Annotated in this window: 262 protein-coding genes (1 of these 262 cut by a window edge); 108 read left to right on the forward strand and 154 right to left on the reverse strand. The window is 44.8% G+C overall.

The genetic code is table 11. The annotated features are described in order from the left end of the window. The 13 genes from gnd to F0364_RS09735 form a co-directional block, all read right to left on the reverse strand. Positions 1-215: the 5' portion of an NADP-dependent phosphogluconate dehydrogenase gene (gnd, locus tag F0364_RS09680; RefSeq protein ID WP_153797575.1), read on the reverse strand. The gene continues 1,204 nt to the left of window position 1, outside the view; 215 of the gene's 1,419 nt are visible here — the first part of the coding sequence; the start codon lies at positions 213-215; its stop codon lies beyond the left edge, outside the window. A 314-nt stretch (positions 216-529) separates the two neighbouring features. After that, positions 530-1,627 carry a cell division protein ZipA C-terminal FtsZ-binding domain-containing protein gene (locus F0364_RS09685; RefSeq protein ID WP_153797576.1) on the reverse strand — a complete coding sequence of 366 codons (1,098 nt, stop codon included), beginning with the start codon at positions 1,625-1,627 and terminating at the stop codon, positions 530-532. Positions 1,628-1,732: 105 nt separating this feature from the next. Beyond that, positions 1,733-2,527, reverse strand: coding sequence for a C1 family peptidase (locus F0364_RS09690; protein WP_153797577.1), 795 nt, complete (start codon positions 2,525-2,527; stop codon positions 1,733-1,735). A 437-nt stretch (positions 2,528-2,964) separates the two neighbouring features. After that, positions 2,965-3,903: an NAD-dependent epimerase/dehydratase family protein gene (locus tag F0364_RS09695; protein ID WP_153797578.1), complete on the reverse strand. Its 939-nt coding sequence runs from the start codon at positions 3,901-3,903 to the stop codon at positions 2,965-2,967. Between the two features lie 62 nt (positions 3,904-3,965). Continuing rightward, positions 3,966-4,556 carry a Crp/Fnr family transcriptional regulator gene (locus F0364_RS09700; RefSeq protein ID WP_153797579.1) on the reverse strand — a complete coding sequence of 197 codons (591 nt, stop codon included), beginning with the start codon at positions 4,554-4,556 and terminating at the stop codon, positions 3,966-3,968. Between the two features lie 38 nt (positions 4,557-4,594). Continuing rightward, positions 4,595-4,771, reverse strand: a complete 177-nt coding sequence (locus F0364_RS28900; RefSeq protein ID WP_207632596.1) for a hypothetical protein — start codon at positions 4,769-4,771, stop codon at positions 4,595-4,597. Between the two features lie 6 nt (positions 4,772-4,777). Then, on the reverse strand, positions 4,778-5,299 hold the full coding sequence (locus tag F0364_RS09705) for a hypothetical protein (protein WP_153797580.1): 522 nt from the start codon (positions 5,297-5,299) through the stop codon (positions 4,778-4,780). A 48-nt stretch (positions 5,300-5,347) separates the two neighbouring features. Further along, the gene (locus tag F0364_RS09710; protein WP_153797581.1) at positions 5,348-6,436 is read right to left on the reverse strand and encodes a DUF2891 domain-containing protein; all 1,089 of its coding nucleotides are present in this window, start codon (positions 6,434-6,436) and stop codon (positions 5,348-5,350) included. A gap of 396 nt (positions 6,437-6,832) precedes the next feature. Further along, entirely contained in the window at positions 6,833-7,948 is a 1,116-nt protein-coding gene (locus F0364_RS09715) for an endonuclease/exonuclease/phosphatase family protein (RefSeq protein WP_153797582.1), read from the reverse strand. Positions 7,949-8,170: 222 nt separating this feature from the next. Beyond that, complete coding sequence (locus F0364_RS09720) at positions 8,171-9,466, reverse strand: polysaccharide deacetylase family protein (protein WP_153797583.1); 1,296 nt, start codon at positions 9,464-9,466, stop codon at positions 8,171-8,173. 252 nt (positions 9,467-9,718) lie between these two features. Continuing rightward, a complete protein-coding gene (locus F0364_RS09725) occupies positions 9,719-11,089 on the reverse strand; it encodes a LutB/LldF family L-lactate oxidation iron-sulfur protein (protein ID WP_153797584.1) in 1,371 nt (456 codons plus the stop codon). Between the two features lie 47 nt (positions 11,090-11,136). After that, positions 11,137-11,736: a DUF3109 family protein gene (locus F0364_RS09730; protein ID WP_153797585.1), complete on the reverse strand. Its 600-nt coding sequence runs from the start codon at positions 11,734-11,736 to the stop codon at positions 11,137-11,139. A 214-nt stretch (positions 11,737-11,950) separates the two neighbouring features. Beyond that, positions 11,951-14,386: an ATP-dependent helicase gene (locus F0364_RS09735; protein WP_235921044.1), complete on the reverse strand. Its 2,436-nt coding sequence runs from the start codon at positions 14,384-14,386 to the stop codon at positions 11,951-11,953. 263 nt (positions 14,387-14,649) lie between these two features. On the opposite strand from F0364_RS09735, the gene F0364_RS09740 reads away from it, so the two are divergent. Genes F0364_RS09740 through F0364_RS29430 form a run of 4 tightly spaced genes read left to right on the forward strand, consistent with a single transcriptional unit; the run spans position 14,650 to position 16,297 of the window. Further along, positions 14,650-15,003 (forward strand): YciI family protein, encoded by a 354-nt coding sequence (locus F0364_RS09740; RefSeq protein ID WP_153797586.1) that lies wholly within the window; start codon positions 14,650-14,652, stop codon positions 15,001-15,003. Between the two features lie 25 nt (positions 15,004-15,028). Further along, entirely contained in the window at positions 15,029-15,637 is a 609-nt protein-coding gene (locus F0364_RS09745; RefSeq protein ID WP_153797587.1) for a hypothetical protein, read from the forward strand. Between the two features lie 56 nt (positions 15,638-15,693). Next, a complete protein-coding gene (locus F0364_RS09750) occupies positions 15,694-15,918 on the forward strand; it encodes a hypothetical protein (protein WP_153797588.1) in 225 nt (74 codons plus the stop codon). 52 nt (positions 15,919-15,970) lie between these two features. Then, positions 15,971-16,297, forward strand: a complete 327-nt coding sequence (locus F0364_RS29430; RefSeq protein ID WP_207632612.1) for a type II toxin-antitoxin system VapC family toxin — start codon at positions 15,971-15,973, stop codon at positions 16,295-16,297. A gap of 130 nt (positions 16,298-16,427) precedes the next feature. Here the strand turns inward: F0364_RS29430 and F0364_RS09760 are convergent, their stop codons facing one another. Further along, positions 16,428-17,057 (reverse strand): hypothetical protein, encoded by a 630-nt coding sequence (locus tag F0364_RS09760; protein WP_153797589.1) that lies wholly within the window; start codon positions 17,055-17,057, stop codon positions 16,428-16,430. Positions 17,058-17,479: 422 nt separating this feature from the next. On the opposite strand from F0364_RS09760, the gene F0364_RS09765 reads away from it, so the two are divergent. Further along, the gene (locus F0364_RS09765) at positions 17,480-20,146 is read left to right on the forward strand and encodes an MGH1-like glycoside hydrolase domain-containing protein (protein WP_306452326.1); all 2,667 of its coding nucleotides are present in this window, start codon (positions 17,480-17,482) and stop codon (positions 20,144-20,146) included. An 8-nt stretch (positions 20,147-20,154) separates the two neighbouring features. On the opposite strand, the gene F0364_RS09770 is transcribed toward F0364_RS09765, so the two are convergent. The 4 genes from F0364_RS09770 to F0364_RS09785 form a co-directional block, all read right to left on the reverse strand. After that, positions 20,155-21,345: a transporter gene (locus F0364_RS09770; RefSeq protein ID WP_153797590.1), complete on the reverse strand. Its 1,191-nt coding sequence runs from the start codon at positions 21,343-21,345 to the stop codon at positions 20,155-20,157. Between the two features lie 55 nt (positions 21,346-21,400). Further along, complete coding sequence (locus F0364_RS09775; RefSeq protein WP_153797591.1) at positions 21,401-22,048, reverse strand: ATP-binding cassette domain-containing protein; 648 nt, start codon at positions 22,046-22,048, stop codon at positions 21,401-21,403. 376 nt (positions 22,049-22,424) lie between these two features. Beyond that, on the reverse strand, positions 22,425-24,116 hold the full coding sequence (locus tag F0364_RS09780; protein WP_153797592.1) for a DUF4836 family protein: 1,692 nt from the start codon (positions 24,114-24,116) through the stop codon (positions 22,425-22,427). Between the two features lie 436 nt (positions 24,117-24,552). After that, the gene (locus F0364_RS09785) at positions 24,553-27,492 is read right to left on the reverse strand and encodes a serine hydrolase domain-containing protein (RefSeq protein WP_153797593.1); all 2,940 of its coding nucleotides are present in this window, start codon (positions 27,490-27,492) and stop codon (positions 24,553-24,555) included. Positions 27,493-27,655: 163 nt separating this feature from the next. Between F0364_RS09785 and F0364_RS09790 the strand changes: the two genes are divergently transcribed. The 11 genes from F0364_RS09790 (at position 27,656) to metH (ending at position 38,368) form a co-directional block, all read left to right on the forward strand. Further along, positions 27,656-28,312 carry a LysE family translocator gene (locus F0364_RS09790; protein WP_153797594.1) on the forward strand — a complete coding sequence of 219 codons (657 nt, stop codon included), beginning with the start codon at positions 27,656-27,658 and terminating at the stop codon, positions 28,310-28,312. A 261-nt stretch (positions 28,313-28,573) separates the two neighbouring features. Beyond that, positions 28,574-29,140, forward strand: coding sequence for a hypothetical protein (locus F0364_RS09795; protein WP_153797595.1), 567 nt, complete (start codon positions 28,574-28,576; stop codon positions 29,138-29,140). 259 nt (positions 29,141-29,399) lie between these two features. After that, positions 29,400-30,137 (forward strand): monofunctional biosynthetic peptidoglycan transglycosylase, encoded by a 738-nt coding sequence (gene mtgA, locus F0364_RS09800; protein ID WP_153797596.1) that lies wholly within the window; start codon positions 29,400-29,402, stop codon positions 30,135-30,137. Positions 30,138-30,203: 66 nt separating this feature from the next. Next, positions 30,204-30,821 (forward strand): recombination mediator RecR, encoded by a 618-nt coding sequence (gene recR / locus F0364_RS09805; RefSeq protein ID WP_153797597.1) that lies wholly within the window; start codon positions 30,204-30,206, stop codon positions 30,819-30,821. Between the two features lie 398 nt (positions 30,822-31,219). Beyond that, the gene (locus tag F0364_RS09810; protein WP_207632597.1) at positions 31,220-31,624 is read left to right on the forward strand and encodes an OB-fold protein; all 405 of its coding nucleotides are present in this window, start codon (positions 31,220-31,222) and stop codon (positions 31,622-31,624) included. A gap of 13 nt (positions 31,625-31,637) precedes the next feature. Continuing rightward, the gene (locus F0364_RS09815) at positions 31,638-32,012 is read left to right on the forward strand and encodes a c-type cytochrome (protein WP_153797599.1); all 375 of its coding nucleotides are present in this window, start codon (positions 31,638-31,640) and stop codon (positions 32,010-32,012) included. Positions 32,013-32,028: 16 nt separating this feature from the next. After that, on the forward strand, positions 32,029-32,577 hold the full coding sequence (locus tag F0364_RS09820) for a YceI family protein (RefSeq protein WP_153797600.1): 549 nt from the start codon (positions 32,029-32,031) through the stop codon (positions 32,575-32,577). 44 nt (positions 32,578-32,621) lie between these two features. Continuing rightward, entirely contained in the window at positions 32,622-33,527 is a 906-nt protein-coding gene (locus F0364_RS09825; protein WP_153797601.1) for a DUF5777 family beta-barrel protein, read from the forward strand. 533 nt (positions 33,528-34,060) lie between these two features. Continuing rightward, the gene (locus F0364_RS09830) at positions 34,061-35,074 is read left to right on the forward strand and encodes a homocysteine S-methyltransferase family protein (RefSeq protein WP_153797602.1); all 1,014 of its coding nucleotides are present in this window, start codon (positions 34,061-34,063) and stop codon (positions 35,072-35,074) included. Positions 35,075-35,198: 124 nt separating this feature from the next. Then, positions 35,199-35,663 (forward strand): ORF6N domain-containing protein, encoded by a 465-nt coding sequence (locus F0364_RS09835; protein WP_153797603.1) that lies wholly within the window; start codon positions 35,199-35,201, stop codon positions 35,661-35,663. Positions 35,664-35,686: 23 nt separating this feature from the next. Further along, positions 35,687-38,368 carry a methionine synthase gene (metH, locus tag F0364_RS09840; protein ID WP_153797604.1) on the forward strand — a complete coding sequence of 894 codons (2,682 nt, stop codon included), beginning with the start codon at positions 35,687-35,689 and terminating at the stop codon, positions 38,366-38,368. 24 nt (positions 38,369-38,392) lie between these two features. Here the strand turns inward: metH and F0364_RS09845 are convergent, their stop codons facing one another. The 15 genes from F0364_RS09845 to F0364_RS09915 all read right to left on the reverse strand — a co-directional run bounded on the left by F0364_RS09845 (position 38,393) and on the right by F0364_RS09915 (position 57,980). After that, positions 38,393-40,183, reverse strand: coding sequence for a BatD family protein (locus tag F0364_RS09845; RefSeq protein WP_153797605.1), 1,791 nt, complete (start codon positions 40,181-40,183; stop codon positions 38,393-38,395). Positions 40,184-40,694: 511 nt separating this feature from the next. Beyond that, positions 40,695-41,279, reverse strand: coding sequence for a DUF420 domain-containing protein (locus F0364_RS09850; RefSeq protein ID WP_153797606.1), 585 nt, complete (start codon positions 41,277-41,279; stop codon positions 40,695-40,697). A gap of 287 nt (positions 41,280-41,566) precedes the next feature. After that, on the reverse strand, positions 41,567-42,379 hold the full coding sequence (locus F0364_RS09855; RefSeq protein WP_153797607.1) for an SCO family protein: 813 nt from the start codon (positions 42,377-42,379) through the stop codon (positions 41,567-41,569). 81 nt (positions 42,380-42,460) lie between these two features. Further along, positions 42,461-42,925 carry a cytochrome C oxidase subunit IV family protein gene (locus tag F0364_RS09860; RefSeq protein ID WP_153797608.1) on the reverse strand — a complete coding sequence of 155 codons (465 nt, stop codon included), beginning with the start codon at positions 42,923-42,925 and terminating at the stop codon, positions 42,461-42,463. A gap of 22 nt (positions 42,926-42,947) precedes the next feature. Beyond that, positions 42,948-43,628: a cytochrome c oxidase subunit 3 gene (locus F0364_RS09865; protein WP_153797609.1), complete on the reverse strand. Its 681-nt coding sequence runs from the start codon at positions 43,626-43,628 to the stop codon at positions 42,948-42,950. 384 nt (positions 43,629-44,012) lie between these two features. Continuing rightward, positions 44,013-44,588, reverse strand: a complete 576-nt coding sequence (locus F0364_RS09870) for a cytochrome c oxidase subunit 3 (RefSeq protein WP_153797610.1) — start codon at positions 44,586-44,588, stop codon at positions 44,013-44,015. Between the two features lie 28 nt (positions 44,589-44,616). Continuing rightward, positions 44,617-45,567: a heme o synthase gene (gene cyoE, locus F0364_RS09875; protein ID WP_153797611.1), complete on the reverse strand. Its 951-nt coding sequence runs from the start codon at positions 45,565-45,567 to the stop codon at positions 44,617-44,619. Positions 45,568-45,869: 302 nt separating this feature from the next. Beyond that, positions 45,870-47,711: a cytochrome c oxidase subunit I gene (locus F0364_RS09880; RefSeq protein ID WP_153797612.1), complete on the reverse strand. Its 1,842-nt coding sequence runs from the start codon at positions 47,709-47,711 to the stop codon at positions 45,870-45,872. A gap of 79 nt (positions 47,712-47,790) precedes the next feature. Continuing rightward, positions 47,791-48,861, reverse strand: a complete 1,071-nt coding sequence (locus F0364_RS09885) for a cytochrome c oxidase subunit II (RefSeq protein WP_153797613.1) — start codon at positions 48,859-48,861, stop codon at positions 47,791-47,793. Positions 48,862-48,940: 79 nt separating this feature from the next. Further along, on the reverse strand, positions 48,941-50,176 hold the full coding sequence (locus F0364_RS09890) for a quinol:cytochrome C oxidoreductase (RefSeq protein ID WP_153797614.1): 1,236 nt from the start codon (positions 50,174-50,176) through the stop codon (positions 48,941-48,943). Between the two features lie 37 nt (positions 50,177-50,213). Further along, positions 50,214-50,879, reverse strand: a complete 666-nt coding sequence (locus F0364_RS09895) for a c-type cytochrome (protein ID WP_153797615.1) — start codon at positions 50,877-50,879, stop codon at positions 50,214-50,216. Between the two features lie 44 nt (positions 50,880-50,923). Then, positions 50,924-51,508: a DUF3341 domain-containing protein gene (locus F0364_RS09900; protein WP_153797616.1), complete on the reverse strand. Its 585-nt coding sequence runs from the start codon at positions 51,506-51,508 to the stop codon at positions 50,924-50,926. Positions 51,509-51,620: 112 nt separating this feature from the next. Continuing rightward, positions 51,621-53,060, reverse strand: a complete 1,440-nt coding sequence (gene nrfD, locus F0364_RS09905) for an NrfD/PsrC family molybdoenzyme membrane anchor subunit (protein ID WP_153797617.1) — start codon at positions 53,058-53,060, stop codon at positions 51,621-51,623. A gap of 442 nt (positions 53,061-53,502) precedes the next feature. Beyond that, entirely contained in the window at positions 53,503-56,625 is a 3,123-nt protein-coding gene (locus F0364_RS09910) for a TAT-variant-translocated molybdopterin oxidoreductase (protein WP_235921045.1), read from the reverse strand. 95 nt (positions 56,626-56,720) lie between these two features. Then, on the reverse strand, positions 56,721-57,980 hold the full coding sequence (locus tag F0364_RS09915) for a c-type cytochrome (RefSeq protein ID WP_153797619.1): 1,260 nt from the start codon (positions 57,978-57,980) through the stop codon (positions 56,721-56,723). 238 nt (positions 57,981-58,218) lie between these two features. Here F0364_RS09915 and F0364_RS09920 point away from each other — a divergent pair, with 238 nt between their 5' ends. Next, the gene (locus tag F0364_RS09920) at positions 58,219-58,503 is read left to right on the forward strand and encodes a DUF6787 family protein (RefSeq protein ID WP_153797620.1); all 285 of its coding nucleotides are present in this window, start codon (positions 58,219-58,221) and stop codon (positions 58,501-58,503) included. 67 nt (positions 58,504-58,570) lie between these two features. Here the strand turns inward: F0364_RS09920 and F0364_RS09925 are convergent, their stop codons facing one another. Together F0364_RS09925 and F0364_RS09930 are read right to left on the reverse strand one after the other, a co-directional pair. Then, positions 58,571-60,085 (reverse strand): SusD/RagB family nutrient-binding outer membrane lipoprotein, encoded by a 1,515-nt coding sequence (locus F0364_RS09925; protein ID WP_153797621.1) that lies wholly within the window; start codon positions 60,083-60,085, stop codon positions 58,571-58,573. A gap of 18 nt (positions 60,086-60,103) precedes the next feature. Then, positions 60,104-63,277 carry a SusC/RagA family TonB-linked outer membrane protein gene (locus tag F0364_RS09930; protein ID WP_153797622.1) on the reverse strand — a complete coding sequence of 1,058 codons (3,174 nt, stop codon included), beginning with the start codon at positions 63,275-63,277 and terminating at the stop codon, positions 60,104-60,106. 255 nt (positions 63,278-63,532) lie between these two features. Here F0364_RS09930 and purN point away from each other — a divergent pair, with 255 nt between their 5' ends. Both purN and F0364_RS09940 read left to right on the forward strand, forming a co-directional pair. After that, a complete protein-coding gene (gene purN / locus F0364_RS09935) occupies positions 63,533-64,102 on the forward strand; it encodes a phosphoribosylglycinamide formyltransferase (protein ID WP_153797623.1) in 570 nt (189 codons plus the stop codon). A 597-nt stretch (positions 64,103-64,699) separates the two neighbouring features. After that, positions 64,700-64,933, forward strand: coding sequence for a hypothetical protein (locus F0364_RS09940; RefSeq protein WP_153797624.1), 234 nt, complete (start codon positions 64,700-64,702; stop codon positions 64,931-64,933). A gap of 13 nt (positions 64,934-64,946) precedes the next feature. Here the strand turns inward: F0364_RS09940 and F0364_RS09945 are convergent, their stop codons facing one another. After that, positions 64,947-65,588, reverse strand: a complete 642-nt coding sequence (locus tag F0364_RS09945) for a response regulator transcription factor (protein ID WP_153797625.1) — start codon at positions 65,586-65,588, stop codon at positions 64,947-64,949. Positions 65,589-66,437: 849 nt separating this feature from the next. Between F0364_RS09945 and F0364_RS09950 the strand changes: the two genes are divergently transcribed. Continuing rightward, the gene (locus F0364_RS09950; protein ID WP_153797626.1) at positions 66,438-66,632 is read left to right on the forward strand and encodes a hypothetical protein; all 195 of its coding nucleotides are present in this window, start codon (positions 66,438-66,440) and stop codon (positions 66,630-66,632) included. Positions 66,633-66,651: 19 nt separating this feature from the next. On the opposite strand, the gene F0364_RS09955 is transcribed toward F0364_RS09950, so the two are convergent. Beyond that, positions 66,652-68,055 (reverse strand): glycoside hydrolase family 140 protein, encoded by a 1,404-nt coding sequence (locus tag F0364_RS09955; protein ID WP_153797627.1) that lies wholly within the window; start codon positions 68,053-68,055, stop codon positions 66,652-66,654. A gap of 668 nt (positions 68,056-68,723) precedes the next feature. Between F0364_RS09955 and F0364_RS09960 the strand changes: the two genes are divergently transcribed. Beyond that, positions 68,724-69,887 (forward strand): MFS transporter, encoded by a 1,164-nt coding sequence (locus F0364_RS09960; RefSeq protein WP_153797628.1) that lies wholly within the window; start codon positions 68,724-68,726, stop codon positions 69,885-69,887. Positions 69,888-69,916: 29 nt separating this feature from the next. On the opposite strand, the gene F0364_RS09965 is transcribed toward F0364_RS09960, so the two are convergent. After that, positions 69,917-70,432 (reverse strand): O-acetyl-ADP-ribose deacetylase, encoded by a 516-nt coding sequence (locus tag F0364_RS09965; RefSeq protein WP_153797629.1) that lies wholly within the window; start codon positions 70,430-70,432, stop codon positions 69,917-69,919. Positions 70,433-70,580: 148 nt separating this feature from the next. Between F0364_RS09965 and F0364_RS09970 the strand changes: the two genes are divergently transcribed. Further along, positions 70,581-71,042, forward strand: a complete 462-nt coding sequence (locus F0364_RS09970) for a hypothetical protein (protein ID WP_153797630.1) — start codon at positions 70,581-70,583, stop codon at positions 71,040-71,042. A gap of 266 nt (positions 71,043-71,308) precedes the next feature. On the opposite strand, the gene F0364_RS09975 is transcribed toward F0364_RS09970, so the two are convergent. Then, the gene (locus tag F0364_RS09975) at positions 71,309-71,689 is read right to left on the reverse strand and encodes a DUF4783 domain-containing protein (protein WP_153797631.1); all 381 of its coding nucleotides are present in this window, start codon (positions 71,687-71,689) and stop codon (positions 71,309-71,311) included. Between the two features lie 112 nt (positions 71,690-71,801). On the opposite strand from F0364_RS09975, the gene gpmI reads away from it, so the two are divergent. The 3 genes from gpmI (at position 71,802) to F0364_RS09990 (ending at position 75,916) form a co-directional block, all read left to right on the forward strand. Then, the gene (gene gpmI, locus F0364_RS09980; protein WP_153797632.1) at positions 71,802-73,325 is read left to right on the forward strand and encodes a 2,3-bisphosphoglycerate-independent phosphoglycerate mutase; all 1,524 of its coding nucleotides are present in this window, start codon (positions 71,802-71,804) and stop codon (positions 73,323-73,325) included. A gap of 255 nt (positions 73,326-73,580) precedes the next feature. After that, positions 73,581-74,240 carry a ribosome biogenesis GTP-binding protein YihA/YsxC gene (gene yihA / locus F0364_RS09985; protein ID WP_153797633.1) on the forward strand — a complete coding sequence of 220 codons (660 nt, stop codon included), beginning with the start codon at positions 73,581-73,583 and terminating at the stop codon, positions 74,238-74,240. Continuing rightward, positions 74,237-75,916: an RNA-binding domain-containing protein gene (locus F0364_RS09990; RefSeq protein WP_153797634.1), complete on the forward strand. Its 1,680-nt coding sequence runs from the start codon at positions 74,237-74,239 to the stop codon at positions 75,914-75,916. Before yihA ends, F0364_RS09990 begins: the two co-directional genes overlap by 4 nt. Positions 75,917-75,988: 72 nt before the next feature. Here the strand turns inward: F0364_RS09990 and F0364_RS09995 are convergent, their stop codons facing one another. Next, positions 75,989-76,462, reverse strand: coding sequence for a lipocalin-like domain-containing protein (locus F0364_RS09995; RefSeq protein WP_153797635.1), 474 nt, complete (start codon positions 76,460-76,462; stop codon positions 75,989-75,991). Positions 76,463-76,717: 255 nt separating this feature from the next. On the opposite strand from F0364_RS09995, the gene F0364_RS10000 reads away from it, so the two are divergent. Next, entirely contained in the window at positions 76,718-77,143 is a 426-nt protein-coding gene (locus F0364_RS10000; RefSeq protein WP_153797636.1) for an SRPBCC family protein, read from the forward strand. Between the two features lie 125 nt (positions 77,144-77,268). Here the strand turns inward: F0364_RS10000 and F0364_RS10005 are convergent, their stop codons facing one another. The 8 genes from F0364_RS10005 to F0364_RS10040 all read right to left on the reverse strand — a co-directional run bounded on the left by F0364_RS10005 (position 77,269) and on the right by F0364_RS10040 (position 86,795). Further along, positions 77,269-77,424 carry a hypothetical protein gene (locus tag F0364_RS10005; RefSeq protein ID WP_153797637.1) on the reverse strand — a complete coding sequence of 52 codons (156 nt, stop codon included), beginning with the start codon at positions 77,422-77,424 and terminating at the stop codon, positions 77,269-77,271. Positions 77,425-77,503: 79 nt separating this feature from the next. Continuing rightward, entirely contained in the window at positions 77,504-77,956 is a 453-nt protein-coding gene (locus tag F0364_RS10010) for a DUF6934 family protein (protein WP_153797638.1), read from the reverse strand. 59 nt (positions 77,957-78,015) lie between these two features. Then, complete coding sequence (locus tag F0364_RS10015) at positions 78,016-79,851, reverse strand: AAA domain-containing protein (RefSeq protein WP_153797639.1); 1,836 nt, start codon at positions 79,849-79,851, stop codon at positions 78,016-78,018. Between the two features lie 41 nt (positions 79,852-79,892). Then, positions 79,893-80,603 carry a DUF92 domain-containing protein gene (locus F0364_RS10020; RefSeq protein ID WP_153797640.1) on the reverse strand — a complete coding sequence of 237 codons (711 nt, stop codon included), beginning with the start codon at positions 80,601-80,603 and terminating at the stop codon, positions 79,893-79,895. 915 nt (positions 80,604-81,518) lie between these two features. Beyond that, the gene (locus F0364_RS10025; protein ID WP_153797641.1) at positions 81,519-83,003 is read right to left on the reverse strand and encodes a S8 family serine peptidase; all 1,485 of its coding nucleotides are present in this window, start codon (positions 83,001-83,003) and stop codon (positions 81,519-81,521) included. A gap of 304 nt (positions 83,004-83,307) precedes the next feature. Then, entirely contained in the window at positions 83,308-85,233 is a 1,926-nt protein-coding gene (gene acs / locus F0364_RS10030) for an acetate--CoA ligase (RefSeq protein ID WP_153797642.1), read from the reverse strand. 233 nt (positions 85,234-85,466) lie between these two features. Further along, positions 85,467-86,318: a hypothetical protein gene (locus tag F0364_RS10035; RefSeq protein ID WP_153797643.1), complete on the reverse strand. Its 852-nt coding sequence runs from the start codon at positions 86,316-86,318 to the stop codon at positions 85,467-85,469. Between the two features lie 81 nt (positions 86,319-86,399). Beyond that, positions 86,400-86,795 (reverse strand): hypothetical protein, encoded by a 396-nt coding sequence (locus F0364_RS10040; protein ID WP_153797644.1) that lies wholly within the window; start codon positions 86,793-86,795, stop codon positions 86,400-86,402. Positions 86,796-87,044: 249 nt separating this feature from the next. Between F0364_RS10040 and F0364_RS10045 the strand changes: the two genes are divergently transcribed. From F0364_RS10045 to F0364_RS10065, 5 genes are all read left to right on the forward strand, one after another. Then, positions 87,045-87,245: a hypothetical protein gene (locus tag F0364_RS10045; RefSeq protein ID WP_153797645.1), complete on the forward strand. Its 201-nt coding sequence runs from the start codon at positions 87,045-87,047 to the stop codon at positions 87,243-87,245. 128 nt (positions 87,246-87,373) lie between these two features. Next, on the forward strand, positions 87,374-88,243 hold the full coding sequence (locus tag F0364_RS10050; RefSeq protein WP_153797646.1) for a hypothetical protein: 870 nt from the start codon (positions 87,374-87,376) through the stop codon (positions 88,241-88,243). 386 nt (positions 88,244-88,629) lie between these two features. Next, the gene (locus tag F0364_RS10055; protein WP_153797647.1) at positions 88,630-90,981 is read left to right on the forward strand and encodes a S9 family peptidase; all 2,352 of its coding nucleotides are present in this window, start codon (positions 88,630-88,632) and stop codon (positions 90,979-90,981) included. Between the two features lie 917 nt (positions 90,982-91,898). Further along, entirely contained in the window at positions 91,899-92,729 is an 831-nt protein-coding gene (kduI, locus tag F0364_RS10060; RefSeq protein WP_153797648.1) for a 5-dehydro-4-deoxy-D-glucuronate isomerase, read from the forward strand. 31 nt (positions 92,730-92,760) lie between these two features. Next, positions 92,761-94,026, forward strand: coding sequence for a DUF4861 family protein (locus F0364_RS10065; RefSeq protein ID WP_153797649.1), 1,266 nt, complete (start codon positions 92,761-92,763; stop codon positions 94,024-94,026). Between the two features lie 627 nt (positions 94,027-94,653). Here F0364_RS10065 and F0364_RS10070 read toward each other — a convergent pair. Beyond that, positions 94,654-94,908: a hypothetical protein gene (locus tag F0364_RS10070; protein WP_153797650.1), complete on the reverse strand. Its 255-nt coding sequence runs from the start codon at positions 94,906-94,908 to the stop codon at positions 94,654-94,656. Between the two features lie 727 nt (positions 94,909-95,635). Between F0364_RS10070 and rplM the strand changes: the two genes are divergently transcribed. The 4 genes from rplM (at position 95,636) to tsf (ending at position 98,567) form a co-directional block, all read left to right on the forward strand. Further along, positions 95,636-96,079, forward strand: coding sequence for a 50S ribosomal protein L13 (gene rplM, locus F0364_RS10075; RefSeq protein ID WP_153797651.1), 444 nt, complete (start codon positions 95,636-95,638; stop codon positions 96,077-96,079). A gap of 29 nt (positions 96,080-96,108) precedes the next feature. Beyond that, the gene (gene rpsI, locus F0364_RS10080; protein ID WP_153797652.1) at positions 96,109-96,498 is read left to right on the forward strand and encodes a 30S ribosomal protein S9; all 390 of its coding nucleotides are present in this window, start codon (positions 96,109-96,111) and stop codon (positions 96,496-96,498) included. Between the two features lie 114 nt (positions 96,499-96,612). Next, positions 96,613-97,545 carry a 30S ribosomal protein S2 gene (rpsB, locus tag F0364_RS10085; RefSeq protein WP_153797653.1) on the forward strand — a complete coding sequence of 311 codons (933 nt, stop codon included), beginning with the start codon at positions 96,613-96,615 and terminating at the stop codon, positions 97,543-97,545. 182 nt (positions 97,546-97,727) lie between these two features. Next, the gene (gene tsf / locus F0364_RS10090; RefSeq protein WP_153797654.1) at positions 97,728-98,567 is read left to right on the forward strand and encodes a translation elongation factor Ts; all 840 of its coding nucleotides are present in this window, start codon (positions 97,728-97,730) and stop codon (positions 98,565-98,567) included. A 117-nt stretch (positions 98,568-98,684) separates the two neighbouring features. On the opposite strand, the gene asnB is transcribed toward tsf, so the two are convergent. Continuing rightward, positions 98,685-100,550, reverse strand: a complete 1,866-nt coding sequence (gene asnB, locus F0364_RS10095; RefSeq protein WP_153797655.1) for an asparagine synthase (glutamine-hydrolyzing) — start codon at positions 100,548-100,550, stop codon at positions 98,685-98,687. Positions 100,551-100,694: 144 nt separating this feature from the next. Here asnB and F0364_RS10100 point away from each other — a divergent pair, with 144 nt between their 5' ends. Then, on the forward strand, positions 100,695-100,925 hold the full coding sequence (locus F0364_RS10100) for a DUF3820 family protein (RefSeq protein WP_153797656.1): 231 nt from the start codon (positions 100,695-100,697) through the stop codon (positions 100,923-100,925). 718 nt (positions 100,926-101,643) lie between these two features. On the opposite strand, the gene F0364_RS10105 is transcribed toward F0364_RS10100, so the two are convergent. After that, positions 101,644-101,859, reverse strand: coding sequence for a CAMCR motif-containing small membrane protein (locus F0364_RS10105; RefSeq protein WP_153797657.1), 216 nt, complete (start codon positions 101,857-101,859; stop codon positions 101,644-101,646). A 72-nt stretch (positions 101,860-101,931) separates the two neighbouring features. Further along, the gene (locus F0364_RS10110; RefSeq protein ID WP_153797658.1) at positions 101,932-103,875 is read right to left on the reverse strand and encodes an ATP-binding protein; all 1,944 of its coding nucleotides are present in this window, start codon (positions 103,873-103,875) and stop codon (positions 101,932-101,934) included. Positions 103,876-104,225: 350 nt separating this feature from the next. Here F0364_RS10110 and F0364_RS10115 point away from each other — a divergent pair, with 350 nt between their 5' ends. After that, positions 104,226-109,289, forward strand: coding sequence for a S8 family serine peptidase (locus tag F0364_RS10115; protein WP_207632598.1), 5,064 nt, complete (start codon positions 104,226-104,228; stop codon positions 109,287-109,289). Positions 109,290-109,913: 624 nt separating this feature from the next. Next, the gene (locus F0364_RS10120) at positions 109,914-115,010 is read left to right on the forward strand and encodes a S8 family serine peptidase (protein WP_153797660.1); all 5,097 of its coding nucleotides are present in this window, start codon (positions 109,914-109,916) and stop codon (positions 115,008-115,010) included. Between the two features lie 410 nt (positions 115,011-115,420). On the opposite strand, the gene F0364_RS10125 is transcribed toward F0364_RS10120, so the two are convergent. After that, on the reverse strand, positions 115,421-115,855 hold the full coding sequence (locus F0364_RS10125; protein ID WP_153797661.1) for an acyl-CoA thioesterase: 435 nt from the start codon (positions 115,853-115,855) through the stop codon (positions 115,421-115,423). Between the two features lie 62 nt (positions 115,856-115,917). On the opposite strand from F0364_RS10125, the gene F0364_RS10130 reads away from it, so the two are divergent. Then, complete coding sequence (locus F0364_RS10130) at positions 115,918-116,373, forward strand: TspO/MBR family protein (protein ID WP_153797662.1); 456 nt, start codon at positions 115,918-115,920, stop codon at positions 116,371-116,373. Here the strand turns inward: F0364_RS10130 and F0364_RS10135 are convergent. Further along, positions 116,366-117,106, reverse strand: a complete 741-nt coding sequence (locus tag F0364_RS10135; protein ID WP_153797663.1) for a class I SAM-dependent methyltransferase — start codon at positions 117,104-117,106, stop codon at positions 116,366-116,368. The two genes, F0364_RS10130 and F0364_RS10135, sit on opposite strands and share 8 nt — an antisense overlap. A gap of 70 nt (positions 117,107-117,176) precedes the next feature. Between F0364_RS10135 and F0364_RS10140 the strand changes: the two genes are divergently transcribed. Further along, the gene (locus F0364_RS10140; RefSeq protein WP_153797664.1) at positions 117,177-117,992 is read left to right on the forward strand and encodes a glycoside hydrolase family 16 protein; all 816 of its coding nucleotides are present in this window, start codon (positions 117,177-117,179) and stop codon (positions 117,990-117,992) included. A 1-nt stretch (position 117,993) separates the two neighbouring features. Here F0364_RS10140 and F0364_RS10145 read toward each other — a convergent pair whose 3' ends face one another. The 3 genes from F0364_RS10145 to F0364_RS10155 form a co-directional block, all read right to left on the reverse strand. After that, positions 117,994-118,731 carry a ComEA family DNA-binding protein gene (locus F0364_RS10145; protein WP_153797665.1) on the reverse strand — a complete coding sequence of 246 codons (738 nt, stop codon included), beginning with the start codon at positions 118,729-118,731 and terminating at the stop codon, positions 117,994-117,996. A gap of 24 nt (positions 118,732-118,755) precedes the next feature. After that, positions 118,756-119,532 carry an MBL fold metallo-hydrolase gene (locus F0364_RS10150; protein WP_235921046.1) on the reverse strand — a complete coding sequence of 259 codons (777 nt, stop codon included), beginning with the start codon at positions 119,530-119,532 and terminating at the stop codon, positions 118,756-118,758. 71 nt (positions 119,533-119,603) lie between these two features. Next, positions 119,604-119,888 (reverse strand): hypothetical protein, encoded by a 285-nt coding sequence (locus F0364_RS10155; protein WP_153797666.1) that lies wholly within the window; start codon positions 119,886-119,888, stop codon positions 119,604-119,606. Between the two features lie 615 nt (positions 119,889-120,503). Here F0364_RS10155 and F0364_RS10160 point away from each other — a divergent pair. Together F0364_RS10160 and F0364_RS10165 are read left to right on the forward strand one after the other, a co-directional pair. Beyond that, complete coding sequence (locus F0364_RS10160; protein WP_153797667.1) at positions 120,504-121,451, forward strand: aldose 1-epimerase; 948 nt, start codon at positions 120,504-120,506, stop codon at positions 121,449-121,451. Positions 121,452-121,833: 382 nt separating this feature from the next. Beyond that, positions 121,834-123,210, forward strand: a complete 1,377-nt coding sequence (locus F0364_RS10165) for a Gfo/Idh/MocA family protein (RefSeq protein WP_207632599.1) — start codon at positions 121,834-121,836, stop codon at positions 123,208-123,210. 97 nt (positions 123,211-123,307) lie between these two features. On the opposite strand, the gene F0364_RS10170 is transcribed toward F0364_RS10165, so the two are convergent. The 11 genes from F0364_RS10170 to F0364_RS10220 form a co-directional block, all read right to left on the reverse strand. Further along, positions 123,308-124,741, reverse strand: a complete 1,434-nt coding sequence (locus F0364_RS10170) for a TolC family protein (RefSeq protein WP_207632600.1) — start codon at positions 124,739-124,741, stop codon at positions 123,308-123,310. Positions 124,742-124,784: 43 nt separating this feature from the next. Beyond that, positions 124,785-125,447, reverse strand: a complete 663-nt coding sequence (locus F0364_RS10175; protein ID WP_153797669.1) for an ABC transporter ATP-binding protein — start codon at positions 125,445-125,447, stop codon at positions 124,785-124,787. A gap of 337 nt (positions 125,448-125,784) precedes the next feature. Next, positions 125,785-126,108 carry a DUF5615 family PIN-like protein gene (locus F0364_RS10180; RefSeq protein WP_153797670.1) on the reverse strand — a complete coding sequence of 108 codons (324 nt, stop codon included), beginning with the start codon at positions 126,106-126,108 and terminating at the stop codon, positions 125,785-125,787. Beyond that, on the reverse strand, positions 126,092-126,334 hold the full coding sequence (locus tag F0364_RS10185; protein ID WP_207632601.1) for a DUF433 domain-containing protein: 243 nt from the start codon (positions 126,332-126,334) through the stop codon (positions 126,092-126,094). The genes F0364_RS10180 and F0364_RS10185 overlap by 17 nt, the downstream gene beginning before the upstream one ends. Before the next feature lie 363 nt (positions 126,335-126,697). Further along, entirely contained in the window at positions 126,698-127,114 is a 417-nt protein-coding gene (locus F0364_RS10190) for a putative quinol monooxygenase (protein ID WP_153797671.1), read from the reverse strand. A 93-nt stretch (positions 127,115-127,207) separates the two neighbouring features. Beyond that, positions 127,208-127,708 carry a DUF2004 domain-containing protein gene (locus F0364_RS10195; RefSeq protein ID WP_153797672.1) on the reverse strand — a complete coding sequence of 167 codons (501 nt, stop codon included), beginning with the start codon at positions 127,706-127,708 and terminating at the stop codon, positions 127,208-127,210. A gap of 29 nt (positions 127,709-127,737) precedes the next feature. Continuing rightward, on the reverse strand, positions 127,738-128,268 hold the full coding sequence (locus tag F0364_RS10200) for a hypothetical protein (RefSeq protein WP_153797673.1): 531 nt from the start codon (positions 128,266-128,268) through the stop codon (positions 127,738-127,740). 453 nt (positions 128,269-128,721) lie between these two features. Beyond that, positions 128,722-129,630 carry a DMT family transporter gene (locus F0364_RS10205; RefSeq protein WP_153797674.1) on the reverse strand — a complete coding sequence of 303 codons (909 nt, stop codon included), beginning with the start codon at positions 129,628-129,630 and terminating at the stop codon, positions 128,722-128,724. After that, positions 129,617-130,294, reverse strand: coding sequence for a hypothetical protein (locus F0364_RS10210; protein ID WP_153797675.1), 678 nt, complete (start codon positions 130,292-130,294; stop codon positions 129,617-129,619). The genes F0364_RS10205 and F0364_RS10210 overlap by 14 nt, the downstream gene beginning before the upstream one ends. A 47-nt stretch (positions 130,295-130,341) precedes the next feature. After that, positions 130,342-131,874, reverse strand: a complete 1,533-nt coding sequence (gene purH / locus F0364_RS10215) for a bifunctional phosphoribosylaminoimidazolecarboxamide formyltransferase/IMP cyclohydrolase (RefSeq protein WP_153797676.1) — start codon at positions 131,872-131,874, stop codon at positions 130,342-130,344. 70 nt (positions 131,875-131,944) lie between these two features. Next, positions 131,945-134,026 carry a ComEC/Rec2 family competence protein gene (locus F0364_RS10220; RefSeq protein WP_153797677.1) on the reverse strand — a complete coding sequence of 694 codons (2,082 nt, stop codon included), beginning with the start codon at positions 134,024-134,026 and terminating at the stop codon, positions 131,945-131,947. A gap of 806 nt (positions 134,027-134,832) precedes the next feature. Here F0364_RS10220 and F0364_RS10225 point away from each other — a divergent pair. Beyond that, a complete protein-coding gene (locus F0364_RS10225; protein WP_153797678.1) occupies positions 134,833-137,457 on the forward strand; it encodes a T9SS type B sorting domain-containing protein in 2,625 nt (874 codons plus the stop codon). 104 nt (positions 137,458-137,561) lie between these two features. Here F0364_RS10225 and F0364_RS10230 read toward each other — a convergent pair whose 3' ends face one another. From F0364_RS10230 to F0364_RS10250, 5 genes are all read right to left on the reverse strand, one after another. Further along, the gene (locus tag F0364_RS10230) at positions 137,562-138,005 is read right to left on the reverse strand and encodes a (4Fe-4S)-binding protein (RefSeq protein WP_153797679.1); all 444 of its coding nucleotides are present in this window, start codon (positions 138,003-138,005) and stop codon (positions 137,562-137,564) included. Between the two features lie 51 nt (positions 138,006-138,056). Further along, positions 138,057-138,680 carry a hypothetical protein gene (locus tag F0364_RS10235; RefSeq protein ID WP_153797680.1) on the reverse strand — a complete coding sequence of 208 codons (624 nt, stop codon included), beginning with the start codon at positions 138,678-138,680 and terminating at the stop codon, positions 138,057-138,059. An 11-nt stretch (positions 138,681-138,691) separates the two neighbouring features. Beyond that, positions 138,692-139,279: a hypothetical protein gene (locus F0364_RS10240; RefSeq protein ID WP_153797681.1), complete on the reverse strand. Its 588-nt coding sequence runs from the start codon at positions 139,277-139,279 to the stop codon at positions 138,692-138,694. A gap of 71 nt (positions 139,280-139,350) precedes the next feature. Beyond that, complete coding sequence (locus F0364_RS10245) at positions 139,351-139,812, reverse strand: hypothetical protein (RefSeq protein WP_153797682.1); 462 nt, start codon at positions 139,810-139,812, stop codon at positions 139,351-139,353. Positions 139,813-140,149: 337 nt separating this feature from the next. Then, positions 140,150-141,604 carry an isocitrate/isopropylmalate family dehydrogenase gene (locus F0364_RS10250; RefSeq protein WP_153797683.1) on the reverse strand — a complete coding sequence of 485 codons (1,455 nt, stop codon included), beginning with the start codon at positions 141,602-141,604 and terminating at the stop codon, positions 140,150-140,152. Positions 141,605-141,808: 204 nt separating this feature from the next. Between F0364_RS10250 and apaG the strand changes: the two genes are divergently transcribed. Both apaG and F0364_RS10260 read left to right on the forward strand, forming a co-directional pair. Continuing rightward, positions 141,809-142,288 (forward strand): Co2+/Mg2+ efflux facilitator ApaG/CorD, encoded by a 480-nt coding sequence (gene apaG, locus F0364_RS10255; protein ID WP_262885374.1) that lies wholly within the window; start codon positions 141,809-141,811, stop codon positions 142,286-142,288. Between the two features lie 325 nt (positions 142,289-142,613). Beyond that, complete coding sequence (locus F0364_RS10260; protein ID WP_153797684.1) at positions 142,614-143,699, forward strand: glycoside hydrolase family 76 protein; 1,086 nt, start codon at positions 142,614-142,616, stop codon at positions 143,697-143,699. A 16-nt stretch (positions 143,700-143,715) separates the two neighbouring features. On the opposite strand, the gene gldB is transcribed toward F0364_RS10260, so the two are convergent. Further along, on the reverse strand, positions 143,716-144,723 hold the full coding sequence (gene gldB / locus F0364_RS10265; protein ID WP_235921047.1) for a gliding motility lipoprotein GldB: 1,008 nt from the start codon (positions 144,721-144,723) through the stop codon (positions 143,716-143,718). 374 nt (positions 144,724-145,097) lie between these two features. Between gldB and F0364_RS10270 the strand changes: the two genes are divergently transcribed. Continuing rightward, positions 145,098-146,780: an NAD+ synthase gene (locus tag F0364_RS10270; protein WP_153797685.1), complete on the forward strand. Its 1,683-nt coding sequence runs from the start codon at positions 145,098-145,100 to the stop codon at positions 146,778-146,780. 266 nt (positions 146,781-147,046) lie between these two features. Here F0364_RS10270 and lon read toward each other — a convergent pair whose 3' ends face one another. The 3 genes from lon to rpsT form a co-directional block, all read right to left on the reverse strand. Next, positions 147,047-149,455: an endopeptidase La gene (lon, locus tag F0364_RS10275; protein WP_153797686.1), complete on the reverse strand. Its 2,409-nt coding sequence runs from the start codon at positions 149,453-149,455 to the stop codon at positions 147,047-147,049. A 160-nt stretch (positions 149,456-149,615) separates the two neighbouring features. Further along, positions 149,616-150,200, reverse strand: coding sequence for a porin family protein (locus tag F0364_RS10280; protein ID WP_153797687.1), 585 nt, complete (start codon positions 150,198-150,200; stop codon positions 149,616-149,618). Positions 150,201-150,643: 443 nt separating this feature from the next. Further along, positions 150,644-150,901, reverse strand: coding sequence for a 30S ribosomal protein S20 (rpsT, locus tag F0364_RS10285; RefSeq protein ID WP_153797688.1), 258 nt, complete (start codon positions 150,899-150,901; stop codon positions 150,644-150,646). Positions 150,902-151,183: 282 nt separating this feature from the next. Here rpsT and F0364_RS10290 point away from each other — a divergent pair, with 282 nt between their 5' ends. Further along, positions 151,184-153,949 carry a 2-oxoglutarate dehydrogenase E1 component gene (locus F0364_RS10290; RefSeq protein WP_153797689.1) on the forward strand — a complete coding sequence of 922 codons (2,766 nt, stop codon included), beginning with the start codon at positions 151,184-151,186 and terminating at the stop codon, positions 153,947-153,949. A 533-nt stretch (positions 153,950-154,482) separates the two neighbouring features. Here F0364_RS10290 and F0364_RS10295 read toward each other — a convergent pair. Then, positions 154,483-154,656: a hypothetical protein gene (locus F0364_RS10295; RefSeq protein ID WP_153797690.1), complete on the reverse strand. Its 174-nt coding sequence runs from the start codon at positions 154,654-154,656 to the stop codon at positions 154,483-154,485. Between the two features lie 159 nt (positions 154,657-154,815). On the opposite strand from F0364_RS10295, the gene F0364_RS10300 reads away from it, so the two are divergent. Further along, the gene (locus F0364_RS10300; RefSeq protein ID WP_153797691.1) at positions 154,816-155,085 is read left to right on the forward strand and encodes an acylphosphatase; all 270 of its coding nucleotides are present in this window, start codon (positions 154,816-154,818) and stop codon (positions 155,083-155,085) included. Between the two features lie 9 nt (positions 155,086-155,094). On the opposite strand, the gene F0364_RS10305 is transcribed toward F0364_RS10300, so the two are convergent. Next, on the reverse strand, positions 155,095-156,360 hold the full coding sequence (locus F0364_RS10305; RefSeq protein WP_207632602.1) for a replication-associated recombination protein A: 1,266 nt from the start codon (positions 156,358-156,360) through the stop codon (positions 155,095-155,097). A 138-nt stretch (positions 156,361-156,498) separates the two neighbouring features. Between F0364_RS10305 and F0364_RS10310 the strand changes: the two genes are divergently transcribed. Then, positions 156,499-157,122: a murein L,D-transpeptidase catalytic domain-containing protein gene (locus F0364_RS10310; RefSeq protein WP_153797693.1), complete on the forward strand. Its 624-nt coding sequence runs from the start codon at positions 156,499-156,501 to the stop codon at positions 157,120-157,122. 250 nt (positions 157,123-157,372) lie between these two features. On the opposite strand, the gene F0364_RS10315 is transcribed toward F0364_RS10310, so the two are convergent. Together F0364_RS10315 and F0364_RS10320 are read right to left on the reverse strand one after the other, a co-directional pair. Then, positions 157,373-158,521, reverse strand: coding sequence for a methionine aminotransferase (locus tag F0364_RS10315; protein WP_153797694.1), 1,149 nt, complete (start codon positions 158,519-158,521; stop codon positions 157,373-157,375). Positions 158,522-158,658: 137 nt separating this feature from the next. Further along, the gene (locus F0364_RS10320) at positions 158,659-160,368 is read right to left on the reverse strand and encodes an ATP-binding response regulator (RefSeq protein WP_153797695.1); all 1,710 of its coding nucleotides are present in this window, start codon (positions 160,366-160,368) and stop codon (positions 158,659-158,661) included. An 840-nt stretch (positions 160,369-161,208) separates the two neighbouring features. On the opposite strand from F0364_RS10320, the gene F0364_RS10325 reads away from it, so the two are divergent. From F0364_RS10325 to F0364_RS10335, 3 genes are all read left to right on the forward strand, one after another. Then, on the forward strand, positions 161,209-164,976 hold the full coding sequence (locus F0364_RS10325) for a DEAD/DEAH box helicase (protein ID WP_153797696.1): 3,768 nt from the start codon (positions 161,209-161,211) through the stop codon (positions 164,974-164,976). 17 nt (positions 164,977-164,993) lie between these two features. Then, positions 164,994-165,545 carry a Uma2 family endonuclease gene (locus F0364_RS10330; protein WP_153797697.1) on the forward strand — a complete coding sequence of 184 codons (552 nt, stop codon included), beginning with the start codon at positions 164,994-164,996 and terminating at the stop codon, positions 165,543-165,545. A 428-nt stretch (positions 165,546-165,973) separates the two neighbouring features. Next, entirely contained in the window at positions 165,974-166,369 is a 396-nt protein-coding gene (locus tag F0364_RS10335) for a transmembrane 220 family protein (protein ID WP_153797698.1), read from the forward strand. Between the two features lie 188 nt (positions 166,370-166,557). Here the strand turns inward: F0364_RS10335 and F0364_RS10340 are convergent, their stop codons facing one another. The 4 genes from F0364_RS10340 to F0364_RS10355 all read right to left on the reverse strand — a co-directional run bounded on the left by F0364_RS10340 (position 166,558) and on the right by F0364_RS10355 (position 169,274). After that, complete coding sequence (locus tag F0364_RS10340; RefSeq protein ID WP_153797699.1) at positions 166,558-167,646, reverse strand: acyltransferase family protein; 1,089 nt, start codon at positions 167,644-167,646, stop codon at positions 166,558-166,560. Positions 167,647-167,736: 90 nt separating this feature from the next. Continuing rightward, positions 167,737-168,234: a DinB family protein gene (locus F0364_RS10345; RefSeq protein ID WP_153797700.1), complete on the reverse strand. Its 498-nt coding sequence runs from the start codon at positions 168,232-168,234 to the stop codon at positions 167,737-167,739. A 70-nt stretch (positions 168,235-168,304) separates the two neighbouring features. Further along, positions 168,305-168,859: a YdeI/OmpD-associated family protein gene (locus F0364_RS10350; protein WP_153797701.1), complete on the reverse strand. Its 555-nt coding sequence runs from the start codon at positions 168,857-168,859 to the stop codon at positions 168,305-168,307. Between the two features lie 106 nt (positions 168,860-168,965). Then, positions 168,966-169,274: a GNAT family N-acetyltransferase gene (locus F0364_RS10355; protein ID WP_153797702.1), complete on the reverse strand. Its 309-nt coding sequence runs from the start codon at positions 169,272-169,274 to the stop codon at positions 168,966-168,968. Positions 169,275-169,434: 160 nt separating this feature from the next. Between F0364_RS10355 and F0364_RS10360 the strand changes: the two genes are divergently transcribed. Then, positions 169,435-169,995, forward strand: a complete 561-nt coding sequence (locus F0364_RS10360) for an ester cyclase (RefSeq protein WP_153797703.1) — start codon at positions 169,435-169,437, stop codon at positions 169,993-169,995. Between the two features lie 712 nt (positions 169,996-170,707). Here the strand turns inward: F0364_RS10360 and F0364_RS10365 are convergent. The 6 genes from F0364_RS10365 to F0364_RS10390 form a co-directional block, all read right to left on the reverse strand. Then, a complete protein-coding gene (locus tag F0364_RS10365; protein WP_153797704.1) occupies positions 170,708-171,535 on the reverse strand; it encodes a hypothetical protein in 828 nt (275 codons plus the stop codon). A gap of 35 nt (positions 171,536-171,570) precedes the next feature. Next, on the reverse strand, positions 171,571-175,221 hold the full coding sequence (locus tag F0364_RS10370) for an ATP-binding protein (protein WP_153797705.1): 3,651 nt from the start codon (positions 175,219-175,221) through the stop codon (positions 171,571-171,573). Next, the gene (locus F0364_RS10375; protein WP_153797706.1) at positions 175,205-175,777 is read right to left on the reverse strand and encodes a condensin complex protein MksE; all 573 of its coding nucleotides are present in this window, start codon (positions 175,775-175,777) and stop codon (positions 175,205-175,207) included. The genes F0364_RS10370 and F0364_RS10375 overlap by 17 nt, the downstream gene beginning before the upstream one ends. Positions 175,778-176,220: 443 nt before the next feature. Then, positions 176,221-177,408 carry a hypothetical protein gene (locus tag F0364_RS10380; protein WP_153797707.1) on the reverse strand — a complete coding sequence of 396 codons (1,188 nt, stop codon included), beginning with the start codon at positions 177,406-177,408 and terminating at the stop codon, positions 176,221-176,223. A 123-nt stretch (positions 177,409-177,531) separates the two neighbouring features. Next, positions 177,532-178,284 carry a LytR/AlgR family response regulator transcription factor gene (locus F0364_RS10385; RefSeq protein ID WP_153797708.1) on the reverse strand — a complete coding sequence of 251 codons (753 nt, stop codon included), beginning with the start codon at positions 178,282-178,284 and terminating at the stop codon, positions 177,532-177,534. Between the two features lie 36 nt (positions 178,285-178,320). Beyond that, positions 178,321-179,376, reverse strand: a complete 1,056-nt coding sequence (locus F0364_RS10390) for a sensor histidine kinase (protein ID WP_235921048.1) — start codon at positions 179,374-179,376, stop codon at positions 178,321-178,323. Positions 179,377-179,481: 105 nt separating this feature from the next. Between F0364_RS10390 and F0364_RS10395 the strand changes: the two genes are divergently transcribed. From F0364_RS10395 to F0364_RS10420, 6 genes are all read left to right on the forward strand, one after another. Then, positions 179,482-179,916, forward strand: a complete 435-nt coding sequence (locus F0364_RS10395) for a DUF1761 domain-containing protein (RefSeq protein WP_153797710.1) — start codon at positions 179,482-179,484, stop codon at positions 179,914-179,916. 220 nt (positions 179,917-180,136) lie between these two features. After that, a complete protein-coding gene (locus tag F0364_RS10400; RefSeq protein ID WP_153797711.1) occupies positions 180,137-180,529 on the forward strand; it encodes a VOC family protein in 393 nt (130 codons plus the stop codon). A gap of 381 nt (positions 180,530-180,910) precedes the next feature. Continuing rightward, positions 180,911-181,408: an SRPBCC family protein gene (locus tag F0364_RS10405; RefSeq protein ID WP_153797712.1), complete on the forward strand. Its 498-nt coding sequence runs from the start codon at positions 180,911-180,913 to the stop codon at positions 181,406-181,408. Between the two features lie 77 nt (positions 181,409-181,485). After that, positions 181,486-182,034, forward strand: coding sequence for a DinB family protein (locus tag F0364_RS10410; protein WP_153797713.1), 549 nt, complete (start codon positions 181,486-181,488; stop codon positions 182,032-182,034). A 51-nt stretch (positions 182,035-182,085) separates the two neighbouring features. Then, positions 182,086-183,021, forward strand: a complete 936-nt coding sequence (locus F0364_RS10415; protein WP_153797714.1) for a TolB family protein — start codon at positions 182,086-182,088, stop codon at positions 183,019-183,021. Next, positions 183,018-183,488: a DUF6265 family protein gene (locus F0364_RS10420; protein ID WP_153797715.1), complete on the forward strand. Its 471-nt coding sequence runs from the start codon at positions 183,018-183,020 to the stop codon at positions 183,486-183,488. The genes F0364_RS10415 and F0364_RS10420 overlap by 4 nt, the downstream gene beginning before the upstream one ends. Here the strand turns inward: F0364_RS10420 and F0364_RS10425 are convergent, their stop codons facing one another. Next, a complete protein-coding gene (locus F0364_RS10425) occupies positions 183,489-184,586 on the reverse strand; it encodes an amidohydrolase family protein (protein ID WP_153797716.1) in 1,098 nt (365 codons plus the stop codon). It lies immediately after the preceding gene. A gap of 302 nt (positions 184,587-184,888) precedes the next feature. Next, complete coding sequence (locus tag F0364_RS10430; RefSeq protein WP_153797717.1) at positions 184,889-186,031, reverse strand: PepSY-associated TM helix domain-containing protein; 1,143 nt, start codon at positions 186,029-186,031, stop codon at positions 184,889-184,891. Positions 186,032-186,451: 420 nt separating this feature from the next. Here F0364_RS10430 and F0364_RS10435 point away from each other — a divergent pair, with 420 nt between their 5' ends. The 5 genes from F0364_RS10435 to F0364_RS10455 all read left to right on the forward strand — a co-directional run bounded on the left by F0364_RS10435 (position 186,452) and on the right by F0364_RS10455 (position 191,310). Continuing rightward, on the forward strand, positions 186,452-188,632 hold the full coding sequence (locus F0364_RS10435; RefSeq protein ID WP_207632603.1) for a TonB-dependent receptor plug domain-containing protein: 2,181 nt from the start codon (positions 186,452-186,454) through the stop codon (positions 188,630-188,632). Positions 188,633-188,841: 209 nt separating this feature from the next. Continuing rightward, on the forward strand, positions 188,842-189,672 hold the full coding sequence (locus F0364_RS10440) for a helix-turn-helix domain-containing protein (RefSeq protein ID WP_153797719.1): 831 nt from the start codon (positions 188,842-188,844) through the stop codon (positions 189,670-189,672). Between the two features lie 276 nt (positions 189,673-189,948). After that, a complete protein-coding gene (locus F0364_RS10445) occupies positions 189,949-190,389 on the forward strand; it encodes a nuclear transport factor 2 family protein (RefSeq protein WP_153797720.1) in 441 nt (146 codons plus the stop codon). Between the two features lie 45 nt (positions 190,390-190,434). Next, positions 190,435-190,839, forward strand: coding sequence for a nuclear transport factor 2-like protein (locus tag F0364_RS10450; protein ID WP_153797721.1), 405 nt, complete (start codon positions 190,435-190,437; stop codon positions 190,837-190,839). Between the two features lie 27 nt (positions 190,840-190,866). After that, complete coding sequence (locus F0364_RS10455) at positions 190,867-191,310, forward strand: ester cyclase (RefSeq protein WP_153797722.1); 444 nt, start codon at positions 190,867-190,869, stop codon at positions 191,308-191,310. A 128-nt stretch (positions 191,311-191,438) separates the two neighbouring features. On the opposite strand, the gene F0364_RS10460 is transcribed toward F0364_RS10455, so the two are convergent. Next, positions 191,439-192,137, reverse strand: a complete 699-nt coding sequence (locus tag F0364_RS10460) for a response regulator transcription factor (protein WP_153797723.1) — start codon at positions 192,135-192,137, stop codon at positions 191,439-191,441. 164 nt (positions 192,138-192,301) lie between these two features. Between F0364_RS10460 and F0364_RS10465 the strand changes: the two genes are divergently transcribed. Continuing rightward, positions 192,302-192,673, forward strand: a complete 372-nt coding sequence (locus F0364_RS10465) for a co-chaperone GroES (RefSeq protein WP_153797724.1) — start codon at positions 192,302-192,304, stop codon at positions 192,671-192,673. A 152-nt stretch (positions 192,674-192,825) separates the two neighbouring features. On the opposite strand, the gene F0364_RS10470 is transcribed toward F0364_RS10465, so the two are convergent. From F0364_RS10470 to F0364_RS10500, 7 genes are all read right to left on the reverse strand, one after another. Further along, the gene (locus F0364_RS10470; protein ID WP_207632604.1) at positions 192,826-193,761 is read right to left on the reverse strand and encodes a glycoside hydrolase family 17 protein; all 936 of its coding nucleotides are present in this window, start codon (positions 193,759-193,761) and stop codon (positions 192,826-192,828) included. A 1-nt stretch (position 193,762) separates the two neighbouring features. Further along, the gene (locus tag F0364_RS10475; protein ID WP_153797725.1) at positions 193,763-194,659 is read right to left on the reverse strand and encodes a glycoside hydrolase family 17 protein; all 897 of its coding nucleotides are present in this window, start codon (positions 194,657-194,659) and stop codon (positions 193,763-193,765) included. 392 nt (positions 194,660-195,051) lie between these two features. Then, a complete protein-coding gene (locus F0364_RS10480) occupies positions 195,052-196,494 on the reverse strand; it encodes an MFS transporter (protein ID WP_153797726.1) in 1,443 nt (480 codons plus the stop codon). A gap of 118 nt (positions 196,495-196,612) precedes the next feature. Next, a complete protein-coding gene (locus F0364_RS10485; protein WP_153797727.1) occupies positions 196,613-200,062 on the reverse strand; it encodes a 1,3-beta-D-glucan phosphorylase, GH149 family in 3,450 nt (1,149 codons plus the stop codon). A 610-nt stretch (positions 200,063-200,672) separates the two neighbouring features. Continuing rightward, entirely contained in the window at positions 200,673-201,515 is an 843-nt protein-coding gene (locus tag F0364_RS10490) for a glycoside hydrolase family 16 protein (protein ID WP_153797728.1), read from the reverse strand. Between the two features lie 48 nt (positions 201,516-201,563). Further along, entirely contained in the window at positions 201,564-203,900 is a 2,337-nt protein-coding gene (locus F0364_RS10495; protein WP_153797729.1) for a CIA30 family protein, read from the reverse strand. A gap of 230 nt (positions 203,901-204,130) precedes the next feature. Further along, the gene (locus tag F0364_RS10500; protein WP_153797730.1) at positions 204,131-207,262 is read right to left on the reverse strand and encodes a glycoside hydrolase family 2 TIM barrel-domain containing protein; all 3,132 of its coding nucleotides are present in this window, start codon (positions 207,260-207,262) and stop codon (positions 204,131-204,133) included. Positions 207,263-207,511: 249 nt separating this feature from the next. Here F0364_RS10500 and F0364_RS10505 point away from each other — a divergent pair, with 249 nt between their 5' ends. Both F0364_RS10505 and F0364_RS10510 read left to right on the forward strand, forming a co-directional pair. Beyond that, the gene (locus tag F0364_RS10505) at positions 207,512-208,714 is read left to right on the forward strand and encodes a ligand-binding sensor domain-containing protein (RefSeq protein WP_153797731.1); all 1,203 of its coding nucleotides are present in this window, start codon (positions 207,512-207,514) and stop codon (positions 208,712-208,714) included. A gap of 120 nt (positions 208,715-208,834) precedes the next feature. Then, on the forward strand, positions 208,835-210,454 hold the full coding sequence (locus F0364_RS10510) for a helix-turn-helix and ligand-binding sensor domain-containing protein (protein WP_153797732.1): 1,620 nt from the start codon (positions 208,835-208,837) through the stop codon (positions 210,452-210,454). Positions 210,455-211,050: 596 nt separating this feature from the next. On the opposite strand, the gene F0364_RS10515 is transcribed toward F0364_RS10510, so the two are convergent. The 5 genes from F0364_RS10515 to F0364_RS10535 all read right to left on the reverse strand — a co-directional run bounded on the left by F0364_RS10515 (position 211,051) and on the right by F0364_RS10535 (position 217,404). Continuing rightward, complete coding sequence (locus tag F0364_RS10515) at positions 211,051-212,463, reverse strand: B12-binding domain-containing radical SAM protein (protein WP_153797733.1); 1,413 nt, start codon at positions 212,461-212,463, stop codon at positions 211,051-211,053. Next, positions 212,460-213,269 (reverse strand): class I SAM-dependent DNA methyltransferase, encoded by an 810-nt coding sequence (locus F0364_RS10520; RefSeq protein WP_153797734.1) that lies wholly within the window; start codon positions 213,267-213,269, stop codon positions 212,460-212,462. Before F0364_RS10520 ends, F0364_RS10515 begins: the two co-directional genes overlap by 4 nt. A 173-nt stretch (positions 213,270-213,442) precedes the next feature. Beyond that, the gene (locus tag F0364_RS10525; RefSeq protein ID WP_153797735.1) at positions 213,443-214,900 is read right to left on the reverse strand and encodes a B12-binding domain-containing radical SAM protein; all 1,458 of its coding nucleotides are present in this window, start codon (positions 214,898-214,900) and stop codon (positions 213,443-213,445) included. Positions 214,901-215,007: 107 nt separating this feature from the next. Continuing rightward, positions 215,008-216,138 carry an NAD-dependent epimerase/dehydratase family protein gene (locus F0364_RS10530; protein ID WP_235921049.1) on the reverse strand — a complete coding sequence of 377 codons (1,131 nt, stop codon included), beginning with the start codon at positions 216,136-216,138 and terminating at the stop codon, positions 215,008-215,010. 417 nt (positions 216,139-216,555) lie between these two features. Further along, positions 216,556-217,404 carry a 3-hydroxyacyl-CoA dehydrogenase family protein gene (locus tag F0364_RS10535; protein WP_153797736.1) on the reverse strand — a complete coding sequence of 283 codons (849 nt, stop codon included), beginning with the start codon at positions 217,402-217,404 and terminating at the stop codon, positions 216,556-216,558. Between the two features lie 105 nt (positions 217,405-217,509). Here F0364_RS10535 and F0364_RS10540 point away from each other — a divergent pair, with 105 nt between their 5' ends. The 4 genes from F0364_RS10540 to F0364_RS10555 all read left to right on the forward strand — a co-directional run bounded on the left by F0364_RS10540 (position 217,510) and on the right by F0364_RS10555 (position 221,727). Continuing rightward, entirely contained in the window at positions 217,510-218,370 is an 861-nt protein-coding gene (locus tag F0364_RS10540) for a MerR family transcriptional regulator (protein WP_235921050.1), read from the forward strand. After that, positions 218,367-218,894, forward strand: a complete 528-nt coding sequence (locus F0364_RS10545) for a thioredoxin family protein (RefSeq protein ID WP_153797737.1) — start codon at positions 218,367-218,369, stop codon at positions 218,892-218,894. The genes F0364_RS10540 and F0364_RS10545 overlap by 4 nt, the downstream gene beginning before the upstream one ends. 65 nt (positions 218,895-218,959) lie before the next feature. Continuing rightward, positions 218,960-220,450: a sulfatase family protein gene (locus tag F0364_RS10550; protein ID WP_153797738.1), complete on the forward strand. Its 1,491-nt coding sequence runs from the start codon at positions 218,960-218,962 to the stop codon at positions 220,448-220,450. 35 nt (positions 220,451-220,485) lie between these two features. Continuing rightward, positions 220,486-221,727 (forward strand): hypothetical protein, encoded by a 1,242-nt coding sequence (locus tag F0364_RS10555; protein ID WP_153797739.1) that lies wholly within the window; start codon positions 220,486-220,488, stop codon positions 221,725-221,727. Between the two features lie 232 nt (positions 221,728-221,959). Here F0364_RS10555 and F0364_RS29365 read toward each other — a convergent pair whose 3' ends face one another. From F0364_RS29365 to F0364_RS10595, 8 genes are all read right to left on the reverse strand, one after another. Continuing rightward, positions 221,960-222,850 (reverse strand): TraR/DksA family transcriptional regulator, encoded by an 891-nt coding sequence (locus F0364_RS29365; protein ID WP_153797740.1) that lies wholly within the window; start codon positions 222,848-222,850, stop codon positions 221,960-221,962. A 6-nt stretch (positions 222,851-222,856) separates the two neighbouring features. After that, the gene (ileS, locus tag F0364_RS10565) at positions 222,857-226,438 is read right to left on the reverse strand and encodes an isoleucine--tRNA ligase (protein ID WP_153797741.1); all 3,582 of its coding nucleotides are present in this window, start codon (positions 226,436-226,438) and stop codon (positions 222,857-222,859) included. Between the two features lie 836 nt (positions 226,439-227,274). Further along, positions 227,275-228,072 carry a TerC family protein gene (locus F0364_RS10570; RefSeq protein WP_153797742.1) on the reverse strand — a complete coding sequence of 266 codons (798 nt, stop codon included), beginning with the start codon at positions 228,070-228,072 and terminating at the stop codon, positions 227,275-227,277. Between the two features lie 80 nt (positions 228,073-228,152). Next, positions 228,153-229,571: a c-type cytochrome domain-containing protein gene (locus F0364_RS10575; protein ID WP_153797743.1), complete on the reverse strand. Its 1,419-nt coding sequence runs from the start codon at positions 229,569-229,571 to the stop codon at positions 228,153-228,155. Between the two features lie 166 nt (positions 229,572-229,737). Continuing rightward, on the reverse strand, positions 229,738-230,568 hold the full coding sequence (locus F0364_RS10580) for a sugar phosphate isomerase/epimerase family protein (protein WP_235921051.1): 831 nt from the start codon (positions 230,566-230,568) through the stop codon (positions 229,738-229,740). Between the two features lie 131 nt (positions 230,569-230,699). After that, a complete protein-coding gene (locus F0364_RS10585) occupies positions 230,700-232,205 on the reverse strand; it encodes a DUF1501 domain-containing protein (RefSeq protein ID WP_153797745.1) in 1,506 nt (501 codons plus the stop codon). Positions 232,206-232,536: 331 nt separating this feature from the next. Beyond that, positions 232,537-235,266, reverse strand: coding sequence for a DUF1553 domain-containing protein (locus tag F0364_RS10590; protein ID WP_153797746.1), 2,730 nt, complete (start codon positions 235,264-235,266; stop codon positions 232,537-232,539). Between the two features lie 330 nt (positions 235,267-235,596). Then, the gene (locus F0364_RS10595) at positions 235,597-238,332 is read right to left on the reverse strand and encodes a DUF1553 domain-containing protein (protein ID WP_235921052.1); all 2,736 of its coding nucleotides are present in this window, start codon (positions 238,330-238,332) and stop codon (positions 235,597-235,599) included. A gap of 128 nt (positions 238,333-238,460) precedes the next feature. On the opposite strand from F0364_RS10595, the gene F0364_RS10600 reads away from it, so the two are divergent. Beyond that, entirely contained in the window at positions 238,461-238,676 is a 216-nt protein-coding gene (locus tag F0364_RS10600; RefSeq protein ID WP_153797747.1) for a hypothetical protein, read from the forward strand. Beyond that, entirely contained in the window at positions 238,670-238,960 is a 291-nt protein-coding gene (locus tag F0364_RS10605) for a type II toxin-antitoxin system RelE/ParE family toxin (protein ID WP_153797748.1), read from the forward strand. Before F0364_RS10600 ends, F0364_RS10605 begins: the two co-directional genes overlap by 7 nt. Positions 238,961-238,996: 36 nt before the next feature. Here F0364_RS10605 and F0364_RS10610 read toward each other — a convergent pair whose 3' ends face one another. The 3 genes from F0364_RS10610 to F0364_RS10620 form a co-directional block, all read right to left on the reverse strand. Further along, positions 238,997-241,186 carry an alpha-galactosidase gene (locus F0364_RS10610; RefSeq protein WP_153797749.1) on the reverse strand — a complete coding sequence of 730 codons (2,190 nt, stop codon included), beginning with the start codon at positions 241,184-241,186 and terminating at the stop codon, positions 238,997-238,999. A 588-nt stretch (positions 241,187-241,774) separates the two neighbouring features. Next, positions 241,775-244,054: a glycoside hydrolase family 20 protein gene (locus F0364_RS10615; protein WP_207632605.1), complete on the reverse strand. Its 2,280-nt coding sequence runs from the start codon at positions 244,052-244,054 to the stop codon at positions 241,775-241,777. Positions 244,055-244,322: 268 nt separating this feature from the next. Beyond that, positions 244,323-245,789 carry an alpha-L-fucosidase gene (locus F0364_RS10620; RefSeq protein WP_153797751.1) on the reverse strand — a complete coding sequence of 489 codons (1,467 nt, stop codon included), beginning with the start codon at positions 245,787-245,789 and terminating at the stop codon, positions 244,323-244,325. A gap of 400 nt (positions 245,790-246,189) precedes the next feature. Between F0364_RS10620 and F0364_RS10625 the strand changes: the two genes are divergently transcribed. Continuing rightward, the gene (locus F0364_RS10625) at positions 246,190-247,164 is read left to right on the forward strand and encodes a deoxyhypusine synthase family protein (RefSeq protein WP_153797752.1); all 975 of its coding nucleotides are present in this window, start codon (positions 246,190-246,192) and stop codon (positions 247,162-247,164) included. Positions 247,165-247,380: 216 nt separating this feature from the next. On the opposite strand, the gene F0364_RS10630 is transcribed toward F0364_RS10625, so the two are convergent. Then, positions 247,381-247,920 carry a Uma2 family endonuclease gene (locus tag F0364_RS10630; RefSeq protein ID WP_153797753.1) on the reverse strand — a complete coding sequence of 180 codons (540 nt, stop codon included), beginning with the start codon at positions 247,918-247,920 and terminating at the stop codon, positions 247,381-247,383. Between the two features lie 134 nt (positions 247,921-248,054). Here F0364_RS10630 and F0364_RS10635 point away from each other — a divergent pair, with 134 nt between their 5' ends. Continuing rightward, entirely contained in the window at positions 248,055-248,714 is a 660-nt protein-coding gene (locus F0364_RS10635) for an ABC transporter ATP-binding protein (RefSeq protein ID WP_153797754.1), read from the forward strand. A gap of 123 nt (positions 248,715-248,837) precedes the next feature. On the opposite strand, the gene F0364_RS10640 is transcribed toward F0364_RS10635, so the two are convergent. Continuing rightward, a complete protein-coding gene (locus F0364_RS10640; protein ID WP_153797755.1) occupies positions 248,838-249,452 on the reverse strand; it encodes a hypothetical protein in 615 nt (204 codons plus the stop codon). Between the two features lie 380 nt (positions 249,453-249,832). Between F0364_RS10640 and F0364_RS10645 the strand changes: the two genes are divergently transcribed. Next, a complete protein-coding gene (locus tag F0364_RS10645; RefSeq protein WP_153797756.1) occupies positions 249,833-251,881 on the forward strand; it encodes an OPT family oligopeptide transporter in 2,049 nt (682 codons plus the stop codon). Positions 251,882-252,097: 216 nt separating this feature from the next. Here F0364_RS10645 and F0364_RS10650 read toward each other — a convergent pair whose 3' ends face one another. Then, entirely contained in the window at positions 252,098-253,213 is a 1,116-nt protein-coding gene (locus tag F0364_RS10650) for a glycosyltransferase family 4 protein (RefSeq protein WP_153797757.1), read from the reverse strand. 133 nt (positions 253,214-253,346) lie between these two features. Next, a complete protein-coding gene (gene typA, locus F0364_RS10655; protein WP_153797758.1) occupies positions 253,347-255,158 on the reverse strand; it encodes a translational GTPase TypA in 1,812 nt (603 codons plus the stop codon). Positions 255,159-255,623: 465 nt separating this feature from the next. Between typA and F0364_RS10660 the strand changes: the two genes are divergently transcribed. Beyond that, the gene (locus F0364_RS10660; protein ID WP_153797759.1) at positions 255,624-255,929 is read left to right on the forward strand and encodes an antibiotic biosynthesis monooxygenase family protein; all 306 of its coding nucleotides are present in this window, start codon (positions 255,624-255,626) and stop codon (positions 255,927-255,929) included. 127 nt (positions 255,930-256,056) lie between these two features. Here the strand turns inward: F0364_RS10660 and F0364_RS10665 are convergent, their stop codons facing one another. Then, the gene (locus tag F0364_RS10665) at positions 256,057-256,944 is read right to left on the reverse strand and encodes a DMT family transporter (protein ID WP_153797760.1); all 888 of its coding nucleotides are present in this window, start codon (positions 256,942-256,944) and stop codon (positions 256,057-256,059) included. Between the two features lie 59 nt (positions 256,945-257,003). On the opposite strand from F0364_RS10665, the gene F0364_RS10670 reads away from it, so the two are divergent. Together F0364_RS10670 and F0364_RS10675 are read left to right on the forward strand one after the other, a co-directional pair. Then, a complete protein-coding gene (locus F0364_RS10670; protein WP_153797761.1) occupies positions 257,004-257,738 on the forward strand; it encodes an EcsC family protein in 735 nt (244 codons plus the stop codon). A gap of 926 nt (positions 257,739-258,664) precedes the next feature. After that, entirely contained in the window at positions 258,665-263,782 is a 5,118-nt protein-coding gene (locus tag F0364_RS10675; protein ID WP_153797762.1) for a T9SS type A sorting domain-containing protein, read from the forward strand. A 153-nt stretch (positions 263,783-263,935) separates the two neighbouring features. On the opposite strand, the gene F0364_RS10680 is transcribed toward F0364_RS10675, so the two are convergent. Next, positions 263,936-264,538: a DUF4142 domain-containing protein gene (locus tag F0364_RS10680; protein ID WP_153797763.1), complete on the reverse strand. Its 603-nt coding sequence runs from the start codon at positions 264,536-264,538 to the stop codon at positions 263,936-263,938. A gap of 229 nt (positions 264,539-264,767) precedes the next feature. Here F0364_RS10680 and F0364_RS10685 point away from each other — a divergent pair, with 229 nt between their 5' ends. Beyond that, positions 264,768-265,241 carry a hypothetical protein gene (locus F0364_RS10685; RefSeq protein ID WP_153797764.1) on the forward strand — a complete coding sequence of 158 codons (474 nt, stop codon included), beginning with the start codon at positions 264,768-264,770 and terminating at the stop codon, positions 265,239-265,241. A gap of 239 nt (positions 265,242-265,480) precedes the next feature. On the opposite strand, the gene F0364_RS10690 is transcribed toward F0364_RS10685, so the two are convergent. The 6 genes from F0364_RS10690 to F0364_RS10715 all read right to left on the reverse strand — a co-directional run bounded on the left by F0364_RS10690 (position 265,481) and on the right by F0364_RS10715 (position 278,242). Then, a complete protein-coding gene (locus tag F0364_RS10690) occupies positions 265,481-268,618 on the reverse strand; it encodes an alpha-amylase family glycosyl hydrolase (RefSeq protein WP_153797765.1) in 3,138 nt (1,045 codons plus the stop codon). 1,665 nt (positions 268,619-270,283) lie between these two features. Then, positions 270,284-272,572 (reverse strand): DUF3858 domain-containing protein, encoded by a 2,289-nt coding sequence (locus tag F0364_RS10695; protein ID WP_153797766.1) that lies wholly within the window; start codon positions 272,570-272,572, stop codon positions 270,284-270,286. A 19-nt stretch (positions 272,573-272,591) separates the two neighbouring features. Next, positions 272,592-274,523, reverse strand: coding sequence for a transglutaminase domain-containing protein (locus F0364_RS10700; RefSeq protein WP_153797767.1), 1,932 nt, complete (start codon positions 274,521-274,523; stop codon positions 272,592-272,594). A gap of 254 nt (positions 274,524-274,777) precedes the next feature. Further along, entirely contained in the window at positions 274,778-275,368 is a 591-nt protein-coding gene (locus F0364_RS10705) for a methyltransferase family protein (RefSeq protein WP_153797768.1), read from the reverse strand. Positions 275,369-275,394: 26 nt separating this feature from the next. Further along, positions 275,395-276,375, reverse strand: a complete 981-nt coding sequence (locus tag F0364_RS10710) for a serine hydrolase (protein ID WP_235921053.1) — start codon at positions 276,373-276,375, stop codon at positions 275,395-275,397. Positions 276,376-276,730: 355 nt separating this feature from the next. Further along, the gene (locus tag F0364_RS10715; RefSeq protein ID WP_153797769.1) at positions 276,731-278,242 is read right to left on the reverse strand and encodes an OmpA family protein; all 1,512 of its coding nucleotides are present in this window, start codon (positions 278,240-278,242) and stop codon (positions 276,731-276,733) included. Positions 278,243-278,961: 719 nt separating this feature from the next. Between F0364_RS10715 and F0364_RS10720 the strand changes: the two genes are divergently transcribed. From F0364_RS10720 to F0364_RS10745, 6 genes are all read left to right on the forward strand, one after another. Next, complete coding sequence (locus tag F0364_RS10720; RefSeq protein ID WP_153797770.1) at positions 278,962-279,924, forward strand: polyprenyl synthetase family protein; 963 nt, start codon at positions 278,962-278,964, stop codon at positions 279,922-279,924. Next, entirely contained in the window at positions 279,925-281,628 is a 1,704-nt protein-coding gene (gene recJ / locus F0364_RS10725) for a single-stranded-DNA-specific exonuclease RecJ (protein WP_153797771.1), read from the forward strand. It abuts the gene before it with no gap. 254 nt (positions 281,629-281,882) lie between these two features. Continuing rightward, on the forward strand, positions 281,883-282,635 hold the full coding sequence (fabG, locus tag F0364_RS10730; protein ID WP_153797772.1) for a 3-oxoacyl-[acyl-carrier-protein] reductase: 753 nt from the start codon (positions 281,883-281,885) through the stop codon (positions 282,633-282,635). Between the two features lie 164 nt (positions 282,636-282,799). Beyond that, entirely contained in the window at positions 282,800-283,084 is a 285-nt protein-coding gene (locus tag F0364_RS10735) for a hypothetical protein (protein ID WP_153797773.1), read from the forward strand. A gap of 82 nt (positions 283,085-283,166) precedes the next feature. Beyond that, the gene (locus F0364_RS10740) at positions 283,167-284,738 is read left to right on the forward strand and encodes a SulP family inorganic anion transporter (RefSeq protein ID WP_153797774.1); all 1,572 of its coding nucleotides are present in this window, start codon (positions 283,167-283,169) and stop codon (positions 284,736-284,738) included. 13 nt (positions 284,739-284,751) lie between these two features. After that, positions 284,752-285,399: a carbonic anhydrase gene (locus F0364_RS10745; protein WP_153797775.1), complete on the forward strand. Its 648-nt coding sequence runs from the start codon at positions 284,752-284,754 to the stop codon at positions 285,397-285,399. Between the two features lie 111 nt (positions 285,400-285,510). Here the strand turns inward: F0364_RS10745 and F0364_RS10750 are convergent, their stop codons facing one another. The 8 genes from F0364_RS10750 to rlmD all read right to left on the reverse strand — a co-directional run bounded on the left by F0364_RS10750 (position 285,511) and on the right by rlmD (position 292,923). Then, entirely contained in the window at positions 285,511-285,726 is a 216-nt protein-coding gene (locus tag F0364_RS10750; RefSeq protein ID WP_153797776.1) for a hypothetical protein, read from the reverse strand. A gap of 14 nt (positions 285,727-285,740) precedes the next feature. After that, positions 285,741-286,142: a hypothetical protein gene (locus F0364_RS10755; RefSeq protein ID WP_207632606.1), complete on the reverse strand. Its 402-nt coding sequence runs from the start codon at positions 286,140-286,142 to the stop codon at positions 285,741-285,743. Between the two features lie 10 nt (positions 286,143-286,152). Further along, positions 286,153-286,698 (reverse strand): RNA polymerase sigma factor, encoded by a 546-nt coding sequence (locus F0364_RS10760; protein WP_235921054.1) that lies wholly within the window; start codon positions 286,696-286,698, stop codon positions 286,153-286,155. A gap of 342 nt (positions 286,699-287,040) precedes the next feature. Next, positions 287,041-288,165 carry an endonuclease/exonuclease/phosphatase family protein gene (locus F0364_RS10765; protein WP_153797778.1) on the reverse strand — a complete coding sequence of 375 codons (1,125 nt, stop codon included), beginning with the start codon at positions 288,163-288,165 and terminating at the stop codon, positions 287,041-287,043. Between the two features lie 24 nt (positions 288,166-288,189). Continuing rightward, entirely contained in the window at positions 288,190-289,305 is a 1,116-nt protein-coding gene (locus F0364_RS10770; RefSeq protein ID WP_153797779.1) for an endonuclease/exonuclease/phosphatase family protein, read from the reverse strand. A gap of 334 nt (positions 289,306-289,639) precedes the next feature. Beyond that, positions 289,640-290,560, reverse strand: coding sequence for a rhomboid family intramembrane serine protease (locus F0364_RS10775; RefSeq protein ID WP_207632607.1), 921 nt, complete (start codon positions 290,558-290,560; stop codon positions 289,640-289,642). A gap of 64 nt (positions 290,561-290,624) precedes the next feature. Beyond that, positions 290,625-291,389, reverse strand: coding sequence for a rhomboid family intramembrane serine protease (locus F0364_RS10780; RefSeq protein ID WP_153797781.1), 765 nt, complete (start codon positions 291,387-291,389; stop codon positions 290,625-290,627). A gap of 97 nt (positions 291,390-291,486) precedes the next feature. After that, complete coding sequence (gene rlmD / locus F0364_RS10785; RefSeq protein ID WP_235921055.1) at positions 291,487-292,923, reverse strand: 23S rRNA (uracil(1939)-C(5))-methyltransferase RlmD; 1,437 nt, start codon at positions 292,921-292,923, stop codon at positions 291,487-291,489. A 469-nt stretch (positions 292,924-293,392) separates the two neighbouring features. Here rlmD and F0364_RS10790 point away from each other — a divergent pair, with 469 nt between their 5' ends. The 4 genes from F0364_RS10790 (at position 293,393) to F0364_RS10805 (ending at position 297,729) form a co-directional block, all read left to right on the forward strand. Continuing rightward, positions 293,393-294,394, forward strand: coding sequence for an SPFH domain-containing protein (locus F0364_RS10790; RefSeq protein WP_153797783.1), 1,002 nt, complete (start codon positions 293,393-293,395; stop codon positions 294,392-294,394). Positions 294,395-294,547: 153 nt separating this feature from the next. Next, the gene (locus F0364_RS10795; RefSeq protein WP_153797784.1) at positions 294,548-295,627 is read left to right on the forward strand and encodes a TFIIB-type zinc ribbon-containing protein; all 1,080 of its coding nucleotides are present in this window, start codon (positions 294,548-294,550) and stop codon (positions 295,625-295,627) included. 307 nt (positions 295,628-295,934) lie between these two features. After that, positions 295,935-297,152 (forward strand): MFS transporter, encoded by a 1,218-nt coding sequence (locus F0364_RS10800; RefSeq protein WP_153797785.1) that lies wholly within the window; start codon positions 295,935-295,937, stop codon positions 297,150-297,152. Between the two features lie 181 nt (positions 297,153-297,333). After that, on the forward strand, positions 297,334-297,729 hold the full coding sequence (locus tag F0364_RS10805; protein ID WP_153797786.1) for a hypothetical protein: 396 nt from the start codon (positions 297,334-297,336) through the stop codon (positions 297,727-297,729). Here F0364_RS10805 and F0364_RS10810 read toward each other — a convergent pair whose 3' ends face one another. After that, entirely contained in the window at positions 297,730-298,821 is a 1,092-nt protein-coding gene (locus F0364_RS10810; protein ID WP_207632608.1) for an MraY family glycosyltransferase, read from the reverse strand. A 431-nt stretch (positions 298,822-299,252) separates the two neighbouring features. Between F0364_RS10810 and F0364_RS10815 the strand changes: the two genes are divergently transcribed. Beyond that, entirely contained in the window at positions 299,253-300,095 is an 843-nt protein-coding gene (locus F0364_RS10815) for a transketolase (RefSeq protein WP_153797788.1), read from the forward strand. Positions 300,096-300,238: 143 nt separating this feature from the next. Beyond that, entirely contained in the window at positions 300,239-301,543 is a 1,305-nt protein-coding gene (gene murA / locus F0364_RS10820; RefSeq protein ID WP_153797789.1) for a UDP-N-acetylglucosamine 1-carboxyvinyltransferase, read from the forward strand. Positions 301,544-301,661: 118 nt separating this feature from the next. On the opposite strand, the gene F0364_RS10825 is transcribed toward murA, so the two are convergent. Together F0364_RS10825 and F0364_RS10830 are read right to left on the reverse strand one after the other, a co-directional pair. Continuing rightward, positions 301,662-302,483: a M74 family metallopeptidase gene (locus tag F0364_RS10825; RefSeq protein WP_153797790.1), complete on the reverse strand. Its 822-nt coding sequence runs from the start codon at positions 302,481-302,483 to the stop codon at positions 301,662-301,664. Positions 302,484-302,504: 21 nt separating this feature from the next. Next, entirely contained in the window at positions 302,505-302,897 is a 393-nt protein-coding gene (locus F0364_RS10830; protein WP_153797791.1) for a response regulator, read from the reverse strand. A gap of 344 nt (positions 302,898-303,241) precedes the next feature. Between F0364_RS10830 and F0364_RS10835 the strand changes: the two genes are divergently transcribed. Further along, complete coding sequence (locus F0364_RS10835) at positions 303,242-304,951, forward strand: pyruvate dehydrogenase complex dihydrolipoamide acetyltransferase (RefSeq protein ID WP_153797792.1); 1,710 nt, start codon at positions 303,242-303,244, stop codon at positions 304,949-304,951. 283 nt (positions 304,952-305,234) lie between these two features. On the opposite strand, the gene dusB is transcribed toward F0364_RS10835, so the two are convergent. Further along, positions 305,235-306,275, reverse strand: coding sequence for a tRNA dihydrouridine synthase DusB (dusB, locus tag F0364_RS10840; protein WP_153797793.1), 1,041 nt, complete (start codon positions 306,273-306,275; stop codon positions 305,235-305,237). Positions 306,276-306,359: 84 nt separating this feature from the next. Between dusB and F0364_RS10845 the strand changes: the two genes are divergently transcribed. Continuing rightward, entirely contained in the window at positions 306,360-307,307 is a 948-nt protein-coding gene (locus tag F0364_RS10845) for a CPBP family intramembrane glutamic endopeptidase (RefSeq protein WP_153797794.1), read from the forward strand. A gap of 17 nt (positions 307,308-307,324) precedes the next feature. On the opposite strand, the gene F0364_RS10850 is transcribed toward F0364_RS10845, so the two are convergent. After that, positions 307,325-307,594: a hypothetical protein gene (locus F0364_RS10850; protein ID WP_153797795.1), complete on the reverse strand. Its 270-nt coding sequence runs from the start codon at positions 307,592-307,594 to the stop codon at positions 307,325-307,327. A 365-nt stretch (positions 307,595-307,959) separates the two neighbouring features. Here F0364_RS10850 and F0364_RS10855 point away from each other — a divergent pair, with 365 nt between their 5' ends. After that, complete coding sequence (locus tag F0364_RS10855; protein WP_153797796.1) at positions 307,960-309,030, forward strand: ABC transporter permease; 1,071 nt, start codon at positions 307,960-307,962, stop codon at positions 309,028-309,030. Between the two features lie 9 nt (positions 309,031-309,039). Here the strand turns inward: F0364_RS10855 and F0364_RS10860 are convergent, their stop codons facing one another. From F0364_RS10860 to rbfA, 4 genes are all read right to left on the reverse strand, one after another. Beyond that, complete coding sequence (locus F0364_RS10860) at positions 309,040-309,510, reverse strand: Lrp/AsnC ligand binding domain-containing protein (protein ID WP_235921056.1); 471 nt, start codon at positions 309,508-309,510, stop codon at positions 309,040-309,042. Between the two features lie 653 nt (positions 309,511-310,163). Then, positions 310,164-310,427, reverse strand: a complete 264-nt coding sequence (locus F0364_RS10865) for a hypothetical protein (protein WP_153797798.1) — start codon at positions 310,425-310,427, stop codon at positions 310,164-310,166. Between the two features lie 98 nt (positions 310,428-310,525). Further along, positions 310,526-311,746 carry an FtsX-like permease family protein gene (locus tag F0364_RS10870; protein WP_153797799.1) on the reverse strand — a complete coding sequence of 407 codons (1,221 nt, stop codon included), beginning with the start codon at positions 311,744-311,746 and terminating at the stop codon, positions 310,526-310,528. Between the two features lie 18 nt (positions 311,747-311,764). Then, positions 311,765-312,148 (reverse strand): 30S ribosome-binding factor RbfA, encoded by a 384-nt coding sequence (gene rbfA, locus F0364_RS10875; protein ID WP_153797800.1) that lies wholly within the window; start codon positions 312,146-312,148, stop codon positions 311,765-311,767. Positions 312,149-312,231: 83 nt separating this feature from the next. Here rbfA and F0364_RS10880 point away from each other — a divergent pair, with 83 nt between their 5' ends. After that, complete coding sequence (locus F0364_RS10880; protein WP_153797801.1) at positions 312,232-314,055, forward strand: ABC transporter ATP-binding protein; 1,824 nt, start codon at positions 312,232-312,234, stop codon at positions 314,053-314,055. A gap of 82 nt (positions 314,056-314,137) precedes the next feature. Here F0364_RS10880 and F0364_RS10885 read toward each other — a convergent pair whose 3' ends face one another. From F0364_RS10885 to F0364_RS10895, 3 genes are all read right to left on the reverse strand, one after another. Continuing rightward, positions 314,138-314,560 carry a c-type cytochrome gene (locus tag F0364_RS10885; RefSeq protein WP_153797802.1) on the reverse strand — a complete coding sequence of 141 codons (423 nt, stop codon included), beginning with the start codon at positions 314,558-314,560 and terminating at the stop codon, positions 314,138-314,140. Between the two features lie 600 nt (positions 314,561-315,160). Then, positions 315,161-317,329, reverse strand: coding sequence for a xanthine dehydrogenase family protein molybdopterin-binding subunit (locus F0364_RS10890; protein ID WP_153797803.1), 2,169 nt, complete (start codon positions 317,327-317,329; stop codon positions 315,161-315,163). Positions 317,330-317,348: 19 nt separating this feature from the next. Then, a complete protein-coding gene (locus tag F0364_RS10895; protein WP_153797804.1) occupies positions 317,349-317,816 on the reverse strand; it encodes a (2Fe-2S)-binding protein in 468 nt (155 codons plus the stop codon). Between the two features lie 158 nt (positions 317,817-317,974). On the opposite strand from F0364_RS10895, the gene F0364_RS10900 reads away from it, so the two are divergent. From F0364_RS10900 to F0364_RS10920, 5 genes are all read left to right on the forward strand, one after another. Further along, complete coding sequence (locus tag F0364_RS10900; protein ID WP_235921057.1) at positions 317,975-318,805, forward strand: prolipoprotein diacylglyceryl transferase family protein; 831 nt, start codon at positions 317,975-317,977, stop codon at positions 318,803-318,805. 249 nt (positions 318,806-319,054) lie between these two features. Next, a complete protein-coding gene (locus tag F0364_RS10905; RefSeq protein ID WP_153797806.1) occupies positions 319,055-320,461 on the forward strand; it encodes a radical SAM protein in 1,407 nt (468 codons plus the stop codon). A gap of 14 nt (positions 320,462-320,475) precedes the next feature. Then, positions 320,476-320,718, forward strand: a complete 243-nt coding sequence (locus F0364_RS10910; RefSeq protein ID WP_153797807.1) for a hypothetical protein — start codon at positions 320,476-320,478, stop codon at positions 320,716-320,718. Positions 320,719-320,720: 2 nt separating this feature from the next. Further along, positions 320,721-320,969 (forward strand): hypothetical protein, encoded by a 249-nt coding sequence (locus tag F0364_RS10915; protein WP_153797808.1) that lies wholly within the window; start codon positions 320,721-320,723, stop codon positions 320,967-320,969. Between the two features lie 7 nt (positions 320,970-320,976). Further along, positions 320,977-321,255, forward strand: coding sequence for a hypothetical protein (locus F0364_RS10920; protein WP_153797809.1), 279 nt, complete (start codon positions 320,977-320,979; stop codon positions 321,253-321,255). 181 nt (positions 321,256-321,436) lie between these two features. Here the strand turns inward: F0364_RS10920 and F0364_RS10925 are convergent, their stop codons facing one another. Then, positions 321,437-322,810, reverse strand: a complete 1,374-nt coding sequence (locus F0364_RS10925) for a HAMP domain-containing sensor histidine kinase (protein WP_153797810.1) — start codon at positions 322,808-322,810, stop codon at positions 321,437-321,439. Positions 322,811-322,813: 3 nt separating this feature from the next. After that, entirely contained in the window at positions 322,814-323,491 is a 678-nt protein-coding gene (locus tag F0364_RS10930; protein ID WP_153797811.1) for a response regulator transcription factor, read from the reverse strand. A gap of 271 nt (positions 323,492-323,762) precedes the next feature. Here F0364_RS10930 and F0364_RS10935 point away from each other — a divergent pair, with 271 nt between their 5' ends. The 3 genes from F0364_RS10935 to F0364_RS10945 all read left to right on the forward strand — a co-directional run bounded on the left by F0364_RS10935 (position 323,763) and on the right by F0364_RS10945 (position 327,669). Continuing rightward, positions 323,763-324,941, forward strand: a complete 1,179-nt coding sequence (locus F0364_RS10935; RefSeq protein WP_153797812.1) for a thiolase family protein — start codon at positions 323,763-323,765, stop codon at positions 324,939-324,941. A gap of 599 nt (positions 324,942-325,540) precedes the next feature. Further along, positions 325,541-326,380, forward strand: coding sequence for a universal stress protein (locus F0364_RS10940; RefSeq protein ID WP_153797813.1), 840 nt, complete (start codon positions 325,541-325,543; stop codon positions 326,378-326,380). 389 nt (positions 326,381-326,769) lie between these two features. After that, positions 326,770-327,669: a serine hydrolase gene (locus tag F0364_RS10945; RefSeq protein ID WP_153797814.1), complete on the forward strand. Its 900-nt coding sequence runs from the start codon at positions 326,770-326,772 to the stop codon at positions 327,667-327,669. A 297-nt stretch (positions 327,670-327,966) separates the two neighbouring features. Here the strand turns inward: F0364_RS10945 and F0364_RS10950 are convergent, their stop codons facing one another. Continuing rightward, positions 327,967-329,379, reverse strand: coding sequence for a Gfo/Idh/MocA family protein (locus F0364_RS10950; RefSeq protein WP_235921058.1), 1,413 nt, complete (start codon positions 329,377-329,379; stop codon positions 327,967-327,969). A 70-nt stretch (positions 329,380-329,449) separates the two neighbouring features. Between F0364_RS10950 and trmB the strand changes: the two genes are divergently transcribed. Both trmB and F0364_RS10960 read left to right on the forward strand, forming a co-directional pair. Beyond that, a complete protein-coding gene (gene trmB, locus F0364_RS10955) occupies positions 329,450-330,154 on the forward strand; it encodes a tRNA (guanosine(46)-N7)-methyltransferase TrmB (protein WP_153797837.1) in 705 nt (234 codons plus the stop codon). Then, a complete protein-coding gene (locus F0364_RS10960) occupies positions 330,135-330,332 on the forward strand; it encodes a C1orf53 family protein (RefSeq protein WP_235921059.1) in 198 nt (65 codons plus the stop codon). The genes trmB and F0364_RS10960 overlap by 20 nt, the downstream gene beginning before the upstream one ends. Before the next feature lie 230 nt (positions 330,333-330,562). On the opposite strand, the gene F0364_RS10965 is transcribed toward F0364_RS10960, so the two are convergent. Both F0364_RS10965 and F0364_RS10970 read right to left on the reverse strand, forming a co-directional pair. After that, positions 330,563-331,705 (reverse strand): glycosyltransferase, encoded by a 1,143-nt coding sequence (locus F0364_RS10965; protein ID WP_207632609.1) that lies wholly within the window; start codon positions 331,703-331,705, stop codon positions 330,563-330,565. 31 nt (positions 331,706-331,736) lie between these two features. Beyond that, positions 331,737-332,552 (reverse strand): alpha/beta hydrolase, encoded by an 816-nt coding sequence (locus tag F0364_RS10970; protein ID WP_207632610.1) that lies wholly within the window; start codon positions 332,550-332,552, stop codon positions 331,737-331,739. A 281-nt stretch (positions 332,553-332,833) separates the two neighbouring features. Between F0364_RS10970 and F0364_RS10975 the strand changes: the two genes are divergently transcribed. Continuing rightward, complete coding sequence (locus tag F0364_RS10975) at positions 332,834-333,274, forward strand: MarR family winged helix-turn-helix transcriptional regulator (RefSeq protein ID WP_153797817.1); 441 nt, start codon at positions 332,834-332,836, stop codon at positions 333,272-333,274. 47 nt (positions 333,275-333,321) lie between these two features. After that, positions 333,322-335,112: an acyl-CoA dehydrogenase FadE gene (locus tag F0364_RS10980; RefSeq protein ID WP_153797818.1), complete on the forward strand. Its 1,791-nt coding sequence runs from the start codon at positions 333,322-333,324 to the stop codon at positions 335,110-335,112. The last annotated feature ends 333 nt before the right edge of the window (positions 335,113-335,445 follow it).

Genomic DNA, 335,445 nt, shown 5'->3' on the forward strand with positions numbered 1-335,445 from the left:
TTCCTGGGAGATGACAACTGCTGAACCATTTCATCCAGTGTGGTTACCCCTTTAACGGTGGTGCCGGCCGTGGCGGCCGATTCAAGGGAAGCGCCTTTTGCTGCATCCTTATCAAAACCTATTACGCTAAAGCCATGGTCTGCCATGTTAAGTAACAGGTTGCGGCCCATTACGCCAAGGCCTATCATTCCGAAATCGAACGTGGAATTGCTCATAAAAGGATATTCTAATTATTAAAAGGAGCCGCAATTTAGGTATTATGGGGCAAAGCTTGTTGCCGAACCTTATTTTAAGGTTTTCGGAATACGGAAGGTTTGAAATGGCAATTGTGCTTGCCGGCAGACTTTATAAAGCCGACACTTGGAATACACGCACCAGCAGCAAACATTATTTTAGATACCAGCGATTGTACTTCGTGGGGGCTTCGTTGCGTCGCAATCCTTTCATCGTTTAGTTCTTTGGGCGGCTTTTCAGCCCGGGTAGCACTGGTGCGTGAAGACACGCACCAGGGGGAACATACGATTTGTCCCTAATCAAACATCCTTAAACATTTTTCAGAACCAGGCATCAAACTGTTTTGTTTCATTTTGCCAACAAGAAGTTTCATATCCTCCCGCTCTTTAACCTCATTAAATGGTTTTCCATACTTGTCAAATAGTTGTCCGCCCAATCTTTTCTGGCAATATTTTACAGCGTTTATCATGGCATCAAATATATGTTCCGGGTCTGCACTGCGCGGCACGCTAAATGCAAAAACAAGATCGCCGGGATTCATCTCTCCCGAACCTATAGCTTCAGGCAGAAAATATCCGGGCTTAGTTGTTGTATAAACAGAAAAGAAAGCCTGGTCGCCGTAATCTTCAGGATTTTGCCAATGAAATATGTCGCCATCCCCCCATTCAAGGCCGAGACATTCCATCGCATCCCAGGCAGCCATGCCAGGAAAAGGATTTTCCGATTTTAACTGAATAACGGCGTCAAAAGAAAATTCATGGTTGAGCTTAACAAGTTCTTTAGCCCTTTCTATCGCTTTTTCAATCGGCTCTCCTTTACCAATTGCTAAAGCAAAAGAACTTTTTTTTATTTTTCTGTTTAGCTCATTAAGATACCGCTCCAACAGCAATGGGTCATATCCTTTTGCTGAATCAGTAAAGGTTTCTATTAAATCCACAGCAACCTGTAATTGAGTATAAGCTTCTGGCGAGTCACCCGCATCCGCAAATGTCCAATGTTCTTCCTGTATAGAATAGCCATATATCGTAGATCGGAAATTTTTCCTCCATTCAAGATCAAATAATGCTGACAATTGTTTTTTGGATACCGCATTATCCTTAACATTTACAGGAATAACCCAATCCTGGCTGGGATCCGGTTTATACTCATCTTTACTGTCTGAAGCATCATGAACAGGCTTAGGAAACGACAATAAGGAACTATCAAGTATATAAGAAGCATCTTCTGATGCATTGCGAATCCCCAGTTTATTTAATCTTTCGTTGTTTTGAACTTGTGTAGATACAAAAAAATCGTTCTGCTCATTCTTTCCAAATTTGTTTAGCCAATAAAGAAATAGTTTGCAAATCAAAAGAGCTGCAATAATGATAGTAACATATGTACCTGATTTCATGTACGAATTGTTAAGTTGAAATTATGCTGACAAAGTAGAAATAATTTTTTACACGAGACACACGTTTACAACTTCACAACCACAAAACAATAGGGCGCCAATTTGCTACACCGCTATTCCATAAGCTTCCTGCACAGCCTGCAGCATATAGTCATCACTTAGCCATGCAAAGCCTTTTTTGCCCCAGCGGCTGCCCCAACTGTTGCGTATGATGAAGTAGCCGGGCTCGTAACCTACCATTACAGCTGCATGGCCGCCGGTATCGCCAAAGCCTTCATAAGTATCAAGCCTGCAATTGGCCGGGGTTGCTTTTAAAAAAGCTTTATCCGGAAACAGGCTAAAAGCGATGGGGCCACCGCCAAAGGCCAGCCACTTTTTCCAGTTGAGCAGCTTGTTACTGTTGCTGCGGGCAAGGTTATAATAACTGAGTATTTTATAGCGGGATGCTTTGGCATACAAATCCTGCTCGGTGCCGCGGTAAAATTTGGTGGTTTCAAAAGGCAGGTCGGTGGCTTTAATGCAGCCGAATTTGCGGGCCACATCCAAAGCGGCTTTAAGGCTGGTGCCCGCCTTATCAATAAAAGAGGTGGGGCGTTCATCATATTCATCAACTTCTTTGGAGGCCATCCATATAAACCTTACCGACAGCATTTCGCCGCTCCGTATTTTTTTGTTCTTAACAAAATGCCATTTCAGCAAGCCGTCGGCTGTTACCCAGCCCACACAGGAACCGCTCTCTCCCTGGTTGTTTATTTTCCACCAGGTTTCCCTAAGGTCAATGCCTTGTGGCAGTATTTTTTTTGCAGCTACGTACCCGGCTTTAACGGCCTGCAATATATCCCAATCCTGTTCCTTGCCGGAAGAAGGGACAATATTTAATACCCTGTGCTGTTTTTTCATAAACGCCCTGCTAAGTGTATTTAAAAATAAGCAGGTTTGCTAAACAAGCGTGTTGCAATAAGGGTAAAGTTTGCTGTTTTGATGCAGCTTTTTCATGATGTTTACAGGCGGGTTGCCGGTGTACATTATCAAGGTAATAAACCAATGTAAGGTTGAGCCCCGCAATAAGCGGGGTAAACTCTGTCGAAACCGGGTTATAAGTCACTTTTTAAGGAATACGCCTTCAACAGGCTCAGGCTGACAGCCATAACCTAATGACATCTGGTTGCCGGTGAAAATAACTGCAGCCTGCACCATCGGGTGAGGGATTGCAGCGGTTACCCCGGTGAGGCCATCGCAGCAGGGCTTTTGTGCCGGAGTATGAGCGGAAAGCCCGACCCCTTGCGATAGCTTGGGGGCACCCCCTGTAAATTTCAATCTGTGTACGCGTGTGTTTATTAGCTATTGCCTTGCTTAAACCATTCGGCAGTCGCTTTTATACCTTCTTCATAAGATGTGGGTTTATAATTGAAGGCTTTTTCAAATTTAGAAGAATCGAACTCGTAGGCATAATCGCTTTGATACAGCATTTCGCCTAATTCACGCATCATTACATTGAAGAACCCCAACCCTTTAATAAGCCAGGAGGGTATTACTTTAACCTTGTTTTCCACCTGCATGTATTGGGCGGCCAGCGCCACCAGTTGCCTGCCCGTAAGCGCAGGCGATGCCGTTGGCAAATGCCATGTTTGGTTAAAAGCACTTTCTGTTTTGGCCAGCAGGTACATGGCTTTTGCAGCGTCGGGCGTGTAGGTGTAGCTATGCGGTAAATCGGCCTTACCCATATATTGGGCCGTTTGCTTTTTTTGCATTTTGTCAAACACCAAAAGACTCAGGGCACTTTTATCGTAACAACGCGGACCGTAAAAATCGGCTGCACGGGCAATGATGCCTGTAAGCCTGCCTGCTTTAATTTCATTGAGTACCATCTTGTCTATGGCGGCACGTATTTTACCTTTTTTACTACAGGGGTTAATGGGTGTTTGTTCGGTCATTTTTCCCTTTACCAGGCCGTAAGGATAAACGCTGTCGAAAAATAAAAACCTGGCATTTGCTGCTTTACAGGCCTCCAATACATTGCACATAATAACAGGCCAATCCCTCTGCCATATCTTGCTGTTGTATTGAATACCTACCAGCATGTATACAATGGATGAGCCTTTTACAGCATCCATTACCTGCTGCGCATTAAGCATATCCGCCGCTATGGTTTCGGCGCCTGCAACAGGTTTAGGGTTTCTTGATACAAGACGTACTTTTTCTTTATTATCCAGTAATATGGGCGCCAGTTCTGTAGCGATTGTTCCATTGGCGCCAAGAATAGTATGTAACTGCATAGTTGTATTGTTTTTGCAACACAAAACTATTAAGGCCGTTTTACCTAATACGTTGACGTTGGTTAAGAAATGGCCCTTTGCATTACCCTTTTGCGTATGCGGCTAAGCGACTCTGGCGCTACACCAAGATAAGAGGCAATGTAGTGTTGGGGTACACGCTCAAAATAAATGCTGTGGTCTGTAAGTGTTTTGAGGTAGCGTTCTTCAGGGGTTTTGAGCAGCAGGCTATGCATCCTGTCTTCCAGGCAGCTGACGAGGTATTCGGCCATCAGGCGGCCGAACCTTTCCGCGGAGCGGTGCTTTTGGTAAAGCTGCTGCAAATCATCATAATGCAAGGCCAGCACTTCGGCATCTTCCATCGCTTCAATAGTTATGCCGGCTGGTGTACGGTTGGTGTAGCTGGTGTAGGCGCCCGTCCACTGGTTTTCAAAACTAAAGAAAGTGGTTACTTCTATACCATCTATTATTTTATAAAACCTGAAGCTGCCTTTTGTTATAAAGTAAATTTCGCCGGCGGGTTTTCCTTCTGTAACAAGCTGTTGTTTTTTAAGGCAGATTTTAACAGTAAGCCGCTGCCGCATATCCTGCCATGCTTCTTCGCCCATCTGCATTTGCAGCATGAATATTTGTAAAGCGCTGTATTTGTTGTCCATCAGGTAAAAAGCTTTTCTTAAAAGCTACCGCAGCATGCTTATGAAAGAATTTTTTTCCTGGTTACGATTTTCTTTCGTGGGCTTGCAGGATATTTTTGGAGGTGCTTTAGTTTATACTCCCTGATGAACTCACTAATTGCGTTTCGTTCTTTATCATTCAAGGGTTTACTTTTTATTATAAAGTCAACGCCTTCTGGTTCTTTTATGTATCCCATTTTAGCCTAATTTTTAAAATACCTGTTAACTAAGATTTGAGAAGCTTCTGTTGTTATTATCATTCTCTGCCCTCCAAAATGATATGCTCTCAAACTTTTAACATAGTGATTAATCAATTTTGTTTTTGCATCAAACGCAACAAAACCATCAAAGCCTTTTTGAAACGAAAGCCTGCATGCATACGCTACCAAATTTCCTGCCACCCCTTCATATAACTTTGTTTTTCCTACATTGAAAGGAGCACTTTCAACCAAGTTCATGAAAATATGGTCAGCTTCAATACTTATGCTTAGCAAACCTTGAATAATGTCCGGATTATTTACAATGGTAAGCTTGTAAACCTCCCTGGAATAGTCTGATAACTCAGTTTTCCAGTTGAATAGCCATCTATTCTTCTTTGTAATAGTCTTCAAATCCTTCAGCACCAATAAACTCACTTCAGTTTGAAAACTATCCCCTGAAATAGTATTTTGAATGGAATTCGTCAGCCTGTCAATTCTAAAACTTTGTAACGCCCCTCTTTTCATAATCATTGCTAATTTACAAACGTTTTAGAACATTTACTTTTCCCCATATCATCTATCCCCGCTTGTTAACGCATATACGGCAAACGATGCCAGCCAATGCTCGCCCATATAATCGCCGCTGGCCACATGCGGCAAGGCAGATTCTATATGTTTATTGGCAAGTTGTAATAAGGCTGTTTTACCGGCCCCGGCATGCTCCGCTATACCATACAGGCACCAGGCCCGGCTTAGGTTAAGGCCATCCAGGTGCACCAGTTTGCCATCGCTGCGGTCAATCACCTGGCCCGGCTGCAGGTTAACGGCGGTATTAAACAGTTGTGGTAAAAAAGCTTTTATCCATTTTTGATAGGCAGCGGCAGGCAACACACGCCACATTAAATCGGCTTCTTCCAGGCAGGGACTTAAAAAATCATTACCGCCCGGCTCCCAACTTAGCGGGCAGGCCTTATCACGGTAATAAAAACGCATAGCAGCAGTTTTAATGGCCAATTGCAGAGAATCATCTTTTACCTGGGCGGCATAATCCCATGCCAGGCGCAAACCAAAGGCCAGGTTAGAGTGTTCGCCAACGCGTATAGGATAAACAAGTTTTTTAAGATAGGCTATATAAGCCCCCGAAAAGTATTGCGCCAATGGCTGCAGGTTAGCTGATAGCTGTTTGCCCAGGCTGTCATTCCAGGTAAGTAATTCAGCCTGCAATTGCAACAGCCAGCCCCAGCCATAGGTGCGTTCCAGGCCGCGGTTATCTTTTTGCTGAAAAATTTTCAACTCGGTTTGAATATTGGCCGCTGATAAATTTTCAGAAAGTTTTTGCTTTATGATAGCTGCTTCCGGCAGAGAAGGAAAAAGCTTTAGCAAGCGCACCAGCATCCAATGGCCATGTACGCTGGAATGCCAGTCGAAACACCCGTAAAAAGCCGGATGATAAGCTTTGGGTTTTGCAATTAAAGAAGTGTCTGTATATGTAATTCCTGTTTTGTACGGAAACTCCTGCTGCATGCAGCGCAGCGGCAGTTGGGCAAAATGCGAAGCGCCGGTTTGAGTTAATGTAAACCTGAGGTTTTGAATACTGTAATGTTGCTGTGCTTTTAATAATAGCGAAAGGAAAAAACAAAGAACCGTAAGAACGATGCGCATGCTTTTTATTTATAAAGATAACCCTGTATTGATGTGCCACCCACAAAAGATTTTGCCGCAAGGCAATGCTTTGAGTCACCTGTATGCAAGTGCATTACCAACATGACTACGGATTAAAGCTGAAGAGAAATCCTTCCGCTGAAGGGCAGCCGGACAATTTCATTGAGTTAAGGAAACGAATGTCAGGTTGAGCTTGTGGAAACCGGGTTATGCAACTTGCTTTTTCACGAATCCGCCTTCGACAAGCTCAGGCTGACAGCTTAACTTAATGACATTGGGCAGCCGGATAGGAGTGGAAACCCCGCTGAAGGCACTGTGCAATTGCCCTGTGGCGGAGTTGCAACGGATAGCCGGAACTAATGCTGCGCAGCGTTATAAAGCACCCGGCCCCAAATACTAAACATTCAATATCGCATTCATTTTTGTTTCAAGGTACACCTGCGAAAAATCCGTTTCAAACTCTACCCACATGGGCAGGTGGTCGCTCATCTGATAGGTACGCCAGCGGCCGTAGTACGTACTGTCAGGCGCTTTGGCGCCTTCTTTTTTAGCCTCTTTCATGCTTTGCAGGTAATGGTCAAAATCTTCTTTTTTAAATACATGCTCAAAAAAATCAAAGATGCCGGCCTTGCCATGCTTTACATTACTGATGTTTTTATTGGCATTGTATACAATCTGGTCGTAAAATTTATCCCTCTTAACGTTGGAGCCCAGGTTTATCTTCAGCAGCGCATCGGGGATTTTAAAATCCGTTTTATCTGTAAGGGCTTTAAAGGTATCGTTGGTACGGTCTATAATGTTGAAATCGCCCAGCAAAATAAAATTCTGCCTGTCCCAAAAATCATCGTCGCCGCTGTATTTGTTTTCATCAACCGCACGTTTTTTAAAGAACATGGCTACATCTTTTATTTCACGCACCCGTTCTGAAAGGTCTTTGTCATCGCCATATAAAATGTGAACAGTGCACAGGTAAAATTTAAACCAGCCAGATTGAAAAGATACCAGGTAGGGCGTTCTGTAAAACTGCGCTACCGGTTCTGTTTTTGTGGTGGTTTTATCGCTCCCCTCAATTTTCTCTTTTGTTGTTTTGGGTGGCAACACAATTTCGCCGGCTATGTTGCAAAAACGCACTTTACGGCTGTCGTATAAAAAAGCCATACGCTCACCATTGCCGGCACGGCCAGCGGTAACATCAGACACAAGATAATTCCAGTGCCAGCCCAATATGTTCTTCAGGCGGCGCAGGGCTTGCAGGTCTTCACGAACTTCCTGTATGGCCACAAGGTCAAAGTGCGAAACAATTTCCGCCATGTAGTAATACACTTCCGGCAGGCGCGGCCCGTAAGTGGCACGTTCAAACTCCCTGATATTCCAGGTAGCGAGGATAAAATTTTTATCAGTCGTTTTCTGCGGTATTGTATTGCCTAAAACAGTTTTAAGCGTAAGCAACCTTTCAATAACATAAGCCTTATCAATACCTGGCTCTTTTTCGAGTTTACTGTAGTCTGGCATGAGATGGAGTTTAAAGGATACAGCAGTAAAATACAAATCTTTTGGCCGTAGTGCAAAGCAGAAAAATTTAATTTTTACGGGCCCGGCGGAAGGAATACCCCCATCCCCTAAAGGGGGGTTATTATGGGCCCGGCAGGAGGAACAATAATTAAGCGTTCCTTGCGTCGCACTCTTGTACTGCATAACTATATGCAGCAAGGCATCCGTTGCTACCCTTAACAATTAGGTACGAATAAAAAAATGCCGCTTCATAAAACCTTCATACATCTGCCGCCAGGGCAGCCACTGCTTTTGCAACGTAAGAAAATGATTGTGAAAAATGGTAACCAGGTGGCCCTGTACCTGCCGGGTTATAAGGTAGTAGTGCTCTAATTCTTCCGCTGCTTCAGGTGCAGACAAGTGTTGCTCAAAAAAAGCATTGGCATCCATAAAGCAAAAAGGATGTACCAGCAATTGAGTTTGTTTTTCCGCGGCAAGGTTGTACCAAAAAAAAGGCCTTGCCACAGAAGCCCTGAAGCCATTGACGGCGCCATAACCCATAGAGTAATCTTCAGTTATGCCGTGCTGCAATAATGTTTGGTATGTGCCGGGTAAGTTCATCCTGATGTAATGCTGACGGCTTTTGGTAATACCACATCCGGCATAACCGCTTAACAGGTTTATTTCCTGTTGCAGCAGGGTACTATCATCACCGCTTTGCCAGGATGGATGAATGCCGGTAACATTGTGTTTGACGGTTGCCTTAATCAACAATTGCATGGCCGTTGATTGCGGGCTGATGTTCTTATCATAACCCTTTCTTTTAGCGGCCACAAGGAAGAAATACAAAGGCTTCAGGTTATACTCCGCATGTAATGCATCCAGCCAGGCAAAAGTGTCAAAAGGGTCATCATTTTTTACAAGCGTATTTAACCAGCGCTGCACAGCATTTGCATTACCGGAAACAACATCCTTAGCCACTCCGGCTAACTGCTGCAAAATGTTTTTGCCTTTGTATTTGTAAGCTATGTCAACATCGTAGGAAGGTGTAAAATTGAAATCTCTTTCCACCGGCTGATAGAAAGGAAACTGCTGTTGTAATAAATTGTTTAGATGCTGCAGCCATAAATCAACCAGTGGCAAATGCAAAAAGCCTTCTTTAAAAGCAAGGCTTTGCGTATGCGCAAAACGGCCATATTCATCTTTAACATGTGGCAGGTATTCTTCATAACGCGTAACCAGGTAAAAAGCGGCAGCTAAAATATCAAAAGGCACGTCACCTTCTGTTGCAAAAAAAGAGGTAAGGCCCTGCCATTGAAAACATGTTATTTGCTGCGGTTGAAGCCCTTGCTGCTGCAACAGGCCATGTGGTTTTACCCACAGGCTGCCGGCAATGCTACCGGTGGAGTAATTAATTTTTGCTTTACCGCTGCTGGTACAATGTTCTTTACTGCTAGTTAGCTCAATGTTATCACCGAACAGGAAAGCGGACACGTATTGCAACCTTGTAGTAATATGTGGGGAATATATAAGCAGCACTTTGGAAAATTGCAGCAGGAAGTTACTTCCTCTTTCAATTGTTTAGTGAAAACCCTGGAAATGATGTTGAAAAAACAAGAAAAATTCGACATCAATCAATTTTCATGTCGAGTGATTCGACATAAAACGAAATTCGTGTCGAAAAAAGGATGAAAATTCGACATCAACCAATTCTCATGTCGAGTGATTCGACATTAAATGAGATTCATGTCGAAAAAAGGTAAAATTTCGACATCAGCTTTTAAAAATTGCTCAACCTTGCCTTTCTTTCCAAAGCTGGTTAAATGTTTTCTGACTGAAATTGAGTTTATCACGATGTTGCGCCCAGCCCTTAAAAACCAGGTTGACAACTTTACTTTTGATGTTGCCATTAGCTGCGTTCATAAGCCCCCTGTTAAGGCTGGCCTGCTTCCAGGCTTTCCAGGCAAGGCGTTCTGCCAGGCTGCTGTTGCCCTTTACAACAGCTTCATGGCGGTTTTCCAGCAACAGTTCGTGCAGGTTAATTTTTACGGCGCATACTTCCGTACAGTTACCGCACAACGATGATGCATAGCTTAAATGTTTGTATTCCCCCACCCCCTTTAAATGGGGCGTTATTACACTGCCAATGGGCCCGCTGTAGGTAGTTTCGTAACTATGCCCTCCTATGTTTTTATATACAGGGCAGGCATTAAGGCAGGCGCCACAGCGTATGCAATACAAAGCCTGGCGGGCAGCGGTATTAGCCAGCAGGTTGGTACGGCCGTTATCGAGCAGTATTACATACATTTCCTGCGGCCCGTCTGTTTCGTGGCTTTGCCTTGGCCCCGAAACAATCGTATTGTACACGGTAACTCTTTGCCCGGTACCATAAGTAGAGAGCAGGGGCCAGAAAAGGGCCAGATCCTGCATAGTTGGAATCACTTTTTCTATACCCACCACCACAATATGTGTTTTGGGCATAGAGCAGCTTAACCGGGCATTGCCTTCATTCTCAGTAACTGCAACCGCGCCTACATCGGCAATAATAAAATTGGCGCCTGTAACACCTACTTCAGCATGCCTGTATTTTTCCCGGAGTTTTTCACGGGCAACAAGGGTTAGCTCTTCCGGCGATAAGCCACCGGGCACACCCAGCTTATCCGCAAACAGCCTTGCCACATCTTCTTTACTTTTGTGCATGGCCGGCGTTACAATATGGTAAGGTGGTTCATTATCCAGTTGCTGTATATACTCTCCCAAATCCGTTTCCACACTCTCAATGCCATTTTGCTCCAGGTATTTGTTCAGGTGTATTTCCTCCGTAACCATGCTTTTGCTCTTCACCAGGGTCTTGCAGTTCTTCTCCCTGCAAATACGGCCGATTTCCTCCAGGGCGTCCTCCGCCGTTTCGGCCCACAGCACTGCAGCGCCACGTTCTGTAATCTTTTTTTCAAACTCTTCCAGGTAGCTATCCAGGTTTTCTATTGCCCGCCATTTGGCATTTTTGGCCCTTTCACGTGCCATTGCCAGGTTTGCAAACTGCTGTTTGCCCTGCGGCACTGCAGCATTGTAACGGCCAATATTGAAATTGATTTTTTTCCGGTGGTCAAGGTCGGCAGCACGGATGGTGCTTTTGGCCATAAAAGAAGAAACGTTGCTCATGAGGTGAGTAGTCAGTAGTAAGTAATGAGTGAGGCCCGGGAGAGCTTTTAACTTTCAGCCTCCGCGGTTTCTTTCATGTGGCGGGCTGTGGCATCCAATGCGGCATAAAAATCTTCGCCATATTTACGGGTAATGGCTTCCTTTAAAAAAATATATACCGGTACTTTTAGCTTTTTGCCCAGCTTGCAGGCAGCGCTGCACAAATCTTCCCGCGGCTCATAATTTACATATTCCATACCGGGGTCTTGTTTACTGTAACTTATCCTTATTGGGAACAGGTGGCAACTAACGGGCTTTTTCCAATCGATTTTACCATCGTAATAGGCCTGCTCTATACCACACTTGATAATCCCGTTTTCATCTCTTTTTCCATAAGCGCAAATGCCGCCATTGATGGTAGGTGTAACCCACCCGAAAGATGTGTCGTATAAATATTTACCCTGCCGTTTTATGGCCGTTATGCCCTCCGGCGTCATGTATTCTTTAATAATGTCGTAATACTCAATCAGCTTATCCAGCTCTTCTTTTTCAAGCGGGGCGCCGGCGTCGCCATCCTCGCAGCAGCCGCCTTTGCACCTGTTGAGGTCGCAGACAAACTGCTCTTCCACCACTTCGTCGCTAATAAGTTTGTTATCGATCGCTATCATACTTAACCCCGGTTGTTTGTGTGCGAAGATAACATAATCTGCCGAAGGCTTCAGGCTGACGGGCTACAACCCGATAGTAAAAACGCAGGCTGGCCGCATTTGCGTGAGGGATTGCAGCGGATACCCCGGTGAGGCCATCGCAGCAGGGCTTTGTGCCGGAGTATGAGCGGAAAGCCCGACCCCTTGCGATAGCTTGGGGGCACGCCGTTACAACCTATTCTATAATCCTTAGCTTGGCGTAATTAAGCATAATCTTCTTTTCGCCGTTTATTTCAAACTTAACGGTGGCTATCGGATTATGGGCGCTGCCTTCCAGCTTAACCACATTACCAAAGCCAAATTTCTGGTGCTCTACTTTCTGGCCCACCTGCAGGTTGCTGGTATCACTGGGCGCAAAATCGGCGGAAGTTTTGTGCTCTACCACTTTAGGCGGCGGGTTAACGGGCATATAGGCAGGCTTTTGCGGCTCTGCCTTTTTAGCCGGTGGCGCACCATATCTTTTTTCCACTTCACGTATATCGTTGTAATCGCTGCCACCGCCAAAGCCACGCTGCATGCGTTGAAAAGCGGAACCCATGTTATCAAAACTTCCTTTATTATGCAGGCCACCGCCGGCAAATGTGCGGTCAATATACTGTTCAGGCAGTTCTTCCAAAAAACGGCTGGGCTCATTTTGAACCGGGTTGCCAAAACGGTAGCGGGAATTGGCATAGGTAAGCCATAACCTTGCTTTGGCACGGGTTACCGCCACATAAAACAGGCGGCGCTCTTCTTCCAGTTCTTCACGGGTGTTAATGCTAAGCCCGCTGGGGAAAATGGTTTCTTCAACACCACCTACAAACACCACAGGAAACTCCAGCCCTTTGGCGGCATGTATGGTCATCAGTTTTACCACATCGGCGTTTTCCTTATCGTCGTCGGCATCTGTCAGCAAAGTAATTTGCTGCAGGTAAGCGCCCAGGCTCTTGCTGCCCACTTCGCCATCCTCGTTATCCGGACTTTCTACCCACTCTTTAACGGAGTTAAGCAGCTCCTGTATGTTCTCGTACCGGGCAAGGCCCTCGGTGGTTTTATCGTTGAATAATTCTTTTACCAGGTTGGTATGCTTGCCTACCTGTACGGCAACATCATACGCATTTTTATCGGTCATCAGGCTCTGGAAATACTTCATCATGGTCACAAAGTTCTGGATGGATTCCAGCGTACTTCCTTTAAACCCTAATTCGCCTGCATGTTCCAGTACCTCCCAAAGCGTAACACGCTGTTCATTGGCGAATATTACAGCCTTTTCAATAGTGGTTTTGCCAATACCGCGTACAGGATAGTTGATGATACGTTTCAGCGCCTCTTCATCCCTGGTGTTTACAATGGCACGCAGGTAAGCAATCATGTCTTTTATTTCTTTACGCTGGTAAAAGCTAACGCCCCCATAAATGCGGTAGGCAATACCCATGCGGCGCAGGCTTTCTTCAAAAGAGCGGCTTTGCGCATTGGTACGGTAAAGAATAGCAAAATCTCGGTTGAAATAATGATTGCGCAGTTTTTGCTCCTGTATGGTATCGGCAACATAACGGCCTTCGTCGTTGTCCGTCATGGTGCGTACCAGTTTTATTTTTTCGCCGCCTTCATTCTCTGTCCATAAAGCCTTGGGTATTTGCCCTTTATTGTTTTTTATTACCTCATTGGCAACGTTTAGAATGCTTTGTGTACTGCGGTAATTTTGTTCCAGCTTCACCACTTTCACATCGTCGTAATCTTTTTGAAACTGCAATATGTTTTCGATGGTAGCGCCGCGAAAACTGTAAATGCTCTGCGCATCATCGCCCACCACACAAATGTTTTCGTGTACGGCGGCCAGCAGTTTGGTTATCTGGTACTGAACTGTATTGGTATCCTGGTACTCATCAATCATCACGTATTTAAACTTGTGCTGGTATTTGTGCAGCACTTCCGGAAAATCCTTCAGCAACACGTACATTTTCAGCAGCAGGTCATCAAAGTCCATGGCGCCGTTCTTAAAACAACGTGCGGCATAGGCCTGGTATATCTGCGCAATGGCAGGGCGGTTGGCCCGCATATCTTCCTGCTGAATATAATAATCCTGTGCATATTCGCCCGGGCCTACCAGTGCATTTTTAGCCTGCGAAATACGGTTATGCACCACGCTGGGCTTGTAATGCTTGTCATCCAGGTTAAGCTCGTTGATTACGGTTTTTAAAACACTGCGGCTGTCGTCTGTATCGTAAATGGTAAAGCTGTTGGGGTAGCCAATGCGGTGCGCTTCAGCCCTTAAAATACGGGCAAATACGCTGTGAAAAGTCCCGATATAAAGGTTGCGGGCATCGCTGTTGCCCAGTATTTTTTCAATACGTTCCTTCATTTCGGCGGCCGCCTTATTGGTAAAGGTTAATGCCAGTATGTTAAAGCTGTCCACGCCATTAGCCATCAGGTGGGCTATACGGGTGGTAAGCACTTTTGTTTTGCCGCTGCCGGCGCCTGCGATAATCATCAGCGGTCCGTTAATATGTGTAACGGCCTCCCGCTGGGGTTCGTTCAACCCGCTCAAATAATCCTGCATGCGGCGAAGGTAAGCATATAGCCTTGCCGGAAAAATGGGTGTGGAGAATTTAAGTATTATGGTTTTTTGCAACGTACATCAACATCAGGTATAATACAAGTACTTCGTACTTCAAACTTCGTACTTGTTTACACATTATGGCGCCTGCTAAAGCACCGGGCTTTCCGCTATTACTCCGGCACAAAGCCCGGCTGCCCAGGCCTCACCGGGGTAACCGCTGCAATCCCTGGCGCGGTGGTGACACAACGCAATTTTTCTCTCAATACCGCCAGCAATAACTGAAACGCATTTCGTTATTTATTTACGCTTTTCTTTGCAGCATAAATCTCTTATGTATGACCGTAATTACCGATGAATTCATGCAGCAGCAACTTGCGCTTTCCAAAGAATATACCATGGTGCTGTTAAAGCCAGGCCCGGAGCAGCAGTTGCCCAATGCACGTGATATAATTTGGGAACATGCCCGTAAAAATTTTCAGCTACGTGCCGATGGTAAAGTAGCGGTTGTGGCCCCGGTAACCACCGAAGCCGATGTAAATGGGCTGTATGTTTTTAATATAACACCGGCTGAAGTAAAAACCATAATGGACGAAGACCCTGCTATAAAAGCCGGCATATTCACTTACGAAATATACCCGCTGCGCAGCTTCCCCGGAGATAAGCTGGGCGAAGGATTTGCTTCCGCATAGGAGTAAACGGTAAAAGAATTTAATCATGCGTGTAAAGCTATTTCTGTTCGTGCTGTTCAGTTGCATGTGGCAGAGTTCATTTTGTCAAACCGAAGAGCCGGTAAAACGTACTGCCTTCCTGGAAGTATTACATAACCTGCCCCCAGCAATAGGCATGCACATACCAGCGGGTTACCTGGCACTTGATACTACTTATGGCAACCTGAATATGGACAGCATTCCTGATTTGATATTGGTGGTAAAATCTCCCGCCGAAGATACTGCTGGTTTTAACCGGGAAGAGAACAGGCCATTGCTCATACTGCTTGGAAATGCAGACAAGTCGTATAAGCTGGCTTATCGCAATGACAAGGTTGTTTTTTGTATTACCTGCGGCGGTTTAATGGGCGACCCGTTTGAGGGTGTAAGCATTAAAAACGGTTATTTCACAGTAGAGCATTATGGAGGCAGTGCCTGGCGCTGGACTGACTACATTACATTTAAATTCAACAGGGAAGATAAACGCTTTTACCTGCACCGGAGAGACGTATTGAGCTACCATACCAGCAATCCCGAAAAGATTGAAAAGACTGTAACAACAAAGAAAGATTTTGGTGTGGTGGATTTTGAGAAGTATGAACCGGCAGAAAGGTAATGGGGATTATTGAGGCGCCAAGAAAATAACTGTAAATTTGTTTAAACGCAAAGATTATGTACGGCGAGGCGAAAAAACTTTATCTTATTGAAGCTATTCTTAAAGTGGAGGATGAGCGGATACTCAACGAGCTTGAATGGATAATAAAAAAGGATCAATTACCCGCTAAGAAACTTTCAGCTATGCAATTTGTTGGTAGTATAAGCGGGGAGGATGTGAACCTTATTGAAAAGGCTATAGAAGAAGGATGTGAACAAATTGACAGTGATGGATGGAAATAAATTCTTACTTGATACGAATATAGTATCTGCATGGCTGGGCGGTAGCTAAGAAATTGCCGGAGAGGTAGATAAAGCCGAAACCATCTATATACCTTCAATTGTTGTTGGTGAGTTGTATTATGGTGCCGAGTATTCAACAAGGGTAGAGCAAAACCGGTCAAATATTTCTAAATTAGTTTTATCGTATCCAGTATTACTTGTAGATGAGAATACAGGAAAATACTACGGCTCTGTAAAGGCTTCATTAAGGCGTAAAGGACAACCTATTCCGGAAAATGATATCTGGATAGCAGCAATAGCACTTCAATACAATCTGACACTCGTTACAAGAGATGCGCATTTCAACGCGATAAATGAACTGGCTGCGATAGCCTGGTAAGAACTAAAGGCGGCTTGTAATGAAGCATTTCAGGAGTAAGAAGAAGCGTATAAATAATACTTTCAGATAGTTTTTAACATCTGCTCCCCCACACCTATAAACAGGTTAAGCGGCAGAGCAAAGGGGGGGTCTATTTTCTATTGATCATTTTAACCATATTAATTATTTCATAGAAATCATCCTGCTGTTTGTAACTGTTTATTTTTTCAACAATCTCAGGGTAATCCTTGAAGAGTTCTTGCATGCCTACTTTTGCTTTGTCATACTTTTTGTCTCTCATCCTGATGGCAAATGGATACGCTACAGGGTTTGAATTACTGTCTTGCGTATTTTGAAACAGGAAGTTTGGATAGATTTGTATGGCGCCTCCAATAGCATCATAACCTGTAATGACTACAAGATAGATGTTGAATTTTCCTCTGTCTATTAATTCTCCAAATGTATGCTTGATGTGTGTGGTTTTGCCCAAAAGTGGATAGTTGCCTGAAAAGGCTTCAAAATTATATAGAGAAACAAACAGGAGCGTATCTGCTGAGAATCCTGCAATTTCCTCTGGCGAATACTTAATAGTCTCTGCATTTTCATGTTCCCTGAACTTGAGTTTCTCGTTTTGGTGAGGGAACCATTTAATTTGCCCGGCTTTTGTAGAAGAGTCTTTGAAAATTATTGTGCCACTTACAAAATCTTTTACGAAGGGATAGCTCTGGCTATACGCATAACCAGTTAGAAATGTAAGTGCAGTTAGAATAAGTAGCTTCATGGTAACGTGACTTAATATCGTTTTCTTAATGGCATAGTGGTTAGAAATATCAAACGCAATCAAATATAATGAAATTCGCTACCCCCTGTTGCGTGTCATCACGCACCACATTCTACCCGGGTCTGAAAAGCCGCCAAATGAACCGGACGATGAACGGATTGCGACGCAACGATGCTGCCATAAACTACTATCGCTGGTACCCAAAAAAGTCTTATGTTAAAAGGTATGCAAATACCTTTCCACGGCTCTTTTTAAATTAATTGTACTTTTATTCATCTTCGCCTGCCATAAACATTACGTTACTAACCATGATGTAATGCCGGAATTATTAATACTGCATGGATAGCTGTTGCATTAAACTGGGCTCTTTGTAATTGGGCAATAGACAGGCAGCCGTTATCCGGCATAAAAAATTTACACGAATGATGACAGCAGAGCAGCAGCGTTTAAAAGTTAATGCATCTAAAAAGATACCTTTAGAACAGTGGGGCCCTTATTTGTCTGAAAGGCAGTGGGGCACCGTGAGAGAAGACTACAGCAGCAATAGCGACGCCTGGAATTATTTTCCTTTCAGCCACTCCCACGCAAGGGCTTACCGCTGGGGCGAGGATGGCCTTGGCGGCATCTCTGATTTTTTTCAAAATCTTTGTTTTTCGGTTTCGCTTTGGAATGGTAAGGATAAAATTTTGAAAGAGCGGTTATACGGTCTTGGTAATTATGAAGGCAACCATGGAGAGGATGTAAAAGAACTGTATTACTATCTTGACAATATACCATCGCACTACTACATGCAGTTTCTGTATAAATACCCGCAGGCTGCTTTTCCTTACGAGGAACTGGTAGAAAAAAACCGCCACCGCAGTAAGCTGGAGCCTGAGTTTGAAATACTGGACACCGGTGTATTTAACGAGGGCAAATATTTTGATGTTACCATTACCTATGCCAAGTACAGCAAGCGTGATATTGCCATAAAAATTGATATTACCAACCGTGGCAAGAATGCAGCCCCTATAACGGTATTGCCTACACTTTGGTTTTACAACCGCTGGGCTTATGGTGGCCTGGATAAAAAACCGGTACTTAAAAAGATAAAGGATGGCACGGTAAAAGCTATTCATGAAAGGCTGGGCACGTACTATTTTTATTACCAAAAACCTTCGGAGGCATTCTTTACCGAGAATGAAACCAATTTTGAAAAGCTGTTTAACAAGCCTAATGAAACGCCTTTTGTTAAAGATGCTTTTAACGACGCGGTAATACACAACAAGCGGGTGGATGAACTGCGGGAGAAAACCGAAGGCACCAAGTTTGCCCCGGTGTATAAATATAAAATTGCCGGCGGGGCTACCAAAACTATTTATGTGCGCCTGAGCGATGTATTGCTGGATGCACCTTTTGCCAAAGGCTTTGACCAGGTTTTTGCTACACGCAAGCAGGAAGCGGATGCTTTTTATGATGAAGTGCTGCCGCAGAACGTATCGGAAGACTGGAAGCGCATACAGCGACAGGCGCTCGCCGGTTTGCTGTGGAGCAAACAGTATTACCATTTTGATATTGAACGGTGGATTTCTACTTCTGATGGTATTTCGCCTGTTACCGAGGAACGCCGCCGGGGCCGTAACCACGATTGGCAGCACCTGAAAAACCAGGACATTATACTGATGCCCGATAAATGGGAATACCCCTGGTACGCTGCCTGGGACCTCGGCTTTCACTGCATATCTATGGCGCTGGTTGACCCTGTGTTCGCCAAGAACCAACTTATACTGATTATGCGGGAATGGTACATGAAACCGGATGGGCAGATACCTGCTTACGAATGGAACTTTGGCGATGTGAACCCTCCCGTACATGCATGGGCTGCGCTGCAGGTGTACAATATTGAAAAGGAAAAAACAGGAAAGGGAGACATTGTTTTTCTGAAACGTATTTTCCAGAAACTCATTATCAATTTTACCTGGTGGATACACCGTAAAGACTCCAACGGAAACAACATTTTTGAAGGCGGCTTTCTTGGCCTTGATAACATTGGTGTATTTAACCGCAGCATGCCTTTGCATGGCCAGATGGAGCTGGAGCAGGCCGATGGTACAAGCTGGATGGGTATGTATGCGCTTAACCTGATGGATATGGCCATAGAAATTGCATTGCAGGACCCATCGTTTGAAGATGCCGCCACCAAATTTTTTGAGCATTTTGTACTGATAGCCGAAGGCTTGAATGAGTTGGGCATGTGGAATGATGAGGACAAGTTTTACTACGATACACTTGCCATAGCAGGCCATGAACCTATACAGCTAAGGATACATTCTATTGTGGGGTTAACATCTTTGTTTGCCGTTTCCGTAATAGACAAGAAAGTGTTTCAGAAGCTGGAAGATTTTCAGAAACGCTTTAGCTGGTTTGAAAACTACCGCATCAGCAATAACAGGTTTTGGCCTAATGAAGAAAAGGCGGAGGAAGAAAAACTGCTGCTGTCGCTGATACCCAAGGAAAGGCTGATTGCTTTGCTGCAGCGCATACTTAGTGAGAGTGAATTTTTATCTGAAGGAGGAATAAGGGCGTTATCCAAGTACCACGAAAAAAATCCTTATACCGTTAAGATAGATGGTACGGATTATACCATTCAATACGACCCGGGGGATTCTACTTCCAACTTCTTTGGCGGCAACAGTAACTGGCGTGGCCCTGTATGGATACCCATTAACTTCCTGATTATACAGTCCATTAAAAAGTATGGCGAGTTTTATGACGATAACCTGAGCGTTGAATACCCCACCGGCTCCGGTCAGTACATGAACCTGAAAGAAGTGGCGCTGGAACTGGCCAAACGGGTGGTAAGCCTTTTTGAGCAGGATAGGGATGGCAACCGCAAAAGCAATGGTGTTTACAACTGGTTTTATAAAGAGCCGGGTAATGAGCACCTGGTACTGTTTTACGAATACTTTCACGGTGACAGCGGTACCGGGCTTGGCGCCGCACACCAAACCGGCTGGACAGCCCTTGCCGCGGAACTGATTAACGAATTGGCAGGCACCATGCCCCCTGTAGAAAAAGAAGAATTTATGGTGCAGGACGAAGAAGAGTAATTTTAAACTTACTTATCCTGGTAAATGTATTTTTTAATGCTAAACCTGTTAACCAGGTAGAGCACTGTAAGTATTACAACGCCTGCCGCAATGGTGTACGGAGAAATTAAGCCGTTTACATAAATATTCTGTTTATCCAGTAACTGCTTTAATACAAACTGCAGCATGCTTATTACCAGCAGTACAACCACTACAATTACAATGTTGGGTGGAAAGAATTGCTTCATTAAAAACCGTTGCAGTTGTTTAGGTGCAGCGCCAAGTGTTACCAGCAACACAATTTCTTCTTTGCAGGATGCGATGGTGAGCTGAATAAACAAAGTGAATATCAGCAGGGCAAACAGCAGCATTACCGCGCCGGTTACCCAGGATACATTTACCACACCCGTAACTATTTGCCGGTATTTGCTAAAGCGGGTTTTATCCGCATCGGTAGTAAGGTTGTGTTGTGTAAGATAACTAACCAGTTGTGGGTTGCCGGCATCCCTTGTGCGTATTACCACACGGGATGGCTGCTTTTTACCTTGCTCACCGTATTTTTCGTTGGCCCAGTCCATAAAATTCTGGGGCACCAGTACAGACGAAATCCTGTCGCTAAAGCCTACCACTTTGCCGTAATAGTTTACTGTGCCAAGCGTGGTTCTAATGTTAATCTGAACAGGCAGGTTCATTACCAGTTCCTGCGATAACTGCGGCAGGTTTTGAGATGTGGCAAACCCAAAATTGTACATGTCTAAAAACATGTTGGGTATAATCATGGGTATAAACTTGCTGTCCTGGTTCCACTGCCAGTCCTTATTGGTTACGTCTAAAAAAGCATCGGGCACGCTTTCAAAAAACAGTTCGGTATAAAAAGGTATCTGGTCGCTTACGCCCTGGGCGCTCAGCTTATACCTGCTGGCTGTAAGTATGCCCACATCATCTACAAACGGTTGCTTTTTCAGGTCATCAATTTCCGCGGGTGTTAAAGCTGTTTCGCCAACATTGCTGGATGTGACTGTTTTATTAATCACTAAAAAGTTGGCAATGCTGTCCTGGTTGGTTTTACTGTTCAGCAGGTCATTGTAATTCATCTGTATCTGTACAGCGCTTAATATCAGCAACAGGGCAACAGATAAGCCAACCACGGCCATTATAAAACGGCTGCGCCCGGCGCTGGCTTTAATCAGTTTTTTTAGTAAGCTGTTTAATGTGGTCATAAAGTCAATGAGTCAAAAGGTCAATAAGTCAATGGGCTAATGCATTTGCCCCTTGCTACAGGTTCATATATCTGCTATAGGTAAAATGTTCATCTTCATCCAGGTCTGTTAGTATAAAACCGGCGTTTCTCGCCTTGCATTCCCTGGCAATAAGGGCGGCAGCTTTGGCAGTATTATTTTTATCCAGGTGGCTAAACGGTTCATCCATCAGCAGCCAGTCAAACGGCTGCATCAGAGAGCGTATAATGGCAATACGTTGCTGCTCACCATAGCTGCACAGGCCGGCACGTTGGTTTAAAATGTGCGTCACCTGCAATTCTTCAGCCATTTCCGCAATTTTACCTGCTTCGTAGTAAGGTTGTTGCAACAGCCGGTTAAGCTCAATGTTTTCCCTTGCGGTAAGCTGTTGAAACAACCGCAGGTCCTGGAAAATAATGCTGATGTTTTGCTGCCGCATTAAAGCCAGGTTATCATCAGAAATACCCCGCAGCTCTTTGCCATTCCACACTACTGTTCCCTGGTAATCATCCCGCAATTTATACAGGGTATGTACCAGCGTTGTTTTGCCTGTACCGCTGGGCGCTTTTATCTTAATCCATTCCCCTTTTTCAAGGGTTACATTCCTGTTCCATACATCAGAGCCGCGTTGAGAAAACTTTTCTTTCAACGGTATGGGCACAATGTTGTTTAAATTAATCGTCATGTTATGTACTCAGTTAGATGTACGAAGTGCAATTGCCCTGCGATTCTTTTAGATACCAGCGATAGTTTTATTTCGGTTATTTGTTATTTTATTATGGCCTCAATGAATGCCGCAATTTTTACGATACTGGCTGCGGCATTTCATGGCATCGTTCCTTGCGTCGCAAACCGACGAAGGAGGTTCGCCAGCGCCAAAATAAAATAACAAAGCTGGCTGGCAATCCGTTCATCTGTATATCAATGGGCGTCGTCCCGTTTCCGGCAATGTCAGCAAAGCAATTGGCAAATAACCGTATTTACTGCCGGCAAAGAATGAAAATAGGTATAAGCTCAGGAAAAAGAAAAAGTCCCGCTGGCGGGACTTTGTTAAATTTTTATTACTCAGCCGCCGGAGGGGGTGGCGGAACAAGAGACGAATCAGGCACAATAACCGGGGGTTCTATGCCATCCGTCTTCATGTGCTTTTTGGCAACTTTCGCCACTTCAGTAAAGAATTCGGCCAGCGCAGCCAGGCTGTTCTTTTTTTCGTCCACCATTCTTATTTCAACAAGGCTGGCAGAAACTTTGTCGCTAACATGCTCCGATGTTGCTTTAACATCTTTAAAAGTAGCTTTTGCCTTATCCAGTACTGCTTTACCATCTTCGCCCATTGCAGAATCAACAGGAACACCTTGCAGAATGCGGGCTATATCAAAATACATGTTCATGTATTTGCCACTGCCAGATTTAACATCATCCGGTAAAGTAGCTTTGCCGCTTCCCGCTTTGTATTGTTGCAGCAGGGTGCTGTCTGTTGAATAAATAATGTTTTTGTCATCAATAGACAGTGCTACGCCGGGAGGCACACCTTTTAACGCGTAACCGTTGCCTGTTTTTTCTACCATGCCTTTTCCGGCAAAAGCATTCATCACTTTTTCAAAAGAAGCTTTATCGCCCACTTTGGTGTTGAAAATTACTTTTACTTCCGGCTCTTTAGATTTAGCTGCCGGGTAGTAAGGGTTTTCTTTCTCAACAACGGAAAAGTCTGAAACAATCACCGCAAAATCGCCTTTGATGGCTTTTGTAATATCCTCGGCGGTAATACCTAACTGGCCGAGAAACTGGTTAGCCTGGCCTTCAAAACCGGAAAACTTGAGTATGTCTGCCAGTATGCCCATGTCGAAAGAGAAAGCCATAAAACCGTCAATGGCGTTGGATGGGTACTTTGTTACCATATCCATGTCCACGGTTTTGTTTTCGTGTTTCTTTAAAATTTCTTCCAGCGCTTTGCTGTTGTAAGCTTTGCCCGCGCCGACTATTTTACCATCTTCAAAATTAAAAGTGCTTGCCTGGTAATATTCTTTCAATAAATCGGCGGCTTTGGTCATGCCAATCATCGGCACTGTTTCAATAACAGATGAGTAATTAGACCACATGGTTGCATCCGCTTTTTCTTTTGCCAGCTCCCTGTACTCCGCAATAGCGGCTACGGATTCTGCTTCCTTCAGTTCGTACAGTTTTGTTAGCTGCAACTGGGATAGTGTGCCTTCACCTGTAGAATAAGTGCCCGGGGAATCTTTGCCGCCAGTTACCGCTGAAATGATGATTACATCACTGTTCCAGCCGGCAACAAAATCATCACCCAGGGCTGCATAAGAATATTTAGCGTCTTTTTTTATGGTAGCCTGTGGTGCATGCTTTTTTACGAAAGCTTCAAATTTTGATGCATCGGCAGTTATACCTATCAATGCGAAAGAAACGGTTTGGCCGCCCATCATAGAGCCGCCGGTTTTAACAAAGGCATACAGATCTTCCTTAAAGTCAATACCTGCATCTTTTATATCTGTAGCCATGTTTTTAAACTTAGACAGGCTGGAATCGTTCAGCCCTTCTGTAGGGAAGGCGAGTACAGAATCAAGTTTAAAGTTGCTTTTAGCCAGCTTTTCCGCAAGGTTGCGTGGGCTTAACGAAATAACGTAAGTGGCATCTTTTGGTATGAATTTGGCCTGTTTGGGCACTGATTTTTTACAGGATGCGAATACTGCCGCCACTATAACCAGCAGGAGCAGTGTTTTTAAGGATAACTTCATAAATGTTGATTGTAGTTCTTTGAATGAAAGGCGAAAGTAATTTTTTAGTTTAAAAGCTGCGTCATTTATCTATAAAAGGCAAATTTCGGTTAGGATTAGGCGGGTTTTTCATGTGGTGAAGTGTTGGTGCGTACCATACGTTGTTTAAGCGGCTGCCGCCAAACTGTTTCGACGGAACACAAACTCCACCAAATTCAATAACAGACCAGTAACCTGCAACTTGTAACCAGTAACCGTTTACACTTCAACAGACCGGTAACCTGCAACCGGTAACCGGTAACTGTCTTTCGGGTGAGGGATTGAAGCGGATACCCCGGTGAGGCCATTGCAGCAGGGCTTCTGTGCCGGAGTATGAGCGGAAAGCCCGACCCCTTGCGATAGCTTGGGGGCACCCCCAAAAAACCTAACAGCGCATGCTGTAGCTGTGTTTAAAAATCTAATTTAAAGTTTGCGTTATCAACTGATCGGTTGTAAGAAAAGACCGGTAAATGGCATCCTGTATATTGGAGCGTACGTTTAAACGGCCAAGGCGCAGGTTATCGCCGCCGGTTGGGTAAACGCGGTTGGAAAGAAATATGTACAACAGGTTGTAACGGGGGTCTGCCCAAACGCAGGTGCCTGTGAACCCTGTATGGCCAAAAGTTTGCGGGGATACAAAGCTGGCGGGATAATGGTCTTTGCGGGTGGCGTTGTCTTTTTCCGGCTTATCGAAGCCCAGGCCGCGGCGGCTGATGTTGCTGTGGTAACCGGTAAAGAAATCAATGGTTTCTTTTTTCAGCAGCCTTATGCCGTTAAGCGCTCCGCCATTTAGCAGTAACTGGTAAAGCTGGGCAAGGTCGTAAGCATTGCTGAAAAGGCCGGCATGACCGGCAATGCCCCCGAACATGGCCGCCCCGGGGTCGTGTACATAACCCTGTATCTGCTGCAGCCTGAAGTATTTTTCCCTTTCTGTTGGGGCTATGTTGCTGGCTGGTATATGCTGCAAAGGGTTAAAAGTGGTGCTGGCCATGCGCAGTGGCTGGTAGAAGGTTTCCCTGGTGTAAGCGGCAAGGCTTTTGCCGGTTACCTGTTCAACAATTTTACCCAGGAAGATGAAGTCGTTATCGCTGTAAATATATTTTTCTTCGGCAAGCACAGGGCTTTGAAGTATGCGCTGGTAAATAGTATCCTGCCAGGCATTGCGCATATACATTTGTTGCGCAACGGGAATTGAAAAACTGTCGGTTGCGGTAGAATCGTAGAAGCCGGGCTTAGGTATGCCGCTTACTTCAATGGTTTCTTTATAAAAGGGTATGAAAGCAACCAGGCCCGCCTGGTGCAACAGTATGTTTTTTAACAGCAGGTTTTGTTTATTGGTGCCGCGTACCCACGGCAGGTAATCGCCAAGTGTTTTGTTGATGTCTAATTTACCTTCCTCATACAGCTTCATTACACTAACCGTGGTTGCGCTTATTTTGGTAACACTGGCAAGATCGTACAGGGTAGAGAGAGAAATTGGCTGCAGGCTGTCGTAAGTCATGTAGCCGTAAGCTTTTTCAAAAACAACCTTACCATCTTTAGCTACCAGCACCACGCAGCCCGGGGTAGCCCTTTCAAAAATGGCATTGTTGGCAATTGAATCTATAACGGCAAGTTTAGCCGCATCCATACCAACGTTTGCCGGTTGTGTATAAGGAAAGTAATAGTTGTACGCAATGCCGGCGCCAAACTTAAGATTACCGCAAACTGTAACCGGTAATTTGCCTAAAGCACTCAGCTTGCCGGTTAGTACATCAAAAGCCGCCTGGTGAACAATGGCGTCATCTTCGTAACAGGCAAACAAATTAGGCGCTTCACAAAAATTACTGATGGCGTAAGGGTTACCAAAGGCAAGCACTACGCTGCCCTTTTGCTGCTGCAGCCCGTTTATCAATTGCTTTGCCGCAGCACTAATGCCGTAGTTATTGGCAGGCCGCCTGCTGTAGGCGTGAACTCCTGTAACAATAACATCGTATTTGCCTGTAACGGCGCTTAAAATTTGTTGTGCCCTGTCGCTGCCATCTTTGTAGTCGCACAGGTATATATCTGCATTGAAAGTATTTTTTATCAGGCTGGCAAAACTGTTGGCCAGGCTTAGCCCAACACCAACAAAGGCAACCTTTTTAGTTTTGGTTAAAGGAACAATGGTTTTGTCTGCATTGCTTAACAGCGTAATGGCATTATTGGCCAGTTGGGTTTTTATGTTAATGGTTTGGCTGTTCAGTTCTTCTGTAAGCCCCTTTGTTTCCACGTATTGTTTGTTATGTAAGCCAAGGCTATACTTGTAAAGCAATACCTTTTTTACCCTTGCATCAATATCATCCCATTGCAGCCTGCCTGCTTTTATGGCCTGCTTTACCAGTTTTAGGCTGCCTTCAATATCATCGGGCAGGCACAGCATATCGTTACCGGCAATTAAAGACTGCAGCGAAATTTGCCCGCCGGGGTAAAATTTGGTAACGCCCTTCATCTCCAGCGCATCGGTAAAAGTAAGGCCCTTAAAACCCAGCTCATCCTTTAGTAAGCCTGTTACATTTTTCTGCGAAATAGAGGTTGCCAGGTTTTGCGTAGTATCAATAACCGTAACATACAGGTGCGCATTCATAACGCTGCCCACGCCGGCTTTAATTAGCTCAACAAACGGGTATAATTCCAGCGAATCCAGTTGGGCCCTTGATTTATTGATCACCGGCAAATCAAAATGAGAATCCACGGCTACATCGCCATGGCCGGGAAAATGTTTGGCACAGGCCAGCACGCCCTGCTCCTGTAAGCCCTTCATATACTCAACGCCGAATAATGCTACTTTGTATTTGTCTTCACCAAAACTCCTGTCGTTGATTACAGGGTTGGCAGGATTGTTATTTACATCTACATCCGGCGCAAAATTTACATGAATGCCCAATCTTTTGCACTGGGCGCCTACAGCTTTGCCAAACTCATATACCAATTGCGCATCCTGTACGGCGCCCATCATCAATTGGCGCGGAAAGCTTATTACACTATCCAGCCGCATGCCCAGGCCCCACTCCCCATCAATGGTAATCATTAGCGGAACCTTAGAAATGCCCTGGTAAAAATTGGTAAGGTTGGCCTGCCGTACCGGCCCGCCCTGGAAGAAACACAAACCGCCAACATGGTATTTTTTGATAAGCCGCGTAACTTTTTTAACATGGTCATCGCCCAGGTTGCTATGGGCACGGATAATCATTAACTGGGCAATTTTTTGGTTTTTATTCAGCGTATTAAATACACTGTCAACCCAGGCAACCGCTTCAGGTGTTTGTTTTACAAAAGGCTGAGAAAACAGCAAAGCGCTTAATCCGCAACAAATAAGAAGGCCAAACAATTTTTTCATCAGGTTCTGTTTAATCAAAACACAAGTTATGGATTAATGGAATTGAGAATGCAGTATTAGCTATGGAACCGCTGTAGATGCAGGGTGTTTTAACATGTTGGCCATGCGGTCAAACAATATATTTTCGTTTATCTTGCAAAACATTCACCATTAAAAGCAAAGAATGGTTGCTGCAATTATAAAAGGGCTTACACTGGGTATATTGCTGGGCATTTCTGTTGGGCCTGTTATATTTTCCATTATCAAACAAAGCATTAATAATGGGCATAAGGGTGGCTACATTTTTATAAGCGGGGTTGCCGCCAGCGATATTGCGGTAATACTTATTGCCAACCTGTTTACATCGCTTTTTCAATCCATTATGGATCATGAAAAAGTGATTGGTATATCGGGCAGCATTTTTCTGGTAGCGCTTGGCGTGTACTATTTTTTCTTTAAAAAGGCTGAGGTGAGCGATGAAGGCAGGAGTTTGGTAAAAACCTTTCGCAAGAGAGACATGGCCGGCATATTTGCATCCGGCTTTTTAATGAATGCCCTTAACCCCGGCGCCCTGGTTTTTTGGCTGGCAGCCTCTGCCACCATTATGGCCGACTCAAAAACGGAACAGTTCCCCAACCGTTACAGGTTTATCGTGTTTGCCACCTGCATACTGTTTAACATTGGCGCAGACATATTAAAGGTTTTGCTGGCCAACAAAATAAGGCCCAAATTAACTGTTCACAATATCCATATCATCAACAGAATTTCCGGGTTAATCTTCATTGGTTTTGGTATCGCCCTGGCCTGGGGCATTATTAATTATGTTGATAAAATGCATTGATACCTGCATCGCATGTATTTTTTATGGTACCGGCGATAGTATTTTATGGGAGCATCGTTGCGTCGCAATCCTTTCATCGTTCTGTTCTCTGGGCGGTATTTAAGCGGGTATTAATTTAAACCGCCTCCGGCGGTTAATGCTGCATAATCACTCTGGCCAACCTGCCCCTGCAAATTATAGCACCGGGTCACTTCTTCAATTGCAGCTTTTTAACTTGTCCTTTAAACAATCCCGCTTAGTTTTAGCACAACAAAACATCTGATGCAAAAACCGCTGCTGCTCTCATTCTTCATTCTTTTGTTTTCAACCGTATATGCGCAGGAAGATTTTGTGATCCTGAAAAAAAAGAACAAGACGATTAAAAACTATATGTCTGGCTCTTACATAGAGTTCCAGCTAAATAACTATCAGTGGATGGGTGGCTATATTAAGGCCATCAGGAATGATTCTTTGCTTATACAGATGATGGCGGTAAGAAAGCTGGGCACCATTTGGGGTAACTATGTGGAAGATACCAGTTGGATGAACGTTTTTCCTGTGCATATTAACGAGATTATCGCCGTGCCCAAACAGTCGCAATCAGCGGAAATATTTACCAATGGTACGCTGCTGCAGGTGGGCAGCGCCGGTTATATGGCGTTAAATATTATCAACGGGCTTTCTAAAAATGAAGAAGTGTTCAGCGGTAACAACCTGCGTAACCTGGGTATAGCCGCCGGCGTTTTTGGGATAGGCACGTTGCTGCACCTTACGCATCCCTCCGTATGGAAGCTGGGAAAAAAATACCGGCTGCAGTACATTAAGCTTAACGAAGCCCCTAAATCGTAAGGCAGTAGCAGAAGCTGCCGTTATGTTGATGGGCGCAAAAAGTCAAACCCTATACTGCGGGCAAGCTGCCACAAAGAACCGGAAGATGAAAGTAGTGCGACGCAATCCCGAAGTTTCGGGACGACGCAATCCCGAAGTTTCGGGACTATGCAAAACCAAAGCTGGTCACCAAAAAATTCCCGATGTTTTCCGTCTTCTTTGACTTTGTAATTTCCCTGTCTTTCCGGACTTAACCGACTTTCTTTATCTTGCCGGCCAGATGGCAAAGAAGCAATCAAAATCTTTATTCAGGCGTGTTTTTCGTAAATGTGTTCGTGTATTTATCATATTGTTTATTTTATCTAATGTGTATTTAATCATGTGCAAGTGGGTAATGCCGCCCATAACACTAACACAGTTTTTTAACCTGTTTGGCTATGGCCTTAAAAGGGATTATGTAAGCTGGGACGAACTATCGCCCAATATAAAACTGGCAGCCATGGCGGGTGAAGACCAGTTGTTTCCCGACCATGACGGGTTTGACTGGAAAGCTTTGGAGAAAAGCCTGGCAGATAACCCCAAAAAGAAAAACAAGAAGCGTGGCGCCGGCGCCAGTACTATTAGCCAGCAAACTGCCAAGAATGTTTTTTTGTGGCAGGGCAACGGAATTCTACGGTACATTAGAAAAGTGCCGGAATTCTACTACACTAAGATGATTGAATGGATATGGGGTAAGCAACGCATACTGGAAGTGTACTTAAATACTATTGAAATGGGCCCGGGAATATTTGGCGCCGAAGCCGCTGCGCAAACCTATTTTGGCAAACCTGCAACCCAATTAAGCAGGGCTGAAGCAGCCATGATTATAGCTTGCCTGCCCAACCCCAAAGTGTATACTGTTAAGCCTGTAAGCAGGTTTGTGCGCTGGAAGCACCAATGGATATTGAGGCAGATGAATAACCTTGCGGATGATCCCGATATACTTGCCTTAACCCGGCAAACAACAGAAACCCGCTAACCCCGTAACCATTGCCAGCTTGTTGGCCTTACCTTTGTTCAATTCATAAATAATATAAAGCAACGGATGCAGTTACCTTCTAACTTACTTGAAAACGCGGTTAACGAGTTTGCGAAACTGCCGGGCATAGGAAAAAAAACTGCCTTGCGTATGGTGCTGCATTTGCTGAAGCAGGATGTAAATGATGTTACCCACTTTAGTGAAACCATTGCTAAAATGCGCAGCGAAATAAAATTCTGCCAGCGTTGCTTTAATGTCAGCGATGGCGATATATGTTCTATTTGCGCCAATGCATTCCGGCATCAGCGGCTGATATGTGTTGTGGAAAACATACGTGATGTAATAGCGGTGGAAAGCACACAGCAATTTAACGGAACTTATCATGTGCTGGGCGGGATAATTTCCCCACTGGATGGCATCGGGCCCGGCCAGCTTTCTATTGAGCCACTTGTAAGCCGTGTTGAAAAAGAACAGACAGAAGAGATTATTTTTGCCTTAAGCCCAAATATACAGGGCGATACAACCATCTATTATATCCAGAAGAAAATACAACATCTGCCCTGCAAAATAACCACCATTGCAAGGGGTATAGCATTTGGCGGCGAGCTTGAGTATGCCGATGAAATGACACTTGCCAGAAGCCTTGCCAACCGCTTGCCTGTACAACAATATGTAAAGGCGTAACCATCATCGTACACAAGCCCTGCACTTTATTTTTTCATTTCTAAAGCAACCCCGTTTTATTGTTTGCCGTATCCTATAGCTGAAACAGTTAACTGCGGCAACAGTTGCATGCAATACATGTGGCAGCAGGTTAAATGGTTGTAAGTGTACTATCACCGGTATTGGTGATATGAACTTTAATGGATGATGTATAATCTTACATGCCGTTAATGTTTTTGCAACCGCTTAATGCCCGCTGTGCCGGTTTGATAAAGACTAATTTATTTAAGCCGGTAAAATCAACTATCGCTTAGAGAAGCGTTTAACCAAACACGTATCCTCCAAAAAAATGTAATGCCTATGCCTTATGGCATGCCGTTATGCATGCCCAAGGCGAAGCTTTGCATAAAACAATAACAATGAAGAAACGTAAAATTTTAACGGCACTGGGGGTTGTAATAATTGCGGGTGCGGCCTACGCCTTTTACATGTGGAATAAACCAAGACGTGATGTGCGTGATGAAGAAGGCATAAAAATTACAGCTACGGCCATTTATGAGGCTTTTAGTACGGATGAAGCAAAGGCCAATACGCTATACCTCAACAAAGCCATACAGGTAACCGGCGAAGTGCAGGAAGTTAAAAAAAACGATGCGGGCCAAACAGTAGTTTACTTAAAAACCAATGACCCTTTATACGGTGTTAACTGCACATTTAAAGAAAACCCAGGCACACTGGCAAACGGCAGCACTATCACATTCAAGGGTATTTGTACGGGATTTTTAAGTGATGTTATCATTAACGAAGGTGTAATTGTTCAATAAAGCATAAAGAAACATGAAAAAAAGAATCGTATTTCTCATTCTTCCACTGGGCTTATTAATCACTTTGCTAAACAGTAGCTGTACTAATAGTAAACCGGAAGTAGTGCCGCCATCATGCGATACTGCTACTGTAAGGCTAAGTGTTGAAATAGATGCCATCTTATCATCTAACTGCCTGGGTTGCCATGGGGGTACCGCATCGGGTGGGGCAGGCATACAGCTTGAAAACTATACCACCATAAGAACCCTGGCATTAAATGGCACTTTGCTTTCGGCCATTACGCATACCGGCAGCGCAACGCCTATGCCATTTGGCGGTGGCAAACTTTCAGATTGCGACATCAACAAATTCAGGGCATGGATTAACAGGGGCGCTCAAAACAACTAATTAAAAATTCCTGCACATGAAAAAAATACAATTGCTATTTATACTGCTGCTGTCATTACAAACCGCGTTTTCCCAACTTTATATTACCCGTAATGGCCTTATCAGCTTTTATTCTCATACAGCACTGGAAGATATTAACGCCAGCAACAACGAAGTTGCCAGTGTGTTAAACAGTGCCACCGGAGACTTTGAGTTTAAAGTGGCCATCAAGAGTTTCCACTTTAAAAAAACAGCTATGGAAGAGCATTTCAATAACGCCTCTTACATGGATTCAGAGAAATACCCTAGAGCAGGTTTTAAAGGTAAGGTTACCAATATTTCAACTGTGGATTTTTCGAAAGATGGCGTGTACAAAGTTACCGTAGAGGGCAACCTTACCATTAAGGATGTAACAAAGCCTGTTACTGTAAATGGCAGTATAACTGTTAAGTCCGGAGCTGTTTCCGCCGATGCGGTGTTTAACGTGTTACGTAAAGACTACAATATATTGGGCGAATCTTTTGTACAGAAAAAAATTGCAGAGCAAATACAGGTAACCATTAAATGCAGCTACGATAAGCGGTAGCATTTATTGGCCGGCACACTAATATACTATCAAATTTTACCAATATGAAGCTGTTTATAAGCACACTTGTTTTTTCTTTTCTTATTTTTTCCCAGGCGTTGGCACAGGATGTAGACCTGGATAAAATGCTGGACGAAACCACGCAGAAAAAAGACACTTCTGTAAAGCTTACCGATGATACTTTTCTATCCACCAGGTTGATTGATGGGCATACCGTAGAAACCACACAGGCCGGTGTTTTAGACTTCAGGATATCTCATCGTTTTGGCACATTAAACCAGGGCATTTACGACTTGTTCGGTTTAGACAATGCCTCCATGCGCATGAGTTTTGATTATGGATTTACTGACAGGTTTACCGCCGGCCTGGGCCGCAGCACTTTTGAAAAGCAATACGATGGGTTTGTAAAGTATCGTTTACTGCACCAGTCAGAGGGCAAAAAAAGCATGCCTCTTTCTGTTACGCTGGTAGCGTCAATGATCATCAAAACACTCAAAGACCAGGAAGGTGTAAAGTCTAAAAATACTGACCGCTACTACTATGCCTACCAGGTGTTGCTTGCCAGGAAGTTCAGCGAAGCTTTTTCGTTGCAATTGATGCCAACCATGATTCATTACAACATGGTACCCGCGGCTAACCTTAACAACAATTTCTTTTCTGTTGGCGCCGGTACACGCATTAAACTAAGCAAACGTTTCAGTCTTAATGCGGAGTATTATTACCAGTTACCCGGCAATAAGATTGAAGGCGCCTACAATGCGCTGTCCATAGGGTTTGACATTGTTACCGCAGGCCACGTTTTCCAGTTGCATTTTACCAACTCCACGGGTATGACGGAACGTACTGTTATTACCGAAACCACCGGCCGCTGGGGCAAAGGCGATATCCACTTTGGGTTTAACGTATCAAGGGTGTTTACCATTAAAAAGCCAAAGCCTGCGGCTTTGTAAAAAGCAAAGACAATTATGATCCCGGCAGCATTGCTGCTATGAGGCTTTGGTTGTGTCACTCACTTGTACGCCTTGTACGCTACTCAGCATTGTGCGGCAGGTTGTAACAGGTCAATGTTCCTGGCTCAAAGTCTAATGAGTTCGGATTGTGAGGAATGCCCCATTGGCACGCTGCCGGCCAGTCAAAACGCGATGCCCACTGCCGCATAGAGAACAGAACGTACAAGAGTGCGACGCAACGATGCCTCATACATGTTCCTTCTGCCCGGCCCATACCTATTCTTTTTCTTATAAACCGTGCCACGGCACGGTTTATTGTAGTTTCAATCAATTCCACTACTTTTGCAGCCACAGGCGGATTTGTTTATTGTTCAGCCTGTTAAAAATCTGAACTAATAAACGTTAAAGAAACCACCCACCCGTTTCTCCTCACGTTGTATTAATTCAGAATATTTATGAAGCCCGCCTTAAGCAGTAACGGCCGTTATGCAATTAGGTCATGCGGGTTAATGTTAACGCATAAAGTTTTTGGCATGAAAACCATACAGCAATGTTTACAGGAACGTATACTTATTATTGATGGCGCTATGGGCACCATGATACAGCGGCATAAACTTACAGAAGCAGATTACCGCGGCGAAAGGTTTAAAGACTGGCACTCTGATGTAAAAGGAAATAACGACCTGCTTTGCATTACCCAGCCGCATATTATTACGGGCATACATAAAGAATACCTGGAAGCCGGCGCCGATATTATTGAAACAAATACTTTCAGCAGCACCACTATTGCAATGGCGGATTATGATATGCAAAGCCTGGCTTTCGAATTGAATGTGGCCGCTGCCAAATGTGCAAGGGCCGCGGCAGATGAATACACCGCTAAAAACCCGGATAAGCCAAGGTTTGTTGCCGGTGCTATAGGCCCGCTGAATAAAACACTCAGTTTATCTCCTGATGTAAATAACCCTGGCTTTCGTTCTGTAACTTTTGATGAAGTTGTTGACGCCTATTATGAACAGGTAAAAGGCCTGCACGAAGGCGGGGTGGATATACTGCTGGTAGAAACTATTTTTGATACGCTGAATGCCAAAGGCGCTATTTATGCCGTTAAAAAGTATTTCCGGGATATTAAGCAAAAGGAGTTGCCTGTTATGATTAGCGGCACCATTACAGATGCCAGTGGCAGAACGCTTAGCGGACAAACGCTGGAGGCCTTTTATATTTCTGTTAAGCATGCACGGCCATTAAGCATTGGCCTTAACTGTGCCCTTGGCGCCCAGGAAATGAGGGGCCACATTGAAGAATTGTCGCAGATAGCGCAGTGCTATACGTCGGCATATCCTAATGCCGGCTTGCCCAACGCAATGGGTGAGTATGATGAACAGCCTGAACAAACAGCGCATTTTATAGAGGAATGGGCAGAACAAGGTTTTGTAAACATTGTCGGCGGCTGCTGCGGCACCACGCCAGACCATATTAAACACATAGCAGAGCATGTACAGAATTGCAAGCCCAGAGTGTTGCCTGTGCTGGAGGAGGTGCTGTAGGGTGCAGTTACTGTTATTTAGGGTTATTTTTATTATATAAATCCATTCTTATGAAAGCAAAACTTGCTACAGCAAATGATGCGGCTATCGTTGATAAAATTTATATGCTCCGCCCCAAAAAATTATGTTGGATAGAGATTTGGCTGAAATGTACGGTGTAGAGGTTAGGGCACTGAATCAGTCTGTGAAAAGAAATCTTGAACGTTTTCCGGAAGATTTTATGTTCCAGCTTACTGATAAGGAATTTCAGTTTTTGATATCACAATCTGTGATATCAAAAAAACAAGGTAGAGGCGGTATTAGAAAGTTGCCGTATGCATTTACGGAGCAAGGTGTTGCAATGTTATCATCCGTGCTTCGTTCTGATACGGCAATCCAGGTAAACATTCAAATTATAAGAGTGTTCACCAAAATGAAGCAATTAATACTGGAAAACAAAGAGATACTTCTTCAGATTGAAAAAATAGAAAAGAAACTGACAGACCATGACGAAGATTTAAAAGCTATCTTTTCTATCCTGAAAAAGCTGATCAACAAACCTGAAAGAAAGCGTAATCCGATAGGGTTTCCATATTCTGGAAAAAAATAGAATGAGATTTTAGAAAATATACAATGAACTCAACAACAATTAAACCTTACCTGCGCTTAAGCGGCCTTGAGCCGCTTATTGTTAGGCCGGAAACCAATTTTGTAAACATTGGTGAACGTACCAATGTAACCGGTTCAAAAAAGTTTGCACGCCTGGTTAAGGAAAACAAATACGAGGAGGCCCTGAGTGTTGCCCGGCAACAGGTGGAAAACGGCGCCCAGGTGCTGGACGTAAACATGGATGATGCCCTGCTGGATGGCGTTAAAGCCATGACCACCTTTTTAAACCTGCTGCAAAGCGAGCCGGATATTGCGAAGATTCCTATCATGATAGACTCTTCCAAGTTTGAAATAATTGAGGCGGGTTTAAAATGCGTACAGGGTAAATGCATAGTAAATTCCATTTCACTTAAGGAAGGAGAAGAGAAATTTATTCAGCAGGCACTCATTTGCCAAAGCTTTGGCGCCGCGGTAATTGTTATGGCTTTTGATGAAAACGGCCAGGCAGATACGCTGCAAAAGCGTGTTGACATCAGCCAACGTGCTTTGCGAATATTAACTGATGTAGTTGGCTATGACGAGGAAGACATCATTTTTGACCTGAACATTTTTGCTGTAGCCACCGGCCTGGAAGAGCATAATAACTACGGCGTGGATTTTATAGAGGCTACCCGTATCATAAAACAAAAACACCCGCTGGTAAAAATAAGCGGGGGTGTAAGTAACCTCTCTTTTTCTTTCAGGGGCAATGAGCATGTAAGAGAAGCAATGCACTCTGTATTCCTGTACCATGCTATTAAAGCAGGAATGGATATGGGTATAGTAAATGCAGGACAGTTAGTGGTGTATGATGAAATAGAACCGGCATTAAGGAACCTTTGTGAAGATGTAATACTTAACCGGAATAATGATAATAATGAGGCTACCGATAAGCTGATAACTTTTGCTGAAACAGTTAAAAGCAAAGGAAAAGAGGAAAAGAAAGATGATGCGTGGAGAAACACAACGGTGGAAGAAAGGTTGAAGCATGCTTTGGTGAATGGTATTACAGACTTTATTGATACCGATACCGAAGAAGCAAGGCAAAAATACCCCAGGCCCCTTGATGTAATTGAAGGGCCTTTAATGGCGGGCATGAACGTGGTGGGCGATTTGTTCGGGGCCGGTAAAATGTTTTTACCCCAGGTGGTTAAGAGTGCAAGGGTAATGAAAAAAAGTGTGGCATGGTTAACCCCGTTTATTGAAGCTGAAAAAGAAAACAACACATCCAACGCTCCCAAAATATTGCTGGCTACTGTTAAAGGCGATGTACACGATATAGGCAAAAACATAGTAGGGGTGGTATTGGGCTGTAACGGCTACGATATTGTTGATCTGGGTGTAATGGTACCTGCCGATAAAATTCTGGATACTGCCCAAAAGGTAAATGCGGACATTATTGGCCTTAGCGGCCTTATTACACCTTCTCTTGACGAAATGGTGCACGTGGCCCGGGAAATGAAGCGCCGGGGCATGGATAAACCTTTATTGATTGGCGGAGCTACCACTTCCCGTATGCATACGGCGGTGAAAATAGCCCCTGAATACGATAATGGCGTGGTGCACGTGCTGGATGCCAGCCGCAGTGTTACCGTAGCCGGTTCGTTACTCGCCAGCGAACAAAAGAAAGGGTTTCTTAACGGCGTTACTTCCGAATACAATAAGCTTAGGGATGACTTTGGAAAAAAGCAATCCGCTAAACAGTATATAAGCTTTAAAGAAGCACAGGAAAAAGCGGCCATTCCAAACTGGACTGGTTACCAACCGGCAGCGCCTTCTTTTACAGGGGTTAAAGTATTTGATAACCTTGATTTAAGCGAACTAAGGAACTACATAGACTGGGGCCCGTTCTTTATAGCATGGGAACTGGGTGGCCGTTTCCCTCAGTTGCTCGATGATGAAGTGATTGGCAAAGAAGCCCGCAAGTTATATAATGACGCCAATGCCCTGCTGGATACAATTATTTCAGAAAAATGGCTTACCGCTTCTGGTGTTATTGGGTTCTGGCCTGCCGTTAAAACAGGTCCGGATACCATCACAGTAACTTCAGACGATGCTACAACCGTTCAACTGGAGCATTTAAGGCAGCAGGTTAAAAAAGCCGCAAACCAACCCAATTTTTCACTGGCAGACTTTATTGCACCTGTTTCTGCCAACGTGCAGGATTATATCGGCGCTTTTGCAGTTACCATAAAAGGCATTGAACCACACATAAAACGCCTGGAAGCGCAGTTTGACGATTATAACAAAATCATGCTGCAAGCCCTGGCCGACAGGCTGGCCGAGGCTTTTGCTGAACTATTGCATGAGCGTGTACGCAAAATTTATTGGGGATATGCCGGTAACGAGCATCTTAGCAATGAAGAACTAATTAAAGAACAATACCAGGGTATTAGGCCTGCGCCGGGTTATCCCGCCTGCCCGGATCATACCGAAAAGTATAAGCTCTTCAACTTGCTTAATGTTACACAGAATACTGGTATAGAACTTACAGAGTCGCTGGCCATGTACCCTGCCGCTTCTGTTTGCGGCTGGTATTTCAGCCACCCGCAAAGCCAGTATTTCGGCGTAGGTAAAATATCCAAAGACCAGGTGCAGGATTATGCACAACGTAAAGGCTGGACGATGGAGGAAGCAGAAAAATGGCTGAGGCCAAACATGGAGTAACCCGGTTCTTGTACTATGGGGGCTTTATAATCCCAGCCGGTCTATTACGTCCCGTAATTTCTGCATTGTTGTGGCTTTGTTGCTTTCATTTATCATACCCGAGTAAAGGGCAAATTCCGCATTGCGGATAATTTCAATGCAAGCTGCGGCAGAAGCATCATCTTTCCGCTCAGTCTTCAGCTTAAACAACAGGTCTTGTAAAGAGCCGTCTGTATTAAATGTTTCTTTTAATGCCTGGTGTAGTAACTGTTTTGCAAGGCTGTAAAAAATTTCCGCATCCTGTGTTTCCCCCAGGTTTGCCAGGGCCTCGGCAAAATTAGTTTTAACAGGTTCTGCTACAGGTATGGGGGCCGTTTCCGGCAAAGGCAAAGAAACATCTCCTGTATCAGTCATGGTGGCGCCGGCAGCATTCTTTGTTTCTTTTTTTCTCAACGTAAAAAATAGCAGGATAGATGCTGCCACAGCAATGCCCGCTACAATCCACAAGTATTTGGTATTAGAAAAATCCTGCGTTTGCTGTTGGCTGCGTGCTGCGGAAACCGTAGGCGCCGCCTTCATAATAGTAAGATGCAGGCTATCTGTGCGCAAGGTTTTGTAAGTTTTTTCAGCAGGGTCAAAATAGCTCCAGGTAAAGGGCTCAAAAATTTGCCGGCCTTCTTTTAATGCAATAAATGGTATTTCAAAAATAACACTACCCCTTACAGGATAACTGCTATTGTCAACTGCTTCTTTCTTGGCAGCTTCAAAATGTTCGGTATTGGCAGGCCATTGGCTGCCCGGTTCTTCAACGCTTTGAAAGTTGCCATTACCAGAAACTGTAATAAGCAACCCATTGCTTTCACCAACGGCAGTTGTGGCATTTTTCAGTTGGGTTTTAATAGAAAAGTTCCCTACTGCACCTGTAAACCCGGCCGGCTTGCCATTTTGGGGCAGGGGCATTACTGTAAGTGCCACGGGCGGGTTACTTATTTCTGCAGAATAAGCCTTAGGCTTGTACGGGTTACCGTTTTCCAAAAAGTTTACTGTATTTTCAATCTTTAAGGCATCCAACGTTAGCTGCCCTTCCTGTAAAGGGATAACCGCTACTTTTCTTACCAGGTAAACCCTGTAATTTTTGCCGTTTATTTTTTCAACAAGCGGTTGCTGGTCTCCGGTAAGTTCTATAACGCTGCAGCCGGAAAAGGCAGGCTGTTTGGTTATCCGCGCTTCAGTATGTACAGCGGTGTACATTTTATAGGTAACTAAAACCGGTTCGCCGGTATAGCAGTTGGTCTTATTTGCGGTTACCCTTACAAAAATATTTTCCCGCATAATGGCAGCAGGGTCATCACCGGGTTTCAGGGCAGGATCTTTGGGAAATAAATCCTGCAATGCAGGTTCATTAAACAAGGGCTGTAATCCTCCGCCTGAAGGTGGTGTGGCTGGCGATACAGAGGTTTTATTGGTAACGGTAATGGTAATACTTTTACAGGTTAGTTTTTTGCCATCGGCAACTATTTGCGTGCCGGGTAAAACCAATTTGCCGGTTCTTTTGGGAGAAAGGGTAAACAGGTAACTGAAAGATTTGCTTACCTGCCCATTAATACTAACCATGCGCTGGCTGGTATAAGGTCCGGACAAAACATTCCAGTCATCAAAATCGGGCTGTAAAAAACCTGAAATGTCTGAGCCGTCCTTTATTTCATACGCAACATCCAGAACATCATTCCTGCCAATGGAAGAAACCCCGGTGCTAATGGTAAAACGCTGGGCCCCGGCTTGTGTAAATGATACCGCTAAACAGTAAAAAAGTAAAAGAAATTTTAAAGCCCGCATACTTACAAATATAGCAGCCTGTGTGCTAATGCGTAAATACCGGGCAGGTTAATGTGCGGTTAAAGCAATTATGTGCTTTGCCGGTAGCACATTTCAAATTAAACCATCTTACATATAAAGTACTTCGTACTTGCCTTTGGGCATACCAAGCTATCGCAAAGGGCCGGGCAGAACTGCATCCTCAAGCATTCTCAAAGCAACATTTAGTTGCTTTTTCCAGTTGTGCTGCAATCCCTCCCGCAGAGGTGCAGCTTGCTTTTATTTTAGAAAGCTGGCTGTAAAACCATTTACCAGCGTCAAATACCTGCTATTGTCTTTATAAACTCAGTTCTATGCCCATTCCAGTAGCATTTGCAACATCTGGCAGTTTTAAATTCGTGCTGGCAGTTTTTATACCCGTATAAAAAATGGGCACATTCGGGGCAAAGACTGCCCATTTGCGAAGTATCTGCATAGTATTCGCTTTCACATTCATCACAGCTTTTTACAACACGGTTATTGTCCACTTGCTTTATAAATAATAGGGCTTAATCATAAAATACACAATGGGCCCTGTTATGGCTACATAAAACCACAGGGGCCATGTGTACCTTGCAATCTTTTTATGTGCAGGCCATTCGGCAATCATGGCACGGTAAGCAGTAAACAAAATGAAGGGTAAAATAACGGCAGCCAGCACCACATGCGTGCCCAGGATAAAGTAGTAAATACCCCTTATACTGCCCACGGCGGCTTTTTCATCATCGCTTAGCAGGCCATCATGGTTAACATCTCCAAAGCGGGCTTCGCCACTAAGCAGTTTGTGAATAATATAAGACACCAAAAAAGCAATTGACAGTACCAGGGCGGTAAGCATAACTTTTTTGTGCAGTTCATATTTTTTATTCTTAACCGCCACCAATGCAACCATCAGCAAAACCGCCACCGTGGCGTTTACAACGGCGTTAAACAGGGCAAACACATGAACATCGAAGCCCAGGCTTACATCCAGCTTTACACGGCCCAACGCTACTACCACCGCAAATACCACAAAAGAAAAAATACCAATAAGCCATCCGGCCTGTTTATCATTTTTACGCAAAGAAGCAGATAACATATATATACATTGTTTTTAACGCTGTTACTAAGTTTAATACAATCTTCCAGGCAAGCACAAAGCAGGCATTCAGGCAATCATCATTTCCCTGCCTTATACAACCAGTCTGCAAAAGCAGCGACGTATTACACTTTCGGGTGAGGGATTGAAGCGGTTACCCCGGTGAGGCCATCGCAGCAAGGCCTTGTGCCGGAGTAATAGCGGAAAGCCCGGCACGAGGCACGAGGGACACCCTCTGAAAAATCTTATCACCACAGGATGCAACAGCCCTTATCCCGATGAGGATTCTATGCTGTTCCTGGTTTTTTCCTGAATATCAACCTTACCCCTACCACCACAATGACACCTGCCAGTACAAAAAAGAAACCCATTAGCGCAGGGTCAAACGGCAGTTTGGCTTTTACGCCTTTTTGTTTTTCCAGCATTAACACACCAATATCCCTTGCCAGTTTGGTTAGCGATGCAGAATCCAGCCCATTGTAATAGCCCCGCACGTTATAATCCCGGTCAATTAATACAAAACGGCTGGTATGCACAAAATTGGGGTCAACAGGTTCATCACTAAATTTATCTACCCGCAGTTGCTCAAAAGCAAAATTATAAATGGAATCTTTAGCCCCGGTTAAAAACCACCAGTTATCGTGGTTTACCCCAAAGCGGTCAGCATAATTTTTCAGCCGGGGTACAGAATCTCTTTCCGGATCAACGGTAAACGAAATAAACTGCACGATGGATGTATCAATCTTTTTACGGGTATCGCCACCCCTTAAAAAAGATTGCTGCATTTTGGCCATGTTGCGGGTTAGCGTAGGGCAAATAGAACCGCAACTGGTAAAAAAGAAATCTGCAACAATGGCTTTTCCCTGTATATCGTACAGGTTTACCGTATCGCCCAATTGGTTAAGCAGCCTTATGTCCGCCACTTTATGCCATACGGTATCCGTTACCATTTTGCCATCCCTAACGGTGGTAATGGTAGTATCAGGCAGGTAACGCCGCGGTATGTCAACAGCGCCGTCGCTAATTGACCGTATATACAGGTAACTGGCAAGTGGTATAAGAATAGCAATACTTAATGCCAGTGCAGCCTTTTTATTCATAATAACGGTATAAAAAAACCATCGCAGCAGCGATGGTTTAAAGTATGTTGTAAAAGTAAAATCAAATTTTTGCCAACCTCACTACTCCACCGGCTTCTTTTCTTCTTTGCCATGCTCTTCAGCTTCGTGGCTGTTGTGGTGTTCAGCGGGTTTTGCCTTTTCTTTGCTGGCCTCCAGGTGATGGCGGTCGTAAGTGTTGCGCAGGTTTTTGTAAGAGTTGCCATCTGCCAAAAAAGCGATGATGAACCATACAAAAAGCAGCAAAGGGACCGTGATAGTCATAATAAGATTTTTTATTTCATGCTTAAGGTGCATAAAATAACCCACTATGTAAAACGCCTTTGCCATCATCAGCACGATGATAGTTGCTTTTATCATGTGCCTTTTCATGTTTTCCGGCATACCAATCATCCAAAAACCCAATATCAACTCTACAATGGTAAGTACGGTTAGTATGACTGTTACTTTTATAATTTCTTTTGTTCCGCCCCCGGCATGGGTATCATGTCCGTGGTGCGCTTCGCTATGGTGTGTTGTATGCTCCATTCAATAAGGTTTATCTGCTTGATTAAATAAGGTAAAAACAGGTGAACACAAATACCCAAACCAGGTCCACAAAGTGCCAGTATAAACCAGCTTTTTCAATCATCAGGTAGTGGCCGCGTTTTTCAAACACATTGCAAAGTGTCATTATCAACATCACTATATTGATAATTACACCCGAAAAAACGTGAAATCCATGAAAGCCTGTTATTGTAAAAAAGAAGTTGGTAAAATTGGTAGTGGCGTTGGTTCCGTCTGCATTAGGAAAAGGGTTGCTGCCCCACCAGGCGCCTTCATGATGCAGGTGCGTCCATTCCCATGCCTGGCAACCCAAAAAGGCAAGGCCGCCGATAATAGTAAGAATAAGATTGATTACCACACTCCTCTTCTTCATTGCATGGCCGGCCTGTACTGCCAACACCATTGTAACAGAGCTGATAATCAAAATAAACGTCATGATACTTACAAACACCAGCGGGGCATTGGCTGTTTCCGCTGCCAGAGGGTAAGATTTAAATACCTGGTTGGGGTCAGGCCAGCCATTGGTGGCAAACCTGGTAGTTCCATAAGCAATCAGGAAAGCGCCGAAAGTAAAGGCGTCGCTCATTAAAAAATACCACATCATCAATTTTCCATACTCTACGTCAAAGGGGCTTTTACCACCTCCCCACCATCTTGGGCTTGCCGTTGCAGTTGTTGTTGCCATGTTTGTAAGAAAATTTCGTTCGCAAATTTATTGGCTCGTGTTCAAAAAAGCTGCATTAATCACAACTTTTATTATTTATCAGTTACCTGTAACCTGTTGGTTTATGCGCCCTTCAGGCGGCATTTTTGTTTTTTGGCACCGGGCAGACGGAACCGCTATTTAACTTCCGTTGCAACGATAGTTTGTTCATTTTCACTCTTTCAGTGAAAGAATGAAAATGAATAACTCTTGTACTGTAACAATTCTATTCATCAATTGCACAGTAGCCTGCCCTGAGCAAAGCGAAGGGTCCTTTACGCTATTCACCAGCCCTAAACACATCCCTTCTTCTTACTTTCCAAATCTCCATCCTGCCCTTTTTGGCTTCGCACTTTTTCGTACTCTTTAAACCACACTCAGAAAAATAAAAAGGTAAATCCATAGTATGTCAACAAAATGCCAGTAGGTACTCACAATTTCTATAGATACCGGGCTATACGTTTTCCGGGAGCTGCTAAATGCCCGAAAAAATATTACCAGTAAAGCAATTACACCGCCCAATACATGCAGCACATGCAAGCCTGTTATAATGCCTAAAAAAGAGGCGGCAGGGTTGCTGCCAACGCCAAACAACTGTACGCCGCTCTGCTGCAGGTGCCCAAAACCCATCCACTGTAACACCGAGAACAACAGGCCAAGCACCACTGTAACCGTAAGCAGGTTTTTGTACCTGCCCATTTGCCGGGCCTTAAAAGCCTTAAGCGCCAGGTGTATGGTTAAGCTGCTTACCAAAATAGCAGCCGTTGAATACCAGAAAACTTTGGGCAGTGGAAACTCCAGCCAGTTGCTCTGGCTTTTCTTTACCACGTAAGCACTGGTAAGCCCCGCAAACATCATCACAATACTGCCCATCGCCACCCACAAGGTAAACTTGTGCGGGTGTATTTTTTTTCTTTCAGGGCTTGTAACACTACTGCTCATATACATACAAATTCCACGTTTTCTAACATTACTGTATACTAACCTTATCAGCCAGCAAACTTAACAGCACTACCGGCAGATATATATAACTGCTGAACATTACCCTGCGGGCAGACGGCACATCCATTTTTATATACAACCTTATGCATTGTACTACCATAAACAGGTTGGCCGCTAATACAATCCACAAGCTAATACGCCCTGTAAGCCCCATGTAATAGGGCAACATACCCACCGGAACCATCAGCACCGCGTACATAACAGCCTGCAACGCGGTAAATTTTGTGGGCCCTTTATCCGCTGGCAGCAACTTAAACCCGGCCTTGCTGTAATCGTTATGCGCTACCCAGGCAATAGCCCAAAAATGCGGGAATTGCCACAAAAACTGTATGCCAAACAAAGCCCAGCCATTCATATTGGAAATGCTTGTATTGGCTACTACTATCTTTTCAAAAGGGTTAATCATATCTGTAGCGGCAACCCAGCCTATCAAACAGGGCAAAGCACCTGGCAATGCACCTACCAATACCGCTATAGAACTAACCTTTTTAAGCGGCGTATATACCCATGCGTACAGGAACAAACTAAAAGCCGAGAGCAATGCGGATGAAGGGTTAAAGAAATACCACATCATACCCACGCCCAGCATACCGGCAACAGCGGCAAAAGTAAGTGCTTCGCTTACACTCATCCTGCCATCGGCCACGGGGCGTTTGGCAGTTCTTTTCATCATGGCGTCAGTATCCTTTTCCACCGCCTGGTTAATGGCATTGGCACTGCCTGTAACCAGCATACCCGCTGTAAAAAGCAGTATAATATTAAGCCATGAAAAAGCTACAATATTGGGCGCCAGTAAATAACAGATAACACAGGAAAATACCACTGTGAAACTCAAGGTAAATTTTACCAGTTGGGTATAATCCTTCACCCTGGAAGCCAGTTGAAAGGATGCGGATGATGTGTTGATATGCTCTGCCATATTCTGCACGGTAATCTTTTTAATTCCGGCTTTACCGGCCGGATTAATTCACACAAAATGCTCAGGCTGCACACGTCTGCCCCCGCGTGAGGGATAGAAGCGGATACCCCGCTGAAGCCTTTGTGTGGGGGCTTTGTGGCGGAGTAGCAGCGGATAGCCCGACCCCTTGCGATAGCTTGGGGGCACGCCCTGAAAATTTAAAAGAACAATATTGGTTTTTTTGAACCTATTAAAAGCAATGCCCCTTATACCGGGGCATTGCTTGATATGTTGTACTTGCGTTTTTCAATTTCATAGCCCGTTTAGTGGTGGCTTTCATTTTCGCCAACAGGCTGGGTTTGCGGAATAAACTCGTGACCGTCTTTTCCGTAATCGTATGCCCAGCGGTAAACTTCGGGTATTTCACCGGGCCAGTTACCGTGGCCTGGATTGATGGGCGTAGTCCACTCAAGCGTAGTAGAACCCCATGGATTTTGAGAGGTTACCTTCCTACCCTTCCAGATAGAATAGAAAAAGTTAATCAGGAACAAAATCTGCACCGCAAAAACAATCATGGCTACAGTTGAAATGAACCTGTTAAGCTCTGCAAACTGTTTAAAGCTTTCCCAGATGCTGTAATCGTAATAACGACGCGGCATACCAGCTAAACCTTCGTAGTGCATGGGCCAGAAAATAAGGTAAGCGCCAATCATAGTTAACCAGAAGTGTATGTAAGACAGCGTGTTATTAAGGTAGCGGCCATACATTTTGGGGTACCAGTGGTAGATACCGGCAAACATGCCGAACATACTGGCCACACCCATTACTATGTGGAAGTGGGCGATAACAAAGTAAGTATCATGCAGGTGGATATCAAGTGCGGAGTTACCCAGCCAGATACCAGTTAAACCACCTGAAATAAACAAGCTTACAAACCCAATGGCGAACAGCATGGCCGGTGTAAACCTGATATTGCCCCGCCATAACGTAGTAAGCCAGTTGAACACTTTAATGGCCGAAGGAACGGCGATTAACAGCGTTAACAATACGAATATGGAACCGAGGAATGGATTTAAACCGGTAACGAACATGTGGTGCGCCCATACCAGGAACGCCAGTATTACAATGGCGAACAGCGAACCTATCATGGCCATATAACCAAAGATGGGTTTGCGGGCATTGGTTGACAAAATTTCGCTAACCATACCCATGGCCGGTAACAGGATGATGTATACCTCCGGATGGCCCAGGAACCAGAACAGGTGCTGGTACAATATGGCGCTGCCACCTTCGTTGGGGAGGGCCGTATTGGTTGAGCTGAGGAATATATCTGAGAGGTAGAAGCTGGTACCAAAGTTTCTGTCGAATATCAGCAGTATGAAACCTGAGAACAAAACCGGGAAAGACAATACACCCAATACCGCTGTAAAGAACAATGCCCAGATGGTAAGCGGCAGCCTGGTCATGCTCATGCCTTTGGTACGCATGTTAAGCACGGTGGCAATGTAGTTAAGGCCGCCCAGCAGTGAGGATACCACGAACAATGCCATGGCTATCAACCACATATCCATACCTGTTTTAGAACCGGGAGAGGCATCGCCAAGGGCGCTTAGGGGAGGGTAAGCCGTCCAGCCACCACTGAAAGGGCCACTTTCAACAAAGATGGAAGACATCATTACCACGCTGGCTGCGAAGAAAAACCAGTAGCTAAGCATGTTCATGAACGGCGAAGCCATATCACGGGCGCCAATTTGCAGTGGAATAAGAAAGTTGGCAAAAGTGCCGCTGAGGCCGGCTGTTAATACAAAGAACACCAGTACCGTACCGTGTGTGGTAACCATGGCGTAATAAGCGTCTGCTGTAATACGGCCTTCCTTGGTAACCCAGTTTTTATTGATGTCGCCCAGAATATCTGTCAGCCAGTGATAGGAAGCCTCAGGATAGCCTAATTGTATCCTGAAGATCACGGACATCAAACCGCCCACAACAGCCCATACCATACCGGTAATAAGAAACTGCTTGGCAATCATCTTATGATCCTGGCTGAAAACGTATTTTGAAATAAACGACTGGTGATGGTGATGATCGTGGTGGTCTCCATGATGAGCATCCGCATGGTGCGAAGTATCAACATGGCTTCCGTGCAAAACAGCTTCGTTACTCATATCAAATTATTTATTGTACCAACTATTTTATGTTCCGTCTCCCGGATATTCTATTAAATTTCAACCAGCTCTACGCTCTTTAGTGCGCAGCAGCAGCTACTGCCTTTGCGGCAGTGGTATCAGCACCGGCTGCCGGGGCCGCAGGTTGTGCATTGGCCGGGTCTTTATCAGGAAAAGCCGCAAAATAGTTGGGCTTTTGCTTGGCAAACCAGGCATCATACTCCAGTTGGGTAACCACTTCAATTACGCCTTTCATGGAATAGTGGCCATTACCGCACATCTGGTCGCAACTGATTTCGTATTGAAAATTGGGGTTCCCGGTTTTTTCCTTCATTTCCTTCGTGGTGAATTTAGGCGTAAACCACAAAGTAGTTGGCGTACCCGGCACCGCATCCATTTTTAAACGGAAATGTGACAATCCCACATCATGTATAACATCCCTCGAATTAATGATAAGTTCTACCGGTTTGTTTTTAACGATGTACATGGTTTGCGTTACTACCACGTCGTCAAAATTCTTTGGGTCATCCCAAATTTGCCCTAACGAGTTGCTGGCAGCCTCGTCAATATTCCTGAAATATTTTTTTCCAAATTCTTTGTCTTTACCGGCATAGCGGAAAATCCAGCCGAATTGTTTACCGGTAACTTCCACTTTCATCGCTTCTTTTGGCGCCTCGCTGGTAAAAGTAAACCAGTTACGAAGCCCGATAACCACGAGCACTGTCAAAGCTATGGCCGGTACAACCGTCCAAACCAACTCCATAGTGTTATTGTGCGGAAAATAAAAAGCTTTTCTGTTATCGCTTTCCTGGTATCTGTAGCTGAACCAGAAGAGAATAATCTGTGTAATAATAAATACCACACCTGTTACAATCAGGGTTACCCACAACATGCTGTCAACCTTTTCTCCCTGAACACTGGCAGATTCATGGGCCAACAATGTTTTATGGTAAAACATTTCGTTGCACACGTATACACCTACAAGACCCAGTACAAGGAAGCCAATCATTAAAAACCCATTCACCTTGTTTTGCTGCCGGCGGCCTCTTTCTTCCCCTTTCAATACTGCTACATATTCGCTGGCCTTCGCAATCTGGAAGATGATGAGAAAGACCAGCACAATAACAGCTATGGTAAAAAACATTGACATGATGCTATATGAATTATCTTATAAAAATTATGTTTCCCTGTTTTTCAATGTTGTATTCCGTATATACCATCCTGAATTATCAGGTATGGTGTATAATACTTTCTTTCATAAAAGGGTGGTACTTTGGTGTTAAAGGCTTTGAAGCCAATGCCTTTCCAACAAAGAAAATGATCATTCCCACAAAGAAGGCCGCTATACCAAAGTCCAGCCAGCTTATACCCGCATCCTCTTTTCTAATGCTGCCCATTACCATTTGGTAAAAATCTATCCAGTGGCCAAAGATGATCAACACAGCCATAAAGGTCATAAGTGTATAATTCCTCTTGGCGGCCCTCTTCATCAGTATTAACAACGGGCACACGAAATTGATGATAAGGTTAAGGAAAAATATTCCTTTATACGGCCCGTCAACACGATGCTTGAAGTAAACTGTTTCTTCAGGAATGTTAGCGTACCATATCAACATGAATTGCGAAAACCAAAGGTATGTCCAGAAAATGGAGAATGCGAACATGAATTTACCAACGTCATGCAGGTGCTCTTCGTTGGCGTACTGAAGATAGCCTTTGTTCTTAAGATAGATAACCCAAAGAGCTATAAGGCTCATACCGCTTACAAAAGAACTGGCAAAAGTGTACCAGCTATACATAGTGCTGTACCAGTGTGCATCAATACTCATCATCCACAACCAGGGAACAGTAGAACCTACTGTTAATGCAAACCAAACGATAAACAACGAAGCTGAAACAGTGTTTCTCCAGATAAAACTTTTTCCCGGCTCTTCACCCCTTAAAGCTGCATCATCCGCCTCTTCGCTCAATTTGCGCATCCTTGCACCCAGCAGCATCCACAATCCAATAGCCAGTGTAGTCCAGATAAGATAGAATGTTGGATTTAAAAAACCAAGTTTTCCTTTCAGCACAGGGTCTTCTTTGGCTTCATCGCTTATCCAGTGGTAAATATGGTGGTTATGATCAACAATTACTACATAAACAAGTATCACAAATGCTATAGGACCAAATATTTTTACCAGCGTAGATATGGCTTCAGGTATACGGCGGATAGCTACCTGCCAGGCGCCCATGGCCAGTGTGGTGATACAAATAAAGAACATGCTGGCATTACAAACAAGCAACCAGAATATGCTGTTGTACATTAAAGTGCCTATAAATTCGGCTTTCTTATGTTCGTCCCCGCTCAGGCCTTTGGTAACAAGCCCTAAGATAAAAGCCAGCACACCTGCGGCAATGAGCCCAAGTGACCATGCCCTCATTTTCGCAGGAATCTCAAATTGTTCTTTTGTTAATGCAGCCATTGTAAATCTCTTTTATAGATACTTGGTATTCAGTTATTTATTTCTTTGCTGTTGATGCGCTGTCTGCAGCAGGGGCAGCAGCGGGTGCTGAACCTGTTTTACCTTGCTTGGTTTTTATGTAATGAATTATCTGCCAGCGTTGCTTGCGGGTTAACTGGGATGCATAGCTGCCCATCAGGTTTTTGCCATAAGCAATGGAGTAAAACATTTGTCCGTCGGGCATGTTTTCGTACAATGCATTACCCACCAACTGAGCGGGTTTTGCAGGATAAGGCCCATTGCCATCTTTATATAAAGGCCCATTTCCATCCAGCTTGGCGCCGTGGCATACACCACAATTAATCAGGTATAAGCGTTCTGCTTCTACCAGTTCTGCCGCATTTAAAGCCGGTAACGGGTTTGGCACCTGCTTAGATGCGATGTAATTGGTTGTATCGCCCTGCTTGTCCTTCGCTATCGGAAAAGGCATCTCTTCGCCACGGGCTATCGTACCAGCCACCGGAAGGTTATTGTAAAATATCCTGTCTTCAGCATCATTCGCATCGGTGGTAAACTTCATCGAATCACGCTCTGAGTAGGTTTCATAAGCACGGCTGTACGCCATATCCGGCATATAGACAGTGCCCGGCTTGCGTTTAACATCGCTGCAGCTTACCAACACTATTCCTGCTGTAATAAAACTTATGATTGCTGATTTTTTCATTTTTATTTATGCTTTATCGGCAAATTTTAAATCCTTTTACCCTGCTATGCTACCTCCACATCTCTTATCAGTTGCTGTTCCTTATCGTAACGGCCCAGCCACCAGCCAGGTTCTGCAACCTGTACATCCACTTCTACCGCACCATTGGCTTTTAAAAACCCTTTCAGGTCTTCTACATTGGTTTTAGCGGTGGTTTCTATTACCATAACAAACAGATCATCGGTAGCGCGGGGATGAAAATGGTGTTTTTTAACAAACGGGGCCAACTGGCACAGGTAGCAAAAAGTTAACACCATGCCTACAGCGGAAAACAACACCGTTAGCTCGAACATGATGGGTATCCATGCCGGCAGCGCAAAGTGCGGCTTACCTCCAAAATTGATAGGCCAGTCTTTGGTCAATATCCAGCCAATACCTGAAAGAGCGGTGGTTGTACCGGTAATACCATAGATAAAACCTGCAGTATGCAAACTGGTTTCCCTTAAACCCATTGCATGGTCAAGGCCGTGCACAGCAAACGGGGTATAGATATCGTGTATCTTATAACCTGCCAGCCGGGTTTTCTTTACAGCGGGAAACAGTACCGCTTCGTCATCAAAACAACCTACAACAAATGTTTTTTTAGCCATACCCCTATCCCCTTAAGGGGGAAATTTAAAGGTTAAAAATTATAGAGCTTATCTATTCTCAAATCCGTACCCATAAGCCGCATGCTCCCGCCCCCTTCAGGGGGTTGGGGGGTTAATGCGCATGTGCATGAGCAAACTCGTCCGGCTCCTGTTCTTCAATTGCCGCCATCTTATCCTTGTAGCTTTCGCCGGATGTCTTCAGCACATATTTGATTTCCGCAATGGCGATAACCGGGAAGTATTTGGCAAACAGGAAGAAACAGGTAAAGAACAAACCGAATGTACCCAGGTAAAAACCCATTTCCCAAATGGTGGGGCTGTAATATACAGACCATGAGGAAGGTAGGTAATCCCTGTACAAAGAGGTAACGATAATTACAAAACGCTCAAACCACATACCTATGTTTACAATTACGCTCATGAAGAAGGTAACGAACAGGTTCCTTCTCATTTTGCGGAACCAGAATATCTGCGGGCTTATCACGTTACAAGCCATCATGCCCCAGTAGCTCCAGCCATAAGGACTGAACAGATTGGCTCGGCTGTACCAGAAAGTGTAGCCCTCATATTTGTTCTGGCTATACCAGCCCATGAATAATTCCGTTAAATACGCCACACCCACTATGGAGCCGGTAGTAACAATTACTTTGTTCATCGCTTCAATATGGCCCATGGTAATGTAATCTTCCATGCCAAATACTTTGCGCACAATAATCATTAGCGATTGCACCATTGCAAAACCGGAGAATACCGCACCGGCAACGAAGTAAGGAGGGAATATGGTAGTATGCCAGCCGGGGATAACCGAAGTGGCAAAGTCGAAAGATACGATGGTGTGCACTGACAATACCAGCGGTGTACTTAAACCTGCCAATACCAGCGACAGCGATTCATGCCTTTGCCAGTGTTTGGTGCTCCCTATCCAGCCAAACGAGGCAACACCATATAAGTGCTTGCGCAGTTTTGTTTTAGCCCTGTCGCGTACGGTGGCAAAATCCGGAATAAGGCCAGAGTACCAAAACAGCAGCGACACGGTGAAGTAGGTTGAGATAGCGAATACGTCCCACAACAGCGGAGAGTTAAAATTGGGCCATAAAGGGCCGCGGGTGTTAGGATAAGGCAGTGTAAAGAAGGCCATCCAAACACGGCCCATGTGGAAGATGGGGAACTGGCCGGCGCACATTACCGCAAAAATCGTCATCGCTTCTGCGGCGCGGTTTACACCTGTTCTCCAACCCTGGCGGAACAACAAAAGAATAGCAGATATAAGCGTACCGGCGTGGCCGATACCAACCCACCACACAAAGTTGGTGATATCCCAACCCCAGCCAACGGTTTTGTTAAGGTTCCACTGGCCAATACCGTAAGTAACCTCGCGGTAAACGCTGTACACGCCAAACAGCAGTAAAGCCACTGCAATGAAAAAGCCTATATACCACAATTTGGAAGGTTTTGCCTCAATAGGGCGGCAGATATCTTCCGTAACCTGGTGATACGTTTTTTCACCATAAACCAGCGGTTCTCTTAGTTGTGATTCGTACTTTAAATGCATCTCTTATTATTTAGACCAGGATATCGCCCTGATTTATCTGAATCTTCTGATGATATTTTTTATTGTCCCGGCGTTTAATACTATGGTCATCGCCTGTTGTGTCACTCACTTGTACTGCAACAATTCTATTCAGCAATTGCCATAGTAGCCTGCCCTGAGCAAAGCGAAGGGTTCGGTTCTTTATGAAGCAAACCCTCCTTCGGGAGAAAGCCTGCAACCATCCCTGAACCTGCCGCACATTGCCGCGCAGCGAACAAGGCGTACAAGAGTGCGACGCAACGAAGCCTCATAGTAGTTCGCCCTGCCGGGCCCAAAATTGTATTTCTACAATTTGTATTTAAAAGAACATTTATTGTAAAAAGCCAGTTTCAACAATGCTTCAACAAATTCACCAAGGCATTGCTGCCACTTGCCTTTTCCCTCTCCCCCACTTGCCCTGTTTTTAAGCATGCTCTGCTTCTTTTTTCTCGGCACCGGCTGCATGGTGTTCTTCTACTGTATTACGCACTTTAGCCAGGTAATTTACGTTGGGCAATACGTGCAACTGCTCCAGCGAAATGAACAACCTGTTAGGGTTTTCTTTCCGGGCTTTGCTCACATTACTTTCCGGATCGTTGGCATTGCCGAAGGTAATACAATCGCTGGGGCAGCTTTGGGCGCAAGCCACAGTAACATCGCTGTTTTGCAGCGGGCGGCTTTCTTTTTTAGCTTTCAGCTTGCCTTCCTGCAAACGTTGTACACAGAAAGAACATTTTTCAATAACACCACGGCTACGTACGGTAACATCCGGGTTAAGCACCATCCTGGTAAGGTCGTCATTCATCAGCATGGTAGCTTCGCTCATGTGGCCCTGGTTATCAGGGAAGCTGTCGGCCCCTGTATAATCGGCCCAGTTAAAGCGGCGTACTTTAAACGGACAGTTATTGGCACAGTACCTTGTACCGATACAACGGTTGTAAGCCATTTGGTTAAGGCCTTCGCTGCTGTGGTTGGTGGCAGATACCGGGCAAACGTTTTCGCAAGGCGCATTATCGCAATGCTGGCACATCAGCGGCTGAAACACCACTTTAGGATTGTCCATATCCTCGCCACTGTAATAGCGGTCAATGCGAATCCAGTGCATATCGTGGTAACGCTTGGCTTCTTCTTTGCCAACTACCGGTATGTTATTTTCGGCATTACATGCAACTACGCAGGCGCCGCAACCGGTACAGGAGTTAAGGTCAACACTCATGCCCCATTTAATGCCCGGTTTGTCGTAAACAGGGTAAATGGTACCGTCGCTTTCAAACTTCTCCAAACCGCCCCAGGGTTCTAATTCCTTGGCACGTTCGTCACGAATTTCGGTTGGTTTATGTTTGAACTCGGCCAGTGTAAGCTCCTTCATCACTTCGGTACGCTTGCCCTGGCTTGTATCGTAAATATTGTGTAATTGTGTAAGCGCCACATCGTATTTGGCACCGGTGGTCTCAATTTTTACATCGGCAACGCTAAAGTCAACAAAATTGCCGTTAGCTAAAGAAGCCAGGTGAAATACATTCTTTCCTACGCCGTTGGAAGCCTTGCCCACCTTTTCCGTACGGCCGTAACCCAGCGCAATGCCGATGGTATTGGCCTGTGTACCCGGAATAATCAGTGCGGGAAGCTCTACAGCTTCTTTACCATTCACGGTAACCTTTACTACTTTTTTAGCGGGCTGTACTTCATAATCATCTGCCTGGCCGCTATTGGTTAAATCAATACCCAGCAAGGTTTTTGCCATTGCGGGAGATACAATAACGTAGTTATCCCAAACGGCACGGGTAATGGGATCGGGCATTTCCTGCAACCAAGGGTTGCTGGCGCCTTGGCCGGCACCGATAGCAGTTTTTTGGTAAAGCACCAGCTCTGTTGCCCCGCCTTTTTTAGCGGAAGAAACAGCGCCGATAGCCCCAGCTACAGCAGTGGGTGAAAAAGCACTGCCTGCAGCAGCAGGTTCAGCCGCCGGGTTAATAACGCCATCCTGCAGGGCTTTGTCCCAGGCATACTCGCTGCCCAGTTTGTTAACCCAATATGTTTTAACAAAAGAAAGATAATCAGAAGTTGCGCCGCTCCACTTCAGCAGGCTATCCTGCCACTGGCGTGTTTTGAACAGGGGGTGAATAGTGGGCTGTATCAAAGAAAAATAGCCTGTTTTGGCTTCCGCATCGCCCCAGCTTTCCAGGAAGTGGCTATCGGGAATGCTGTATTTGCAAAGCTGCGAAGTTTCATCCGCCTTGGGATTGAAAGACACAGTAACTTTTACTTTTTTAAGTGCGTCAGCGAACTTTTTACCATCAACCCAGCTATAGGCCGGGTTAGCGCCATATACCAGCAACGCACCTACGGAACCGGCATTCATTTCGTCAACAAGTTTGGCAAAGTCTCCATCTACGCCCTGGCGAAAGTTATAGGTTGAACTCCAGTCAATGGTATTGCCCCCACTTTGCAAAGCTTCGTTGATAGCGTTAACTACAATCTGTACATTGGGATCGTTGCTGCCGCAAACTACCAGTGCAGCGCCTTTGCTGGCGCTTAACTGTTTGGCAGCCGCTTCTATACCGGCTTTAAGTTTTGCATCGGCAATGCTGCCGGCGCCAGAGCCGCTGATGGCATTGTAAAGTGCTACCACCACAGCGCCGGTTTCAGACGGGCGGTGCAGGAAGCGGTCATCAGCATTAGAACCTGTAAGGCTGGCCACAGTCTCAAAAGCAATGTGGCGGCTCATTTCAGGGTTTTTCTCGTTTATTTTTTTGCCAACAGCGTACTGTTTGGAAAATTCTGTAGGGCTAAGCCAGGTGCCCAGGAAATCCGCACCTATGCTTACAATTACTTTGGCTTTATCAAAGCGGTAAGAGGGTATTGCCCTTTTACCGTAAGTAGTTTCATTTGCCAGCAACATGCCTGTGTATGATACTGCATCGTATTGTACATGGCGGCTGCCGGGATATTTTGCCAGGAACTGGCTGATAACGTCTTTAGTGGAAGGAGAAGTGATGGTGCTGGTAAGGATAACAACCGGAGATGTGCCGATACCGGAAAGGGCCTGGGTTACTGATTTATCCACCGCTTCAAGCGTAACTTCCTTACCATCAATGGATGGGAAACGTAGCCTTGCGGTATCATATAAATCCAGAACAGAAGCCTGCACCCTTGCAGAAGTACCACCTTTTGTAATGGGTGAAAGTTCGTTGCCTTCAATTTTTATTGGCCGGCCATCGCGAACCTTGGCAAGTATGCTTACCACATCTCCATCCTGTACATAAGTGGTGGCGTAAAAACTAGCTGTACCGGGAATGATATCCTCGGGCCTGTTGGCAAATGGAATGGCCTTTTTTACCGGAATTTCGCAACTGGCGGCCATTGCAGCGGCAGCCGTACTAAAACCTAAGTATTTAAGGAAATCCCTTCTGGGGGTGGCAGTCTCCAAAAAGCCTTTGCTATCGCTTTCGAAAGGAAGTTCTTCTTTGAACTCATCTTTCCCGGCCTGCTGAAATGCCTCAGAGTTGTTCAGTTCCCCAAAACTTTGCCAGTATTTTTTTTCCATAATGTGATGATTCGATAATGTGCTGATGTGCTAATGATGCAGAACACTCTTCGTAAACAATTAGCACGTTAGCTTTATAATTTGCTAATAGCTAATTAATAGTGACATTTCTGGCACTCTGTACCGCCTATTTGTTCTACAGTAATACCCTTAGTGCTGTCGAATGTACCATTCTTCAGGTTTTCATGATATTTTTCGTATATGCTGTAGAAACCGTTGTCTTTAAACTTAACGTTGGTAGTACGGTGGCAGTTGATACACCAGCCCATGCTGAGGTCTGAAAACTGGTATACCTCGTCCATCTTGTTGATTTCTCCGTGACATGTCTGGCATTGTACCTGGCCAGCCTTAACGTGTTGGGAGTGATTGAAATACACATGATCCGGCAGGTTGTGGAGGCGCACCCATTCTATGGGTTTTGCTTTGGAAGGATCCCATGGTTTGCCAAACTCGAAACCAGCGTATTTGTAGAGTTTTTGTATTTCCGCAGTACCGTTTACTTCATTTCCTTCGGCATCATAAATTTTAGCAGTACCTGTATATTCATTGATAGCCAGGTGACAGTTCATACAAACATTTACAGAAGGTATGGTAGCCTGTTTGCCATCCTGTGCAGCACCGTGGCAGTATAAACAGTTAACCTGGTTAATACCAGCGTGCACTTTGTGGGAATAAACGATAGGTTGTGTGGGCTGGTATTTTTGGCTGCGGCCCAGGCCTATAGCGCCTTTGGTAGTAAGATAACCACCCACCAAAAAGAGTATTACGGTAAGAAAAGCAATATAAGTTTTGTTTCTCCAGAAAGGAATAGGTTCTTTAGAGCCTACACCCTCTTTGTCATCAGCCATTTTGCGCAGGTTAGCATTAACCTGCAATAATGTAAATGCAACAATAGCAAGGATTAATGTAAGAATACCGAAGAGAAGAGAGCTATCGCCTTCGGAAGCGTTTTTTTCAGTAGGTTCCTTTTCAGTTTTCCCTTCGCCTGGTGGAGGTGCCGTTTTTATATAGTCTAAAATGGCGTCAATTTCCTTCTCACTTAGCTGAGGGAACGGCGTCATTACGTTGTTATTGAATTTTTTCTTAAGATCCGCTGTATAAGCATCTGTAGCCATGAAGCCAGTTGGATTATGTATCCACGCATACAACTTTTTCCTATCACCCCATGGCCCCCTGTCTTCCACACCAGCTAAGGCAGGTCCAGTCAAATCTCGGTTTAACGCGTGGCACGAGGCGCAATTAGCTGAAAAAATAGCCTTTCCATCCTGCGCAACCGCATTACCAGTAAACAAGAAAAGAAACGATAAAATAAATCCTGCAGTAGTGGCTTTGATAATTTTTCTATAGTGGGTCATATTCACAATTCGATTGTTGGAATGTGGAAAAATATCCCTGGACGGCTGCAAAAATATGACACGATGTTGACAAAACACCATCGCATAAAAAATTTTTTTACCCTTGCCCACCTTGAGTTTCAGAGGATTGATTGTTTTGTCATGACAAATATGTCATGAAATTGTAAGCTGGTTTTGTTGTTGGGTTGGCCATTAAGAAACAATACCTGCACCTTTATTTTTTTACCATATTTACGGCATGTTTCAAAAGCTTAAACAAAAATGGAATGTTGGCTGGTTACAGTTTACGCTCATCTTTATCACATTCGCGTTAGGCGGCAGCCTCTGTGGCTACCTTGGGCGCAAAATCCTGGGGCTATTTGAAATTGAACCTGCCGGTGTACGTATCCCACTATATATTATTATCGTTACACTGTTATGGCCTTTCTGTGTTTTACTTATCAGCTTGCCGCTGGGGCAGTTTGGCTTTTTCAGGAAGTATATTGGAAAAATGTGGAGAAGGGTGATGGGGAGAAGGGATTAAAGAAGCCCTGTAAACTTTTGATAGATTTACAGGGCTGTGAAAGTGTAGAAAACTCTTTACTATTCACCTACTCAATAATCCACATTACATCATTACGGGTATCAGAACCTCCAAATTGACTTTGAACAGCAGATTTCACATTTGCTGCATTTGTTGTGTATTCATCTGTTGGATAACGAAACCGTTTTGGAATTGCTTTGTTTTCGTTTGCGATGCCAACTTCCCAGGCAGGAATTCCGGTTCTTCTGTAATTATAATATGCTTCCCATCCAGAGTTCTCAAAAAAGGCTACATACTTTTGCGTTAGTATTTGTTGCAATCCTTCTGAACCATTTCCCTTATATGCAATAGATGGTTGATTTAGAAATACATTAACATCAGTTTCAGAAACTCCGAAGAACTCCATTGAACGCCTGATACCGTTTTTATAATTAGCAGCGGCATCTCCTGAAATCCAACCTCTGTTAATAGCTTCGGCTATATTAAAATAAGTTTCTGATGCTCCAACTTGAATACAGGGATGTCCGGTTTTTGATATCCAATAGCTTCTTTTTAAGGTGCTGTATTGCCCCGCAACTGTTTGAGTTTGTATGTAGCTCTGTAAATCGCCAGTTTTTGCCCCCTTGTAATTTGCGAATGGGTTGTTAGGATCTGCGGCGATTGAGGGTGCAGGAGAAGCAATAATGAAGGTACGTGGATCTTTGTTGGAAGTTAACAAATCAAGCCAGGTAGCACCAATTAATACTCTCGCTGTGTATCTGCTACCATCAAGATCTAAATAGAGAGGATAATAATTGCTAACGAGGCTTTCATTATAAACAATCTGGAGATTTTGATCATTTTCAGTGACTATTGGATACTTGGCAGGGTTACTGATAATTGATTGAAATCTTTCTTTTATTTTCAAGTCACCGTCTGATTCTTTTTTGCTCAAATTTATCAACAATCTCAGTTGGAGTGAGTTAACAATACGCTGCCAGCTTGCTATAGAACCGCCAAAAAAATAATCCCCTTCTATTGAGGCGCCCCCATTCTGGCTGAGAATGGCACCCATTTCGCTGTTGGCTTCTTCCAACCAATTCAGACATTGCAAAAAAACTGATTTTTGATTATCATACTTAGGATAAAATGTGCCTTCCGAAGCTTTCATGGTTTCACTTAAAGGAATATCGCCGGCTTGTAATGATATTTTGCTAAACAAATACGCTTTTAAAAATTTAGCAATGGCCAAATATGATGGTGTTAACTCATCGGACTTTTTGTTCGTTTCTATCTCCAGCCGGTTAACATTTCTTAATGTATTGTAATATCCCCAATTACCAGATCCCCACAAATATGTTTGATCCATATAATACACCTCATTACAAACCATGAATTGTTGCTGAGTTCCAGGAAAATCATCAAATCCCTCAAATGCATCTTCATGTGTATTCTGCAGTATGTTTGTCAGCAATAAAGCCGGGGTAGCCTGGTCTGATTGATTTGGATTTTTTTGCAATTCATCTATTTTTTTGCAACCGGCCAAGATAACGCCAGCGATAGAGAAAAGAAAAATGGCTCTTATAAAAAAGATAGTTTTCATTTGTTTACGTTTTAATTGCTAAAAGCTTAAATTAAGGTTTACACCAACACTTCTAACTGACGGAGACTGCAGGTCTGAAGAAGTGTTGTCTTCACTAAACTGGTCAAGATCCATGTTTTTAGCTGCTTTATCTTTTGTCCAATACCATAAGTTTCTACCTACGACAGATATTGAAGCCGCACTAAAAATCTTCTGTTTGGCAATTAATTTTGATGGAATAGAATATGAGAATATTATTTCTCTAATTTTCACAAAAGACCTATCCACCACATTTGCTGCCGGTCGACCAAGAAACCTCTGTCCATACGTTTCCCATAAAATGGGTGTAGTATTTGGCTGAAATTTCCTTGTATCTGAAACTACGTTACCATCAGCATCATAAGTTACTTGTCCGGATCCTTCAATCACATTTACACCAGAAGCAACAAAGCTTCCCTTATAACCCGGTGTGTTTCTGTTTTGCCAGTCTTTATACCGCCATTCTGTTGCAGAAAGTGGATGCGCACCACCTTCGTATTGTTTTTGGCTAAGATAATTTATCAACTTACCGCCCCAACGGGCATCAACTAAAAAGCTTAGGGAAAATTCCTTATAACGGAAACTATTCTGAATACTTCCAGACCAATTATTATTTCGGTATCCATTATTAGAAGACCTGGGTTTTATCAAAGGACGCCCGTTCGAGGCATTAAATACAATTTGACCATCAGGCGCTCTGTCAAAATCCGTGTACTCCAAGATGTCAGTCCTGTCACCAACATGTACTAGCGTTTGAGGCTGCTGAGTAAGGGTATCATAAACTTTTTGTAGTCTCCTTCTGTACGTTGACCAGTTAACAACAACATCCCACGTAAAGTTTCTTCCCTTGATCGGGGAAGCATTCACACTTACCTCTACACCTTTTCTTGTATATGTTAATCCGTTGCGTTGGGTGCTAGTACCACCAGTACTTGGCGAGAGCGCTAAATCAAAAATCCTTGGCCCATCCTTGTAGTTAAACCATGCCACATCGAAGCCGACTCTACTTTTAAGCAATCTCACTTCGGCCCCAAATTCTATTGCACTTGTTCTATCCGGCTTTAAGTCCTGATTATACAATTTCCCATCATAGTATAAAGATTGTTTCCCATCCCACATACCACCACTATAATATGGCGTAAACAATTGGTAGATGCTAGCCAGGTTATCTTTATTAAATGCGTCACGTGCTACGCTAGCATAAGAACCCCTTAGCTTGAAAAATGAAAATGCAGAAGGCAATTTTATCATATCTGACACCACAGCACTGAGGGAGACAGATGGATAATGATAAGTGTTATTCTTTTTAGGCAAATTTGAACTTTGATCCATCCTATCAGTAATATTCAGGAAAATCATCTTCTTATAATCCAGATCAGCATAAGCATATGCACTTAATATTTGTCTTTGATACTTTCTGCTCTCTGTAGAAGCAGGGTCAACACTATTATCAACCGTGTACAGTTGAGGTATAAGAATGCCATTATTAGTATGACTATACAGATATTTATTATTGAAATAATACAAATTGCCTCCAAGGGATGTTTTAAGCGAGATATCTGACGTGAGCTTTTTGGTATAAGTTGCCAAAAAATCAGTGTTACTGGTAAATTGATTTTCATATCTTTCCCTGTAACCTCCACGCAAAGCGTAGTTACCATCACCATTGTAAATCGTAATTGATTTTGGATATTTCCAATCCCTGTTTAAAAAATAGCCACTTATATAAGTACGCACATAAATATCTAAATCTGGCGTAATATTATACTTAAGTTTAGCATATCCGTATATATCATCCTTATAGTATCCCTGAAGATTCTCATAACTTACAAAATATGGATTTGAATACTGGTAATACTCTACGTGCTTTTGCTGGATGCCTTCCAGGCCGGGCAACCAATAATCTCTTAAATCCCTCACATCATAATTTGCGGCCCCCCAAACCATCATAGAATAAATAGGGCTTGCCGGTTGATATTCGACCCTCGGAAAGTTGGGCGTATATTGACGATTGTAATTGATATTTGATTCAAAGCGGAGCTTTTTAGAGAGGTTTAGGCCGCTGGAAAAATTAATGTTTGTTGCATTTAGTTTAGTATTCGGTATCATTCCTTTTTGATAGGTTTGAGATACCGAAAATCTAAGATCAGCCCTTTCTGTGCTGGAGGAAACAGCTATATTATTAACTGTAAGAATGCCAGTTTGCATAAAATTCTTCAGGTTATCTTTTCCACGTGCCAACCAAGGCAAAGGAATTAGCTGACCGGTAGCAGGGTCTCTCTCGCTATTCCACTGCTTAAGTAACTGCCCCTCAAACCTTGGACCCCATATATAATAATCATAGTCGTTAATGCCACCTCCCCTGCCATCTTCAAACTCATACTCAAACGTTGAACCGGGGCCATATTCGGTTTGAAAGCCAGGTATAGAGACAAATCCTAAATCAAATTGATTGCTTGAATTGAAATCAACGCTGTAGCCACGTTTTTTGTTCTTCGTTCCTCTTTTTGTAGTTATCTGAACGGCGCCATTGGTAGCCAAAGCACCATACAATGCCGAAGCAGCAGGGCCTTTTAATACTGAAAAGCTTTCGATATCATCGGCACTCAAATTCCAGGAATCAGAATTCACCACTACACCATCAATTACGATTGCGGTGCCGCCTCCCCTTAATCTTATCTGCGGGTCTGCAAATAAATTTGTGGAAGTATTAATACTCAAACCAGCTACCCTACCGGCCAGCGCATTAATAACGTTCGGTTCCCTTGCCTTTACCATATCCGAACCCTTTACTTCCTGTACAGCATACCCAAGTGCTTTTTTCTCTTTTTTAATACCGAGTGCCGTTACTACCACTTCTGTGGTTTTGTCATAGGAAATGGCCATCTGAACTTTCAGGCCGGCAGGGTCATCGGCCCTTACTTCTTTGGTGGTGTACCCAATAAAGCTAAACACCAACGTAGCACCCGCATCGGCGCTGATGGAAAAGTTACCTAACTGGTCCGTATTGGTCCCTCTTTTTGTACCTTTTACCACCACGGATACCCCTGACATTGGCTGGCCTGTAGAATCGGAAACGTTGCCTGTTACGGTTTTCTGCGCAAGGGCCAGGGTTGCACAAAAAAATAAAGCAATCAACATCATGATTGCTTTTGGCGGATTAAGAATTTTCATTTGCAGTAATTTTGGTGCAGATTAAAATTTAACATTTCAAAATTAGATTTATGCCCTTGAATAAAGTTCACCTTACATGCAATTAACGCATACGTTTGCGGCTTAGCAAGCATACGTTTGCATTACAATAAATTGTTATGCGAATGTTTTTTTGTCCTTCCGCCCATAGAGAAACAAGCCATCCTTTTGTTGAAATACTGAGGTTGGTGTAATAGATTATGACTTCATTTTTTACGAACAGGCAATTAACAACTAATGAACATTGCAATTTTTGCGTCAGGAGCAGGCAGTAATGCTAATAAAATTATTGAGCACTTCAGCAATCACCAACTGGTACACGTAAAACTGGTGGCCTGTAACAAACCTGGCGCCGGTGTTATTGATATTGCAGCATCTTATGGCATACCCGTACTGATGATTGAGAAGGAAAAGTTTTTCAGGGGAAATGCTTACGTTGAAGAATTGAAAGAGGCGGGCATTGATTTTGTTGTTCTTGCAGGTTTTTTATGGAAAGTGCCCTCTGCCTTAATTAATGCTTATGCCAACAAGATTGTAAATATCCATCCTGCCCTGCTGCCTAAATATGGCGGCAAAGGCATGTACGGCAACTTTGTGCATGCCGCGGTTATTGCGGCAAAAGAGAAGGAAAGCGGGATAACCATTCATGTTGTGGATGAGCTGTATGATCATGGCTCTGTGATATTCCAGGCTACCTGCCCGGTTTTGCCGCAAGATACCCCGGAAACGCTGGCACAGCGCATTCATGCCCTTGAGCACCAACATTACCCTGCTGTAATTGAACAATTTTTACTACAGCAATTATAAGCCAATACCGGTTGGCTGAGCGGGCTAACACGGAGACGGATTTTATCACTACCCTACACCAAAACCGTACGCGATGCTGCGTGAGGGATTGAAGCGGATACCCCGCTGAGGGCTTTGCGGCTGGGCTTGTGGCGGAGTATGAGCGGAAAGCCCGGCCCAAGGTACGAGGGACACGCCCCAAACATTTTTTTATGCCCGGTACAGCAGTGGGCTATTTGCCCCGGTAACAGAAAAATTGCACCGGCGGGTTTGCAAAATGCAGTTTTTCACTTATCTTAGTTTTACTTCCCTATAAAACTTTCCGGTTATATTTTCAAGGCTGTAAGCATCGCAACCATGCTGCGGTTAATAATAACCACTGATCTTCAATATTTTAAGAAAAACCCCGCAAGTTCCGGTACCATATTGATGGCGTAATCTTTAACCATAAAAAACATTGCTGTGCTAAAAAGCCGTTTTCACCGGATTAATACAATTAGATTAAAAAAGCTGATTTATTTTAGCTTCTTTTCTTTCCTGGTTGTGCTTGCGGTATTTATTATCTGGCACTACTTTGCGTAAAACAGGGAGGAAGGAAGCAACTTTAAAACAATAACTATGACTATTGAGGTTGGAGACAAAGTTCTTCCTTCAAAAAAACCTGACCTGCTTATGGGTGCATTGCTTGTACTTAAAATTGAAGGCGGCAATGCTACCTGCCTGTATTACGTTTCAGAAAAAGAATCTACTGACCGGCGGCGCCCCTCGCTGCTGGTGCGTATGGAGACTGTATTTCCTCTTAAAGAATTAACCGTGGTTGAAAAAGCTATGCCGCCGGTACCTGTGCATTAGCCGTATTAAAAGGCTATGGTTTTGTTAGCCGGGGGTTATACAAACCGTGTTTTATAGCCAGCACCACCATTTCTGTGGTACGGTTTACCTTGAATTTGCGCATGATGTTTTTAATATACTGCTGAATGGTGTAAATGCTGAGGCCCATATCCCCCGCTATTTCTTTAGGCGTTTGCCCGGCACATATTAATTGCAGTATCTGGTTTTCCCGGGGGCTAAGGTTAAAATTAGCAGTCTCGGCTGTAAAAATCTGCTCTACAATCCTGTCTTTTAACGACCTGTTGATGTATTGTACCCCCCGCAAAGCCTGTTGTATTGCTTCAGCTAGTTCTTCTTCAGGAATGTCTTTGGTAAGATAGCCGCTTACCCCTTTTGCAAGGGCTTCTTTAATAAGGTTTAAATCGGTAACGGAAGTCAGCAGAATAAACTTTGCTCCTGTATGCTTGGACTTATCAATAAGCTCCATACCTGTTATGCCCGGCAATAAAATGTCTGAAAGTATCACATCCGGTTTCCAGTTTGTGTAATCGCCTGCAAGAAATTCTTCGGCACTCTGGTATAATTTAATACTGCATGCTATATCAAGGCTTGCAAGCAATCTCTTTAAAGACTGCGCCATCAATAAATGATCATCTACAATACAAATGTTTATCATGTATAAAATTTGCTTAGGAAAATGCTCTTGGTGCTGAAATGATGGTGTGTGTATGCTTCCCGGGTAGCGGCCAGATTTTTTGCAGGCACGCAAGCTAACTAAATTTTGTATACCAATATTTGTTTTTGGCAAAATACTTACCTCTACATAACACAAAAAATTTTATCAGAATAGGACATACCAAAAATTAGGGATACAAATTTTCATTTAAAAACACCCTAAGTTTTAGGATAGGTATGTTTTTCTTTATTTATCATTTTTACACGCTGAAATGACTATCCGTTCTTTGAGTTTATCTGCCTTGCAAGCCAATACCATACATTGTTGTATGGCGACTGGTTTATTGCCTATTGCTTTTCTTCTGTAGCGGGGAAGAAGGGAGTTCACATTGATTGTGTACGTGGGCCAATGGTTTTCAAGGGCAGCAGAATCTGTATACCTAAAACTAAATTACGGATGGTCTTTCAACCCTAATAAGCACATAATTTGTTATATCCATTACAGTACCCAATGACAACGAGCTTTCCAATAAAACATTTTGGTTATTACAGCCGCGTCTTAAGCAGCTTTCTCATGTTCAACATTGTGGTATTTGCCAGCGCCTGCAACCACATTTTTCTGGGCAGCATACATCAGTATTTTTTACAGCGAAACAACTACCCACAATATATAAAACTGCCAGGGAGGCTATGGAATGTGCGGTACTTAAAACTTAATCATACATACTAATGCAATAACTCAACCTGTACATTGGATAGAGCCCTTTTAAACGGTTACACGTTTAGGGTCGGTAGAATTACAACAGCGAGGGGTATTTCTATACCCCTTAATTTTTTACAAAAAGTACTTATGAAAACAGAAGAATTGTTAACAGCCAAGTATAAAAAACTTCTCCCGTTTTTAGATAAAAAACAAAAGCAGCTTATACTGGCTGTTGACGCAAAAAGGCTGGGCCGCGGGGGGATAAGCAAGGTTTCATTAATTACAGGTGTATCCAGGCTTTTTATCAGCACCGGCCTGCGTACCATAAGAAACAGCGGTTAGCTGCAGCCGCCGGGATGGTTCATTTTTGAAAAGGTTGGTAATTTCTGCCGGCATCTTCTACAACCAGCACCCAATCATTCTCAGGGCCGGATGAAGGTGGCGTAAGCTGTATTTTTCCTTCATTCTTTTTAATACCAGCTTCTGTTACCGATGCATCCCTTGGGTTAAACCACCACAGCTTTATTTCACTGGCTTTTATGATTGCCGTATTGGCAATAATGGGTTTGCCCACAGGCAGGTAAATCATGGCATAACCATCGCCATCTGCCCTGAATGCTTCTGCATGCTCCCCTTTTACACCCTGGCCCTGTAATAGCATAGCCGTATCTGGCACCCTGCTGTTAAAAGGCCTGCTTTCTATCAACTTGCGCAGGTAGCCCGCCTGCCAGGCGCCGGGCCTGTCCAGCGCATTTATCCAGCCGCGGTCAGGATAGTTTATCGCCGCTTCTTTTGCATTCATAAACTGCCAGATAGAATGATGGCCGTAGGTAACGCCGCATGCACCGGCAAATACTGAACGGTACAGTTGTTTGCGCACATCATAATCCCTGAAGTAGCCATTGTCAACATTCCATTTGGGCCAGGGGCTAACCGGGTGGTCTTCATAGTTCGGTTCTGCATCAAGCGTAGGTTTTACAGGGCTGTAAGAAAGGTCTCTCCTAACCAGGTTCCAGCAATCTACATCATGCCCGCCACCGTGGCCAGACTGGAACATGTTTACATCCAGCCAGGGCTCATTATGTATCCATTGAGATGTTGAGTTATTACCGCCAGAAGGATGGTAGGTGATAATACATTGGCGATTTGTTGCCTCAATAATTCCCTTTGCCATGGCCCGCCATACAGGCCGCCAGTCGTTGCTGTCCTGCATAGCTGGCCGGTCGCCGCCAAGTATCCAGATAATGTTTGGATAAGCCTTGTAACGGTTACCTATCCAGCGGCCATACGTGTAAGCATTTACACTGTCAAAAACCACAGGGCCTTCACCCCATAAGCGGGTTACCTTATCGCCCCAGGTAGGCAGCAGGCCCACAAAAAGTTTACGCTGCAAAGCCATGGCAATGGCACTGTCAACAATTTTAAAATAAGCTTCATTTGGCTTTGCCGGGTCATTGTTATAAAACGGCACCTGGCCATACTGGTTAGGTTTACGCAGCCCATCCATTTCAGCCAACACTACTGCCTGTATTACATTCATACCTTTGGCCGCACGGTTATCCAGGTACATTTTTATTTCGTCCAGTGTAAGGCGGTGAAACAGTTCCCAACCCGTATCGCCCAGCCAGAAAAAAGGGGTACCATTTTCATATTGCAGGTAATGGCCGCCCGGCGCAACTTTCAATCGCCCATGCTGCCAGTTGTTTTGTGCATGTAACAGGCTGCAGGCAAGTAAAAAAATAAATGGCAGTAGTAATCGTTGCATAGGTGTTTTTGGGTTAAGGTAAGCAATAATCGCTTTTGCCGATGGTATTTGAAAATAGTATTCAAAACGGTGAACGGTGAATGGTAAGTGGTGAGTGGGGTGTTGCATTATACGTCTAACATTTTACATTAAAAAAGTACTTCATCGTACATCCCACTTATAACATCGTACGTATTCAAGTACTTCGTACTTCTCTCTTCGTACTTGTTTAAATCGTACATCCCACATCAAACATCTAACATAAAAAAGTACTTCTTAAATCGTACTTGCTTTGACAGCCACATCGTACACCCCACATCTAACATCTTACATAGAAAAGGTACTTCGTACTTCAAACTTCGTACTTGCTTTTGGGGGTGCCCCCAAGCTATCGCAAGGGGTCGGGCTTTCCGCTCATACTCCGGCACAAGGCCCTGCTGCGATGGCCTCACCGGGGTAACCGCTTCAATCCCTCACCCGAAGGTGTAACAGGTTGTTTATTTAGTAGTCAGTCACTTTTCTAAATACAGGTTAAGAAAAATTTGTGCTAAAAATCTTGGTTCGCAAAATTGCTTAATGTGATAATTAAATATTTAAAAGGTCCGGATAACTGGCAGCATGTGGCGCCAAAGTACTTCGTACTTCGTAAATCGTACTTATACTGTGCCTGTACATCGCGATATTCGCGTATGTTTTTATCAAAACAAGCCCACACAAGCAGGCTGCAACACAGGATAGCTGTTAGTGTATTCTTCTTTATATCGGGCTTTACTTTTTCAAGCTGGGCATCCCGCATACCATCCATGCAACAACAGTATCATTTAAACGATGCCCGGTTAGGTACGGTTCTGTTTATTATGCCGCTTGGGTTAATTGTTACCTTACCTTTTACCGGTGTACTCATTAACAAAGTAAGCAGCCGGGTGCTAATGCTGTGGGGCGCTTTGCTGTATGTGCTGTTATTACCATTAATACCGGCAGCAGGCAAAGTGTGGCAGCTAAGCTTTGTGCTGTTTATTTTCGGCGCCTCCCGAAACTTTCTTAACGTATCCGCCAACGCACAATCTGTTAGTGTGCAGGCCATGTACGATAAATACATTTTCGCTTCTTTTCATGGTTTGTGGAGCCTGGCAGGTTTTGCCGGCGCAACACTTGGTTCGTTCATGATTACACACAACATTTCAACTGCCACCCATTTCTACATAGTAAGTGCGACAACACTTATTCTAATTCTTTTCAGCTTTAGCCATACGGTAAAAGAAACAACAAAACAGCAGGAAAAAAAGCCGCTTATTGTATTACCGGATAAGCGGTTGGTTAAACTTGGCGTTATTGCTTTTTGCAGCATGTGCTGCGAAGGCACTATGTACGATTGGAGCGGGGTTTACTTTCAAAAAGCGGTGCATGCACAGGCATCGCAGGTAGGCTGGGGATTTGTTGCTTATATGGGCACCATGACAACCGCAAGGTTTACCTGTGGCCGCCTGGTTGACCGTTATGGCGTTAAACCGGTGCTGCAGGTAAGCGGCTGCTTAATTACAGCAGGCTTATTAACCGCTGTCACACTGCCCACTATGGCAAGCGCACTTACCGGCTTTGCATTAACCGGGCTGGGCGTTTCTTTCGTGGTACCGCTTATACTCAGCATAAGTGGTAGAAACAGCAACATGCCTGTTGGCTCTGCGCTGGCGGCTGTTTCCATTATCAGCTATCTTGGCTTCCTATTGGCCCCGCCGGTAATTGGTTATATAGCCGAATTGTTTAGCCTGCGCATTTCTTTTTTGCTTATGGCTGCGTTTGGAATAATGATAGCATTGCTTGCTTCAAAAATTAAGAAAGCACATGCGCTGTAGATAATGCGTAAAGCTTCAGGCTAATAGTTTCAAGCTGTAAGCAAGGCTTTATACAGTTGATAATTCTCCTCATCAAAGCAAACAAAATGCACTTGCTGAATACTGGTGGGTACTGCCAGAAAATTTCTTACGGTATCAACGGCGATTGTTGCGGCCTTGCTTTTGGGGAAATGATATATACCTGTACTGATATTAGGAAACGCTATGCTTTTTATACCATACTCCACAGCCAGTAAAAGGCTGTTGTTGTAAGCGTTAACAAGCAGCCCTTCCTCATTACTGTTGCCACCGTTCCATACCGGGCCAACAGTATGTATTACAAATTTGGCAGGCAGGTTGCCGGCGCCCGTTATAACAGCTTCGCCGGTTTTACAGCCCCCTTGTTTATTACGGATAGCTATGCATTGCTCCAGTATGGCAGGGCCGCCGGCACGGTGTATGGCGCCATCAACACCTCCCCCACCTAACAAAGATGAGTTGGCCGCGTTAACAATAGCATCAACTGCATGTTTGGTTATATCTCCACGAATAACAAGAATACTCATACAGCAATTTTACTGCAAAGTAAACCCGTTTTGCGGATGATGACAGTTTGTTAAATTCCTTGTAAAGCAAACATGCGTTAGTTACTTTTTTATGCGCAAAAAGTCATACCAGCAGTTCTGATTTTTTAAACTTAAAACCTGGATGGCTATGAAATCACTTGTACGTTTATCACTGATTATTATTGCAGCGGTATCCCTCTCGGGATGTTATAAAAGAAGAGACGAAGTCATTATCCCCCAGCATCCACTTGTTGGCTCATGGGTGTTAACTGATGCTGCTGAAGGCAACTCTTATGGCTGGCAATCTATTTATACCGGCCTGGAAACCGGCGTGTTTGATTTTTACGGCAACGGTGCTGCACGTTATACCGATGAGCATGTTACTTTGCAGGGCACATGGTCAACCACAACTGTAACCGGTGGTTATTATGATGAATACGGAAACTATTACAATGATGTTCACGAAGCCATGCAGGTTAACCTGTACGACAATTATACACACAGCTCTATTGATCTTTACTTTGATGATGTGAGCTTCAGGAACAGCCGCTTTGTAGCTACTTATTACAATAACAATTACATAGAAAGGTATTGGTTCAGCAGGTATTAAAGAAGGTGGTTATAGCGATAACAGGCCGTTGGTAAAAAGTACAATGAAGATGATTGTGCGGCTTACCACGGCCCTTTTGTTTTCAGTAATAGTTTGGTGTTAAGTACAATGCAGATGAACAAGTTTAAACTCATCTATCCGGGCTGAAAAGCCGCCCAAAGAACCGAACGATGAAAGGATTGCGACGCAAGGGAAGATGCCACAAAGTACCTCTGCCCGTACCATAATATTCAAAAAAAAATCCCGCCGGCGGCGGGATTTTTAATTTAGTTTACTCGTACCGTTATGATGGATAACTTATCGGCCTTGTTCTTCATTAACAGGGTAATGTTGTAATTTTTACCATCCCCCTTCAGCTTACCGGTTATGTACATAATACCACTCATTTCGCGTTGAGATGTTATATCGAAACCAGATACCTTACTCTCGTCAAAAAAGTTTTTGATGGTAAGTGTCGCCTGGTTTTTGCCAACGCTTTTAATTTCTTCCTTACCGGGAAGTTTAATGTCTATCACATTGTCAAAATAGCTGCTTAACTGGTCGGCGCTGGCTTTTTTCAAAGCACTTACAATACCGTCAGTATCAGCCTTTGCGTTAAAAGAACACAACACAACAGCCAATCCCATCACATACAAAAGGTTTTTCATTTACCAGATTTATTTTGCCCTTAAGGCACTAAAAATATGCCAAATTGATGATTTATATGTATATGTGTGCTTATATGGCGCTTAAAATTGCATTTTGACGTAGTTTTAGCGCATGGAAAACAAAGCAATACTGATCATAATGGATGGATGGGGGCTTGGCAAAGTAAAAAATGCCGATGCCATCCAAAACGCTAACGTTCCCTTTGTTAGCAGCCTCTACTCAACATATCCAAATACAACACTGGTAACCTGTGGCGAGGCGGTTGGCCTGCCCGATGGTCAAATGGGCAACAGCGAAGTTGGCCACTTAAACCTGGGCGCCGGCCGTATTGTATACCAGGAGCTACAACGCATTAATGTTGCCATAAGAGATGGCGAATTTGCCAAGAACCCGGTGCTCCTCAATTCCATTCAGCATGCAAAAGCCAACGGCAAAGCGCTGCACCTGCTGGGCCTGGTAAGCGATGGCGGCGTACACTCTCATATCAACCATCTTAAAGCCATTATATCACTCTGCAAAGCAGAGGGGCTTGAGCAGGTGTTTATACACGCCTTTACCGATGGCCGCGATACAGACCCCAAAAGCGGGCTGGGCTTTATTACAGAACTGCAGCAACACCTTAACAATACAACTGGTAAAATAGCTACTGTCAGCGGCCGTTATTATGCCATGGACCGCGATAAACGCTGGGAGCGTGTTAAGCTGGCCTACGATGCCATGGTTAAAGGCGCAGGCAATAAAGCAACCGATGCCATTGCCGCGGTAGAAGCATCTTATGCAGCCAGCGTTACTGATGAGTTTATTCTGCCAACAGTAATTGTTGCTGAAGACCAATTGCCCCTGGCCACTATTAAAGAGGGTGACATAGCCATCTGCTTCAATTTTAGAACAGACCGCTGCCGGGAAATTACAGAAGTGCTTACCCAGCAAAACTTTCCTGAACTGGATATGTATGCCTTGCCGCTGGATTATACCACGTTAACCGAATACGACAAAACATTTAAAGATGTACATGTGGTATTTGATAACGATAACCTGAACAACACGCTAGGCGAAATTTTGGCCGCCAATGGTAAAAAGCAAATACGCATAGCTGAAACAGAAAAGTACCCGCATGTTACTTTCTTTTTCAGCGGGGGCAGAGAAACGCCTTTTGAAGGAGAAAGCCGCATATTGGCCGCATCTCCCAAAGTGGCCACTTACGATCTTAAGCCGGAAATGAGCGCCTTTGAACTTACAGATAAACTGGTGCCGGAAATTGAAAATGAAACCGCTGATTTTATTTGCCTTAACTATGCCAATGCGGACATGGTGGGCCATACCGGTGTTTTTTCCGCCGTTATAAAAGCTGTTGAAACTGTTGATACCTGCGTACAGCGTGTAGTAACTGCTGCTTTGCACCATGGCTACACCGTGTTTCTTACGGCCGACCATGGCAATGCGGATTACATGGTAAACGAAGACGGCTCTCCCAATACGCAGCACTCGCTTAACCTGGTGCCGTTATTTGTTATCAGCAATAATTACAAAGGGCCTGTAAGGCCTGGTAAGCTGGGCGATATTGCCCCTACCATTTTGCACAGGATGGGTTTACCCATACCGCCGGAAATGAAGGGTAATGTGTTGATTGATTAGAAGAATTTTTATGGGCCCGGCTGAACGAACTACTATGAGGCTTCCGTTGTGTCACTCACTTGTACGCCTTGTACGCTACGCGGCTTTTCCCGCAGGATAGTTTTGTTTCTGCCGCCTTTGGCGCCAGAAACTTTGCAGCAGCATCCACCACACTGCCCGGTGCTTTTTGCAAGCTATGTAGCAGTGTTCAGCCGGGCTTTATTTTGGCAGCAGTTCCGGCTGCTGTTTTCTCATAACCATTATTGCCTGCACGCCATGCAAATAAAAAAAGCCACCTATCTTATTTCCAGTCCTTCGGTTGATAAATGCCCGAAGTCAGACAGGCCTGAGTATGCTTTTATCGGCCGCAGCAACGTAGGCAAGTCTTCGCTCATCAACATGCTGGTAAACCAAAAAGGGCTTGCCAAAACATCTGCCAATCCCGGCAAAACGCAGTTGATAAACCATTACGATATCCTCTCAGCCACAGCAGTACCGGGCAAAAAAGAATCACTTTCACAATGGTATCTTGTTGACTTGCCGGGCTATGGCTATGCCAAAATTTCTCAATCGCAAAGAAAACAGTGGGAAAAGATGATTGAAGATTACCTGCGCAAAAGAACCAGCCTACTAAATGTATTTGTATTGATTGACAGCCGCCATGCCCCGCAAAAAATTGATATTGAATTTGTAAACAGCATGGGGCAATGGCAAATTCCCTTTACGCTTGTATTTACCAAGGCAGATAAAGAAAAACCCGGCGTAGTGCAACGCAATGTAAAAGCTTTTATTGATGCCCTTAGGGAAACATGGCAGTTTTTACCTCAGCAGTTTATTACCAGTGCAGAGAAAAAAACCGGTAAAGAGGAAATACTGGGTTTTATAGAAAAATGCAATGGCGATGCGTATGAAAATATCGAACTAAAAAAATCATGACCCAGCATCAGCTTGTCCAAAAATTAAAAATGCTCCGTTCGCTACCCGCAGAAACGGAAACTGTTGAATTTAAAGAAGCTAAAAATGACTTTCATTTTGATAAACTTGGCAAATACTTTTCTGCGCTAAGCAATGAAGCAAACTTGAAATCAACAACAGAAGCATGGTTAGTTTTTGGTATTGAAAACTTACATAAAAGCATAGTCGGTACAAACTATCGCAACCAAAACAGGGCTTCATTAGACCGCTTAAAAGGCGAGATAGCCAGCAAGACTTCAAACCGCATTACGTTTTTGGAAATATATGAGTTGAATCTGCCGGAAGGTAGGGTTTTGCTGTTTCAAATACCTCCCGCACCCAAGGGAATCCCTATTGCCTGGGATGGGCATTATTATGGCCGCGACGGAGAAGAGCTTTCTCCCTTAAACCTTGAGGAAATAGAAAGAATAAGAAAACAAGCATCAAGAGTGGACTGGAGTGCAGAGATTTGCAGGGAAGCAACAATTAGTGATCTTGACGAAAAAGCTATTTTATTAGCAAAAGAAAACTACAAAGTAAAAAATCCACGCCTTGCAACAGAAATTGACAGTTGGGATACTTCAACCTTTCTAAACAAGGCAAAAATTACAATAGGAAATCGAATTACCAACTCTGCTATTATCTTATTAGGCAAGCCTGAAGCAGAGCATTTTTTATCTCCCGCACATGCGCGGATTACATGGATTTTAAAAGACAAGGACAATTTTGAAAAGGATTACCAGCACTTTAGCTGTCCTTTCATACTCGCAATTGACCAGGTATACTTAAAGATACGCAATCTTAAATATAGATATATTAAGGATGAGACTTTGTTTCCGGAAGAAGTAGACCAGTATGACCCATTTACCATCAGGGAAGCATTAAGTAATTGTATTGCGCACCAGGACTATTCGTTAGGCGGCAGAATTAATGTTGTGGAACAGGAAGACGGCTATTTGACATTTTCGAACTTGGGCGCATTTTTGCCTGGCTCAATTGAAACTGTAATAGAAAGTAATGAACCGCCGGAGTATTACCGCAACGGATTTTTGGTTAATTCCATGGTAAGCTTAAACATGATTGATACAGTTGGAAGTGGCATAAAAAGAATGTTCAAGCTTCAAAGCAAAAAATTCTTTCCGATGCCAGATTATGATATTGGCGAAGCCAAAGTAAAAGCAACCCTTACAGGTAAAATCCTTGATACAGATTTTGCCAAGGTTTTAGCTACAAACCCAGGCCTTAAACTTTCAGAAATCCTGATGCTCGATAAAGTACAAAAGAAAAAAGAGTTATCAGATTTTGAAATTGCCCATCTGAGGGAAAGAGGCTTCATTGAAGGTAGAAAACCAAACTTTCATATCTCTTTTTCGATAGCCCAGGGAGCAGGGCAAAAAGCTGATTATATAAAAAACCGTGGGCTAAAGGATCAACACTATAAAGATCTCATACTTGAATTTATTGACAAATATGGCGCTGCTACGAAAAGTGATATTGATGAGTTAATAATTGATATTCTTCCGAACGTATTAAGCCTTCCCCAAAAACAAAACAAGGTTAGAAACCTGGTGTATTCTATGTCAAAAAGGGATAGAACAATCAATAATCAGGGTACTCAAAGAAAACCAATTTGGAAAAGGATAAAAAGTCATAGTTAACCATATTTTAGACAGACTTTAGTTAATTGTTAGACAGACTTTAGTTGATTTTTAGATAGACTTTTACCTAAATTATTCATTTTCAACGGCTTTCAACCTTACATACTTCTCAATATTTATCCTGTCCACACCGGCGCTTTCAATCTTCTCTACGCCGCTTTGCACAAGGGTGTCGCCTTTTATGGAAATGGTAAAATGAAAATCATTCCCCTCCCACTGCCTGTCGCTGCAATATTCCAAATGCTCGGTATAAGTACTGTCCTTTAACTCATATTTACCGCCCCCTGCAGAAAAAGTGGCACCGGAATCTTTACCCTTAGCCAGGTCGTGCAGCATGAATGCGAAGTGCGTATCATTGATAATCTTGATAAACGACAGCTTTTGAGTGTAATCAGTAACGGTGGTGTCGCCTTTTTCAATCAGTGTTCCAGACAGCAGCTTCCAAGTTCCTTCCAAGGGTGCTCTTTCGGGCATTGCATGTTCAGTGGTATGTTGGCCGCAGGACGCAAAAAACATCAAGGCCAGAAGAAAAGTGGCTAATTTCATATAGCAGGTTTTAATGCATGCAAACATCCTGTAAAATTTGGTTGCCTGTTATTTTATTTTCACCTTTCTTATTGTTTCGCCTGTTTATTTAAATGCCGGCCAACATACATATCGCAAAACACGTATTCCAAAAGTGCATACCTGCAAACGGTAAATGACGCAAAAGGTTGCATGCTTGTCGCATTCACACAGCATTTTACCCGGCTTTACAATGGAAGTTTGTACTACAAACAAGAAAATTTAAACTTAATCAAAATGGAAACACAGCAAACAACAGTTATTACGGTAGAAAATACAGTTAATGCCCCGGTAGAGAAAGTTTGGGAGTTCTGGACAAAACCGGAACACATTACTAAGTGGAACAACGCCTCGGATGACTGGCATACCCCACGGGCTGAAAATGATCTGCGTGCCGGTGGTTCTTTCAGCGCAAGGATGGAAGCAAAGGATGGCAGCTTTGGTTTTGATTTTGGTGGCGTTTACGATGAAGTAAGAACAAATGAATATATCGAATACACCCTGGGCGACGGCCGCAAAGTGCAGATAACATTTACAGACCTGGGCGGCAGTACAAAAGTTACCGAGAGCTTCGATGCAGAAGGCACCCATTCCGTAGAAATGCAGCGTGGCGGCTGGCAGGCCATACTGGATAATTTTAAGAAGTACACAGAGGCGAACTAATCTGGTTATAAAAAAAGAGGCTGTCCCATGTCTTGGGACAGCCTCTTTTTATTTCTGATAATGTATGCCTAATTAAGCAAAGCAACCCTTTAATTCATTCTCTACCTTGTCAATATTCGAACCAGCTATTTAGGCACTCCTACTCTGGCTATCAAAGCTTTTGCAGATTTTGCCTTCTTTACAAAGAAGGGATGCTGTTCATAGTTTGGAACATTCTCATCAATTACAGCATCTGTTTTCTTCAAGGCTTTGGCCTTAATTTTATTCTTGATTACGTTCATAAAGTGAAATTAAAAAATTCTATTCGAATCGAATGAAAATTTGCAAACTGCTGACAAACGGGAATTCTTTTTCAACTTTCTATTTCATATCCAGCTTTCGCCTGGCGAGAAACGCCTCATAATTTGTATTCTTCTTAAAACTTTCCCAACAATCATTCTTTAACCCAAAGACTTGAATAACACGGGAAATTTCCTGAAAATATTTGCTTATTCCAATTTGGTAACGCCTTACTCTTGCGGGTGTAGAACCCTCAACAACAACTATCGCATTAGGATAAACCTTTAAAAAATCATGAATAATGCTGGCGACAGTAGCCAGTACTTTTTCAGTATCGTCGTTATTGGTCACTATGGTGTCATTAATGCAATTATGTTCTCCATCAAAATCACCAAATCCAAAATTGTAAATATTTTTACTCAATTCAGAAAAACGTGCGATTTTTTTCACAATCCCCTTTGGGCCAATACTGTCAAATTCAAAGTCTAAAAACGATTGATTAGTAATGTATGGGTACTTATTAAGGTTTAACATGGATTTTGTAAATCTATGAACTATACAGAATTTCCTTTCATTTTTATATTCAGCCAGCCTTACATCTCAAATTCCCATACCGTCCTGTAGTTACCGTGCTGCTCTACATATGTAAGAAATGAGTGGTAGAAACTGTCAGCGCCAACGGTTGCGCTGTCACCAATTACAATCAATTGCTCTTTAGCCCTGGTGATAGCAACATTCATACGGCGGTAATCTTTCAGAAAACCTATATCACCATCCTCATTGCTGCGCACCAGGGATACGATAATGTTTTCTTTTTCCTGCCCCTGGAAACTGTCAATGGTACTGATACGTATTTCGGCCGGCAGCAATTCTTTTGCCGCTGCCGCCTGCCCTGCATACGGCGAGATAAAAGCTGTTTCCAATAAATTAAAAGGCTCTGTTTGCAGCAGCAACTGCACAATGCGTAGCTCACCTTCATTTTGCAGGCTCGTGCCATCACTGCCATGTGCTTCATTATATCCGGACCCTGCCGTATCCACAAACGTAATATGCGTTCCCTTATTTACCAGGCTGGCTGCGGTTTGCAAAAGGCCGTTGTAAAAGTAATTGCTGCTAAAACCAGCAATGGCCGGCTTCATACGGTATTGCGTATTCAACAAATGCACGTTGGCGCAATGTGCTATTGCCACTTCTAAAACAGAGCGGTTAAAGCCAAGCCGTGCCGCTTCAAAACTTAATACGGTAGGTGGCAGTTGCCAATGGTCGCCGGCAAGCACAATCTTTTGCGCCAGTGGAAAAATACACCAGGCCAAAGGCTCTATACATTGCCCGGCTTCATCCATCACCAGGGTTTTAAAATTCATTTTCCCAATACCGGCATCGTACAGGCCAATGGGGGTTCCCGCAATTACTTCCGCTTCGGCAAAAAGTTTCTCTTCGTGGTAAGCCTGCAATTGTTTTATCTCGTTACGAATACTTTTTACTTCTTTCAGCAGCAGGTTGCGCTGCTCACGCTCGTCTTTGCCAAAATTGCGCTTGTATTTCAACGCCATACGGCGGAATTCCTCAGCTCTTATTTTTAGCTGCTTTATCTCTTTCTGTGCTTTGCTGTTGTTCAGCCTGCCTTCCGGTGTGTGGGCAAAAATGGTTTCATCCACCTTACTGCTGTTGCCCACACGCAGCAACTTAATACCCTGCTTAATTAATCCCCTTGCAATGTTATCAACGGCCGTATTGCTGGGGGCAGCTATAAGCAACTTCTCCCCGGCATTAACCAGTAGTACAACCGCCTCAACAAGAGTGGTTGTTTTACCCGTACCCGGCGGACCATGTACAATGGTTAACTGCTCGTTTGCCATTATAGCCAGTACTGCCTTTTGCTGGCTTTCATTTAAATTCCTGTTGCTGAAAGTAATGGAACCCTGCGTTTGCAAATGAGCCTTGTTACCATGCAAATTATCACCCTCATTATGCAGGCTTTCAAAAAGTTGAAAAAGCGGCTTGTTTTTCTCCAGCTCATTCAACGCTTTTTTCATAATGCCGGTAGTGCGTGTATCCGGGGAAAGTTTAATGCCAACGCCATTTTCCTCTATCCAGTCAGGAAAATCAGGAGCGAATAACCTGAATTCACCGGCCCGGCCATCCATGCTCATCAATACGCCCTTTACGGGTTCTTCGCCCTGCATAAAACACTCAATGGCGGAGCCATCTTTAAACAGGCTTGCTTCCGGCGGAAAACCCAGTTTAAAGCTTATTTCAGGATAATCCGCATAGCCAAAACCCTTACGGGTTACTATAATGGGGTGCAAGGCCAGCCCCTCTGCTTTAAGTTGTTTAAGGGTATGCTGCTGGTCTAAGCTGTAACGCTGTACCTGCTCTTTTTCTTCAAGGTTAATGCATTGCAAAAGTGTTTGAATATGTGGATGCATGGTGGTAAGATAGTTATTAGTAACAAACACGCAAGGCCAGGTTAAAGGTTATCCAGCGCCCATGCCAGCAAACCCGCAACGGCGGTATTTAAAAAGTTAACGGCATCATTGCCCAGGCAGCGCCTGCGCTCCAATGTTGCGCCCAATAAAGAATCAAAGAGGTTGCCAACGGTACCTGCAAATACAATAATGAATAGTTTTCCACTAATGCCATAACCGGCCGCGTACACCAATGCTATAATTATGCTGCCCGCTATACCCAGCAGGGTACCCTCTGCGCTGATAACGCCATCCAGCCCGCGGTTATCTTTTTGCCAGGTAATTATGTTGTAAAACTTTTTGCCATACACATTGCCCAGTTCAGATGATAAGGTATCGGCCGTGGCAGATGCAAACGCCGCGGCTATAACCAGTGCAGCAGTGGCGCTGTATTGTGGTTGCAACCATGCCACAGCCCCGGCAAGGGCTGCAAAACCGGCATTGGCCATAACCTGCGATGCTTTTCTTTTTCCTTTGTTGTTTTCTGCCAATCCGAGCGCCTGCTTCCGCTTTAGCTTCCACGACGTGGCAAGCGTACCCAGCAGGAAAAATGTTGTCATTACCGCAAAACCGGTAGCCCCGGCGCCTTTAAAAATAACCCAGCCCAGTAAGGCGCCGGTTAACCCGGCAGGTAATGTTAGCCTGCCCGTAAGCACACTAAACAATAAGCCCGCAATGATGATGAATAAGATAACCCACCCGGTTAAAGTCATGCAGCAAAAGTAACCCTAAGCACCTGAATTCGTTAATGCAGTAAAAGTTGAAGAAAGTAGCCCAGGAGTAAGCAGTAAAGAACATAATGGCATTATCATACCCGCATCCCACATAAAAAGTACTTCGTTATTTACATCGTACATCCCATATTAAACATCTAACATAAGCAGGCACTTCGTACTTCAAGCTTCGTACTTGCTTTTTGCGGGTGTCCCTCGTACCTCGGGCCGGGCAGAACTACGTTCGCAAACTTCGTCAAAGCAACATTTAGTTGCTTTTCCTCGGTTGTGCTATTACTCCGGCACAGAGCCCACGCTGCGATGGCCTCACCGGGGTAACCGCTTCAATCCCTCACCCGAAAGCCGGTTACCGGTTACCAGTTGCAGGTTACCAGTCTGTTGATGGGTAAATGGCAGATGAAATTTTGGGTTGATGAAATGCAGGAGGATATACAATGTAGGATTAGGGCAAAGTTTTCTATGTTCCGGAGGAAAATTTTGTGCCCATCTCCGCAGAAAAGCACAAAACGTTCCCCTGAACCGCAGGAGGAATATCCTGCAATGTTCTAACCATAAAGTGTTCCGCAGGAACATAGGTTGTTCAAAGCATTTATTCCAGCTAATTCTATATTCAATAATATTGTTGAAAGGCACATTGAAGTTGCGAATATGTGAGACTGCGGGCCCGCAAGCCAACACAGCCGCTAACATTGAACGTTGAACAAAAGAACATTGAACAACCAAACCTACCCTGCGGGAAAAGCTGCGTAGCGAATCCAACCGTACAAGTGAGTGACACAACGAAGCCTCATAGCAGCACCACTGTTTGTACCATAAAAATGCGCAGCATTTTTGCAAAGCAAAAACGCCCTGCTGCCAAGAGGCGCAGGGCGTTTTTACAATGATAAACCAGGCTTAATAGGTAACTGCCTTGCCGGCATTAACCTGTCCGTAGCCAAAGAATGGGTCTTTGCCGCGGGCCCCAAGGTCTTTGGCAGATAAACCCAATATTAAATCTACAACCACGGGCGAAACCCGGCCTCCGTATTTTCCACTTATTAAGGCTGCAACGGCACTTGCATGGGGCGCCGCCATACTGGTACCGGAAGACCATGTGTAATAATAGAATCCGCCTTCGTAATAACCTGTACTTAAAATATAACCGAAGTACTCGGCAAAGCCAAGGTAACCGTATACATCTACTATGGTAGCGTCGAATGGTTCGTTGGGGTTGTAGTTACCGCCGGGGGCGCCAAAGGCCACCACTGTTTTACCATAGTTGGTAAATGCAGACGGGCGGAACAATGTAGTATCCTGGTTATAAGCCCAGCCCCATGGCCCGTTGGATGCGATGGCCAGTACGCCAACCGCTTGTGCAGGATAGTAGTTAAACTCTTTTAGTTTATCAAGGTCAACACCATCGTTACCTGCCGCGGCAATTAATACAGAGCCACGCAGTTTAGCATAAAGTGTTGCCCTGTTAATGGCTTTAATAAGGTCTTTAATGTCTTTGGTAAACTCTATCACATAGTCGTCAGACGGATCGTTGGGCGTACCATTGTCATCAATAAATGTTTTCACGGGCAGGTAACCGCCAAGGCTCATATTAATTACGTTGGCGCCGCGGTTAGCCCCATACAAAATACCATTGATGATGGACGCGTAAGAACCAAAACCATTATCGCCCAATACTTTTACCAGCAGCAGTTTTGCCTCGGGGGCCACGCCTACTACACCAAAGCCATCCGCCGCCGCGGCAATGGTGCCGGCTACATGGGTACCGTGGCTAAAGCCTTCTCCCGCAAACTGGGCAGCCTCGCCATCAACAAAGCTTTTAGCGCCAATTACAGCGGGCGCAATTTCGGGGTCGTTTAAAAAGAAACCGCCATCCAATACAGCCACAAGCGCTTTTTTACCCTTGTATCCCTTGTTCCATGCGGGTTGTACATTGACTGACTTTAAACCCCACTGCAGCACACTTAATGGATCTGTAATAGCCTTGGCATTAGGCTGTGCGCTGCTGCGCTCTACCTTGTATTTAGATACCTGCACTTTTTCAGGCAGGCGCATATTGAGGGTTACATTTACCACAACGGATTCAACGCCTTCAATCTTCCTGGCTTTCTCGGGAAAAGAAGGGTCTGGCGTAACTACATTGATTAGGCTAAGCTCTTCCAGCGATTCTTTTATCTTAAACTTTTTAGCGCCTATAGCCGCAAGCCTACTGCCTATGGCTTTTAAATCGCTGCCTTCTTTGGCAATTACGATAAAACTGCGGTCTTCTTTTTTAACCAGCACACCGGGTGGCGGTGCATCAAAATTGCTGATGTCTTTTTTACAGGAATAAATAAAAGCGGCACAGCAAAAGCCAGCAACTGCGTAGAGTAATCTTTTGGTCATGATTCCAAGATTTAGTGTTTACAACGTTAATAAATGCGTAAAGGGAAATATATTATTGGGGTTACTGCGGACACCACACTCCTGCACGAGTGAAGTTGTATTATTTAGTTATATGCTAAAACAGCCAGCAATCAAGGGCATTGGATAATGTTCTATAAAGATTACAAAAGGAATTGAAAATGTCAAGCATTTGTTAAAGAAATATTTTATTCATTTTACTGTTTGCACACACAACAGCCTTAAAACACGAAGCCCATAACAACATGTTTGCTATGGGCTTTGCGATAAATAAAAATTGAAAATACTATACTTTTCCGCTTTTAATGTCATCCACTACACCGGGGTCCAGTAAAGTGGAAGTATCCCCTAAATTTTCTGTTTCCCCCTCTGCTATTTTGCGCAGTATACGGCGCATTATTTTACCACTTCTTGTTTTTGGAAGCCCCTTTACAAACTGTATTTTATCCGGTTTGGCTATGGGGCCAATAATGCGGGTTACTGTTTGCAGAATGTCTTTTCTTATCAGGCTTTCATCGCCATGCGTGGTTTGGCTGATTACATAAGCGTAAATGCCCTGTCCTTTAATTTCATGCGGGTAGCCTACCACAGCGCTTTCTACAACGCCTGCATGCATGTTAATGGCATTCTCTACTTCGGCGGTTCCGATGCGGTGGCCGCTAACATTCAGTACATCATCCACACGGCCGGTAATGCGGTAGTTGCCATCTTTATCTTTAAGGGCGCCATCACCGGTAAAATAAAGGTTAGGATAAGTGCTGAAGTAGTTTTTGCGGCAACGCTCATGATCGCCGTAAGTGGTGCGTATGGTAGCCGGCCACGGGGCCTGTATGCAAAGATTGCCTTTAAATACACCGTCTTCATCTGCTTCTGTAATCTCTTTGCCATTTTCATCTACCAGCAGCGGCTGTACACCCGGCAATGGCAAGGTAGCCCAGCCCGGCCTGGAAGGTGTAATACCGGCCATATTAGAGATAAGCATACCTCCTGTTTCTGTTTGCCACCAGGTATCAACAATAGGGCACTTCTTTTTACCCACATGTTCATCATACCAATGCCAGGCTTCTTCGTTAATGGGCTCGCCAACAGTGCCCAGTACTTTTAACGAGCTCAACTTTTTGCCCTGCAACGGCCCCAGGCCAAAACCCATCAGGCTGCGTATGGCAGTGGGGGCTGTATAAAGAATGTTCACTTTGTATTTGTCTACAATTTCCCAAAAGCGGCCGGCATCGGGCCAGGTGGGCACCCCTTCAAACATAAGTGTGGTAGCGCCGGCGCTTAAAGGGCCATAAACAATGTAGCTGTGGCCGGTAATCCAGCCAATATCAGCCGTACAAAAATGTATATCGCCGGGCTTGTATTGAAATACGTTTACAAAAGTGTAGTTGGTATAAATCATATAACCGGCACAGGCATGCACCACACCCTTGGGTTTACCGGTTGAGCCCGATGTATATAGTATAAACAGCGGGTCTTCTGCATCCATCTCTTCGGCGGGGCAGGTAGTCATGCCCAGTGTTTCTATTTTTTTAATCTCATCTTCCCACCACACATCGCGGCCTTTTATCATGCTTACCGGTGTGCGGGTGCGGGTGCACACTATTACACGTTTTACAAAGCGGCAACCTATTAAAGCATCGTCAATAACAGACTTCAGGGGAATATCTTTCTGACCGCGAAAAGCGCCATCGCAGGTAACAATGTATTCGGCATTAGCGTCAATCAAACGGTCTGCAATGCTTTGTGCGGAGAAACCGCCGAATATCACTGAGTGTATAGCCCCAATTCTTGCACAGGCTAATACGGCAATAGCCAGTTCAGGTATCATTCCCATGTAAATACAAACACGGTCGCCTTTTTTAACACCGTTATTCTTCAGCACATTGGCAAACTGGCAAACCTTGTAGTGTAAATCCTTGTACGTTAATACACGGTGGTGTTCGGCCGGGTCGTTAGGCTCCCAGATAATGGCCGGCCTGTTGGCCAGTGTATCCAGGTGCCTGTCCAGGCAGTTTTCCGTTATGTTCAGCCTTGCTCCTTTAAACCATTCAACTTTGGGCTCGGTAAAATTCCATTCCAGCACGCTGTCCCATTTGCGCCGCCAGAAAAAATGGCTGGCAATATCGCCCCAGAAATTATCGGGCGTTTCCACACTTTGTTTGTAAGCTTCATGGTACGCTTCCAACGATTTGATTTGGTAAGGATAAGACATAGCAACGTTTTAAATTTAAGAGGGGCTAATGTACGATGTGGCAGGTTAAACGTCAAAAAAAGGATTGCATGCCACGTGTTGCCTGGGCAGTTGCCCGGCCCTATTCAGGAGAATTTTTATGTGCCCGGCTGCAGGAACTGCTATGAGGCTTTGCTTGCGTCGCACTCTTGTACGGTTGGATTCGCTGCGCGGCTTTTTCCACAGGGTAGTGAATCACATTCTGCAAATTGTATCTATCTGTACGTATACTCGAACTTCCAATTCCAGCTATATGATTTGCCGCTACAATCAATACCAGTAGTTTCAATTTCCGATACCAGGCCGTTACTTAGGTACTTGAACTTTTGCGAAGGGCCATAGGTGCGAACGGTTTTAGCTAACCTTCCTGAATCATTGTAGTAGTAACATACCGATCCGCCGTTTGGACACAATAGATTGACAGTATTGTTTTGATTTCTTGGAATACTCTCCTCTTCTTTAACAAGATACCCCTGCTCACTATAAATAAAAATCCTATGGGATATGGTTTCACCTATGGAATCCTGTGCACCCTGATACAGCTTTTCAATCACTTTATACAATTTTCCAGTTATGTCGTAATTAATATGAATTTCCAATGCCTTAAAATGATTAGTACCGTAAAAAGTCCGTGCAAGCAATTTTCCTTCTTTGGAATAATCCCAATGCTGGCACCAGCCACCTGAACTTATCGAATCCCTGATACGACGGCCATTTTCATAGAATATATAAGACACACTTGGCGAGAATTTTCCCGATTTCTGAATTTCCGTTACCGATACCAGGCTACTTTTAGTCAAGCCATAATTAAATGTCATTGTTTGAAGAGATGAATCATTAAGACTTAGCACACTTTTCTCCACTCGTCCGCATGTATCGAAATAGGTAATTGTGTTGCCCTTCCTGCATGCGGCAACTCTATTATTTTTGATAAGATCTATATCATAATTGACGCTAAAAAAAGATGTATAGTTATCTATAAGAGGGTCTTGTAAATCTGGGAGATACTGGCAAAATATATTGTTTATACTGGTTAATAAGCAAATAATTAGTACGGATAATTTCATGCAAATAATTAAAAATTAATGGAATTTAATCCATAGAATTGAAAAGACAAGAACTTTATTACAAGGCTGAAGCATTTCTCCTCAATTCTTCAACCGGTTGTATTTTGACTTCCCATCTTCAGATTCAATAATCAATGCATCATTTTCAAAATACACTTTACCCGTATAAATAAAACCTGGGTAGTCTATAACTATAGAATCGCCCTTTAAACTATATCTATGTGATTCAAAGTGCTCAACATAATAAATTGAGTCTGCATTAATTTCTATGGTAAGGGGCTCTTTATTCCTGCTTTCCCAAAATCCATACAATTCTTTATAGTCAGTTAAAGGTTTATGGATAATTTTCTCTCTATGCTGCAATGTATCCAGAAGCGGATGCTTCAATGTGTCTTTCAACATGGAATAGCTATTATCCGGCTCACCAGTATTACAGCTTATTGCTACAATGAGTGTTAATGATAAAAAAAGTCTCATCACCGCAATTTAGAGAGATATCTGTTTATCTCCACCGTTCATCCTTATAGCTCAGGAGAACATACAGTTATAGTTTCTGCTTTTTGCATAGACATTCCAGGCTTAATCTGTTCGCTTTGCGGCAAGGTGCAACAGGTTACAACAGTTCCATGTTCTTTTGTTCAAAGTTTAATGTTAGCGGCCGCGTCTTCAAAATTTCTTTCTTAAAAATCCGCTTGGCAAGAAACGTGAGTAACGTGTACCGCAAGTATGCCCTCCTTAATTCTTCATTCCTTGTTTCTTGTTCAATATTCTCCGTTACCCTGGTGCGTGTCTTCACCCACCAGTTTTCCCGGGGCTGAAAACCCGCCCAAACAACCAGCCGATGAACGGATTGCCAGCCATAGTGGTTATTTCATTTTTGGCGCCGGCGGCGGTAATGCGTTACAAACCCCGCCTATTATGAAATAAAACCGCTTAAATGGATATCAGATATAACCAAAACCTGCTGTTTGCCGACTTACTATGTTGTTTATAGAGTTGTGCTTATCAGCGCAAACCTTGTTTTTTAGTTTTGATAACGAATAAAATTCAAGGGTATGAAACTGATAAAAACAATCTCAGCAATGGCTATATGCCTGCTTTGTTTTGCAGCTTGCAAAAAAGAAGGCACCGCCACAAAGCCTGGCACACCCAAGCATGCCAATACGCCAACTTGTGCTTATTCAGGCAAAGCAAAATATACAGGTGTTGATTTAGGCCAATACATCACATTTATGGATTTGAGCAGCAGTACAACTGCCGGAAAAAAATACTTCACCATCAAATTAAAATATGTTGGGGTAAAAGATTCGTTTGAAGTAGTAACCCCTCCGCAAAGCATTGACAGCCTTGCTGCAGGATTTCCTGCTGAAATAACGGAGTACCCCGGGTTTGGTTCAGTAAATCAATGGACAAACCCACAATACAGGCTAATTACAAATGGTGGCAACAGCTACTATCAAGATACCATTGTAAGAAACCCACAGAGCAATTATTATTTTCTATATCAAAACTATTTATCCGGGGGGCTGAAAGGTGAGTGGCCCCAAAGCAATTTTGACAACTACAGGGAGCCCTTGGGTATAAATGGGCAGGTAAGAATGCATTTCAGGACCATATTTTACTTTAACAAGGGCATTTGTTTTGACGCAAATAATACTGAAAATGGCATTAATACAAAAAATATCAGCAATTACTTTATTGGCGCACCCAATATATATGAATGGGAAAACGTGGATGCCGCCATACAAATACTTAGTTCTGGTATCCAGAATAATTTTTACTTCTTCGATTTTAAAAACTGGCGGTATTTTAAATGGGAGCAATTTAATAGCCCCATATTAAATAATTCATTGGGAACTTCTTTTAGCGGTTACGAAAGTTTAGATACATTCTGTAAATGGCCCGATGGCTGGGGCAAAAAATAAGCAAATGATGTTACAAGCTGCGCAGCAGGGTGTAACAGGAGCAAATTGTTCATTGTTCTTTTGCTCAAGGTTCAATGTTGGTGGCTGCGCCTTCAAAATTCCTTTCTTAAAATCCGCTTGGCATTTACACTGGGTAATGTGTAACAAGTAAGACACATCATTCCATCTTCTTTGTTCCTTGTTCGATGTTCCCTACCCGGGTCTGAAAAGCCGCCCAATGAACAGAACGATAAAAGGATTGCGACGCAACGATGATGCCATGAAAATCTGTCGCTGGTACCATAAATATCCATGATGTGAGAGATTATATTTCACTCCAAAAAAATTCCGCGCTGTGTATAATTTAAGTACTTCATACTTAGTTTTATGGCTTAATTAAATTTTTGATGAAATACCTGCTGGCTTTACTGTTGCTCTGGCAATTTGCAAATGCGCAAACGCTTACTGTTGACAATATCATGCGTGACCCTAAATGGATAGGAAGCTCACCTTCTAATGTTTACTGGTCGGCCGACAGCAAAACCATTTTCTTTCAGTGGAACCCGTTGCAGAAAACAGCCGACTCCACTTATGGCTTTACCCTCAACAGCAAAGAGCCGGTAGCTATTACTTACAACAATGCGCTGCTGGCAAACGCCATTAACAACGGGGTGTACAACAAAAAGTTTTCGCAACTGGCATACATTTATAAAGGCGATGTTTACCTGCTGGATATTAAGCTAAACCATACCACACGTATTACACAAACAGCGGCAGCGGAAAGCAGCCCGGCATTTGTAATAAACGACGAATGGGTGGCTTATGAAGTAGACGATGACTTTTATGCATGGAACATAGCCACTGGCATTACACGCCAGCTAACCGCCTTTACCAAAGGCAGCGCCAAAACAAAAAAAGACAGCCTGGAAGCCCAGCAACAGGAACTAAAAACAGAACAGCTTAGCCTGTTTGATGTGCTGAAAGAGCGCAGGAAAAAACGTGAAGAGCGTGACAGTATTTTAAAACGCAGTAAGGATGCCGATACATTACACCTGCTGTACACCGGTGATAAAACATTACAGAACACGGCAATTAGCCCCGACGCCCGTTTTGTAACCTACCGGTTATTTAAAGCCGCTGACGATGTAAAACATACCGCTGTGCCTGACTATGTAACAGAAACCGGCTTTACTACAGATATACCTGGCCGCACCAAGGTGGGCGCCCAGCAAGGCAAGTACGAATTCTACCTGTTTGACAGGCTGAAGGATACCGTAATACAGGTTGCGCTTGACTCGCTGCCCGGCATAACAGACCAGCCGGATTATGTTAAAGATTATCCTGCCAAATATAAAGATGCTAAACCAAAAGCACGGCCCGTTATTGTAAGCGGCCCCTATTGGAACGAGGATGGCACTGCGGCCATTATAGACATACGCTCCCTGGACAACAAAGACCGCTGGCTGATGCAATTGCTGCCAACCGGCAAACTAAAGCTGGTTGACCGCCAGCGTGACGAAGCCTGGATTGCCGGGCCTGGCATTGGCTGGGGCTTTGGCGGGGGCGCCAACGGATGGATAGATGCCAACCGTTTTTATTTTCAAAGCGAAGCTACCGGCTATTCTCACTTATATGTGTACAACATTGCAACCGGTAATAAACAACAGTTAACCTATGGCAATTATGAAGTGCAACAGGTACGGTTAAGCCGCGACAAAAAAATGTTTTACCTGCTTACAAATGAAACACATCCGGGCAAACAGCACTATTATCGTATAAGAACAGATGGCACAGGCAAAGAGCAGTTAACTTCTTTGGAAGGCGGTTATGAGGTAAGCCTGTCGCCGGATGAAAAATATATAGCTTACCGCTATTCATATATCAACAAACCATGGGAGCTGTATGTGCAGGAAAATGCACCGCAAAAAAAACCGCAGCAGGTTACTGCCAAAGGCATGAGCGACGAGTTTAAGGCATACCCCTGGCGGCAAACAAAAATATTCACTATAGCAGCCAGGGATGGCAAGTCTATATATGCACGTTTGTATGAGCCCGCCGAAGGCAAAAAGAACGGCGCCGCTGTAATTTTTGTACATGGTGCCGGTTACCTGCAAAATGTGCATTACTGGTTTAGCAGTTATTTTAGGGAGTATATGTTTAACAACCTGCTGGCTGATAAGGGTTACACTGTGCTGGACATAGATTACCGGGCCAGCAGCGGCTATGGCCGCGACTGGCGTACAGGTATTTACCGTTACATGGGCGGTAAAGACCTGGACGATGAAGTAGATGCCGCCCGCTACCTGGTAAAAGACATGGGCATTGATGCCGGCCGCATTGGCATATACGGAGGTAGTTATGGTGGGTTTATGACATTGATGGGCTTGTTTACACAGCCCACTGTGTTTAAAGCCGGTGCTGCTTTGCGGCCTGTTACAGACTGGGCGCATTACAACCACGGCTATACTTCCAACATTTTAAATGAACCGTTTAAAGATAGCATTGCTTACCACAGGTCATCCCCTATCAATTTTGCGGCGGGGCTTCAGAACCATTTGCTCATTTGCCATGGTATGGTTGATGTAAATGTGCATTTCCAGGATGTGGTAAGGCTTAGCCAGCGGTTAATTGAGCTGAAAAAAAGCAATTGGGAACTGGCCGTTTATCCCGTGGAAGACCATGGATTTGTAGAGCCCAGTAGCTGGGCAGACGAATATAAACGCATCCTGAAATTATTTGATACCCAGTTGTTGAAGTAGCCGGTGTGCCTCCTGTGCAGGCCTGCATGCTATAACTTACATTTTCTCACATGGCTTACCTGGCTATAAACACCCCCATAGCAACCACGCATATCCATATAAACCGCCCCTGGAGCAGGCCTGCGTGCTGTAACTTACATTTTCTCACATGGCTTACCTGGTTATAAACACCCCCATAGCAAACAGGCATAGCCATAAACTGTGTCTTGAGCAAGCTTGCATACTATAGCTTACATTTTCTCACATGGCTTACATGATTATAAACAACCCCCATAGCAACCAGGCATAGCCATAAACTGTGTCTTGAGCAAGCCTGCATACTATAGCTTACATTTTCTCACATGGCTTACATGGTTATAAACACCCCCCATAGCAACCAGGCATAACCATATAGACTGCCCCTAAGTAGGCCTGCATGCTGTAACTTACATTTTCTCACATGGCTTACATGGTTATAAACACCCCCCATAGCAACCAGGCATAGCCATATAAACTGCCCCTGAGCAAGCCTGCATACTATAGCTTACATTTTCTCGCATGACTTACATGGTTATAAACACCCCCAAAGCAACCAGGCATAACCATATAAGCTGCCCCTGAGCAGGCCTGCGTGCTGTAACTTACATTTTCTCACATGGCTTACATGGTTAAACAAAATAAGCCTTAACACCAGCAAAGCACTACAACGTTTTCGTAAAAATATGGCGATGCGTTTTTCAATTTTCCCCCGCAAACAATGTACTCTTGCCCAGGTAAAGCGGTTACAATAACAATACAGTACATGGTCGTTACATGAAACTTTTCGGTTGTATAGGATTACAGGGCGCCTTTGTTCGTCAAAGGTTTACGTCACAAATACAGCGGTGTAGCCATGTATAAATGGTAAAATGGCCCAGGGCCGGTAAAAATAAAAAAACATGGAAATAAGATTTGAGCATAGCCCCAAAGAAGTAAGCCGGATGGATACCGAAGAACTTCGCTCTTCCTTTCTTACCGGCAACCTGATGAATGATGATGCGGTAACACTTGTGTATACCCATTACGACAGGGTTATTATGGGCGGGGCAAAACCAGTTAGTAAAACCCTTTCATTGGAGGCACACCCTGAATTGAAAGCAGGCTATTTCCTTGAACGGCGGGAACTGGGTGTCATTAACGTTGGCGGTAAAGGCAGTATTACTGTGGATGGGCAAACCTATACCTTAAACAAGCTTGACTGCATATATGTGGGCAAGGGCTGCCGGGAAGTAACTTTCCGCAGTGAAAACCCCGCTGACCCTGCATTGTTCTATTTGCTGTCGGCGCCTGCTCACCAGGTTTATCCCGTACAGTTTTTAGCAGGCCACCAGGCCAATCCTACGCAAATGGGCAGCCGTCAAACAGCCAACGAGAGAACTATTTACAAATATATTTATGCGGATGGCTTACAAAGTTGCCAGTTGGTAATGGGCCTTACCATTTTAAAGGAAGGCAGTGTATGGAATACTATGCCCGCCCACACACATACACGCCGCATGGAAGCCTATTTTTATTTTGATGTACCAGCCGGACAACGGGTAGTGCATTTTATGGGCAAGCCAGATGAAACAAGGCACCTGGTGGTAGCGGGTAACCAGGGTATCATTTCTCCGCCATGGTCTATACATTCCGGTTGCGGCACCAGCAATTATTCTTTTATATGGGGCATGGCCGGTGAAAACTATACTTATACGGATATGGATGCCGTAGCCATAGAAGACCTGCGTTAACACGCATTTGTCAACACAAAACTTTAACGCCATGTGTCCGTTGTCTAAGTTATTCTCCAGCACGATAGCTGTCTTACTGCTTATTACCTGCCAGGCGCAGCAAGTGGCTTTAATCATCAGCAACCCTGCGGATACTGAAAGAACAGACGAATTAATTATCCTGAAAAGGGCCGAGGTTGAAGCACGGCTGGGCAAGATTGCGGAAGGCCGGTTTCTTACCGTAAAAGACAGAAATGGCAAAAATTACACGCTTCAACTGGATGATCTTGATGGCGACGGCCATTGGGACGAAGCTGTTTTTCTTTTAAACATTAAAGCTTTAGAAACCCTTAACCTACAGCTTGAAGTAAACAGCAAAGCCGAAACCCAGGTACAACGGGCCCATGTACGCCTGAAAAAGAAAAATGCGGACGACAGTTTTGGCCCGGACATTTTAAAGGAAACAATGCCTCCGCAAAACCCGCCTACTGATTTTTCCAAAACAGCCTTACCCATGTATTTAACTGAAGGCCCCGGCTGGGAAAACGACAAGATTGCCTTTCGCCAATACTTCGATACCCGCAATACAAAAGATATTTATGGTAAGCTGCAGCCGGGTATGGTAATGGATAAAGTAGGTACCAAAAATTTCGGTAATTATCACCAGCTTGCAGCCTGGGGCATGGATTTGCTGAAGGTGGGTAAATCTCTTGGGGCAGGCTCCGTGGCAATAGCCACGAAAAATGCTGATGGTAACGATACGTTAATCCGCCTGGGTGGTAACAACATTCAAAAACAGGAGTATGAACGGGTGGCGGATGGGCCTGTAAGGGCGATATTCAGGATACATTACCAATGGCAGGTTAATGATAACCCTGTTGAAATAATCGAGGAAAACAGTATCTGTGGTGGCCAGTATTTTTATCAGTCAACATATACCATTAAAGGCATCGCCGCAGGCAGCAGCCTTGTTGCAGGTATTGCCAACTTTTACAATAACACGCCGGGCAATTTTTATAAAGATGGTGCCGCGGTTTTGTATTCTTATGGGCTTCAGTCAGAAAACAAAGATAGCATGGGGCTTGCGCTGATAACCAGCCGCAATGCAACAACCGGGTTTGGAAAAGCTCCCGATGCCGCCAGCGATATACTTAACAGCTACCTGCTATACATGCCAATAACGCAGCAACCGTTAACCTTCAGGTTTTATGCTTGCTGGCAAAAAGCAGGTGCCCGCTTTTCATCCATGCAATTTTTTACACAATACCTGCAAAGCGAAGTTGCCGGGCTAAATACACCGTTGCGGCTAAACTGGTAACCGCTATTCTCAACAAATGAAAATATTTAAACGGAGAGGCCTATAAGCTTATTTGCATGCCGGTAAAAACAGGCATGCAAAAGCCCTGTTGTTTTTAAGCCTCAGGTTTAGCGCAACGCCATGTAATGTTGAAAATTCAGGATCACCTAATTGTTAAAAACCCGGGGTTGGCGGTTGGTAAACTCTTTTGCAAAATAGCCTGAAAACAGAAACGTGCCCCACAATGACATAATACCAAGGATGATGATAGTGTTTTGCATAAACTAAATTGAATTATTAATGTTAAGGCAGCAAAAATTACAAACTCCAATGGTAGCTAATCGTGACTGGAACCGGTCAGGGAATTCATGTAAGAGTGCGGAAACGACTGTAATGTACATCATAATTATTAAATAAAAAAGGGATTGCATAAAAATGCTTTCCCCGTTTTTAATCCAGTATGTAATTAATTGAACAAACTTTCCAGGTTTGCTCAAACAATAAGGTTAGGTAAAAACCTCTCCTGTGAAATTTTAATAAGTGAATTTACCTTCACAGGCAGCAGGTTAAATAATACATTGATTATCTGGAAGCTTTTGCCTATTTTCCGGCGCAACGCCCGCTGTAAACGCGGATTAACATAGAAAACTATTCCGCAACCTGCGGTAGTTTTTTCCACTCCCTGCGTAAATATTCGCCAATACATTGCACCAGTTCAGGAACATCAATGTTAGAGCAAACCCATAAGCCCTGTACATACTCTATTTCACTGTCAAAAAAACCTTCTACTGTAACAGCAAATTTAGATGGCGGCTCATTGCTGGTATGATCATTTCTTGCGTAGGCGGTTCCATGTATCAGCAAATCATGAAACTGTAGCAAAATGGGTATTTCTCTTTTCACATATTAAAGGGTGACATAAAGCATACCATCTTTATTGCATCAACATCATCTAACACAAACGGTATTAAAGCCGCAATATTTTCAAGGTCAAAATTTAGGACGGCATTTATCAAAATGGCTAAACAAATTTTTTGGGAAAATACAGGGGCTTAAGCAGTGGCTGTCTCGTGATTGTGTTCTTTTGTATCCGGTATTGCAGATTTTTTAGGGGGTGTCCCTCGTACCTCGGGCCGGGCTTTCCGCTATTACTCCGCCACAAAGCTGGCGCACAAAGCCTTCAGCGGGGTAACCGCTTCAATCCCTCACCCGGCATCACCCACATCAATTGTCAGTATAATCATTAAGATCAAAATGACATACATTAAAAAACCGGCAATACGTCTATTGCCGGTCCGTTGTGGTTCTCCACAGGACTTCGTCCAAAACACTTTCAACAACAAAATCATGCCCAAAAATCTCTTTTCGGGAAAATTTTAAGGATTTTCATTCCTTGAGAATGATGTTGTTATAACCATATAGTTGTTTCTTGCGATTATTTACCCTTCAAAAACTATTTTTCTTTGCAGGCGATTTAAAAAATAGTCAAAATTTTTATTGATTATCAATATCTTATAAAAGTTCAATAAAAATTTCCTCATCCAATCATTGGTTATTCCGTTTAATAACTGCAATTTTGCGCTCCATTTTAGCGGCGGGATAGCGCCGTATCATTAAATTAAATTTTACAATGAGCAAACTTCATTTCACAACCAAACATGCGAACGAGGCTACCGTACAACGCAATTGGTACGTTGTGGACGGTACTAATCAAACCGTTGGTCGCATTGGTTCTAAAATCGCTGCGGTACTTCGCGGCAAAAACAAAGCTTATTACACGCCCCACGTAGATTGTGGCGACTATGTTATCATCATCAATGCTGATAAGGTAGTGTTTACAGGTAATAAGTTCGAAGACAAGCAATACATTAATTTTTCCGGCTACCCCGGTGGTAAAAAAGAAGAAACGGCAAAAGACTTAATCAAGCGCAGGCCGGAAGTTATTATGGAAAGGGCCGTAAAAGGCATGCTTCCTAAAAACCGCCTTGGCCGTAAAATGATTAAGAAATTATTCGTGTATGCTGGTACCCAGCACCCGCACACTGCACAGCAACCAAAAGAGCTGAAATTCTAATTACCATCACAAATTCCAAACAATTATAAATGGAAAAGCAAAAAAACGCAGTTGGCCGTCGTAAAGAAGCTGTAACCCGTGTGTTTATCAGCAAAGGCGAAGGCAAAATTGTTGTAAACGATAAAAACTACAAGGAATATTTTCCCCTTGTTTACCTGCAAAACCAGGTAGAAGCGCCTTTAAAAACCATTGAATCGCTGGATAAGTTCGATGTTAAAATCAATGCTGGCGGTGGTGGTTTAAAAGGCCAGGCAGAAGCTGCAAAACTCGGCATCGCCCGTGCGTTGCTGGAGATTAATGCAGAATACCGCCCGGCGCTTAAAGCCGCTGGTCATCTCACACGTGACCCACGTGGTGTTGAACGTAAGAAATTCGGTCATAAAAAAGCACGTAGAAGCTACCAGTTCAGCAAACGTTAATGTTATACGCTGCGAGATTATAGCTGCGAGCTGCCGGTTACATGGTTTTCACTCGAAGCTCATAGCTCAAGGCTCTCAGCTACAATCATTCAAAACATTTAATTATCATACTACATGGAAAATAACACTTCATTACAACAACAATTGCTCGATGCGGGTGTACACTTTGGCCACCTGCGTAAGAAGTGGAATCCAAAGATGTTGCCTTACATCTTTGCAGAAAAGAAAGGCATACACATTATTGACCTTAATAAAACCGTTGACGGCCTGCAGGAAGCTGCTGCTGCCCTTAAGCAGATTGCCAAAAGCGGTAAAAAAATAATGTTCGTAGCCACTAAAAAACAGGCTAAGGAAATTGTTAGCGAATGCGCCAGAAAAGTAAACATGCCTTTTGCCACAGAACGTTGGCTGGGTGGTATGCTTACCAACTTTAACACTGTACGCAAGAGCGTTAAGAAAATGCAGAGCATTGAAAAAATGCTGGGCGATGGTGTAGCAGAGAACATTACCAAAAAAGAACGTCTAATGCTTAGCCGCGATAAAGACAAGATGGAAAAAGTATTGGGCGGTATCGCTCAACTGGGCCGTTTACCGGCTGCTTTGTTCCTGGTAGATATAGGCCATGAGCACATTGCCCTGGCTGAAGCCAAACGCCTTGGCATTACCACGTTCGGCATGGTAGATACCAACTGCGATCCTAACAAAGTTGATTTTGCTATCCCTGCCAACGATGATGCAACCAAATCAATCGCTATCATTACCAACTATATCACTGCCGCTATTGCCGAAGGTTTGGAAGAACGTTTGGCTGCTAAAGAAGAAGATGTAGAAGAAGTGGATAATGAAGCTGAAAAGAAAGCTGCACGCCTGCAGGCTGAAGCAGAAGCTGAAGCCGGCCGTGGTGGCCGCGGTGGCCGTGGCGGTTCTTCCGGCCGTGGACCAGGTACTGGTGGCGGTGCCGGTGGCCCGCAAAAACGCCGTGTTCCGGGTGGCGCCAGCCGTGGAAGAAGCGGTGGCCCGCAGGGTGGCGGTGGTGGAAGAAGATAATCACCTCACTGTTAAATGATAATGGGCCATTAATCATTACCAAGTGATTACTGGCCCATGTTTTTATAACCTTTTCCGTGGCTATTGCTGTTTACGATAACTTAATAATGTGCTTAGGTTGTCGGGAATAATTTAGCAGCGTTTTACACTAAGACAATTAAAATACATAAACTGAACAAGATATGAGTACTGTAACTATTTCAGCAGCAGATATTAACAAGCTTCGCCAGGCTACCGGCGCCGGCATGATGGATTGCCGTAAAGCTTTAACTGAAACCAACGGCGATTTTGAAGCTGCCATTGACTGGTTACGCAAACAGGGCCAGAAAGTTGCCGCCAAACGCAGCGACCGTGAAGCTAAAGAAGGTGTTGTAATTGCTAAAACCAGCTCTGATAATAAAACCGGCTTTATTGTTTTGATAAGCAGCGAAACAGATTTTGTAAGCAAGAATGCTGACTTTATAGCATTTGCACAATCCATTGCCGATGCTGCGGTAGAAAACGATGTAAAGACTGCTGAAGAACTGAACGAAGTAACTGTTAACGGCGCTAAAGTGGCTGACCTGATTAATGATAAGTTGGCCGCTATTGGCGAAAAAATAGGTATTGCTAAATTTGAAAGGCTGGAAGCCCCTTACGTTGCTTCTTATATTCATGGTGCTAACAGGATGGGCGTATTGGTTGGCCTTAGCAAAGAATCTGCCGATGCCGGTAAAGATGTGGCCATGCAGATTGCTGCTATGAACCCCGTAGCAATTGATGCCAACAGCATACCTGTAGAAACAGTTGACCGTGAAAGGGGTATTGTGGTAGAGCAGATTAAGCAAGACCCGAAAATGGCCGGCAAACCGGATGAAATGATTGCCAAAATTGCCGAAGGTAAACTGAACGCTTTCTTTAAAGAGCAAACATTACTGGCGCAGCCTTTTGTAAAAGATGGCGGCGTAAATGTGGAAGCTTACCTGAAAGGCATAGATAAAGATCTTAAAGTAACCGCCTTTAAACGCGTTGCTTTAGGTTAACCAAGCATACTATTGCTTAGCATAAAAAGAAATCCCTGCGTGGTATAACCATTGCAGGGATTTCTTTTTTAGGTATCATCCTCTTTGCACAGGTTGGCATGTATCACCAAAATATCCTTACAATATTGCTGCGGCGCTCAAACACCGCCAGTCAAAATTGCCGCGACTGTGGGCAGCAGCAGGAATAATTGGGTGCTGCATAACAGCGCCTTCCAGTACGCCTGCGCTAACCAGTTTTTTACGGGCCTCATTAATCATACTCTGCAAAACAGGGCTTTTCATCCATTGTTGCTGGGGCGGTTCATACCCGGTTTTCCCTTTGCGCCATGCAATGGTGGCTGGCAGGCTGGGCTCTACAGATTTTCTTAATATCCATTTGGTAAAACCGTCTCTTATTTTATAACCGGCCGGCAGCGCAAAAACAAATTCTACCAGTTCGTGGTAAAGAAAGGGCAACCTCACTTCCCGGGAATGTACCATGCTGTTCCTGTCTGCGTACCGCAACAGTTCCTCTAACCCAACATGAAAAGTGTTGTAATACAGCATGTCTTCCAGGTGTTTTATTACCGGCTTTTGCAGCGTGCCGGTATTCTGGTATCTGCCAATAAAATCCTTACTTATAAACCTATGCCTGGTTTGCTGCTGCATTGCACGGGACTGCAGCAGGCTGGCAGTTTTTTCAGGAAAAATAGCTGCGGCATAGTTGCGCCAGCCCCAGTTATCCAGGAAACCGTTTTGCTGCAACAAACTCCGCTCCTTTGCTAATTGTTGCCTGCTGGTACGGCTAAGTTGCTGCAGGTACCATTGTGTATATTTGGTATAGCCACCCAGCACTTCATCGGCGCCTTGCCCGTCCAACAGAACGGTAACTTTGTTTTGGGCAGCCAGCTTGTAAACCATATACTGGGTAAAGGCGCTGCTGCTCTGCAAAGGCTCTTCCTGCTGGCTGCTAAACCGGTGCCAGTATTGCTCAAAGTCTTCAACGCCCGGTGTAACCGCATGGCTTACTACAGGAAAAGCTGCCGCTATTTGATCTACATAAATAGATTCATCTTTTTCAAATCCCGGAAAGACAGCGGAAAAAGTGTGCAGCGGCTTACCATTAATGGTTTGGCAAATAGAAGCCACGATGGCGGAACTGTCCAGCCCACCGCTAAGGCTGCTGCCTACCGGCACATCGCTGCGCAGCCTGCGTATAACAGATGTTTGCAGCAAGTGGCAGAACTGCTCAATAATATCTGCTTCTTTATCTTTTACCTGGACTTGTAATATAGCTTTTTGCGGATGATACCATCGCTTCATTTGAACCCTGGCTTCGCGGGGTTGAACAGTTAAGTAATACCCCGGCGGCAACGAGAGGATGTTACTGAAAAAGGTTTCAGTTTTCTTAAGCGGGTTCTGCAAATAGCCCAGTGTCAGGTAGTTCAGCATCATGGTGCCATTTAACTCTTTCTTTATACCTGCGGCCCATAGTGCTTTTATTTCGCTGGCAAAAACAAACTGTTCAAATTTTCCCCTAAAGAGATAATCGGCATGATAATACAAAGGTTTTTCGCCAAAACGGTCGCGGGCTATCAAAAGCTGTTGGTCTTTATTGTTCCATAAGGCAAAGGCAAACATTCCGTCAAACTGTTGCAAACATGCAGGGCCCCAGCAATCAAACGCGGCCATAATAACTTCGGTATCGCTCTGTGTGTTAAAATAATAGCCTTTTTGAACAAGTACTTCCTTCAGCTCCCGGTAATTGTAAATTTCTCCGTTAAATACAACACTGTAATGCAGGTAATGCATAGGCTGGGCAGCAGCGGCGCTAAGATCAATAATACTCAGCCGCCGGTGGCCAAGGCCAATACCGGTTTCCTGGTTTATCCAGAAACCTTCTCCATCAGGCCCGCGGTGGGCTATGGCGTCTGTCATACGCATTAACCTATCCGCATTAACCAATGCTGCATGGGGCGATATAATTCCGGCGATACCACACATAAAAGCTTTGCAAAATTTGGCTGGCTGCTGGCCAGGCTATTTATCTTCGCAAGGCAATATAATGTTTTCATACGGGCAGGCCACAAACCAATAAAGCGTTCGCCTGCCGCCATTATCCAACTTTAAAAAAAGCTACTCACAATAATGCCAGAAGAAATACCCCAGCCTGACGGAGATATGCTGATACAGCTTGTAAAAATGAAAATGCCTTTTGGCAAGTATAAAGACAGCCTGCTGTGCGACCTGCCCATATCGTACCTTGAATGGTTTCAACGCAAGGGTTTTCCCAAAGGCAAACTGGGCATGTTATTGCAAACTATTTACGAGATAAAATTAAACGGGCTTGAATACCTGCTTAAGCCGTTAAAGAAATAAATGAGGGGGTGCCCCCAAGCTATCGCAAGGGGTCGGGCAGAACTGCGTTCGCAACCTTCGTCAAAGCAACATTTAGTTGCTTTTCCTCGCTTGTGCTATACTCCGGCACAAAAGCCCTGCTGCCATGGCCTCACCGGGGTATCCGCTTCAATCCCTCACCCGAAGACCAGTTGCCAGTTACCAGTTGCAGGTTACCGGTCTGTTGAAATGTAAAAGGCTGATAATTTGTTTAGCTTCAGAAGGGGCAGAAGCACTATCCGCTGCTGACATTAAACTTTAAACAAACGAACATTGAACAGTGGCCGGTTACAGGTAGCTGGTTACTGGTCTGTTGAAATGTAAAAGGCTGATAATTTGTTTAGCTGTGAAGCGCAAAAATACTCCCTGCTTCTAACATTAAACTTTAAACAAACGAACATTGAACAGTTGGCGTTAACGATAGCCCGACGGGCTGAATGTGAATAGCCCCGGATCAAATCCGGGGTTGGCATTTGCGATGAAGTTCCCAACCCCGAAGGGGTTGAACAATACTATTAAAGATTTTTTTATCTAATTGAACTTTGAACAAAAGAACATTGAACTATCCAAGCCTGCTGCACGTTGCAGCGTAGCGAACAGAAAGTACAAGAGTGCGACGCAACGAAAGCCTCATGTCTGTGCTATAGCCGGGCCCATAAAAAAATTTGACGCGAAGTGGAAAAAGTGGCTGCTTTTGCAGCTACCGGTTGGTACGCCACCAGCGGTAACCAATAAAACCGGCAATGGCCAGCGGGGTAAACATTAGGTATAATATGCCGGCATTAAGCCCTTTAGCGGGCTTTTCGCCTAACTGAGAAGCTGTTTTTGTACAAATGGAGCATTGCGCTTTTATGCCTGAAGAAATACAACACGCAACGAGAAAACTGAATAAAATTATCACCAGCCGCTTTTTCATAGTCGCTAATTTCAGCGCAAAGATAGTGACCGCATTTTTAAATGGCGGGCTAATATGCAGCAGCACATTTTTTTATGCTGCCTGCTCTGTAATTTTTTTGTGCCGGGGCGTTAAAGGCAACGCGAAACAAAAGACAGATCCGTTACCCTGCTCACTTTCTGCCCATAACCGGCCGTTCATTTTATCAATAAAGTCTTTACATATAACCAGCGCAACACCGGCGCCTTTTTCCGCATTATTGCCAAAAGACTTTACTGTAAAAAAGTTAAAGAGGTTGTTCAGTTTTTCTTTGCTCATGCCTTTGCCAAAATCTTTTACGGCAATAATGGTTTCTTTTTCGGTGCTGATGCAGGTAATATGAATTTCGCCGCCATGCGGCGAAAATTTGATGGCATTGTGTATCAGGTTGCGGTTAACAAACTGGATCATTTCCCTGTCAGCATAAATGCAGGCATCATCATCAATTTTATTAATAAGGGTCAACGCCTTTTCTTTTAATGCTATTTCAAATACTTCCGCAGCTTCATTTACAAGGGTATGCATATAAAGTTCCTCAGGCTTATACACAAATCCTGAAAGTTGTTTTTTAATCCATTGCAGTATGTTTTCAAATATATCCACGGATGATTGCGATGAGTGCTCAATGGATTCCAGCACTTTATCCATCTCTTCCTGCGTAAGCGTTTCATGTTGCTTTAATAACGATACAAGGCTTGAGAGCGATATGAGAGGTTGCCTGAAATCGTGTGCAAGCAACGAAATAAGTTTATCCTTGAATTCGCTGTTCTGCTCAAGCTGTTTATTCTTTTTGTAAATCATGTTATTCAACTCTTTTAAAGAAGCTGAATATTTTTTGCTGGATTGGTACGCCCTGTATATAATGAAAAGCAAAATAAAAATAACCCCCACAAAAACAGACATGAGTATGTTGTAAAACTGCCTGTCTTTGTTCTTTTCTTTTTCCAGGATCAACTGCTTGCCGGTAAGAATATAATTAAGGTAATCAACACCACTCTCCTGCACAAAACGCTGGTATTCGCTCGCCGCATTCACCAGTATTTCGGCATAGATACCAGCATTTTGCGGGTCTTTTTTTGCTTTGTACAGTTGGTACAATCTTTCTGCACTTACAACATACACATCGGAGTACCGCTCTTTTTCTGCGGTTTGTAAAGCAAGCTGGTAATAATAAATAGCCTGTGCGGAATCTTTATTAATCCATACGCTTCCCAGCTTGTTGTAAAAAATAATCAGCTCGTATTCAAGCCCCAGCCTTAAAGCTTCCGGGGCTGCCTTTTCAAGCACTTTAATAGCTTCCTCATACTTGCCCATGCGCATTAATACCGATGCATAGTTTTCTTCAAAGCCAACCAGCATCCTTATATCGTTGTATTTAGCTGCCACTGCCCTTCCTTCGGCAAGCAAGGCTTTTACTGAGTCGTAAGACAGGCTGGAATCAAAACTGATCATATTGGATATAACCAGCGAACGGATGGAATCGTAGGATGTTTTTGTACTTAGATTATAAGCCTCCCTAAAGTATTTCAGCCCTTCATCAACCTTATTGTTAAAGCAAAGCTCAAGACCAATGTTCATTACCAGTTGCGCCTGGTTGGCTGTATCCTGCAGGCGCTTGTACAACTCCAGGGATTCGTTGTAATATCTCGTAGCGAGATAGGTATTTGTTTTTATTGAATAGAATATACCAATATTATTGAGCGCATCGGCAAGGCCCCGGCGGAGATTGTATTTTTCCGCCAGCAGGTATGCCTTGTGTGCATAATAATAACAACTGTCTGCGTTTTTCAGGTAATATAAAGTGCTTATCCTGTTAAGCAGGTTGGTATAAATAATGCTGTCTGTAACAAGGGGAAGGCTCTTCTGCAGTTTTTCAATTTCAGCCTGTTGGGCAGATAACCGCACACATAAGAACAATGCAATAACAGCGCAAATACTTTTTCGTATAACGCTGCCGGCTTCGGTATTGGGCCATATTACAGTGGTTGGTGTGCGCAAGGGCAAATGGGTAATTAAAGCGAGAAAGAAACACTCTTTTTCACAGATTTTGATTCAATATTAAACGGAATGATTGCTTGTTTTTATAAGAACGGATAGGTTATATTATATGCCTTTAACAAAGATAGCTGTTGCAGGTTAAAACCAAAGGGGTGCATAATTTAATATTATCAGGGGTACTGCTTCTCTTTTACATCCTCATTGCCATCTTACAGTACTGTTATAACAGTATAGCCATGGTCAAGAAAAGCACATAGGTAATACAACATTAATTTGTTGTAGTAAACTTAATAATTATATTTAAAGGGTTGTTGCCATATTTAATTATGCCCCAAACCAATTCTTGCTGCATGAAAAAACCTTTACTCTTCTTTCTTACTGCAATTGTAAGCTGCAGTATTGCTGCCCAGGATGCGCCTGTTCACTACTATTACAAAGGTCAGAAGCAATACGTTCCTGTAACGTTTGAAAGGATACTTGTTGGTGTTGAACAAAGGGATGCTAAAAACAAGCTAAGCCTTGCCAGGGAGATGGGAGTTAATGCAGATTCTGTAATACCTGCCGCACGCCCGGGCCAATATATCATACGTACCGGTAATGCCGGCAGCAAAGTTGCAATTACCTCTAAAGTGGAAAAAATGAGGCGTGATAAAACCATCAGTTTTATGCACCCGTTTCTTCGTAGCCCATCAGGGAAACTTGTAAGCTACGAAGATGAATTTATTGTGCAACTAAAACGCGGTAAATCGGCATCAGCATTAAACAACCTGCTTGCAAAATATGGCTGTACGCTGCTGAGAAAATATCGTTTTGCCGACGGCATCTATATACTTTCAGCGGGAAAGGCTAATGATTACGATGCACTAAAAATGGCCAACCTGTTTTTTGAGTCCGGCCTTTTTGATTATGCCGAGCCCAATTTTACCGTACACGATGCACAAGCTGATGCACCCAACGACCCACTGTATAACCTGCAGTGGCCACACAAAAATACCGGGGCCCCGGAACAATACAACGGCACACCCGGCGCCGATATGCAGATAGACAGCGCCTGGCTAACTACCATGGGGGATGCTGACATTAAAGTCGCGGTAATAGATACCGGTGTAGATACCGGCCATGCCGATTTAAAACCCAACCTGCTGCAAGGGTACGATTGCCATACAGGCACCGCTAACCCTGGCGATGGCGCCCCAAAAAACCTGGGCAATGCCCACGGCACCGCCTGTGCAGGCATCGTTGCAGCCGTGGCCAACAACAGCATTGGCGTTGCGGGCATAGCGCCCAATTGTAAAATAATACCTATTAACCTTTCTAACGAAAATAACATTTTTGCCAGCGATGAGGGCAAGGCCGGTGGCTTTGATTATGCCTGGCAAAACGGCGCCGATGTTATCACCAACTCCTGGTATGGCGGCCTGCCTACCGGTATTATAGACGGAGCTATACACAGGGCTGTTACCGAGGGGCGCAATGGAAAAGGTTGCGTGGTGCTGTTTGCTTCCGGAAATGATAATGGAGGCATTTCTTACCCAAGCTCCAATCCTGAAGTGATATCCGTAGGCGCCTCAAGTATGTGCCACCAGCGCAAGTCTCCGTCCAGTTGCGATGGGGAATGGCTCTGGGGCTCTAATTATGGGTTCGGCCTTGATGTAACGGCCCCGGGTGTAAAAATTGCCACCACAGATATCAGCGGTGCTAATGGCTATAACCAACTGCCCGGCAGCAACGGAGATTACCACCCTACTTTCAACGGTACTTCTTCCGCCTGCCCTAACGCCGCCGGTGTGGCAGCACTTATACTTTCAGCAAATAAAAACCTTACCGCCGCAGAAGCAACACTTGTACTGGAAAACTCCTGTATAAAGCCAGCCGCTTATGATTTTGCGATGAAACAGGGTTATCCCAATGGCACATGGAACAACGAGCTGGGTTATGGAGTTGTTAATGCCTATAGGGCTGTGCAGGCTGCACAAAACGGAAACTTCTGCAATGTGATTGCAAAGGCACAGGGTAAGCCTGTTATTTGCAAGGGTACCGGCGTAACACTGGCTGTTGAAAACCCTGTTTCCACAGCCAGTTACCAGTGGCGCTATAATGGCGGCGGCGCAGGTACAATTGCATCAACTTATCTTGCCTCCGCAGCGGGCACGTATGATGTTGTTGCTACGTATGCCAACGGTTGTATAGCTTATTCAGAACCGGTTACCATTACTGCCGCTACATCCCCTTTACAGGCCGATGCAGGTAAAGAAGTTACCTTTTGCCCGGGAGGGCCAGGTGTTAGAATTGGCGGCAGTCCTGCTGCTGCCGGTGGCTCTGCCTTTCCGCTGGGCCTACGGGGGTATGGACTTGAAACTTTTTTCAACGGCGGTTTAATGCGCTTTAATATTGATAACCCCGCAGAATATTTTTTTACCGACCTGCCGGACAACCCTGGCAATAACGACAAAAGTTTCTTTGCCGGCGATTTTACTCCACTGGGTTATTACCTGCTTACTGCCAATGGTAACCTCTTCCGCATGGATACAGCCACCGGCCAGCGCAGTTTTATAGCTTACCTGCAGCCGGAACAGGCGCCAAATTACGGCCAGTCATGGGCAGGGCTGGCCTGGGATGCAGCTAATAAAAAACTATATGCCGTAACGAATGGAGGTTACTATAACAAACTTTATACAATAGACATCATTTCCGGTGCGGCTTACGGTGGCCCGTTGGTGCCGTATAACAATATTGGCTGGCTGGCTTGCAATAAACAGGGCACTTTGTTTGCCTACCTTTCTGACAGCAGGCGCATAAGAAGGGTAAATACAACCACTGGCGAACTCTACGGCGCTTATTCTGATGATGTGGGTGTAAACAACCTTGGCCGGCTTGACGGAGCCGTGGACCCTTTAACGGGTAAATTGTATCTAAGCACTTTTTACGTACTGCAAAAAATTACCAACGACTTGCGGGAGGTAGATACTGCCACTGGTAAGATTACAGTTACCGGTACGTTAGGCGATATTTCGCAGGTTTCGTCGCTGGCTATTGCCGATGGCGCTTACCAATACACCTGGTCGCCAAAAGCAGGTTTATCTAATCCTAACGATGCCAACCCAATCGCCAAACCATCGGCCACAACTGTTTACAAACTAACCGTTACAGATTTTTGTGGAGATACGCTTATACGCACCGTAAAAGTTAATGTAAGCAATACCCCACCAGTTGCGCAGATCAGTGCGCCGGTTGATTCCATTTGCATTAATGAAACCACCAGGCTTTCTGCAGCCACCGGCAATAGCTACCATTACCAGTGGCTAAACCGTGGGAAAGAGATACAGGGCGCTACCGACAGTTTTTATGTGGCGCAAAGAACTGGTGTATATGCCGTACGGGTAAGTGCCGGGCTGGGCGGCTGCCAAAATACTTCTGCCGGTTTTACAGTAAAAGATTGTTCCATACTGTTAAACAACAATAACAGCGATACTGTTTGTACCAGTTATTTCTATCCAAGCCAGGGCTTTGTTCCAGATGGCTTTTTGCCTGGCGAATCTTATGTAAAGACCATTTACCCTGCTGCGCCAGGCAACGTATTAAAGCTTCACTTTAACAGCTTTAATATATCAAGTTCGCATTCCATACTGTCTGTGTACGATGGGGAAAATACCGATGCGCCGGTTATCAGGCATTTTTCCATTGGCAGCCTTCCGCAAATGCCGTTCGATTACTTTTCCTCTACCGGCCCGCTTACGTTTAAGTTTACTTCGGGCGCCCAGGTAAGCGGTTTTGGCGGCAACTGGGATGCCACTATCACCTGCTACCCCAGGCGTGTTTTCCGCAGCAAGCAAAACGGCAACTTTGGCGATGCCTCCACCTGGCAGGTTAAAACCGGTGAGGATACTTACCAGGATGCCGAAACCTTTCCTACATATATTGATGATACCATCATCATCCAAAGCGGCCATACGGTTACTTTAAAAACCTTTGCCCAGGTTGATCAGCTCTGGATTCAAAAAAACGCAACCCTGGTTGCCGAGGGCTACATGTACCTGCACAATGGCGAAGGGCATGAGCTTACTATAGACGGCACGCTGCAATTAATGTCAACAAGTTTGGGCGGAGAATACACAACGGTTGTTGTAAACGGTAATATTATTTCCCAGGGCGGCAGCTTAACTTCAGCGTTGTTGATAACGGGTACCCAACCGCAAAGCCTTGTATTGCCCAATACCAATGTGAAGTCAATGAATATCATGAACAACACCAGCGTAACCATCAGTGGTATGGCCAATATTGACTCGCTTTTCTTAAACACCAATGGCCGGCTTTACCTGGATACCACCTGCACCGTAAACCTGGAAATGCAACTTAACAGGGGCATCATAGAAATTAAGAACAACAACGCCCTTAAAATGAAGTACTATAGAAAACTCGTTGGCGGCGGCCCGGAAAGTTATGTTATCGGTACGCTTGCTCTAACTACAGATTTACCAGGCCTGCTTAATATTAATTTCCCCATAGGCACAGCACAAAAATATACGCCGGTAACACTTACTGTAAGCAATATGCAGTTGCGTTATGGAGACCAGTATTCCGCACGGGTATTTACTACAGATCCACCGGTAAGAACCCTGCCTGCCGGTATAGAAAAACTGGTTAATACGCGTTATTACAGGTTTGAGGCATTAAACAAGTTCCCTGTACATTATTACGCAGTAAAGCTGCCTTATTTTGAGGAAGATGAAGTTACGGATACCGCTTCCCTGCGTATGCTGAAAGATAATACGGGCACACTCTGGCTAAATATAGGCGGCGCCGGTTCTCACGTAGATACGGGTACCATTACCTCCGTAGAAAAATTCAATTATCTCGGTGATTTCGTACTGGCAAAAACAGCCGGCACATTGCCTGTCAACTGGGTTTCATTTACAGCAGCACTGCAAGGCAAGCAGGTGCAGTTAAAATGGCAGGTAGCCAGCGAGGTTAACTGCGATTATTACGAAGTGCAGCACAGCAGCGATGGCACTCACTTTACAACATTGGCACGTGTAGATGCCCAAACAGTTATTATGCCCAACAAAATTTACAACTGGCAGCACGTTAACCCTGCTCATGGCAATAATTTTTACCGCATTAAACAGGTGGATAAAGACGGCCGGTTTTCTTACAGTACAACGCAACTGGTGCATAGCCTGCCTGTTGCACAATTGCAGGTAAGCCCCAACCCCTCAGGTGGACAAACCTGGGTTACAGCCCACGAGTTAATAAAGGAAATAAACTGCTACGATATGCAGGGCCGTTTATTAAGCCGCACAAAGCCGCTGGCCATGCAGTGCCAGTTGCTGCTGCAGCATTTACCGGCCGGCGTATATAACCTTCGTATTGAAACGGCATCGGGCATTCATCATATAAAACTGGTAAAAAAGTAATGCTGCGTAGTAGGCAAAGCTGTTGTATTGCCGGGTAGAAGGAATTTTTTTTGGGGGTGCCCCCAAGCTGCGCAAGGGGTCGGGCTTTTCGCTCATACTCCGGCACAAGGCTATGCTGCGATGGCCTCACCGGGGTATCCGCTTCAATCCCTCACCCGAAAGCCGGTTGCCGGTTACAAGTTGCAGGTTACCGGTCTGTTGATTATGTAAGTGGTTGAGTTTTTTTAAGGGTTGATGATGTGCAAGTACCGTACAGCGGCAGAGCTGGCAGACACTAAATCCTGCGATGTGTCTTGGCAGCAGGGCTGGCGGGTGCTGCACTACAACCTGTTACACCCGCTTCTGCCACCGTAAGGTGCCAGAAGCATAAACAAGCCGTTGATTTGTATTTGCAAGCCTCCTGGTTGGCTACGTGTCTGGCAGCAAAGCTGGCAGACACTAAACCCGGGCTGAAAAGCCGCCCAAAGAACAGAACGATGAACGGATTGCGACGCAACGAAGAAGCCATGAAATACCACTGTTGGTATCATTATTCAGAATGGTTTCAACACAAGTAAATGTTTACAGGGCGTACAAATAATTTTTATCATTGCTAACCGGCCAATAGCCAAAACAAATGCCAGTATGAAGAAACAATGGACCCTCCTTTTGCTTGCCAGTCTGTGTATAATGCAGGCTACCGCGCAAACAGATACCCTTTTTTATTACTACCAGGGTAAAAAAATGCCTTTGCAGCAAACTTACAGCCTTATAGTTGTAGGCCTGAAAAACCAGGGCCAGCCCAAGGCAACCACAGCAAGGGCATTTGGTGTAACGGCAGACTCAGTTCAACTACTGGCCGGTGGCAAAGAGGCCTTTGTACATACAGGTGGCCGTGTTTCTAAAACATCTGTGGAAAAAACCATAGCTGGCCTGGATAAAAAAGTGGTGGCTTATGCCAGGCCTGCACTGGCCGGTCTTTCCGGTAAAAAAGTTACTTACGGAGAAGATTTTATTGTAGCCCTTAAACCCGGCGCCACCATAATGCAATTGCAGGGTTTGCTGGCCAGGTACAACTGCCTGCTTAAAAGCAAGTATCCTTTCGCCCCGGGCATTTACCTGCTGGCAGCGGGAGAAGCCAATGGGTACGATGCCCTTAAAATGGCTAACCTGTTTTATGAATCAGGATTGTTTGAATATGCCGAACCCGATTTCAGGACACACAAACCTTTTTCCGAAGCGCCAAACGATCCCCTTTACCGGTTTCAGTGGCCGCACAAAAACAATTGTATTGAGCAATGGGAATGTGTAAAGGATGCAGACATGAACATTGACAGTGCCTGGCTGGTTACTACCGGCAGCAGCGATATTAAGGTTGCCGTTTTGGATACCGGTGTAGATACCGGCCATGCGGATTTAAAGCCCAACCTGCTGCAGGGTTTTGACTGCACCACACTTACATCCAACCCCGGCGATGGGCGGCCAAGGGATATAGTGGGGGCCCATGGTACTGCCTGTGCGGGTATTATTGGGGCTATTGCCAATAATGGTATCGGTGTAGCAGGCATTGCCCCCAATTGTAAGATAATCCCCATTAACATGACGGACGAGAACGCAAACTTTGCCAGCGATTTTTCTATTGCGGCAGGCCTGGATTATGCCTGGCAAAATGATGCGGCAGTAATCAGCAATTCATGGACGCTGGGTATGCTCTCCGGCGCCGTAAATGGTGCGATAGACCGTGCGGCAAAGCAGGGCCGTGGCGGCAAAGGAACGGTATTGCTGTTTGCTACCGGCAATAATAACAGCGGCATTGATTACCCCTCCAGCAACCCGCAGGTAATAGCGGTTGGCGGTGTTAATATGTGCGAGCAGCGTAAATCTTTTTACAGTTGCGACGGACAATATAACTGGGGCGCCAACTACGGCGCCGGGCTGGATGTGGTTGCCCCCTGCGTATTAATACCCACTACGGATATTTCCGGCGAAGGGGGGTACAATAAATCCTCCGGCACAGATGGCGACTATTATGAAGTATTTGGCGGTACCTCTTCCGCCTGTCCCAACGCGGCCGGGGTTATGGCGCTCATTTTATCAGCCAACCCCGCCCTTACCATGGCGCAGGCCAGGGTTGTAATGGAAACAAGTTGCGATAAAATACCCAATTATCCATTCGCCATGACGCCCGGTTATTCCGCAGGCCCCTGGAACGAAGAACTGGGCTATGGCCGGATAAATGCTTACAAAGCGGTGCAGGCAGCACAAAGCGGGCTTTACTGCACTGTAGAGGCAGAAGCGGCAGGCAGCACCATACTTTGCAAAAACGGCACTGTGGAGTTAAGGGTACTTAACCCCTCAGCAGCTACCTACCAATGGCGTTTTAACGGCACCCCGAACGACAGCGGCCGCAACAGGCTGGTAGCCAGCAATGCCGGCATATACGATGTTTTGGCAACTTATGCCAACGGCTGCACGGCCACATCAATACCTTTTACCGTAAGCATACCGCAAGCTGACAGCCTGGTAGCAGATGCCGGCAAGCCGGTAACCATTTGCACAGGCGGCGAACCGGTACGTTTGGGTGGCATGCCATCTGCCCGTGGCGGCGTAAAGCTGGCAGGCAACAGGCGTGGCTATGGAGTGGATTTACTGAGAAGCGGCGGCATCCTGAAATTTGATATCGAAAACCCGAGAAGCTATAGCCTGGGCGATGTTACGCCCCCCTCTATTTCAGACCGGGCTTTTTATACCGGCGATTTTACGCCGCTGGGCTATTACCTGCTATCCCGTACAGGTAACCTGGTACGCATGGATACCGTTACCGGCCAGCAAACTTTTATAGGCAAGCTTACGCCCAGGCCGGGCATACCGGCCAACAGCATTTCGTGGACGGGGCTCGCCTGGAATGAGACTGAGCAACAATTGTACGCGGTAACCAGTGGCGGCCCTGCCAACCATTTGTACAAGGTAGACCTGTTAACGGGCCTTACAACCACCGGCACGGTAGTTAGGGATAATGCTATATCGTGGATAGCGTTTAACAGCAATGGAACACTCTTTGGATTTTCTGCCAGCAGTACTAAAATTACCAGGCTTGATAAGAACACCGGTTATTTTTACGGCATTTCTTCCGAAGCTGTTTATGGCACGCCTGTTTACTGGCTGGATGGCGGTTTTGACCCGTTAACTGGCAAACTATACTTAACTACCTATTATTTTTCCAATCAAACGCTGGGAGAAGACCTGCGGGTTATGGACACTTTAACGGGTAAAATAACGGTTAAAGGAGTGGTCGGTTACCTGTCTCAGGTAGGCGGCACTGCTATAAGTGGCGGCAATTACGATTATACCTGGTCGCCGGCATCTTTTTTATCCAGCAGTAAAGATGCCAACCCCCTGGCCAAACCCCTGCAGCCAACTACTTATACCCTTACTGTAAAAGACCATTGCGGCAATGTGGCGGTAAGCAGCGTAACCGTTACACCCAATGCCGGCAAACCTGCCATTAAAATAAGCGGGCCGAAAGACTCTATTTGCGTGGGCGAAACTGTAAGGTTATCCGCAACGCAAAACGATAATTACTATTACCAGTGGATGGTGAATGGCAAAATAATACCCGGCGCCAAAGACAGTTTTTATGTTGCTGCAAGAATGGGCAGGTACCAGGTAAAAGTTACGGCAGGCAGAGGTGGGTGCGAAAATACTTCCACTGTGTTTAACGTGCGTGACTGTTCCATAAGGCTTAACAACAATAACAACGATACCACCTGCTACAGCTATTTTTATGCTTCAGGTGGTTATGCGGATACGTCCTTCAGGCAAAATGAGCGCTGGGTAAAAACCATTTATCCCGCAGAACCAGGCAACAAGCTTAAGATTAACTTCAGCGATTTCCAGATAAGGGCTTACTATGGCTCTGGGTTTGACACAAATGACACACTATTTGTTTATGGCGGGGCAGGCATCAACGCCGTGCCAATAGGGGTATTTTCCGCAGCCTATGGCCCTATCCTGAATTATGATTATTACTCCGTTGACGGCCCGCTTACCTTTAAATTCCGTTCCGGGCCGCACCCGGATAATGTGGGCTCCTGGGATGCTTTTATAAGCTGCTTTAAACCACGGGTTTTCCGCTCAAGGATTACCGGGAAATTTAACCGGCCTAACACCTGGGAGGTAAAAGGCGATGACGGCAGGTTTACCAGGGCGCAAACCATACCGCAATATTTTGAAGACAGCATTATTATACAAACCGGGCATACCGTTACCCTTGACACCCCGGCGCTAAAGCTTGACCAGCTATGGGTGCAAAGCGGCGCCAAACTGGTAGTTACCACTTACTTTACCTTAATTAACGGTGCAGGATATGACCTTGTAGCCGATGGTGATATAGAAATGACTTCTTACGGCAGTATAACCGGGGCAGGAACCCTGCTATTGCGTGGCGGGCTTACATGCGGCTATAATACTATACAAACGCCCCTTTATGTAAACGGTACAGTGCCGCAAACCATAAACTGCCAGGGAAAGTGCATGTTTGATTCGGTGTATTTTCAAAACGGTAACGGGGTAACTGTAAATGGCTCTGCCGTCACAAATTTCCTGGTTATGGATGCACCGGGCACAGTACAAGTTGACTCCGCATTTTTTGTAAACTGGTACCTGTATTTAAAGAATGGTATTATACAGGTTAAAGGCAACCACGAAATAAGGTGCTGGAGAGATATTACGTTAGAGGGTGGTAATAACAAAAGCTTTATTGATGGTTACCTGCAATACGAATTGAGGGAAACGCCAGGAACGTATAATCCACGGTTCCCTTCAGGATATGGTACCAGCACTTTTAAACCCGTAACCCTGCATATACAGCGCCGCCGTTATGTGTACGACCAGCTTTTTAAAGCCCGTTATATCGGGCAGGCGCCGCCACCGTATAATTTGCCCGCCGGCATAAGTAAAATTATCAATACCGGTTACTGGCATATTCAACCTTCAAAAACAGATACCGTATCAACAGCCGCTATTACATTGGCTTATACCGCAGAAGATGAAGTAATGCATGACACGACAAACCTGCGCATTGTTAAGCATGATGGCAATGGCAACTGGGTGGATATTGGAGGGCTGCCCTCCAATGTAGATACGGGCACTATTACTTCCACCATCGCATTCTCTACATGGGGAGAGTTTGCGCTGGCCTGGGCCAGTGGTACCCTGCCTGTAAAGTGGCTTTCATTTACAGCCTCGCTGAAAGGTAAGGAAGTTGAACTGGTATGGATTGTTGCCAACGAAGTAAACTGCGACTACTACGGGATTGAGCATAGCACAGATGGCATTACGTTTAGTGAGTTGGCAACACTACCTGCGCAAAGCGGTTTGGCATTAAACAAAACTTACCGCTGGCCGCATGTTAACCCCGCAAACGGTAACCACTACTACCGCATAAAACAGGTGGATAAAGATGGCCGTTTCTCCCACAGCAAAACAGAGCAGGTGGGCATAAGCAACGGTGCATGGTACAGTGTTACCCCTAATCCTGCCGGCAACCATGTATTGATAACCGCCGGTGAACTCATCAGGGAAATATATTGTTACGACCTGCAGGGCAGGCTGGTAAAAACAGCAAGGCCCAAAGCATTGCAGCACCGCCTTGCTTTAAGCGGGTTACCGGCTGCTGTTTATAACCTGAAGATTGTAACAGAGGGGGGCGTTTATCACAAAAAACTGGTGAAGGCGTTGTAACGCCTAAGCTGCAAACTATAAGATTTTATGATACCGGCGACATAGCCTTGTAGCATCATCGTTGCGTCGCAATCCTTTCATCGTTCTGTTCATTGGGCGGCTTTTCAGACCCGGGTAGGGAATTTTGAACAAGGAACAAGGAATAATGAACGAAGAAAAAGGGGGAATGAAAGCAGGGCTTACCTGCGGTACACGTTACTAACGCTTACTTGCGAAGCAGGCAAAAGCCGCCAACATTAAACCTTGAACAAAGGAACATTGAACAGTTGCCGCCTGTTGCACCTTGCCGCGCAGCGAACAGAAAGTACAAGAGTGCGACGCAAGTAAAGCCTCATAGTAGTTCCTGTAGCCGGGCCCATAAAAAATGCCTGCAAAACAACGTGTAACATAACAGGCATTGTTGCTGTTGGTTAGGCCCATTGAAAATCCGGGGCTTTGGGTATAGCTTCGAAACCCTGCATTACCAGTGCCGGCGGTGTGGCTAACTTGCGGGCTGTTGTGTGTATCCATGCGCCGTCAATTGTAATGATGGCGCTTAAAGTATCACCGTTTTTCCATACCTCATGCTGCATGGTCCAGCGGCTCATGTCCGGCCGGCTTTTCAGCAGTTGCAGGTTAACATCAATACGGTCGGTAAACTGTATCTCCCTTTTAAAAATGCATTCTTCCCTAAAAAGTATAGGCCCGATAGAATGCTGCAACAAAACATGCGGCGTAAGGCCGTGCTCGTTTAAAAAAGAGATACGCACAAAAGCGCCCCAATCGTAATAAACCGAATGGCGTAAATGAAAATTGGGGTCCAGGTCGCTCCATCTTATATCAACTTGTTTGCTGTAGGTTTCCATGCCATGAAATTACAAAATGGTATTTGGCGTACAACTTGCTTATTATTGGCAAATATGTTTACATGAAGCTTGTACTTTCTCTGTTGATTACACTGTCTGTAGGTTTTGTGGCAGGTATCGCTACGGCCGCCAATGTGGATGAATGGTATGCAGGCTTAAACAAACCTGCATTTAACCCGCCCAATTCATTATTCATGCCCGTGTGGACGGTGCTTTACGTACTGATGGGTATATCGCTTTACCTGGTATGGAAAAAACCACCCACACCCGCCAGGAACAACGCGTTAATTATTTTCTTTGTGCAACTGGCGCTTAATTTTTCTTGGAGTTTTATTTTCTTTTCGCTGCACCAGCCGGGCTGGGCACTGGTGGATATTGTTGCTTTACTGCTTGGCATTGCCGTTACTATAAATGTTTTCAGGCACCTGTCTAAAACGGCCGCATGGTTACTGGTTCCTTATTTTTTATGGGTAGCTTTTGCTACTGTACTTAACACGGCCATTTACCAGCTTAACTAAGTTTACCAATTCGCAGGAATAACGGAAACTCAACCGGCAGCACGGCATTGTGCGGCCAGGCACGGTGAATGGCTATCATGAAATCTTTATCAAGCGGCGACTGATTATTAGCCTTACTGTAATGCTGCACAGAAGACCATGTATTAATGTATCCCAGCAGGTGCTCCAGGTTCCAGTTGTATTGAATGGACAACTTAGGGCAAGGCAATTGTGTAAAAGGGAAAGGGATGGTTTTGTACTCTTCATCAACATACTTTCTCTCCTTATCCCAATAAGGGCCTACCTTGTTTTTATAGAAATCGTCTATCATTGCGTTTACTGCTTCATTAACCCTTATAAGCCCGTAGCCGATTACAGCTATGATGCCATCGGGCTTTAATACACGTTTAGCTTCGTTATAAAAATCATTGAACCGGAACCAGTGAATGCCCTGGGCCACGGTAACCAGGTCGAAAAAGTTATCGGGGAAAAGATGATCTTCTGCAGCGGCTTTCTGGTATACGATGTTTTCTTTTTGCATGGCCTGCGTTAGCTGCTTATCGCTGATATCTGTAGCCTGCACTTCCTTAAACTTTTGTGCCAGCACCGCGGCTACCTGCCCGTTGCCTGTAGCACAGTCCCAGGCCCGGTCAAAATTCTTTAAATGCTGGTATAATTGCTGGTACATCATAGCCGGGTATTGCGGCCGGAAGATGGCGTATTGTTCCGCCTGCGCAGAGAACAGATCTTTCATGGTAAGCATTTTGAGCTTAGCAAGTTAGTTTTATTTACTGTAAGTTGGCCGGTTAGTTTAATTTCAGCCGATGAAAAACACTTTTGCCATAGTGGCGCTTTTACTGCTTGCAACGGCCGCAACAGCGCAGAAGAAAAAACTGGTATGGAGCGAGGAGTTTAACTACACGGGATTGCCGGACAGCAACAAATGGGGATATGAGCATGGCTTTATACGCAATAAGGAAAAACAATATTATACCATTGCCAGAAAAGAAAATGCGTTTGTGCATGACGGGGTGCTGGAGATAAAGGCAATAAAAGAAGCTTATGCCAACGCGTTTTACCAGCCTGGCTCCGGCGATTGGAAAACGGCAGATTCAACAGCGCAGTACACATCCGCATGTATTGTATCGGAGGGTAAGGCCTGGTGGAAATATGGAAGGATTGAGGTAAGGGCAAAACTGCCAAGGGGTTTAGGCGTATGGCCGGCCATCTGGATGATGGGCATTAACCGGCCGCAGTACGGTTGGCCAATATGCGGCGAAATTGATATTATGGAGTTTGTAGGCAATGATTCATCCCATGTGTATGGCACCATCCACTATGCCAAAGAGGATGGTATTAACCATTCTTCCAGCGGTGGAAAAATACAAGTAAAAAAGCCTTACGACGATTTTCATACCTATGCGCTTGAATGGAACAGAAATGACATAAGGATATTCTTTGACGATATCCTGTATCACACTTTTAAAACAGGCAATGCAGGCGTTAAAAGCGGCAACCCTTTTAAAAGGCCATTTTACCTGATGTTAAACCTTGCCCTGGGTGGCACATGGGCAGGCACGATTGATGACAGCAATTTGCCACAAAGTTTTTTGGTGGATTATGTACGGGTTTATAAATAGGTTATTCCAGCACGAGGTAAGGTTTTATTTTCTGGAAAACAGAATCTGCCAGGCCATAGGTTTTGCCAACCTGGTCAACACTGGTAAAGCCCCCTATTTTAGTCCTGAATTTTACAATGCGGTTACCCAGCACATCGCCAATACCCGGCAGTTCCTTCCACTCTTCTGCAGTTGCTGAGTTAATGCGGACAGGCTTAATGACAATAGTGGAAGCCTTACTAACTTTTTGTACGGTATCCGCTTTCGCAGTAGCGGCAACTGGTAGCTCTTCTGCTTTTTTTGATGGGGTCTCCTCCAATCTTACGTAAGGAACCAGCTTATCCGCCAGATCTGCCGGCAAGCCATAAATTTTACGCAGGTCTTCCGGTTTGCGGAAGCGGCCTCCTTTAGAGCGGTAATTGAGAATTGTCCGTATGTTTTTTTCCTTCAGGCCTAATTTTTTCCAGCCTGCTTCATCCAATGTATTGGGATTAAAATAAAACAGTTCTGTGGGTGGTTTTTCCGTTTGTTCCGGCTGAAAAGCAACGGCAGTAACATGCTCTTCAGCTAAAGTGTCGGCAGCGGCTGTTGTAATATTCGGCAGCTTGCTTTCTGTAAGCGCTTCAACGGTAATTTCCGGGGTTTTGGCGGGAAATAAAAAGGGCAGCACTATAAACAAACCTACTGCCAGCAATAAAACAATAACGGCGATTTTTTCTTTTTTGCTAAAAGCAAAATAATCTTTCCAGCTATCTTTCATGGTACGGATTTTATCAAACAAACTTTAAACAGTTAACTGCAAACCATCATGCGCCAGCCGTATATAAGGCGGTAATTCCTGGTTCACGTTATCGTGCCTGCCCAACTGGTGGCTTATATGCGTAAAATAAGCTTCGGGAATTTCTAACTCTTCCACCAGCGCCACCGCTTCGCTTAAAGTAAAATGAGAAATATGCGGCGCCCTGCGCAAGGCATTCAGCACAATTATTTTAGAATCTTTTATTTTTTCCTTATCCGCCGGGTCAATCCTGTTGGCATCTGTAATGTAGGTAAAATCTTTTATCCTGAAACCGTACACCGGCATTTTATGGTGCCATACCCTTATCGGGATTACAGTAATATCCCCAATATCAAATGGCGATTCGTCTATGGTAACCAGGTTCAATTCAGGAACGCCGGGATAACGTTTATCCGCAAATGCGTAAGCAAATTCTCTTTTTAAAGCTTCTTCTGTTAAAGAGTTCGCATACACATCCATTGCCCGTTGCTGGAAAAAGTTATAGGCCCTAACATCGTCAAGACCAGCGATATGGTCTTTATGCGGGTGGGTAAACAGCACCGCATCCAGCCGGGTATTGTTAATGCGCAACATTTGCTGGCGAAAATCCGGCGTGGTATCAATAACAAAACTGGTAGCCGCAGATTCCACCAAAATGCTGGAGCGTAACCTTTTATCTTTAGGGTTTACCGATGTGCATACCTCGCAGCTACATGCAATCATGGGTACGCCGCTGCTGGTGCCCGTGCCAAGAAAAGTTATGGATAAAGAAGATGCTTGCACTTTTCAAAAATAAAGCCTGCCATGCAAAAGAAAAAACGCCGCCTGCGGCAGCGCTCAAAAGAAGTAACCGGCTACGGGTTATCGGCTTGTGCCGTAAGAGCCCTTTTCATTACATCTTCATATAGTTTTTGAGAGCTATGGGTAAGTTTGTCAAATTCAATGTTTAATTGAGGGATTAGTTCAAGCAGGGTATTTACCCGCCCCTCGGTGTCCAGGAATTTGTTAAGCACCACAATCTTTTTGGCCTCCAGCAGGCACCACCCGCTCTGGAAAGTACCCCGCTCGTAGCGCACCACGTAAGATGATTCTCCAAGGATGTCTTCTAATTTGTCTAATGTTGCCTGTGTTGGTTTCATATCCTTCTTCACGTTTGTTTGCGCGGTAAAAATAACAAGCTTACTGCTTGGGACGGCAGGGTTTTATCCACAAGGTGCGTAATTCAAAGTATGGGCTACAAAGTACCAGGTACTTTTTCTCAAGTAAAGTTTATTTCGTACATCCCACATTAAACATAGTAGATAAGTAGGTACTTCGTACATCACCGTTCGTACTTGCTTTTGGGGGTGGTGCCCCCAAGCTGCGCAAGGGGCCGGGCAGAACTACGTTCGCAACCTTTGCCAAAAGCAACATTTAGTTGCTTTTAACTCGGTTGTGCTATTACTCCGCCACAAAGGCTATGCTGCGATGGCTTCAGCGGGGTAACCGCTGCAATCCCTCACCCGATAGTGCAAGCCTGCTGTATCTTGCCTGCAGGTTTTATTTTGGCGTTGCTGCAGAAGGCCAATGCAGGACATACATTTACAGACGTCATTACTTCACAGCTTTTATATCTCTTTGGCCTTATAACTTTCTGTCTTCATCACTTTTCTTTTATGATATTTGCCATTTGACGGGATAGAGCATTTTTGGCAAACGTTTGATAAACTAAACAACCCGATAATTTATTTACTTTATCAGTTAAAGAAAAACACATGGCATTTAAAGTAAGCATAGAGGAAACAGATAGCAGCAAAGTAATAACCCTGGCCAGTAAGGATGGTTTGTGTACAGCCGAAATCTATTCCTTCGGCGCCTTGCTTAACGCGTTTACCATTACAAACGGAAATAGTACAACCAATGTTATTGATGGGTTTGCCTCCCCGGCAGATGCCAAAGCCAATATTACCCATGGTTTTAAAAGCGCCAAACTAAGCCCCTTTGTTTGCAGGCTGGAAAAAGCGCAATACCAGTTTGAAGGGGAAGAATACAGCGTAAAAAAATTCAACCTGGGCAGCGAGGCCATACACGGGCTGCTGTTTGATGCTGAATACGCTGTAAAAGAGCAGGGTGCGGACAAGGATAAAGCCTTTGTTGTGCTAACCAGCAGCTACAGCAACAAAGAGCAGGGCTTCCCCTTCAGCTATACCGCCGAAGTAATGTTTACACTTGAAACCGGCAACCGCCTTACACTAACTACCCGTGTTATCAACGAGAGCGATAGTAACATGCCTTTGTCAGATGGGTGGCACCCCTATTTTAAGTTGGGTAAAAGCGTTAACGATTTGCAGGTACAGTTTAATACCAATACCATGGTAGAGTTTGATGAGCGGCTGCTGCCATCCGGCAATACGTTGCCAGACAACCGGTTTGAAAACATGGTGGACTTTAAAGATACTTTTCTCGACAACTGTTTTGTATTGAAAGATCACAGCGCTGCATCCTGCATATTGCAAGATGTGCAGCAAGGCTTGCGCTTAAGCATATACGCCTCCTCTTCTTACCCCTACCTGCAGGTGTACACACCACCGGAAAGAACCAGCATTGCTGTTGAAAACCTCAGCAGTGTGCCGGATGCCTTTAACAACGGCATTGGGTTGATTGTTTCCCAACCCGGCGATGTGCATGAGTTTACCACTACTTACCAGTTGGAGTTGATTTAGGTTTATTCGGGGCAACCGGCAGCACCTTAACGGCTGTATGTTTATTACGCTGCGTCACCACTGCGCCAGGGATTGCAGCGGATACCCCGGTGAAGCCATCGCAGCAGGGCCTTGTGCCGGAGTAGCAGCGGAAAGCCCGGCCCGCCCTGTATTTTGGCGGGGGCGCCCTGAAATCATTACATACGCCACCGTAATGGTAGTTGCCGTCCTATCGTGAAAAGTTTAACAGTTTTTGTAAACAAGCCTTTTCATTGCCTGCATTATGTTATAACTTAGTTGTAAAGAAAAAATCCTGCGGGATGCCTTCTTTGGCAAAGTCATTGCTTAAAGTGCTTGTAATCCTTTCTGCACCGCCCCTTTTTTGTTAACGAAACCAATTGATATGTCGTTACGTTACCTGATCTCCCGCAGGAATGCGCTGCGTTTTTTGAGCTTAGCAACCGGGTCTTTTTTGTTTGACTGGAAGGAGGTGGCCGCCATGTTTGGTATTAAACATGATGTGTATTACAACCCTCTGCACAAGCCGCTGGATAAGCCCGTAACAGCTATTGTACTGGGCGCCGGCAACCGGGGTAATGTTTATGGCGGCTACTCTGTACTGCACCCGGATGAGCTGGATATTATTGGCGTGGCGGAACCTAACGATACACGTAACGAACGGTTTTCTACGATACACAATATTGAAACGGCCAACCGCTTTAAAAGCTGGGAAGATGTTTTTAAAGTAAAAAAGTTTGCCGACGCCGTAATTATATCCACACCAGACGATTTGCATACAGAACCCTGCCTGCAGGCGCTGGATATGGGGTACGATATATTGCTGGAAAAACCTATTGCCCCTACTGAGGAGGAATGCAGGGCTATACTTACAAAGGCAAAGGAAAAGGGTAATATTATTGGCGTGTGCCATGTGTTGCGCTATGCACCTTACTTTAGGCAGCTAAAGGAGTTGATGCAGGCGAAGGCTGTGGGAGAAGTGGTGAGCGTACAGCACCTGGAACCGATTGAGCATGTGCATATGAGCCACTCTTATGTGCGTGGCAACTGGCACAACAGCAAACAAACAGCGCCTATTATACTGGCAAAATCCTGCCATGATACGGATATACTGCGCTGGCTGATTAACCAGCCTACCCAACACATACAATGTTTTGGCAGTTTAAAATGGTTTAACCCCGCCAACGCACCGGAAGGCAGCACAGAACGCTGTACAGGCGGTTGCGCGGTGGAGAAAGAATGCCCGTACTCCGCACTGCAGATTTATCACCGGGATAAGAAGAGGCTGTATGTGTTTGACCTGCCGGAAGATAAAGATGAATGGGATGATGCCATTATACATTCCCTGGAAACAACCAATTATGGCCGCTGTGTGTACAGGATGGGTAACGATCAACCAGACCATCTTACCGTAAATATTCAGTTTGCCAATGATATAACCGCGGCTTTTTCTATGGAAGCATTTACCTCTTACGAAGGCCGCAGGACGAGGATAATGGGCTCTATGGGAGACATTAGCGGCGACATGGAAACCTTTACCCATACCGATTTTAAGACGGGCAAAAAAACCATGTGGAGCATGAAAACCGATGCGCATGGCGGCGGCGACCACCGTTTAATGAAAGATTGGGTGCAGGCGGTGGGCCATAAGCAGCCGGATTCACTGTCATCCAGCATTGATGTATCTGTAGAAAGCCACCTGATGGCTTTTGCCGCCGAACGCAGCAGGCTGCATAAAACTATAGAAGATGTAAAGATTTAAAGGGCCAGAACCTGGCCAGGAATAAATAAGAGAGGTGATACCGGAAGCATTAACCGCGTATCACCTCTCTTACTTTATAGGATGGTATAAATTTATATTACCATAAAGGCCTGCCCTGGTAAAAATCCAGCACTTTGGTGCGCAGCACATAATCGTAACGGGCAACAATAAGGTTAACATTGGCCTGATCCATACGGTTTTTGGCCACCAGGTAATCTACGGAGTTGATAGCGCCGGCATTAAACCTTACCTCGGCAATACGGAAAGATTCTTTATAAGCTTCTACCTGTTCAGATAATGCCTGGTAGCGTTTGGTGGCGGCAGAAAGGTTTACATAAGCCTGCTCTACACTGCGCTGCAACTGGGTGCGGGTGGCAGTAGCATTAACGGTTGCCAGTTTTTCCTGGATTTTGGCAGTAGCTATTTGCGAACGTACCCTGAAGGCGTTAAGCAGTGGTATGCTTAGGCCCAAACCGAAAGAGGTGCTTTTGTTGTTCTTAAACTGGCTGCCGTAAGCTATTTGATGGCTTTGGTACTGCGCTTCGGGGTTAAACACAAATAGCTTGGTACCATTGTCGTTTACATAAGAATCGCTTTGCCTGTCTGTAACGCTTACCAGCTCCTGTGTAGTAGCCGCGCTGGAGTAATTGGTGAACAGGCCTCCACTTAGTACCAGCGATGGGTACTGCAGGCCTTTATTGGCTTTTACATTGTACTTAGCGCTTAGAGACCGCAGGTCAACAGCCTTGATAAGGGCAAGGTTCTTCTCGGCCGTTTGATAAATGGTAGTGGTATTGCTGTCGTAATCAAAGCTTATCTGGTCAAGTGTAAGGCGTTCTACATCAAGTTCTTTGGAATAGTTGATGTTAAGCAACTGGGCCAGGGTAAGCCTGGCGGTTTCCAGGGAGTTGTTGTTGTTTACCACACTAAGGCGGTCGTTGGCTAACTGTCCACGTAAGTCATAAAGGTCGCTTAAAGGGCTAACGGCACCTTCTTTGTTCAAAATTTCCAGCCTGTCAACCTGCTGGCCCGAAACCACCGCCTGCCTTTGCGAAAGGTCAACCAGGTCTTCATTGGTTAGTACCTGCAGGTAAGCCAGTATTACATTAAGGGTAACATTGTCTTTTTGCTGCTGCTCTTCCATGCCGGCGGCTTCATAAGCAAATTTGTTGGCTTTTATATTGTTCTGTATAGAAAAGCCGTTGAACAAGGTAACGTTACTGGTTAAGCTGTAGTTGGCATAATTAAGGTTGGCATCGCTGTAGGTGTTGGTATAAGGGTTAATGCTGCGGCCCTGTTGGGCGCCGTGGTTAACGCCTGCATTTAAATCAGGCAGCATATTACCCCTGGCCTGCAACAGGTTGGCCTTGGCGGTTTGCGCCTGCAGGCCGCGGGTTTGCACATCCAGGTTGTTTTTAATAGCCAGCTCAATGCATTCTTTCAGCGTCATTTTTTTAGGCTGGGCAAAAGCGCTGCCTATTGCCAGTACGCACAACGTAATTAATCCTGTTTTTCTAACTGCATTCATCATAGTAATTTTTAATAAACAGCACAGTTCTACGGCTGCCAGCCGGCTACGCAATCCTTCCATCCAGAAGGTTAATAACCCGCTTGCCGTATTCCGCATTTTTTTCTGAGTGCGTAACCTGTATTATGGTAACATTGTCTTCTTCGTTCAGCTTTTTAAAAAGCTCCATTATTTCTTCGCCCTGTTTAGAGTTAAGGTTGCCGGTAGGCTCATCTGCCAGCAGTAAACGGGGCTTGGCCACCAATGCACGGGCAATGCCTACCAATTGTTGCTGCCCGCCGGAAAGCTGTGTGGGAAAAAGGTCTTTCTTGCCCACTATGTTAAACCTGTCCAGCGTATCGGCCACAATGGCTTTACGTTCAGATGATTTGATGTTTTTATAGATTAAAGGCGTTTCAATGTTTTCATAAACGGTCAGTTCATCTATCAGGTGGTAGGCCTGAAAAACAAAACCGATGTATTGTTTATACAGTTGCGAACGCTGTTTTTCTTTAAGGTTATGCACCGCCTCACCCATAAAATAGTGGTAGCCTTCAGAAGGATCGTCCAGCATGCCGATGATGTTCAACAGTGTTGACTTGCCAGAGCCGGACGGCCCCATGATGGAAATGAATTCGCCTTCATCAACAGAAAGGTTTACGCTGTTGAGGATAAAAGTCTTTACACCGCCAATGTTCACCGTTTTGGAAATATTCCGTAGTTCAATCATACTGTACATAATTGTAGCATTTTGTTTGATAAATACATGCCAAGATATTTAATTACTGAAAAACAACGAGTTGTGTTTTATATGCCCGCAAAGCTGTACGCTTTTAATACAGTTTTTGTACAGTTTTGATACAATGATTTTTTGGTGGCAGGGGTCCGGTCCTTTGTGGGAGGCATCGTTGCGTCGCACTACGTTCATCGTCTGTATCATTGGGCGGCTTTTCAGCCCGGGTAGAACAGGAGGAAGGGGCGGCAGGTACCGGGGATATGAAGGATTTTTTAATACAGGTAGCCTTTGGGTAACCGTGAACAGAATAGACCAGTAATGAGGTTGACAGTTACGAAATCTCCACTACATTTTGAAGATTGCCTTGCGTAAGTTTTTCAAATAATTTAGGAACAAGTGCACTTAAAGTTTCACGACGGTTATCCGCTGCTATAAACACTACAATTGTAAGAGGCAATTTTTCCATGTTTTGCTGATAAGGCAAGTTACGGTCAACAGTTACAAAAAGGTCGAAACCATCTCTAATCATTAGCTTCAGCAAGGCCCCGTTCTTTTGCCCCAGCCATCCTTTATCACGCACAGACCAAACTTCATGCAGGGTACCAAAATCATCTTTTAGTTTTCTTGGCAGGCTTTCGTCAAGCAAAATTTTCATGCAGCACTTTTTCAGTCGTAAGGGTATGTTTAGCCATTTCTAAAACAGCCACAGCCGCTTGTTTTGATACAGAAGGAAAATCATCTAAAAATTCATTCAAGTCATCGCCACCTTCTATATAATCAAAAAGCGTTTGAACAGGTACCCTTGTTCCGGCAAAAACAGGAGTTCCACTCATCACTTCGGCGTCAATGCTTACTTGTTGATACAACATACTTACTGGCATTTGTACCCTAAGTTAGTAAATCTCAATTTAACGTGTGACTATCTGCTTTCCTTTTCCTGCTAACCTATCGCCCCAGATGGGGCTTTGTAGTATAAAACGGAAGAATTGGTAAACATTGTTCAATGCTGTACCCGTTGGCTGACCGCACAGGTTGGGGAATGCCGCTGATAGTTAACAGATCTCTTGCCGGGTAACGTGTCTGGCACCTATCGGTGGCAGACACTGCAGCGCTGCTCTGCAAAGTCTCCGGACTTTGAGGTTGTATGCATCAGGTCTCTAACTTGAGCATGAGGACTCATGCCCCGCAAAATATCTTAGCTGGTTTTTGTAAATCTAAAGTGCGGCGTAAAGGGCAGGGCTTAATTACATGCCGGGCTTTTTAGCTGAACCAACCAGGTTAACATCAATAAGCTCAAGGGATTTAACCATATCCTTTACCGCGTCTTTGTATTTCTTAAAATGCGGCGTGGTAATGTGAAGGTTATATGCGGCTGTATCAGCATATATTTCAAGGATAGTGATGCTGGAAGCATCGCTTTTGTTTGCAACGGCATAATAAGTCAGCACACCCGGTTCAACACGTACAGCAGTTGCCATTTGCTCCTTTAAAGCAGCGTTATATTTTTCCAGTTGTAAGGGGTCAATTTTAATCTTTGCCAATCTAACCATTTGGCTCTTTTCCTGTGCTATAGCTTCTTGGCCCGCAAAAAGTGTTAGAATGAAGAGAATGGTCAATGCAATGAAAGATTTATACACGTTTGTAAAGGATTTTTTCTGCATTTTCATATAAAGTTTACTTCTTTGTTTGCGGGGCATTCTGCCAGTACCGTCTATCTTCTATTGCGAACGCTTTTGGGTTAGGTTTTCGGGGGTTCAGCTCTCCATAGTCATGTAATCTAATTTTCCTTTTTCATCTGTAAAAAGTACAACCAGGTAGTTCGTCAAATCTCTGCCGATTGAATAATCAAAAATTGCAAACTGGTCTTCACTGTCAGGGTACAGACCAATCCTGACGAGCCGCAATGCTTTCATTAATTGTTCTTCCAAACTAATGGCTTTGTTATCAAAGTCTATAAGATCAGTCAATTCAGCTTTGTCGATTTCTTCTAAATGATGTTGCACATATAATTTAACTGTGTCGCAATCATCGTCTCCATAATCCTCTTCAATGTATTTTTTATTATTTCTGTCAAACCCGGGGATTTTTTCTAAGAAGGTTCTCACAGTATCCAACCGTTTTACCTCAATAGTCTTGTTTTCAAAGTTCAGGTCAAGTTCAATTTCCTGTCCATTAAAATCAATAGTGATATCGTAATATTCTTCAAGATTTGTAAAATCAACTGGTCCGAAATGAGGTAATGAGTAGGTTGCCATTTTCTATTTTGATTAAATGTTTAGTAACATCATGCTGGTTGTATTCTTGCTTTCAGCTTTAGCCAGAAAAGCTTCAGCCTGTTGTGTCCTTCGTAATGTTCCCAATTTATGTCAAATTTCTTTTTTCCAGGCAAACCGGAAGGCATGGCAACTTTGCAATGGAGCATTGGCGGGTTGTTTAAAACTTTTTCCCTGTAAGCTTTGTCAAGCGATGACTTTGGATAGTAGCGAAAATCAACTATAGTCATTCCTTTTGTCGCTTTGTAAATATGCAGGTTGATGTCGTAAAAATCAGGATAAAGCTTAAGTAGCGTTGGCATAAGCTCTTTAAGAGACATAGGGATTTTTTTATCGTTTTCTATCTTGCTCCTCTTTCGTTGTTCATGAAAATTTTCACTGCTGTCTTTAATCTCTGTCAAAATGAATTTATGGTTTTCTGAGATATTGTTCCATGTCAGATTTTTTGCTATCTCAAACAGCACTGGTATTGCTTTATTAATATCATCCTGTAAAGTAGCTAATGAAAGATGGCTTTGTGTACGGTTATGATTGTTTGACAATGTAATGGGTTCAAAATTTTTTAATAATAGTGGCTATAAAACTCCTTTACTGTTAAAGTATATGTTTACGTCTTTTTTCATCAAGTTAATGAATCTCTGCATAATTTAATCTTATGCGTATCTCCTTGCCACACATATATACAGCAAATAGGAGAAAAATGTGCGATTGCTTTGTTCAACCCTGATTGGGTTGGAGCTCTATCCTACAATGCTAACCCCGGATTTCATCCAGTGCTATTCACATTTAGCCCTTTGGTCATAAGATAATTTTATAATGCACATTCTAAAAATAAAAAAAATCTCTTGCTGAGGTAAAAGCCTTGCGGAGGAATTACGTTGTTACACTTTGCGCCAGGGATTGAAGCGGTTACCCCGGTGAAGCCAACGCAGCGGGGCTTTTGTGCCGGAGTAATAGCGAAAAGCCCGGTGCCTTCGGCAGGCGCCCCAATATTTTTATGCGGCTTTCTTTTTTAAACTGTAGTTTACCAGGTACACACCGGTAAGGGTAATAAAAGCGCCAATAACCAGGTTAAAGGTTAGCGGCTCGCTTAACAACCATGCGCCGGCCAGCATGGCTACCAATGGGTTAATGTAAGCATAGATGGACGCCAGGGCCGGCGGCAGGTTGCGTACCGTATAAACAAAGGCGACAAATGCCACCAGCGAGCCCATACAGATAAGGTATAGTAATGCCAGCCAGGTTTCTTTGGGAACCAAATGAAACGGCACAGGCTCGATGCCTATAACGCGGCTGAAACCATAAGTAAAAAAAGAGCCGAAAAACATTTGCCAGCCAAGCGCATAGTAAGGGTCCACATCGTACTTATTGCGGGCTACGAATATGGTGCCGATGCTCCATGAAAGCATGGCGATTAGTCCGATGGCTATGCCAAAACCATAACCCGGCGGCTGCTGGTGAAAGGCATTTTCATAAAACACAAACAATACCCCGGCAATACCTATAATTAAACCAATAAAGGTTAACGGTGTGTTGCTGTTTTTTTTGAGGAAGAGCATCTCTATAATTACCACGCATAGGGGGTATAATGCGCCGATAAGGGCACCCAGGCCGCTGGAAACAAACTTTACGCTCCAGGTGCTTAAGCCGTTGGCAAACACAAACATGAACAGGGATAACATAACAAGCCACCTGAACTGTGGAAGCGTAGGCAGCTTTTGTTTACGCAGCAAAAAATACAGCAGGAACAATGTACCTGCGATAAATTGACGCATAAAAGATAACTGAAGCCCGGGTACCTGCTGCACGGCAAACTTATTGGCCACCCAGGTAGTGCCCCATATAACGCTGGTAGCTGTTAAGGCAAGATAACCTTTTGCAATATTTTTATCAGAAGGAAGCAATTAGCGTTTTGTTCTTTGGCACTTGAAAATATGTATCATCCATTGGTGTAGGGATTATTTTGGTGGCAGTCATTGAAAGCCTGTACTTACCGCCAAAAAATGTTGTAATGTATCCCAGGGTCAGGTAAGGGTATCTGCTAAATAATTCTTCAACAGAACCATATTTTACACCTTCATAAATGCCTGGCGATAATTTTTGAGTGCTGTCAAAATAATAAACTGCTGTATTGTATTCCGGTTCGCTGTCATAAGAAGCATAATATTCCGAATACATTTCAACTCCCTTGCATGTTTTACCGAGTATAACTTTCCCGGCAGTATTCTTTATGCTTACGGCTTTAAAGGATACTGATTTGGATAAATCATTTACATAAACAGTATCAGAATCAGCCCGCCACATATACCTCTTAAGTGAATCGGTTTTTTGTAGCTCCCGGCTAACAATAATTCCCTTATCATTATAATAAATCCTGCATACATCCTTGCCTTTGATAAAGGCTTTGGCCGCAGTGCCAAAAATTTCTTTTAGCATTGCAGTATCTCCATTCTCTCCGGCAACTTCCATTTTAAACTCAACCACCCCCTCAAAGTAAGGATGGGCTTTTTTTTCTGTTTTTTGATTGCAGGATAACAGCAGCAATACAAGTGCCACGTACGATTTCATAAAGGGTCGATGGTTTAATATCATGCTATTTGTTCCAGGCTTACTATTTAATGCCTGAAATGCCTTTGACCGGTAATTACCATGGCCAAATTATTTTCAACACAATAAGCAATGCTGTCTTTATCGCGTATGGAGCCGCCGGGCTGTATAAATGCTTCTATACCTTCCGCATGCGCCATTTTTACGCAGTCATCAAACGGAAAAAACGCATCGCTGGCCAGCACGGCGCCATGCAGGTCAACATTAAATTGTTTGGCTTTTTCAATGGATTGGCGCAGGGAGTCAATGCGGCTGGTTTGTCCGCAGCCTTTGCCCACCAACTGTAAATCTTTAACCAATGCAATGGCATTGCTTTTTAAATGCTTGCAAACAATATTGGCGAATGCCAGGTTTTCTTTTTCTGAAGCAGATGTTTCCCTGCCGCCGGTTTCTTTCCATTCAGTATAATTGCCTTTATCGTTTTCCTGTACCAGTACACCGTTTAACAGGGATTTGTATTGTTCTGCCGGCGCCGGCGATTGCTTCAACTGCAGCAGTATCCTGTTCTTTTTCGACTTTAATACAGCCAACGCATCTTCATCAAATGAGGGGGCTATCAGCACTTCAAAGAAAATTTCGTTAATGGCTTCAGCGGTTGCTTTGTCAATAGCGCCATTGCTGATGAGTACACCGCCAAAAGCGCTTTCAGGGTCGCCGGCAAGGCCTGCATCCCAGCACTCCTTAACCGTAGGTCTTGCAGCTATGCCGCAAACGTTGGTGTGTTTTATCACCGCGAAAGTGTAGTTACCTCCGGCAGCGGCAGGCGCTTCAAAATCATTGATAAGTTGCACAGCCGCATCTACATCCACCAGGTTATTATAAGAAAGTTCTTTGCCATTTAGCTGCGTAAAAAGTTTATCAAGGTCGCCATAGAATACGCCTGACTGGTGGGGGTTTTCGCCATAACGCAGCGCTTTGGGGTTGGTAACCGACTCAAGAAAATACAGCGCATTGGCCGGGTTAAAGTATTGTGCAATTACTACATCGTAATGCGCTACGGTTTCAAAAGCCTTTGCCGCATAAGCTTTGCGCTGTTCAATGGTGGTTTCGCCGTTTTGGGCTTTCAGCAGCTCTGTCAGCGAAGCATATTCGCTTTTGGCGGCTATAACAACAAGGTCTTTAAAATTTTTGGCAGCAGCCCTTATCATGGAGGGGCCGCCTATATCTATTTTTTCAATGATGGCTTTTTCTTCGCTGGTGGTAGCCAGGGTTTCTTCAAAAGGGTACAGGTCAACAATCACCAGGTCAATTTCCGGTATGTTGTACTGTTTCATTTCCTGTACATCCTGCTCCACATCCCGCCTGCCCAGTATGCCTCCGAAAACAGAGGGGTGCAGTGTTTTTACACGGCCTCCTAATATAGAAGGGTAGCTGGTAAGGCTTTCCACCGCCACGCAGGGTATGCCCAGGTCTTCTATAAACTTTTGGGTGCCGCCGGTGGTATAAATGGTAATATCCAGGCGTTGTAGTTCCCGTACTATTGGTTCAAGGCCGTCTTTGTAAAAAACTGAAATAAGAGCGCTTTGTATCTTTTTTTGCATGATGGAGGATTTGAAATTACGGCGCCGAAACCGGTTGATTAACCCCTGGAAACGCGGCGTGGCAAGTGTTTTACCGAAGGTTCATAACAAAAGCCCCCTGCTGCGGCACCGAATGGAAGCGCAAATGTAGGTTCTGGCAATCTTTTTTCCATTTTTCTATTTTCCACAGCGGGTTGCTGCTGTCAAAAACCAGTTGCTCAAATTCTACTGCCGCTGCCAGGTGGCTGATGTACAACCTGGGGTTGCCAGCCAGCACTACCACATCCACTTTTATCTTGTCGCCGGCGCTATCAGCGGCCAAAGGGGCGTTAATAAGCAAAACAGACTTACTGCCTGCTTTAATAATAGCCGGTTGCGGTGGCCAGGTTTTTTCAACTGTTATCCTGTGTAAAATCCTGGAAGGTTTTAAATGAAAGTTTTGCAGAAAACCATCTTTTAACAGCACGCTGTCTCCCAAAAAACTGCCGTTCCGGCCCTGGATAATATCAACGGCCGTATAGCGCGGCACATTGTATACTACCAGTTTTTCCTGCCGCTGTTTCATAAAAAAATCGTAAGCCCGCAAGCCCAAAAAAGCAGCAAGCAGCAACAGGGCCAGCGATAAAGCCTTTTTTGCTTTCAGCATCAGCCATACCGCAAAGGCCGCAATAACGGTAAACAGTAACAACACCTGCACCATTGAAACCTGCAGCTTGTCCCAAACGGCGAAGGGCAGCCTGTCGGTATGCTTTACAATGGTATTCATCAGCCATACACCGGCGCCGGTAACCATGCCGGTAAACTTAGCCGCCACCGGCAGTATCGCCGCCAGCAACAAAACAAGCTCGGCGTAGAGTACCAGGCCCGATAAAGGCACCATCAACAGGTTGGTAATAAAAAACAGTAGCGGAAACTGGTGAAAATGGTATAACACCACCGGCAGTGTTAGTATCTGTGCCCCGAACGTCATGGCGTTAAGCTGCCATAGCTTATCCAAAGCTTTATTTTTTACATACAGCAAATTGTACAGCGGCCGGCTGAACAGTACAATACTCAGCACGGCTGTATACGAAAGTTGAAAACCAACATCCCACAGCATAAAGGGGTTGAGTACCAGCAGGCAAAAAGCCGATGCCGCCAGCGTGTTGTACATATTGGTATGCCTGCCCAGGTTCCTGGCAAGTACAATAAAACTGAACATGACCGCAGAACGCAGTATAGATGGTGCGGCGCCTGCCAGCAACGTAAACATCCACAACACCAGCAAAATAATAATCGGCCGCAACAGCCGCTGCCAGCGCTTCCTGCTAAAACGGGCCAGCAGCATTTTAAGCAGGCCGTATATCATGCCCAGGTGCAGGCCGCTGATGGCGATGATATGCACAACGCCGGTATTGCTGTAAGCCTGTACCAGTTCCCGGTCAAGGTCATCACGATAGCCAATCAGCAACGCTTCAGCTACCGCTTGTTCCTTTTTGCCCGGAATGTATTGCCGTAATATGCCAATAACATTAGACCTTAGCGTAAACAAAAACCGCTTAAACCAATTGCCATAATAACCCTTAACCGGCAGGTAATCCTTACCGGTAAGGTATGCCTGGTAACCAATACCCTGGAATAAGCAATACCGTGCATAGTCAAAGCCGCCGGGGTTGCCGGAATTGGTTACCGGCTGCAATGGTTTTTGAATAATAAAAGCAGAACCATAACCCAGCGCCGCGGCATTGCTGTCTTTCTTAAAGTAGAGCAGCACACTGCCGGTTACGGGTAGCCAGTGATTGTTCTTCCAAACTGCGTTTACCCTTGCAACCGCTTTGTATGAATTTGGTTTTGTTACCAATGGCTCCTGTATCGTTACCAGCAGTGGTTGGCCGGTGGTATAATGTTTGCCAAGCCAATCGCTCTTGTTGCGTGCATTGGCAAAATAAGCAAGGCTGGCGCCCGTTGCTGTTATCACCAGCAGTATGCACACACCGTGCAGCCAGCGGAGGCTGTAGCTGCCGCGGTTGAGAATGGCATTCAACAGCGCCGGCACAATACTGCACACGAGAAATATAAGGCAGGTAGCCAACTGCAGGCTGGCGTACCATTGCAGCAAAATGCCTGCGGAAAGCGCAACGGTAAGCCTTACAAAGGGCATGGATTTTAATGCGGGTAACAGGGAGCGGATCATGAAAGGAAATTAGTATAAATCTGCGCTCTGCGGCAATTCTTGCCGGGTATTTTTTATGGGCCCGGCAGAAGGAACAAGCATGAGGCTGCCGTTGCGTCGCACTCTTGTACTGTTGGATTCGCTATGCGGCTTTTCCCGCAGGATAGAGTTGCCGGTTCAATGTTCTTTTGTTCAAGGTTCAATGTTAGCGGCTGTAGTGGCTTGCGGAACCTGCCTTTCCACATCCTCAAAATTTCAAGACAGCTTGCAGCAATTTAATTGAGTATAAGATTGGGTAAGATAATCTTATTGAACAATAAGCGTTCCGCAGAACACTTTGTGTGTAGAACATTGCAGGATACCCCCATGCCTTCCAGGGGAACGCTTTGTGCTTTTCTGCGGGTGATGGGCACAAAATGTTCCCCTGGAACATAACAGCACGGAGATGGCTATTCTACCCACAACATGTTCCTCCGGAACATAGTAAAATTTTGCGCTAATCCTACATTATATATCCCCTCTGCATTTCATCAGCACAAAATTTCATTTGCCATTTACCCGTCAACAGACTGGTAACCTGCAACCAGCAACCAGCAACCGGCAACCGTCTCCCGGGGGCGCCCCAAAAAAACACCTTAAGTTAAGCCCTGTTGAACTTTTCAAAAATCCCTGCCGGGTTATATTAAACTTTCAACAATACAATTGAAACAACCGCCGATTTTAAGCAACCAGGGGCTGCAAAAAAGCGTATATTCAAACTGTCACAGCTTATGGAGAAAAATGCCTTGAGCTAATTGCTGCCGCTCACTCCTTTACGTTGCGCCTGCATGAAGAAACTGTTTGTTTTGATGTGTATGATAACCAGCACCATCGCTGCCAGGGCGGACCATATTTCCGGCGGGGAAATCTATTATATCTGCACCGGTAAGCTGGGCAATAATTACCAGTATGAAGTTTACCTTAGGCTATTTATGCTCTGTACCTCGCCGCGACAGTTTGATAACCCTGCTACGCTGTCTGTGTTTAATAAGGCAACTTATGCCAGGGTGATAGATGTTTCAGCGAATCTTAACCGTACAGAAACCATTAGCCTTACCAATACCGATTTGTGCATAAGCAACCCGCCCCGTATTTGCTATAAAGTGGGGTATTACCAGTTTAATCTTTCTTTGCCCGTATCTGCGGATGGGTACATACTTTCTTACCAGGTTAACTTCCGGGTGGATGGCATGAACAACCTGGCGCCGGGGTACAACAGGATAGGCGCTACATTTACCGCTGAAATACCGGGCATCGGCAGGCTGGCATCCGCCGCGCAAAACAACAGTGCCAAGTTTGGCGATAACGACCTGGCCATTGTTTGCGCCAACAACTCTTTTACCTACAGCTTTGCGGCCAAAGACCCTGATGGTGATGAACTGCATTATGCCCTTTGCGATGCCTATGCCAGCTCTATTGATGGCGGTTTTGGGGGTTTTGGCGATAACAATGAACCGCCAGGCCCGCCACCTTACCGGCCTTTGCCCTACGGCGGTGGTTACAGTGGCGGCTCCCCCCTTGGCAATAAAGTAAAGATTGACCCTAAAACCGGCATGATAACCGGTGTGGCGCCGGGGGCGGGGGTGTATGTAATTGATGTATGTGTCAGTGAATACCGCAACGGTATTTTTATTGCCATGCAGCGCCGCGACCTGCAGATTACCATTGCGCCGTGTACCATTGCCGCAGCCGAACTGCCGGATGCCTTTATGTTATGTAAAGAGAGCAAAACGGTGGCGCTTGCCAACAGTTCCATCAGCCCGCTGGTAAACTCCTACACCTGGCAAATTACCAACAGCAACGGCGCTTCGCTGTTTAACTCAACAGACCCTTTGCCTACTTATACTTTTGCTGATACGGGTACTTATAAAGTAACGCTTATTATTAACAGTGACGAAGAATGTGTGGACACTGCCAGCTCTTTAATAAAGGTTTATCCGGGCTTTAAACCTGCTTTTGATTATACCGGTATTTGTTTTACCAAACCTACGCAGTTTAAAGATGCCACCACTACCGTGTATGGACAGGTTAACGGCTGGCAATGGAACCTTAATAATAGCCCGGTAAGCAGCTTTATAGCAGAGCAAAACCCGGTAATTACCTACAGCAGTATGGGGGCAAAACAGGTTTGGCTGATAGCATCCAACACGGTGGGCTGCATAGATACCGTTATACAAACAGTGGATATAGTTGACAAGCCGCCCCTGAACCTGGCATTTACAGATACGCTGATATGCCTGAACGATACACTGCAGCTAAAAGCAGGCGGCAACGGCATGTATGTTTGGTCGCCGGTGGTAAACATGCTTAATGCCAATACAGCAACGCCAACAGTGCAGCCCACGCAAACCACTACATACTATGTTGACCTTGATGATAACGGCTGCCTTAACCGCGATTCCGTTAAAGTAAATGTGGTTGACCATGTAACGCTGCAACTTATGAACGATACGGTTATTTGCGCCAACGACCCCATTGTGCTGCGCACCATTTCTGATGGGTTGTTGTATAACTGGGCACCCACGGTGCAGCTAAACAATGCAGCACTGCAAAGCCCTGTAGCCACAACGCCAGACACCACCCGGTACCATGTAACGGCCATTATTGGCAGTTGTTCCGACAGTGCTGATGTAACAGTGTACACTGTTCCTTACCCGGTTGCTTACGCCGGCGCCGATACCTTGATTTGTTACGGCACCCCGGCACAACTGCATGGCAGTACCGATGGCAGCAGCGTTACGTGGACACCATCCAACACGCTGGAAAACCCTGCCACTTTAAACCCGCTGGCACACCCCACAAAAACAGGCGACAACACTTACCTGCTTGCGGCATATGATACAAAAGGTTGCCCCAAACCGGGCACCGATGAGGTAGTGGTTACCATGCTGCCGGATATTAATGCCTTCGCGGGCCGGGACACAACAATAATACTGGGCCAGCCATTGCAACTGGAAGCAACCGGCGGCACGGGTTATCAATGGTCGCCGGCGATGGGGCTTTCATCAACCAGCATATCCAATCCTGTCGCCACCCACTACGAAAGCATTGATTTTATACGCTACAAGGTTATCGTTAACAACCAGGCCGGCTGTTTGGATTCTGCGTTTATCGGTGTAAGAATTTTTAAAACGCGGCCCTCTGTTTTTGTACCCACCGGTTTTACGCCCAATGGCGATGGCCGTAATGATGTACTAAGGCCCATTGCGGCAGGCATGCAGCGTATGGAGCAGTTCGCGGTATTTAACCGCTGGGGGCAAATGGTATTTACCACCAGCATTAACGGGCTTGGCTGGGATGGTACGGTTAACGGAAAATCTCAACCGCCCGGCGTATTTGTGTGGATGGTAAAAGCAACAGATTATACCGGCCGGCCCTACCTGGCAAGGGGTACGGTTACTTTAATAAGGTAGGCAAAATATTTTTGGCACTTAGCTGCATTGCTACTATGAGGCATCGTTGTGTCACTCACTTGTACGTTCTGTAATTCTATTCGCCAATGCGCCGGCATGCTATACTAACCCATAAACCCAATCCTGTTATGAGAGCCGTCGCAAAAAGGCTTGCGGGAAGAAGCGCCGCAGCGGCACAAAGCGGTGATGCCCTGTTTCTGCTCAACCGTTCCGTCATTATACTGAATGGCGCAGGCGCCTTTCACCAGCAGGGGGCCGTTTTTGGCAAGTTCAATTTGCAGTACAATATCCGTTCCTGCGTCAACATCCTTAACAGGACTGGCTGCTTCTTCGTTGTTCATTACAAAACTCAGCGCACCGCTGGGGCATTTTTTTACCTGCTCAATTATTGTTGACGTACCTGCCCCAGCCATGTTAATCCACGGCTTTTTACCTGGGTCAAATACTTCTCCCAGCCCCTTCCAGCACTTGGTGGAGTGTATGCAAACATTGGGTTTCCATATCACCGTTACTTCTTCGTTGTTGTATTTGAATGTTTCCCGCGGCATAGATAATTTCTTTCTTGAAATTTACAACAAATGTGAATGGGCAGCGCATCATTATTTGTGCGTATCTGCCGGTTTGCTTTTGTACAACCGCAAGCTGATAACGCAAAACCATAGCAGGAACAACAGGAAAGTTATCTTTTGTACCACCGGTAAAGCTTTGATATATGCTTCGTGGTAATAGAGGTAATTATTAAGGCCAACAAGCAACAGGTTAACAATGCCCCACCAGAACAGGTTAACCCAACGCAATTTGTAGAGTGTAATTAGGGTACCAGTAAGCGCTACCACACCCAGCCCTCCGGCAATATTGGTAACCGTGTTATGCCAGGAGGTTGACAAGAACAACGTGCTGGCAATGGAAAGCGTACCCGTTGTTGAAATAACCCAGGTGATGGCCCTGCCGGCTTTCGCCTTAACCGGGAATAGTATCCAGAAAGAGGAAAGTGTTATAGCCAACACTGCCATGCCGGCCATTGCTACCGGCCTGGCCGGGTTTACCCGGCCGTTGATAGCAACTTCGTTAAGCAGGTTACACCAGTAATTGTGTGCCCAGCTAAAACCTTCAGCATACCTGTACGCCTGCGAGCCGCCGGGGTATAGCCATGCGGCAACGATGTAGAGTAACAGGAAGAAAGCTGTTCCTATAACCGGTAAAAGCAGCCACTTGTTTTTCAAATTATACCGGTTTATGGCTTGTAAACTTGTTTGACATATAAAATTTCTTCAAAAACAGTTTTGATAGTTTTCTTATCATGATTAGCCAGGAACATCATTAGTATAATGAGTGCTATGCTGGTTAATAGTAAGGCCACATTGTTGATGCCGGGGTTATGATAAGTTATAAATGCAAAATAAGCCAATGCTACACATGCCAGGCAAAAACACGTTAAGTAAAAAGATTTGGCCCGCACCGCTATGCTGATGATGGTTTGTCCTGTGGCTCCGTCAATGGTAATTTTTCCTTTTAGACAGGTTGAGTAATAAATAATATCCCCTGAGCGTGCAGCATCTCTGAAAATTTCCATGTAAAAAGAATCATCATCCACCATCTCCCCCCTGGTATCACTAAAACCCAGTTTGCCCGGCCTTTTAGAGAATTCCCTTTCCAGCCTATTGACGATGGCAGTTTTAGAAGACCTTAGCGTGTATTCATGAAACTCGTATCCGAAAGTTTTTTTAAGTAAGGGGTACATCCATAAGGTTTTGAATATGCGAATGTAGTTAAACGGATAAGAAACAATGTAAACCGTAGAACAGGGAATTGGGAGTACCATGATTGAGAGAGATTTTCTAAGTAAGTTAGTCCCTGTATGCTCCAATTTTGGTATTCACACCCGACGAAGTATTATTCCAGTTTTAGTGATTTGTTAAGCGGAGCTGAAAAACTGCCATTTGCGTTTTTATAAATACAGTTGTCGAAAGTAATTATTGTTCCAAGCCGGCTCATCTTATAATATTTATGCAGTATCGTAGTGTCCGATGCCTTAGTTGACAGAGGATTTGTAAATCCAAAGCCAGTAAAAAATATTGTTCCTGATACAAAATTTAAGCCTATTAATTTTTCCAGTTCCTGGACCGCCTGACTTTTGAATTGAACTTCAACCTTTTGTTTAACATTCGGGAGACCATTTTTAGAGAAAGACACTTGAGCATCATAAGATCCTGATGTTTTAGTTGTATCAACTTGCTTTTCAGAAGTGTGTTTGATGATCCTTTTCTTCTTTTTTGTTTGCGAAAATGTGGATCCGGACATAAGCAAAGAGAAAATTATCAAAGCTATTAATGGTAATTTTTTAAAAGAGGCCATTCAAAAATGTTTAATCAAATTTAATTGTAAATGACTGAAAGTTTAAGGATGGCACAGAACAATTGTATCTATTCAAAGCCAGTATGCATCCTTCTGGAAATATTGCCAGGCGCTCAGCGGTAACAGTTCCCTGTGCTTCCGTAGCAAACTGAAATTTCAGCCGCCGGAGGCGGCTGAAAAATGCTACAAGGTGGGAAAAGCTGCGTAGCGTATCCAACAGTACAAGAGTGCGACGCAACGATGCCTCATAGTAGTACTTCCTGCCGGGCCCATAAAGATAATGTCAACAAAAAAGCCCTTTTCAAGGGCTTTTTAAAAGTTTGTTGCTATGTTAAGGTTATTGACCTTGGGCAAGGCTGTAAGCCCTTTTGTCTCCCCACATTTGCAGCAGTTCTGAAGAACATATTTTAAAGTTGCCGCTAAGGCTTATGTACAGGCCCAGCACATCCTGCTGTGTTAAGGGAAAATCGTCTATGCTTTCAAAACGCACATTGTACTGGTTTACCAGGTTGGTATAAACAGAGCCTGTGGGCCATACCTGCGTGCCGCGGTTGCTTATGTTTACCAGCTTGAATTTTACACCGGCATGGCGCAGGCATTTGTTGGCAATGGTAATGGGCTGCTCATTGCTTTCGATAAAGAAGTCTACACCGATGATTTTTTCGTTGGATTCTTCCTTGGATTCCAGCATGGGGTTTTTGTCAAGCTTGAAATGCGTTTGAGTAGAAGGCATATCGGGCAGTAATGGTTTGGCGCCCTGCTCCGGCTTTTTTCCAAAGTTGGCTATAATGGCTTCAGCGAATTGTGTAGTATTTAGGGAAGGCCTTGATTTGTCGCCAAAGTCGCCGGTATGCTGGCCGTTTTCAAGGGTATACAGCAATGCGTTTTCTATAATGGCAGCGCTTTGCATAAGGCCCAGGTGGCGCAGCATGCCCAGACCGCTTAACAGCAACGCGGTTGGGTTGGCTATGTTTTTGCCGGCAATATCCGGCGCTGTTCCATGCACTGCTTCAAAAATGCAGATATGGTCGCCAATGTTGGCGCTGGGCGCAAAGCCTAAACCGCCAACAAGCCCGGCGCAAAGGTCGCTCACAATATCGCCCTGCAGGTTGGTAAGCACCACTACATCAAAAGTATCCGGGCGGGTAACCAGTTTCATGCACAGGTCGTCCACAATAACATCATCGGCCTTTAACTCAGGATATTCTTTGGCCACTTCATAAAACACTTCCAGGAAAAGGCCATCGGTAATTTTCATAATGTTGGCCTTGTGCCCGCAGGTAATGCGGCGGGCGCCTTTTTTCTTGGCCATTTCAAAAGCGTACTTAATTACCTGCAGGCTGCCCGGGCGGGTAATAAAACGGCGGCTAAGGGCAACATCATGCGTAATCATATGCTCAATACCGCCATAGGTATCTTCAATATTTTCTCTTACAACAGTAATATCTACCGGAATGCCGGCTTTGCTAAAAACCGTATCTACACCGTGCAGTGTTTGAAACACACGCTTATTGGCATAGGTATTCCATGTTTTGCGGGCAGTTACATTAACGCTTTTTACGCCTTTGCCTTTGGGTGTTTCCATGGGGCCTTTAAACAATATGCCCAAGGTTTCAATAGCCTGTTGTGCATCGGGCGTCATACCGTTGCTGTAACCTTTGTCGAAAACCCATTTGCCCATGTCTACAAACTCGTATTGCAGCGGAACCTCAGCCGCGTTGAAAACCTTTAGTACAGCATCCATAATTTCCGGCCCGATACCATCGCCTTTAGCTACAGCAACTTTTGTCATAACAGAATATTTTAATTTGAGGAATGAACATTGAAGAGCAGCAAAGTTAGGGGGTAAAACTTAGCCGTTGGCAGTTTTGGTGGCAGTGATTTTTACGGCTTACATAGAATATGAATGACGCTTATACCTCTTATGTTTATGTTGGAATGTTGGGGGGGTGTGCCCAAGCTTCAATCCCTCACCCGAAAGTGCAACACTCGGCTTATGCACAAACTGTTTTATGTGCAGTGTTTAAAGCGCAGCAGGTACTACCATCCTCACAAACTTTTCCCTAACTTTACCATGCAAGCGATGAATATGATTTCCAAAATATCAGAAGGCGTACAAATAAGCGTGGAAACATTTTACCAACAGGAATACAGCAACCCGCTGAATTATGAGTTTATGTTTGCCTACCGCATTACCATTGAAAATCACAATAATTTTACCATTAAACTGCTTAGCCGCCAGTGGTATATTTTTGACAGCAATGGCCAGCAGCGGGAAGTGGAGGGCGAAGGCGTTGTGGGGCTTCAGCCAGTTATTGAACCCGCCCGGCAGTTTCAATATGTAAGTGGCTGTAACCTGCGTACAGAAATGGGCCGCATGTACGGCTACTACATTATGGAAAACCAAAATACCAAAACCACTTTCAAAGTAAAAATTCCGCCATTTGAAATGCTGGCGCCGTTTAAGAATAATTAGGCTTTCGCAACCTTCAAAAAAATTCTACCCGCATGAAACCCGGAGGCTTTTGGTCTAAACTTAACTGGAGGCATATTCTCATTAATTACGTTGCCTCATGGTGTATTATCCATTCCTTTGAGGTACTTTCTTTCCTGTATGATTTAAAGCTGTTTAACTCATACCTTATGCCGGGATACTTTTGCTAACAGGCTTATTGTTGTTTTTTTCCAGGCAGTCTGGCAGGTTTATTAGTGGTTACTATAAGCCCGTACCCGCTGTTTAGTACCTGTGGTTTGTTCTGACCGTCTTTCTCATGGCTAACTATTCAACTTAACAGCAACTAATGAGAAACAGCCTTGTAGTATTTACGCTTTTGATATTCACTTTGCCGGCCAGTAGTTTTTCGCAGGGAATATCTTCCCGCTACCAGCAATCGTTCCTACAATTATACCAGGCCGTACAGCAACGTTTTTACGATTCCGCGACAAACTTTTACAAGGATATTGAAGAGCCGGAAGAAAAGCGCAAATATTCTTTTCTCTGGCCGCTTTGCGGGCTGGTACAGGTGAACAACGAAAGTGAAAAGCTGGGCATTGCCAACTTTACGGTTGATGGCGCTATGGGCGTTATTCAAAAGTATTACAGCAGCAGGCCACCTGCGCCAGGCTACGATTCTTATGTGGTTGCATTAGGCGGCGGCACCCGTTTTTACGACGACAACCAGTGGATTGGGCTGGCATTAATGGACGCCTGGTTTCGTAACCGGCGGCGGGATTACCTGGAAAAAAGCAAGGAAATCTACCGCTTTATGATGACCGGCTACGATACTGCCGCCGGTGGCGGACTGTACTGGGAAGAAGGTAACATGAAAACAAAGAACACCTGCTCCAACGGGCCGGGTATTATACTGGCGCTGCAATTATACAAGGCCACAAAAGAAAAGACTTACCTTGATACAGCCCTGTTATTATACCATTGGGTAAATAAATATCTACAGGATACCGATAACCTATATTTCGATAACATCAGCATACCCGGGGGTAAGATTGAAAAAACAAAGTTTTCATACAACACCGGCACCATGCTGCAAGCCAATGTGTACCTGTACGAACTTACCAATGAGAAAATATATCTTGATAAAGCTGTAGCCATTGCAGGCAGCTCTCTGCCTTACTTCTATGGCAAAGGAAAATTCAGGGATGGCTATTGGTTTAATGCGGTATTATTAAGGGCCTATCAACACCTGCGCAAACATGTGGCAGATGACAAATACCTGGATGCCTTTAAGCAATGCACCAACGAGGCGCTGGCAAACAACATTAACAATGCCGGGTTGATGGGTAAGGAAAAGATGCTAACCCTGGTAAACCAGGCTGGCATGTTGGAAATACTGGCGAGCCTGGCGTATGATAGCCAGCGCAGCAAATAATAGACAAATTGTTAACCTATTTAGGCTTGTATTTAGCCTCATTGAATATTTGCCGGGCGGGGGTTTGCATTAATTCCGGCAGTGTTTTTTTATCGTTCTTTTCCATCCATTTTTTTACAACCTGCCAGCCCACAAACTGGCCGATATTGCCAGGGGCGCCTTCACCTAATTCAGTTGTTTTAGGGCCATCATTAATATAATCACGGATAAGAAAGGGGTCGCTTTCATACAGCAGGTTATTCTTAAGGAAAAAGTTCCATATAGCGGCCTCGTGTGCATAGCAGCCGTCCAGTTGTTGCTGGGTGTAACCGGTTTTTACGCTATCTGCGCTTTCGGGCAGCAACTGGTCAAGCAGATACAAACGTTTGCCTGATTCTATCATCTGCTCCACCAGTGGTTTGCCTGCAGGGTTATAGGCAAACATGTCGTCTATAATATTACGCATACAATTTGCCGCAATGTATTGGGGCTCAAACCTTCGGCTGCGGTAAGCGGGGTAAACATTACTGATGAAATCCGTTTGGTACACCGGAAAATCCTTACCCATGTACAATTGCAGGCCAACCGCCAGGCCATCCGCGGTTAGTACATTGCCATACCCTTCCAGCGGCCCAATGAAGGTGATAATTTTGGCAGGTACTTTATAACTTGGAAAATAATGTTTCACAAACTGAAGGCCGCGTTTTACTTCCCCGGCCTCATTAAAATCAGGAAACTTTTGCTGAACGGCTTTGTAAAGGCTGCCATAATCCCGGGTAAACAATTTTACTTTTTGAATAACACTGTCCGGAAATGGGGGCGCCATCAAAATATTGTACAGGTAGTCGTTGAGAAAAGAGGGGTACTGCTCCTGCAGTTTATTTAATGAAGCCTCTACATTGGCAGTATCAATGGCAAACAAGGCTTTATCAAAACGCTGAACTTCCACATCTACCTTAATGCCCGATACATCAGGTATTTTTTTGCCCGGCTTACAGGAAAACAGCAACAAGCCGAGGGATACAGCCACCATGAATTTTTTCATACAGCGAAATAACGTTAAAGTACCCAAATGATTGTGCCGAACAAAAAAGCATGCAACAACCTGCCGGATTTTATTCAACAGCTTACCCCTTGCTGCATAGAGAACAAAGCCCTTCGTTTTACTCAGGGCAGGCTACTATGCAATTGGTGAATAGAATTGTTGCAGTACAAGTGTTCCAATCTTGCTGCTTCGTCACGCAAGATTGCTCAACCAAAGCCTCATAGTAGTAATGCTGCCCGGACAAAAAAAATGACCAACGGCCAGTACTCCATTGCCAAATAGATACCTGATCACAATAATCGCTCAATCAGTGGCAATAAATATCGAAATTTGCTTTTTGCTGGGGCCGCCACACAAAGACAAAATGAATAAAGATGAAAATAGTTTTAGCACAACAGAATTATCATATCGGCAATTTTGAAAGCAACACACAAAAAATAATCAACGGCATAGCAGAGGCCAAGGCACAGGGGGCAGACCTGGTGGTGTTTAGTGAAATGAGCGTTTGCGGCTACCCCGCACGGGACTTTGTAGAGTTCAACGATTTCATCAACAAATGCTACCTGTCTATTGATATCATTAAGCAGCATGCGGATACCATTGGCGTGCTGGTAGGCTCGCCGGCACGCAACCCGGTAAGGGATGGCAAAGACCTGTTTAACGCCGCCTTTTTCTTGTACGAAAAAGAAGTAAAGGCCGAAATACACAAAACCCTGCTGCCTACTTATGATGTGTTTGATGAATACCGCTATTTTGAGCCGGCCTACGAATGGAAAGTAATTGAGTTTAAAGGCAAGCGCCTGGCTGTAACCATTTGCGAAGACATCTGGAACCTGGGCGATAACCCGCTCTACCGTATTTGCCCCATGGATGCACTGATACAGCAACGGCCGGATGTAATGATTAACCTTAGTGCTTCGCCATTTGATTACATTCATGAAGAAGGCCGCAAGGCCATTGTTAAAGCCAATGTGCTTAAGTATAAGCTGCCCATGTTTTACTGCAACGCGGTGGGTAGCCAAACGGAAATTGTTTTTGACGGGGCATCGCTGATTTTTGACAAAGATGGCAACATCAGCAAAGCGCTTCCCATGTTTAAGGAGGCCATTGATGGAGCGGTTTTAAACGATGACGGAACCATTGATGCTGGCATTGCACAACCTGCCGGTAACATACCGGATATAGATGTAACACCACCCACATTAAAAGAAGACCTTAACATTAACCAGGTGTATGATGCGCTGGTAATGGGCATTAGGGATTATTTCAGTAAAATGGGTTTCAGTAAGGCTATACTGGGCTCTTCGGGCGGTATTGACAGCGCTGTAACATTGGCTATTGCCTGCGAAGCGCTGGGTGCTGAAAATGTAAGGGCGGTGCTGATGCCTTCGCCGTATTCAACTGAGCATAGTGTTAACGACGCGGTGGCACTGAGCAAGAACCTTAACAACCCATACGATATCATCCGCATCAACACTATCTACGAGTCTTTTTTAACTACGCTCAAGCCTGTTTTTGGTGACCTGCCTTTTTCGCTGGCTGAAGAAAATACCCAAAGCCGTACCAGGGGCAATTTGCTGATGGCCATTTCTAACAAGTTTGGCTATATACTGCTCAACACCTCCAACAAAAGCGAGCTGGCCACCGGTTACGGCACCTTGTATGGCGATATGGCTGGCGGCCTTGGCGTGTTGGGCGATTGCTATAAGCTGCAGGTGTACGCGTTGGCCAGGTATATTAACCGCAACAAAGAAATTATACCGGTAAATATTATTGATAAAGCGCCAAGCGCAGAGCTAAGGCCCAACCAAAAAGACAGCGACAGCCTGCCCGATTACAACGTACTGGATAAGATTTTATACCAGTACATCGAAAGGCGCCTGGGCCCTGCTGAAATAAAGGCGCAAGGGTTTGATGCCGCCGTTGTTGACAGAACGCTTAAATTGGTAAACACCAACGAATACAAACGCAACCAGTTTTGCCCAATCATCCGCGTATCGCCCAAAGCATTTGGCGTAGGAAGAAGGGTGCCCATTGTGGGCAAATACCTTAGTTAAACTGCCAACCCCAGCATTAGATTTTGACCACTTGAACATCAACATTTTTGGTGGCAGACGTCCGGTTTTTCAATGAAGCATCGTTGCGTCGCACTACGTTCATCGTTCTGTACTCTGGGCGGCTTTTCAGCCCGGGTTAAAATAGGTTTGGCGCCCAAAGGCGCCAAATCAACTTTTTAGTATAGTCAGAAAAAACATTAAACGTTGAACAACCGACATAAAACCATTGAAGCTTCTTGCGGTTCACCACTCACGATTCACGAATGCTACACCAGCGCCTGGTCAAGTACCTGCTGCATGTTCTTCACATAATGAAATTGCAGGCCTTTTATAAAATTGCCGTCAATCTCTCTTACATCTTTTTCGTTTTGCCAGCACATAATAATTTCCTTCAGGCCGGCACGTTTGGCTGCCAGCACTTTTTCCTTAATACCACCCACCGGTAAAACCTGTCCACGCAGGGTAATTTCACCCGTCATGGCAAGGTAAGGTTTTACTTTGCGGCCGGTAAAAGCACTGGCCAGCGCTGTAAGCATGGTTACGCCGGCGCTTGGGCCGTCTTTGGGCACAGCTCCTTCCGGCACGTGTACATGAATGCTCTTCCTGCTGAACAGTTCAGGGTCAATATCATATTTTTTAGCTATTGACTGCAGGTAAGTGTAAGCTGTTGTAGCGCTTTCCTTCATAACGTTACCCAGGTTGCCGGTAAGCTTAACTTCCCCTTTGCCTTCGCTTAGTGCAGTTTCAATAAAAAGTATGTCGCCGCCCACGTACGTCCAGGCAAGGCCAACAGCCACACCCGGCATGTTAGCGGTTTTGTATATTTCGTTGCTGTAGCGGGAGGTGCCCAGTATTTTCTCCACGTCCTGCAGGGTAAGTGCCGGTTTTATTTTGTTTTTGGTGGCATACTCTTTCGCTTCATAACGCATAATGCTGGCCAGTTGCCTGTCCAGTTCCCTCACGCCGCTTTCACGGGTGTGGTTTTCTATTATCTTTTCCAAAACTTTGTCGGCTATCTTAAAGTTCACTTTTGCCAGCCCATGCGCCTCTTTTTGTTTGGGCACCAGGTGTCTTTTGGCTATTTCAATCTTTTCTTCCACCGCATAGCCGCTAAGGTCAATTATTTCCAGCCTGTCACGCAAAGCAGGTTGTATATTCTGTATGTTATTGGCCGTAGCTATAAACAGTACCTTACTTAAATCGTACTCCAGCTCCAGGTAGTTATCGTAAAAAGTGTGGTTTTGCTCCGGGTCAAGCACTTCCAGCAAAGCAGAGGATGGGTCGCCGCGAAAATCATTGCCAATTTTGTCTATTTCATCCAGTATCATTACCGGGTTAGATGATTTTACCTTGCGTATGTTTTGCAACACCCTTCCCGGCATAGCGCCGATATAGGTTTTGCGGTGGCCACGTATCTCGCTTTCATCATGCAGGCCGCCGAGGCTCACACGTACATACTTACGGCCAATAGCATGCGCAATGCTTCTGCCCAGAGATGTTTTACCGATACCAGGGGGGCCTACAAAGCACAATATGGGGCTTTTCATATCGCCCTTCAGCTTTAATACAGCCAGGTATTCCAGTATACGTTCTTTTATTTTCTGCATGCCGTAGTGGTCGGCATCCAGTACATTTTTGGCTTTCTTTAAATCGTAGCTGTCTTTGGTATATTCCTGCCAGGGAAGGTCAAGCATCAGGTCCAGGTGGTTGTACACCACTGAATAATCCGGTGTGCTCGGGTGCATTCTTTCCAGCTTGGCAATACCTGCTTTAAAGCTGTTTTTCGCGGCTTCAGGCCATTTTTTAGCCTCCGCTTTTTTCTTCATGTCGGCAATTTCCCGTTCGTTGGTATCGCCGCCCAGCTCTTCTTTAATGCTTTTCAGTTGTTGTTGAAGAAAATACTCCTTCTGCTGCTTGTCAATTTCCGTGCGGGTTTTAACGGTTACCTTGTTCTTCAGTTCAGCAAACTGTAATTCCCGCTGTAAAAGTTCTACAAGTTTTTCTGCCCGCAGTTTTACATCGTCAATTTCCAGCAGCAATTGCTTTTCAGAAAGGTCTGAGTTAAGGTTGCTGCTTACAAAATTAATGAGGAAGGATGCGTTCTCTATATTACGCAGAATGATGGAAGCTTCTGTTGGCAGGTTGGGTGAGAGCTGTATAATTTGTGCCGCAAGGTCTTTTATGGTACCTGTGTAAGCATCAAATCCTTCTTCTTCAGGTATTACATCCTCGGGTAACAGGCTTATGCTTACTTTAAAATAAGGTTCGTCAGAAACAAGTCCCGTCATGCGGAAGCGTTTCTTACCCTGTATAATGATAGTGGTACCGCCGTCGGGCATTTTTATCAACTTAACTATTTTGGCTACGGTACCTACTTCGCATAGGTCTTTCAGTTCCGGCTCTTCAACATTTGCATCCTTCTGGGCAAGTACGCCTATCAGTTTATCGCCTTTGTAAGCGTCATTTACGGCTTTAATGCTTTTGTCACGCCCTACTGTTATGGGTATCACCACCCCGGGAAATAATACCGTATTGCGCAACGGAAGCAGGGCCAGTATATCGGGTATCACTAAATTCTTATCCTGTTCGGCGTCGTTTTCATTTATTGGTATGATGGGTAAAAAGTCGGTATCATCTTCCGCTTTCTGGTAATAAGTATCCTTGAATATGTTCATCTTCAAAAAGTCAATTTGTCATCAAAGAATGTAAATCACAATGGCTAAGTACTGGGCAATTAAAGTGCCAGCAGCGAAAGGTACAGTAATAAGTAACAAAATGGCATAAAAAAAGCGCCGCTAATGCGGCGCCGTATCAAAAAATGGTTCTTCAAAAGTATTACAGAACCCTTAGGCCAACGCCCAATTGTATCTGCTGGTTTTTCCACTTATCTGTATTATCAATATCGCTGATATTGCTAAGCCCTATATTGTACCTGCCGTAAACTTTTAGGCTGCCAAGGTTAACCTGTGCCCCAAGTACAGCGGCTAAATCACCACTCTTAAAGGCATTTTTGCCGTTCTGGAAAATTGATTCATCCTTATTGGTCAAAATACTGAATTGCGGACCTACATGAAAAGTAAGCAACTGGCCGGCATTAATTCTTAACAAAACCGGGATGCTCAGGTAATTCAAGGTTTTTTTCTCACCGTTTAATGCTCCATTTAAAACATCACTGGCATTGCTGGCCGTTTTGGTGTTGGTTTGATTAAACAAAACTTCCGGCTGAATGCCCAGTGTTTTGCTGAAATCCAGTTCCACAAATCCACCCAGGTGGTAGCCCAGTTGAAAGCCGTCTTTAAACGCCTGCCCGTCAACTTTATTCAGGTTGGCGCCTGCTTTTGCACCAATATGCAGCGATTGTGCGGAAACGAAAGTTGTTGCAGAGGTTAACAGTAACGCAGCTAACAAAATTTTCTTCATACGTGTGTTTTTGATTTGAGATTCCAATTCTTGTGCCATTGGTTTTTTACTTAAACGTAAATGCCGGCTTTTTGATTGTTAAAAAAACGGTAACAAATAAGCATTGGCCTTTAAACTTATACCCGCCCAATACTGCCTGTTTGCAAAAGAAGCAGTGTGTTACACTTGCGGGTGAGGGATTGCAGCGGTTACCCCGGTGAGGCCATCGCAGCAGGGCTTTTGTGCCGGAGTATGAGCGGAAAGCCCGACCCCTTGCGATAGCTTGGGGGCACCCCCTAAAAAATTTTATCCCGGAACAAGAGCCGTCTTTTTTAACCCCGGCCTTTCTAAGACAAAGACAACCTTACAAGGTTTAGCCCCTATGCTTATACAAATAAAAAAAGGATGCTCCCTATGGAAACATCCCTGAATATTTTATAACCGAATGGCGTTGCGGTAATAGTTTATGCTGTTTTAAGCGCCGTCTTTTTAGCCAGCTTGCTCTTAAGGTTAGATGCTTTGTTTTTGTGGATTACGCCACGTTTTGCCAGCTTGTCAATCATGGAGATTACGTTGGGCAAAGTTTCATCATAAACCTTTTCGTCTTTCTGCTCTTTCAGGTCACGGATGGCATTACGTGTGGTTTTGCCATAGTAACGGTTCCTGTCCCTGCGTTTAGCAGCCTGGCGCACATCTTTCTTTGTAGCTTTATGGTTTGCCATATTTTCTTTTTAAAGGACGGCAAAGGTAAGGGTATTGTGCATAAAAGAAAACATTTGCATAAAAGTTTTTTTGCGGGCCGGCAAAATACGCAAAACCGGCGGAGGGAATTTTTGCTGAAATAAAGAATTTTGGAGGCGGTCAACTATCGCGTAACCAGGCTTAAAATCTCCTGCATATCTTAACAATTCCCGTGATAATCTGCCGGTGTTGATGAAACTTTTCTGCATACAATCACCGATATTTGCATCCACCGTGAAATTTTTGACCTCTAAATGCTTCATATGAAGGATTTCTCATACATCACTAATTCGCATCCTGCCTACATTGAAAGTTTATACCAGGAATTTGTAAAAAACCCGGATAGTGTGGACAGTGAGCTGAAGAAATTTTTTGAAGGCTTTGATTTTGCCGTAGCAGGCCAGCCTAATGGCACTAACGGCACTAATGGCAGCGCAGTTGCCAAAGCACCTGCACAGGCCGGCGAAGCCATTGACTGGAAGCGTGAAATAAGCGCTTACCGCATGATTTTAGGTTACCGTAACAAGGGCCACCTGATTGCAAAAACCAACCCCATACGCACCCGTAAAGACCGCGGCGCCAACCTTGACCTTGGCTTTTTTGGTTTTACCGAAGAAGACCTTGACAAAGAGTTTCATGCCGGCAGCCTGGTGGGCCTGGGCAAAGTAAAACTCCGCGACCTGGTTACCTACCTGCAAAAAGCTTATGCCACCCATGTAGGCATAGAGTTTAAATACATCAGCGACCAAAAAAAGGTAGACTGGCTGTATAATGAAATGGAAAAGAAGTTCAACAACCCTTTGTCCATAGATACCAAGAAAAGGATACTGGAAAAAGTGAACCAGGGTGTAATGTTTGAAAAATTCCTTCACACAAAATACATCGGTCAAAAAAGATTTTCACTGGAAGGTGGTGAAACTACTATAGCCGCCCTGGATGCTATTATAACCACAGCCGCCGATAACGACGTGCAGGAAGTAGTTATTGGCATGGCCCACCGCGGCAGGCTTAATATACTGGCTAATATTATGGGTAAAACGTACGCCCAGATTTTCAGCGAGTTTGAAGGCACCGGCCAGGTTGACCAAACCATGGGCAGCGGCGATGTTAAATACCACATGGGTTTTGGCAGCGAAGTGCAAACGCCGCATGGTAAAACGGTACACCTTAAACTAATGCCCAATCCCTCTCACCTGGAAGCGGTTGATCCTGTGGTTGTTGGTTTTGCCCGTGCTAAAGCCGATATATTATACAAAAGCGATTACGATAAAATTCTGCCGATACTAATACATGGCGACGCATCTGTTGCCGGCCAGGGTATTGTGTACGAGGTTATGCAGATGAGCGATCTTGACGGCTACTACACTGGCGGCACCATACATTTCGTTATCAATAACCAGATTGGTTTTACCACCGATTTTGACGAGGCCCGCAGCTCTGATTACTGTACTTCCATCGCCGCAATGATACAGGCGCCGGTGCTGCACGTAAACGGAGACGACCCGGAAGCTGTGGTTAAATGCGCCGACATAGCTACCCGCTACCGCCAGGAATTTAACAGCGATATATTTATTGATATGGTGTGCTATCGCCGCCACGGCCATAACGAAGGCGACGATCCCAAGTACACCCAGCCCAATATGTACGCTCTTATCGAAAAACATCCCAACCCCAGGGAAGTGTACACCAAATTCCTGATAGAAAATGGCGAACCTGCTGCGCAGGAACTGGCTAAGGAAATGGAAAAGAAATTCTGGGGCGATTTGCAGGAGCGCCTGGATGAAGTAAAGCAAAAGCCCCTGCCTTATAAATACCAGCAGCCGGAAGAATGGTGGCGTAACCTGCGCAGGGCCACTGCCGAAGATTTTGAAAAATCTCCCGATACATTTATCAGTAAGCAACAGTTCACCACTCTGTTTGAAGGGCTGATGAAATGGCCGGATGATTTTAAACCGCTCAAAAAAGTGGAAAAGCTTCTACAGGACAAAGTAAAACTTTTTGACACTGAACAAAAAGTTGACTGGAGTACCGGCGAGTTGCTCTCTTATGCTTCTATTTTAACCGAAGGCAATACGGTACGCATGAGCGGCCAGGATGTACGCCGCGGCACTTTCAGCCACCGCCATGCAGTACTAAGAGACGAGAATACAGACAAGTACTACAACCGCCTTAACCACTTTACTGATACGCAGGAAAAATTCAGGATATACAACTCCCTGCTAAGCGAGTACGGCGTACTGGGCTTTGAATACGGTTATGCCATGGCCAATCCCCAGGCACTGGTAATTTGGGAGGCACAGTTTGGCGACTTTTGTAACGGCGCCCAAACCATGATTGACCAGTTTATCACCGCCGGCGAACAGAAATGGAACCGCATGAATGGTGTTGTTATGCTGCTGCCGCACGGTTATGAAGGCCAGGGCCCCGAGCATAGCAGTGCCCGTATGGAACGCTTTTTACAAATGTGCGGAGAACACAATATTGTTATTACCAACATAACCACCGCTGCCAACCTGTTTCATGCTTTAAGGCGCCAGCTCAAGTGGGATTTCCGCAAACCGCTTATCAACTTTTCGCCAAAAGCCAACCTGCGCCACCCGGGCAGCTACAGCCACATAAGCGAGTTTACACAAGGCGGGTTTAAAGAATTGATTGACGACAGTTTTGCCAAAGATGCCCCTGCATTGGTAAAAAAAGTGTTGTTGTGCAGCGGTAAGCTTTATTTTGACCTTGCAGAAAAGCAGCAAAAAGAAAACCATACAGATGTAGCCATTGTAAGGCTGGAGCAAATTTATCCGCTGCCCTACAAGCAAATAGAAGACCTGTATAAAAAATACAACAAGGCCACCTGGTTTTGGGTACAGGAAGAGCCGCTTAATATGGGTGCGGCCTCCTTCCTGCAAATGAACCTGAAAACCATCAATTACGGCGTAATCAGCCGCCAGGCCAGCGCCGCAACGGCTACAGGCTACGCCAAAATACATGCGGCCGAACAGTCTGAAATAATCGAAACCGCTTTTAGCATATAACAATGCTTATGGCAATACAAAAAGGTTGTTCTTAAAAGGGCAACCTTTTTTATTATAAAAAAGATAGAAAAAGATGGGGCGCCCCCGCCAAAATACAGGGCGGGCCGGGCTTTCCGCTACTACTCCGGCACAAAAGGCCCTGCTGCCATGGCCTCACCGGGGTATCCGCTTCAATCCCTGGCGCAAAGTGTAACACGCGGCTTTTTTTGCAGGCAGGTTTTTTAAAGTACGATTTACGAAGTACGAAGTACTTTGTGCAAAAAGCCTTTTTTCTGCGAAGCATTAGTATATTAAGAGACATGTCCGGGTAATTACATGCATCATTCGGGCAAGTGGAAGAATGGTAATAGCGAGAGGGAGGTGAAGGTGAATATTTTGAGTAGTGCATCGTACACCCCACATCAAACACCTAACATATTTATGTACTTCGTAGTTTTTAAAAATACAACTCTTCAAAAAAAAGAAGCTGTTTCAATAGAGAAACAGCTCCTGCACAAAAATAGAAAGTGATATATGTGGAGTTGATAATTGTATTATCCCTTGTTGCCGGTTTTTGTAATAAGCCATACAATCAGCGCTATAAGCACAGTTACTATCAAAATACCCGTCCACACGCCTGCCTTAAAAATGCCCGCTATGGCGGAACAACCTGCCAGCAATACCAGGGTAATGATGAGCAGAAAATGGTAAAAAGGCTTCATTATCATAAAACAGTCTTTTAAAGTACCTGCAAATGATAAATAAAAGATTGTGCCATTTTTTTAACAGCATTCTGCAGAACCTTTTTTAGCCTTTTGCTGTGTAAAAAAATACGCAACTGCGTGGCGGCACTGAAAAAACGGTTAGTTTAGTGAGGAAGTTTTACTATGGCTGCTGTACACTTATTGATAAAAGGAAGAGTTCAGGGCGTTTACTACCGGGCATCGGCACAGGCGCAGGCTGCAAAGCTGGGCATAACCGGCTGGGTTAAGAACACGGCTGCCGGCCATGTAGAGGCTGTAGCTTGCGGCAATAAGCAGCAACTGGATGCCTTCATTGCCTGGTGCAGGCAGGGGCCACCCGGTGCGCATGTTACAGAATTAGAAACGCAAAATGTAGAGGATGTGGCGATGCAAGGGTTTCAAATACACCGTTAGGGCACTTCACTAATAACCATACTTGTCTTTCCATAAGCTTTTAAGAAACTTTCTCATTTCTTCTTCCCTTGCGTTTTTACCGGGGTTGTACATTTTAGTACCGGCAATTTTATCCGGCAGGTATTCCTGCTCAGCAAAGTTACCCTCAAAGGCATGGCTGTATTTGTAGTCTTTGCCGTAATCCAGGTTTTTCATTAACGTGGTGGGGGCGTTGCGTATGTGCAGAGGCACGGGTAAATCGCCGTGTTGTTTTACCAGGGCCAGGGCATTGCCGATGGCCTCGTAAGACGCGTTGCTTTTTACCGAAGATGCCAGGTACACAGCACATTGAGACAGGATAATACGGGACTCAGGGTAGCCTATTTTATTAACAGCGTCAAATGTGGCATTGGCCAGTAACAACGCGTTTGGGTTGGCATTACCTACATCTTCACTGGCAAATATCAACATGCGCCGGGCAATGAATTTTACATCTTCCCCGCCCTCAATCATACGGGCCAGCCAATATACGGCAGCGTTAGGGTCGCTGCCACGCATGCTTTTAATAAAGGCGGAAATAATATCATAATGTTGCTCACCTTGTTTATCGTATAATGCTACTTTCTTTTGCGCCACCTGCATAACTACCGTATCGGTGACGATAAGGGTACTTTCTTTCTTACCCGGGGCAGACTGCACGACCAGTTCAAACAAATTCAGCAGCTTGCGGCCATCGCCGCCGGAAATATTAATCAGCGCAGCAGTTTCCTTCAATTCAATATTTTTTTGGTTCAGCAGTTCATCTTTTAACATGGCCTGTCGCAGCAGTTGCACCAGCCCCTGTTCAGTAAGTGCTTTTAATACATAAACCTGGCAGCGGCTAAGCAAGGCAGAATTTACTTCGAAAGAAGGGTTTTCCGTAGTAGCGCCAATAAGGGTAATGGTGCCTTTTTCCACAGCACCCAGCAATGCATCCTGCTGGCTTTTATTAAACCGGTGAATTTCATCAATAAACAGAATGGCATTCTGCTGTTGTTTGGCAGCATCAATAACTTCCCGCACATCTTTAACCCCGCTGCTTATAGCGCTTAGCTGGTAATACGGAACACTAAGCGTATGGGCAATAATATTGGCGATGGTGGTTTTGCCGGTGCCGGGCGGCCCCCACAGTATCATAGAGGGTATATGCCCGCTTTCTATGGCGGTGCGTAAAATACTGCCTTTGCCGGTAAGGTGTTCCTGGCCTACTAAATCATCCAGGCTGCTGGGGCGCATTCTTTCTGCCAGAGGTTGCATACTAATGATAAAAATTTTATGGAATTTTTCGGCAACTTAATCAAATATTATTCAATGCACAGCAGTTTGTATTGCTGCAACGTATAACAAAGCTATACTTAACATACCCCAATCAACATTAATTACCAGCATTGTTTTATGAAGTACGTATCCCTTTGCCTTGTAAGTTTTTTGTTAGCATGCTCAGGAAACCCTTCTGCCCTGAAGGATAAGCACAAAACCCTTTATTCGCCTATTGCACATCAAACAAAGGCATTTGAGAATATCATTGACAGCCTGTTATTGCCCGCTGCTACGTTTGTAAAACAAAAGGGGTTTAATGAGGATATTGTGTTTATTGCCGACCTATCCGTACATAGCGGCCTGCCCCGTTTTGCGGTGGTTAGCCTTAAGCAAAAAAGCATACTTCATAAGGGACTGGTAGCACATGGCTGCGGCAGCAAACTGTACGCAACTACTGCCAGCTTTTCTAACACGCCCAACAGCTATTGCAGCAGCCTGGGTAAATACAAAGTGGGTGGAAAATATACGGGCCGTTTCAGTAAGTCTTACAAACTGCACGGGCTGGAAAAAACAAACAGCAACGCCTTAAAACGTTTTGTGGTATTACATGCCTACGATTGTGTGCCTGATGAAGCCACTTACCCATTGTACCTGTGTAACAGCCAGGGCTGCCCGATGGTATCGTATGCATTTTTGACCACCTTATCGGGTTATATAGATGCCAGCAAGAAACCTGTGCTGCTTTGGATAGTGGGGTAACACAACATAAACCGGCTTACGAAGAGCAGCAGCATGTTTCACTATCGGGTGAGGGATTGAAGCGGTTACCCCGCTGAAGCCATCGCAGCATAGCCTTTGTGGCGGAGTAATAGCGGAAAGCCCGACCCCTTGCGCAGCTTGGGGGCACCCCTAAAACAAGTAAGAAGAGTGAAGTACGAAGTACTTTTTTATGTAAGATGTTAGGTGTGGGATGTACGATGTGGGTACAAGATGTCTTGTCCTGAAATAGCTATACAACCGATATTTTGCTTAACCTTTCCACCGCCTGCTGCAGGGTGCTTTCTTTTTTGGCAAAACAAAAGCGGACCACCTTATCGTCTTTTGCGTTTTTGTAAAACGCCGATACCGGTATGCAGGCAACGCCGTATTCTTTGGTAATGCGGATAGCAAAATTTTTATCGGCCTCGTTGCTTATTGCGGCGTAGTTATAGCATTGAAAATAACTGCCGTAAGAAGGCAGCGGTGTAAATGGTGTAGCCTGCATCAACTGTTGAAAGTAATCCCTTTTTTTCTGAAGGAAGGAACCAAGCCCAAGATAAGCATCTTTATTGCCCAAGTATTGCGCCAATGCCACCTGCTTGGGCGTATCGCAGCTAAAGCAGTTAAACTGGTGTACTTTTCTAAACTCTTTCATCAATGGCGCGGATGTTATGCAATAACCAATCTTCCAACCGGTGCAATGATAGGTTTTGCCAAAAGAGGCGCACACAAAACTCCGCTCCATCAAATCGGGATAGCGCAGCATGCTTTCATGCCGCAGCCCATCAAAAATAAGATGCTCATATACTTCATCGCTAATAATATAAATACCTGTATTACTGGTTATGTTCCTCAGCTCTTCTATATCTGCCCGGCTTATAATACTGCCTGTTGGGTTGTGCGGGGAGTTGATGATGATGGCTTTTGTTTTAGCGTTTATTTTTTCCTTAACCGCAGGCCAGGGTATGCTGTAACCGGGATATTGCAACGGTATCAATACCGCTTTGGCGCCGTTTACTTCAACATTGGGTACGTAACTATCATAAGCAGGCTCGAACACAATTACTTCATCGCCCGGTTGCAGTATGGTAGTAAGCGCTGTATAAATGGCGTATGTGCCGCCTGGGGTTACAGTAATTTGCGCATAAGGGTCAACGGTGTTGTTATACAGGTACAATACTTTTTGCGCAATAGCTTCCAGCAATGCCGGTAAACCGGCCATGTGGGCATACTGGTTAAAGCCATCCTGCATGGCTTTGGCAACCAGTGCCGTTAATTCTTCGCTCATAGGGAAATCCGGGAAGCCCTGGCCCAGGTTAATTGCCTTCATCTCCGTGGAAAGCTGGCTCATAACCGTAAAGATGGTGGTACCTATATCCGGAAGTTTGGACTGCAGCATAGCATGTGTGAATTATTTATGCGCTTAAAGTTAACCCTGCATTTACTTATTCTTTAAAAGACGCACAAAACTAATAGGTACAGCAACAAAATGGCAGAAACCTGCACAGCAAATATTTACGAAGGAAAAAAATAAAATCAATTAAGCGCCTCATTTCTTATGTGCTTGAAAACTTTAGAGTACAGTTCGTCTGATTTATAGGGCTTGGGCAGTACGTCGGCAAAACCCGATTGCCTTAGCTTTTTAAGGTCATTCTTGTCTACAAGATTAGCGGTAAACGCAATTACGGGAACATCGTAGTTATTTTCCCGTATCCATGCCATTACCTGGTGGCCGGATAGTATGGGCAGGTGCAGGTCCAGCAGCAACAGGTGGAACGGCAAGGCGGAGTTTTGCAGCAGCTCCAGCGCCTCTGCGCCATTGGTAGCTTCAACAACCTGTATATTTTTCTGTACCAGCATTTTGCGGATAATCATCATGTTAATGGAGTTATCCTCTGCAATAAGCACCCTGCAATTAAAATTTTCCGGCACCGCAGGCATGGCCGGCGCATGTACAGTGGTGAGTTCGGTTGGTATTTTTCGCGTGTCTTTCTTTAAGGTCAAAGTAAAATAAAATTTTGTGCCCTCATTTTCCCTGCTTTCAAAATCAATGTAACCACCCATCAGCTCAATTATTTGTTTTGTGATGGATAGCCCCAGGCCGGAACTTTGGGTAAATCTTTTTTCGCTGTTTAATAAGTGATTGTATGTTTCAAACACCCGCTTTTTTTGAGATTCGGGTATTCCTATACCGGTATCGGTAACCTCAAAATGAACGAGGGCTTCCTGTTCGCCCTGGCTTATGCACTTAACTGAAAATTCAACGCTGCCGTTATCGGTATATTTCAAAGCGTTGGATAAAAGGTTGCTTATTACCTGCATCAGCCTTACATCATCCACGAGGTAAGCCCCTTTATCCAGAAGGGGGTCAAAAACAGGCCTGAAAGCTATGCCTTTCTTTTCAAAACCAGGGCTGAAAATTCCATAAACATGGCTTACAATTTCCTTTAAATTTCTTGAAACCGTTTTAATTTCCATCTTTTCCACGCCAAGTTTGCTGTAATCCAGCAGGTCGTTTACCAGGCTAAGCATGTGAGTAGATGATTGTTTTAAAACCTCTACATATTTTTCTTTCTGCGAGGCCTGCTGTTCGTTTTCCAGCAGCTCAACAGTGCCGATGATGCCATTAAGCGGTGTACGCAGTTCGTGGCTCATAACTGAAAGAAAGTCTTCTTTTGACTTGGCAGCCTGCTCTGCATATTGCTTTTGCCGGGCAAGTTCCCGGTTTTGGTTAGTGAGGTAGGTAAAAATAACATACAGAAAAATACACGACAACGTGAAACTGAAGAATGAGTTAAGCCGCAAAATAAGATTGATATATTTTTCATCCGGGGCAGATTGTGGGTGCAACGGCGAAAAAATTACCACTGCGCTAATAAACAGCAGGCAGGTTAAGCAGTAAGAAATAACATGTTTGCGGGAATAACCTTCCCGCAAAAAATAAATTGATCCTATGGTAAACGGGATGTGGTAAAGAAAAACGCCGGAATGCAGGCCCATGCTTACGCTTAAGAGCAGCAGTACAATATTCAGCACACTGCGTGATAACAGCCGGGCAGGTTTTGTATACCCTTTATGATACAAATACAACGATGCACCAAGCAGAAATGCGGCACAAAAAAGAATAATTTTCTCGTATAAAGAAAAATACCCTGCAACAGAACCAATGGCCAGGTTAACAAAAATGGTTGCCACGCCAAAATATACCAAGGTGGAGTAACCAATTTTTTGATTTATGGTATTCAATTTTTGATAAGAATTGGATGTTAATAATGCCGGCAAGCATTACGGGGTTACAATGCTATCCTTCTTTTTGCAGCCGCACCGTCTTGCAATTTATTTCATTATTTATTATTTATGCCGGATTAGCTAAAACTTTTTTGCCATTACGCCAAGGCGGCGGCAACATTTGTGTCATCACGGCAATTGCATTTTAGTGTAATACGATCTTTTTGGGGGCAGCCCCGGGCCGGGAAGAACTGCATTCGGAATCTTCATCAAAGCAACGTTTAATTGTTTTGACAAAGTTTGTCCTCATACTCCGGCACAAAAGTCCTGACGCCATTGCCTCACCGGGCCCACCGCTGCAACCCCTCACCCGCTGGCAGCGCCTTTTGCCCATTTGCAGGGCATTTATATGTAGCCGCTATTACATTGCTACCCTGGTTTCCGGTGGTGATTTTAGGCTGGCTACAGCAAAAGGTGGGAAAAGCCGGGAAGAAATACCATAGCCCAATGGCTGCCGGATTGAAACGGAAAGCCCGCAACCACGAGGAACGAGTGGTGAGGACTTGCAGTGAAAAGCCGGAACTGCAGCCCGGTAAAGGATAGAAAGCTGAAAGCCCCAAACACTACCGGTTGCTTTATCATTACGAGTGTACTATTTAGCCTCTATGGGTAAGCAATACAATCATTACTTAACATTACGTTTTATGCTTAACCTTCTTTTCATTTCATAAACTGGGCATAATTCCTTTACTTTTGCAGATTGGTCTTTTCTGAACGGTTATACAGTTTACAGCAGGCCTGTGGCTAAACATCCTGGGACGAACCTGTAAAGCATCCGTTAAAATTTTAAACTGATACATGGCCTTACCACATCTTGTAAAATACATTTATAATAACGGCACTGACGAAGTGATAAGAAGAGGGAAAAAAATTCATGCCATCGGCAATGTTGAACTGGTTGAATTTGATGATCTTGTAGGCTCTGTTACACTACGCGTTAAGGACGATATTTACTCCACTTACTATAAAGTTTACATAAGCAAGTTTAAAGACCCCCGCACATTATCTGTACGTTGCGGTTGCCCTTATAACCTGGGTGAAATATGCCGGCACGAAGCGGCGGCGCTATTTCAACTGCAGGAAATGCTGGACCGCAACATGCTGGGCGATAAGGAACTGGAATACGACCAGAAGCATACGGTTGTTAAAATGAAACAGCTTGATTTGAAAATGATTAAGCTGCTTACTGCCCCGGCATCTTTTACCGAAGCAGAGAGTTATTTGCGCAGTAACCGCGCCAATATTATTTCCGCAAAGGATGAACGGGTGTATGCTGAACTGGATTTTGACGGCGCACTGCACAAGGTAATGATCCAAAAAAATGAAGAGCGCAATTTTGATACAAGCTGCGCCTGCGGCAGCGATACCAAGCACCCCCTTTGTGTGCACAAAGCCATACTATTGCTGCAGTTGCTGCATAGTTACGGGCCTTTTTATTTTGACAGCATACGCAACTGGGATAAAGAAAAAGACAAACTGCTTTCTCTTTACGGCTACTCCCTGACCGATGACCTTAAAGGTAAATTTGAATTTACGTATACTGATGGCAAACCTTTTTTACGGGTGCTGGACACTTCCATAAAACGTATTGCCCCATCTGCCACGCCTTTAAGGCCTAAACCGGTAGTGCCGCAACAACAGCAGCAGGAAGTGATTGTTGCCGAAGCTGAAGAGGCTGCCAAAACCCAATACAGGATTGGTATTGTGATAAGCTATAATGCGCACCAGTATCCATACATACAGGTTGATGCCGTACAGGGGGAAGCAAATGATGACAACACGGGGTTCCTGGGTAAAATAGAAAAGCTTGACCTGGCTAAGTTTATTAATACAGAGCCCTTGCCAGAAGAAGATAAAGCCTTGATACAGCACCTGCGCAAACTGCTGCCGGGAGAAGTGAGCCGTTATCTTAACAGGAACTCTCCATTTAGTGGAATATGGGAAAATATTGTGCAACAACATGATGATGAGTTGCCGGAAGAAACAAGGCACCTGATAATTGAATACCTGCACCCCAAGTACAAAAAGATATTCAGCGACATGGCAGGCAGCCCATTTGTGTTTTACCTGCCGCAGCGCAAAACATTTACCACGGCCAATCTTGAAAAAGCGGAATTGTCAAAGCATTTTTTATCGCCGGAATTTGCTGTTAATTATACCGGTACTACGTATGAAATGAGCTGTAATGCCAAACTGCCCGACGGCTTGTTTAGCATTGCTGAAAATGAGCTTTCAGGGGCATTGCTCTTCCAGGCCCATGACCAGCTTTATTTATGGGACAAGCCGGAAGACATTGTGCTTGCGGAGAAATTTTTGCCCACAGGTAAGATAAGCATTGAAGCAGAAGACTGGAACAGGCAGCTAACAGAATTTATTTTACCCCTTACAAAAGAATACAACGTAAACTTTATAAACGTACAAAAGGAAGAGATAAAAGATGCCAGGCCGGAAGTAAAGATTTTGCTGAAAGAAAAAGGCGACTACCTGATGCTGCAGCCCATATTTAATTACCAGGGCTATGACATAAGGCCATCTGACAAGGAAAAAATTATACTGCCCCTGATGAACAAGTTGCTGGTTATACAGCGCAACATGGAGGCTGAATATGCTTTTACCGATAAGATTGCCAACCTGCATTCCAGTTTTATAAGAACGGAAGAAAACAATACCCTTGCGCTAAAAGGAACTGAAGTTTTAAAGAATAACTGGTTCTTTTTGTTTGTAGATGCCGTAAAGGAAATGAACATACCCGTTTACGGCTTTGATGCGCTGAAAAATTTTCGCTTTAATACTGCCAAGCCAAGCACTAAAATCTACATCAGCAGCCATACGGACTGGTTTGACGCCAAGATAGACATACACTTTGGCGACATGAAGGTTACGGTTGCAGATGTAAAAAAGGCGCTGGCCAACAAGCAACAATATGTGCAACTGGAAGACGGCACATTTGGTATTTTGCCGGAAGAATGGATACGCAAATATTCACTGTTGTTCAGGGTGGGAGAAGGCAAGGCTTCTCACATGAAGCTGAGCAAGTATCACCTGAGCGTTATTGAAGAACTATATGGCCAGCGGGATGAAGAAGAACTGTTCTTTAAGCTGGAAGCCAAGTACGAAAACCTTAAGAATTTTCAATCTATACAGCCGGTTGAAGCGCCTGCACACCTGAAGCATATTTTGCGGCCTTACCAGCAATCCGGCTTTCAATGGCTTAATTACCTGAGCGAAGTACGCTGGGGGGGCATATTGGCAGATGACATGGGCCTTGGTAAAACCATACAGGCCTTAAGTTTTTTGTACCACATAAAAGATCACCAGGAAAATTTAAAGGCGCTGGTAGTATGCCCTACCACACTTATGTACAACTGGGAGAATGAAATAAAGAAATTTGCCCCCACATTAAAGTATTACATACACCACGGCGGGGCCAGAACGGCGGAAATGATTGTACACCAGAACATAGATGTGATTATTACCACCTACGGAACACTGCGCAGCGACATAAAGCAGTTTGTTGAAGTTGAGTTTGACTACGTAATTCTTGATGAAAGCCAGGCCATTAAAAACCCGGCCAGCAAGGTAACCAAAGCAGCCTGCCTGCTGAACGCTAAAAACAGGCTTTGCCTGAGTGGTACACCACTGCAGAACAATACATTCGACATTTTTGCCCAGATGAATTTCCTGAACCCGGGCATGCTGGGCTCAATGGAGTTTTTTAAGCAGGAATTTGCCGTGCCCATAGATAAATTTGGCGAAAAGGAACAGAAGGAACACCTGCGCAAACTGCTATACCCATTTATACTGCGGCGTACCAAAGAACAGGTAGCCAAAGACCTGCCGGAAAAATCGGAAATGATACTCTTTTGCGAAATGGGCAAAGAGCAGCGGGATATTTACGACGCATACCGCAATGATTACCGCGATAAGATTTTGGGAGTGGTAGAGCAGCAGGGAGTGGGCAAATCTCAGTTGACGATATTGCAGGGCCTGATGAAGCTAAGGCAGATTTGTGACAGTCCGGCCATTATGAAGGAAGAAGACAGGTTTCCCAATGTTTCTGTTAAGCTGGAAGAATTAGGCCGGGAGATTACGGAAAACATCAGCGACCATAAAGCACTGGTATTCTCACAGTTCCTGGGCATGCTGGCCCTGATAAAAGAAAAGCTTACCGAGCTGGGCGTTGATTACGAATATTTTGACGGAAGTACATCCGCCCCGGATAGGGAGAAAGCCATACAGCGTTTTCAGAACGAGGAAAACTGCCGTGTGTTTCTCATTTCGCTAAAAGCCGGTGGTGTGGGCTTAAACTTAACCGCCGCTGATTACGTGTACATAGTTGACCCCTGGTGGAACCCGGCTGTTGAGCAGCAGGCCATTGACCGTACGCACCGTATTGGCCAAACCAAAAACATTTTTGCCTACCGTATGATCTGTAAAGACACTGTAGAAGATAAAATACTGCAACTGCAGGAGAAAAAACGTTTGCTGGCGGCCGACCTGATAACGGATGACACCGGGTTTGTGAAGAGCCTTACCAAAGATGATATCGAATATTTATTCAGCTAAAATATGTAATTTAGGATATGCCTTTAATTACAAGAGATATTGAATTAAGTGAGGAAGAATATATCAGGCTTGAACAGGAGTCTGATATCAGGCATGAGTTTGTAAATGGCAAACTGATTGATATGCCCGGTGAAAGCTTGTTACATAATCACATTACGTCCAATATTCTTATTGCGCTTAAGATGCTCCTTAGAGAAAAGGGGTTTTCCGTTTTTATGGAAGGCATAAAGATAAAAGTACCGGTGGAGCCAAAATACTATTATCCCGATGTGTTTGTTACGAGGGAACTTTTCTCAGCCAACAGGTTTATTGCCTTCCAGCCTGAGCTTATTGCAGAGGTTCTGTCAGAAAGCACCCGCAAATATGATACGGTAGATAAGTTTATCAATTACCAGAAATTTACTTCACTTCAATATTACCTGCTGGTTGAGCCGTCTGTTACGCTGGTGCAACTTTTTTACCGCGAAGGGGATGACTGGGAGATGCGCTCCTATACCAACATAACAGACATTGTAAAATTGGATGCCCTGGGCATAGAACTTACCCTTAAAGAAATTTATGAAGGCTGACACGATCTCCATTCAGCGTATTAACCCTGACTGTTACCTATAGGTTCGAATTTTCATGTGAAGCTGCCAGGTATTTTTTGGTGGCCGGCGACATAGCCCTGTGGCATCGCCTGTTGCGCTATTTGCGTGGCAAAGCAGCAAATTGGTAACTACGTTCATCTGCAACAATACTATTCAACTTTTATTTAAGCGAAAATTTGAAATGCACCATAGTATGATTACAATTCACCTGAAAGCTTTACCTTTCCTGCCTTGGAAAAAGTAATTTATTAATTCCAGGAAGGCATTAATACATAACCCCCGTCTATGCAACAAACCGCATACCATACGTTAGCGGTACCGGATTGTTTAAAACTAACCGGGCGTTACTTATTGTATTTAACCTTTAGTTGTTTGTATAGATTGTTGTAAACTATACCACGCCATTTATGAAACCTTTCAATTATTGCTTCTTTTTTTTGTTTGTGCTTTTTGCCGCAGTTCAATACAACGATCCCGACCCATACATCTGGGTGCCCATTTATCTCTACAGCGCGGCTTTGTGCTTTTTGGCTGCCCGCAGGCATTTTTATCCTAAAGCTTATGCTGTTGGCGTAATAGTGTATGTGCTGTACGCATTATGGCTGTTTTTTGATAAAACCGGCGTACTTGACTGGGCTACTGAGCACAAGGCAGAAAACATAGCCCAGAGCATGAAAGCTACCAAACCCTGGATAGAGGAAACAAGAGAATTTTTTGGGCTGCTGATACTGATTGCCGTACTGGGATACAACTGGCGTTATTACTTAAAAAGAGTAAAAGGAAGCGCAAGGCCAAGCTTATAGTTACAGTACTATCACCTGCCTGCAAAAAAATTACGGAGTTTCACCCCGGGTGAGGGATTGAAGCGGATACCCCGGTGAAGCCATGGCGGCAGGGGCTTGTGCCGGAGTATGAGCGGAAAGCCCGACCCCTTGCGATAGCTTGGGGGCACCCCCTGAAATTTCCTGGCTTGAGAATGCAGGAACAATGGTTAAGAAACCGGCACCCGGCCAACACGCTTCGTAAACCTTGCCTTAATATACCTGTTACAAGGCTTTTCAACATACAGGTAAGAAAAATGGCTTACAACAAGGGTGATAAAAAGTATAAATAATATAAGAACAATACTGTTGTCTATAAACGTGTAACGGCTATTTAAAGTGGTAACAACGCGGATAACCAGTTGATGAAACATGTAAAAAGAAAAGCTTATTTCACCAAGGTGCACCATGGTTTTGTTAGAGAGCCACTTTGACAAAAAGCCGGAACTATACGCGAATGCAAGAATGCAAAAAGCCATTGGTAACCAATAATAAGACGAATAACGAAAGCCAGGAAGAACGTGATTATGAAAACGGAAAAAAACGGCGAGCAATAGTACGGCCGTAACCTCGCATATATTTGCTTTAAGCGGAGAAGAAAACCATGACTGCACACGCCTGCCGCTGTACAACATAAAAATCAGTATACCGATAATAAAATCCGTTAACCTCAAAAATGGGTTTACATAAAAAAAACGATGATGATCTAACCGCGGGGAAAATGAAATAGCTACCGGTAAAGCAATTATCAACAAAGCAAAAACCAACAAGCTTTTTTTGTACCGGGCAATAAGGGTTACGATGAATGGAAACAACAGGTAAAAAAACATTTCATTGGATAGGCTCCAGGAAGGCACATTAAATGCAAAATAAACATCCTGCACAGGTATAAAACTCTGCAGCAATAAGACATGCAATAACAGCTTTAGCAAACCAGGCACAATTAAAGGCTGAAATTCTTCCAGCGACATGGGCAAAGCTATCAGCAGGGTTAGCAAATGCAAGGGATAAATGCGTGCAAACCTTGCTATCCAGAATTGCCGGGCGGTAATTTTTTTTCCGGTTATACCATCCATATAATTAAGTGATAACACAAAACCGCTAAGTATAAAAAAGAAGCCCACGCCAATAAAACCCTCCGATGCAACATGGCCAAAAATAACGCCCGATACCCCGGAAAAGTGAACAAACCGTATATGATGCAGGAATACCAGCAATGCAAAAAAGAACCGCAGCGATGTTAATGGTTTAATAAGCATACCGCTTTGATATTGGCCGCGCTGAAGATATTAAAATAGCCGCTTCAGCAATTCTGAAGCGGCTATTTTAATGAAGATTACAGGTAATATCTAAAATTTCATTTCATCGGCGCTGGGGCCATAGCTGCCGGGTATGGGTACATCCAGCAAGCGCAGGTACACACCCAACTGTGCACGGTGGTGCACTGTTTGATTGATTGACATACGGATGACATCTTCTTTACTATTTGTGGAATAAATTTCTTCTCCGTTGCGCAGCACCCATTTGTCATCCAGTTGTTCTTCCTTTGCTTTTCTTATTTGCTCAACCGCGTCTTTCTGGTTGGTTTCAAAATATTCAAGTAAATCTTTAGTGCCGCTTATTTCAACAGGCCGGTAGGGGTTTTTGCTAAAATCCAACTCGCTTGTATTTAATGTAATACCTACCCAGGAAGGTAATTCCGCAACATGTGTTGCCAGTTGTTTAAGCGTCATGCTTTTTTGGTGGGGTTGCCAGGTAAATTTTTCTTCAGGTACGCGGCTTAACATTTTCCTGGTGGTTATGGCTTCCTGCTCCAGTTGCTTTAAGAATACAGCTAAAGTTGACATAAGTTTTTGTTTTGTTTACATCAAAGTAAAAAGCAGGCACTGACAACCCTCTGTCAGCAAGTTTTAACCTTTACAATCTTTTTCCAGCTTCGCTTTCTTCAATAAGTTTTTGCAGGCGTTTTACCCTGGTAACATCCTGCTTTGCACTCATTATCCAGTGAATAATCACTTTTTGGTAAGAGGGTGCCTGGGCTTTAAAAAATGCCATTGCTTTCCTGTTGGCCTTAAGCGTTTTTTGAGAAGCTATATCCAGCCTGGCCGCCGGTTTTTCGTGTGAGTAAATGCCGGATTTACTTTCCTTTCGTTTCTCAAATACCGCTGTTCCGGCAGGCTGCATTAGCCCTTGTTGCGTTAACGCTTTTACTTTATTAATATTTATCAGGCTCCATATACTGCCTGGCTTGCGTGGTGTAAAACGTATGGTATAGCTTTCCGCATCAACAGATTTTCTAACACCGTCTATCCACCCAAAGCATAATGCTTCATCAACAGATTCGCTCCAACTCATACTGGGCCTGCCACTTGTTGTTTTATAAAAACCAACCAGCAATTCCTTTTTTTCCTCATGATTCTTTTGCAACCATTTGCGAAACGCAGCGGCATTCTTAAAAAAAGTGGGCTCCATACTTTTAAGATTTTGTAAAGCTATGCGCAGGCGTGCATGCCGCCTGGCCAGATGGTGTAAATGGCATCCTGTAAATGGAGAAGTGGGTACCTGTTACAACAGTTTCTCAATCCCTCTTCAGCCAAACATCTTCATACTCCTGCGGGTGCCGCTTAAACTGCGCCTGTACATAAGTGCATAGCGGAATAACTTTTAGCTGATGCTTCCTGGCATATCCAACCATAGCGGCCAGCAGTTCTTTTGCAAGGCCCTTGCCCTCATATTCCGGGGCAACTTCAGTATGGTAAACAGTAAGGTGGTCTGCAGCAACATGCACCACCATTTCTGCCGCTCTTCCCTCATCGCCAGCTATAAAAAAGTGTCCGTTTCCTTTTTCATCCTTTAAAAATTCAACTGTATAGTTTTGTATGCTCATGGTATAAAGTTAACAGGCAACAAGCCAAAACACCAAAGCCCGCAGGCATAAAATAACGCTATGAATTCTAAAATCTATTGAGTATTTTACCGGTAAACATTATTCACCCGCATGCCGGGTTTAATAATTGCCAATCCCGGTACCGGATAAAACTTTCCATATGAAAAAAACAATACTCACTGTAGCCCTGGGCCTGCTGATGCTGCCCGTTTGCCACTCTCAAAACTCATCCCCTAAAGCAGACAAAAACAACTTCTTTACCTGGTGGAAAAATGAAGTGAATGAAAAACGAAATAAAGCCGTTGCACTTGCCGTGCTGCATGCTTTTGGCTCCGGCGATATTGATTTTATTATGAAGAACATTGCCAGCGATGGAGTTGATTACGGCGAAGGCAGCAACCCGCCGGTAATAGGTAAAGACAGTATAAAAGCATCGTTAACCATGTGGTTGTCTTCGCTTGAAAATTATAAAGCTACCAATGCCCGTGCCATTGCAGAAGGTGATTATGTATATGTGTACGCTGATTGGTCTGGCACGTTTAAAGTAGATTTTCTAGGCCTGCCAACACAGGGCAAATCTTTTGCTTACAAAGATGTTGACATATTTAAGTTTAACAAGAAAGGAAAAATAACCGAACACCGGGCCATACAATCCCTCACAGGCATTTTTGCACAGGTGTTATCCCAGTCTGCAGAGGCGCCGGTTTCATTGGTTAGATAGACCGCGGGTAGATAAAAAAATAGCTTCGCTATTTGTAAAGAAATTTATGAGCCCGGCATAAGAACAAGCATGAGGCTTTACTTGCGTCGCACTCTTGTACGGCTGCAATTCTATTCAACAATTGCAGCCGTAACCAGCCCTGGAATACACAAAGGGTCCTGTTCAATTTCTAAGCCAGTGAACATATCGCACCTACGCCGCTCTTTCCCGTTACTGCTTGTTGCTACTAACATGCCGCCCCGCCGGGGCTTTGCTGCTCAATGTTAGTACAGACCCAGCAACCGGCAACATTTGCTGTTCAATGTTCATATGTTTAAAGTTTAATAGTAGCAGCAAGTAGGGAAGAGCTTCTGCACTTCATCATTCAAACAAATTATAAGCCTTTTAAACTTCAACAGACTGGTAACCTGCAACTGGTAACCGGTATCGGGCTGTCGGGTGAGGGATTGCAGCGGCTACCCCGCTGAAGCCTTTTCAGCCCGGGCCTGTGGCGGAGTAATAGCGGAAAGCCCGACCCCTTGCGCAGCTTGGGGGCACCCCCAAAAAGCAAGTACGAAGTTTGAAGTATGAAGTACTTTTTTATGTAAGATGTTTGATGTGGGATGTACGATGTAAAACAAGTACGATTTACGATGCAATATATGTTTGTAACGAAGCACTTGTATATGTAATATGCAACTTTTGCAACAAGGTACTTCGTAACTCGTACTTTTTATTCTTTACCTCTGCTAATAAAAACCTCCTGCTCCAGTACTTTTTTATGTTGATGCAAAAGTTGCACCAGGTGTGCCAAGGGTTTTTCCGGCATAGTTAACTGTGAAGGGGCATGGGATAGTTGGCTATTATACAATGCCCTGTTGCCATGCTTTTGTAACAAGACTTCCGTACTGGCAGGCACTAAAAATTCAGCCCTTTCAGCCAGGTACTTTTTGTATTCATGAAGATAAATATGAATCCCCTCAAAATCAAGATCGCCAAAATGCAGGTAAGGGTTTGAAATGCCCTGCAGCCAGCGTATTAAATCATGGCTTTGCGGGTAACGGCTTACAAACAAAGGTTTGATGTGACTGAACAGGTGTTGTTGCTGCCGTATGTAGTTAAAGTTCTCCGGGTTTTCTATGCCTACAATATTTACTGCTTCATCAGGTATAAATGAAGCGTAATTACTGATGAATGTATAGCTGCCTTCCAACGGGTTAACGAAAAGTTCTTTACCATTCAACATAGCTTTTACAGGCTGGTAACTGTTAACCAGGAAGCCTTTAAAAGTGCGGATACTCCTAAGCTTTGAATTGCCCGCTATTGCAACGGCATCGCTGCGAGTTAAGTTTTCGTCACCGTACTTTTCTATGTACGCATGTATGTTTTCAATGCCAAAGTGATTTTGCAGGTACGCATGTAAAGCCTCGGTATTGACAATGAATATTTCCGCTTTTGTTTTGCCAAACTGTTTTCTCTGCAATACAGCATCGTCCAGCATTTTTTGAACAGTTGCATGCTTTAGGGCGGATGCGGGAAGGCTGGTACTGTTCACCAACATTTGCTGCAACTTTACGGCGATATGTATGGGCAGCTTCACGACTGGCTGTAATTGGTAATGATGCGTTTTATTTTAGTGTTGCGGTTATTGTCTTTTTCCAGCTTATAAATATGCCGGTAATTAAGCGCATTGGTTTCGGTAGGCGAGCCATTGATAAGCAGGATATTCCTGTCGTTGGCAAACTGCAAGATACCTTTGATGTTGTTGGGGTGCAGCTTGCCTATTTCATCCATCATGCAATGCAGCCTGAACTCCCTGAAACGTTTGCTGGCACCTTCTTTAAACACATTCAGCAGCATAATGTTTATCATGGCTTTTACCAGCACATCCGTTCCTTCAGAGCCTACATTGCTCAGCTTTTCTACCCAGCCGGTATCATTCTGGTTTTCCTCTACCCTAAACTGCAATTCGAATGAGTCGGATAAGGCTATCACATCTTTACGGTATTCGGCAATGGCCTTGCTTAATTGTTTCAATAAGTCAACAGCAATTTTATCATTCCCGGCTTTATCAACAGAAGAGAACAGGTTAAGGCCGCCAATGTCAAAGCTGTGATCGTCGTTAAACTTTTTAATCCTTAGCAGCAATTGTACTACACCGTTGGCACTGTCGTGAATGCGCAGCTCAATTTTACGGATAGCCCCCACAAAATTTTTGCTGTCAAAATCTTTGTTGATGTTGGTAATTACTTTTTGTATGTCGCCGGCCTTAGACATAAGGTCGGATGTTTCCTTGCCCACCAGTTTAATCACATTGGCAAAGCGTTCATTTACCCTTTTCTCGTACTCTTCAATCTTGCTGTTGTTGATAAACTCGTTCAGCTCTTCGGCAAATTGCTGATAAGCATATTTTTCGGTAAGGCTTTCCGGGAACTTGAAAATATTTTGCGCCGAGAAATTACCTAGGAACTTATTAGCCGCCTCCTTAAGGTTATCCAAACGTGTAATGGCAGTATAATAACAGCGGTTTATTTCCTCAATCAACAGCGTGCAGGACTTGTCATTTTTATGGATATCTTTTTCCTCAGTGTAAGCAGAGTGTATGCCCTGCCAGGCTTCTGTTTGCTGAAAGCGGGCAAAAGCTTTGGCATTATCCTCCGCTTCAGCTAACTGTTGCTGCAGTTGCAGCAACTTTTCATCCACTTCTTTTATGTTTGTTTGTATCGCTTCTTTCTGCAACTGGTATTTTTCTTCTTCCAGGTGGTGCTGCTGGTCAAGGGTGGCCTTCCTGCTTTTAAATTCATCCGCACGGTCTATCAGCTCTTTCTTATCTTTCTTATACTCGGCTACCAGGTCCCGTTTTTCTTCTATAAAAGCCAACTCAGTTTTTATGGATTGCAGGTTTTTATCAACAGCATCAATACGCTTAATATCCGCGCCTTTTCCTGAAAGTTCTTCCTGCTGGCGTTGTTTCAAATCCTGCTCCTGCTGTTGCCAGCTTTGCCGGTAGGTTTTTACATCTTCCTGCAGGCGGGCTATTTGCTGTGCCAACTGCTGTTCAATAACGGCAACTTTTTTACCATGTTCCCGCTCCTTGCTTTTTATTTGCTTGGCCAGTTCTTCTTCTGTACGCTGCAGGTTTTGCTGTGCGGCAGCCAATGCTTCACTGGCAGCGGCAATAGCCGCTTCAACAGATGCCAATGCCTGTTGTTTGGCTTCCTTCGCTTTTACTTCCCAATCTTTTTGCTGCAATTGCGCCTGCTGTAGCTGCAATGTATCCTGTTCCTGTTTATACTGTTTTTCCAGCAGGCTGTCCCTGGTTTCTTTAACCAGTGGCTGGTACTTCTTTTTCAGCTTTTCCAATTGCTGCTGCAATTGGCTTTGCAGGTTCTTTAATTGCTTTTCGTATTGCTCCGTTTCCTTGTTAATACGGGCCAGTTCTTCCTGGTATTCCTCCAGCGTTTTAACCTGTACAGGCATATCCGCCAGATCCAGCTCGATGCCATAAAAATTTTCGGTATTTTTTGCCAGCCTGGGAGATAACTCCGTATGAAAAAGCACCTGTTCATCCGTTACTTTTCCAATGGTTGCCTCCCAGCCCGGTTTATGCTGGTTAAGCCAGCCATACAAAGCACTACCGCTGTTTTTTAGTTTTTCATTGATGGCCTGCGACTGTTGCTGCAATTCCGCAACAGCGGCCTGCAGTTTTTCCTGTTCTCTTTCGGTTTTTTGTTTTGTGGAAGCGTCATCCAGTTCCCACTGTTTCTGCAAAGTTTCGCCACGGTTTTTCAAGTGCTCCAGCTCAAGCAGGTTTTGTTGTATGCTAACCTGGTACTGGCTTACCGTATTGCGGGCATCCGTTAATTCCGTTTCAAAAAAACGTTGGTGTTGAATGCCTGCCTTCTTAATTTTTTCCTGGTGCAGGTTATCCTGCTGTTGCTGTACGGAAAGCTGAGCCTGCTGTATAGCCTGTTGCTGGTACACTCGTACTTCGTGCAAGGCTTTATCCAGCCAATGGCGCAGTGCTTCCTTCTCGTTGCCGGCCTGCTCCCTATGGGCTACCTGCTGTTCTTTGTTGTCCTGCTCAAAAGCCCGGCCGCTTTGTGTAAGCGCCTGCAGCAGCCCTTCATATTTTAAAGTGACTTCAGAAAATTGCGTAGTAAGCAGTTGTTTTTCTTTCTGTAATTTTTGCTGTTCGGCTTCATAGGTATTCTTTTTGCCAACCCGCTCTATAATTGTTTCAATCTGCTGCCTGTTATAATAATCCGCTTTCTCTTTGGCTTTTTTTATGTCGCTCTCCAATACACTTATTTCGGCTTTTATCCTGTCAGACTTAGATAAAAAGCGGCTTGCCGTATTTTCAGCTTTTTCCTGCAACGCGGCTTTCTCAGCTTCAGCTTTTTCTTTTTTATCTACCAGCTTAGGTATGTTCCTGCTAACCTGTGCCGCACTCCACGCAAGCTGAAGGGCAAACCTGTTCTTTTCGCTTTCCAGGTGCTTAATAGCCAAATGGTTCTTTACTACATTTTCCGCCTGCTTTTGTATGTGCGGCTGCTGGTAAAGCTGTATGTCGTTTAACTGGTGCTCAAAATTTTTAAGATGGTGGGTATAGCTCTGCAGGTCTATTGTTATGTCTTCTTCATTAAGCGACATAATGATTGTTTGCTTAATAAATTCCGCTTCCAGCTTGCTGTTTAAAAACACGTTCTGTATGGTACGTGGTATGTTCTGGTACTGCCTGCTCTGCAATAAGGTGTATTTTGAAAATTCTTTTTTGCCGCCTTCAATATTGCCATAAACAATATCCCGGTATTCTTCATAACGGTCAATCTTGCGGGTATAATCAATATGTGCCGCATCCAATACCTGCCGGTTATCCTCCCATTTTTCAAAAGCCCTGCCGTCGGCGCTTACAAAATGTTCGCGGTTATAACCACTGTCTAAAAACCGGAAACATACCTTGCCCTGGCTTTTAAAAGCAACAATGCAAAACGGCCCTGTTTCCCGCATTACCTCGTAAATCAAAAAAGAGTTTTGATAGGGAAAATAGTATTCAGCGAAATTCTTTTTCTCTTTGGATATGCCCAGCTTTAAGGTATCGGCGTTATAAAAGAACAATACAGCCCTTAACAATGTGCTCTTGCCCACACCCTGCGTGCCTATCAGGTGCACATTGCCATCCAGCATCACTTCCGCATAGCGGATGGTGGCACTGTTTATAAAAACCACTTTATTCAGAAATCTCATTGGTTACGTCTTCTTGTATTTGTATGCTTACAATTAATTGCTTCATGTAATTAAAAGAGGAGAGCACTTTGTACTGTCCTGTAATTTCATTCTCCAGTTCCGCATAGCCGGGCGTTACCAGTTGCTTTTCCACCAGGTTGGTTATGCGCTCGTGGTAGCTGCCATCGCCGGTAAGCCTTTTCATTATCTCCAGCTTATCTTTCAGGTTGGCATCTATCTTTACCTGTACCAGTATATCCGGAACGGTAAAGCGGAAACCATGGGCAAACCCATTATTGAAGGCCATAAAAAAGTCTACCACATCTACCCAACGGTAAGCCTGTTCTATCTTATTTTCCAATGTGGCTTTTACTTCAGAACGTGAGAAGTAGAAATACTCATCTCCCTTTTCAAGTACAAAACCAATGGCGGAAAAATATTGATAAAGTTCATCGAAGTTTTCGTCAATAATATTGTAGAGCTTGCGGTTGTTATCTTCTACCGCATTGCTGCAAATAAACCTGCCTTTGCTAAGCAACTCAAAAATATCGGCGGTATGCCGGTTTGATGTGTTCATATCGTGAATGGTGAATGGTGAATGGTGAATTGGCCATTACACAATTCATGTTTTTTATTTTAATATATCGCACCTGCGGCGCTCAAAATTTTTCTATACTCCCGCTACTAATATGCCGACGCTATGGGGCTTTGCTTGTTCCATGTTCTTTTGGTTAAAGCTTAGTTGCGCTGTATTCTACACTGAATAACTTTTCTCACTCTTTGCCCTTAATCAGCTAAAACATTTCATTATTCATTTACCCATCAACAGACCGTCAACTTGCAATTTGTAACCGGCAGCCCGCTTTCGGGTGAGGGATTGCAGCGGATACCCCGGTGAAGCCTTGTGCATGGGCCTCTGTGCCGGAGTATGAGCGGAAAGCCCGACCCGAGGTACGAGGGGCACCCCCTAAAATATCAGCAGTATAAACTTAAGCTCCAATAAAACCATTACCCCGCCACTTAACCAGGATGCACTACCGCGTACTCAACCTGGCCATCGTGCAGGTAATTATCTTTTACATCCAACTCCATCTCGTACATGGAAACCATCTGGCAGAACAGTGTAATCTTTTCTTCGTAGCTTACTTGCCGCTGGTATTTGTACTGCATAATGTAATTGAACAAATGATTGCCCGATGCCATAAAGCCCCGCTTGATTTCTTCCAGGTCAATAAATATCTCTTCTTCTGTTACGGGCAACAGGTCGTGGCTGGCAATACTCTCGGCCACCGGTAGCGCAGGGCGTTTACTTTGCTTTAGTTTACCCGCTGTTTTCTCCACAACAAAGCGGCCTTCATCCGTATGCAGATAATCCAGTGAAAGCTTAAGCGGATACACCGGCCTCGGTTCGAACAACACATCGTTCTTCTGCTGCAACAGGCTAACCAGGTTGGTTTTCGCTTTCAGTTCAAACTGATCTTTCAGGTATTTTACCTGTTTTATTTTTTCAAGTTGCCTGCTCTGGTGTTTTACCTGGTTGAGGTATTCAATGATCTGCTTCTGTGTTTCTATCAGGTTATGCCGGCTTTCCGTTAAGCGGCCGCGAAGCTCCGTTACTACCTGTTTTAATTCTTCGTCCAGCGCCTGCGTAAAAAAGGTGATTTCTTCGTCTGTAACAAGCCTTTCGGTTTGCTCGATTAATGAATATATGGCCCGGCGCTTTTCATCAAAAGCTTCCAGCCTGGCTATTTTAATGTTGTAGGTTGGCTCTGTTTTAAAAGCGTTTTCTATGTTCCTGTTAAGGTCTATCACATTGCGCAGGGTAATACGGCCAATCTTTCGTAACGCGGCTTTTATTTGCTTTAGGTAAGTGTATTTACGTTGCTCGCCATTCTCCTGCAGGTAAAAATTAATGTGCTGTTTTACCTGCTGTATGTTTTCATTAATGTAAGAAGTGTTTATTTCCTCGTTTACTTCCAGCACCTGCTCAAAAAACGCCTGGAACTGTTCGTCTATTTCAAGGTAGGCGCCGTTCCTTCGCAATATGCCCTTAAGGCAAAGTGTTTCAACCCGGTCCTCTTCCAGTATTTCCAGGGCCTGCTCGTATTTATAGGTAAAGAATTTACGCTTTTCAAACATCTCTACAAGCAAATCCTTTGACCAGGCAAGCGTATTGATAAGTTCCTTTACGGAATGAAAATGATTCATAGTGCCATTACTTCACTTTTCAACGTATTTAGAAAAGCCTCAAATATACGGAGTGGCGGGCGAAAGGTGAATGGTCGATGGTGAATTGTCAATGGAGACCTGCATTAATACATTCCACAAACCCTATCCCCCCATCCATTCCTTAAACGCGGCCACATTTTCATTGCTGATAATCACCTCTTCTTCCACTGCCGGCAATAGCTCTATCAAAAGTTTGCCTTTGCCGTACAGTTTCATTTTTTTAACAGCATTTATATTGGCAATGTACTTTCTGTTAAGGCGGAAGAATTGCGATGGCTCCAATTCTTTTTCAATATCGGCCAACGATTTATCCAGTATATATTTTTGGTTGTGGGCATCTACCATGCATACCAGCTTGTGCGTGGCGTAGCAGTAGGCGATGTCTTCTGTTTTAACAGCAATAAGGTCTGAGCCACGCTTAACCAGGTACCTTTTTTTATAGCGGCCCGCAGGCTGGTTTTTGTACTGCAGCAACTGCTGAAAATTGATTGCGAAGTGTTGTTTAAGCTTATCGTATTTTTTCAAAGCTGTTTCCAGCTTATCCTGCTTAACAGGCTTTAGCAGGTAATCTATGCTGTTGTATTCAAAAGCTTCCTGCCAGTAATCATCGTACGCGGTAGTAAAAATAACCGGGCAGTTAATGTTGGCCTGCTCAAAAATTTTAAACGACAGGCCATCTGTTAATTCAATATCCATAAATATCAAATCAGGCTGGACATTTTCATCAAGCCATTGTACCGCGTTGGCAATACTGCCAAGCACAGCTACTACCTGCACCTGTTCATCAGCCAGCAACAAGGCTTTATGCAGCTTCTCCGCGGCCGGTTTTTCATCTTCTATAATAATAACGTTCATAAGGCAAAAATTGGTTTGGTGCAATTAAACTGCCCGCTATACAATTTTAAGAACCGGCAGCTTTACTGTAAAAAAGTTGTCATGCTGTTCAATGGTTATTTCTTTGCTGGTAGTAAGCTTATAACGTTCGCCCAGGTTTTGCAGGCCAATTTTGGAAGAGGGCTTACGCAGTATTTTTTTCCTTATCTCATTGCGTACCACCAACTCATCATTTACAAGTTGAATAGTGATTACCAGTGGCGCCGCATCCGAAAACTCATTGTGCTTAAAAGCATTTTCCATTAGTATCTGTAATGATATCGGCGGCACCAGGTAAGCATCCAGCAAAGCTTCATCCACAAACATATCCAGCCGCACCGCTTTTTCAAAACGTATTTTATGCAGGGAAAAATAGTCGTACAGAAACTCAATTTCCTCGCGCAGCATTACCAGGTCGCGGGCCTTGTTCTGCAGTATGTACCTGTACACATCTGCCAACGCTTCGTTAAACTGTTTAGCTTTTTCCGGCGCATCTTCAATTAAGTACGACAGTACATTCAACGAGTTGAAAATAAAATGCGGGTCAATCTGGTTTTTCAACGCTTCCAGTTCCGCTTCTGCTTTGGCCCTTTCCAGTTGTTCTTTCTTCAACTTTTCTGTTTCCGCTTCTTTCACCAAAAAAACCGTTTCGTACACATGCACTATAAACAAAACGCTTACAAGTATAATGATGGTGCTTAAGGTAACCACCTGGTTATTTACTAATCCGCCGGCAAAAATATGGTACCAGCCTGTAAGCAACAGCACACTTACGGGTACAGTAAAAAAAGGCACCACCAGCAACAAGGCCAGTATTTTTTTTACAGGCTTGTTAAACCAGTCAAAATAAGTGCGCAGCGTAAATACAAGAAAACGGTTACCCTCCCATATTATAAACGCAATGCCGATGGTGTACAGGTAACTTAATTTAAAGTTCCACAACCCGGGCCGTATATCTTGAGTAAGCCTGGTTAAAAGGGGTATGGCAATGCCGAAAAAAGGGATAAGTATAACCCTGAAACCAATATCATTCAGCTTTTCCCTGCTGATAGATTTTGTCGGCTGTATGTTCACGTTGGTCTGCATTTTTTCCTGCCTGGTTCCGCCCGGCTTGCTGTTGTAAAGTTTGGAAATTAGTTTAGAACTGTCATTAAATTTTTAACCCAACAATTCAGCATTATGGACCCCTCAAGCATTAACTGGCTGGCCGTTCTGGTAGCGGGAATATCCGCCTTCGTGGTAGGCGGCATCTGGTATTCGCCCGGCCTTTTCGGCAAAGCATGGATGAAAGACAGCAACCTTAACGAAGAAGAAATAAAGCGCAGCAACAAAGGAAAAATATTTGGTTTCACCGCCATTTTTTCTTTGCTAATGGCCGCCAACCTTGCCATGTACCTGGCCGATGGGCCTGCTACCTGCCCTGATGGCTGCTTTCAAAAAACCAACCTTGCCTGGGGCACCATGGCCGGTTTTCTTACAGGCATCTGGACGTTCTGCGCCATCGCTATCCACAGCCTTTTTGAGCTTAAAAGCTGGCGGCTCATCTTTATCAATGGTGGTTACAGTATTGTAGCGTTAACACTAATGGGCGCAATAATAGGGTTATGGAGATAACGCCTTATCACCCATCCCCTGAAGGGGAGTTAGCTTACGCATTGTAAAAAATTTTATGGGCCCGGCAGAAGAACCATGAATGAGGCTTTACTTGCGTCGCACTCTTGTACGGTTGGATTCGCTATTCGGCTTTGCCCGCAGGATAGCATCTCTTTCCGCCCCGGAGGTATAAACATATTTTTAGTCATTAACCAATAACAATCATTTTAAAAAAAGTATTATGGCCAAACATGCTATTAGCTGGTTTGAAATTCCTGTTACAGATATTGACAGGGCGCAAAAATTTTATGAAGCAATCTTCGGCATGCAGATGATTCCGCTGGAAGTGCAGGATTTTAATATGCGTATGTTTCCGGTAGAAGATATGTCATGCGTAGGTGGCGCACTTGTAAGCACCAAAGATTTTTATACCCCATCTGCTACGGACGGCGTACTGATATACCTAAACGCCAATCCTGATGTGCAGAACGTGTTAGACAAAGTGGAAGCCGCAGGCGGAAGCATTGTAGTGCCTAAAACGGAAATATCCCCTGAATATGGTTTTATGGGCGTTTTTGTTGATACAGAAGGCAACCGCATCGGCCTGCATTCTGCACCGGAAGGCATGATGTAAGAACAAGTACGAGTTACGAAGTACGAAGTACTTTTGGCGGGCAGCTCCTTATTCAGCGAAATTGCTTGCAGGCAGGTAGCCAAATAAGAATACTTAGCACTTCAAAAACATGGTTGATAGCACTAAGAATGTTCTCCGGATAAAGTACTTCGTACTTCGTAACTCGTACCTGCTATCCGGGTCTGAAAAGCCGCCCAATGAACCAACCGATGAACGGATTGCGACGCAACAGACGATGCCACAAGCTCTGTTGCTGGTATCATAATCGTGAATGGTGAATGGTGAGTAGTGAATAGTGAATAGTGAATTTTTGTGTCTTCTTTCAGAATTCCTTGTTACCTGGATGGCTACCTATTTTTACTGAACCGTAAACATTGCAATATGAAAAATGATTTTAAACAGTTTACCAAACGCATTACTGTAAACGCTACGCCCCAGCAGATATACAATGCCTGGACTACACAGGAGGGCCTTGAACAATGGTTTTTAAAACTGGCAGAATTTACTACGCCGGACGGCCGGCTGCGCAAAAGAAATGAACATTGCAAAAAAGGCGACGTTTACAAATGGTTGTGGTTTGGTTACCCGGATAGTGTTTTTGAAGCCAGGGAAATTATAGACAGCAACGGTACTGACAGTTTTAAGTTTGTTTTTAGTGCGGAATGTAATGTAACCGTTGTAATAAAACAGGAAGCGGGTGAAACTATTTGCCAACTGGTGCAGGACATGCTGATGGATGATATTGACAAACGCGAAGCCTTGTACAGCGACTGTGGCACAGGCTGGACTTTTTACCTGGCCAACCTGAAATCTATACTGGAAGGCGGCATTGACCTGCGTAACAAAAATGATGCTGTTTCCAATGTGGTGAATTCGTAATTAACGCCTACCTTAACAGTAAGCTGCCTTACCGGCGGCAGGTACAACTGCATATTACTTCAACAAATTTTACCTGTATGAGAAAAACGTTAGCTATCGCCTTTGTATTGGCCTGCAGTTTATGTAACACTGTAAATGCCCAGCCATCAGACCCTAACAGCATCCGCGACCAAATGGTTAAAGACTGGCAACGCGCCAAGGAGTACACACAATCTTACATGGATGCCATGCCCGCCGATAAGTACGGCTTTAAAGCCGTTGACAGCATACGCAGCTTTGCAGAGCAATTGCTGCACCTGGCGCAGGGCACCATATTTTTATCAAGCTATGGCCTTGACAAGAAAAACCCCTGGATGTTTAACCTGGAAACATCGCCCGGGGCTGCTTCCAAAGATTCCGTGATGTACTATGTAAATGCCAGCTACGATTTTGTTATTGAGGGCCTGCAGGCTATAGACCCCATGAAAATGAGCGAGACTGTATCTATGGGCGCACCGGGTACACCATCCGCTACCAAATACGCCTGGATTAATAAAGCTTTTGAGCACCAGACGCACCACCGTGGGCAGGCTACTATTTATATACGCCTGGTGGGCATAAGGCCCCCCGGCGAAAAGTTATTTTAATATCATTAAACGGGTGTAAACCCGTTTGCTTCCTTCATAAAAATCCTGCTTATGATAAAGTACATCCTTCTTGCATGTGCCTGTATGCCCCTTGCTTTAACCGCGCAAAAAATTGCTTACAATATTGTTTACAATGTATATGAAGATACCGCCAGGGGCAACTATGATATCTATATCATGAACCTGGACGGCAGCGGTAAAAAGAATATTACCAATCACCCTGCGGTAGACTGGGTTTACAACACTTACGAAGACAAAGTGTTTTTTATCAGCGACCGCGATACCTGCCACCGCTGCTTCTTTTTGTATGAGATGGATGCCGAAGGCAATAACCTGCGTAAGGTAAGCAACCTGCAACTGGAAGACTCCTGGATGGACAGCCGTGGCAATGGAAAGGAATGGATTGTATCCGGCCGTAAAGGTAAAGAGCTGCGTGCCCAGCTTTTTTTGTTAAACGTAACAGATGGCTCTTACCGCCAGTTAACCACAGATACCGCCGCGCTGCACCTTGACCCCGCTTTCTCCCCCGATGGCCGGCAGGTAGTGTTCCGCTACAAAAGAGACAGGCGTAACAGGGATATGGCTACGGAGCTTTGGTTAATGAATACCGATGGCAGCAACCTTCACCAGCTTACCAGCTATCCCGAAGATGATACAACGGCTGCCTGGCATGCCTACAAAGCAGGCCCGCCGCGCTGGAACCATAAAGAAGACTTTATTACTTACCAGTCTTTACAAAAAAGCGATTATCATTTGTACGCCATAAGCCCCGATGGAAAGAAAAACTGGAAACTTACCAGCAATAATCTTAACGAAGGCTGGCATGACTGGAGCAGCGATGGCAACTGGCTGGCCATAGAAATGTTTGACAGGGGGCAAACGCATTTTGATATTTACCTTTTCAACTGGCAAACAAAAGAGCTTAAGCAATTAACTGATAGCTGGAAGTTTGAACAGGCGCCTTCATTTGTAAAAGTAACGTTATGATGAAATTTTTCTGTTGGGCCATGTTATGTGCAGCATTCGCCTTTCATCCGCGGCAACATGACAAAGAAACATTCAACCGCCTTGCCGCCCTGCAGGGCACATGGATGATGAAAACACCCCGCAGCATTATTTTTGAAAGCTGGCAACAAGCCAACGACACACTGATGCAGGTTACCAGTTACCGGCTTAAGGGCATTGATATGCAGTTGCAGGAACGCATTGCGGTAACCATTAATAACGGCGGTATTTATTACACGTCGCTGGTAGAAGGCCAAAACAACGGCCAGGCCATCAGCTTCAGGTTAACCAGGGCAACGGAAAATGAATTTGTGTTTGAAAACCCGCAGCATGATTTTCCTAAAAGGATAGTGTACAAAATAGCAGCAGCAGATTCCCTTCATGCTTTTATAGACGATGGGGCTTCCTCCAAAAAACGCAGCGATTTTTATTATAAGAGGATAAAATAGTTATTGCGGAAACAGGCTCTTATCAATATTAGGTATAATGCGCAAAGCATTTTTATAATAAACTTTACGCAGAATATCATCACTAAGGCCCATGCCATACATACGCCAGAAAGCATGGTATTTTTTGTGGTAAGGAAAGTATTCATCCGTAGTTTCCAGCACACGAAAGTAAGTGGCGTATTCATCGGGCACCCAACTGTCTTTACCAAACAAAATCCTGTCCTGGTATTTGGTAAAAAACGCTTTGGCCATAAGCGGTTGCCTGCCCAGTTCAGCTATTACAGCGCCAAATTCAACCACAATATTGGGCATGGCCGTAAGCAGGCTGTCAAGCTTATGTAAATCGTTGGCATACCAGCCAAAATGAGCGGCAATAAAAGTTGTGTTAGGGTGCTTTTTAAACATGCGGTGCTGCTCTTCAATCAATGTCTCCCAGGGCACGGGGTTGTTGGGCCCACGTTTTCTGCCCGGGTGGGTAACCAGTTCCAGCCAGCGCTCATTATGCTCGTCAATATCGTCCCAAAAAGGTTTGGGGTCGGCAGTGTGTATTAGAACAGGAATATGCAATTCGCCGCATTTCTGCCATATAGGGTCAAGCCGTGGGTCATCCACCGCTACGCGTTTACCCGTGTTGTCATTTACAGAAAACCCAAGGTTCTTAAATACCTTCAGCCCGTTTGCGCCATTCTTCACATCATCTTCCAGTTGCTTAACGGCTTTTTCAGTCCAGCCGGCGCCGCCTACCCCGTCAAATTCCACGTTGGCAAATACGATAAAGCGGTTAGGATATTGCTCTTTTACATTAGCCGTCATGCGTTGCAGGCCGCTGCCATTGCCGCCGCTCAGGTTCACCATTACTTTCATGTTCAGCGCATCCATATCTTTCACCAGCCCGCCCAGGCTGCCGTTCTGCATGCCCCATTGATGGTTGTGCACATCAATAAACGGAAACTTTGCATGTGTAAGTTTATGCTCCGGAACTACCAGTGTAGAGGTTGGCTCGTACTTTTCAAAATCAATGGTTTTAGAACCCTGGCATTGCGCATGCTGTACCAGTACAACAGCCGGTGCCAGTAATTTAAAATACCTGCTGCTCATAAGTATAAAGTGTGAGGGAAAACAATAACCACAATGATAGCCGTAAAACAAACAGTAAAGAAATTTTTTCCGTAGCCGGTAACCCAATGGCGGTAAAATGCTGCGCATTTTGTTTTTGTTATGGGCCCGGCAGAGGGAACAAGCATGAGGCTTTCGTTGCGTCGCACTCTTGTACGTCCTGAACATTATTCATCAGCTACTGCCGCAATATGCCCTGTACAAAGGAAACGGTGCTGAACATTACCCAGCTATACAAAGCGCTAACCTTAGGGCAGGCATACTTTATTAGCCGGGGTATTTGCTTATGCAGGAACAGGCGCCGCTTGCCTGGATGGCGCCTTACGGGCAGCGGGCTTAACCGCTTTTTTTCGTTTCTTATACCAGAGTATAAACCCTGTTACTGAAAGCAGGCCGGTACATAAACCGCAAACCGTATAGAGCAACTGTATAGCCATGCCGCCATACCAGCCATAGTGCAGTTCATGCATTAGTTTGTCGGCTTTTTTGTAAGTAGGCGTATTGGCAGGGGTAATGATTTTCTCAACAGACTGGCCGGCAGCCGCAAGTACAATTTCAGTATCAAATTTGCCACCTGTAAGCCGGCTGCTTTGCGGCGTATTGCCCTTTAGTTTTATTACAGGATGGGCAGGCTTGGGAAAATCTATAACGCCGGGCATAAACCCCGCCACTTTACTGCTGTTAGCGTCCACAATCGCATCCAGAGAAAAGTTGATGTCATTGGTGGTAAACTGTTTTCCGTTGGCCGTTTTATATTTGCCTTCGTCTTCATGGTGGCCGGGCAACAACTCATTGCGGTGCATGTAAAAACCCGTGGCTGCTATCACCAGGTTAAACACAAGTGTACTAACGCCAACCAGCTTATGCATATCTGAGCTAATGGTTTTTGCGTTTTTATTCCACCGTATGCCTATGCGAAAAACGCTCAGTAAACTTTTTCTGTAAAAATAAATACCGCTTATGGTGGTTATAAACAAGGCCAGCCCCATCAATGCCACCATAATTTTGCCTGCCCTGCTCAATAAAAACTCGGTATGCAGTTTTTTTACAGCATGTACTATACCGGCATCTTTAGCCCTGGCGCCCATATAGGCCCCTGTGTATTGGTTATAGAAAACCTGTGTTTTGCCTTCATGCCCTTTTTCCACATCTGCATACAATGCCAGGGTTGGATACTGGTTTTGCAGTTCCATTTTATTGATGCGGTAACCGGGATATCTTTTCTTTAAGTCGGCAGCAATAATGTCAAGGGATGCTTTTTTAGCGCCAGGCGTTACTGTCATGATGCTGCCGTTAAGTGCCGCATCGGTTTCGCCTCCAAAAACAAGCATGGCGCCGGTTATGGTTAAAAAGAGTATCATAACACCCGCATACAGCCCAAGCCATTGGTGAATGGTAAATACCTTCTTATTAACTTTTGCGCCCATAATTGGCGGCAATATAAGTTCCGGCCTGCTGGTTTATTTATACAATCGGGAAAATTATTTGGTTTTCACCAGGAATTTGTACCCCCGTATAAGGAGGAAAATTCTTTACAAACAGAGCAGTATAGCAGCAGCGTGTTGCACCCACGGGTGAGGGATTGAAGCGGTTACCCCGGTGAAGCCGTCGCAGCAGGGCTTTGTGCCGGAGTAATAGCACAGCCGAGGAAAAGCAACTGAATGTTGCTTTGACGAAGGTTGCGAACGCAGTTCTGCCCGGCCCGAGGTACGAGGGGCACCCCCTAAAAATTTCAAAGTAAAACCGCATAATAAAAGCTTTTTCCTTATCTCGCAAACAGCTTTTCCCGATTTCTACAATGGTTGCCGTTGCAGCGCATGACTTTTGCACACCAAATCATTCTGCGGATGCACCTTACAAAATTTTACCCCCTTTTACTATGTGTTACAGGCTTTATTGCAGCTTCGGCGCAGGATAAAGCAGCCAATACAGATACCCTTAATGCCAAAGAAACCGGCCAGGTTACAGTAGTGGCCAAAATAAGCGGCACTACCATTGAGCCGGGCAAAATTATTTACAATACTAAAGACCTGCCGGTATCAAGGGCTGGTTCCGCAGGTGATATATTGAAGTTTATGCCGTCTGTAGCTGTTGGCGGCCCTCCCGGTGTGCCAAGGGATATACGCTACCGTGGGCTGGAAAAATCTTACTCGCTGGTGTTGATTGATGGCAAGAACTCGGGCCTTACAGGCAATACCCGCGAAACCATACTTAACCAGATACCCGCTTCGGCCATTGACCATATTGAAATCATTTCTAACCCCGGCCCGGAATTTGACGGGGAAGGCGTTAACGGGGTTATCAATATTGTACTTAAAAAGGGCGCCCGCCAGTCAGGTGTGCATGGCAATGCCACAGCGTCCGTTGATAACCTGGGCGGCTATTCCGCTTCTACCAACCTGGCTTATAAATCATCCAAAGGATGGGAGTTTTTTGGTGGGCTTGACCATTACCGCATGCACTGGACAAACAGCCGCCTGATGATTGATAACCAGCAGATTTCTAAGTATAAAGCAGATGGGTCGCCTGACGGGCTTCAACGCACAGACGGCAGGGAAAAACGAAATACACCCAATACTACGTTAAGGGCCGGCTTTAGGTTTGCCCCTTCTAAAAACAGCAGCTTTACAGCCGAATATACCCGCGGCATACAACAGGAAGACAAATATAAAACCACCGATACCCGCAACCTTAAAGCCGATAACAGCTTTAAAGATCGCACTTTTAGAGTTGAAGACAGGCATGATGTGATGACCTACGACCAGGTGCGGCTTAACTACATGCTTACCTTCCGCAATAAATCATCGCTTACGATAGAAACCAATGGCTTGCTAAGCAGCCAACGTACGCCACGTACCACCACCGATCAAAAACTTACCGAGGCCGGGGAGCATGTTAATACACAACCGGCCATTACCAACACCGCCGAAAACAGCAAAGACAAAAACATTTTTACCCAGGCGGATTACCGGTTGCCCATAGGTAAGTTCTTTACACTGCAATCCGGTTACAAGCACAGCTACCGAAACCGGGATGCGGAAAAGTGGGACGATAAATACAACTACAATACAGGAAAGTTTGACCGCACCCAAAAGCATACCGACAACTTTCAGTACACAGAAAATATTCATGCGGCCTACCTGAAAGGCACCTGGCGCCGTGGCAGGTTTAATGCGGATGGCGGCCTGCGCTACGAGAATACCGGCATACATTCCGCCACACCGGATAACAGCTCTTCTGCAACCGGCAGCTATGGTGTTTGGCTACCCAACCTTAACCTCTTCTATAATATAGATGCTACACAATATGTAAAGGCCAGCATAGGCCGCCGCATACGCAGGGCAGGCTTTAAAGACCTTAACCCCTTTGAAGACCAGAGTGACCCTGCAAAATACAAAAGCGGTAACCCAGACCTGAAACCGGAAAAAGCCTGGTTATGGGAAGTGGGTTATCTTAAAAACTTTAAATGGGGCAATGCGGGTATTAACCTGTTCAGGAGAGACCTGGTTGACATGATCAGCAAAGCAACCCTTGATTACCAGTTGCCCGGCGGAGAAATGATCCTTTACGAAAAACCGGTTAACGTTAACAAAGCCTATGTGCAGGGCCTTGAGCTGATGGCCGGCTTTAACCTGTTTAAGTGGATGGACCTGCAGTTGAATTACTCCCGTTTTGGTTCTAAAGTATTACAGGATTCTCTTTACAGCGGGGACGCGGTAAAAGACCAATACGACTGGAGTGCCAAAACAATTGCCAATTTTTACCTGCCTACCCAAACATCCCTTCAGTTTGCATGGAATGCTATAGGCCCCAAGGTTAGCAACACTAAAAAAGAAAAAACCATACAATATTTGGATGCGGCAATAACGCAAAAGCTGCTTAAGAATACAGATATATTCCTGCGTGTGTCTGATGTGTTTGCTACCAACAACAAAGTGTCAGAAGAAATAACTGCGGCGCAATACAAACAACAATGGCAAAATGGTGTAGGCCGTGTGTTCTACATTGGCGCCAGCGTTACATTTTAATAAGCTTACATTTTAAACAACCGTCTTGCAGGTGTAACCTGCAAGACGGTTGTTTTTATGGGCCCGGCAGAAGGAATAAGCATGAGGCTTCCGTTGCGTCGCACACTTGTACGGTTGGGTCCGCTATGCGGCACATTACCACACTAACAGCTCTTCAATCACAGCCAGTTTATGCCTTTAAACCTTACCTTTAACTACACACCCGCACCATGCTATACCGGAAATTTTCACCATGCAGTACGTTGCAGCCATTTGTGGAATGCTATTTTGTATGGCAGTCTCAAGAAGATAAAGCGCTGCTTGTAGAATCTCCACCCAGCGGCTATTGCTCCATTGTGTTTAATTATGGTTGTGATTATGTGGTAAAGAACAAAAAGTACGAGCGGCTGGTGGTACCCCGCCAGTTTGCTGCCGGCCAGTCTATTTACAGTTACAGTTTATCGCTAAACGGTCCTGTAGGTATGGCAGGTATTGTATTCAAGCCCGCCGCGCTGGCCACCCTTTTTAAGCTTAGCACATTTGAGTTTACGGAAGAACGTATTGACCTGTATAAAGTACTTAACCCATCCTGCGTATTCAACTACCGTCAACGCATCATGCTGGCGGACAGCATTGAACAAAAAGCCCGCCTGCTGGAAGAATTCGCTATGCTGCAATACCTGCAGCATGAGCCGCAGCCCGATGCCATAGACGAGGCTGCCAACACCATTGTTGCCAAAAACGGCATGCTGAACATTACAGAACTGATGGAAGGCATTTATATGTCACGCAGAAACTTTGAGAGAAAGTTTTTTCAAAAAGTGGGCCTTAGCCCTAAGTATTATGCACGCATACGCCGCATAGGCTACCTGTGCAACATGATTGCTGGCAAACAAAAAGCAGATTGGCCCAGCCTGCTCTACGAATGTGAATACTACGACCAATCGCATTTTATTAAAGACTTTGAAGAATTTACCGGCCGTACGCCACAGCAGTACCTGCAGGAGAATGCTGAACTGGCCAGGCTGGTAGAGAAGCCTAAGCAGCAATCATTAATGTAGTTTGATACGATTGGGGGTTTCATGAATACAGTGTGAAATACATAAGCCTGCTGCACAATGCTGCATAGAGAACAAAGCGTACAAGTGAGTGACACAACCACAGCCTTATAGCAGCAATGAAGTACGTCCACAAAGAATCAGCATTATATGGGTTGGCTAACCGCATAAACAACTTGTCGCATTTTTACAATGTAAGGGCTTTGCAGCTTCCTAATTTAGCATAACAAAAGCGGTAAAACCGCAACCATACATTCACCCACAAATAATTGAAACGTTATGTTAACCGTTGTAGAACAACAACAGGAGCTTAGCCTGAAAAATGCCTGCGTGGCATTCATGTTTGCTTACCAGCAAAAAAATATTGACAAAATGATGAGCCTTTGCAACCCGGAGGGCGAAGTGCATTTTACCCCTATGGGCGATGCCGGTAAGGGCAAGATAGGCGAACTGGGCAAAACCATCTGGACAATGCTGATTGACTGCTTTCCGGATATTGACAATACGCTGGATGCCGCTGTTGCCGAAGATGAATATACCGTACGCTGCCAGGTGGTAATAAGGGGCACGCAGAAAAAAGACTTTGCTGGTATTGTAAGCAAGGGCCTGCAATTTGACAGCGACCACATTTTCATTTTTCACCTGGATGACAACAACAAAATAGACAGTATACAAATTACCTGGAACCACGAAGATTTTAAGCGCCAGTTAGGCAGCTAAGCAGCAACTTATATGCTAATTCCTTAACGCTTAAATTGATTTGCCATGAACATACAGGAACGGGCAGCCATGCTTCACAACATTGGAAAAAAATATGTTGTAAATGGCCTGGGCGCAAAGAATTTTGACGCTATCCCGTACGATGAAAATGTATCTCTGCGTGCCCCCCTTACTGCGGGTGGCAGCTGGCAACCACTTACAGGAAAAGAGCGGTTAAAAAATGAGTGGTGGGGCCCATTGCCAACCCTGGTAGGCAAAACAGAACTGATTGACAGCTTTGTGAACAATGATGCCAGCGCCGTTACCGTTGAATTTCATTGTGAGATATTAAACCCCTGTTGCACATTAAGAATTATAGACAGGTTTAAAATAAATGAAGCAGGCTTAATTACTGAACAGGAAAACTTCTTTGATCCAAGAGCAGTAACAAATCCACCTGAAAATGTTTAACGCTTTTTGTGCCAAAAAACCTGTTTCATGATGAACATACCCGCACAGCACATATTAAAGGGCATAAAGAACAACTCCTGCATAGCATTTATGTTTGCTTACAGCCAGAAGAATGTTGAACGCATGATAAGCTACTGCAACCCGGGCGGTTCCATTTATTTTGAACCGCTTGGCGATGAAGGAAGAGGCACAATAGGTGTGCTGGGTAAGCAAATGTTTAATGCTTTTACAGAAAGTTTCCCGGATATGAACAGCATGCTGTACACGGCCATTAAAGAAAATGAGCATACCGTACGTTGTGTGGCTACAGCCAGGGGTACGCAGCATAAACCCTTTGCCGGCATACCCAGCAAAGGCCGTAGGTTTTACAGCGATTATATACTCATATTTAAGCTTGACAGAAATAAAAAAATAAACAGCATTAACATAAGCTGGGACCACCACGAGCTGAAAGCGCAACTGGGTTCCTGAAGCTTTAAGGCTTTCACCGGAGTTTACACATACTGAAAAAACCTGTTCATTCATGAACAGAGTTCGAATTCGGGGGATAAAAAAAGGCCGGTTTCAATAACCGGCCTTTTACACTGTATAATAGTTTATTAATCTTTCACTACCAGCCTGAAACCGTTGCCATGTATATTTACGATTTCAATGTTCTCATCATCTTTAAGGTACTTGCGCAGTTTGGCAATGTACACATCCATACTGCGTCCGTTAAAGTAGGTATCGCTGCCCCAGATTTTCTTTAATGCCCTTTCACGTGGCAGCAGGTCGTTCTTATGTTCGGCCAGCATTTTCAACAACTCGTTTTCTTTAGGAGAAAGCGTTTGGGTTTTGCCATCGTGTATAAGCTCCCGCAGTTTGGGGTTAAAGTGGTACTTGCCCAGGTCAAACTCCATGTTCTCATTTTCCCTGTTCAGTTCTTCGTTGCGCTTAAGAATAGCTTTTATTTTAAGCAGCAACACTTCGCTGTCAAAAGGTTTGGTAATGTAGTCATCAGCGCCCAGTTTATACCCTTGTATAATGTCGTCCTTCATAGTTTTAGCGCTGAGGAAGAACAGTGGAATTTCAGGGTCAATGTCCCTGATTTCTTCGCCAAGCGTAAAGCCATCCATGTTGGGCATCATTACATCCAGCAGGCATATATCAAACTTTTCCCGCTGAAAAGCAGCCAGGCCCAAACGGCCATCTCTTTCAAGGGTTACATCGTAATCATTTAGCTCAAGATAATTCTTCAGTACCATCCCCAGGTTCGTATCATCTTCACACAATAAAATTTTGTATTTCTTTCCTTCCATTTTATTTACGGTTTAAGTTTCAACAAATAAATATAATCAATTAGTGTGCCTGTGCAAACTGAAAGTAATATTTTGTTAAAGGTAATGCTCACCGGCATTACAGATGTACAGCGGCTGACACAAGTTTAACCTGGCTGTTTATTTTTGCATTTTAAAAACAAAAGATGTTGTTAACGCCGGATAATAAACTGAAGAAACTTATAGTAATAGGAGACCGTTTATTGGTAAAACCTTTACAGGCTAACGAACGCACGGCCAGCGGTTTATATCTGCCGCCGGGCGTTCAGGAAAAAGAAAAGGTTCAGCAGGGTTACGTTATAAAAAGCGGGCCGGGTTATGCCATACCTATGCCTGCGGATAATGAGCCCTGGAAAAGTGAAGAGGAGCAGGTTAAGTATGTACCCCTGCAGGCAAGGGAAGGAGACCTGGCTATCTTTTTAGTTAGCGGCGCTACAGAAATTGCATACGAAGGAGAAAAGTACTTTATCGTTCCCCAGAGTGCTGTACTGTTATTGGAGCGTGAGGAAGATTTGTAGCATTGGCCATGCTTAATAAAAGCAGCGATCCTGAAACAAATTTTGCTTGTTGCCCGTAATTCAATGTTTATCCCTTAAGGATTAAGGGCTCAAGCCCGAGCCACGTATTAATCTACAAAGCCTTTTATAAGGAACTTTCCGGCAAAGGCTTGTTAGAAATTAGTTTGCGGCTGCCGCATGGCCAGTTTTGGCGTTCTGTTTGTTTTATACAGGCCCCAGTGTTTTTCCGGTTCATTGAGATCCGGGGAACCTTTCCAGGATTCATCAAACGCTTCAAAAAAGAAAACAAGAACATCGTTTGTTTCAGACCATCGCATTAAATCTTCAAAATATGTTTTTTGATTTTGCTCATTTACATGCTCTGGGTTTATGCCCCTGCCGTTTGAGTTGGTAGCCCAACCGGCTTCTGTAATAATTACGGGTTTGCCGGGATAAACCATAGCTACAGATTCGTAATTTTCTTTTGTGTATGCTATTGATTCGTGTATATGCTTATACTCCCATACAGGATATGTGTGTACAGAGATAAAATCCACTGCTTCGGCAAGGGGCTTAAGCTTATTTAGCCAGGGCACATAGTTTTCGCAAAAAGTAACAGGTTGCCTGGCATGCTGTTTTACTTTTTGCGCAAACCCTGCTACCCTGCTTACTGGTACATAGTGGTCCGTCCAGTCAACACATGCTTCATTGCCTACCGAGAGGCAAAAAATAAGATCGGAAAACTCATTTGCCCATTCTATGAGCGTCAGGATTTTTTCATCATTTTTTTGCCTGTTTTCTTCTAACCTGCATTCATCATAAACACCCCCGCCCCATGGGCAGCCAAGGTTGTTCATCTCCGCTTCTATGTAAGCGCCCATCATTACTTTAAAACCGAATCCCTCATTTCTGATAACTTCCAAAACCGTTTTGGCGTGCTCATCACAGTCATATAAGCGCAGGTACTTCCAGTGGGGTTGAAGTATAAGTAAATCTTCTTTCACCTCATTGTACGATGGACAAATGCCACCAGGCTGCTGCCCATCCCTGTATCCTGAATAACAAATGGCCTTTCCCGGTTGTATATTGAATGCCTTAAAAAAATCCATATCAGAATTTGCTTTTTTCATGTTTATCCCAAATACCCCAGTAAGCGCCCACGGTGCCTTCAGCGCCTACTTTCCAGGATTCATCAAAAGAAGAAAAGTAGAAAACCGGGATATTATCATTGGCAGACCATAATTGCGTATTAATAAAATAATCCCTGGCGTTTTTTCCGGAGGGTACTGCGCCCTGCAGGTTTTCGCCCTGGCTGGGCCAGCCGGTTTCTGTAATAATTACTTCTTTTCCATTGCCTGCGTTTTGGGCCTGCAAGAACATTTGCTTCATGTAGTCTAATGAACTTTCAAAAGGGCAGCCCTCCCAAAAAGGGTAGCAATTACAGAGTATTACATCACAGGCTTCTGTAATGGCAGGCCGGTGAGAAAATTCATAATACGCATCTACATATCCTACCGGTACATGTGGTATCTGCAATTTTACGTACCTTAAAAAACCAAGCAACGCTTCCTCGGTAAGGTCTTTTCTGTACATTACTTCATTGCCAACCGCGGCAATATCTACAAGCCCCTTTTTTGCCAGCGTTATCAGCCCTTCTATTTCCCTTTGGTTTATTCCGGGGTCATTTCCCAGCCATGCGCCAACCAGCGTTTTAAGCCCCATTTCTTTAGCAATTTTGGGTATATATTCATTTCCATCCGTACATGAGAAAGATCTTATCCATTTTGTGTGCGGCCTTAATATTTCCATTCTTCGCCTTACCTGCGCTTCGGAAATTACATCTCCCGGCTTTTGGCCATCTTCGTACAGGCTGAAGCAAAAGCCATGTACACCGTTTTCGAGAATTTCGGCAAACAAATCCTTTAACGCAGCTTCAGACTCCCCTGCTATATAACTGCTTTCAGCGTCTGGCCTGAGGGATAAGACTTGTTCTTTCCTGTATGACATAACAGTATTATTTAAGTTGTGATTGTAGCATTAAAAAACAATATTGCCCGGTTATACTGTGCAAGGGGTAAAATTGTGAATTTTTTTTATGAGCCGGGCTGCATTACTGCCATTAACCGTCTGTTGCGTCGCACTCTTGTACGTTCTGTTCGCTATTCAGCATTGTGCAACACCATTAGTTACTGTTGCATACTGCAATTAATAACTGCAATACCGGCTTGTATTGCATGTACCGCAATAATGCTTACCGCATTATCCTTTTGCATGGGTACTTTACAAACACTTAAGCGGGTTTGCATTACTTGCCGCGCAGAGATATACAGTACAAGTGAGTGACACAAGGGACGATGATAGCAGCAATGCAGCTAAGGCCAAAAAAATTAAGAATAATGTTATAAATCTCCTCTTCTTTTTACTAACTCTTCCCTTATTTCCTTTGCCCTTTTTTCTGAAATATTATAACCCCACATAACAATGATGGCAAGTAACCCTGCAACAGACGGAACTATAATATCCGCAATGCGCAATGCTGTGATGGTGGCTGGCGCCTGTGCCTTTGCATTCTGATCGAAACCCACGCTGCTTAGTATAACACCACTGAGAAACAATGCAAGTGAGGTGCCGAGTTTTACCATCCACCAATATACAGCGCCGAACAGGGCCTCTTTGCGTGGCATGCCATTTTTTAGTTCATCATAATCGCACACATCGGCCGTCATACTCATCATAAGTGTAAATAAACCGCCTATACCGAATGACATTAACGGTATGGGCATAAACAATAACCAGGGATTGCCGGGATGGAAGCCCCACCACTTTAATGAATACCCGAAGATGGATATGACAGTAGAAACGATAAACGCATTTCGCTTTCCTATTTTGGTGGACATGTATGTGATGAATGGTATTACAAGTATTGCCGTAGCCAAAGCGCTTACCGTACCAAACCATGCAGGCCATTGGCCAGCGGCCTGCTGGTCTCCATTGTACATATAAAATATGATGATAAAAAATGCAAACTGCGCTACAATCTGAAAGCCATTAAATACAAAGAATGTTGCACCGCATAAACGCAAAAAGGGCTTGTTGGTAATTGTTTTTTTAATGTCGTGAAAGAACCCTTTTAGGTTGGTAACGATACCTTTAAAAGACAATTTTGTTTGCCCCTGCAAATTGGACTGATCTATCTCCTTACAAAAAATTGCAGGCATGATGCCCATTACAAGGCATAATAACCCTACCCAAATGGATAGCTGCCTTACACCTGTGGGCGCATTGGGAAACAGTTCCGGCCGGGAGATGAGGAACCAAAACCATGGCGCTATCATCCAGGCAATCTGCCCCATGATCTGGGACATGGCCATAAGCCTTGTTCGTTCGTTATAATCGGGCGTCATTTCATAACCAAGACCAATCAGCGGGGCCGCAAAGACTGTATATCCTAAATAGAATAAAACGGATACTACCAGGAAGTAAATGAAATTGTAGGTTTCAAAATTATCTCCTTCTATGGGGATTTTTAATTGCCACATTAAAATGAATGCCAGGCCTGTAACTATGGCGCCGCCAAAAATATATGGTTTTCTGCGCCCCCATTTAGATCTTGTGTTATCGGAAATGTAGCCCATTATGGGGTCTAGTACAGCGTCTATAAACCGTGGAATAGCGGCAAGAATGCCTGCTTTGTAGGGGCTCATACCAAAACCCACTACAAGAAAAAACATAAATACACCCAATGAGGCCGGAAGCAACTGGTTGGTAAGGTTGCCGGCCCCGAAAGCAATTTTCTGGCCTATAGGTACTACATCTTTTGGGTCTGTTTTGTGTACGGGCATATCAGTTGGTTTTATTTTTTATAATTACTGTTTGAATGGCTTTTTCCTGTACGGATGGATTAATCTTTTGGTATTTGTAACAACAATAATTTGCATGCTGCGGGCAGTGCGTGTGTATTTATTTTAAACTTGTTTCTTTTATAAAAACTTTTATTACAACCACTTCGCCCGTACGCTTAAACACTGCGGCGCTATCATTTTCTGAAAGTGCGGCAGCGCTGCCTGTTTCAGCACTGCCATCGGCTTTTTGTATTTCAATGCCATCTTGCCCGTGTACCATGTAAATAACCGGTACCTGGCAGTATGTAAAAAACAGCGAACCAGGTGCAAGCTTTATCTCCTCTGTACCTCCACGGGTGTTTACATATTGCACCTGCGTTTCTTTGTTGCAGAATTCATTTCTCCTTAGCAGCAACGGATTAAAACTCAGTCTTCCATTATCTACAAAAATGCCGAGTTCACTAAACCGGGTAAGGATATCTTCCTTTACCTGCCCCGTCATACCGGGCTGCTGTGCGCCTTTACCAACCGGTGTATGCGAGTAAGGGTCTGTTGGAAATGCTCCATAACATTGTGGAGACTTATGCACCCCGATACCTTCATTTATGTCGTAAAAATGCTGAGCCAGGCGCCTGCATGTTTGCTTATCTGCATTTTGCTGTATGGCATGGATGCATACCTCCTGCACTGCAAGCAGCAGCTTAGAAACCATGTGCCAATAAACAGAGCCCAACCCTTCGTACCCGAAAAAAGTACCAGACCTGCCTGTAAATTCTTTATGATTAAATACCTCTTCAAAAATTTGCAGCACTAAGGTTCTTTCGGTTTCCACAAGCGCCTGATAGCGGTTATCCAGGCTGCTTAAAGCCAATTCTGCATCATTTGCGTTTCTAAAGTTTCCGTTGAAGTGTAAACCACCCGACACATCTTTTTCAACAATAGAAAAGTTCTTATCTTCTATCAACTGCTTTAACAATGATGATTTACTTGCAGCTTCCCACGGTATATTGTTTTTGTGCAAAAAACCCGGCAGGTTCTTATCAGGATAAAGCATATAACTATTTTGGCCTGGCCGGTACAATAAGCTTGCTCTCAGTGCATCAAGCAGCCGCAGGCTTTGTTCGGCGGAAAGGCAGCCGGAGCTTAAAACCGCCACCTGGCCTTCCAGCATTTCGCTGAGGCAGGAAACACTTGCCGAATACGCATCGTAAGAAATTAAGTTATACGTGTGGAATAAGCCATCGCCGCGCTTGTTTACTGCAATAGCGTGATCCAAAAATTTGAGCGCATTATTAAAGCAACCAGAAATAAGCTTTGCGGTAAGCCCCTTTTTTTCTCCGTTAAATTTGTTTGTATAAACATTTTCCCTGTAACGGCTTGCCGCGGTGCCCAGTACATCGGTCATTTGTTTTCTTACAGCATCAGTTATACGCGTATGCAGCAAACTTTTATATTGCTCAAATGCGGCAGCGATTTCTTTAAAGAAAATCGCTAAAGATGAGGAAACCTCAATTACGGCAGCAGCGTCTTTTTCAAGAACAGGCTGAAGGAATGTAAGAAACCGCCTCAGGTAGCACAAAGTAACCATTGAAAGCCCATTGCCCACCAATGCGTTGTTGGCATCATTCCATTCCGGCCTCTGCGTATTCATCCAGATGCCGCCACCGGCTACAAAGTTTGAAAGCTTAGCCAATACGGTTGCCAGCACCTTCTCGCCAAAGCTTACGTGGTATATCTCACCGGTTACATCAGTAAGTAATGCGCCATCAGCGCCTATGGCTTCCATTCTTTCACGAATTGCCCTGTTACTTTTATGGTCAAACTCTATGGTATCTTTTGGATTTTGTAAAATAGCCTTATAAGGCTTTATGCGGTATGGAACATTGGCATATACAAACCCATTTTGGTTTAACATTTTTTGAATGCGGCCCGGCTTATGCTTCTCTAAAAATTCAAGAAACTTCAACAGATAAATAACCTGGTGATCGCCCCAGTAGCCAATATACGACCAGGGGTTATCAGGCTCGATTGTTTCCCAGTCAAAACCATCCTTTGTTATACGGTAAGGGTTATAGCCATCAAAAGTAGAAGCATTGAGAAATTTAAAAATCATGCTTTCTATAAATGCCGGGTACGAATGGGCCAATGCTTCCCAGTTCTGAAAAATATCACGCCAGTTGCCCTGGTAATCCAAAATTTTAGAACCATCCATCTCATTTTTTGTGTTAATGGAAAATTGGTTCCAGGGCCGGCTTGGGTCTCCATGCCTCCGGCTGAATTTTAAAGGCAGATACTCTGTACTTAATCTTTGCAAATCAAGGTTTGCTGTGCGGTAAGCAAGCTTATGTAACTCAAACACAGAAAACTGTGCCGGCATTTGCTGCACCAGGTGTTGCGCATTTTCAAATACAATAGTATTGGCTTTGCGCAGGTAGTTTGTAAAGTCCCACTTCTCAATTTGATAGTTATCATCAAAAATCCCACCGCGCATTATATTGAAAAGCACATTGGAAAAATGCCTTGTATCTTTTAAACTGTCTGCGGTAGCCTGCAAACCATCAGATGACGCTACCAGTCTTACCAGGTTTTTGGCGCCGCGTTTTATATCATTAAGCACCTCATCATATAAACCGGTATTACCCTTTATACTCTCTGAAAGTTGAATAACAGCAGCATGGCTTTGGTTTACATTTGCTACTGTCATCCATTCTTTTTCCTCATAAGGGTTAAGCATAAAAACGCTTACTGTAAAATAAGCGCCCTTTTCACCTTTTACATCTTCTTCCTGCTGTACCCGGCCATATCTTCTAAATTCCTTTAGCTGCAGCGCGGAAAGTAAATGTGCAGCTTTTTGTAAGCCCAATGACCATGCTACATTTGCCTTCAATGCCTCACTTGGTTCAGCTTTATCAACAATAACAGCACTCAGGGCAAAAATGCCCAAGCCTGTTTCCGCTATCAGTTCAGAACGCTTATACGCATCGGCAAGATTGCTTGCACGGGTTTGTAAATCGTTACTTACACCATACGGCAAAATGTTTTGCAGGCCATCAAGCATGTTTACCTGCAAAGCTTCCGCGGCATGGTTTGCGAGTTTACATTTTCTTACAAAGCCATACTTATCACTTGAGCACCATTGGTATCTAAAGCTGATTTCCAGGTCTGCATTAACCTCTTCAAATATTACGGAATTGCCATAGCGGCTCTTGTATAAATTTTGCTCGAGATTGTAAACGGCAGCGCTCCGCACGGAAAAAGGCTCCCATACATGCGTAAGCCCGTTTTTAAGTATCCGTACTATTGCCCTGCACCCCGTATGCTCCGCAGATTCAGTTATTTTATCATCTGTGCAGTAAGGAAACAATGCGTAGTCTGTATTTTTTCTTCCTGCACTTATGCCACCGTTACTTGAAACAAACATCCAATGATTAGAATCACTAACAATGCTCATAAAAAATGGCCGCATCGCATCCGCATGCGAAATCTTATAAAAAACTTCACCATCAATTTCAACTTCATCAAGGCCCGTTTGCTTTGCTGTTGCCGGTTGTTGTAATACTGCGTTCACTTTATGCTGTTTTAATTTGCACTTCATTTCAACCTTATGGCGCCCATTGTATGTTAGCGTTTGCCAAGGCTGTATTGCTGCTGTCATCAGCCATTATGTCACTCTCTTGTACATCGGTTCATTATCCGGCAATACATGCGCCATCATGCTTTGCTAGTTATTGCTTAAATAATGAAAGGCCATTTATGTACCCAACAGCATTACTGCTGTTAATCGTCTGTTGCGTCGCACTCTTGTACGCTTTGTTCTTTACTCAGCATTGTGCGGCAACCTTAGTTACTGTTGCCCGCTGCAATTACTGCCTGCAATGACAGCTAATATTCTATGTGCGGCTGAAAAACCGTTCAAACCATCTTCCTTTTTTGCAGCGGTACTTTACATACGCTCAGCAGGGCCGCATTACTTGCCGCGCAGAGATATACAGTACAAGTGAGTGACACAAGGGACGATGATAGCAGCAATGCAGCTAAGGGCAAAAAATGTATTAACTGTATTGGTATTGCAGCGTTTCGGGCAAAGCAATTGCCGCAGGCAAAAAATTGCTTGCCATTATTTAATACCGCAGCGCATACACGGAATAATACCACTATGCTTTGTGTGTATGCAGCAACTATTTTTGCTTATACACTTTTACATAATCTACATACATAGATTGAGGAAAGGGCGTACCGGATGTAGGGAAGCCAACGTAATTGCCGCCTACCGCCACGTTAAGTATAATGTAAAAAGGATGATCATATACCCACTCTCCGGTAACGGCATCCGGCGTGATGCGCTGGAAAAGAAAGTTGTCAACAAAATAGTCAATATAGCCTTCGCCCCACTCAATTGCGTATACGTGGTAGTCTTCATCGAACCTGCCATTGGAAAGGGCATAGGCTTTTGTAATGGAGCCGCCGCCGGAATAGCCAGGGCCATGTACGCTGCCATGATTAATGTATGGCTCCTGGCCCTTTTGTTCCATAATATCTATTTCGCCGCACTGCGGCCAGGGGGTTACATCAATGTTATCGCCAAGCAACCAAAACGCCGGCCAGATACCCGGGCCATAGGGTGTTTTTATCCTGGCCTCGAAACGGCCATAAGACTGTGAAAAATTTCCCTTTGTATTTATCCTTGCGGATGTAAAGCCTGCGCCTTCAAAAGACTCCTGCCGTGCAGTGATTACGAGATTGCCATCACCATCAAGCGCAGCATTGGAGGGCCTGTTGGTGTAATACTGCAGCTCGCTGTTGCCCCAGCCGCTGGCGCCGATATCAAAAGACCATTTAGCCGCATCGGGCAAAGCGCCTGCCGGGCCTGTAAACTCATCGCTCCATGTAAGCTCCCAGCTTCTCTGAGGCAAGGTTTGTACAGCATTTTTTTTACAACTTGCCAATGAAACAGAAAGTGCGGCTACCACGCTTAGCGCTCTAAATAATTTGCCTTGTGTTTTTATATGTAATACTCTCATAATAATTTTTTTATTGCGAAGTGTATGCTTTAAAACAACATGTAGTTGCTATCTGAAAAGAATATTATCAATGTATATATTACCGTTGCCTTCAAACTTAAACTGGAATATGCTGTTTAACGCCACTGGTGCAAATGCGGTTAATGGTATATCAACACTGTTCCAGCCATTTGTGGTAGGCACACCAAGCGTATAGGATGTTTCCACCGGGCCCGGGCTTATAAGAAATACTTTTAACGAAGTTGAATTTGCGGTATAGTAGTCTATATGCAAATAGGTTTTTCCGGAAACATCCTGGTTGCTGCCCAATTGAAGGCCCTGGTAATTGAGACCGGAATACAGCAATGTGTTATTACCTGCAACAGGTGTTTGCGTAGTTACCGTTGCCTGCCCCCAGTTAGGGTTAAAATCAGAGCCTGCAACGTTTGTGTAAGCATCGCTGAAAATTGAAATAACATCCGCTGCCGGGTATGCCGGCGTGGGCGCTGCTACCGGTGGCACCGGCGGAATTTTCCAGAAATAAATATTGTCAAGATAAACATCAACTCCGGTACCGCCATCAAACTTAAGCTGGATAATACTGTTTAACGCCACAGGCGAAAATGCCGATAAAGGGATGTCAACACTGTTCCAGCCGGAAGTAGGCACATTAAGCGTGTATGGCGTTTCTACAGGGCCGGGGCTTATAAGAAATATTCTCAGTTGCGATGCATTTGCTGAATAATAATCCAGGTGCAAATAGGCATAAGAAGAAACATCCTGGCTGCTGCCTAACTGTACGCCCTGGTAATTAAAAGCAGCATAATACAATGCATTGTTTCCGCCAACAGGCGTTTGTGTTACTACGGTTGACTGGCCCCAGTTGGGATTAAAGTCTGTACCGGATATGTTTGTATAGCTATCGCTGAAAACAGAAAGCACATTTTCCGCAGGTGTGGAAGGCACAGGTGCGCCTGTTGGCGGATTTGTAGGGTTTTTGTAGAAGTAAACATTATCCAGATACACGTTAGGTACTGAGCCGGAAAGTACCAACTGCGCCAAATGCGCTTTATTGGTAAGCCCTGTAAACGAGGAAAGAGGAATATCTATGCCAACCCATTTTTTTGTTGCCAATACCGGGCTGGTAACCTCAATTTCATGTTGAGAATCATCCCCGCCGCCAAATACGCCGTTGGCGCCAAAATCAACAAGCAGTATCTTAAAGTTATTAGGCGCTTCTGTGGCATCCGGCGTCCACATATCTATATGAAAAACCTGCATGGAAGATGCATTGACAGGAGGGTTCTTAAATTCAATACCAACAAAATTCAAACTTCTGTATCTGATAATATCATCCCCGCTTACCGTAACAAAAAAGTTTTCGGTGGTTGAAAATTGCCAATGGGTATTCCAGGTATCTACAGGAACATTTGTGTACGCATTGCTGTAAAGAGATATAACGTTTGCCGCATCTCTTGTTGGTGCAGGGGCTGCCTCGGCGGGCATAATGGGTGCGCCTGTAGAGGTAATGCTCAATGAGCCTGCAGCAGTTTCGCTGCCAAGCTTTGCGGTTATGGTTGCAGTACCTGCATCCACAATGGATATTAAACCATTTTCTGCCACGCCTGCCACGCCTGTAGATGAGGATAAGAAGGTAAAATAGTATGGCGAAATATTAACCGTTTCGTTAATGCCCGATGGCAGGTTTACGGTTGCCATTAACCCATTAATTGTAATCTTATCGCCTGTTTCTGCTTTGGCAATGGTATTGTTTTGTCCATTAAATATTATACCGGTAAGGTGTGCCAGGTCTGCTATTTTCTCAAACTTCACTTCATCAATCCAAAAGGTATAACCGCGGTCATTTTCCGGGCCTGCAGAGTAATACATTAAGCCTTTTTCTGCTGTAAGCTTTGATGCATCAGGGATAGGAATGATTACCTTTTTCCAGTTGCTGTTAACAGCAACTGCATTTAATGTAACCAGGTATTTTGACTCTCCTAAATCGTTGCCGAAACCAATAGAGCCGATAGTAGCCGCCTGGGTAGCTTTTATGTAAAAGCTAAGCGCATTGTAACCGGATAAATTTCTGCCCGTTTTACTGTAAAACACCCCCCCCGCATACGAACCTTGCGGGCTGTTGGCATCCGGCACAGCAAAGCGCATGGATGCGGATGAGCTTGCATAGGTTTCCTGTTTATCTACCTGGAAAGCTTTTACGTCAGACCCGCCAAATGCCGAATAAGCAAGGTCTCCTGTAAAGTCATCTATAAACACTTCACCCGTAGTTGGGTAAGCCACATCCCTTAACCCCGTAATATCTCTTTTTTTACAACCCCCAAAAAACAGCAGGCCAAACACAATAAGGATGCAGGCTGTTATTCGTATTAATGATATATTTCTCATATCGCATGTTTATTTTTTGGTCAAAATAGTAATAGCTATGTATAAAAATCTTTACTGAGAAGTTGTGTAAAAACAATGAATTTTAATACCGGCAATTGTTTTTTATGGCATCGCCTGTTGCGTCGCAATCACTTCATCTTAGTACGGTATGGCAGCTTCAGTCTGCGGTTGCATCACCAAAACAAAATAGCACAGCTTCAGGCATAACAGCTTTGTTTCAACCAGTTTTATTATCTGCCAAGATTAATTTGAATGTATGTCCGTATTTCCCATTCATTGCCATCAGGAAAGCCAATAGCGTTAGGGTCGGGCACCCAGTTGCCAGAAGCATCAATTGTTTTTACAGGCGAATACCTTGGTGAATATTTATTCAGCGTTCTATATGTACCCCTTATACCAATTTTAGTTGACGGCAGTATAAACCAATCTGGCTTGCCAACTTCAGTAGAAATATCGGCCATTAACTGTAAGGGGAACGTAAGGTTAAAGTCACGGTGATAATCAAAAGGGCCCCAATCATTAAACTTCGCAACAGTAGCCAGCTTTATTTTTTTATAAATCGTTCTGATATCTATGCCTGTTCTGTTAATGGTTCTTTTATCATTACCATTAGCCTGGGCGTTGCCAATATAAAAATTTGCAATAAGCCCCAAGTCAGGGTTTACTTTAGAAACAAAGCGGGTGTTAACCTCCCATAAATTCTGGGCCGGGGCAGAACCCGGAAAGGCAAACAATGTGCGGCCATTTGCCAAAATACCAATTGCAGCGTCTTGTATTGTGGGCAGATGGCGGTAAACAAAATCAGCACTCATTGCAAATTTGGCATCTTCAGCCCTGTCGTTATCCCACTCGTACATCCATGTAGCAGGTGTTGGATCATAGGTTAACAATAACTCTCCGGCAACTGTTTCCCTGTTGGATCGTACAGCAAACGGATCATCCAAAATATTTCTTGGCCTTGCAGGGGCAAGGGCATCTGACGGAATGGGCCCCTCAATAGGTTTTTGATAAAGAAAGTTCGGAGCAATCTGGATGCTGCCATGGTTATAGGTAAAACCACTTAATACATTGTATTGGTTGCCGCTGCCGCAGTCTTTTAAACGCCAGCCGGTAAATGTTTTTGTCTGGTCTGGCCCGCCATTGGCAACCAAGCCCATATAAGCACCCTGCCCATACCATTTAAAGGCCCCGCCGGTATATGTAAACTTTATTTTACTGCCGAAATTATCTTTAGACTTTATTTCATCCTGAAACACCTTCTCGTTACCTCCTGTATTTCTTACCAACTGAAAAGTGCGCCCATTAAGCGGCTGGCCAGCCCATAACCCGCCAAGGTCAAAACCAAAATTTCCAAATTTTCTTGCTATGCTCATAGCGGCTTTCCTGGTTTTTGGCACCGGTACTGCTATTGAGCTTTGTATGCCGCTGCGCTGCGTTATATCCTCATGAAAGATTCCGGTAACAGTAAATTGTGCCACATTGCGGCTATATTTAACAAGAACCGCAGGGTTAGCGCCCCACCATAGTTCCGGGCCAAATGCAACTTTTAAACCTTTAATCGCTTTTTTACCTTCTATTTCAAAACCAAAAGGCGCTTCTCCATTGTATATGTCTATATTGGGCCCATAGTTAGCCTCCTGGTAAAGGCCAAAGAAATCGCCTTCATACCCCCAATGGTTGTGGCCCGTACGGTAAAAGGCATTCAGTTTAAAATACCTGGCATTCCAGCTTATGCTGCTGCGGTACAGTTGCAACCTGTTATTTGAGTTTACCTGCACCGTGCCGGTGGGCGTATTTACCGTTATTTTTCTTCCGCGGTTTTCATAAAAAACTTCGTCAATTGGGTTTTCAGCTACATTTCCCAAAACATTAAACTGAACATTTGCGGTAACATTTGAAGATGGCTTAGCGGTAATACCAATATTGAAAGATTCCATGCGGTCGAAGCCCAGCCTGTTGGGATATGTATTGGAATTGGGAACAACTTCATCCGGTGTAGAAATAAGGCTTCCGCCGGTATTATATGTTGTAAAGTTCGCCTGTAAATCACTTAAGTAAATCTTTCCTTTATCCTCAGCTATTGAAGCGGCTTTATCCCCTCGGGCCCGCAACATCGCTTCTGTAATTTCAGCATTGCCAAAATGGTTAAGCTGAACCTGGGCATCACCGCTGTAGGGGTTTATTTTGTGAATTTCTTTCAAAGCATAATATGCTGCCCGTGGATAAAGCGTATAAATGCCTCTTTCGTTGGTTTTGCCTTTTGCGCAAATACCAAACCATTCCTCGTTCATATTATTTTCGCCGGGTTTAAAATCATTGAGATAACCCCCATTTGCCCATGACGCGTCAGCATCGTGCTCATCAAGGTTTAAGGTTTGGCCTGTTTTCCACCATCCATCGCTAAACTGAAAAGTAAAACCGCCCAAACTGTTGCCGCTTTTACCCATACCTGCGGCATTGGCATACATCTCTTTCCAGTTACTTACCAAACATTTTGCCTGGTATTCCTGGTCTTCTTCATTGGCAAGGCTGTTATACGCATCCGCTCCAAACTCCGTAAGCATTACCGGTTTGCCATACTCTTTCTTAACCCTCTCATATAAATCTGTGAACGAAAAGCCGCGATAACTGTTGATACCCAACACATCCACATCCGTACACTCCTTAGCTATAATATCCAGAAAAAGTAAATCCCCGTTACAAATTGCTGCCGGATGAGAAACATCAATGGCTTTTATTTCTTTTACCGCGTCATTAAATAACCTGTATAAATGCTGTGCATCCTTTGTAGACTTTCTATCCTGAACAGGAATGTTTTCTGTTTCCGCCCCCCTCCAAAAAAGGCCATAGTTATTCTCGTTCCCCAAAAGAAACATCAGCACACCAGGAGTATTCTTATATTGGTTTACCATGTCTTTAACCTCGCTTAACAACAGTTCTTTTACCAGCGGGCTTGAATAATCGGTATTAGGTGCCCACTTGCCTTTAAGCGTAAGCCCGTAGCGGCCAAAAGAATGGTTTAGTACCGTGTAAATACCATAATTCTCATATATATATTTAATCCACCTGGCAGGTACGCCTGTATATTGGCGAATAGTGTTTACCCCCATAGTGCGCAGCAATGGCATTTCGTAATCCAGTGCAGCCTGTATTATATCATCCGGTTGCTTCCATAAGCTGTAAGAATAATTAGTGCCAATAGGGAAGTAATCCCAGTTCATCCCATTAATAAAAAACTCCTTTCCATTAACAATAAGACTCGAACCTCCACCTGTCATTTTGACTGCAACAGTATTTGATTGAGCCTTTACCGAAGCGGTGAAAAAGAAAAAAAGAAAAGCAGATACGATACTTTTTCTCATACAGCAATTTTTTGATTTGAATTGTAAGACCGTTAGTTTTTCAACAACCAGGCAATTTTTTCAGCAATCTTTTAAAAAAAATTTCTGCCGGGATGCAGGTAAAAAAGTGGAGATAAAAATAACTTTCCGAACCGCCCAAAACCTAAAAAACCACCACATCCCTACTACTACACTTTCAATTAAGCGTTATATTTGGCCTAAATACGTACATCTATAATACATCTTGGGCCATATACACTTTCTCTGCGGTTGTTTTTAGTAAAAATTACATTCCCTGCTTTCATCATTATGTTTGGAGATAAGCAAGGGTATGGCCAGGAAATAATAGGGCTTAATGAAATCAGGGGCATTACAAGAAATCAATATGGAGCAGGCATTCAAAACTGGGCTATAACACAGGATGTTAACAATCGTTTGTATGTTGCAAATAATGAAGGCCTTTTAATTTTTAATGGTACAAATTGGCAGATTCTCCCTGTTCCCAATAAAACCATTTTAAGATCTATTGCATTTGATAAGTACGGAAAACTTTATGCCGGAGCGCAGGACGAACTGGGTTATTTTGCCCCCGACAATGCCGGCAAACTTCAATATACTTCTTTAAAAGACCTGTTGCCAGACAGCGCAAAAAAGTTTGCTGATGTTTGGGAACTGGAGGTTGTTGGGAATGATGTTTTTTTCAGGACAGACCCCATAATTTTTAAACTCACAGGCCAAAAATTTACGTCTTACCCTTCTTCTTCCAAATGGCTTTCCCTGCACCAATATCAGGGCAAAGCAATAGCCCATGAAAAAGACCGCGGCTTATTTATTTACCAGAATAATACCTGGCAGCCATTTATTGGCGAAACCTCTCTGCCCCCCGGATTTTTTATTACCGATATAAAGCCCGGCTCCGGAGATACCTGCCTGCTGAGTACCACAAAGAATGGTTTATACTTATTGGTACAAAATAAGTTGGCACCATTTAAACTCATTGCTTCAGATTTTAATGCCAGCCAGCACTTTACTTCACTGTCATGGGTAGATGACAGTAGTTTTTTGGCGGGTACCTATTTTAACGGCGCATACCGTATAACAAGGCAAGGGAAAATACTGGAAAACATTTCAACAAAAAACGGGTTGCCAAACAATACCGTCCGTTGCATTTTTACAAATAAAAACGGAAATTCATGGATTGGTCTTGACAATGGTATTGTCTTCTTTGCCTGCAATAACCCCATAAAACATATCAACCCCGCTGCGTTTAACAATGGCGCCGGTTACAGCGCCAAAACTGTAGGCGGTAACATATATTTTGCGCTTTCCACCGGTTTGCAATGGCTGCCACTTTCTTCTGCAGCCGATTTAAGTTCAATTACCGCAAAACCCAAACTGTTGCTCAGCGGCTTAACCTGGAATTTATCGGTACTCGATAATCAGCTTCTTGTTGGCAGGGATGATGGCTTCTAGAAAGTAACCAACCATCAGGCCAGCCTCATATCTTCTAAAACCGGCTATTGGACTTATCGCCCTATTGAAGCAGGAACATATCCATTACAAATTGCAGCAGGTAACTACCTGGGCATCCAATTGTATGAAACAAACAACGGTAACATTCTGGAAAAGGGAGGCATCAATAAATTTTCAGAATCCAGCCGGTATGTAGAAACAGATGGCGCCACTATCTGGGTTTCGCACCCCTATCGTGGTATTTATAAAATTACCCTTCCTGACTATACGGTTACCCATTACAACCAAAAAGATGGCTTACCTGATGATTTGGATAACCATGTGTTTAAGATTAAAGGAAAAATATTGTTTGCAACTAAAAAAGGGATATATGAATACAACAAGCAAAATGATAAAATGCAGAAGGCAAAAGATTATGCCCTGTTATTCGGTAACCGCCCTGTACGTTACTTAACAGAAGATGACAAAGGAAATATATGGTTTGTGCAAGACAAAATGGTTGGCGTAGCAGATTATACAAATCAAAATCCTGTAATAAATTATATACCAGAGCTAAAAAATAAAATTGTAAGTGGCTTTGAAAACATATTTCCCTATAATACCAGCAATGTTATTGTGGGCGGTCAGGACGGATTTTATAACATTGATTACCAAAAATATCATCAAAGCATTCAGCCATTTACAGCCTATATAACATCGGTTAAAATAATCGGTTCTACAGACAGCATACTATATGGCGGCTACTCGCTCAATTCCTTAGTAAATAAACCGGCGTTGCCATATAAACACAACTCACTGCACTTTGCTTATTCTGCTTCCATCGTCCACCTTAATACAGAACTTGAGTTTAGCTACTTTCTGCAGGGCTTCGACAAAGGCTGGAGTATATGGGAGCAAACCAGTACAAAAGATTATACAAACCTTCCTGCCGGCTCTTATGTTTTTCATGTAAAAGCAAGAAATGGCCCGTCGCAGGAGTCTAAAGAATATACCTATTCCTTTAAAATAAGCCCGCCGTGGTACAAAACCTTATGGGCCTATATTTTATATGTGCTTACACTTTTTGAAGCATTATACCTGCTTTTTAAGCACCAGGTAAGAAAGCAGAAACAAAAAATGGAAGCTAAAAGACAGGAAGACCAAAAGAAATTTGAAGAAGAACAAAGGCAAATGGCTTACCTGCACCGCCTGCAGATGGAGCAATCTGAAAAAGAACTCATAAGGTTACAAAACGAAAAATTAGAAGTTGAGATAGAACGAAAAAATGCAGAGCTTGCCAATACTGCACTGAATCTTGTACAAAAAAAAGAATACCTTTCAAAAATAGCAGACATTCTAAATAAACTCAATAAACCTGGAAATGAACCTATTGAACCTGGCGAGTTAAAAAAGTTACTGCGCAGCCTGGGTTCAGAAGAAAAACTTGATGAGGAATGGAGGCAGTTCTCTATTCATTTTAACAACGTACACAACAACTTTTTAATCACTCTGCAAAACAAATATCCAGGTTTAAAACCCCACGAACTAAGATTATGTGCTTACCTCCGTATGAACCTTAGCAGCAAAGAAATGGCCCGGCTGCTCAGTATTTCTGTAAGAGGGGTAGAAATAAGCCGCTACAGGCTTCGCAAAAAGCTACAATTACAGCCTAAAGAAGATTTGTTCCAGTTTCTCATGCAGGTAGATGCAGAAGGCAAAAGCCCCAAGCAAAATAACCAAACTTCAGAATCCACAACCTAAACTACTTTCATATATGCCCCGGCTTATCTCAAAAGCAGGTTGTTGATGGTATGCACCGCGTAAAACTTTGCAATAGCATTCTTCAATCTCGCCACAGGGTTGCAGGGCTATTGTATTGTTTGCACCAGAATTTTTTTTAGGGGGTGTCCCTCGTACCTCGGGCCGGGCTTTCCGCTATTACTCCGGCACAAGGCCCTGCTGCTATGGCCTCACCGGGGTAACCGCTTCAATCCCTCACCCGACGGTGCAGCCTGTTGTTTTTCCTGCGGGCAGGTTGTATGCCTTGTAAATAAAAAAAGCAACACCGCATTTCATCCGGGCAATTTATAGCATGTACAGGATAAAAATATTCAATAGCCGTAGCACTAAATATGAATAGGCCGGATTTTATCCGGGGTTGGCATTTGGCGATGGTCTCTCAACACCAACAGGGTTGAAAAAGCTATTCACATCCTCATCCTGTTTGCGGTACACATATAGCCCTCGGGGGCGCTACTGCACGTTTTACGCAGCATCTATTATAACCTGGCAATAAAAAACCATGCAGACATTTCTTCGGTTGGTTCTTTGGATGGCTGTTGCTAAACCGGTTTCATTTATTGGCTAATTGTGCTGGCCGGGTGCCCCTTTATTTTTTCCAGCATCATTCCCGTACGGGCGGCCAGGGCTTTCAGTTTCAGCTTCACCTTTAGTAAAGCGGCGTTGCTCTTGCTGTACAGTACTTCATTCTGTATCCAGCTCATAGCGTAGTGATAGTAGCGGCGGTTATAAGCACGTTTAAAATCTATATCCCTGTCGGTACTGGTCTCCCAGGGCAGGTTTTCAATAAACACATCTTCTACCTCACTGTAAAGCGGCGTTCCTTTAATGGGGTAGGCTACGGTAATGGTGTACTGGTCTGGGTTTGAATAGCGCAGGTGGTGCAGGGTTTCTTTAATATCCTGCTCGTTTTCCCCGGGATAGCCCAGCATAATGAATGTGCCGGCCTGCATGCCATACCGTTTCACCAGCCTGATCATTTCCCTTACCTGCTCCACTTTAACACGGCGGTCCATAGCGTCAATAATCTTTTGCGAGCCACTTTCAGCGCCAATCCACACCCTGAAGCAGCCACTTTCTTTCAACAGTTGCACTACTTCTTCCGTAAGCCTGTCTGCCCGTGAAATAATTTCGTAGGGTACAACCGCTTCACGGGTTCGCACTTCCATCACAAATTCCTTCAACCATTTGTGGTTAATCGTAAATACATCATCCACAAACCAAATCATATCAAAGCTATAATGCTGTTTTAGCCATTGCATTTCATCCACCACCAGCTTAGGGTTTCTGCGGCGGTAGCTGGCGCCATATACCGCACGGCTGCACCATTTGCAGGAGTATGGGCAGCCCCGCATGGTGCTTACATTTACCATGCTTGTTCCATGGCGTTGCTGCCATACATCAAAGTATTGCTGCAGGTTTATTTTTTGCCTTGCCGGAAAAGGCAGCTTATTAATGTCCCTGATTAGTACGCGGTCTTCATTGGTAACCACTTCATCGTTGTTGTTAATATAGGCTATGCCCGGCACAGCTTCCAGCAGTGGCGTGGGTTCTTTTTCAAATAGTTTTACCAGCTCCAACATGGTATCTTCCCCTTCGCCAAACACAACCACATCAGCGCCATAGCGTAAAAAATTCTCTTTATGGTTCCGCACCTCCGGCCCGCCCAGTACTATTTTGGTATTAGGTAAAAGCTGCCTGTTGCTGCGGATAAAATGAATCACCTTCAGCACGTTTAGTTTGGTCATTAGGTTGGTGTAAATGGCAATGATATCCGGCTGGTCAATCAGTATACGCCGTTTTAATTCTCCCGGCGACTGGAACGTGGAATCAAAAACTTCGTTGGCATAACCGTTTTCTTCCAGGTAAGCGGCAATGTACAGTATGCCCAACGGTGGGTATGGCCGCATAATCTGCTGTTCTTTGGCATCTTCGGCAATAAAGTATCCATGCGTAAGCAGTATTTTCATTGCCCTTTCTTTTTAAGTATCATACAAAAATGATCTGCAAAAGCCGAGAACATGGTATGGTTGCCCCAGCCATTATCCCAACGGTTAAACCTGTTTAGCCACGATGGTTTTGCAGCAAAATAGCGCTCCAGGTAAGAGGGGGGAACAAAAAAGCCAACCGGGTTTACCTGTTGTTTTTTAAAATGCTGCCGGAAAATTTTTTGCAGGGTCCAGGGGTGATAGTAATAAACCGGCAGTTGATTTTCACCGGCTTTGAACAACGTAAATTTTTGCAGGCGCCTAAACGCCCTTTTAAAATCCAGCTTCACCGTATAATACAGCATTTCCCAAAGGCAAAACCGGCCCATTACCACAAAAACCAATACCGCTCCGTTTGTAGTAAGGGTGGAAAGGCTGTTGCAGAGCACCTGCATTTCCTTGTCATCAATACAATTAAGCCCGCCGAAATTTGAAAGCACCAAATCAAAATGCCGGTTAGCAAAGGCTGCTGAAATGTTCGCAAAGCTACAGACCTGCAACTCCAGGCCACCTTGTATATTTTGGCCTGAGGCTTTTTGCCTGGCCTGCTCAATCATGGCGGCTGAAGCGTCTGTTGCACAAACGTAGTGCCCCAGTGCGGCAAGCCTTACAGCATCTTCTCCGGTGCCGCAGTTGAGTTCCAAAATATTGAGCGGCTTTTGATAACGGTTTAATACAGGTAGTAGCAGTTTCCACACTTTATCTCGCTGCAGCTTTCCGATACGCGTAGCGGTAAAATCACTGTCGTAAGTGCCTGCCATAATATCGAAAGGAGAAGTTGTGATCATACGCCTGTAAACAGCTTTAATAATTTGATTTTATCTACGCTTAAATGCCGCCATATTAACCGGACGATGAAGTGCTTGCGACGCAACGATGATGCTATGGAAATATGTCGCTGGTATCATAGTCGTGAATGGTCAATGGTGAATAATTATGCTTGGTTAGTATTACAGCCCGGCTAGTATTGAAACGCCTTCATTTTCTGCCGGTACATAAACCCGGTATACCAATGCCAGGGTACTTTGACAATTCTTTTTACATGCGCAAAGCGTAAACCCCACGGCTGCCTGAACAACTTTTGTACATCCGCCTTTGTGGTAGCCAGGTTAAACCTGCTGTGCACATAGCGGTGCAGGTGCTTGTAAAAAGGGGCAGGATAAGTATTCCTGAACATCAGTGCCAGTTCATCAGAATCTGTCCAGTTGGCTTTTTCACGCAACTCAGCTTCTACGCTTTCATAAAACTTTGTGCCCGGCAGTGGGTACGAAACTGAAATGCCAATATCACTGGGCAGCAACCGGCTAATCATGCGTATGGTTTTTTCAATATCTTCTTTTGTTTCGCCCGGGTAACCAAACTGAATAAAAAAAGAAGGTTTCATACCGTACTTTTTTATCAACCCTGTCGCTTCCTCTATCTGTTGCAGCGTGGTGCCTTTGTCCATAGCATCCAGTATTTTTTGCGAGCCGCTTTCTGCCCCCATCCAAATATTACTGCACCCGCTGCGGGCAAGGCTGGCTATATAATTTTCCTGCAACAGCAAATCTGCCCGGCATTGAATTTTGTAATTCAGTTGAAGGTTCTCCTGTTGTGTTAACTCCGCAAAGCGGTTTACCCAACCGGGTTTAAGGCCAAAAATGTCATCACAAAACCAGATACGGTCAAATGGGTAGCGGGCTTTCAGCATCTTTATTTCCGCCACTACATTTTCCGGTGAGCGGGAGTTGTACCGGTTGCCATAAATGGGCTTGGCACACCAGTTACATTTAAAGGGGCAGCCCCTTGTTGTAGCCAGGTTTATGGAAAAATAACCGTGGCGTTGCATCCAAACCTCGCGGTAAACATCCAGGTTAACCAGGTCCCATGCGGGAAAAGGCAGTTCATCCAGTTCTTTTAATACCATGCGCCGGGCGGTTTTAATGGTATTGCCGCCCTGGCGAAAAGCAATGCCCTGGATAGAAAAGAAATCAGCACCGGCTTTACCCAGTTGTGCAACCAGCTCTTTAAGGGTTATCTCTGCCTCGCCCAATAAAATAAAGTCGGCGCCATTGTCCAGGTATTTTTCAAAATGATCGGTGGAGTCTGAACTGGAAACAATTACGGTGCAGCCTTTTGCTTTGGCTATGCGTATCATTTCAAAGGCTGCCTCCCGCATGTTGGTAAGGCACATTTTGGTTAAGTAGTTAAAGCCGTCATCATAAATGGTAAAAATCTCCGGCTGCATGCTATCAATATGCGGAACAACTTCTGCAGCGTTATGTGCAAACATGGTATCAAAAATCTTCACTTCGCAACCCTGTTGCCGCATTAACGCTGCTGCATACATGGTACCCAGGGGTGGGTATGGCTGCGCCGTTTTCCATTGCTTGGCATCGTACCGGTGAAACCATGAGTGGGTAAATAGAATGCGTTTCATACGTGTTTGGCGTAAGGCAATGTACGTATAGCACATCAACAACTTACAGCCTTATGAATACGTATAACAAGTAGCGGGGTTGCCTGTGGGCTTAAAAGGGTGCTGCTTTATAGCTGGTACTGTTGTTTTAATTCCGCGGCAATGCGCTCTATAGATTCGTTCAGCGGCGTATATGTAAAGCCGGGCAGGTATTGCAGCAGCTTGCTGTTATCAAAATACACTTTGGTTAGGGATGTGCGGGCTGTTTCTTTTGTAAGCATTGGCGTTTTGCCGGTAAACATGCTTTTAACAGCTTCTGCACGCCACACAATTTCCGCGATTAGGGGTGTAACCTCCCGGTGCGGCGGCCTTTTATTAAAGCTGTTGGCAATAGCGGTAAACAGTTCACGAAAAGAGATATTTTCTGTGTTGATGATAAACCTTTGGGAGTGTATGTCGCTTTCCATCAGCATTATCATGGCTTTTACCACATCGGCAACATCGGTAAAGCCGCTGATGCCATTGGTATACCAGGGAAACTCTTTATAAGCGCTCTTAAACAATTCTGCGGAGCCCTTGCTCCAGTCTCCGCTGCCCAGTATAATACTAGGGTTAACAATAACAGCGTTAAGGCCCTCGCTTATACCGCGCCACACTTCCATTTCTGCCAGGTACTTGCTTTTGCCGTATTCGCTGTTGCTGGTTTCCGGTGTCCAGAACATGGTTTCATTAATGCTTTCACCTTCCCTTATCCTTCCCAACGCGGCTACGGAGCTTACAAAAACCATTTTTTCAATCCCGGCATCCAGGCTGGCATTTACCACATTGGCAGTGCCTTCAATATTGGTTTGCTGCAGTACATGTTTTGTTTTGGGGCTAAAAGAAACAATGGCGGCGCAATGGTACACCTGGCGGGCATCGGCCAATACTTCTTCCAGCGCAACAACATCCAGTATATCGGCTTTTACCCATTCTATACCGGGCATATTGCCTGCCGGGGCAGTTCTGTTGTACAGTGCCCTTACCTGTTTACCCTGCCTGGCCAGTTCTTTAACCAGGTGCGAACCTACCAGGCCCGTAGCGCCTGTAACTACAATCATAGCTTTAGTTTGAAACCCAAATTTGGCAAATGGCGCTAAAGGTAAGCATGCAGCGTAAATGTTGCTGTTGTTTTTAGCATGAAGAATGGGGTGGCCGGCTTTTGGTTCATTGTGGGAGGCATCGTTGCGTCGCACTACGTTCATCGGCTGGTATTTCATGGCATCTTTTCAGCCCGGGTAGTTTATTGGTGAGTGGTGAGTAGTGAGTGGTGAGTGGGTGCATCCGCTTCGACTTTCATCATTCAAAATTCCTTGTTCCTTGTTCGATATTAGGTTCGTGAGTGGTGAGTGGGGGTGCATTCCGCTTCGTCGTTTTATTATTCAAAATTCCTTGTTCATCGCAATCGCAAGTGAGCGTGAGTAATCGTGAATCGTGAGGGGGCGCTCTTCCTTCCTCATTCAAAACTCCTTGTTTCTTGTTCGATATTAAGTTCGTGAGTGGTGAGTGGGGTGCATTCCGCTTCGTCCTTTCATTATTCAAAATTCCTTGTTCATCCCAATCGCAAGTGAGCGTGAGTAATCGTGAATCGTGAGGGGGCGCTCTTCCTTCTTCATTCAAAATTCCTTGTTCCTTATTCAATATTCGTAAAACCCTTTGCCTGTTTTTTTGCCCAGTTCACCCTTTGCAACTTTGTCCTGCTGCAAAGCGGAAGGTTGCAGCCGTTCAGGTTTATCAAGCTGCTGCCAGATACAATCGCTAACCGTGTAGTTAACATCAATGCCAATAAGGTCCATCAGTTTAAATGGCCCCATTTTAAAACCGGCGTTCTCCATGGCCGCGTCAATAGTGGCAATATCTGCCACACCTTCCTCAAGCATTTTCAATGCTTCCAGGTAGTAGGGGCGGGCCACACGGTTTACAATAAACCCGGGCGAATCGTTACAGATAACAGGCAGTTTGCCCAACTGTTTTGCAAAGCTGCTGATGGTTTGCACAACAGCTTCACTGGTTTGCCGGCCTCGAACAACTTCCACCAGTTTCATGAGTGGGGCAGGGTTAAAAAAATGCATGCCCACAACCTGGGCAGCATAGCTTGTGGCAGCGGCTATTTTAGTTACGGAAAGGGATGAGGTGTTGGTGGCCAAAACAACGCCGGTATTATTTACTTCTGCAAGCTGATTAAAAAGCGCCGCTTTAACATGGATGTTTTCAACAACGGCTTCAATAACCAATTCTGCCTGGCAAAGCCCGATATCTGTGGTATAGGAAAGGTTGTTATGTATGGTTGCTTTTTCCGCGGCAGTTATTTTGCCTTTCTCAACCAGCTTTTGCAGTTGCGCTATAATGCCGGCCCTGCAATTGTCAAGTGCAGCTTCCGAAAGGTCGTACACAACGGTTTCCACTCCATGCATAGCGGTAGTTTGCGCTATGCCACCCCCCATGGTACCTGCCCCGCAAACGGCAATTTTTTTAACTGGTTGCATACGGTACAATTTTTGGCAAGTTGTAGCTGCCTAAGATACGTACATCTTATCCACCATACTTCCAAAACCACGCTTATGTTTTTTTTTGAATCTTAATTTTACCTGATGAAGCAGTTAGATTTATTTGGCATGTGGGAGGAAGCTACCGTAAAGGCTAATGACATTAAGCCTGTTAAACCGGTAACAAGTAACGATGCACTGGCAACAGAAGTGCTTGTAGCCGTGAAGCCGGATGAAGAACCGTTGGTTACGGAGCCTGAAGCACCGGCGAACGATTGGTTGCATGTAACTGTTTCTGCGGCCGGCGATGAAGAAAAAGACGAGTTGCCTGCCGACAGCCTACCACAGGTTGCAAGCATAACAGAAGCCGCCCCGGATGAAACAGTTGCCCTGCGGCAGCCGGTATCCTCTATTATATTTGAAGATGATAAAATTGCCGTGAAGGTTAAGCTGAAAGAGAAACCGCTGCCAGCACCGGTGCAGCAGGTTGCCAGTGAAGAAAAGCCCGCAACCGAAGCAACAGCCACATGGAAAGACCCGGAGAAAAGGCCCTTATTGGCAGTGGTAAAAAAACGCGGCAGAAAATCTTTTAAGGAAATAGATGCTGAAGTAGATTTTGTGGAAGTGCCCGATGATGAAGTGTTGTTTCAAAAACAGTACTATGCCATTAGCCAGGTAGCCCAATGGTTTCATGTAAACACATCGCTGGTACGGTATTGGGAAAATGAGTTTGATATTTTAAAGCCACGTAAAAACCGTAAAGGCGACCGCCTCTTTCGCCCGGAAGACGTAAAAAACCTGCAGGTAATTTACTACCTGCTGCGGCAAAGAAAGTTTTCTATAGAAGGAGCAAAAAAGTACCTGCGGGAAAACAAAAAAAATGCCGACACCAATCTTCAGCTTATACAATCTTTAACAAAATTCCGCACTTTTCTTCTTGAATTGAAGGCTAACTTAGGCGCATGAGCAACGCATTGAAACGCTTTTTCGCAACAGCGATATCCCTGCTTTTTTTGTCTAAAACATACGCCCAAAACAGTACGTTTGAAATTATAAAAGACGATGAAACCAAAGTGCTGAAAGGTATTTTAAAACGCTCTGATATTGAGGCTGATACCGCCTTTCGCTGGTTTAAGCAGAACTATGATATTACCCCAGCCAGTGCTGTTGCTGTTGATGCATTTAAAAAAAATGCATCCAAATTCCAGGTGGTTGTTTTTGGTGGTACCTGGTGCCACGATACACAATACCTGCTTCCACTTTTTTACCGCCTGGCAGACAGTGGTGGCCTGCCCGATTCAGCAATTTCCCTGATTGGTGTTGACCGGGAGAAAACCGCATCCGGCCATCTTGAAAAAGCCTTTAACGTGCTTAACGTGCCTACCTTTATTGTGATGAAGGATGGCAAAGAAATAGGGCGTGTTGTAGAATACGGTAAAGAGGGAGAAATTGATAAAGAGCTGGGCGCCATTGTAGCTGGTATTCAGTAATTTGTTCTGCCGCTAAAAGTTCTATGTGAAATGTGCTGGTTATATTTACCGCACAATTCTTTTCCATGAAAAAAGGAATGCTGCTTCTTAATTGCCTGCTCTGCGGCCTATACTTCGCTGTTGCCCAAACCAAACCTTCGCTTAATTTGCAAAAGACGGGAGATAAACCCCCAATGAACGTCATCTTCATCTTAACCGATGACCACCGGAATGATTTCATGGGTTTTACAGGTAAAATTCCCTGGCTGCGTACCCCTAATATGGACAGGCTTGCAAAAGAAGGGGCCTGGTTTAAAAATGCTTTTGTAACCACCGCATTGTGCTCACCCAGCCGTGCATCTATCTTGACAGGACAGTATTCGCATGTGCATACCATTGTTGACAACAGCGCACCGGCCCCGGAAAACCTGGTATATTTTCCGCAATACCTGCAACAGTCAGGGTATCAAACAGCCTTTTTTGGTAAATGGCACATGGGCGACGAAGATGATGCGCCACGGCCCGGATTTGACCATTGGGAAAGTTTTAAAGGCCAGGGCATTTATTACAACCCGGTATTGAACATTAACGGCAAACAGGTAGCACACGCAGACTCTGCCTACATCACCGATGTGCTTACGCAAGATGCAGTACAGTGGCTGGACAAACGGAACAGGAGCAAGCCATTTTTTATGTACCTGTCTCACAAAGCCGTGCATGCCGAGTTTTACCCGGCCAAAAGGCACCGGGGTATGTACAAAGGCAACAACCTGCCGCTGCCAGCCACCTACTGGCAAACACTATCTGATGAATACAAAAAATACAACTGGCCGGAGTGGGTTAAACAGCAACGCCATAGCTGGCATGGGGTAGATTATATGTACCACGGCCATCACGATATAAACGATATGGTACAGCGCTATTGTGAAACATTAATGGCTGTTGATGAAAGTATTGGCGCCGTGCTGGAATACCTGCAAAAAGAAGGCCTTGACAAAAATACCATGGTGGTGTACATGGGTGACAACGGTTTTAGCTGGGGCGAGCACGGCCTTATTGACAAACGCCACTTTTATGAAGAATCTGTAAAAGTGCCCTTCCTGGTATATTGTCCGGGCCTGTTTAAAGGTGGCAACACCATAACCCGAATGGTACAGAATATTGATATTGCCCCTACCGTTTTGCAATGCGCAGGCCTGCAACAGCCGGCTTATATGCCGGGCAAATCTTTTGTACAATTATTAAAGGGAGATAACAGCAATTGGCGTGACAAGATATTTTACGAGTATTACTGGGAGTACGATTTTCCCATGACGCCTACCATGTTTGGCGTGCGTACCGATAAATTTAAATACATACATTATAACGGAATTTGGGATACCAACGAATTATACGACCTGGAGAAAGACCCGGATGAAAAATTTAATTTAATAGAAAAGCCGGAGTACCAGCAAACTGTAAAACAACTGGCCGACACATTATACGGCTGGCTGGAGAATACCAATGGCATGCAGATACCCTTGAAGAGAACATTGCGCCATGCTCATGGAGATTACAGGCACCCCAATCAATATTAACCTGCCTTAAGGGCAGGAAGCCATAAACTAACAACGTGCTCAACAGTATCATCTTTGCAGGTTATCTTGTTTTGTTTACATGGCTTGTAACAAGGCTTGTTTTTTTCAGGCAATCCGGTATGGGCAAAAAATGGCTGGCCGCATTATTTATAGCTAAAGTTTGCGCAGGTGTGCTGTATGGCCTTTTTTATTCCCTGCCGGCTTATAAAGAAGGGAGCGATTCTTTCCGTTACTTCAATTTAAGCCTGGCAGAAACAGATTGGCTGCTGCGGGATCCGGCTGGTTTCGTTAAGGATTTTTTTTCTTCAGGATACAATGAACCCAGCAACCTTTTTGCCGCCAAAAACTCTTACTGGAACGATCTTAAGGACAATACGATCATCAAGCTGCTGGCAATTTGTAATGTGTTTACCGGCCGTAGTTATTTTGCCGATGTTATACTCTTTAACTTTCTTTTTTTCTTTGGTAACATAGCCTGTTACCGGCTGGCAGCGGCTTCTACAAATCTTACAAAACCCTTGCTGGTAGCGGCATCGTTTTTAATACCATCATTGCTGTTCTGGTGCAGCGGTATTCATAAGGATGGGCTGGCGTTCAGTTGTACTACATTGTTACTGTACTATTTCCATTTGGCGTTGCAGGGTAAAAAAGTAGTGCAGAACATTATGGCCTGCCTGATCTGCGCCCTGCTGCTTTTTGCTTTACGCAACTTTATGTTGCTGTTGCTTTTGCCTGCGCTGGCCGTTTGGGTGTTAGGAGAAAGGTTTCCACGGAAAAAGATAGTTATGGCCATTGGGGTGTACCTGCTTTGCCTGGTACTATTTGTAAGCGCTCCGTACATACACCCTTCGCTTAATTTATACCATTATCTTGCTGAAAGGCACAATGAGTTTAATAACCTGGCTGGCGGCTCTAAAATAATCACCCCGGCATTAGAACCAACCTTTGGCAGTTTTGCCCGGTTTCTGCCTGCCGCAATTGACATCGGTTTTTTGCGGCCGCATGTTAACGAGCTGCACCATGTAAGCTATATTCCGGCTTTTGCCGAAAACCTGGCGCTTTGCCTGCTGATAGTTATTTGTGCTGTGAGGTTTAGAAGGGCGGCACTATTGCACCCGCTATGGCTTGCCTGCATTTGTTTTAGCATAAGCATGATTATTTTAACCGGTTACACCGTAACTTTTTCCGGCGCTATAGTTCGTTATAAAAGCGTTGTGCTGCCCTTGCTGGTTATACCGCTGCTGCAGATATTATTGGGGAATAAAAAAAGGGTATAGCCTTTTTAGAGTTAGAAATTTCGGTTTGCCTCGAAACCGGCAGCGTGTTTCTTTTTGCGCCAGGGATTGCAGCGGATACCCCGGTGAAGGTTTTGTGCAGGGGATTTGTGCCGGAGTATGAGCGGAAAGCCCGGTGCCCATCGCCTTAGCGTGGGCAGGCGCCCTTAAATACTGTGCAAAAACAAAAAGCAGGCTTACACCTGCTTTTGTTTTATAAAGAAAAAATATCATGTTACTCCCCATTACCGCCAGAGCCGCCGGGCTTAACAAGACCCAGTTTAGCTTCAAGGCTAAGCGTGGCATGCGGCACAGCGCGGAGGCGGGCTTTGTCAATAAGCTTGCCTGTTACGCGGCAAATGCCATAGGTTTTGTTTTCGATGCGTATCAGCGCTTTTTCCAGGTGGTCTATGTAAGTAATCTGGCGGCTGGCCATTTGGCTTAATTGCTCACGTTCCATACTCATACTGCCATCTTCCATGGTCATGTAGCGGCTTTCGGCTTCATCGCCACCAAGGTCATCTTTACGGGTAATTAAACCCTGTAAGTAAGCCAATTCTTTTTTAGCTGCTTCCAGCTTCTTATTAATAAGTTCTCTGAACTCTGCCAGTTCGGCATCTGTATATCGTACCAATGGATCGTTTGTTTTTGAGGTTTCTTGTCTCTGTTCCAAGGGTTTATACTCCGGTTGATAAGGCACACTTGTCTTAACCGTAGTCTTTGGAACCTTTACTTCTTTCACAGGTACGGGTTTGGCCGCAGGTTTAGGTGCAGGGGCAGTTTTTTCTGCCACCTTTTGTTTTACAACGGGTGGCGGCGGGGCCGGTGCTTCTTTTTTAGCTGTTTTAACAGGTGCTGGCGCCGGTTTTTTTGCCGGGGCGGCTTTTTGCACTGGTTTTGGCGGTGCGGCTTTTTTTACGGCGGCCTTAGGGGCAGGTTTGGCGGCAGGTTTTACCGGTTTTGCGGGCGCCGCTTTTTTAACCGGGGCCTTAGCTACGGGCTTTGCCGCTGCTTTGGCTTTTTTTACTGGCGCCGCTTTTTTAACCGGCTTTGCCGGTGCTGCTTTTTTAGCAGGTTTTGCCGCGGGTTTCGCCGCTTTCTTAGGTGCAGGTTTTTTTGTTGGCATACAACGTTATCCTTTTTTATTTATGCTCACTTTCAACAGATGGCCATTTACGTCAATTTCAGTGCCGTCCTGCATTTCAGGCACCCAATTAAGGCTATCTGCCAAAATTTCCGCGCAAATATAGTTCTTAAATTCATTTATAGACGGCCCGATTTCGCTGCCATCGAGCACATCTACCAATATACGGTCGGTTAATTCAAGTCCCGTTTCTTTTCGGATATTTTGTATGCGGTTAACAAACTCCCTTGCATCCCCTTCTTTCTTCAAAGCCTCGCTAAGGGTAATATCCAACGCTACGGTAAGGCTACCCTTACCAGCCACACTCCAGCCCGGAATATCTTCCGCCACAATGTCAACTTCGGCAAGCAGTAAAGTAATGGATTCTCCTCCAATATTCAACAAATATTCTCCATCTTTTTCTAAAGCCGCTATGTCATGCTGGGTAAATTGTGACAAAGCGGCGCTTACCGCTTTCATTTTAGGGCCCAGCTTGGCGCCGAGTTTTTTAAAGTCAGGCTTTATTTTTTTATTGATAAAACCCTCTGTTTCAGTAAGATATTCTATTTCTTTTACGTTTACTTCCGCTTTAACCAGGTCGGCTACTTTCTCCAGTTGCACTTTCATCTGCGGGTTAAGTACAGGTATCAGCACTTTTTGCAAAGGCTGGCGTACTTTTATGTTCACCTTTTTACGCAGTGACAACACCAATGAAGAAGCGTCTTGCGCCAGTTGCATCCTTTCTTCCAGTAATTTATCTATAGCCGCTTCGTTGACTGCCGGAAAATCCGCATGGTGTACAGACTGTACTTTAAACCGGCCTGTTACAGCATCCAGGTTTTTAAATACCGCATCGCTGAAAAAGGGCGAAATAGGCGCAATTAGCCTTACCAGCGTTTCCAGGCATTCGTACAGGGTTTGGTAGGCGCAGATTTTGTCATGTTCGTATTCGCCTTTCCAAAAACGGCGGCGGCAAAGGCGCACATACCAGTTGCTAAGGTGTTCATCCACAAACTCTTCAACAGCACGGCCGGCAATAGTAGGCTCATAATCATCCATGGCCTGTGTTACTTTTTTTACCAGGGAGTTGAGTGAGGACAGTACCCAGCGGTCTATTTCCGGGCGTTGCTCCAGCGGAATATAGGTTTCCCTGAAAGCAAAACCATCCACATTGGCGTATAAGGCAAAAAACTGGTAGGTATTATATAAGGTACCGAAGAATTTGCGCTGCACTTCCTGTATGCCGGCAATATCGAATTTAAGATTGTCCCACGGCGATGCGTTTGTAACCAGGTACCAGCGGGTGGCATCGGCACCATATTTTTCAATGGTTTCAAACGGGTTTACTACGTTGCCCAGGCGCTTGCTCATTTTATTGCCGTTCTTATCCAGCACCAACCCGTTGGAAACACAGGTTTTGTACGCCAGGCCTGGGTATTTGCTGTCATCCACCGCAAAACCGGCGCTGGCCAGCTCTTCCTGTACGTCTTCTTTTATTAAAGAGGCTATGGCGTGCAGGGTATAAAACCAGCCACGGGTTTGGTCAACCCCTTCGGCTATAAAGTCTGCCGGGTAATTGTCTGCGAATATTTCCTTGTTTTCAAACGGAAAATGCCATTGGGCGTAGGGCATGGCGCCACTGTCGAACCAAACGTCAATCAGGTCGGGTACCCGATAATAAAAAACTTCTTCCTTGTTAAATACTACATCATCTACAAATGGCTTGTGTAAATCTAAGTCTCCATCGTAACTCTCTATTTTGCAAAAACCCAATTCTTCCTTCGATAAAAACATAGTTTTAAAGCCTGCCAGTCCTAAAATATAACCATTGAGAGCATCTGGCTTACGTTTAGTTAATTGAAGAATTAAAGAATAATTTAAATTACTTGGTACCCCGAAAATTTGAAAAAATCTATCAAATCCTGAGTCCACAGATTCTTGCGAAAGATTTAAGATTATTTGTTTTCCTTTTTTTGTTAATAAATACCCGTCTTTTAAGTCTTCAATTGATCCAATGCAAATGGTATCTTCAACATCTTGTAAAGAGGTTCCATTGTTCTTCCAAACTGGCAATGGCGTTCCCCAGAAGCGGCTGCGGCTCAGGTTCCAGTCAACCATATTCTCCAGCCAGTTGCCAAAACGGCCCTCGCCGGTGCTTTTAGGTTTCCAGTTAATTGTTTTATTCAACTCCACCATCCTGTTTTTTAATGCCGTGGTTTTAATGAACCAGGCATCCAGCGGATAGTAAAGCACAGGTTTATCGGTACGCCAGCAATGCGGATAGCTGTGTTCGTATTTTTCTACTTTAAAAGCCCGGTTTTCTTTTTTAAGCTTAACGGCAATATCTACATTAACATCCTGGTAACCAGGCTCGTCTTTGTAATCTTTTACATAACGGTTGCTGAATTCTCCAAGGCCGTCAACAAATTTGCCTTGACGGTCAACCATTACCAGAATGCCGATGCCATATTTTTTCCCCACTTTAAAGTCGTCTGCGCCAAATGCGGGTGCGGTATGAACAATGCCTGTACCATCTTCCGTAGTAACAAAATCACCTACCAACACACGGAAAGAATCACCACCTGTTTCTTTGTTGGCTTCGTAGGGCATCAATTGCTCGTACCGGCATTCCTCTATATCTTTCCCCTTGAATGTGGCCATTATCTGCCAGGGTAAAAATTTAGCTTTCTCGTCATACTCTTCAAAGTTTCCATTTTCATCTTCCCCTTTAAAGTATTTGCCCAGCAAAGCTTTTGCAAGAACTACGTTTACCGCCAGGTGCGTATAAGGGTTAAAGGTTTTAACCAGCACATAGTCAATATCGCCGCCAACGGTAAGCCCCAGGTTAGAGGGCAGGGTCCACGGTGTGGTTGTCCATGCCAGGAAAAACACTTCATCCGTTCCGGCAGCCTCAAACAAAAAGGCACTTTTATCATCCTTTACGGCCTTAAACATGGCCACGGCAGATGTATCTTTCACATCTTTATAAGTGCCCGGCTGGTTTAGTTCATGAGAGCTAAGGCCTGTGCCCGCTGCCGGGCTATAAGGCTGAATACTCACACTTTCATACAATAAGCCCCTGTTATACAGCTTCTTCAGTATCCACCAAAGGCTTTCTATGTAGTTGTTTTCAAAGGTTATATAAGGCTCATTCAAGTCAACCCAGTAGCCCATTTTACGGGTAAGGTCATCCCATTTATCCTTAAAGCGCAGTACCGCCTCCCGGCATTTTTGGTTGTATTCCTCAACGGAAATCTTCTTGCCGATATCTTCTTTGGTAATTCCCAGTTCTTTTTCTACGCCCAGTTCAACCGGCAGGCCATGGGTATCCCAACCGCCTTTGCGTTTTACCTGGTAGCCGCGCATGGTTTTGTAACGGCAAACCAGGTCCTTCAGCGTCCTGGAAATTACATGGTGAATACCCGGCATACCGTTGGCGCTGGGCGGCCCTTCGTAAAAAACAAAAGGTTTAGCCCCCTGCCTAAGACTTACACTGTTTTCAAAAGCCTGTTCAGCCTGCCATTTTGCAAGTATTTCCTGTTCTATTGCCGGAAGGTTTAATCCTGAAAATTCCTGGTATTTTGCGCTCATAGCCTGTAAAATCCTTATCGGTTCAGTTTTTAAAAGGCTGCGAAGTTAATAAATATAGGTGTTAAAGGATAGTAGTAACAATATGCCGGAAAGAAGAAATATGTGGGCGCCCCCGCCAAAAGACAGGGCGGGCCGGGCTTTCCGCTCATACTCCGGCACAGCGCCCCTGCACAAAGCCTTCACCGGGGGAACTGCGTTCGCAACCTTCGGCAAAGCAACTAAACGTTGCTTTGACTTGGTTGTGCTTCAATCCCTGGCGCGGCAAGGGGGGTAAACTTGAATACTTAAAACTTTTGAAATCTGTTTTGAACAAAGCGCCAGTAAGATTCGTTCCGGCACAATTTTATGGGAAAAGTGATCGATTTCGAACCATTTTTGACCGAAAATAATTTTTTGGCAGTGTTTACTAAAATCGTGTCTCCTATGGTACATGCATCTGTCGAAAGAATTTGATACAGCTCTACTTTATCACTTTTAAGCAAACAATAGAGATATTTTTTATGCTTGCGGTCATCAATAAAAAATTTGTTAGAAGTGATAACCTGGGCTCCAATAATGCCAAAGCCGTTAAAGCCGGCACCCGTCTCAACATACGTAATTACTCCCTCTAAATGCAGATCTAGCTGATTAAGATACAGGTCTTCGGATGAACTTACCCGAAAGTTTTTTACAAGCAAGAATATGCATAGAACAACCATCCCAAGGAATGGAAAAATCATTCTGTAGGTAGCGGATACGTTATTATATTGTGACATATAAGAGTTTACACCGTTAAATAAATAGTTTAATACATAAAACTCTCTTTATTTTTTCGGCTCAATTAAGACCGGCCTTTCTTACTTAGCCATATCATCATACTCCTGCTTCTCTTCCCTTAACTTAGGTTCACGCAATTCAACCGGCTTAACGGCTTTTTTCCGCAGGCGCATATTCAGCAGTTCTACAATAAACGAGAATGCCATAGCGAAATACACGTAGTTCTTCAGGTGCAGCGCTTCAGACTTTTCATGATCCCAGCCCTCTACCAGCAGGGTAATGCCAATCATAACAAGGAAGGATAAGGCGAGCATTTTTAAAGTGGGGTGTTTGTGTATAAATGCCGCTATTTTGGGGCTGAAGAGGAACATGATGATCATGGCGATGATAACCGCGGAAATCATTATTTCCACATGCTTTGCTGTACCGCTGGCAGTTATAATACTGTCGAAGCTGAAAACCATATCAATCAGCGTAATCTGCACTAAAGCGCCGCCAAAACTAAGGCCCGCTTTTTTTGCGCCTGCTTCCGATTCCGCCTCACCTTCCAGCTTGTGGTGAATTTCTTTTACTGTTTTGTATATCAGGAACAAACCGCCCGCCAGCATAACAAGGCTGGCCAAATCGAAGTTTTTACCTGAAATGCTGAACAATGCTTTTCCTTTTTGCTCCATCAGCCAGGTTAGCCCAAACAATAAAATGCTCCTGACTATAATGCCGCTGATCATCCAGAAAAGCCGGGCTTTGGATTGTTGCGGCTTGGGCAGCCGGTTCATGATGATGCTTACAAAAATCACGTTATCTATACCTAAAACCACTTCCAGAATTACCAATATCACAAAGCTGATGATGGCATCAGGCGTTAAAAGATGTTCCATGTTTTATTTTTCGGTTGCGCAAATATATAGCAGCAGGCTGCAATTTTGCGGCCAGCTACTGTGTTACCATGTATGCAGCGCTATTTTTTGGGAACTACTTCTGTAGTATCGCTAACCAGGGTGGGAACAACGTAACCACCGGAATCAAGCTGTACATTTTTAAATGCGGCCTGTAATTTGGGCCATTCAGCCTTATTGATGTTCGTTTGATAGAGGTATAACCGTTTTAAATTTTTTAATGGTTGCAACTGCGATAAACCGCTACCGGTAACACCCGTTGACACAAGGTTGATGTATTTGAGGTTGGACATTTTGCCCAGGGAAATAAGCCCTTTATCAGAGATTTTTGTATGGGTAAGGTTGATACGAACCAGCCTGTCGAATTTTTCCAGCAGGGTTAGTGCCGAATCTGTAACAGATGTATTTTGAAGTTTTAATGAAAACAATTGTTTTTGCAGGGGCTGCAACAGTGCCATGTCTTTATCTGTTATCGTGGAATCGCCAAGAAAGTTTACCTCCACGTAATTGCTGTTTTGGGCTACCGGCATTACAACGGCACCCCTTTGCTTTAAGGCTTCGATAGCCTTATCACCGGCTTTATCAACCGGTTGGGCCGGTACATCGCTGCTGGCAATATTGCCTTCACCAGTTTCTTCACCACCGGCATTTTGGAAAGAAAGCAGCAGCGGTTTTATTTTTTCTGTTTGTGCTACCTGGTTTACTCTCTTTTCAAATGTTGCTCCTGTAGCAATCCACCATTGCAATACCGCTATCTCCTTTTCTGTCAACTGGGACTTTTCCTTGGGCGCCATGTGGTCATCATCATCAACCGGCAAAAGAATACGTTTTACCAGTTCGCTTTCTTCTGATTTTCCAGGTTCAATCACCACGCCGTTTTTACCCCCTTTCATCAACAGCTCCGGTTTATCCATTCGCAACTTGCCTTTTTGCTTGGTACTGCCATGGCAACCATAACATTTTTCATGCAGGATGGGTTCTATAATATCAGCATACAACAATGCCTGCTGCACATCGGGTATTGGTTTGCGTTTTACTTTGGTATCTTCTGCAGCGCCGGCCCATGCAGCGCTAAGGTAATCTGAGCCATGTGTTAATGAACCACCCAGGTGACCGGTAACAGCGATTAAAACCAACAGGCCGATACTCATTACCTTATACAGCAATCCAAACTGTTTGTTTACCCTTCGTACATACATCAGGGCCGATACTACGGCAACGCCAATACCCATCCACATGTGCCAGCTTACAGTATCCTCATCATATTCCCCGCTCATTGACAGCAGGTAACCGGTAACACAGGAAGCAAAAGCGCTGAGCATACCGATGAGCAGCACAATATTTACCGCCGGATTTAAAGCGCTGTATTTTGCTTTACCGGATAAGTATTGCAGCAGCAAGGCAATTAACAATATGCCTATGGGCAGGTGAACAAGCAGGGGATGGAAGCGGCCAAGAAATTCGGTGATGTTGAGTAACACAATTAATGCTTAACGTTTGTTGTAAGTTATGGTTGTTTTGAATTCCTACGTCATTTAATACCCGCTTAACTGTCGCCATGAAATACCGAACGATAAAGTGATTGCGACGCAACCGGGATGCCATGAAAAACATAGCTGGTACCCAAAAAAGCATTAAAACTCCCCTTTAGGGGTTGGGGGTATACCTTTTACGCCACTCATGCATCATGTACACATTAATGGCCCATTGGTCTGCCAATGGCTGGCGGGTATAAGCCAAAGTGGGCATGTAATCCGGCGGGCCGAATTCAGTAAGCACGGTTAACGTTTCGCCCTTTTGTTTTTTAGCGGCTACTACCTTATCCCACCATTCAAAATGTGCTTTTACAGCGGGCGCCCACTCCGGCGCACGGGGATCGCTTACCTGGGGGCCTTCCGGATGCCCGACACGTGCATGTATATGATCAACCCGATCTAACGCCAGGCCAACCGTGTATTGCTGATCATGCAAAAGGCTTTCGCTTACGTTACACCAGTGGGATACATCGAAGGTTATGCGTAACTCCGGGATTTTTTCAAAGTACTGGCGGGCGGCAGGCGCAGAATACAGGAGCCGTGACCGGTGCGTTTCATGGCAAATTTTGACGCCGCTTTCTTTGGCAAGGGCAATGGTATAATCTATGATCTGCTTGTTTTCTTCAAAAGAAAAATAGTCGCGGCCGGAGTGGCAGTTGATATACAATGGCCGTACCGGCGACTTAGCTGCGGTGGCAATCATTTTTTTGAAGGAAGCAAAGTGCTCAGTAAAATTACTTTCATGGCCGGCTGTAAGAAACCCTACCTCAAGACTGTATTTTTTTAAGGCTGCAAACAATTCTTCCTGGCCTTGTTGTTCTGCAGGCCACCATATTTCAAAACCATCATACCCTTCGTGCTTTACTTTAGAACAAAACTCATCCATTGTACCTGAAAACCCCCAATTGGTAGCCAGGATTTTGAGTTGAAAATTCGAGTTCATATTTTCTGAAAATTGTGGTGCAGCGAAAGTATTTAATGAAGGCAACATAACCGACGCTGCTGCGGTAGTTGACGTTTGTAAAAAATTTCTCCGGTTCATGATTTGCAACGGGTAACAGGCCGTTTGATAGTTTAAGCTATTATTTCCCTGATCACTTTTCCCTTAGTGTCCGTTAACCTGAAAGGCCGGCCCTGGAAGGGATAAGTAAACTCTTCATGGTTAAAGCCCATCTGGTTTAAAATGGTGGCCTGTATATCGTAAGGTTCGGTTTTGCCGCTTACCGCAGCATAACCAATCTCATCTGTCTCACCATAACTAAAACCTTTCTTTATACCGCCACCGGCCATCCATATAGAAAACGCTTCAGTATGGTGGTCGCGGCCTTTGAAAGGATTTTGTTTGCCTTCGCGGTTTTCCATCATGGGTGTGCGCCCAAACTCGCCGCCCCAAACTACCAGGGTTTCATCTAATAAGCCGCGTTGCTTCAGGTCGAGTATCAAGGCGGTCATGGCTTTATCTACCTGGCGGCATTTGTTAATAAGGCCCACATCTACCGCGGTGCCTGCATCGGTGCCATGGCTGTCCCAGCCCCAGTCAAATAACTGAACAAACCGAACACCTTTTTCCACCAGCTTACGTGCCAGCAGCACATTGTTGGCAAAACTGGCTTTACCCGGCTGTGTGCCATACATGTCATGAATATATTGCGGCTCGTTATTGATGTTCATTACTTCGGGCACGGATATCTGCATTTTGTAAGCCATCTCGTATTGCGAAATGCGGGACAAAATTTCCGGGTCATTATACTCTTTATACGTTTCCTGGTTTACTTCGTTGATGGCATCAATAGAAGCTTTGCGCAAGTCACGGTCCATACCATCAGGGTCTTTGATAAAAAGTACCGGGTCTCCCTCGCTGCGGCATTGAACGCCCTGGTAAACACTGGGTAAAAAGCCGCTGCCCCAAACGCTTTTACCGGCATCCGGAAAACGGCCACCACTCGTAAGCACCACAAAGCCCGGCAGGTTCTGGTTTTCTGTACCTAGGCCATAAGTTACCCAGCTACCAATGCTTGGCCTGCCAAGCCGCGGCGTACCGGTATGCATCAGCAGTTGTGCCGGGGCATGGTTAAACTGGTCTGTAGTAACGCCTTTTAAAATGCTTACTTCATCGGCAATGGTAGAAAAATGCGGCAGGTTTTCACTTATCCATAACCGGCTTTCCCCGTGCTGTGCAAACTTTGCCTGCGGGCCAAGCATTTTGGGCACGCCACGTATAAACGCAAACCGTTTGCCTTCTAAAAACGATGGCGGACATTCCTGCCCGTCCATTTTCATCAGCTCGGGCTTATAATCAAATAACTCCAGTTGAGACGGGGCACCGGCCATGTGCAGGTATATTACACTTTTTGCTTTTGCTGCAAACTGCGGCAATTTGGGCAACAGTGGGTGTGCTGGATCAAAAGCAACCTGTGAAGCCACAGTATTATTGCCTTTACAACCAAACAAAGCGCCCAAAGCAAGGCCACCCAACCCCATAGCACTTTCTTTTAAAAAATGCCGCCGGGTATGCATGTGCGATACTGCATGCTCAGCTTCTTTTACAAGGCGCTGGTTGTGTAATTCTTTTTGTGTCATAATAGAATGTACAATGGTGTACAATGTTTGTTATCTTATAATATTTTGATACCAGCTTTATCTTTCATGGCGACTTCGTTGCGTCGCAATCCTTTCATCTGTATATCTATGGGCGTCGTCCGGTTTCCTTTGCTGGCCTTTATCAATAAACTCAAAGCCTTTATTTCAATTTGTTAATTTAATACCGCACCTGCGGCGCTTTGCCCATCATCTCTTTTTAATGTTTACTTCCCCATCCCACTCGCCATTTGCCACTCACCACTACCCTTTGATAACAGGTGGAAAAAGCAGGTAAGGCGTACCCACCCCACTCGCCATTTACCACTCACCACTACCCTTTTGTAACCACCTCATCCAGGTTAAGCATCGCATTGGCAACCACTATCAGCGCTGCTGTTTCGGCAGACGCATGTTCGTTCATACCGCCATTTATTTCGCATACTTCTTTGGGGTTATTTTTAAACTTAACCAACGCTTCATTGTACAGCCTTACCAATGCCTGCAATTTGCCCGGCGCAATGGGTTTGTACAACATCAGCTCATATCCTTTTGCTATTTGTTGCTGTACACTGTTGCCCGTTTCTTTTTGCATGCGCAAAGCAAAGTGGCGGGCCATATCCACATAAGCTGAGTCATTAAGGGTTACCAGCGCCTGCAACGGCGTATTGGTGCGTATGCGGCGCGGGGTGCATACTTCACGGGAAGCGCCATCGAATGTGATCATGGAAGGATATGGCGCCGTGCGTTTCCAGTATGTGTAAACCGCCCTGCGGTACTGTCCGCCATTTTGATTCATGTTCCACTGTGCGCCATTATAAGGCGATTGCCAGATGCCTTTTGGCTGAAACGGAAACACGCTGGGGCCGTACATTTGCTGGTTTAAAACATTGCTGAAGCACAAAGCCTGGTCGCGTACCTGCTCCGCATTAAGCCTTACACGCGGGCCTCTTGCATACAGTTTGTTGAATATGTCTTTTTCCTTCAACTCTTCCGTAACCTTTGAATCCTGCCGGTAAGTGCTGCTCATTACAATGGTCTTCAGCAGCTTTTTAATGCTCCATTGGTAATCAGTCATTAATTTATACGAAAGATAATCCAGCAATTCCCTGTGCGTGGGTGTAATGCCCTGGGTGCCCATGTCTTCCAGCGTTTCTGCAATTCCCTGCCCAAACAACTGTTCCCAAACTCGGTTTACCATGGTTCTTGCCACCAGCGGGTTTTGTTTGCTGGTTAGCCACATGGCAAGGCCCATTCTGTTAGCGGGTGCGTTTTTAGGCATGGCATAGGCCAGAGAGTTTGGTACGGACGGCTTTACCTCTTTGCCTTTTACCAGCCAGTTGCCACGTTCAAAAACATAAGAAGCCCGGTGCATATCATCAGGGTTTTCCATCATTACCGGCGTACTTTCTGTATTTAAGGTAAGCAGTTTCCAGAAAAGCTTTTGATATGCGGCATAATCCCTGGCCCTTTCGCCCGGAAAAGATTTAGCAAAATGCAACCAGTCAAACATAAGCCCGCTTTGTTCAGGCCCAAGGGATGGGTTTGCATAAGTGATGTAAATATCATGAACCCCTTGCTGCACAGGAAAGCTCACCTTTGCAATTTGCCAGCCGTTGGCAGGCGCGGCGGGCACAGTGGCAATTACTTTGCCGCCAAGGCTATCCAGGTGCAGCTTCCAGCTACCTCCTTTTGCCCAGGCACTGTAACGGTAAATAAGTTGATTGGCCTGTTGCAGGTTAACCTGTTTTAACCTGGCAGAACCATTGTTGCGGTAGGCCAGCCATTTGGTATCGCTCAACTCGCTGTTAATGAATTTATCAGCGGTTAAAGAATTGATGGCAGGTTGCCATGTTTTTACAAAACGGATGATAGCGGCTGCTTCGTTAGCACTGGTTTGTTGTTGCAGCCAGCCAGCAAGTTCGTTTAACTGCGCCTCTGAAGAATCTTTAAAGTTGCGGAGCAAGGGATAATCTCCATAGGTGTCTTCATCGCGGCTGTTGTTGAAGTAAGCCATAAACTGGTAATACTCATCGTGCCTGAAAGGATCGTAAGGGTGGCTATGGCACTGTACACAGGAAAAAGTAGTACCCATCAAAGCTTCCCAGGTTGTATTAACCCTGTCTATTACGGCCGCCGTTCTGAATTCTTCATTATCGGTTCCGCCCTCATCATTGGTCATGGTATTGCGGTGAAAAGCGGTAGCAATGTACTGGGCATCAGTTGGATTTGGTAACAAATCGCCGGCTACCTGCTCTACCAGGAATTTATCGTAAGGCTTGTCTTCGTTAAAGGATTGTATCAGCCAGTCTCGGTAGCGCCAGATGTTGCGGCTGTCATCACGTTCATAGCCCTTGGTATCGGCATAACGGGCAAGGTCAAGCCAAAGAGAAGCCCAGCGCTCTCCATAATGTGGAGATGCCAGCAGTGAATCAACCAGTAATTCGTAGGCATTACCGTTATTGTTTTGCAGGTATTGCGCAGCCAGTGAACGGGAAGGCTGCATGCCGATTATATCCAGGCTTACCCGCCGCAGCAGGCTGGCTTTATCTGCCCTGGCAGAGGGTTTTAGCTTTTCTTCCTTCAACCTGGCAAGGATAAAATTATCAACCTCACTAATGATGAACGTATCTGACAATTGTGGCACTTCAACAGGCTTTAGCGGAACATAAGCCCAATGCTCGCCCCAGTTGGCACCCTGCTTAACCCATTTGGTAAGTATGTCAATTTCTTCCTGATCAAGCGGCTCATGCTGGTAAGGCATACGCTCTTCGGGGTCTTTCAGGGTAAGGCGGCGTATCATTTCACTTTCCCCCGGTTTGCCGGGAACGATGGCCGGTTTACCGGATTCTGTTTTGGCCAGGGCTTCTTCACGGAACAACAGGCTGAAGCCGGCTTTTGCTTTTACACCCCCATGGCAGGAGATACATTTCTTATTGAGGATGGGTTTAACCTGCGTGCTGAAATCTACCGGCTGCTGATGGGTGGCAAATACAAAAACGGCTAATCCTGATAAAAGGATGGCGGTAACCCAAATGATTTTATAACGCAAGATCGTTAGCATACTACAAACCGGTGTTTCTACTCTTAAAAGCGGGAAGGTTAAAAATAGCCATTATATTCCTTTTATGGTGAATGGTGAATAGTGAATGGTGAATAATGTTGCTTTCAAGCTGACAGCATTTGGGCTAACCACCCTACAAATGGCCTTAACTACCCGGGGCTGAAAAGCTGCCCAATGTACCGGACGATGAAAGTAGTGCGACGCAATCCCGAAGTTTCGGGACCATGAAATACTTCTGCCCGTCACCAAAAAATGCTTAATACCTACGGCACTGCTTTTGACAAGCAGGGGCTGACAGCCTTAAAAAAAAGCATTGATCCACCACTTACTTTACCCTTTTGTAACCACTTCATCCAGGTTAAGCATGGCATTGGCCACTACAATCAATGCCGCTGTTTCCGGCGTTGCATACTCGTTCATGCCGCCATTGATTGCACAAACCTGCTCTTTGTTTTTCCTGAACTTTACCAACGCCTCGTTATACAATTTTAGCAGCGATTGCAGCTTGGCAGGCGCAATGGGTTTATACAACATTAATTCATACCCTTTTGCTATTTGCTGCTGAACACTTTTACCGCCTTCTTTTTGCAGGTGATAAGCAAAAAGCCTTGACATATCCACATACGCGGAATCGTTTAAAGTAACCAATGCCTGCAGTGGCGTGTTGGTACGCACACGGCGTGCAGTGCATACCTCACGGGAGGCACCATCGAACGTTAGCATGGATGGATATGGCGCAGTGCGCTTCCAGTACGTGTAAACAGCACGACGATATTGCTGCCCGTTTTTATTCATTTCCCAATCGGCGCCATTGTAAGGCGATAGCCAGAGCCCTTTTGGCTGAAACGGGAATACACTTGGGCCATACATATCCTTATTAATGCTGCTGCTGAAACACAGTGCCTGATCGCGGACCTGCTCCGCACTTAACCTTACCCGCGGCCCTCTTGCATAGAGCTTGTTGAAAAGATCTTTTTCTTTTAGTTCCTCGGTAACTTTTGAGTCCTGGCGGTAAGTGGCACTCATCACCATTTCTTTCAGCAGGCGCTTAATGCTCCACTGGTAACCGTTCATAAACTGGAAAGAAAGGTAATTAAGCAACTCCAGGTGCGTAGGCGAAATGCCCTGCGTGCCAAGGTCTTCCAGGGTTTCTGCTATGCCGGCGCCAAACAACTGCTCCCACAACCTGTTTACCATGGTTCTGGCTACGAGCGGGTTTTGTTTGCTGGTTAGCCACATAGCCAGGCCCAATCTGTTTTTGGGAGCCTTCTTTGGCATTGCATAGTTTAGAGCAGCGGGTACGGCAGGTTGCACCATGTCGCCTTTTACCAACCAGTTGCCCCTTTCAAAAACATGTGTTTCCCGCTGGCGGTCGGCGGGGTTATCTACCATGATGGGTGTGGTGGAAATATCTTTTGCATCCAGCAAATCCTGGTACTGCGTATAAGCGGTTTCATAACCAGTTTTGCACTGCCCCGGAAATTTTTGCGTGAAGTAAAACCACTCGAACGTAACGCCGGTTTCTTCCATTGACTTCATAGCCGGGTTAATGTAACTGAAATATAAATGATGGATGCCGGGGGGCGGCTCTATACTGAATGAAGCAAACTGCCATTTGTATTTAGTGTTATTTACCGGGAAGGTTTTTAATACCTGGCCATTCAGGCTGTCAAGTGTAATCTTACAAAGGCCGCTTTTTTCCGCAGTATAGCGCACCACCAGGTAATCTTTACCATCCAATGCCACTGACGGCAACCTGCAACTGCCGTTTTTTCTGAGTGCCGCATACCAACTGCTTACCTGTGCCCCGTTGATAAAACTATCGCATTGCAAAGAGTTAATGGTAGGCTGCCAGGTTTTAAGAAAAGTATACACTTCATCAGCCTTTTGTTGCGATACATTTTTTGCAAGCCAGCCGGTTAACTGCATTAGCTTAAGGCTGTCGCCGGATTTGTACTGCCGCAGCAGGGGATAGTCTTCGTAAGTATCTTCGTCACGTGAGTTGTTGAAGTAGGCCAGGAACTTGTAATATTCCTCATGACGGAAAGGATCGTAAGGATGGCTGTGGCATTGCACACAGGCGAAAGTAGTACCCATCAAGGCCTCCCATGTGGTATTTACGCGGTCCAATACAGCCGCCGTTCTAAACTCTTCATTATCTGTTCCGCCTTCGTCGTTCGTCATGGTATTGCGGTGAAAAGCGGTAGCAATGTATTGGGCGTCTGTGGGGTTGGGCAGCAAGTCTCCCGCAAGTTGTTCTGTTAAAAATTTATCGTAGGGCTTGTCTTCGTTAAATGCTTTTATCAGCCAATCGCGGTAGCGCCAGGTAACACGCCCGCCATCGGCTTCGTAACCCTTTGTATCGGCATAACGGGCAAGGTCCATCCACAGGGAGGCCCAGCGTTCCCCAAAATGCGGAGAAGCCAGGAGGGAGTCCACCAACATTTCATAAGCGTTAGTATTGCTATTACCCAGGTATTGCGATGCCAGCGAAGGCGAGGGTTGCATGCCAATCAAATCCAGGCTTACCCGGCGCAACAGTGTGGGTTTATCAGCTTCGGCAGAGGGTTGCAGTTTTTCTTCTTCCAGTTTGGCGAGGATAAAATTATCTACACTGTTCTTTACAAATGCGCTGTTTACTGCAGGTACTTCAACAGGCTTTAACGGCACGTAAGCCCAATGTTCGCCCCACTGCGCCCCTTGTTTTATCCATTTGGTGAGTATGTCAATTTCTTCGCCGCTTAAGGGTTCATGCTGGTAAGGCATCCGTTCTTCGGGATCTTTTAGGGAAAGCCTGCGTATCATTTCGCTTTCGCCAGGGTTACCGGGAATGATGGCGGGTTTTCCTGATTCTGTTTTGGCCAGGGCTTCCTCTCTAAACAACAGGCTAAAGCCAGCTTTTGCCTTAACGCCGCCATGGCAGGTGATGCATTTTTTGTTGAGTATTGGTTTAACCTGTGTACTGTAATCAATCTGCTCATCATGCGTAGCAAGAAGAAACAGGCCAAGCAGCACCGCAAGCCCAAGACCTATCCATACCATCTTATTGTTAAAAACTTTACGCATGAGTTGCAATCGTATTAAATAAAGTTACAAAAACACGATAGAACACGGATGAGACGGATGAAGGATGGCAAATTGTATCAGCCGGACTTACATTCGACAAAGAATATGTATTTTTAAAAAAAGATTTTATGGAGATTCTAATAGATGTTGATGAAATAGGCGACGCTTCAAAAAGAGAATGGTTGCTGCAAACATTGAAGCTAATGGGTATAGAATTCCAAACCAGTGAACAACGCCAATCTATTGATGAGTATAATAAAGAGCTGGAAGAAGGCGATGCAGAAATTGAGAGGGGTGAATTTATTTTGGCCGAAGACTTAAAGAAAGAAATACATTCATGGTAGTAACCTGGAGCAAAAAAGCGCAATTTGAGTTGCGAAAAGCCTACGACTATATCTTCCAGGACTCTCCTAAAAACGCCCTTAAAGTAACTACTGAAATTGTTAATACTACCCTTGAACTGCCGAAACACCCTGAAAAATTTCCTCCTGATAAGTACAAAAAGAGCAATGATGGAAGCTGGAGAGCTTTTGAGCAATACCATTACAGGATATCTTACCGCATCGTAAAAGATCAGATACGCATTGTTCGTATGCGCCACACAAGCAGGTCTCCTTTGAAATACTGATAAAGTCATTTTAGCTGTTTATTTTATACTTCCACCTCATTCCACCACAAACCATGTATAACTTTCCGGCGCTATTGCAAAAGTTAACTCAACTTCATAATTACGGGTTAGATTGTATTTTTTAGATGCCCCTTCTTTTTCCCTGATGCTTGCAACCGCAGTTAAACCCGTGTAGTAAAGCGGTAATTTGATGGTCCTGGTAATTTGTTGTTTCAGCGGGTTATAGAGCATCAGTAACCCTTTTGTTTTTAGTTGAGGGTTTACATGCAATACTCCATCCCAGTCGCGGCCATCTGCACGGCGCAGGTGAATGATATCCGAGTTAAGGATATGCCTGTATTTTTTGTACCAGCTAACCGTTTTGCTAACCGTTTGGCGTGTGGCTTCGGTATCATATAATCTCGGGCCACGGTAACAGGCCTGCACCCCGGCGCCGTAATATTGAACCATCAATTGCTCATAGTCCTGCAGGTGTTCGCTCAGCGGCTCCAGTACCGCTTCCGGGCCGCCCCCCTGGTACCTGGTAAGCGGCACAAAGCCCCAACTCATAGCAGGTGTTTTTTCCCACAAGCCATCATAGATATTCTGGCGGTTTAAAATCTTCTGGTTCTCCCTGGGCAAAGAAAAATTTACCTCCCGGTAGCCAATGGCTATTTTATTCGTGCCATCTAAAAAATACCAGTCTGGTGCATTTACATACACCCCGTTTTCGTTGCACCAGTGGTACAGGCTTTTTTGCAACTCCATCTGCCTCCACTGGCTGTCATCCAGGTTTTTATGGCCGGGGTGTTTGGTTGAGGCGCAAACATCGCCGGGGTAAGGGCCATCATTTTCAAAAATGTCAAAGCCCGTATTGCGCATAAAATGTTTCAGTTTTTCCAGGTATGCCAAACCCCAATTGCTGCCCATACAGGGTGCATAGCCAAAAAAAGCAGCCGCATCCGGTTTGCCGGTAACAGGGTCAATCACATCGTCTTCATCACTTATCCTTCTTGAGCTAAACAAAGAATAGCCACCAATCAAAATGTTTTTACTATGCGCATAAGCTGCCAGCTTTTTCCATTTTTCAACATTGGCACCGCTGCTGTCTTCCATGTTGCAATGGCTGCCAAAGCTTAAAATCAAAGCTTCATAGCCGGTTGCGGCACATTGGTCAATTGCATGAATAACCTCTTCATCATTTTTACTAACCAGGTGCATGAATATGGGGTTTTCCGTTGTCCATGGCGCCACAGTGCGGTACATTTTGCGAATGGCCAGCCCACGCCTTTCCCGGTCGTAACTGTCCATCAGTAACTCATGCGTTCTTACAGATTTAAACGTTTCTCCCGGCTTTAGTTCAACAGCGGTTACTTTTTCCGGATACACTTCCAGCAGGCAGGGCGTTTGGTAATTGTAATTTACCTGGGATGTATAAACGCTGTCGGTTTTCCAATGTGTGGTTTGGTCGCTGATATCGTATCGCATGGCATTGTTGAAGGCATAATTGGTTTCCACATAAATGCCATGCTGTTTTTTCATTTGTTCAGGTGTGCCCACTACAGCGCTTTCTTCTTCTACCAGGGCCAGCATTTCGTTAACTATGTTGCCAACAGTTATGGTATTGGCAGATGTATTTTCTATACCTATCCATTTTACTACCAGCGGAATGCCATCATACAACTCGTAATTCACACGTACCGTAACGCCTCTTAAAGCTGTTGATGCAAACAAGAAAGAAAGCAGCTTACCCGTAGGCTGTTTGTCACCCATGGCCCAGCTTTTACGCTTCCATTTCAGTAAAGGCTGAATATCCTTTACCTCATATTTTTGAAACTGAAAATCTTTATCGCCGGCAGTAAATTTATCCAACCACTCCGGTAACAGGTAGGCATGTTCAGACTGGCCGTAAAGCCCGCCAATATTGTAGTCCTTTCCATCAATGGTAATGCGGGCCTCCGGTTTTACTGAACGCAGCAATTGCTGGCCGTTGCTCATATTCTTATAGTCAACGCAGGCCACATTGGGACTTATGCGAAACGTTCTTTTTACAAGGCCATTAAACAAACTAATTTCTTTACCACCCGCATCCTGGTACACCACGGCTTTTTCTGTTACGGGCGTAACAAGCCAGTCTTTTGCAAACAAAGTGGCAGGCTTATTCATTACAGGAAGCTGTTGGGCAATAATGGTATGTGCAGACAATAAAAGTAAGGCAAGCAACAACTTGCGGGGGGCGCTTTTCATGTAATTAGTTTCGTTAGAGAAAGGGAAAATACGACGTTTTGCCCCGCTATACTGTGCAATGTCTAAATCAAACGTTTGCGTAAAAATTCCAGCTATCCCTGGCACAGAATGACCCCCTGCCTTAGAGAAGTGTTTTATGAGCCCGGCTGAAGAGCAAGTATGAGGCTTTACTTGCGTCGCACTCTTCTGCGGTTGGATTCGCTATGGGGCATTGTGCAGCAGGTTTTTGTTGTTCAGGGTTCCTTTGTTCAAGGTTCGATGTTTCCGTTACCCGGGTAAGCTTCCCGTCGGTATTCATTTTTCCTTGCTCGATATTAAATTACTTAGCCGTGAGTGGGGAATCGTGAGTGGGGCATTCCACTTCGCCCCTTGATTATTCAATATTCCTTGTTCCTTGTTCGATATTATTTTGTTTCTTGGTGCGTGTCTCCACGCACCCCAGCTATACCCGGGTCTGAAAAGATGCCCAATGAACCAACCGACGAACGGATTGCGACGCAATAGGCGATGCCATAGAAATATATCGCTGGTATCATAATCGTGAATGGTGAATTCTTCTTCCCCGGTGTGTGTCTTTACGCACCAGCGTCAATCTACTATCAACTCATCTACAAACAACCAGGCTTCATCACCCGCGCCAACATTGCCCGCAGCTATTTTACCAACAGGTTCCGCAATAACCTTTATATACCGGGCTGCTACTGCCGGCCAGTTTAAGCTAAACTTGGCTGCACCTTCATTAGCGGGAACGTCCATACTTTTTCCTGCTACTTCGGTGAAGTTTTTTCCATCGGCTGATACGAGCACAGTAACATTCTTTGCGGCCCATACCCAACTTGACGGCTGGTGAAAAAACCTTGTTTGCAAGGATGATACCTGTTGCGCCTTACCTAAATCAATGGTGCCGTTAAATGTTTTGCCATTCCAGCCCAGCCAGTCATCATCGCTAAAGTTTTCATCATTACCCAGGCTTCCGTTTATACAGGCAGCATTACCGCCTTTGCTGTATTGTTTTGCCGGGGGCGTTTCCAACTCAATACTTTTGGCAGTTGCCTTATGCAGTACAAAATTCTTCTTAAGCTGATCAACGATGATACCGTTGCTGATAACAGCGGCTATCATCGTACTATTTTTGTGGATTGCAACAGGTTTTACATACAATGATGATTTTACAGTTGGTATAGTACCATCAAGCGTATAGTACATTTTATACCCCTTAGGTACACCGCCCAATGAAGCAGTTACCTGTCCTTTGGTATTAATGGCCGTTTTTAGTTTTATTTCAAACAGGTGCTTGCTGTAGTTGACTTTGAGCTTATCCAAACGTTTCAGGTAAGGTATCAACCTTGTTATAAAACTTTCATAGGTTCTTGTTTCCTGTGGCGACCAACCCACTTCCGCCAAAGCGATGGCCCGGGGAAATATCATGTATTCAGCTTTTGCCGGTGTGGGTATATATTCCGTCCAAAGATTGCCCTGCGTGCCCAGTATATATTTTGCTTCGCTGGCTGTTAACTCTTCCGGTATGGGATTATAGGAATAGGTTTTGGCCAGTGTAGTTAGCCCACCAAACGCCACCGGTTCTCCCGGGGCATTACTTTGATAATGATCAAGGTAGCAGTAACCGCCCGGCGTCATAATAACATTGTGGTGCTGCTGTGCGGCTTTAATTCCGCCCTCTATACCTGTCCAACTCATAACGGTAGCGTTGGGGGCCAGGCCGCCCTGCAATATCTCATCCCAGCCGATGATGCTGCGGCCACGGCTGTTTACGTGCTGCTCTATGCGTTTGATAAAATAGCTCTGTAACTCCTCAACATTGGCAAGACCTTGTTCTTTCATGCGCTTAATATCATGCGGGCATGTTTTCCAGTTAGCCTTTCCTGCTTCATCGCCGGCCACATGTATGTATTGCGATGGAAATATATCCATCACTTCATCCAAAATGTTATTCAAAAAATTGAAGGTTTCATCTTTTGTGCAGTACTCATCCTGCACCTGTTGGGGATAGGGAAACGGGTTGCCGCTGCTGTCTACACAAGCCAGCCCAGGATAAGAAGCCAGTGCAGACTTCGAATGCGCCGGCATTTCAATTTCCGGAATGATGGTAATAAAACGGTCCGCGGCGTATTTTACCAGGTCTCGTAACTGCTGTTGGGTATAAAAGCTGCCATACAAAGTATCGCCCGGTCTTGAATTGTAATCGTAAGTGGTGTTAAGTGGTGTGCCCTTACGGTAAGCTCCGATTTGTGTAAGCTTCGGGTATTTTTTACTCTCAAAACGCCAGCCCTGGCTGTCTGTTAAATGCAGGTGAAAACGGTTCATTTTCTGCATGGCCAGCAGGTTAAGTAGTTTCTTTAAAAACTCTATGGACATGTAATGGCGTGCAACATCCAGCATTACGCCGCGGTAAGCAAAACGGGGTTCGTCTTCAATAGTTACACAAGGTAGTTTTAGGGTAGTGGCCTTTGCCTGTAACGGCAACAATTGCAACAAACTTTGCACCCCATAAAATATACCGGTTGCTGTTTTGGCTTTGATGCTAATTTTTCCAGGCAGTATCACCAACCGGTAACCTTCCTCGGCTGCAATACTGTTATCAAGTTCTATGTGTATGGATGCCTTTGCTGTAGCAATGCTTTTACTAAGCTTAACACCAAACTTTTCTAATGTGATGGATAAAGGGGAAACGGCTAATAACAATGCACTGTCTCTTTCATCAAAATATACAGCCGTGTTTTTTGCCAGCACAAAACTACCATTGCTGTATTTACTTTTTGCGGGCAGGGGGATAATACGATCAGACGACTGCGCATAGCTTATTGACGCTATACCTAAAAGGGCGGATAGGATGAAGGTTCTTAGCATATTTATAAAGTTCTGCATTTTATTGAAACAGGCTGGCAATATTAAGTTTCTGACAGACCGAAGCCTGTGCAAACATTACTACAAGGGTCTGAAAAGCCGCCCAATGAACCGAAAGATGAAAGGATTGATTATGATTGGTTCTTTCACTGAAAGACCCAATCATAACAAAATCATATTTGCAACGAAGATGCCACAGGGAACCGAACGCCGGTATCAAAAAAATGTAAGATGTACGATGTTGGTCACATACGTACATCTTACATACTATTTACCTGCCGTAACCTTCCATTTTTATAACGAAAGCATAAGGTGCTTTAAAGCTGTTGGGGTTGTATTCCGGCAACTGTATGGTGGTGCCGTTGCCAGTGGTTGCAAACACCAGTTTTTGGTTACTGCCCAACAGGCTTACCTGTGTTGCTGCAGGCAATGCAATATTCTTCAACTCCAGCTTTTTGCTGTTGGGGTACGTTGGCAAAATACCATACAATGTATTGGTTTCCGGGTTGTAGGTAAACATAACTTCTTTAACCGCGTAACCAGGTTCAGGGTCAATGGTAATCTTCAGCATGTAGTCGCCACCCGCCTTAAAATCGCCTTCCTTGCGTACGGGTTTGTAGTCTCTCTTACCGGCGCTCCATTGCTCAGTTTCCTTCCAGCGAACAGTGTTGTAAATGCTTTCGCCGTTGGCCTTGATCCAGTCGCCAATCTGCAGCAAACGCTCCTGCATAATGGGTGGAATTTTACCATGCTCGTCGGGGCCGATATCCAGTAGAAAATTGCCACCACGGCTAACTTTATCGGCCAGTTGCAGAATGAGCGATTGGGTGGAATTATAATCCCAGGCATCTTCGTTGCGGTTGTAGCCATAGCTAAAACCCATACCGCGGCTTTCTTCAAAATAATGGTCTTTAAAATCCAGCTCAGGCTGATATTCAGGCGTAAAGAATTGCCCATGCTTAAACCGTATACCACGGCCCCAGCGGTCGTTGGTTACCAGCGTATTCTTTACGGGGCTTTGGTTATAGGCCCACGAGAGAAACTCGGTTGCACGCCAGGTGGTATCGCTTTCGTCCCATTCGCCATCGGTCCAAAATACATCCGGCTGGTATTTGGTCAATAACTCTTTTGCCTGCGGCAGCATGTGCTTGTCAACATATTCTTTATGGTCTTTTTTCCAAAGCGGGTTATACCATTCGTATAAAGAGTAATACATGCCGGGATGAACGGATGTTTTGCGTACTGCCGCAAACAAATCGCCCAGCAAATCTCTTTTGGGCCCAGCTTCTACCGCATTCCAGGGAAACCCCCAATCCCGGCTGGCCTCTTTGCTTGGCCACAGGCAAAAGCCATCATGATGTTTTGAGGTAAGTACGATGTATTTGGCGCCTGATTGTTCAAAGAGTTGCGCCCATTCATCAGGATTAAAAAGGTCGGCGGTAAAGCGTTCCTGGAATTTATAATAGGGTGCATTGTTAAAATTAATTTTGTGATAAGCCACGGTGGCTGAGTCTTTGGTTTCCAGCGCATATTGGTACCACTCAGAGTAATTGCCCTTTGGTGCAAAGCCCGGTACGGCATACACGCCCCAGTGAATAAAGATGCCAAACTTGCTGTTCTTATACCATTGCGGTATGGGCCTGGTATCAAGACTTTGCCAGTTAGGCTGGTAAGTTTGAGAGAACCCTGTTAGCAGCACAGCGCTAAAAGCGAAGGAAAAGAATAGGCTTTTTTTCATAGCTCGTTATCGTTAGAAATTTAAAAGCCGGAAGGTAAATGAAGTATAGCTATACCGGTTGTTTTTAATTAGCAGATTATGGGTGGTAATTAGCTGTGAATTATTTACTTTTTTGTCTTCACACAAAAAAGTAACAAAAAAAGTCAAGAAAGAAACGATATACAGCACGTTTCTTTCTTTCGCCCTGATTTAGCCTTTGCACTACTGTGAATTCAGCAATTGAACATCTATCAGGCAGCCGTTACTTTAATCAAACAGATTTTCAGCAAATTATCATGCGGCTCTCTATCTACAGCATCTGCATTCCACCCCGCTCAAAAACTTCATTTTTCCTTATTAGGCCGTTTGTGGCCCATGCCCGTCAAAACCATTACATTTGTGCCCTTACAAAAATTAAGTGATGAATAAAGGTCCTATTTCACAGTTTATTACGCACCATTACAGGCACTTTAATGCCGCGGCATTGGTTGACGCTGCCAAAGGTTATGAAAAGCACCTGCTGGAAGGTGGCAAAATGATGGTAACGCTTGCCGGCGCCATGAGTACAGCAGAGCTGGGTGTTTCGCTGGCTGAAATGATACGCCAGGGCAAGGTGGACATTATTAGTTGCACCGGCGCCAACCTGGAAGAAGATATTATGAACCTGGTAGCGCATACGCATTACCGCCGCATACCCAACTACCGCGACCTTACCCCGCAGCAGGAGTGGGAATTGCTGGAACAAGGCCTTAACCGTGTTACCGATACCTGCATACCCGAAGAAGAAGCATTCAGAAAAATACAGGAACACATACACAAACTCTGGAAAGAGGCTGATGAAAAAGGTGAGCGCTATTTTCCGCATGAGTTTATGTACAAGCTGTTGCTGAGCGAAGTAATGAAAGATGGCTATGAAATTGATACAAAAGATAGCTGGATGATTGCCGCTGCGGAAAAGAACCTGCCTATTGTGGTAGGCGGCTGGGAAGACAGCACCATGGGCAACATTTTTGCCAGCTACGTTATTAAAGGCGAAGTGAAAGCCACTACCATGAAGAGCGGTATTGAATACATGGTTTGGCTTAGCGACTGGTACCGCAAAAACAGCGGCGGCAAAGGCGTGGGCTTTTTCCAGTTGGGCGGCGGTATTGCCGGCGATTTCCCTATTTGTGTAGTGCCCATGATGTACCAGGACCTGGAGTGGCACGATGTTCCGTTCTGGGCTTATTTCTGCCAGGTGAGCGACTCCACAACATCTTATGGCAGCTACAGCGGCGCGGTACCCAACGAAAAGATTACCTGGGGCAAGCTGGGTATTGATACGCCAAAATACATTGTGGAAAGCGATGCCACCATTGTAGCCCCTTTAATTTTTGCTTACATATTAGGCTGGTAAAAGCCCCCTGATATTTTTTAAGAGCCGCTGTTCATCAGCGGTTTTTTTGTGCTTTTGCGGCTGTCCGCCATTCAGAATTTCCCATTCACGACTATGATACCAGCGACATATTTTCATGGCATCATCGTTGCGTCGCAATCCTTTCATCTGCAAATCATTGGGCGGCTTTTCAGACCCGGGTAGAAATTAACTTAAAAACGGGAACAAGCAAAAGATTTAATCCCATATCTCCCCGAAATCAATAACTGCATTACAATCGTTGCCAAAGGTAAAAGTGAAAGCAAAGTCACGCCCTTTTTTTGCCAGTACATAGTTGGTTTCTTTCAGCTCAAAAATTTCCACTTCTTCAGCATCGGGAGAAACGATTATGTAGTAGGGAATTAATTGCGACAGGTATATTTGAAACTTGGTGTGGCGGTCATTTAATGCTGTTGATGGTGACAGGATTTCAGCAATTAAAGTAGGCGGAAAATCAAGGTAAGGCAGTGCAGGTTCTCTGCACACAATCAGCAGGTCTGGTTGTACTATGGTATCATCCGCAATTTTGTAATCAACTGGCGCCATCACTTTAAAGCGCTTGTACTTTTTGAACACATAATGAAACTCAGCTCCCAAAGAAGTAGCAATCTTTTGATGCAGGGGTTCTGCAGTCGGCCTCATAGCAAACGGAATCCCTTCTATTATTTCCCACTGGCCACTCCAGTGCAACCATTCCTCATAAGTATAATACGGTAGTATTACAGGTACGAATGACATATTGCTAAACTATGATTTTTACACAATACAGAAACCTGCTGCCCATACTTATTACAACCATATCTGCCATTTTCTTTCCTGTCCAAACTTTCTGTTCCTAATCACAATCCTACACCTTTACTTTGCCAAATTGTATGCAGGTAATACTTAACAACACGGGCAAGCGCTTTAACCGGGATTGGATATTCCGTAACCTGAGCTATTCCTTTAAGGCTGGTAAAGCGTATGCTATCACCGGGCCTAACGGCAGCGGAAAAAGCACCTTGTTACAGGTACTGGCCGGCAGCATGGGCGCCAGTGAAGGAGCTATAGAATGGCAGGCGGCGAATGGCGAATGGGCAATGGGTAATGAACAGGGCAAAACCCCGGCGATAGCACATGAAGAAGTACATAAACATATCTCCATTGTTGCACCGTACCTGGAATTGATTGAGGAAATGACTGTTACCGAATTCCTGCAGTTTCACCAAACCTTTAAGCCTTTTATCAGCGGTGTTGGTATTAAACACATTATCGAAATCATTGGCCTTGAAAAGGCCGCTGACAAACAAATACGTTATTACAGCAGCGGCATGAAACAGCGTGTAAAACTGGCCCAGGCCATTTTTGCCGAGGCTCCTATACTGTTGCTTGATGAGCCTTGCACCAACCTGGATGCAACCGGCTATGAGCTATATCACAACCTGGTAAAGAATTATGCCCCTGATAAATTAGTAATAGTAAGCAGCAACGATATTAATGAGTACAATTTCTGCGAAGAAAGGATTAGTATTATGGATTATAAGGCATTCTGAGTAGCAAGTAAAAGGGGGGAAGCGTTATTCCGAAAAAATCACATCAACCAAATTTCAAAAAACTTTGCAGAACTTATGTAAGAGCAATTCTTTGAAAATTTGGCTATTATTTGTTACAGTTTGTCACGCAAGTTCCTCTGACAAAATTTCAATTCTTCTCTTTTTGTCAATTATTGCTATAATTCCAAAATAATCAAACGCATTTCTTTTTGCTTCTTGTAAATCCATTTTAGTTTTATTCAACAATGTGACCAAACCGTTGCTGTTAAGCAGATGTTTTATTTCATCTTCAATGTCGACTTGATAAAAAGCAGAAACAATTATTTCAAAAACATCATTTCCGTACTTATCTGTGTATAGATTGTTTGCCTTTCTGTTATTAATCTGCTCTAAACTAAATTCATCACAGAACATTGCATTATACCCAAACCTACAGCCGTCAAAAATCACAATTTCCTCACCGCCAATCACATCTTTGGCAATTACCAAAGCCGGAGCGAACTCAGTTCCTATTATTAATGTCTTATGCGTCTTATGCAGTTTTCCATAGTACATGATTTGGAACCTTGTATTAGCTAAGGAAGAAATAAGTTGCCTGCGCCATTCAAATAAATACAGAGCTTTGGGGTTATCAATATTGCTTGTCAGGTTATCAAAATAGGTTGGGCCAAGCACTCCGTTATTTGTTGTCAAATATTGAGAACTATTGCGCTTACTTAGGAAATTTAAAAATTTCATACAAATAAGTTTTTTTCAAAAACTATTGTCAAGCTTAAATATAAGCACCCTTTAGATATAAAAACTTTGTACTATCCAACGCCCCTTTTTGCAATTTATTCTTTTGCTAAAAACCTGCCCACACCCCCCAACAGGTTTCACCACCGGGTGAGGGATTGAAGCGGTTACCCCGCTGAAGCCATCGCAGCAGGGCCTTTGTGGCGGAGTAATAGCGGAAAGCCCGACCCCTTGCGATAGCTTGGGGGCACCCCCTAATCTCTTTCTACTTTTTCTGCCGATGGCAGAAACAACACCCTGAAAATTTTTGCTTTTTTACGGCAAAAGATAATACTTTCAGCACCTGTAATTTTTTAATTACCTCGTAAACCAAAACCACACACATGAGTAGCGAGAAAAACTTTCGTCCCTTTGTTGCGCCCGAAACAAACATGCGGGAATTGACGGTAAAGTCAATTGTAATGGGCAGCATTTTTGGTATCATCTTCGGCGCGGCTACCGTTTACCTGGCGCTTAAGGCAGGCCTTACCGTTTCGGCCTCTATACCCATTGCGGTAATAGCCATAACACTAGGCAGAAAGTTTTTACATACCACTATACTGGAAAACAACATTATACAAACTACGGGCAGCGCCGGGGAAAGCATTGCCGCCGGTGTAGTTTTTACCTTGCCGGGTTTTTTGTTTTTAAGCGATGGCGGGGGCGAAAAATTCTTCAACTACCTTACCATACTTACCCTGGCCATTTTTGGCGGCATTTTAGGCACACTGATGATGATACCCCTGCGCAAAGCCCTGATTGTAAAAGAACATGGCACGCTGCCTTACCCCGAAGGAACGGCCTGCGGCGATGTGCTGATTGCCGGCGAAAAGGGCGGCGACTTTGCCAAAACTGCTTTCTGGGGCCTGGGCTTTGCCTTTTGCTATGCGTTGCTGCAAAAAGTGTTTCATGTAATTGCGGAAGTGCCCTTCTGGATGACGAAACAGGCCAACAAGTACTTTCCTTCTGCCCGTGTAAGTGGCGAAATTACACCTGAGTATATGGGCGTTGGTTATATTATCGGCCCTAAGATATCCGGGGTGCTGGTGGCTGGTGGTGTATTTGCCTGGCTGGTAGCCATACCGCTGCTGGCTACCCTGGTACCACCCGATGTTATTGCGGCACAGCAGTTTAAACTGGGCTACCTGGCAGACATGGCCAAGCCCGGCGGCCGCGGCGGATGGGACCCCGCCACACATAGTTTTACTGATTATTCCGCAGCCATTTATTACGCTTATATCCGCCAGATTGGCGCCGGTGCTGTGGCCGCGGGTGGTTTTATTACACTGCTCAAAACCATCCCTACCATTGTATCTTCTTTTAAAGGCAGCCTTGGCTCTATTAAAACTACGGGCGACCAAATGCAGGTTAAAAGAACCGATCGCGACCTGAACATTAAAGTGGTGCTGTTCGGCAGCATTGCGTTGATTCTGCTCATGGCTTTCCTGCCGCAAATACCCGGCGACGGTATTGGCCAGAAATTGTTGATTGGCCTGCTGGTAGTAATATTCGGCGCTTTCTTCGTTACTGTTTCTTCACGCATTGTAGGCCTTATCGGGTCTTCCAACAACCCCATCAGCGGCATGACCATCGCAACCCTCATGGGTACCTGTTTAATCTTTATTGCCGTAGGCTGGAGTGGCAAAGCTTACGAGCCCATGGCGTTGGTAGTGGGCGGACTTATTTGCATTGCCGCGGCCAACGCCGGCGCTACCTCTCAGGATTTAAAGAGTGGTTATATTGTTGGCGCAACACCCCGCAATCAGCAGATTGCCTTGTTTGTCGGGGCCATTGTATCGTCTATTGTAATAGGCCTTACGGTTAAGTTTTTAGATAAACCCACCATGGCCATGCTGGCTGCCGACCCAGGCATGAAGCATGCTATTGGCAGCGCCACCTACCCCGCCCCCCAAGGCACTTTAATGGCAACACTGGCCAAAGGGATTTTGTCTTTTAACCTCGACTGGCAGTTTGTACTGGTGGGTGTTTTCCTGGCCATTACCATGGAGCTTTGCGGCATAAAAGCACTCAGTTTCGCGGTGGGCGCCTACCTGCCGCTTTCCACTACTCTGCCTATTTTTATCGGAGGCGCCATCCGCGGCCTGGCAGATAAAAAAGCTGGCAAGGCCAAAACCGCAGAGGAAGAAGAACTGGGCAAAGGCAATCTTTTTGCTACCGGCCTTGTGGCTGGTGGTGCTGTGGCGGGTGTTATCATTGCCATTCTTTCAGGTTTTGATACCACTGCTGCAGGCCTTATTAAAGTTAATGCCGAGCATTTTTTAACAGAAACCCTGGGCACAGGCGGCTACTTTATCCTGGGCGTACTTTTGTTTGCAATAATGGGCTTTACCCTTTACCGCATAGCCATTAAAAAAACTGATGTGGAGTTGTAGAAAGGCTTTCGATACGCTCCGGCTGACAGTACTAAGGAAACAACATTGATTCACCATTCACGATTGACCATTCACGATTATGATACCAGCGATAGTACGCTGTGGCATCTTCGTTGCGTCGCAATCCTTTCATCATTCGGTTCAATGGGCGGCTGCAGGCTGTAGTGTAGCTGCAAAACATACCGCTGCCATCCTGTAGTGTAACAGGCGCATTGTTTAGATTGTATCCAACAACTCAACATAACGCGTAATAATCAGCTTCCAGTCATGTTGCTGTGCCCATGCCCTTGCATCGGTTGCATACATAGCATAGCTGTTTACAATATCGCTGATGGCTGCTGATATTTCACCTGGTTCGTAAGGGTTAACCAGCCTGCCTGTTTTACCCTGTACTATGGCATCGGTAATGCCGCCGAAGTTAGACCCGATAGCCGGAACGCTCATGGCATTGGCTTCCAGTATGGCAATGCCGAAGCCTTCAAAATCCCCTTCTTTGGTGTGGTTGCTCAGCATGAGTTTAATATGGCATTGCGCCAACTGCCGCAACAACTCATCCCTGCTCAATTCATCATGAAAAACAATGCTGCCTGAAACATTCAGTGATGCAGCCAGTTGCTGTAACTGCTGTTTGCGGTAAGGCCTGCCGATGATATGGTAAACAGCCTGGGGAAATTGCCGCAATATATCCGGCATCGCTTTAATTACGTTTTCCTGCCCTTTTCTTTCCGTCATGCTGCCGATGGTTACCAGGTTTAACCTTTCGCCTTCAGCTTTTGCAACAGGTACTGGCTGAAACTCCTGCAGGTTAATACCGTTGGGAATAATGAAACAGGGCACTTCTTCTAACACGGCAGCCGGAATGTGGGTGCTGGTATAAGAAGAAACGCTTACAACAGCGCTTGACTTTAGCAGGGCCGCAGCAACCCATCGCTTGCCGCGGTTGCTTTTCAAATCAAGCTCTGAACCATGTACTATCGCTATTATTTTTTGATGCCTGTACAGCAGTCGGAGAATATTAATCAGCCACAAAGAAAACTTGCCGGAACAAATAATGTAATCCTGGCGCCTTGCCTGTTTAATAGCGTAATTAATTCTTTGCATGTAGGTAAAAAATACAAAGCTCTTCCTGGTAATCGCCACTAGCCGGAAGGGTTGGCTGGCGGCAAACCGCCGGATATCCTCTTCATTGGCGCCTACAATATCCGCTATTACAGATACATCGAAGCCTTGCTGTGCAAAGCTCAATGCCAGGTTATAAGCATGGTTGCCTATACCGCCTGTGCCGGGGGGAAATTCGCTGGCTATAATTAATATACGGCTGTTTTGTTTCACGGATAATTATGCGGCCTAAGATAGATAGAAAACCGCTTGCTAAGCAAGTAGCGATGCCGGGGACTATGTTGCAGGCATAAAAAAATCGCCACACTTAAAAAGCATGGCGATGATTATATAATGAAAGCGATTGTTACACCGCTTCGGCGCTTAACCTTTTCTGTTGTTTTTTACGCTCTTCCTCGTCCAGTATGGTTTTACGCATACGTATTTTGTTGGGCGTTACTTCAATGCACTCATCATGCTGAATGTATTCCATGCACTCTTCCAGTGTCATCAGTATTTTGGGTGTAATGCGTACGCTGTCATCGCTGCCGCTGGCGCGGTGGTTGGTTAACTTTTTACCTTCGGTAGCGTTTACCACCAGGTCGCCTGGTTTAATGTGCTCGGCAATAATCTGGCCGGCATATACATCTTCCCCTGGGTCAACAAAGAAAGCGCCCCTGTCCTGCAGCTTGTCAATAGAGTAAGCAGTAGTGGCTGCCTGGTTTTTAGATAACAATACACCGTTATTTCTGCCAGGTATTGCGCCTTTCCAGGGTTTGTATTCGTTAAAAGTATGTGCCATTACAGCTTCGCCCGCTGTGTTGGTAAGCATGGTAGAGCGCAGGCCAATCAAACCCCTTGAAGGTATTTCAAACTCCAGGTGCTGCATTTCGCCCTTGGTTTCCATTACATGCATTTCGCCCTTGCGCTGGGTAACCAGGTCTATAACCTTACCGCTGAACTCGCTGGGTACATCTACCACCAGGTTTTCGTAAGGCTCACATTTTTTACCGTCAATATACTTTACCAATACCTGCGGCTGGCCAACTGTTAATTCGTAGCCCTCGCGGCGCATGGTTTCAATTAAAATACCCAGGTGAAGAATGCCACGGCCATAAACCAGGAAGCTGTCAGCGCTGTCGGTATCTTCAACACGCAGGGCCAGGTTTTTTTCAGTTTCTTTCATCAGGCGGTCCCGCAGGTGGCGGCTGGTAACAAATTTACCATCCTTACCAAAAAACGGAGAGTTATTGATGCTGAACAACATGCTCATGGTAGGTTCATCAACACTAATAACCGGCAATGCTTCAGGATTTTCCACATCGGCAATGGTATCACCAATATTAAAATCTTCCAGGCCCACTACAGCGCAAAGGTCGCCAGCTACTACTTCAGCCACCCTTTTTTTACCCATCCCTTCAAACACATATAATTCACGCACCCTTGACTTTTTGATGGCGCCACTGGCCTGTACAAGGGCGATGGGCATATTTTCTTTTATAACACCACGGGCAACTTTACCAATGGCAATACGGCCAAGAAAAGAAGAATAATCAAGAGAAGTAATCTGCATTTGAACGGGCCCTTCGTTTACTTTGGGCGCTGGTACATGCTTAATAATACCGTCGAGTAAAGGTGTAATGTCTTCGCTTTGGGTAAGGCTGTCGTTAAACCAGCCGTTTTTGCCGCTGCCATAGTAGGTAGGAAAATCAAGCTGTTCTTCGGTAGCATCCAGGTTAAAGAACAGTTCAAAAACAGCATCGTGCACTTCATCGGGGCGGCAGTTAGGTTTATCTACCTTATTAATTACCACGATAGGCTTAAGGTGCAGTTGCAGGGCTTTTTGCAGTACAAAACGTGTTTGCGGCATTGGGCCCTCAAAAGCGTCTACCAGCAAAATAACCCCGTCGGCCATTTTTAATACGCGTTCTACCTCTCCGCCAAAATCACTGTGGCCGGGGGTGTCAATTACATTTATTTTTACGCCTTTGTAGGTAACAGCGGCGTTTTTGCTGAAAATGGTAATGCCACGCTCCCTTTCCAGGTCGTTGCTGTCCATAATCAGTTCGCCCGTTTCCTGGTTGTCACGAAACACTTTGGTAGCGTGTAAAATTTTATCTACCAGGGTTGTTTTTCCGTGGTCTACGTGGGCGATGATAGCGATGTTGCGGATATCCATAAATTGTGTGTAACTACTTTGCGGAGTTAGCAGTGAGCGCTGAATGAAGCCTGTAAAGGCTTTCAGGCAATTCGCGGCTAAATCTTTTGAAATTAAGCTGCAAATGTACGGAAATGCAACGGCGTGGCAAGCGCTAAGAGGATGAATATTATGTTATGACTGCCTTAAGAAATGATTGAAAATGTGGTTTTGGTGGTACGCCTTTATGTTTTTTGTACTAAAATACACTGTTTTCACCGGGGGCGGTGGGTCATATTTTAAATGCCGGCAGCTTTACTTGGCTTTTGTCAAATGTTCATGGAATTACCGGGTGTACCCACAATGCCATGGGATGCGGATTTTTGTTTGCTGAATATAGCAATGGCGTACAAGAGTGCGACGCAAGTAAAGCCTCCTGTTTGTTCCTGCTGCCGGGCCCATAAAATTCTTAGCCTATATAACGTGTAACCATTCTTAATTTTTTATATGATTGCAAGGATATGGCATGGCAAAACCACCGCAGCCAATTATGAAGCTTATACCGCGTTGCTTAACAGGTTAGCGATACCGGACTATAAGAAAACGCCGGGCTTTAAAGGTCTGGCTTTCCTGCGTAACATCCGCAACAATGAAGGCCATTTTACGCTGGTTACCTACTGGGAGAACCTGGAAGCAATTAAAAATTTTGCCGGTGATGATGTTAAAAAGGCCAAATACTACCCCGAAGATGAGTGCTTTTTGCTGGAATTTGAAGAAAAAGTGCAACACCATGAAGTGTTTGCTTTTTTATAGTTAGGTGCCTGCGGCCCCATATCATTAAGCTAAGCTTTCAGCCTGAGCCTGTCGATGGCGTATTGGTGAAAAAACGGCTTGCATAACCCGGTTTCGACAAGCTCAACCTGACATTCGTTTCCTTAACTTAATGACATTGGCCTGCGGCCTTCCGGTTTTTCATGAGGTTATACATTTGCAACACTACGGCTGCCAGGATAAGAAAAAAACCAATATAGAAATAACTGCTTAACGACTCGTTCTCCTGATATAGCACAAAGGCCAGTAAAATTCCATACACCGGCTCCAGGGTTAGCGTTAGGTTAATGGTGAAAGCGCTAACCTTTTGCAGGGCCTTAATGTACAGGAAGAAAGTTAAAATGGTACAAAGCCAGCTTAACACAAAGAGCCATAACCAATCGTAGCCATGGGGTAAATGTTTTACTGCCGGAAAAAGCTGTTCGTATAACGGCATCAGCAAGGTAAGACCGATAAAACCGCCCGGCAACTGGTATAATATTATGGTTTCGGGCATGTAGCCCCGCACAATACTTTTGTTTAATATAGAAACCAGCACTGTAAACAACGTTGACAGCAACCCTATATAAATACCTACAGAAAAGTGCAGGTTGGAATAATAAATGATCGCTATGCCACCCAAAGCGAATAAGCCCAGCAACACCTCAAAAAAATTAATCTTACGCCTGAAAAACAGGGGTTCGGCAAGGGCAGATAAAAGCCCCGCAGTAGATAAACAGGTAAGCGCTATAGATACATTGGAATACTTTATGCTTCCATAAAAAAGCAGCCAGTGTATGGCCAGCAGGGTGCCGATAAATGCTATTTTAAAAAAATCTTTCCAGGCAACCCTGTGCAGCTTTTGCTGAAAGCCAAAGAGTATAACAAGGCTTACAGAAGCAAGAAGCATGCGCCACCATACCAGCCACCCTTCATTTAAGTCAATGCTCCGGCCCAGCACACCCGTAAAGCCCCACAAAAAAACTGCTATGTGCAAACGAATCAAAGCCGGTTTCATGCAGCAAAAGAAATTGATAAAACGAAAACGGCAAAAATATTGGGCTAACTTAGTTTAATATGAACAGCTACGAACTACAAGCCATGCAGGAATTAAAAGCCTGGCAAAAGAAGATGAAGAAAAAGCCATCGCTTATCAACAGGCTGTCTAAAAAATTGCAGGTAAAAATAAACAGCTACATACCCGATAAGGTTCACAAAGCGGTAACGGCCACTATTAAACAAATGGTGCGGGGGGTGCTATTTGGTTCCACGTACACCACCCGCAGCCGTACACCCTATTCCACACTGGAAGCAACGGAAGCGGTGGTGAAAGAAAAAATTGATTTTTATAAAAAAGCCGCCGCCACAGAAGGGGGCATTACAGGCGCAGGCGGCATATTGCTGGGCCTGGCAGATTTTCCCATACTGCTGAGCATGAAAATGAAAATGCTGTTTGATATAGCTTCCGTGTATGGTTTTTCGGTAAAGGACTATAAAGAAAGGTTATTTATACTGCATATTTTTCAACTGGCTTTTTCCAGCCAGCAACGCCGCAGGGATGTTTTTGAGCAGATTACAGACTGGAATGAAAAAAGCAAGCTCATACCCGAAGACATACACCAGTTTGACTGGCTCAACTTTCAACAGGAATACCGCGATTACATTGATATTGCCAAAATGGCCCAGTTAATACCCGGCATTGGAGCGGTTGTGGGGGTAATTGTAAACTACCGGCTCATTAACCAGTTGGGCGATACGGCTATTAACGCTTACCGCATGCGGTTACAGGAAGCAAAACTGATTGAAGGATGATAATGTTACGAAGAAAAATTTGGTTTTACATCATACATCCCACATCATACATCTAACATTATAATGGGGGTGCCCCCAAGCTGCGCAAGGGGTCGGGCTTTCCGCTATTACTCCGGCACAATAGCCAGGCTGCCATGCCCTCACCGGGGTAGCCGCTTCAATCCCTCACCCTCCGGTGCCACCTGTTGATTAATTGCAGGCTACCGCATGTTGTTACCCAGTTATTATGCAGTTGATGATAACAGCCTGCAACTATGGCAATAAAAGATGTAAGGCAGAAACACTATGCACGATGTCTTGTGCAAAAGATAATTACAGGTGAAGAGGATTGGATTCAGTAGAATTTGTATATCCAGCTTAAAAACCGCTGAAAACTCTAAAATTGATGATGATAGCCTACTTATTTTTAGGTATGTCAGTCTAAATTTGAATAAGTAACATACCCTTTTCAAATCTAAGTTTTGTATGAAAGCTAAAAACACCTGGCCATTTGCCCAATATGGCCACCGTTCAAAGCCCGTGGCAGCTAAGCTGCCGCTACAGAATCAATATTGATTGTTACGTGTTTATTACCAGGCAACATAGCCACAAACTCACACAAGTTTTACCGCTAACAGGATAAACAGCCCATGCAAGGAAATAGTAAAACAGCCTGAACATACCTAAACAGACATATTTCTGTCCAGAATTACTCCCCTCGGATTCAGGTACAAACTGCGGTGACGCGGTCAGATACGATCTGTTAAAACAGGGAACAACCTTAAGGGAAAAGTTTATCAGCCACACCCATCGCATTTAACCATTGAGCTTAACAAAACCAGGCACACATAACCTTCTATACACGTTAGAATACAGGTTGCTTAACAGTTACGAATAACTGTTACATACCTGGCTACCCGATAGCTGTAACCCAAATTTGGACAGACATGAAAAGACCATTACATGCTGCTTGCTTCACGGGGCTGGCTTTGTTTTTCAGCATCCTGTCAGCCCATGCCGCAACTTACAACGTAACCAATACCAACGATGCCGGCGCAGGCTCTTTACGGCAGGCCATTACCGATGCCAACAGCAATGCCGGAGCAGATATCATCAACTTTAATATCGCCGGTACAGGGCCCTTTACCATAACCCTGTCATCGTTGCTACCCATTATTACCGGCCCCACCACTATTAACGGATATAGCCAAACAGGATCTGTACAGGGCGCTATCGGCAGCCGCACCATTATGATTGCCATAAACGCCAACGATGTAACAACCGGAACAGGCCGCACTACCGCTGCAACCATAGATGGCATTTTCAGGTTTACATCCGCCGCAGGGGGTTCCTCATTAAGCGGACTAAGTGTATACAACAGTGCGGATGGGATAGAAGCAATTGTGGTAGAGCCCGGTATCAACACCCTGCATATCTGGGGCAATTACATAGGCCTGCTGCCGGATGGTACCAGCCCCTCATCAGCCAGCTTTAACGGTGACGATGCTATTTTTTTAGGGCACCCCACTGTTAACACCACTGCTACATTTACCAATGTATACATAGGTACGGATGGTAACGGTACCAATGATGCCAATGAGGGCAATGTGCTGTCTAATTCCGCCGGCGTTACCGGCGGTGGCGATGGCATACAAATTGGTAAATCAGCAGTGGCCTATACATTTACCAATCTCCGCATTTCAGGCAACTACATTGGCCTTGCGGCTGACGGGTTAACCGCTGCGCCCAACGGCCTTGCTGCTATTGACGGTGCTGAAGGCGGCGGGTACAGCGGCATTGATATGGCTACCGCGGTTGCCGCATCCACAATTACCATCGGCAGCAACGGCGATGGCACCAGCGACGCATTGGAGAGAAATGTTATTTCGGGCAATAATGGCTTTGGCATTGGGGTATTGGGAGGAAGTTCTAACCTTAGGATAGCGGGCAACTATATCGGTACAGATGCCGCAGGTACCACCGCTGTACCCAATGGTAAAAAAACGGGCAGCGCCACTTACCCGGCTATTTACCTTAATACACTTAACAGCACCGCAAATGTGCGCATAGGTTTTGACGATGGCATACATGTGGCCGCTTCAGCGCAGTATGTAAGGAACATAATATCCGGCAACCAAACAACCGGTATTTATGTAACCAGTAAAAATGCTACCGCCCAGTTGCGCATTGCCGGTAATTACATTGGTGTAGATGCTACAGGGAATGTTGCACTCGGTAATGGCCAGGGCGGAGGCTCCATAGGCGGTACAGGTATTGATATTTTAAATACTTCCAACGGGATAATTATAGGTACCGATTCAAATGCTGATGATGATGCCCTGGAAAGAAATATAATTGGCGGCGCCATTAACGGGCGGGGCATATTTATCCGCACGGGTTCCAGCAGTAATATCATCACCGGCAATTATATTGGGGTGGGTGCTAATGGCACTTCTGATGTAGGTAATTCAAGGGAGGGCGTAAGGCTTGGTTCCACATCCGGCGCCGCGGTAACCAATAACCGGATTGGGGCAAATGATGATGGTACCCGCGACGATATAGAGGCAAATGTGATAGCTTACAACGGCTCCGACGCGGCAACCGCAGGACAAAGATCGGGGGTTGCTGTAGCCAGTGCCAGCGGCGTGGCCGCTACAGGCAACAGAATTTCCCGCAACAGCATTTTCAGCAACGTTGGATTGCCGATAGACCTGGGGGATAACCTGGTTACCTTAAACGATGGGGCTACAACTGCCAATACACCCAACCTTTCATTAGATTACCCGGTAATTACAACCTATTCCATCAATGGCACTACAATGACGGTGAGTGGCTATGTTAGTAATTGCAGCGGGGGCGTGGAAACTACGGCGGGCACAACCATAACCGGTACAAAAACCATACAGTTTTACAAACTGGCCGATGATGGCGACCAGAACGGCCAGCTTACCAATGCCTGCAGCCGCTCCGTACCACATGGGGAGGGTGTGCAATACCTGGGTAGCATAACCACTACCAACGCGTTTACCAATTCTACTTTTACCCTGGTATCGGGGGCAACCTTTACTACTACAGACCGTTTAACAGCCATCGCCATAGACGCAAGCGGCAATACCTCTGAATTTGGGGTATCGGCGGCACAGTTGATAAGCGGGGCAGTATGGAATGACGCCAATGGAGACATTATTTTTGCCGGTGGCGAAACCGGCACCAATGGCGGCGGCCCACTGTTTGTAAACCTGGTTAATTCCGGCGGCACCGTTATCGCATCTTCGCCGGTAGCGGCCGATGGCACATGGGGGCTGGCAGCGCCACCCTCCACATCGGGCATGCGGTTGGTGCTGGCAAGTGTGGCTACTGCCACCACGCCCGGCGCATTACCCGGCAGTTACATTAATACAGGCGAGGCTGTTGGCAGCGGCAATACCGCTACCCAAACAGCCGTTACCGGGCAAATAGAATTAACCACAGCTACTGCCGATATCGGCAACCAGAATTTTGGCATACAAACCTATACCCCAAGCTGCAGCAGCGACCTTTATGACCAGTTTGTAAGCGCCTACCATACTACCATTGCGAAAGGCACTGATGGCACCTGGTATGTATGGGGAGAACATGGTATGCCCAATGGTACAGATCCACTTTATACGGCCCAGGCCCTTTCTCCTGCCAATGGCTATTCTTACAGTGGTACTATTTTAAAAGTAGCTATGGGTTCCAGCGGCAACGGAAATTCCCAGCATATTGTCCTCACTACAGCCGGGCTGTATGCATGGAGTGAAGAGCCCAGAGTGTTGCCCGCTGCCATGACCGCTTCAGACGCATTTGATAAAATGGTTTCACCAACCAACGGCAACCTGTACGGCCTGCCGGTTGGCGTTAACCCTTCTGATGTAACCATAATGACCGCTACGGCCCAGGCGCTGGCCATTGCTACCAAAACAGGTGAAGTGTATGTGCTGGGCGCTGCGGCTTTTTTATACGGTGATGGGGTAACCACGGCCAATGCCGTATGGCACCGGGTGCAAACTACGGCCGCCGGCAACCCGGCACTTACCGGCGTGGTACACCTGCGCATAAGTTTTGACGGCGCCTTTGCCGTTACTTCAACCAATGACTGGTACACCTGGGGCACCGCTACCAGGCTGGGTAACGGAACTGCCGTGGCCAACAGGACAAGGGCCACACTTATGACAAAGCCAGCCGCTTTTACCTCTATCAGCGACGTACGCATGATTGGTGTAAATACCGGCGAAACAGCCGGTGGCAGCGCTGCCTCTTATTACGTGGTGCATAACGGCCAGCGGATTATTTACAGCATGGGAGAAAACCAGGTGGGCCAGTTGGGCAATGGCAACACAACAGACCAGAATAGCTGGGTAGTGGTACGCAATACCACCAATACGGATACGTTGCGAAATATTGGTTTTATATCCGTTCAGGAGCATGATAACGAGCAAAGCTTTGCAGGCGCCATAGCTTATGACGGTACTATTTACCATTGGGGCTCTAACGATGGGGGCATGTTAGGTCAACCATCTTCTTTAAGCTTTACCAGCCTGCCCATGATTCCGCAAGGGTTTACAGTGGGTACCAATAAGGCCGTTTTTTACGAGGCTGGTGGTCATACCTCTATGTATGTGGGGGCAGATGGGACTTACTGGTATGTTGGCCACCGTGAAGATGGATCGCAGGGTGGGGGCAGTACCGCTGACGACCATTTGTACAGTTACACCAATACAGAAAGTGCACCCATTACTATGTGCGCCACCAATTTCCTGGATAAAACAATTTCAGGTACCGTTTACAACGATGCTAACGGGCTTTCTGATAATATTATAAATGGTACAGGCACTAACACCGGAAATACATTGTATGCCGTACTCTATAACAATACCACGGGCGCCGTGGCCGCGGTAACCACAGTGGCAGCTAACGGCACCTATTCCCTTGCCGGGCCGGATGGAAATGATTATACTTTGTACCTTACCACAACCGCGGCAACCGTTGGCCAAACCGCAGTGCCAACCGTAACCCTGCCTGCAGGCTATGTAACTACAGGCGAAGACTGCTGCGATGGCACAGGCAGCGATGGTACAGTAAATGCTGTGCTGCCGCTGGGTACAGTAAGCGCCAACACAACCAATGCCAATTTTGGCCTGGATGCAATACCAGAAGCGTCTATTATTAACTTAACGCTTGACCCTGTGCCCACCCGTGGCGGCACCTACCCCATGAATGGCAGCTACCGCAATATGTTCCCACTGGATGGGGTAGACCCCGAAGACGGGCCGTTAGGTGAAAACGCCACTTTCGTCATTACCAGCCTGGGCAATATGGATGGCAACGTATTAAAGTATAATGGAGTTGAGATTACCGGGCCTGTAACGATTACAGATTACGACCCCTCATTGCTTACCATCACCTTTAACCACAATGGTAACAGTGGCTTTACCTTTAACTATGCGGTGGTTGATGCCGCCGGTGTACAGAGCGACCCCGCCAGCTACACGGTAACCTGGGGGCTGGGCGTATTAGCGGTAAAGCTGGTAGATTTTACGGCGCAGAAAAGGGGGGATAAAGCACTGCTCAATTGGCAAACCGCCGAAGAAAATGGCAAAGAACGGTCTGAGCTGCAGCGCAGTGCAGACAGCAGGAACTGGCAAACGCTTACCCAAATGCCTGTGAAGGGCGGCAGCGGTAAAAACAGTTATAGCTTTATTGATAACAGCCCGTTGCAGGGAGCTAGCTACTATCGCCTGTTGATGAACAACGAAGGCATTATAGCTTACAGCCCCATCCGTAGGCTGGAATTTACAGGCAAATGGCAGTTACAGGTAAGCCCTAATCCGGTACACGACGGAGAAATGGTAACCTTGCAGAGCAACGTTAATATTACCAGCGTAAAACTGCTGGACATACAGGGAAGACCCCTGCGGCTTATCAACGCAGGCAATGCAGCTTCCTGCCGGTTAACGATGCCTGGGCTTTCCAGAGGGCTATACCTTATACAGGTTACTAATCGCGAAGGCCAGGTAAAGACTATAAAACTGCTGAGAGAATGACGAATGCGGCTTATGGAGGATGCATGTTATAATGCATATCCGCATTTTTGCCACCTACATTCCATATACCTTTTCCTGTTATCATTGATCAATATAAACGAGAAAAGACGCATGTTTGATGCGCCTTTTCTTCTTTAAGCAAAACAGGACCCATTATTTCTTACCGGCGATAACTTTAATTGAATCAAGGTGTTTTTGCAACACGGGCAATGTTTGTGTTGCAAAGTTTTTCACATCAGGATCTTTACATTCATTACTTGCTTTTTGAAAAGCCTCTACATCTTCTTTGTGGTCATCAAGCATTAAGTCCACATAAGCTTTATCAAAATCCTTACCTGATTTTTTAGATAAATCTTCTATGTGCTTTTTGTGCTCATCTCCCATTTCTGCCGGCAATGCAATGTTTTTTGCTGAAGCAATCTTCTTTAATTCATCCGAGGCTGCGGTGTGATCCTGCACCATCATAGCGCCGAAATTTTTTACCCTTTCACTTACCGCCTTTTGTTCAGCCAGTTTACCTAATTCCACTTCCATCATGCTGCCACTGGCGGCTTTAACGGCGAAATCGGCTGCATCTTTATCTACAGGCAAGCCGGTGCCCGGGTTGGCAGCGTCGTTATCGGATAAACTTCCTGTATCCCTTTGTTCATTGATGTTTTCTGCGCTGTCGGTACTATCCGGATTACTGCTGCCACCACCGCAAGCCTGCAGCAGGCAAACAGCGGCAACTAATACGAACGAACTGATTTTTTTCATATACAAGTGCTTTTTAGGTTATAAAAACACTATTTATGGCGCAAACAGTAAGCCATAGAACTTAACTGATTGATTACCTGATGTTAATGACTTGTATTGCCTATTGCAAGGCGGCGACTGGCTTACTCATTTGTAGATTATTTTACCCTTTTGCAAGCCGCAAAGCTTTGTGACAAGGCTGTTTATGGCTGGCATCATTTTTACCGCTCTTTAAGTAAAACAGTACATTATGGCTAAAAAAAATAACGGCTCTGCAGACCTGACCGATTCGAGGAAAGACCAGGAAAAAATGCAGCCGGAAACCGCGACAATTGACTTACCGGAGGTAAAGGATATTCCCGGCCAGGAACATGTACATCCCCCTGCATTAAATGAGTACAGGGATACCACCATTTCCTCAGCCGATGAAGAAGGTTATAGGGTATTTGGTGATGACAGCGGTGATGAAGGTGATGTAACAGAAGAAGAAAAGGAACTGCTGGAGCAAAGCGAACAAAGCACAGGTACAGAGGATGATGAAAGTGTAAGGCGTGTTATACTGGATAATAAAGATGACGATGGAACAGCGCTGAATGAATATGCCGAAGTTTCCGGGGAAGACCTGGATATACCAGGCGCGGAAGATGATGATGACAATGAAGATATTGGTGAAGAGGACGAGGAAAATAACAGCTATAGCCTTGGTGGCGACAGGCACGATTAAGAGTGTTGTTATTGTTGAGTAAAATACAAAGGGCCGCGGCGCGGCCCTTTGTATTTATATGTCTTAAATAAAAGCTGTACCCTATTGCCAACCTGTATCACCGGAAACTGCAGATGCCATAAGCACTACAGATAAAGTGCTTGCGACGCAAGGGACGATGCCACGGGTTATGAAGCTGGTATCATCAGCGTGAATCGTCAATGGTGAATACTGAATTGAAGCCTTGTAGCTGCTTCATGCTATTGCACCACCAGTTTCTCCGTGCGTGTCTGTCCATCACTGTTTATTCTTAAGAAATACACCCCTTTTGATATGTTTACCGGCAGGCTTATTTTTTGTCCGGCTTTAACCTGTCGGTAAGTGCTGTTATACAGCAATTTTCCGGCAAGGTTAGTGATAACCACTTGCATAGCATTAACATTGGCCTGCGCATAAACCGCGGTAGCATTGCGGGCAGGGTTGGGATATAGCTGCCAGGTTTTTTCAGCGCCCGTAAAACTGATGGTTTTAACGGCAGAATAATCAAATTTGCCATCCTTATCCACCTGCTTAATGCGGTAATAGTTAATGCCCGCTGCGGGATACTTATCTGTAAAGCTGTAACGCTGAACAGATGCCGGGGCGTTACCGGCCGCAACGGTACCGATAGCCATGTATTTGCTTCCGTCGCTGCTGCGCTCTACATTATAGTATGCATTATTTTTTTCTGAGGAAGTGCTCCATTTTAGCAACACAGAACGGTTGGCGCTTTCCTGCGCAGTAAAGCCAAGCCAGCTTACAGGCAACGTAGAGCCGTAAAGATTTACATCTTTGGTAAACACATAATACTGCCCGGGCTGCAGGACTACATTCTGGTTTACATTGCTGATAACCGTTGCAGAATCGGTAAGGTAGCTGTACCAGGTACCTGTGGATGGATAGGTAACTGTTACGCTTTGCGGAACTACGTCAAAGTTGCCAAAAACAATATAGGTGAGTGATGCATCGGTTACATACAGCCATTTAACCGCGCCGGCCAGGTTGTACGTAACATTGCTGCTGATAAAAGCATTAAGATAAGCAGGGTTTGTTTTTAGTTTGATCAGTTGCGCATAGGTGTTATACAAAGCTTTGCGGTTAGCATCCTGGTAATAATCCCATCTTACCGGTTTTGGGTTAGTGCGGCAGGCATCGTTAATGGTACCGTTTTCGCAGCGGTTAATGGAAAAGTCATAGCCAACCTCGCCAAACTGCCAGAGCATTTTAGGGCCGGGCATCAAGGCCCAGAAAGCTGCTGCCATACCATTTCTTTTCAAGCCGGTGGCAATGGTTTTTACATTATAGGCGCCGTTGCTGTTTCCGTATTGCTCATTCTTAAACATCAGCCTTTCTTCGTCGTGGCTTTCCTGGTAAGTAATTAAATGGGGAGTTGTCCAGCCACGTTTGGTATAAAGGCCCCAATCGAAGTTTGAGTTGGCCAGCCAGCCCATGGTAGCTTCGTTAAAGTTATAGTTGCTGTTACCCCATAGCATCATGCCTTCAGCGGAGAGTTCTTTTTCTTCTGTATTGTCTGCAAAATGTTCCAATATGCAATAGCTGCCCGCTGAGTAACTCTGCTGTTTAGCGTAAATACGTTTCCAGATGGCAACGCGGCTGGCATCGTAAGCCCCCCAGCTATCTACATTACAGTTGCCGCCATTGGCATCGCAGGTTTGCTTTTGAGTAAAGCCCTTAGACAGGTCGAAGCGGTAGCCGTCAATATGGTAATTGGTTAACCAGAACTGCAAAACCCTGTCAACAAAATCTTTGGTGGCCTGGCTTTCGTGGTTAAAATCATAACCAACGTTGTAAGCGTGTTTAGCGGCCGGGTTAAACCAGGGGCTGTTGGCGGCGGGCCGGTTATTGGCGCCATCCCAGTACATCTGCACCATGGGCGATTGGCCAAAGGAGTGGTTGAGCACCATATCCATAATTACAGCAAAGCCCTGTTTGTGGCATTCATCAATAAACTGTTTTAAAGCCGTTTCTGTACCATAAGCCTTATCTGGCGCAAAATAAAAGCTTGGGTTGTAGCCCCAGCTATTATTGCCTTCAAATTCATTAAAAGGCATCAGTTCAATGGCGTTAATGCCAAGGCGTTTAAGATAGCCCAAAGTATCTTTCAGCGTTTGCCAGTTTTGGGCCGCCACAAAATCACGCACCAGCAATTCATATATTACCAGGTTACGTTTATCCGGCCGGGTAAAGGCAGGCGCCTGCCAGGTGTAAGCAGGTTTGGCGGTTTGCAAAATGCTTACAATGCCGGTTGTTTTGCCTGTAGGGTAAGCTTTAAGGTTAGGATATGTTGCGGCAGGTATGTATTGATCGTTATTCGGGTCCAGCACTTTTTCAGTAAAGTAATCGGCCACCCGCAAAGTGCCGTCAACCAGGTATTGGTATGCGTATTCGGTACCCGCGGTAAGGCCGGTAAGACGTATCCAGAAACGGTTGCCGTCCGGTGTAACATTCATCTGGTAGTTGGTTGATTGCTGCCAATTATTAAAATCACCCAGCACAAATACATTGTTCTTGCCGGGCGCATACAAAACAAGAACGGCAGAAGTGTTGCCGGCCTCGTAGTTAATGCCATCTTTAACGCCGGCGGGCAAATCTGCTACTACATTAGAAGGTGTTACATAAAAATCAAACGTATCTTTTGCTGTATTGCCCCCGCTAACTGCTTCGGCAATAATGCGCTGGTTGCCTGAAACAGCAATGCTTGTGTTTACAGTTGCAGATGTGCTGCCTGTTGGGCTAAGCTCAGCGCCGTTAAAGTAAATTTTCAGCGTGCCCGCTTTACTGGCTTTGGCTGTAACGGTTAAGGCATCTCCCACTTTTTTGGTAAGCGCATCGGGAACAGGGTTGTATTTCGGCTGGCGGAAAGGGTTATCAATCCTTGCGTACAGGCCGTTGTCATAAACGGGAACATACGTGTCGCTGCCATCCGCATTGGCCTGCTTCAGGTTGCCATTTCCACTCCTGAAAAGGATGGCTATTTTCTTAATCGTCTCAGATGCGTCTGTAATGTTGAAAAATGTTCTTAACCCGCCTGTGATGCTGTACTTCCATTTGTTATTACCCAGGTAAGTACAATTGGCGGCAGGCGTGGTAGTGCCCCAATTAAATTTTACATACTTCCAGTCAGACGCGTTGGCGCTTTTGGAAGTGATTGCCCCTATGTGCACATACACATCTGTGGTGGGGGTGTAATTTCTCAGGCCCTGGTTACCTAACGTGGCGTCAACGGTAATTTCTACTGGTGTTGAGGCTTCCTGGATAAAATCCGGAGACCAGGTTAGTAACTGCGCCTTTGCGGCAAATACCAGCAATAAAAGTGGGAGTGTAAAGATTTTCTTCATACAGCAATTCGTTTCAGGATTCAAATATGTGTAAAAAATACACATTAACCAAAAGATTTCATTTTTTTCTTTTTTGGGGGTGCCCCCAAGCTATCGCAAGGGGTCGGGCTTTCTGCTCGTACTCCGGCACAAGGCTGTACTGCGATGGCCTCACCGGGGTATCCGCTTCAATCCCTCACCCGAAAGACGGTTGCCGGTTACCAGTTGCAGGTTACCGGTCTGTTGATGGGGAAGTCGATGAGATTACATGGGGATTATAAGGTACAAGGGCCATACAGCGGCGGGGTCGCAAACATTCAACTTTGAACAAGCGAACATTGAACAATAAAACCTCGTACAGGCGGCATGTTAGTAGATAAGAAAAGAAGCGAAAAGCAAAGAGCGCCGTAGGTGCGATATGTTGAGCAGGGTAAATTGAATAGAACGATGTAGGGTTAAGTATCAATAAATTTTCCCCCTTGCCCGAAGGCAAAATAACAATAGCCACGGGTGAAACCCGTGGTTAATGAACGTATAGCGCTACAACCCTGAAGGGGTTGAATATGTAAAAGTTCAACCCCTTCAGGGTTGGGATATTGTGCTGCCGATAACCCCGGTTTGCAACCGGGGCTATTGTCAGTAAAGCCTTTCAGGCTTTTAAAACCTGAATGGTTTCATCTGAAGCGGCGGGGTCGTAACCATTCAACTTTGAACAAGCGAAGATTCAACAATCAAGCCCCATCGGGGCGGCATGTTAGTAGATAAGAAAAGAAGCGAAAAGCAAAGAGCGCCGTAGGTATGGTATGTTGAGCAGGGCACGTTGAATATAACGATGGCGGATTAAGTATCAATAAATTTTCCCTCTTGCCCGAAGGGCAAAATAACAATAGCCACGGGTGAAACCCGTGGTTAATGAACGTATAGTGCAACAACCCTGAAGGGGTTGAATATGTAAAAGTTCAACCCCTTCAGGGTTGGGGTATTGTGCTGCCGATAACCCCCGGTTTGCAACCGGGGCTATTGTCAGTAAAGCCTTTCAGGCTTTTAAAACCTGAACGGTTTCATCTGAAGCGGCGGGGTCGTAACCATTCAACTTTGAACAAGCGAACATTCAACAATCAAGCCCCATCGGGGCGGTATGTTAGTAGATAAGAAAAGAAACGAAAAGCAAAGAGCGCCGCAGGTGCGATATGTTAAACAGGATGATGAAGCACTGCATGAGGGGTGATTACCAGGCCCTTTTGCAAAAGCCTGTTCAACATATCGCCTCTACGAGGCTCTACAAAACAGGCCGCGATTACCTGTCTGCTACTAACATATCGCTCCTACGGAGCTTTGGAGCTGATTGGGGAAAACTTAATCATAAGGCTACCGTTCTTTTGATGATGGTCTGTTGTTGGGTCTGTTGCTGTGTAAGATGATGCCTTTAAAATGATAATAAGCAAGGCTCCAATTATCCTTCCGGTCAATATCTACCATGTGGGAAAAGCCTGGCTTTGTATAGCAGGTGAATGGCTGCCGGATTGAAGCGGAAAGCCCGCAACCACGAGGCACGAGTGGTGAGGACTTGCAGCGAAAAGCCGGAACAAATGCCGGGCAGAATATCCTTGCTGACAGCCCCAAATAAAAGAGGCTGCCTCAAAAGTATTGAGCAGCCTCTTTACAGTTTTGTATGATTGTATTGTTCTATTGCTGCTTTTGCAACACCAGCTTTGATTGAGAAAAATTGTAAGCGGCATCCAGTATAGCCAGCATGGCTGGCCATTGGGATGCTTCGAAATTTTTGAGCTTGTACATTTTTTGCACCGTGATGGTAATTGTGTTGTTATCGGCCTTTGCAACGGTGGTAAAACTGCCACAATCGTTGCTGATGGATTTATTAAGCCTGTCTAACCCTTTAACTGTATAGCCGGCCGGCACAGGCATGGAGATAGTCCAGCTAAGCGTTCTGGGATAAATTACATCGGCGGGCAGGCTGCGCACCCTGTCTTCTTTCTTTATTTTGGTTTGCCCGCTTATTAATGCAGGCAGCGCCAAAACTATATCGTTGCCGGCAGTAGCTGTAACTTCGGAAAAGGTAATGTTCTCACTAAATTTAAGGCTGCGTTTTTTAAAGCTGCGGCCATCCTGCAACAGTTTAAACGAGCCATAACTTTCCACGGAAAAATCATAATCGTTTTGTGCCACGGCCTTCATCATTTTAGGCTTTTCTTCTTTCCACTCTTTCTTTTGCTGGGTAAACTCGCTCATGGCTTTTTCTTCGCTTTTGCTGTCCATACCTTCCCACATGCCCAGGCCGTCGTAGTTCTTAAAATCATTCTCCATGTAAGGGGTTAAGGCCAATGCTTCATCAATAACACTTTCTTTGGCGCAACCTTTTACTTCAACCGTTTTTTCAACGGTCATATTTACCTTATTAACCGGCTCTAATGTAGCGGCAATGATGGTTGCGATTGAATTAACGGCTGTATCCGCGGCAGGCAACACATCGTTGGCCGCCTTTGACTTTTCGTTATCGTACGTAAACCGGATGGCCTGGTTACCCGCAAAATACGATGGCAGTTCCTCGGGGTTAAGGTGCTCATCAGGGTTGCAGTAATACCCATTCTTGTACTTTATTATCCAGCCCACTTCCTGTGTAAAGGCAACTTTATTCAATAAAGTACGCTGGTTACTGGTGGTAACGATAATTTCGTGGTCTAAGTTTTTTTCCTTCAGCAGGCCGGAGAAAACTTTGGCAAAAGCATAGTCGCTCCAGTTATCATACAAAGTATTGGCGCGGATGCTGTAATAGGCTTTTCTTACATAATCATCATCTGCCGCCTCGGTAATACCGCGTTTTTTCATTTGCTTGTACATGCTTTTAATAGTACCACTGATACCTGAGCGCAGGCCCGCAGTGTAATCACCGGTATTGTACAGCTTGTCCGGGTGAAACCAGAATTGTTTGGCCTTTTCTGTAAGCTCTTCGGTGCTGATATCTTTTTTCATATCCGCCTCGTTCTTAAACCAGATATAATTTTTACTGCTGTTGCGGGCATAGATAACCTGGAACTTTACAGAGGGCAACTCCATAATGCGGTTAAGAAACCTGGTGTCGGAAATTTTATCGCGGTTATTGTCTTCCCAGCGGTACACTTTTTTGCCTGAGCTGCCGGTTTGGGTAAAATCCGGGGCGCCCTTTAAGCTTTTATAACCTATGTAATAGTTATCGTTTTCCGTTACCACCTCAATTACCTGCTTTGCAACGGGCATAGAGCGGTTGCACAGGTAATACACCGGGGAGAACTCTTTGTAATCCGGGTTATTGGAATATTGCTGTGTATTAAAGTTTTTGAATTCGTATTCAACTATATCGCCCTCTTCAAGGTCGGATACAGGCAGCTTAAAGAATGCGGGCCGGTACCTGGATGAAAACTTCTCATCGGTGTAGCTTCTGAACAGGTCTGGCACGGAACGTATATCTTCCACCCTAACGGCATCGGCAAAATCAATATCAGTTACAGAGCCGTCTTTCTTAATTACGCGGGCCGCAAAGGCATCCCCTTCTGTAGATAACCTGAAATACAAAACGGAGTACTGCTCTATGGCATACTTATCGTTCAGCAATAATTTACGGCGTTCTGTTTCTTCTACCAGTATCTTGGTATCGTTATTGGCATTGGCCCACAGCAGGGAGCTACCCAGCGTTGGTATGGCAAACAGCAGGCCCCAAAAATTGCGGCCAATTCTTTTACCGGCACTCAGTCCTTTTTTATCAAACTCAAAACTTGTTTTCTGGCTCAATATAACAGCGCCTTCTGTTGACCATTTGGCGGCTGAAGAAGCGGAAAAGTCGTTATCGTCTTTCAGCAGGTTGGCTGCTTTGGCATTTTTGGTAAGCAGTTCCAGTTCTCTTTTGTTAATGCGTTGCTGCGAAAAACCGTGCACACAACAAGCCACCATAAGAACGCTACAAACAATTATTTTTTTCATGATAACCGGGGTTTAGCAATTACAGTTGTACGGTAATGTTGTTACGGTTGAATTCTTTTAGTTTATTGATAAAAGTTTTCCAGTTGGCAAACTCGCTGGTGTAAATAACCGGGGAATTTAGCTGCAGCTTTTTTTGCAATACCACTTTGCTGCCATTTTGGGTGTAAGTGGCTTCTATGTTATTCTTGTTAAAGTCTGCCTTAAATGGCTGGGGCAGGCTTTGCACTTTGGCGTTGGCAGGCAGTTCCAGTGTTACCTCATCCTGGGCAATAAACACATTGTCCATATCAATAGGGTTTTGCCTGTCTTCTGCAGGTATAAACCTTGTTATCTGGCCGGGAAAGAAATCAATACTGGTGTAATACAGGTCATCCACCACGGTTACATGGTTGCTTATTTCAATATCGCCTTCCATGGTTATGGGTATATCGCGGTTGGAAAAGTCAGATGTTTTTACATTGCTTATTTCTGAGTTGTTGTTCATTTGAAGCAACGTATTCACAAAATCTTTCCGCTTGTTGGATGGGATGCTGTTATAAATATTGTGAAAGAAGTTTTTGGCTTCGCCATCAAATTTTAAAGACACATGGCCGGTTATTTTTTCGCCATCCAGTTTTAGCGCGGCTTTTGTGGCAATCTGGTTTTCATCCATAACAGCAGCGGGTACGGTTTCTACCTTATAGGTTTCGCCATGCTCTACCAATACATTTTTACCTTGTATGCGGTACGCATTTTTGCCCATCGCGGCATATTTTTCTGTACCGTCCAAAAAGTACGTCTTGCCTTTGAGGTACAATACGCAAATAGCATGGTTATCTACGCACATGGATTGAATTTCTTTCCTGTCGTACGGTATGTCTTTTGTTCCAATCCAGGCAAAATGTGCATCAAAACCTGCTTGTTTCAGCATCTCCGTAAGCAGGTTGGCCATGCCCTTACAATCGCCGTACTTGTTCTTATAAACTTCCTGCACTGTTTGCGGAACAAAGCCTGCATAGCCTTCTTCAAATGCTATATAGCGTATGTTATCCTGCACCCAGTAGTACAGGGCTTTTACTTTGTCTTCATCGGTAGTTTTGCCCTGCATTAGTTGTGTTACCTGCGCCTTAACTGCATCCGGGTTATTGTCTGCCTTTTTATACAGGAAATCATACCAGGCATACATATCATCCAGCGATTTAAAGCCATTGTACTGCTTTTGGTTAACGCTGTAACTGCGTACGGTTATCACCAGGTGGGGCAAATAATATGGACGTGAAAGAGAAGATGGCTCCCGCTTTATAGCACTCAGGTTTTCTATGGTAAATGAGTAAGAGGTAAGGTTCTTTTCTTTTTTGGTCTCTTTTTTAATACGGTAGCCTGTAAAATTTTTCTCAGTTATCTCAAGCTGCAACCAGTCCGGCACCTTAAAGGTTATGCTGGTACTCCGCACCGGAAAGCCTTCGTGAAAGAATACACGGGTTAAATATTTGGCGTCAGTATATTCATAGTTGTATTTAAACCGGCAGCGCTGGCCCATTTCCTCAGCTTTAAAGCCGTAGAACATGCCATAATTATCATCCAGGAAAATAGCGTCATCGGTAAGCGAAACTTTTTCCGGAGCATACTTCTGGCTTTTAAACCTGCTGCCATAAAATATCTCGAAATCGTAATCCTTTAGTTTCACAAACTGGTTATACCCAACCAGGTAGCCAACATTCGCCTGGTTTTCAATGGCCACCATCTCCACATTGCCTTTTTCAAAAGCGGTAACCACCGGTTGGTTATTTACGCCTTTGGTGGTAGCGAATTCCACTTCTTTTTCTACCAGGTAAGCGCCGTATTTGGCTTTTTTATTCAGCTTTTTAAGAAAGGAAGCCTGCATTACGCCTTCGCCGTCAGAGGTTTGAAGCTGGGCATTTAACTGCACGGTACAGATTAATAGAGCTAAAAGAATATTAGCCTTTCTCATGAGTGTTTTTTGGGTTTAGAATGAACAAAAAATTACCGCAATTTCAGCAATTCTACTCTATTCCCGTTTAAAAAATGATGAAATGAAGCTTAATTTTTTGGGATATGGTTTGCTGCGCAAACGTTTGAGCAATAATAATTGTCCGGGCTAAACGGCTACTATGAGGCTGCTGTTGTGTCACTCACTTGTACGGCTGGTAACGCTATTCACCATTGTGCAGCCTGTTCATTTAATCCTGCCGGTAGCAGGTGCAACTACTTTATTTTAAAGAAAAACAGGGGCGTTTTGGCGGCATAACTCCTGTAGCTGTTGCCAAACCTGGCCACCAGTTTTTTTTCTTCCAGCCAGCCGCCAATAACTACATATAAGGTATTTATCCCGCAGGAGATAAGGTTTTTGAGACTGGGTTTCCATAAAAAGAGTGCCCATATAACCAGCAATGTGCCTGCGTACAAAGGATGGCGCATGTATTTGTGCAAACCCGTTTTAACCAACCCGATAGTATGGGTTTTATTTGAAAACGCATCCAGGCCGGTCATTTCTGAAAAATACACCCTGGCGCATACGGACATAATGATAGCCCCGGCAACACCTGCTACAACCGCCACAACTTTTTGCCAGGCTGCGGCGTTCCAAAATAAAGGAGAATTGTTTATACCCGCATGATACATGACAACAGCAATGAGCGTGACAAAAGCAAAAACGGCATAATAAAAACGGTAATATTTGTAGCTGCGGCCCATCGCTTTCATCATTCTTTGCTTAACAGCTTCAGCAGCAAAAAAGCTGTGAAAAAAAGCATACGCAATCCATAATACCGCCAGTATAAGATGATAATTTTCCATGCAGTATAAAAATTACAAAACCCGCCCTAATAATATGCCAACTTAAAGGCATCAAGATTAGGCAGGTATTTTCTGTGCCTACCTAATTCATACCGGTAGATTATTTCACCTATTTCCCTGAAAAAAGGGTAGCCTGTTTCTTCATACTCATATTTGTCATCGTTAAGTATGCCGTCTCTGTTAACATATATTACAGCACTTAGCATGAATTCTACATTGTGCTTAAAGTCCGCTATGTAAGCCACATCGGTTAAAAAGCCATAAGACCAGCCTGTTTTATTGAAAGAACGGATATAGTCCGGCAGGTGTTGCCTGCCATCCTTAAACCAGAAAAATTTGGTATAGCTGTCAAAATACTCCGTTGTATCGTACCGCGGGTACTTGCTTTCCCGGGGCAATTCGCTCATGTATTGCCGCAAAAAAGCATAATCCAGGCTATCCAGCCCAAAACGCTGCGCCGGCTTTACGGACAAAGGGAAAATTGCCGACTGTAGGATCTGCTGCAAATCCTCCAAGGGTGCATTATTGTGCGTGGTAAAATCCATCGGCGTTTGTATCAAAGAATCCTGCCGGTTGTAATGCCCCTTTCCAATGAAGACCTTTTTGCTAAAGTCAAACTCTACCCTGCTTACCGCCGCAGGCTGATAATACAATACACTATCTCCGTTTTTAAACCGAACAGGATTTGTATGCCTGTTTTCATCCTCATTCATCGGCATAAACCTGCGGGTAATGCGTATGTCTTTATATCCCTTTTTCCATAGCTCCAAGTTAATATACTGCTGCCCCAAAAACTCATACAACCTGTTATAGGCGTTGTTATCACTTACCAAAAACACTTTCTTAATATAATGGGCAAGCGAAGGCCTATAGTTTTCGGCTGAAGAATCATATTGCACTGCTACCTGTTTGTTGTAGCCGCTGTCCGTCAACATAGCCGTATTTTTCTCAATCCCGTACTGCTTTAGGGCATGCAACTTTTGCAGCGCCAGGAATGCCAGCGGCATTTTAACTGTAGAAGCCGGTTGAAATAACGGTTACGGTCAACATTAAAAAAATAGTGGTGCAGGTGCGGGTTGTTCTTTTTATCCCGGTTTATCTGTGTATAAATAAGCTGATATTGGTAGGTACCAGGGCTGTCAAGCACCTGCTTTAAGCGTTTAGAAGCCCCTGCATACAAAAGTTCTTTTAACCATTTGTGAGTTTTAGTTTGTGCACAAGCACAATATGCGCAGCAAAGGAAGGTGAGCAATAAAAAAGGTTTTCGCATAATAAGGCATTCCGGTTAACAACATTGGCCAAAAAAGAAAAAACCGTCTCACAAAAGTGAGACGGTTTTTGGATGCAAAAAGTATCTATGATTTATTTAGTCTTTTTGTACTGTGGGTGCGGGGCAGGAACTGTGCTTGGGCCAGTTTCTGATGTGCCTTGCAGGTCAACTGTGTTAGCATCACCCATTTGACCGTAAGTGAAGATGAAACGGCTTTCAGCAACACCTTGTTTTTCAACCAGGTATTTGATAACTGCATTAACCCTATCCCAGCTTAACTGCTGTTCGCGTTTGTTGGTTGCACCGTAACCGATAACTTTCACGTTACAAGTTGGGTTGCTGTTAATCTGCTGTGCAGCGCTTGTTAAGATAGCTTGTGCATCTTTGCTTAAAGTAACGCTACCTGCTTTAAATGTAACGCTTGGTAGGCTGATTTCGCAAGTTGGTTTTGCAGTAAGAGTTTTCATGGCTTCCCTTAGCTCAGCGCAGCAAGGAGGCTCAGGACATTTACCTACGCCATCTGCATCAACAGGGAAGCAGCTTTGGGCAGTAAGTAATTCTTTGTCTTTGTAGTCAGGAACGCCGTCGCCATCTGTATCTTTAGCTACACCGTGGCTGTCAACCGGAGAACCAGCGGGAGTGTTAGGCTCCTGGTCAAACTGGTCTGTTACACCATCACCGTCTGCATCAGGCAGAACAGGAGTTGGGATTTTCATGTGCTTGGGCACATTCAGCTCGTTGTAGATAAAGTTGTTTGGATTGATCCACCAAAGAGGAGCAACTTTTTTGGAAGTGCTGCCGAGGTTGAAGTTCATCCTTGCAGTGGTTAGGCTGTAGATGTCGCGGTTGCCACCAGCACCTTTTTGGCCATCCAGGTAGTCATAACCTGAAGAAGGAGTAGTGAACCTTTGTTCTACACCGATATTCCACCTGTCGCTAACTTTGAAAGCGATACCGCCACCAAAGCTAAGACCGTGCAATAAAGTCCAGCCTTTTCTGCCGTTAACTTCTTCGCCTAAAACAGTTCCTATAATACCAGACTGGGTATTAGGAAGTCCTTGGCCGTAGAAGTTGTGCCATTCGCCCTGGGCATTTTTCTGCTGAACCTGTGTCATAATCAGGTCAGAACCCACCAACAAGTAGATGTTGGTTTTAGGATTGCCCCTGTAGTGGCTGATGGTGTTAAGGGAAGCGATCAGGTCAATTGCACCTGAGTGGGTTTTAGCCCTAAACTCCCTTGAGAAATTGTCCTGGTAGGCACTTGGTTCACCATAAGTAAAGTGGCCAAAGTAACCAAACCTCAAAGAGAATACATGTCCGAGTGCTTTTCTAAGTGAGATACCACCACCGAAACCGGCTTTAGATTTGATATCTCCCGCTATTACCGCATACCCTGCTGCAATACCCAGTTCCCATTGGCTTTTTGGCTTGGCGGGATAAGGATACTGGTTGTTTCTAAATTCGCTGTACTGTGGCATGTCTTTTACAGATACTTTCGACGAATCCAGGGCGTAGTCTGCGTTTGCGTCATTACGTTGCGCAAACGAAACTGTTGAAATAAGGCTTAATAAGCCTGCTACCAAAGCGTACTTTTTGCTTGCCATAGGTATTTTTTAAGATTATTGTTTAATGTTTCCCTAATAAATATCACCCGCAAATTTATGTAATGGCTATGAATTACCAAATTTTTGCGATTTATTTTCTATGTGTGCTCAAAGCTGTAGCAAACACATTTATATATAATTATGTAACCTTTCACCAGATAGCTTTTATATAAGCCTGCTGTTTTTGCAGCGGCATTTAACCTATTGCAAACACAATGCCGTATAGTTAACAAAACATAAATATGTTTTATTTGTTGGCCTGGGTGTGTTCCGTTGAACCATTATCAAGACGTGCCTGCATTATCTACATATATTACTTAAGATGTCAGTTACATTACTTCCATACTAAAATTTCAACCGTCACAACTTAAAGCTATTTCACCTATTTGCCCGGCGAGGCGATACCTAAAAGACATTTCGTTTTTACCTGGGAGCTGCGAGTGAAACATGCGGCGTGCTGCACTTTGGGTGAGGGATTGCAGCGGATACCCCGCTGAAGCCTTTGCAGCATGGCCTTGTGGCGGAGTATGAGCGGAAAGCCCGACCCCTTGCGCAGCTTGGGGGCACCCCCTGAAAATGTTGTTTACGTTTAACTAAAGGCTGCACGGGTTAGCTTACCCCCCGGACAAACAGGTTTGCGGTGAGGGAAAATACAATCCCTAAAATTGAATATATGCTGCAATATTAATAGGAACTATATTGCAGCTAAGTTCAGCATCATGGAAAAAGCGCTAAAAGTTATTCAGAAAGAGCTTGCAGAATTCGAGGGACATTTCAGGGAGGCCGTTAAAAGCAGGGTAGCGCTGCTAGACAGGATTATGGCATATATAGTAAAACGCAAAGGCAAGCAACTGCGCCCTATGTTTGTTTTATTAAGCGCTAAACTGGGTGGGGAAATAAATCCATCCACCTACCGGGCCGCATCGCTGGTGGAGCTGTTGCATACCGCCACGCTTGTACATGACGATGTGGTGGATGAATCTATGGAACGCCGGGGTTTTTTTTCGCTTAACGCGGTATGGAAAAACAAAATTGCCGTGCTGGTAGGCGATTATCTTTTATCCAAAGGCCTGCTACTTTCCCTTAACCATAAAGATTACCAGGCGCTGCAAATACTTTCTGACGCTGTGAAACTGATGAGCGAAGGCGAATTGCTGCAAATGGAAAAATCACGCAAACTAAACCTGGATGAGCAGGTTTATTACGAAATAATAAAAGGCAAAACCGCGTCGCTGCTGGCATCTGCCTGCGCTGCCGGGGCTTCTACCACTTTTGAAGACCCCACGGCCACGCAAACCATGCAAAAGTTTGGTGAAATGGTGGGCATGGCGTTCCAGGTAAAAGACGACCTTTTTGACTACAGCAACCAAAACATAGGTAAACCTACCGGCAACGACATTAAAGAAAAAAAATTAACCCTGCCGCTTATTTATACGCTCAATAACTGCAGCCGTGAACTTAAGCGCAAGCTTATATATATTATTAAGAACGAGAATACCCAAAAGGATAAAGTAAAGTTTGTTACAGACGCCGTACAGGAAAACGGTGGCATTGCCTACGCTACAGAAAAAATGCTTTACTTTAGAAATGAGGCCCTTGCCCTTTTGCATCAATTTCCTCAAAATGAAGTAAGGGATGCCCTGGAAGACCTGGTTCGTTTTACTACAGACCGTAAATTTTAAATGGACAAACGCTGGAAAATACTGGAAACCCCTGTGCATACGGCAGCCAGCCTGCATACCGGCATGCGCATTAATAAAACCCTTTGCAGCATACTTGCCCAGCGGGGGATAGAAAGCTTTGATGAGGCTAAAGCATTTTTTCGCCCCAGCCTTCAAGACCTGCACGACCCGTTTTTGATGAAAGACATGCAGCGGGCTGTTAACAGGATACAGCTTGCTTTTAACCGCCAGGAAAAAATTCTTGTTTTTGGCGACTATGATGTGGATGGCACTACAGCCGTAGCGGCTATGTACAGCTATCTTACCCAACTTTACACACAGGTTGATTATTATATTCCACACCGCTACCGGGAGGGGTACGGCATTTCAAAAGCCGGTATTGACTATGCCCTGCAAACCGGCGCTTCCCTAATCATTTCACTGGACTGCGGCATAAAATCAGTTGAACTGGTGGCTTATGCCCGGCAACTGGGTATTGACTTCATCATTTGCGACCACCACCTTCCTGAAAAAGAATTGCCCGCCGCCGTGGCTATACTTAATGCTAAACAGCCAGGTTGTAATTACCCTTATAAAGAACTGTGCGGCTGCGGCGTGGGCTTTAAACTAATGCAGGCACTAAGCAGAACTTTTGAACTGCCGGATGACAGCTACCTGAAATATATTGACCTGGTGGCAACAGCCATAGCCGCTGATATTGTACCCATTACCGGTGAAAACAGGATATTAACCTGGTATGGCCTTAAAAAGGTTAATGAAAACCCCTGCACCGGCATTAAAGCCTTGATGAAGCTGGCAGCCGTTGAAAAGGAAATGATGGTTAGCAACCTGGTTTTTATTATCGCCCCCCGTGTTAATGCCGCCGGCCGTATGGATGATGCCCGCAAAGCAGTGCAGTTATTTATAGAGCAGGATTTTAATAAGGCTCTTGGCTTTGCCGAAATGCTGCACAATGATAATGCGGAACGCAAGGAAGCCGATGAGAATATTACCGAAGAGGCGCTTGGTATTATTAAAAGCAATGAAGCGCTTAGTAAGAGAAAAACAACGGTTGTTTACCAGGAGCACTGGCATAAGGGGGTGGTAGGCATTGTGGCATCTCGGTTAATAGAGCGGGGTTTTTACCGCCCAACCATTGTACTTACCAAAAGTGGCGATGTTGTGGCAGGCAGCGCCAGGAGTGTGGCGGGTTTTAACCTTTACGAAGCCATACACGCCTGCCGGGACCACCTGCTGGGTTATGGCGGCCATTTTGCGGCCGCCGGTATGACCATGAAACCTGAAAATGTGGATGCCTTTAGCCTTAAGTTTGAGGAAGTAGTTTCAAAATCAATTGAAGAGCACCTGCTGGTGCCACAAATAACTATTGACGCGGAAGTGAACTTTGCTGAGTTAACCCAAAGCTTTTACAATATCCTACGCCAGATGGAGCCATTTGGCCCGGGCAATATGCGGCCCGTTTTTATTGCACGTAAGGTTAGCGATACCGGTTACTCCCGCATATTGAAAGAAAAGCACCTGCGCCTGGAAGTAAAACAAGGGAACGTTCAGTTTAGCGGCATCGGCTTTGATATGGCCGAAAAATTAACCACTTTGCAACTGTGTAAAGAAACTGATATTGCTTTTACACTCGACCTGAATGAGTGGAACGGTGAAAAAAACCTGCAACTGCGGCTGATAGATATACGCCCCGCGGAAAACTGAGTTACGAAACCACACAGGTAAATCAAGCGCTGCCCCCACTGGCGATCTTCCATCCCCCACTTGCCTTTTTATGATACCAGCGACATATCCCTGTAGCATCATCGTTGCGTCGCAATCACTTTATCGTCCGGTTCTTTGGGCAGCAATTCGTCTCCGTATCAATATTTGTCTCCGCTTAGTAAAATACGATTACTGCAAACGATTGGTACACCGATGTTGAGAAGTATTACATTTGTCCACCTAAAAAAGTTGCCATGAAATTATTAGACGGAAAAGTAGCTATAGTTACCGGTGCGGCCCGCGGTATTGGCGCAGCCATTGCTTTAAAATTTGCAGAACATGGCGCCCATGTAGCTTTTACGTATGTTAGTGACAGCAGTGCGGAAAAAGCGGCGGCGCTGGAAGCGCGGCTGCAGCAACTGGGCGTTAAAAGCAAAGCCTACAAAAGCAATGCGGGAGACTTTGCACAAAGCGAAACCTTTGTGGCTGATGTATTAAAAGAATTTGGCACAATAGACGTTTGTGTAAACAATGCCGGTATAAGCAAAGACAACCTTCTGCTGCGTTTAACACCTGAACAGTGGGATGATGTAATAACCATCAATCTCAAGAGCGTGTTCAACATGACCAAGCAGGTTATTAAACCCATGATGAAAGCCAAATCCGGCAGCATTGTTAACATGAGTTCCATTATAGGCATTAGCGGCAATGCCGGCCAGGCAAGTTACGCGGCCAGCAAAGCCGGCATAATAGGCTTTACAAAATCTGTAGCCAAAGAACTGGGCAGCCGCAACATACGCTGTAATGCCATAGCACCCGGCTTTGTTGAAACAGATATGACCCATTACCTTAAAGGCAGCAGCGCAGATGAGTTCCTCAAAAAAATTCCACTGGGCCGTTTTGGCAAGGCAGAAGAAATTGCTGATACTACTTTATTTCTCGCCAGTAACATGAGCGCCTATATAACAGGGCAGGTATTAAGCACCTGCGGCGGCCTTAACATATAAATACAGGCGAACTGCAATGAATGAGAAGCGGGGTTTGGAATATATTCCACGCCCCGCTAACCAACACAATTGCCGGGCGTCCTCCTGCCATCATCTTTTTGTTAAACTTTCCGGCATACGTAACCGTTTTTATAAGTGAATGTCTTATTTTGCATTATACGCCGATGAGAAAATGGTTAACTATATTGTGCCTGCTGGTTTTCAGCATCCAGTTGCTGCCGTTGCGGCAGGTAGGTTCATTGCTATATAGTAACCAGTTAACCGAAGAACTACCCCACTCATTTGGCGCTGAAAAATCTGAGGATATTAAGTTTGAGCCTGTAAGGCATGACTACTTTGACAACATTGCCCCGGCCACACTTTTTAGCGAGGAAAATTACAGGCATTTTGCCAGCACCCTGCCAGACAATCACGAAGGCGAAATACAAACCCCTCCTCCCAATATTTAGCCCGCTATTACATCGTATTATCTACCATTCGTTGCATTACCAAATATTTCGGATTTATTCGTTATCTACATCGTTGTCGTTTATGAAAAGCTTTTTGAAAAACGCGGGTGCTGACCTGCCTGCTGCCCTTGTTGTATTTTTAGTAGCATTACCCCTCTGCCTGGGTATTGCTCTTGGCTCCGGGGCGCCATTGTTTTCCGGCCTTATAGCCGGTATTGTGGGGGGCATTGTAGTAGGTTCCCTCAGTGGCTCTAATGTTAGCGTAACCGGCCCTGCCGCCGGTTTAACAGCCATTGTTGCGGTAGCTATTGGAAAAATGCCGGCCTTTGACGCCTTTTTGCTTTCTGTTGTTATAGCAGGGGTAATTCAGCTTATCCTTGGTATTGCCAAAGCAGGTTTCCTGGGGGATTATGTACCGTCCAGCGTTATTAACGGTATGTTGGCGGCCATCGGCATCATACTGATACTAAAACAAATTCCGCACCTGGTGGGTTATGATGCGGATTTTGAAGGGGATGAAACCTTTTTGCAAAAAGACAGGGAAAATACTTTTTCAGGCATATTCAGTGCTTTTAATAAGCTAACTGTACTGGCGCTTGTTATTGGCGCCGTTTCGCTGCTTATCCAAATTGTATGGGAGAAGGTGCTGGTAAAAAAAGTCAGCTTTCTAAAGCTGGTACCAGCGCCGCTGATAGTTGTTATTGTTGGGGTACTTATCAACCAGTGGAATATTAGTTCCGGCGCTGCCGGACAGTTAACACAGGAGCAAATGGTAAATATTCCCATAGCTACTGACATAAAGAATTTCTTTTCCTTTTTTACCATGCCTAACCTTAGTTACCTGGGCAGGAGCGATGTGTGGCTAACAGGGGCCACTTTAGCCATTGTAGCAAGCCTGGAAACGCTGCTGAATATTGAAGCTTCCGATGAGCTTGACCCCTACCAACGCGTAACACCTACCGACAGGGAACTGAAAGCCCAGGGAATTGGCAACATGCTTTCAGGCCTTATTGGCGGCTTGCCCGTAACTTCTGTTATCGTTCGTACATCCGCCAACGTAAACGCAGGCGCCAGAACAAAAATGTCAGCCATCCTGCATGGTGTTTTGTTACTGGTGTGCGTTGCCTTTATTCCCCGGGTGCTGAACCTCATCCCACTGTCTGCACTGGCGGCGGTACTTATTTATACCGGCTACAAGCTGGCCAAACCTTCTGTTTTTAAAGCATTCTTTAAAAAAGGCCTTGACCAGTTTATACCTTTTGTGGTAACCATTATAGCCATCATTTTAACAGACCTGCTGGTAGGTATTTTAATTGGCATTGCTGTTGGTTTATTCTTTGTTTTAAGAAGTAATTTTAAATCGGCAGTGTTTATTGTGCACGACGAAAACAAATACCTGGTAAGGCTGCGCAAGGATGTATCTTTTCTGAATAAGCCAATTTTAAAAAGAAAACTTGAGAATGTGCCTGAAAACAGCTACGTGTTAATTGATATTTCAAGAGCTGATTTTATTGACAAAGATGTAGTGGAAGTTATTAATGATTTTATGTGCCACGCCCATCTTAAAGGTATTAAAGTGGAGCTAAAAAAAAGCCTCAGCAAGCCAATGCACCAGTTAGTGAACGAACAGAAATATGAATTTCAATTAAACTAAAAATTATCAACCAATGGTTACATCCTACCAGAAATTATTATTAGAGAATAAAGCCTGGGCACAGGAAGCAGTGGAAGATGACCCGGATTTTTTCAACCGGCTTGCGAATATTCAAACCCCGGATTTTTTATGGATTGGCTGCAGCGACAGCCGCGTGCCGGCCAACGAAATTACCGGTACCAAACCCGGTGAAATTTTTGTGCACCGCAACATTGCCAACCTGGTAATACATACCGATGTAAACCTGCTGAGCGTACTGGAATATGCCGTAGCACACCTTAAAGTAAAGCATGTAATTGTTTGCGGCCACTACGGGTGCGGCGGTGTTAAAGCGGCTATGAGCAACCATGATTACAAACAGGTACTTAACATGTGGCTGAGGAACATCAAGGATGTTTACCACCTGCATAGCGAGGAACTGAAAGGAATTGCCAATGATGAAGCCAGGTTTGACCGCCTGGTGGAACTGAATGTGGTGGAGCAGGTATTGCACCTTGCCAAAACATCTATTATTCAGCGGGCATGGCGGCATGAGCAGCGGCCACACCTGCACGGGTGGGTGTATGGTTTAAAAGACGGTTTGATAAAACCCGTTTTTGAAATGGAGCCCAATGCTCCCATTAACCCGCTTTATACTTACGATGACCTTTCGGCATCCTGACATACCAGGGACATTCTTTTAAGGGGGCCGTTTATTACAGCCCCTTTTTTATGCGGATTATTTTTTGTTCAGATATGTATCCTGGCAATGTACGGCTGGCCTTATGTAATCTTATCCTTCCAACTCCTTGCAGTAATAACCAGCCCTCTGCATTACGTTTTCAATAGCATGCGGCGAAAGGCTAACTGCCTCAACACGCAATACTTTGTCATTGTCTTCCAGGTCAACATTCCATTTCAAAATTCCCTGTATTGCCCTAAGAATACGAAACAGCTTGCGAACATGCTTCCTGTCTTCCACATTGGTTTTAAAAACTAAAATTTCCATATCATGTTGGTTTGTCAGATAATCTTTTCTTCCTGACCGGGTTTACCGGCAATGTCTTCCTCCCGTTTACCGTACTTCCAGTGCCCGCAACGTTTTCGCCATTCCTGCTTAAACTTTTGTCGTTCCTCCGGTGTCATGTTTTGCCACTTCTCCATCATTTCCTTCCGCTTCTCAAATGACGGGCCGCCCCAATGACCGCCGTAGCCACGGCCCCATCTGCCGGGTAAGCCGCCAAAAAGTATCCTGCATAATGTGAATATGCCCAGCGCCTGCCAAAAGCCGATAGCATTAACCTGCAGCACCGGAACCAATATGTTATTCCACAAAGCCATTACAATAAAGCTTAATGGTGTAATAACCGCGAAAATGAAAATAGCCAGCATCACCAGTTTCTTTCCCCAGAAATATCTTTTCATAACTTTCTGTTTAATAGTTGAGTAATTCATCCCGCAGGCTGCTTAACCTGTTTCGCAGGTGCAGCACCGCGTACCTTTTTCTTGATATGAGCGTGTTTACAGTTTCGCCTGTATGTTCCGCAATTACTTTAAACGGTATGTCTTCCAGCTCATTCCATACAAATACCTGCTTTTGCGTTTCGGGCAATTCGTTAAGTGCATTGTTTAATGTTTCCCAAAACACGGTACGCAGAAATTCTGTTTCAGGGTTATCGCCACCTTCAAAAAGCAGCCCGGCCCAGCCAGCCAAACCATCTTCTTCATCGTCTTCAAAAATGTCATCCAGCAGGTCTGGCTGCATTTTACGCTGCCTGTCTGTTATCTTATTACGCGTAACCCTGAAAAGCCAGGCGGTTAACTGTTCTATGGGCTGGGTGTTGCCAATTAACTGGTAGAACACATCCTGCAGTATGTCTTCGGCGTCCGCCTCGCTGGATACACGTTTGCGGATAAAACCCATCAGCCGTTTGCTGTAGGTATTAATAATGTCCGTGATATTACGCTTCTCCGAAGGCATTTGGTTATATGTGGTAACAGCCCCATCCATTACTATTGGCTGACGGACGGGGAAGAAGAATATTTTAAAGATGCGAAAGTTTTTTGGTGAATGGTGAACAGGCAACAATGAAATAGATGTGTTTGCTTAATACAGTAAACCCTGGCCCGCCGAAGCTAATGCAGTTTTGACACGTTCAACAGCACGGCTAATACCAGGGATGTGCAGGATGTGCGTGAGGGATTGAAGCGGATACCCCGCTGAGGGCCTGTGCGATGGCTTTGCGGCGGAGTATGAGCGGAAAGCCCGGCCCCTTGCGCAGCTTGGGGACACGCCCAAAAAAAATTCCGGGATTTGACTATACTATTTTTTATTGAGGCTTAGGTCTGTTACCAGCATCAGGTGATCGCTAAGGTCTTCATCTACCATTTCAAACTGGTGAACATTAAAATTGTTATCGGGCAGCACATAATCTATGCGAAGGGTTGGCGCTATGGCATTATAAGTGCGGCCGATGCCATAGTCTTTTTTAAGAAAGGCATCCTGCCGGTTGCCGCGGATATGAAAATAAGCGTAAGAGTTGGGCACATCGTTAAAGTCTCCGCAAATGAGGGATGGATGCGGGCTCTTGTTCATTTCTTTCAGCACCGTTTCGGCCTGCCTGCCGCGGCGGGAAAAAGCCAGTTTCATTTTACGGAAAATGCTTTCTGAGGCGGAGAGCATTTCATCATCCTGCTCCTTTATTTTTTCCAGGTCTTTGTAATCAGATTCGTTAAACTTAAAAGATTGCAGGTGCGTGGTAAACACCCTGAAGGTATCGCCATTGTGTTTGATATCCGCGTAAATAAGGCTTTCTATACTGGTGCCTTTGTAAACCGTTCTGCCGGTTTTGATAATTGGATAACGCGAAAAAATAATGGACCCGTATTGATAAAAACCATTGTCTTTGTTATAGTCTTTGGAGAAATAATAGTGGGGATACTTTTTTGAGAACAGTGCAATATTATCCGCCTCCGGGCCCTGGCGGGTGGAGTGGTTAAACTCCTGCAGGCAAATTACATCCGGTTCCATTTTAAGCACAGCATCAGCAATTTCGGTGCGGTTATGGCGGCGTTTTTCCTGGTTCTTGCTTATGCCATACATATTGCCCACATTCCAGTCCACAAAACGTATATGGCCGGCTTGTTTTTGCTGCTCAAAACCGTGCCTGAAATGCCAGCCAAATAAAACGGTTATTTGTTTGTACCCTACCGCCAGTGTAAGCAGCGACAGCAAGGCCCAACGGGGCTTGGCCACCAGCCAGAATATGATGGCAAAAATGTGCAGTACAATAAGATAGGGCACTGCAAGACCTAAAAAACCGATAAGCCACCATTTGGCGGGGTTAAGGTAGGGTGCCAGGCATGCGGCAACAAAGGCAAGGCTCACCAGGATATTGATGACGATGAAAAATTTTTTGGTAAATTTTCTAAAGAAGCCTCCTGCCATGTTGTAAATGTAAAAAAATGATGGTTACTGCTTCCATTGTATATCGGTAATTACAGGAAAATGATCAGAGTCGTACACCCTTTTTACGGCACACTGTGTTATGCTGAATGCTTTGTCAACAAAACAAACATCAATTCTTAAGGTTGGCGCCAGGCTGTAAAATGTTTTGCCAATACCGGCACCGGCTTTAAGGTATGCATCCTGCAACCCGCTCCTTAGCAAATTGTAGGTGTAAGAGGCTGGCGTGGTATTAATATCCCCGCAAAAAACAACAGGATATGGGCTTTGGGCCATAGTAGCTTTAATGGTTCTTACCTGTTGCTCATGCACTATTTCCTTACTTTTTATTTTATGGTAAATAGAACGCCTTCTTTGAATTGTTTTTTCATAAAGCTCTTCCCGTTCAGAGTAATCATCGTTGTCGTACAAGCTGAATGAAAGCAAGTGTGCGGTGTGTACACGCAATTTTTTTCCGTTAAACAATACATCTGCGCTTAACAGGTTTTCTCTATGGTCTCCGTTGTAAATGGCAGTAACGGCACTGTCAGCCAGCGGCAGTTTTGAAAAAATGCTTACACCATGAATAGCTTTAAAATTTGGCGAAGTGCGTATGCTGTCATTTGAATTGCAGCGGTATTTGTACCCCAGCGAATCCAGTACACGTACATGTTTATCCGGGCGGCCCTTTGACTCGTACAAAGCAACTTCCTGCATACAAATTACATCGGGGTCCCATTCTTTTATGTGCTCCATGGTAGTGCGCCAGTTAATTTTTTCAATGGCGTTCTCATCATGTTCCGGTATCTGAAAGCTGCGGATGTTCCAGGTAAGTATCCTGAGCGTGGCTGTGTTTTTTTCTGCTTTCCATGTGGCTGGCAGGTTAAAAGCAAAGCTGTTGACAAGGCTTTTAATACCGGCAGCCGTAACCAGCAACAAAACCAAACCCTGCCTGCGGTTTTTTAAAAAACTGACAAGTGATAACAATACCATTACAGCCAAAACATAAGGGAATAACAGAGAGAAAGTACCTAAAATTGCCAGTGATGACGGAGGAACATACGCGGCCAGCACACAGCATATATACACAACGGAAACAACAATTTTTATAAGTATGCCAGTACCTTTAAATACCTTTTTCATAAACTGGTTGGTGCAAAAATTAAAAGAGCGGCAGCAACGGGGGCGGCATTAATTTATTTAATATGCCTGCATTGCCAAAGTAAGAATTATTAGGCACAAAGCAGTTGTTATTTTGCAGAACAGGCCGCAAAACAAAACCACATACACTAATTAAAACGTGCACGTTTTATAAACTGGCATTTAAGAATTGCAGAGGAATTTTTATGGGCCCGTCAGCAGGAATTACTATTGGGCTTTACTTGCGTCGCACTCTTGTGCGTTCTGTTCACTATGCAGCTTTATGCGGGTACCAGGCTTTTTGCTGAGTGTTTACAATAGTGGGCACAATACAGACTTACAAGTCTTGCTCACTTGCTTTTTTAAGAAACTCCTTTTCTTCATCCGTTAAGAAGTGGTAACCCTTCTGGTTGATTTTATCAAGAATTTCATCCAGGCGTTGTTGCGTAAAATGGGGTTTCTTTTCAAACGGTTTTTTGGATGTTTTGTAGAAATGCTGATCGCCGGAAGATTTTTTCGCATGCTTTTTTTCAGGGCTAAAGAGGTCATCAAGCCAGTTCCAGAAGCTGCCCATCCAGGCACCCCAGTCATGCCCCCGCCTTAACTGGTGAATAAACAGGAAACCCAGCAACCCCGCACTAAGGTGGGCGAAACCGAAAGCCGCATTATCGCTGGCGATGGTAGCGTAATCTATGGCCACAAAAATGAGCGTAAAAACCCAAAGCGGTATACCCCCATTTAACATAGGGAAAATACGGTACCCGGGCGCTAATGTGGTAGTGGCAACCGCCACTGCCATAACCGCGGCGCCGCCGCCGGCCAGCACATAGCTGCTGTTTATACCCGCCCTTAAATTTGGAAAAATGTTACTGGTAGCCACAAAGAAAACAGCGCCAACAAGGCCGCCATAGAGGTAAAGAGGAATAAGCTTGTTATTACCGGTGAGGTCCTGCAGAATATAACCAAAACCCCAAAGCCATAAAACTGTGGTAAGCAAACCCCATATAGAAACGTGGGTAAACATGTGGGTAAGCACCGTCCACGGCCGGGTGCTCAGGGTTTCCAGGTTGGCAGGTAAGGTAACCCAGGTAGCTATCTGCTCATCAAAAGCCGGTACGCCTGCTTTGCCACTGGAGAACAGGTACACTATTTTAACAAAATAAAACAGCGCAAAAACAACCGCGTTTATAATGATCAGCCAGGTTAAAGCATTGTTATTCTGGCCCAGCATCAACCTTCTGCCCCGGTTTTGTTCCATTACCCCCATACAATTTGTTTTTCAAAGTTGCCTGATATTAATAAGTGGCTTTTTTTATGTTTTGTTAATAAAAATTGCGCCGGTTGGTTTTGTTCCAGTAATATACGAGAATTAATCCAACTAAAGCGCCGCCAAGGTGGGCAATATGCGCAACATTATCGCCAGCCGAGTTTTGCACGGCACTGAAGAACTCTACCGCCGCATATCCAATTACAAACCATTTAGCTTTTATGGGTAAGAAAAAATTAAGGTAGATATACCTGTTGGGAAACAGGTAACCAAACGCTGCTAAACAACCAAAAACCGAACCAGATGCACCAAGAGTAGCAGTATTAAGCCGCAACTCTACTATGTATGTAGGGTCATTAACTCTGTGACCAGGATCATATTTTTCAATAAATGCAAGAATTTTACTCATTGCATCTGGAGAATTCACCATTAATGAATTGTAAGCATTCAACATCGCATTATTCTCAAAGTATAAGGCAATCATGTGGCAAAAAGCTGCCCCCAGGCCGGATATAAGGTAAAAAACAAGGAACCTTTTTGGGCCCCACAAATTTTCCAGCACAGAGCCAAACATCCATAAAACAAACATATTGCCTAACAGGTGCATGAAGTCTCCATGCATAAAAAGATAGGTTACAAATTGCCAGGGCCTGAATAAAGTGCTTTGCCAGGTGTGTAGTGCAAAAATATCTTCCAGGTAGTGTTCGCCCACCGCTTTGGTTGCAGTTACCTGTGCCAGGTAAACAAGCACATTAATAATAAGCAGGTTCTTAATAATCGTTGGTAATATCTGGAAATTGCCCGGCCTGAAATCTGACATAACTAACTCCGCTCCATAGAAATCTGCCCCACCCCCTGCAGAGTGGCATAGGTTAAAAATTGGCTTTACCAGGGCATAAAGCTTACCTGTTACTCTCTCATCCGGCCTTTAGTTTCAATTGCACAACGTTTTCAATATGGTGCGTATGCGGAAACATATCCACCGGCTGTATTTTGGTTACGTTGTATTTTTCGCTTAATAGCTGTAGGTCCCTGGCCTGTGTGGCAGGGTTGCAGCTTACATACACAACGGTAGGCGCCGCAATTTCCAGCAGTTTTTTAACGAGTTTTTCGTGCATGCCTGCACGGGGAGGGTCTGTTATTATCACATCCGGCCTGCCATTGGCCGCAAAAAAATCATCATTGCAAATATCTGTTACATCGCCGGTAAAAAATGAGGCATGCTGAATATTATTAAGCGCCGCATTTTCTTTGGCATCTGCAATGGCTTCGGGCACTACCTCAACACCGACTATTTTTTTGGCCATCCGGCTTACGAATATGCCAATGCTGCCCGTTCCGCAGTACAGGTCGTACACCACCTGCTGGCCGGTAAGTTCCGCAAAATCACGGGTAATGGCGTACAGCCGCTCCGCCTGGCGGGTATTGGTTTGAAAGAATGATTTAGGGCTTATCTTAAACTGAAAGTCTTCCAGCTTTTCTATAATGTAGCCTTTGCCAAAATACACCTGGGGGTCAAGGTCAAAAATGCTGTCGTTTCTCTTAGTGTTAATGGTGTAGAGCAGTGTTGTTAAAGATGGAAATTGCTTAAGCACATAGTCCAGCAGTGCTTCCCGCTTTGCTTTGTCTTCATAACCAAAAACAATGTTCAGCATCTGCTCTCCGGTAGAAGCCATGCGTATCATCATGGTACGTAAAAAACCATGATGCTCACGTATGTTGTAGAAGGAGTAACCATTCTTTTTGGCAAAAGCCGCTATGGCATTGCGTAGCTGATTGGTGGGCTCTTTTTGCAGGTAGCATTTGTCAATCTCCACCACTTTATCAAACATGCCCTTTGCATGAAAGCCGGCATAAGCTCCGCCATCCTCTATCTCCTCCCCTTCTGCCTGCCGGGCACGCATTTGCAGAAATTCTTCCTCAGGTATAAACCGTTTGGTGCAAAAGGTATATTCAATTTTATTTCGGTAATATTTATCTTCTGCGCAACCGGCAATAGGCAGCATTTCGGGCAGTTGCAGCTTGCCTATGCGGGTAAGGTTATCCAGCACCTGCTTTTGTTTGTATTTTAACTGTTGGCCGTAGGGCAGCATTTGCCACTGGCAGCCGCCGCAAACACCAAAGTGGGAGCAAAAAGGCTTTTCCCGCTGCTGGGAATATTGCTTAAAACGTATGGTTGTGCCTTCGGCCCAGTCTTTTTTGCTTTTATACAGCCGGATGTCCACCACATCGCCGGGAACCGTGTTTTCAATAAACACCACTTTCCCTTCAACCCTGGCCAGCGATTTGCCTTCCGCGGCATAATCCTGCACCAGTACATCTTCTAATATTACAGGTATTTTCTTCTTTCTCACGGCGCAAAGGTAATGGCTGGGTAAATATGGGTTGCAGGTTACAGGTAGCTGGGTGTGCGGTTGAGCGTGTGCCGGGGATGAAGGACAATAATAACTTTGGCTAAAGCCAGGCTGTTGCATTCTGATTTGCCCGTACAAACCTGCCTGTGCAAGAAGCGGCGTGCTGCACAATCGGGTGAGGGATTGAAGCGGATACCCCGGTGAAGGTATTGTGCGGCTGGCATGTGCCGGAGTATGAGCACAACCGAGTTAAAAGCAACTAAATGTTGCTTTTGACGAAGGTTGCGAACGCAGTTCTGCCCGGCCCGAGGTACGAGGGACACCCCCTAAAAAACCTTGCCCTGCTTAATTGTTTTGGAGATAAAGAATAAGTAACGTCCGCTGCTGTAATAATACGCCCCAAATTGCTACCAACATGCTACATTAGCTAAACAAAACTTATCCACCCAAAACTTAAATACAATTCTCTATGGGACTCTTCGACTTTATTAAAAACGAATTCATTGAAGTAATAGACTGGGTTGACGACACCAATGATACCGTTATCTATAAGTTTCCTGACAAGGGCAATAAAATTATGAATGGCGCACAGCTTACCGTGCGGGAATCGCAGGTGGCCGTGTTAATGAATGAGGGCGAATTTGGAGATGTATATATACCCGGCAGGCACGAGCTTAGCACCAAGAACATGCCCATTACCACTACCTTAAAATCGTGGAAATACCTTTTTGACTCTCCGTTTAAGGTGGATATTTTTTATGTTTCTACCAAACAGTTTACCAACCTTAAATGGGGCACCAGCAACCCGGTTATCATGCGTGACCCGGTTTTTAAACAGGTACGCCTGCGTTCTTTTGGTACTTATACCATGCGGGTAATAGACCCCAAAAAGTTTATTAAAGAATTTGCCGGTACCAACCCCTGGGTGCGCATTGACGATGTGAGCGAACAACTGCGCAATACCATCATCAGCAAGCTGGCGGAAGGGTTGGCAGAGGCAGGCATCAGCGTACTTGACTTGGCCGCCAACTTTACGGAAATTGGCGAAAAACTGAAACCTGTTTTTCAAACTGAGTTTGAAACATGGGGCATAGAGCTGGGCAAGTTTTACATAGAAAATGTAACGCTGCCCGAAGAAGTGGAAAAAATGCTGGATAAAACCACTGAGCTTAACATGCTATCTGACAGGCTTAACCAGTTTAACCAGATGCAGGGCGGCATAGCCATAGAAAAACTGGCCGATAACCCCGGCGCTGCCAATACCGCCGGCATTGGTGCGGGGGTTATTCTTACCAACCTTATGCAACCCCAGCCACAACAACAGCCGGCCACAACCGCAGCAGGTGCAGATGCCAACGATAAACAAAAACTGGTTGACCTGCTGAAACAACTGGGCGAACTAAAAACCGCGGGTATATTAACAGAAGAAGAGTTTAACCAAAAAAAGGCGGAGATACTCGGCAAGTTATAAAACATGTAATGTTGCTGCGTAATGGCCAGAACGTACAAGAGTGCGACGCAACTACTTATCATGCTTATTCTTATGCCGGGCCCATAAAAATTCTTTTCAGGTAATTGGCCCAATAAAAGTTAACTGCTTTAATAACAGCCGGTAATACTCATCATGGATAATCTTTTACTGTTCCCTTGCCCGGGCTGTAATTCTCAATTATACTTTAATGCCGCCAGCCAGCAGTTGGAATGTGAGCATTGCGGTACCAAAGTAGCTATTGAAAAGGCTGCCGATAAAATAACTGAAAACAGCCTTAAACAGCAGCTTGCAGCCGGCAGCAATACAAGCGGCGTTACCGTTGAGCAAATGGTTTATAAGTGTACCCGCTGCGGCTCTCAAACTGTTTTTACTTCTGAAACACCCACTTTTACCTGTGGCTTCTGCAATTTTGAAGTGGTTAACCCGGTTGCTTATAAAACAAGAATTATACAGCCATCGGGCATAGTGCCTTTTATTGTTGAAAAACAAAAGGCACTGGAAATTTTCAAACACTGGACAGGTACTGGTTTTTGGGCGCCTGGCGATCTTAAAGAATTTGCCCGGCAGGATGCACTGCATGGTATTTACCTGCCCTTTTGGACATACGATGCTCAAACCGATAGCCAATGGCAAGGCTATGGCGGCAGGCATTACTGGGTTACCGAGAGTTACACCGATAGCCAGGGCAAACGGCAAAGCAGGCAGGTACAAAGAACAGAATGGATTTACCGGAACGGCACTTACAACCATTTTTTTGATGATGTGCTTATTGGTGGCGCCACCGAACTTACCCAGAATGAATATGAAAGCATCTTCCCTTTCAGGCTGGGGGAACTGGTAAATTTTGATGCAAAATATTTATCGGGCTGGCAGGCAGATGTTTATGATATTGCCGTAAGCGATGGCTACAGTAAAGCGGAGCAGGTAATGAAAGATGCCATTTACGATGCCTGTGCCAACCTTTGCCGCATAGATACCTTCAGAGATCTCCAGGTATCTACCAACTACTCCGCACAAACCTATAAGCATATACTGCTGCCTGTATGGTTATGTTCTTATTTTTATAAAGGCAAAAAATATCACTTTCTTATTAACGGGCAAACCGGCAAAATTCATGGCAAAAAGCCGGTATCAACAGCCAAGGTTGTACTGGCCGTTATTTTGGCGCTGGTTGTAATTGCGGCTATCGTGTACTTCTCGCAGCAAGGATAGCACTATCAATGTCTCTTTTTTATTGTATTTATTTGGGGTGCCCCCAAGCTGCGCAAGGGGTCGGGCAGAACTACGTTCGCAACCTTCGTCAAAGCAACATTTAGTTGCTTTTCCTCGCTTGTGCTATTACTCCGGCACAAACTCTTTGCTGCGATGGCCTCACCGGGGTAGCCGCTTCAATCCCTCACCCAAAGTGTAACACGCTGTTGTTACATAATCCTTTAAATACCTAAGCAGCAAACCTGCTGCAGCATTACAATATTATAACCGGTATTAAAGGGCCAGTGTCTTTTTTTATTTTCGGGCAATGATAGCAGCCACAGCACAATTGTATAAAAATGCCTATACCGGTCTTTCCAGGAAAACCTGGTACCTAAGCGTGGTTATGTTAATTAACCGCAGCGGCACCATGGTTGTACCGTTTATGACTATGTATTGTACACAGCAACTGGGTTTTAGCCTTTTGCAGGCAGGTTTTATCATGGCGCTTTTTGGCGCCGGTGCTGTTACAGGCGCTTTCATCGGCGGCATAATAACAGATAAGGTGGGCTTTTACCCTATGCAGGTTGCTGCCTTGTTGCTGGGTGGTTGCATGTTTATTGTAACCGGCTTTTTAAAAACATATCCAGCATTGTGCATCGGCAGTTTTGTGCTGAGTGTTTGTAACGAATCTTTCCGGCCTGCTAATTCCGCCGCGGTGGCTTTTTACAGTAAACCTGAAAACCGCACCCGGTCTTATGCCTTAAACCGGCTGGCGATTAACCTGGGCTGGTCTTTTGGAGGTGCATTGGGCGGTTTTATCGCTTCCATCAACTACAACCTGTTGTTCTGGGTTGATGGTGTTACCAATATTGTAGCAGCCCTGCTTTTAATGCGATTGCTGCCTTATGTAAACCATAAAAAACAAACTGCACAGGCAGCAGAAAACGCCCCTGTAAAGTCTGCCTACCGGGATGTGCCTTACCTGTTTTTTACACTGCTCACTATTTTGTTTGCTACCTGCTTTTTCCAGTTGTTTACCATACAGCCTGTATTTTTTAAGAACGAGTGGAAGCTTACCGAACAGATGATTGGCCTGCTGATGGCCCTTAACGGCTTAATTATAGTGGTAATTGAAATGATTATTGTTTACTCCATAGAAGGAAAAAGGCCACTCACTTTTTTTATAAGGGCCGGGGTGTTTACAGTTGGGTTAAGCTATGCGCTGTTTAACATTTTGCCTGGCGTTGCAGTAAGCGCATTTGTTTGCGTTGCTGTTATGACACTTGGCGAAATACTGGCCATGCCTTTTATGAATACTTACTGGATAAGCCGCACCAGCGAAAATAACCGCGGCCAATACGCCGCTATTTATACCATTGCCTGGAGTATTGCGCAGATTACAGCCCCATCATTCGGAAGTTACACGGCTGAAAAGTTCGGCTTCGCAACATTATGGTGGATGAATGCCGGCATTTGCACTATTACCGCCATTGGCTTTGCCCTGCTGGGGAAAAAAGACGGCCAACTTACAACCCGCTCCTGAAGCTATTGCGCCATTATCTGTAGCGAATTTTTGACAGCTTTATTTTTGCCTGCATTTCACAATAAAAATAAAAAAGTTTATTTTGAGGCTGGAAACCGTGAAAAATCTACCATTATGTCACGTGTCAATTCTGCCGGACTAAACACTAACAAAAAACACTAAACTCACTAAAGTTGCTTCTATGGATATGATACAAGACATTTGGGATGCATCCAAAGAAATCCTTCATGTGTCTTCTGAATTTGCAAAAGCCAATCCCGCCGAAAAAGAACGGCTCTCTGAAGTTCTATCCAAAATATCGGAGGTGCTTAATGAAATGTATATAAAACTCAGGCAAAAAGTACGCCCGTCCAACGAATTTAGCCAGTTGAACCTTTTTTCAAACACCTTTTATCAGCATGCCAGCAACATCCTGGGAGATGAGCAGGCAAAAGAATTATACGAATTGCTGAACACTTCAGATAAATCCGACAAACTGTTCAACAGGGTAATAAGCGATAAGTTTTCTTACGATGAATTACAAAAGCTGGAAGAAGCATCCGGCAAGTTCAAAGTTGCTTCTGTAATAATTAAGTAGTTAATCCTTTTTAGCTGCCGCGGCCTTTTCGGGCGTGAAAATAGAAACAACCTTTACCTCACCTTCATAAGGCAAAGCAGGAATTTCTTCATCAATTACACGCAGCTCCGGTTTGTCGAATATAAAAGTCTTGATGAGGTAAACAGTAGTGAAAAATAGAAAGCAAAGCGAGAGTATAATACCCGTAGTGCCAAAATAACGCTGGGCAAAAAATGCCAGTATGCCCGATGTGATAGTCATGGCCGCTAACGTAAGGGTTATCCTTTTATGAGAATATCCTTTGTGGAGCAATAAGTGATGAAAGTGGTTTTTATCAGGCACAAAAGGCGATTGGCCTTTCGAAACCCTCAAAATAAACACCCGTAAAGCATCCATCAACGGTATAAGAATAATGCTGAAGCCGATAGCAGGGGTGGCATTTACAGGAAAACTCTTTACAGAGGCTCCCGTTTGAATGAAATGAATAACCATAATGGAACTTACAAGTCCAATAAGCAAAGAGCCACAATCTCCCATAAAAATTTTTGCCGGCGGAAAGTTGTATACCAAAAATCCCAACAGGCAGCCTGCCATGCAAAAACCCAGGATGGCGTAAGCATAATCCTGGTTAAATAAAAAGAAGAATGCAAGCAGTGCCGAACTTATAATTCCCAAAGAAGCGGCCAGCCCGTCAATACCATCCACTAAATTAAACGCGTTGATAATGGTGAATATGGTTAGTATGGTAAACCCCTTGGCAACCAGGGGGTGCATATCATCTACGCCGATAAACCCATGAAGGCTGGTAATTACCAGCCCGGCTTTCATTACCAGCAATACCGCTATAAATAGCTGGATGATCATTTTTTTCCAGGCAGCCAGGATAATAATATCATCCACTACACCTAATGTAAAAATGATAAAGAAACTGGCAATGTAGTATTGAAAAGCCATCAGGCCATCACCAAAGTTTAAACTTAATAATAAACTTAAAACTAACCCGGCGAAAATGGGAATTCCGCCTAACCGTGGAGTGGGATTTATGTGTGCCTTGCGTTCGTCAAACGTATCGTATAGTTTTTTTACCTGTGCAATTCTAATAATTACTGGCATTAGAAAAAAAGTAACTGCAAAGGCAAAAAGTGCTTCTAAGGCAAAATAGGTCATTCTCTTAATTTTAGTCTTAACAGGGGTATATGGGATTTTTTATGCCATCGGCGGCAAAACTAAGCTAATATTCTTAAAACCTAAAGGTCGTCAAACGCTCTCCGCTTCTTATTTATTGCCGCCGTGTAAATAACAGCACAAATCGTGCGAATATTTAAACAATACGTGCAAATAACAATCCAGTATGCCTGAATGATAAAAAATAAATCAAGACTGCAAAACATTAGCCAACGTTGCTTAAATCAGAAAATAAACTTCACGAAAATACTAATGAGCATTTGTTTGTAATAGGTAGCAATATAACCTTATTACATTTTTGCAAACTGGTAATTGATACGTGTTTTCCCTTAGATTTGTGCTCCTAAAATTAACTACTGATGGCAGAAGTTGCAGAACTAAAGGATATAGCCTCTCAAATACGAAGAGACATCGTAAGAATGGTACACGCGGTACAAAGCGGCCACCCCGGTGGCTCTCTGGGCTGTACAGATTTTTTTACCGCACTTTACTTTAATGTAATGCAGCACAATCCTGCTTTTAACATGGACGGTGTTGGTGAAGATATTTTCTTCCTTTCCAATGGCCATATTTCCCCGGTGTTTTACTCAACACTTGCCCGCAGCGGTTATTTTGATGTAAAAGAACTTTCTACTTTCAGAAAAATAGATTCACGCCTGCAGGGCCACCCTACTACTCACGAGCATCTGCCCGGCATCCGTGTTGCCAGTGGTTCACTGGGCCAGGGTATGAGTGTAGCCATTGGCGCCGCACTTGCCAAAAAGTTTAATAATGACAGTCACCTGGTTTATTCCCTGCATGGCGATGGTGAACTGGATGAAGGCCAGAATTGGGAAGCCATCATGTTTGCCGGCCACCACAAAGTTGATAACCTGGTAGCCACTGTTGACTGGAATGGCCAGCAGATTGACGGCCCCACTTCCAAAGTAATGGACCTGGGCGACCTGAGGGTGAAATTTGAAGCCTTCAAATGGTTAACGCTTGAAATGGATGGCAACGATATGGATGATGTTATTGCTACTATGGCAAAAGCAAAAGGTTTAACCGGACAGGGCAAACCCGTTTGCATTCTGATGAAAACAGCCATGGGCAAAGGTGTTGATTTTATGGAGGGCTCTCACGAATGGCACGGCATTGCGCCAAATAACGACCAATTGGCCAAGGCACTTGCACAGTTGCCTGAAACTTTGGGCGACTACTAAAAACAAGACTGATTGATTGCAGCTATAAACAAAAAGCCGTCTTTAAACAGGCGGCTTTTTTGTGCGCCGGTATTGCTGCTGTTATATATTGCCGGTAAACTATATTTTCGCAGGTACCAATTCTCAACTTTCAACAAAAGTCTATGTCTTCATTCGAAGTTAGGGGCGGCAAAAAACTGCGTGGCGAAATTGTTCCGCAGGGCGCCAAAAACGAAGCTTTGCAAATCATATCCGCCGTATTGCTTACGCCTGAAAAGGTTACCATTACCAATATCCCCGATATTCTTGATGTAAACCTGCTGATAGAACTTTTGATAGAACTTGGCGTTAAAGTAGAACGCCCCCAACGGGATACCTGCATTTTCCAGGCAGATAATGTTGATGTAGATTACCTGGGTTCTGAAGCCTTCCGCAAAAAAAGCGGCCGGCTGCGTGGCAGTGTAATGATTGCCGGCCCCATGCTGTCCCGTTTTAAAAAAGCATACATACCCAAGCCCGGTGGCGACAAAATTGGCCGCCGCAGGCTGGACACCCATATCATCGGTTTTCAAAAACTGGGCGCCCGTTTTGAATACAATGATGAACTCAATTTCTTCCAGTTGGTAGCGCCCAACCTTACCGGTACATACATGCTGCTTGACGAGCCTTCGGTTACCGGCACAGCCAATATTGTAATGGCCGCCGTAATGGCCAAAGGTGTAACCACCGTTTACAATGCTGCCTGCGAACCTTACCTGCAGCAGTTATGCAAAATGCTTAACCGCATGGGCGCTAAAATAAGTGGCCTTGGCAGCAACCTGCTTACTATTGAAGGGGTGGATTATTTAGGGGGCACAGAACACCGCATGTTGCCGGATATGATTGAGGTGGGCAGCTTCATAGGCATGGCAGCCATGACGCAAAGCGAAATAACAATTAAGAACGCAGGTCTTGAACACCTCGGTGTAATACCCGAAAAATTTCAACAACTGGGCATTCAAATGGAGTTTCGCGGAGACGACATTTACATCCCTTCCCAGGATAGTTATGAAATAAGCACCTACCTCGATGGCGGCATCCTTACCGTGTACGATCATCCCTGGCCAGGGTTTACGCCAGACCTGTTAAGTATAGTGTTAGTAGTGGCAACTCAGGCCATAGGCAGTGTGCTGGTACACCAGAAAATGTTCGAAAGCCGCCTTTTCTTTGTAGATAAACTTATTGATATGGGTGCCCAAATCATCCTGTGCGATCCCCACCGCGCCACGGTCATCGGCCTTGGCCGCAAACAGGCGCTGCGGGGCATTGCCATGAGCAGCCCCGACATACGTGCCGGCCAGGCGCTCTTAATAGCCGCCCTTAGCGCCGAAGGCAAAAGCACTATCCAGAACATAGAGCAAATAGACCGTGGTTACCAATACATTGACGAACGGTTAAGAAGGCTCGGCGCCGATATCAAGCGGGTGTAGGCTTTTTGTAATTTTTGGTGACAGGGGTCCGGCTCCTCAATGAAGCATCGTTGCGTCGCACTACGTTCATCGCCAGGTATTTCATGGCATCTTTTCAGCCCCGGGTAGATGATGCCCGTTAATTTAACTGCACATGAAAATGGTCATCATGCCTTACAGCCTGGCAACCATGATATCTTATTTTGTAACTGGTTAGTTTCATCCGCTGTTTAAGGTGTGGCTCAAGAAACACTTTTTCCACCGGCGGCTCTTTAGCAAATAAATTAATCAAAGCTGCTGTTCTTTTCTCATCTAATAAAAACCCATGCTTTCTTACAGCCAGGCTTTTTAAGAAACTGTATTGCCAGTAGCCACGGTCTGCGCATTCCCCAGGCATATCCGTTTCCCCGGCTTTCGGCATTTCCGTGGCACCATAACCCCAAAAAGTAGCTGCGTCATCAAGCGGTTTACCTTTCAGGTTAACATAGCAAAAGGCAAGGTCAAGCTTTTTGCCGTTGTTATGGCTAAGATGAGGTAATAAAGGAAAGCCATCACAAAACGGAAAGCCGGCATCCAGGTAGTTAACTTTACTACCTGGAGATAACATATTCATTTTATCTGCTACATCCATCACTGCTGTTTTTAATTCCGGTTGTACATAATGCCGGTTTAGCAAACAGGTAAAAACAGTAAGTGGCCCCAGGTTATGTTTTCTAAATATTGGTAGTGGAACCCGCCCAAATTGTTTGGCTATGGGGGGCACAAGAAAAAAGGTGGCCACCCCATACAAAACCAGGAAAACAGAAAACTTAGCTAACCTTCGTAAATATGGCCTTTGGGTTAAAGTTGCAATACTGTGTCCAAATAGTAAGGTTACCAAAAAAACAATACCGCCAATTTGTGTAATAACAGTCAAAAATGCAAACAATAGAAAGCGGTACAGGATTTTTTTTATGCTCATTGGCCAGGTTTAGGCAGTTATTTAACTAACAACATCTATAAAACGCCATATTGCTTCAGGTGTAAACGGTTTTTGAAGATAAGTATACACCTCGTTGCCAGGTACCAACCGGTAAAAATCATTTTTATCCTCAGTGGAAATAATAATAAGCTGTAATGGCTGCTGCCTGCTTTTCTTCAATTCATTAATTTCTTCAATCAGCTCAAAACCATCCATAGCAGGCATATGCAAATCGCATACAACCAGGTTAATGCCAAAGTCTTCTTTTAGTATGCACAGCGCTGTGTGGCCGTTAGAAGCACTAAAAGCTTCTACGCCGCAATGACGAAAATATTTTTCCAGCACCATTCTTTGTATAGGCTCATCCTCTATTATCAATGCCACCACCGGCACATTACCCGTAAGGTTTTGCATAGTAAGCAGGTAGTTTTACAACAGAAAAATTATGCTGCTTTCAGGCAGGTTTACGAGCAGCTATCCTTCAAATTTATTCCAAATGGCCGTCAATAAAACTGTAAAAGTTATTAATGGTTAAATAAAGAACAAGCAGGCAGAACGTATAGTTATATAAAAATTATACTACTTCTTGTAACTATATCATTTTACTGTAATTTCACGGCTCAATTTTCGCATCAGGCTACTGGTGCAAAAACAGTAAAATCCCGGTTTAAAAGGGGACAGGCTGCCGCAAAAAAACTGGCTTATACAAGCAGCTTGCCACCATAAAATAATTTATCATCTTAACCAGATATTGATTTATGGCTGAAGTGATTTTAATGCCCCGACTGAGCGACACCATGACCGAAGGAGTTATTGCGGCCTGGCATAAAAAGGTTGGCGACCCTGTAAAAAAGGGTGATCTGCTGGCCGAAATAGAAACTGACAAAGCTACAATGGAACTGGAAAGCTACCAGGAGGGCACCCTGCTTCACCTGGGGGCAGATAATGGTGGCAAACTACAGGTAAACGACCTGCTGGCCATTATTGGCAAGCAGGGAGAAGATATCAGCAGCCTGTTATCAAAGCACGGCGGCGCCAATGGCAAAACCGAAGCACCCAAAGAAGAAAAGCCTGCCGAAGAAAAACCAGCCAAAGAAACACCCAAAGCTGAAGCGGCTGCCCCGGCCAAAGAAGAAGCAGCACCAAAAGCCGATGTTTCCAAAATGGATGAAGTGGTTTTAATGCCACGCCTTAGCGATACCATGACAGAGGGTGTAATTGCCGCCTGGAACAAAAACGTTGGCGATAGCGTTAAAAAGGGAGAGATACTGGCCGAAATAGAAACCGACAAGGCCACGATGGAACTGGAAAGCTACAAGGAAGGCACACTATTGTACCAGGGCGCCAAGGCCGGCGAAAAAATACAGGTAAACGATTTACTGTGCATAATAGGCAAAGAGGGGCTTGACGTTGATGGAATTGTAAAAGCTGTAAAAGGCGGTGGCAGCGCACCCGTTGCAAAAGACAAACAAGACCTTCAAAAAGGCGATGGCGACGTAGCGCCGGCGGCAGCCAGTGCGGTACCCGCGGCAGCACCGGCAAAGCAGGAGGCAGAAACCGCTACCGAACAGGTAGTAAATGAAGGCAGGATCATCGCATCTCCACTGGCTAAAAAACTGGCAGAAGAAAAAGGTGTTGACCTAAAATATGTAAAGGGCAGTGGTGATAATGGCAGGATTATAAAAAGCGATGTTGACAGTTACAAACCCGCCCCGGCGCCCGCCAAACAAGCGGATAGTAAAGAAGCAGCAGCTAAACCACAAGCCCCGGCTGCACCTGCAGGTGAAGTAAGCTTTGAAGAAGTGCCTGTTTCCCAAATGCGTAAAACCATTGCCCGCCGCTTAAGTGAAAGCCTGTTTACCGCGCCGCACTTCTATTTAACCATGAGCATAGACATGGATGCATGCGTGGCTGCCCGTGGAAAGCTCAACGAAGTAAGTAAAGTAAAAATCAGCTTTAATGACTTAGTATTGAAAGCTGTGGCCGTAGCGCTTAAGCAACATCCTAAAGTAAACAGTAGCTGGCTTGGCGATAAAATACGCATTAACCACCACGTAAACATAGGCGTTGCCGTTGCTGTGGATGAAGGTTTGCTTGTACCGGTTATACGCTTTGCAGATACTAAACCGCTGAGCAAAATAGCCGCAGAAGTAAAAGATTACGCACAGAAAGCAAAAGATAAAAAACTGCAACCTTCAGATTGGGAAGGCAGCACATTTACCATATCCAACCTGGGCATGTTTGGTATTGAAGAATTTACCGCGATTATTAACCCGCCGGATGCATGTATACTGGCCGTGGGTGGTATTTCGCAGGAACCCGTGGTTAAAAATGGCCAGATTGTAGTTGGCAATGTAATGAAAGTAACACTTAGTTGCGACCACCGTGTAGTGGATGGCGCTACAGGTTCAGCGTTCCTTCAAACAGTGAAGAGCCTGCTGGAAGAACCACTAAGGATGATGATTTAACGGAGAAAGAATCTTTTAATAGAAGCCCTCAGGTAACTGGGGGCTTTTTGTTGATATCGTTGCCGACTGAAGCTAAATATCGGGAACAAGTTTTTCCCCCAACACCTTATACCTCACCTCTTTGACTTGTTGGCTCAATGACTTAGTGACTTGCTCGGCTTAATATTCCCATTCTACCAGGGCCTGAAATGCTGCCCAATGAACAGAACGATGAACGTAGTGCGACGCAACCGGGCCGCCACAGGGAACCGGACGTCCGGCACCAAAAAAATGTGGGATAAGGTTAAACCGTGCACTCTTCCAGTTGCGAAGAGGAGAAGCTTACCACCTGCCTTTCGGGCAAAAAGCCATCGTAACGGCTAACCACCTGCTCCAAAATGCCTTCAATTTCTTCCAGCGTTTTTAGCGTTACCAACTGGTTGCGGTATTCTTTTATGTGGGGAAAGCCTTTGAGGTAATTGGTGTAGTGGCGGCGCATTTCCAGTATACCCAGCACAGGCCCCTTCCATTCTATGCTTTTTTGCAGATGCTTTTTAATAGCGGCCACACGTTGCTGAATAGTTGGCGGAGCGGCCAATTGACCGGTTTGTAAATAGTGCTTTACCTCGCTGAATATCCAGGGATAACCGATGGCCGCACGGCCAATCATTATGCCGTCAACACCATAGCGGTTCTTATATTCCAGTGCTTTCTGCGGGCTGTCAATATCGCCGTTGCCAAAAATGGGTATCTGTATGCGGGGGTTATTTTTTACTTTGGCAATATGGCTCCAGTCGGCTTCGCCCTTGTACATCTGGGCACGGGTGCGGCCATGAATGCTGAGTGCTTTTATACCCACATCCTGCAGGCGCTGCGCCACTTCTTCTATGTTAATGCTGGTACTGTCCCAACCAAGGCGGGTTTTAACGGTAACCGGCTTGTCAGTTGAATTTACCACCGCTTTGGTTAAACGCACCATCAGGTCAATATCCTTCAGCACCCCTGCGCCTGCGCCTTTGCAAACCACCTTCTTTACCGGGCATCCAAAGTTTATGTCCACCAGGTCGGGGTCAACGGCAGCCACAATTTTAGCGCTCAACGCCATAGCTTCTTCGTCACCGCCAAATATTTGTATGCCTACCGGCCGTTCGTAGTCAAATATGTCCAGCTTTTGGCGGCTTTTAATGGCGTCGCGTATTAACCCTTCACTGGAGATAAATTCCGTGTACATCAGGTCGGCGCCATTGTCTTTGCACACGGCACGAAAAGGCGGGTCGCTCACATCCTCCATGGGAGCGAGCAGCAGCGGAAACTCAGGAAGCGTTATGTTGCCTATTTTAACCATTTAAACAAAAACTTGCTCAATAAGCCAATAAAATGGCGGGTTATTACAAAAGAATCGCAAATTTACGGCTTATAATTTATTTAGATGTACGGGCAACAAAGAATGGGTTACTGGAACCAATTGGCTATAGTATTGGGATTGGTTGGCGGGGGATTGATAGTAGGCAGTGTAATAGTGCTGGCAGTTGTATTTGCAATTCCCGGCACTAATATCGAAACCCTTTTCCGCGATGCAAATAACGTGGGACTTGTAAGAATACTGTCGCTACTGAACGCCCTGGTAGGCTTTGCATTGCCTGCCCTGGCTTTTGCCATGATAGTAAACCGGAAAAAGCCATTTGTTCAGTTGGGTGCAACACACTCGTTTAACATACGCCAGGTTTTTTTTGTAGTGGTTATTGCCTTTTCCGCTGTTTATGTTGGCGCCATGCTGGCGCAGGTAAATGAGCTTATACCAATTAGCAAATCGCTGGAGAAAAGATTTAAGGCCGCGCAGGAAACATACATGAACAATGTAATGGCTATTGCCAACATGAGGGGTTTTGCCGATTACCTTATAACCCTGGTATTGATTGCCCTGCTGCCAGCCATCGCCGAGGAATTACTCTTCAGATCCTGCCTCCAACCAGTAATGATCGGGCTAACCCGCCATGTATTTGCCGGAATATTAATCAGCAGCATTTTATTCAGCCTTATGCACTTTGAATATTATGGTTTTTTAACCCGCATGTTCCTGGGCATGTTGCTGGGCTACATTTATTATTACAGTAAAAGCTTCTGGCTAAATGCATTGGCGCACTTTATTAATAATGCCATTGGTGTTACACAAATGTATATTCTTAGCAGGCAGGGTAAATTGAATACGGCGGCTATGGATGACAGATTTCCCTGGGCAGTTGGCATTGGGGCTACTGTTCTGCTGTTATTCCTGGTAGCACGTTTTAAGCAGGAGAGTGAAAAATATAATGCAGAGCACCCGGCGCCGGAGCCCGCCATTGAAGATGAGATTGGAAAAACAACAGCCGGCGATTAGCCGGCTGCTGCAAATTATCACGCTTCAACAGGTTCAAGATTGTTCTTTTTAACAAACTCATCCCTGTATTGCTGAAGCTTGTCAAGCAATTGAGAGAGGCTTTCTAAACTTGTATCTGCCTTTTCATGAATATCCGGGAGTTCCTGGTCAAGAATACCCACACCGGCATTAATATTTTCAGCTTCTACCTGTGCAATTTTTTTCAGTACGGCTGTCTGGCTATTTTTCAGGTCATCCAGCTCACGTACCATTTTCTCAATCAGTTCTAATTTTTGCCTTTTTTCCATAAACTATGTTTTGAGAAATAAAAGCACAAATAGCATACATAAATTCAGTGAGGGCGGTAATGTTTCCATTCCTTTAACATAAATAGCTAATAAACCGTTGTAATACAATGCGTTTTGATTAAAAATAAGACAGCAGTTGTACAAGCAAAAGGCAGAATATTTTCCACATGTACAGCCTATGCCGCTTAATTTTTTGGTGTCGGACGTCCGGTTTTTCAATGATACATCGTTGCGTCGCACTACTTTCATCGTTTGGTTCATTGGGCAGCTTTTCAGACCCGGATAGATTTTTGGGATAGTTGCTTATCCCTTCCACTATTTGACTATCGCCGCAGGCGAGCAATTTTATTTGGTATCTTGTCCCCGTGCCAACCACCACGTTTTACAATACCGCTTTTTGGAAAAGGCTGCGCAAAAACCGCGGCGCAGTAGCCGGCCTGGCAGTTATTTTATTGGCAGTTATTGTAGCGGTTTTTGCATACTACATCGCCCCGGATAAATCACCTTACGCCAACCGCATTATACCTGAAATAGCTAATCAGAAACCCGGGTTCAGCATATACTTTTTACGGCATAAAAAAAATACTGAGACTGTACATTTTCTTTCGCAACTAATTAACGGTCAACCTGATGTGTATGAATACGTACCTGTTTCTTCCTATAAAAAAATAGCGGACAGCATTATTGCCGAAAAATATATTGATGAAGGGGTAACCGAGAGATTGAGTGTACCTGCACCCGCGGCCAATATTGTGCAGCAAAAGTTTTACCTGGGTACAGACAAGTTTGGGCGTGATATTTTAAGCCGGCTGGTTGTAGGTGTGCGTGTTAGCCTGAGCGTTGGGCTGATAGCCGTGATTATTTCGCTAACCATAGGTATTTTCTTAGGGGCTGTTGCCGGTTACTTTAGGGGCAAAGCAGACAATATGATCATGTGGCTGATAAACGTTGTATGGAGCATACCGGTGTTACTGCTGGTATTTGCCATTACCTTATTGCTTGGTAAAGGTTTCTGGCAGGTTTTTATAGCAGTGGGGCTTACCATGTGGGTAAATGTGGCCAGGCTGGTACGGGGGCAGGTGCTGGCCGTGCGGGATTTGGAATATGTGGATGCGGCACGTGTACTGGGCTTTTCCCCGGCTCGTATCATCGCTGTGCACATTTTGCCCAATATATTGGGGCCCGTACTGGTAATAGCCGCGGGTAACTTTGCTTCAGCCATTGTTATTGAGGCCGGGCTGAGTTTTTTGGGTGTAGGCGTACAACCACCGCAACCAAGCTGGGGGCTGATGATAAAAGAAAATTATAATTTCATCATCACCAGCAACCCAGTGCTGGCATTGGCGCCCGGCATAGCGATTATGGTGCTGGTATTGGCTTTTAACCTGTTGGGCAATGGGTTGCGGGATGCGCTTAATGTAAGGGGTAAGATATAAGCCCCGGCCTTATTCCCCGGCGCCGGTTACCTGCACATTGCGCATAAAGCTTTCTTCCAGCGAAATAAATGTTTCGGTACGTTCTATCCCTTTAATCTTTTGCAGTTCATCGTGCAGTACATAGCGCAGTTGCTGTATGTCTTTACAAACAATTTCGGCAAACATGCTGTAGTTGCCGGTTGTGTAGTTAAGCCGCACTATTTCAGGAATCTTCCGCAAATCCTTGGCAACGGTATCGTAAAGGGAGCTTTTTTCAAGATAAATGCCGATAAAAGCGATAACATCGTAGCCTAAAGCTTTTAAATCTACATTTAATCTTGTACCTTTAACAATCCCAAATTCCTGCAGCTTTTTAATGCGTACATGTATAGTACCGCCTGATACAAAAAGCTTCTTTCCCAGGTCGGCATAGGAGATTTCAGCATTCTCCATCATTTCCTGGATTATTTGAAAATCCAGCTTGTCCAGATTTAATTTCACAGGTATATTTTTGGTTTTAAGTGTAAATTTTCTAACGAAAAAACCAAATTATTGAATAATTTCGATAAATTCAAATTTTTTATTGAAATATTTGCAATGAAAAGAATCTTTTTATTAATATTGCACTTCCAATAAAGAAAAAGGTTCTTTTATACTGTGGGGTGATGAAACTTTTGGCAGACATGCCCTCTCGTCTCGGGGGTGGGGATTACAGGATAAACGTAGCATAGAGCCTTCCGCAAGGAAGACCGGGGTTGACCACCGGACTTTGTACTACAGCTAACTGCCCCGTGTAGGTTCGACTCCTACCCCTACAGCAACTATTGCTTGAACAGCCTTGTAAATCATTGATTTGCAAGGCTTTTTTATTTTCAGGGCTACCCTCTTTGTATTCTTAAGCCACCAATATCAGCTACAATTCTGAACCCAGCAACGGGTATTTAAAAAAGGCGACCGGCTACACCTGAGGGTGAGGGATTGAAGCGGTTACCCCGGTGAGGGCAATGTGCATGGGCCTTGTGCCGGAGTATGAGCACAACCGAGAAAAAGTAACTAAATGTTGCTTTGACGAAGGTTGCGAACGCAGTTCTGCCCGACCCCTTGCGATAGCTTGGGGGCACCCCCTACCATTTACCCTCATAATTACCTTACCATCAGCCTTTAAAAATTGTTTTTAGCAACCCATATACGGCAAACAAATGCACCAGGCAAAGTACAAAAAAAGCCAGGTTAAGCAGGCCAAAGGGTTTACCATATTGTTTTTTTCTGCCAATAAATACATTCAGGAGTGCCAGGCCAAGACCTGCTAAATACAATACCGGTATATCTTTAAATGAAGGGTTTTTGCTGTTAAACCATAATAAGGCAATCAATAGTACATAAAGCAATAATATCAACCAGGCCAAGGCGTTTTTCATGAAGCATTAATTAGCATGAAAGTAGCAATTTAAACCCATTGAACCACAAACTGTAAAGCAAACTGCCCAGGTGATAAAATTGGGTAAGTAGCTGTGTCTTAGCTTTTTAAAGAAAATTGCTGTGCGCCGGCCTTGCGTGCCGGTATCCAGGCGGCGGCAATGGCAACCAGCGTAACGGTGGCTCCCACCAGCAAAAAATCGAACACGGATAACTGCACGGGATAATAGTTAATGATAAAAGTGCCGCCTTCCAGCTTAATAAGGTGAAAATGAACTTGTAAAAAACAAACCAGCAATGCCACCAGCATGCCGGCAATACCTCCAATACCGGCCAGTACAAACCCTTCGCTCAGGAATATTTTTTGCACCATGCTGTTGGTAGCACCCATGGCTTTAAGCACAGCGATATCTTTCTGCTTTTCCAGCACCAGCATGGTTAAAGCGCCAATCATATTAAAAGCGGCCACTACCAATATCAGGGAGAGGATGCCGTAGATAACCCATTTTTCCATTTGCATGATGCTGTACAGGCCCTGGTTTTGCTCGTAGCGGGTTTGTACTTTAAAGGAAGGGCCCAATACTTTTTCTATCTGCTCTTTGTACAATGGCATTTTTTCGGGGTCGGCCACATGCACTTCAAGACCGCTGTATTCGTCTGGCTTAAGGCTTAGCATATACTGTACAAAATCCAGGTTGGTAAAAGCGTATTTGTTGTCAAACTCCTGCTGCACCATAAAAGTGCCGGCTACGTTAACCTCGTAGGAGTTCATGGCATCTTCTATGCCCGTATAATTAACAGCACTCCGGTTGGGCAGGTAAATAACAAGCCCGTTGCTAAGTCCCTCGGGGTCTGCCCGAACGGCGTTTTCAATACCGGCGCCTACCACCAGCAATGGGGTATCTGTAACGCCCAGCCGGTAATTACCCCTTATAATGTGGGCGGTAAGCTTGTTTACATCTCCGTAATTTTCATCAACCCCTTTTAAGAAGACAATAGATTGCGATTCACCATTTACCAGTACGGCCTTTTCCTCTACTACCCTGCTCGTTTTTTCAATACCTGCAACGGCCTGTATTTTTTTTAGGCTGGCATCTGTTATCTGCACAAATTTTCCTTTGGAAGGCGATACTTTGATGTCGGAATAAAAATCTCCATAAAGCCCCTTTACCAGGTTCTCAAACCCGTTGAACACGCTTAAAACAATAATTAAAGAAGCGGTGCCCACGGCAATTGCCAACACACTAATCCATGCAATGATATTGATGGCATTGGTTGACTTTTTAGATTTGAAATACCGCCAGGCGAACAACAGGTTCAAGAGCTTGCTATTTGTGGGTTATGCCTCGCCGGAAGGCTTGTTGCCGCCAGCTTCGCTGTTTATTTGCTTGAAGAGTTCTTCCATTTTAAACACATGGTCAAGCGTATCATCCTGGTAATAATGAATTACCGGGATGCGCCGCAACTGGTGTTTTACGCGGTCTGAAAGGTCTTTTTTTATTTCCCATGCCCTGTCCTCAATCTTTTTCATGGCCGCTTTTTCATCATTTACCTTAAACAGGCTGAGGTAAATTCTTGCTTCCAGCAGGTCCGGCGTTACTTTTACCGAGGAGATGGATACCATGCCTCCGTCAATCATGTTCAGGCCAAGACGCCTGAAGATATCGTTCATTTCTTCCTGTATTACACCGGCTACCTGCCTCTGACGTTTTCCTTCTTCCATAATTGTACCTTTACAGGCCGTAAAATTAACATGATTGAACTATAGCAGCGCCATTTTATTACCCGGCGCTTAATTATAACATAATGAAGAAATATTCAAGGCTTTTTACTTACCTGGCACCACTGAAAGGAAATATCGTTCTCTATGTAATTTTCACCATACTTTCCATTATTTTCTCCATCGTTTCCCTGGGTATGCTGATACCTTTTCTTGATTTGCTTTTTAACCCGGATAAAAGGGTACACGAGTTGCCATCTGGTGGTTTTAACTCCGGCAACCTGTTACAAACGCTTAATTTTTACCTTACCAAAATAATAGATGCACATGGTACTGCATATGCATTAGGCGCCATTTGCATTATTATTATTATAAGCATATTGCTGAAAAACCTTTTTCTCTACCTAACCTTTTATGTACTATCGCCCATGCGCAACCTGATTATGGAAAGGCTGCGCAACGACCTGTACAATAAAATACTACAACTGCCCATCGGCTATTTTACCGAGCAGAAGAAAGGCGATATCATCAGCCGCATGACCAACGATACCAATGAACTGGAAGGCAGTGTTATCGGTACCATGGAAGGCTTTATTAAAGACCCCATCAACATTATCTTCATTTTGGGCAGCCTTGCATTTTTAAGCCCGCACCTTTCTTTGTTCCTGCTGGTGTTTCTGCCATTAACCGGGTTTATTATAGGCAGGGTTAGCCGCTCTTTAAAAAAAGCGGGCAACCAGGCTGCCATTAAGTACGGGGAGGCGTTATCCACTTTGGATGAAACACTTTCCGGCCTGCGTGTTATAAAGGCCTTTAACGCGGAGGGTATATTGCGCAACCACTTTTTTAAAACCAATGCCGCACTTGCCGATATTAAAACCCGAATGAATTACAAACGGGACCTCGCTTCGCCCATGTCTGAATTTTTGGGTGTGTTAGTGCTTTGCGGCATACTGTATTTTGGCGGCAGGCTAATTCTGGGCGGTGGCGATATAGGCCTTACGCCAAGCGGTTTTATGGCTTACATAGCGTTGTTTGCGCAGATTATAAACCCGGCCAAATCTTTATCCTCTTCTTTTTACAGCATGCAAAAAGGCACAGCCGCCATTACACGCATAGAAGAAATACTGAAGGCCAATATTACCGTTGAAGACAAAGTAAACGGCCAGCAGTTAACCGACTTTACAGACAGTATAGAATTTAAAAATGTACGCTTTGGCTACGAAGAAATTACCATACTGGATAACATCAACCTGCGGATAGCGAAAGGCAAAACCGTGGCACTGGTTGGCAGTAGCGGCGCAGGTAAAAGTACCCTTGCCGACCTTGTTCCACGCTTTCATGATGCCACGGCGGGGGAACTATTGATAGATGGGCTGAACATAAAAGAATATTCCCTGGCCAGCCTGCGCAGCCAGATTAGCATTGTAACGCAGGAACCCATTCTGTTTAATGATACTATTGCCAACAATATTTCTTTAGGCAAACCTGATGCAACCACAGAGGAAATAGAGCATGCCGCAAAAGTGGCCAACGCCTACAACTTCATTGTTGCCAAAGATGAGGGTTTTAATACCAACATTGGCGACAGGGGCAGCAAACTGAGTGGCGGAGAAAGGCAACGCCTTACCATTGCTAGGGCGGTATTAAAAAACCCTCCGATACTTATACTGGATGAAGCTACTTCTTCCCTGGATACCGAAAGCGAAAGGCTGGTGCAGGATGCTATTAACAACATGATGCAGAACAGGACCAGTATTGTGATAGCGCACAGGCTCTCTACCATTCGCCATGCGGATGAAATTATTGTAATGCAAAAAGGTGAAATTGCCGAACGGGGCACACATGATGAGCTACTTAAAAAAGGCGGCATTTACAAGCGCCTGGTGGATATGCAGGAAGTGAGATAAAAGATGTTGCCACGGAAACACGGAGGAGGGCAAATGCCACTGATTGAATGACGTGGATGATGATTCAACCAGTGGCGGATTTTTATTTTCTTTCGGCTTTTACTTCTGTGGGCACTACTGCTTCTCCCTTGTTGCCAAAAGAGTTGCGTATAAAGTTCAGCACATCGCTTACTTCGGTATCGTTCAGGTCTGTTGGTTTCATTTCGCCGTTGTACACAACACCATTCACTTTCATTTCCCCGGTTACGCCATAAATAATTTCCTTGATGGAACGTTTCTTGTCCGCCATCAGGTAGTCTGATTTAGCCACTGGTGGAAAAGCGCCTTCCACGCCCTGGCCCTCGGCCATGTGGCAGAACACACAATGTGTGCTGTAAATTTCTTTGCCGCGTTCTATGCTGGCTTTCAGGTCGAATTTATCCTGGGGCTGCGGTTTAAACGAAAACAATGCTGTACCTACTATCGCGGCACATCCTGTTGCAAAAAGAATATGTTTCAATTTCATAAGCTGGCTGTGTTACTTGCGCCGCTAATATAAGCCGATGTACTTAAAAAATTATGAACAGGCTGTTATTTAAGTCCTGGCTTCCGGCATCTAAGTGGTGACAGTTTTTTAATACCAGCGACAGTATTACATGGCATCGCCTGTTGCGTCGCAATCCGTTCATCGTTCAGTTTTTCATGGCGGCTTTTCAGACCCGGGTAGAAAACAGAATTAACGTGAGCATTGAACATAAAAAATCAGTTAGTTTAAGCGCAACGCCCTTTATTTTCAGGGGCAACATTTTATGCTGATCTACGCATACAACCACAAAGCGTTCCTCCGGAACGCAGGCTGGCATGCTAAATGTCTTCTACCCACAAAGTGTTCCGCTGGAACACCCTTTGCGTACAGCGCTTCTTCTATTTTATCTTACATTGAACTTTGAACAAAGAACATTAAACAACCTGTGCTGCCATAAAATTTCTGTCGCCAAAGGCGGCAGAAACAAAACTACAATGCGGGAAAAGCTGCGTAGCGTATCCAACCGTACACGAGTGCGACGCAACGATGACTCATAGTAGTTCCTATTGCCGGGCTCATAAAAAATCCCCACTGCTAATTTTATACTTCCTCAAGTTTAAAGGGCAATTTGCGTATGCGCTTGCCTGTAAGGTCAAATATAGCATTGCACAATGCAGGGGCAAACGGTGGCAACCCGGGTTCGCCAACACCGCCGGCCTTCTCATCATTTTCCACAATGTGTACCTCAATATCTGGCGTATCGGTAATACGCGGCATTTTGTAAGTGTCAAAATTTTTCTCTACTGCCTTGCCATCTTCAAAATGTGTGGCATGGGTAACGGCTGCGCCCAGCGCCATAATAATGCTGCCTTCTACCTGCGCCTTTACAATATCGGGGTTTACATACCAGCCACAATCCATAACCGCCACCACTTTGTCAATTTTTACTTTACCATCGGCGCCTTTTGATACCTTAACCGCTTCGCCAACAATGCTGCGGAAGCACTCGGTAATGGCTACGCCCCATCCGCTGTTTTTAGACCGGCTTTTCCAGCCGGTCTTTTCCTCCAGGATGGTAATAAGGTTCTGGTAACGCTCATTGTAAAGATGGCTGCGCCTGAAGTCCAGCGGGTCTTTACCTGCCGCTATGGCCAGCTCGTCCATAAAACTTTCAAAAGCAAAACCGTTGGTAGAAGAATATACGGAACGCCACCACATAACAGGTATGGGAGATTTTGTGGGCACATCGCCAAAACTATAATTGGGGATGGATTCAAAGTAAGATTCCAGGAAGCCTTCTGTGGTGCTGTCGTTGTAAGAAGACCTGTCTGCACCGGGGTTTTGGTGGCCCATGTTCTGCGCCGCCATTTTGGTTTGAAAAGCCTGTATGCGGCCACCATCGCTTAACCCTGCCTTACAGCCATATACCGCACCCGGCCTAAAGGGGCCCTGGGTGGTATCATCCTCCCTCGTCCATACCACCTGTACCGGCGCATTAATAGCTTTGGATATTTCAGCCGCCTCATGAGGGTAATCAGTAAAGGCTTTACGGCCAAAGCCACCCCCCAAAAACGTCATATTAATCGTAACATCTTCAGGCTTTAGCTTAAACCTGTCGCAAAGATCGTCCTGTATCCAGTCGGGCGCCTGTATAGGTCCCCATACGTCCAGCTTGTTATCGTGATAATGGGCAACACAGCTAAGCGGCTCCATACAGCTATGGCTTTCGTAAGGGGTTTCATAAACCGCTTCCAGTTTTTTGGCGGCTTTGGCAAAAGCCCCGTCAAAGTTGCCGCCGGTACGTTGGGAGAGAAAAGGCTTTTCCAGGTCCTCATTCATCCGTTTATACAGTTCGGCCGTGTTAAGGTGTTCAAAACCTGTATCATCCCACTCCACTTTTAAAGCCTTGCGTCCCTGCATGGCAGCCCAAAGGTTATCGGCCACCACAGCCACCCCTTCCTGCAGGTTGGCAAATACCCCACGCTGCACTTTAATAACATGCTTAACACCTTTTACTGCTTTGGCAGCACTATCATCAAAGCTTTTTACTTTACCGGTAAAGCGGGGGCTGCGCTCCACCACAGCGTACAGCATACCCGGCAGCTTTTTGTCAAGCCCAAAAACGGCTTTACCGTTTACTTTCAGCGGGGTATCCTGCCTGGGCAAAGGCTTGCCTATTATTTTGTAATCCTTTCTAAGTTTTAGTACCACATTCTTTGGCGGCTCCAGCTTAGAAGCATCCTCCACAAGCTCGCCGTAGCCAAATTTTTTGCCGGAGGGGCGGTGCAACACCTGGCCATTTTCCGCATAGCAATCTTCTTTGGCAGCGCTCCATTTGCCTGCGGCGGCCTGCACCAGCATTTCCCTTGCCGATGCACCGGTACGCAGCAGGTGCTTATAAGCGCCCCTTACGGTGGAGCTGCCACCCGTTATCTGGCTGCCATATTTTTTGGCATTGCCCGGGGCGAATATGATGTTGATGTCGTCCAGGTTTACTTCCAGTTCTTCTGCAATCATTTGAGGCACTACCTGGTAGGCGCCCTGCCCCATCTCTGACCGGTGGTTAAAAATGGTAACCTTGCCGGATGTATCTATAGAAATAAAAGCATTCAGTGCAATACCCATGCTGTCGGCGATATCTCCCCGCATAATACGGGTTGCATCTTTACCCAGAGCAGGCAGGTAAAACCCAATGGTTAGCGCGGCGCCAGACATGCCGGATAACCTGATAAAATTTCTCCTGGATATATTTTGTGCAGTCTTGTTCATGGTAAATGGTTTTTACAGGTTAAGCTTTTTGCATGTTAACAGCAGCGGTTTTTATGGCTTTGCGTATGCGGCCATAGGTGCCGCAACGGCATATATGGCCCTGCATAGCCTGGTCAATTTCTTTTTCTGAAGGGTTATTGTTTTTCTTAAGCAATGCTGCGGCGGCCATAATCTGCCCGCTCTGGCAATAACCGCACTGGGGTACCTGCTCTGCTATCCAGGCTTGTTGTACGGGGTGAGAATTATCATCCGACAAGCCCTCTATCGTGGTTATTTTTTGATTGACCGCAGCCGATACCGGCATAGAACAAGAGCGTACCGGCATGCCGTTAAAGTGAACCGTGCATGCGCCGCACTGGGCTATACCGCAACCATACTTAGTGCCCGTAAGGCCCACAAGATCACGTATTGCCCAAAGCAAAGGCATTTGCGGATCTGCTTCAATTGTATAAGATTTTCCGTTAACCTGCAAAGTGTAGGAAGCCATACTATATGTTTTAGAGGTGAGTTAAGGTACAAAATGACCTATAAGGTACATATATTTTTAGACGAACGGTAGCAAAAGCAAGCCCACCAACATAGCTATCATCAATTGTAGCGGGTTAGCAAACACGATAGATTCTTATCTTTCCCAAAAATCTGGTCTTGCATTTTCCTGTAGAAATAACAGTTGGTTCAGTAAAAATTTTGCTGCACAGCATTGCAGAGCCGCTGGCTTTTTTTATTGGCTTTCGTTACTTTTTATACCTGCGCAAAAAGCAGGGCGATGCTATTAACAGCCAAAACAGGCTATGGGTATTAATCGGCGCTGTTTTTGGCGCTGTGTTGGGCAGCAGGCTTATTGGCGGGCTGGAAAATGTACCGCAAATGATGGCAGCAAAAAACAAGCTGTTTTATTTTTATCAAAACAAAACGGTATTGGGCGGGTTCCTGGGTGGATTGCTGGGTGTTGAGCTGGCAAAAAAACTTATTGGTGAAAAAACTTCTTCCGGCGACCTGTTTGCTTATCCCATGATACTCGCACTCATCATTGGCCGCATTGGTTGTTTCAGCATGGGCATATATGAAGAAACCTATGGTTTGCCCACCTCATTACCCTGGGGTATGCACCTGGGCGATAACCAGCCACGGCACCCCGTTTGCCTGTATGAAACGCTGTATTTACTGTTGTTATGGGCAGCCCTTGTACAATTAGAGAAGAGATACATTTTACAAAATGGCGCCCGGTTTAAACTGTTCCTCATCAGCTATTGCATGTTTCGTTTTCTGCTGGATTTTATTAAGCCGCATTACAGCTTTGGCATAGGCTTATCAACCATACAACTAACGGCGCTGGCCGGGCTTGTGTATTACTACCGGTACATCATCCACCCCGGTTTATTGGTGCAGGAGAGGAAGAAAGCCATTACGGGCCCGGCGGCGGAATACCCTCCATCCCCTGAAGGGGAGTTTTATGAGCCCGGCAGCAGGCTTTAACTGTTCAACGTTCTTTTGTTCAATGTTCAATGTAAGGCTGGTCCGCTTCGCAGCGGGTTTCTGCCACCGCAGGTGTCAGAAACATCCACTATCCGGGTCTGAAAAGCCACCCAATGAACAGAACGATGAAGTGCTTGCGACGCAACTGGGCCGCCATGAAACTATATCGCTGGTATCTAAAAAACGGGTGGGATACGCTGCACATACAAAACTGTATAAATTGTAAAACACAAACCCTAAATTTACTGCATGCCTGAACGCCCATATACCTACTACGATTTTACGCTTAGCCTTTGCCCGCAATGCCTGCGCAGGATAGATGCCAAAATTGTATTTGAAAACAACCACGTGTTTATGCTGAAGAACTGCCCGGAGCATGGCTTTAGCAAAGTGCTGATTGCAACAGATGTGGAATACTATAAAAACATTCGCAACTATAACAAGCCATCGGAGATACCGCTGAAATTTAATACCACCACTCATTATGGCTGCCCTTACGATTGCGGCCTTTGCGCCGACCATGAGCAGCACAGTTGCCTTACGGTGGTGGAAATAACAGACCGCTGTAACCTAACCTGCCCCACCTGCTATGCTATGAGCAGCCCGCACTATGGCAGGCACCGAACCGTGGAAGAGGTAGAAAAAATGCTGGACATTATCGTAGCTAACGAAGGCCAGCCTGATGTGGTACAAATAAGCGGCGGGGAACCCACTATTCACCCTGATTTTTTTGCCATATTGGATATTGCGAAACAAAAGCCCATTAAACATTTGATGGTAAACACCAACGGCATACGTATAGCTAAAGACAAAGCATTTGCTGAAAGACTGGCTGCTTATATGCCCGATTTTGAGGTTTACCTGCAATTTGATTCTTTTAAACCCGAAGCGCTGCAAACTTTAAGGGGCAAAGATTTAACGGATATACGCCTGCAGGCTTTGGAACATTTGAATGAGCTGAACCTTTCTACCACACTGGTAGTTACTTTACAAAAAGGGCTGAATGATGATGAGATAGGAAAAATTATAGAGTTTGCAGTGCAGCAACGCTGTGTTAGGGGTGTTACTTTTCAGCCCGTGCAGATAGCGGGCCGGCTGGAGCATTTTAACCCGGCTACAGACAGGATTACCTTAACGGATGTTAGGCAAAAAATCTTGGGCCAGACAAGCATTTTCCAGGCAAATGATATAATACCGGTACCCTGCAATCCTGATGCGCTTGCTATGGGCTACGCGTTAAAACTGGGTGGGCAGATATTCCCGATGACACGTTATATAGACCCTGCCCACCTGCTAAACAACAGCCGGAACACGATTGTATATGAGCAGGACGAACAACTGCACCAACACATGCTGAAAATTTTCAGCACTGGCATATCCGTTGACAGGGTGGAAAGCAATTTTAAAGAGTTGCTCTGCTGCCTGCCGCAAATACATGCGCCGGGCTTAAGTTACGATAACCTGTTCCGCATCATTATTATGCGTTTTATTGACGCCTGGGATTTTGACGTGCGGGCCATTAAAAAAAGCTGTGTGCATATTGTGAGTAAAGATGGCCGCATGATACCTTTTGAAACCATGAACCTGCTGTACAGGGATGAAAAGGAAGCGCATGCAAAACAACTGCAGAAAGAGAGGGAGGCTGTACTGTTATGAGTAAAATGTGGAAGGTGACCCTGATAACCGTACTTGGTAATTTTTGCTTCCTGGCTTTGGCATTGCTTCGCCTTGGAGATGTTGGTATTGGTGGTGAAATTTTGGTATTGGCATTTCAACTAATTTTCGGAATTGGATTAGCGGGCAATAAAGACAGTCGGCAAACCGGCCAGGGTTTGTTGCTTGGACTAGGTTTGTTTTTGCTGATTGGTGGCGTTACCTGCAGTATCCTTTTTTCCAACATCAACATAAGGTAGTTATGAAGTTGTATAAACCGGTTATCGTTGGCAATAGCATCGCCTTTGCAAGTCTCGCCCTTGTGCTTGGTATGTTCGGTTTTGCCGGGGTAGGCGCTGCCGCATTCTGCATTGTGTTTATTGATTTGTTTGTGCTGCTGGTGTACATTTTTACAAAAAATATGGCTGCGGTAAAAGCCACCTTATTGTGCATAGGAGTATTGTTGCTTACCGGTTTTTCTATTTGTTCTGTTTCAAACGGTGTCGGTTAACCATCATATGAAAAAAACAAGTATTGCTGTAAAAATTCTGTTGGTAAATATCGGGCTGTCCATACTGGTGGCTTTATTATACCTGCTGACGGCATCCCAGCCTGACGGTGAAGAATTTGCATTTGCGGCAGGAATAGCCGCTTTGATGCTGGGAATCATTAACCTTTTTGTTGGCCTGGTACTGATATTCACCCAATACAAAACCTGGCGGGATGGCTTTTTTCTTACATCTGGCGTGCTGCTGTTGCTTAGCGGCATTACCTGCGGGGCAGGAGCTGCCTTATAGCTTTGTATTATACGGTAACCGCCCCATTCTGTAGGAGGAAATGATGCGTTAACATGGGTTATTGCTCAATAATGTACAAGGCGTACAAGAGTGCGACGCAACGATGCCTCATGCATGTTCCTGCTGCCGGGCTCCAAGAAATTCTCATGCTGCTATGCGGCATTTTTATATGCGGCAAACGTTACTCTCTGTCAACAGGCAATAACACCAGTACCTGCGTGCCGTTACCTTCGGCAGAATCTACTTTAATCATACCATGGTGCAGCCTGATAATGTTAAGGCTCAGCGGAAGGCCGATACCATAACCCTGGAACCTCTGCGAGTTAGATGCCCGGAAGAAGGGCTCAAAAACATGCTCCAGTTCATTTTTGGGTATGCCGATACCTTCATCTTCAGTTAGTATATGAATGTAGTCTTCTATTACTTTAATGGTAACTTTTACTGGCCTGTTACCGGAGTATTTGCAGCCGTTCAGCACTATATTACTTAAAGCAAGCTTAAGCAGTTGCTCGTTTCCGCTAACAATAAGGTCTTCAGACGATTCTGGCAAATCATGCAGCAGAAGCTGCACCGTGTTGCTGTTCACTATCTCTTCCACGCTGTGTTTAACCTCGCACATCAGTTCATCTATCCGTATCCTTTTCCATTCCTGCCGTTTACCATCAAAGCCTGTTTGTGCAAGGTTTAACAGGCTGTTGGATATATGCTGCAATTTCTCGGCCTGTGCAAGAATATTCAATACAGATTGCTGCAGCTCTTCTTTTGTACGGTTTACAGACAATGACAATTCAGCTTCCCCTATTATAGACGTAATCGGCGTTCTGAATTCATGGGATGCGTTGCTCACAAAATTGTTCTGCGTTTCAAAAGATGTTTGCAGGCGGTCAAGCATTTCATTAAAAGTGTAACCCAATTCCCATATTTCATCCTGGCCCTTTTTTTCCGGCAGCCGCATGGAAAGGTTTTCTGCATTAATGTTTTTAACCCGCTTTATTATAGTGCGTACCGGCTTAAACGTGTACCGGGAAAAAAGAACCCCCGTGGCATACACAATAACTATAGCTACAATAAAGCCCACCAGCAAAAAATTACGAAGGTTTTGCAGTGTATCGGTTAGCTCTTCATTACCCGCGGAAAGCACAACGATAAAATCGCCCTCATTGTCTTCATAAAAAATACCGGTATAATAGTAGTTTTTCTTTCTGAAGTACGAGCTGCCTGTTTCCGCCACGCTGCGAAAGAAATTGGCAGGCAGCGCGGGCAGTATGGCAGCCTTGTACCCCTGCTGCTGCAAGGTGTCTACCCGAAAAAAGTATTCACGCTCCCCCGGCAGCACTTCCAGGTGTTCACGTCGTATTTCGCTGTAGGCATCAATGGAGGTTTCATCTTTTTCCAACATTACCCTGGCTGCTATGTAGGCACGTATCTCCAGCCTTTTGTAAAAGTCTATGGTAGCAAACCGGCTGGTAAAAAAATAGGTAAAAACGCTTAACAACAATATAACCGTAGCGGTTATAGTGGTAAACAATATGGCAGTTTGCGTTTGTATTTTCAAAAATTAGCCCTCCCTCATTACATAGCCCATCCCCACAACTGTATGAATGAGCTTGCTGTCAAAATCCTTGTCTACCTTTTTGCGCAGGTAATTAACATACACATCCACAACATTGGTAGCCATGTTAAAATCAACGCCCCAAACTTTTTCCAGCAGTTCTACCCTGGATAAAACCTTGTTCTGGCTGCGCATAAAGCACTCCAGCAGCCTGAATTCGGTAGCGGTAAGGCTTATTTCCTGCCCTTCCCGTTTTACGGTTTTGGCGTCAATATCCATTTCCAGCCCGTTAATGGTTAGTTTTTCAGTAAGTTCTTCTCCGTACAGGCCCCTGCGCAGCAGGGAGCGTATTCGGGCCTCCAGCTCAGCAAAACGAAAGGGCTTGGTTAAATAATCGTCAGCCCCGCTGTCAAGCCCGGCAACAATATTTTCAGTGGTTCCAAGCGCTGTAAGCATTAAAACTGGCACCGGCACTTTGTTTTTGCGTAGCTGCCGGCATACTTCAAGGCCGTTTATCCCGGGCAGCATAATATCCAGTATCATCAGCCTGAAAGGGTGCTCCATGGCCATAGCCAGGGCGGTGTGGCCATCCTGCGCCACACTAACTTCATAGCCTTTTTCGCTAAGGCCCTTATGCATCATGCCTGCCACCGCAGGCTCATCTTCTGCAAGTAATATCTTCATGGTTATCCGAAAGTATTATCAAATAAACACAAATCATGCATTTATGTTGGTTAAAAATAAAAAGACTCAGCGGGGGTATTGCCTCCGGCAACAAGGTAAAAATGCTTATGGACCCGGCAGCAGGAACATCCATTGAGCATCGTTGCGTCGCACTCTTATACGTCCAGGTTCTCTATTCAGCTTTGCCCACCGGGTAGACGGTCGCTCTTACATACAACATTTAGTTGCATAAACAACTTTTTATTACATTTGGTTTCTTAAATTGTTTGCTATGCAGGAAGCATATATAGTAGCCGGTTACCGCACCGCTGTTACCAAAAGCAAAAAAGGCGGTTTTCGTTTTTTCCGGCCAGATGATTTGGCTGTTGAAGTCATCAAAGGCCTCGCCGCGGCTGTTCCGCAGCTTGATACCAAACGTATAGATGATGTTATTGTGGGCAATGCTGTTCCCGAAGCGGAGCAGGGGTTGCAGTTTGGCCGTATCATAGCCGCCAGGGCGCTGGGTATTGAAGTGCCGGGCATTACTATAAACCGTTATTGCGCCAGCGGGTTAGAAAGCATTGCCATGGCCACTGCCAAAATAAGAACAGGCATGGCTGATTGTATTGTAGCCGGCGGCACAGAAAGCATGAGCCTGGTACCCACAGCGGGTTGGAAAACGGTGCCTGCCTACAGCATAGCCAAAGAGGAACCTGATTACTACCTAAGCATGGGCCTTACCGCCGAAGCTGTGGCAAAAGAATACAACGTTAACCGGGAAGACCAGGATGCTTTCGCTTTATCCTCTCACCAAAAAGCCATGAACGCCATCACCCAGGGCTTTTTTAAGCCGGGCATTTTACCTGTACAGGTAGAACAGGTGTATGTGAATGAAAAAGGTAAACGTGCCACTAAAACTTTTACCATTGATACAGATGAAGGTGTACGTGCCGATACTACCCCCGAAGCTTTGGCCAAACTAAAACCGGCATTCGCCCAGGGCGGAACGGTTACCGCAGGCAACTCATCCCAAACCAGTGATGGCGCTGCTTTTGTACTGGTAATGAGCGAAAAGATGGTAAATGAGCTTAACCTTAAACCCATTGGCAGGCTGGTAAACTGTGCCAGCGCCGGTGTACACCCCCGTATTATGGGTATTGGCCCTGTGGCCGCCGTACCAAAAGTGCTTAAACAGGCCGGCATGAACATCGGGGACATTGATTTGATTGAACTCAACGAGGCTTTCGCTTCCCAGTCTATAGCGGTCATCCGGGAACTTAATTTAAACCCGGATATTGTAAACATCAATGGCGGGGCCATAGCGCTGGGCCATCCGCTGGGTTGCACCGGCTGCAAGCTTACCGTGCAGGTATTAAATGATTTGCAGCGCCTGAACAAAAAATACGGCATGGTTACAGCCTGCGTAGGCGGCGGGCAGGGCATTGCAGGCATTATTGAGCGTATTGCATAATATCTTCGGTTTGGCATTATACAAAGAAAGAATTTTCAGGGCGTGTCCCTCGTACCTCGGGCCGGGCTTTTCGCTATTACTCCGGCACGGGCAGCGCTGACCCCTCCACCTTAGGCTACCGTGTGTACACGTCTTTTCCAAGAAAAAAAGGGAACACGGATGACACGGATAGAGTGGATTTTCACCGTTTGTTTTCGCAGAATGCGAAAACATCCAGTAAGAAATCAAACTTACAAGCCAGGAAAAGTACGGATTGGCACTGATAATGCTGCGAAGCAGCATTGAAAATTCAGCGTATCCGTTCTATCCGTGTCATCCGTGTTCCAATAGTTATTTGTGTACACACGGTAGCCACTTTTAGGGGGAGTTGGAGGGGGTTCCTCACCGGGGTAACCGCTTCAATCCCTCACCCAAAGTGTAACACTCGTCTGCTTTTGCAAGCAGGTCTTAAATAAGCCTATTTTATATTTCGATATTCTGATGGTATCATGTAGCCAAAAACTATTCCTTAACCCGGTATATTTTTTGACTGATTTAATCAACTGATTTGTTACCCTTTTCATTTATTCATCATAGATTCGGGCTAACAAACATTATTTATGAAAACCATCCTTGTTCCAACCGATTTTTCAGCTACAGCTTCCAATGCCGCCCATTATGCCGTGCATCTTGCCAAACAGGTAAACTGCCATAAAATAATTCTCTACAATGCTTACCAGGTACCTGTTATTACGGACGCGGTAATGACGCCGGTTGAGCTCGTAGGGATAGAAGAAATGAGGGAGGTAAGCGAACAGGGGCTGGAAAAGTTCAGGCAGCAGCTACAGGATTATGCCGGGCCGGAAAGCGATATTACACTTGACACGGTAAGCGATTTTGCCCTGCTTGCCGAAAGCATTGACGATGTATGTAAAGAGTACCAAATTGACCTGATTGTGATGGGCATTACCGGTGGCAATAAAGTAGAAGAAGTGCTGATTGGCAGCAATACCATCAGCGTTGCCAGGCATACTACAGTGCCCGTGATTATCGTTCCTGCCGATGTGGAGTTTACACCCATCCGGGAAATTGTACTTGCCTGCGACTTTAAAAAAGTAGTAGAAACCACACCCGTAGCGCCCATTAAAAAAATTCTGGATGAAACTGGCGCCAAACTGTTTGTGCTTAATATAGACCACAACCGCAAACACCAAACCGGCGAAACGGTATTTGAAAGCCTGCTGCTGGACACCCTGTTGCAAGGTTACAACCCCGAATACCACTTTGCTGACAGCCCCGATTTTGTGGAAGGCATCAACCATTTTGTTTCCGAAAACAAAGTTGACCTCATTATTACCATCCCCAAAAAGCACGGCATTTTCGAGAGCCTGTTTAAACGCAGCCATACCAAAATGCTGGCTTACCACAGCCATGTACCGCTGGTGGTGTTGCATGACTGATTAATAAATTATTTTTCTTGTTTTCTGGAAACTCAATATAAAATGACAGAACCTGTCCCGGAAAGAAACTGGCTTCGAATTTTATCTCCTTGTATTTTATGCGCTGTTTTTTCAGTTGTTGCTATTCTAATTAGCATGCTTCAGCTTAAAAGTTCCCAGGGATGGAGTTTATTGGGTGTAATAATTTATCTACCCTTTTTACTCATTTTGCTAACGATAGACATAGTATTGAAGGTTGTAATTAAGGTTAATACACTTTTGCTTTGGCTAATAGAAATCAGTTTAATTGTATTTGTAATTATTTTGTTTTTGAACAGATGGAATTAACGGGACTCAATATCTTTTACGATAACATTAGCCGGGTGAACTGCATGCCACAACAAACACCAATGAAAAAAATAATTCCTGCTTTTCTCGCAACATTACTGCTAACCGCGTTACAGGCACAGAAAACCGACAAAAAACTTGAGCACCAGTTAAAACAACTCGTCGCCGGCTTCCGTGGCGATGTAGGTATTTATGTGCTGGATGCAAAAAAGAACAAAGTAGCCGCCATTAATGCCGATTCTGTTTTTCCAACGGCCAGCATTGTAAAAATTCCCATTATGATTGCCGTAATGGATAAAATTGAAAAAGGACAGTTAAGCTATCACCAGCGCCTTACCTATACAGATTCTTTGTACTACAACGAAGGTGATGATATCCTGGCATCTTTCAAGGATAGCAGCAGTATTGAGTTGAGTAAAGTGATGATGCTGATGCTTACCACCAGCGATAACTGCGCCAGCCTTTGGCTGCAGGGGCTTGCCGGCACCGGCAGCAGGATAAATGAAATACTGGACAGTACAGGTTATACCCAAACACGTGTAAACAGCCGTACCCCGGGCCGGCAGGGTAACCGGGCTCAATATGGCTGGGGGCAAACGTCGCCCCGGGAAATGGTAACCATTATGAGCCGTATTGTAAACGGCAGCATGTTAAGCCCACAGGCCAGCGAAAAAATGCTGCGCCTGCTGGGCCGGCAATATTGGGATGAAGAGGCTATATCTCAAATACCACCCGGTGTTTTTGTGGCCGATAAAAACGGCGCTGTAGATGCCAGCCGCAGCGAAGTAATGTTTGTTAACGGCCCACACCCTTATACCTGGGCAATTTTTACCAAAAACAACCAGGATACAAGCTGGGAGTATAACAACGAAGCCTGGGTGCTTACCCGTAAAGTTTCTGCCTTGCTTTGGAACTACTATAATCCTGGCGGCAACTGGAAGGGCGCCCCGTTTGAAAAATGATGCCTGTCAATATTTGCCTACGGACGCTTATCTACTCTGTGGGAAAAAGCTGAAGAGAAATTCTACCGGCGATGGGCTGCGGGATTGAAATGAAAACCCCGCTGAAGGTCTTGTGCGGAAGCTCTTGTGGCGGAGTTGCAATGAAAAGCCCGGACTAAAGCCCCAACAAAGCTTCCACAGCCGAAAGCCCCAAAATCTCTGTATTGTTTTCAATAGTGGCTAAAAAAAATTATGCGGTCGTGGGAACACAACCGCATTTTCTTAACTGCGTATATTACTCTAAAACCAAAGACGTGTTTAATACTCATCCCCACGGCCGAAAATAGGTTTCCGGCTCATCCACTTGCCCCTTGTAAAGTCAGGTATCTGTTGTAACTGGCCACCTTCTGCGATTGATTTCTCGCTAAGCGGCGTTATTGCATACCAACTTGCCAGGTCATATATATCCAGGGGAAATTCTGCGTTGCGTTTAATGCACTCGATAAAAGCATTGTCCACAAAAAAGTCCATACCGCCGTGGCCGGCGCCTTCTGCCTCTTTACCAAATTTTTTCCAGAGCGGGTGGTCGTATCGCTCCATGTATTGCTGGGTATTCTCCCATTTGTGGGGTTGGCTCTTGTCTTCAAAATAAATAAAGCCCTTGTCCAGCCCACCAGATGAATAATCCTGCCACAAGCCATTTGTGCCCTGCACCCTGAAGCCCAGGTTGTACGGCCTTGGCGAAGAAGTATCATGCGTTAAAATAATCGTTTCTCCGTTGGCGGTTTGTATTTGCGTGGTTACTATATCGCCTTGCCGGTATTTTACTTTTGCGTTAGGGTGGTTGGGCCCGCCCTTGGGGTGCATGGCCACGTAACGGTTAAGCCCCAGCGATTTTGTGGAAACAGAAGATAAAGCAGTTAGCCTGTTGCCACGGTTAAGGTCTATCATGGTACCCACGGGACCAAGGCCATGTGTGGGGTATAATTCGCCGTTACGGTTTTTGTAGTGCACCGTACGCCATTTGGCTTCGCTAAAGCCTTTGTCTCCAAACTCGGCCCCGCTGTTATAAGGGGTAACGCCATCGTTAAAAAGTACGCCCCTCAGGTCGTGCTCATAGCCGCCCTGCAGGTGAAGTATTTCACCGAAGAGGCCCTGTTGCGCCATGTTAAGAACAGCCATCACATCCCTGCGGTAGCATACATTCTCCATAATCATCACCGGCACATTCGTTTTTTCGCAGGTATTCACAAAGTCCCAGCAATCTTCCAGTTGTATGGCGCCGCATACTTCCATGCCCACAATTTTACCGGCGTTCATCGCATCAATTCCCTGGGGCAAATGCCACTCCCAGGGGGAGGCTATCAGAACAGCATCTATATCGTCCCGCTTTAGCAGGTTACGGTAATCGTAAGGCCCATTGGTATACTCAACCGGCGCTTTTTTGCCGTATTTACTTACCAGTTTTTGCGATGCCGCCATCATTATTTTATCGGGGTCTGCCATGGCCACAATATCTACATCGCTGCGCTTAAGCATTTCTTCCAGGTGCGCCTGGCCCCGAAGGCCAACAGCGATCATGCCTATCCGTACTTTGGATTTTTTTTCTGAAGCGAATGTTTTAAGTGGAGTATTGATGGCTGAAAGCGCCACGCCGGCAGCAGCAGTATCTTTTATGAATTTTCGTCGGGTATAATCCTTTAGCATGGCATCGTTTGATGAGGCAAACATAGAGCATAAAAATATTCCTGCAACACGCAAACGTTTGTTGAAAATTAAGCGGGGCTTATATTTGCGGGTTATGGGCCAAAAGAAACTACAACGTTTTGCCGAGATAAAACAATTTCCCAATGTATTGGAATACCCTCAAAACATGCCGGGCAACTGGGCAGCTTTTTTTAAAAACAGCCACCCGCTGGTGCTGGAGCTTGCCTGCGGCAAAGGCGAATACGCCGTAGGGCTTGGGCGTATGTTTGCCAGCAGGAATTTTGTGGGTGTTGATATAAAGGGTAACCGTATATGGCGTGGCGCCAAAACAGCGCTGGATGAGGCTTTAAACAATGTGGCTTTTTTACGTACCTCCATTGATACCATCGGGCAGTACTTTGCAGGCAGCGAAGTGGATGAAATATGGATTACTTTTCCAGACCCGCAACTGCGGCTGTCACGCATAAAAAAAAGGCTGACCCATCCCAAATTCCTGAGGATGTACCAGCAGTTTTTAAAGCCTAATGGGCTGGTGCACCTTAAAACAGACAGCCCCCATCTTTACAATTTTACCAAAGCGGTTATACAGCTTTACGGCCTTGAATTGCTGGAAGACAGGGATAACCTGTACGATGGCAGCAATATAAGCGAAGTGCTTAAAATTAAAACCCATTATGAAAGCCTTGACATTGCACAGAGCAGCCGCATACATTACCTGCAGTTTCGTATTAACAAGCCTTTGCCCCAGCAACTTGAGGAGCAGTTAAAAAATCTTTTTCGTGAGCCAGCCAATGATTGAAAATCGCGATTATTATTTTAACAAAGAGGGCCTTATGGTAATGACGGCGGCCTGGCACCTGCGGCGTGGTTACTGCTGCGGCAACGGCTGCCTGCATTGCCCCTACGATTATGAGAAGGTACCGGAGCCCAAAAAAAGCCATCTATTGCAGGCAAGAGAAGACAAGCCCAGCCCCTGAAGGGGCTGCTGTTGAAGAATTTTTATGGGCCGGGCTACAGTACTGCTATATGGCTTTGCTTGCGTCGCACTCTTCTGCGCTTTGTTCTTTACGCGGCATTGTGCAGCAGGCTTTAAAAGCTCAATGTTCCTCTGTTCAAAGTTCAATGCTAACGGCGTAGCCGCTCTGCGGAATTTGCAGTTCCGCAGCATTACTCTGTCGCTTGCAGCTACTAACGACACAATTGTAAATTACTTCACCGTCCTACCCTTCCACTGGTACTTGCCAAACTTGCCGAAAAAGCCGGCGATAACTGTGTAAAAAATATGAACGGGCTGCATAAATGTAAACCACCACAGCAAATGCTGCAAACGGAAAAAGCTGGAAACGAAATACATAAACGTAAACTCGCTGAAAGTTTTTAAAACAACCAGCGCCAGCCAGTACCACAAAATTTCCAGCTTATAAAAGGCCAGGAAGGGTAATATTACCATTAACGCGTTAAGTATATATACAAACAGCAGTACTACAATAATGCGCTTGTCATCGTAAGCTTCTGCTTTGCTGGCCCAGCGTATGCGCTGGTTAATAAAACTCCTCCAGTCGGGCATAGGTTCGGTAAGCACGATGGCATCGCGGGTAAAGAGATACCCTATCCTGCCAGGAAAGCGCATGTGCATTTTGTGCATCAGCAGCATATCATCCCCGCTGGCTATATTGTCAATACCCTTAAAGCCATCCACCTGGTAAAAAGTTTCTTTTTTATAGGCCAGGTTGGCGCCATTGCACATGCTGTGAAAACCGGCGGATACAGATGCCGCCGTAATACCCTGCAGGCTTATAAAATCAAGGCACTGGAAAATAGAAACAAAAGAACCATTGTTGATGAACATTACCGGTGCAGCCACAAAAACAGGCTGGTGCTGTTGAATGTACGCATCCAGGTTTTTAAGCCATAAGGGGGTAACCAGGCAATCCGCATCGGTGGTGGCAACCCATTCTTTGGTGGAATAGCTGATGGCTGTTTCTATTGCTTTCTTTTTGTAAGAATTAAGCTCTTTGCCCTGCAGCACATCGGCCAGCTTTAGCAACCGCACATTGGGATGGGTTTTAGAAATCTCATTTACTATGTCCGGGGTTTTATCGGCAGAATGGTCGTCAATTACAATTACTTCAAATAAATGAGACGGATATTGGTTATTTACGATAGACATTACACAGTCGCGGATGGCATTTTCTTCATTCCTGGCAGGTATAATAATGCTGAAGCCTGTTGCCGGAACTTCAGCACCGCCGGGCCTGAAATGTTTAAGCCGACGGTACCATACACGGTAAGCATGAATAAGTACGGCATAAAAACTAAGTAATACCGCGGTTATGTAAACTAATGTCATGTTGTATAAATCGCAGCAAAGAAAAGTGATATTATTCAAAGAAAAGCGACGCGATGGTTGCGGCATGCTTTTCCTTCAGCAACTGGTGGCCGGCATCAATAATATGTATTTGCACCCATGCCGGGCAGATGCGCTGCAGGCCCTGCGCCCTTTTGGAAAGAATAACCCTGTCGTAACGGCCGAACAATAACCTGGTAACAATATGGTGACGGTTAATGCAGCCTGCTATTTTTTCGATGGATGGCTTTATTTGCCGCATCGTTGTCCACCGGCGGTACAGAAGGTTTCTTTCATCTCCATCCTCCAGGTAATAATGCGCAATTTTAAGTACAGACTTATTCATTACCCCGGCGCTGCCGGCAAGTTTCATTAAAGAAAATACCGGGGCCGGTTGCTTCATGCAATAATTGAAAAGCCGGTTGCCGATGGTTGTTTGCGTAGATAACCTGTACCAGAAATTTTTGTGAAACCCGTCTGGGGCAACCAGCGCCAGGCGTTCAACCCGCCCCGGCATTAATTCTGCAAGCTGTAAGCAAATTCTGCCGCCCATGCTAAAACCCAGCAAACTTATTTTATCACCGTCGCTGAAACCTGCATGCTGTATAAGCCGTTGCACCCAGTTAACCAATTGGCCCGGGGTAAGTGTAAGCCCTTCGTTCCATTGGGTAAAGCCGTGCAGCGGCATATCGGGCGCCAGTAAAGTATAATGGTTGCCCAGGGCATTTTCGAGGAAGGAAAAACTACCGCCTTCTTCGCCATAGCCGTGAAAGCAGAGCAACAATTTTTTACCTGTGCCCCACCGGTAGTAGGCAATAACCGAATTTTGATATGGTAACTGCTGAATCAAAGCGATAAATATAAAGCGCCATTTGTTATGCGGATACAACAACAGGCTTCACAGGAACGGGATTGTATATTATTGCGCTGTGCCACCACCGCGCCAGGGATTGAAGCGGATACCCCGCTGAGGGCCTTGTGCATGGGCCTTGTGGCGGAGTATGAGCGAAAAGCCCGGTGCCTTCGGCAGGCGCCCTGCTGCTCTTTAAGCCATAAGCGAATTTTAACCCTGAAATATTTGGTTTGTACAAAACTAAAGCTAATTTTGAAAATAGTTGCATAACTAACTATATGCCCAACAACCAATTTAAAAGAGGGGAACTTTACAGCGTAATAAACGGGATGGCAAGTACGGCTGTTGCAAGGCGGCTTCAGAAAAACTTCAGGAACGCCGGGCTGGAAATTACGATTGAACAATGGACAGTGCTTTACCATTTATGGAAAGAAGATTGCCTAAGCCAGCAGGAATTGTGCAACCGTACTTACCGCGATAAACCCAGTATTACAAGACTGATAGATAACCTGGAAAAACAGAAACTGGTAAACAGGGTAGCATCCAGGGAAGACCGGCGCATTAACCTGGTTTGCCTTACAGAAGCCGCAAGGGAACTGCAGGATAAAACGCTGCTGCTTGCCAACCAAACTATGGACGAAGCGCTGGTGGATGTGAACAAAGACGATATTGAAGTGGTAAAGAAAGTACTGCAGCAAGTGTATGACAACCTGAAATAATAATTGCCTGCAATAAGAAAAATAACTTAACCGTAAAACCTGTTGTTATGGAAAGTGCAACAACACAATACGCCGCTTTAAAGGGCGGCGAATGGCTGATAAAGGAAACCAACCCTTTTGAGGCTTTTATACCCGAGGACTTTGATGAGGAGCAAAAAATGGTGATGGACATGTGCAACCAGTTTTTGCAAACCGAAGTGATGCCCATAGTGGACAGGATTGATAAAATGGAGCCAGGCCTTATGCCATCTCTGATGGAAAAGGCGGGTGAGCAGGGGCTGCTGGCCACATCGCTGCCGGAAGAATACGGCGGGCTGGGTAAAGATTTTATTACAGCCACCATTGTAAATGAGGGGCTGGGCGCTGGCCACTCTTTTTCCGTAGCCATAGCGGCGCACACAGGTATTGGCACTTTACCCATTTTATATTTTGGTACAGAAGAGCAAAAACAAAAATATATTCCCAAACTGGCATCTGGCGAATGGAAAGGCGCTTACGGCCTTACAGAACCCAACAGTGGCAGCGATGCCCTTAGCGCTAAAACAACAGCTAAACTTAGCGATGACGGCAAACATTACCTGCTGAACGGGCAAAAGTGCTGGATTACAAATGGCGGTTTTGCGGATGTATATACCGTATTTGCAAAAATAGACGGCGACAAGTTTACCGGCTTTATTGTAGAGCGTGGTATTGAGGGCTTTACCCAGGGGGCGGAAGAGCACAAAATGGGCATTAAAGGCTCTTCCACTGTTCAGCTATACTTCCAGGATTGTAAGGTGCCGGTGGAAAATGTGTTGGGCGAAATAGGCAAAGGCCATATCATCGCCTTCAATATTTTAAACATTGGCCGCTTAAAACTGGACGCGGCTGCCATCGGAGGCAGTAAGATGGCCTTAACCACCGCGGTACAGTATGCAGTTACACGGGAACAGTTTAAAATGCCTATCGCCAAATTTGGCGCCATTAAGCATAAGCTGGCGGAAATGGCCATACGCATTTGGGTGGCGGAAAGTGGTTTATACCGCAGCGCCAAATTGATTAAAGACAAAGAGCATGAGCTGCTGGCTTCTGGGGAGCCATTTAGCAAGGCTTTGCTGGGCGCAGCGGAAGAATACGCTATTGAATGTGCCATGTTGAAAGTATTTGGCAGCGAAGTGCTGGATTTTGTGGTGGATGAGGGAGTTCAGGTTCATGGCGGCAATGGCTTTAGCGATGAGTACAATATTTCAAGAGCTTACCGCGACAGCCGCATTAACCGCATTTACGAAGGCACCAACGAAATTAACCGGCTGCTTACTGTGGACATGGTTTTAAAACGTGCCATGAAGGGTAAGCTTGATTTAATGGGACCGGCCATGAATGTGCAGAAAGAACTGATGAGTATTCCTGATTTTGGCAGCGATGATGATGCCCCATTTGCCAAAGAGAAAAAGTATATCATCAATTTTAAAAAGGCTATTCTGATGGTAGCAGGCGCCGCCGTGCAAAAGCTGATGATGCAACTGGAAAAAGAGCAGGAAGTACTGATGCATATAGCCGATATGGCCATTGAAACTTACCATGCGGAAAGCGCTTTACTTAGGGCAATTAAATTAACTGAAAGCCTTGGCGCCGGCGCTGCACTGCAAACAGATATGACCCGCACTTATATATACGACGCGGCAGACCGCATTAACAAAGCGGGCAAAGATGCGCTGAACAGTTTTGCTGATGGCGATGAACTGCGTATGATGCACATTGGCTTAAAACGCTTTACCAAAGTAGATCCGTTTAACAGCAAAGAGGCAAGAAGAAGAATTGCCGGTAAAATGATTGAACAAAACAAATACAGTTTTTAATAGTTTTTCAAAGGTTGGTTGTTAAGTGTAAGTCCTGCACGGTTTCGCCCTGCGGGGCTTTTATTTTTCGGCAGGTGAAGAGATTTTATGGGTGCCCCCAAGCTATCGCAAGGGGTCGGGCAGAACTGCGTTCGCAACCTTCGTCAAAAGCAACATTTAGTTGCTTTTAACTCGGTTGTGCTATTACTCCGGAACAAGGCCCTGCCGCGATGGCCTCACCGGGGTAGCCGCTTCAATCCCTCACCCGAAAGCAAGTTGCTGTTCTATTGATATGTAGGGCTTGCTCAATAACTTCCAGATTTATCTAACCGGGTGAAAATGATTATCTTTTTG

The sequence above is a fragment of the Foetidibacter luteolus genome (assembly GCF_009650435.1).
Lineage (GTDB): Bacteria > Bacteroidota > Bacteroidia > Chitinophagales > Chitinophagaceae > Foetidibacter > Foetidibacter luteolus.

Bases quoted from the DNA above. Each gene is read 5' to 3' on its own strand.
- F0364_RS10480 (WP_153797726.1), bottom strand. From the start codon at position 196,494: ATGCCCGTACACAAAACAGACCCAAAAGATGTAGTACCTATAGGCCAG.
- F0364_RS09925 (WP_153797621.1), bottom strand. From the start codon at position 60,085: ATGAAAACTATCTTTTTTATAAGAGCCATTTTTCTTTTCTCTATCGCT.
- F0364_RS10160 (WP_153797667.1), top strand. From the start codon at position 120,504: ATGGCATTTAAAGTAAGCATAGAGGAAACAGATAGCAGCAAAGTAATA.
- F0364_RS09845 (WP_153797605.1), bottom strand. From the start codon at position 40,183: ATGCGGGCTTTAAAATTTCTTTTACTTTTTTACTGTTTAGCGGTATCA.
- F0364_RS10260 (WP_153797684.1), top strand. From the start codon at position 142,614: ATGAGAAACAGCCTTGTAGTATTTACGCTTTTGATATTCACTTTGCCG.
- F0364_RS10495 (WP_153797729.1), bottom strand. From the start codon at position 203,900: ATGAGAAATATATCATTAATACGAATAACAGCCTGCATCCTTATTGTG.
- recJ (WP_153797771.1), top strand. From the start codon at position 279,925: ATGGACAAACGCTGGAAAATACTGGAAACCCCTGTGCATACGGCAGCC.
- F0364_RS10770 (WP_153797779.1), bottom strand. From the start codon at position 289,305: ATGAAAAAGGTATTTAAAGGTACTGGCATACTTATAAAAATTGTTGTT.
- F0364_RS10170 (WP_207632600.1), bottom strand. From the start codon at position 124,741: ATGATGAATGCAGTTAGAAAAACAGGATTAATTACGTTGTGCGTACTG.
- F0364_RS10100 (WP_153797656.1), top strand. From the start codon at position 100,695: ATGCCAGAAGAAATACCCCAGCCTGACGGAGATATGCTGATACAGCTT.
- F0364_RS10585 (WP_153797745.1), bottom strand. From the start codon at position 232,205: ATGACACAAAAAGAATTACACAACCAGCGCCTTGTAAAAGAAGCTGAG.
- F0364_RS10500 (WP_153797730.1), bottom strand. From the start codon at position 207,262: ATGAGAAAAAGTATCGTATCTGCTTTTCTTTTTTTCTTTTTCACCGCT.
- F0364_RS10670 (WP_153797761.1), top strand. From the start codon at position 257,004: ATGAACAGCTACGAACTACAAGCCATGCAGGAATTAAAAGCCTGGCAA.
- F0364_RS09695 (WP_153797578.1), bottom strand. From the start codon at position 3,903: ATGCAGTTACATACTATTCTTGGCGCCAATGGAACAATCGCTACAGAA.
- F0364_RS09825 (WP_153797601.1), top strand. From the start codon at position 32,622: ATGAAGCTGTTTATAAGCACACTTGTTTTTTCTTTTCTTATTTTTTCC.
- F0364_RS10130 (WP_153797662.1), top strand. From the start codon at position 115,918: ATGAAGCTTGTACTTTCTCTGTTGATTACACTGTCTGTAGGTTTTGTG.
- F0364_RS10015 (WP_153797639.1), bottom strand. From the start codon at position 79,851: ATGCATCCACATATTCAAACACTTTTGCAATGCATTAACCTTGAAGAA.
- F0364_RS10810 (WP_207632608.1), bottom strand. From the start codon at position 298,821: ATGCCAGTAATTATTAGAATTGCACAGGTAAAAAAACTATACGATACG.
- F0364_RS10155 (WP_153797666.1), bottom strand. From the start codon at position 119,888: ATGAAACCAACACAGGCAACATTAGACAAATTAGAAGACATCCTTGGA.
- F0364_RS10685 (WP_153797764.1), top strand. From the start codon at position 264,768: ATGGCTAAAAAAAATAACGGCTCTGCAGACCTGACCGATTCGAGGAAA.
- F0364_RS09760 (WP_153797589.1), bottom strand. From the start codon at position 17,057: ATGAAGCTACTTATTCTAACTGCACTTACATTTCTAACTGGTTATGCG.
- F0364_RS09770 (WP_153797590.1), bottom strand. From the start codon at position 21,345: ATGACCACATTAAACAGCTTACTAAAAAAACTGATTAAAGCCAGCGCC.
- F0364_RS10975 (WP_153797817.1), top strand. From the start codon at position 332,834: ATGCCCAACAACCAATTTAAAAGAGGGGAACTTTACAGCGTAATAAAC.
- F0364_RS09725 (WP_153797584.1), bottom strand. From the start codon at position 11,089: ATGAGCAACGTTTCTTCTTTTATGGCCAAAAGCACCATCCGTGCTGCC.
- typA (WP_153797758.1), bottom strand. From the start codon at position 255,158: ATGGATATCCGCAACATCGCTATCATCGCCCACGTAGACCACGGAAAA.
- F0364_RS10420 (WP_153797715.1), top strand. From the start codon at position 183,018: ATGATGAAATTTTTCTGTTGGGCCATGTTATGTGCAGCATTCGCCTTT.
- F0364_RS10375 (WP_153797706.1), bottom strand. From the start codon at position 175,777: ATGAACACATCAAACCGGCATACCGCCGATATTTTTGAGTTGCTTAGC.
- F0364_RS10590 (WP_153797746.1), bottom strand. From the start codon at position 235,266: ATGCTAACGATCTTGCGTTATAAAATCATTTGGGTTACCGCCATCCTT.
- F0364_RS10240 (WP_153797681.1), bottom strand. From the start codon at position 139,279: ATGGTACTCCCAATTCCCTGTTCTACGGTTTACATTGTTTCTTATCCG.
- F0364_RS10580 (WP_235921051.1), bottom strand. From the start codon at position 230,568: ATGAACTCGAATTTTCAACTCAAAATCCTGGCTACCAATTGGGGGTTT.
- F0364_RS10945 (WP_153797814.1), top strand. From the start codon at position 326,770: ATGAAAAAAATAATTCCTGCTTTTCTCGCAACATTACTGCTAACCGCG.
- F0364_RS09850 (WP_153797606.1), bottom strand. From the start codon at position 41,279: ATGTTATCTGCTTCTTTGCGTAAAAATGATAAACAGGCCGGATGGCTT.
- F0364_RS09915 (WP_153797619.1), bottom strand. From the start codon at position 57,980: ATGACCCACTATAGAAAAATTATCAAAGCCACTACTGCAGGATTTATT.
- F0364_RS10280 (WP_153797687.1), bottom strand. From the start codon at position 150,200: ATGAAGAAAATTTTGTTAGCTGCGTTACTGTTAACCTCTGCAACAACT.
- F0364_RS10195 (WP_153797672.1), bottom strand. From the start codon at position 127,708: ATGGCAACCTACTCATTACCTCATTTCGGACCAGTTGATTTTACAAAT.
- F0364_RS10550 (WP_153797738.1), top strand. From the start codon at position 218,960: ATGAAAAAAGGAATGCTGCTTCTTAATTGCCTGCTCTGCGGCCTATAC.
- F0364_RS10635 (WP_153797754.1), top strand. From the start codon at position 248,055: ATGCAGGTAATACTTAACAACACGGGCAAGCGCTTTAACCGGGATTGG.
- F0364_RS09890 (WP_153797614.1), bottom strand. From the start codon at position 50,176: ATGGCTGCATTAACAAAAGAACAATTTGAGATTCCTGCGAAAATGAGG.
- F0364_RS10340 (WP_153797699.1), bottom strand. From the start codon at position 167,646: ATGCTTATTAAACCATTAACATCGCTGCGGTTCTTTTTTGCATTGCTG.
- F0364_RS10105 (WP_153797657.1), bottom strand. From the start codon at position 101,859: ATGAAAAAGCGGCTGGTGATAATTTTATTCAGTTTTCTCGTTGCGTGT.
- metH (WP_153797604.1), top strand. From the start codon at position 35,687: ATGAACTCAACAACAATTAAACCTTACCTGCGCTTAAGCGGCCTTGAG.
- F0364_RS10175 (WP_153797669.1), bottom strand. From the start codon at position 125,447: ATGATTGAACTACGGAATATTTCCAAAACGGTGAACATTGGCGGTGTA.
- F0364_RS10935 (WP_153797812.1), top strand. From the start codon at position 323,763: ATGCAGGAAGCATATATAGTAGCCGGTTACCGCACCGCTGTTACCAAA.
- mtgA (WP_153797596.1), top strand. From the start codon at position 29,400: ATGGCAAAGAAGCAATCAAAATCTTTATTCAGGCGTGTTTTTCGTAAA.
- F0364_RS10890 (WP_153797803.1), bottom strand. From the start codon at position 317,329: ATGAACAAGACTGCACAAAATATATCCAGGAGAAATTTTATCAGGTTA.
- F0364_RS10000 (WP_153797636.1), top strand. From the start codon at position 76,718: ATGGAAACACAGCAAACAACAGTTATTACGGTAGAAAATACAGTTAAT.
- F0364_RS10395 (WP_153797710.1), top strand. From the start codon at position 179,482: ATGGACCCCTCAAGCATTAACTGGCTGGCCGTTCTGGTAGCGGGAATA.
- F0364_RS09970 (WP_153797630.1), top strand. From the start codon at position 70,581: ATGAAATCACTTGTACGTTTATCACTGATTATTATTGCAGCGGTATCC.
- F0364_RS10065 (WP_153797649.1), top strand. From the start codon at position 92,761: ATGTGTCCGTTGTCTAAGTTATTCTCCAGCACGATAGCTGTCTTACTG.
- F0364_RS10185 (WP_207632601.1), bottom strand. From the start codon at position 126,334: ATGCCAGTAAGTATGTTGTATCAACAAGTAAGCATTGACGCCGAAGTG.
- F0364_RS28900 (WP_207632596.1), bottom strand. From the start codon at position 4,771: ATGGGATACATAAAAGAACCAGAAGGCGTTGACTTTATAATAAAAAGT.
- F0364_RS09945 (WP_153797625.1), bottom strand. From the start codon at position 65,588: ATGATAAACATTTGTATTGTAGATGATCATTTATTGATGGCGCAGTCT.
- F0364_RS10465 (WP_153797724.1), top strand. From the start codon at position 192,302: ATGTTGTTAACGCCGGATAATAAACTGAAGAAACTTATAGTAATAGGA.
- F0364_RS10475 (WP_153797725.1), bottom strand. From the start codon at position 194,659: ATGTCATACAGGAAAGAACAAGTCTTATCCCTCAGGCCAGACGCTGAA.
- F0364_RS10790 (WP_153797783.1), top strand. From the start codon at position 293,393: ATGGGACTCTTCGACTTTATTAAAAACGAATTCATTGAAGTAATAGAC.
- F0364_RS10815 (WP_153797788.1), top strand. From the start codon at position 299,253: ATGGCAGAAGTTGCAGAACTAAAGGATATAGCCTCTCAAATACGAAGA.
- F0364_RS09810 (WP_207632597.1), top strand. From the start codon at position 31,220: ATGAAGAAACGTAAAATTTTAACGGCACTGGGGGTTGTAATAATTGCG.
- lon (WP_153797686.1), bottom strand. From the start codon at position 149,455: ATGAACATATTCAAGGATACTTATTACCAGAAAGCGGAAGATGATACC.
- F0364_RS10450 (WP_153797721.1), top strand. From the start codon at position 190,435: ATGAACATACAGGAACGGGCAGCCATGCTTCACAACATTGGAAAAAAA.
- F0364_RS10830 (WP_153797791.1), bottom strand. From the start codon at position 302,897: ATGCAAAACCTTACGGGTAATGTGCCGGTGGTGGCATTGATAATAGAG.
- F0364_RS10615 (WP_207632605.1), bottom strand. From the start codon at position 244,054: ATGCTAAGAACCTTCATCCTATCCGCCCTTTTAGGTATAGCGTCAATA.
- F0364_RS10430 (WP_153797717.1), bottom strand. From the start codon at position 186,031: ATGGGCGCAAAAGTTAATAAGAAGGTATTTACCATTCACCAATGGCTT.
- F0364_RS10595 (WP_235921052.1), bottom strand. From the start codon at position 238,332: ATGCGTAAAGTTTTTAACAATAAGATGGTATGGATAGGTCTTGGGCTT.
- cyoE (WP_153797611.1), bottom strand. From the start codon at position 45,567: ATGGCAGAGCATATCAACACATCATCCGCATCCTTTCAACTGGCTTCC.
- F0364_RS10005 (WP_153797637.1), bottom strand. From the start codon at position 77,424: ATGAACGTAATCAAGAATAAAATTAAGGCCAAAGCCTTGAAGAAAACA.
- F0364_RS10765 (WP_153797778.1), bottom strand. From the start codon at position 288,165: ATGGCAGGAGGCTTCTTTAGAAAATTTACCAAAAAATTTTTCATCGTC.
- ileS (WP_153797741.1), bottom strand. From the start codon at position 226,438: ATGAGCGCAAAATACCAGGAATTTTCAGGATTAAACCTTCCGGCAATA.
- tsf (WP_153797654.1), top strand. From the start codon at position 97,728: ATGAGTACTGTAACTATTTCAGCAGCAGATATTAACAAGCTTCGCCAG.
- F0364_RS10885 (WP_153797802.1), bottom strand. From the start codon at position 314,560: ATGAAATTGAAACATATTCTTTTTGCAACAGGATGTGCCGCGATAGTA.
- F0364_RS10180 (WP_153797670.1), bottom strand. From the start codon at position 126,108: ATGAAAATTTTGCTTGACGAAAGCCTGCCAAGAAAACTAAAAGATGAT.
- F0364_RS10895 (WP_153797804.1), bottom strand. From the start codon at position 317,816: ATGGCTTCCTACACTTTGCAGGTTAACGGAAAATCTTATACAATTGAA.
- F0364_RS09745 (WP_153797587.1), top strand. From the start codon at position 15,029: ATGCGTGTAAAGCTATTTCTGTTCGTGCTGTTCAGTTGCATGTGGCAG.
- F0364_RS10300 (WP_153797691.1), top strand. From the start codon at position 154,816: ATGGCTGCTGTACACTTATTGATAAAAGGAAGAGTTCAGGGCGTTTAC.
- F0364_RS10290 (WP_153797689.1), top strand. From the start codon at position 151,184: ATGAAGGATTTCTCATACATCACTAATTCGCATCCTGCCTACATTGAA.
- F0364_RS09895 (WP_153797615.1), bottom strand. From the start codon at position 50,879: ATGAAAAAATCAGCAATCATAAGTTTTATTACAGCAGGAATAGTGTTG.
- kduI (WP_153797648.1), top strand. From the start codon at position 91,899: ATGGAAATAAGATTTGAGCATAGCCCCAAAGAAGTAAGCCGGATGGAT.
- F0364_RS10920 (WP_153797809.1), top strand. From the start codon at position 320,977: ATGAAAAAAACAAGTATTGCTGTAAAAATTCTGTTGGTAAATATCGGG.
- F0364_RS10540 (WP_235921050.1), top strand. From the start codon at position 217,510: ATGAAGCAGTTAGATTTATTTGGCATGTGGGAGGAAGCTACCGTAAAG.
- F0364_RS10190 (WP_153797671.1), bottom strand. From the start codon at position 127,114: ATGCAGAAAAAATCCTTTACAAACGTGTATAAATCTTTCATTGCATTG.
- F0364_RS10315 (WP_153797694.1), bottom strand. From the start codon at position 158,521: ATGCTGCAGTCCAAACTTCCGGATATAGGTACCACCATCTTTACGGTT.
- rpsT (WP_153797688.1), bottom strand. From the start codon at position 150,901: ATGGCAAACCATAAAGCTACAAAGAAAGATGTGCGCCAGGCTGCTAAA.
- F0364_RS29365 (WP_153797740.1), bottom strand. From the start codon at position 222,850: ATGCCAACAAAAAAACCTGCACCTAAGAAAGCGGCGAAACCCGCGGCA.
- F0364_RS10210 (WP_153797675.1), bottom strand. From the start codon at position 130,294: ATGAAATCGTACGTGGCACTTGTATTGCTGCTGTTATCCTGCAATCAA.
- F0364_RS10035 (WP_153797643.1), bottom strand. From the start codon at position 86,318: ATGAAATTATCCGTACTAATTATTTGCTTATTAACCAGTATAAACAAT.
- F0364_RS10020 (WP_153797640.1), bottom strand. From the start codon at position 80,603: ATGACTTTAACCGGGTGGGTTATCTTATTCATCATCATTGCGGGCTTA.
- rplM (WP_153797651.1), top strand. From the start codon at position 95,636: ATGAGCAAACTTCATTTCACAACCAAACATGCGAACGAGGCTACCGTA.
- F0364_RS10425 (WP_153797716.1), bottom strand. From the start codon at position 184,586: ATGAGCAGCAGGTATTTTAAATTACTGGCACCGGCTGTTGTACTGGTA.
- F0364_RS09865 (WP_153797609.1), bottom strand. From the start codon at position 43,628: ATGGCAACAACAACTGCAACGGCAAGCCCAAGATGGTGGGGAGGTGGT.
- F0364_RS09815 (WP_153797599.1), top strand. From the start codon at position 31,638: ATGAAAAAAAGAATCGTATTTCTCATTCTTCCACTGGGCTTATTAATC.
- F0364_RS10415 (WP_153797714.1), top strand. From the start codon at position 182,086: ATGATAAAGTACATCCTTCTTGCATGTGCCTGTATGCCCCTTGCTTTA.
- F0364_RS09990 (WP_153797634.1), top strand. From the start codon at position 74,237: ATGACCCAGCATCAGCTTGTCCAAAAATTAAAAATGCTCCGTTCGCTA.
- F0364_RS10600 (WP_153797747.1), top strand. From the start codon at position 238,461: ATGGAGATTCTAATAGATGTTGATGAAATAGGCGACGCTTCAAAAAGA.
- F0364_RS10905 (WP_153797806.1), top strand. From the start codon at position 319,055: ATGCCTGAACGCCCATATACCTACTACGATTTTACGCTTAGCCTTTGC.
- F0364_RS10965 (WP_207632609.1), bottom strand. From the start codon at position 331,705: ATGACATTAGTTTACATAACCGCGGTATTACTTAGTTTTTATGCCGTA.
- F0364_RS09930 (WP_153797622.1), bottom strand. From the start codon at position 63,277: ATGAAAATTCTTAATCCGCCAAAAGCAATCATGATGTTGATTGCTTTA.
- F0364_RS09785 (WP_153797593.1), bottom strand. From the start codon at position 27,492: ATGAAAAAATTGTTTGGCCTTCTTATTTGTTGCGGATTAAGCGCTTTG.
- F0364_RS10720 (WP_153797770.1), top strand. From the start codon at position 278,962: ATGGAAAAAGCGCTAAAAGTTATTCAGAAAGAGCTTGCAGAATTCGAG.
- F0364_RS10680 (WP_153797763.1), bottom strand. From the start codon at position 264,538: ATGAAAAAAATCAGTTCGTTCGTATTAGTTGCCGCTGTTTGCCTGCTG.
- F0364_RS10120 (WP_153797660.1), top strand. From the start codon at position 109,914: ATGAAGAAACAATGGACCCTCCTTTTGCTTGCCAGTCTGTGTATAATG.
- F0364_RS10660 (WP_153797759.1), top strand. From the start codon at position 255,624: ATGATTGCAAGGATATGGCATGGCAAAACCACCGCAGCCAATTATGAA.
- F0364_RS09900 (WP_153797616.1), bottom strand. From the start codon at position 51,508: ATGGCTAAAAAAACATTTGTTGTAGGTTGTTTTGATGACGAAGCGGTA.
- apaG (WP_262885374.1), top strand. From the start codon at position 141,809: ATGCACAAACTGTTTTATGTGCAGTGTTTAAAGCGCAGCAGGTACTAC.
- F0364_RS10745 (WP_153797775.1), top strand. From the start codon at position 284,752: ATGGTTACATCCTACCAGAAATTATTATTAGAGAATAAAGCCTGGGCA.
- F0364_RS10310 (WP_153797693.1), top strand. From the start codon at position 156,499: ATGAAGTACGTATCCCTTTGCCTTGTAAGTTTTTTGTTAGCATGCTCA.
- F0364_RS09685 (WP_153797576.1), bottom strand. From the start codon at position 1,627: ATGAAATCAGGTACATATGTTACTATCATTATTGCAGCTCTTTTGATT.
- F0364_RS10780 (WP_153797781.1), bottom strand. From the start codon at position 291,389: ATGTCAGATTTCAGGCCGGGCAATTTCCAGATATTACCAACGATTATT.
- F0364_RS10335 (WP_153797698.1), top strand. From the start codon at position 165,974: ATGAAACCTTTCAATTATTGCTTCTTTTTTTTGTTTGTGCTTTTTGCC.
- F0364_RS10010 (WP_153797638.1), bottom strand. From the start codon at position 77,956: ATGTTAAACCTTAATAAGTACCCATACATTACTAATCAATCGTTTTTA.
- F0364_RS09870 (WP_153797610.1), bottom strand. From the start codon at position 44,588: ATGAGCAGTAGTGTTACAAGCCCTGAAAGAAAAAAAATACACCCGCAC.
- F0364_RS10025 (WP_153797641.1), bottom strand. From the start codon at position 83,003: ATGACCAAAAGATTACTCTACGCAGTTGCTGGCTTTTGCTGTGCCGCT.
- F0364_RS10630 (WP_153797753.1), bottom strand. From the start codon at position 247,920: ATGTCATTCGTACCTGTAATACTACCGTATTATACTTATGAGGAATGG.
- F0364_RS10750 (WP_153797776.1), bottom strand. From the start codon at position 285,726: ATGGAAATTTTAGTTTTTAAAACCAATGTGGAAGACAGGAAGCATGTT.
- F0364_RS10270 (WP_153797685.1), top strand. From the start codon at position 145,098: ATGAAAATAGTTTTAGCACAACAGAATTATCATATCGGCAATTTTGAA.
- F0364_RS10610 (WP_153797749.1), bottom strand. From the start codon at position 241,186: ATGAAAAGCGCCCCCCGCAAGTTGTTGCTTGCCTTACTTTTATTGTCT.
- F0364_RS10040 (WP_153797644.1), bottom strand. From the start codon at position 86,795: ATGAGACTTTTTTTATCATTAACACTCATTGTAGCAATAAGCTGTAAT.
- F0364_RS10385 (WP_153797708.1), bottom strand. From the start codon at position 178,284: ATGAACGTTATTATTATAGAAGATGAAAAACCGGCCGCGGAGAAGCTG.
- F0364_RS10735 (WP_153797773.1), top strand. From the start codon at position 282,800: ATGAGAAAATGGTTAACTATATTGTGCCTGCTGGTTTTCAGCATCCAG.
- gldB (WP_235921047.1), bottom strand. From the start codon at position 144,723: ATGAAAAAATTCATGGTGGCTGTATCCCTCGGCTTGTTGCTGTTTTCC.
- F0364_RS10570 (WP_153797742.1), bottom strand. From the start codon at position 228,072: ATGGAACATCTTTTAACGCCTGATGCCATCATCAGCTTTGTGATATTG.
- F0364_RS10695 (WP_153797766.1), bottom strand. From the start codon at position 272,572: ATGAAAAAAATAATTGTTTGTAGCGTTCTTATGGTGGCTTGTTGTGTG.
- F0364_RS09775 (WP_153797591.1), bottom strand. From the start codon at position 22,048: ATGACGATTAATTTAAACAACATTGTGCCCATACCGTTGAAAGAAAAG.
- trmB (WP_153797837.1), top strand. From the start codon at position 329,450: ATGGGCCAAAAGAAACTACAACGTTTTGCCGAGATAAAACAATTTCCC.
- F0364_RS10410 (WP_153797713.1), top strand. From the start codon at position 181,486: ATGAGAAAAACGTTAGCTATCGCCTTTGTATTGGCCTGCAGTTTATGT.
- F0364_RS10625 (WP_153797752.1), top strand. From the start codon at position 246,190: ATGAATAAAGGTCCTATTTCACAGTTTATTACGCACCATTACAGGCAC.
- F0364_RS10880 (WP_153797801.1), top strand. From the start codon at position 312,232: ATGAAGAAATATTCAAGGCTTTTTACTTACCTGGCACCACTGAAAGGA.
- F0364_RS10930 (WP_153797811.1), bottom strand. From the start codon at position 323,491: ATGAAGATATTACTTGCAGAAGATGAGCCTGCGGTGGCAGGCATGATG.
- F0364_RS10530 (WP_235921049.1), bottom strand. From the start codon at position 216,138: ATGAAATACCAGCCGATGAACGTAGTGCGACGCAACGATGCCTCCCAC.
- F0364_RS10825 (WP_153797790.1), bottom strand. From the start codon at position 302,483: ATGAGCATAAAAAAAATCCTGTACCGCTTTCTATTGTTTGCATTTTTG.
- F0364_RS10470 (WP_207632604.1), bottom strand. From the start codon at position 193,761: ATGGATTTTTTTAAGGCATTCAATATACAACCGGGAAAGGCCATTTGT.
- F0364_RS10350 (WP_153797701.1), bottom strand. From the start codon at position 168,859: ATGGAGCCCACTTTTTTTAAGAATGCCGCTGCGTTTCGCAAATGGTTG.
- F0364_RS10490 (WP_153797728.1), bottom strand. From the start codon at position 201,515: ATGAGAGTATTACATATAAAAACACAAGGCAAATTATTTAGAGCGCTA.
- F0364_RS09995 (WP_153797635.1), bottom strand. From the start codon at position 76,462: ATGAAATTAGCCACTTTTCTTCTGGCCTTGATGTTTTTTGCGTCCTGC.
- F0364_RS10795 (WP_153797784.1), top strand. From the start codon at position 294,548: ATGGATAATCTTTTACTGTTCCCTTGCCCGGGCTGTAATTCTCAATTA.
- F0364_RS09960 (WP_153797628.1), top strand. From the start codon at position 68,724: ATGTTTTTATCAAAACAAGCCCACACAAGCAGGCTGCAACACAGGATA.
- F0364_RS10345 (WP_153797700.1), bottom strand. From the start codon at position 168,234: ATGTCAACTTTAGCTGTATTCTTAAAGCAACTGGAGCAGGAAGCCATA.
- F0364_RS10325 (WP_153797696.1), top strand. From the start codon at position 161,209: ATGGCCTTACCACATCTTGTAAAATACATTTATAATAACGGCACTGAC.
- F0364_RS10055 (WP_153797647.1), top strand. From the start codon at position 88,630: ATGAAATACCTGCTGGCTTTACTGTTGCTCTGGCAATTTGCAAATGCG.
- F0364_RS10445 (WP_153797720.1), top strand. From the start codon at position 189,949: ATGTTAACCGTTGTAGAACAACAACAGGAGCTTAGCCTGAAAAATGCC.
- dusB (WP_153797793.1), bottom strand. From the start codon at position 306,275: ATGGTTAAAATAGGCAACATAACGCTTCCTGAGTTTCCGCTGCTGCTC.
- F0364_RS10360 (WP_153797703.1), top strand. From the start codon at position 169,435: ATGAAAAAAACAATACTCACTGTAGCCCTGGGCCTGCTGATGCTGCCC.
- F0364_RS10850 (WP_153797795.1), bottom strand. From the start codon at position 307,594: ATGGAAAAAAGGCAAAAATTAGAACTGATTGAGAAAATGGTACGTGAG.
- F0364_RS10690 (WP_153797765.1), bottom strand. From the start codon at position 268,618: ATGAAGAAAATCTTTACACTCCCACTTTTATTGCTGGTATTTGCCGCA.
- F0364_RS10545 (WP_153797737.1), top strand. From the start codon at position 218,367: ATGAGCAACGCATTGAAACGCTTTTTCGCAACAGCGATATCCCTGCTT.
- F0364_RS10755 (WP_207632606.1), bottom strand. From the start codon at position 286,142: ATGAAAAGATATTTCTGGGGAAAGAAACTGGTGATGCTGGCTATTTTC.
- F0364_RS10775 (WP_207632607.1), bottom strand. From the start codon at position 290,560: ATGGAACAAAACCGGGGCAGAAGGTTGATGCTGGGCCAGAATAACAAT.
- F0364_RS09955 (WP_153797627.1), bottom strand. From the start codon at position 68,055: ATGCAACGATTACTACTGCCATTTATTTTTTTACTTGCCTGCAGCCTG.
- F0364_RS09940 (WP_153797624.1), top strand. From the start codon at position 64,700: ATGACTATTGAGGTTGGAGACAAAGTTCTTCCTTCAAAAAAACCTGAC.
- acs (WP_153797642.1), bottom strand. From the start codon at position 85,233: ATGTCTTATCCTTACCAAATCAAATCGTTGGAAGCGTACCATGAAGCT.
- F0364_RS10460 (WP_153797723.1), bottom strand. From the start codon at position 192,137: ATGGAAGGAAAGAAATACAAAATTTTATTGTGTGAAGATGATACGAAC.
- F0364_RS09880 (WP_153797612.1), bottom strand. From the start codon at position 47,711: ATGAGTAACGAAGCTGTTTTGCACGGAAGCCATGTTGATACTTCGCAC.
- murA (WP_153797789.1), top strand. From the start codon at position 300,239: ATGTCTTCATTCGAAGTTAGGGGCGGCAAAAAACTGCGTGGCGAAATT.
- F0364_RS10225 (WP_153797678.1), top strand. From the start codon at position 134,833: ATGAAGAAACTGTTTGTTTTGATGTGTATGATAACCAGCACCATCGCT.
- F0364_RS10525 (WP_153797735.1), bottom strand. From the start codon at position 214,900: ATGAAACGCATTCTATTTACCCACTCATGGTTTCACCGGTACGATGCC.
- F0364_RS10640 (WP_153797755.1), bottom strand. From the start codon at position 249,452: ATGAAATTTTTAAATTTCCTAAGTAAGCGCAATAGTTCTCAATATTTG.
- asnB (WP_153797655.1), bottom strand. From the start codon at position 100,550: ATGTGTGGTATCGCCGGAATTATATCGCCCCATGCAGCATTGGTTAAT.
- F0364_RS10245 (WP_153797682.1), bottom strand. From the start codon at position 139,812: ATGGCCTCTTTTAAAAAATTACCATTAATAGCTTTGATAATTTTCTCT.
- F0364_RS09975 (WP_153797631.1), bottom strand. From the start codon at position 71,689: ATGAAAAACCTTTTGTATGTGATGGGATTGGCTGTTGTGTTGTGTTCT.
- F0364_RS10980 (WP_153797818.1), top strand. From the start codon at position 333,322: ATGGAAAGTGCAACAACACAATACGCCGCTTTAAAGGGCGGCGAATGG.
- F0364_RS10915 (WP_153797808.1), top strand. From the start codon at position 320,721: ATGAAGTTGTATAAACCGGTTATCGTTGGCAATAGCATCGCCTTTGCA.
- F0364_RS10760 (WP_235921054.1), bottom strand. From the start codon at position 286,698: ATGCCTTCGGAGAAGCGTAATATCACGGACATTATTAATACCTACAGC.
- F0364_RS10405 (WP_153797712.1), top strand. From the start codon at position 180,911: ATGAAAAATGATTTTAAACAGTTTACCAAACGCATTACTGTAAACGCT.
- F0364_RS10845 (WP_153797794.1), top strand. From the start codon at position 306,360: ATGTACGGGCAACAAAGAATGGGTTACTGGAACCAATTGGCTATAGTA.
- F0364_RS10400 (WP_153797711.1), top strand. From the start codon at position 180,137: ATGGCCAAACATGCTATTAGCTGGTTTGAAATTCCTGTTACAGATATT.
- recR (WP_153797597.1), top strand. From the start codon at position 30,204: ATGCAGTTACCTTCTAACTTACTTGAAAACGCGGTTAACGAGTTTGCG.
- F0364_RS10380 (WP_153797707.1), bottom strand. From the start codon at position 177,408: ATGAATCATTTTCATTCCGTAAAGGAACTTATCAATACGCTTGCCTGG.
- F0364_RS10605 (WP_153797748.1), top strand. From the start codon at position 238,670: ATGGTAGTAACCTGGAGCAAAAAAGCGCAATTTGAGTTGCGAAAAGCC.
- rpsI (WP_153797652.1), top strand. From the start codon at position 96,109: ATGGAAAAGCAAAAAAACGCAGTTGGCCGTCGTAAAGAAGCTGTAACC.
- F0364_RS10455 (WP_153797722.1), top strand. From the start codon at position 190,867: ATGATGAACATACCCGCACAGCACATATTAAAGGGCATAAAGAACAAC.
- rpsB (WP_153797653.1), top strand. From the start codon at position 96,613: ATGGAAAATAACACTTCATTACAACAACAATTGCTCGATGCGGGTGTA.
- F0364_RS09730 (WP_153797585.1), bottom strand. From the start codon at position 11,736: ATGATAGCGATCGATAACAAACTTATTAGCGACGAAGTGGTGGAAGAG.
- F0364_RS10365 (WP_153797704.1), bottom strand. From the start codon at position 171,535: ATGTTGGTGAACAGTACCAGCCTTCCCGCATCCGCCCTAAAGCATGCA.
- F0364_RS10740 (WP_153797774.1), top strand. From the start codon at position 283,167: ATGAAAAGCTTTTTGAAAAACGCGGGTGCTGACCTGCCTGCTGCCCTT.
- F0364_RS10230 (WP_153797679.1), bottom strand. From the start codon at position 138,005: ATGCCGCGGGAAACATTCAAATACAACAACGAAGAAGTAACGGTGATA.
- F0364_RS10435 (WP_207632603.1), top strand. From the start codon at position 186,452: ATGCACCTTACAAAATTTTACCCCCTTTTACTATGTGTTACAGGCTTT.
- F0364_RS10520 (WP_153797734.1), bottom strand. From the start codon at position 213,269: ATGATCACAACTTCTCCTTTCGATATTATGGCAGGCACTTACGACAGT.
- F0364_RS10145 (WP_153797665.1), bottom strand. From the start codon at position 118,731: ATGAAAGATAGCTGGAAAGATTATTTTGCTTTTAGCAAAAAAGAAAAA.
- purN (WP_153797623.1), top strand. From the start codon at position 63,533: ATGAACATTGCAATTTTTGCGTCAGGAGCAGGCAGTAATGCTAATAAA.
- F0364_RS10115 (WP_207632598.1), top strand. From the start codon at position 104,226: ATGAAAAAACCTTTACTCTTCTTTCTTACTGCAATTGTAAGCTGCAGT.
- F0364_RS10535 (WP_153797736.1), bottom strand. From the start codon at position 217,404: ATGCAACCAGTTAAAAAAATTGCCGTTTGCGGGGCAGGTACCATGGGG.
- F0364_RS09710 (WP_153797581.1), bottom strand. From the start codon at position 6,436: ATGCGCATCGTTCTTACGGTTCTTTGTTTTTTCCTTTCGCTATTATTA.
- F0364_RS09740 (WP_153797586.1), top strand. From the start codon at position 14,650: ATGACCGTAATTACCGATGAATTCATGCAGCAGCAACTTGCGCTTTCC.
- F0364_RS10045 (WP_153797645.1), top strand. From the start codon at position 87,045: ATGCCCTCCTTAATTCTTCATTCCTTGTTTCTTGTTCAATATTCTCCG.
- F0364_RS10865 (WP_153797798.1), bottom strand. From the start codon at position 310,427: ATGAAAAACGCCTTGGCCTGGTTGATATTATTGCTTTATGTACTATTG.
- F0364_RS10355 (WP_153797702.1), bottom strand. From the start codon at position 169,274: ATGAGCATACAAAACTATACAGTTGAATTTTTAAAGGATGAAAAAGGA.
- rbfA (WP_153797800.1), bottom strand. From the start codon at position 312,148: ATGGAAGAAGGAAAACGTCAGAGGCAGGTAGCCGGTGTAATACAGGAA.
- F0364_RS10330 (WP_153797697.1), top strand. From the start codon at position 164,994: ATGCCTTTAATTACAAGAGATATTGAATTAAGTGAGGAAGAATATATC.
- F0364_RS09780 (WP_153797592.1), bottom strand. From the start codon at position 24,116: ATGAAGTTATCCTTAAAAACACTGCTCCTGCTGGTTATAGTGGCGGCA.
- F0364_RS09950 (WP_153797626.1), top strand. From the start codon at position 66,438: ATGAAAACAGAAGAATTGTTAACAGCCAAGTATAAAAAACTTCTCCCG.
- F0364_RS10665 (WP_153797760.1), bottom strand. From the start codon at position 256,944: ATGAAACCGGCTTTGATTCGTTTGCACATAGCAGTTTTTTTGTGGGGC.
- F0364_RS10250 (WP_153797683.1), bottom strand. From the start codon at position 141,604: ATGACAAAAGTTGCTGTAGCTAAAGGCGATGGTATCGGGCCGGAAATT.
- F0364_RS09965 (WP_153797629.1), bottom strand. From the start codon at position 70,432: ATGAGTATTCTTGTTATTCGTGGAGATATAACCAAACATGCAGTTGAT.
- F0364_RS10135 (WP_153797663.1), bottom strand. From the start codon at position 117,106: ATGAAAGATCTGTTCTCTGCGCAGGCGGAACAATACGCCATCTTCCGG.
- F0364_RS10165 (WP_207632599.1), top strand. From the start codon at position 121,834: ATGTCGTTACGTTACCTGATCTCCCGCAGGAATGCGCTGCGTTTTTTG.
- F0364_RS09765 (WP_306452326.1), top strand. From the start codon at position 17,480: ATGATGACAGCAGAGCAGCAGCGTTTAAAAGTTAATGCATCTAAAAAG.
- F0364_RS10645 (WP_153797756.1), top strand. From the start codon at position 249,833: ATGAGTAGCGAGAAAAACTTTCGTCCCTTTGTTGCGCCCGAAACAAAC.
- F0364_RS10940 (WP_153797813.1), top strand. From the start codon at position 325,541: ATGAAAACCATCCTTGTTCCAACCGATTTTTCAGCTACAGCTTCCAAT.
- yihA (WP_153797633.1), top strand. From the start codon at position 73,581: ATGCAAATAAAAAAAGCCACCTATCTTATTTCCAGTCCTTCGGTTGAT.
- F0364_RS09835 (WP_153797603.1), top strand. From the start codon at position 35,199: ATGTTGGATAGAGATTTGGCTGAAATGTACGGTGTAGAGGTTAGGGCA.
- F0364_RS10620 (WP_153797751.1), bottom strand. From the start codon at position 245,789: ATGAAAAAAAGCCTATTCTTTTCCTTCGCTTTTAGCGCTGTGCTGCTA.
- nrfD (WP_153797617.1), bottom strand. From the start codon at position 53,060: ATGCATTTAAAGTACGAATCACAACTAAGAGAACCGCTGGTTTATGGT.
- F0364_RS09700 (WP_153797579.1), bottom strand. From the start codon at position 4,556: ATGGACAACAAATACAGCGCTTTACAAATATTCATGCTGCAAATGCAG.
- F0364_RS10715 (WP_153797769.1), bottom strand. From the start codon at position 278,242: ATGGCAAGCAAAAAGTACGCTTTGGTAGCAGGCTTATTAAGCCTTATT.
- F0364_RS10140 (WP_153797664.1), top strand. From the start codon at position 117,177: ATGAAAAACACTTTTGCCATAGTGGCGCTTTTACTGCTTGCAACGGCC.
- F0364_RS09885 (WP_153797613.1), bottom strand. From the start codon at position 48,861: ATGTCAATGTTTTTTACCATAGCTGTTATTGTGCTGGTCTTTCTCATC.
- F0364_RS09920 (WP_153797620.1), top strand. From the start codon at position 58,219: ATGTTTCAAAAGCTTAAACAAAAATGGAATGTTGGCTGGTTACAGTTT.
- F0364_RS09820 (WP_153797600.1), top strand. From the start codon at position 32,029: ATGAAAAAAATACAATTGCTATTTATACTGCTGCTGTCATTACAAACC.
- gpmI (WP_153797632.1), top strand. From the start codon at position 71,802: ATGGAAAACAAAGCAATACTGATCATAATGGATGGATGGGGGCTTGGC.
- F0364_RS09830 (WP_153797602.1), top strand. From the start codon at position 34,061: ATGAAAACCATACAGCAATGTTTACAGGAACGTATACTTATTATTGAT.
- F0364_RS10700 (WP_153797767.1), bottom strand. From the start codon at position 274,523: ATGAGAAAGGCTAATATTCTTTTAGCTCTATTAATCTGTACCGTGCAG.
- F0364_RS10675 (WP_153797762.1), top strand. From the start codon at position 258,665: ATGAAAAGACCATTACATGCTGCTTGCTTCACGGGGCTGGCTTTGTTT.
- F0364_RS10835 (WP_153797792.1), top strand. From the start codon at position 303,242: ATGGCTGAAGTGATTTTAATGCCCCGACTGAGCGACACCATGACCGAA.
- F0364_RS09860 (WP_153797608.1), bottom strand. From the start codon at position 42,925: ATGGAGCATACAACACACCATAGCGAAGCGCACCACGGACATGATACC.
- F0364_RS10515 (WP_153797733.1), bottom strand. From the start codon at position 212,463: ATGAAAATACTGCTTACGCATGGATACTTTATTGCCGAAGATGCCAAA.
- F0364_RS09795 (WP_153797595.1), top strand. From the start codon at position 28,574: ATGCAAAAACCGCTGCTGCTCTCATTCTTCATTCTTTTGTTTTCAACC.
- F0364_RS10220 (WP_153797677.1), bottom strand. From the start codon at position 134,026: ATGATCCGCTCCCTGTTACCCGCATTAAAATCCATGCCCTTTGTAAGG.
- F0364_RS10805 (WP_153797786.1), top strand. From the start codon at position 297,334: ATGGATATGATACAAGACATTTGGGATGCATCCAAAGAAATCCTTCAT.
- F0364_RS10305 (WP_207632602.1), bottom strand. From the start codon at position 156,360: ATGCAACCTCTGGCAGAAAGAATGCGCCCCAGCAGCCTGGATGATTTA.
- F0364_RS09910 (WP_235921045.1), bottom strand. From the start codon at position 56,625: ATGGAAAAAAAATACTGGCAAAGTTTTGGGGAACTGAACAACTCTGAG.
- F0364_RS10800 (WP_153797785.1), top strand. From the start codon at position 295,935: ATGATAGCAGCCACAGCACAATTGTATAAAAATGCCTATACCGGTCTT.
- F0364_RS10950 (WP_235921058.1), bottom strand. From the start codon at position 329,379: ATGTTTGCCTCATCAAACGATGCCATGCTAAAGGATTATACCCGACGA.
- F0364_RS09750 (WP_153797588.1), top strand. From the start codon at position 15,694: ATGTACGGCGAGGCGAAAAAACTTTATCTTATTGAAGCTATTCTTAAA.
- F0364_RS10125 (WP_153797661.1), bottom strand. From the start codon at position 115,855: ATGGAAACCTACAGCAAACAAGTTGATATAAGATGGAGCGACCTGGAC.
- F0364_RS09715 (WP_153797582.1), bottom strand. From the start codon at position 7,948: ATGCCAGACTACAGTAAACTCGAAAAAGAGCCAGGTATTGATAAGGCT.
- fabG (WP_153797772.1), top strand. From the start codon at position 281,883: ATGAAATTATTAGACGGAAAAGTAGCTATAGTTACCGGTGCGGCCCGC.
- purH (WP_153797676.1), bottom strand. From the start codon at position 131,874: ATGCAAAAAAAGATACAAAGCGCTCTTATTTCAGTTTTTTACAAAGAC.
- F0364_RS10710 (WP_235921053.1), bottom strand. From the start codon at position 276,375: ATGCCGCTGGCATTCCTGGCGCTGCAAAAGTTGCATGCCCTAAAGCAG.
- F0364_RS09705 (WP_153797580.1), bottom strand. From the start codon at position 5,299: ATGAAAAGAGGGGCGTTACAAAGTTTTAGAATTGACAGGCTGACGAAT.
- F0364_RS09855 (WP_153797607.1), bottom strand. From the start codon at position 42,379: ATGAATAAAAAGGCTGCACTGGCATTAAGTATTGCTATTCTTATACCA.
- F0364_RS10705 (WP_153797768.1), bottom strand. From the start codon at position 275,368: ATGGAAAATTATCATCTTATACTGGCGGTATTATGGATTGCGTATGCT.
- F0364_RS09790 (WP_153797594.1), top strand. From the start codon at position 27,656: ATGGTTGCTGCAATTATAAAAGGGCTTACACTGGGTATATTGCTGGGC.
- F0364_RS10370 (WP_153797705.1), bottom strand. From the start codon at position 175,221: ATGAGATTTCTGAATAAAGTGGTTTTTATAAACAGTGCCACCATCCGC.
- F0364_RS10440 (WP_153797719.1), top strand. From the start codon at position 188,842: ATGCTATACCGGAAATTTTCACCATGCAGTACGTTGCAGCCATTTGTG.
- F0364_RS09690 (WP_153797577.1), bottom strand. From the start codon at position 2,527: ATGAAAAAACAGCACAGGGTATTAAATATTGTCCCTTCTTCCGGCAAG.
- F0364_RS10295 (WP_153797690.1), bottom strand. From the start codon at position 154,656: ATGATAATGAAGCCTTTTTACCATTTTCTGCTCATCATTACCCTGGTA.
- F0364_RS10050 (WP_153797646.1), top strand. From the start codon at position 87,374: ATGAAACTGATAAAAACAATCTCAGCAATGGCTATATGCCTGCTTTGT.